The organism is Micromonospora sp. NPDC005171 (assembly GCF_040608575.1).
GTDB lineage: Bacteria > Actinomycetota > Actinomycetes > Mycobacteriales > Micromonosporaceae > Micromonospora.
Genome location: NZ_JBEXIM010000001.1, coordinates 114,367 through 571,489, shown reverse-complemented (window position 1 = coordinate 571,489; position 457,123 = coordinate 114,367). Strand labels below are relative to the sequence as shown.

Genomic DNA, 457,123 nt, shown 5'->3' with positions numbered 1-457,123 from the left:
CGGGTTGCCCGGCGAGCGGGTCTGGCCGGTCGCACCGCTTGACGTCCCACCACCGGAAGCCGAGCACACCGGGCTCGAATCCTGGCCCGCGGTCTCGTTGTTCACCGCCCGACTCGCTCAGGTCCGTCGGGAGCCACCCACCCCCACTGAGCTGCCGGCGCTCGCCGCGTTGGTGCGCCGGTTGGGCGGGCTGCCGTTGGCCATCGAGCTGATGGCCGCCCGAGGCCGACTCCTCGACCTCACCGAACTGCTCGACCGGTACGGCGACCGGGTGCTCGACCTCGCCACTCCCGCCGACACGCCCACCCACCCGGCCTGGGACGCATCGGAGGCGCTCACCAGCCGCACGAGCGGACCCGACACCCGTGCGGCGGTCTCGGTCGCGGTCACCCTGCGGGACGCGGTCGCGTTCAGCTACCGCCTGTTAGCGTCGGACGAGCAGGCCGCGCTGCGGCAGTTGGCCGTCTTCGGTAACCGCTGGTCGGTCGAGTTGGCCGAGGAGATGCTCGCCGACGAAGCCGACCGGGACGGCACGGTGGCGATCGACCCGGTTCCGCTGTTGGACCGCTTCGTCGAGTTGGGGCTGCTGAGCGTACGCGGAACCGGATCGTTCCGGTTCCGGCTGCTCGACGCGGTCCGTGACTACGCCATCGAGCAGGCGGCCGGTGGGGGTGAGCTGACCTGCATCCAACGCCGACATGCCGAGGTCATCACGCGGCTGGTGGCCCGGACCGCCGGCGACCTGGTCGGCCCACGGTTTTCCGACGCGGTGCACCGGCTGGACGAGATGAGCAGCGACATCAGCTCGTCGTTGGCCCACGCGGCCACCGACGACCCGTTGACCGCGCTGCAGTTGGCGGCCTGCCTGACCCGCTGGTGGCGGTTCCGCGGGCGCGATGTGGTCGGGCGGCAGTGGCTGCGGCGGCTGCTGGCGGACCCGCGTACCGCCGACGCCGATCCTCTCCTGCGGGGCTGGGCCGCCCTCGGGGTCGCCCGGCTCGCGGCCGAGCACGGCGCGGGCGCCGAGGAGCTGTCGACGGCCCGCGCGGCGTTGGACACCTTCCGGCAGGCCGGCGACGTCACCGGGGAGTTGGAGGCGCGGAACGTGCTCGGCACCCTGCTGACCTCCGTCGGGCGGCAGGACGAGGCTCGCGAGCAGGCCGAGGCGCTGCTGCGGTTGGCCGCCCGCAACGGTCGGACCCGGGACCTGGCGGTGGCGCAGAACAGCCTGGCCTGGCACGAGATCCGCACCGGCGACCTGGCCGCCGCCCGCCGCCGGCTCGCTGCTGTGGACCGCCTCGCCGCCGAGAGTGGGGAGCAGCGACTGCGGGTGCTGGGCTGGGCCAACCGCGCCGAGGTCGCCCGCCTGGAGGGCTGGTACGCGGACGCCGTCGACCGTGGCCGGAGGGCGATCGCGGCCCTGTCCGAGCTGGGTGATCCCGGGCGTCGTCGTCGGGTGCTCGGGACCGTCGGGCTGGCGCTCGCTCAGGACGGGCGGGCCGCTGAGGCGACCGAGGTGCTGACCGAGCTACGTGCCGGGGGTGTGGAGGCCGTGCCGGCGCGGCCGACCGTGCCGCGACCTCGCGGGGACGACGCGGCGCTGGCCTGGGGTGGGCCGGAGGTCGGGCTCTTTGCACTGATCGAGGGGAACCTGGCGCTGCACCGCGGTGACCGGGAGTTGGCTGCCGAGTGGTTCGCCGCCGCCGCCGACCATGCGGGGCAGGATGGCCGCGACGCGGTGGAGGCGCTGGTGGGACTGGCCGCGAGCACTGCGGACCCGGCTGTGGTCGATCGACTGGACCGGGTCTGCGTGGAGAGCGGCATCCGGCTGTTGCCGCAGGAGTCGGGCCTGCTCTACGCGCTGATCGCCGCCCGGGGCGGACCGGCCCAGTAGTCCCCACCGATCGGCCGCGCGCCCGGAGAGGATCGCAACGGGAGAGTGGCGCGGGCGAAGAGCCCCCTTTGGTGCTACCCCTCGCTGATCGCCCGCGCCGTCACCCCCCGGTGATCCCCGGTGCTGGAAGCCTGCCACCGGCGCGGTGGCAGAAAGTCGGCTTGGACCGAATCCTCCGGCTTGGCCGGGCCAGTTCTGCCGGTCTTTCTGCCGCTGCCGTCGCCGCGCAGCGGGTGCTGCTCAGTGCCGTCGGTTGGTGCTGTCGGTGGCGGCGGCCTGCTCCGGGCTGACGTCGTCGCTGCCGGCGGTGGCGCACGGATGCGCGGCGTCGCGGACCCGGCGCAACCCGTCGAGGAGTGCCGCCAGCGCCTCGGAGTCGAGCTGCCCGGTGAACCACTGCTCGATCATCTGCAGGTGCCCGGGCAGCGTCTCGTTCAGGCGTTGCATCCCGGCGGCGGTGACCACCGCGTACGAGCTGCGCCGGTCGTTCGGGCAGGCCCGGCGGGTGAGCAACCCGTCGCGCTCCATCCGGTCCACCACCCGGGTCACTCCACTTGTCGACAGGGAGGTCTGTGCCGCGAGGTCGGTCATGCGTAGTTGGTTGCCCGGCGAGCGGGCCAGTCGGGTGATGACCTCGAACTCGACCGCGGAGAGCCCGTGCTCCTCGAGTTGGGCATTGAACCGGGCTGACAGCCCGGCATGTGCCTCGAAGAGCAGGCCGACGGCGGTGATCCGGGGATCGTCGAAGACGTTGGTCACCGATTCAGCATACCAGTACTTGACACGGGGAATGTTGTAGCGGTTATAGTTGCTCAAGCAGTCGTTGGGCTACTAAACAATCTCCTGGAGGACAGCAGTCATGACCAGCAGCATCGATGCGGTTACCCGCGACTGGGACGGCCTCACCATCCCGGCGGCCGGCACCTACGCCCTCGACGTGGCGCACAAGCGGGTCGGCTTCGTTGCCCGGCACATGATGGTGAGCAAGGTTCGCGGTGAGTTCAACGACGCGACCGCCACCATCACCGTCGCCGAGGACCCGCTGCAGTCGTCGGTCGTGGCGACCATTCAGGCCGCCAGCGTCGACACCACCCAGGCCGACCGGGACGCGCACCTGCGCAGCCCCGAGTTCCTGGACGCCGAGAAGTTCCCGACGCTCGAGTTCCGCAGCACCGGGGTCAAGTCCCGTCGCGGCGGCGAATTCGTGCTCACCGGTGACCTGACCATCAAGGACGTCACCCGCCCGGTCGAGCTGGAGGTGGAGTTCGAGGGTGTCGGCCGCAGCCCGTTCGGCCAGGACATCTTCGGCTTCTCTGCGAGCACAGAGATCGACCGCGAGGAGTTCGGCCTGACCTGGAACGTCGCCCTGGAGACCGGGGGCGTGCTGGTTAGCCGCAAGATCAAGATTGAGATCGAGGGCGAGGCCGTCCGTCAGGCCTGATCCTCGGGGATCGCCGGAGGACCAGGGGGCATCCTCCCGGTGGTCCGGTACGCAGGGCCCGCGCCGTACGTCGGCGCGGGCCCTGCGTCGTTCCCGCTCGTGGTAATTGTCACGGGTTGTTCGCGCCGCCATGCGGTCCAGGTGCTCGGCGAGGGGGTACAGATGGCGCCACGAGCGCGTCCGCGCGGCCGACGTCGGATCACCGTCGTCGGCCTCTGGCCCCGGTCAGGTGGGCGCTCTTACCGTGGATGCTTCACAAAGCGCTTCCGGGACGGCAGGATCCCGACCGCGCCGGCCGTCGGGAGGACACATGGGCAGGGACGTCTCAGAGGGCGCCTTCACCCGGGATGATCGCGTCCGATATCGGCAGAAGGTGCGGCGGTGCCTGGACGTCTTCGCCCTGATGCTGGACGACTTCGGCTTCGACGCCGACCGCCCGATGACCGGCCTGGAGATCGAACTCAACCTGGTCGACTCGGCCGCCGAGCCGGCGATGCGCAACGAGGAGATCCTCGCTGACATCGCGGACCCCCTCTTCCAGACCGAGCTGGGGCAGTTCAACCTGGAACTCAACGCCGAGCCCCGACTGATCGAGGGCACCGGCTTCGCCGACTACGAGCACGACCTGCGCGGCAGCCTCTCCCGGGCCGACGAGCGTGCCGCCAGATCCGACGCGAAGATCGTCCTGGTCGGCATCCTGCCCACCCTCACCGAGGGGCACCTGGTCGAGGACAATCTCTCCACGAACGAGCGCTACCGGGTGCTCAACGACCAGATCGTCGGTGCCCGGGGCGAGGACATCGAGCTGGACATTCGCGGCGTCGAGCAGTTGCGGACGCACACCGACTCGATCGCACCCGAGGCCGCCTGCACGAGCCTCCAGTTCCACCTCCAGGTAGCCCCGGACAGCTTCGCCGACTACTGGAACGCGTCCCAGGCAATCGCCGGTGTGCAGGTGGCGGTCGGGGCGAACAGCCCCTTCCTGTACGGCCGCCAACTGTGGGCCGAGACACGGATCGCCCTGTTCCAGCAGGCCACCGACACGCGCCCGGACGAACTCAAGGCCCAGGGGGTACGACCGCGGGTGTGGTTCGGCGAACGGTGGATCACCTCGATCTTCGACCTGTTCGAGGAGAACGTCAGATACTTCCCGCCGCTGCTGCCGATCTGCGAGGACGAGGACCCGGTGGAGGTCCTGCACGCCGGCGGTGTGCCACAGCTCGGGGAGCTGCGGCTGCACAACGGGACTGTCTACCGCTGGAACCGCCCGGTATACGACATCATGAACGGCCGCCCGCATCTGCGGGTGGAGAACCGGGTGTTGCCGGCCGGTCCGACAGTGGTGGACATGCTGGCCAACGCGGCCTTCTACTTCGGGCTGGTACGCGGTCTGGCCGAGGCCGACCGTCCGATCTGGAGTCAACTCACCTTCAGCTCCGCGGAGGAGAACTTCCACGCCGCCGCCCGCCGTGGCCTCGACGCCGTGCTGCACTGGCCCGGGCTCGGCGACGTGCCGGTCACCAAGCTGGTCCTGGAGCAACTGCTGCCCACCGCCGCGGCCGGCCTGGACGGGTTCGGTGTCGCCCCGGCGCAGCGGGACCGGCTGCTCGGCATCATCGAACAGCGTTGCCGTACCGGCCGCAACGGTGCCGCCTGGCAGACCGAGGCGGTCTGGGCCGCGGAGCGCCACCACGGCATGGACCGGACGGCCGCGCTACACCACATGGTCCAGCGCTACGCCGAACTCCAGCGCACCAACCAACCAGTCCACACCTGGCCAACCCCCTGACCCACCCACCCCCGGCACCGCGCCCCCGTCCAGAACGCGTTGATCATGAAGTTATTGCGATGACACGCCAGGTGAGACGGCAATAACTTCATGATCAACAGGGCTGGGTGGGGGTGGGGCCTTGGGGTCAGTCGGTGGTGGGGCGGGCGGCGCGGCGGGATGCTCGGGTGGGCCGGTTGGTTGGGGTCGGGTTCTCCGCCGTTGCCGCTTCGGTGGGACGGGCCCTGTCGGTGAGGTCCGGGTCCGTGCGCGGGGCGGGCACCTGCGGTGCGGGGGTGGCCTCGCCCGGCAGAGATTCCTTTCGGGGAGTCTGCGATACAGCGTCTGCTCTCCGGCGCCGCGCCGTGGAGCCGGCCGTCGGGGCCGCGGTTCCGGTCGTCGGGGCTGGGGTTCCGGTCGTCGGGGCTGGGGTTCCGGCCGCCGAGCCGGCTACCGGCGACCGGGGGTCGGTCTCGGCGACCGGGGCCGGATCGGCCACCGTGTCCCGAGCGGCCACCGTGTCCCGAGCAGCCGCACTCCGGTCGGCCGGGCGGCTCTGCTCAGCCGCGTGGTTCCGCTCGGCTCGCTCGCCGAGCAGGGCGGCCAGCACCGAACCGCCGACACCGGCGAGCACCGCGTACGGGGCGATCAGCTGGGTGGACAGCTGCGCAGGGCCCAGCGTCGACCAGTGCGGCAGGGTGGTCAGGTAGGCGAGCGCGACGAGCACCGGGCCGGCCGCGCCGGAGGCCGCCGCACCCACGCGGTGCCCACCCGAGCGGGCGGACCGCCGGGCGGCCAGCACGCCGATCAGCAGCGCGGGCACAAGTGCCAGCAGTGCACCGGGCCAGTAGAGCTGGCCCCCGATCCAGTATCGAGCGTGGTCCGGGTCGAACTGCCAGGTGCCAAGTTGCGCGCCTGTCAACCCTCGTCCGACGCGTACCCCGTCGATCACCGAGACCACCGCGAGCAGCCAGAGCCAGGCGGCCGTCGCGGTCACGTTGGCCGCGGCGGCTCGGGAGCGAAGCGCCCAGATCGCGACGAGGACGCCGATCAGGATGCCCAGCGTCGCCTGTACGGCGGCCGTCCGTTGCGGTGCGCCGGTGTCCGCGCCGGTGGCGACCCGTGCGGGTACGGCGATCAACAGTACCGTGACCAGCCCGCCCAACCCGGCGCCGAGGGCCAGGGCCACCCGCCGCAGCAGGCCGCCCCCGTCCCGGACCGGAGGCTCGGCCACCGGTGGTGGTGTTTCAGCCACCTCCGGCTCCGCGGTCGGTGCACGCCCGTCACCAGCGGTTTCGTGCTCCGGAGCCCGATCGTCGAGCTGCGGGCCCGCGTGGCCGGGCACACCGTCGGTCGCGGTCGCCGGAGAGATCACTGTCTTCGCCGGGGCGTTCCGCTGGTGCAGTCGCTGTGCGCAAACCGCACCGAGGACCGTCGAGCTGGCGGCTAGCCAGGTGGCCCAGGCGAGACCGTCCGCCCAGGCTGTGTCGGTCGCCCCGGCATCGGTTGGCGTCCAGGTGATGACGCCGAGCCCGTAGCCGAAGCCCAGTTGTGCGGCACCCGCGCCGGCAGCGACCCCGATCGCCGTCGCGATCGACACTCCCCAGCCCTGTCTGGCCATGCGGGGCAGCGTAACGTCCCGTCGTCGGCGCGGCGAGTCGCAACGACCCGCCGGTGTGGACCGCCGGTGCGGGCGGATTGGGCGGCGGGCGGTACGGTCGCCGGTGATGAGGCGGTGGGCGTTATGACGGACACGAACATGGGCCAGCAGAATGCCGCCGGTGGCGGTGCGGGCCGGGCCAGCGTCGTGCTCGGTGGTGGGTTGGCGGCGGTGCTGCTCGCCGCCGTCGGCGCGACCGGTGGCTGGCTGCTGGCCGGCGAGGATGACACACCCTCTGGTGATCCGCTGGCCGTCGCGACCACGGCTGGCTCGCCGACCAGCCGGGCCACCGCACCCCGACCGAGCAGCGGACGGCCGACACCGTCGGCGGTCCAGACCTCCGCCACCTCGACCAAGGGGACCGGCCTGACCGTGCCGCCGGTGATCGGCACCGACTTCGAGCAGGCCCGGGACATTCTGCGCAAGCAGCGGCTGGGTTGGCGGCTGGTCTTCGGTGGCGGCGTCGGTCGTACGGTCGAGAGCACCACACCGGACGTGGGCACCGAGGTCGTCCGGGGGACGACTGTGCAACTCCAGGTCGCCGGGCCGGCGCCGGCCGCGGAGGTGCCGGACGTGATCGGCAAGAGCTGCGCCGACGCCGCCGACGAGTTGGTCGACGAGGGCCTCTACCCGCGCTACGTCAGCGGACGCACTGGGAAGGTCAGCCGGCAGGAGCCCGCCGAGGACGGATCGGCCCGGTGGAACGACCAGGTCAGCATCTGGTGTGGGGCGGATTCCGGCGACCAGCCGACCACGAGACCCACGCCCTGATTCCTGGCGGCTGGTCGAGCCTCCCGGCGGGGTACCCGCCAGGCTGCCCCGCTGGCAGCCGGCGCGGCTCGGCACGCTGATCCCCACTGATGGCGGTCTGGGCGGCTAGGTTGGCGGTCGAGGGCCATGACGCCCGTCCGGGTTCGGGAAAGGACGTGCGATGAGCGACGACCGCCAGGAGCCTCCCGCCGGCGAGCACGACGACGGCCAGACCCGTCCCCTGCCCTCTGCCGCTGACCGGTCGGCGACGCCCGGAGCCGCCGACCGCCCGGAGCCGCCCGGAGCCGCCGCCGACCGCCCGGAGCCGACGCCAGCCGGCACCGATCCGGACGAGACGGCACCGATCGACCCGACTGTCCCGTCCCGTCCCGACCTGTCGCCCGACCGGACCATGCCGATTGATCGGTCCGCCGGCACCCCGCTGATCCCGCCGGCCGACCGGACGGCGCCGATCCCGCCGCCGTGGTCGGGGCGGGCCGAGGTGCGCTCGCCGAGACCGGATGACGCCGAGTGGTACGTCGAGGAGCAGGGCGGCCGGCGGTGGTGGTTGCCGATCCTGTGGGGCGTACTGGCACTGCTGCTCGCCGCACTGCTCGGGGGCGCGTTCTGGTTGGTGCGCTCCCAGCAGGATGACGACCCGAACGATCCGGGGTCCACCCCGTCCCTTCCGCCGCCCAGTGCCCCCAGCACCCCGCCGACCAGCGCGGCTCCGACGTCGGCGGCGCCCACCAGCGAGTCGCCGAGCAGTCCGGCGACCACTGAGGCGCCGGACCAGGTGCCGGTGCCACCGCTCGCCGGCCTGCCGCAGGCCACCGCCGAGGGGCTCTTGGATCGGCTCGGTCTGACCTACCGGGTGGTGTACCGCCCGTCGGAGCTGCCGCCGGGGACGGTGGTGGGCACCGAGCCGGACGCGGGCACGTCGGTGTCGACCGACGACGAGGTGTTGTTGATCGTCTCGCAGGCCCAGCCGCCGACCGGGGCGAGCCCGACCACACCGAGCCCCACGGTGACGAGCACGCCGTGACCGCTGGTCACCACATCCGGCGGCGGGTGCCGACGAGGCCGACGCCGGCCAGCGAGATGGCGAGACCGAAGATGCCGGACCAGAACAGGGAGCGGCGGATGTCCGTGGCGCTGTGCCCGGCCGGAGCTGCTTCGGTGAGTTCCTGACGGCCGTCGGACTGGCCGCCGGCACCCAGGCCGGACACCGACCCGGTCGGGTCGGCGCCATCGGCGTGGTCGGCCGCTGCGTCGGTGTCGGTGTCGGTCCAGCCCGGTTCGTAGACCGACTGGCCGTCGCCCGCCGGTGGGTCGGAGTCGAGCACGGTGATCTCCGGTGCGGGGACCGGTGCGGTCAGCCGGGTGGACGACATCGCCGGGTCGCGGACGAGGACCAGGAGTGTCGCCATCGCCCCGAGGAGGGCGAGGAGTCCGAAGGCATAGGCGATACGGGAGCGGTGGTGCCGCCGCAGGGCGGGCTGATTGACCATGACCATCCCAGGGTCAGGGTCCTGGACGAGCGGGTGGAACGGTGCCGGGGTGGGCGTACCAATTCTATGGCGACGGCACGCCCACCGGCGGCGGATCGGTTCGGTCAGCCCACCCGAAGCGGGGTACGCGCGACCGGACGGCGGGCCCGCACGGTGTGTGGGCGGGGTTCGGGGGCGGCCTGCAGTTGCTGCAGCCCTTCCCGCTGGACGAAGATCGACCGTCGGGTGACCGCGTCACCCGCGGCGTTCAACTCGTAGCCGTCGAGCCAGAGCCAGCCGTCATAGGTCGGCCAGTCGAGCACCCGGATCACCCGGAACTTGATCGGCCTGAGGAACTGGACACTCGCCGCGCGAGTCACGTGCAGTACGTCACCGGTGCGGGGAAGCACATGGGCTCCTGGGGAGGATCGGCCGGCGGCGGCGCCGGCGGTGCCTGAACGGGGGACGTCTCGGCCGGTGACGGGGTCGTGCCTCGTGAACCGGTGGTGCGGATGGCGGTGGTCGGGCCGTACCCCGCTGGTGACGTGCCGCCACCCGACCACCACCCGGTTGCTTCCGGGAACCGCGCCCGCCGCCGCAGCTTGCCGGCTTGCAGCGGCGGGGTCCTTACCCCGGAGCAGGTCGCGACATCGTCGGCTGGGCCCGCGCCGTGTCCGGCTTCCCCGGATTGGTGGGGTCACCACTCCGAGGGACCGAACGGGAACGCTGAGTGATCCGAGCCATACGGACAGAGTGCATCAGGGACGTGCTTCATGCAAGTTGCACGTCGACTTTTGCCGATACGTGAGCGTGTCGCGCGAAAGGCCTATTGAAGCCATCCGCGTCCTGACGGCACACTGAGGACGGTTTCGCCCGTCGCGGCCGGCCGAGGACCGGCACCACCCCCTTCGTCGCGAACGCTCGCCGGTCGACGGTCGCGCCCTCGGCGGGTGTCACCCAGTGGCGCGTTACCGGAGGTAGCCCGAGTGGGGTCGAGCAGCCAGCGGCGGGGACCAGTGACTCACGGGTTGAGCGATGAGTGAACGGCGCAGTCCCACCATCAGGCGGCGGCGGCTCGGGGCCGAGCTGCGCCGGCAGCGGGAGTCCGCCGGAATCACCATCGAGGTGGTCGCCGAACAGTTGGAGTGCTCGGCGTCGAAGGTCTCCCGGATCGAAACCGGGCACACCACGGCCACCCCGCGCGACGTGCGGGACATGCTGCGGATCTACGGCGTGGTCGGCGCCGAGAGCGACGAGCTCGTGCAGATCGCCCGGGAGGCCCGCCAAAAGGGCTGGTGGCATCCGTACAGCACGGTGCTCGTCGGCGCGTACGTCGGGCTGGAGGCGGCGGCGAGTTCGATCCGGGCGTACGAACAGCAGGTCGTTCCGGGTCTTCTGGAGACCGAGGAGTACGCCGGGGCCATGATCCGCGCCGCCCGTCCGGACTTCACCGCCGATCAGGTGCATCAAAGAGTGCGTGTCCGTCTGGGCCGTCAGTCGTTATTGACCCAGGACGATCCGGTCGATCTGTGGGTGGTGCTCGATGAGGCGGTGGTAAGTCGGCCGGTGGGCGGGGACGAGGTGATGCGCGGCCAACTCAGGCGGTTGGTCGAGGTGGCCGAGTTGCCGAACGTGACGCTGCAGATCCTGCCCTTCGAGGTGGGTGCGCATGCCGGCATGGACGGCACTTTCACGATCCTCAGCTTCCCTGAGCCCGGTGATCCGGATGTTGTGTACGCGGAGAACGCCACGGGTGGGCTTTTCCTCGAGAAGAGCGACGAACTACAGAAGTACAGCTTCATCTTCGATCACATCCGCGCTGCGGCCATACGTCCGGAGGAGTCCGTCGCACACATCGCAAAACTGGCAGAGGAGCCGTTGTGGAAATGGCGACCAAAAGGTTCCCCGTGGACCTGACGCAGGCAGCATGGTTCAAGAGCTCGAAGAGCGGGCCGAACTGCGACAACTGCGTAGAGGTGGCGTACGTGACGGGGGCGGTCGGAGTGCGGGACTCGAAGGACAAGGCGGGCCCCGCCCTGGTCTTCGCGCCGGGTGACTGGCACGCCTTCGTCGCCGGCACCCGGGGTGGTGTGTTCGGCGCGATCTGACCGAGTGGTCAGTGGAGTCCCCGTCCGGTTCGCCGGACGGGGACTCTGCTGTGTCCCCCGGGAGTCGCCGCGGAGGGTCGCGTCGCGCCCTGGGGTCGGCGAGGTTCCGTCGGGATTCCCGTCGCCAGAGCGCCCCCGTCTCGTTGAACCGGTCGGTACGGCGCTGGTCGACGACCCGCCGCACCGACCCGCAACCGAGCGAGTAGGCGAGACGGATGACGACGATCGGTTCAGACAATCTCACCAATGGTCCGGCGAAGCCGGAGCGGTTCGGTGGCAAGTACCGCGGCGCTCGTCGGGACACGGTTCTGACCGAGGTGGTTTCGACCGACCAGGAGTTGAGTGGGCGGGAGAGCGCTTCGGAGGCGACGGATCCTCCGCTCTCGCTGCCCTCGCTGGACCCGAACCCGCTGATCGAGCCGTCGTTCCCGCCGACGGGCTGGCCGATGGAGCCGCCCGAGTCCCTGGCTGACCACCCGTTGCTGCGTGGTCTGCTGATGGAATTGCCGCCGAAGGGCACCGTGCCCTCGCAGGACTGGCTGGACCGCTGGTTCGAGGCGACCAGGTCGATCCTGGAGTTGCTATACGTGCAGAGCGCCAGCCGTCCGCGTTGACCGGGCGGCGACGGGCTGGGCCCGCTCGGCGAAGCGGTTGTGGCGGAGCGCGTGCCGAACCCCGATCGCGACCACCGCGAGCGCACCCACGGTGATCGCGGGCCCGGTGACGCCGGGGTCGGCTCCGAGGTCGGTGCCGGCCGCCGCGATCAACGCCGGCACCGTGGCCAGCGCGGTGACCTGTAGTGGCAGCCCGACGAGCGGATGCGCCGCGGCGGCGCGCAGCCCGTGCGGCGCGGGAGTGGCCGGGGCGCTGGCGAACGCGCCCGCACCGGCCCGCAGCCGGCGGATCCGCCGTACCGAGCAGACTGTCGCCACGAGCGCCGGGCCGGCGGCCAGGGTGAGCCCGGCGGCGGCCCGGTCGACCGGCGTGGCACCGGTGCTGAGCAGCCCGGCGCCGAGCACGGCCGCGGTGAGCGCCACGCCGATGACGGTCAGCACCAGCAACCATCCGGTACGCCGGCGCAGCACGCGGGTGTTGCGCAGCCGGGGAAGGCCGTCGGCAACGACCCCGGCGGTCAGCCAGACGGCGGCGACCGGAAGCAAGATGGTGAGCTGACTCTCCATGCTCGAGAGTCTTTCCCGAATCCCGGCGAGGCGAATCCGGGCCCGTCCCCCGTTCGCCCCGGACGCCGGGCCCGTAGGGGGTCATCACTTGAAGGTTATGGACGTTTCGACATGTCCAACTTCCCCACGGCTGATCTACCCTCAGCTGGATCGGCGTGTGTCGATTGATGTTGGGACCGGCGGTCACGTTCCACCGCCGGTCAGAGGGAGGTAGGAGATGGGTCTTCCACGAAGGTCCGTGCTGATCGGGGTGGCCGCGGCGACCATGCTGGCCGTCGGCACCCCGGCCCTGGCCGCCGAACCCGTGGGTGTGGTTCGGGCGGCCGGCGGAGCCACCGCCGTGCCGGACAGCTACATCGTCGTACTCAAGGACAGCGCCGTGGCCCGGGACCGGGTCGGCGACACCGCGAAGCGGCTCTCCGGCCGCCACGGCGGCACGGTGGCCCGCACCTACGGCGCGGCGCTGCGCGGCTTCGAGGTCAAGGTGAACGCCAGCGCGGCGGCGCGGATCGCGGCCGACCCGGCGGTGGCGTACGTCGAGCAGAACCACACCGTCTCGATCTCCGGCACGCAGGCCAACCCGCCCTCCTGGGGCCTCGACCGGATCGACCAGCGCAACCTGCCGTTGGACAACTCCTACACCTACCCCAACACGGCGAGCAACGTGCACGCCTACATCATCGACACCGGCATCCGGTTCTCCCACAACGACTTCAGCGGCCGGGCCACCTCCGGCTACGACGCCGTGGACGGCGGGTCGGCCGACGACTGCAACGGGCACGGCACGCACGTGGCCGGCACCGTCGGCGGGTCCGCGTACGGGGTGGCCAAGGGCGTCCAGCTCGTCGGCGTACGGGTGCTGAACTGCTCCGGCAGCGGCACCAACGCGGGTGTGATCGGCGGCGTCGACTGGGTCACCGCCAACGCGATCAAGCCGGCGGTGGCGAACATGAGCCTCGGCGGCGGCGCGAACACCTCACTGGACAACGCCGTCCGCAACTCGATCGCCTCGGGCGTCACGTACGGCCTGGCCGCCGGCAACGACAACGGCGCGAACGCCTGCAACACCTCGCCGGCGCGTACCACGGAAGCCATCACTGTGGGCTCGACGACCAGCTCGGACGCGCGGTCGTCGTTCTCCAACGTCGGGACCTGCCTGGACATCTTCGCGCCCGGCTCGTCGATCACCTCGGCCTGGTACACCAGCAACACCGCTACCAACACGATCAGCGGCACCTCGATGGCCACCCCGCACGTGGTCGGAGCGGCGGCCCTGGTGGCCAGCGCCAACCCGAGCTGGACCCCGGCTCAGGTCCGCAACCAACTGGTGGCCAACGCCACCCCCAACGTGGTGGGCAACCCCGGCTCGGGCTCGCCGAACCTGTTGCTCTACGTCGGCACCGGCACCACCCCGCCGCCGCCCACCGGCTGCACCGGCACCAACGGCACCGACGTGTCGATCCCGGACGCCGGCTCGGCGGTGACCAGCGCGATCACCATCTCCGGCTGCGGTCGCAACGCCTCCTCGGCCTCCACCGTGGCGGTGAACATCGTGCACACCTACCGCGGTGACCTGGTCATCGACCTGCTCGCCCCGGACGGCAGCGCGTACCGGCTGAAGAACAGCAGCACCTCGGACAGCGCCGACAACGTGAACGCCACGTACACGGTGAACGTGTCCGGTGAGGCCGCCGACGGCATCTGGCGACTTCAGGTGCGGGACACCTACTCGGCCGACACTGGCTACATCAACACCTGGACTCTGACCGTCTGACCGGTCTCCCACGACCGAGGCCCCACCCGGGCATCGCCGGGTGGGGCCTCGCGTCGTACGGATCGGGTCAGACCGAAAAGGTGGCCGGCCGTTCGGTGGCCGGTGCCGGCGGGCGGGCCTTCCACAGGCCGACCTTCTGCGCGGCGAGCCGGCTCAGGTAGGCCGGGTTGAGGATGACGTAGCGGCGCCAGAGCCGCTTCGGCTCCAGACCGAGACGCCAGAACCACTCCAGGCCGGCACGCTGCATCCACGGCGGAGGCTGGCGCAGCAGCCCGGCGTGGTAGTCGAAGGCTGCGCCGACCGCCATCAGCGGCATGTCGAGCAGCGGCCGCATGGCGTACGCGAAGACCTCCTGGCGCGGGCAGCCGAGCCCGACCAGGACCAACCGGGCACCGCTGGACCGGATCCGGTCGGCGATCTCGGCGTCCTCGCCGGGCTGGACGGCACGGAACTTGGACGGCTCCACCCCGGCGATCTTCAGCGCGGGGAACATCCGCTCCAGGGCCGGGATCAACCGGGCGAGGGTCTCCTCGGTCGAGCCGTACAGGTAGACCGGCAGCCCCTCGTCGGCGAAGCGCGACAGCACGTGCAGGGTCAGGGTCGGCCCGTAAACCCGGTCGCTGAGCCCGGCGTGGTGCAGCAGGTTGAGCGCCCACCGCACCGGCTGCCCGTCCGGCGTGACCACGTCGAAGGAGTTGAGCCGCGCGTTGTGCGCCGGGTCGAGCACCCCGGTCATCACACCGTGCACGGCCAACGCGGTGAGCGCGAGAGGGCGCCGCTCGTGCGCCGCGGTCACCACCGCGTCGGTCGCCGTGGCGTAGTCGGTGGCGTCGACCAGGACGCCGAGCACGTTGCGCTTCGTCCGGGCGCTCATGACTGGGCCATCCACTTGTCCACGTTGGCCTCGTAGATTTCCCGCAGGATCATCGGCACGTCGTATGTGATCTTCCAGTCCGGGTACTGCGCCTCGAACCGGGCCATGCTGCTGACGTACCACTGGTGGTCGCCGGTGCGGTTCTGCTCGACGTAGTTGATCTGCGCCTCGCGGCCGGTGATCTCCTCCGCGATCCGGAACGCCTCGATGTGGGAGGTGTTGGAGTGCCGGCCGCCGCCGAGGTTGTAGACCTCAGCGGATCGCGGAGCCCGGAAGAACGCCTCGAACGCGGTCAACACGTCGTGCGAGTGGATCGCGTCCCGGACCATCTTGCCCTTGTAGCCGAAGAGGTTGTACGTCCGGCCCTCCATGACGCAGCGCATCAGGTAGGCCAGGAACCCGTGCAGCTCGGCCGCGGAGTGCGCCGGGCCGGTCAGGGTGCCGCCGCGGAAGCAGGCGGTCTTCATGTCGAAGTAGCGCCCGTACTCCTGGACCATCACGTCCGCGGCCACCTTGGAGGCGCCGAAGATCGAGTGGAGTGAGTGGTCGATCGACATCTCTTCGGTGATGCCCTGGTGCCAGCGGTGGTCCTCGGGCAGCTCGTACCGGGTCTCCAGCTCGATGAGCGGCAGGCTGTTGGGCCGGTCGCCGTACACCTTGTTGGTCGAGCAGTGGATGAACGGCGCATCGATCGCGTGCCGGCGGGTGTTCTCCAGGATGTTGAGCGTGCCGCCGGCGTTCACGTCGAAGTCCGTGTACGGCTCCTTGGCTGCCCAGTCGTGGCTCGGCTGGGCAGCGCTGTGGATCACCACGGCGATGTCCGAGCCGTACTTCTTGAACACCTGCTCCAGGCCGTCCCGGTCCCGGATGTCCACCGCGAAGTGGGTGTACGCGTTACCCAGGTCACGGCTGAGTCGTTCCAGACTCCACGAGGTGGAGCCGTCCTCGCCGAAGAAGTACCGGCGCATGTCGTTGTCGATGCCGACGACGTCCAGACCGAGGCCGGCGAAATGCCGGACCGCCTCGGAGCCGATCAGACCACCCGACCCTGTCACCAACGCGACACTCACACGCCACTCCTGGTCCATCGGAGGCAGAATCCATCGGAGCATAGCGTGACGTCCAGCACGCCCCGATATGACGGAAGGGCCCCGCATCAAGCGGAGCCCTCGTCGGTGGTGGGGATGGGGGGAGTTGAACCCCCACGCCCTTTCGGGCACACGGACCTGAACCGTGCGCGTCTGCCATTCCGCCACATCCCCGTGGCACAACCCGGAACACTTTAGCCGCCCCGGCCCCGCTGTCTCCAACGGGCCCCGGGAATACTACGCTGTCCCTGGCGCTCGCCACGAGCGATTACCGTTCGTGGCGGACGAAAGATTAGCACGACAATCCCGGCCCTTCCGAACGGGTCGAGAGCAGCCGGCCGAGCGGCGTGTGAGCTGCGCGCGCGCCGGCCGGATACCATCATGTCCTCGGGACCCGAGGAGGAGCCGGTGAGCGTGCTGCAACGCTTCGAGAAGCGTCTGGAAGGCCTGGTCGAAGGGGCCTTCGCCAAGGTCTTCAAAGGGGTGGTCCACCCCGTGGAGATCCTCAACGCCATGCAGCGGGAGGCCGAGGCGCACAAGGCGATCCTGGCCGGTGGGCGCACGTTGGTGCCCAACCGCTACGTGATCGATCTCTCGCCGTTCGACCACAGTCGGCTGGCGCCGTACGCCGCCGCGCTGGCCCAGGAGTTGGCCCAGTCGCAGGCGGAGTTCATCGGCGAGCAGGCGTGGACGGTCTACGGCGACGTGATCGTCGAGATCGAGCGAGGCGAGGGCCTGGACACGGGCATGTTCCGTGTCACGGCCGAGGTCTACACCGGCGGCGAGGTCGCCCCGGTGTCGGCACCCGGCTACGACGCCGGCCCGCCCGCCTACCCCGCGTACGACCAGGGCGGTGGCTACGGCCCGCCGCCCGGGCACGGTGGCGGTCGCAACGTGCGGCTGGTCTCCGGCGACGGTCGTACCTACCCCCTCCAGATGGGGTCGACGGTGATCGGTCGCGGCGACCAGGCCAACCTGCGCCTGCCCGACGTCGGCATCTCCCGCCGACACGCCCGGCTGGATTTCGACGGGGGCCAGGTCGTGCTGACCGATCTGGGCTCGACCAACGGCACCATGGTGAACGGGCAGCGGGTCTCCGCCGTCGCGCTCAACCCCGGTGACATGGTCCAGCTCGGCACGACGACGCTGACCTTCCGCGTGGACGGCTGACCCGCCTTGCCGGAACTGGTCATCACCGTTGCCCGGTTCGGGTTCCTGATCCTGCTGTGGATCTTCGTGTTCACGGTGGTCGGCGTGATCCGCCGGGACCTCTTCGCGGGCGCCCGGTCCGGTCGCCTGGTGGCCGCGCCACGCGCGGTGGGCGCCTCGACGGGGCAGGCGACCAAGCCAGCGAAGGTGAAGCGGGGCAGGGCGGCGCACCAACTGGTCGTGACGGCCGGTCAGCTGGCCGGCACGAAAATCACTCTCGGTGAAGCGCAGATCACCATCGGTCGGGCTGAGGACTCCACCCTGGTCATCACCGACGACTACGCCTCCGCGCGACACGCCCGGCTCGTGCCGCGTGACGGGCAGTGGTACGTCGAGGACCTCGGCTCGACTAACGGCACGTACCTCGATCGCGCTAAGGTCTCCGGACCAACCCCCGTCCCCCTCGGCGTGCCGATCCGGATCGGCCGCACTTCCCTCGAATTACGGCCATGACTCTGACCCTGCGCTATGCGGCCCACAGCGACCGCGGTCTGATCCGAGACGGCAATCAAGACTCCGTCTACGCCGGGCCGCGGTTACTCGCCGTTGCCGACGGCATGGGCGGTATGGCCGCCGGTGACGTCGCCAGCAACATCGTCATCGGTGCCATGGCGCCGCTCGACGAGGACGTCCCGGGGGACGCTCTCGTCGATGCGTTGCGTTCGGCCGTGGGCACCGCCAACCAACAACTCCGCGACACGGTGGACGCCAACCCGCAGTTGGAGGGGATGGGCACCACGCTGACGGCGACCCTCTTCACCGGCAGCAAGCTGGGAATGGTCCACATTGGCGACTCGCGGGCCTATCTGCTGCGCAACGGCGAGTTCGCGCAGATCACCAAGGACGACACGTACGTCCAGATGCTTGTCGACGAAGGCCGGATCAGCGCCGAGGAGGCGAGCAGCCACCCGCAGCGGTCGCTGCTCACCCGCGCCCTCGACGGTCGGGACATCGACCCGGAATACTCGGTCCGCCAGGTCATGCCCGGCGACCGGTACCTGATCTGCAGCGACGGCCTCTCGGGCGTGGTCAGCGCCGAGACCATCGGCGAGACCCTGCGGGAGTACGCCGACCCGCAGCAGTGCGTCGAGCGGCTGGTGCAGCTCGCGCTGCGCGGCGGTGGGCCGGACAACATCACGGTGATCATCGCCGACGCCACGGACCAGGACATCGTCGAGGCGACCCCGATCGTGGGCGGCGCCGCCGCCCGGGACCGGGGCATGGCGACCTCGGCCGACGACTCGACTCCGGCCGCCCGGGCCTCGGCGCTCTCCGCGCCGCGCCCGGCCGCGCCCGAGGAGCCGGCGGCCGCCGAGGATGACACCGACCGGCCGAAGCGACGCCCGGTCCGGACCGCCGCGATGGCGCTGGCCCTGCTGGTGATCGTCGGCGGTGCGGCGTTCGGTGGTTGGACGTACACCCAGCGGCAGTACTACGTGGGAGCCACCGAAGAGGGCCAGGTCGCCGTCTTCCGCGGTGTCCAGGGTCAGATCGCCGGGATGGACCTGTCCAGCGTGCACCGCCGCAGCGGCACCCGCCTGGACGACCTCACTGTCGCCGCGCAGGACACCGTCAAGGTCGGCATCCGGGCCAAGAGTGAGCCGGACGCCGAGCGTCAGCTCGCCGAGCTGACCAGCGACACGCCGAGCAACCCCAACCTGAAGCCGCTCTGCCCGCTCGACCCGACCGCCACCGGCGGCAACACGCCCACGCCCACACCGACCCCGATCGGTGTGACGCCAACCCCGAACGGCAGCCCGAGCGTCAACGCGTCGCCGACCCCCAACAGGGTCGTCAGCGCAAGCCCGACCGTCGGTGCCACCACCGCTCTCGGTGGGGCCGGCGCGACCACCACACCCGACGTCACGCCCTCCGACTCGGCCCCGCCGGCGCTAGACCCAGCCGGTTGCCGGTCTCCTGAGTGAGCGTCGGCTGAGATTCTGAGGACTCCACCCGTGACCGTAGCGGCCACACCGGCACCCTCGCCCGCCACCGCGGGCGAGCAATCCGGCGTACGCCTGGCGCGGTCGCGCCGCAACGCCGAGCTGTCCCTGCTGCTGCTCGCGATGGTGCTGGTGGCCGCGTACGGGGCGACCGTCGAGGCGAACCTGCTGGACACTGTCACCCCGGACTTCTGGATGCCGGCCGCAGCGCTCGGCGCGGTCTTCCTCGGCCTGCACCTGGTCATCCGGTTCCTGGCCCCGTTCGCCGACCCGGCCCTGCTGCCGGCGGTGGCCCTGCTCAACGGGCTCGGGGTGGGCTTCCTCCGCCGGATCGACCTGGGCGACGCCCCGGTGGCCGAGCGGGAGGGCCTGGCCGTCTTCGCCGGGCAGGGCGGGCGCCAGCTGGCCTGGACGCTCGGTGCGGTGATCCTCGCCGCCGCGCTGCTCGCCATCATGCGCGACCACCGGTCGATCTCGCGGTACGCGTACACCCTGGGGTTGGCCGGCATCGTGCTGGTGATGATCCCGGCGGTGCTGCCGTCGAGCATCTCCGAGATCAACGGCGCGAAGCTGTGGGTCCGGGTCGGCAGCTTCTCCATCCAGCCGGGTGAGTTCGCCAAGCTGGCGCTGCTGGTCTTCTTCGCCTACTACCTGGTGCGCAAGCGTGAGGTGCTGTCGCTGGCCAGCCGACGCTTCCTCGGCATCGACTTCCCGCGTGGCCGTGACCTCGGCCCGGTGGTCGGCGTCTGGTTGATCAGCGTCCTGGTCCTGGTCTTCGAGAAGGACCTGGGCACCTCGCTGCTCTACTTCGGCATGTTCGTGGTGACGCTCTACATCGCCACCGAACGGGTCAGCTGGCTGCTGATCGGCCTGGTCCTCTTCTTCGGCGGCGCGTACCTCGCCTACTTCCTCGGCTCGACGGTCGGCGGGCCGTTCGCCAACTTCTACGTGCGGGCGGAGATCTGGCTCGACCCGTTCGCCGACCCGACGAACAAGGGTTACCAACTCGTGCAGGGCCTGCTCGCCCTGGGCACGGGCGGGCTCTTCGGTGCCGGGCCGGGCGGCGGCCAGCCGGAGATCCTGCCCGAGGTGCAGAACGACTTCATCTTCGCCGGCATCGGTGAGGAGATCGGCCTCTTCGGCCTCTCCGCGCTGCTGGTCGTCTACCTGCTCATCGTGGAGCGCGGGCTGCGCGCCGCGCTCGCGGTTCGGGACTCGTTCGGCAAACTGCTCGCCGGCGGTCTGGCGTTCACCCTCGGTCTGCAGGTCTTCGTGATCGTCGGCGGGATCAGCAAGCTCATCCCGCTGACCGGTCAGACCACCCCGTTCCTGTCCGCCGGTGGGTCGTCGCTGATGGCCAACTGGTTGCTCATCGCGGTGCTGCTGCGGGTCTCCGACGGCGCCCGCCGGCCGGTGACCGGAGGAGGCGGCGGCAAGGCGGCCCGTCCCAGCGGTGGCCCGCCCGAGCAGCTGCACGGTGCTCCCACGGAGGTGATCAAGCCGTGAACGCACCCCTGCGCCGCGTCGGCGTCGTCGTCATGGTCCTGTTCGGTCTGCTCTTCGCCAACCTGAACTGGATCCAGGCCTACAAGGCGGATGAATACCGCACCAGCGACTACAACGGTCGGGTCCAGGTCGCCGAGTACGACCGCAAGCGGGGCAACATCGAGGCTGGCGGCACGGCCCTTGCCACGAGCAAGGAGACCACCGGCAACCTGAAGTTCCTGCGCACCTACCCGAGCGGCGCCAAGTACGCCCACGTGCTCGGCTACAAGCCGGTCAACCTCGCCGACCAGGGCATCGAGCGGGTGGAGAACGACTTCCTGGCCGGCACCAGCGACCAGCTGATCGGCGACCGGTTGAAGGACATGTTCACCGGCGACGACACCGGCGGCGGCAACGTGCTGCTCACGCTCTCCAAGCGGGCCCAGGACGTGGCGTACGACCAGCTGCGCAACAACGACGTGGGCGCGAAGCGGGGCGCGGCGATCGCCATCGACCCGCGTACCGGTGCCATCCAGGCGCTGGTCTCCATGCCGAGCTTCGACCCGAACCCGTTGGCCAGCCACAACACCAACGAGGCAGCGGCGGCGTACAACAAGCTGGAACAGGACCCGGAGGGTCCGCTGAAGAACCGCGCGCTGTCCGAGACGCTGCCGCCCGGCTCCACCTTCAAGATCGTGGTGGCCGCGGCGGCGCTGGAGAACGGCGTCACCAAGACCACCCAGATCCCGGCCGGTCCCAGCTACACCGCGCCCACCTCGGGCACTCCGATCCGCAACGCCGAGCCGACGATCTGCCCGGAGCGGCAGGTCACCCTGCTGAAGGCGGTCACCGAGTCGTGCAACACCGGCTTCGCGCAGCTCGGTGTGCGGCTGGGCGCGGAGACCATCAAGGAGAAGGCCCGCCAGTTCGGCTTCGAGCAGGAGGACCTGACCGTCGGGCAGCTCGGCGAGGACGGTCTGCGCACCGAGGCGAGCCGGACCGGCGACATGCAGAACCCGGACGGCAGCACCGACCCGGCCGCGCTGGCCCAGTCCTCGATCGGCCAGAACAACGTCCGGATGACGCCGCTCGAAGGTGCCATGATCGCCGGCTCGATCGCCAACAACGGCAGCCAAATGCGGCCGTACCTGGTGCGGCAGCTGCTCGCTCCGGACCGGACCACCAGCTACTACACCGCGAAGGCACGGGAGCTGCGCCAGCCCGTCGAGCCGCAGGTCGCCGCCGACCTGCGCGAGATGATGGTCAGCGTGGTCCAGAACGGGACGGGGCGGAAGGCCGCGTTCAACGGCTACACGGTCGGCGGCAAGACCGGCACCGCCCAGTCCGCTCCGGACCGTCCCGACCATGGCTGGTTCATCGGTTTCGCCCTGGACAAGAACGGCAACCCGGTCTCCGCGGTCTGCGTGATGCTGGAGCAGGCCGGCCCCGGTGGTAGCGGCGAGGCCGCTCGGATCGCCGGTCAGATCATGCGGGCCGCCATCACCGACCCAGGGGGGCGCTGACATGCTCAGCCCCGGCGTGCAGCTCGGCAACCGCTACCGCCTCGACGAGCGGATCGCCAGCGGCGGCATGGGTGACGTCTGGCGCGGCACCGACCAGGTGCTCGGCCGGACGGTCGCAGTAAAGAGCCTGCTCCCCGCACTGCTCGACGACCCGGACTTCGGCGAGCGGTTTCGCGGCGAGGCCCGCACCATGGCCACCATCAACCATCCCGGCGTGGTCGACGTCTACGACTTCGGCAACGACCAGCAGATCGCCTTCCTGGTCATGGAGTACGTCGAGGGTGACGCCCTGTCGTCCACGTTGAGCCGGGTCGGCCGGCTCACTCCGGCCCGGACGATGGCCCTCGTCGCGCAGGCAGCCGACGCGCTGCACGCCGCGCACGAGAAGGGCATCGTGCACCGCGACGTGAAACCGGGCAACCTGCTGGTCCGGCCGAACGGCACGCTGGTGCTCACCGACTTCGGTATCGCCCGCTCCGACCTGGTCGGCCAGCTCACCGCCGCCGGTTCGGTCCTCGGCACCGCCTCGTACATCTCGCCGGAGCAGGCTACCGGCGGCGTGGCCACCCCGGCGTCCGACGTGTACGCCCTCGGCGTGGTCGCCTACCAGTGCCTGGCCGGTCGGCGGCCGTTCGAGGGCGACAACCCCCTCGACATCGCGATGCGGCACGTCCGCGAGACGCCCCGGCCGCTGCCGGCCGACATCCCACCGCAGGTGCGTGCCCTGGTGGAGCGCGCGTTGGCCAAGGACCCGGCCGCCCGCTGGCCGAGCGCCGCCGCACTCGCCGGGGTCGCCCGTCAACTCAAGGCCGCGCTCTCCCAGCAGGCCCGGGCCGCCGGCAACTCCGGGCCGGTCTCCGCGGCGCCCGCCTCACCCGCCGCGCCCGGCCGAGCCCAGGTGCCGCAGGTGCACCAGATGCGTCCGCCCACCGCCCGCCCGCCGGTGGCCGGGCAGAGGCCGACAGCGATCGCGCCCGCCCAACAGCCACGCCCCACCGCCGTCGCGCCGGCCGTCCAGCCCGGCCGGCAGCCTGGCGCGCCGAACGGCTACCCGCGCGGTGCGGCAGCGGTGCCGTCCGGGCCGCCCCGGCAGGAACACCCGCCGGCGTACGCCCGACCGGCCGGCGCGGCGACGCCGTCAGCCCAGCCCCAGCGGTCCCGGCCCGGAATGGTGCTTCTCGCCATCCTGCTGGCCGTGCTGGTCCTGCTCTGCTCGGGCGTGATTTCCTACAACCTACGGAAGCAGTCGCAGGCCGGCGTATCCGCCGGGCTGACGCCGCGCACCGTGGCGTCCGGCGCGCTACGACTCGACCGGCGCGACGATCCGACCCGGACGTCGTACCGTCGAGAGGTACGACTCCAGCCGGGCAACGGCGGGACGACGACGAGCGAAGGACGACAGACGCGATGACAGCGCAGGCCCGCCTGCTCGGTGGCAGGTACCAGGTCGGCGAACTGCTCGGCTATGGCGGCATGGCCGAGGTGCACCGTGGTCGCGACCTCCGGCTCGGTCGGGACGTCGCGATCAAGATGCTCCGCACCGACCTCGCCCGGGACGCGACGTTCCAGATGCGGTTCCGTCGGGAGGCGCAGAACGCCGCCTCGCTCAACCACCCGGCCATCGTGGCGGTCTACGACACCGGCGAGGAGACCGCGCCGACAGGTGAGACGCTGCCGTTCATCGTCATGGAGTTCGTGAACGGGCGGACCTTGAAGGAGGTCCTCGGCGCCGAGGGGCGACTGCAGCCGCGCCGCGCGCTGGAGATCTGCGCCGACATGTGCGCCGCCCTGGAGTTCAGCCACCGGCACGGCATCATCCACCGGGACATCAAGCCCGGCAACGTGATGCTCACCCAGACCGGCCAGGTCAAGGTGATGGACTTCGGCATCGCCCGGGCGTTGGCCAGCGGTGCGACCACCATGACGCAGACCAGCGCGGTCATCGGCACGGCCCAGTACCTTTCGCCGGAGCAGGCACGGGGCGAGGCCGTCGACGCCCGCTCCGACGTGTACGCGGCCGGCTGCGTGCTCTTCGAACTGGTCTGCGGGCACCCGCCGTTCGTCGGGGACAGCCCGGTCAGCGTCGCCTACCAGCACGTACGGGAGACGCCGCCGACGCCGAGCGACATCAACCCGGACGTGACCCCGGCCGTCGACGCGATCGTGCTCAAGGCGCTGTCGAAGAACCCGCTCAACCGCTACCAGAGCGCTGGCGAGATGCGGGCCGACCTGCTTCGCGCCGCCGCTGGCCGGCCCGTGCTGGCCACCCCGGTGCTGCGCGAGGCGGAGACGGTGGCGATGGCCCCGGCCGGCGGTGGGGGCGGCTATCCGGCTTCCGGCCGTGGGCCGCAGACCGGGCAGATCCCGGCCCGGGTGGGTGACCCACGTCAGCGCAAGGCGTCCTCCTGGCTGATCGCGATGTTCAGCGCGGTCGGCGTGCTGGCGGTGATCGCCCTGGTCGCCGCCCTGCTCTGGACCCAGCAGGAGAAGGACCTGAAGTCGGTGCCCACCCTCACCGGCAAGAGCCAGGCCATCGCGATCGCCGAGATTCGCAACGCCGGGCTGTCCCCGAAGGTGGGTGACCCGGTGCTGGCAAGCGACTGCACGAAGGGCAACGTCGTCAACCAGGATCCGGCGCCAGCCCGCCGGCTGGAGCAGAACGAAACGGTCACCATTCAGGTCTGTGGCGGCGCTCCCGAGGTACGCGTTCCGGCCGGGCTGAGGGGCAGCAAGCGGGAGAGCGCCATCGCCCGGCTCACCGAGGCGAAGCTCAAGTACGAGATCAAGACGGTGGACGACGAGGCGAGCCAGGACGAGGTTCTCAAGGTCGAACCGCCCGAGGGTGAGAGCGTCCCCGTAAACACGGAGATTACGCTCACCGTCTCGAACGGCAAGGTTCGTGAGGTGCCGGACGTCGTGGGGTTGAGCCAGGAGGAGGCCACCCGCGTCCTCAAGAACGACGGATTCACGGCTGTCGTGCAGGACGGTCCGGAGGTGCCCGCCGCCGAGGCGGGGAAGGTCACCGACCAGAGTCCGAACGGCCGGGAGAAGAAGCCCACCGGCACGAGGGTGATCATCAAGGTGAGTCAGCCGGAGCCGGAGACCGACCCGACGCCGACGATCACTCCGACGGCCACGCCGACGACGACGCCGACCACTCCCGGCAACGGGGGCGGCATCGGTCTGCCGTTCCCGCCCCCGCCGGGCCGGCCGCAGGACTAGGCCACCCGCGGGCATCGGCATGACCGAGGCTGAAACGCCAGCGGTCGGGGCGGTGCGGCGGTGGCCTCGCCGCGTCCGCCGGCTGGCGCTCTCGGGCCTCGTCGTGCTGGTGCTCGCCAGTTCCCCGTGGCTGTGGACGACGCTCGCCGCCCGCGGGCACGTGTACGCCGCCGCCGACGCGCCGGCCGCCGACGTGGTGATCGTGCTCGGCACCGAGGTGGCTGCCGATCGGCAGCGGCCGGGGGACCGTCTGGCCGGCCGCCTGGACACCGCCGCCGAGCTGGTGACCAGCGGACGGGCCAAGGTCGTCCTGGTGTCGGGCGACGGTGGCGGCGCGTCCGGCGACGAGCCGGCGGTGATGACGACGTACCTTTCCGAGCGCGGTGTCGACAGGCGTCGGGTGGTGGCCGACCCGTTCGGCCTGGACACCTACGACAGCTGCGCGAGAGCCCGCGAGGTGTACGGCGTCGAACGTGCCCTGATCGTCACCCAGTCCTACCACCTGTCCCGAGCCGTGACGCTGTGCCGGCACCTCGGTTTGGACGTCGACGGGGTGACCGCCCGCTGCGACGGTTGTGGCGCCGCACTGCTCGCCGAGAAGTCGGTTCGGGACTACTTCGCCAGTGGCAAGGCGGCGTGGGACGCGGTGCGCAACAGACCGACGGCGGTGCGCTCGCCCGCGGACCCGGCGATCCAGCAGGCTCTGCGGGGCTGACCCGGCCGGCGGGTGCCCCCAGGGACCCGAGGCGCGTCGGCCCGGCGTTCAGGTGGTGGCGAAGGCCGCGCGACGACGGGCGTCGACCTCGGCGGCCAGCGCGGGCGCGCGCTCCAGCGCCTCGGGGTGACCGCAGCTCGCCAGCCAGTTGGCCAGCATCAGGTGACCGCCCTCGGTGAGCACCGACTCCGGGTGGAACTGGACGCCCTCGATGGGCAGCGTGCGGTGCCGCATCGCCATCACCACGCCGGAGCCGGTCCAGCCGGTGACCTCCAGCTCGTCCGGGAGCGTCTCGGGCAGCACCGCGAGTGAGTGGTACCGGGTGGCGGTGAACGGGTCGGGCAGGCCGGCGAGTACGCCGACCGAGTGGTGCCGCACCTCGGAGGTCTTTCCGTGCAGCAGCTCCGGGGCGCGCGTCACGGTCGCCCCGAACGCCTCACCGATGGCCTGGTGGCCGAGGCAGACACCGAAGATCGGCAGCTGGCCCGCGTACTCCCGGATGACGTCCAGGCAGATGCCGGCGCGGTCCGGGCTGCCCGGCCCGGGCGACAGCAGGATGCCGTCCGCGCCAACCGTGCCCACCTCGGCGACGTCGATCTCGTCGTTGCGGCGGACCTCGCAGTCCACGCCGAGTTGGCCCAGATATTGCACGAGGTTGAAGACGAACGAGTCGTAGTTGTCGATCACCAGGACGCGCATGGTCACCTGCTCGGGGAGGGAGGCGCTGGGTTGTTCTGGTCGGTGTCGTACGGCAGTTCGTGTTCATCGCCGGCCGGGGTCTCCCCGGTCACCGGGTCGCCGCCGCCACCGGTCTCGGCGGGTACGCCGGACTCGACCTGCACGTCGTCGAAGGGCAGCAGGGGCTCGGCCCACGGGAAGGCGACGTACCAGAGCAGGGCCACAGTGGCGGCGACTAGCAGCACCGAGCCGGTCAACTTGCCGAGCAGGCCGAACGGCAGCTTGCGCCAGATGAACGCGTACATCGGGTCAGCCTCCCAGCTCCGCCGGGCGGCCAGCGGACTTGGGTTGGGTACGGTCCAGTTCGGCGTGAATGATCAGCCGCTGGTAGTTGTCGAACTTCGGGTTGCACGTGGTCAGGGTGAGCATCCGCTTGGTCGCCTTCTTGTCCGGCTCGCCGGGCACCGGCGCCACCACCTCGACCTGGGTCGGCCGGACGATGCGGGACTGCGACACCCGGTAGACGTACCAGTCGGTCTTGGTCTCGACCACGATCGGGTCGCCCTCGTCCAGCTCGTCCAGCCGCCAGAAGGTGGCCCGGTTGCGGTGGCCGGCGACGGAGAAGTTGCCCACCTGACCAGGGAGCGCGCTGGTCGGGTAGTGGCCCGGGGCGAAGCGGATGTCCTGCTGGGTGACCCCCTCGACGACGACCCAGTTCTTGTCGAGCTTGGGGATGTAGAGGCCGGCGAGCGGCTTGCCGCGTACCGGTGGGGAGGGTTTGACGCTCGGGCCCACCGACGGGGCGACAGTGGGGTCGTCGGACGGGCCCCACGCCTGAGCCAGCTCGTTGTTGAGGTCGTTCTGGTGGGCGTCGACGATGGCCGACTTGCCCCAGACCTCGTAGCCGGCGAAGAGCAGGACCACCAGGCCGAAGGTGATCAGGACCTCGCCGGTGACCCGCACGCCGGTGCGCAGGCGCGAACCGAACGACGGGCGGGTGAGTTCGGAGTAGACGCTCTTGTAGCCCTCGCCGGTCTGCTGCGGACGGAGTGGGACGACCCGCTCACCGCGCCGGGGTTGGGGAGGGTCGGCGGGGTGGTCGCCGGTCGGCTCGTCGGGGACTGCGGTGCGGGGAACGGCACCCATCAACGCTGTCGAGTCCATGGTCGGTGGCCTGGTGGCGGGTGTGGCGGGCACGGCCGGAATCAGCGCGGTGGCGGCCGGGTCCGCGAGGCGATCCACTCCAGCGCTCGGTGGGACCCGGCTCGGCCCGGTCGACGCGAAATTCTCCTGCCCGGCCGCGACCCGGTCCGGGGCGGCCGGGGTGGCCGGGGAGCCGGTGGGCCGGGCGGTGACCTGCGGAATGTACGCGGTCGGCGAGTCGGCCAGCGGCGGCGTCGAGGGGCCGGAGGAGACAGGCCCGGAGGTCGTCGGCCGGGTCGGCATCCCGCCGGGCGTGGCCGGGTGGGTCGGGGCGGCACCCGGTGGGTCGCCGGCCGTCGACGGCCAGGTCGCCGCGGCACCCGGTGGGTTGCCGGCGGTCGGCGGTCGGGTCGGGGCGGCGCTGGGCGTTGTCGGTCGGGTGGACGCGGCGCTGGACGCGGGGGGTCGGGTCGGGGCGTTGCCGGGGGCAGCGGGTCGAATCGGGCCCTGGTTGGTGGCGGTCGGACGGCCGGGGGCGGTCGCGGAGGGAACCCCGGCACCGCCGTGCGGGCCCGGACCGGCAGCTGTGGCGCCCGGCCAGGGCGGCGGGGCCTCGGCGCCCGGGCGGCCCGGGGTCCCGGTCGGCTCCTGTCGAGTGCTGCTCGGCCGCGCGGGTTGTTCGGCTCGCGGTGGGTGCAGCACCGGCTCGGGCCAGTTGCTGGCCGGGGTCGGTGGCCCGGGGGCCGACTCGGGCCGGTCGAACTTGGGCAGGAAGTCCGTCGGCTCGTTGGTCTGGTCCCGGTGTCGCCCGTCGCGACGCTCGTCCGGCCCGCTCACTTGGGCACCGTAGCCGAGCGCAGGGCGGTGGAATCCTCGAATGCGGGAACTCGCACCGTCGAGGCAGTCTCCTTGTAGCCGAGCTGGTAGTCGTCGACCGCGTCCTTGAACAACCGGACTCCCTCAGAGCTGGCGAGGGCCTGCTGGAGGGCAGCGGGATCGCCGATTGCTACGATCTTGAACGGTGGGGAGTACACCCTGCCGTGGAGTAGCAGGGTGTTACCGACGCAGCGTACCGCGCTGGTGCTGAGCACGCGGACGTTCATGATTGACATGGCCTCGGCGCCGCCGGCCCACAGCGCGTTGACCACCGCCTGCACGTCCCCCTGATGCACCACCAGGTCGTCGTTGCTGGCGTCCGACTGCGTCTGGTCGAGCTGTGGGGCGTCGTTCAGCTCGACCGTGACCCCGGGCCCACCGAGGGCGGTGAACCCGGCGTCCTGGAGGCTGCCCTGGGCGCGATTCTGCTGATCCTTGATCGGGGCGTCCGAGCCGGCCAGCGTGTTGGTCCGCTGCTCGACCTCGCCGCGCAGTGTGGCGGCGCGCCGTTCGCTGGCTGCCACCTGCTCGCGTCGGTCCTCGATGAGCTGGTTGAGCTGGGGTCGCCGGTCCTCCCGGAGCGCGGTGCCGCCCGCGGTGGTCGCGGTGGTGGTGAAGAGCAACCCGGCCGCCGCGGCGATCAGGGGCACCCCGATCGACCAGCCCGGACGGCGTTGACGCGGTCGCCGGGGCAGCAGCCCGGCGGCGGCCCGTCGGAGGACCTTCTGCCAGGAGGTTGCGCCGGATGTGTACTCCACCGAGCGTTCCTTCCGCGTGTCGGGGATCGTCCGTGCCGGCCGGGCCGGTGATGCGAACAGTCCCGCCTCTTTCGGTCACTCCGTGCACCTGCCTGACCCCATTCGTGGTCCGGGCGGGCAATCGGGACTACGCTAGCTCTCGAACATTATTGGCCATGGACCGTCGCCCCCGTGCCCGGTTGTCAGGCCGGACGAGGTCGTCACCCCTCTGGAGAGCGCCGTGCCCAAGTCTCAGGTCCGTAAGAAGAAGGTGTACACCCCGCCGACGGACGTCCGTCCGACGACGACGGCGTCGTCGCGCAAGCCTAGCCCGGTATGGTTGCCGATCACTGCGGTCGCCTTGATCGTCGTCGGGATCGGCTGGCTGGTGCTCTACTACCTGTCCGAGCAGGAGTACCCGGTCATGGCGTGGGGTTACTGGAACCTCGCCGTCGGCTTCGGCGCGATGGTCGCCTCGCTGGCGTTGCTCTCCCGCTGGCGCTGATCCGTTTAGACCGTCGCGTCGGCGGCGGTCTCACGTCACCCCGTCGAGCCCCTGCCCGGCACGATCGGGCGGGGCCCCCTATGGTGTGCGCAGGCAGCGCGGCCTACTGCGAGATGACTCACGTTACCGCTGGGTAACCTTCGCGTAGGCTGCATTGCATGACCGAGCAGAGCGAGGTCATCAGGCAGCAGACCGGGGAGGCCAACTCGATGGGCAGCGTCCAGATCGTCACCACGATCCTCGCGGCCGCCATCACCGCCGTGGCGGTGTGGCTTGCGGTGCGTGCGGTCCTGAAGATGGTGGCAGTCATCCGGCTCGGGCAACCCGCGCCGGAGCGGTTCACCGACAAGGTCGCCCGCGCCAGGACGATGCTAGTGGAGACGGCCGGCCACACCCGGATGCTCAAGTGGGGCGTGGTGGGCGCCGCCCACTGGTTCGTGATGGTCGGCTTCGTCGTGCTGTCCCTGCTGGTGCTCGAGGCGTACTTCGAGGTGGTCACCACCGACGGCGGTCTGCCGTTCATCGGGCATTGGACGATCTTCGGCCTGGTCACCGAGATCATCGGGGTGCTGGGTCTGGTCGGCATCCTGGTGCTGATGGCGATCCGGCTGCGCAACCGGCCTGCCCGCCCGGGCGGGCGATCCCGGTTCACCGGCTCGACCATGTGGCAGGGCTACTTCGTCGAGTGGATCGTGCTGCTGGTCCTGATCTTCGGCTTCGTGATCCGGGGCTTCAAGGTCGCCACCGACCATTTCGAGTTCCCGTTCTGGGCCACCCCGGTCAGCCACGCCGTCGGCGCGGTGCTGCCCGACTGGGCGGACGGCGTGAGCGTCGCAGCGGCCATCAAGATCATTATCTCGATGACGTGGCTGATCGTCATCTCGCTGAACGTCACGATGGGCGTCGCCTGGCACCGCTTCCTGGCGTTCCCCAACATCTTCTTCAAGCGTGAGCCGGCCAAGCCCGCCGGCTCCGGTCTCGGTGCGCTGCGCCCGATGACCAGCCAGGGCAAGCCGCTCGACTTCGAGGAGGCCGACCCGGAGAAGGACCAGTTCGGCGTCGCCCACGTCGAGCAGTTCAGCTGGAAGGGCCTCCTGGACTTCAGCACCTGCACCGAGTGCGGTCGCTGCCAGTCGCAGTGCCCGGCCTGGAACACCGGCAAGCCGCTGTCGCCGAAGCTGCTGGTGCTCAGCCTGCGCGACCACGCGTACGCCAAGGCGCCCTACCTGCTGGCCGGCGGCGGCAAGGACCTGACCGGCGAGGAGAAGGCCACCCAGGCGCAGCTCGCGCACCTGGACGTGCTGGCCCTCGCCGAGGCCGAGAAGCCGTTGATCGGCACCGCCGAGGAGGGCGGTGTCATCGACCCGGACGTGCTCTGGTCCTGCACCACCTGCGGCGCCTGCGTCGAGCAGTGCCCGGTGGACATCGAGCACGTCGACCACATCGTCGACATGCGCCGCTACCAGGTGCTGATCGAGTCGAGCTTCCCCTCCGAGGCCGGGGTGATGCTGCGCAACCTGGAGAACAAGGGCAACCCGTGGGGTGCCCCGCAGAACACCCGCGAGGACTGGACCAAGGGCCTGGACTTCGAGGTGCCCCGGGTCGGCGAGGTGGACGACTTCGAGTACCTGTTCTGGGTCGGCTGCGCCGGCGCGTTCGAGGACCGGGCCAAGAAGACCACCCGCGCGGTGGCCACGCTGCTCAACGAGGCGGGCGTGAAGTTCGCGATCCTGGGCGAGGGCGAGACCTGCTCCGGCGACCCGGCACGACGGATCGGCAACGAGTTCGTCTTCCAGATGCTCGCCCAGCAGAACGTGGAGACTCTGAACGAGGCGTTCGAGGGCCGGGACAAGGCCAAGCGCAAGATCGTCGCGACCTGCCCGCACTGCTTCAACACCCTGGGCAACGAGTACGGCCAGCTCGGCGGCGAGTTCGAGGTGGTCCACCACACCCAGCTGCTCGCGCACCTGGTCGCCACCGGCAAGCTCACGCCGGTGCAGCCGGTCGACGGCAGCGTCACCTACCACGACCCCTGCTACCTGGGCCGGCACAACCGGATCTTCGCGGCCCCCCGTGAGGTCCTTGGCGACGCCATCGCGGGCGACCTGACCGAGATGCCGCGAAACAGCGAACGCTCCTTCTGCTGCGGTGCTGGCGGCGCCCGGATGTGGATGGAAGAGAAGATCGGCAAGCGGATCAACGTGGACCGGGTCGAGGAGGCCATGGCCACCGGGGCGAAGACGGTGGCGGTCGGCTGCCCGTTCTGCTCGACCATGCTCAACGACGGGGTCAACGGCAAGGGCGCCGGCGAACAGGTCGAGGTGATCGACGTGGCGCGCGTGCTGCTCCGGTCGGTCAAGCCCGAGCAGCCGCAGGGCGGCAAGGAGACAGCGCCGATCGGCGGCTGAGACGCGTACCCCTGGGTTCTGAAACATCGACGGCGGCGGCCCCTGAGGGCCGCCGTCGTCGTGCAAGAATCTCGCCGAGGTGAGGCGACATCGACGGCCTACTCTTGACGACGCTGTTGCCCCTGGTCGGCTTCGTAGCCCTGACCGCGGGCAACGCGTTCTTCGTCGCGGCCGAGTTCGCCCTGGTCACTGTCGACCGGGCGGAGATCGACAGGCGGGCCGCCGCGGGCGACCAGGCCGCCCTGACGGTACGCACGGCGTTGCGGGAACTCTCCTTCCAGCTCTCCGGTGCGCAGCTCGGGATCACCATCACCGCGCTGCTCACCGGCTACCTGGCCGAGCCGGCCCTGGCTCGCCTCTTCACCCCGCTGCTTCGCCCGCTGGCCGGGGACAGCACCGAGCGGGTCACCCCGTTCCTCGCGTTGGCGCTGGCCACCTTGATCTCCATGCTCTTCGGCGAGTTGGTGCCGAAGAACGCGGCGCTGGCCCGGCCCATGCCGGCCGCGCTGGCCACGGCCGGCCCGATGCACACCTTCTCCCGGACGTTCGGCTGGGTGATCCGAGGGTTGAACGGCTCGGCGAACCGGCTGGTCCGGGCGCTCGGCGTGGAGCCGCAGGAGGAGTTGGCCAGCGCCCGCTCGCCGGAGGAGCTGGGCCTGCTGGCGGGCATCTCGGCGCGGGCCGGCGCGCTGCCCACGGACACCGCGATGCTGCTGCGCCGCACCATCCGTTTCGGTGACAAGCGGGCAGCGGAAGCGATGACCCCCAGGGTGGACGTGGTCGCGCTGCGCGTCACGGCCACCGTGGCCGAGCTGCTGGAGGAGTCGCGGCGGACCGGGCGGACCCGCTTCCCGGTGTACGAGGAGACCCTGGACCTGGTGACCGGGGTGGCCGCTGTCCCTGACGCGTTGGGCGTGCCGCTGGCCGACCGGGCGTCGACGACTGTCGGCTCGGTGGCCCGCGAGCCGGTGTACGTGCCGGAGAGCCTGAACCTGGACGGCGTCCTGGCCGCGCTGAAGGCGGCCGGGGCCGACCTGGCCATCGTGGTCGACGAGTACGGCGGCACGGACGGCGTGGTGACCGTCGAGGACCTCGTAGAGGAGCTGGTCGGCGAGATCGCCGACGAGTTCGACCCGGCGAGCGTGGACGACGACGGGTCGGTCGAGCTGACCGTGCCGGGCGGTGAGCGCACGGTGCTTGTCGACGGTGTGCTCCGCTCCGACGAGGTGGCCGAGCAGACCGGCTTCCGGCTGCCCGAAGGGCCGTACGAGACGCTTGCCGGGTTCCTGATGGCCCAGCTCGGGCACATCCCGCTGGCCGGCGAGACGGTCGAGACGGACGGCTGGGAGTTCACTGTGGTCGAGGTGGAGCGGCACCGGATCGAGCAGGTCCGGGTGCTGCGCCCGGCGGATCCGGACGACGATGACTGAGCTGCTGGTGACAGTGCTGCTGCTGCTCGGCAACGGGTTCTTCGTGGGCAGCGAGTTCGCGCTCATCGCGTCCCGGCGGACGGTGATCGAGCCGCTGGCAGCCGGGTCGAAACGCGCCCGCTGGGCGTTGTCGGCGATGAACCAGATCCCGTTGATGATCGCCGGCGCGCAGCTCGGCATCACGGTCTGCTCGCTGGGCCTGGGCGCGATCGCCGAACCGGCGCTGGCTCACCTGCTGGAGCCACCGTTCCACGCGGCCGGCCTGCCGGAGCGGGCGGTGCACCCGGTGGCGTTCGTGCTGGCGCTGGGTGTGGTGGTCTTTCTGCACACGGTCGTCGGTGAAATGGTGCCGAAGAACATCACGCTGGCCGGTCCGGAGGTTTCCGCGCTCTGGCTCGGGCCGGCGATGCTGGCGTTCTGTGTGGCCACCAAACCGCTGTTGCTCGCGATGAAATGGGCGGCCCGGCGGGTGCTCGCCTTCTGGCGGATCGAGGCGTCCGAGGCGGTGAAGACGGTGTTCACCGCCGAGGAGTTGGCCGGGTTGGTCTCCCAGGCGCGCACCGAGGGTCTGCTCGACGCGGAGCAGCACGCGCGGATCACCGGCGCGCTGGCCCTGCACGCGCGGACGGCGGCGGACGCGCTGCAACCGTGGTCGACGGTGGTGACGGTGGCCGAGGACGTCTCACCGGCGTCGCTGGAGGTGCTGGCGACCCGGACCGGCCGGTCCCGGTTCCCGGTGGTGCAGCGATCGACCCGTCGGGTGCTCGGCTTTGTGCACGTCAAGGACGTCCTCGGCTACGCCGGGCAGGGTCGCCGATCCCCGGTGCCGGCCGACGTCTACCGTCCGCTGGCGGTGGTGCCGCCGGAGCGTACGCTGGCCGACCTGCTGCTGGCGATGCGTCGCGAGCGGCGGCACATGGTGCTGGTCAGCGACGGGCGGCGACCTCTCGGTGTGGTCACTCTCGACGACGTATTGACCGCAATCGTTGGATGATGGGCCAATACCCTTGGTGTGCAAGCGGTTGCACGACAGTGATGGTTACCGCGCCCGCCTTGATTACCGCCCCGAGCTTCCCTAATGTGGGGCACCGACCGCTGTGGGTCGTCTGCCTCGGCCCTTCCCTCACGCGAGGCGCCCGGCGGTCGGTTGCAAAGGAGTCGGTGCCGGTGGCAACCATGCCCCCTCATCGTCACGACCTGAATGCGTCTGCTCGCTCTGGTGGCCTGCGTCGCGTCGCGCACCGGGTGCTGATCCTGGTCGCTGCCGCGGCGGTCGGCGCCGGTCTGCTGACCGCGCCGGCACATGCCGCGCCCTCGGTCGACGAGATCGAGGCGCAGATCGACAAGAAGTGGGAGCAGTTGGAGCCCACCATCGAGCAGTACAACAAGGTCCGGGCGCAGCTGAAGGTCAACCGGCAGAAGTCGGCGGACCTGCAGAAGAAGATTGAGCCGCTGGCGCTGCAGAGCGAGCTGGCGCTCAACCGGGTCGGCGACCTCGCCTCCCGCTACTACATCTCGGGCCCGTCGCACGACATCGGCGCGCTGCTGGTCAGCGCCAAGCCGGACACGCTCACCGAGCAGCTCACCATCCTCGACCGGCTCGCTTCGCAGGAGCGCAAGGAGGTCGAGGGTGTGCTGGCCGTGCGGGCCAAGTACGACGGCGAGAAACAGAAGCTGGACGCGCTGATCGTCACCCAGACCAAGCAGCAGAACGACCTGGCGGCGAAGAAGAAGCAGATCGACGGCGAGATCAAGAAGCTCGAGGCGTCGATGCCGAAGACCACAGTGGTGACCGCGGCCTGCCCGACCATCAACGGAGTGGTCAGCGCGGCGGCCCGCACCGCGATCAAAACCGCCTGCGGCAAGGTCGGCAAGCCCTACGTCTGGGGTGCCACCGGCCCGAACTCGTTCGACTGCTCGGGGCTGACCCAGTACGCCTACAAGGCGGCCGGGATCTACCTCACCCACCACACGGGTGACCAGTGGAACGAGGGCAAGGCCATCTCGCGGGGCGATGCCCGCCCCGGTGACCTGGTCTTCTTCTTCTCCGGCCTGAGTCATGTCGGGCTGTATCTGGGCAACAACCAGATGGTGCACGCGCCACGTGCCGGCAAGCCGGTACAGGTGTCCAGCATCACCACCATGCCCATCGCCGGGTTCCGCAGACCCGGCTGATCCACCTCGCGCGACACGACGGCCCCCGGTCACCGACCGGGGGCCGTCGTGGTTGTCAGCGGGGCGCGCCCACCGGGGACGGCAACAGCTGTACGTCGGCGAGGTCGACGTACATGATCCGGTGGCCGAACTGGATCTGCGCGTAGCGGTTCTTGCCGCGGATCACCGTCCAGTCGCCGGGTGACGAGCCGTCGAACGTGCTGGCCCGGTAGTACTCGCCGGCCAGTACCGCGCCGACGGCGTACCGCTGCCCGGCGGCCAGGGTGTACTGGAGCGGGGATATCGTCTGGTAGGGCACCCCGTCCGGGTACGCCGCCTGCTCCGGGTACGCCCGTCCGTAGACCGGAATCGTGGTTCGGCCGGGCTTCGGCGTGGCCACCACGCCGACGGTCCAGCTGGCGGTCGGCGCGGACGCCGGGTTGTGGAACCAGGCCCGTTGCCCGAGGTACCAGATCGCCGTCCAGTCACCCTGCCGCCCGGCCAACGCGTACGTCTGCCCGGCGGATGCCCGGGCCCCGTGGTCGGAGACGAGCATCGTGTTCGGTGTGCCGTCCGGGCGGAGCGCGATGTCGTTGACCAGCGGCGCGTCCGCCGACGGTGCGCTGCGCAGCACCACAGCGGAGGAGCCGCGCGGCGCGCAGGGCACGCCCGCGGTGACGCAGCCGGTGAACGTCGGCTGGTTGGTGGCGTAGTCCGGGTCGATCCGGACCAGACCGGTGGCCGGGGTGCCGGTGTCGAGTCGCGGCGCGTGCAGCAGGTTGAAGTAGTGGGTCCAGTCCCAGTAGGGCCCCGGGTCCCAGTGCATGCCGCTCACGGTGGACGCGACGGTGCCGGGCACGTTGTCGTGGCCGATGATGTGCTGGCGGTCCAGCGGGATGCCGTACCGCAGCGCCAGGTGCTGGACCAGCTTCGCCGAGGTCCGGTACATCGCCTCGGTGTACCAGGTGCCCTGCGCCGCGAAGCCCTCGTGTTCCAGCCCGATCGACTTCGCGTTGACGTACCAGTTGCCGGCGTGCCAGCCGACGTCCTTGGTCTTCACGTGCTGGGCGATGTGCCCGTCGACCGAGCGCAGCGAGTAGTGCCAGCTCACGTAGGTCGGGTCCTGGACGAGTTTCAGGGTCGTCGCCCAACTCGCCTCGGTGTCGTGGATGACGATGTACTCAATCTTCTGCCGGGCGGGCCGGTCGGAGAGATCGTGGTTGCCGTAGTCCCCGTCGCCGAACGCCTCATAGGGGGCCGGGATCCACTCGCAGGAGATGGTGCGCGGGCACTCCACCCCGTCCGGGCGGGTCAGCCGGCGTAGGCCCAGCCGGTCCAACCAGGAACGCTCGGGCTGCACCGCGCGGGCCGGCAGGGTGATCCGCTGGCCGTCGTCGGTCACCCGGGACTGGCCCGCGCCGATGGTGGTGAAGACCTCGTCGGCGAAGGCCGCCGCGGCGTCGGCGCTGTCCGCGCCCGAGTAGCGGGCCACCGCGCCGTACCAGGCCGCCGGGTCGGTGTCGGTGCCGACCGGCGCGCCCAGATCCTTCTGGTACGCGCTCAGCAGCGCGGCCCCACCCCGGATGTTGAGGACCGCGTCGGTGCGCAGTGCCTCGGGGGCGGCGCCGGTCAGCGCGGCGGCGGCGTCCACGGTCTGCAACGCGGCGGTGGTCGGGGCGGGCGCCTCGACCGGTCGGGGCGCGGGCACCCGGCTGGGACGGGAGTCGTCCCCGCGTGGGTCCTCGTCGCCGGCGTCGTGGTGGCCGCGTCCGGGTAGGGCGGTCACGTGCCGCGCGTCGGTCAGGTGCATCGGGCCGTAGCCGCCACTGGTGCTCGGTGTGCCGGCGTTGGTGTCCCAGCGCGACTCCAGGTAGGAGACGCCGAGCAGCACGACGTTCGGCACGCCGTAATCGGTGGCCGCGGCGGCGTACTGCTGCTGGCGGTCGGTGGTGGGCGCGGCGGCGGCCGGGCCGACGGAGAGTGGCACCGTGGTCGCGGCGGCGACCACGGTGGCGGCGAGCAGTGCGCGCCAGCCGGTCGACAGGGTTGGATGGTGCATCGAACCCCCTAGATTCTCGCGGAGTGAGGTCAGGTCACCATCGCGCCGTCCGGGAGGTCAGGTCAATACCTTTCCATCTATCGAAGCCTTTAGAAAGAATTCTTCACACACGGTCGGTGACCTCGTCCAATCGGTACGGAGTGTCACGGCCGCACGGGTTGCGGATTGGTAACAGGCGTCTCTACTCTGGTCATTCGTCGGCCCGACAGCAGCTCCGCCCAGCCCGGGCGGTAACGGACCGACACCGCCGAGTCGTTTCCGAGCGAACCGGGGACCCAGGTCCCTCGGGGTGAATCCGCAGCAACTGCGGTAGGGCGCCGACTTCCCGCCCGAACCCGTCAGCTAACCCGGTAGGCGGTCAGGAAGAAGGAGTACGGAACCCCGGTGGCACTCCATGCCCCGCGGCCGTCGTCCGAGCGGTCGGCATCAGCCGGCCCGGCGTCGATCGTGCCGCGCCCACGCTGGTCCCGCTTCACCACCGCACTCGCCGCGCTGGCCGGCGTCGCCGTCGTCCTGACCGGCAGTGCCACGGCGGCCCACGCCGACCCGTCCGTCGCCGAGATCGAGCGCCAGATCGACGCCGACTGGAACAAGCTCGAACCGATCATCGAACGGCACAACGCCACCCGGATCGACCTCGCCGCGAAGCGCAAGCAGGCCGACGCGCTGGCCGCCCGGATCACTCCGCTGGAGCGCCAGGTCGACGCCGCGATGGACAAGGTCAGCGCGCTGGCCGTACGCGCCTACAAGGGTGAGAACGTCTCGACCGTCAATGCGGTGCTCGGCAGCCGGTCCCCCAGCGAGGTGGTCGGCCAGCTCGAAATGCTCGACCGCTTCGCGCACAACCAGCAGAAGGACGTACGCCAGGTCGCCGACCTGCGCGACCAGTTGGCCGCGCAGAAGGCGCCGCTGGACGAGATGGTGGCCCAGCTGACCCGCACCGAAGCCCAGCTGGCGGCGAAGAAGAAGCAGATCAACGAAGAGATCGACCGCCTACAGAAGCTGCGCCTCAAGGTGTACGGCAACGGCGGCGGGGGTCCGCTGCGCCCGGCGCCCTGCCCGGGCAGCTACCCCGGCGGCGCAGCGGGCACAGCCGTCAAATTCGCCTGCGCGCAGATCGGCAAGCCCTACGTCTGGGGTGCCGAGGGCCCGAACTCGTACGACTGCTCCGGGCTGATGTTGGCCGCCTGGGCGAAGGCCGGTGTGTCGCTGCCGCACAACGCCGCCGCGCAGAGCCGCGTCACCAAGAACGTCAGCAGGGGCGACCTGCGCCCCGGCGACCTGGTCTTCTACTACAGCGACATCCACCATGTCGGGATGTACGTCGGCGGCGGCTGGGTGGTGCACGCCTCGCAGGCCGGCCAACCGATCAAGATGAAGAAGGTCGACGACGGCCCGATCCACAGCTACGGCCGCCCAGGCTGACCCCGGGTGACCGGAGGGCCCGTCGCGATCACGTCGCGGCGGGCCCTCGTCGTTCTGGTATCAGCGGGTTGGCCAGGTGCGCCAGTGCTGCCAGGCGCGGCTGGGCGTCGGCCCTCGCTGGCCCTGGTAGCGCGAGCCGTAGACCACCGAGCCGTACGGGTGCTCGGCCGGCGAGGAGAGCCGGAAGATGCAGAGCTGCCCGATCTTCATGCCCGGCCAGAGGGTGATCGGCAGGTTCGCCACGTTCGAGAGCTCCAGCGTCACGTGACCGGAGAAGCCCGGGTCGATGAAACCGGCAGTGGAGTGCGTGAGCAGACCGAGCCGGCCCAGGGAGCTCTTGCCCTCCAGCCGGCCGGCGAGCTGGTCACCCAGCGAGATGACCTCAAGCGTCGAGGCGAGCACGAACTCCCCCGGATGCAGCACGAACGGCTCGCCGTCGGGGACCTCGACCACCGACGTCAGGTCGTCCTGCTGCATGGCCGGATCGATGTGGGTGTAGAGGTGGTTGTTGAAGACCCGGAACAGCCGGTCGAGTCGCACGTCGATGCTGGACGGTTGGACCAGGGTGGGCTCGAACGGCTCCAGGCCCAGCGTGCCGGCCTTGATCTCGGAGACCAGGTCGCGGTCGGAGAGCAGCATCGGACCACCATAGCCGCGCTGCCAAAAATGGCCAGATTCGGTGCCGGTGACCAGCGCGTCGAGGTCGCTGCTCGTACATTTGTTCGATAGAATGTCCACATGGCTTCCTGGTCCGAATTCGCCGCCGACGAGCCCCGACTCGCCGACGGGATCCGCGTTCTCCTCCAGCAATACGGGCCGGGCTTCGGCTATCTGGCCACGGTCCGTGCCGACGGCGGGCCCCGCGTCCATCCGGTCTCCCCGGTCATCACCGCCGAGGGGCTGTTCTGCTTCATCATCGACTCGCCCAAGCGCCGCGACCTCGAACGTGACGGCCGTTACGCGCTGCACTCGTTCCCCGCAGAGGAGAGCGACGACGAGGCGTACGTGGCGGGTCGCGCCCGTCCGGTGACCGATCCGGTCCGGGTGGCGCTCCTGGCGCAGAGCGCCCGGGCCGAGCCGCAGGTCGACTGGCGGCTCTTCGAGTTCACCGTCGACGTGGCGATGCTCACCCGCCGTGAGCAGCACATCGCGGGCATTCCGGGCCTCCCGCCGGGCCGGCCGGCCGTTCGGGTCTGGCTCGACCCAAACGCCCAGGCGGCGGTGGCCGCCCCGCTGACCGTCCCGCAGACCCGCCCGACCCGTCTCAGCCGTGACGTCCAGTGCACTGCCGCCTGACCACGACCGGAAGATCATCGGCGCCGGCTCCGTCGCAGCGGAGCCGGCGCCGGGTGTACGCCTCGGCCCGCCGGCCGCCCGCCGCCCGCGTTGATCAACTGGGTTTCAGGGATATCGCGTGGTCCCGGCACTTCGGATGCCCCGACTTCCAGGAAGCCGAGTGGATCAACCCGGCCCAGGCCGCGCGGAGCGGTACGCGGACACGTGCGGCCGCCGGGGGGACCTGGGTGCAGAGGCTCGACGACTCGGGTACAGTGGTGCCGCTTGCGGGTGTAGTTCAATGGCAGAACATCAGCTTCCCAAGCTGACAGTGCGGGTTCGATTCCCGTCACCCGCTCCACTGCGAAGGCCCTGGCCAGGACGTGAGTTCCGGTCAGGGCCTTCGACGTTTCCTGGGCCACGAGTGCCCGGCGGGCCAGCCACGTGGCCACCACCTGGGCCGCAACTTCACGCCCGGACCGCTGCGCGTCCCGTGCCAGCCGGCGCAGTTGTTGTGGCGCCCAGCGGGAATTCGCAGACGGTGTGCCAAGGGCTGACGTCCGGTGTCCCGGCGATGAGCCGGACCCTGTCGATGGTCGCGTGGATCGGCAGGTGCGCGGCGACGGTGTCCGCTGCGTGGCGCAGCGTGGGCTTGGCCGCGTCGTGACCGATGGTCAGGTGCGGCACCACGTCGCTGTGTGCCCCGGCATACGGGGGCGCCTCGGGAAACTGCCGCCACACCGCCGCAGTGAGCTCCCGGAACGGACGATCTGGCTGCGGAGCAAGCCAGACGACCGTGTCGCCAAACCAGCCGACGTGCGTCAGTGCGACGTCGAACCGCGGTATCTCGGCAATGGTCTCGCGCAGCACCGCCATGACCTGCTCATCGATCTGCTGCGGGGGCAGGAACGGGTAGAGGACGGTCACGTGCGCCGGCACGCCCCACCCGGCGGCCCGGTCGAGCGATGCCCGGAAGCGGCCCACCGCCTCCTCGGCCTCGGGTATCGGCACGATGAGGGCGGTCTGTGTCGGTTCCATCCCCGCAGTTTCCAACCACGATCGGTGCCGGTCCACGTGATTTCTCCGCCCTCTGCAACTGGCGGAGATCCCCTACCGGTAGTCGGCGAAGATGCGGCGTTCCACGCCGTCGACGGTGACCGGGCCGCCGTGGGGAAGGATCCACTGCGGTCTGGTGTGACCGAACGAAACGCCGACGCAGACGACCGCCTCGGGGTTGTAGCGGCCCACCACGTCGACCACCGTGTCGCGCTGCTGCTCGCGAAGCCGTTCCCGGTCGGCGGCCGGGGGTCGACGGGTGTGGTCGGAGACCGGCGGACGGGCGACCAGGACCGCGTCGACGGCGCTGAGGAAGCCGCGTTCACCCAGTGATCGGAGGATCCAGCCGACCTCACGGGCGGGGAGAAGCTCCTCCGACGTTTCGATGAGCAGCACCCCACCCTGCAGGACCTCCGGGGAAAACGGGAAGCGTCCCGCCGTCAGGATCCACTGGATGACTTCCAGGCAGCCACCCCAGGTGGGGCCGGTGACCGCGCGGGGCGGCCCGTACCAACTCCACGGCTCCGTCGGTTCGCGCTCTCCAAAGGACTTCAACGCCTGCGGGTCTGCCCAGTCGATGCCGATGTCCTCGGACTCACCCGGATCGGTGATCTCCAGCCGTTCCCCGGTGAGCAGTGCCGCTCGCAGCGACCGGACGTGGATGTCGTCGACGGCAGGCCCGGGGCCGAGGTGCACCTGGGAGGACCCGCCGTAGAAGCTGGCGATGCCGAGGCCCCAGAGCCAGTGGTGCAGGTTGGTGTTGTCGCTGGTGCCCAGGAACGGCTTCGGGTCGGCTCGGGCCAGGTCGGCGTCCAGGTGGGGGATGACAGTGATCTGGTCGTCGCCGCCGATGACGGCGAGAATGCCGCGTACCTGGGGGTCCGCGAAGGCGGCGTTGATGTCCGCCGCCCGCGCTGCCGCGCTCGCACCCACCTGGCGGGTGGTGGGGTATTCGACCGGGACGAGGCCGGTCAGGTCGGCAAGCCGTCGCATGGCCTGCTCGTGGATCGCCGGGTAGGCACCGGCCGCGGCGAAGGACGGGGAGAGGACCGCGAGGTGGTCACCCGGGCGTGCTTTCCGAGGACGAACAAGCTCATGCGCCATGTCGAGATCCAACAGGTGTGTCAGTCCGTTCGCATCTCATTTCGGGCGGCTGTCAGCGCGCCCGACTGACGGGGGGTGAGCCCGCGCAGCGTGTTCACCAGGCTCAGCCGCAGCGCGGTCGCCTCGGAGTGGCCGTCTCCGGGCCGGTCGGTGGGCTGCGCCTCCAGGCGCTCGGTCAGCCGGCGCCGCCGCCACCAGGAGACCTGCTGGTGGTGGTTGAGGCCGGGCCGGGTCAGGCCGGCAGATGATGACACCTGCCGGGATCGACGGTGGTGGTTCCTGTCGGACCTCGGCACCCGTTAGGGTCCGGCTTGGAGGTGGTCCGTGTTCACCGAAGCCTTTCCGATCGTGACGACACCTGACCTGCCACGACTGATCGCGTTCTACCGGGACGTGGTCGGCTTCGAGCTGACCTACCGGTTCCCGGAGGAGGGCGCCCCGGAGTTCGTCGCTCTGCGGTTGGGCAGCAGCGAGCTCGGCCTGGCCGCCAACCCGGAGGCTGGCGAGCCGGCCAATTCGCACCGCTGGGAGTTGTGCGTCTACGCCGACGACTGCGATGCGGCCGTGGGCGCGCTGCGGACAGGCGGAGCGACAGTCACCGAGGAGCCGGTCGACCAGGCCTGGGGTGAGCGCTCCGCCCGGGTCACCGACCCCGACGGCAACCGTCTGCTGGTGCTGGCCCGGCTGTAGACGACGCTGCCGGGCAGCAGCGCGGTCATCGTCTCCAGAACAGGAGGTGGGTGATTCCGCTGGGGCTGGGCACCGACTCGAGGTGGAAGCGGTCGAGCAGTTCGTCGGGGCTGTCCCAGAGACGCTCACCCCGTTCGAGGTCGACGGGCGCGACGGCGAAGTGCATCGTGTCGACCAGGTCGGCCTCGATGAACTCGCGGATGGTCGCCACCCCACCCCCAAGGCGTACGTCCCGACCGGCGGCCGCCTGCTTCGCCCGGGCCAACGCCTCGGCCGCGCTGGCGTCGAGGAAGTGGAATGTGGTGTCGGCCAGGGTGAACGACGGGCGTTCGTGGTGGGTGAGCACGAAGACCGGTGTGTGGAACGGCGGGTTGTCCCCCCACCACCCCTGCCACTCATGGTTCTCCCATGGGCCACGCTGGGGGCCGAACTTGTTGCGACCCATGATCTCGGCGCCGATGTTGCACTCGGCGTCGCGGGTCAGGTAGTCGTCCAGCCCACGAGTGCCGCCCGGCTCGGTGCGATACACGAAGCTGGCGGTGGCTGAACGCCAGGAGAACAACGGGGTGGGGTCCGCGTGGCCGAAGGGCCGCTCCAGGCTCTGCCCCTCCCCGGTGCCGAACCCGTCGCGCGAAACGTTGAAGCACTGCACCCGCAGCAGTTGTGACATGGGGTCTCCTACCTTCTTCGATGGGCCGTGATTCAGATCGCGGTGACAGTCGGGCCGCCTCCGCTGCCCCGGTCGTCGAGCACGAGCGGGGCGCGACCGCGCACCACGTACCGGATGTGGGTCACCTCGGGGGTGGCAAGGACGCGGGTCGGCGTCAGCTCGATCGCCTCCCGTTCGCCCAGGGCGAGGTCCGCGTCGAAGAGCCGCAGGCCGGTGCCGAGCACGACGGGTACGACGTGCAGCTCCAACTCGTCGAGCAAGCCGGCCTTGAGCACCTGCCGCACCAGGCTGCCGCCCCCGGCCACCGCGACGTTCTTGCCGCCGGCCACGGCGCGCGCCTGCTCGACGGCGCTGGCCACGCCGTCGGTGATGTAGGTGAAGCTGGTGCCCCCTTCCTTCAGCAGCCGCTCGCGAGGGCGGTGGGTGACGACGAAGACCGGCGCGCGAAACGGCGGCTCCGCACCCCACGGGATCTCACCCACGTCGGCCATCCGGCGCCCCATCACGTACGCGCCAGCTGCGCCGAACGATTCGGCGATCACCTCGGAGTTGGTGTCCTGCTCCCCGCCGGCGAAGCCCTGCCGTTCCCGCCAGGCCGCCGCTTCGGTCGCCCACCTGGTGACCCGGAAGAATTTCGCGCTCTCCGCCGAGTCCATCCAGTCGCCGTTCCCGTCGAACCGTGGGCCGGCGTAGAAGCCGTCCACGGACACCGACACCTGTGCGGTCACCTTCGTCATCGCGCTTGGTCCCTCCTTCGGGCGACACCCCGCCTGGGTGCCGCTCCCCGAGGGGTCGGAGCCGAACGCGATGTCCCTACCGGGGAGGAAGTGTGACGGGCGTCACCGTCGGGCCCGGTCAGCAGCCACGCCCCGGCGTGTTCCGGGTCGCGTGACCAGCGCATCCGGGGTTTCTCCTCCGGGCGTGGGCTCCAGTCCCGGTAGGGCGCGAGGGCCACCCGCCAGGCGATCACCGCGAAGACGTAGACGCCGGGGCCGACCAGCCAGAGCAGGGCGTCGCGTCGCCGGTAGGAGGCGTACGGCGCGAGCCACGCGGTCGCCGCCATCGGCACCGCGACCGCGCTGAGGTCGGCCAGCGGCCCGCGGCCGAATCGGGTCTCGATCAGCTCGCGGAGGACGAGTGACGGAACGATCACCCCGACCAGCAACGCCACCGTACGGATCATGCGGATCCGGCGTGTCCGGCGAGCCGGGGACACTCGGGGGGAAGCTGCTTCGGTGGGCACCACCGGAGGGTACGGGCCGGCAACAGCGGTGGATCTAAAAATTCCGCGCTCGCACCGGCCCAGCTAGGGTGGCGATCATGCGGATTGGCATCGTGATCCTGCCGGACCAGCGGTGGGCGGAGTCGCAGCGTCGCTGGCGGCAGGTCGACGAGTGGGGTTTCGACCACGCCTGGACGTACGACCACCTGGGTTGGCGTGACCTGGTCGACGGCCCGTGGTTCGACTCGATGGCCACGTTGACCGCCGCCGCCACGGTGACCTCGCGGATTCGGCTGGGCACCCTCGTGGCGTCGCCGAACTTCCGGCACCCGGCCGCGTTCGCCCGGCAGATCACCACTGTGGACGACGTCTCCGCCGGCCGGCTACTGCTCGGCCTGGGCGCGGGTGGCATCGGCTTCGACTCGGCGGTGCTGGGCGGCGAGACGCTGCCGCCGCGTCAGCGGGTCGACCGATTCGCCGAGTTCACCGAGTTGTTGGATCTGATCCTGCGAGAGGACCGCACCACCTGGCGTGGCGACTGGTTCACCGCGGTGGACGCCCGCAACAACCCGGGCTGCGTGCAGCAGCCTCGGGTGCCGTTCGTGGTGGCCGCCAACGGGCCACGGTCGATGCGGTTGGTGGCCCGCTTCGGTCAGGGGTGGGTGACCACCGGCACCGGCGACGACAACGACCTGGCGGGTTGGTGGGCCAGCGTGTCGGCCCTGTCCGCGCGGATGGACCGGACCCTGGACGAGGCCGGCCGCGATCCGGCGAGCCTTGACCGCTATCTCTCGCTGGACGCGGCGCCGGTCTTCTCGCTCAGCAGCGCCCAGTTCTTCGCCGATCAGGTCGGCCGGGCCGCCGAGTTGGGCTTCACCGACGTGGTGACGCACTGGCCGCGGGCCAGCAGTTGGTACGCCGGTGACGAGGCCATCCTGGTGGACGTGGCGACGCGGTTGCTGCCGGAGCTACGCGGCTGAGGCCGACGCGCCGGTCCGGGCCGGAGCCGCCGGGTCAGGTGCCGAGGTCGCCACTTGCCACACCGCCCTCACCGCCGGAGACCAGCCGAAAGCGGAGGCAGACGATCGGGGTGTCGCCGTCGACAGGTGTGCCGAGCCGCGCCCAGTAGGCCGAGTGCCCGGCCCGCCACTCCTCGATCGAGCGGTCACCCTCGCCCTCGGCTAGGGCGAAGTCCCAGGGCACGTCGGCGAAACGGACCACCTCGACTCCGGTGATCTCCACGACGCCGGCCAGGGCGTTGTCGTCGTCGACCAGGGCCAGGCGTTCGCCGACGTGCTCCAGCTCCTCGCCTTCTTCCGCGTACTCGGCGAGCCGGCCGGCCGTCGCGGTCTTCACACCGGCCAGCACCAGGGTGTTGAGGGTTGCCCGCAACTCGCCGGGGGTGCCGAGGGCGAGGGCGCGCAGTTCACCTATCCGAGGCCACATCCTGCCGAGGCTAGGCCAGCACCGCCCGGCTCGCCGCCGCATTACGCGCCGCCCCGCTCAGATCAGTTGGCCGGCGTAGCCGGGTGCGGTGAGCAGCCGCTCGTCACCACTTGTCGCGTACGCGTCGAGGATCGCGTCGGCCAGCTTGACCACGTGCTCGTCGCCGTGCCGGGCCGCGCGGGCGAAGACCTCCGCCGGCGTCGCGGGGGTGACGGTCGGTGGTGCGATGCCGTCGGCCGGGGCGTACACCGAGGTGCACCAGCATGACCGGCGCGGCGTGCCCGAAGCGCAGGTAGTCGAGGCCGGCCCGGTGCACCAGCGTGGTGAGCCCGCGCTCCGCCTCGGCCGGGCTCCGCACGGGCCGCAGCGTCGCGAGGGCCGGCTCCCATCGGGGTACGCCGGACAGCTGGTCCAGCCGATCCCGGACGCCCCCGGTCTGCTCGTCGATCCGGGGCAGCCCGGCCAGCGCGGCCGCTACGTCGATGTCGTCGGTGCCCGGCTGGTCCGTCTCGCCGGCGAGCAGTTGGTCGGTGCCGGGGATCGGCTGCCAGCGGGCCGCCCAGTAGCCGAGGGCCTGGCCCAACTCGGTGAGCCGCTGCCGGTTTCCGTCGTCCGGTTCGAGTGCGCGGACGGCGTGCCCGACCCGGATCACGCCGTGCGTGGCGCCGGCGGCGATGCCCGGCAGCAGCCGGGGCCACCAGGTGCCGAGCACCGCACGCCACGGGTGTTCGCGTAGTTGTCGGTCGAAGTAGGCCAGCCAGTCACCGGCCCGCTTCGGATCGCCCAGCGCCGACTGCCAGTCGTCAATCGGGTGCAGGCCCCGGGGCAGCTCGTCCAGGCGGCCGAGGTAGTCGTCGAGCCAGCGGTGCACCCGGTGCGGGTGCCCGTGTCGGACCAACGCCTCGACGGCCATCGGCCCGTGGTTGGAGAGCCAGCCCTGATATTCGGGGCCGGTGCGGTGCAGCCGCTCGTACGCCTCGTCGAGAACTCCGTCACTCATCGGCCGATCGTCGGTGCTGAACCTTGCTTCAGGTCAAGTGGTCAGATCCGCGGCGTTGATCAGGCCGGTGATCCGTAGGTCGGCCGCGACGTCGGGCGGGCAGTCCACGGCCACCACCGCGGTGCCCAGCACCTCGGCGCCCCGGGCGGCGCAGATGTCGTAGAGGGCGCGTAGCTGCGCACCGGTACGCACCCAGTCGTCCACCACCAGCACCCGGTCGTCGGGGCCGATGTGCCGGTCCCGTACGGCGAGGTCGACCTGTCGGCCCCGGTAGTCCGGTGGGCTCTGCGCCCAGGTGAGCGGCCCGGCCGGCAGTCGTCCGTCACCGGGTTTGTGGGCGGCCACGAAGCCGACCCCGAGGGCGGTGGCGGCCAACGGTCCGAGCAGCAGCCCGGTGACGGCCGGCGACAGCACCACAGTCGGTCGGGCGGCCCGGTACGGCGCCACCAGGGCCGGTCCCAGCTCGGCCAGCACCGCCGGGTCCCGCCACCAACCGGAGATGTCGCTGACCAGGTGACTGGTGCCCGGGCCGGGGTCGATCCACTGGAACAGGGTGGCCAGGCGTTCGGTCAGCTCAGCGGACATCCGCCCATCCTGCGGCACGCGCGGTGGGCGTGCTGGCAGTTGGGCCGCCCGGCCCACCCCGGATCGGATGATCGGCTACACGTACCTGTGCAAATCCGGGCATACCATCATGATCACGTTGACTTCGGAAGTGCTTCTCTCGTTACGGTCCGACCCGGTTTGTTCAGACGACGAAAGGACCGGGCCGGTGGCAGGCAAGCACTCCCGTACCCGCATCTTCTCCTCCCCGGCGGGCATCGTGGCCACCGCGGCGGTCGGCGTCGCCCTCGCCGTGGGGGGCACTGTCGGTGCCGTGCAGCTCGTCTCCGGCTCCGACCAGTCGGCGCAGACGGCTCTCGACCTCACCCCGACCGCCGCGAGCAGCCTCGCCCCCAGCTCCCCAGCCGTCTCCCCGAGCGTCAGCGCCTCGCCGAGCGTGACCGCCAGCCCGTCGGCGACCCGGTCGCAGCAGGCCGCCTCCCGGAGCAAGGAGCGCAGCTCGTCGCCGAGGCCGAAGCCCAAGCCGACCGTCAAGAAGACCACCGCCGCCGCGAAGGTGCTGGAGAGCGGCTCGTGCGGCGCCTCGTTCTACTCCGACGGGCAGCTCACCGCCAACGGCGAGTCGTTCAACCCGGACGCGCTGACCGCCGCGCACAAGACCCTGCCGTTCAACACCAAGGTCCGGGTGACCAACCCGGCCAACGGCAAGTCGGTGACGGTACGGATCAACGACCGCGGCCCGTTCATCGACGGCCGCTGCCTGGACCTCTCCCGGGCCGCCTTCGCCACCATCGCCTCGGTCGACGTGGGCGCGCTCACCGTCCGCTACGAGGTCCTCGGCTGACCGGGACCGGCGACGGCGATTCGGCCGGCCGACTGGGCCGGCCGGACAGAACCTCCTCGGACGACGGGTCAGGTTCATTCACCGGTTCACGTGGATCAGGCAAACTGTCCCTCGTACCCACGCGACTCCTCCAGTCGGGCCGTCGCCCGCTGAGCCCCGGATCCCGCGCCGGCCTCGGCGCGGCCCTCGTTCTGCTCGCGATCGTGTCGGCGGTGGAGGCGGCGGACGGCCGCAAGGTGCACTACGTCGCGCTCCTGGCGGCCGCGCCGGTTCTCGCCGCCGCCCTGGCGTCCTGGGTGGTGGTCCTGGGTGTGGGGGTCGCGGCGACACTGATCGGCGCCGGCTTCGCACTGGTCGCGCCGAAGGTCTCGTTGGCCACCTCGGTCAGCGTTGTCGCGGTCGCGCTCACCACCGCGTTGGCCGTGGCGGTGGCGTGGGTTCGGCAGCGGCAGGCCGAGCGGATCGTCGAGCTGACCAAGCTCGCCTCGGTGGCCCAGCAGGCGGTGTTGCGCCCGCTCGGCCCGCAGGTCGGCACGCTCTCGGTCGCCGGCCGCTACATCTCCTCCACGGCGACGGCCGAGATCGGCGGCGACCTGTACGAGGCGATCGACACGCCCTACGGCGTCCGCATGATCATCGGTGACGTGCGCGGCAAGGGCCTGGACGCGGTCCGGCTGGCCAGCATCGTCCTCGGTTCCTACCGGCACGTGGCGTACGAGCGGGCCGACCTGCGTGCCGTCGTCGCCGACCTGGACCGCGCGGTGGCTCGTAACGTCGGCGACGAGGACTTCGTGACGGCGGCACTGGTCGAGGAGCGTGGCGGCACCCTCACGATCGTCAACTGCGGGCACCCGCCACCGCTGCTGCTGCGCCGCGGCGCGGTGATCCCGCTGGAACCGCCGGCCCCGGCGCCTCCGCTCGGGTTCATGCCGGTGGTCCGTCCCCGGGTCGAACGCCTGGAGCCCGGGGACCGGCTGTTGTTGTTCACCGACGGCCTCGGCGAGGCGCGGCGGGACGGCGAGTTTTTCCCCACCGCCGACCGGGCCTGGCGACTGCTCGGCCACGGCACTGTCGCCGACGGGCTGGCGTCGTTGGAGACCGCCCTGGTCGAGTGGGTGCACGGTCGGCTTGACGATGACATCGCGCTGGTCCTGATGGAGTACGTCGGCACCCGTGCCGGCGCGGCGGTAGCCGTCCCGAGCTGGGAGGTCGGCGCCGCCGAGAGCTGAGCCGAGCGGTCGCACCCGGAGGTGTGTAATCGCCGTCACTTGGGTGATCCGCTTGTCGCTGCCTACCCGCGAGTAATACAGTCGGGGTTACTGATCGGTAACACCTGTCCGGAAGCGGGGCCAGCGAGCATGACCCACTACAAGAGCAACCTGCGGGACCTTGAGTTCAACCTGTTCGAGGTGTTCGGGGCGGACCAGGCATTCGGCCAGGAACCGTACTCCGAACTCGACGCCGACACCGCCCGTAGTTTCCTCTCCGAGCTTGATCGCCTCGCTCGCGAGGACCTGGCCGCCAGCTACACGGACAGCGACCGCAACCCGCCGGTGTTCGACCCGGCCACGCACACCGCACCGCTCCCGGAGTCGTTCAAGAAGTCCTACCAGGCATTCATGGACTCCGAGTTCTGGCGACTGGACCTGCCGCCGGCGCTGGGCGGCACCAACGCGCCGCGCGCCCTCTGGTGGGCGCTCGCCGAGTTGGTGCTCGGCTCGAACGCCCCGATCTGGATGTACGCCTCCGGCCCGTCCTTCGCGCACGTGCTGCACGTCGAGGGCACCGAGCGGCAGAAGGGGTGGGCCAAGCTCTTCATCGACAAGCAGTGGGGCTCCACAATGGTGCTCACCGAGCCGGACGCCGGCTCGGACGTGGGCGCCGGCCGCGCCCGGGCGATCCAGCAGCCGGACGGCTCCTGGCACATCGAAGGCGTCAAGCGCTTCATCACCTCGGGTGAGCACGACCTCAGCGACAACATCGTGCACTACGTGCTGGCCCGCCCGGTGGGCGTGGAGGGCGTCGGTGGCCCCGGCACCAAGGGCCTGTCGCTCTTCGTGGTGCCGAAGTTCCACTTCGACGAGACCACCGGCGAGCTGGGTGAGCGCAACGGCGTCTACACCACGAACGTCGAGCACAAGATGGGCCTGAAGGTCTCCAACACCTGCGAGTTGACCTTCGGCGAGCACGGCGTACCGGCCAAGGGCTGGCTGCTGGGCGACAAGCACGACGGCATCCGGCAGATGTTCATGATCATCGAGTACGCCCGGATGCTGGTCGGCACCAAGGCCATTGCCACCCTCTCCACCGGCTACCTCAACGCCCTTGAGTACGCGAAGAACCGGGTGCAGGGCGCCGACCTGATCCAGCAGGCGGACAAGACCGCCCCCCGGGTCACCATCACCCACCACCCGGACGTGCGACGCTCACTGCTGCTGCAGAAGTCGTACGCCGAGGGTCTGCGCGCCCTGGTTCTCTACACCGCCACCTGGCAGGACAAGGTCGCCATCGCCGAGGCGGCCGGCGACGAGAAGGCCACCAAGCTGGCCAAGCGGGTAAACGACCTGCTGCTGCCGCTGGTCAAGGGCGTCGGTTCGGAGCGGGCGTACGAGATGCTCGGGCACGAGGCCCTGCAGACCTTCGGCGGCTCCGGCTTCCTCCAGGACTACCCGCTGGAGCAGTACGTCCGGGACGCCAAGATCGACACCCTGTACGAGGGCACCACCGCCATCCAGAGCCTGGACCTGATCTTCCGCAAGATCGTGCGGGACAACGGCAAGGCCCTCATGGCGGTCGCCGGCGAGATCCAGGAGTTCATCTCCTCCGAGGCGGGCAACGGCCAGCTCAAGGAGGAGCGGCAGGCGCTCGGCAAGGCGCTCGGCGAGGTCCAGAACATCCTCGGTGTCATGACCGGCTGGCTGGGCGAGGCGCAGGGCGGCGACACCCGCGCCCTCTACAAGGTCGGGCTGAGCAGCCGGCGCTTCCTGCTGTCGATCGGCGACCTGGTGGTCGGCTGGCTGCTGCAGAAGCAGGCCGACGTGGCGCTGAAGGCGCTGGCCGGCGACGTCTCCGCCAGCGACAAGGCGTTCTACACCGGCAAGGTGGCCGCCGCCCGCTTCTTCGCCCGTGAGGTGCTGCCCCGCATCGGTGCCGACCGGCGGATCATCGAGGGTGCCGACCTCGACATCATGGACCTCCCGGAGGAGGCCTTCTGAGCGTGCCACGGCACGTCTGACGGTTTCGGGTCGCACCACCCGACACCGCAACGGCCGGCGGGGCTGTCTGCCTCGCCGGCCGTCGCCGTCCCGCCGTGGCGGCGGGCACGTATTGGCCGAGTCCGGCCGGGTATGCCGCTGGCGTGGCGGGTAACCGTCGCATGACCTCGAAAGGGAACGCCCAGAGCCACCGCACGGGGGAGTGCAGCGCACATGGGTGTAGGAAGCGGCATTTTTCTCATCGCCATCGGCGCGATCCTGACCTTCGCGCTGAGAGCCAACGTCTGGTGGATCGACGTACGCGCGGTCGGCTGGGTGTTCATCCTGGCCGGGCTTGCCGTACTGCTGACCACGGTCTGGTTCTGGCAGGACCGGCGCAAGCGGGCCCGGACCCTCATCGTGGAGGAGAACCGGCTGTCTCATCCGACGGCGATGATGCCGCCACCGCCGGACCCGCCGCCACCGACCGCGCCGCCGTCCTGATCTCGGACGACCCGGACGCGCACCCTGAGCCACCCGCCGATCGTCGACGGGTGGCTCAGTCGCGCGCGGTGTGTCGGGCCGTGAGCGGCGCTCCCGCCCGGCTCAACTCCGTCCAGCCGACCGGGCAGCGGTGCACAGCCAGCTCGGCGGTGCGCAGCCCCTCATCGTCGGCTCCCTCGGGATCGAGGAGCGCCGAGAGCAGCGATATGCCCGGATTGTGGGCAATGAGCAGCGCCGTGCGGGCCGCCGGCTCCACCGTGCGGACCAGCGACAACAACTCCTCGGGGTGGGCGTCGTACGCGCCCGGCTCGTAACGGACGGTCGGGCGAGGACCGGTCGGGCCACCCTCCGGCGGTGAACCGGTCATCCCCATCGCCACCCCGTGCCAGGTCTGCCGGGTGCGAAGGGCCGTCGAGCAGATCACCACGTCGGGCAGCAGCCCGTGGTGCGCCAACCAGGCCCCCGCCGCAGCCGCGTCGGCGGTCCCGCGTGCGCTCAGTGGCCGCTCAGCGTCGTCCGCCGCGTCGCTGCCCTGCTCGGCCTTCGCGTGCCGCAGCAACACAAGTGTCCGTGTGTCGGGTCCGGCGTCCGTCATGCCCCCAGCTTGCCCGATTGGCGATCTCCGTGCCTGGGTAAGTCGATGGATGCCGCACCCCTACCGACGGCCGCGGCGCGACGTACGCCAGGTTAGAGCCGAGGAGCGAGACATGGGCATTGGTGGCAGCATCTTCTTGATCGCATTAGGCGCGATCTTCGCGTTCGCAGTGGAGGCCGACCTGGGTTGGCTGGACCTGGCCGTGGTCGGCTGGGTGCTGATGCTCGCCGGCGTCGCCGGCCTGCTCGCCACCCTCTACTTCTGGAACAGTCGCCGCCGCACGGTGGTCGCCGCGCCGGTACGCGAGGAGCGCGTGGTGGCCGACCGGGTCGTGCCGGTCCAGGACAACCAGGTCGTGCAGGAGTACCGCGAGGTGCGTCGGCCGGGCCGGCCGGTCTGATCCTCGCTCACCCACTCCGGGGTCCCGCAGCGTCGCGGGGCCCCGGCTCGCGTCTCCGTGTCGTGGATGCGCGACGAGATCGCCGCCGCCCCTGCCAGGAGGTGAGGGCCCGATCCTGGGCGCGGCGTCGGGTGGAGATCGTGCTCGATCCAGGAAACAGGGCCCTCGGGGTACGAGCGAGGCCACTATTTCCTGGATCGAGCACGATCATGGCGCCCGCCGCCGCGGCGTTTCTCGCCGGGCGGCCGGTCGGGTCAGGCGAACAGGGCGAAATAGATCGCGATGTGGTGACAGAGCGCCGCCAGCAGCGTGCAGGCGTGGAAGAACTCGTGGTGGCCGAAGACGGTCGGCCACGGATTGGGCCGGCGCAACGCGTAGAAGACCGCGCCGATGCTGTAGATCGCGCCGCCGATGATCAGCAGCACCAGCGCCGCGACGCCGCCCCCGTGAAGGATCTCCGGCAGCATGGCCACCGCCACCCAGCCCAGCGCCAGGTAGAGCGGCGCGGACACCCAGCGCGGCGCGTGCGGCCAGACCACCTTGAGCGCCACACCGGCCAGCGCGCCGCCCCAGACCAGGGCCAGCATCACGGTGGCCGGCCGGGGCGCGAGCAGCATCGCGCAGAGCGGTGTGTACGTGCCGGCGATGAACACGAAGATCATCGAATGGTCCATCCGGCGCATCACCTGGTAGCCGCGCTCTGACCACACACGACGGTGGTACAGCGCGCTCGTGCCGAAGAGCCCGCACACCGTCAGGCTGTAGATGAGGCAGCTCACCAGGGGCGCCCACCCCGGTTGGGTGGCGGCGATCGAGCAGAGCACGATGCCGCAGACCAGGGCGACGAAGAAGGCGTACGTGTGTAGCCAGCCGCGCATCCGGGGCTTACCGATGTCGACCGGCTTCAGGCGAAGCGGGGCGGAGGTGGTCACCCAGTCAGGTTACGACACCGTAGGTTACTTGTAAGTAGTGGCGTTGGTGACACCCGGCACCTTAATCGTGAACACCAGATCGGCACGACATCGGCGAGGATGAGCGGATGCGGATCCGACCCGTCGGGGCGCACGCCCTGCTACTCGACTGCACAGCCCCCGCCGACATCCCCGAGGCCGAGCTGGTCGAAGCGTGGCGGGCTGAGCTGTGGCGGCGCCGGGAGCAAGGCGACCTGATCGCCGTCGAGATCGTGCCGGCCGCCCGGACCGTCCTGCTCGACGGCCTGCCCGACCCGACCACCACCGCCCAGCAGCTGACCCGGTGGGCGTCCGCCGTCGCCGCCGCGACCACCCGCCCCAATCACGCCGACGCCAACGACGAAACCAAAACCCAAGACGACGTGGTCGTACCGGTCTTCTTCGACGGGCCGGACCTGCCGGCGGTGGCGGAGCACTGGGGCGTGGACGTGGCGGCAGTGCGGCACCGGTTGACCAGCACCCGGTTCCGGGTCGCCTTCTGCGGCTTCGCCCCCGGATTCCCCTACCTGACCGGGTTGCCCGCCGAGTTGGCGCTGCCCCGGCTGGCCACACCCCGTCCCCGGGTGCCTGCCGGCTCGGTCGCGCTGGCCGGCCCGTACGCCGGAATCTATCCGGGCGCGTCGCCGGGCGGCTGGCAGCTGGTCGGTCGGACCGACCTGGTGCTGTTCGACGTGGCCGCCGACCCGCCGGCCCGACTCGGCCCGGGCAGCACGGTCCGGATGGTGGCGGCGTGACCCACCCGCCCACCATCGAGGTGCTCCGCGCCGGCGCGCTCACCACCGTGCAGGACCTGGGCCGGCCCGGCTGGGCGCACCTGGGCGTACCCCGGTCCGGTGCCCTCGACCCGGGCGCCCTGCGGTTGGCCAACCGACTGGTCGGCAATCCGGAGCACGCGGCCGGCCTGGAGATCACCCTGACCGGCTGCACCCTGCGGATGACCCGGGCCACCACGGTGGCGGTGACCGGCGCCGAGGTGCCGGTCCAGGCGGGCGTTCGGCCCGGTGACACCGGGCGCCCGCTCAGCGTGCCAGCCGGGACGGTGCTGCGGATCGGTCCCGCCCGACGGGGCGTACGGAGCTGGCTGGCGGTGGCGGGCGGCGTCGACGTGCCACAGGTGCTCGGCAGCCGGTCCACCGACACCCTCTCCGGGCTCGGCCCGGCACCGTTGCGCGACGGCGACCAACTGCCGCTCGGCGAGCCGGTCGACGCACCCGCGCCGGTGGATTCGACCGTCTGCGCCAGCCCCGCGTCGGAACTGCGCCTGACGCTCGGCCCCGGCCCTCGCGAAGACTGGTTCACCCCTACCGCGTTCGACCGGCTCTTCGGCAGCGCGTACACCATCAGCCCGGTGAGCAACCGGGTCGGCGCGCGGCTCGCCGGCGCGGCGCTGCCCCGCGCGGTCACCGGCGAACTCCCCAGCGAGGGCATCGTGCTCGGCGCGGTGCAGGTGCCGGCGGACGGCCAACCCCTGATCTTCCTCGCGGACCATCCGACCACTGGTGGATACCCAGTCATCGGGGTGGTCACCGACGTGACCCCGCTCGCGCAGGCCCGGCCAGGTACTACCGTCAGATTCCATGGACCTCAACGCTGACCTGGGCGAGGGATTCGGCATCTGGCGACTCGGCGACGACGAGGCGCTGCTGGGCCTCGTCACCTCCGCCAACGTCGCCTGCGGCTTCCACGGTGGCGACCCGTCCACCATGCGGCGGGTCTGCGAGGGCGCCGCGCGACGCGGGGTCGCGGTGGGCGCGCAGGTCGGCTACCGCGACCTGGCCGGCTTCGGCCGGCGGCACATCGCGTACGACTTCGCCGAGCTGCGCGACGAGGTGATCTATCAGCTGGGGGCGCTGGACGCGTTCTGCCGGCTGTTCCGCACCCGGGTCCGCTACCTGAAGCCGCACGGCGCGCTCTACCACGCGGCCAGCACCGACGAGTCCCAGGCGGCGGCGGTGGTTTCCGCGGTCAGCGCTTACGACCCCGAGCTGCCCGTGCTCTGCCTGCCCGGCTCGACGCTCGCCCAACTGGCCGTCGGTGCGGGTCTGCCGGTGGTCGCCGAGGCCTTCGCCGACCGGGCCTACCTGCCCACCGGGGCGCTGGTGCCGCGCGGCACCCCCGGCGCGGTGATCACCGACCCCGAGCAGGTGGCCGAACGGGCGGCGCGGATGGCCATCGAACGCAGCGTGGTGGCGGTCGACGGCACAGTCATCCCCTGCTCGGTCGACTCGATCTGCGTGCACGGCGACACCCCGGGCGCGGTCTCCGCCGCCGAACTCGTCCGCGCCACCCTGATCGACGCCGACATCACACTGGCCCCGTTCGCCTGATCGGAGGGGCCCAGCGGGCCCCTCCGATCGCGTCAGGCGTCCAAGCCGCGAAGCACCAGCGGCAGCCGGGTCACGGCGCCGTCGACCACCCGGACCGGTACGCCCCAGTCCTGCCGGGTCAGGTGGCACGCCGCGTGTTCGACGTCCGCGTCACAGGTCGCCGCCTGGGCGGTCACCTGGAGCACCCCTGCGGTGACCTCGCCGTTGAGCACCAGCCGACGGGACAGCTCGGTGCCCGTGCCGGCGCCGTCCACCAGCAACTCCGGCGGGGACGCGGAGACCACCAACCGGGTCGACGGCCCGTACGTCTCGTCCAGCTTCTGCCCCGGCGCCGGGGTGAAGACGATGTCCAGGGTGACCTCGCCGGCCGCGACGTCGGTCGGCTTGCGCTCGGTGCGGTGCCGGGGCCCGTCCACAGTGCTGGCGCCCGCCGCCGACAGGGCACCCGGCGCGAGCCGGGTCAACCGGTGCGCGGCGGACTCCACCACCAGCACCTCACCGGACGGGGTGAGCACCAGGTCGCTCGGCTCCGCCAGCCCGTCGGCGACCGTCGACACCTGGTTGGTGGTCGGGTCGAAGCGGCGCACCGCGCCGTTGTACGTGTCCGCGATCAGCACCGAGCCGTCCGGCAGCGCGCACACGCCCAGCGGGTGCTGCAGCAGCGCACTCTCCGCCGGACCGTCCACGTGCCCGAAGTCGAACAGGCCCTGCCCGACGGCGGTGCCCAGCACACCGTTCTCGACGTAGCGCACCGAGCTGGTCTCGCTGTCGGCCACCCAGAGCCGGGTGCCGTCGGCGGAGACGGAGAGCCCGGACGGCTGGGCCATCCACGCCTCGCCCAGTGGGCCGTCGCGCAGCGCCTCCACAGTGGTACCGGCGTACATGCCGGCGGTCCGCTTGATCGGGTCGAACCACCAGAGCTGGTGGATACCGGCCATCGCGATGATCAGCTTGTCGTCGTACCAGGCCAGGTCCCACGGGGAGGAAAGGTCGACGGCGAACGCGTCGTGGGCGTGGTCGTCGACCTCGGCACGCCACTGCCGCCCACTGCCGGCCACGGTGACCACCTCGCCGGACTCCAGCCGTACGCCGCGCAGCAGGTGGTTGACAGTGTCGGCCACCACCAGGTCGTAGCCGGCCACCTCGGCGACATGCGTGGGAAGCAGGCACACCCCCTGCGGTTCGGAGAACGACGCCGCCGCGGCCGGCCCGTCCGCCCGGCCCCGCTCACCCGAGCCGATCCGACGCACCGGCGTCTCGCCGTCCGGGGCGACCTCGACCAGAGAGTGCCGGGCCGAGTCCGAGACCAGCAGGTTGCCGTTCGGCAGCAGCACCGCCTTACCCGGGAAGCGCAGCGCGGTCTCCGGTGCCGGCGGCGGAACGTACGGGCCGTTCCCCCGGTGCAGGGTGCCCTTGGCCTCGTGAATGGCGATCAGCTCGTCGATGAGTCGGGCCAGCCCTTCGGCGTGCCCCTCGCCGGCCATGGTCGCCACCACGTAACCCTCGGGGTCGATCACCGACAGGGTCGGCCAGGCCCGGGCCGCGTACTGCTGCCACATGTCCAGCTCAGGATCGTCGAGTACGGGGTGGTGCACCCCGTACCGCTCCACGGCGGCGGCGAGCGCGTCGGCGTCCTTCTCGTGCTCGAACTTCGGCGAGTGCACGCCGATCACGACGAGCACGTCGCCGTACTTCTCCTCCAGCGGGCGCAGTTCGTCGAGCACGTGCAGGCAGTTGATGCAGCAGAACGTCCAAAAATCCGCAATGACGATCTTGCCGCGAAGGTCCTGCAAAGTGAGATTCCGGCCGCCGGTGTTGAGCCACTGCCGGCCCCGTAGCTCGGGGGCACGTACACGCGCTGTCGTTCCCATGCCTGCCAGCCTGCCACGGCCCGTGGGCCCAGCTGCCGTGACCCGTATGACAAGCGTCCTAGCCTGCGCCGCCTTCGTTACGCTCCCGGCGCTTCGCGGCGTACTCGCGGACCTGGGCTCCGTCCCAGATGCGGCCGACGGTCAACGTCTCCATCGGGGGCGGAAAGTCAGGGCGGTCAACCAGGATCGCGGCGCGCTGGCGGGACACGCCGAGGTAGTCGGCGACCTCGGACAGGGCCATTACGCGCACGGGCGGACCATCCGGTGACACGAGTAGGCAACTTGTCACCGGAGGGGTTGACTACCTGCCAACTGGTCAGTCAAAGTCGAGCTTATGCCTCTACGTCGAGCAGTGCAGCCGGTACGGTCCGATCTCATTCACCGCCGTCGCCGGTGGTGGTCTCGCGTGTGTGTCTGCGGACTGCCTCGGGCCTACGCAGGGCGGCATTGGTGAACGACCACCAGCCGCAGCGTCCGACGTGGCACTGCGAGGCGTGTCGACAGCCGTACCCGTGTCCTTCTGCGAGGGCCACGCTTTCGGCCGGCGATTCCTGGGCGGCGGCGACCTACCTCGCGAGTCAGTTCGTGATCGCCGTAAACGACCTCCCGGCGGTGCCGGTGGTCGACCTGTACGCGCGGTTCCTGCTGTCGGTGCCCCTTCGTCCGCGTCCGCGCAGAGGCAACAGCCCAAGGCCAACTGCTCCGCCATAGGCCCTAGCTAGTTAACGCCCCAATCTCGCTGATCTCGGTACCAACTGTGGGACAGATCCAGACCGCTCGGTCGGCGCGCACTACCGCTGCCAGAGGGTGGCTCTCGGGATGCTGGGGACAGGGCGGCCAGTTGGTGGCACGGCGCAGTGACCACAGTGCCTCCACTGCCCACTCCTGAACCTGGTCGGCGAGCGCGACGACCTGTGTCACGGTGGGTAGGCCGAGGTCGATCGATATCCCTCGGCCGGAACCGTCTGGGGCGTAGAGGAAGGCACTGGCGGTCTGTGGTTCCTCTCGCCACGGCTCATCGCGAAGATCGGGCTGCACCCCGCCAGGCTTCCCAAGATCGGACAAGATCGGCTCCAGCGCCGCCGCCAGCTCGCGTTCCACTACCAAATTGTGCCCGACGCAGAAGGCGCGGGTACGACGACGGCGGAGCCACGGTTGCCCGTGACCCCGCCGTCGGTGGAGCTACTTCGTGGCCGGCTTCAGGCAGAGCACCCGGTTGGTGCCCTCACCCGGCAGCACCACGTGGGGCTGCGTCGTGTCGGTGCACTTCTCCTTGGCGTCGACCTTCGAGACGATCGTGAACGCGCCCGCCTCGCCACAGTCCGCCGCCGAGGCGCCACCCTCCCCGGACTGCTTCACGCAGGTGCCGACCGCCGGGTCGAACGCCGGCGTGTCGTCGCCGCCGACCTTGCCGAGCAGCAGCAGCAGGCCGAGCGGCACCGCCAGGATGAGCACCGCGGCGATCAGCACCGCGGCCAGCACCCGACCGTTGCGTACCTTCGGCGTCGGTGCCTCCACCTTCGGCTCGTCGGCGTCCGGCTTGAACGCGTCGAACCGGCCCTGGTCCGTCGGGCCGGCGTCCTGGCCCCAGGACGGCGCGGGGTGCGACGGCGGCGGGAACGACGGCGGGAAGCCACCCCCCGGCACCGGCTCGGTCGCCGGCCCACCGAAGCCCGGCCCGCTGGCCCCAGGGGCACCGAAGTTCGGCGCACCGAACGTCGCTGTCCCGTTCACGGCTGCGGCACCGGCGGCAGGCGACCCGGGGCCGCCGAACTGGTCCGCCGGGGGCTCGGCACCGGCGTGCGGCCGGGTGCCGTTCACCGGCCTGTTGTTGCCCGGGGCGTCGACGAAGGACGGCACACCGGGCGGGAACGCCGGCGGCGCCTCGTTGAACGCGTTCGGCGCGGGCTGCCGGTCGTCGAAGCGCGGATCGGCCGGGGACTCACCGCCCCAGCCGGGCCCAACCTGCCGCTGGCCGTCGTTCTGCCAGTCCGGTGTGGCCTGCCGCTGGCCCTCGTTCTGCCAGTCGGGTGCAACCTGCCGTGGCGCGTCGTTCTGCCAGTCGGGTGCGGTCTGCCGCTGGCCGTCGTTCTGCCAGTCCGGAGCGCCCTGGCGCTCGGCGCCCGGGTTGCCCTGGAACGCCTCCGGCTCCGGCTCGGCCTCCGGCTCCGGTCGAGCCGCCCGGCCGTACACCCGGGGTTGCGGGGTGGCCGTGCCGGTCGGTCGGATCGCCTGGTCGGTCGGTGGCATCACCCGGCTGGCCAGCGGCACCGAAGCGCTCGCCGTGGCCCGGGCCGCCGCGCCGGCCGCCGATTCGGCGTCCGACACCGGTACGACCGCGCGGCCCGCTCCGGACTCCGGAGAGGTACGCGGGGCGGGCACCACCGCGCCGCTTGCGGAGACGTCCTCGGGGCGGCCACCGTACTGCGCGGCGGCGTCCGGGGTCTCCCGCTCGGCGTAGGCGGGCTGCTCGGGGATCTGTGCGAACTGGGCCTGGGGCGCGTAGTCGGCCGGCGGGGCGGCCGCCAGGCTGGCACCCGGGACGCGCTGCTCCTGCGGAGGCAGCGGCACCGCGTTCGTCGGGGAGATGCCCGGCGCGGGCCCGGGCTGGTAGGCCGGTGCCTCGTCGCCCCGGTCAGCCTCCCAGCCCCCACGGGACTGGGCGGAGGCTTCGGCCTCCGCGCGACCCCACACCTCACCGGGCGCCCACGGCTCGGCCTCCGGGACGCCGCCGGAGTTGCCCTGCGCGGCATTGTCCGGGCTGGCGGCCCAGTTGGGTGCGCCGCCGCTGGTGGGCACGCTGGCGCTGGCCCGGGCGGGGAGGTTGCTCGGCTCCGCAGGGGTCCACCCCGCCTGCTCCGGCCGCTCGGTCGGCTGCTCGGGTTGGGAGAGCACCCAGTCGGGCTGCTGTGGACGGCCCTCGGCGCCGCTCCAGGCGGCCGGCTGCGCGGGCTGGTCCTGCCGCGCGTCGCTGCCGTCGTTCCACCCTGCGGGCTGCGCCTGCTGCTGTGCGGCCCACCCGCCGGAGTTGGCCGGGTCGTCCTGCGCGGGCCAGTTCGTCGTCGGGGCCGGGACCTGGGCGGCGCCACGGGCCGCGTTCGGCTGGGCCGCCTGACCCCAGCCGGGGGCGGGCTGCTCCGTTGCTTCGGCGGGCTGGCCCCAGGCCGGCGGCGACTGCTCCGCCGGCGTCCACACCGGCTGGTCGTCCTGGGCGCCGGCGGCGGGCCAGCCGCCGTTGCCGGCGGCCTGGTCCTGCTGGGCGCCGCCGGACCAGCCGGCGGCCTGCGGTGAGTCGGATTGCGGAGACTCGACCCCGCGCCAGTCAGCGGCGGGCGGGTTGGTCTGCGCCGCACCGCCCCAGCCGTTGGCCGGGTCCTCCTGGGCGGGCCAGGCGGCGGTGGCCGGCGGAACCTGCGCGGCGCCCCGCGCGGCCGGCTGGGCCTGCACCCAGTCCGGCTGCTCGGCGGGGGCGTTCGGGGTCCAGGTCGGCGTGGGTGCGCTCTGCTCGGCGGGCGTCCAGCTCTGCTGCTGAGCGGCCCACGGGTCGGGCTGTGCCGGAGCCGGCGCGCCATCGTTGCCGGGCCAGGTGCCGGGCTGTTGCTGCGGCGGCTCGCTCGCGCCACCGCCGGCGGCCCAGGCGGGCTGCGCCGGGTCGTTGGGCTGCGGCGCGGCGGCGGCACCCCAGGCGGGGGCCGGCGGCTGGTCGGACTGGGTCGCCCATGCCGGCGTCGACGGGTTGGGCCGCGTCGGGGGCGGGGGTGCCCAGCCCAGGTCGGGGCCGGTGGCGTTCTGGCCGTTGTCCGGCTGCGCCGGGCGGTCGCCGTACGGCGCCGGTCCGCCGGCGCCCTGTGACACCTCGTCCGGCTCTTGGCCGGGGCGGTGCGGGCCCTCGGACGTCATGGGTGCGCCTCCTCCATCACATGTCGGCTCGCCGGTGCCGATCGGTCTCCTCGGCGTGGCTGCCGGCGTCACCGGCGTACCGCTGTGCCGGCTCCCCGCACGGTATCGGGTGTTGGCACGACACGTCCAAGGAGCACTGGCCGTCACTCACCGTGGCCGGTTGGTGTCGAGCAGCTTCTTCGGCTCGGCCTCTGCCGGGTCGGCGGGCGGCGACCGAAGCCCACCGTACCGGGCGCTGCGGCAGGGCGGAATCCCGGTGGTGGGTGGCTGGGAAACGCCGATGGCCCACCCGGTGGGCCGGGTGGGCCATCGATCTGGAGGAGGTGAGGAAAGTTGTGGAGCGTCAGCTCATGTGACGCTGGGCGATGACGAGGATCTCCTCGCGGACCGCCGGCGAGTTCGCCGAGCGCAGCGCGTGCTCGATGGCACGGGCGCGGCGGGTGGCGTCGCGGTGGTTGCGGATTCGCTCGATCATGCTCATTGGTGGGTCCCCCTAGCTATTCGGTTGTCAGCCCCTGATGCATCTATTTAACAGCAGAAGCCGCCGAACTTCCATCGATTATTAGGTGAGCTGAGACACCCGCCTAACAATCAAAGGTCAACAGGCTCTTTGACCGACGGTTACGTCGCCCAACGGACACGGCCGGTGTGCCGGGCGTTAACCCGTGGCACACCGGCCGTGGCTGGCGTTTCGAACGATCAGGTCCAGGCGAGCAGGGCCGCCTCCGGATCCGTGAGGAAGTCACCGATGTCCCGCAGGAACTTCGAGCCCAGCTCACCGTCGATGATCCGGTGATCGAAGCTCAACCCCAGCGTGGTGACCTGGCGAACCTTGACCTTGCCCTTGTGCACCCAGGGCATCTCCCGGACCGCGCCGAAGGCCAGGATCGCGGACTCACCCGGCGGCAGGATCGGTGTGCCGGTGTCCACCCCGAACACCCCGACGTTGGTGATGGTCAGGGTGCCGCCAGACATCGCCGCCGGCGAGGTGCGGCCGGACTTCGCCGTCTGCACCAGGTCGGTCAGCGCGTCCGCCAACTCCCGCAGCGACAGTCGGCCGGCGTCCTTGACGTTCGGCACGATCAGACCGCGCTCGGTGGCTGCCGCGATGCCAAGGTTGACGTACTCCTTGACCACGATCTCGTCACCCGCCCAGGTCGAGTTGACCATCGGGTGCCGTTGCACCGCCAGCAGCACCGCCTTCGCCACCAGCAGCAGCGGCGAGACCCGTACGTCCCGCCACTCCCGCCGGCCGCGCAGCCGGTCCAGGGCCTTCATCGCCCGGGTCACGTCGACGGTCAGGAACTCCGTCACGTGCGGGGCGGTGAACGCCGAGCGGGACATGTTCTCGGCGGTGAGCTTGCGGACGCCCTTGACCGGGATGCGCTGCTCCCGGTCCGCGCCGAAGCTGGGCGCGGTCGTCGCCGCGATCGGCTCGGCAACCACAGCGCTCGCACCGTTCGCCGCTCGCTGCACGTCCTCCCGGGTGATCGAGCCGAGCGGCCCCGACCCGGTCAGCGTGCCGAGGTCGACCCCGAGATCCTTGGCGAGCTTGCGCACCGGCGGCTTGGCCAGCACGCCGCCGGTCGCCGACGCGGCCTGCCCGTCACGAGCAGGAGCCGCCACGGGCACGACCACCGGCTGCGGAGCCGGTGCCGCCGGAGCGGAAGCCGCCACGGCCTGCGCCGGGACGCCGCCCTTGCGCGGGCGACGCTTCGCGGCGGTCGTCCGCGGGCCGTAGCCGACCAGCACCGCAGTGCGCCCACCCGGGGCCGCGCCGCCGATCAGGCCGGGCTCGATCATGCCCTCGGCCGGTGCCACCTCCACCGCCGCCAGCGAGGCCGCCGACGGGGTGGGCAGGTCACCGCTGGGCGTGGCCGTGGTCGACGGCGCCTCCAGCGGGCCGGCACCCGGGTCGGTGTCGATCGCGATGATCGGCGTACCGACCTCGACAGTGGTGCCCTCCGGGTGGTGGATGGCCTGCACCTGCCCCGCCCACTTCGCCGGGATCTCCACGGCCGCCTTCGCCGTCTCCACCTCGACGATCGGCTGGTTCAGCTCGATGGTGTCGCCGACCTTGACCAGCCAGGCCAGGATCTCGCCCTCGGTCAGCCCCTCGCCCAGGTCGGGCAGGTTGAACGTCTTGATCCGGGACATGTCGCTCACCAGCCGAAGGTGCGGTCGACGGCGTCGAGCACCCGGTCGAGGTCGGGCAGGTACTCCTCCTCCACCCGGGCGGCCGGGTAGGGGGTGTCGAAGCCGGTCACCCGCAGCACCGGCGACTCCAGGGAGTAGAAGCACTCCTCGGTGATCCGGGCGGCCAACTCGGCGCCGAGGCCGATGTTTGACGGCGCCTCGTGCACCACTACCGCACGGCCGGTGCGCTTCACCGACTCGTACGCAGCAGTCAGGTCCAGCGGCGAGAGCGAGCGCAGGTCGATGACCTCCAACTCCCGGCCGTCCTCGGCGGCGGCGGTCGCCGCCTCCAGGCAGGTCCGCACCATCGGGCCGTAGGCCAGCACGGTGACGTCGGTGCCGGGCCGCACGACCCGGGCCGAGTGCAGGGGGTACGCGTCGGACAGCGGCGTGTCCAGGTCGACCTGCCCCTTCTCCCAGTAGCGCCGCTTGGGCTCCAGGAAGACGATCGGGTCGTCCGAGGCGATGGCCTGTTGGATCATCACGTACGCGTCCTGCGGGTTGGCGCAGGTCACCACCTTCAGGCCGGCGGTGTGCGCGAAGTACGCCTCCGGCGACTCGGAGTGGTGCTCGACCGCGCCGATGCCGCCGCCGAACGGGATCCGGATCACCATGGGGATGCTCAGCTTGCCGCCCGAGCGGTAGTGCATCTTCGCCACCTGCGACACGATCTGGTCGTACGCGGGATAGACGAAGCCGTCGAACTGGATCTCGCAGACCGGTCGGTAGCCGCGGATCGCCAGGCCGACAGCGGTGCCGATGATGCCGGACTCGGCCAACGGGGTGTCGATCACCCGCTGGTCGCCGAAGTCCTTCTGGAGCCCGTCGGTGATCCGGAAGACGCCGCCGAGCTTGCCGACGTCCTCGCCCATGATGATGACCTTGGGGTCGTTCTCCAGGGCGCGGCGCAGACCGGTGTTGAGGGCCTTGCCGATGGTGAGCGTCTCCGTGGCCATCAGTGGGCGCTCCCCTCGAACGACTCCATGTAGCGGCTGAACTTCGCGCGCTGCTCGTCGAGCAGCGGAGACCCGTTGGGGTAGACGTGGTCGAACATCGTCACCGGCTCCGGGTTCGGCATCTCGAGCACCCGCTCGCGCAGGTGCACCGACTCGCGGCGGGCCTGCTCGTCGACCTCGGCGAAGAAGTCCGCGTCGGCGATCTGCTGCTTCTCCAGGAATGCCTTGACCCGGGCGATCGGGTCCTTGGCCTGCCACGCCTCGACCTCGCTGGCGATCCGGTAGCGGGTCGGGTCGTCGGAGGTGGTGTGCGCGCCCATCCGGTAGGTGTACGCCTCGATCAGGCTCGGGCCCTGGCCGAGGCGGGCGTTGTCCAGCGCGGTGCGGGTGACCGCGTACGTGGCGAGCACGTCGTTGCCGTCCACCCGTACGCCGGGGAAGCCGAAGCCGGCGGCCCGCTGGTAGAGCGGGACACGGGTCTGCCGCTCCAGCGGCTCGGAGATCGCGTACTGGTTGTTCTGGCAGAAGAAGACCAGCGGCGCGTTGAACACGCTGGCCCAGACGAACGCCTCGTTCACGTCGCCCTGGCTGGTGGCGCCGTCGCCGAAGTAGGCGATCGCCGCCTCGCCGTCGTCGGTGCCGGTCTTGCCGTCGATGGTGATCCCCATCGCGTAGCCGGTCGCGTGCAGGGTCTGCGCGCCGATGACGATCGTGTACATGTTGAACTTGAACTCGTTCGGGTCCCAGCCGCCCTGGTCGACACCGCGGAACAGACCGAGCGGCATGATCGGGTCGATGCCCCGGCAGTAGAGGACGCCGTGCTCCCGGTAGGTCGGGAAGGCCATGTCCTGGGCACGCAGCGCCCGGCCGGAGCCGACCTGGGCGGCTTCCTGGCCGAGCAGGCTGGCCCAGAGGCCCAGCTCGCCCTGGCGCTGGAGAGCGGTCGCCTCGGCGTCCAGCTTCCGGACCAGCACGAGGTCGCGGTAGAGACCGCGGTATTCCTCGTCGGTGAAGTCGACGCGGTACTCGGTGCCGTCCGGCCCGGTGGCGCTGTCGATCCGCTCGCCGTCGGGGGTGAGCAGCTGCACCAGCGCGGGGTCGCCGGCCGCGCCCTTCCTGGAGCGGGGTTGTGCAGCCCGCCTGCTGCGGGTGGTGCCCCCGGGGTCGCCCTTTGCCATCGGTCTCTCCCTGTCGTGTCTGCGTCGGCACCGGGGGGGTCACCCGGCCGCGCAACTCGTGCGCCTGCCCGGCTGCTGCCGGGCCGGTTCCTGGCGGCCGCGCCTAGCCCCGGTGGGGGTTGCCGCACGGCGTGACCCGGGTTCTGGCCGAACCCGGATCGGGAGCGCCGGCGCTCAACCGCGCCTGCCGCGAGGGTGCGCGGAGGTCACGGCTGCGTTGCCGTCGTGCTCCATATTCGCAGAGCAGGTGAGCGCGCCCACAGTACGCCTGCCCCCGCACTTCGGCCGCCCAAGCTTTGACGCCGTTTGTCGCCATCATCCCGGCCCGCGTTTCCCGTGCGGTGCGGCACGATTCGTCACCGTTCGGCCAGCACCGCGTGTCGACACGCTGCGGAGGTTGGCTTACTGAGGGTGACTACGCAAGGCTGATTCCCGCAGGATCGCGCCTATCGGGTTAATTGTCTGGTTTATGCCCCCCGGCGGCGTCCATCCATGTCCTCCGACGGCCGACGACAAGGGGTGCGCGGTGTACGAGCCAGGTGACGGTCCCGGCACGCCAGCGCTTGGTCGGCACCGGTCGGCGGGCGGCTACCGCCGGATGGTCGGCGTTCACCGTGCCCCCGGCGCCGGTGGCCCCACCCGCGGTTACCTGCTCACCGTCGCGCTGCTGGCCGGCACCGCATCGATGCCGATCCTCGCCGCGATCAGCGCCGGCTCGGCCACCCCGGGCAGCACCGCCCTGCCGGACAGCAGCACCCCGTTCATGCCGACCCCGTCCGTCGGGCCGGTGGTGATCCCGCTGCCGATGACCAGCCAACCGCCGCCTCCGCCGCCCGGCACACCAAGCGTCGGTCCGACCAGCGGCTGGCTGCCCGCCGCCCTGCGGCGTCCACAGGACGGGCCCGCCGCGGCCGACCCCAGACCGGCCCTGCGGACGACCGCCCCGCCGGTGGCACCCAAACCCACCCGGGGCAGCTCGCCGCCCGTACCCCCGCCCGTCGCGCCGCCGCCGACCGACCCGGACCCGACCGATCCGACCGATCCGACCGATCCGCCGGACCCGGACCCGACCGACCCGCCGGACTCGGACCCCACCGATCCGCCGGACCCGGACCCCACCGGCCCGGAGCCGACCCGCTCGGCCGACCCGGAGCCGACCGCGACACTGGGCCCGACGCCCACACTGGACCCGACGCTGGCGCCGACACCCACGCCGACCGACGAGGCGACCGCGACCGCCGTGCCGACCAGCACCCGGTCCGTGCCGCCCCCCACCCCCACGCCACCCGCAGAACCGACCCGCCGGCCCAGCCCGGCGATCCCGACGCCGTCGGCCGTCGCCCCGCCGCCCAGTGTCAGCATGGCGCCGCTGGCCGGACCGAGGCACCCGGCGGTGTCACCAGCGGTACGGTGACGATCAGGCGCGGTCCGTCCGGCGTCGGCGGTGTTCGGCGGTAGGCGCGTACCGGAGGGGGTGGCGTGGGCGGCGGTGCGGAACTCCGCCCGGTCACCACCCGACCCGGCCCGGGGCTGCGGATCGCCCGGCTGGTCACCGAGGTGACCGCCCCTGCGGTGCTCGTGTCGCTGTTGATCCTCACGGTGAGCTGGCACAGCGCCAGCCGCCCCGGTCAGGGCCTCGTCTGGGGCCTGCTCGCCACTCTCTTCGTCACCGGCATTCCGTTCGCCTACATCGTCGGCGGGGTACGCCGTGGTCGGCTCACCGACCACCACGTCGGCCGCCGGGAGCAGCGCCGGGCGCCGCTGCTGGTCGGCGTCGGTTCGGTCGCGGCGGGGCTCGCCGTGCTCGCCGTGTTCGGCGCGCCCCGCCCGGTGCTGGCCCTGGCGGTGGCCGGCCTCGTCGGCCTCGTCGTCGCCGTGTCGGTCAGCCACTGGTGGAAGATGTCGATCCACTCGGCGGTGGCCGCCGGCACGCTTGTCATCCTGATGCTGACCTTCGGGACGTGGCTGGTCGTCGCCACACCGCTGTGGGCGGTGGTCGGCTGGTCCCGGGTCCGGCTGCGGGACCACACGGTGGCGCAGGTGCTGGCCGGAGGCACGCTCGGCGCCCTGGTCGCCGCGGTGGTCTTCGGCCTGCTGCGATAGCCGGACCAGGCCGGGTGCGCTCGCCGGCCGGGCCCGGTTCGCTAACCGGACCAGGCCCGCTGCGCCAGCCGGCCAGGGCGGGCGGCGCGCTTGGGCCGGGTCCTGGGGTGGGCGGCGTGAAGCCGCCCACCATCGGACGCGGTCAGGCGCCGTCGTCGGCGAGGCGGTGCCGGTTCGCCTCGATCCACGCGTCCAGCGCGGCCGGGTCGTCCGGGTCCACCCCGTCGGCCATCAGCTGCGCCACCGCGGCGGTGGCCGCGCTGCGCCGCTCACCGGTCGAGTAGAGGCGGGCGAACTCCGGCACCATCTCCTCGATCGCCTCGTCGGTGCGGGTCGTCGCGGCCTCGGGCAGCCCGCGCTGGCGTGACGCGTACCGCGCCCAGGCCCGCAGCACCCGGGGCAGCATCGCCGCGTCGTCCATGTCCAGCACGGCCCGGCGGTGCACCCAGTCGAGCAGGAAGAGCCCGGACACCGCAGGGCTCCAGCGCATCGGATCGGCGTCCGGGAAGCTCGCCGAGTGGTCCAGCAGCAGGCTCAGGCAGAAGTGCAGAGAGGCCAACTCGGGGCCGTCGACGGCGTCCAACCCGAAGCGGACGGCCTCCGGCGCGGCGAGGAACCGCCGGACCAGGTCGGTGCGCTCGGCCGCGGAGAGCGGCTCGACCTCCGCCGGACCGGTCGGGTCGGCCGCGGTGGGCAGCACCGCCAGCCGGGCCCCGACCAACGCCCGGTCGGTCGCGAGCGACCCCTCGCCGGGCAACTCGCCCAGGTCGTCGGTGACGGCCAGGTGGCGAGCCACCTCACCCCGGAGCCGGGCCGGATCTTCGGTACGGAACCAGGTCAACTCGTCGTCGGCGCACATCTGCCGGACCTGGTCCAGGATCCGTTCGGCCGGCCCACCCACGAATATGTCCTTGGTGATCCCGATGTTGTGGTCCACCAGGGCCACCAGCGCGTGCTCCGAGCCGCCCGAATCGTCGTCGTAGGCGAAGGTCGCGAGGTAGGAGGTCTGATCTCCGTACACGTCGCCGTACGCCCAGGTGCCGGTGAGGTGCACCCGGCCGAGCTGGGCCGTCCAGGCGGGCGCCTGGCTGCCCGCACGCACCCGCTCGGTGCCGTCGGCGGTCGGGACGAGCGTGGCGAAGACCTGCCGGATGGTGGTCGCCGCCGTGACCCTGCGGCGGGCGGTGGCGGCGAGGAAGCCGGTGACAAACTCCCGTACGGCGGCGTCGCGGTCGGTCTCCGCGATCGCGTAGACACTGCCCAGCAGGGCGCTGCCGAGCATCTCGGCGTCGAGGGCGGACTCCAGCTTGGTCACGTCGCGTGCGGCGTGCAGCACCGCGTCGTAGGGGGTCTGAGGCGTGGCCATGCTCCGACCCTACGCCGCCTGAGGCGTACGCAGAGCGGTAGCGAGCCGTGCGGAGCGTCAGCGGTGCGCGGCGTCCCGCAGCGCGTCGCGTGCCTGCGCGTATGAGCCGAGCACGATCCGTACCGGTGTCAGCACGTACTCGTCGCCCACCTGGGCGACCCGTGCCGTCAGCCGCTGGTCGGCACGGGCACGGGCGCGCCGGGCGGCCCAGCGCACCACCGGACGGGTCAGCGCCGCCACCAGCAGCCCGGCCAGCAGGCCGCCGAGCAGGAGCACCGTCGGCAGCGGAACCTCGCCGACCATCGGGTTGTCCAGCGCGGGCAGGCCGAGCGCCCGCAGCGCGTAGCCGAGCACCAGCCAGCCCAGCCCGACCACGGCGGCGAGGGTGACCAACCACTGCACGCCGCCGACGATCCGCCACCACAGCGGTCGACGGTCGAGGCCGAGATCGGTGCCGGCGATCGTGCGGTCCAGGGCGTCCGGCAGGTCGCCGAGGCGGGACCGGGCGGCGGAGGTCACCGCGCCGGGCCAGGCGGCGGGCAGGTCCGCGGCGGCCCGGTCGGCCACCGCGCGGATGGCGAGGCCGAGCGCCGAGCGCTGGGCGGCCGTCGGGTCCGGTACCGAGGTGGCCGCGACCATGCTCTCCGCCGGGTCGGCCTGGTCGCCGGCCGGGCCGGGCAGGTGCAGTCGGCGCAGCGGGTCGGGTCGCAACCGCCGCCAGCCCCGGACCACGGGCCAGCCGGTGGCCGCGCCGGCCCGGTGCCGGTACGCCCGCTCGACGGCCTCGGTCACCGTGGGCACCCCGGCCGCCCCGGCCAACGCCCGGTTCAACCCGGTGACGGCGGCGTCGTCCGGCCCACCCGCCGGCCGGGCCGAGCCGACCAGCTCGTCCAGGCCGGCGACGACCGTGTCGACGTCACCCGCGAGTCGGCGCAACGCGGCCTGCCGCTCGGCGACCGTGCGCTCCAGGGCGTTGCGCAGCCCGACCATCCCGGCCGGATCGATGGCGGTGGTGGCCAGCAGGGGCACACCGGTCAGCCCGTCCGTGTCGAGCAGCCGACGCAGGTCGTCCAGGACCCGGGGCACCTCGGCCGGGGGCAGCCGGTCGACCTGGTTGAGCACGACCACTGTGACGTCCCGGTGCCTGTGGAACTCGCGCAGGTAACTGTCGTGGATGACCCGGTCGGCGTACTTCTGCGGGTCGACCACCCAGACCACCTGGTCGACCAGGCCGAGGAGTCGGTCCACCTCGAGCCGGTGAGATCGCTGCACCGAGTCGAAGTCGGGCAGGTCGAGCAGGATCAGCCCGTGCAGGGCCGTCTCGTCGTCCGCGTCCAGGGCGCTCTCCCGGACGAAGCGGTGTCGGGGCAGGACGCCGATCCAGTCGAGCAGATGGTTGGCGCCCTCCAACGGCCCCCACACGCAGGCGTGGGTGACGCCGGTGGTCGGCCGACGGACCCCGACCGGCGAGAGTTCCAGTTGGGCCAGCGCGTTGAAGAGGCTGGACTTGCCGCTGCCGGTGGCACCGGCGAGGGCGACCACCGTGTGGTCCCGGGACAGCGCGAGCCGGGTGCCGGCCCGTTCGACCAGTGTGTGCGCGGGCACCAGGTCGGAGTCCGGCAGCAGGCCGTCCACGGCGGTCAGGAACCGGCGTACCGCGTCCAGTCGGGCGATCAGCGCGTCGGCGTCGACCCGCTGGTCCCCGCGGAACACCTCACGGACCCGGCCGGCGATGTTGCTCACCGAAAACCCTCCTCGTCGCGGGCGGACAGGCCGCTGCGATGTCGGGCCAGCTCGACCCGGCCGGCGGCCCGGCGCAGCCCGTCGCCGGCGTCCGCGGCGGGGCGGGCGTCGGCGGTGCGGCTCAAGAAGCGGTCGGCCTCCGCGTCGAGCAGCGTCCGCACCCGGTCCAGCAGGTCGGTGCGGGCCTTGGCGGCGAGGGTACGCACCGCCTGGTCGCCGAAGATCGCCTGGAGGACGGCCTGTGCGGCGACAGTGGTGCCGGCCCCGGTGGCCAACTCCAGCCCGGTCGGGATGAACGCGGTGGAGGCGAAGACGGCGATCATCACGGCCAGCCCGGTGGCGTTCACCGCGTACGCGGCGGTGCGGGCCACGAACCGCTTGTCGCCGCCCTCGACCCGGACCAGTTCCAGAACTCCGCGCTGCCAGTCCCGGACCATGCGTTCGGCCCGCTCGGGTAGTTCCTCGCTCGGGTGGGCGAGCGCCGGGTCGAGCAGCCCGGCGCCGGCCGGGTGTGCCTTCCACCCGGTGTACGAGGACTCGGCGGCCTCCGAGGCCACCCCGCGCAGCAACGTCACCAACTGGGACTCGATGGCGTTGCGCAGCTCGACGGCGGGTGCCGGCCGACCGGTAACGGCGGCCACGACCCGGTCCCGGAGCCGGCCGATCCGTGCCTCAAGGTTGCGGAACAGCTCACCGGTGCCGACGAACTCCTGCCAGCGGGCGAGCACCTCACCGCGGAGCAGCCGGCCGTCCTGGAGCCCTTGCTCGACGGTGCGCTCGGCACCCCGGTACGCGGCCCGGACCCGTTCGTCCAGCACGTCGGCGGCGGCGAGCTGCTCGTCGGCGGCGTCGGCCAGCTCCTCCACCGTGGGGTGGAGCGCGGCCAGCGCCCCGTCGAGGGTCTGGCGGACCACCGCCGCCCGAGCGTCCACGTCGGCGGCCAACCGGGCGAACCAGTCGGCCAGCGGGGCGGTCACCCCCTCGGGCAGCAGCCCCTGACCGTCGACCCAGGTCTCGGGCAACACGAACAGCGGCGCCCGGCCGAGGTCCTGCTCGGCGAGCATCTCGGTCAGGTGCGCGGCGATCTCGTCGGTGGCCTCGGCGGGCACCCGGTCCAGCACCATGGCGATCACCGCGCCGCGCGCCCGGGCGCTGCGCAGCAGCTCCCAGGGCACCGCGTCGGCGTAGCGGGCGGCGGTGGTGACGAAGAGCCACAGGTCGGCGGCGGCCAGCAGTTGGGTGGCGAGCGCCCGGTTGGCGTCGACGACCGAGTCGATGTCGGGGGCGTCGAGGAAGGCCAGCCCGGCGGGCAGGGCCGGGGCGGTGACCAGGTGCAGGGCCCGCGGGTCGTCGCTCGGCTCGGTGGTGCGGGTGAGCCCGGGCAGGAGGTCGCCCTGCCGGAACCAGGCCGCGTCGGACGGGTTGCAGACCAGCACCGGCGAGCGGGTGGTGGGCCGGAGCACACCGGCCGCGCTGACCCGGGCCTTGACGAGACTGTTGACCAGGGTCGACTTGCCGGCGCCGGTGGAACCGCCGACCACCACGAGCAGTGGGGCGTCCAGCCGGGCGAGCCGGGGCAGCAGGTAGTCGTCGAGCTGGTCGGTGAGGGCTGCGGCGGTGTGCCGGGCGGAGCTGGCAGAGGGCAGCGCGAGGGGATACCGGGTCGCGCCGATCGCCTCCCGGAGGCCCGACAGTGCGCCGGGGAGGCTGTCGTCCCCGGTGGTGGCGGGCGGCTCCTCCGCGGCGTCCGGCGGGTCGGTGCGGGCTGCGACGGCGGGCGCACCGGAACGGGTGGCGGGATCGCCGTGCGTCGTCACCGCTAAAGCGTGCCCGACCGATGCAAGGGAAGACAACCGGACGGTAATAACGGCTGGGTTGCGTCGGGTTGACTCAAGTCAACTTGACGATTGGCCAACGCGTGGCACTATTGAGTCAAGTTCACTCAACTTGTGGTGGGGCCCGCTGCGGGCGGTGCTCGCCAGCAGCCCACGGGCGACGCCCGTCACCTGCACAACCTTACGAAGCGAGGAAGCGAAGATGGCACGTGCGGTCGGTATCGACCTCGGCACGACGAACTCCTGCGTCAGCGTTCTCGAGGGCGGTGAGCCCACCGTCATCGCCAACGCTGAGGGGTCGCGGACGACTCCTTCGATCGTCGCGTTCGCCCGCAACGGCGAGGTGCTCGTCGGTGAGGTCGCCAAGCGCCAAGCGGTGACCAACCCGGATCGGACGATCCGGTCGGTCAAGCGCGAGGTCGGCACGAACTGGTCCGTCGACATCGACGGCAAGAAGTACACCCCGCAGGAGATTTCCGCCCGGACGCTGATGAAGCTCAAGCGGGACGCCGAGGCGTACCTGGGCGAGCAGATCACCGACGCGGTGATCACCGTGCCGGCGTACTTCAACGACAGCCAGCGCCAGGCCACCAAGGAGGCCGGCGAGATCGCCGGCTTCAACGTGCTGCGGATCGTCAACGAGCCGACCGCGGCCGCCCTGGCGTACGGGCTGGACAAGGGCTCCAAGGAGCAGACCGTCCTGGTCTTCGACCTCGGCGGCGGCACCTTCGACGTGTCGCTGCTGGAGCTGGCCGAGGGCGTCATCGAGGTCAAGTCGACGAGCGGTGACAACCACCTCGGCGGCGACGACTGGGACCAGCGGATCATCGACCACCTGGTCAAGACGTTCCGTGGCGAGCACGGCATCGACCTCGGCCAGGACAAGATGGCCCTCCAGCGGCTCCGTGAGGCCGCCGAGAAGGCCAAGATCGAGCTGTCCGCCGCCACCACCACCAACATCAACCTGCCGTACATCACCGCCGGGGCGGCCGGCCCGCTGCACCTCGACGTGACGCTCAGCCGCGCCGAGTTCCAGCGGATGACGCAGGACCTGCTGGACCGGTGCAAGGGCCCGTTCGAGCAGGCCGTGAAGGACGCCGGGATCAAGATCTCCGACGTCGAGCACGTCATCCTGGTCGGCGGTTCGACCCGGATGCCCGCCGTGACCGACCTGGTCAAGCAGCTCACCGGTCGCGACCCCAACAAGGGCGTCAACCCGGATGAGGTCGTCGCCGTCGGCGCCGCCCTGCAGGCCGGTGTGCTCAAGGGTGAGGTCAAGGACGTCCTGCTGCTCGACGTGACCCCGCTGAGCCTGGGCATCGAGACCAAGGGCGGCATCTTCACCAAGCTGATCGAGCGCAACACCACCATCCCGACCAAGCGCTCCGAGGTCTTCACCACGGCGGACGACAACCAGCCGTCGGTGCTGATCCAGGTGTTCCAGGGTGAGCGGGAGATCGCGGCCTACAACAAGAAGCTCGGCACCTTCGAGCTGACCGGCCTCCCGCCGGCGCCGCGCGGCGTGCCGCAGATCGAGGTCGCCTTCGACATCGACGCCAACGGCATCGTCAACGTGCACGCCAAGGACCTGGGCACCGGCAAGGAACAGAAGATGACGATCACCGGCGGCTCCTCGCTGCCGAAGGACGACATCGAGCGGATGCGCCGGGACGCCGAGGAGCACGCGGAGGAGGACAAGCGCCGCCGCGACGACGCCGAGACCCGCAACGTGGCCGAGGCGCTCCAGTGGCAGACCGAGAAGTTCCTCGCCGAGAGCGGCGACAAGCTGCCCAGCGAGAACCGCGAGCAGCTCAACGAGGCGCTCGGCGAGCTGCGTGGCGCCCTCGGCGGTCAGGACATCGAGAAGATCAAGTCGGCGCACGAGAAGCTGGCGCAGGTCTCGCAGCAGGCCGGTTCGCTGCTCTACTCGCAGCAGGCCGAGCAGGGTCAGCAGCCGGGTGGCGAGCCCGGCCCGGGTGCGACCGGTGCGACCGGCGCGACCGGCGCGCAGGCCGGCGGCGCTGACGACGTGGTCGACGCGGAAATCGTGGACGAGGACGGCAAGAAGTGACCGTCGGCCTCCGACACGTTTCCACCGCGAAGGGGATGAGGTAGCCGCATGACGCAGAAGCCACGAGCCGTCGACCCGGACGACACCGGGTCGACGCCGGGTGGCTCCGCGCCCGCGGAGCCGACCACCGGCGACGGGGAGCGGGTCGTCATCCGCAACAACCGCAAGCTCGTCGACACCGCCGAGCCGGAGGGCACCGCCGCTGACGCGGAAACCGGCGTGCCGGCCGAGGGACTGGTCGAGGACGCCGAGGTAGTGGTCGACGAGATCGAGATCGAGGTCAACTCCACCGACGGGCCGGAACCGTCCGGTCCGCCGGTGGTGGACGCCCCGGCGCAGCCGGCTGGCGGCGGCGGCCCGAGCACCTCGCTCGGCGCCGAGCTGGAGGCGCTCCGGGCCGAGCTGGACGAACGGACTAGGGACCTGCAGCGGGTGTCGGCGGAATACGCCAACTACCGCAAGCGGGTCGACCGTGACCGCAGCCTCGTGCAGGAGCAGGCGACCGGATCGGTGCTGGCCGCGCTGCTGCCGATCCTGGACGACCTGGACCGGGCGCGGGAACACGGCGACCTGGTCGGGCCGTTCGGCACGGTGGCGGAACAGCTCACCACCGCGCTGGGCAAGTTCGGCCTGAACGCCTTCGGCGAGCAGGGCGACCCGTTCGACCCGACCCGGCACGAGGCGGTCGCGCACCAGACCTCGGCCGACGTCAGCGAGCCGACCTGCGTACAGGTCATGCGACGCGGCTACCAGCTCGGTGAGCGGCTGCTGCGCCCCGCGCTGGTCGCGGTCGCGGATCCGGAATAGTGCCAGACAGTGACCGGGTCGTCCCGCTCACCGCACAGCGGTGGGCGGGACGGCCGGGCCACCAGGGTCGGAAGGAGGTGGACCGGTGAGTTCGAAGGACTGGATCGAGAAGGACTTCTACGCCGTGCTCGGCGTGGACAAGGCCGCCTCCGCGGATGACATCAAGAAGGCGTACCGCAAGGTGGCCCGGGAGTCGCACCCGGACCACAACCCGGGCGACCCGAAGGCCGAGGAGCGGTTCAAGGCCGCGTCCGAGGCGTACAACGTGCTGTCGGACAGCGGCCGCCGTCGCGAGTACGACGAGATGCGTTCGCTCTTCGGCTCGGGCGCGTTCCGGCGCAACGCCCGAGGTGGGGGTCAGCCAGGCGGCATGCCGTTCGACGTCTCCGACATGTTCGGCGGCGGCGGAGGCGGCGATCGCCGCTTCGGAGGCGCTGGCTTCCAGGACCTGTTCAGCTCGATCTTCAGCGGGGGGCAGGCCGGTGGGCAGGCCGCGCCACGCGGTCCGGCCCGTGGTCGGGACGTGGAGACCGAGGTGGCGCTGGACTTCGGCGACGCGGTGCGTGGGGTGACGCTGCCCCTGACGCTGCGCGCGCCGGGAGTCTGTGACACCTGCCATGGCAACGGGGCCAAGCCCGGCACCCAGCCGCGTACCTGCCAGGTCTGTCATGGTGCCGGCGTGACCACCCGCAACCAGGGGTCGTTCAGCTTCTCCGAGCCGTGCCGCAACTGCCAGGGCGTCGGCACCGTGGTCGAGGAGAAGTGCCCGGAGTGCCACGGCAGTGGCGGTGTCACCAAGACCCGCACCATGAACGTGCGCTTCCCGGCGGGGGTCGCCGACGGGCAACGCATCCGGCTGGCCGGGCGCGGCGAGCCGGGCGAGCGCGGTGGCCCGGCCGGCGACCTCTTCGTGCACGTCAAGGTTCGGCCGGACGAGCTGTTCGGGCGTACCGGAGACGACCTGACGCTGACCGTGCCGGTCACCTTCGCGGAGGCCGTCCTCGGCACGGACCTGCGGGTGCCCACGCTCGACGGCGCGGTGACCCTGCGGGTGCCGCCGGGAACGCCGAGCGGGCGGGTGCTGCGGGCCCGGGGCAAGGGTGTGGTCCGCCGCGACGGGCAGGCCGGCGACCTGCTGGTCACGCTGGACGTGGTGGTGCCGGCCCGGTTGTCGGACGAGGCACGCACGGCGCTGGAGTCGTTCGCCGAGCAGACCCCGCCGGCGGCCCGGGAACATCTCGACGCACGGGTGCGTCGAGTCAGCTAGTCCGGTGGAATGGACGCGGAGGTGAGCGGGATGTCGGGCGAGTTCCTCGGTTCGGGCGACCCTGCCTACGAGGCCAAGGTGCTGATGATCTCGGTGGCGGCGCGGATGGCGGGGATGCACCCGCAGACCCTGCGCCAGTACGACCGGCTGGGGCTGGTGCAGCCCGGTCGGGCCGCCGGTGGCGGGCGTCGCTACAGCGTCCGCGACGTGGTGCTGCTGCGCGAGGTGCAGCGGCTCAGCCAGGACGACGGGATAAACCTGGCCGGCGTCAAGCGGATCATCGGGCTGGAGCGACTGCTGGAGCAGGCGCAGCAGCGGGTGGCCCGGCTGGAGGCGGAGCTGGACGCCGCGTACCGCCGGGTGGCCGAGCTGGAGTCGCTGGCCCGCTTCCCGGGCCGTGATCTGGTGCCGACAAACCGCACGTCCACCGCCCTGGTGGTGTGGCGTCCCCGCCGCACGCCCGATCGCTGACCTACCGCTCACCCGGAGCTGTCTTCTCGGCCCGGACCGCGCTGGATTCCCGGCGCGGTCCGGGCCGCTTCGGTTAGCCTGTCGATAAGGGTCCAATCGGCTTAATCCGGACCTACCGGCATGGCGAGGGGGAGCGATGGCGGAGCCGGCGAAGAAGGTGGCCCAGCAGACGGAGGACCGGTTGGAGAACCTGGCCGAGGCCGTCCGCAAGAAGTTCGACAAGGTGACCGAGGGGACCTACCGGGACCGGATCGTCGGCGGCCGGTTCGCCGAAGACGGCGACCACGCCGGCGAAGCGGGCCGAGCCGAGACGGAACGCAAGCAGGACTGACCGGTAACCGACGTGCGGGCCGGGACCCACGGGGGGTCCCGGCCCGTTCGGTGCAATGAACGGGTCGATCCAGTTCAGCCGAGGCGGCGGTTTTCGCGGACCAGGCCGCCCTCGCACCAGTCCCGGTAGACGAAGAGCTCCGGTCGGGCCAGCAGCACCCGGCCGTTGTGCGCCCAGATCCTCATCAGGTCGTCGCCGTCCCGCTCGGCCTGTTCGACGAGCTTGCGAAAGCGGCGCTTGGGGTGGGCGCGGAAGTTCGTCCGGATGCCGTCGGCCGCGTAGATGTAGAGGCAGTGCAGCGCGAAACGCCGGGCCGGACAGGTTGGATCCATGGCCAACTCGAAAAGTGTCAACACCAGTCGGTCGCCGGAGACCAGCAGGTCCCAGTCGGGTGGCATCGAGGCCAACGGCACCGAATCGGGCTTGTATGCCCAAGCTCGCAACTCCGCCGGAGTCGGATCGACGGGGTTGGCGAAGCCGTGGAACGTCGACTCTTGCACGCTCACCGGCCAACCTTCCGCTCTCGCCCGCGTCTGGCAACGCTGCCTGCGGACCTGGCTGCTGGGGCGAAACGGTAACCCGCCGCCGGGTGCTGCGGTAGTCCCCGTGGGGAGCAATTCCGCAACCGTTGGCATGGCCGGCTCCACTGCATCGACAGCGCGGCCGATGATGCTGCTATGACAATCCATGTTCGACGGTTACAGCGGGGCGCCGAGGCCCAGTTCGTGATGGGGCTGGAGTGGCTATTCACCCCTCCCGGTAGTCGTCCCGTGGATTGGGACGACGACCGCGCTGTCGAGCGGACCGCGCAATTGCTCGCAAAAGAAGACGTCGCATTCTTCGAGGCGCGTTCGGATGAGGATCAGTTGGTCGGCGTGGCCAGTGTCTACCTGGACATCCTCTCGGTGCGTTTCGGCCGCCGGGCTTCGATCGAGGATCTCGCTGTGCACCCTGACTGGCGCTCCCAGGGTGTCGGCTCCCACCTTTTGGCGGCGGCCAGGGCGTGGGCGCACGAACAGGGTGCCGACTATGTCTTCCTGGAGTCCGGTCTGGCCCGCACCGAGGCGCACCGCTTCTACCTTCGCGAGGGTGCGACCCACGCCGCCGCAGCGTTCAGATGGAGCTCAGTGCAGTGAGTCGGCGACCGGAATCCGTTCCTGCCGCTGGGCCGCCGCGCGGTTGCGCAGCCACCGCTTGAACCACGGGAAGTCCGGCAGCCGGGCCAGGATGGGCCCGGTCACCACGGTAATCAGGACGTACGTCGCGGCCAGCGCTGCCAACCGCGGCTCGACGCTCCCGGCGGCCACAGCGAGCCCGGCGATGACGATGGAGAACTCACCTCGGGGTACGAGTGCCAGGCCGGCCCGCCATCGACCGGGTTCGGCGATGCCGACCCGGCGGGCGGCGAGGTAACCGGTGAGCGTCTTCGTCGCCATGGTGACAACGGCCAACGCGAGCGCCGGCAGCAGCACCGGCGGGATGTCCCGTGGGTCGGTGACCAGGCCGAAGAAGACGAAGAACACCGCCGCGAACAGGTCCCGCAGCGGCGAGAGCAACTCGGTCGCGTGATGCGCCACCGGGCCGGAGAGCGCGATGCCGACCAGGAACGCGCCGACCGCCGCCGACACCTGGAGCTTCGCTGCGAGCCCGGCGATCAGCAGGGTCAGCCCGAGTACACCGAGCAGCAGCGCCTCCGGGTCCTTCGCCGACAGGGCGGAGGAGATGAGGTGGCCGTACCGGATGGCGACCACCAGCACGAGCAGCACCGTGCCCACCGCGACGGCGAGCGCGATGCCGCCACCGAGCAGGCCGGTGCCGGCCAGGACGGCGGTGACCAGCGGCAGGTAGAGCGCCATCGCCAGGTCCTCGATCACGAGGACCGAGAGGATCACCGGGGTTTCCCGGTTACCGAGTCGTCCCAGGTCGGCGAGGACCTTGGCGATCACGCCGGAGGAGGAGACCCAGGTGATGCCACCGAGCACGAGGGCGGCGACCCAGTCCCAGCCGAGCAGCAGGGCGAAAGCCGCTCCGGGCAGCGCGTTGAACACGCCGTCGATCAGCCCTGCCGGGGCCGCCGACCGGAGGTTGCCGACCAGTTCGTTGGCCGAGTATTCCAAGCCGAGCATCACCAGCAGCAGGATGACGCCGATCTCGGCGCCCACCGCGAAGAACTCCTCGCTCGCGGCGAGCGGAAGTAGCCCGCCGTGCCCGAAGGCCAACCCGGCGAGCAGGTAGAGGGGGATGGGTGACAGGCCTACCCGGCGGCTGAGCCGACCGAGGACGCCAAGCAGCAGCAGCAGCGCGCCGACTTCGACGAGCAGAGTTGTGGAATCGTGCATCCGCCTCAGCCGTCCGGGTCACTGTCGGCGAGGATGGCGGAGACGCCGTCGAGACCTCTACGGGTCCCGACAACGACCACCACGTCGCCGGCCGCGAAGCGGAAGGAGGGGAGTGGCGAGACGATCACTTCGCCTTCGCGCAGCACTGCCACGATGGAGGCGCTGGTGCGGGTACGCGCCTTGGTGTCGCCGAGCTTCCGGTTGACGTACGGCGAACCGGCCGTGATGGCGATCTGCTCGGTGAGCAGACCGGCGGCCTGCTCGCGGAGCCCGGAGAGTTGACCGAGCATCAGCGACGCGCCGAGGATGTCGGCCAGAGCCTCGGCCTCGTCGTCGGTCAGCGGAATGTCCGACTGGCAGGCGTCGGGGTCGTCGGGATCGTAGAGGACGAGATCACGGCGGCCGTTGCGGTGGGAAACGACGCCCAGGCGGCGTCCGGACTCCGTCACCAGATCGTGACGTACCCCGATCCCGGGTAAGGCGGTCTGCTCGACACGTACTCGCACTCGCCAAGGCTACCGCTTCGTGAACAGAGCGCAGATCTTGGACGGACAGCGCCAATCGGACCGAGGCGACCGGCTGTGATCGACTCGGTCTTCATGATGTCGCGGGGTCCTGGCGGTCCGGATGCCCCGACTTCATGCAAGCCCAGTGGATCAACCGTGTCGGTGCCGGGGACCGGGTCGGGACGCGCCGGTGCCCGCGCCGGCGGAACGGGCGCGGGCACCGGAGCACGCCGTGGTCAGCGGAGGCTGGCGAAGAACTCGCGGATGTCGCTGACCAGAACCTCGGTGGCCTGGTGGGCCGCGTAGTGGCCGCCGACGTCGCCCCGGCCGTCGACGTCGGTCTCGTACGCCGTCCACCGGACGATGTTCGCGTGGTCCCGCTCGGCGAAGCGGCGGATGGACTGGAAGTCGCCGGGGAACATGGCCAGCGCGGTCGGAGCGGTGGTCGGCTCGGTCGGCGGCTCGCCGGCGTGCGCGTCCTCCCAGTAGAGCCGGATCGCCGAGGCGGCCGTCCCGGTGAACCAGTAGAGCGCCACGTTGGCCAGGATGAAGTCGGCGTCCAGGCTCTCGTCGAAGAGTTGGGCGTTCCAGGCGAGCAGCCCCACCGGCGAGTCGGCCAGCGCGAATGCCAGGGTCTGCGGCTGCTGACTGTGCACCTGGTTGAAGGAGAACTTGTTCTCGTAGAACCACTGGAGGTGCCCGAGCGCCGCCTGGTCCGCCTCGGAGAGCCCGGCGAACTCGGCCGGGTCACCCGAGGGGAACGAGAAGAGTTGGGTGACGTGGACGCCGAGCACCCGCTCCGGGGCGACCCGGCCCAGCTCCGGCGCGATCATCGAGCCGGCGTCGTTGCCGACAGCGCCGTAGCTGTCGTACCCCAGGCGGTTCATCAGCTCGGCCCAGGCGCGGGCGGTGCGGAACCGGTTCCAGCCGGCGCTGCGGGTCGGGCCGGAGAAGCCGTATCCGGGCAGCGACGGGATGACCACGTGGAAGGCCGGCGCGTCCGGGTCGGTCGGCTCGGTGAGCGGGGTGATCACGTCGAGGTACTCCAGCACCGAGCCCGGCCAGCCGTGGGTGAGCACCAGCGCTGTGGCGTCCGGCCGGGACGACCGGACGTGCAGGAAGTGGATCCGCTCGCCGTCGATTTCGGTGACGAACTGCGGGTGAGCGTTCAGGCGGGTCTCGACGGCACGCCAGTCGAACTCGCCCCGCCACCTGTCGACGAGGGCGCGCACCCGGTCGGTGCTCATCCCGTACGAGTCGCCCGCGCCGGGCAGGTCGGCGGGCCAGTTGGTGCGGCCCAGCCGGTCGGCCAGGTCGTCGAGGGCGGTCTGCGGGATCTCGACGCGGAACGGGCGGATCGCGGTGTCGCTCATGCCGGAACTCCTTCGGAACGGAATGTTTCGTTCTGCAACCACCATAGCAGAGCGGAACGATCCGTTCCACTGGTAGGGTGAACACATGTCAACGACTTCCGGCAGGACGCTTGGCGGTCGCCGCGCCCAGGCCGCCCGCAACGACGAGGTCATCCTCGAAGCCGCCCGCGCCGTCTTCCTCGACGACCCGAAGGCCCCGATCGCCGCCGTCGCCGAACGCGCCGGCGTCGGCATCAGCGCCCTCTATCGGCGCTACGCGGGCAAGGAGGACCTGCTGCGTCAGCTCTGCCACGACGGGCTGCGCCGGTACGTGGCGGAGGCCGAGGCCGCCCTCGCCGAGCCGGACGACTGGGCCGCGTTCACCGGCTTCCTGACCCGGGTGGTCGACGCCGACGTGCACTCGCTCACCGTCCACCTGGCCGGCACCTTCACCCCGACCGAGGAGATGGGTCGGGACGCGATGCGCGCCGGCGAGTTGGCCACCGCCCTGGTCGACCGGGCGCACGCCAGCGGTCGGCTGCGCCCCGACGCGGTCGTACACGATCTGGGGTTGTTGTTGGAGGCGTGCGCCGCGGTCCGCGTACCCGATCCGGAGCGGACCGGTCAGCTGCGCCGCCGGCAGCTCGCGGTTCTGCTGGCCGGCCTGTCGTCGGCGCCGGGCGCGGACCCGCTGCCCGGCCCGCCCCCGGCGGCCGGCGAGTTCGACTGGCGGTGGCGGCGCCGGGAGTGATGGGCGTCACGCGCTAAGGTTGAGTGGAATACGCTCAACTCTGGTTGTGTCCAACCCAATGGACAACGCCGATCCGGGGGAGCCCATGAACACCGAAAGACTCACCACCAAGAGCCGCGAAACCATCACGGGCGCTGTCGCGCTGGCCAACCAGCGCGGTCACGCCACAGTGGAGCCCTGGCACCTGCTCCTGTCACTCCTGGACACCGACGGCTCGACCGCCACCGGTCTGCTGCGCGCCGTCGGGGCCGACCCGACCGAGCTGCGCCAGGCCGCCCAGCGCGCTGTCGACAACCTGCCGGCCGCCCGCGGTTCCAGCATCGCCGAGCCGACCTTGGCCCGGGAATTCGTCAACGCCATCGGCGCCGCCGAGCAGATCGCCCGGCCGCTGGGCGACGAGTACACCTCCACCGAGCACCTGCTCGCCGGCCTGGCCCGGGTGGGCGGCGCGGTGTCCGGCGCGCTGAAGACCGCCGGCGCCACCGAGGAGGCCCTGGTCGCGGCCTTCCCGACCGTTCGCGGTGGGGACCGCCGGGTCACCACCGCCGACCCCGAGCAGACCTACCAGGCCCTCACCAAGTACGGCGTCGACCTGACCGCCAGCGCCCGGGACGGCAAGATCGACCCGGTCATCGGCCGGGACTCCGAGATCCGTCGGGTCATCCAGGTGCTCTCCCGGCGTACCAAGAACAACCCGGTGCTGATCGGCGAGCCCGGCGTCGGCAAGACCGCGATCGTCGAGGGCCTGGCCCAGCGGATCGTCACCGGCGACGTGCCCGAGTCACTGCGGGACAAGAAGCTGATCTCGCTGGACCTCGGCGCGATGGTCGCCGGCGCACAGTACCGAGGCCAGTTCGAGGAGCGGTTGAAGTCCGTCCTGGAGGAGATCAAGAACTCCAACGGGCAGGTCATCACGTTCCTCGACGAGCTGCACACGGTCGTCGGCGCCGGCAAGGGCGAAGGCTCGATGGACGCCGGCAACATGCTCAAGCCGATGCTGGCCCGTGGTGAGCTGCGGATGGTGGGCGCCACCACGCTCGACGAGTACCGCGAGCACATTGAGAAGGACCCGGCGCTGGAGCGCCGCTTCCAGCCGGTGCTTGTCGGTGAGCCGACCATCGAGGACACCATCGGCATCCTGCGTGGGCTCAAGGAGCGCTACGAGGTGCACCACGGCGTACGGATCACCGACGCCGCCCTGGTCGCCGCCGCGACCCTGTCCGACCGTTACATCACCGACCGGTTCCTGCCGGACAAGGCGATCGACCTGGTCGACGAGTCCGCGTCCCGGCTCCGGATGGAGATCGACTCCCGTCCGGTCGAGGTGGACGAGATCGAGCGGGCGGTCCGCCGGTTGGAGATCGAGGAGATGGCGCTGGCCAAGGAGCCGGACGCCGCCTCGGCCGAGCGGGTGGAGCGACTCCGCAAGGAGTTGGCAGACAAGCGCGAGCAGCTCACAGTGCTCTCCGAGCGCTGGCAGACCGAGAAGAGCCACATCACCAAGCTCTCCACCGCCAAGGAGGAGTTGGAACGCCTCGGCGGTGAGGCCGAGCGGGCCGAGCGGGACGGCGAGTTGGAACGCGCCGCCGAGCTGCGCTACGGCCGGATTCCCGCCCTGAAGGTCGAGCTGAAGCAGGCCGAGGAGGAGCTGGCCCAGCTCCAGGCCGACGGCGCGATGCTCAAGGAGGAGGTCGGCGCGGACGACATCGCCGCTGTGGTCGCCTCCTGGACCGGCATCCCCGCCGGCCGCCTGCTGGAGGGTGAGACGGCCAAGCTGCTGCGGATGGAGGAGTCGCTGGGCGGCCGGGTGGTCGGCCAGACCGAAGCGGTCGGCGCGGTCTCCGACGCGGTACGCCGTGCCCGGGCCGGCATCGCCGACCCGGATCGCCCGACCGGCAGCTTCCTCTTCCTCGGCCCCACCGGCGTCGGCAAGACCGAGCTGGCCAAGGCCCTCGCCGAGTTCCTCTTCGACGACGAGCGGGCGATGGTCCGCATCGACATGAGCGAGTACGGCGAGAAGCACTCGGTCGCCCGCCTGGTGGGTGCCCCACCCGGCTACGTCGGCTACAACGAGGGTGGTCAGCTCACCGAGGCGGTGCGCCGCCGGCCGTACTCGGTGGTGCTGCTGGACGAGGTGGAGAAGGCCCACCCGGACGTGTTCGACGTGCTGCTCCAGGTGCTCGACGACGGCCGGCTCACCGACGGTCAGGGCCGCACTGTGGACTTCCGGAACGCGATCCTCATCCTCACGTCCAACCTCGGGTCGTCGGTGATCAGCGACCTGACGCTCGCCGACGAGCAGCGCCGGGAGGGTGTGCTGGCCGTGGTCCGGTCGCACTTCAAGCCGGAGTTCCTCAACCGGCTGGACGACATCGTGGTCTTCGCCTCGCTGCGCGGGGACGACCTGCGCTCCATCGTCGACATCCAACTGGACCGGATGCGGCGGCGGCTGGCCGACCGCAGGCTGGGCCTGGAGATCACCGACGCCGCCCGGGACTGGCTGGCCGAGCACGGCTACGACCCGATCTACGGCGCCCGCCCGCTGCGCCGTCTGGTCCAGACCGCGATCGGGGACCAACTCGCGAAGGCCCTGCTGTCCGGCCAGATCCGCGACGGCGAAACGGTGAAGGTGGACCGCACCACCGAAACCAACACCCTCTCCGTAACCCCCGCCTGACCAGCCAACCAACCCCCCGCCCACCCCACTTCGACGCCGTTGATCATGAAGCTATTGCCCGACTGCACTGCGTGTCGGGACAATAACTTCATGATCACCGGCGTCGAAGTGGGGTGGGCGGGGAAAGAGTGGGGGCATGTTCGGGTTTGGGAAAGAGAAATGGGAGCGGGAACTTGGTGCGGCCGTCGACACGTTGGTGGCGGCTGACACGCTCGCCTTCGGGGGAGTCGGCTTCGCCGGGACGCTGCTGCCGGTGACGGAGGCGTACGAGCGGGTCTCGGCCGCTCTCGACGACCACCCCGAGGAGGTACGCCGCCAGCTCGACCGGGTGCTGGCCGACGGCACACCCGCCGGCCGGGCGTACGCGGCCACGCTGCTGGAGCGCGTCGACCCGGCGGCGGCCCGAGCGGCCTGGACGTCGCTGCGGGACGATCCGAGCGAGTTCACCACGTTCGTCGGCTGCGTGATGGACCGGGAAACCCTTGGCGCGTATGCCGGTCGGCGGCTCGCCGCAGCATGATCCATTCGCCGGTCGGTGCTGTCCGATTGGTTCTGCCGGCCGTCGACGGCGCGCCGTACGTTGCGAACCATGAGCCCACCCGCCACCGCGCCGCGTCCGCCCCGCCCGGCCACCGTGACCATCGCCTCCTGGCTGCAACTGGCCGTGGTGCTGGTGCTGCTCGGCCTGGCCGCGCTGACCGTGGCCCAGGCGGTGCACTTCGACGGCCAGATCGACCGCGCGGTACGACTGGTGCCCGACGCCGACCCGGACGAGGTGACAGGCGAGCGGCAGGGGAACATCGCCATGGCGCTGATTTTCGGCGTACCGGCGGTGCTGCTCGCGGTCTGGCTGGCGGCAACCGTCGTCCCGGTCCGGCGGGGCGCCAACGTCGCACGGATCCTGGTGTTCGTCGCCAGTGGCGCGCAGCTGCTGATCTGCTTCGCGCAGTGCTGTTCCGCAGGGGTTCTCGGGCCGCTGCTGGCCGCCCCGGAGATGGGGGCGGAGCCGCCACCGGAGTGGGACGAAGAGTGGGAGACCTCGACGTTCCTGGACACGCTCTACGCCGGCACCGATCCCTGGGACGACCTGTTCTTCCCCGCGGCAGGGCTGGGCGTGCTCACCGTTCTGGCCCTCTCCGCAACCGTGGTCATGCTGCTGGCGCTGCCGCCGGCGAACCGCTGGTTCGTGCCGCGTACCGCGAACGAGGCGCCGCCCGGCCCGGCCTGGGCGATGCCCGTTCCCACCTACACCCCGACCGGTTACGGATACCCGACAACTCCGCTCGTGCCGGGCTTCCTGCCGCCGGGCCAGCCGCTCCCACCCGGCTACCTGATCTGCCCCGACCCGGCCGCGCACCTGACGGCGGGCGGGCCGGCCACCTCGCCGGGGCCGACCACCTCACCAGGGCCGACCACCTCACCAGGGCCGACCACCTCACCAGGGCCGACCGCAACGTCGACGGGGCTTCCGCAGGACGCACCCGACGACCTCCGCTAGCTGAGCTGTCGGCCACAGCACGGGCCTTCCTGGTGCCGAGGGTTGTTACCGTCTGCGCCGACGTACCTGGGGAGGTGGTCGGGTGGACGCGCTGGTGACGTGCCTGGTGGCGGCTGTTGCCGTAGTCGCGGTGGTCCTGATCGTCGTGCCGGCCCGCCGGCGGGCGACGAGCCGGGCCGCCGGCCAGCCGGCGGAGTCGCCGCGCGGCGGCCCGCTCCGCCTCACCCCCGGCGACCGCGTGCGGATTCGCCAGCGGGAGTACACGGTGAACGCCACCATCCGCCTGGTCGAGGGCGACTGGAGTTGGGTGCAGCACCTCCTCGACGACGACTCTGGCACCCGCCACCGACTCTCCGTGGAGGACGGCCCCGAACTCGAGCTGGTGCTCTGGACCGCCGAACCGGGCGCCACCGTCACCCCGGGCGCCCCGACCATCGAACTCGGCGGACGGCGCTACACCTGGGCCGAGACCGGGCAGGCGCGTTACACCGCCACCGGAGAGACCGAGCTGCCGGCGACCGGCACGATGCGCTACCACGACTACCAGTCCGGTGGTGCCGCGCGACTCTCCTTCGAGGCGTACGGCGAAGAGGGCTGGAGGGTGGCCCGCGGTGATCTGCTCGACCCCGCCGACCTGACGATCCGCCCCACGCCTGAGGCCCGCTGAGCCGAACCGGACGGGCGCGCCGGGCTCGTCACGGCATGCCGAACCAGCCGGTTGTCGATACGGTGTGGGCGCGATCTTAGGGAAGGAGAATCGTGGTCGATTCCCAGAGCACGCCGGCCCGCCAGCGGCCATCCATTGTGTCGATTTCCAGTTACCTGCTCTTCCTGTTCCTGGCGCTCCAGGTGATCAGTGTGATCATCACGCTCAGCACCTTCGGCAAGACGCGGGACGCGCTCCGTGACGCGTACGCCGGCAGCTCCACCGACGGCGACCAGGTCGCGGACGTCTTCGCCGTCATCGGCATCGGTGGCGCCGTCGTCCTGCTGCTGCTCGCGGTCGTGCTGGGCGTGCTGGCCCTCTTCAACAACCAGGGCCGCAACGGCGCCCGGATCACCACCTGGATCGTCGGCGGCATCATGGTCTGCTGCGTTGGCGGTGGCCTGCTCAGCAACGCGGCCGGCGGTTTGAACACCGGCGGCGGTGCCAGCGGCGACGGGCCGAGCCCCGAGGAGATCCAGCGCCGCCTGGAGGAGGCCCTGCCCTCCTGGGTTACCCCGGTCAGCCTCCTGCTCGGCGTCCTCAGCCTGATCGCGCTGGTCGCGGCGCTGGTCCTGCTGGCGCTGCCGAAGGCGAACCCGTTCTTCCGGAAGCCCACCGCGGCCTGGGAGCCGCCGACCCCGGGCGCCAGCTACCCGGGCAACCCGCAGGTGCCCGGTCAGCCGGGCTACCCCCAGGCATCCGGTGAGCCGGGCTATCCGTCGAGTGGGGAGCCGAGCTACCCGCCGCCACCCGGGAACCGACCGGACGACACGCCGCCCACGGACCGGCCCGGGTCGACCCCGCCGTCAACGAACTGACGGCTCGATAAGCACGACGCCGACGATCCCTCCGAGTAGGTTGCAACCCGACGCCTACCGGAGGGATTCGTCGTGTCGTACCCGGAATCGGCACCGGCCCGCCGGCCCGCAGCCGTCCTGTCGGCCGCGACAGTGCTGTTGGTGATGGCGGTCGGCGCGCTCGCGTACGCCGTGGTCGACCTGGTGGTGCTGGGCGGAACGGTCGACGCGTTCCGCTCCGCCGCCCGCGACACCGCCGCGAGCCCGGAGCAGATCAACGACGTGGTGACTCTGCTCCGCGCGTCCGCGGTGCTGTCGGCGGTGGTGGCGGCGCTCTCCGCGCCGCTGCTCGCCGGTCTCGCCATCGGACTGCTGGCCGGCCGCAACGGCGTCCGGGTGGCGACCTGGGTGGTCAGCGGGCTCGGCCTGTTCGGCGGCTGTTGCAGCGTCGCGGTGGTTGTCGGCGAACGGGCCGCGCCACTGCAACTAAGCTCTGGCGAGCAGGCTCTTGCCGAGTTGCTGGGCCTGATCGGCGATGCGTACCCGTCCTGGTGGATCCCGCTCAACGCCGGGCTTTCCGTCGCCCAGGGGCTCGGTTACCTTGTAGTAGCTACGCTGCTGGCGCTGCCGGCGGCGAACAGCTGGTTCGGCCGCCACCGCTCGACACCAACCGCACCGCCCATCTTCACGCCCGCCCCGCACCAGCCCCCGTCGGCGCCGCCCGCGCCCCCGTACCCGCCCAGGTGAGGACCGCCCCCGTGACGCCCGATCCCACGACTGCCGAGCGCCGAGCCCTGATCACCGGGGCCACCGCCGGCATCGGCGCGGCGTTCACCCGGCGGCTGGCCGCCGACGGCTGGCACCTGGTGCTCGTCGCCCGCGACGCGGCGCGGTTGACCGAGCTGGCCACCGAGCTGGGTTCCGCGTACGGGCGCGAGGTGGAGACGATTCCGGCGGATCTGTCCACCGACGACGGCTGTGCCGCTGTGGAGCAGCGGCTCGCCGACGGCAGTCCGGTTCACCTGCTGGTCAACAATGCGGGGATCAGCCTGAACAAACCGTTCTTGCGCTCCACGGCGGAGGACGAGGCACGACTGTTGCGGCTCAACGTGCACGCGGTCATGCGGCTGACCCTGGCGGCGCTCCGACCGATGACCGAACGGCGAAATGGGGCAGTGATAAATGTCTCTTCGGTCGCCGGTTTCGGTACGGCGATGCCCGGATCGACGTACTCCGCCAGCAAGGCCTGGGTCACCAACTTCAGTGAGTCCGTCGGCCAGTCGGCGCGGCCGTTCGGCGTTCAGGTGATGGCCCTCTGCCCCGGCTACACCCGCACGGAATTCCACCAGCGAGCCGGCATCAACATGTCAAAGACGCCGGAGTGGCTCTGGCTGCGGGCCGAGGATGTGGTGGACGAAGCCCTGCGTGACCTGCGCAAAGGCAAGATGGTCAGCATCCCGGCGTGGAAGTACAAGGTGGTCGTCGCCGGCATGCGGCACGCGCCGCGACGGCTGCTCCAGGCGGTCGCGCGGGACACCCGCGGCCGGATCGGTCGCGACGAGCGCTGAGCTTCGGTCGACCCGTCGCCCCCTGGCGAGTGGCCGGACGGCGTTGGCGCGCCGCTGTTGGGTCAGTCGCTGAGCGTAGTCGAACATCGCCAGTCATCGGTTCCCCCCGGGGCTGATCAGGGTGGACCCCGCACACGGCGTTCAGAGTTGCGCAGTAACCTCTATCGCCATGGGGGACCACGACGACCTGCGTAAATTCATTACCGACCTGGCTGTGGTCCACGGGCGGGTCGTGCTCTCGTCGGGGCGCGAGGCAGACTGGTACGTGGATCTGCGGCGCGTCACGCTCCATCACCAGGCCGCTCCTCTGGTCGGCCGGGTGTTGCTGGACCTCACCGCCGACTGGGAGTTCGACGCCGTCGGGGGCCTCACCCTGGGAGCGGACCCTGTCGCGCTCTCGATGCTGCACGCCGCCGCTCCGACCGGCCGGGCCCTGGACGCCTTTGTGGTGCGCAAGGCGGGCAAGGCCCATGGTCTTCAGCGGCGGATCGAGGGACCGGAGGTGGCTGGCCGCCGAGTGTTGGCGGTGGAGGACACATCCACGACGGGCGGAAGTGTTTTGACCGCTGTCGAGGCGCTTCGCGAGGCCGGGGCGGAAGTCGTGGGCGTGGTGGTTATTGTTGATCGAGGCGCCGGCGACGCGGTGCGAGCCGCCGGATTGCCGTACCGGGCGGCCTATACGTTGGCTGACCTCGGCCTTGTGGCGTAAAAGTCTGCCGATTCGGATCTGCTGATATGCAGGCGGATCGATGCTGCTGGTGGAAGGATGGAATACGTGGGAACTGCGTTGGCCGAAATGACTATGCCTCAGATCTCGCCGCTAAACGGCGAGCCGATCGAACGTGCCGATGCCGAGCGTCTCGCCGGGGTCCTCAAGGCCCTTGCTGATCCTGCTCGGTTGCGGCTGCTCAGCCTGATCCAGTCGGCCCCCGAGGGCGAGGCGTGCGTCTGTGACCTGACGGCGCCGCTCGGCCTCTCTCAGCCGACGGTCAGTCATCACCTGCGTATCCTCACCGAGGCCGGCTTGTTGCAGCGGGAGAAGCGCGGTGTCTGGGCGTACTACAGCCTGGTCCCGAGTGCGATCGCGACGATCGCCGACCTGCTGACCCCGCCGCGTAAGCGAGCCACCAAGAAGGCCCGCTGACGTAGGCACTACACGCCGTCCCGAGCCGGGACGGCGTCCGGTGGCGAGCCAGGGGTGGCGTCACCGGTGGTTGACACCTGCTCGTCCCCGGTCGCACCACCGGAGGCCGGGTTCGACATGCTGACGGCCGACCCCCGCACCAGGGGGCCGGCCGTCGTCGTACCTCTCAACGGTCTTGGCCGTGCTCCGGGTGCTGACGGCCGTGCTGGTGCCGGTCGTGGTCGAACGTCTCGCGGGCGGCCTCCACAGCGCCGGCGGCACTGGCCGCAGCGACCACCGCGACCGCCTCGCCGCGCTTACGAGCCCGCCGGTCGCGCAGGAACTCGAAGAAGATCGGCAGCACCGAGATCAGAATGATCAGGGCCACCACCGGCAGGATGTAGTGGTCGATCTTGTCGCCGATGGCCTGGTAGATCTGCTCGGCCAGCAGGTAGCCGATCAGCAGGATGCCGTCCACCCAGAGCACCGCGCCGACGATGTTCCAGAGCAGGAACTTCCTGGCCGGCATGCCGAGCGCGCCCGCGACCGGGTTGAGGAACGTCCGGACGATCGGAATGAAGCGCGCCAACACGACGGCCTTCGCCGGGCCGAACTTCTGGAAGTAGTACTCGGCCTTCTCGACGTACTCCTTCTTGAAGAGCCGGGAGTTCGGCCGCTCGAACATCGGCCGGCCGTACCGCGCGCCGAGCCAGTGCCCCAGCTGAGCTCCGGCGATCGCGCAGATCGGGCCACCGATCAGCAGGCCGGCGAGGGAGAGGCGGGTGCCGTCGCCGAAGATCGCGTCCGCGACCGGTGACGAGGCGACCCCGGCGAGGAACAGCAGCGAGTCACCGGGGAAGAAGAACCCCACCAGCAGGCCGGTCTCGGCGAAGAGGATCACCCACACGCCGATCAGCCCGAAGGTCTGCAACAGATCCTTGGGATCGAGCGGGTTCAGGGCGACGCTCTCCAGGAGAGCGCGGGTCTTCTCAGCTGTGTCCACGGCCACAAAGGGTACCGAAGCCCAAGGCCCCGGCCGCGCCGGACCGGCCCGTCACCACCCGCCCGCGCCGTGGGGTCCAACGACAGCGTTCCGGCGTCGTGGGGTCCAACGACGGGTGCCCCGCCGACCGTGGTGGTCGACGGGGCACCGATGGTGCGGGTGGGTCAGGCGACGAAGCGGGTCCGGCGGCGCTTGGCCACCAGGTAGCCGCCGACGCCCGCGGCGAGCAGCAGCGCGCCGAGGCCGGCGATCAGGCCGGTGGACTGACCGGTGATCGGCAGCGAGCCGCCGTCACCGTCGCCACCGCCGCTGCCGCCGTTTCCGCCGCCGTTCACCAGGATCTGCGCTGTGTCGTTGGCTGGGTTCAGGTCCTTGATTTCGGTCTCCTCGTACCCGGTGCGCAGCTTGACCTCACCGGCCTGCTCGCCGGCCTGGTCGATCCGCACCTGGAACTCGTAGTCGACCTTCTCGCCCTTTTTGATCGAGCCGTCCACGAAGCACTGGTAGACCCGGGCGCCGGGCTTGCCCGGCTCCCACTCGTCGTCCTCGGAGTCGAAGCAGTTCTCCGGAGCGCGGACGGCGGTGACGCCCTTCGGCAGCGTGACGGTGGTGCCGATCCAGGGCGACCCGCTGCCACCGGTGTTGACGGCCGCCGGCCCGTTGTTGACGTAACCGACAGTGAGCCCGATGGTGGCGCCGACGTCACCGGTCACCGTCGCGCCGCGCGCTGCCACATCGGCCCGCTGGTCGCCGGTCACCTGAAGGTCGACCCAGGTCGAGTTGTCCAACGGGTTGACGTCGGTCTGCGGGGAGCGCAGGTTCGCGACCGGCTCGAGCTTCAGCTCACCCTCGGTGCCGTTCGGCCCGAGCTTGGCCGGGAGCTCGGCCAGGGACCGGTACTCGTCCCAGTCGGCGGGCGTGAACCAGGTGGAAAACCCGCCGAAGGTGTTCGGTGCCCAGCTGTCGGCGGGCACTGTGAACCCGAAGCTGTCGTCGAGGCGGAAGCTGGCGCTCTTGCCGATGGTGGCGTCCAAGCGGCAGGCGAACGCGAAGTCGTGCAGCGGGCCCTCGGTGTACTCGCAGTTCTCGTAGCGCTTCGACGGCTGAAGACCATCCGCGCCGACGACGTAGAGAACGGCGTTCTTCGCGGGCACCTCGCCCCGGTTCGTCACCTGGAACGGGGCCTTCAGCGTGGCACCGGGCGCGCCCTTGAGCTCCAGGGACTCGTTGGTGGCGAGGTCGACGCCCTCGCCGATCTCGACTGTCGAGCTGTAGGAGACGGATCCGGACTTGCCGTCCGTTGTGATCGTGTAGCTCAGCTCGCCCTTCTGATCGGGCTTGGCGTCGGCCTTCGCGCGAACGAAGAGGGAGACGAGGCTCAGGTACGTGCCGTCGTCGTCCTGGTCCTCGACCTTGCACGTCAGGATCGCACCGGACTCGGTGCAGTTCTCCCCGCTGTCCTCGACCTCGGCGAAACCGTCGACCTTGCTCCGGTCCACCTTGACCGTGTAGTCGCCGGGCTGCCGCTCCGTGGTGAGTGAGAAGAGGGTGACCCACTTCTCGATGCCGCCGGGCGCGACGATCACGTTGTTGGCGTACAGGTCGAGATTCTCTGCCAGTGCGGCCGGTGCGGCCGGTGCCGCGGAGGCGGGGGTGGCGGAGGCGGGGGTGGCGGAGGCGGCGACGAACGCGCCTGCGACGCCCAGACCGGCGAGCCACCGCCGGGTGGAGTGGGTGAGCATGAGGGGGATTCCTCCAGTTGGGGGATCAGGTGGAGCCTGCGGATCTTAAGGAACCGTTAAGGCTGGCTGCAGCCCGCGAAGCCACCCGCGGAGCAAGACCAACCAAAAGGTTGATCAGAGTCACCGCAATGTTCGGTGGGTCCGCTCCCGTCATCTGTGGCAGGAGCCCCCGGGAGGTGCAGTGACGTACGAGGAGTTCGCGGACACGCGGCTGGCCCCGCTACTGCGGTACGCGGTGATGCTGACCGGCGAACCGCACCAGGCTCAGGATCTGGTCCAGGAGACCATGGTCCGGGTCCAGCTCAACTGGCGTCGGGTCGCCCGCGCGGACTCGCCCGAGCGTTACGTACGCCGGATGCTCACCAACCAGTACGTCGACTGGCGGCGCGGCTCGTGGGTCCGCCGGGTGCTGTTGCGCGGGGAACCCGACGCGTCGGTGCCGATGCCCACCGACCATGCCCAGTCCGCCGTGGACCGGGATCAGATCTGGTCCTGGCTGTCCCGCCTGCCGCGTCGGCAGCGGGCCGCGCTGGTGCTGCGCTACTACGAAGACCTGCCCGACGTCGAGATCGCCGACATTCTCGGCTGTGCCGTCGGGACCGTCCGTTCGTCCATCTCCCGGGCCCTGGCCACGCTCCGGGCCGAGTACGTGGAGGCGTGAACATGATCGAGGATGACCTGCGTGCCGCGTTCGCCCGGCACGAACCGTTGACCCCGTCGACCGGCCCGCTGCGGGTCGCGATCGACCGGATCGCCACCACCCGTCGTCGCCGCCGGCAGCGGTTCCAGGCCGCTGGTGTCACGCTGGCCCTGCTCGGCGCGCTCGGAGTCGGGGTGCCGCAACTGCGCCCCGATCGACCGGCGGAGGGCCCGTTGTTGTTCGGTCAACCGGCTGGCGCGCAGTCCGGGGCGTTGAACGTCCTGCTGCTCGGGGTGGACGGCTCCGGCGAGGAACCGCCGTACCGGTTGGCGGACTCCGTCCTGCTGGTGCACATCCCGGCCGACCGGAGCCGGCCGTACCTCATCTCGTTGCCGCGCGACCTGGAGGTGTCGATCCCCGGCCGGGGGATCGACAAGCTCAACAGCGCCTTCTTCACCGGTGCCGGTGAGCCTCGGCCCGACCTGGACGCCGGCTACGACCTGACCCGCCGGGTGGTCGCCGACCTGACCGGGGTACGCGTCGACGCTGGCGCGGTGCTGACCTTCGCGGGGCTGCGCCGGATCACCGAGGCTGTCGACGGGGTGGAGGTGTGCCTGCCCAAGGAGGTCAAGTCCTGGCACACCCGCCGGACCTTCCCGGCCGGCTGTCAGCGGCTCGACGGAGCTGCCTCCGTCGACCTGCTGCGGCAACGGCGGCACCTGCCCGATGGCGCGTTCGACCGGGACCGGAACGCCCAGCGCTATGTCGCCGGGTTGGTCCGGCGGGTGGTCGCGCAGGACGTGCTGACCAATCCGGTCCGGCTCGCCGCGCTGCTGTCGGCCCCCGGCAAGGGTCTGGTGGTCGACGACGACGGCCTGCCGTTGACCAGGCTGGTGGCGGTGTTACCGGAGCTCAAGAGCGTCGACCCGGTGGGGCTCAGCCTTCCGGTCGGCCCCCCGGTGGACGACGCTTCGCGGCTGCCGCTGGACCCGGAGCAGGGCCGGGCGTTCCTCGCCGCGCTGCGCGAGGATCGGTTGGCGCAGTGGGTGGCGCAGCACCCGGAGCAGGTAAATCCCGTCCGCTGACGAACCAGGGGATCACGACGACGCCCCGCCTGCCCGGTACGGGCTGGCGGGGCGTCGGTCGGAGCGGGCCGGGGTCAGGCCACGGAGCGGGGGCTTCGGCGTCGGGCCAGCAGGCAGCTCGCCACACCGGCGACGAGCAGCAGGGCCCCGATGCCGGCGATCAGGGTGGTGGGAGCACCGGTGATGGGAAGCGAGCCGCCACCGCCGCCGCCATCACCGTCGTCGTCACCTTGGCCACCGCCACTCTGGGCCGCGTTGACCACGATGGTGGCCTTGTCGTTTGCCGGTTTGATGTCGTCGCGGAAGCTGCCGCCGGCCGGGCACTCGCACGGTGCGTTGACCAGCACCGCACCCCGGGCGTTGGGAATGACCTTGTCGATGCGCAGCCGGAACGTCATCGGGTAGCTCTGCCCGGCCACCAGGAGCATCTCCGAGGCGCACTGGTACGTGCGAGTGCCCTGCCGCAACTGGCAACTGTCGGGGATCGCGACGGCGGTGGTGCCCGGTGGCAGTTCGACGACGGTGTGGGTGGCGGCCTCGTAGTCCGCGTTCGTTCGGTCGAGCGTCGCCGGGCCGTTGTTCCGGAAGCCGACGGTCGCCGTGACGACGGTGCCGGCCGTGCCCTTGAGCGTGGCCCCGATCGCCGCGAGGTCGGTGCCGTTGGTGCCGGTGGCCTTGATGGTCCACCCGGTGTAGTCGTTGCCCGGGGCGACGTCGGTCTGGTCGGCCTTCCGCATCCTGCCGGGTGCCTCGGTCATCGTCAGTTTCGGACCGCTGCCGGGGGTGGCCGCCTGGGCGCCGACGGCTGCCCGTACCCGGGTCAGGTCCTCGAAGTCGGCAGTGGTCATGAACTGGGCGTAGCCGGACTGGTTGGTCGGCGCGTAGGTGTCCTTGGCAAGTTCGAGGTTCAGCGTGGCGACGAGCCCGGTGCCCACCGGGATGTCGTCGTCGAACTGGCAGGAGAGCAGGTGGTCGTCGGCGTAGCGGCAGTTGCTGAAGCGGTCCTTGGTGCGGATCGAGTAGCTGAGATCGAAGACCGCGACGAAACCGTTGACGACCTTGTCGCCGGCGTTGGCCACTGCCAGCGGCACAGTGAACTTTCCACCCGGCTTCGCGGAGAGGGTGGTGAACGGGCCGCCGGCCAGGTCGACCCCCTCGCCGACCCGGACGTGCGAGGTGTAGTTGCCGCGCCGCCCACCGGCCGCCTCGAAGCTGACGGCGATGTCCCCGGAGTCGCCGAGCTGCGCGTCTTCGGTGAGGCCGAGGCGCACCTGCTTGGTCACGTTGCGGTAGGTCCCGCTGCCGATCGGGGGCATTTCGTGAAGGACGACGTCGTCGGGCTCCTCGCAGACGAGAACGCCCGGCTCCGGGTCGGTGCACTTCTGGCCGTCCGCGGGGACCACGGTGACCTTGGTGGCCAGGGAGCGGTAGTCGTATCGCACGGAGACGTCGGTGAGGACCGTCGGCTCGTCGGCGTACAGGAACAGGGCACGGGTGGTCGGCGTCGCGCCGACGGCCAGTGTGGCGTCCTGGAAGTAGGGCTCGATCGTGGCCGCGGCGACGGCGGGGGTCGCGGAGGCGGCGACCAGCGCGCCTGCGGCGCCGAGGCCGGTCAGCCAGCGGAGCGATTGCTTGAGCATGGGGTCCTCCCGTGGGGGTACAGGTGGCGCCCGTCCAACCTAGGGAGACGCCGGCTCCTCCGGTAACCCCTACGGATCGATATCTGTCCAATGACCCGAACGGCTGAACACCTCTGTCGCAACGGGCAGCCGACCCGGCGGCGGGATCAGCGGTAGTCGTCCTCGTCCCCGGTGACCACCCGGGCCTGCTCCATCGCGTCCCAGTCGTCGACCTCCAGGCCACGGTGCGGCTCACTGTCGACGTCGGTGGGGCCCGCGACAGTGGCCTGCTCGACCGCGTCCGCCGGGTCCGCCTCGGGGTCGCGTTCGTTGGGCGTGAGGTGGTCGCCGGGGGTGAAGTCCTCGTCGGGCTGACCCATCGTCCCTCCCGGGGGTCTCGGGGCACGGTTCCCACCCACCGTACGGGCTGAGCGGGCGCGCCGCCCGGAAGCGGAGTAGGCGGAATCAGCCCTCGGCGACGCGACCCGATGCCAGGATGGGGCCGTGGGCTTCCTCATCAGGCTGGCGATCACCGCGGTCGCGTTGTGGATAACCACGCTGATCGTGCCCGGGGTGGACGTGCACGGCCGCTCGGGTGGCAACACCGTGCTCACCCTGATCGTGGTGGCGCTGATCTTCGGCGTGATCAACGCGGTGCTCAAACCGGTGATCCGGGTCGTCGGTTGCGTGTTCTACCTGCTGACCCTGGGCCTGTTCGCGCTGGTGGTCAACGCGTTGCTGTTCCTGCTCACCGACCGGATCGCTCGTGGGCTCGACCTGCCGTTCCAGGTGGACGGATTCTGGCCGGCGTTCTGGGGAGCCATCGTGATGACCGTGGTGACCTGGTTGATCAGCGTGATCGTGCCGGACAACCGGGACCGCCGGTGAACGGCTAGCACCCGGGTCGGTTGTTCCGGCGCACCTCACCTACGGGATACTTCCGGCGGAGGACAGCGCGGTCCGGCGCACAAATGAAGAACAGCGGCCAGCACGGCCGAGAGTGGTAAGTAAGGAGCGCATCACATGCCCATCGCTTCCCCCGAGGCTTACGCGGAGATGCTGGACCGCGCCAAGGCTGGCCGGTACGCGTACCCCGCGATCAACGTGACCTCCTCCCAGACGCTGAACGCGGCGCTCAAGGGCTTCGCCGACGCGGAGAGCGACGGCATCATCCAGGTCTCCACCGGTGGCGCCGAATACCTGTCCGGCCCGTCGATCAAGGACATGGTCACCGGCGCCGTGGCGTTCGCCGCGTACGCGCACGAGGTGGCCAAGAAGTACTCGGTGAACATCGCGCTGCACACCGACCACTGCCCGAAGGACAAGCTGGACGGGTTCGTGCGTCCGCTGATGGGCATCTCGCAGGAGCGGGTGAAGCGCGGCGAGGAGCCGCTCTACCAGTCGCACATGTGGGACGGCTCGGCCGTGCCGGTCGCGGAGAACCTGCAGATCGCCGCGCAGCTGCTCGACGAGGCCGCCAAGGCCAAGATCGTCCTTGAGATCGAGGTCGGCGTCGTCGGTGGCGAGGAGGACGGCGTCGAGAACGCCATCAACGACAAGCTCTACACCACCACCGATGACGGCCTGGCCATGGTCGAGGCGCTCGGCCTCGGCGAGAAGGGCCGCTACATGGCGGCGCTGACCTTCGGCAACGTGCACGGCGTCTACAAGCCGGGCAACGTCAAGCTGCGCCCGGAGATCCTCAAGCAGATCCAGGACGCCGTCGGCGCCAAGTACGGCAAGGACAAGCCGCTCAGCCTGGTCTTCCACGGCGGCTCGGGCTCCCTGCTGAGCGAGATCCGTGAGGCTCTGGACTACGGCGTGGTGAAGATGAACATCGACACCGACACCCAGTACGCCTTCACCCGCCCCGTCGCGGACCACATGCTCCGCAACTACGACGGCGTGCTGAAGATTGACGGCGAGGTCGGCAACAAGAAGCAGTACGACCCGCGCGCCTGGGGCAAGGCCGCCGAGGCCGGCCTGGCCGCCCGGGTCGTCGAGGCATGCGAGCACCTGCGCTCGACCGGCACCACGATGACCAAGTAACGACGTCCCACCGACGGCCGGCTCCCCTCTCGGGGCGCCGGCCGTCGTCGTCAGCTCGTCAGCAGGCGTACGGCCTCGCGAACGTCGTCGGTGAGGTGGATCGTCGACGACAGGTCACCGAACGGCGACGCGGCCAGCAGCGGACGCAACAGCGCCTCCACCGGCAGCTCCTGCGTCCAGTAGGCACGGTCCAGGAAGATGTACGCCCCGCTGGCCCCGTCGGTGCCGTAGTAGGTCTTGGTGGCCGCCTGGAACACCTCCTGCACAGTGCCCGCCCGCCCCGGCGCGAAGACGATGCCGCCCCGGGCGAGCCGCAGGATGGTGTCCTCCCGGATCGCGTTCGAGAAGTACTTCGCGATCCGCCCGGCGAACAGGTTCGCCGGCTCGTGCCCGTACAGCCAGGTCGGAATGGCCAGGCCACCCGCACGAGCCCAACCCAGATCGTCGCCACGTTGCCGGGGCACCCCCGCGTACCGCTGCCGGACCGTCAGCGCCGTGGCCGTGTACCGGTGGTGGTCGGTGAAGTCGGGGGCGGTGGCCAGCAGATCGATCGCCGCCGTCACATCCGTCGCCGGCCGGTCCGCCAGGTAGGCGCCGAGATTCGCGGCCTCCATCACCCCGGGGCCGCCGCCGGTCACCACCAGCCGGTCGGCCCGCGCCAGTTCCCAACCCAGCACAGCCGCCATCCGGTACGCGGGACTGCCGCGCCGCACCGCGTGCCCGCCCATGATGCCCACCACCGACTGCGACCCGTACGCGGCCAGCCAGACCCGGGTGGCGTCGGCCAGCGCGTTGTCCACGCCGTGGTCGTGCAGTCGCTGACCCAGAGCCTCCTTGACGTCCGGCAGCGCGCCGCCGTGCGCCCGGTAGTGGTCGTACACCCGGGTGTCGTACATCCCGGTGAACCCGCCCTCGGCGAACCCGGCGGCCAGGTCGTCCGGGGTGTAGAGGTGCGTCGGCTGGGTCGGGTACGGCAGACCCGAGAACGGCGGCACCACGTTCGCGCCCCGCCGGACCAGGTCGGCGCCCACGTCCCGGGACGCGAACCGGCAACCGACGAAGAGGGTGCCGGTGACGTCGACGCCGGTCAGGTCGGGCACCGGCGCGAGGTCGAGCCGCAGGCCCTGCACTGTCAGCCCGCTCAGCCGACCGGCGGCCAGCTGTTGATCGAGCTCGGCCCGGGTCTGGATCTCACCGGCGTGCAGGTGCGGCTCGATGACGTCCGCGGGAGGTGGAGTCGGCACCCGGCCATCCTGCCCGTCCGCCGGGGCCGGCCAAACCTCGGGCCCGGGGGTGGCACCGACAGAAGCCCGGTGGTCGTGGCCACCGGGCTCCTGCATAACCGGTTCCTGGGGAGGCTCCGGACTATTAGTTGTAGTGGAAAACACCAGGCAGCGGCATAGGCCGCAGGCGTGACCAACTCCTCAGCCGTTCAGCGGAACACGTCGGCCGACCCGCTCGCGTGTCGCCCTGTCCAGCGGGTTGAATGGGGCGATGCAGAACCTTTTGCCAGAGCCACCGGCCACCCGCCTGCCCGTGAACGACGAGGCCGACGCCGCCCTGGCCGCCGCCGCAGAGGCCGGCACCGACGAGGCGTACGCCAAGGTGGCGGCCGGCTTCCCGACCTACAGTGCCGCCTGGGCGGAGCTTGCGGCGCGGGCGTTCGCGCAGGGCCAGGTGGTGACGGCGTACGCGTACGCCCGCACCGGCTACCACCGGGGCCTCGACCAGCTGCGCCGCAGTGGGTGGAAGGGGCACGGCCCGGTGCCGTGGTCGCACGAGCCCAACCGGGGCTTCCTCCGCTGCCTGTACGTGCTGTCCCGCGCCGCCGACGAGATCGGCGAGGCCGACGAGGCGGCCCGCTGTGCCCAGTTCCTGCGCGACTGCGACCCGGAAGCGGCGGACGCGCTGGCGAGCAACTGACCCCGCCCCCGACGGCCGGCCCGACACCGGGCCGGCCGTCGGCGGGTTACAGCCCTTCGGCGACCGCGGCGGCGATCTTCAGCCAGGCGTCCCGGGTGGCCGAGGAGAGGCCGCCGTACCGGATCGGCTCGCCACTGTCGATGAGCCGCTCGTACGGCGCCAGCAGCACCGCCCGGGTGCGGGCCGCGAAGTGCTCCTGGATGGCCGGCAGGTCGATTTCCTTGCGGGACGGCGGCATCGACACCACCGTCACGGCCTGCCGGACCAGCCGTTGCCGGCCGCTCTGCTCCAGGTGGTCGAGCATCCGGGCGGCGGTCTCGGCCGAGTCGTTACGGGCCGACATGGTGACCACCAACTGGTCGGTGGCGTCCATCGACGCCTGCCAGTTCTGCGCCCGGACGTTGTTGCCGGTGTCCACGAAGATCAACTTGTAGAACCGGCTGACCACCTCGCGGATCTCGGCGAACGCGGCGGCGGTCAACATCTCGCCACCGGTGGCCGACTCGTCCGAGGCCAGGACGTCGAACATCCCCTCGCCCTGCGAACGGACGTACTGCGACAGGTCGCCGACCCGCCCGTGCGCGCCCTGGAACTGCCCGAGGTCACGCAGCATGTCCCGCACCGTGCGGGAGTGGAAGTCCTGCTGGGCGCGCATCCCGAGGGTGCCCTGGGTCTCGTTGTTGTCCCAGGCCAGCACGTAGCCACCGCGCTTCTGACCGAACGTCATGGCGAGCAGCAGGATGGCCACCGTCTTACCGGCGCCGCCCTTCGGGTTGACCACCGTCACCTGCCGCAGACCGCCGAAGTTGCGGCGCACCATCTCGATGTCCCGCTTGAGCTCCTGCTCGTGCCGCCCCGGTGAGAGCCGGACCAGGCCGATCTTGTTTACCACCGCGCGGACACCCATCGTCGCCACCGGGTCGGCGGGTCGAACCTGGCGGCGTCGGGCGAAGTCCTCGGCGGTCGGCGCGGCGGTGGCGTCCGGTGTCCAACTCGCATCCGGGTACGCGGGCGCGTCCGGATACGCGGGGGCCGGCACCCGGGTCACCCCGTCGGCCTCCTGGTACGGCTGCCCCGGTGTGCCGCCGGGCGAACCCTGCTGCCAGGGCGGCGGGTACCAACCCGGCGAGGGCGGAAACGGCCCCGGCGGCGGAGTCGCCGCCGACCCAGCCTGCGGTATGGGAGGGGCGAGCGGTGGGGGGCTGAACTGCGTCAGGTCGGGCGGCGGCGGGATCTGCGCCGGACCGGCCTGGCCGGGGATGGCCGGGGTGAACGGCTGCCCGGGGTGTGCCTGCGCCGGACCGGCGTGCGGGACGACCGGCGGCGGCGGGATCGGAGGCGTCGCGCCGGCCTCGTCCGGAGCGGGCGTGGCCGCTCCAGCCGGACGCTGCGGCGGGTAAGCCCACGGCGATTCGGGAATCGGCCGCGCCGGCCCGTCGGTGGATCCGTCTTCACCGGGCCCACCAGATTGCGGTGCTGCTCCGCCGGGCTGGGGTGCTGGTCCGCTGGCCTGCGACGCTGGTCCGCCGGGTTGCGGCGCGGTCCCGCCGGGCTGCGCTGCTGGTCCGTCGGCCTGCGATGTGGTCCGGCCGGGCTGTGGTGCTGGCCCATCAGGCTGTGGTGCGGGTCTGCCAGCTTGCGATGTCGGCCCACCAGCCTGCTGCGCCGGCTCGCCCCGCTGCGGTGCCGGACCGGCCACCGCAGGGCCTGCGGCCGAGGGGTCTGCCGGAGCGGGGCCGGCGGCCGTCGCGCTGTCGGTGGCGCTCGGGCCGGCGGCGGACACGGTGCCGGCTGGGATGGGCCGGTCGGTGGCTGCGGCCCGGTCGGGGGTGGTCGCGGCCGTGCTGGGGCGGTCGGTGGGTGCCGCTGCGGTGGGGCGGTCGGCGGCGGTGGGGTGGTCCAGGGTGAACGGCAGATTCAGGTCGACGCCGCCCGGGGCGATCGGCGGTGCGATCGGGCCCCGGTCGCCGGGCTGTGCCTGCTCCGCCCCGCCGACCAGGCTGGCCGCGTCGGCACCGGCCGCGTCGCTAGTGACGGGCCGGCCGTCCCTCGGCGCGGAGGTGGTGGTCGGTGTCCCAGCGGCAACTGGCCCGCCGTTGCTTCCAGGGCCGGTAACCGGCGGCGTCGGCTGACCACCGGTCCCTGGCGGAACGGGCGTTGGTGACCCGGCAGCCGGATCGGCCGGTGGTGGCCAACTCGGCTGCGCCGGCGCCCAACCCGACCCGGTGCCGGACGGGCCGCTGGCCCCCCAACCCCCGGGCGCCGGGACGGCACCGGTGAGCGACGGGTAGTCCGACGGCGAGGGCGGCGACAGGGCCGCAGCGCCGGGCTGGCCGGGAACCGGCGGTCGCCCGATCGGCGGCGCGGCCACCGGTGGCGTGACCGGCGAGGTCACCGGCGACGGCCCACCCCGCTGCTCGGCGACCGCAGCCCAGGGCGGCACCGCGCCCCGGTCGCCCGGATCTGGTGGCCAGAGTGGTTCGACGTCCCGCTCCGGCACCGGCTGCTGGCCGGGCACCTGCGCCCGGTCGGCGTTCTCGTCCATTACGGCCCTCCCCAGTCCTCCTGCGAGGATAGGCCCAATCGCCCAGCAGGGCCGATCGCGCAGGCAGGTCGGCCGGTCCGTGCGGTCGAGGTCAGATCGACCAGACCGCCCAGGCGCCCGGCTCGATCCACCAGGAACGCTTGCGGGTCAACTCGCCCTCGACACCGTCGTCGAGGTACGGCACCTTGCCCTCCCTGGGCAGCACCGACACCGCCCGCCCGCGGGCCCGCCGAACCTCGAGACGTACCCGCTTGCGCCCCCACGACGAGCGGACGACCACCGGCACGGCCACCGCGACCTCGACCTGGCCGTCGGCCGGGTCCGGCGCGGTCAACAGCGTCACGTCGTCGAGCGTCGCGTACCCGCCGGCGTTGCCGACCGCGCAGGCCAGCAGCGGTTCCGCGCCGTCGGTGAGAATGGTGTCGTCGACCTCCACCCGGGCGCGCCAGTGCAACGGCCGGCCGGCGTCGTCGGCCGCGCCGAGGAGCGCGCCGTCCAGGGTCACCGAGCCGCCGTCGTTGCGCAGCAGGTCCAGCCGGCGGGGCGTGCCGTCCAGCACCGCGGTGGCCACCGCCGCCGGGTCGCGGGGCAACCCGAGCTGCGCGGCCAGGTCCCGGTGGGGGCCCCCACGGGCCGGGTCGAGCGGGAGTACGGCCACCGGCGGCAGGTCGGGCAGGGTCCGGTTGCCGGGCAGATCGGCCGGGCGCTTGCTCGGCGCCGGGGCGTACCGCTTGACCAGCCGGCGCAGCACGGCGCGCAACTGCCCGTCGCTGGCCGTGGCGACGACCAGCCGGATCTTGCTGTCCGGGTCCGGCCAGGTGAGGCCGTCCGGGCGGGGCGGGCCGTCGAGCCGGGCCAACACCGCGTCGATCTCTGCGTCGGAGCGGGCGGTGACCGTCTCCACCCGGGCACCCCGGGCGGTCAGCGCGTCGGCGCAGGCCAGCACCGGCACCCGTGGCCGCTCCGTCGCGCACTGATCGCCGTCGGTCTGGCCGGTGCTGGCCTTGCCTGCGCTGGCCTGGCTGCTGGCCTGGTCGGTGTCGGTCTGGCCGGTGTCGGTCTGGCTCGTCGGAGCGGTGTCGGCCCCGGTCGCGCCGCCGCAGCAGGCCCCGCCGCTGCCACAGCCCCCGGGAGCGTCCCGCTCCGAACCGAGGGTGAGCAGCACCACGTCGTACACGGAAGGAACCTCCTGCCTCTCGACGCGACCCCTGCCGGCCACGCCGTCACTACTTGTTAACCTGACACCCCGGGCTCGCCGAACGGTCGCCACCTGGCACCCGAGCCTTCTGGAGGCGGAAAAGATGCCAGCGATCGTGCTCCTCGGCGCTCAGTGGGGCGACGAGGGCAAGGGCAAGGTTACCGACCTGCTGGGTGAGCGGGTCGACTACGTCGTGCGCTACTCCGGCGGCAACAACGCCGGGCACACGGTGATCACCCCGGACGGCCAGAAATATGCGCTGCACCTGATGCCGTCCGGCGCGCTCTCACCGAACGCGATGATCGTCATCGGCAACGGTGTGGTGGTCGATCCGAAGGTGCTGCTTGCCGAGATCGACGGTCTGGCGGAGCGCGGCGTCGACGTGTCCCGGCTGCGGATCTCCGGTGACGCGCACCTGATCATGCCGCACCACCGGGCGCTGGACCGGGTCATCGAGCGCTACCTCGGCTCGTCCCGGATCGGCACCACCGGCCGGGGCATCGGCCCGGCGTACGGCGACAAGGTCGCCCGGATCGGCATCCGCCTGCAGGACCTGCTCGACCCGGGCATCCTGCGCAAGAAGCTGGAACTCGCGCTGCGCGAGAAGAACCAGATCCTGTTCAAGGTCTACAACCGCAAGGCGATCGACGTCGAGGCGACAGTCGAGGAGTACCTGGCGTACGCGGAGCGGCTCAAGCCGTACATCGCGGAGACCCGGGTGATGCTCTGGGACGCCCTGGACCGGGGCGAGACGGTGCTGCTGGAAGGCGCCCAGGCCACCATGCTCGACATGGACCACGGCACCTACCCCTTCGTGACCTCGTCCAACCCGACCGCCGGTGGCGCCTGCGTGGGCGCGGGCATCCCGCCGACCGCGATCAACAAGGTCATCGCGGTGAGCAAGGCGTACACCACCCGGGTCGGTGCCGGACCGTTCCCGACCGAGTTGTTCGACGCCAACGGTGACCACCTGCGCAAGATCGGCGCGGAGTACGGCACCACCACCGGGCGCGAGCGCCGGTGCGGGTGGTTCGACGCGGTCGTCGCCCGGTACGCCTGCCGCCTCAACGGTGTCACCGACCTGGTCATCACCAAGCTGGACGTGCTCACCGGCCTGCCCAAGGTGCCGATCTGCGTCGGCTACGAGATCAACGGTGTCCGGGTCGACGACATGCCGATGAGCCAGACGGACTTCCACCACGCCAAGCCTGTCTTCGAGGAGCTCGACGGCTGGTGGGAGGACATCACCAAGGCCCGCACCATCGACGACCTCCCGGAGAACGCCCGCCGCTACATCACCCGGGTTGAGGAACTCTGCAACACGAGGGTGAGTGTCGTAGGCGTAGGCCCAGGCCGAGAAGAAAACGTTCACCTCCACCCCCTCCTCCCCTAACCCCAACCCCCTTCCTGCCGCCCTGGTGGTCAAGAGGTTTGCGTCAGGATCCCGCCTCAAACTGACGCAAACCTCTTGATCAACGATGGTCGACGGGAGAGCCCGAGGGGGGACAGTAGGATCTCGGGCGTGCGGGTTCTTTTGGTGGGTGGTGGTGGGCGGGAGCATGCTCTCGCGCTGGGGTTGGCGGGCGATCCGGGGGTTTCGGCGCTGATAGCTGCGCCTGGTAATCCGGGGATCGCCTCGGTTGCCGAGTTGCGGGCCGTCACCGCGACCGACCCGGCCGCTGTCGCCGCGCTGGCCGTGGAGACCGCCGCTGACCTGGTGGTGGTCGGGCCCGAGGCGCCGTTGGTCGCCGGGGTCGCCGACGCGGTACGTGCCAAGGGCATCGCCGTGTTCGGTCCATCCGGCGCGGCCGCTCAGTTGGAGGGCTCCAAGGCGTTCGCCAAGGACGTGATGACCGCCGCCGGCGTGCCGACCGCCCGGGCGTACGTGTGCACGGACGAGGAGAGCACCGCTCGGGCGCTGGACGAGTTCGGCGCGCCGTACGTGGTGAAGGACGACGGGCTCGCCGCCGGCAAGGGCGTGGTGGTGACCGGGGACCGGTCCGCCGCGTTGGCGCACGCCAGCGAGTGTGGCCGGGTGGTGGTTGAGGAGTTCCTCGACGGTCCGGAGGTCAGCCTCTTCGTGGTCACCGACGGCGAGTCGGCGCTGCCGTTGGTGCCGGCTCAGGACTTCAAGCGGCTCGGCGACGGCGACACCGGGCCGAACACCGGCGGCATGGGGGCGTACGCGCCGCTGGCCTGGGCCCCGTCCGGCCTGGTCGACGACGTGATGCGTGATGTGGTCCACCCGACGCTCGCGGAGATGCGTCGCCGGGGCACCCCGTTCGCCGGCCTGCTCTACGTCGGGCTCGCGATCACCTCCGCCGGCCCTCGGGTGATCGAGTTCAACGCGCGCTTCGGCGACCCGGAGACCCAGGTGGTGCTCGCGTTGTTGGAGACCCCGCTGGGTGGGCTGCTGCACGCGGCGGCCACCGGCACGTTGGCCGAGCACCCGCCGCTGCGGTGGCGGGACGGCAGCGCCGTGACAGTGGTGCTCGCCTCCGCGGGTTATCCGGCCGCGCCGCGCACCGGCGACGTGATCACCGGCGCGGACCGTCCGGGCATCATCCACGCGGGCACCGCCCGCCGGGCCAGCGACGGCGCGTTGCTCTCCGCCGGCGGCCGGGTCCTTTGCGGTACGGCCACCGGCGTCGACCTGGCCGCCGCGCGGGACGCCGCGTACGCGCTGGTGGACGGGGTGGAGCTGGCCGGCTCGCAGCACCGCACCGACATCGCCGCCGCCGCGATCGAGGATCGGATCACGATTCCCCGCTGAACCCGGGCAACCCCGGCCCGCCCCACCTCCGTTCGCTCGGTGAGGCGAGGGTACGGCGGTCCGGCCGGCCGGGCTGCCCACGAGGCGCTGCTGACCTCGCAGGAGTTCGTCGAGCTGACGCGGACGCGCCGGGCCTGACCGTCTACCCCTGAACGGCGGTCAGCCGTAGTAGCGGCGCAGTTCGCGGGCGAGCACCTTGCCGGTGGCGTTGCGGGGCAGGTACTTCACGAAGATCACGTCCCGGGGGACGCTGAACCGGGCCAGGAAGTGCCGGACGTATTCGCGTACCGCCTCGGGGTCGAGCGTCTCGCCGGGGTGCAGGGCGAGGAACGCGGACAGGCGCTGGCCGTACTCGGGGTCGGGCACGCCGATCACGGCCGCCTCGCGGACCTGCGGCAGTTGCGCGAGGAGGTCCTCCACCTCGGACGGGAAGACGTTCTCGCCACCGGAGACGATCATGTCGTCGGCCCGGCCGTCGACGAAGAGCAGCCCGTCGGCGTTGAGTCGGCCGAGGTCGCCGGTGTCGAGCAGGCCGTCGTAAGTTTCCCGGTTGGCGCCGGAGGTGTAGCCCTCGAAGAGCATCTCGTTGCCAACGAAGATCCGTCCGACCCGTCCGTCCGGTACGGGCTGGCCGTCGTCGTCGAGCAGCTCCAGCCGGGTGCCGTGCGGCGGACGGCCAGCGGTGGTGGGTGCCTGGCGCAGGTCCTGCGGGCCGGCGATGGAGGCCCAGGAGACCTCGGTGGACCCGTAGAGGTTGTAGAGGACGTCTCCGTAGACGTCCATGAACTTGGGGGCCAGGCCGCCGGGCAGCGCGGAGCCGCTGACGGCGACAACCTTGAGCGGGGGGCGCGGGTCGGGCGGGGGCACCTCCAGCAGGCGCTGCACCATCACCGGTACGGCGAAGAGCGCGTCGCACCGGTGCGCGGTCAGGGCGGTGAGGGTGGCGGTCGGGTCGAAGCGGCGGTGCAGCACGATTGTGGCCCGCAGTGCCAGGCAGACCTGGAGTGCGGCGAATCCCCAGGTGTGGAAGATCGGCGCGGCGATCATCACCCGGTCCCGGGAGTGCAGGGGGATCCGGTCGATGATGGACACCAGCGGGCCGAAGCCGCTGGGGGTCGGCCGGCGAGCGCCCTTTGGCGTACCGGTGGTGCCGGAGGTGAGCACGATGATCCGGCCGTCGCGCTCCGGCGGGTGCAGGTCGCCCGGCAACGCCCCGGCCACCAGTTCCTCGCGGGCGCGTTCGTCGAGCCGGGGCAGGTCGGCGGGGAGGCCGAGGACCCGTTCGGCGAACTCGTCGTCGTGCACCAGCAGCCGCAGCCGCTGTTCCTCGGCGACGGTGCCCAGCTGGGCGGCGCTGAGCCCGGTGTTGACCAGCACCGCGTCGACGCCGAGCAGGGTGGCGGCGACGATCGTCTCGATCAGCCCGTGGTGGTTGCGGCAGAGCACGCCGATCCGGTCGCCGGCTTGTACGCCGAGCCCGGCCCGCATCGAGCGGGCCATCCGTTCGGCCCGGTCGAGCAGGTCGTGGTAGGTCAGTTCGACGCCGTCCTCGTCGATGACGGCGGGGCGGCCCGGGTCCCGGGCGGCTGCTTGGCGTAGCTCGCCTGCCAGGCTCCACCCCCAGGTCCGCAACGCGTTGAGCTGCGAGGCGACCCGGATCGGGCTGCCGGGGGTGAGTAGCCCGCGACGGGTCAGCGTGGTGACGATGAACGGCAGGTCCATGCCGCAGACCTCCTCGGGGTGGTGCGCGGACGGGGCGACCGACTCCCCGCCCATCAGGGCTTCTTGCCTTGATCATGCACTGGGCGCGGCTGGAGGCCCAGGTGGCGTCGGCGTGGGGTGACGAAGACGGCACAGATCGTGGAATCCGGCCCGCCGTCGGCCCGACCCGTGGAGATGGGGCCGGGCCGACGGCGGTCAGCGGATCTGCGTCCCGGAGATCGCCCGGGAGATGACCAGTCGTTGGATCTCAGAGGTGCCCTCGAAGATGGTGTAGATCTTGGCGTCCCGGTACCAGCGCTCGACCGGGTGGTCGCGCAGGAAGCCGGCCCCGCCGAGCAGTTGCACTGCCTTCTCGGTGACCGACACCGCCACCTCGCCGGCCTTGAGTTTGGACATCGACCCTTCGCCGGCGGTGAACGGGCGGTTGTTGCGGCCCATCCACGAGGCCCGCCAGACCAGCAGCCGCGCGGCGTCGATCTCCATCCGCATGTCGGCCAGCGCGAACGCGACCGCCTGGTTCTCGATGATCGGGCGTCCGAACTGGACCCGGTCCTTCGCGTAGTCCAGGGCGTACTCGTAGGCGGCCCGGGCCACGCCGAGCGCCTGGGCGCCGACGGTGGGTCGGGACAGCTCGAAGGTGCGCATCGCGGCCTGCCCGGTGGCCCGCTTGCCGGAGCGGGCCCGGTCCAGGCGGTCCAGCAGGGCGTCCCGTCCGCCGAGCAGGCAGCGGCCGGGTACGCGTACCCCGTCGAGGAAGACGTCGGCGGTGTGGGACGCGCGAAGGCCGAGTTTGCGCAGCTTGCGGGTGGCGGCGAGGCCGGGGGTGCCCGGCGGTACGACGAATGCCGCCTGACCGCGGGAGCCGAGCGCCGGGTCGACGGAGGCGGTGACCACGTGCACTCCGGCGATTCCGCCGTTTGTGGCGTACGCCTTCTGGCCGGTGAGCACCCACTCGTCGGTGGCCTCGTCGTAGACGGCCCGGGTGCGCATCGCGCCGACGTCGGAGCCGGCTTCGGGTTCGCTGGTGCAGAAGGCGGCGACGGCCGGCGAGTCGACGTCGCCGAAGCACTGTGGCACCCACTCGACCATCTGGTCGGGGGTGCCGGCGCCGTAGATGGCGGCGACGGCGAGCGAGGTGCCGAAGATGCTCAGGCCGATGCCAGCGTCACCCCAGAAGAGTTCTTCGCTGGCGATTGGCAGGGAGAGGCCGGTCGGGTCGGCCCAGCAGGTGGCGAGGAACTCGAAGCCGTAGAGGCCGACCTTGGCGGCTTCCTGGATCACCGGCCACGGGGTGTCCTCGCGCTCGTCCCACTCGGCGGCGGCTGGGCGCACGACCTCGGCGGCGAAGCCGTGCACCCAGTCGCGTAGATCCCGCTGTTCCTCGTTCAGGTCGAGCGAGAACTCAGCCATGTCAGGCCTTGGGGATGTCGAACAGGTTGGCGATGTTGGCGGCGAGGCCGAGGTCGCCCTTCGCCTTCAGCTTGCCGGTCATGAACATCATCACCGGGTTGGCGCCACCGGAGACGATCTTCAGGAACTCGACCGGACCCATGGTGAGGCTCAGCTTCGGGTCGTGCTGCGGGCTCTCGTTGACGACGCAGGTGCCGTCGGCGATGACCACCTCGTAGGTGTCGCTGCCGCCGTCGGGGCGACCGGTGATGATCCAGTGGATGACCGCGTTCGTGGAACCGGCCCGGTCCGCGCGGAACAGCGACGGCATCCGGCCGAACACCTCGCCCAGGACCTTGTCGCGCAGGTCGCCGGACATCACCTGGGCGATCTTGTCGTCCGGCGTGGACTTGACCAGCTGGGCGAACTCCTTGGGGCCCACGTTGGCGAAGGTGGCCGGGTCGAAGTCAGTCATCAGGTGCGCCTTCCGGAAGAATTGGCTACTCGCGCGTAACCCTACGCACGAGTAGGTATGCTCGCAAGGTGTCCACCGTCCCCGCCTTCAAGCGCCTGCCACGCGCCGTCCGCGAGCAGCAGATGCTCGACGCGGCCGTCAAGGTCTTCTCCCGGCGCGGCTTCCACGCCGCCAGCATGGACGAGATCGCGGAGGACGCCGGGATCTCCAAGCCCATGGTGTACGCGTACCTCGGCACCAAGGAGGAGCTCTTCGTCGCCTGCCTGCACCGGGAGGGCACCCGGATGATGCAGGCAATCGCCGGGGCGGCGGCCCCCGACCTGCCGGCCGACGAGCGGCTCTGGCGCGGGCTGAAGGCGTTCTTCGGCTTCGTGGGCGCCTATCGGGACGGCTGGGCGGTGCTCTACCGGCAGGCCCGGGGTGAGCAGCCGTTCGCCGGCGAGCTGGCCACCATGCGGGCCCGGCTGGTCGAGGTGGTCGCCGGGATGCTCGACCACGCGCTGCGCGCCGAGGGCCGCGAGATCGCCGCCCTCGACCTGGAGGTCGTCGCGTACGCCCTGGTCGGCGCGACCGAGTCGCTGGCCGACTGGCTCGCGGACCACCCGGACGCCGACCCCGAGAAGACGGCCACCCGGATGATGAACGTGGCCTGGCTCGGTGCCGCCCAACTCCTGCACGGCGTCACCTGGTGTCCGCCGGCTGACTGACCTCACCCCACCGACGTCCGGTCCACCGGCTCAGCCGTCGGCGTCGGCGCGGCGGACCGGCGGCGGTTGCGGAGCCAGCGGACCACCTCGACGACAACCGTCACGGTCAGGGCGAGGCCCAGGCCGAGCAGGAGACCACGCAGCGGGTCCTGCTCGAAGGCCAGCCCGCCGAGGTAGCCGACCAGCGCCGAGTAGAGCCCCCAGGAGCTGGCGGCCAGCGCGTCGAAGGCCAGGAACCGTCGTCGGGGATAACGCACCGCGCCCATGGTGAGGGTGACAGCGGTCCGGCCGCCCGGAATGTAGCGGGCCACGGTGAGGATCAGACCGCCCCGGGTGGCGATCCCCCGACGGGCCCTTTCGATGGCGGCTCGGCGTCTCCCGTCGGGCGGCAGCCGGTCGAGCAGCCGGGTGCCGCCGCCCCGCCCGATGGCGTACGAGACGTGGTCACCAACCAGCGCCCCGGCGGCGGCCACCACGATCACCGCCGGCAGGTATGGCGCTCCGGAGGCCGCGAACACCCCCGCGGTGATCACCGCCGTCTCGCTCGGCACCACCGGGAAGAAACCGTCGAGCACCGCGATCGCGAAGATCGCCAGGTACACCCAGGGCGAGGACATCGTGTCGTGCAGCAGGTCGAGCAGATCCATGATCCTGATGCTCGTGTGGGCGGCGGCCTCTGCCATCGGCCAGTGGTCAGCTGGACGCCACTACTTAGGTAGCGTCCGGCCCGGACTGCGGCTCGGGGTCATCCCCCACCTCACCCGGGTACGGCGGTGAGCGGCAGCCCGGTCCGTCCGCCGAGCCCTAGGCTCGCTCTGTGGCCTCCAGTGCCGTCGCCCTCCGGCGGGTCGTCCATCGGTACGCCCCGCCGCTGCTCGCCGTCCTGGTCGCCGTGGCCGTGTGGGCCAGCGCGACAGGTGACATCGGGGTCCGTTCGCCGCTGCCGGGCGCGGTCGTGCTGCTGATCGCGCTGGGCTCGGCGTGGGCGGCCGGCATGATCCGCACCCGCCGCTGGCCGTTGTTCCTGGCCGCGGCGGTCGGCTGGTTGGTGCTCGCCGCGGCTGCCGCCGGGGTGCTGGCCTCGTACCAGGCGGGTCTGCGGCTGCGCGGTCGCCAACTCGCCGGCTACCTCGCCGGTACGGCAGTGGTGCTGGGTGGTGGGGTGCTGGTCGGGCTGGCGGTGGGTGGCGTACGCCGGATCACCACCGCCTCCACCGGCAACGTGCTGCTGCTCGCCGCCTGTCTGGTCGGGCTCCCGTTGGTCTTCGGTCTCTGGGTGCGGGCCCGTCAGGACACCCTCGCCGCGCTGCGGGACCGGGCCGAGCGGCTGGAACGCGAGCAGGAGGCACGCGCCGACCGGGTCCGTGCCGAGGAGCGGACCCGGATCGCCCGGGAGATGCACGACGTGGTGGCGCACCGGGTGTCGCTGATGGTGGTGCATGCCGGGGCGCTGGAGGTGACAGCCGTGGACCCGGCGACGGTCGAGGCCGCGGCGCTGATCCGGACGACCGGCCGGCAGGCGCTCACCGACCTGCGTGAGGTGCTGGGTGTGCTGCGCCAGGCCGGCCCGGCCGTGACGCCGGAGCGAGGGCTCGACACGTTGGACGAGTTGATCGGGGAGTCCCGTGCCGCCGGGCTGCGGGTGTCCCGGCGGGACGAGGGTGTGCCGACGGCACTGCCGGCGACGCTGGGGCGTACCGCGTACCGGGTGGTTCGTGAGGCGCTGACGAACGTGCGTAAGCACGCGGCCGACGCCGAGACGACAGTGTGCCTGCGCTACCTGCCCGACGGGCTGGAGGTGCTGGTCCGCAACGGCCCGTCCGAGGGCGGGTCGTCGCTGCCCGGCGCCGGGCAGGGGCTGCTCGGGCTGCGTGAGCGGGTGGAGCTGCTCGGCGGCCGGTTGGAGGCGACTCCCGTGGACGGCGGTTTCCTGGTCCGGGCTCTGATCCCGTTGGCGGGTGCGGCGTGATCCGGGTGGTGGTGGTCGACGACGAGCAGCTGGTCCGGGCCGGGCTGCGGCTGATCCTTGAGGCGGCGGAGGACATCACTGTCGTCGGTGAGGCAGCGGACGGCGTTGGCGCGCTGGAGCAGGCCCATCGGTTACGCCCCGACGTGGTGCTGCTCGACGTGCGGATGCCGGGCATCGACGGGCTGACCGTCGCGCCCGAGGTGATCGCCGCCGGGCCAAAGGTGATCATGTTGACCACCTTCGACCTCGACGAGTACGTGCACCGGGCGCTGCGGGCCGGCGCTGTCGGCTTCCTGCTCAAGGACACCCCGCCCCGCGAGCTGGCCGCCGCCGTTCGGACGGTGGCCGCCGGGAACGCGATGCTCGCCCCGACGGTGACCCGGCGTCTGATCAGCTCGTTCGCCGAGCGTGGTCCGGCCCGCCGGGACGCGGCCCGTGAGCGGCTCGCACCGCTCACCGAGCGGGAGTTGGCGATCGTCCGGGAGGTGGCGCGCGGGCACGGCAACGCGGAGATCGCCCGGCGGCTGACGATGAGCGAGGCCACCGTCAAGGCACACGTCAGCCGGGCGCTGGCGAAACTCCACGCGGGCAACCGGGTGCAGTTGGCCATCCTCGTGCACGACGCCGACCTGCTGTGACGGGTGCGACCGTCAGTGTCGGGCGGCGGCGCGACGGTGTGCTCGGCGGCGTAGCCACCGGATCCCCTCCAGCCCGAACGTGACGACCACCGAGAGCCCCACCCCGACCAGCACGCCCTTCACCGGCTCACGTTCGAAGGCCAACCCACCGAAGTAGCCGAGCAGCCCGCAGTACAGCGCCCAGGTGACCGCGCCGATGCTGTCGTACAGCAGGAACGCCCGGCGCGAATAGCGCACCGCGCCCATGGTGAGGGTGACGGCGGTCCGCCCGCCCGGCACGTACCGGCTGGTGGTCAGGATGATTCCGCCGCGCCGGTCCACGGCCCGGCGGGCCCACTCGGAGCTGGCCCGCCGGCGGCTGCCGTGGGGCAGCCGGGCCAACCGCCGCGCGCCGCCGCCTCGACCGATGGTGTACGAGATGTGGTCGCCGACCAGCGCACCGATGGCGGCGCTCACGATCACCACTGTCAGGCTGGGGTGCCCGTCGCTCGCCGCGAGCACCCCAGCGGTGATCACCGCCGCCTCGCCCGGCACCGCGGGGAAGAACGCGTCGACCGCGGTGAGCCCGAAGATCAGCACGTAGACCCACGGCGACGTGACCGTCCCACGGAGGAGGTCGAGCAGGGCGTCCATGCCCCCATGCTTGCCGCGCGCGACCTACCCGGTGGGCGAGTCGCCGGATCACGGGCCTTCGGCCCCGGAGTTGTCAGTCGGCGTGCGCCAGAGCTGGTGGGGCGAGCAGCGGACCGCACATGGTCTTGTCGTCGGCGGTGGGGCCGTGCGAGGTCAGCACCACAGGTGTGCCCAGCTCCGCGCGTACCGCCTCGGCCCAGTCCGCCGGCGGTTCGTCGTAGAGCGGGCGGGAGCGCAGCAGGCGGGCGGTGAGCGCGGCCTGCCGTCCCAGGTCGCCGGGCGGGCCCGGGGTGAGCTGGTCGGTGGTGTCGTAGCGGCGGCAGATCCGCAGGTCGGGCCCGGCCAGGTCGAGGTGGGTCAGGGCCAGGCCGTCGACGCCGCCGGCCGCGGCGAGGGCGTACCGGTGGGCGACCGCGTCGAAGTGGCCGAACCGGAACCGGCCCTGCCATGGGTTCGTGGCGTTGTGCGGGTCGGTGAACGGCAGGCTCGGGTCCTCGGTCACCAGCGGGCCGTGCCCGTGCCGGGTGGTGACCACACGGAGCACCCCGATCCGGGTCACCTTGCCGGGCCGGCCCGCCTGGGCGAGCAGGCTGTCGACGTTGGCGAAGGTGGTGGTGCTCCACGTCGTGTACGGGTGGAAGCCGTGCCACTCGTCGAGCAGCACCCCCTGCGCGCCCTCGAAGACGCAGGTCCCGGTGCGCAGCGCCCCGGCCAGCCAGCTGCCGTCGACGATGGCGACCCGCCCGGCGAACCCGGTGAACGCGGGCAGGCAGTCCTCGACCGGTGGCGCGTCCAGTGGGCCCAGCTCGGCGGTCAGCCGGTCCCGCAGGGCGGTCAGCCTGCGGCGCAGCAGCGCTGGGCGGTGGCAGTCGGCGACCCGGGGCGCGTCGTCGGGGTGGGTGAGACCGTACCCGACGGCCTCACCCACCCCCAGCCCGCAGGAGCCGTGCCGGTCGGCTCCCCGGGCGATCTCCCGGGCCCGGTTGGCGGCCCGGTGGTACGGGGTGGCGAGCAGCGCGTCCCCGTCGACGGTCAGCCGGTCGAGCGCGTCGGGCACCCCGACCGTGGCGAGGTGGTCGGCCTCGGCGGCCAGCGCCAACGGGTCCACCACCACGTGCCGGGACAGGTGCGTACGCACACCGGGATGGAACGTGCCGGCCCCGAACTGCGCGAAGGTGTGGTGCCGCCCGTCGCGCAGCACGACGTTGTGTGCCGCCTGCGCGCCCCCGTTGAAGCGGACCACGGTGTGCACGGGGCGGGTGGCGCAGAGCCAGTCCACCACAGTGCCCTTGCCGGCGTCGCCGTAGCCGAGGTCGACCACCGCCACGTGGTTCACAGCCGGGTCACCCCAGCGGCGGTGTCGCGGAACGCCGGCAGCGTCGAGACCTCGGCCCGTCGTTCCCGGCCGAGGCGGGCCAGCGCCTTCGACACGGTGCCGGTGGCCTTGGAGCCGGCGTGGTCCAGGTGGCGAAGGCCCTCGTCCAGGTCGATGGCCTGCTCGCCGAGGCCGATGGTGAGCGCGATGGTCTCGCAGACCGCGTCGAGGTCGTCGAGGACGACGGCGTTCTGCCCGAGCAGGTCCCGCCAGAAGTCGAGCACCTTCGCGTTGCCCGCGTAGTGACTGCCGGCGGGAAGCAGGTAGTAGGTGTCCCAGCGGCGGGTCACCTCGTCGACGACCTGTCGAAGCGGCACGTCCTCGGAGAGGTTGTCGCCGATCAGGCCGGCCACCTCGCGGGCCTTCACCCGCTGGTACGCCAGTTCGTCGCCGATGATGAACAGGTAGCCGCGCCGGCCGCGCTTCTCCCAGTTGTCGGTGACGGTGTGCCGGGCCATGAAGTACATGGCCAGCTCGTACGACTCGCTCATTTGCCCGCCGCCACCGCCTTCGAGGACGATCCGGCCGAGGTCGTCGTCCATCCGGTTGTCCGACTCGAACTGGCCCACCTGCAACGGCACCCGGTCGCAGGTGGCGTCGCCGATCGCGCCGAACATGATCTGCGGGTCGCTGGCGTAGCCCTGCCGTTGCAGCAGGCCGAGCAGCTGCGGCAGCTTGGTCTGCAGGACGCGGGGGACCGTGCGCATCGAGCCGGTCACGTCGAAGAGCACCGCGACGGGAGTCGAACGGGGGTGCTCGTCGGAGTCGCGGCTCTCGCGGCTCGCGTCGCGGGGGTCGAGCGCGGGGTGCACTGTGCGTGCCCCGCTGTCGCTGTAGGAGAAGGCGCTCCTGCCGGTGGACCGGCGGTAGCGGTCGGCGGCGTCGTACACGTCGGTGGACCAGATGCCACTGCCCATGACAGCTCCTTAGGGGGTGAGGGTGAAGGGTCGGAAGGTGCGTGGCCCGTAGAGCCGGTCCAGCACCTGGTCGAGTTCGCGTAGCAGTCGCCAGGCGTCGTCGGGCCGGTCGGAGAGGAAGCGGTGCCGGCAGCCCTGGGCGAAGTCGAGCAGCTCGCGCGGCGCGTGGCGGTTGAGCAGCGAGGTCATGCAGCGGGTGGCCATCCAGATGTCGGTGCCCGGCCCGCACTGCCGCTTCTGGAAGACCTCGGGCGGGTACCAGTCCTGGTGGCCGGGCACCATCGCCGGGATCGTGCCGCCGATCGGTGCGGAGAAGCACCAGTCGACCAGCACCACGCCGTGGGCGTCCGGCTCGATCAGCACGTGTCGCGGCAGCACCGCGCCGTGCACCACGCCCGCCCGGTGGGCCAGGCCGAGCACCACCAGCAGCCGCCGCCACATCCAGGCCACGTCCCGGGCGTCCAACCCGCCGGGGTACGCGCGCCGCACCTCGTCGAGGTCGTGCAGGCCGGGTGCGGCGGCGAGCACGGTGATCCGCCGTTCCGCGCCGGTGGCGGTGTCCCGGTGCCGGAACTCGTCGACGAGCCGGGGCACGTACGGCAGGTAGCGCGGGTCGCCGCGCTCGGCGATGGTGCGCAGGGCGTGCGCCTCGCGGGTCATCAGGTCGTTGTCGGTGGGTCGTCGGGGGAGCTTCAGCAGTCGGTCGTCGCCAACGTCGTAGAGGTCGGCCAGGTCACCCGAGTGGGCCGGCGCGCCGAGCCGGTAGTCGCCGAGGACTGTGGTCTGCCGGGCCCGCCACCGCGTGGTGACGTGGATGAACGCGTCGAGGGCTTCGGCGCGTACCGCCGGGTCGTTCGGCAGGCGGTCGGGGTGCAGGGCCGCGACCAGCTCGCGGTAGCGGTGGGCCGGCTGGTCGGCGCCGAACAGGTCGGCGTCGGTGCGGGCGGCCGCTACCAGACCGATGGCCTCCGCGGCCCTCACCGCACCGTCTCCTCGCGGGCGGGGCGCAGCAGCGCCGGGTGCAGCAGGTGGGCGTCACCGGCCCGGTAGAGCCGGGCGCGCGGGCCACCTCGGGCGCCACCACGCTCGGTGCTGGCTCCCGTGCTCTCCACGAAGCCCGGCACGGAGAGCACCTTGCGGTGGAAGTTACCGGCGTGCAGCGGGTGCCCCCAGACCGTCTCGTAGACGGCCCGCAGCTCGCTGATCGTGAACTCGGCGGCGAGGAAGCGGGTGGCGAGCGGCGTGTACTCCATCTTGGACCGGGCCCGTTCCAACGCGTCGTCGATGATCCGGCCGTGGTCGAAGGCGAGCTGTCGGCTGGTCAACGCGGTCACCGGCAACCAGATCGCCTCGTCGGCGTCGCTGCCGGCGGCCGGATCCGGCAGGTCGGGGGCGAACGCGAGGTGGGCGATCGAGACGACCCGCATGCGCGGGTCACGGTCGGGAGCGCCATAGCTGCCCAACTGCTCCAGGTGTACGCGGCGCAGTGCCTCGCCGCCGAGCCCGGTCTCCTCAACCAGCTCCCGTCGGGCGCCAGCGGTCAGGTCCTCGTCCGGGCGGACAAAGCCCCCGGGCAGCGCCCAGTGCCCGGCGAAAGGTGCCTCGCCGCGCCGGATCAGCAGCAGGTGCAGTGCGCCGTCGCGGATGGTCAGCGCCACCACGTCGACGGTCACGGCGACCGACGGGTAGGCCCGGGGGTCGTACGCGGCCAGGAACTCCTGCTCGTTCATCACGTCTCTCTCAGTCTGAGAACATCTCGCTGTGAGAACAACTTAGCGCAGAAGCGCGCACCTGCCAAGGGGCAACTCAGCGCACGAAGCCGCCGGTGCGCTGAGCGCACGCACCCGTTCCTGGTGCGCGCTCAGCTGCGAAGCCGCCGGGTGCGCTCAGCGCACGAGACCCGCCAGGTGCGGTCTGCCGCGCGAGTCGTGCAGGGCGAACCCGCCGTCCGGCAGGCGCGCGAAGTTCACAGTGCTCGGCAGCGGCACGGGCAGCTTGAAGGCGACCTCGACTGTGTACGCGTCCGGCAGCCGGGCCTCCAGCGCCGCCAGGCAGCGCGCCTTGCTCCACATGCCGTGCGCGATCGGCCGGCGGAAGCCGAACAGCCGCGCCCCGAGTCGGGAGGTGTGGATCGGGTTGTGGTCGCCGGAGACCCGCGCGTACTCCGTACCGACGCGCGGTTCCACCCGCCAGCGGGCGGTGGCCGCCGGTGCCGCGGGACGTTCGCCCGGCTCGCGCCCGCCCGGCTTGCGCTCCCGACCGAGGTACGTCGAGACGCCGCGCCACACCTCCTCCCCGTCGACCGAGCCGACAAGCACGACGTCCACCTGCCGCCCCCGGTCGTGGGGGCGCAGGTCCTCCGCGTACGTCGTGAAGTCGAGGGTCTCGTCGGCGGTGATCGGGCGGTGCGTGGTGATCCGGTTGCCGACGTGCACCAGGCCGACCAGCGGGAGGGGGAAGTCCGGCGCGGTCATCAGGCGCAGGGCCAGTGGGAAGCCCAGGACGTGTGGAAACGTCGCGGGCAGCCGGTCGCTGAGCCGGAACCCGCAGACCCGGTCGTAGTCGGCCAACTGGGCCCGGTCGACGGTCACCCCATTCACCGCCAACTGGATCGCCGGCAGGTCGCGTCCGCGTCGCCCACCACCGAGGCCCGGTAGCGCGCCGAGCAACGCCCGTCGGTGCAGCGCCCCGGCCGCCGGCATCCGGGGCAGTTCGACGAGGGTCCGGCCGCCCGACTCCGGCTGCCCGCCCATCACGCCCCCAGCAGACTCTGGCCGCAGACCCGGACCACGTTTCCGCTGACCGCGCCGCTGGCCGGCCAGGCCAGCCAAGCGATCGTCTCGGCCACGTCGACCGGCAACCCGCCCTGGGCCAGGCTGTTCATCCGCCGGCCCGCCTCGCGGACCACAAGCGGGATGCGCGCGGTCAGACGGGTCTCGATGAAGCCCGGGGCCACCGCGTTGACGCTGATCCCACGGTCCCGCAGGGCCGGCGCGAGTGAGTCGACCAGCCCGATCACGCCGGCCTTGCTGGTGGCGTAGTTGGTCTGCCCCCGGTTGCCGGCGATCCCGGCGATCGAGGAGACCGAAACGATCCGCCCGCCGGCCGGGATCAGCTCCCGCTCCAGCAGCACGTCGTTGATCCGCTCCTGGCTGGAGAGGTTGACGTCGATCACCTGGTCCCACCGGTCGGCGTCCATCCGGCCGAGCGTCTTGTCCCGGGTGATGCCGGCGTTGTGCACCACCACGTCGACCCGGCCGTGTCGGCTGGCCAGGTGCTCGGCGAGTCGAGTCGGCGCGTCTGGCGCGGTCAGGTCGAGTTGGACGGCGGTGCCGCCGATGTCGTTCGCCACCGCGGCGAGCGCGTCACCGGCGGCCGGGATGTCCAGGGCCACCACCTGCGCGCCGTCGCGGGCCAGCACCTTCGCCAGCGCCGCGCCGATTCCCCGTGCGGCCCCGGTGACCAGCACGACCTGCCCGTCCAGCGGGCGGTCCCAGTCGGCTGGAGTTCTCGCCGCGCCGCCGCCGACCCGGATGACCTGGCCCGACACGTACGCGGACCGGCCGGACAGCAGGAAACGGAGAGTCGATTCGAGGCTGGTGCGGGTGCCGACGGCGCCGGTGTCGCCGGTGTCGCGGGTCACGTAGACGAGCTGGGCGGTGGTGCCCCGGCCGAACTCCTTGCCGATGCTGCGCACCAGTCCTTCCAGGGCGCGCTGGGCGGTCGCCTCGCGGGGTGTCGGGCACTCCTGCGGCGGGGTGCCGAGCACGATCACCCGGCCGCTGGGCAGCACCGCCCGGGCCTGCGGGTGGAAGAAGTCGTAGAGCTGGCGCAGCTCGGTCGAGTCGGTGATGCCGGTGGCGTCGAAGAGCAGTGCCCCGTACCGCTGCGGGGTGTCGCCGTGCGAACGGGCCGGCGGCGCATGCTGCGCCGGAGCGCCCCCGGCCCATTCGGCGGCGGCGGCCGGGTCGGCCAGCTCGACCCCGGCGGCGGTCAGGATCTTGGTGACCTGCTCGGCGAGCCGGCCGCCGGTGGCCGCACCGAGCAGGGCCGGCCCGGGCAGCAGCGGGTCGCCGGGGTGGTGCCGGCGCAGTCGGGGCGGGTCGGGCAGCCCGAGGCGCTTGACCAGCGCGCGGCCGGCGGCCGATTGGACGAAGCTCGCGTACCTGTCGGTCATGGGCGTAGCCTACTGGCGAGTAGGGTTCGAGCAACACATGTCGAGGAGGCGGATCGTGCAGAGCATCCGGCGGGTCGCGGTCATCGGGGGCAACCGCATCCCCTTCGCCCGTTCCAACTCCCGCTACGCGGACGCGTCGAACGCGGACCTGCTCGGCGCGGCGCTCGACGGGCTGATCGCCCGCTACGGGCTGGCCGGGCAGCGCGTCGGTGAGGTTGTCACCGGTGCGGTGCTCAAGCACTCCCGCGACTTCAACCTCACCCGCGAGGTGGTCCTCGGCTCCCGGCTCGACCCACACACCCCGGCGTACGACATCCAGCAGGCCTGCGGCACCGGTCTGGAGGCGACGATCCTGGTCGCCAACAAGATCGCCCTCGGCCAACTCGACGTGGGCATCGCCGGCGGCGTCGACACCACCTCCGACGCCCCGCTCGCCGTCAACGAGGAGATGCGCCGCACACTGCTCAAGCTCAACTCGGCCCGTACGCTCGGCGAACGGCTCAAGATCGCGGCGAAGCTGCGCCCGCTGCAGCCGTTCAAGCCGGAGATCCCGCGCAACGCCGAGCCGCGTACCGGCCTGTCCATGGGCGACCACGCCGCCCGCACAGCCGTGCGCTGGCAGATCGACAGGCGTGCCCAGGACGAGCTGGCGCTCCGCTCACACCAGCGCCTCGCCGCCGCGTACGACAGGGGTTTCTTCGACGACCTGATGACGCCGTACCTGGGGCTCACCCGGGATGCGAACCTGCGCCCGGACAGCAGCCTGGAGAAGCTCGGTTCGCTGAAGCCGGTCTTCGGCACCCGTGGCCCGGACGCCGAGCAGGCCACAATGACCGCCGGCAACTCGTCGCCCCTCACCGACGGCGCGTCCACAGTGCTGCTGGCCAGCGAGGAGTGGGCGGCGGCGCACCACCTGCCGGTACTGGCCTGGTTCAGCTGGTCGGAGACGGCGGCGGTGGACTTCGTGCACGGCGACGAGGGGCTGCTGATGGCACCCGCGTACGCGGTGCCCCGGATGCTGGCCCGCGCCGGGCTGACGTTGCAGGACTTCGACTACTACGAGATTCATGAGGCGTTCGCGTCGCAGGTGCTGGCCACCCTCGCCGCCTGGGAGTCGCCGGAGTTCTGCAAGGACCGGCTCGGCCTGGACGAACCGCTGGGCGCGATCGACACCGACCGGCTCAACGTCAACGGCTCGTCGCTGGCCGCCGGGCATCCGTTCGCCGCCACCGGAGGACGGATCGTGGCGACCCTGGCCAAACTGCTGGCCGAGCGGGGCAGCGGGCGCGGGCTGATCTCCATCTGCGCCGCCGGTGGTCAGGGCGTGACCGCCATCCTGGAGCGCTGACCGCGCAATCGTCCCTTACCGGGGTGACCGCCAGCAGGCGTTAACGGGCCGTTCAGAAGTTGGCCCGCTGGTGGAGGGTTTACCACGCGACGGTGATCGTTGCCGCGCCCTGCGCGGCTCGATCACTCCTGCGTGCGGAACGGGGCCGTAACACCATGGAGTCCGTCCTCCCACGGACGACCACCCTCTCGGTGGTCATCCCGATGTTCAATGAGACTGCTGTCATCCCGGCACTGGTCGCCCGGCTACGGCCGGTGCTCGACGCGCTCGGTGTCGACTACGAGGTGGTCGCCGTCGACGACGGCAGCCGGGACGACACCGTGTCGGTGCTCTTCGACCACGGCCGGGACTGGCCGCAGCTTCGGGTGCTCCGGCTGCGGCGCAACAGCGGCCACCAGGCGGCGTTGACCGCCGGCCTGCACCGGGCCGTCGGCCAGTGGGTGGTCAGCCTCGACGCCGATCTCCAGGATCCGCCGGAGACCATCGCCGAGATGCTCCGGGTGGCCCGCGAGGACGGGGTGGATGTGGTCTACGGCGTACGCGCCGACCGCAGCACCGACACTGTCTTCAAGCGCAACACCGCCCGGGGCTACTACTGGGCGATGCGCCGGCTCGTCGGTGTCGATCTGCCCGCGCAGGCCGGCGACTTCCGGTTGCTCAGCCGGGACGTGATCGAGGTGCTGCGCCGGTTGCCCGAACGCGCCCCGGTCTACCGGCTGCTGGTGCCGTCGCTCGGCTTCCCCAGCGCCGAGGTGCGCTATGACCGGGAGGCCCGCGCGGCTGGCGAGACGAAGTATCCGCTGCGCCGGATGGTGGCCCTGGCCTGGGAGAGCACGGCGAACTTCTCCGCCGCGCCACTGCGCCTGGCTACCTGGCTGGGGATGTCGAGCTTCCTGCTCTGCCTCGGGTTGATCGTTTTCGGCATGGTCGCCCACGTCTCCGGCACCACCATCCCCGGCTGGACCTCGATGTTCGTCGCGGTGCTGCTGCTCAGTGGGGTGCAGCTGGTCTGCCTCGGCCTGCTGGGCGAGTACGTCGGCCGGATCTACGCCACAGTGCAGAACCGGCCCGCGTTCCACGTCGGGTTCGACTCCCGCGACGAGGTCCCGGACGCGCAGCCGGTGACCCGGAGCGATGACGCCTCCCGTACGCCGAGCTTCGATTCGGTGGCCGGCGTCCGTGGCTGACCTCCTACTGGCCGAGCGGATCGACACTACGGGGTCGACGTCACGTCGGAACGTTCTCCGGCCGGCCCTCAGCACGCTCCCGTGGCTGCTCGTGATCGCCGCGCTGCTCGTGGTCTGGTCCCGCGGCGGCGTGCCCGCCCCGGACCTCGCGCGGTTCTCCGCGTACTGGGTCCTCGCGCTGGTGCTCCCCGGGACCCTGGTGCACCGCGCGCTGCGCGGCAGCCGAGGCAACCTCCCGGAGGACCTCGGCTACGGCGCCGCCACCGGTCTGCTGCTGGAGATCGTCGCCTGGGCGTTGGCCGCGGCGACCGGTCAGCAGTCCCTGCTGCGGTGGTGGCCGCTGCCCGTCCTCGTCGCGTTCGCCGCCGTCCCCGGGCTGCGCCGGCACTGGCGGGTCGGCGAGCGCCGTCCGCTGCCGCTCGCCTGGCACTGGGCAATGGGCACGGCGCTGCTGGTGGTGCTGGCCTGGGGATACACCCAGTGGCGGACGGTCCCGCTGCCGCCGGTGTCCGGCGGCTACTACCAGGACGTGCTCTACCACCTGGGTCTGGTGCAGGAGCTGACGCGGGCGATGCCGTTCGAGTTGCCGCACGTCGCCGGGGAGGCGCTGCGCTACCACTACCTGTCCGACGCGCACATCGCCAGCGGCAGCATGATCACCGGAATCTCCCCGGCGGTGGTGCTGCTGCGACTCTGGCTGGTGCCGGTGATCGGTACCGCGGTGCTGCTCGCGGCCGGGCTCGCCCGCGACCTGAATGGTGCCGTCTGGACCGGCCCGGTGGCCGCCCTCGCCGCCTTCACCGGAGCCACTGTCACGCTTGGCTCGCCGGTCGGCGCGTCCGGCGAGATGCCGCTGTCGTACGCCAGCCCCTCCCAGACGTACGTGCTGGTGCCGTTGCTGCTGCTCGCCGGGCTCCTCGTCGACGTGGCCCGGGGGCGTTCCCTCGGCCCGGCCTGGCCGCTGGTTCCGGTGCTCGGGCTGGTCTGTGCGGGGGCGAAGTCCAGCGCGTTGCCGCCGTTGATCGCCGGCCTGGGTCTCACCGCCGTCGTGTTCTGGTGGCGCAGGCGGCAGGTCCCGCGACCCGCAGTGGTGGCCCTGGCCTGCCTGGTGGCGGCGATGGCCCTCGGCTTCCGGCTGTTCGCCGGTGGCGGGGCGGGCACGCTGCGCGTGCAGGCGCTGGCGTTGCTGCACTTCATCGCCCCGTACGCCGAGACCCTCGGAACGGGTGACGGCATCTGGCCGAGTGCGCCGCTACCGCCGGGCATCAACGACGGTGGTGTCCTCGGCTGGTTGCTGGCGTTCGCCGTGGTCGCCTGGTGGGTGCTGGGTCAGGCGCCCCGGTGGGTGGGCATGGGCCTGCTCGTCGACCGTGGGCACCGGGCCGACCCGGCCGTCTGGCTGCTCGCCGGCACGGTCCTGGCCGGCGCGGGCGCCACCTGGGTGTTCCAGCACCCGTCGATCAGCCAGATCTACTTCTGGATGGGTGTCATCCCGGTCGGCGTCGTGCTGACCACCTGGTCCCTCGCCCAGGCCCGAGCGCCCTGGCCGGTGCTGGTGGTGCCCGCCGTGGCCGGCGCGCTGGCGGGGCTCGCGACGGCCGGCACGGTAGCGGGTTTCGCTGTGCCGAGGATCAGCCGTCCCGGCACCCCCACCACCTCGACGATCGAGGGCTGGTTGCGGGCGCTGGGTCTGTCGGCGGCCTGGTACCTGCTGTTCGTGGCGGTGGCCGCCGCGCTGGCGGTCGGGGTGGCCGCAGTGTGGCGACGGCGCGTCCCGGCACCGGTCTCCGTGCCGCCGGACGGCTCGGCACGTCGTCGGCGGGCGGCGACGATCGCCCTGACCGGGGTCACCGCGGCGATGCTCGGTGCCAGCGCCGCCGTCATCGTGGGCGGGACCGTCCGCTCGGTGCTGACCGAACCGGTGCCGACGACCGGGCCGCAGCCGTACGCGCTGACCGCCGACGAGATGCGCGCCGCGCTGTGGCTGGACGACAACGCCGCCGACGACGACGTGGTCGCCACGAACGTGCACTGCCGGCCGGTGCGGACCACGCCGCACTGCGACGCCCGTGCGTTCTGGGTGACCGGCCTGGGCGGACACCGCACGGTGGTGGAGAGCTGGGGCTACACCGACGCGGTAGTGGCCGCGCACGGCGTCGAGAACCTCGGGTACGCCCGACAGAGTTTCCCCGACCAGGCGCTGCTCGCGCTCAACGACGGGGTGTTCAGCGCGCCGACCCGGGTCGACCTGGACCGGCTCCGCACGGAGCACGGGGTCCGGTGGCTGTTTGCCGACACCAGGGCGGGTGCGGTGTCGACGGAGCTGGCCGCGCTGGCCCAGCTCCGACTGGTCGCCGGCCCGGTCACCGTCTACGAGCTGAACCGCCCCTGACGGCCTTGTCGACCCCGGCCCGGTCCTGGGGTCGACCCTGCCCGGTCCGGGTGTCGACGCTGGCCCGGTCCCGGTGTCGACCAGCGGGTGCGGGACAATGAGGTACGTGACGACGATCCCCAACGTGCTGGCCAACCGGTACGCCTCGCCCGAACTGGTCGCCCTCTGGTCCCCGGAGGAGAAGGTCCGGATGGAACGGCGGCTCTGGCTCGCCGTGCTCCGCGCTCAGCGCGACCTGGGCGTGCCGGTGCCGGACGGCGTGGTCGAGGCGTACGAGCGGGTGCTCGACCAGGTCGACCTCGCCTCGATCGCCGAGCGGGAACGGGTCACCCGGCACGACGTGAAGGCCCGGATCGAGGAGTTCAGCGCGCTCGCCGGGCACGAGCACGTGCACAAGGGGATGACCTCCCGGGACCTCACCGAGAACGTCGAGCAGCTCCAGGTGCGCGCCTCGCTGGAGCTGATCCGCGACCGGGTGGTGGCCACCCTCGCCCGGTTGGCCTGGCTGGCCCACGAGCACTCCGAGCTGGTCATGACCGGTCGTTCGCACAACGTGGCGGCGCAGGCCACCACGCTGGGCAAGCGCTTCGCGTCGGCGGCGGAGGAACTGCTGATCGCGTACGAGCGGCTGGAGGAGCTGATCGCCCGCTACCCGCTGCGGGGGATCAAGGGACCGGTCGGCACGGCCGCCGACCAGCTCGACCTCTTCGACGGCGACGCCGACAAGGTGGCCGAGTTGGAGCGGCGGGTCGCCGAGCACCTGGGCTTCTCCCGGGTGCTGGACAGCGTCGGGCAGGTCTACCCGCGCTCGCTGGACTTCGATGTGCTGGCCGCGCTGGCGCAGACCGCCGCGGCGCCGTCGTCGCTGGCCACCACGATCCGGTTGATGGTCGGTCAGGAGTTGGTCACCGAGGGCTTCAAGCCGGGCCAGGTCGGGTCCAGCGCGATGCCGCACAAGATGAACACCCGGTCCTCGGAGCGGGTGAACGGCTTCGCGGTGATCATTCGGGGTTACCTGTCGATGGTCGGCGAGTTGGCCGGTGACCAGTGGAACGAGGGGGACGTGTCCTGCTCGGTGGTCCGGCGGGTGGCACTGCCGGACGCGTTCTTCGCCGCCGACGGCCTGTTCCAGACGTTCCTCACCGTGCTCGACGAGTTCGGCTCGTACCCGGCAGTGATCAACCGGGAGCTGGAGCGCTTCCTGCCGTTCCTGGCCACCACGAAGATCCTGGTCGCGGCGGTCCGGCGGGGCGTCGGCCGGGAGGTCGCCCACGAGGTGATCAAGGAGCACGCGGTCGCTGTGGCGCTGGCGATGCGCGAGAAGGGCGCACCGGAGAACGACCTCTTCGACCGGCTGGCGGCAGACGGTCGACTCGGCCTGTCCCGCGCCGACATCGACACCCTGGTCGCCGACCGCAGCGCCTTCGTAGGCGCCGCCCAAGCCCAGGTGGCAGCGGTAACCCGCCGCATCACGGCCGTTGTGGAAGCGCACCCCCAGGCCGCCACCTACAGCCCACCCCCCATCCTCTGACCCGCACCCACCCCTCGCCGCGTTGATCATGAAGTTATTGCTGCGACACGCCGGTGCGTAGGGCAATAACTTCATGATCAACCGGGTGGTGGGCCCGTCCCGGGTGGGGTGGGTTATTCGCCGGTTGGGGTTTCGGCGGCGGTTCTGAGGTTGGGGGCGCTGGCCGGTTCGGCGATGCCGCCAAGCGACTCGGCGAAGCCTGCGGGCTCCGCGGTCTCCGCGGCGACCGCCGGCTGGTCGGCCGGCATGACCTCGGGCATCTTGGGTACGGCGACCACGGCGGTCCCGTACGCGCAGATCTCCATCCACATCTCGCCGCAGTCCCGGCTGTCGAACCGCATGCCGATCACCGCGTTCGCGCCGAGCCGCAGGGCCTCCTCGCCGAGGCGGGCCACCGAGTCGGTGCGCCACCGGGTCAGGTTGTCCGGGGCCATCGGGTCGTACGCGCCACCGCGCAGGTTCTTGACACCCTCGCGATACGGGTTGCGCGTCCTGGCCATCGATGACACCACCTCACCGAGAATCTGGCGGATCTCGTAGCCGGGCAGTTGCTCTGTCGTCACGACCAGCACGGTTCCGATGCTGTCAGGAGTGGCGCGACCCGATCGTGTGCATTGTTCACCTGATCGGATGCTGCAAAACGACGCGGCGCGGACGGCCGGCACGTGGCCGACCATCCGCGCCGAGCCGGGCGCTAACCGTCAGACACCGGCCACCGAGGTGATCCAGGCCCGGTTGTACGCAACGCTGCCGTAGTTCTGGATGCTCGACCCGTCGGCGGTGGAGGCGACGCCTACCTGCTGGCCGTTGTAGAACTGCGGGCCACCGGAGTCACCACGCCAGGCGTTGCCGTTGATCCGGGTGCTGCGGATCGCCTGGCCGCCGTACGCGTCGGTGGCGCTGTTGCTGGTCACCCGGACGGTGGCGGTCTTCAGCACGGTGGACGCCGAGCAGCCGCTGTAGCAGGTCATGCCCCAGCCGTAGATCGAGTTCGTCGAGTTGATCGGCGGGTTGCTGCTGGCCAGGCTCACCGTGGAGGTGCTGACGGTGCTGGAGAGCCGCATGAGCGCGAGGTCGTTGCGGGTGTAGGTGGCGCTGACCGTGCGGGTGACCCCGCCGGAGGTGCGGTTCACGCTGCCGACGCGCACCGACATGGTGCCGCTGATGCAGTGCCGGGCGGTGAGCACCCACTGCGCGGCGATGACGCTGCCGGAGCAGGTGAACGAGCCGTTGCTGAACACCGCGGCGGCCCAGGGCGCGGAGGAGACGGTCTCGCCGCCGATGATGGGTTGCGGGCCGGCTGGGGCGGCGGACGCGGCGGACGTGACGCCGAGGGCGCCGACCAGTGCGGTGCTGAGTACGGCGAGCAGGGGGCGGATGCGCATCGGGTGGACTCCTTGGACGGGGCGGCCCGGGATCGCCGGGTGCGGGTGGGGCGGCAGCGGGGGTTCCCGCGAGCGCCTGGATCGACTTACGTCGATGTACAGTAGGGCCCGAAGCGATCGTTATCAAGGATAGGATCGAGGTCGGTCAATGTAACGATTCGGCCACCCGTTGCGCCGTATATGTCCTGCTGAGGCCGCCTGTCACGCCTGACGGGTCACCCTGAGCGTCAGTAATGTCGATCACTGCCTGAACTGCACCCGGCCGGTGCGTCCGCGGCGATATCTGCCAGGTACGCTGGCTGCGCTCGCCCATTGTGGGTCGGCACCCAACTGCGTACACAGTCAGGAGTGCCCAGTGCCTCGCGTCGTCGTCGACGTCATGCTCAAGCCCGAGATCCTTGATCCGCAGGGCCAGGCCGTCGCAAACGCGCTGCCCCGGCTCGGCGTCGGTGACGTCGCCTCGGTTCGGATCGGCAGGCGGATCGAGATCGAGTTCACAGGTGAACCGGACCTGGACCGCGCTCGGGAGATTGCCGACAAACTGCTCGCCAACCCGGTCATCGAGGACTTCACCGTCCGCCTGGTCGAGGCCGACGAGACCGCGGACGCCCGCTCGTGACCGCCCGGGTCGGTGTGGTCACCTTCCCCGGCTCGCTCGACGACGGGGACGCGGCCCGGGCCGTCCGGATCGCCGGCGCTGAGCCGGTCCGGCTCTGGCACGGCGACCCGGATCTGCACGGCGTCGACGCGGTCGTCCTGCCCGGCGGGTTCTCCTACGGTGACTACCTGCGGTGCGGTGCCATCGCCCGGTTCGCCCCGGTGATGGAGACGATCGTGGACGCCGCCCGGGGTGGTCTGCCGGTGCTCGGCATCTGCAACGGCTTCCAGATCCTCTGCGAGGCGCACCTGCTGCCCGGCGCGCTCACCCGCAACCAGCACCTGCACTTCCGCAACCGGGACCAGGTCCTGCGCATCGAGTCGGCCGGGACCGCGTGGACCAACGCGTTCCAGCCCGGCCAGGAAGTGCTCATCCCGGTCAAGAACGGCGAGGGCTGCTACGTCGCGGACACCGCGACGCTGGACCAGCTCGAGGCCGAGGGTCGGGTCGTCGCCCGCTACCTCGGCGGCAACCCCAACGGGTCCCAGCGCGACATCGCCGCGATCACCAACGCCGCCGGCAACGTCGTCGGCATCATGCCGCACCCCGAGCACGCGGTGGAGGCCCTCACCGGCCCTTCGCTGGACGGCCTCGGCTTCTTCACGTCGGTCCTCAAGCACCTGGTGGGGGCGCCGGCATGACCGGCGGCACGATCATCGGTCAGCTCAACCGCCGGTCTGGCGGGCACGAGCGCAGCGAGGAGAGGTCATGACCACCCATCCGGACCCGGTACGGGACACACCGGAGGCGTACTCCGCCCCGGCGCAGCCGGCCGAGCCGAGCCCGGCGCAGCAGGTCGCACAGGCGACCGCTCCCGTTCAGCCGGCCGCCGCCGTGTGGACCGAGGGCGTGGACACCGTGCCGCGTGCCGGTGGCACCCCGGGCGAGCTCCAGCCGTACACGGAGCTGGGCCTGCGCGACGACGAGTACGACCGGATCCGGCAGATCCTCGGCCGTCGGCCCACGCAGTCCGAGCTGGCCATGTATTCGATCATGTGGAGCGAGCACTGCTCCTACAAGTCGAGCAAGGTGCACCTGCGTCAGTTCGGTGAGAAGGCCCCGCCCAGCGACCGGATGCTCGCCGGCATCGGTGAGAACGCCGGTGTCGTGCAGATCTCCGACGAGCTGGCGGTGACCTTCAAGGTCGAGTCACACAACCACCCGAGCTTCGTCGAGCCGTACCAGGGTGCGGCGACAGGCGTCGGCGGCATCGTCCGGGACATCCTCGCCATGGGCGCCCGCCCGATCGCGGTGATGGACCCGTTGCGCTTCGGTGCCGCGGACCACCCGGACACCGCCCGGGTGCTCACCGGCGTGGTCGCCGGCGTGGGTGGCTACGGCAACTGCCTCGGCCTGCCCAACATCGGTGGTGAGCTGGTCTTCGACCCCTCCTACCAGGGCAACCCGCTGCTCAACGCGCTCTGCCTGGGCGTGCTGCCGGTCAGCCGGCTGCAGAACAAGGCCGCCGCCGGCCCGGGCAACGTTGTCGTGCTGATGGGCGCCAAGACCGGCCGGGACGGCATCGGCGGCGTGTCGGTGCTGGCCAGCGCGACCTTCGACGAGGGCAGCGAGGCACGTCGACCGGCCGTGCAGGTCGGCGACCCGTTCACCGAGAAGCTGCTGATCGAGGCGTGCCTCGAGCTGTACGACGGCCAACTGGTCGTCGGCATCCAGGACCTCGGCGGCGCCGGCCTGACCTGCGCGCTCACCGAGACCGCCGCCGCTGCCGGCACCGGCATGCGGGTCTGGCTGGAGCGGGTGCCGCTGCGCGAGCCGTCGATGGACCCGCACGAGATCCTGGCCAGCGAGTCGCAGGAGCGGATGCTGCTGGTCGTCGAGCCGGAGAAGCTCGACGCGGTGCTCAAGACCTGCGAGAAGTGGGGCGTCCTCGCCACCGCGATCGGCGAGGTCACCGCACCGGAGCCGGACGGCCGCCCGGGTCGACTGCTGATCACCTGGCAGGACCACCTGGTCGTCGACGTGCCGCCGGGTTCGCTTGTCGATGACGGCCCGGTCTACGCCCGGCCGATGCGTGAGCCGGCGGACCTGATCCTGCTCCAGGCCGACCGGGCCGAGACGCTGCCCCGCCCGGCCGACCCGGAGGCGCTGCGGGAGACCGTGCTGCGCATGATCGCGTCGCCCAACCTGGCCGACAAGACCTGGGTCACCGAGCAGTACGACCGTTACGTGCTGGGCAACACAGTGCTCGCCCAGCCGGAGGACGGCGGCGTGATCCGGGTCGACGAGCGGACCGGGTTGGGTGTGGCGCTCTCGGTGGACGGCAACGGCCGGTACGCCAGGCTGGACCCGTACAACGGCACCAAGCTGGCACTGGCCGAGGCGTACCGGAACGTGGCGGTGACCGGCGCGAAGCCGATCGCCGTCACCGACTGCCTCAACTTCGGGTCGCCGGAGGACCCGGGCGTGATGTGGCAGTTCGCCGAGGCCGTGCGCGGCCTGGCGGACGGCTGCCTGGAGCTGGGCATCCCGGTGACCGGCGGCAACGTCAGCTTCTACAACCAGACCGGCGCTGCGGCCATCCACCCGACCCCTGTGGTCGGCGTGCTGGGTGTGCTGGACAACGTCGCCGACCGGGTGCCGATGGGCTTCGTGCCGCGCGCCGGCGGCGACCACGACCAGCTCTACCTGCTCGGTGAGACGAACGTGGAACTGTCCGGTTCGGAGTGGGCCTGGGTGACGCACGAGCACCTCGGCGGCATTCCGCCGCAGGTCGACCTCGGGCGGGAGAAGGCGCTGGCCGAGCTGCTGGCCGAGGCGGCCCGGGTCGGCCACCTGGCCTCCGCGCACGACCTCTCCGACGGCGGCCTCGCCCAGAGCCTGGTCGAGTCCTGCCTGCGTCGTGGCGTCGGTGCCCGGGTCGCCGTGCCGGAACAGTTCGCCGAGGGCTCGATGCCGTTCGTCTACCTGTTCAGCGAGTCCGCCACGCGGGCGCTGGTCTCGGTGCCGCGCGGCCACGACAAGGCGTTCGCGGCGCTCTGCGCCGAGCGGGGTGTGCCGTTCGAGCTGATCGGCGTCACCGACCCGACCGGCGGGGCGCTCGAGGTGCACGGCCAGTTCCGGATCGGCCTGGACGAGCTGCGCACCGCGCACACCGAGACGTTGCCGCGCCTCTTCGGAGGCTCGGCGGCCGTCGAGGTGCCCGCGCCGGCTGCCGGTGTGGCGGGTGCGGTCGAAGCCGTGCCGCTGCCGGTCGCGCCGGCCGAGCCGGTCGACGCGGCGGCCGTGGTCTCCGAGCCGATCGCCTCCTCGGGGCCTTCCCCGGAGACCGGCGCGGTCGAGCCGATCGGGTCAGAGCAGCCCGGCGGGGCGTCCGAGTCTGACTCCGGTGTCACCGAGCCGTCGCCTGACGAGCGCTGAGGCGTTGGCGGCCGCCGTCTACGGCCAACCCGGATCGGGTGCCCGGTTCGACTGGGGGCTGACCGGGGCGGCCGAGCTCGGCCGTGTCTGCGCGGCGCTGGTGGTGGTGGACGTCCTCTCGTTCACCACCGCCGTGGAGGTGGCGGTCGCCAGGGGCATGCGGGTGCACCCGTTCCCCTGGGGTGAACAGGCCGCCGAGTACGCCGTCCGGGTCGGCGCGACCGCTGCGGTCGGCCGGCGGCAGACGACAGCGGACCATCCGTGGTCGCTCTCGCCCGCCGCGCTGAGCAACGCGCCAGTGGTGGCGGACCTGGTCCTGCCCTCCCCGAACGGCTCCGCCATCAGTGCCGCCGCCAGCGCCACCGGTCTGCCGGTGGTCGCGGCGTGCCTGCGCAACGCACGCGCCGTCGGGCGTTGGCTGCGCCGCCAGGGTTACGGCACGGTGGACGCCCCGATCGGCGTGATCGCCTCCGGAGAACGGTGGCCGGACGGGTCACTGCGTCCGTCGGTGGAGGACCAGCTCGGCGCCGCCTCGGTGCTGGACGCCCTCTCCGGCGTACCGGGTGGGCTGTCGGTGGAGGCGGCCATGGCGCTCGCCGCGCTGGCGAGCACCCCGGATGTGCCCGCAGCCGTTCGCGGCAGCGTCTCCGGGCGGGAGTTGACCGAGAACGGCTTCGCCAGGGACGTGGATGTCGCCGTCCGGATCGGCGTGTCGGACGTCGTGCCGGTGCTCCACCAGGGCGTCTTCTCCGCCGCCTGACCGGGCTGTCCCGCCTGGCCGGGCCGTGCCGCCTGGCCGGGCCTGTCCCGCCTGGCCGGGCCGGCCGCCCGTGTTTGCCCCGCACCCTGTGATCAACTCGGCTTCCTGGAAGTCGGGGTGTCCAGGGCTGCGAGACCGCCCGACTTTGCCGATCGCGAGTGGATATTGCAGCGAAACGGCCACCCGGAGATCCGGGTGGCCGTTTCCATGTGCTGTGGTGGGGTCAGTCGTCCAGCCAGTCGAGGCGACGACCGCCCCGCTCGGTCGGCGGCGGGGTGTCCGGCCGGTTCCGCCCGGCGGGCTGGCCGTAGCCGCCCTGGTCGTAGCCCCGGTCGTCGTAGCCGCCGCGCTGCTGCGGAGGCTCCTGGCCGTAGTTGCCGCCCTGGTCGTACCCGCCGGCGGGCTGGCCGTAGCCGCCCTGGTCGTAGCCCCGGTCGTCGTAGCCGCCGCGCTGCTGCGGAGGCTCCTGGCCGTAGTTGCCGGCCTGGTCGTACCCGCCGGCCGGTTGACCGTAGCCGCCCTGGTCGTACCCGCCAGTCTCCGGAGCGCCGTACCCCGCTGTCGGCTCGGCAGCGCGACCGCCGTACGGGGCGGCCTCGGGCTGGCCGTAACCCTGCCCCTGCTCCGGCTGGTAGACGCCCGTGGCGTACGGGTCGGCCGGTGCCGGGTACTGGGTGCTGTCGCCGGTGTACCGGCCGGTCGGCTCGTCGAACCGCTCGCCGTACGCCGCTCCGCCAGCGGGAGCCGCCGGATAGGCGGTGGTGCCACCCGGGGCGTCGTAATCGCGACCGCCGTAGCCACCGCCGGAGGCCGGCGCGTTGCCATAGCCGGCACCGGAAGCCGGCGCGTTGCCGTATCCGCCACCGGAGGCCGGCGCGTTGCCGTAGCCGGCACCGGACGCGGCACCGTAACCGTCACCGGCCGCACCGGTGCCGTAGCCGCCTTCCGCGCCGGCCGGAGCGCCGTAGCCGCCACCGGAGGCGGGAGCGTTGCCGTAGCCGCCGGCACCGTACCCGCCGGGCGCCGGCTCGTCGCCGTAGCCGGCGCCGCCCCAGCCCTGCTGACCCGCGCCGCCGTACGCCTGGGCAGGCGCGCCGTACGGGTCCGGCGGAACGTCGTCGACCACCGGGCGATGCATCATCGTCGGCGCCTCACTCAGTGCCGCGCCACCGACCATTGTCGGGTCCGCGCCACCGCCGGGACGACCGCCGACCACCCGGGTGTGGTCGTCGGGGCCGCGGAACCCGCCCCGCGAGGGCGGCACCACGCCGCCACCACCGGCGGCCGCCGGAGCGTCATCGTCGTCGCCGTTCTCCTTGCGCTTCATCCAGAGCAGCACGATCGTGCCGACACCGGCGGCGACCAGGAGACCACCGAGCAGGATGATCATGTACGAGCCGAGGCCACCGCTGTCCTCGTTGTTCGCGGCGTTCGCCGGAGCACCCTGGCTGGCCTCCTCGGTGGGCTCCTCTTCGGTGCCCTCCTCGGTCGCCTCGTCGGTGGGAGTGGCCTCGGGGGTGGCGGACGGGGTGGCGCTGGGCGTCACCTCGACCTTGATCGCGAGGCTGAGCCGCTGCCCGGTGACGGCCTGCCCTGCTGCGGCGTTCAAGGACTTGAACGCCTTGATGTTGTCGAACGACGCGCCCAGGTCGATCCGGCCGGGTGCGATCGGCTTGTCGGTGGTGCCGGTGAACCGGAAGTCGCCGCTGCCGTTGCTGGTGGCGTCGTAGCGGTGACCGGCGGTGTCCTGGAGCACCACGAAAGCGTTCGGTACGGCCTTGCCGTCAGCCTGCGCGACCACCTTGCCGGAGACCGACCGCACGGTCTGGTTCTGCGGCGGCGGCGCTGCCTTGGCGACCAACGTGACGGTGGTCGACGCCTCTTCGCTCTGCTTCACGACCCCGGTGGAGTCCGTCGCCTTGACGGTGATCGTGGCGCTGCCGTTGGCTGCGTCATCCGCAGCCTTGAAGGTGGCGTCGAAGGTGCCACTCGACGTCACCCGGCCGCGAGAGCACCCGTCAATGCAGGTCAGCTTCGAGCTGCTCGAGCTGAAACTGATGTCGGCAGGCCCTGCGTCGTCTTCGAAGGCGAGTCGATAGCTGATCTTCGTGGTCTTGCCGGCCTCGACGCTGCTCGGCGAAGCCGAAACATCTGTAACGTTAGGAGCGGCCATGGCTGGTGTGGCGGGGACGGCGAGCAGAGCGCCGGCAACCAGCGCTACGACCACACCGGCCCGCTGCTTCCAGGCACGTCGGTGTGTTGACACGTCCACCGCCTTCCGGGCTGACTTCCCTCTGACCGGCGGGGCGCCGGGCCGGGGATCATCACGGTACGAATACGCCGTCGGCAACTATGCCTTGTCCGACTGCATGAGCGCGACCCAGGGCCAGCGTCGCGTGTCTGGCCTGGGGGTCGTATCGTCCCGTCGTGTCCTCTCCGCACAGTAAGTCCGCTGCCGTTACGGCCGCGTTGTCGGCGCTCGACGAGGGGCGTACACCCGAACGGCCGGTGTTCCGAGAGGCGGTCCGGTCGTTGTTGGCCGTCCTCGCGGAGCGCGCCCCCGGCCGATCGGTGGAGGTGCGCGTCCCACCATACGGGGCGATCCAGTGCGTACCGGGGCCTCGACACACCAGAGGAAATCCACCAAATGTGGTCGAGATGGCCCCGAACACCTGGCTGGAGCTGGCTACCGGCCGGGTTGACTGGGTGTCGGCGGTCACCGACGGTCGCGTCCAGATGAGTGGCAACCGGGCGGACCTCTCGGCGTATCTGCCCCTCTAGTCGTCCCGATGTCCCACTCACCGTGACGCTGAGCAGCGAAATCGTGACTTTCTGTATTGACGCCGATTCGCGTACACTGTCAGGCGATGACAGGTCCCGGCAGAGGAGAGTGGATCCGCCCGTGATCCCCGCCCAGCCGGTCCAGACCAGCATGAGGGAGCGGTAGGTGCCCCGAGGCGACGGCCGGCTGAGCCACGACCTTGACCCCCAACGACCTGGCCCCCAGGATGCCTGTGGCGTCTTCGGCGTCTGGGCCCCCGGCGAAGAGGTTGCCAATCTGACCTACTTCGGCCTCTACGCCCTACAGCACCGCGGCCAGGAGGCTGCGGGCATCGCGGTGAGCGATGGTTCCGGCGTGGTGGTCTACAAGGACCTCGGCCTGGTGGCGCAGGTCTTCGACGAGCCCACCCTGGCGAGCCTGCGCGGTCACCTGGCGATCGGGCACGCCCGATACTCCACCACCGGCGCGTCGAACTGGGAGAACGCCCAGCCGACGATCCGGTCGACCACCTCCGGCACGACCATCGCGCTGGCCCACAACGGCAACCTGGTCAACACCGCCGAGCTGGAGAAGGAGGTCGCCGAGCGCGGTCTCATCGCGGACGGTTCGACAAACGACACCTCTCTGGTGACGATGCTGCTCGCCAGCCGACCGGATCTGTCGGTCGAGGCGGCCGCGCTGGAGGTGCTGCCGCAGCTGCGCGGCGCGTTCAGCTTCGTCTTCATGGACGAGTCGACCCTCTACGCGGCCCGCGATCCGCATGGCGTCCGCCCGCTGGTGCTCGGCCGCCTGGAGCGCGGCTGGGTCGTTGCCAGCGAGACGGCAGCACTGGACATCGTCGGCGCCAGCGTGGTGCGCGAGGTCGAGCCGGGCGAGTTGATCGCGATCGACGAGAACGGGCTGCGCTCCACCCGGTTCGCCGCACCGGAGCCGAAGGGCTGCCTCTTCGAGTACGTCTACATCGCCCGCCCGGATGCCACGATCGCCGGGCGCAACATCCACGCGGCACGGGTGCAGATCGGCCGACAGTTGGCCAAGGAGCACCCGGTCGAGGCCGACCTGGTGATCCCGGTGCCCGAGTCGGGCACCCCGGCCGCGATCGGCTACGCGGAGGCGTCCGGCATCACGTACGGCGCCGGCCTGATGAAGAACCCGTATGTGGGGCGCACCTTCATCCAGCCGTCGCAGACCCTGCGTCAGCTCGGCATCCGGCTCAAGCTCAACCCGCTGCGGGAGAACGTCCGCGGCAAGCGGTTGGTGGTCGTGGACGATTCGATCGTGCGCGGCAACACCCAGCGCGCCATCGTGCGGATGCTGCGTGAGGCGGGGGCGCTGGAGGTGCACGTCCGGATCTCCTCGCCGCCGGTCAGCTGGCCGTGCTTCTACGGCATCGACTTCGCCACCCGGGCGGAGCTGCTGGCCAATGGGCTGGACAACGATGGCATTCGGCGCTCCATCGGCGCCGACACGCTGGGTTACGTTTCGCTTCCCGGCCTGATCGCCGCGACCGAGCAGCCGAAGACCCGGTTGTGTCGGGCATGTTTCGATGGGGAGTACCCGATCGAGTTGCCGGCCGGCAACCTGATCGGCAAGCACGTGCTCGAAGGTGTGGGTCGACGCGTCGCCAACTCGGCGTCGGAGACCCCGCACACCAACGGCTCGTCCGTCGCCACTCCGGGTGGCGTTACCGCAAACCGCCCGTAGCACCAACCGGCGCGGCCCGGCTATCGCCGGCGGCACCGAGAACCAAAGGGGAGAACCGTGACGCACGTGTCCGAGCGCAGCGGCGCAGGAAGCAGCCCGACCGGCGCCGGCGGCGACCGCCAGCCGTGGACGGGCGGCGCTGGCCGCCAGGCGCGCAAACGCTCGGTCTCGTACGCCGACGCCGGCGTCTCCATCGACGCGGGCGACCGCGCGGTGGAGCTGCTCAAGTCGAAGGTGCGGCAGACCCGCCGCCCCGAGGTGCTCGGTGACCTCGGCGGCTTCGCCGGCCTGTTCCGGCTGGACACGAAGAAGTACAAGAGCCCGATCCTGGCGTCCTCCACCGACGGGGTGGGCACCAAGCTGGTGATCGCTCAGCAGATGGACATCCACGACACGGTCGGCATCGACTTGGTCGCCATGGTCGTGGACGACCTGGTGGCCTGCGGCGCCGAGCCGCTGTTCCTGCTCGACTACATCGCCACCGGCGAGGTCGTTCCGGACAAGGTCGCCGAGATCGGCGCGGGCATCGCCGACGGCTGCCGCTACGCCGGCTGCGCGCTGCTGGGCGGGGAGACCGCCGAGCACCCCGGTGTCCTGCGCCCGGACGAGTACGACATCTCCGCGACCGGCGTGGGCGTGGTCGAGGAAGCCGACATTCTCAGCCCGGAGCGGGTCGAGGTGGGCGACGTGGTGATCGCCATGCGCTCCTCCGGCCTGCACTCCAACGGATACTCGCTGGTCCGGCACGTGCTGCTCGGTGCTGCTCGGATGCGTCTGGACATCGTGATCGACGACTTCGGTCGGCAGCGGACCCTCGGTGAGGAGCTGCTCACCCCGACCAAAATCTACGCCAAGGACTGCCTCAAGCTGATCGCCGAGGCCGAGGTGCGGGCGCTGTCCCACATCACCGGTGGTGGCATCCCCGGCAACCTGGTCCGGGTGCTGCCCGAGCACGTCGACGCGGTGGTCAACCGGTCCACCTGGAAGCCGCAGCCGATCTTCGACCTGATCCAGACGAAGGGTCGGATCGACGACCAGGACATGGAGTCGACCTTCAACATGGGCGTCGGCATGTTCGCGATCGTGTCGGCCGAGGACGCTGACCGGGCGCTGGCCACCCTGACCGGCCGTGGAGTCGAGGCGTGGCAGGCCGGCGAGATCATCGAGGGCACCGGCAACGTGCAGATGGTCGGTCAGCACACCCGAGGATGACCACCCTCCGGTGATCGTACGGGCATCTGATCAGGGCTTCACCCGAGTGGCCAATGCCGCCTAGCCTGAAGGGCTAAGGCTAGGCGGAGGAGGGCGATGGCTGCTCAGGGACAGTCGTTCAGCGGGATGCGCGGTCTGGCCGCTGTCCCGTCGTACGTCGTCATGCAGCCCACCACCCTCTGCAACCTCGACTGCGCGTACTGCTACCTGCCGTTTCGGTCCGCCGACCGGCGGATGCCGGTGGCGGTGGCCGAGGCGGTCGCGGCCGCGGTGAACCCGTGGGCGGTGAACGGTCGCTTCTCCGTGGTGTGGCATGGCGGCGAGCCGTTGGCGGCCGGTCGGGACCACCTGGCCGATCTGATCGCGCCGTTCGGGCCCGAGGTCGAGCACCACGTGCAGACCAACGCCACGCTCATCGACGACGACTGGTGCGATTTCTTCGTCCGGCACGAGATGCGGGTGAGCGTGAGCGTCGACGGGCCCCGGGCGCGCAACGGTGACCGGGTCAACCGGGGCGGTCAGCCGGCGTACGACCGGATCCTGCACGGCATCTCGGCGCTGCGCCGGCGCGGTCTGCCCTTCTCCGCGTTGGCCGTGGTGTCCCGGCCGGAGCCGGGGCTCGCCACCGAGCTGTACGACTACTTCCTCGAGCTGGGCTGCGACGTGCTGGGCATCAACATCGAGGAGACCGAGGGCGTCAACACCCGCGACAACCGCCACGACCCGTCTGCGGTGTCCGCGTTCTGGGCGGAGTTGGTCGGGGCGTGGCGCCGGGAGCCCCGGATCCACCTCCGCGAGATCGAGTGGTCGTTGCGCTACGCCGCGGCGGTGCTCGACAACTCGGCGGACGGGGTGCTGCCCCGTCACCTGGACCCGATCCCGACGATCGGTCACGACGGCTCGGTGATCGTGCTCTCCCCGGAGCTGGCCGGTTTCACCGGCCCCCGCTACGGCGACTTCAGCAGCGGCAACGTGCTGACGACCCCGTTGACGCAGATCCTCGCCAGCGCGGCGGCGACGCCATGGGTGGGGGAGTTCCTGGCCGGGGTGGAGGCGTGTCGGGCATCCTGCCCGTACTTCGGCTTCTGCGGTGGTGGCCATGCCGCCAACCGTTACTTCGAGCTGGGGCGTTTTGACGGTACGGAGACCGAGCACTGCCGCAACAGCAAGATCCGCCTATTGGAGGGAGTGTTGGAGCATGCCCGAGACCACGAGTCACCGGCGGCCTGAGCGCGAAGCGGACGACGGAGTCACCGAACGGGTGCGAGACGCGGCTCCCGCGCTCGTCGCGCTGCTCCAGGAGGCCGAGGACGCACGGCGGCTGCGCTCGGAGGTGTCGGGCGGAGACGGCTCCAGCGCGGTCTGTGCCTGGAACCACTTCGAGAACATCCCGACGTTCTACAACTGGAACAATCGCCCGCGCTGAGGGGGCCGTCGTCAGGGGCCTGTCGAGCGGCCGGATCGCTCCGGTCGGGCCAGGCCCCTGATCGTCGGCGACTGCACCGGCACAGGACGCGCGTGAGCACGCGGGGGTACCGCGTGCTCAGCTGCGTCGAGAGGTCAGCGGGTCGGACGGACCCAGGGATCCGGATCGTCGTCCGCGTGATCCTCATCATCGTCGTCGACGAACTCTTTAGAGTCGTCGTCGAAGTGGTGCTCAGACTTACCAGCACCCGCCAGTTCGCGCTGCAAGGCGGTGAGGTCGGTGTTCGGGGAGTGGTACTTCAACTCCCGCGCCACCTTAGTCTGCTTGGCCTTAGCACGGCCGCGCCCCATGGCTCGACCCCCTCGCACAGAATGCGGGGCAGCCCGAAGGCGGGCCCCGATGACGTCAGGCATCTCTCGTGGCTCTTACGGTACATGGGGATGCCACCGTTCGGCACCTCGGGTTACCGTCAGCCGGCTCTGCGCGTCGCGTCGATCCGGCCGTCACCCAGTGTACCGGGTAAGGAGCGGAACGGTTAGCACCCGTGACACCGGACAAACCGCATCAAACTTGACCCGGGCTCAGCTTACCCAGCTACGCCCAACGCCGGGGCCCGGAGGCGGATCTCGTCGATCCGCCTCCGGGAACGCTCAGCGCAGGTGAATCGCTCGCAGTCGGCCGACGTCGGCCATCCGCCGCTCCGCCAGCCGGTCGGCGGCCACCGCCGGCGGCACGCCCTCCGCGTCAGCCAGGTGCAGGATCTCGCGGGTGGTGTCGTAGATCCGGGTCGCCCGCAGCTTGGCCCGGTCGAAGTTGAAGCCCTCGATCTCGTCGGCCACCTGGATGACGCCGCCCGCGTTGACCACGTAGTCCGGGGTGTAGAGGATGCCCCGGTCGGCCAGCAGCTTCTCGATGCCCGGGTGGGCGAGCTGGTTGTTCGCCGCCCCGGTCACCACCTTGGCGCGCAACGCCGGCACGGTGTCGTCGTTCAGGGCGCCGCCCAGCGCGCACGGCGCGTACACGTCGAGGTCGGCGGCGACCAGCGCGCTGGAGTCGTCGACGAGGGAGACCTGCGGGTGGTTGGTACGCACCCAGGCCAGCGCCTTCGGGTTGACGTCGGTGGCGACCACCTCGGCGCCGTCTTCCAGCAGGTGCCCGGTGAGGTACTTGCCGACCTTGCCCAGGCCGGCCACGCCGACCCGTCGGCCCCGCAGGCTCGGGGTGCCCCAGACGTGCTCGGCCGCGGCCCGCATCCCCTGGAAGACGCCCCAGGCGGTGAGGATCGACGAGTCACCGGCGCCGCCGTGCTCCACGCTGCGCCCGGTCACGTAGCGGGTCTCCCGGGCGATGACGTCCATGTCCGCCACGTACGTGCCGACGTCGCAGGCGGTGTAGTAGCGGCCGCCCAGCGACTCCACGAAGCGGCCGTACGCGCGCAGCAGCGCCTCGCTCTTGATCTGCTCCGGGTCGCCCCAGATGACGGCCTTGCCGCCGCCCAGGTCCAGCCCGGCGAGCGCGTTCTTGTATGCCATCCCGCGGGACAGGTCCAGCACGTCGGCGAGGGCGTCGTCCTCGCTCGCGTACGGGTAGAAGCGGGTGCCGCCGAGCGCCGGGCCCAGCGCGGTGGAGTAGATCCCGATGATCGCCTTCAGGCCGCTCTGCTTGTCCTGGCAGAACACGACCTGTTCGTGACCGGTCGATACCGGGTCGTCGGTGCTCGCGAATACGCCCATTGTTGGCTCCTACTGTGGTGTGCGTCCTTGTGGGGCGCGGACCTGGTGGACCCCGGCGGGGATGCTGCCGGTGTGATCGAGCCTAGTATCGGCCTCCGGCCGGGCGCTCGACGCGCCACCGCCGTCCCACGTTGCGGCGCGCGTGCTCCGGCCGCTGAGCGCATCGGGGCGTGGTTCGTGGGAGGATCGCGCGGTGCCGTCGCTCTTCGCTTCTTACCTGCGCGTGTACGAACCGTTGGCCGCCTTCGATCGAGACCGGCAGAGCTACTGGCGCCGCTACGTCTCGGAGGGGCGCGCGGTCGCCCCGGTCGAGGGGCCCGGTCGGCAGCGGACGGCGGTGATCGAGGCGCTGGGCGCAGGCTGGACCCGGCTGCCGGACCTGCCCGAGGAGGCGTACGTCCTGGAGACGGACGACAGCCTGCTGGTCTGTCCGTGGAACCTGCGCATCCGGGTCGCTGAGGCCGCGCTCAGCGCCCGGGACGGGGTGCCCTCGGTGCTCGCCGACGCCTTCGTGCCGCCGGTGCTCGCCGGGCAGGCCAGGGCGGTGGTGGACGACTGGCGTAGCGGCGCCCGGGTGCTGGAGCACGGGGTGCCCCGGGTGCACGAACAGATCGCCACCTGGGGCGTACCGCTGCGGTGGTTCGTGCTCTTCGAGCCGGCGGAGCGGGACCTGGTCACCGAGCCGGGCCGGCGGGCGCTGCGCTATCGCACCGAGATCTCCAAGGCCCGACGCCGTTCGTCGCGGGCCCTGTCGGTGCTGCGCAAGTCGGTGGGCGAGGCGCCGATCACCGAGGCGGTGGAGGAGGCGGCCCGCTGGCTGGAGGAGTTCCATCCGCGGTCAGTGGTCGAGCTGGACTACGGCGGTCTGGTCGACCTGCTCTCCGACGAGACCCTAGCCGCGGACGACTCGCCCGAGTTGGTTGCCGGCGGCCTCGCGGGGCTGTCGCGCGGCGAGGCCGAGGAGGCGTCCGCCGCGTACGACAAGTTGGTGGCCCGGTGGCGCGCTGTGCAGCTGTTGGAGCGGTGCAACTAGGGCATATCACCCTAGGAGCGCTCCCAAGGTGAGTTGCACTCGTAGTTGACGCATCACGAACCGTGAGCATGAGTCCCAATAAGGTAGTTTCTGCCGTGTAAAAGTCGTAAAAATCGGGCATGGTTCATCCGTCCGTCTAGGGACCTTCATCCGTTCGGCCCATGTCGGACATCGGGGACTAGCCGGACCATGGGAGACGCGTCGGCCGGCGGGACCCCGGCCGATGTCTATACATGTGGAGGAGTGACCGATGGCATCGCGAACGCACGAACCAGAGCCGCTACTCACACCGGCCGAGGTGGCGTCGATGTTCCGTGTCGACCCGAAGACGGTGACCCGGTGGGCCAAGGCGGGCAAGCTCAGCGCCATCCGCACTCTGGGCGGCCACCGTCGCTACCGCGAGTCGGAGGTCAGGGCGCTGCTGCAGGGCCAGATCCCGCAGCAGCGGCAGGGCGACTGAGTCGGCGATAGTTTTTCGTCAGGGGCGGTGGATCTCGATCCGCCGCCCCTTTCCATGCCCCGCCGAGCGACGCCGGCCGCGGGTCAGCGCTGCGGCTCGGCCAACGTCACCCGGATGCCGACGGTGCCGCCCTCGCCGCGACGCAACCGGCTGCCCAGCAGGCTCAGCCGCCCGATCAGGCGGTACTTGTGCTTCAGCAGGTCGCGGACCCGACCGATGTCACCGCCCCCGTAGATCGTCGCGTGAGCTGGCACCTCCGCCCCGTGTGGCCGACCCCGCACGTCGCAGGGCGCCACGGTCACCTCGCCGTTGTGGCGGATCCGCTTCACCTTGCCCGAGTCGGCACGGGTCCAGACCGCCAACGCCTCGCCGTCGCGTACCGCCCAGACCGGGGTCGGCACCGCCCGACCGTCCTTGCGGAAGGTCGTGAGCAGGATGTACTTCTCGGCCGACAGCCGGTCCAGCGTGGTCACGCCGCCAGGATACGACCGGCACGGGCCACTGAGTGGCCGGATAGCGTGAACGTCGTGACTGTTGAGCCTCTAATCGGTGACGTGATCGGCGAACTGCTGCGGGACACCCTCGCCGTGGCCACCGGGGTGGGCTCCCGGCCCCTGGTCGGCGGTCGACTGCCGCGACCGGTCATCGAGATCATCGAACGGGACGACGGCCTGATCAACGGCGCGCCGGCCGCGCACTACCTGGACGAGCCGGCGCAGTGGCAGCCGTACGACCACCGCGCGGTGGACCGGGCGCACGGCGAGACGCTGGACATCGGCACCGGAGCCGGCCGGATCGCGCTGCTGCTCCAGGAGCGCGGCGTACCGGTCACCGGGCTGGACACCTCCGCCGGTGCACTGGAGGTGAGCCGGCGTCGCGGGGTCCGGCGGCTGGTGCACGGCACCGTCGACACGCACGTCGCCGACGGTTCGCGGTACGACACGTTCCTGCTGCTCGGCAACAACCTCGGCCTGTTCGAGGGGCGGGAGCGCGCTCCCGTGTTCCTGGCCGCGCTCGCCGCGCTGGCCCGACCGGGCGCGCAGATCATCGCGCAGGGCACCGACCCGTACGGCACCCGCGACCGGCTGCACACCGGCTACCACGAGCGCAACCGGCGGTGCGGCCGGCTCGGTGGCCAGCTACGGCTGCGGCTGCGCTACCGCGAGTTGAGCACCGAATGGTTCGACTATCTGGTCTGTTCGGCGGACGAGTTCGCTGGTCTGGTGCACGGCACCGGTTGGCGCCTCACCGATGTGGACGATCGCGACGCCCCCTATTACCTGGCCACCCTGCGCCTCGTCGGCTGAGCGACGGCCCCCGCGATCCGCCGGGCGGAGGCAGGGGCCGTCGTCCGTCTCAGACCTGGACGGTCGGGGGGAGCTGCTCGGGCGGGAGGCCGCCGTCGCCGTCGACCACCTCGTCCGGTTGGCCGTCCTCGTCGATGTCGACCATCGTGATGTCCACCTTGCCGTCACCGTCGGTGTCGAACTGGAACAGGTCCGCCTTGCCGTCGCCGTCGGTGTCCACCACCCACACATCGGTCTTGCCGTCGTTGTTGGTGTCGGCGCGCAGCAGTTCGACCCGCTCGTCGCCTCGGGTCTCCACGATCTCCCCGTCGGTGACGCTCTCCGGTGCCTGGCTCATGTCGATGCGGTCCTTCCCTCGGTTGACGGGCCGTCATTACCCGATCCGGCGCTCCCCCACGCATGGGCCGGGTCGTCGCGCTGTCTAGGGTCGCACCATGAGCGAGCGGAGCGGGCGGGACACCCGGGCCGGCGTGGCGGGGACCCCGCGCGTCTGCGGGCGGGACAGGGGGGCGTGATGAGCGATCGTTTCGTGGTCGTCGGTGCCGGCACGATGGGGCTTGGCATCGCGTACGTGGCGGCCGGCGCCGGGCACGCCGTCGAGTTGGTCGAGGTGGACCCCGAGCGCGGTGCGGGCGCGCTCAACCGGCTCGCCGAGCTGTGGGAGCGGGCGGTGCAGCGCGGGAAGCTGAGCGCTGACGAGGCCGCCACCAACCGGCAGCGGGTGACGTTGCGCCCGACGCTCGCCGATGTCGCTCCCGCCCCCCAGGTGATCGTGGAGGCGGTGCCGGAGCGCCTGGACCTGAAGCGGTCGGTGCTGCGGGACGCCGCCGCGCTGCGCCCGGAGCTGCTGGGCAGCAACACCTCCAGCATCGCCATCGGTGCGCTCGCCGCCGAGTTGGACGCGCCCGAACGCTTCCTCGGCCTGCACTTCTTCAACCCGGTCTGGGCGATGACGCTGCTGGAGATCGTGGTCGGCCCGGCCACCGCCGAGGAGACCACCGCCGCGGCCGTCGCGCTCGCCGGCCGGCTCGGCAAGGACCCCGTCGTCGTACGCGACATGCCCGGCTTCGCCACCTCCCGGCTCGGGGTCACCCTCGGGTTGGAGGCGATCCGGATGGTCGCCGACGAGGTGGCCAGCCCGGCGGACATCGACAAGGCCATGGTGCTCGGCTACCGCCATCCGATCGGGCCGTTGGAGCTCACCGACCTGGTCGGCCTCGACGTGCGGCTGGACATCGCCCGCACTCTCCAGGCCGCGTACGGGGACCGCTTCACGCCGCCGCCGCTGCTGGTGGAGATGGTGGCCGCCGGACGGCTGGGCAAGAAGTCCGGGCAGGGCTTCTACCGCTGGGAAGGCGGGGTCAAACAGTGAGCGGGTTGCGGATCGAGGAGCGGCCGGACCGGCTGGTGGTCACCCTGGACCGGCCGGAGAAGCGCAACGCCATCGACGCCGACCTGATCGCCGAGCTGCACCAGGTCTGCGCCGAGTTGGAGGCGCACCCGCGCCTGCTGCTGCTCACCGGCGGCACGGCGGGCATCTTCGCTGGTGGCGCCGACATCGGCCAGCTCCGCGAACGGGGCCGCACGGACGCCCTCGCCGCGATCAACTCGGCCGCCTTCGCCCGCATCCGGGCGCTGCCGATGCCGACCGTGGCGGCCGTCGACGGCCCGGCGTTGGGCGGTGGCGCGGAACTGGCGTACGCCTGCGATCTGCGGGTGTGCACGGCGCGGGCGGTCTTCGGTCAGCCGGAGGTGCGGTTGGGCATCCTGGCCGGCGCCGGCGCGACCCACCGGCTGCCCGCGTTGATCGGCGAGGGCCGGGCCAAGGAGCTGCTCTTCACCGGCCGGCGGGTGGACGCCACCGAGGCGCTGCGGATCGGCCTGGTGAACCGGGTGGTGGACGAGCCCGGCGAGCTGCTGACGGTGGCGCACGCGTTGCTGGACGAGATCGCCCTGGGCTCATCGTTGGCGGTGCGGCTGACCAAGCTGGCGGTGGACGCGCCGGCCGCCGCGCACCCGCATCTGGACCTGGTCAGCCAGGCGGTGCTCTTCGAGGACGGCGAGAAGCACCGCCGGATGACCGAGTTCCTGGAGCGCCGCCGGCCGCGCTGATCCCGCGTACCAGAACGGCCGCACCGGCGGAGAGCCGGTGCGGCCGTCGTGGGTCTTGGGTCCTGCCTATTGCCGGATCTGCACCCCGGCGTCGGCCAGACCGCGGATCACCTGGGCGGACTCACCGAAACCGATGATCAGTACGGCGTCCGCGCCGAATTCCTTGACTTCCTTCGCGCCGCTGCTGAAGTCGACCGGCGGTGCCTTCGCGTCGGCAGGCGGCTCGTACGTCATCAGCTTGAGCCGGTCGTTGGCGATGCCGGCCTTCTCCAGCTCGTCGCGGACGGTGCCCTGCAGGCCCTCACCGTAGGAGTCCTTGCGGGCGACGATGACGATCTTCTGTGACCCGTCGCGGAGGATCACGTCGGCCAGCGCCCGGCCCTGGAGGCTGTCCGGCGGCGCGGTGCGGAAGTAGAGGCCCTTGTCCTCGACGTCGGTCAGGCTGCTGTCGGTGTTGGACGGGGAGAAGAGGATCTTCCCGGCCTGCACCACGTCCGGCAGTACCTCACGGGAGATGCCCGAACCACCCGCACCGATGATCACGCTGACGCCGTCCGTCACGTGCTTGGCCACCGTCGCCTTGGCCACCGTCGGGCTGGTGCCGTCGTCGCCGTCCATCCACGTGACCGGCTTGCCCAGCGCGCCGCCAGCAGCGTTGATCTCCCTGATCGCCAGCGCGGCGCCGGCGGCCATCGGCGGGTAGGCGATCGCGAGGTCACCGGTCTTCGGCAGCAGACCGCCCAGGATCAGCGGTTCCTGGTCGGAGTTCGAACCGGGGCGTTGCTTCTTCGGCTTCGGCGGCGTCTTGGTGCTCGCCGCCGACTCGATGCCCGCGCCGACGAACTCGGTCTTGCCGTCGTTGATCTGCTGCCCGTCGAAGGTCAGCGTGGCGTAGCTCGCGGTGGCCGGCTCACCCTTGTCGGTGAAGCCGGCCCGGGTCAGCGACACGCTGCGGTACTCGATGTCCTGCCCGTTGCGGGCCAGCGCGAGACAGCTGGCCGGGTCCTCGCAGCGCTGCCCGTCGTTGGTCACCCCGACGATCTGCTTCGCGATGTCGGCGGGGTTGGTGCTGCCGGCCAACTGGGCGGCGAGTACGGCGATCACCACCGCGTCGTACGTCTCGGCGGAGTACAGGTAGTCCGTCAGCGCCGGGTTGACGGCTCGCAGTCGGCTCTTGAAGTCGTCTGGCAGCGGGGTGAGCGGCGTGGTGCCCTTCATCCCGTCCACGAGACTGGCCCGTTCCTTCAACTCCGCAGGATAGGAGTTGAGCATGTTGCCGTCCGTGCCGTAGAGGCGCACCTGTTGGGCGCTCGCCTCCTCGGGCTTGTCATCCCCGCAAGCGCTTGTGGCGAGCAGGATCGTCGCGCAGGCAGCCAGTGTGGCTACCCGCGAGCGGCGTGATACGAACATGGTCGTCCTTCCTCCGGCGAAGGTCCGCTGCGCACATTAGCGTGCCGAGGCCGGGGGCGGGACCGTGGAGGTGGCGTAATGCGCAGGTCGCTCGCGTTGAACACGGACAGTGACGGTCGCGGGAAGGCTTGACCACCCGTCCTACTGTGCGCTGCGTGACCGACCTACCACAGCAGACGTTCGATGACGCGGCCGCCGTGCTCCGTTCGGCGCTGACCGGCGATGGAGACGCGGTGGTGGGAGCGTTCGACGCGGTCGTCGACCGGGCTGGCCTGAACGGCGCGTACGGGGTCGCCTGGTGCCTGGCCGCGACCATGCTCGGCGACGCGCCGGCGGCCAGCGGGGCGGCGCTCGACTTCCCGGGGATCGATCAGGCCGGGTACGACACCCGCTGGGTGGCCCGCTTCGTCAGCGCGTACGCGAATCGGGACGAACCGACCGGCGAGGCTCTGTTCGGCGCGGCGGCGGCCGACGGGCTGCTCCCCGACTGCCTGCTGACCCTCGCCGGTTCGACGATCGCCACCCTGCGCAGCCGCGCCGGCTGACGCGCCGCCGGGTCGCGGCGTCCGTCGGGGGGCGGACGCCGCGACCGCGGGCCAGTCAGAATGCGTGGTACGCGATCAGCGGCTCGTACTCGTACCGCAGGTTCTCGAAGCGGACCCGGAAGTTGACCCCGTCCTTGACGTCGGTCGCCACGGTGATCCAACCCGAGTTGGCCGGCAGGTAGGTCCAGTAGTTGCAGGCACTCGTCTTGTCGACGAAGATCACGCACGCTTCGGTGGCGTACACGCTCGCGTTGCGGACGTTGATGTCGCGACAACGCGTCGTGGTGCGGTACTGGCCGGCCGAGCCGCCGTAGCGGCCGGTCTCGAAGTACGACCGGACCGCCCCGCCGTAACAGGTGGCGAGCGGGCCGAATGCGTTCGGCCCGGAGCTGACCGGTGTGTTCGGTGTAATTGGCTCCGCCCGCGCGGGCGCGCCGACGGAGAGCAGTGCGGTGGCCGTGGCGACGGCGAGCAGGCGAGCGGTCGGGGATGGCATCCGTTCGTTCCTCCCAAACGGTTGACTGACCGTCCGTATCGGACTGATCATCTGGCCGTGACGATGATACGTATCGATTGATGCCGGCGCGGCCCCGATGATGTCCGGCCCGTGTGATAGCTCTGTAGCCATGTCCGAGGCCATGCTCAGCAAGGTGCGCAAGCTGCTGGCCCAGGCCGAGGACCCGGCCTGCACGCCGGCCGAGTCGGCCGCGTTCACCGCCAAGGCGACCGAGCTGATCGCCCGCTACGGCGTGGACCGGGCGCTGCTCGCCGCCCGGGACCCGACCACCGACCCGGTCGGCGATCGGGTGCTGGACGTCGTCGCCCCGTACGCCCGCGACAAGGTAGGCCTGCTCGCCGCGGTGGCCGAGCCCCTGCGCTGCCGCTGCGTACGCCGTCGGCAGGGCAACGGCTTCGCCCTGCACCTCTTCGGCTTCGCCAGCGACCTGGAACGGGTCGACCTGCTCTTCACCTCGCTGCTCGTGCAGGCGGCGCACGGTCTGGCCGCCACCGAGGTGCCTGCCGACGACCACCCCGCCGCCTTCCGTCGCTCCTGGCTGGCCGGCTTCGCGGAAGTGGTCGGCGGTCGACTCTGGGCGGCCGAGTCGGCGGCGGCCAGCGAATCGGGCGCACCGTCGATGGCGCTGGTGCTGGCCGACCGGTCTGACCGGGTGCAGCGCCGGCTCACCGAGGAATATCCCCGACTGCGTACCGCGCCGCCGCGCCGGTTGGGCGGCACCGGCTTCGGCTCCGGGGCGGAGGCCGGCCAACGCGCGAACCTTGGTGGCCGGGACCTCGGCGGGCCCGCCGCCGATCGGCGGCTCGGCCGCTGACCCGGTGGGTCGTCAGGCCGTCGTGGTGGGGCGGTGGCGCGACACCGTGGCGACGTAGCGGGTGAGCAGTTCGTGCCAGCCGGCGGTGAGCGCCTTGCGGTAACCCTCGGCAGCCTCGCCGTGCCGGTCGAAGTGCCGGTGCTCCAGCTCGACCCGGGTGCGCCCCGGCCCCTCGGAATGGAACAGCACCTCGACCTCGCTGGCGCGGGCCGGATCCGGCACCGGCGCCCGGTCCGGGCCGATCTGCCAGACGAAGACCAGTCGGCGAGGCGGATCCCAGGTGAGGACCCGGCCCCAGTCGGCGCGGAAACCGTACGGGCCCAGCTCGTAGAGCATGCCGCCGGCCCGCGGCTCCATGCCCAGCTCGGCCAGCGCGTCCGGGCCGGACCAGGTGTATTCGGTGACCCACCAGTCGGTCAGCTCGTCGGTGAAGACCGCGAACGCATGCTCGGCGGAGCCCGGGACGAGAAGGCTGCACCGGAGAGAGAACTGGCCGACGTCCTGCCGGATGTCGGCCGGATCAGTCAATTCCTGTCCCATAGGCCCGGACCATACCGGCTGATGCCTCGGTGTGCAGCTTCGCGCGGTGCCCGGTTCCAGACAGAGGGTCGCCGGGTCGTCACGGACGGGATGCCCCGCCGGAAAGCGGGTAACCGCGCCCAACGGCTCGGACGACCGGGCCGGTGTGCAGGCGGGGCGGGAGAGCATGAGCGAGAGCGGGCAGCAGCGCGAGCCGGACCGGAACGCCGACAGCGGGAACCCGGACGTCCTGCTCGACATTCCGAAGGTCTCCGTCGACTCGATTCGGCTGGTGGTCGACGGTCTGGAGGCTGACCTGTCGCTGCGGGCCCGGGTGGCCAACCTGCTTCAGGTCGACGCCGGCGTGCGGGTGCACCTCAACGGCGCCGAGTTGACAGTCAACGGGGTGAACGCCGAGGCGCAGCTGCGGGTGCGGCTGGAGCAGCTGACCAGAATCCTGGGCCGAGCGCTCGACACGATCGACAACAACCCACACATCATCGAGACGCTCGCGCGCACGGCCGGCACCGCCCTCGACGACGTGAACCGCAGCGCCCAGCAGTTGACAGCGGACGCGGCGGAGATGAGAACGTCGAGTCGGCGCTCGGACGCCGTACGCGACGAGCCGGGCCGGCACGTCGGCGCGGCCGGCCCCTTGCCCGGTCGTGACCGGCCGGGTTCCGATAGGCCGGGTTCCGATCGGCCGGGTTCCGATCGGCTGGATCCAGCTCGGCCAGGTCGGCCATCGAGTTCTGGCCGGCCGGGTCTCGATCGCCCCGGTCTCGATCAGTCCGGCCCTGGTCGGCCGGGTTCTGATCGGCCGGGTTCTGATCGGCCGGCTGCGGGTCGGTCCGGGTCAGGTCGGGTCGGCTGGGAACCGGGTGCCGGTGGACCCGGGCCGCGAGCCGACGGCCCGGGGTCAGCTGACCAGGCGCATCCGCAGAGTCCGCATCCGCAGAGCCCGCATCCGGAGGCCGGCGCGCCAGGTGGCCACCGCCCGGAAGGCCAGCGGCACGAGGGGTCGCGTCACGCCGATGGTGAGCGGCCCGAAGGCTCGGGTGGCGGAGGAAGCCCGGCAGGGGCGGGCCGGGACCAGCAGCGCCCCGAGGGACAGGCGGGGCCGGCGGCCGGGCAGACCGGCAACCAGCTTGGTCAGTCGGCTGCGCCCGGTCCGAGCCCGTCCGGGGGCGGCGACGGTGGTCTGCCGGGCGCGGCGCAGGCCGCCGCCCAGGGTGCGGCCCAGCTCGCCGAGCAGGCGGGGGAGACGCTGCGAGAGGCCGGACGCAGCGTGTGGGAGGCGATCCAGGGCAGCGTGGCCCAGCATCGCTCGCAGGGTCGCCGAGACCGCTGACGCCACGCCACCGTGCGTCAGGCCCCCCGATGGGGTGGGCCGCTGGTCGTAGTAGAGCCCGAGGGGCCGGGCAGTCACCGTAGAGGGCGACCGGGCCCACCTCGGTCAAGCAGGCCCGCAGAGCGGCCGGGATCCCGCCGATCTTGCGGGAGAGGCGGGCAAGGTCGGCCGGGTCATCGGCGGTCGGTCGTAGGCGCACCTGGTCGGCGACATCACGGCCGCCCCCCGCCCGAAGGCACCAACCCGAGCTCGACATAGGCGGTCGCCAATCGCTACACGTGGCGGTTGACGCGGCGCATCGTCTCCGTGGCCACGGCGTCAACGTCCGCGGTGAGGCGGGATGGCACTGGTCCGAGCTCGCGGATCTCGCTCCATACCTCCCCGCGCTGCCCCGCCGCGTACCTGTGCGACAAACGATGCCACTCGCGCCTCCACTGTCGCGCTATCCGCAGTTGGTCGGATGAGGGTGACGCGGCGCCGGTGTCAGCGGCCCCGCAGCTTGTTCCACACTGTCCGTCTGGGTTGTGGTTGCGCCGAGGGCAGCACGTCTTCGGCAAGCATCCGCCGGGCCGCGTCGCGCGTGGCGGCGGACAGGTCCGGAGTCACGCACGCAAGCTGCGCCAGCGACGTCGCGATGAGCACGGGCCGGGTCTGTTGCGCCGTAAACGCTTTCTCGAAGCGCTCGGCCACCAGCGCGGCGACACCGGCCCGTTGCGCCGGGTCCGTCCACGCCGAGGCCACCAGCGCGTAGACGGCCGCCTCGGTGGTCCAGTCCTCGACGCCGAAGACGATGTCGGCCAGCAGCCCCGTTTCACCCCGGTGCAGCAGGCCAAGGCAGCACCACGCCTGTACGGTCCGCTCCCACACGGACATCCGTGTGCGCACCGGCGACTGCGGCGGGTGGACGAGCAAAGACAACAATTCTTTGACGGGTACCTCGCGCAGCCGCGCCGCCGCCTGCAAGGTGACCGCAGGCGGGCCCCAGGACCGTTGCGCGGCAAGCTCCGTCACCACCCCTGCGGCGTCCGGGTCGGGCGGGGGCAGGGCCGCGGACTCCTGGGTACCGTCGTAATGCCACAGCACGGCGCCGCCTGGACGCAAGGGTTGGCGCGGATCGGGTTCGCCTGGGCGGCCCATGGCGATGACGATGCCCGGGCAGCGTCGCCGTACCAGGGCGATCGCGCTCGGCGGCTCCATCGCGGAGATCCCGATCTCCGTCGCCAGCTGCTGGGGATTGAGTCCGGCGACGGCGTTGATGCTCGACGCCTTGCCGGCGGGCACAAAGCCTAGCCACGCAATGTCGCGGGCCTCCTCAAAATAACCGGCATTGACGCGCTCCATCAGCTGGCCTAGGTCACGTGCGCCATGATCGGCAGGCATGCGGGTCAGCCTAGACCGCCACCGCCGGCGACGCTGCGTGCCCCCGCCGTGCCCCCAGAGATCATCAACGAGTAGCGCTTCGTCGATGGATGGAGTTGCCGAACGGTTGCGGTTCGTGGGTGGTGGGATGCCATCCCGCCAGCCACCGACCCAGGCAAGCCGAGCAGATCAGGGCCAGGGCGACAAGGTCGTTCAGACAGTGGGGTGCTCCACCTTGTCACCCTGGCCCTGATCCGCTCCACGGTGTGTGGGTCGGCGGCAGACGGGATGGCAGCAGGTTGGGGCGTAGCGCAGTTCAGTCAAGGATGTGGTAGGCGACCCAGGCGACTTGCAGTGCGACGCATAGTGACCCGCCGAGAACTCCCAAGGTTGCCAGCGCGCGGCCGAGAAGTGGCGTATTTGCGCGTAAGCCGAAGAGGCCGAACACAACGCCAGCGGCTCCCGGAAGGAGACTGGGGTGCAGGTATTGGTACAACGGCACCCAGAGCACACCAGCGGCAAGCGCCAAGAGCGACAGTGCCATGCCTTCATGATCGCGTGCCTGGCTTGCTTGCTTGCGTGCCATGCCTTCATGATCGCGCGCCAGCGTCGGCAGGTCGGCCACCAAAACGTCTAGTTCGCCGTAGGTCTTCGCGGCGTAGGCAAGCGCTAACCGGTCCTCGAACTCTACGAGGGTCAACCTCTCCTCGCTCGCAGCGACGCCGAGCCGGACTACGACCGCTTCTCGGTCACGGCTTGACACTCGGATGTCGTTCACAAGCAGAGAGTAGCGACGCCAAAGGTCACGAGAGGGACCGAAACCAAATTTGATCATCTTGGCAGACGGGGAAGCGGCGTGCGACCTACGTGCGATAGCCGGCGGCAATGAGCGGCCAAGAGCGGTCAACTACGGCCAACGGCGATCGATGCGGCAGCTTCGTGGACGCAGAAGCGCCGACCGGCGTTTTCGCTGGTCGGCGCTTCAGTAGCCCGGCGAAAGGCTATGTGGCCAGGGGCGGGGTCGAACCGCCGACCTTCCGATTTTCAGTCGGACGCTCGTACCAACTGAGCTACCTGGCCGTGTCGCTCGGCTCATGTTACCCAGCAACCGGACGAACCGGCGGCAAGGCGACCTGCTCCGATACGCAGAACGCCGCGCGGGGCGCGGCGTCAGCGCTGCGGTCCTGACGGGACTTGAACCCGCGACCTCCGCCTTGACAGGGCGGCGAGCACTCCAACTGCTCCACAGGACCTAGCTTGTGTTGCTCCGGCTTGCGCCGGTCGTGCCCCCAACGGGATTCGAACCCGTGCTACCGCCTTGAAAGGGCGGCGTCCTGGGCCGCTAGACGATGAGGGCGGCCCCGCCATCATTGCACATTCGCAACTTCAAGCGGACTTGCTCCCATCCGGCCCCGCCGGAGGCTTGGAAAGCATACGTGATGCCCGGTCGGTCGACAAAATCGGTATCCGCAAGGGCTTGGGACGGGCCATAACCGCAGGTCAGAGCGGTTCTAGCGGAGTCGGGTGATGCCGAAGCGCTTCTTCAGATCGGCGATCATCTTCGGGCAGGCGGCGAGCGTCGCGGCCCGATTTCCGCCCCCGTCGTGCAGCAGAACGATCGCACCGGGGCGGGTGGCGGCGTGCACCCGCTTGCCGATGGTGGCCGCTGTCGGCTTGTCCCAGTCCTGCGGATCGACCGACCAGTGCAGCGGGCGCATGCCGAGGCTCTTGGCCACCCCCAGCACCTCAGCCGTCCACCGGCCGCCTGGCTGCCGGTAGAACGACACCTTCGCGCCGGGGACGGCCTTCCGGATGGCCTTGTTGGTGCGGTCCAGGTCGGCCCGGATCTCGGCGACAGGCCGCCGGGCAAGATCGAGGTCGTGTCGCCAGCTGTGGTTGCAGAGCTGGTGTCCCTCCCGGACGATCCGTCGGACCAACTCCGGGTGCCGCTGCACCTCGCGACCGACGACGCAGAAGGTCGCTGTCACCTTGGCGGCCTTGAGTTGGTCGAGCACCTTGGGTGTCCAGGCCGGGCTGGGCCCGTCGTCGAACGTCAGGGCCACCGGTCGTACGCCGGTGTTGCGCCCCAGGCCGGCGGGGAGCTTGGCCGGCAGCGGCCGCAGTGGCGGCTTGGCCGGCTTGGTGACGCTGGGGTGCGGCGTCGGGGTGGGAGGCGTGGTCGATTCCACCGGCCGTGGAGCGCCGGCGGGTGCGATGGTGCGGTTCGGCTGGGCGCAGCCGGACAGAACCAGCGCCATGGCGAGGACGGACGCCAGGACGGCGCGGGCTTGCATCTGCTCGCTCCCGGGGGGTCGGGGTAGGCGGACCCGCCCGACGGTAGTTCACACCGCCTGCTGGCGACAGTGCGATCAATCACGCCTCGACTGGTCCAGCGAGTCGCGGACGGCGGCGGAGAGCGAGACCGCCTCGGCCAGGTCGACCGGCCGCACCACCCCGGCGGGCAGCGTGTCGGCCCGCCAGCCGGGGCCGGCGGCGAGCACCAGCAACGGGCGCCGGGGTGCGGCGAGCAGCGCGCTGAGTTGGGCCGGGTCGGCGGTGGCCCGGGTGTGCGACCAGAGCACCACGGCTGCCGGTCCGGTCCGGTTGACCGCCTCGACGAGGGCGGCCACCGGCACCCGGGCGCCGAGCATCCGGTAGCTGACACCGGCCTCCGCGAGAGCTGCCGCCAACGCCTCCAGCGGCAGGGTGTGCTGCTCCTCGTCGGCGCAGGAGAGCAGGATCCGGGCTGGCCCGGTGGGGACCTTGGCCCGACTGGCCGCCGCGAGCGCCTCCGAGACGCAGCGGGACACCAGGTGTTCCACCTCGATCAGACCGGCGGTGGCGGCGTGCCGTTCGCCGATGCCGGCGAGCACCGGGCGCAGCAGGCCCTCCCAGGTGGCGACGACCCCGCTGGTGGCCAGCGCGTGCGCGATCGTCTCGCTGATCGCCGCCGCGTCCAACCGCATGGCTGCCCGGGCCAGTCCGCGGGCGGCCGGGCCGGCACGGCCGACCGGGATGGAGCCGCCGCCGTCCCGGCCGGTCGGGTGGATCCGGGTGGGGGCGACGACGCCTGTGCCATTGGGCGTCGGATCCGGTGCCTGGCGAGCCCAGCGGGCCGCCTCGGCGGGGCTCACCCCCTCGGCGGTGAGCCGTCGCATGATCTCGAGGCGGGCCAGATCGCTGGGTGTGTACCGGCGGTGGTGACCGGGGATGTGTTCGCTGGGCCCGAGCCCGTAGCGCTGGTGCCAGGTGCGGAGGGTCGTCACCGCGACCCCCAACCGGCGTGCGACAGCGCCCGCGCTCAGCGCCTCATCGACCACCCGACCGCTCCGCCGTGTCATCCGCCGACGATCCGGGCGGGGTCATGGCCGGGCCGGTTGCGCCCGACCGGGACCCCGAGGGGCGGAGCAGCCGGTTCACCACCCCGCCCAGCCAGGGCGCGTACGAGCGGGGATCGAGTTCCAGATCGGCCTCCAGCGCGGTGGGATCGGCCCACCGCAGTTCGGCCACCTCGTCCGGGTCCGGCAGGAGCGGGGCGCCGGGCAGGAAATCGCCTCGCAGCACATGGTCGTACTCGAACTCGACCCGACCGGTAGCCGGGTCCTCGGCGTAGTAGACGTAGATGCCGACCTCGGTCAACTCGACCGGGCCTGCGCCCAACTCCTCACTCAACCGTCGGTTGGCCGCCTCGGCGAGCGACTCCCCAGGCTGCGGGTGGCCGCAGCAGGAGTTGGCCCAGCGCAGCGGGAACCGGGTCTTGGCGGCGGCCCGGCGCTGGAGCAGCACCTGCCCGTCCGGGTCCACCAGCAACACCGAGAAGGCCCGATGCAGTTGCCCCGGGGGTTGGTGCGCGGCCGCGACGGTCGTCTCGCCGTGGGCCTTGCCGGTCTCGTCGACGAGTTCGACGAGGTGTTTCTCACGGCTGCTCATCGGCCTTCCCCGGTGATCCGGCCGGCGGCGAGCTTGCCGGAGATGAGCACCATCGGTACGCCGACGCCGGGTTGGGTCCCGGAGCCGACGAACACCACGTTCGACAGGTCGCGGTGCAGGTTGGACGGGCGGAACGGGCCGGTCTGGAAGAGCGTGTGCGCGGCGGCGAACGGGGTGCCCGCCGCCATCCCCTGCTCCTCCCACTCGGCGGGGGTGATTGCCCGGAGCACCTCGACCCCAGCACCGAAGCCGACGTAGCCGCGCTCCTCCAGGGTGCCGATCAGTTGGTCGGTGTAGCGCTCGGTCAGGTCGCCGCGCCACTCGAACGGCGCCCGGTGCAGGTTGGGCACCGGGGCGAGCACGTAGTAGGTGTGCCGGTCCGGCGGGGCCACCGCGGGGTCGGTCCGGCTCGGGTTGGTCACCAGGAGCGACGGATCGGTCATCAGCTCACCCCGTCGGATGACCTCATCGAAGGTGCCCTTCCACGCGCGTCCGAAATGGATGTTGTGATGGGCGATCTTCGCATAGGCCTGCCGGGAGCCGACGTGCAGAACGACGCAGGACGGCGAGTAGGTGAGGCGACGGGCCGGCGCGGCGGGGAGCAGGTCCCGGTAGGCGACCGGCAGGTCGGGGTTGAGCACCACCACGTCCGCCGGCACCAGGTCGCCGTCGGCGGTGAGCACGCCGGTGGCCCGGCCGTTCGCGGTCTCCACCCGGGTCACAGTGGTGTCGTACCGGATCTGCACGCCGTGCTTCTCGGCGGCGCCGGCCATTGCCCTGGAGACCGCGTGGATGCCGCCGCGCGGGAAGTAGACCCCCGCCACCGAGTCGAGGTACGCGATGACCGCGTAGATGGCCAGCGCGTCGTGTGGCGCGAGGCCGGCGTACATCGCCTGGAAGGAGAAGATCCGCTGGGTACGCGGGTCCCGGAAGAACTGGTTGATCTTCGTCTGGAGGCGCCGGAAGGCCCCGCCGCCGAGCAGCTTGAGCAGGTTGCCGGTGATGAGGTCGGTCGGCGCGTCCAGGTTGCGTTCGATGAAGTCGGTGCGTTCCAGCCGCCACAGCTCCCGCGCGTACTCGACGAAGCGCAGGTAGCCGTCGGCCTCCCGGGCCCCGCAGACCCGGGAGATCTCGGCTGCCATCCGGGTGGTGTCGGTGAGCACGTCGAGGGTCGAACCGTCCGGGTAGTAGGCCCGGTAGGCGGGGTCGAGCGGGGTCAGGTCCAGCCAGTCGTGCAGCTCCTCGCCGACCGCGCCGAGCGCCTCGGCGATCAGGTCGGGCATCGTGAGCACTGTCGGGCCGGTGTCGAACTCGTAGCCGTCCACGCCGAGCCGTCCGGCCCGCCCGCCGGGCACCGGTTCGCGCTCCAGCACTGTCACCTGTCGACCGCTGCCGGCCAGGTGCAGCGCGCAGGCGAGCCCGCCCAGCCCGGCGCCGACGACCACCACCCGGTCCGTCCGTCCTGTCACCGTCCGCACGTCACCACATCCTCGCTCAAGTCGCTCATCAGGCCCGCCGGTTGGCAGCGGCGGTGGCCAGGCCGGTCAGCGCGGTCCGCGCCGTCTGGTCCACGGGTGCGGCGTCGAGCGCGGCCAGCGCGTCGCTGACCCGCTCGGCGATCATCTGCTCCACCCGGGTCACCGCGCCCGTCTCGGCGACCAGCCCGGCGAGCGTGTCGACAGGCCCGTCCGCGGCCCGCTCCAACGCGGTGAGCTGGGCCGGCGTGGCCAGCTCCCGGGCAAGCGTGAGCAGCGTGGTCGGCTTGCCGGTGCGGAGGTCGTCCCCGGCTGGCTTGCCGGTGGCCGCCGGGTCACCGTAGACACCGAGCAGGTCGTCGCGCAGCTGGAACGCCTCGCCGACAGCCAGGCCATAGTGGGTGTACGCGGAGACCAGCGGGTCGTCGGCGGGCACCCCGGCCAGGCAGGCCCCGAAGAGCAGTGGTCGCTGAACCGTGTAGCTGGCGGTCTTGTAGCGGGCCACCCGCAACGCCCGGTCGACCGACCAGCTGGTCGGGTCGTTCTCGCCGAGCACGTCGAGGTATTGCCCGGCGACCGTCTCCACCCGCATCTGGTCGTAGCAGCGGCGCACCTCGAAGAGCCGAGCCGATGGAATCGAGGCATGGGCCAGCAACTGGTCGGCCCAGACCATGCACAGGTCGCCGACGAGCACGGCGACGGCCTTACCGAACCGGCCCGGATCGCCTCGGTGGCCGGCGGCGACGTGCTGCGCGGCGAGCGCGACGTGCGCGGTGGGGCGGCCGCGGCGGGTGGTGGACGCGTCCATCACGTCGTCGTGCACCAGCGCGAAGGTGTGCAGCAGCTCCAGCGCGGCCAGCGCGGGCAGCACAGGTGGCAGCGCCGCGGTGCCACCGACGGCCCCGCGCCACCCCCAGTAGGCGAACGTGGGCCGGATCCGCTTGCCGCCGGCCAGGACGGCCTCCCGCGCGGTGGCGGCGAAACTGCCCATCGATGCGTCGATGTCGTTGAGGGCGTGGACCTCGGCGGTGAGGAAGGTGTCCAGGGTCTCGTCGACCGCCGTGACCAGATCGTGGGTGTAAGCGGCCAGAACGGCGCGGACCGGATCGTCCCCGTCCCCTGGCCCTGTCGGCGCTACGCGGGTCACGTTGCCCGCAACTGCGTCGTTGGCCATGCGGCTGAGCGTACCCTAGGCTACGAGTTGCGTCGATTGGTGCATCGATAAACGGAGGAGGGCCGGTGGAAACTGATCTCACCGCTGCCTATGACCGATGCCGTGCGCTGCACAAACGCCACGGCCGGACCTACTATCTCGCCACCCGACTGCTCCCCGCTTGGAAACGACGACATGTGCACGCCCTCTACGGGTTCACCAGGTACGCGGACGAGATCGTCGACCGCACCGAGGACCTACCGCCGGCCGAGCGGGCCGCCCTGCTGGACGGGTGGGCCAGCCAGTTCGTGGCCGGTCTGCACGGTGCGCCCGTCGACGACCCACTGTTGCCGGCCGTGCTGCACACCATCGCCGTCTTCGATCTCGACAGGGACGACTTTGCGTCGTTTCTGGCGAGCATGGCGATGGACCTCACCGTCACCGCCTACCCGACCTACGACCACCTGCTCGACTACATGGAAGGCTCGGCGGCGGTCATCGGCACCATGATGCTGCCGATCCTGGGCAGCTCCGACCCGGCGGCGGCCCGGGAGCCGGCCCGGCAGCTCGGCTTCGCCTTCCAGCTCACCAACTTCATCCGGGACGTCGCCGAGGACCTCGACCGGGGCCGCACCTACCTGCCGGACGAGGACCTGGCGAAGTTCGGGATCACCCGCGAGGAGTTGGCCGAGGCCCGCGCCCGGGGCCGCGGTACGCCCCGGATCCGCGAGCTGATCGAGTACGAGGTGACCCGCGCCCAGGCGCACTACGCCGCAGCCGCGCCGGGCATCACCCTGCTGGCGCCCGCCTCGCAGGCCTGCATGCGCACCGCGTACGCGCTCTACGGCGGCATCCTCGACGAGGTGGCCGCGCAGGGTTACGACGTCTTCGTCCGGCGGGCCCTGGTGCCGCAGCGCCGACGGATGGCGGTGGCCACGCGGGCCCTGCTCAGCTCGACCGGTACGCCGGTCGTCATCCCCGGGCCGACGATCCATCCGGAGAGCCGGTGACCGCGAGCACGGCGATCGTGCTCCTCACCCGCGACCTGCGGGTGCACGATCACCCGGCGCTTGCCACCACCTGTGCGGCCTTCGACCAGGTGGTGCCGCTGTACGTGCTCGACCCGGCGCTGGCCGACCGCTCCGCCAACCGCACCCGCTTCCTGCACCAGGCCCTCGCCGACCTGCGCGCCCAGCTCCGTGACCGTGGTGGCGACCTGGTGGTCCGGCACGGCGACCCGGTGGCCGAGACGATCCGGCTGGCCGACGAGGTCGGCGCCACCGCCGTCGCGCTCTCGGCCGACGTCAGCCACTACGCCAAGCGCCGGGAGCGGCGACTACGCTCCGAGTGCGAGCGGCACCGGCTGCACCTGCGACTGTTCCCCGGGTTGACAGTGGTCGATCCGGGTGCGTTGCGGCCCGGCGGTGGTGACCACTACCGGGTGTTCAGCCCGTACCACCGGGCCTGGACGGCCGACCGGTGGCGCGAGGAGTTGGCCGCGCCAAGCCGGATCGCGTTGCCCGACCGGGTACGCGTGGGCCAGCTGCCGACGCTGCCAGCCGACGGCTCGCCCGACGCGGCCATCGGCGGCGAGCGGATCGCCAGGCAGCGGCTCACCGACTGGCTGCCCGACCTGACCCGGTACGGCGATCAGCACGACGACATGGCTGGCGACGACACCTCCCGACTCAGCCCGTACCTGCGGTTCGGCTGCGTGTCGCCGCTGGCGGTGGCGAACCGCGCCGGGGACCGGTCCGGCCCGTTCGTCCGGCAGCTCTGCTGGCGGGACTTCTACTACCAGGTCACCGCCGCCTTCCCGGAGATCTCCACGGCGGCGTACCAGCGGGGTGCCACCGAGCAGTGGCGCTACGACGACGACGCGTTGGCGGCCTGGACCGAGGGACGCACCGGGATGCCGATCGTCGACGCCGGGATGCGGCAGCTGCGCATGCAAGGCTGGATGCACAACCGGGCTCGGCTGATCACCGCCGGCTACCTGACCAAGCACCTCGGGCAGGACTGGCGGTCCGGGGTGGCGGTGTTCTTCCGCTGGCTGCTCGACGGCGACGTGGCGAACAACTCCGGCAACTGGCAGTGGGTCGCCGGCACCGGCAACGACACGAAGCCCTACCGGGGGTTCAACCCGGTCCGGCAGGCCGAACGGTACGACCCGGCCGGCGACTACGTGCGCCGCTGGGTGCCGGAGCTGGCCGGAGTGCAGGGCAAGGCCGTGCACCAACCGTGGCGACTGCCCGACCAGCTCCGGCGCACCCTGGACTACCCGCCGCCGCTGTCGGTGCCCGGCACCGACCCGGTCTGGCTGCGCTGACCGCCTCAGAAGACCGAATGCAACGCCTCGACCAGCTCGTCCACCCGGTCGTGCTCGGCGAGGTGCGCCGTGGCGTACGCGAAGGTGTAGCCGCGCTCCGGGTCCGCCCACGCGCTGCTGCCACCGATGCCACCCATGCCCCAGCTGCCATCCGGCTCCCGTTGCATGCCCAGCGTCCACTGCACCGGGCGGTCCAGCACCAGGTCCGGTCCGTCGTGCTGGACCCGGGTCACCTCCGCGACCAGGTCCGCGCTGACCAGCCGGACGCCGTCCAGGACGCCACCGGCCAGCAGACCGGCGTAGAGCCGGGCCAGGCTGGGCGCGGTGGCGTGCAGGTTGACGGCGGGCATCTCGGCGCCCCGCCACAGCGGGCTGTTCAGCACGGCCAGGTCCAGCCCGCCCGCCGGGTTGCCCAGCGCCCGCGCCCGCAGCGACCCTGGTTCGCCGAGCTTCCGGCTCGGCCACTGCGGGTCGCCGTACCGCAGATCCGCGCAGCGCCGCTGGTCCACCTCGGTCAACCCGAAGCCGAGGTCGAGCTGCCACCGATCGGCGATCTCCTCGGCCAGGAACCGGCCCACCGACCGTCCGTCGACGCGGCGGACCAGCTCACCCACCAGATGCCCGTACGTCCAGGCGTGTTCGCCCGCGACCGAGCCCGGCGACCACTCGGGGTCGGCGGCGGCCAGGTCGCCGGTGAGCAGCGCCCAGTCGGCGATCGCGGCGGCCGGCCGGGGCACCGGGAAGGCCGGCAGCCCGGCGGTGTGCGACAACACCTGACGCACGGTGGCCGGAGTGCGGAACTCCGGCCAGTACCGGTCCACGGGCGCGTCGAGATCGACAGTTCCCCGGTCGACGAGCAGCAACAGGCAGAGCGCGGCCACCGGCTTGCCGACCGAGTAGACGTTCACAAGCGTGTCCGGCAGCCACGGCTCGCCACCCGGCCCGTGGCCGCTGCGGGAGCCGCCGACCAGGTCCACGACCGGCTGCCCGTCGTACCAGACGGTCAGGCCGGCGCCGGTCTCCCGGCCGGAGGCGAGCAGGTCGTGGAAGCAGTCCCGGACCGGTGCGAAGCGTGCGTGCATCCGGCCACGGTAAGCGTCCGGGCCGGTGCGCGTGCCGACTTTTCCGCCGACCCCGGTGGTTGGGGTGGTGCCGCTGGGGGATGCTGTTCGGTGTGGCGGAGCCGGAGCTGGTGGATGTGGTCGTGGTTGGGCTCGGAGTCGGCGGCGAGGAGGTGGCCGAGCGGCTCGCCGAGGCCGGCCTGAGCGTCGTCGGCGTCGAACGGGATCTCGTCGGCGGAGAGTGCCCGTACTGGGGCTGCATCCCGAGCAAGATGATGATCAGAGCGGCAAACGCCCTCGCCGAGGCTCGCCGGGTCGACGGGCTCGCCGGGACGGCGCAGGTCCAGCCGGACTGGGCGCCGGTGGCCAAGCGGATCCGCGAGGAAGCCACCGACACCTGGGACGACACCGTCGCCGCCGAGCGGTTCATCGGCAAGGGCGGCCGGCTCGTGCGGGGCAGCGGCCGGCTCGACGGTCCGCGCCGGGTCCGCGTCGGTGACCAGGTGTTCGAGGCCCGGCACGGGGTGGTGCTGGGCACCGGCACCCGTCCGTCGGTGCCGCCGATCGACGGGTTGGCCGACACGCCGTACTGGACCAACCACCAGGCGATCGAGGTCGAGGAGTTGCCGGAGTCGCTGCTCGTCCTCGGCGGCGGCGCGATCGGTCTGGAGTTGGCGCAGGTCTTCGCCCGCTTCGGAGTCCGGGTCACAGTGGTCGAGGCACTCGACCGGGTGCTGGCCATCGAGGAACCCGAGGCGTCCGAGGTCGCCGCCGCGGCGCTGCGCGCCGACGGCGTGGAAATCCACACCGGGGTACGCGCCGAGCGGGTCGAGCACGACGGCAGCAGGTTCACCCTGCGCGGCGGCGGTGGCACGGAGTTCACCGCCGACCGGCTGCTGGTGGTGACCGGGCGCAAGGCCCACCTGGCCGAGTTGGGTCTGGACACCATCGGCCTGGACGCCAGCCAGCGCTACCTCCCGGTCGACGACCGTCTGCACGCCACCGACCAGGTCTGGGCGGTCGGCGACCTGACCGGCGAGGGCGCCTTCACCCACATCGCCATGTACCAGGCGGGGATCGTGATCGCCGACATCCTGGCCCGCGCCCGGAAGGCGAAGGCGGGAGCGGACGCCAGCGGCACCTCCAGCGTCGTCGGTGGAGCGATGGGCGCGTCCAGTTCGCTGGCCGCCAGCGGGTCGAGCGGATCGGCCGGCACCATCCCGCGCGCCGACTACCGCGCGCTGCCCCGGGTGACCTTCACCGATCCCGAGATCGGCGCGGTCGGGCTCACCGAGCAGCAGGCTCGCGAGCGCGGCATCAACGTGCAGGTGGGGTTCACCAAACTCGCCAACTCGACCCGAGGCTGGATCCATCGGGTCGGCGACGACGGTTTCATCAAACTCGTCGCCGACGCCGACCAGGGCGTACTGATCGGCGCGACCTCGGCCGGCCCGGCCGGCGGTGAGGTGCTGTCCGCACTGGTGGTGGCGGTGCACGCGGCGGTGCCGCTGAGTCAACTCCGACACATGATCTACGCGTACCCGACGTTCCACCGGGCCATCGAAACCGCCCTCCGCGACCTGTCCTGACCCCCCAGCCCACCCGAGGCCACCGCGTACCGCGTCTCGCGATGCTCCCGCGCGTCTCGCGATGCTCCCGTGCGCGGCGCTGCACATGATCCACTCGCGTTTCAGGAAGTCGCGGTATCCGCGGCACTGGAATGCCGCGACATCATTGAAACCGAGTCGATCATGGCCGCCCGGATCGGCCCGGCCGAGCTGGGTCACCACATATCGGGCAAACCGTGCCGTCGGGCGGGGCCTTGGGTGGCGGGGGTGGGCTTGAAGCTGCTGGCCCGTCGTTGGCGCGCGGCCCTCAGCGCTCGGGTGGCCGGGACGTTGGCGCTCGGGGTGGCCGGACGTTGGTGCTTGGGGTCGCCGCGACGTTGGCGCTCGGGGTGGCTGCGACCTTGGTGGTCGGGCGGCCGGGAGGGGTTGACGCTCGTGTGGCCGGGACCTTTGCGCTCGTGATGGCCGGACGTTGGTGTTCGTGAGGCCGCGCGCCGACAAGAGCGGCGTCCGGTGTTGCGGGTGGTGGGGGTCGGAATGGTCGGCGGTGGGCAAAATGCGGCAGCCGGCCAGCAAATGCCGGGCAGTTTGCTGTTCATTTCTTTCATGAGGGTGACGTACGATTGCGACCGTGACCAAGCGGTTGACGGAAGTTGCCAAGAAGGCGGGCGTCAGCGAGGCCACCGTCAGCCGGGTGCTCAACGGCCGCGACGGGGTTTCCGAGGCGACCCGCACCGCCGTGCTGACGGCGCTGGACGTGCTCGGTTACGAGCGGCCGACCAAGTTGCGCGGCGAGCGCGCCCGGCTGGTCGGGTTGGTGTTGCCCGAGTTGCAGAACCCGATCTTCCCGGCGCTGGCCGAGGTGGTCACCGGCACGTTGGCCCAGCGGGGCTACACCCCGGCGCTCTGTGCCCGGACGATTGGTGGGGTCTCCGAAATGGATTACGTGGAGATGCTCCTCGACCACCAGGTCTCTGGCGTGATCTTCGCTGGTGGCTCGTACGCGCTCGCCGACGCTCGACACGACCACTACCGTCGGCTGACCGACCGGGGGCTTCCGGTGGTGCTGGTCAACGCTGGTGTGGATGAGCTGGGCTTTCCCCGGGTGTCCACCGACGACGCGGTGGCGGTGGAGCAGGCGTACGGGCATCTGCGCTCGCTCGGGCACGAGCGGATCGGGATGGTGCTCGGCCCGGAGGGGCATGTGCCGTCCCGGCGCAAGCTCGACGCGATGATCCAGGTCGCCGGCTGGGGTGAGGGCGACGCCGAGTGCGTCGAACGCTCCAGCTTCTCGATGGAGGGGGCGCGGGTCGCCGCCACGAAGTTGGTCGAGCGGGGCGTGACCGGCATCATCTGCGCCAGCGACGTACTCGCGCTGGGCACGATCCGCGCTGCCCGGCGGTTGGGGCGTTCGGTGCCGGCCGACGTGTCGGTGGTGGGTTTCGACGACTCGGCGTTCATGACGTGCACCGATCCGCCGTTGACCACGGTGCGGCAGCCGATCGAGACGATGGGGCAGGCCGCTGTGGATCTGCTGGTCACCCAGATCGAGGGTGCCGGTGTGCTGCAGGACGAGCTGCTGTTCGAGCCGGAGTTGGTGGTGCGGGGTTCCACCGCGCCCGCTCCCGGCCGCTAGGCACCACCCCGAACGACGCTTCGGCCGTCGACCGCTCCTGCGGTCGGCGGCCGTTTCGTCGTCGCTAGCCACTGTCGGCATCGACCGAGTCGAATGACCCGCTATAACGGCGCAAAACTTGGCAAAAAGGGCTGCTTTCAAACTCTTGCCAACATCTGTCGTCATCGCGTCGTGTCCTTTCGGAACAGGGTCGATACCTTGCCGAAATGAGTCGGCCTCGCTACAGTGACTCCACTCACACCTGGCTCCGACGCAGCTACTGGGCGTCAGGTCGTATCACCGCAGATCAGCGAAGGTCATTGGAGACACCCGTTCCCGAAGGGATGGACAGATGTCCGTACCGCAATACCGAAAGGCTGCGGCGGTCGCGCTCGTGGCCGGCCTGGGGCTCAGCCTCACGGCGTGCTCCACGAAGAGCGACGACAAGGGCTCGACCGCCGGTGGCAAGGTCACCATCACCGTCGACTGTCAGCCGGTCGGCGCCCAGAAAGAGCTGTTGAAGAACTGGAACGACGACGTCGCCGAGTTCCAGAAGCAGAACCCGGACATCACCATCAAGAGCGTCAGCGTCGGCGAGCAGTGCAACAACCCGCCGGACTTCACCGCCCGCCTCGCCGGCGGCACCGTGACCGACGTCTTCTACGGGTACATGACCGATCTCCAGCAGGTGCTCGACTCCGGTCAGGCGATGGACATCAGTCAGCACGTCAACAAGGACGCGATCCCGACCTGGGACAGCGTCGACCCGGCGCTCAAGGAGGTCTTCACCGACGGCGGCAAGCTCTACGCCGTTCCGGTGAAGAACTACTCGATGGGCCTGGTCTACAACAAGGCCCTGTTCCAGCAGGCCGGGCTGGACGTGAACAACCCGCCCAAGACCTGGGCCGAGGTCCGGGCCGCCGCCAAGAAGATCTCCGCGCTCGGCAACGGCATCGCCGGCTACTCGGAGTACAGCGCCGGCAACACCGGCGGCTGGCACTTCACCTCCCTGCTCTACTCCCAGGGTGGCCGGGTGCTGACCGAGGACGGCAAGAAGGCCGACTTCAACAACCCCATGGGCAAGCAGGTCCTACAGAACCTCAAGGACATGCGGTACGGCGACAACAGCATGGGCGCCCGCCAGCTGCTGCAGTGGGGCGACCTGCTGACGAACGCCGGCGCGGGCAAGGTCGGCATGTTCATCGGCGCGCCGGACGCCACCCAGGCGATCGTCAGCCAGTTCCAGGGCAAGTTCCAGGACTGGGCGATGGCTCCGCTGCCCGGCCAGGACGGTGCGGCGAAGGGGACGCTCGGTGGCGGCGAGGGCTACTTCTTCAAGAAGGACCTCACTCCCGAGCAGATCAAGGCCGGTCTGAAGTGGATCGCATACCAGAAGCTCACCCCGGGCAAGGGCCAGTTCGACTACGTCCGGGCCAAGCCGCAGAACTACCCGGTGGGTCTGCCCCAGCCGCTGCTCTTCGCCAACGGCAGTGACGCGCAGAAGCAGGAGCTGGAGCTGCGGAAGGCGAACGCGAACGTCGACACGGCGAACTTCGCGCTCTTCGAGGCCACCCCGGTCCCGATCAAGGGTGAGCCGCGCAACGCGCAGGCCGTCTACGCGGTGCTCGACGCCGCCATGTCGGGTGTGCTGACCAACCCGAACTCGAACATCGACGCACTGCTCAAGACCGCCGAGGAGAAGGTCAACCAGCTCCTCGCCGCCGAGAGCTGACAGATCGTGTGGGGGCCGGTACGCCGACCCGGCCCCCACGCTCCTCGCACCACATCTCGACGTCACCGACTCACCCAGGAGTTGCCTTGGCGATCACCACCGTCCCGGAGACCCCCAGGAAACCGGGCCGCCCGCCGTCGCCGTACTCGGCGAGGCCGCAGCGCACCAGCCTCGGCCGCAAGGTACGGGACAACCTCACCGGTCACACGTTCCTGATCGGCGCGGTGCTCTGCTTCGTCGTCTTCTCCTGGTACCCGATGGTCCGCGGCATCATCATGAGCTTCCAGCGGACCCGGCGCGGCGAGACCACCTGGGTGGGTTGGGACAACTACTCCCGCATCATCGCCGACCCCAGCTTCTGGACGGCCTGGCAGAACACCTTCTACTTCACGGTCCTGGCGCTGGCCCTCGGGTACGTGGTGCCGTTCTTCGTGGCGATCCTGCTCAACGAGTTCCGGCACGCCAAGGGGTACCTGCGGATCCTGGTCTACCTGCCGGTGATGCTGCCGCCGGCCTCGGCGCTGTTCCTCTTCAAGTTCTACGCGTACGACCCCAGCGAGGCGGGGCTCTTCAACGCGATCCTCAAGGCGCTGCACCTGCCCACGTCGCAGTGGATGCAGTCGCCCGAGATGACGATGCCGGCGATGGTGGTGGCGTCGACCTGGATGAACATGGGCGGCGCGGTGCTGATCTACCTGGCGTCGTTGCAGAACATCCCCGGCGAGCTGTACGAGGCGGCCGAGCTGGACGGCGCCGGAATCTGGAAGCGGATCGTCCACGTCACGATCCCGCAGACCCGGCTGATCCTCGCGCTCCTGGCGATGTTGCAGATCGTCGCCACCATGCAGCTCTTCATCGAGCCGCTGATCCTCGCCAACGGCGCGGGCGCGGAGGACTCGGCGACCTCGGTGGCGTACCTCATCTACCAGCACGGGTTCTTCCAGAACGACCTCAACGGCGCCGCCGCCCTGGGCGTGATCATGCTCGTGGTGCTGGCCGGCTTCTCCGCCGTGTACGTGCGGCTGACTGCGAAACAGGACTAGGACGGCGAGGATGGCACAGGATTCCGGAACCCGGACCCTCATCTCCCAATCCCAGCTCAGCCGGGGGCGCGGCCGGGTCATCTACTGCACGCTGCTGGTCGTGGTCGTGGCGGGGTTCACGCTCGTCTTCCTCGGACCGCTCTACTGGATGGTCACCGGCGCGCTCAAGTCCGGCCAGGAGATCGCGCAGACCCCACCGTCGCTGTGGCCGAAGGACCCGCAGCCGCAGAACTACATCGACGCGTGGAACAACCTGGCCCTCGCCAAGCTGCTGTTCAACACCTTCTACTACGCGATCGGCGCGGTGCTGTTCCAACTGGTCTTCGACAGCGCGGCGGCGTACTCGCTGTCCAAGCTTCGACCGATCTTCGGCAACGTGATCCTCGGCCTGATGCTGGGGACGCTGATGATCCCGGCGATGGTCCTCATCGTGCCGCAGTACGTGACGGTGCTCGACCTGCCGATCCTGCACATCAACCTGCTCGACTCACCGTTCGCCATCTGGCTGCCGATGGTCGCGAACGCGTTCAACATCTTCCTGTTGAAGCGGTTCTTCGATTCGATCCCCGAGGAGCTGATGGCGGCGGCCCTGATGGACGGGGCGTCCTCGCTGCGCACGCTCTGGTCGATCATCCTGCCGCTGTCGCGCCCCATCCTCGGCGTCGTCTCGATCTTCGCCGTGACGGCGGTGTGGAAGGACTTCCTCTGGCCGAAGCTGGTCATGCCGTCGCCCGAGACCCGGACCGTCAGCGTCGGCATCTACACCTTCGCCGGTGGCACGCCGATGAACGTGGTGATCGCCGCGTCGGTGATCGCCGCGATCCCGACTGTCATCATCTTCCTGATCTTCCAGCGGAACATCATGTCCGGTCTGACCACGGGCAGCATCAAGGGATAGCCCCCACCGCGTTCCTCCGCGCGGCGAACAACGACCGTTCGCCCGACACATATCCAGGTCCGGCGAACCCGCCGACGTATTGACGCAGAAAGCAGGTGCTCGTGTCCACAGCTGACAGAAGTCCGTGGTGGCGGGGAGCCGTGATCTACCAGGTGTATCCCCGCAGCTTCGCCGACGGTAACGGCGACGGCATCGGTGACATCGCCGGCATCCGGTCCCGGCTGAACCACCTGTCCGCGCTCGGCGTCGACGCGATCTGGTTCAGCCCCTGGTATCCGTCCCCGATGGCCGACGCCGGCTACGACGTCTCCGACTACCGCGACATCGACCCGGTCTTCGGCACCCTCGCCGAGGCGGAGGCGCTGATCGCGGAGGCACACGCGCTGGGCATCCGGACCATCGTCGACGTGGTGCCCAACCACTGCTCCGACGCGCACCCCTGGTTCCAGGCCGCGCTCGCCGGCGGACCCGGCGCGCCCGAACGGGACCTGTTCTGGTTCCGACCCGGCCGCGGCCCGAACGGCGACGAGCGACCCACCGACTGGGTCGGTGAGTTCGGCGGGCCGACCTGGACCCGCACCACCAACCCGGACGGCACCCCCGGCGACTGGTACCTGCACCTGTTCGCCCCCCAACAGCCGGACTTCAACTGGGACCACCCCCGGGTGCGGGAGGAGTTCGAGGACATCCTGCGGTTCTGGTTCGACCGGGGCGTGGACGGCATCCGGATCGACTCGGCCGGGCTCCTGGTCAAGGACGGGACGCTGCCCGAGGTCCGCGAGGACCAACCGCACCCGTTCCATGACCTCGACGGGGTGCACGACATCTACCGGGGCTGGCGTCGGGTCGCCGACGAGTACGCCGACCGGGCGCTGATCGGTGAGGTGTGGCTGCCGGACCGGCAGCGGTTCGCCAACTACCTGCGCCCGGACGAGCTGCACGCCGCGTTCAACTTCGACTTCCTCGGCTGCGCCTGGGACGCCACGGCTCTGCGGGAGAGCATCGACGGGACGCTGAGCGCGCACGCGCCGGTCAACGCACCGGCCACCTGGGTGCTCTCGAACCACGACGTCACCCGGCACGTCACCCGCTACGGCCGGGCGGACACCCGGTTCAGCTTCGCCGCCAAACGCGAGGGCATCCCCACCGACCTGGAGCTGGGCACCCGCCGCGCCCGCGCCGCCGCGCTGCTCTCGCTGTCGCTGCCCGGTGCCGCCTACGTCTACCAGGGCGAGGAGCTGGGCCTCTACGAGGTCGAGGACATCCCGTACGCGATGCGGCAGGACCCGATGTGGGAGCGGTCCGGTCGGATCGACCCCGGCCGGGACGGCTGCCGCGTACCGCTGCCGTGGGCCGGGGACGAGCCACCGTTCGAGTTCAGCCCCGAGGGCGCGGCGGCGCCGTGGCTGCCGCAGCCGGCCGACTGGAAGGACCGGACGGCCAGCGCGCAGACCGGCGACTCGGCCTCGATGCTGGAGCTGTACCGGGCGGCGATCCGGGCCCGAAAGGCCGCCCCGGCGCTCGGTGACGGCGAGCTGACCTGGTTGCCCGCCCCGGACGGGGTGCTGGCGTTCAGCCGTGGCGGTGGCTTCACCTGCCTGGTCAACCTGTCCGCCGCGCCGGTGCCGATGCCAGCTCAGGGGGAGTTGCTGCTGGCCAGCGGGCCGCTCGACGACGGGTTGCTGCCGTCCGACACAGCGGTCTGGCTGCGTACCGCCGAATCCGCCGACGGGCCGAGCGGGGCGGACGGCCCGGCCTGACCTGACTCTGCCCGCCGTGGTGCCGGCGGCCCGTCCCGGCCGCCGGCACCACGCCACCAGGAAGGGAGAACCGAGGGGGGACGCGCGACACCGCACCGACACGGGGGGATCTGGCCTGCCTGACGAAAGGGAGAGCGCAGCTCATGGCCAACCACACCACCGGCACCCCGCACCACCTTCGACACCCGACCCGGGCACTGTTGGCCGCCATCGCCGCCACAGTGCTCGCCGCCACAACGGTGACCGCCATCGCGGTCACCGGCACCGCGACCCCGGCCTCGGCGGCGGGGTTGTCCCCCTTCGACATCCCCAACCGGGGCGCCACCGTTCCGTTCGTCGAGCAGGAGGCGGAGGAGACCGCCCACAACGGCACGAAGATCGGCCCGGACCGGCGTTACGGCACCCTGCCGTCCGAGGCGTCCGGCCGGGAGGCGGTCACCCTGGACGCCGTCGGTGAGTACGTCGAGTTCACCCTCACCGCCCCGGCCAACGCGGTCACCTTCCGCTACAGCCTGCCGGACAGCCCGGCCGGCACCGGCCGGGACGCCGCCATCGACCTGCGGGCCAACGGGGCGCTGCTGAAGTCGGTCCCGGTGACGTCGCGGTACGGCTGGTACTACGGCGGATACCCGTTCAACAACAACCCGGGTGACACCAACCCGCACCACTTGTACGACGAGACGCGGGCGCTGTTCGGCAGCACCCAGCCGGCCGGCACGAAGATCCGGCTCCAGGTCTCCTCGACCGCGCAGTCGCCCACGTTCACCATCGACCTGGCCGACTTCGAGCTGGTCGCCCCGGCGATCACGAAGCCCTCGGGTGTGCTCGACGTGGTCACCGACTTCGGCGCCGACCCGAGCGGCGCGACCGACTCGACGGCGAAGTTCCAGGCGGCGGTCGACGCCGGAAAGGCTCAGGGCCGGGCCGTCTGGATCCCGACCGGAACCTTCACCCTCTGGGATCACGTGGTGGTCGACGGTGTGACGCTGCGCGGCGCGGGCCCCTGGTATTCGGTGCTCGGCGGCCGGCACCCCACCGAGCGGAACAGGTCCGTCGGCATCTACGGCAAGTACGTCCCCGGTGGCGGCTACACCGGCCCGGTCCGTGCGCACGAGGCGAACGGGCCCAGCCGCAACGTCACGCTGCGGGACTTCGCCATCATCGGCGACATCCGCGAGCGGGTCGACGACGACCAGGTCAACGCCCTGGGCGGGGCGATGACCAACTCGGTGGTGGACAACCTCTGGCTGGAGAACACAAAGGTCGGGGCGTGGATGGACGGCCCGATGGACAACTTCACCATCCGCAACAGCCGGATCCTGGACCAGACCGCTGACGGGGTGAACTTCCACACCGGCGTCACCAACTCGACGGTGACCAACACGTTCGTCCGCAACACCGGCGACGACGCCCTGGCGATGTGGGCGCAGAGCGTGCCGAACGTCAACAACTCGTTCACGCACAACACCATCGGCGTGACCCTGCTGGCCAACCACCTGGTCAGCTACGGCGGTCGGGACATCAAGATCACCGACAACGTGACTGCCGACTCGCTGACCAACGGCGGCGGCATCCACGTCGCGAACCGCTACCCCGGCGTGCAGGGCGACACCGCGGTCCGGGGCACCTGGACGATCGCCCGGAACACGCTGATCCGCAACGGCAACTCGGACTACAACTGGAACTTCGGGGTCGGCGCGATCTGGTTCTCCGCCCTCAACGAGGCGTTCCAGCAGGCCACCATCAACATCACCGACACCGACATCCTGGACAGCTCGTACGCCGCGCTGCACTGGATCGAGGGCCAGACCAGCGGAATCAACCTCACCAACGTACGGATCGACGGCGCCGGCACGTACGCGCTCCAGGTGCAGGCGCCCAGCCAGGTGTCGTTCACGAACGTGCGGGCCACCAACATCGCGCAGAGCAACCCGATGCACAACTGCGTGGGCGGCGGCTTTCAGATCACCCAGGGCTCCGGCAACTCCGGCTGGTACACCCCGACCCCGTACTGCGGCCCGTGGCCGAACCCGCAGTGGGGCGGCGGGCCCACCTCGCCGCCGCCGACGACCCCACCGCCCACCACGCCACCGCCGACCACCCCGCCCCCGACCAGCGGGAACCTGGCGCTGGGCCGGTCGACGACCGCGACCAGCACCAACCAGAGCTACACGGCGGCCAACGTGGTGGACGGCAACGCGGCCAGCTACTGGGAGAGCGCCAACAACGCCTTCCCGCAATCGGTCACCGTCGACCTGGGCGCGTCCCGGTCGGTCGACCGGGTGGTGCTCAAGCTGCCCAGCGGTTGGGAGCAACGCACCCAGACGCTGTCGGTGCTCGGCTCCACCGACGGCTCGGCGTACACCACACTGGCGTCGTCCGCCGGTCGGGTCTTCGCCCCCGGCACGGGCAACACCGTGTCGATCGGGCTGCCCTCCGGTGACCGCCGCTACCTCCGGGTCACCGTCACCGGCAACACCGGTTGGCCGGCCGCGCAACTCTCCGAGGTCGAGGTGTACGGCGGCACCCAGACCACCCCGCCGCCGACCACGCCACCGCCGACCACCCCGCCTCCGACCACGCCGCCGCCCACCGGCAACCTGGCGGCCGGGCGGTCGATCACCGAGACCAGCCACTCCGACGTGTACGCCGCCCCCAACGCGGTGGACGGCAACGCGAACACCTACTGGGAGAGCGCCAACAACGCGTTCCCGCAGTCGTTGACTGTGGACCTGGGGGCCGACCGGTCGGTGTCCCGGGTCGTGCTGAAGCTCCCACCGTCATCGGCCTGGCAGACGCGTACCCAGACGCTGGCGGTGCTCGGCTCCACAAACGGTTCGACGTTCGCCACCCTGAAGGGGTCCGCCGGCTACAGCTTCAACCCGGCCAGCGGCAACACGGTCACCGTGACCTTCACGGCGACCACCCAGCGGTACCTGCGGCTGACCGTCACCGGCAACAGCGGGTGGCCAGCCGGTCAGCTCAGCGAGTTCGAGGTCTACTCCAGCTAGGTCGGGCGCCCCCGCCCCGACCGGGCGGGGGCACCCGGTCCGGGCGCTCCGACGCAACGCCGCGCCGACGCATCCGACCCGTCCCCAACCCGCACCGTCCCCCACCTGTCGCGGATCGACGGGCGTACCCCTGCACCCGTCGCCGGGCAACGCACCCACACCCACCCCCGAAAGAGGTGTAGCGACCCCATGTCCAGGACCGGCACCAGACGAGGCACGCCGCCAACCGGCGCGCCCACCACCGTCCCCCGCACCGCCCGAACCGGCCGCCATCGGATGCTCGCCGGCGCGCTCGCCGGGATGCTCCTCGCCACCGCCCCGGTCGTCACCCCCATGGCGAGCGCGGCACCGGCGGCCGACCCGTCCGCGGCCGCCGCCCGGGTGGCCATGCTCGCCGGGCTCTCCGCCACCATGACCGCCAGCAGCTACAACCAGAACTACGTGGCGGGCAACGCCAACGACGGCAACGCGTCGACCTACTGGGAGAGCGCCAACAACGCGTTCCCGCAGTGGATCCAGGCGGACCTGGGCGCCACCGTCAACGTGGACCGGGTGGTGCTCAAGCTGCCGCCCTCGTCCGACTGGCAGACCCGCACCCAGACGCTGTCGGTGCTGGGCTCGACCAACGGCACGTCCTTCAGCACCCTGAAGGCGTCCGCCGGCTACACCTTCAACCCGAGCAGCGGCAACACCGCGACGGTCAGCTTCACCGCCGCCAGCACCCGCTACGTACGCGTGCAGGTCACCGGCAACACCGGCTGGCCGGCCGCGCAGCTCTCCGAGGTCGAGGTGTACGGCGCCACCGGCAGCACCGACACCCAGGCGCCCGGCGTCCCGGGCAACCTGGCCTACACCCAGCCGGCCAGCGGGCAGATCCGGCTCAGCTGGTCGGCGTCGACCGACAACGTCGGGGTGACCGGCTACGACATCTACGCCAACGGCGCGCTGCGCGGCAGCGTCAACGGCTCGACGCTCACCTACACCGACAGTCAGCCCGACAGCGCCACGGTGTCGTACTACGTGCGGGCCAAGGACGCGGCCGGCAACCAGTCGGCGAACAGCAACACCGTGACCCGCACCGGCACCGGGAACCCGCCCACCGGTTCCAACCTGGCGGTCGGGAAGCCGATCACCGCGTCCGGCTTCGTGCACACGTTCGTGGCGACCAACGCCAACGACAACAACGTGGCCACCTACTGGGAGGGCAACGGCAACCCGAGCACGCTGACCGTGCAGCTCGGCGCGAACGCCAGCCTCAGCCAGGTCGTCGTGAAGCTCAACCCGGACTCGGCGTGGGGCACGCGTACCCAGAACATCACGGTGCTCGGCCGGGACCAGGCCTCGTCGAGCTTCACCACACTGGTCGGCGCGGCGAACTACACCTTCAACCCGGGCAGCGGCAACACGGTGACCATCCCGGTCTCCGGCGCGGCCGCCGACGTACGACTCTCGATCGCCTCGAACACCGGCGCCCCGGCCGGTCAGGTGGCCGAGTTCCAGGTCTTCGGCACTCCGGCGCCGAACCCGGACCTGACCGTGACCGGAATGTCGTTCAGCCCGTCCGCACCCGTGGAGACCAGCACCATCACGCTCTCCGCGACGGTGCGTAACGCGGGCTCCGCGGCCTCCGGCGCGACGAACGTCAACTTCTACCTGGGCTCCACCCGGGTCGGCACCGCAGCGGTCGGCGGCCTCGCGGCCGGCGCCTCGACAACGGTCAGCGCCAGCATCGGCACCCGGGACTCGGGCAGCTACCCGCTCAGCGCCAAGGTCGACGAGTCGAACACCGTCGTCGAGTCCGACGACACCAACAACAGCTACACCAACCCCAGCCCGCTGGTGGTCGGCGCTGTGGCCAGCTCCGACCTGGTCGCCGCCGCTGTCGACTGGTCGCCGGGCAACCCGCCGCCCGGCAGCACCGTCAACTTCTCGGTGTCGATCCGCAACGCCGGCAACCAGGCGTCCGCGTCCGGCGCGCACGGCATCACACTGACCGTGCTCAACGACTCCGGCACCGTGGTCCGGACCCTGACCGGTTCGTACTCGGGTGTGATCAACGCCGGCGCGACTGTCGGCCCGATCAGCCTGGGCACCTGGACCGCCGCCAACGGCAAGTACACCGTCCGGGTGGTGCTCGCCGTGGACGGCAACGAGCTGCCGGTCAAGCAGACCAACAACACCACCGACCGCCCGCTCTTCGTGGGGCGCGGCGCCAACCTCGGCTACGACATGTACGAGGCCGAGGACGGCACCACCGGCGGCGGCGCCGGGCAGGTCGGGCCCAACCGGGACATCGGCAACCTCGGCGGTGAAGCGTCCGGACGTCGGGCGGTGACCCTGAACAGCACCGGCTCGTACGTCGAGTGGACCACCCGGGCGGCGACCAACACCCTGGTCACCCGCTTCTCCATCCCCGACTCGGCCGGCGGTGGGGGCATCGACTCGACGCTGAACATCTACGTCAACGGCACCCTGCACAAGCCGATCAACCTGACCTCCAAGCACATCTGGTTGTACGGCGCGGAGGCCAGCCCGAGTGACTCGCCGAGCGCCGGCCCGCCTCGCCACCTGTACGACGAGGCGAACGTGATGCTGAACTCGACCATCCCGGCCGGCAGCAGGATCCGTTTGCAGAAGGACCCGGCCAACACCACCACGTACGCGATCGACTTCATCAACCTGGAGCTGGTCGCACCGCGAGCCAACCCGGACCCGGCCCGTTACCGGGTGCCTTCCGGCTTCAGCCACCAGGACGTCCAGAACGCGCTGGACGCGGTCCGGATGGACACCACAGGCAACCTGGTCGGCGTCTACCTGCCGGCCGGCACCTACGAGACCGCGCAGAAGTTCCAGGTGTACGGAAAGCCGATCACCGTGGTCGGCGCGGGCATGTGGTACACCCGCTTCCAGACGCCGACCGGTCAGCAGAACACCGACGCGGGCTTCCGGGTGGAGTCCTCGGCCAGCGGGTCGTCCTTCTCGCACCTGGCCTTCTTCGGCAACTACACCAACCGCATCGACGGGCCGGGCAAGGTCTGGGGTGAGCTGAAGGACGTCGACAACATGACCCTGGACAGCGTCTGGGTCGAGCACACCGTCTGCGCGTACTGGGGGGTGAGTGTCAGCGGGCTGACCATCCGCAACAGCCGCTTCCGCAACACCTTCGCCGACGGGGTGAACCTGACCAACGGCAGCACCAACAACCTGATCACCAACACCGAGGGGCGGTCGAACGGCGATGACGCGTTCGCCCTCTTCTCGGCCACCGACCAGGGTGCGTCGACGGGCAACAACGGCAACGTGTTCGAGAACCTCTCGGCCACGTTGACCTGGCGGGCGGCCGGGCTGGCGGTCTACGGCGGCTACAACAACATCTTCCGCAACCTGTACATCGCGGACATGTTGACGTACTCGGGGATCACCATCAGCTCGCTGGACTTCGGTTACCCGTTCATCGGGTTCGGGGCCAGCCCGCCGACCCAGTTCCAGAACATCTCACTGGTCCGAGCGGGCGGCCATTTCTGGGGCTCCCAGACATTCCCCGCGATCTGGGTCTTCTCCGCGTCGAAGGAGTTCCGCGGCATCCGGGTGTCCGACGTGGACATCGTCGATCCGACGTACACCGGCATCATGTTCCAGACCAAGTACAACGGGTCGCAGCCGGAGAACCCGATCACCGACACGGTCTTCACCAACATCTCGATCAGTGGAGTCCGGAAGAGCGGTGACGCGTACGACGCGAAGTCCGGGTTCGCGATCTGGGCCAACGAGATGCCGGAACCCGGTCAGGGCCCGGCGGTCGGCTCGGTCACCTTCAACAACCTGCGGTTGACGAACAACTACCAGGACATCCGCAACACCACGACAACCTTCACCATCATCCGCAACTGAGCTGGCCCGGAGCCGACGCCGTCGGGGGAGGTGACTCTCCCGGCGGCGTCGCGCCGTGTCGGCCCTCGCCCGCGGCGAACCGGCCCTCGCCCGCGGCGAACCGGGCCGCGCCGGCCGCCGCGTCCGTGGCCAGCGAGTTCATCCCGTACGCCAACTCGGTCGCCAGCGCCTCCGGCTCGGGCCGCCCGGCGGCGGCCAGCAGCGCCGCCCGGTCGTTGCGCAGGCAGGTCTGCGGATGCCGGGCGATCGCCGCCGCCAACTCCTCGGCCGCGGCCCGCGCCTGGCCGGGTGGCACCAACCGATTGACCAACCCCATCGCGTACGCCTCGTCGGCCGGCACCGGGCGGCCGGTGAGGATCAGGTCCATGGCCCGACTCTCGCCGATCAACCGGGGCAGTCGGACGGTGCCGCCGTCGATCAACGGCACTCCCCAGCGGCGGCAGAACACCCCGAGCGTCGCGTCGGACTCGGCGACCCGCAGGTCACACCAGAGCGCCAGTTCGAGCCCGCCCGCCACCGCGTACCCGGAGATCGCCGCGATCACCGGTTTGCTGAGCATCATCCGGGTCGGACCCATCGGGCCGTCCCCCTCCGGCTCGACCCGGTTGCCGCTCGGCGTGCCGATCGCCTTGAGGTCGGCGCCTGCGCAGAACGTGCCACCGGCGCCCCAGAGCACGGCCACCGCCGCGTCCGGGTCGGCGTCGAAGGCCCGAAACGCGTCGGCCAGCGCCCGCGCCGTCGGCCCGTCGACAGCGTTCCGAGCCGCCGGCCGATCCAGCACAACGGTGCTGACCGCCCCGCGCCGCTCCACCCGCACACCCATCCCGCCAGCATGCCCGTCCCGCCCCACCCCCCACAATCCCCGTCGATCTTGCACTTCCGGTTGCCGGTTCGCAGCCTTTGCCCCGAGTTGTCGGAGCAAAGGCTGCGAGATCGGCGGCGTGGACGGTGTGGGGGGCGGTGCGGCAGGTTTGTCGCCGACGGCCGGTTTGCGACGGCGATCGCCGGGAAGTCGGTACTCGTGCGAGCACTTTTGACGAAAGTTGAGCAGGACTCCCGGCTGGACCGCGCGGGTGACCGGCTGCAGAAGATCGTCCTGGGGACGCTGCGGCCGCGCCGGCTGCGCGACCTGCTGCACGGGGTGACCCTCGGGCATCCACTGCACCCGGCGATGGTGCAGGTGCCGGTCGGCGCGTGGATCAGCGCCGCGGTGCTGGACCTCATGCCCGGGCAGCGCCGGCCGGCCACCGTACTTGTCGGTCTGGGCACCGTCAGCGCGCTGCCAGCGGCGGTCGCCGGTCTGAACGACTGGGCGGCGCTCGCCCGGGACCAGCGCCGGGTCGGCCTTGTGCACGCCGCCGCCAACACCGTCGGCTTGACGCTCTACGCCGGCTCGTTGGCCGCTCGGATGTCCGGCCGGCACGGAATGGGCCGTGCCCTCGGCTTCCTCGGGCTCTCCACCGTGAGCCTCGGGGCGTACATCGGGGGTCACCTCGCGTACAAGCAGGGGGCCCAGGTCAACCAGAGCATCTCCGAGCTGCGCCGGATGACCGACGGCTGGCACTCGCTGGCCGACATGGCGACGTTGCCGCAACGCACCCTGATCACCCGGGAAGTGGACGAGGACATCTCGGTGATCCTCTACCGGCACGGCGACGAGGTGACAGTGATGTTGGAGCGCTGCCCGCACCAGAGCGGGCCGCTCGGCGAGGGCGAGGTGCGGGAGATCGACGGCCACGCCTGCGTGGTCTGCCCGTGGCACGGCAGCGCGTTCCGGCTCAACGGTGGCGAGGTCGTGCAGGGGCCGTCCGGCAACGACCAGCAGATCCTGCCCACCCGGATCCAGAACGGCGTGCTTCAGACCCGCGTGCCCTGACCTGCCTGCCTGCTCTGACCCGCTGGCCCTGCCTGCCTGCCGCCCTCACCCACACCGGGCGCCTCGGCGTCGTGGTCTGCCACCCGGCATGGGCGGTCTGCCCCGGCGCTGATGCTCCGCGCCCCGGAGGCATTGCCCCCGCCGCTCCCGCTAGGCCGGCGTGACCAGACAGTCGCGGCCGCGATCGGCGCGACGTGGGGGAACCGGTCCGGCATGGGGTGGCCAGCCGAGTCGCAGGCGTTGCAGCCGGCACACTCCTGCCTGAGTTCGCGCAGCCTCCGCAGGGCGGCGGAGACACCAGGTCGTGCTGGCCGCTCAGGTGCGTCGGTGTCGGCCGACCGGCGGACCGTCCGGGACGGAGTCCAGGCCGTGCCCGCCGTCGAAGAGGTCGCCCTCGCCACCAGCACCGGCCCAGCCGTCGTCACCACTCCAGCCCCCTGCGTCGGCGGTCGCCATTCCGCCACCGGGGGGTGCGGTGCCGCCGGAGAGCGCCATCCCGCTACCCGGGAACGCCGTACTACCGGGGGAAGCCATGCCACTGCCGGCGGGTGCCACCCCGCTACCGGTAGGTGCGATCCCGCTGCCGGCGGGTGCGATCCCGCTGCTGGTAGGCGCCGCCCCACTGCCGGTGGATGTCATTCCGCCGCCGCGAGGTGCGAAGGGTTTCCCGCTCGGTGTCGCGCCACCGTTCGGTGTCGCGGGAGCTTCGATGGCCGCCGCCGCCCGGCTGGCAGCCCACGCGGCGCCGCTCCCGGCCGTGCCGCCACTGGCCCGTCCGCCCGCGCCGCCGCTGCTGCTTCGGCCCGCGCCGCCCCGGGATGTGCGGGAGGAGGCGGCCAGCCGGGGAGCTGCTCCGGCGGTGGCTGGACGGCGGCGCAGCCCCAGGACCGCGCCGATCTGGGCGCCGACGATGCTCGCCACCGCCAGTACGGCGGAGACCGCCAGCGGGCGGTTCACCCGATCGGTGGCACCGGCTCGGGCTGCACCGACTGTCATCGCTGGTGGTTGGCCGGCTGACTCCGTACCGCCAGGTGGTGCCGGGGCCACCCGCGGCGGTGCGGGCCGCTCGGGCGCCGGCCGGGGCGCGGGTGGCTTCGGCGCGGCGGGCCGGTCGACGAGCCGGCCGGTGGCGTGCTGCCGGGCCCCCTGGTCGGCGGCCTCCATGGGCAGTCGGAGTAGTTGGCCGGGGCGGATCCGGTCCGGGTCGTCGAGCTTGTTCAGCTTGGCGAGCTGTCGGTAGTCGCCGAACTTGTCCAGGTACCGCTCGGCCACCTCCCCGAGGTAGTCGCCCCGTGCCACCCGGTACACCGGCGCGGCCTCGTCGTTCGCCGCCGAGCCACCGGGTGCGGCGAGGCCGGTCCCGGCCATGCCAAGCAGCCCGCCCCGGGCCACCGGCGCGGCCGTGTCCGGCGTCGTCGTCGCGCGGGGCGGCGCGGCCACTGTGGTGACGGCCGGCGCGCTCGGACTCGCGTACACCGGAGTTCCGTAGACCGCTGCGGCGCTGGCGGCGGCCGGGCTGGCTACCAGGATCAGCGCGACCGAGCCGACCAGCGCGGCGGCGGCCTTCTGCTGGCGGCCCATCCCGGGCAGCTTCGGCGCCGGCCGGCGCAGGGTCTGTGCACCCAACTCGACGAGCACCGAGAAGGCGAACGTGGCCCAGCCGAACCAACCGGCCACGGCCAGCGCCCGCAGGAAGAGCTGACCGTCGTCCCGGCTGGTCAGCGCGGTGCCCACCTCGTTGATCGTGGGAAGGTGATCGGGCAGCGGGTTACCGGCGAAGGCGAGCAGCGCGATCGGCGCGCCGACCAGCAGCACCAGGAGCACTGCCAGCGCGCCGATGCCGGTGAGGATCCGTCCGGTCCGCCGTACGACGGACCCACCCGAAACGGGCATGGCTGCCTACCTTCCTACGGTGTTGCGGTGATGGCACGCGCGGTCGCCTCGCCGGTGACGGTGACCGCCTTGTCCTGGACGAACGGTCCGAGCATGGAGCGCTGGTAGGTGATGGAGACGGTCACCCGGATCAGGATTTCCCCGTCGACCTCCGGGAAGCTCACGGTGTGGCTGGCGGTGTCCACTTCATCCAGGTAGTTGGCGACCGCCTTGCGGGCCTCCGGCTCGTCGAGCCGCTTCGGCCCGCCCTCGATGGCGGTGGCCCGGTCGATGGCCTGACCGCCGGCCCGGGCCGCCTCGGCGGCCAGGTTCTGGGCACGTTGCAGAGTGCGGAGCTGCCCGGCGCCGTCGAAGGAGAGGCCGATGATGGCCAGTACGCCGACCATCGTCACCGCGAGGAAGATGCTCACCCGGCCGTGCTCACCTGCCGGCGAGGACCTGACCGCCGACGTGGTGGCCGTCATTGCCGCCCCCGGTAGCGGTCAAGTGGGGAGGTGAACTCGGCGGTGATCTCCCGTTTACTCTTCATGCCGGGCAGGATGTCGAGGGTGATGTCCTGGAAGGACACCACGCAGCTGATCGTCACCGTCACCGTGGCGTCCGTACCGACCGAGCTGCTGAAGGCGTCGTCGAAGCTGGAAGAGTCACTGCCGGCCACCGAGCCGGTGAACGTCGGGTCCAGGTCGTTGGCGCAGGCCAGGCCGTGCCAGTCCAACTGCTTCCGGGCAGCCTCCAACGCTGCCTTCTCAGCGGTGTCGGAATCCCGGGAGATCGAGGCGGCCCGCGCGGCGTCGTGCGCGGCCGCGTCGAGCGCTTCGGCAGCAACCGCGCTGCGCCCGACCACACCTGCCAGCACCATCAACGCGATGAACGCGGGCGCGAGCACCGCCACCTCGATGGAAACCGAGCCCCGCTCGGCGGTACGGGTCACGGCGGGGTCACCCTCTCCACCGTTCCGTGGGCGGTCTGCCGTATCGCGAAGTCCACACCCGGCACCACCGACAGGGACCTTCCGCTCACGGTGCAGGTCACGTCGGTCGTGGTGGTCACGCAGGTCGGGCCGGCCTTGTCCCAGCCCACCAGCCAGCCGCCGGCGGCTCGCAGGAAGCGGGAGGCGCTCTCCACCCCGGCGCCGTCGTGCGCCTGATACGTCCGCTGCGCGTTGACGCCACTCTGCGCGGCGTTCAACGCGGTGGAGCGGGCGAGGAAGACGGCCGCGACCTGGATCGAGGCGAAGAGCAGCACCAGGATCAGCGGCATCATCACGGCGAGCTCCACCGGGTTGGCACCCCGCTCACTGTCGTCGGCCGCGAGAGGGCGCCGGGCGGCGCTGACCGCCCGGCTCCACCTCGAGTACGTTGCTCGACTCACGCCGGCTACTTCGGGGGCGAGTAGCCCGGGATCTTGGTCATCCAGTCGTTGGCCTTGGTCAGGGCCAACGCGGTGACGGCCATGGCGACGGCGACCAGGCCGGCGATGATCACCGCGGTGGGCACCGGGCTGTCGCCCCGCTCACCGTCGCGGCGCAGCTCGGCCAGGCGCGTCGTCAGCACGACGTGCAGATAGCTGAGGATGGACATCGCGTTCTCCTTCAAGGGGGTGGGGTCAGACACGGGTGATGAACGGGTAGAGGACGAACCCGAGCAGCACGAAGACGAGCAGCGCGCCCGGGATGTCGAGCTTGCTGGTCACCCCCTCGGCGCGGGTGAGGTTGTCGGTGCGGATCTGGTCGCGCAGCGAGTCGGCCCGGCTGCGCAGCGTCTCGTGCACCTGCGCGCCCTCGCTGCCGGACGAGCGCATGATCGCGCCGACGTCACCCAACTCCGGAATGCCGACCTTGTCGGCGAGGTCGCGGAGTTCGTCCCAGGGCGCGTGCATCTGCATCTGGGCGATCCGCAGCGACTCCTGGAGCCGGTCGAACACCCAACCGTCGCAGACCGCCGCCGCCCGCTCCAGCGACTGCACCGGCCCGTGCGCCGCCGAGAGCTGCAACGCCACCAGGTCGAGGTAGGTGCAGACGGCCTGGCGAAACTCGTCGCGGGCGGCATCCGCCTTGGTCAGCACGGACTGGTGCGCCAGCAGGCCGCCCAGCAGCGCCAGGCCCAGGCTGCCGAGCACCGGCACGACAAGCGGGAACGAGACGCCGAGCGCCCACAGCGTCACCCCGAGCAGGGTCGGCGTGGCCAGCCCGATCAGCGCGGAGAGCAGCACCGACAGCGCGTACTGCTCGGGCGTCTGACCGATCAGGGCCAGCTGCCGCTGCGGCGGTCGCAGCCAGCGGGACAACCCGGTCAGCGAGTCAAGTCGCCGGGACGCGGGCGTGGCGACCCGGCCGACGCCTGGTGGCTGGTGCAGTCGGCGCAGCGCCGGCCCGAGCGCCGGTGTCGCCGGCGCCAGCTCCCGGACCACCAGGAACACACCCAGACCGATCCCGGCGCCACCGCAGACCGCGACGGCCAACTGCCAGTTCAGGATCACGGGAGCCGCCTTCCGTTCGCGACCGCCGGGCTCCGCTGGGCGCTCACGCGATCACCTCGTTGGGGTCGGGCGCCGGCAGGAACCGGGCCGGCCGTTGCGGCTGGCTCATCGACCGCACCCAGGCCAGCAGGCCGATGAAGGCGGTGCCGAGGACGGCCATCACCAGCTGACCCACCGGTGTGCCGTACGGCCTGATGTACTCGGTGTTGATCAGCCCGTATGCGAGGGTCGCCAGCGTCATCCCGGTGAGGAAGCGGACCGCGAACCGGGGCTGGGTGCGCTTGGCTTCGATCTCCCGCCGGGTGGCCACCTCCGCGGACGCCGCGCCGGCGATCGAACCGAGCACGTCACCCAGCCGCTCACCCCGGTCCGACAGGTGCAGGATCAGCGCCGCGACCACCTGGTCGCAGACCGGGTCGGCGATCTCGTCGGCGAAGGCCAGCAGCGCGGAGCGGGCCAGCCAGCCGGCCTGGAGGCGGGCGGCGAGCAGCCGTACCTCGTCCTCGACGCCGGGTGGCACGCTGCCGATCGTTCCGATGATCGCCTGTTGGAGCCCCTGCCCGGTGCCGGAGACGTCCTTGAGTCGGCGGGTCCACTCGCCGACCGCCTCGATCCGGGCGATCGCCCGCTGTTCGGCCTTGCCCACCCCGAACAGCCACGGGGTGCCGGGCACCGCCACCGCCACCAGCAGGCCCACCACCGGCAGCCCGGTCAACAGGAACGCCAACGCGCCGGCGACCAGCGCGGCGGCCAACAGCGCCTGGTAGGCCCGGTGCTCGGCCGGAGTGCTGCCCGGCCCACGCCACAGCCGGCTCAGCCCCGGCCCGCTGCCCGGGCGCGGCCCGGGCGGTCGGCGGGTGCCGACCAGCGCGACCACGGCCAGCAGCAACCCGGCCACACAGGCGGCCCCGGAGACCACCGCGATCAACTCCAGGCTGCCGAGCATCAGGTCACCGCCGGGCCAGTCGGGTCTGCCGAGGCCGACGCCAGGCACCGGCACCGGCCTCGACCCACCGGGTCAGCAGCCGCGCGTCGTAACCCACCCGCAGCAACTGGTCGCGGACCCGCTCCGGCAGGTGCCGGGGGACCGCTCGACCGTCCGGGCCGGGCCCGAAGACCGTGGTGGTGGTGATCCGACCGGCTTCGCCGGCCCCGATCACCTCCTCCACATGGGAGACGAACCTGTGTTTCCGCCCGCCGATCGCGGTCTCGTCCTCGATGGTGACGTAGACGATCAGGTCGAGCGCGTTGCCGGCCATCCGGCGGGCCTGGTCGACAGTCATCTCGCGGCCGTGCGCCAAGGCCAGCTCGACGATCCGTTCACTCACCCCGGCGGCGGTGCGGGCGTGGATGGTGCACATCGACCCCCGGCTGGTGGTCATCGCCTGGAGCATCGGCACGATCTCCCTGGACCGCACCTCGCCCACGATGATCCGCAGGACGCCCATCCGCAGCGACAGCGGGATCAGGTCGGCGATGGTCACCTCACCGGCCGGGCGGCCGTCGAAGCCGCGTTCGCCGTGGCCCTCCCGGGCCTCGAAGCTCATCACCGCCCGGTGCCGCTCCCGGCGGCGGGCGGGGAGCAGCTCGCGGCTCTCCTCCAACAGCACGTACGGCTCGTCGGGCGGGATCTCGTTCATCAGCGCCCGGATGACAGTTGTCTTTCCGGCGCCGGCCAACCCGGCGACCATGATGTTCAGACCGGCGCGCATCGCCGCGCGGAGGAAGTCGCGCAGCAGCGGGTCGATCATCTCGTCCAGGTCGCCCCGGGCGCCCGCGAGGTCGTCGAGGCTCACATCCAGGGTGTTGTGCTTGCGGATCACCGCGTACGGGCGGTGGCTGACCAGGAACACTGCGGCCAGCCGGCTGCCGTCGGGCAGTTGCAGGTCGAGGGTGGGCTTCACGGTGGACAGCGACCGCTCGGTCGCGCCCGCCCGGCGGGCCGCCGCCTGGAGGATCTCCACCAGTTCGGCGTCGCTGTCGGCGATCGGCTCGGCCCAGTCCACCCCACCGCCGTGCCGGGTGATGCGTACCTGGTCGCAGCCGAGGATGTGCACCTCCTCGATGGTGTCGTCGACTAGCAGGGTCTGTAGTCGGCCCAGCCCGACCAGCTCGGCGGTCACCTGGTCGAGCAGCAGGCGTTCGTCGCCGGCGGCCATCGGCGTGCCGGCCCGGCGCACCGAGTCCGCGTACGCGGCGACCACAGTGACGGCGAGTCGGGCCCGCTCGGTGTCCTCCTCGTCGACTGTGAACTCCCGGCCGCGCTGCCAGAGGGTGAGCCGTTCGGTGAGTTCCCGGCGCAGCTCCCGGACCACCTGGAAGTCCATCCGGGGTCGGGGCGGCGTCTCCGGCGGCGGGGTGGCCGCGGGCGTCGGCTGCGGCTGCGTTCCGGACTGGTGGTGCCGGCCGTTCGGTACGGCCAGGGGTGGAGCGGTGGAGGTCGCGCCCGGCGGCTGTTGGCGTGGGTCGGTGGAGACCGGCTCAAACCGCATCCGGCACCCCCTGCTGCACGGGCCACGCCAATCGGGCCCGCCGCCGCTCCAGGAGCGCCCCGATCGGGACCTCCAGCGCGGACGCCGCGCGCATCAGCGGCCGTCCGGCCCGCACGGTCCCGCCCAGGGCGAGCACCCCGGCGGTACGCGGGTCGTGCGGCAACCGTGCGATGACCGGCAGTTTCAGGGCGCGGCTGATCTCGGCCCGCCCGTGCCCGTCGCCGACCAGCAGCAGCCGCAGGGTGCCCGGGGGCACCCGGTGCTCGGCGAAGTCCCGTTCGATGGCGGTGACCACCGCGCGGGTGCCGGAGAGGTCCGGCAGGTGCGCCCGGGTCACCAACAGCACCACCGAGGCGGCCCGCAGCACCGGCCACGGTGGCCCGGTCACGTGCAGCCGGCCGCAGTCGACAAGCACGTCGTAGCCGGGGGTGCCGCGGTCGAGGGCGTCGAAGTAGTCGGCGAAGCGCTGCCAGAGCGGGGTGACGCTGCCGCTCTGGGCCGGGTCGACGAGGCCGGGCAGCAGCAGCCGTTCCCGGCGGGGTGCGTCCAGGTCGACCAGCTGGGACCAGAACGCGGTCTCCAGGTTGCCGTCGCGCAACTCGCCGACGGCCAACTCTCCGATGCCGCGCGGGCCGTCCAGTTGGCCGCCGAGGTATCCGGCGAGGATCGAGCCGCCGGCCGGATCACACTCGGCGATCACCAGCCGCCGGTGCCAGGCCAGCGCGCAGGCCAGCGCCGAGGTGGTGACGCCGGGTGAACCCTTCGCGGACACCAGCGCGATGATCGCCATGCTCAGGCCGCCTCGGTCAGCACGACGGCGAGCCGTTCCTGTGCGGCGAGCGCCACCACGGCGGGCACGTCACGGCTGAGTAGCGCCAGGTAGAGGACCTTGTCGTCGTTGCCCGGGCTGACCATGTCGATGACTGTGGCCGCGAACCGGGTGCTGGCGGCGGCAGCGTCTCCGTCGGCGTCGTTGTCCGGAGTGCTGACCAGCAGGACCTTGTCACCGGGGTGCAGTTCGCGGGCCGGCACCTGGGCGGTCTTCAGGCCGAGTGCGATCTGCTGCTGGCCGGGGCCGAGCAGCGGGTCGTCGGTGACCTGTCCCAGGGTGAGCAGGGTGCCCGGCAGCAGCGCGACAGCGGCCCGTTTGCCGACCACCTCGTCGAGCCGGGCGGCGGGCACCGGGCGCAAACCCTGGCCGCCGGCTACCTGCACGGTGACCAGGTCGGCGGCGCTGATCTCGCGGCCCACCTCCACCGGTCGGGCCACCGCCAGGTAGCTGCCGGTGGCCCGGACGGAGGTGACAGCGAACGCCGCGCCCAGCCCACCCAGGGCGATCAGGAGGACGGCGAGACCGAGCAGCCCGGGACGGACCCGGCGCTGTCGGACCACAGTGGGCGGGTTGACGGGCGCGTCCACCGACGGGGTCCCGTTGCGCGTCGCGAGGCTCATCTGGTGACCACCTGGAGTTCGTTGATCTGGATCGGAACGATGCCGCTGCTTCGGGTCACCAGGATTTGTCCGCTCTCGCCACCGCCACTCCAGGTCACCGTCCAGTAGGTGGTCGCGGTGACGTTGTACGTGCCGGCCTTCTGGTAGCCCTTGTCGTAGCCGCAGTCCGGGGAGGTCTCTCCCGCCCGATCGCCTGTCGGCTCGTACTTGGTGCCTTCGTCCGGGCAGGGGACCTTGTCCCCGTTGCCCATGTCCCAGATGATCTCGGTGACCGCCGCCGTGATGTCGACTCGCAGGCCCCGGTCGGTTGCGTCGGCGTGGATCGGGCCGAAGTAGTTCGGGTTCTTCTCGGACCACATCCACACTGGCAGGCCAACCAGGCCGGGGCCGACGCGCTTGCGGGGCGCGACGCCCAGCGGGGCCGGCAGCAGCTTGATCGAGGCGAGGGCGCGCCGGGCCAGCTCCTCCGGGTTGGGCGGTGCGCCGAAGCCGGCCGGCGGATCGTCCAGCAGCACCTCGGTCTGGGCGCCCAGGTCGCCGCCGTTGCACGTCTTCACGTACCACTGCTGGCCCTCGGGGGCCTCGGGCTGCGGTTGTTCCAGCTTGTAGTAGCAGCCGTCGCCGCTGTTGAACCAGCCCAGGTCCTCGTCATAGCAGGGGATGGTCCGCCCGTTCCACTGGCACGTGCCGCTGCCACCACCGTCGTCGCCGTCATCCCCACCGTCGTTCCCGCCGCTGCCGGGATCACCCGGGTTGCCGGGCTCGTCGTCCCAGACGCTGCAGTCGGGTTGGTCGGGTGGGCAGCCGGCCCCCGGGTCGGCCCGTCGAGCGGCGGTGGCCGGCACTGTCGCGCCGACCACAAGCAGGAGCGCGAGACCGATTCCGGCGAGCGCCCGTCGGGTTGTCGCGGCCTGGCTCAGCACGGCTGGTCCCGGTGCGTCGCGCCGTAGTTGATCAACCAGCGGCCGTCCGGATACAGGGTCGCGGTGGCGGTGGAGAGGTGCCGGCCGCCGCCGCTGCCCGGGACCGGACGTTTGTCCCTGGCGTAGACCAGCCGGTAGCCGGTCGTGTCCAGACAGTCCTGGATCTCCACCCTGGCTGGCTTCGCGTCCAGGCTGACGGCGGTCACGGTCGGGTCGGACTTCAACGTCCCGGTACGCATAGCGCCGTGCTCCTTAGCCTCGCGAATGGACACCCGGACCCGAGTCAGCAGTGGATCAGCGAGAAATCGGGACAGTTCCGGCGCGCGCGGATCACTGCGTTGGCCCGCCTTCCGGGAGGCCGTGAGATAACCGGAATACGCGTCAAGTGCCGCCTTTTCGGCGGCGCGCCGTTCGACGTCGGGATCGATGCGTTGTTCGTCGTCGCGGGCTGCCGTCGGTCGTTCGACCGTTTCCCGTCCGCTGGCGCAGGCGGTGACCGGCATCGCCGCCACGGCTGCCAGCAGGCAGATTGCCGCTCGTCTGAGCTGCCGTCCGCGCACCGTCGAGCCTCCTCGTGGTCGCCCGGGGCGGTGACGGGTGCACCGCCGTCGGGCATGCGGAAGCGCGTCCGGATCAGCACATCCGGAGCCGTTCATTGCGCTTCTGCATTCACCGTTACGGATCTTTTACGAATTCGGGGGTCCTGGTCGTCCGATGGTGAAGGTGAGGCTTGCGTCACACCCAAGGGGCGAGCATAGGCTGACGCTCGCCGATGCAACAGAGGCAATTCAAGTGAACACTCTGCGTGATGACAGGTGGTGGTGGCGGGTGTCCACACTGCACCCCGAGCAATGGTCGAGCGAACTGTCGTTGTTGATGGGGCGGCACCGGGTCGGATGGGCCCATCGGGGTCTCGCCGGCTGTCGCGGGAGTAGGACATCGCGGCCACATCCCGGCATTCGAACGGTGTTGTCGGCCGATCCGCGGGCCGTCCGGTCAGCCCCGGTGGTCGTCGACAGCACCCCCGTAGGCTCAGGCCGGCAGGTCGCTTTCTGCGCCATCCGCTACACCAGAGCGAGGGCTCGATCACGATCCGTGTTCAGCATCGCGGGGGAGCGTTTGGCCGCAATGGCTGTGACATGGCGCTGACCGGCCCCCCAGCGGCCGTCCCCGGTCGGGAAGACCCGCCCGATCGGAGCCCGGCACCCCCGCCGTCCGGCGGTATGAAGGAACCCGCCCCTCCGCCGCGCGAGCGGCCAGCGGGGCTCGTCTCGGCGGTGGCACGCACCCGGGTTTCGACGGTGTTCGCGATCCTCGCGATCAGCCCGCTGATGCGGATGGCCGCGCTGCGCTACGCCGTACCCCCGGGCCTGCCCAGTCGGACCGGCTGCGACGCCTGCGGCGCGCCGGTCGGCCTGACCCGGCCCTGGCCGGCGCTGGGCCCGGCAGCCCGGTGCGGTAGCTGCCGTGGCCGGGTCGGCCCGCCGCCGGGCGCGGTCGAACTGGTCGTGCTCGCGGCGGCGGTGCTGCTGGCGGTCGCCGGTCCGCGCGGCGGGGCGTTGCCGGCGCTGGGCTGGTGGCTCGCCTGGACGATCCCGGCGATCCTCGTCGACCTGGCCGTGCACCGGTTGCCGGACCGGCTCACCCTGCCCGCGGCGGCCGGGACCTGGCTGCTGCTCGGCGTGGCCGCGCTGGACGCCGACCCGGGTCACTGGCTGCGGGCCGTCATCGGCGGCGCGGGGCTGGCACTCTTCTTCGCCAGCACCGCGGTCCTGCTCGGCCGGCGGGGCTTCGGGCTGGGCGACGCCAAGCTGGCGCTCAGCGTCGGCGCGCTGCTCGGCTGGTACGGCTGGCCGGTGCTGGCGTTCGGGCTGCTGCTCACCTTCGGGCTCTCCGCGCTGGTGAGTCTGGGCCTGCTGGCCAGCCGCCGCGCCAGCTGGAGCACCCACCTGCCGTTCGGCCCGTTCCTGCTGCTCGGCACGACGGCTGCGCTTCTGCTGGCGACCTGACCCGCCGGCGGGCGGTCACCCACTCTCAAGATCGCGCTCGATCCAGGATCTAGTGGTGTCCATCGCAATGGAGGCCACTACAACCAGGATCGAGCGCGATCTTGACGGCGGGCGGCGGGCGGCGGACGGCGGACGGGTACGTCGGTGGTCAGGGGCGGGAGCGGCTGGCCAGTTTGGGGGCCGGGCTGTCGGGGCGGTTGGCCCGGCGGCGGAGCACCTCGCTGGTCGGGCGGGCCAGCAACGGGGTGAACACCACTGCGACCAGGGCACCGAACAGCACGCCCGCGATCACGTCGTGCGGGTAGTGCACGCCCACGAAGACCCGGGAGAAGGCGGCGAGCGCGGCCAGGGGCAGCGCGACCAGGCCGAGTCGGCGGGCGAGCAGCAACGTGGTGACCGCCAGCGCACCGGCCACTGTGGCGTGGTTGCTGGGGAACGACCAGTCGCCCGGGGGTGGGCAGGCACCCGCGATGATCTCCCGGCCGATGTTCCGGCAGGGGCGGTCCTCGTCCACCACGGTCTTGAAGAGCTCACTGCCCGCGTACGCCAGGAGGGCCGGCACCGGCGCGATCAGGGCGAGTGCCCGGTCGTGCGGGCCGCCGGACCGGCGGCTCAGCGCGGCCATCAGCAGCAGCGCGCCGAGCAGCAGGATCACCCCCTCGGTGGCGTGTCCGATGAACCACTGCACCGGCTCTGGGCTGCCGGCGGCGGCGTCGACGACGTCGCTGTACCACTCGGCGCTGATCTCCGGAACGTCCATGCTGCCGTTGTCGAGCATGCATCACCTCACTTCACGTTCATACCCTGTTCACCTGGGGGACACCCTAGGAACGGGCCAGAGGGCACCGCTCCTGTCGAAGGTCGATGAGTCTGCACGACCTTCGCCCAGGATTCGCACAGCCAACCCTGGTTGGCTGTTGCAGGACGACGTCGGCATCCGCAGGAGGTTTCGTGCAGACCGGTTCGGCCACCGATCAACCGCAGTCCACCGCCGCGACGGCGGACGACGAGACCTGGCGGATCCGGCGGACGGAGGCCGACCTGAACCGGCTCGGCGAGACCGAGTCGATCTTCGCGTTGGGCAACGGGTGGATCGGCTGGCGCGGGGTGCTCGACGAGGGTGCCCCGTGCGGGATGCCGGGCAGTTACGTCAGTGGCTTCCACGAACGGCGCGAGCTGAGCTATCCCGAGGAGGGGTACGCGTTCCCGTCGGCCAGCGACACAGTCATCAGCGCACCGAACGCCGCACTGATCCGGCTCTGGGTCGACGACGAGCCGCTGGATCTCCGGACCGGCACGCTACGCAGCCACGAACGGGTGCTCGACCTGCGGACCGGCGTGCTGCGCCGGGAGACCGAGTGGGTGTCACCGGCCGGTCGGGGCGTACGCGTCCGCAGCACCCGGTTGGTGTCCCTGCCGCGTCGCCCGGCGGCCGCCGTCCAATACGAGGTCGAGCCGTTGGACACCACCGTCGAGCTGCGGGTCTGCTCCGATCTGCTGTCCAACGAGAAGGTGCCGGAGCGTTCGGACGATCCCCGGGCCGCCTCGGCGCCCACCGACCCGCTGACCGCCGAGACGTACCGTGCGACCGGCCTCGACGGCGTGCTGGTGCACCGCACCGAGCGCAGCGGCCAGCGCGTCGCGGTCGCGGTCAGTCACCTGGTGGAGGGTCCGGGCACGGTGACCACGACTGGTGACTGCACCCCGGACCGGGTACGGCTGACCGTCACAGGTCGCCTGCGCCCGGGGGAGCAACTGCGGCTGACGAAGTTCGCCGCCTACGAGTGGGCGGCGGTCGACGCGACGCCCGCCGACGAGTTGGCCGCCCTGGTCGCCGCCGAGGCGGACGCGGCCCGCGCGGACGGCTTCGACGCCCTGCTCACCGACCAGCGGGCCGCCCTGGACGCGGCCTGGCAGGTCGCCGACGTGCAACTCGACGGTGATCCGGAGCTCCAGCAGGCCGTTCGGTTCGCGATGTTCCACCTGATCCAGGCCGGTCGTCCGGACTCCGACCGGACCATCTCGGCCAAGGGGTTGACCGGCAACGGCTACGACGGGCACGTTCTCTGGGACACCGAGAGTTACGTCCTGCCGGTGCTCACCTATCTGGCCCCGGCCGTGGCCCGCTCGGCGCTGAGGTGGCGGCACGCCCACCTTCCCGAGGCGCGGGAGCGGGCCGCCGAGCTGCGGTTGACCGGCGCGACCTTTCCGTGGCGCACCATCGGCGGCCGGGAAAGCTCCGGCTACTGGCCGGCGGGCACCGCCGCGCTGCACGTCAACGCCGACATCGCCGACGCGGTGCTGCGTTACCTGGCGGCCACCGACGACAAACGGTTCCTGGCCGAGGCGGGGCTGGAACTGCTGGTGGAGACCGCCCGGCTCTGGCACGGCTTCGGCCACTTCTCCGGCGACGGCGGCTTCCACCTGCACGGGGTGACCGGCCCGGACGAGTACGCCGCGCTTGTCGACGACAACGTCTTCACCAACCTGATGGCGAAGCGCAATCTGCTCGGCGCGGCGAATGCTGCCGAGGGGCATCCTGAGCTGGCCGGCCGGCTCGGCGTGGCCCGCGACGAGGTGGCCGGCTGGCGGGCCGCCGCCGACGCGATGGCCGTCCCGTACGACAGTGAGCGCGGGGTGCACCAGCAGGCAGCCGGCTTCACCGACCAACCCGAGTGGGACTTTCCGAACACCGGCGACGACGACTACCCGCTGCTGCTGCACTTTCCGTACCTGGAGCTGTACCGCAAGCAGGTGGTGAAGCAGGCCGACCTGGTGCTGGCCATGCAGCTCTGCCCCGGGGAGTTCACCGCCGACGAGAAGGCCCGCAACCTGGCCTACTACCAGGCCCGCACGGTCCGCGACTCGTCGTTGTCGGCGGCACCCCAGGCCGTGCTGGCCGCCGAGGTCGGGCACCTGGATCTGGCGTACGACCTGTTCGCCGAGTCGGTCCTGCAGGACCTGGCCGACCTGGGTGACAAGACCGCCGACGGGCTGCACCTGGCCTCGCTGGCCGGCGCGTGGTTGGCGCTGGTGCAGGGCTTCGGCGGGCTGCGCGACGACCGGAGGGTGCTCTCCTTCGATCCCCGGCTGCCGCGACGGATCGACCGGCTGGCGTTCAGCCTGCGCTGGCGTGGCCACCGGCTGCGGGTCACGTTGACTCCGGCAGAGGCCCGCTACGAGCTGCCCGACGCCGCCGGCGATGCCGAGGTTGAGCTGTGGCACCACGGTGAGTCGCTGCTGGTCACCGGCGCCGACCCGGTCACCCGGCCGATGCCGCCGGTGCCCGATCCCGGCCCGGAGCTGCCCTCCCCGCCCGGCCGCCGCCCCACCCGCCGCTCGGCCGACTGAGCCGCTGCGACCGGCTCAGGTTGGCGCGGGCTCCAGCTCAGGTCGGCACGGGACCGCCGGCCATCCGTTCCCGGACGGCCTCCAGCGCCTCGAAGGCGTACGCCCAGTTGTGGCACTTGAAGCTGCGCAGACCGTCGATCGCGGTGTGACAGTCGGAGCAGCGCACCCCGGCGATGGCATCCGGGATCTCGGTGTTGACGTACTTGCGCTCGCCCAGGATGACCGTGGCGATCATGGTCTTGTCGTGCAGGCCGGAGAGCGCCGACGAGACGATGTCGTACCAGGTGACCCGCCGGCGGCACTTCGGGCAGTCGGGTTCGTCGCCGCTGACCCAGAGCGGAGCGCCGATGCTGCGTGCCGGCATGCCGAGCAGTTTCTCCAGCCGCCGGACATCCGACTCGGGGGTGGTCCAGCGGTGTCGGCCGGGCAGTGATGCGGGCGAGTCGTACACGGCGCGGAACAGGTCGTGGTCGACCTGCACGGTTTCGCGCTGAGCGGTCATCGGCGTCCCTCCTCGTTGAGTCGGTGCCCCCACCGTGGTCAGCGGTGACCATGGGCGCAGCCGGATCAACGACACGAGGGGTCAGCGGGTCGTCGCCGCGGGTGCTACACATCGAGTTCCGCTCCCACAGCCGAAGGGAACCCGCATGTCCGATCAGCCGGCATCTGATGTCACCGCAAGACCCAACGTCGCCCGGATGTATGACTACTTCCTCGGGGGCAGCCACAACTTCCCGGCCGACCGGGCCGCCGCCGACCGGGTGCTGGAGATCTTCCCGGAGACCGGGGTAGCCGCGCAGACCAACAGGCACTTCCTGCGCCGAGCCGTCCGGTACGCCGCCGAGCAGGGCGTACGCCAGTTCCTGGACATCGGCGCCGGGCTGCCCACCCAGGACGCCGTGCACGAGGTGGTGCGGGCCGTGGCGCCCGACGCGCGGGTGGTCTACGTCGACTACGACGAGGTTGCCGTCGGACACGCCCGGCAGTTGCTGACGGGGGTGCCCGGCACCGCGGTCGTGCAGGGCGACCTGCGGCGGCCGGACGAGCTGCTGGCCCACCCGGACGTGCGGGCCACCCTCGACCTGGACCAACCGGTGGCGGTGCTGCTCCTCGCGGTGCTGCACTTCGTGCCGGACCACGACGACCCGTGGGCGGCGATCGCCCGGCTGCGCGACGCCACCGCGCCCGGCAGTCACCTGGTGCTGTCCCACCTGACGTTGGACGGCATCCCGCCGGAGCTGGCCGAGCGCGGCCAGGCCGTCTACCGCAACAGCAGCGCCCCACTGGTGCCCCGCACGCGCGCCGAGACGGCACGCTTCTTCGCCGGGTACGACCTGGTGGAACCCGGCCTGGTCGCCACCACCCGCTGGCGACCGGAGGGCGACCCGGAAACCGTGGACGCCCACGGGTACGCGGGGGTCGGCGTCCGCCGCTGACCTCGGCTTTCGCCTCCGGTGGCCGGCCCTCGGGTGGTACGACGGACGGAGGGCGTGCGCCAGCGGGAGGAGCGCCGATGGCGAGCAGACCCGAACGGCTGCTGCGGGGCGGCGACTCGCCGCTGAGCGCCTCGTTCCTGGAGCTCTTCTTCGATCTGGCGTTCGTGCTCGCCCTCAGTCAGCTGGCCACCCACCTGCTGCACGACCTCAGCCTGGTCGGCGCGCTGCACACCGCCCTGCTGTTGACCGGGGTGTGGTGGATCTGGGTGCCCACCACCTGGTTCGCCGACTGGTACGACCCGGAGAGCCCGGCGGTGCGGTGGATGCTGGTGGGTTCGGCGTTGGGCGCCCTGCTGGCCGGGGTGGCGATCCCGCAGGCGTTGGACGGGCGGGGCCTGCTGTTCGCCGGCGCGTACGTCTCGGTGCACATCGCCCGGGGCGTGGTCACCGCCGTCGGGCTGCGCGGTCATCCGCGGCAGATCCGGACGCTGCGGATCCTGTCCTGGTTCAGCGTCTCGGCCGTACCGTGGCTCGCCGGCGGGTTGCTGCCGCAGTGGCGGGTGCCTCTCTGGCTGCTCGCCCTCGCCCTCGACCTGATCGGTCCTCGGCTGGGCTGGCCCACGCCGGGGATGGGCCGGACCAGGCGGGAGGAGCTGCACCTGGCCGGTGAGCACTTCGCCGAGCGGTACCAGCAAATCATGATCATCGCGCTCGGCGAGCTCGTTCTGGTCGCCGGCCTCTCGTACGCCGGCACTGACCTTCACCTCCCGCAGACTGTCGCGTTTCTGCTGGTCTTCGCCACCGCCGTGCTGATCGGTCTGCTCTATGTCACGCCCGCCGGCCAGCGCCTCGGCCCGGCCATCGAGCACGCCGATCCGGCTTGGCTCGGCGTCATCACCGGATACCTGCACCTGGTGATGATCGCCGGGCTGGTGGTCACCGCGGTCGGCGCCGAACTGAGCATCGCCCACCCTCTGCAGACCGGTGACACGACAGCGGTCGCTGTCATTCTGAGCGGCCCGACGCTGTTCCTCGTCGGGCGGATCCTCTTCTCGGCGGCGATCCATCGGCGACTCTCCTGGCCCCGGGTTGCCGCCCTGTTCATGCTGGCCGGTGCGGCGGCCGTGCTGCGGTTGCCGCTGTTGGTGGTCAGCGCGGTCGCCACCGGGGTGGCGCTTCTGGTGGTCGTCCTGGACCACGCCGGCATCCGGTCCTACCGCCACCGATCTGGCGCTTAGGCAAGAAGCCTGACTAAAGTCAGGTAGATGGACTCGGCTCTCATCGCCGCCGTGCGGCGGTTCAACCGGACGGTCACCCAACGGGTGGGCGCGCTCGACGACGAGTACATGGCCCAGGGGCGCCCTCTGGGGCAGGCGCGGCTGCTCTGGGAGATCGGCCCCGCCGGTGCCGAGGTCGCCGCGTTACGGACCCGGCTCGGCCTGGACTCCGGACACCTCAGTCGACTCCTGCGCACCCTGGAGAACGACGGCCTCATCACCGTCGGACCGGTCGACCACACCGGCGGCGACGGCCGGGTACGCGTCGCCACGCTCACCGACGCCGGCCGGACCCAGTGGGCCGACCTCGATCAGCGGTCGGACGATCTCGCCGCCTCGATCCTCGAACCGCTCACCGAACACCGCCGCGAACGACTCGTCACCGCCATGGCCGAGGTGGAACGGCTGCTCATCGGCTCGATGGTCGTCATCGAGCCGTGTCCGCCGAGTGACCCGCGGGCCCGGGCCTGCCTGCGGGCCTACGGCCGGGACATCGCCCGGCGACTCGACGACGGTTTCGACCCTGCACTGAGTAAGCCGCTCCACGACGAGGCGCTCGTCCCGCCCAACGGGGTGCTCCTGCTCGCCACCCTCAACGGCGAGCCGATCGGCTGCGGCGGGGTGAAGCTCCACCGGGACGAGGCCGCCGAGATCAAACGGGTGTGGGTGGCGGACACCGTACGCGGCCTCGGCGTCGGGCGGCGGCTGCTGGGTGAGCTGGAACGGTACGCCGCCGAGCAGGGCGCGACCGCAGTCCGGCTGGACACCAACCGCAACCTCACCGAGGCGATCGCCCTGTACCGGGCGACCGGTTACCGGGAGATCGAGGCGTACAACACCGAGCACTACGCCCACCACTGGTTCGAGAAACAGCTCAGGCAGTGAGGCCCCGCGGGGTCTTGGCTGGCTATCCAGGCGGCGACGGCGGGTCAGTTGGGCATTCTCGCGTCCGAGCGGCGTCCGGGATGGCGACCCCGGCCAGGACTGCGGCGGCGGCGACGGCGGCCACGACCGGCCGTACGAGGAGCATCAACGGCGTCAGGGCGGCCAGGGCGAGCAGCCCGATCGGCCGATCCCGGGACACCCGGCTGAAGACCACGTACTCCCTGTAGGTTATGCACGCTATGCGGCATTCGTACCACGGCAGGGGGAGTCAGCCGGCCTCCTCGATGGAGCTGAGGTGGTGCGCGGCGCTGGCGAACGACCGGATGAGTTCCGTCTCGCCGCCGGTACGCCAGATCAGCCCCCACCGGCCCGGCTTGGCGTCGTGGATGGGCACATAGGCGATGTCCGGCCGCGCGTAGTAGCGGGCGGCCTGGGCGTGCACGGGCGAGACGGCTTCGCCAGTGACGAGGATCGGGATCATCTCCTGGAAGTTGGAGACCGACGGGCCGATCGGTATCAACCGTCCGCTGGGTGTGTGTACGGGCACCAGGATCTCCCGCCAGTAGTCCGGCCGGGCTCCGCCCATTACCGTCTCGTCCGCCAGATCCTCGTAGGAGACCGACTTCCGGCCCGCCAGCCGGTGGGTCGCCCCGACGGCGAGCACTATGGGTTCGGTGTAGATCACCGGGCCGACGGTGAGGTCCGGTTCCTTGACGGGCAGCCACACGATCTGCACGTCGATGTCGCCGGCGCGCAGCCGACCGAAGGGATCGCCGAAGTCGACATGCCGGATTTGCACCTCGCACTCACTGTGGTCCTTCGCGAACCCGTCGAACAGCTCACGGAAATCGTGGAGGTTGACGGCGATCGACCCGACCCGCAGCACCCCGGTCTTGCCGCGGGCGGCGAGCCTGGCCCGGTCCATGCCCTCGTGCAGGCCCCGGTACATGGGCTGAATGTCGTCGAAGAGTCGTTGGCCGATCGGTGTGAGTGCCACCTGCCGGTTGTTCCGCTCGAACAGCGCGGCGCCGATCCGGCGTTCCTGCTTCTTGATCGCCTGGCTGACCCGGGCCTGGGTCACGTGCAGCCGCTCGGCGGTGCGGGTGAAGTGCAGTTCCTCCGCCAGGGTCAGAAAGATCTCGATGTCGCGGAGTTCCATGTGCGGTTCCCGATCCACGCATTAGCGAAGAGTTATGGCACGTTACCAGGTGTGATCTTGTAGCCCGGTGTCTCGGCGGGCAGGCTGACGGACGTCATCGCCGAACAGCATCCGGCAGCCTGAACGAGGAGATCGTCGTGCGCAAGCTCGTGTATTACATCGCCACCACCCTGGACGGCTTCATCGCCGGCCCCGACGGGGCCGACCCCACCGGCCCCGACGGGTTCTGGCCCGTTCCGGAGGACTACCTGCGCCACCTGGTCGCCGAGTACCCGGAGACCCTGCCCGGCCCGGCCCGGCAGGCGTTCGGCATCACCGACCAGGGCAGCCGGTTCGACACAGTGCTGGAAGGACGTCACTCGTACGAGGTGGGCCTGAAGGCCGGCGTGACCGACGCGTACCCGCACCTGCGCCACCTGGTGTTCTCCCGCACCCTCGGCGGCAGCCCGGACCCGGCCGTCGAGGTCATCGGCCAAGACCCGATTGCCACCGTACGAGAGTTGAAGCGGCACGACGGCAAGGACGTCTGGGTGATCGGCGGTGGCGCCCTGGCCGGTGCCCTGTACCCCGAGATCGATCAGCTGATCGTCAAACTTGCCCCGCTGACCATCGGCGCCGGCATCCCGCTGTTCGGCCGCGACGCCGTCTTCGCCCCACGCACCTGGCGCCTGACCGACCACACCGTCCTGGGCAGTGGCGCCCTCTTCCTGACCTACAGCCGCACCGAGGCCGGAGACGAGTCCGCATGAGCACCCTCCCCGGCGGCGTCACGATCCGTCCCATCACCGGGCCGGACGAGGTCGAGCTGTTCAACCGCCTCCCGTACACCATCAACCACGAACTCGCCGACGACCTCGCCGAGCAACGCCGCCGGCCGGAGTGGATGTGGGTGGCCCTGCGTGGCGATCGTCTGCTGGCCCGGGTCGCCTGGTGGGGCCGCAGCGGCGACAGCACCCCGTTGCTGCTGGACATTCTCGACGTCGACGACACCGCCGAGGATCTGACCGAGGTGGCGCAGGCGCTGTACGAGACGGCCGCCAGGCAGGTCCTGCCGACCGGGGTCACCCCTCCCGAGTACGGGCGCTTCATTCCGGCCAACTGGCGGGAGGATCCGGACGCGTACCGGGCGGTGCGACTGAGGATGGGCGTACTGGAGAACGCCGGCGCGCACCTGACTGTCGAACGGCTCCGCCTGGAATGGGCCCCTGCGGCCGGCGTGCCGAAGCCCGACCAGCGTCTCGCCTTCCGCCCGGCCGGCGACACCGACGAGCTGATCGCGTTGATGACCCGCGCCCTGGACGGGACGCTGGACGCGCACAGTCGTGGCGACCTGGCGCAGATGTCCCCGCGCGAGGCCGCCGTCAAGCACTACGAGCAGGAGTTCGCCGCGTACTCCAGCCCGCGTGAGTGGTGGCGTGTCGGCACGTTGGGCCGGGACGGCGACCCCGTCGGGTTCGTCGTCCCGGCACGCAACGCGTACCACCCGGTGATCGCCTACCTGGGCGTCGTTCCGGAGCACCGGGGCCACGGCTACGTCGACGGCCTCCTCGCCGAGGGCACCCGAATCCTGGCCGAGGAGAACGTGCCGCGCATCCGGGCCGCCACCGACCTGGGCAATGCCCCGATGGCGAACGCCTTCGCCCGGGCCGGTTACATCAACTTCGAGCGTGCCATCAACATGGCCTGGTAGCGGCCGAGCGGCTGGCCGGTTCGGTCAGCCCTTCACCGCCCCCGCGGTGAGCCCTTCGGTGAGGAAGCGCTGCCCGAGGGCGTACATGATCACCACGGGGATGCTGACGAGCAGCGACGCCGCGGCGAGTTGTCCCTGCGGCACCACGTCTCCGGCGATCATCGATTGCATCCCCACCGGGAGCGTCTTGTACTCGTCCTTCGTGATGAACACGAAGGCGAAGAGGAACTCGTTCCAGGCGTTGGTCAGGGTGAAGAGCGCGACGGCCAGCAGCCCCGGCTTGGCCAGCGGCAGCACCACCCGGCCGAACGCCTGGAGGCGGGTGCAGCCGTCGACGAGCGCGGCCTCCTCCAACTCGATGGGGATCGACGAGAAGTACCCCACCAGCAGCCAGGTGGCGAACGGCAACGTGAAGGTCGGGTAGGTCACCACCAGCGACCACAACGAGTCGGTGAGCCGGGCGCCGATGAGCATCTGATACAGCGGGATGAACAGCAGCGCGCCCGGCATCACGTAGGTGAGCAGCACCGTGACGGTGAAGCCCTGCGCACCCCGGAACCGCAGCCGGGCCAGCGCGTAACCCGCCAGGGCAGCGCAGACCAGTGCCACCGCCGTGGACGCCGCGGACACCAGCAGGGTGTTGAGGTACCAGCGGCCGAACGGCTGGTTGGCGAAGAGAGCGCCGAACTGCTCCAAGGTCCACGGCGTTGGCCACAGGTCGTCGGTGCGCATGACGACCTGACCCTCAGACTTGAAGGCCGTGACGGCGATCCAGTACAGCGGGCCCAGCACGAAGAAGAGCAACCCGGCCAGCGCGACCCACGACCCCAGGCCCGACACCACCGACGACGACCGGCGACCGCCTCGGGACTGGAGGGTCGATACCACCCGGCCGACCGCCGCCGCGATCAGCAGAATCACCCCGAGGACCACCGCCGCCTTCCAGAAGATCTGCGGCGATGCCCAGGCCAGCAGACCTGTGACAAGCGCGGCGACGACCCACGGCAGCGCCTTCCGCGCCGTCCCCGCCCACCGCCGCGTTCCGATCCACCGCGCTGCCCGGCGTTTCCGGGGCAGTTTGATGTTGGTGTCCTGGCGCAACAACCGGACCAGGACGAACACCAGCCCGCCGATGATCGGCAGCATGACGAGGGTGACCGCCGCGCCCGCGCCGTACTGGAGCTGCAGGATCGCCTTGGAGTAGGCGATGAGCACGTACGGTGCGGTCACGTCACCCGGGCCGCCCTGCGTCAGCAACCAGACGAGGTCGAAGTTGTTGAACGTCCAGATCGACGACAGGGTCACCGTCACGGTGAGCACGTGGCGCAGGCCGGGCAGCGTCACGTTGGCGAACCGCTGCCACGACGAAGCGCCGTCGATGGTCGCCGCCTCGTAGAGGTCCGCCGGGATGGCCTTCAACCCCGCGAGGAAACACACGGTGAAGAACGGCACCCCCTTCCAGACGTTGACGAGGATCACCGACGGCATGGCCAGCGACGGGTCGGACAGCCAGCCCGCCGGCCAGCTGTCGACCAGGTGCGCGCTGGCCAGCAGCGGACCGATCCCGGTAGCGGTGAGCAGCGTGTTGACGCTGCCGAAGATCGGGTCGAGCAGCGCGCGCCAGCTGAACGCCGTCACCACCGTCGGCACCACCCACGGCACCAGAAGCAACCCGGCCAGCACGGCCCGCCCGCGACGCCGATGGTGCAGCAGCAGGGCCGCGGCCAACCCCAGCACGACCTTGAAAATCTCGGCGTACGCGGTGAAGACGAACGAGTTCACCACGCCGGTGTGGAACTGGTCGTCGCCGACGAGCGCGAGATAGTTGTCCAGGCCGACGAACACGGTGTCCTGCCCGTGTCGTTCCGTGGTGCTGGTGATGATCGACCGGGCGATCGGCACGAGGACGAGCCCGCCGACCAGCACCGCCATGGGCGCCAGGAACAGCGCCGCGAGCCGCCAGTCACGCCCCAGCCGGCGCTGGACCGCGGTGAGAGAGCCGGGTCCCGACGGCGCGGACTTCCGCGCCGCCGGGACCCGCGCAGGACGGACCGAGCTCACTGCGGCAGCCCCTGCTGGTTGAAGATCTGCACCATCTTCGCGTGGGCGGCCGTCACGGCCTGTGCCGGCGCCGTCCCCTGGACGACCTGCTGCATCATGTCGGTGAGGACGTAGGCCGACCCCACCGCCTGCTGGCCCGCGCTGGCCTTCTGCGGGAAGGCCAGGCCGTTCTTCGTGTTCAGCGGCAGCTTCAGTTCAGTGATCTTGCGCAGCATGGGGAACGCCTGGTCGCCGCTGGTGAAGAACGGGTCGGCGTCCCAGACCTTCTCCCAGGCGGGCATCACCAGGCCGGGTGCTTCCTTCGCCACCCCGAGCAGCGCGGGCGCGCTGACCAGGTACTGAGCCAGGAGCTTGGCGAGCGCTGGGTTCTTGGCGCCCTTGAAGACGACGAAGCCCTGCGACTGGCCGAGCAGCAGCGGATTGTCGGTCGCCGGCCCGATGCAGTCGGAGAACACGTGGGTGTTGGCGTGCACCGGGTTCTTCTTGGTCCTGGAATCCGCGTAGACGCTGAACTGGTTACGGGTGTAGCCGAGGATCCCGGCGAGCCAGTTCTCGTTGTTGCTGGTGTCGGTCCAGCTGGCGATCCCCGGCGGCAGCATCGGCTTGTACTTGGGGTTGGTGTAGATGTCGCCGAGGAACGTCACCGCCTGCACGGTTTCCGGGGAGTTGAAGGTGACCTTCCGGCCGTCGTTGGAGGCGATCGACCCGCCGTAGGCATTGATCAGCGCCTCGATCATGCCGTTGCCGTCACCGGACCGGTTCACCGTCATGCCCCAGCCGAACCGGCGCTTGCCCGGATCGGAGATCTCCAGGCACAGGTCCCGCAGCTCCTCCCAGCTGTAGATGTCCTTGGGGGTGATGCCCTTGTCCTGCATCCAGTCCTTGCGCAGGAACGACCCGATCCCGATGAAGTGGTACGGGATCGCGAACCACTTGCCGTCGAAGACGCAGAAGTTCTTGGCCTCCGCGCAGGGCTCGCCGTACTTGGCCGTCAGCGCCTTGACGACGTCCGTCACGTCCTCCAGGTCGCCCAGCGCCTGGAACTGCGCGACGAACCGCGAGTCGGTCATGAACGCCAGGTCACGGGCCACCCCACCCTTGACCTCGGCGTCGATCTTGGCCACCACGTCACCGGCGTCGGCCTGGACCAGACTGTTCTCGATCTTCGTGCCGGTGGTGTCGGCGAACTTCTTGATCGAGCTGTCCAGGGCTTCGTTCGCCGCCGTCGAGTACAGCTTCTGCGACAGCATCCCCATCGAGGAGCCCTTCATCGACGCTGCGGCGTCGATCAGCTCCTGCGGAACTTCCGGCTGCACCTTGCTGGGCGATTCGGAGGTGTCCCCGCACGCGGCCAGACCGGCCGCGCCGAGCACCCCCACCCCCATCCCCAGAAAGCCGCGCCGGGACCACGCCGGTTTGATCTCCATGGACATTCGCCTCCTTAAAGTCTCCGCACCGATGCACGCCGAAGGCCTGTCTGACGAACACCGCGATGCTCGTGCTCCAGGCGTTCCATGACGGCGACCAGGGATGCGTCGCCCGTATCGATCAGCGCGTTCGCGTGCTCGTTGTCGACGTTCGTGTGGTTGCCACGGTTACGGCGGGCTCGCTCGTGCCGCCGTTCACCGTCGTCCTGCCTTGGCGTTCGAGTGGGCCGCGCGAGAGAATCCGTGTGTCGCTCGCCGGGTGGTGCGACGAGGTCGAGGCGATCGGCGACCGGGCCGAGGAAGTAGCTCTGACGTTCCAGTTCGGTCGGGTCACGGGACCACCGCCGTTCGAGATTTCGAACTAGGTTCGATATACCGGATCGAGTGGTCGCGACGCTAAGGCAGCGTGGAGAACGATGTCAATGTTTCGATGTTGTTTCGAACCGAAAGCGGGAGGTTGGCTATCGAGGCTGCGCCCGGTAGCCCATCCGAGCCGACAACGCGGCCGCGCCCTCGCGAACCAGCCCGGTCCACTCCACCTGCACCTGAGGCGTCCAGCGAATGATCGGCGCGGACAGGCTCATCCCAGCGATGATGGCGCCGGTATGGTCCCGGATCGCCGCGGCGACGCAACGCATCGCGCTGTCCGACTCGCCAATGTCGACAGCGATGCCCTCCGCCCGGACACGCTCAAGATGCTCACGAAGAAGGTCTGGGTCGGTGATGCTGTCCGGCGTCATGCCCGGCAGTGGGTCCTTCGGCAGGACGGCGTCCAGGTCCGCCTGATCGAGGGCCGACAGCAGTACCTTGCCGACCGCCGTGCAGTGGGCGGGCAGCCGCAGCCCGACCCCGGAAACCATCCGAACGGGGTGGGTGCTGTCGAACTTGACGAGGTAGATGACATCGGCGCCGTCGCGCACCGCCACATGCACCGCCTCGTCGCACGCGGCGGCCACGTCCCGCGCGACGCCCTGCGCCTCGCGTACCAGATCAAGCCGGCCCGCGAACGCCGCGCCCAGCTGGAACAGCGGCATGCCGAGCCGATACTGCACAGGCTGACCCGGTACGGAGATCAGGTACGAGCGAGCCTCAAGCGTGACGAGCAGTTCGTGGACCGTGGTGCGGGGCAGGTCGAGCCGCTCCATCACCTGGCGGGCCGACAGTTGGGGGCAGTCCAGGAACAGTTCGAGGACGTCGAGTGCGCGGTTGACCGCCGGTACCACACGGGGCATGTCGATAGTCCCTTCGCAGTGCCGGACCCGTGTCAACGATCTCCACACAGGCCTGCACCTGAAGAGGATATCTACGTCCGCCCTCAACGCCAGGTGCCGGACTCGTCGTCCAAGAGGGCGGTACCGGCAGATCGAGGTCAGCTGGCGTGCTGCAACACCGGGACGATCCGGAAGTCGACAGTGGCCTGGTCGATGGTCGCGTGCACCGGGGAGTCGGCCATCTCGGTCATGATCCCCGAGGCACTGCGACGGCCGTCCGCGGCGGAGTCCCACGCGACGATGTCGGTGATGGTGCCGTCGTCGTCCTGCGCGATCCGACGCCACCGGAAGCCGGGTTGGCGCCGCAGGTAGTCGTTGATGTCCTCGTTGGCATTGACGAAGTCGGCGCCGGTCAGACCGGGGACGAGCCGGAACGTCGTCATCTCAAGCGCTTCGCTCATGGGTGCACTCCTCGTGATGTGCGGTCAGCCCTGCGCGGTTGACCGCATGATGATCTCGTTGACGTCGACGCTGCCCGGCTGGGCGATCGCGTGGGCGATAGCGTCAGCGACCGCCGAGGCCGGCATTCCCAGCTCTTCGGCCGCCGCCTGGACGGCAGCCCGCACCCGAGGGTCGCCACCCTGCTCCGTGAGTTCCGAGTGGGTGTAGCCGGGGCTCACCAGGGTCACCCGGACGTCCTGGCTCTCCTGGCGCAAACCTTCGGTGAGTGCCCGTATTGCGTACTTGGTGGCGCAGTAGACCGCAGCCGTCGGGTCGACGCGGTACGCGGCGGTGGAGCCGATGTTGATGATGTGCCCCGCGCCACGGGCACGCATCAGCGGCAACGCGGCGGCGATGCCGTACAGGGTGCCGCGCAGGTTCACCTCAATCATCTGGTCCCACTCGTCCACCCGCAGCGTGTCGAGGGTGGACAGGGCCATCACACCGGCGTTGTTCACCAGTACGTCGATGCGGCCGTGCCGTTCGTGGGTGCCCTCGACGAAGGAGAGCACACTCTCTCGGCTGGTGACGTCCAGCTCATGGTGCTCGGCGGTGCCACCGGCGGCGCGCAGTTCGTCGACGAGCGCGGCGAGCCGGTCGACGCGTCGGGCACCGAGCACGACGTGATGGCCGTCGGCGGCCAGCCGGCGGGCGGTCGCCGCACCGATGCCACTGCTTGCGCCGGTGATCAGAATGATCTTCGAGTCGGCACTGTTTCCCATTGATCCTCCTGTTGCACTTCGGGCCCGCTGCCCGAGCGTCGCTGCTCAACGATCCGGCTGGTACGCGGACCCTGGAAGGGCGAGGTTTCCGGGGTGCGCCACACCCCGGCACCGCGTACGTTTCATTCGGTTCCAGGGCTCTCTGTCCCGTGCGCTCTCCACCTGCGGATCGCGCATCCCGCAGCGAAGTCACCAGTCGGCCGGCGGCGTCGGCCCGAAGTCCTAGGCTGGTCGACATGTCCGATCGAAACCGGCTCGGGGAATTCCTCCGGGCCAGTCGCGCGCGAGTCGACCCGAAAGAGGTCGGACTGCCCAGGGGCGGCGACCGCCGGGTACCCGGACTGCGCCGCGAGGAACTCGCGGTCCTGGCCGGCGTGAGCGCCGACTACTACGCCCGCCTCGAACAGGGCCGGGAGCGCAACCCCTCCGCACAGCTGCTCGACGCGATCGGTCGGGCCCTGCACCTCGACCCGGACGCGCGCCGCCATCTCTTCCGGCTCGCCGGGCTCCACCCTCGCCTCGGCCCGGACAACTCCCGGGACTCCGTGGACCCGGCGCTGCTGCGGCTGCTGGACGCCTTCCCCGCCGCCGCTGCCTACGTGCTCAGTCCCGCATTCGAGGTGCTGGCCACCAACAGCGTGGCGGCCGCCCTGCTGTCCCCGTTCACCGGCCCGACCAACATGGTCCGGGTGCTGTTCCAGCACCCGCAGGCCCGCGCCGTCTTCCCCGACTGGCCGTCCCTGACCGAGAACGTCGTACACGCCCTGCAACTCAACGCCGGCCGCTTCCCGGAAGATCCCCAAATCCGGGCGCTCGTGGCCGACCTGCGACGCGACTCGCCGGCGTTCCGCACCCTCTGGGCGGACCAGACAGTGCGGGGCCTGAACCGCATGTTCAAGGTCGTAAACCACCCCGAGGCGGGGCAGGTCCAGCTGACCTACCAGACCTTCGACGTCCGCGACGCTCCCGGTCAGCAACTGCTGGTCGGCACGCCCGAACCGGACAGTGCCGAGGCTCTGGCCGCCCTGGCGGCAACGGATCGGGTGATCGCGGCCCAGCCGCCAGTTGGCAGTAAGCCACCCGAGGGAGCCTCCGACCACCCGGCCGGCAGGCAGGAGCCATGACGGGCCACGGTGGGGTCGGTCTGATCTGAGGCTCGTACCGCCAGCCGCAGTCGCGTACCAGGGCTTTCGTTGGTTGGAGTGGGCCGCCAGGGACTCGAACCCTGAACCTATGGATTAAAAGTCCACAGCTCTGCCATTGAGCTAGCGGCCCGCGCGCTCAGGTTACCCGACGGTGAGCGCCGACGACTCTCGGCTTCCGGCCGGCCGTCGATGGCTGTGACTGGTTGGGTCACCGCACCACTTGATCATGCCTGTGGGCGACCCGGCGGGATCCGGGTCGCCGAGTCGGTGATCTGGAGTGAGCCAGGCGGCGTCGCCCAGTGGCGCATAGGTGTGGGCCGGTGGGGAACCAGAGCTGGCATGAGATCAGGCAGCTCGCCGGCCGTGGCGGCCTCCGGCGAGGAGGTCGGGCCCGATGGCATACGCCAGCCGGGCGGGGAGGTGCACGCCTGGCTGCCCGGCCAGAACCAGACGGTCTGCGGGCTGGCACTGAGCCGGACCCGGTTGCGCCGCTTCCCGCATGTGCGCTTCGACTACTCCGGCACTGACGTGCTCACCGAAGCGGACGCGGTGGGCTGGATCTGCCCACGTTGCCTGGCCGCAACCGCTGGCCGACGAGGGAAGGAGAAGCACGGCTGGGTACGGAACTCCCCGCGCCCTTGATCGACTCGGGGTTCAGGAAATCGGGGTGTCCTGCGCGCGGGGACGCCCCGACTTTCAGGAAGTCGAGTGGATCAAGCCGCGTGCCGCGTGCCGCGTGCCGCGCGCCGGGCGCCGCGGGCGCAGGCCGGGCGCCGCGGGCGCAGGCCGGGCGCGGGCGGGTGGGTGGTTGAGCTGCGGCTGGGCGGGTACGGGGTCGGGCATGCGGATCGTGGTGGTGGGGGCGAGCGGCAACGTCGGTACGGCGCTGCTGCTGCGGCTGCGCCGGGAGCGGGGCGTGGAGCTGGCCGGGGTCGTTCGACGGTTGCCCGGCCCTGATGCGGGCGAGCCGTACGACCAGGTGGAGTGGCACTCCTGCGACATCGGCGCGCCGGGCGCGGCCGGGCAGCTCGCCGAGGTGTTCGCGGGTGCGGACGCGGTGGTGCACCTGGCCTGGCAGATCCAGCCCAGCCACGACCAGCGGGTGCTGCGCCGGACCAACGTCGAGGGCAGCCGAGCGGTGATCAACGCAGTGGTCCAGGCCGGTGTGCCAGCCCTGGTGTACGCCTCGTCGGTCGGCACGTACGCGCCCGGCCCGAAGGACCACCCGATCAGCGAGCGGTGGCCGGCCACCGGTGTGCCCGGGTCGTCGTACAGCGAGCACAAGGCGGAGGTGGAGGCGCTGCTGGACGGGGTCGAACGCGATCACCCGACGCTGCGGGTGGTGCGGATGCGACCCGGGTTGATCTTCCAGCGGGCCGCCGGTGCGGAAATCACGCGTTACTTCCTCGGCCCGCTGGCGCCGGTGCGGCTGCTGCGCTTCGGCCGGATCCCGCTGGTGCCGACGAATCGCCGGTTGCGGATGCAGGCGGTGCACGCCGATGACGTGGCTGACGCGTACGCCCGGGCGGTGTTGGGTGATGTGCGCGGTGCCTTCAATGTCGCTGCGGACCCGGTGCTCACTCCGGAGCTGGTGGCCCGGCACTTCCACGGTTGGACGGTGCCGGTCGCCGCGCCTGTGCTGCGTGCGGCGGCGGCGCTGACCTGGCGGGCACGGCTGCAACCGATCGACGCGGGCTGGGTGGAGCTGGGCCTGAACGCTCCGCTGATGTCGAGCGAGCGCGCGGAGACCGAGCTGGGTTGGCAGCCCAAGATCAGTGCGCTGACGGCGCTCAAGGAACTCTTCGCCGGCATGGCCGACGGCGACCACACGGCAAGCCCGCCGATGTCCGGCGCACGGGACCTGCCCGGCCGCCCCGCCGCCCTCCTGCACGCCCGACCCCCGGGCGAGGGAAACCCCTACTGAGGTACGGCTCGCGTCAGGAGAGCTTGGAGCCTGTCACAGTGGGGTTGCGGGCGCCCAGAAAGAAGATGCCGGGGAAGCCGCGGGTCTCGAACTGGGCGCTGGGATTGCGGCGCAGCGTCGAGTTTTCGATCCGCATCGTGCCGGTGCGGTTGTTGCTCACGAAGAAGACGGCACCGCCGCCCTCGTTGGCCTTGTTGTTCTCGATGATGGTGCCGGCGATTCGTACGGTGAACTCGTTGCCGTCGCAGTAGATCGCGCCGCCGCTGCCGCCGCCCGGCGTTCCCGACTTGGCCGGGTTGGCGCCGCTGCCGATCGCCTCGTTGTTCTTGAGCAGGCTGTTCAGCACCACCCACGACACGCCGATGCTGCTCAGCGCGCCCCCGTTGGAGCAGGAACCGCCGTCGAAGGTGCTGCCCACCACGTACACCGGCTTGTTCTCATACTGGCTCAGCACCCGGACGGCCGCGCCACCCAGGTCGGGGCCGGTGCGGTCGCAGCGGTTGCGGACGAAGCGCGAGTTGACCACCTTCAGCCGCCCGCCGCGTACGAAGATCGCCCCACCGCCGCCGCCCTCGGCCGTCTCGCCCGTGGAGTTGCCGTCGGCGAAGGTGAGGTTCTGCACGGTGAGTTGCGGGTGGTCCTGGTTCTGGCAGTGCGAGGTGGTGAATCCCTGGGCCTCGTCGCAGGTGTTCATGTAGAGGATGCGGCGCCGCCCCTGGCCGCTCAACGTGACAGTGCCGCCACCGTCCAGCACGATCTTCGGCCCGTTGGCGTTGCGGACCTTCGCGGTGGCGGCCATCTTGATGGTCACCGGGGCCGGTCCACAGTTGAACGTGATGACGCCGCCGGCCGCGACGGCCTTCACGACCGCTGCGGAGGTGCAGCTCGCCGGGGTGCCGGTGCCGATGGTCCGGGTGGGCTTCGAGGTGTCCACCGCCCGCGCCTCGGCGGGAACGGTGGCCCTGCCGTTCGGGTTGCCGGCCGCGAGCACCTTGGTGGCGGGCTTCGGGCTCGCGCTGGCCCCTCGGCCGCCGAGGCCGTCCCGGGCGCCCGGCGCTCCGCCCTGACCAGCGGTGGGCAGCACCGTCGGCGAGGCGGACGAGCCGGCCTCGAAGGCGGGGGCCGGGTCGTTGGGCGCGCAGGCGGGCAGGGTCGCGGTGGCGACACCGAGGACGAGGAGAGCGGCAAGCGACGTCATGCGCACCCAGTGATGCTAGGAGTCACGACGGCGTCGCGACGAATCCGCCGAGCCGGTTTAATGCACCGCTAAGACGCGCCCGCCCGCCCGCCCGGCCGCCGCCGCCCGCCGCCCGCCGCGCGATTGCGGCGCGGTGACCGATGGTCAGGTGTGGGAGAGGGCGAACGCGGTCAGGAAGCCGGCGACCGTGATCAGACCGACCAGGAGATGCGCGTTCTCGAACGCCTCCGGGACCATGGTGTCGGTGATCATGGCGAGGATCGCCCCGGCGGCCAACGCGGTGATGGCGGCCATCGCCTCCGGCGGCGCGCCACCCAACAGCGTGTTGCCGACCAGCGCGGCCACGCCACTGATCAGCGCGATCCCGGTCCAGAGCAGGAACACGTACCGTCGGGTGCGGCCGGCCTGGCGCATGCCGGCCGCGCTGGACAGACCCTCCGGAACGTTGCTGAGGAACACCGCCGCCACCGTGACCAGGCTGACCGCGCCGCCGCTGAGCAGGCTGGCGCCGATCACCACCGATTCCGGTACGCCGTCGAGGAGCGCGCCGACGGCGAGCGCCGAACCGGAGCCAGGCTGCTCTCCCTCGGAGGGCTGCTGGTCGCCGGACCGCTTCCGGTGCCGAGCGCCGTGCCGGGCGAGAGCGAGGTTGGCCAGGGTGTAGACCAGCGCGCCGACGGCAGCGCCGAGAGCGGTGGGCAGCAGCCCGCCCTGCGCGTGCGCCTCGGCGATCAACTCGAACGACACGGCGGAGAGCAGCACCCCCGCGCCGAACGCCATGATCGACGCGATGACGCGCTGCGGCACCCGGGCGAACCAGCCGACCGCCGCCCCGACCAGCAGAGCTGACCCGGCCAGCAATCCCCATCCACCCGCCTGTAACCACTCCGGCATTCGCGGGACCGTACCCACTGTCGCCGAGGCGACAAACCCGATTGTGAGGAGGGCTCAGAAGTCGGCGAAGAGGTACGGCACCCGGCGGGGGAAAACGCCGCGCAGCTCCGTGGCGGCGTCCACCGGCACCTCACCCAGGCCCCGCAGCGGCAGCTCGGCCGGGTCCAGCACCCCGTACGCGAGGGCGGAGAGCCCGGCGGCGGTGAGCGTGGCGGTCGGCGCGCTGCCGGTGGTGTCGTCGACCAGTTCCAGCGCGCCGGTCGTACCGTCGAGCAGGTGGGTGCCGGAAAGCCAGCGATCCCCGGTCAGCTCGATCCGCACCCGGCCCGGGCCGGCGGGCAGCCCGCGCAACGCCTCCAGCGACAGCAGCCGGGCCATCGGCGCGGACGAACCCGGCACTGCCGTGCGGGCCTCGACGTGCACGTCCAGGTCGGTCAGCCACAGCTCGGGGAACTCGTCGGGCGGCACCTGGACGGTGACCCGTTCGATCTGGTCGACGTGCCGGGCGAAGAACTGCAACAGCAGCGCCCGCGCGAGCGGGTCGGTGACCAGCAGCTCGTTGCCGTGCAGCGTGCCGCCGTGTTCGTCGATCCGGTACGTCACCGCGCCGGTGACCTGCCCGCCGACCCGGGCGGTGAGCAGCCAGTACTCGTCACGGTCACGCATGCCGACCGCCCGGTAGTCCGGGAAGATCGCGAAGCCGTGTCGTTCCTGGAGGTTGCGCTCGGTGAACGCCCGCCACGTCGGATAGCCGGCGGCGATGCGTTCCCAGCCCACCTCGCCGGGCAGGTCCACCTGGAGCAGCGAGCCCAGGTTGGCCGGGGTGAAGGTGACCCGGCGCGGCTTGGGCAGCCCGACGTAGCCGAACCGGGCGTAGAAGCTGGGCCGGAACGGATAGAGCGCGCTGACCGGGTGCCCCTCGTCGCGCAGCTCGTCGAGGAGTTGGTGCAGCAACGTCCGGACGTGCCCCTGCCGGCGGGCCAGCGGATGCGTTGCCACCCCGGCGACACCTGCCATCGGCAGCACCACCCCGCGCAGGTTCTGTCGCATCGGAATGGCCGAGACGGCGGCCAACGTGGTGCCGTCCTCCTCGGCGATCAGCGTCCGGTTGCCCTGGTTGTAGGGCAGGTAGTCGCGGAACTCCGCGGTCCGGGTGGCACTGAGCGGTGAGGACTCGAAGGCGTACGCGGCCAGCGGGAAGCTGGTGGTGAGACGGTCGTCGTCGGTCACCCGGCGAATGGTCATTCTCCCATCTCAACCCGCCGCACGGGCCGCAGCAACTGGATTGGCCCGATCGGTGGTGCTCTCAGCCGACGGGCAGGTGCCGCAGGTGCCGGCGGCGGCGCAGACGGACACTGGCCACCGCGGCCACGCCCAGGGCCAGCAGGGCGGTGACGACGAGCCCGTGCAGCAGGCCACGGGACAGGTAGCCCTGGTCGGTGTTGTCGACCGTCCAGGTGGCGATCTCGCGGCTCGACCAGAACGGCGTCAGCTTCGCCCCGGACCCGGCCGGGTCGATCAGCATCTGCACCGTCACCACTGTGAGCAGCAGCAGCGTGCCCTCCAACTCGCGGGGCAGCAGCGCACCGATCAACATCCCGAACGGCGCCGCCACCGCGACGGAACAGAGCATCGCCGCCGCCAGGCCGCCGTACCGCAGGTCCGCGCCGTCGACCATCGGGAGCAGGAAGAACGGTACGGAGATGACAAGCCCCACCGCCCACAGGCCGAACATCCGACCGAAATAGAGATGGTGTGGGCGGTAGCCGGCCAGCCGCAGCCTCGGCTCCAACTCGCGCGCCGCGGTCGTGGCGAACAGCGCGGCGGTGCTCACCGCCCAGCCCACGCCGAGCAGCAGCGAGCGAACCGACTGCCCGAGGTAGGCGTCCCGCCGGATCAGGTAGAAGGTCAACGGCATCAACAACAACAGCAGGAGTACGCCCCGACGCCGCAGCAGCTCCCGCACTGTCATCTCGGCGACGGTGACGAGTCGGTTCACTGGCGACCTCCCTGGATGCCGGGCGCGTGCCACTCGGTCTCTCGTGCCGGGGTCAGGTCGAGCACGATGTCCACCCGGTCGAGTTGGTTGAGCAGGTGGGTCACCACGACGATGGCCGTGCCGGCGTCGCGCAACCTGCTGAGCTGGTCCCAGAAGTTGACGTATGTGCCCTGGTCGAAGCCCTGGTACGGCTCGTCGAGCAGCAGCACGTCGGGGGCGCTGAGCGTGGACATGGTCAGGTTGAGCTTCTGTCGGGTGCCGCCGGACAGGTGGCGGGCCTGCACGTCCCCGCCCGCTTCCCAACCGAGTTGACGAGCTGCCGCCCGACCGGCGCGGCGGGCCGGGCCCCGCGCCACGCCCTGACCGGCGCCGACCAGCACGAAGTGCTCGTCGGCGAGCAGGAAGTCGGCGGTGCCGCCGGACTGCGGGCAGTAGCTGAGCCGCCCGGAGACGGTCACCTCGCCGGCGTCAGGTGACATGAGTCCGGCGCAGATCCGGAGGAAGGTGCTCTTGCCGCAGCCGTTCGCGCCGATGACGGCGGCGATCTGTCCGGCCCGGACGGTCAGCGTGGCGTCGCGCAGAACGGTTTGCCGTCCGTACCTCTTGGTGATGCCCGCCGCGTGCAGCCGGACCGGCCCGGGGCGCGGTCCGGGCGCGGTGCCGATGCTCTCCACGACCGCACCCGCGTACTGCTGGGGTGGGCCGAAGACGACCCAGGGGTCGCCGCCCCCCTCGCGTAGGTGCGTGGCGGCCTCGGCGACCACGTGCCGTGCGGCGTCCGCCGCGACCCGGCGCTGGTGCAGCTCGGCCGTGAGCGTGCGCAGCCAATCGTCGGCGTTCACCGGCTGGCCCCCTTCGTGACGATGTCGTTCACCGGCCGGACGAAGGTGAGCCAGGCGCTGCCGCCGGCGCGGAGCGCCGCGTACCCGTCGTCGGTGAGCCGGTAGTACTTGCGGGCTGGCCCGGCGGTGCCCTCCCGCCACTGCGCGGTCACCAGGCCGGTCTTCTGCAGACGGAGCAGCACGGGATAGAGCGTGCCGCCCTGGATCGGCCCGACGCCCGCCGCGTCGAGCGCCTGGGCGAGTTGGTAGCCGTAGGACTCGCCTTCGGACAGCAGGGCCAGGACGCAGATGTCGAGCACACCCCGCAGCCACTGCCCGCGCCGGTCGGAATCCACGCGTCAGACAGTAGCGACGCAAGCTAGATGGCACAACCACCTACTGCGGCCGGCACAACCCGAACCGGTCGGTCCAGGTTGCGCCGCCGAGTGGGCCGTACGGGGTCAGCGGGCGACGACGTCGGAGACCACGACTGTGACGTTGTCAGGTGCGCCCGCGTGGTGGGCCAGCTTCACCAGCTGCTCGCCGCACTGCTGACGGTCGGCGTACATGCCCAGGGCCGCCGCGATGGCCTCGTCCTCGACGTAGTCGGAGAGCCCGTCGCTGCACAGCAGCAGCCGGTCGCCGGGGACCACTGTGAGCACACCGACCGCGGGTGGGGTGTCGGCGCCCTGCACGGCCCGGGTGACCAGGGACCGCTGCGGGTGGTGGCGGGCCTGCTCGGGGGAGAGGGTGCCCTGATCGACAAGCGCCTGCACGAACGTGTCGTCCCGGGTGAGCTGGGTCAGCTCCCCGTCGCGCAGCAGGTAGCAGCGGGAGTCGCCTACCTGGGCCAGCACCAGCGTCTCGCCGGCCAGCAGCGCCGCGGTGAGCGTCGTACCCATGCCGTCCCGGCTCGGGTCGACGGTGATCGCGGCGTGGATGCGCTGGTTGGCGGTGCTGACCACGGCACGCAGCGCGTCGGCGGCACCGTCGGGGTCGGTGGGCGGAGCCAGCTCGTCCAGGATCCGGATCACGATCTCGCTCGCCACCTCGCCCGCAGGCAGCCCACCCATGCCGTCGGCGACGGCGATCAGGCGGTCACCGGCGAGGGCGGAGTCCTCGTTGTTGGTGCGCACCAAGCCGATGTCGTTGAGGATGACCGAGCGGAGGATCAGCGTCATGGGGTCAAGCTTGCCAAGAACAACCCGCATTCGTCTCTACGCCTCCTACCTAGGTCGAGAAATGATTGCGATTTTCGTCGACGGGCCCGACGGTCAGTGACCGATCGGCCGGGCCTCAACGGCGCGGATAGCGCAGCAGCAGGCTGGCAGCGACCTCCTCGTCACCCACGGCCGCGTAGCTGTGCGGCACGTCCGACAACCAGCGGAGATGACCGCCGGCCGGGGCGGTCAGCGGTGCGTCGGCCGGCCCGGCGCGCAGCACCCCGGCGAAGACGGTGACGTGCTCGGTGACCCCGGACGCGTGGGCGGGGGAGAGCTGGGTGACGCCGGGCGCGACCCGCATCCGGTACAGCTCGTAGGTCGCGTCGGTGTCGGTGAACACCTCCAGCAGGGTGGCGGTGACAGCGGTGCCGTGCACGGTGGGCTCGGCCGTTGGTTCGGCCAGCAGGGCGGTGAACGGCACGCCGAGCTGCGCGGTGACCGCCCAGAGCGTCTCCAGCGTCGGGTTGCGGGTGCCGTGCTCCAGGCCGGAGAGGGTGGCCTTTCCGATGCCGGCGAGACGGGCGAGTGTGGACAGCGAGAGCCCTCGCTCCTCGCGCAGGGCGCGGACCCGGCGTCCGACGACGGCGGGATCCACGTCGAGGCCCGGACGCGGGTCTGGTGGTGGGTGCGGCACCCGGCTATCGTGCTACACACTTCCGTTCCGTAAACGGAACAGTAGGGAGGGGTGGAGTGGCCGGACGCGTGCAACCGCTGCTGGCGGGCGTGGTGACCGCGCTGGTCGGCTTCGCCAGCTCGTTCACAGTGGTGCTGGCCGGGCTCCGGGCGGCGGGCGCGTCGGACGAGCAGGCCGCCTCCGGCCTGCTCGGGCTCTGCGTGGCGAGCGGTCTCGTCGCCGCCTGGTTGGGCTGGCGGTACCGGATACCGATGAGCGCGGCCTGGTCCACGCCGGGCGCGGCGCTGCTGGTGGCGACCGGGCCGCCGCCAGGTGGATGGCCGGTGGCGGTGGGAGCCTTCCTCGTCTCCGGCCTGCTGATCGTCGCGGCCGGGCTGTTCCCGCCACTCGGCCGCGCGGTGGCCGCCATCCCCAAACCGGTGGCCGGTGCGATGCTCGCCGGGGTGCTGCTGCCGCTGTGCACCGCCCCGGTCCGCGCGCTGGTCGAGCTGCCGGTGGTGGCCGGGCCGGTGGTGGTCGGCTGGCTGCTGCTGCACCGGTTCGCCCGCCGCTGGGCGGTGCCCGGTGCGCTGGTGGTGGCGGTGGCGGCGATCGCACTGACCACGCCGCCGGCCGGCCTGACCGGTGCCGCGCTGATCCCGTCGGTCACGCTGACAGCGCCGGCCTGGAACGCGTCCGCCCTGATCGGGTTGGCCCTACCGCTGTTCCTGGTCACCATGGCCGCGCAGAACGTACCCGGCATGGCGGTGCTGGTCGGCTACGGCTACCGGCCGCCGTTCGGCGCCGCGCTGCGGACCACCGGCCTGGCCAGCCTGCTCGCCGCCCCGGCCGGCGGGCACGCGGTGAACCTCGCGGCGATCACCGCCGCGCTGGCCGCCGGCCCCGACGCGCACCCCGACCCGGAGCGCCGGTGGATCGCCTCGGTCACCGCCGGCGCCGGGCTGGCCGTGCTCGGCCTGGGCGCCGGCGTGGCCACCACACTCGTCGCGGTCGCCCCACCGATCCTCATCGAGGCGGTCGCCGGGCTGGCGCTCCTGGGCGCCCTCGCCACCGCGCTCGCCTCGGCGATGACCGACCCGGCGACCCGCGAGGCCGCCGTGGTCACCTTCGTGGTGACCGCGTCAGGGGTGACGCTGATCGGCGTGGGCGGCGCGTTCTGGGGCCTGGTCGCGGGCTGCCTGATGCTGCTTCTCTTCCACCGCCGCCAGCCCGCCGCGCCCGACCAGCCCGCCCCCGCCGTGCCGGGCGAGCCGGCTTCCGCGGTGCTGGGCGGGCCGGCCCCTGCCGTGCCGGGAAGATCCACTCGGGTTTCATGAAGTCGGGCTGTCCCAAGGCTCCGGACGCCCCGATTTCCTTGAACCCGAGTCGATCAGGGCGGTGGGGTCACTCCTCGGGCGGCAGGTCGGCCACACCGACGGCCAGGAGGACCCGACCGTCGGCCACCGACCCGATCCGATCTGCCGGTACGTAGACCGCGCCCGTGCGGGTCAGGTCCGTCGAGACCTTCAGGTAGCCGCTGTGCAGCAGCCGCGCCGCCAGATCGGCCGGCACGTCCGGCTCCTCGACGGCGGTCGCCTCGATCAGCTCGTCCAGACTGCTGCCCGGGTCGGCGGTCGGCGTCTGGACGGTCACCGCGTTCGGGTCACCCCGCTGGACGAGGTCCACGGTCCCGACCTCGGTGCCAGCTGAATCGATCACCGGCATCCCGGTGGTGATCCGCGAGATGGTCGCCTGCTGCTCGTCCTGCTGATCCATCCTGCTGCGGTTCCCAGGGCGGTGCGCCGCTAAACGCCGCCGCCCGCCGGACGCTCAGCAGTCCCGGCGGCGGCGGCTCGGAGGCGCCAAGGCCCCGGAGGTGGTGGGGCTGGGGTGGCAGGTCCGGAGGCTGTCGGCCGCGAGGTGGGGGCGCGGCGGCACGCAGCAGGGCAGGGCACACGGGCACCCGTGCACGGCGTCCCGCCCGGAGTCTGCCGGCCGCTCAGCCGTTCGGGAGGGTCCAGCCGCTGGGCGGGCGGGGGGACAGTTCCCGCCAGGTGTCCGGGCCGTCGAGCAGCGCCCGGACGGTGTCCTCGGCCTCGTCCGCACTGCCGTACTCGTAGAAACGGGAGATGCCCTCGGCGCCGCCGGCCCGCTGCTCGACGTGCCACCGGTCGGCGTCCACCCGCAGGAAGACGTCCCGCCGGGCCAGCCGCCCCCACTTCCCGTTCCACCAGTGCTTTCGCTGCTCCATGGCCGGACTCTATCGAACACACGTACGAGAAAGTGCGGCCCCTGCGGGAATCCCACAGGGGCCGATGTGCATCCGTTCGGGTCAGCGCTGCGTCGGCGGCTCCGGGCGGCGGCCCAGCACGTCGTCCAGCGCCCCGCGCTGCTGGCCGGGGGTGGTGTGGCCGGCGGAGACCAGGGCGTCCCGGATCTCGGTGAGCAGCTTGACCTCCTCGCTGGGCGCGGAGGGCGGCGGCTCCTCGCCCCGCTTGCGCCGCTCGGCCAGCCGGTTCATCGGGTAGACGACCAGGAAGTAGAGCGCCAGCGCGGTCAAGCCGAAAGTGATCACGGCGTTGATGAAGCTCACCCAGTCGAACTTGACGCCCTCGATGTCCCAGGCGGTGCCCTCGATGCCCTTGTCGCTGCCCGTGATCAGCACGCTGATCAACGCGATTAACGGCTTGAGGAAGGAGGCGGTGAGCTGGGTGACCACGCCCGTGAACGCGGCGCCGATGACGACACCGACCGCCAGGTCGACGACGTTGCCGCGCATGATGAAGTCTTTGAAGCCCTTGAGCATTCGTACTCCCGAGGTGTCCGCTTTTCTGTCGGGCACAACCTATGCCCGTTGGGCGGGTTCCAGAAAAGCGCCGGCTTCGAGCGCCGCCCGGCCGGGATCGCCGGCCCGGATCGCCTCGACCAGCCGGGTGTGGTCGACGTAGCGCTCCGGGGTGAGCGCCCCACCCATGGCCTGGGCGACAGTGCTGCGCAGGGCGGTGCCGACCGAGGCGTACAGCTCGGCGAGCATGGCGTTGTGCGCGGCGGCGACCACCGCCGTGTGCAGTGTCGCGTCGGCCTCGACGAACGCGTCGACCCGGCCGCCGTGCCAGGCGGCCTCGCGCTGGGCGAGCGCGCCGTCGAGCGCCGCCAGGTCCTCCGGGGTACGCCTCAGCGCGGCGAGCCGGGCGGCCTCCACCTCGAAGGCGCGGCGTACCTCGATGACCTCGGTCATCCGGTCGTCACCGAGTCGGCGGGCGACCACCGGCGCCAGTTCGTCGGTGGACACCACGTAGGTGCCGGAGCCCTGCCGGCATTCCAGCACCCCGGCGTGCACCAGGGCGCGGACCGCCTCGCGGACCGTGTTGCGGCCGACGCCCAGCGCGGCGACGAGTTGTGGCTCGGTGGGGATGCGCCCGCCGACGGGCCATTCGCCGCCGAGGATCCGGGCGCGGAGTTGTTCGGTGGTCTGCCGGACCCGGTGGCCGCGGGGCGGCACGGCGGGCTGGCCGCGGGGCGGTGCCGGCGGTGCGGAGGGGAATTCAACCGACGGTGGCACTGGTTACATCACCGGTCCCAAATTCATCCCATGATTGTAGGTTAGCGGTCATGACCCCGCCACCAACCGCCGCTCCGGCGCTGCCCGCCCCCGTCGCCGTCGACCCTCGCCCGACGCGGGACCCCGGTGCCGGCCGGCGGACGCACCCGGCGACCGGTGGCGCGCTGGTGCTGGTCGGGATGCTGCTGGTCGCGCTCAACCTGCGGGCCGTGGTGACGAGCCTCGGCGCACTGCTCGACGAGGTCCGCGACGGGCTGGGCCTCTCCGGCGTCACCGCCGGTCTGGTCACCACCCTGCCGACCATCGCGTTCGCCGGCCTCGGCGCGCTCACCCCGTGGCTGGTCCGCCGGGTGGCGCCGGCCCGGGTGCTGGTGGTCGCCATGCTCGCCCTCGCCGTCGGCCAGGTGCTCCGGGTCGCCACCGACTCGGCCTGGATCTTCGTGCTCACCAGCGCGCTCGCGCTGTCCGGCATCGCGGTCGCCAACATCCTGCTGCCGATGCTGGTCAAGCAGCACTTCCCGCACCGCACCGGCCTGGTCACCGGGGCGTACACGATGGCGTTGACAGTGGGCACGACGGTGGCCGCCGCGTCCGCGGTGCCGATCGCGCACGCCGTCGGGTCGTGGCGGGCCGGGCTCGGCGTCTGGGCCGCGATGGCCGCTGTGGCCGTACTCCCGTGGGTGCCGCTGGCGCTGCGGACCCGCGCCGCGGCGCGGCGGGCGACCCCGACGACGGCCGTCGCCACCCCGGTGCGGGTCCGGCCGGCGCGGACCCGGCTCGGCTGGGCGATGGCCGTCTACTTCGGGGCCCAGTCGCTCAGCGGGTACGCGATCATGGGCTGGCTGGCCCAGCTGTTCCGCGACGCCGGTTACCAGCCGGAGTCGGCTGGGCTGCTGCTCGCCGGCGTGACCGCGCTCGGTGTGCCGATCGCGTTGCTGATGCCCACCCTGGCCGGCCGGCTGGGCACCCTACGGCCGCTGGTGCTCGGGCTGACCACCGCGTCGGCGCTGGCCTACCTGGGGTTGGCGCTCGCGCCGCACGGCGCCGCGCTGCTCTGGGTCGCCCTCCTGGCGATCGGGCAGGGCGCGTTCCCGATGATCCTGACCGCCATCGGCCTGCGCGCCCGCACCGCCGAGGGGACCGTCGCGCTCTCCGCGTTCGCGCAGAGCACCGGGTACGTGATCGCCGCTCTCGGCCCGCTGATGGTCGGCATCCTCTACGAGGCCACCGGCGGTTGGACCGCGCCGATCGGGTTCCTGCTGGGCGCCCTCGCCGTGCAGACGACGGCGGGTATGGCGATCGCTCGTCCCCGTTACGTCGAGGACGAGTGACGAACGCGGACGGTCAGGAGGAAGCCGGCGTCGGTTCGCCGGCGACTGCCTCATCCACCGTCGGGTAGGTGTGCAGCACCTCGACCAGCCCGCTCACCTCAAGGATGCGCAGCACACCGCGCTGCGGGGCGGCCAGCCGGACCACGCCGCCAGCCTCGTCGCAGCTGTTCTTGGCGCGGACGAAGACCGACAGACCGGTCGAGTCGCAGAACGAGACGTCCGCCAGGTCGAACACCAGCCGGTTGCGGCCCTTGTCGAGCAGGTCAGTGATCTGGTCCTGCAGCTGCGGTGCGGTGGCCATGTCCAGCTCGCCCGCGACCGACACGACGACCACGTCGCCGCGTTGTTCCGTGTGCACCGTCAACGACATTCGCCAGACCTCCTGTTATCGGGGGAACGGTATCCCACGACCACGGTCGGAGGTAGCACGGGAGCCGTCATCCGTGGCCATCGCCATTTCGTTGCTACGGGGCAAGTAGTTGGTCAGGCCCCGGTGATAGAGTCCGCCCGGTCCAGGTCAAGGGGGTTCGAAATGGCGTTGAGCACCGAAGAAAGTGGTCGGCTCGCCGCGCTGCTCACGGGGCAGGACGAACGGGTCACGACTCGGTGGACCGAGATCGTCACCAGTTCGTTGCGTGGCCGGCTGAGCCAGGCGGAGCTGCGCCGACAGGTCCAGGATCTGCACCGCGCCATCGTCTCCACCGGCGAGCAGGGCACCATCGACCTGTCCGTCGACAGCGCCGCCGAACTGCGCGCCACGCTCTCCGAGCTGTCACGTGGCCGGGCCCGGCAGGGCTTCTCCGCGACCGAGACCACGATCAGCGTCTTCGCGTTGAAGGACGTGCTGGCCGAGCTGGTGCAGGAGACCGGTGGCACGGGCGCGCTGAAGGACTACGTCGCCTTCTCGAAGCTTGTCGACGAGATGGGGCTTTTCACCTTCGAGAGCTTCGTCCGCACCCGGGAGAGCCTGATCGCCGACCAGGCCGAGCAGCTGCTCGAGCTCTCCACGCCGGTGGTCAAGCTCTGGGAGGGTGTCGTCGCCGTGCCGCTGGTCGGCACCCTGGACTCGGCCCGGGCCCAGGTCGTCATGGAGCGGCTGCTGCAGACCCTCGTCGACACCGGCTCGCCGTACGCGATCATCGACATCACCGGCGTACCGGCGGTGGACACCCAGGTCGCCCAGCACATCCTGAAGACCGTGGTGGCCGCCCGACTGATGGGCGCCGACTGCATCATCTCCGGCATCCGCCCGCAGATCGCGCAGACCATCGTGGCGCTCGGCATCGAGTTCGGCGACATCGCCACCAAGGCGAGCCTCGCCGACGCGCTGCGCCACGTGCTGCGACTCAACGGGGTAGAGACCGCCCGCCGCCAGCCGCGCCGGGACGTCTGATGGAGCGGGTGCCGATCCTCAAGATCGGGGACATCCTGCTGGTCTCCATCCAGCTGGACATGTCCGACCAGACGGCGGTCCAGCTCCAGGAGGACCTGGCCGAGCGGATCGTCGACACCGGCTGCCACGGTGTCATCATCGACATCACCGCGCTGGACATCGTCGACTCCTTCGTCGGGCGGATGCTCTCCACCATCGCGTCGATCTCCAAGGTGCTCGACGCGGAGACGGTGGTGGTCGGGATGCGTCCGGCCGTCGCCATCACCCTTGTCGAACTCGGGCTGTCGCTGAACGGCATCCGTACCGCGCTGAACGTCGAGCGCGGCATGGAGCTGATCGCGGCGGCCCACGCCGACGAGCTCGACTACCAGCTCGACGACGAACCGGACGCCGAGACGGCCACGCCGTGACCACGGGCGTCGACCTGGGCCAGCCGCAGGCGCAGTCGGTCCGGAGCGATGAGGACGTGGTGCGCGTCCGGCAGTTGGTCCGCGCCGTGGCGGTGTCCGTCAAGCTGTCCCTCGTCGACCAGACAAAGGTGGTCACCGCAGCGAGCGAGCTGGCCCGCAACACCCTGGTGTACGGCGGCGGCGGGTCGGTCGAGGTGACGGTGGTGGACAACGGCCGACGCAAGGGCGTGCAGATCGTGTTCGCCGACTCCGGGCCGGGCATCGACGACCTCGACCTGGCCATGACCGACGGCTACACCAGCGGCGGCGGCCTCGGCCTCGGGCTCAGCGGGTCCCGCCGGCTGGTCGACGAGTTCCAGATCGAGACGTCAGCGGAGACCGGCACGCGGATCACGGTCACCAAGTGGTCCAGGTGAACGCCGACGCGGTCACCGACAGCGGCATCTGGTTCCGGGTGGAGGCCAGCAGCGCGGCGAGCGCCGTCCGGCGCGCCGCCGAGCGTCTCGGCGCGCAGGTGGAGATGGGGGCTGCGCGCATCGCCGACCTCGCCATCGTGGCCGCCGAGCTGACCAGCAACCTGGTCAAGCACGCCGACGAGGGTGTCCTGCTGCTCCGGCCGGTACGCCGCGCCGGGCAGGCCGGTGTGGAACTGGTGGCCATCGACTCCGGGCCCGGCATGGCCGACCTGACCGTCTCGTCTCAGGACGGGCATTCGACCACCGGCACCCTCGGCATCGGTCTGGGTGCCATCGTGCGGCAGGCCAGCTGGTTCGACGGATACTCGCTGCCCGGCCGGGGCACCGTCCTCGCCGTGCAGGTGTGGCCTGCCGAGGCGGCCCGGCCGTCCTGGGCGGGTGCCCTCACCCGACCGTTGACCGGCGAGACGATCAGCGGCGACGGCTACGCCGTGCGGGTCATCGACGGGCGGCACCAGGTGCTGGTGAGTGACGGGTTGGGGCACGGCCCGCTGGCCGGGGCCGCCACCGACGCGGCGCTGGCCGCGTTCCGTGACGCGCCGGCCGGCCCACCGGCGGTGGTGGTCGGTCACCTGCACCGGAGCATGTCGCACACCCGTGGCGCAGCGCTCGCCGTCGCCGAGCTGAAGCCGGAGGCTGGCGTGCTGCACTACGCCGGCCTGGGCAACATCTCCGGCGCGGTCGTCGAGGGTGACGGCCACCGTCGGGGGCTGGTGTCGCTGCCCGGCATCGCCGGGCACCAACGGCCGACCATCCGGGAGTACGACTATTCGTTCGGTCCGGGTGCCCGACTGGTGATGCACAGCGACGGGGTGGTTGACCGGTGGCGGTTGACCGACTACCCGGGCCTGGCGGAGCGATCCCCGCTGGTCATGGCGGCGACCCTGCTACGCGACGCCGGTGTGCGGCGGGACGACGCCTGCGTACTGGTAGCGAGGTCCTGGGCATGAGCGGGGCCGCGCTGCCGCTGCTGCAGATGGCGCTGCGGGTCGAACAGGACATCTTCGTCATCCGCCAGCGGGGGCGCGAGGTGGCCGCGGTGGTCGGCCTCGAACACCAGGACCAGGTACGGATCGCCACAGCGCTCAGCGAGGTCGCCCGGGATCTGCTGCGGACGACCGCGGGAGCGGACGTCTCCTTCCACGTCGACGCGGCTGGCGACGGCCGGTTCCACCTGCGCGCCGACCTGGCCCCGGTGTCCCCGCTCCCGGACGGCCGCTACCAACCGCAGTCCGGCGCGGTGGCCCGACTGGTTGACACACTGAGCGTGTCGACCGTCGAGGGGGTTACGGTCGTGAGGATGTCCCGACGAGTCCCGGCCAACGCGCCGATGCCGACCCCGGAGCGGCTCGCCGAGTTCCGTACCGAACTCGGCCGTACCGCGCCGACCAGTGCGCTGGACGAGCTGACCGTGCAGAACGGGCAGCTCATCGCCGCGCTGGACGAGGTGCGCAGTCAGCGCGACGAGCTGGCCGTGCTGAACGAGGAGCTGGCCGAAACCAACCGGGGGGTGCTGGCGCTCTACAACCAGCTCACCGAGGAGCTGGAGGAGACCAACCGCGGCGTCGTCGCCCTCTACGCCGAGCTGGACGAGAAGTCGGCCCAGCTCCGTGCGGCGAGTGAGTCGAAGAGCCGGTTCCTGGCCAACGTGAGCCACGAGCTGCGCGCCCCGGTCACCGCGATCATCGGCTTGGGGCGACTGCTCACCGACTCCGCCTCCGACCCGCTCACCGACGAGCAGGGCCGCCAGATCGATCTGATCCGCTCGTCGGCGGCGGATCTGCTCAACCTGGTAAACGAACTCCTCGACCTGGCCAAGGCGGAGTCCGGCCGGATCGAGCCGGACCTGACCGACGTCGACCTGCGGCCGGTCTTCGGTCAACTCCGCGGCACCCTGCGCGCACTGGCCACCCGCCCGGAGGTGGAGCTGGTCGTGGAGGAGCCCAGCGGGCCGGCAGTGCTGCGCACCGACGAGGTGCTGCTCGGCCAGGTGCTGCGCAACCTGCTGCACAACGGGTTGAAGTTCACCGAGCGCGGCGAGGTGCGACTGCGGGCCAGTCAACACGGCGACCGTTGGCAGTTCGAGGTCAGCGACACCGGGCCGGGCATCGCTCCCGAGCTGCACGACCGGATCTTCGAGGAGTTCTACCAGACCCCCGGAGCCACCCGGGTCGGCGGCACCGGCCTCGGTCTGCCGTACGCCCGGCGGTTGGTGACGCTGCTCGGCGGGTCACTGGAGCTGACCAGCGCGCCCGGTCAGGGCAGCACATTCACCGTCTCCCTGCCCACAGGCAGGGCGTGACGGCGTGGACGGCATGCCGACAACCATCCTGGTGGTCGACGACAGTCGTACCAAGCGTTACCTGCTGGTCAGCTGGCTGACCCGGGCCGGGTTCACCGTGCTGGAGGCCGAGAACGGCGCCGAGGCGCTGGCTCGGGTCGAGATCGACAAGATCGACCTGGTGGTCCTCGACGTCCGTCTGCCCGACCTGAGCGGCTACGAGGTCTGCGAACAGATCAAGGCGAGGCATCCGGCGATGCCGGTGATCCACGTGTCGGCGCACGCCGTGGACGTGGCCGACCGCGCCCAGGGGCTGACCCGGGGCGCGGACGCGTACCTGACCGAGCCGATCGAGCCCGAGGAGCTGATCGCCACCACCCGGGCGGTGCTGCGCTACTACCAGGCCCGGCAGCGCGCCGAACTGCTCGCCGAGCGGCTGCTCGGGTTGGCCGACACGACAGTCGCGGTGCATGCCGCGCCGACCTTCGCGCGCCTGCTGGAGGCCGCTGCCGAGGGCGCCGCCCAGATCTTCAAGAGCCCGGCGGCGGTGATCGCCGAAACCTTCGACGGTGACTGCCTCGCCGGTGTCTGCGCGGGTCCCGGCGCGGTGGCCGCCGTGGTGCCGTGGGTCGTCGACGACACCGGGGTGCCCACCGGCGCCACCGTCCGGGTCGAGCCCCCGGCGAACTGGGCGCTCGTCGACTGGCCGGCGGACGACACGGTGACCGTCGCCGCCGCCCGACTGCGCGAGGACCGCGCACCGCTGTATGTGGTGGTCCCGACCGCCACCCAGACCGCGCGGACCCCGGTGCTCAAGCAGTTGGCTCAGGCGGTGGCGGCGGCCGTCGAGGGGCAGCGCTCGTTCGACGAGGAGCACCGGATCGCGGTCACCCTCCAGCGCAGCCTGCTCCCGCGCGGGCTGCCCACCGTGGCCGGCCTGGACCTCGCGGTGCGGTACGAGCCGGCCAGCGCGCAGACCGAGGTGGGCGGCGACTTCTACGAGCTGGTGATGCTCGACGGGCACCTGCTGCTGGCGATCGGGGACGTCGCCGGCCACTCGCTGCACGCGGCGACGGTGATGGCCGAACTGCGGCACGCGGTGCGGGCGTACGCGGTCGAGGGCCACCAGCCCGGCGAGATCCTGCACCGGGTCAACGAGCTGATGCGCACCCTGCTGCCGAACGAGTTGGCGACGCTCTGCGTACTGCTGCTGCACCCGCCGACCGGACGGGTCCGGCTGGCCAGTGCCGGGCACCTTCCGCCGCTGATGGTCATGGACGGCAAGGTCGAGTTCGTGCAGCACTCCGCGCCGCTGCTCGGCGTCCGCGCGCCGCGCCCGGCAGACCTGGAGTTCGTGGTGCCGGCCGGAGCCACGCTCGTCTTCTACACCGACGGGTTGATCGAGCGGCGGGACGCCACCATCGACGAGGGGCTGGCCGCGCTGGCAGCGGTCGCCGCAACGGTCGACGGTGACCTGGACCAGTTCTGCGCCCGACTGCTGGTGGAGCTGGCCCCACCGGAGATTCAGGACGACGTCGCCGTGGTCGTCCTGCGCCGCCGCTGATCCGTCAGCTCTCGGCTTCCTCAACGCACCGAGCGGGCGTACGCGGCGGGGGACACCCCGGCCACGGCGGTGAAGTCGCGGACCAGGTGGGCCTGGTCGCTGTAGCCGAGGTCGGCGGCGAGATCGGCCCAGCTCAGTGGGCCACCAGCGGCCTGTTCGACCGCCTCCTGGAGCCGGTAGCGGCGGATCACCCACTTCGGCCCGACCCCCACGTACTCCAGGAATAGCCGCTGCAACCGGCGGACCGGGACGTCGTGCCGCGCGGCGAAGTCGTCGACGCGCAGCACCGTCCGGTCGGTACGGATCGCCTCGGCCAGCCGGACGGCCTCCTCGGCCGTCGGGTCCGGCTCCGGCTGCCAGGCGGTGAGCAGGGCGTCCAGTGCCCGGCAGCGCTCGTCGTCGTCGGCCGCCGACGGGGGTGGTCCCGAGGGCGTCCCCCCGCACACCGGGACGTCCGGGTGGGCCAGCCGACCGGTGGGCAGTGGCACCCGGCGGCCGGTCAGCTCATTCACCGGGTGCTGCCAGAACGGGTGGAAGCCGCCGGGGCGGAACTGCACCCCGGACACCCGGCCGGTGCCGCTCAGCGTGATCCGGAACAGGTCGCGACCCACCCCGGCGACCTCGCCGGACTCGGGCCCGTCGTCGTCCCGCCGGAACACCACGTTCACCGCCGGGTGCGGCACGACCCGCTGCTCGAACGGCGTGCTCAACACCCAGTCGATCAACCAGTAGTGCTCGACCCACGGGCGCAGCGACTCCGCCGGCAGGTGCCGGCGGAAGCGCACCTCGCGCAGCAGGCGCCCGGGGTCGAGAATTCCCCGGCTGTCGCCGCGCGGTCGCTGTCGCATTTGTTCAAGACCACCCTCATACGCTGGCCCTATGACCACTCAGACTAGCGATCTGCTGGCGGCCGCGGCGCCGCGAACCGTCGATGTGGTGCGGGGTATCTCCGACGACCAACTGGACCTGCCCACACCGTGCAGTGACTACCTGGTCCGTGACCTGCTCAATCACCTCTTCGAGGTGGTGGTCAACTTTCAGGACCTGGCCCAGAGGCGACAGGTGGAGTGGGCCGAGAAGCCCGACCACCTGGGCGACGGTTGGCGGGACCGCTTCGAGGTGGAGACCGACCGGTTGATCACCGCCTGGTCGGATCCGTCCACGCTGGAAGGCGTGTCACCGGGCATGGGCCTGCCGCAGCCTGTCATCGGCGGTATGGCCCTGCTGGACCTGACCGTGCACGGCTGGGACCTCGCGGTCGCCACCGGCCAGCCGTACCACCCGGCCCCAGAGGCGGTGGCCGAGCTGCACGCGCTGGTGGAGCAGTTGGCCCCCACCGCCCGCAAGATGGGCGTCTTCGCCGACCCGCCACCCACACCAACCCCAACCCCCGCTCCAGCCCCCGACCTGACCCACCTCCTGACCCAAACCGGCCGCATCCCCACCTGGCCCCAAACCCCCTGAACTCCCCGCCCGTTCCCCCGTTGATCGTGAAGTTGTTGCCATCTGTCTCGGCGTGTCTGCGCAATAACACGGGGTCGGGGTGAGGTGGGAGGGGGTGGGGTGGGATGGGGGTGGTTGTTGACTTGGGTATTCGCTGGGTGAATAGTGGGCCGGGTGTCCACGCCGCATGTTCTGCTCGGGTTGCTTGCTGGGGGCAGCCGGCACGGATATGAGCTGAAGCGTGCGCACGACGAGCGGCTGCCGCGGGCTCGGCCGTTGGCCTTCGGGCAGGTCTACGCCACTCTCGGCCGCCTCGAACGCGACGGGCTGGTGGCCGCCGCCGGGCACGACCGGGTGGCCGGGCCGGATCGCACGGCGTACGCGCTGACCGACCAGGGGCGGGACACGCTGGACCAGTGGTTGTCCACCGTGGAACCGCCCATGCCGTACGTGGCCAGCACGCTCTTCGCCAAGGTCGTGGTGGCGTTGCTGGTCGCCGACGTCGATCGGGCCCGGTCGTACCTGATCGCCCAGCGGGCTGCGCACACCGCACGGCTGCGTGAGCTGACAGTGGTCAAGGCCGACCCGGCCGCCACCCTCAGCGACGTGGTCGCAGCCGATTTCGCGATCGCCCACCTCGACGCGGATCTGCGGTGGCTGCACGCCACCCTGGGCCGGGTCGCCGACTGGCACCGGGAGGTGCATCCGTGACGCAACTCCAGGCTCGCGGCGTGGTTCGGGCGTACGGCCCGACGCCCGCGCTGCGCGGCGTGACGCTCGACGTGGCCGAGGGTGAGATCGTCGCCGTCACCGGGCCGAGCGGCTGCGGCAAGTCGACCCTGCTGCACTGCCTGGCCGGGATCCTCCGCCCGGACGTCGGCGAGGTCACCTGGCGCGGGCACCGCATCGACACCTGGTCGGAGGCGGCCCGATCCCGGCTGCGGCGCACCGAGTTCGGGGTCCTGTTCCAGTTCGGTCAACTGGTGGCCGAGTTGACCGCCGCCGAGAACGTCGCCCTGCCCCTGCTCCTCGCCGGCACGGGGCGGCGAGAGGCACGGGCGGCGGCGTTCACCTGGCTGGAAAGGTTCGGGGTGGCCGAGGTGGCCGACGTCCGGCCGGGTGAGATGTCCGGGGGCCAGCAGCAACGCTGCGCCACGGCGCGGGCACTGGTGACCGAGCCTCGGGTGCTGTTCGCCGACGAGCCGACCGGCGCACTGGACACGCTCACGGGTGAGCAGGTCCTCACCCAACTGGTCCGGCTCGCCCGTGAGCAGTGCACCACCGTCGTGCTGGTCACCCACGAGCCGCGGATCGCCGCGTACGCCGATCGGGAGGTCGTGTTGCGGGACGGCCTGGTGGACCACACCGGCCTGGGGCTCGACGTGCCGCTGGCCGGCGGCACCCGGTGAGACCGACGACGCTGGTCCGCCTCGCACTCGTCGGCACCCGCACCGACACCGCCCGGGTGGTGCTCACCGCGCTCAGCGCTCTGCTGGCGACCCTGGCCGGGCTCGCGGCGCTGACCGTGTTGGCCATCGCCACGCCCGCGGCGACGGATGAGAACCCGAACAGGTGGTCGGAGCAGTACCACAACGCGCTGCTGGTCGAGCCCGGGTTGCGCGGCGGCACGGCGTTCGCGCTGCTGATGCTGATGATCCCGGTGCTGGCGTTGGCCGGTCAGTGCGCCCGGCTCGGCGCGCCGTCCCGGGACCGCCGGCTGGCCGCGCTCCGGTTGGCCGGCGCCACGCCCGGGCAGGTCACCCGGCTTGTGGTGCTGGAGACCGGCGTGGCCGCTCTGCTCGGCACGCTCGTCGGGCTGGGTGTCTACCTGGTTGGCCGCGACCTGCTGCACCGGCCGGACGCGCGAGGTCAACTGGCCCTGCCCACCGACGTGCTGCCGTCGGTCGGAGCGCTGGCCGGCGTGGTGCTCGGTCTGCCGGTCGTGGCGGCGCTGGCCACCGCCCTGATGCTGCGTACGGTCACCACCAGCCCGCTCGGGGTGAGCCGCAAGGCGGCCCGCGAGCGTGGTCCGGGCCCATGGGCCGGGCTCCTGATCGGGTTCGGTGTGGTCTCGTTCGCGGTGATCCGCCCGGTGGTGTATCGGTTCGACGACAGCGAGGAATTGGCCTGGCTGGTACCGCTGCTGTTTGCTGTGGGCGCGTTCGCGGCGATGATCGGAGTGGTGATCGGCACCGGCTGGATCTCGTACCACTGCGGGCGGTTGTTGCGTCGGCACGCCCGCCGCGCCCCGGCCCTGCTCGCGGCGGGCCGGCTGATGGCCGATCCGTGGGCGGGGAGCCGTACGTTCGCCGCGCTGCTCGCCGCCCTGATCTTCGGCGGGGGCGCAGCCGCCCAGCGCGCCTACTTCGCCACCAAGGACCAGCTCGAGCGGGAGCAGAGCCGACTCGTCGGGGCGGACGGCGGCGCCAACCCCTTCTACCTGTCGACGATGGATCTGGTTGACGGCGCGATCGCCGTGGCCATCCTGATCGCGACGGGCGGGCTGATCGTCGCGCTGGTCGAGGGGATCGTCGCCCGTCGACGCGCGTACGCCGCGTTGGTCGCCACCGGCGTGCCCCGCGCCACGCTGAGCCGCTCGGTGGCCTGGCAGGCGTTGACGCCGGCAGTGCCGTCGATCCTGCTCGCGCTCACAGTGGGCACGCTGCTCGGCCGAGGGCTCGTCGCGGAGGTGTCAACTGGCGGCTTCTCGACGACGACGGTCTGCGAGGCCACGGCAGCGCTCTGCGACAACCCTGCCACCCAGGCGCAGTACACCCGGATCGTGCACATTCCCGAAGTGCGGCGAGCCGTCCCCGTACCCCTGGAGCACCTGGCGTGGCTCGGCGCCGGTGCGCTGGTCGCGGTGCTGGTGACGGTCGGTGTCGGTCTGCTTTTCCTGCGTGCCAGCACCGCGCTGGACGAGCTGCGCACGGCCTGAGTCGATGTAACACCGCTGGTGGCGGTGCCGCTGTGTGCACCGGAGGCCCGGACGGTCGGGTCTCCGGTGTCGGACCGGACGGTCCGGGCACGGTGACCATGGGAGTTCGCCAGATGCACAACCAACCGGGCTCCGCCCCGCCGGTGTTCGTCGACGGCACCGGGCGTCGTCGACGGCTGACCGTCATCGCGGGCACCGCCATGGGCCTTGGCCTGCTCGCCAGCCTCGTCCTGATCGCCGCAGGGCTCTTCCTGGACACCTCGGTGTCGCTGCCCGGCTGGTCGGACGACTCCCGTGGGACGCGCCCGGTGGAGGCCGGCGTGGACGGCATCAACCAGCCCCGGGTGGCCACCTCGCCGCCGTCGCCGGCGACCCGCACCTCGGTGCCGCTGCCGCGTGCCACCCCGACCGCCGGCGACCGAGCCACGGCCGGTACGACCGCCACGGCCACCGGGGCGCCGTCCGCCACCGACCGACCGGGTCGTGGCGACGAGCACCGCAACACCGCCAAGCCGAGCAGGTCGCCCGGTAAGCCGCAGTGACGATGGCGAGACACGTGGCCCGCCGTGACCCTCGGGCACACTGGCTGCTGCTCCTGCTCGGGCTGCTCCTGCTGCTCGCGGCGCTCACCGTCAACGGCCTGGTGAGTGGCCTCGCCGGTGGTTCGGGAAACGCCACCGCACGGCCCGCGCCGGACGTCCCGGCCGCCGTCGGATCGGGCGGCCCGGTGCTGCGGCTGGACCGCGCCGAACCGGTGAGCCGGGCGCTGCCGGACCGCACCGTCGCGCTGACCTTCGACGACGGGCCGGACCCGAGCTGGACGCCGCAGGTCCTCGACGTGCTGCGCCGGCACGGCGCGCACGCCACCTTCTTCGTGGTGGGCGCCCGGGTCAACGAGCATCCCGAACTGGTCCGGCGAATCGTCGCCGAGGGGCACGAGATCGGGTCGCACACGTTCACCCACGCCAACCTCGCCGACGTGTCGCCGTGGCGTCGTGACCTCGAACTGTCGCTGACCCGCAAGGCGGTCGCGTCGGCCACCGGCCGGGAGGTGACCCTGTTCCGGCCGCCGTTCTCCTCGGTGCCGGCGGCGCTGACCGGGCCCGAGTACGCCGCGTTGCGCGCCGCCGCCGGTGCCGGGCACGTCGCGGTGCTCACCGACCTGGACACCAAGGACTGGCAGCGCCCCGGAGCCGACCAGATCGTGCGGGCGGCCACCCCGAAGCGGGGTCGGGGAGCCGTGGTGCTGATGCACGACGGCGGCGGTGACCGGGCGCAAACCCTCGCCGCGCTGGACCGGCTGCTGCCCGCGCTCGGCGATCAGGGCTACCGGTTCACCACCGTCTCCGCCGGCATCGACGCCTCGCCGTCGATGGTCCCGGCGGGCGTCGGCGCTCGGCTGAGCGGCACCGCGCTGCGCTGGACCCAGACCGGTGCCCGCTGGTCGGCCGACGTGATGAACGTGCTGCTCGCCACCGCGCTCGTGCTCGGCGTCGCCCGTCTCGCGGTGCAGGTGTTCTGCGCCCAGCGGCACGTGCGCCGGGTTCGCCGTCCCCGCCGGTATCAGCCGGAGGTGCGGGAACCCGTCTCGGTGATCGTGCCCGCCTACAACGAGGCGGCGAACATCGCCGCCACGGTGCGGTCCCTGCTGGCCAGCGCGTACCCGGCGCTGGAGGTGATCGTGGTCGACGACGGGTCGGACGACGGCACCGCCGACATCGTCGAGCGGATGCGACTGCGCGGGGTACGGGTGATCCGGCAGGCCAACGCCGGTAAGCCGGCGGCGCTGAACACCGGCATCCGGGCCGCCCGGGCGAACCTGCTGGTGCTGGTGGACGGGGACACCGTCTTCCAGCCGGACACCGTGCACCGGCTGGTCCAGGGCTTCGTCGACCCGTCGGTGGGCGCGATCAGCGGCAACACCAAGGTCGCCAACCGGCGTCGGCTGCTCGGCCGGTGGCAGCACCTGGAGTACGTGATCGGCTTCAACCTCGACCGACGGATGTACGACGTGCTGGAGTGCATGCCGACCATCCCCGGCGCTATCGGTGCGTTCCGCCGTGAGGTGCTGCTGCGGGTGAGTGGGGTGCCGTCGGACACGCTGGCCGAGGACACCGACCTGACCATGAAGGTGCTCCGGGCCGGCTGGCGGGTCGTCTACGAGGAGGCGGCCATCGCCTGGACCGAAGCCCCGTCGTCGTTGCGCCAGCTCTGGCGACAGCGCTACCGCTGGTGCTACGGCACGATGCAGGCGATGTGGAAGCACCGGCACGCGTTGCGCGAGTCGGGTGCCGGCGGCAAGTTGGGCCGGCGCGGCCTGCCGTACCTCACGGTGTTCCAGATCGTGTTGCCGCTCACCGCGCCGGCGGTCGACGTGTTCGCCGTGTACGGCCTGCTCTTCCTGCCCTGGTCGACCCTCGCCCTGGCCTGGGCGGGGCTGCTGCTGCTCCAGGCGGCGACCGCCGCGTACGCGCTGCGACTGGACCGGGAACGGTACGGGCCGCTGTGGGCGCTGCCGTTCCAGCAACTGGTCTACCGGCAGCTCATGTACCTGGTGGTGGTGCAGTCGGTGGTCACCGCGCTGATTGGTAACCGGCTGCGCTGGCAGCGGATGGTGCGCACCGGCGAGGCGGCGGCGCTGGTCGGCACCGGCCGCGGCTGAAGCCTCTTCGGCGCCAGCCGCCGGCCGGTCAGGTCGGGGTGTGGAAGAGCCCCGCCGACCAGGAGATCAGCAGGCCCACTGCGGCGGAGCAGCAGCAGACGAGCAGGGCGGCGGCGACCACGGCGAGGATCATCCACGCGGAGGCACGCCGCGGCGCCGACCCCTGCTCGTCCTCGTCCGTCATCGCCGCCGCCCGTCGTCAGGCGCGGCCGATGCGGTCCAGGATCCAGGCGTTGATGAACGCCTCCTCGCGCCAGGAGTCGTACCGACCGCTCGGGCCACCGTGCCCGGCACCCATCTCGGTCTTCAGCAGGTAGTCGCCGCCCGGGGCGACCGCCCGCAGCCGGGCGATCCACTTCGCCGGCTCCGAGTAGAGCACCCGGGTGTCGTTGAGGCTGGTCACCGCGAGGATCGCCGGATAGTCAACGGCGGCCACGTTCTCGTACGGCGTGTAGGACTTCATGTACGCGTACACCTCGGGGTCGTCGAGGGGGTTGCCCCACTCCTCCCACTCGGTGACGGTCAGCGGCAGCGACGGGTCGAGGATCGAGGTGAGCGCGTCCACGAACGGCACCTGCGCCACGATCCCGGTGAACGCGTCCGGCGCGAGGTTGGCCACCGCGCCCATCAGCAGGCCACCGGCCGAGGCACCCCGGGCGACCAGCCGGTCGCTGGCCGTCCAGCCGGCCTTGACCAGGTGCCGGGCGCACGCCACGAAGTCGGTGAAGGTGTTCTTCTTGGCCAGCAGCTTGCCCTGGTCGTACCACCGTCGGCCCAGCTCACCGCCGCCCCGGATGTGCGCCACGGCGAAGACCACACCCCGGTCCAACAGGGACAGTCGGGCCACCGAGAACCACGGGTCCATGCTGGCCTCGTACGAGCCGTAGCCGTACAGCTCGCAGGGCGCCGACCCGTCCCGGGGGGTGCCGACGCGGCAGACCAGCGAGATCGGCACCCGGGTGCCGTCGTCGGCGAGCGCCCAGTCGCGGTGCTGCTCGTACTCGGCCGGGTCGTACGGTCGACCGTCCGGCCCGGGCAGCACCGGCTTCTGCTTGAGCAGCACCATCTGCCGGGTGACCAGGTCGTAGTCGTACACCGAGTCGGGGGTGATCAGCGAGGAGTAGCGCAGCCGGACCTGGCCGGTGCGGTACTCCGGGTTGGCGTCCAACCCGACGCTGTACAGCGGCTCGGGGAAGTCGATGTCGTACCCGTCGTCACTGCCCACCGGCAGCACCCGCAGCCCGGTGAGCCCGTCGGTGCGCAGCGACACCACCAGGTGGTTGGCGAAGGCGTCGACGGCCTCCAGCCGGGTGCCGGGGGTGTGCTCGATCAGCGGCACCCAGTCGCCAGGTGCGTCCGCCGAGGTGAACGCCAGCGCGAAGTCCTCCGCGCCGTCGTTGTGCAGGATCAGGAAACGGTGGCCGTGGTGCTCCACCGTGTATTCGACGCCCTGTCGGCGGGGCGCGATCACGGCTGGCGCGCCGGTCGGGTTGCCGGCGGGGATCACCAGCACCTCGCTCGTCACCTTGCTGTGCACGTCGATGAGGATGAACTTCTCCGACCGGGTGAGCTCCACCCCCACCCAGAACCGCTCGTCGTCCTCCTGGTGGACCACCACGTCGTCGGCGGCGGCGGAGCCGACGGTGTGCCGCCAGACCCGGTTCGGCCGCCAGGCGTCGTCCACCGTCACGTAGAACAGCACCGAGGCGTCGGTCGACCAGGCGGTGCCGTAGAACGTGTCCGGCACCTCGTCGGGCAGCAGTTCGCCGGTGGTCAGGTCCTTCACCCGCAGGGTGAACCGCTCGTCCCCGGAGAAGTCGGTGGAGTAGGCCAGCCAGCGACCGTCCGGGCTGACGTCGAACGCGCCGAGGGAGAAGAAGTCGTGCCCCTCGGCCAGCAGGTTGCCGTCGAGCAGCACCTCCTCGCCGTCGAGCGGGGCGCCGTCCGCGCTGACCGGCGGGTCGGTCTCGCCGTCGCGGACCGCCCGGCGGCACTGCACTCCGTACTGTTGCCCCTCGACCGTCCGGGTGTAGTACCAGTGCCCGCCCTTGCGGGTGGGCACGGACAGGTCGGTCTCCTGGGTACGCCGGCGAGTCTCCTCGAACAGGTCGGCGCGCAACCCGGCCAGGTGGGCCGTGCGCGCGTCGGTGTACTCGTTTTCGGCGGTCAGGTAGGCGATCGTCTCCGGGTCGTCCTTGGCGGCGAGCCAGGCGTACTCGTCGATGACGGTGTCGCCGTGGTGGGTGCGCTCGCTGGGCACCCGCTTCGCCGCGGGCGGGGCAGTCTCGGTGGTCACGGCGGCCACGTTACCGGCCGGCAGCCGCAGCGCGCCGGACCAGCGGCATCCCGATACTCACCACCACGGCTTTCGAACACATGTACGATGACCGGCATGGCGGCAGCAGCGAGTTCCCTCGGCCGGTCCGGAGCCCTCGAGATAACCCGGCGGTTGGCGGCGATCTGCGGTCCACCCTTCTCCCGGCTGGCCGGGCCCGCCGACGAGGTGGCGGGGCGGCCGGCCCGCTGGGTGGCAGTTCCGGGCGGCCCGCACGCTGCCGCCGAGGTGCTGCGGTTGGCCGCCAAGCACGATCTGACGGTGGTGCCCCGAGGCGCTGGCACGAAGATCGACTGGGGTGCCACGCCGGTCCAGGTCGACATCCTGCTCGACACCGGCCGGCTGGCCGGCATCGGTCACGAGCCGGTCGACTCGCTGGTGACCGACGTGGGGGCCGGCACGCCGCTGCGGGCGGTGCAGGCCACCCTTGAGCGCACCGGGCAGCGGCTCGCGATGGACGCCCCGTCACCCGGCGCGACGCTGGGTGGCGTGCTCGCCGCCGGTGAGGCCGGTCCGCTGCGCCACCGCCACGGCAGCCCCTGCGACCAACTGCTCGGTGTGCGTTACCTCGCCGCCGACGGCGAGCTGGTCAGCGTCGACGGCGGCGCGCCCGGCCTCGAACTGGTCCGCCTGCTCTGCGGCTCGCAGGGCGCGCTCGGCGTGCTGGTCTCGGCGAGTCTGCGGGTGCAGCCGGTGCCGGCCAGCAGGCTCTGGGTGTCCCGCCCGGTGTGGACGCCGCTGGAGGTGCACGACCTGGTCCGGACGATCCTCGCCGCTCGGCTGGAGCCGTCGGCCATCGAGCTGGACCTGCCCGGAGGCACCCCTCGCCCCCGTACGCCGTACCCGCCCGGTCACCCGTCGGCCACCGCCCGGGAGCGCCATCCGTCGATGTCCGGCCGGGCCGGTGCGCCGTCCCGGGCCGGCAGCCTGGTGGTGCTGCTGGAGGGCGGCCCCGCCGACGTCACCGAGCGAGCCGAGCGGCTGGTCGGCCTGCTGCACGGGGAGGCGACGATCGCCCACTCCGCACCGACGTGGTGGCGCCGCTACCCGTTCGCGCCAGGTGACACGGCGCTGCGCCTGGAAGTGCCGATCGGCGACCTGCACGCCGCCGTCTACGCGCTACGCGACGCGGCCGGCGCGCCGGTGCCGGTGCGCGGGTCGGCCGGGCTGGGTGTGGTGCACGCGGCGTTGCCCGGTGCGCTGGCAGCCGACCGGGTGGCGTCCATCCTGGCCGCCGTCCGAGGCGTGCTGCTGGCCCGGCAGGGCCGCTGCGTGGTGGTGTCCGCTCCGGCGCCGGTCCGCCAGGCGGTCGACCTCTGGGGCGAGCTGGCCGGCCTGGCTCAGCTGCGAGCCGCGAAACGGCACCTGGATCCGGAGCACCGACTCGCGCCCGGACGGCTCCCCGGCGGCCTGTGACACCGGGCCGGCCGCGTGACCCGGCGGCTGATGCGGCCGGGCCGGCTTTGTGACCCGGCGGCCGGTGCGGCCGGGTCGGCTGTGTGACCCGGCGGCCGGAGGGGCCGGGGTCAGTCCAGCCACCACCGGTGCATGTCCAGCAGCGGCGGGGTGAAGCGGGCCACCAGCACCAGCAGGCCGCCCACCGCGCCGGCCAGCAGCAGGGAACGGGTCGCCCGGGGCAGGGCATCGCGCTCCCGCGCGGCCAACGCCACCGCGACGATCGCCAACGGCAGCCCGAGCACAGCACCCACCACATAGAGCATCCCGACCACGGCATAGAGCCAGAGGAACGGGTTCAACCCACCCATCCCGAACGGAATCACGTCCTTCGGGTCGTACGCCCCGGTCAGCATCTCGGCCGGACCGACGCCAGCGGTTGTCATCCGGCCGACGTAGAGCAGCAGCACTGTGAGGAACGCGCCGATGGTCGCGAGCTGCGCGACGACCAGCACACGGACCAGCGGCCGGGAGGACGACGTGGCGTGCGCGACACTCGACATGACCGTCAATCTACCGAGCCGGCCCGAAACCCGGGGCCGGCGCGACGGTCAGGTCGCGTCGTTGCGGAGCACCAGGACGGCGATGTCGTCCCGGGGTGGCTCGACCGAGAAGTTGATCGCCGCGGCGCGCAGCCGGGCGGCCACCACGTCGGCTGAGTAACCGGCCAGGGGCGCGGCGGCGTCCCGCAGCCGGTCGGTGCCGAACAACTCCCGACCACGCCGCCGCTCGGTGACGCCATCGGTGTAGAAGATCAGCGAGTCACCCGGCCCGAGCGTGATCTCCGCCGTCGGCGACGTGATCGTGTCGAGCAGACCGAGCGCGGTGCCGCCGGTGCCGACGAACCCGGCGCCGCCCGTCGCAGCCAGCAAAACCGGCCGGTCGTGCCCGGCGAGATGCAGCGACACGTCCAACTGGTTGCCCGTGCCCGGCCCGACCGCTGCCAGCGCCAGCGTGCAGTAACGGCCACCACCGCGCTCGACGAGCGTCTCGTTGAGTCGAGCCAGCACCTCCGGCAACGGTTTGCCGTCGCCGACCAGCACCCGGATCACGTCCCGGACCAACCCGGTCACCGCGGCAGCCTGGACACCCTTGCCCGAGACGTCACCGATCACCACCAGCCAGCGCCCGTCGGGCAGCGGCACCACGTCGTAGAAGTCGCCTCCCACCTCGGCGTCGTCGCCGGTCGGGACGTACTCGGCGGCGAAACCGATCCCGTCCACCAGCGGCAGCACCGGCGGCAGCAGAGACTGCTGAAGTGTCTGCGCCACCCGGCGGCGCTCGGCGTGGATCCGGGCGTTCTCGATGGCCAGCGCGGCCCGCCGGGCCACGTCCTCCAACACGGCCACCTCGTCCGGGTCGTGTCGGTGCCGTTGGTGCCGCCCCACCGCCAGGGTGCCGAGCCGCTGGCCGCGGGCGATCAGCGGGACCGCGAAACCCTCCATCGGCCCGCCCAGCGGGATCTGCGCCGCGCTGCGGGACGCCTCGCGGAGGCGTGCCTGAATCGAATCCGGCCCGGTCTCCGCCAGCACCTTGTGCAGCTGCGGAAGCATCGACTCGTCGGCGTGGCTGGCCGCTGCCAACCGGAGCCGGCCCCACTCGTCGGTGGTGTGCACCGCGCACCACTGACCGAGTCGCGGCACCACCAACTGCGGCACCAGCGCCATGGTCAGGTCGACGTCCAACGACTGGGCCAGCAGTTCGCTCGCCTCGGCCAGGAACGTCAGCCAGACCTGCCGGCGGACGTCGGCGCGGCGCAGCCGGTCGTTCTCCAGGTGCAGCGACAGCCGCTCGGCGGTGAGCACCGCCAACGGGTGGGCGTACGCCGACGGCGCGGCGTCCAACTCCAACTCCCCGGCGTACGGGCGGTGCACCGTCAGCGGCACCCGGAGCAGCTCGCTGCCGGGGCGGGGTGGCCGACCGAAGCGGGCCAGCACCTGGCGGCCCTGCCCGTCGCCGCGGTCCAGGCGGATGGTGCCGCCGGCCGCGCCCACCATCTCGGCGACCCGGCTGAGCAGGCTGGTGGCGAAGTCGGGCAACGGGTCGTCCCCGTACAGGTCGGGGGCGGTCTGCATGAGTTCGCTCATCGCGCTGGCGCTCGGCGCGGAGCCGTCGGTGCTGGTCCGAGGGCCGGCGTTGGCAGGTGTCGACTCGCCGACGGTGCCCCCGGAGGGCGGGGCGGCGCCGGGGCGGTCCAGCCGGAACCAGACGCCCTTGCCGGTGGGCAGGTACGTGGTGCCCCAGCGGCTGGCGAAGTGGTCGACCAGCAGCAGGCCCCGGCCCCGCACGGAGACCTCGTTGATCTCGGTGGAGTCGTTGCGGTCGCCGACGGTCAGCTCGTCGCCGGAGCCGGGGGCGAAGTCGGAGACGGTGACGGTCAGCCCGACCTCGTCCGCGACGACCTCGATGTCCAGCTCGGTACCGGCGTGTTCGACGGCGTTCGTGGTCAGCTCGGTGGTGAGCAGCAGCGCCTCGTTGGCCAGCTCGTCCAGGTGTGACTCGGTCAACACCGAGCGGACCACGGCGCGGGCGGCGGCCGGCGTGCGGCGGTCGGCGGGTAGCCGGACACGCCGGACGGCCCCGTCCCGGGCCCCGGCCGTCGCGGGCCCCGCCTCGGCTGACACACCCGTATCCTCCACCGTCCCCCTGCCGGGTGCCAAGCTGATCACGGATCGCAGGCTGTCGCGTCGGTCAGCGGCACCGGCGGCCCGCGCGGCTGACGCGTCGAATCGACTCGTCCGGGAGCCGGGCGAGGTTTGCGGCGGGCCGTGCCGGCTCGACGCCGATCGGGTGGGTCCGGCAGGCGATCGATGCCACCTGGCGGGTCGCGCACCCTGGCACTGCGGCGCGCGCGGGCACAATATGGGGTGCCGGTGTGTCCGCACGGACCGGCGCCCCCGAGTTGAGCGAGGAATGATGACCACGGCGAAGCAGTCGGTGGCGGATCCGTCCGCGTCCGACCACGAGGCGCTCCTCGGTGAGTTGGCCGAGGCACTGCGACGGATCGGTCGCGGCGACCTGAAGGTTCGGCTTCCCCGCCGCGCCGGCGCGGCAGGTGAGGTGGCGGACGCCTTCAACGAGGTGGTCTCGCTTCAGGAGCGGCAGTACCTGGACCTGCGGCGGATCAGCCGGATCGTCGGCCGCGACGGCCGGCTCACCGAGCGGCTCGACGACGAGGGGCTGGACGGCTCCTGGGCGGAGGGGCAGCGGGCGATCAACTCGCTGATCGACGACCTGGGTCGACCGACGACCGAGATCGCCCGGGTGATCGTGGCGGTCGCCGACGGTGACCTGTCCCAGCACATGGCGTTGGAGATCGACGGTCGGCCGCTGCGCGGTGAGTACCTGCGCATCGGGCGCACAGTGAACACGATGGTGGACCAGCTGTCGTCGTTCTCCAACGAGGTGACCCGGGTGGCCCGTGAGGTGGGCACCGAGGGCAAGTTGGGCGGCCAGGCCGACGTGCGGGGCGTCGCCGGCACCTGGAAGGACCTCACCGACTCGGTGAACACCATGGCGTCGAACCTGACCGGCCAGGTGCGGTCGATCTCGCAGGTGGCGACGGCGGTGGCCAAGGGCGACCTGTCGCAGAAGATCACGGTTGGCGCGCGTGGTGAGGTCGCCGAGTTGGCCGCCACGATGAACTACCTCACGGACACGCTGCGGCTCTTCGCCGAGCAGGTGACCCGGGTGGCCCGCGAGGTGGGCACCGAGGGCAAGTTGGGCGGCCAGGCCGAGGTGCCGAACGTGGCGGGCACCTGGAAGGACCTGACCGACAGCGTCAACTCGATGGCGTCGAACCTGACCGCCCAGGTGCGCAACATCGCACAGGTGTCCACGGCGGTGGCGCGCGGCGACCTGTCGCAGAAGATCACGGTGGCGGCGCAGGGCGAGATCCTGGAGCTGAAGGACACCGTCAACACCATGGTCGACCAGCTGTCGTCGTTCGCCGACGAGGTGACCCGGGTCGCGCGTGAGGTGGGCATCGAGGGCAAGTTGGGCGGTCAGGCCCAGGTGCGGGGCGTCTCCGGCACCTGGCGGGACCTCACCGAGAACGTGAACCAGCTGGCCGGCAACCTGACCAGCCAGGTCCGCAACATTTCCCAGGTCTCCACGGCGGTGGCGAAGGGTGACCTGTCGCAGAAGATCACCGTCGACGCCCAGGGCGAGATCCTGGAGCTGAAGAACACCGTCAACACCATGGTCGACCAGCTGTCGTCGTTCGCCGACGAGGTGACCCGGGTGGCCCGTGAGGTGGGCACCGAGGGCAACCTGGGCGGTCAGGCGCAGGTGAAGGGGGTCTCCGGTACGTGGCGGGACCTGACCGACAACGTGAACTCGATGGCGTCGAACCTGACCAGCCAGGTCCGCAACATCGCCTCGGTGACCACCGCCGTGGCGAAGGGTGACCTGTCGCAGAAGATCACGGTCGATGCGCGGGGCGAGATTCTGGAGCTGAAGTCGACTGTCAACACGATGGTCGACCAGTTGTCGTCGTTTGCGGACGAGGTGACCCGGGTGGCCCGTGAGGTGGGCACCGAGGGCAAGCTCGGTGGCCAGGCGCAGGTGCGCGGCGTCGCCGGCACCTGGCGGGACCTGACCGACAACGTCAACTCGATGGCCTCCAACCTGACCGCCCAGGTGCGCAACATCGCCCAGGTCTCCACGGCGGTGGCGAAGGGTGACCTGTCGCAGAAGATCACGGTGGACGCGCGGGGCGAGATTCTGGAGCTGAAGTCGACTGTCAACACGATGGTCGACCAGTTGTCGTCGTTCGCCGATGAGGTGACCCGGGTGGCCCGTGAGGTGGGCACCGAGGGCAAGCTCGGCGGTCAGGCGCAGGTGAAGGGGGTCTCCGGCACCTGGCGGGACCTGACCGACAACGTGAACTCGATGGCGTCGAACCTGACCAGCCAGGTCCGCAACATCGCCTCGGTGACCACCGCCGTGGCGAAGGGTGACCTGTCGCAGAAGATCACGGTGGACGCCCAGGGCGAGATCCTGGAGCTGAAGTCGACTGTCAACACGATGGTCGACCAGCTGTCGTCGTTCGCCGATGAGGTGACCCGGGTGGCCCGCGAGGTCGGTATCGAGGGCAAGCTCGGCGGTCAGGCCCAGGTGAAGGGGGTCTCCGGCACCTGGCGGGACCTCACCGAGAACGTCAACCAGCTCGCCTCGACGCTGACCACGCAGTTGCGGGCCATCGCCCAGGTGTCCACCTCGGTGACCCGCGGCGACCTGACCCAGCGGATCGCGGTCAAGGCGCAGGGCGAGGTCGCCGAGCTGAAGGACAACATCAACCAGATGATCGTCACCCTCCGGGAGACGACAAAGAAGAACGCCGAGCAGGGCTGGCTGGACTCCAACCTCGCCCGCATCGGCGGCCTGTTGCAGGGCCAGCGCGACCTCGGCGAGGTCTGCCGCATGATCATGACGGAGGTGACCCCGCTGGTCGACGCCCAGCTCGGCGCCTTCTTCCTGGCCGACGACGCCGACGGGAGCATGCGGCTGAAGTTGACCTCCTCGTACGGGTACGTGGCCCGGGGGCATGACGTCACCTTCGGGCCGGGCGAGGGGCTGGTCGGGCAGACCGCGCTCTCCCGTCGCACGATCCGGGTCAGCGCCTCCCCGAACAGCCGGCTCACCCTGCGTTCCGGTCTGGCCGAGACACCCCCGTCCGACCTGGTGGTGCTTCCCGTTCTGTTCGAGGGCGAGCTGCTCGGGGTGATCGAGTTCGCCAGTGTGTCGGCCTTCTCCGAGCTGCACCTGTCGTTCCTGGAGCGGCTGGTGCTCACCATCGGCATCGCGGTCAACACCATCCAGGCCAACCGGCGTACGGAGGAGCTGCTGGCCCAGTCGCAGCGACTGGCGCACGAGATGCAGGAGCAGTCGGCGGAGTTGCAGCGCACCAACGCCGAGTTGGAGGAGAAGGCGACTCTGCTGTCCGAGCAGAAGGGCAACATCGAGACGAAGAACCGGGAGATCGAGCTGGCGCGGCTGGGCCTGGAGGAGAAGGCGCAGCAGCTGACCCGGGCGTCGGCCTACAAGTCGGAGTTCCTGGCCAACATGAGCCACGAGCTGCGGACCCCGCTGAACTCGTTGCTGCTGCTGGCCCGCCTGCTGGCGGAGAACTCGGAGCAGAACCTCAGCCCGAAGCAGATCGAGTTCGCCCGGACCATCCACGGGTCCGGCTCGGACCTGCTGCGTCTCATCGACGACATCCTCGACCTGTCCAAGATCGAGGCGGGTCGGATGGACGTCGAGCCGACCGAGATCCGCTTCACCGAGCTGCGCGGCTACGTCGAGCAGGCGTTCGCGCCGCAGGCCGAGGAGAAGAACCTGGACTTCCAGGTGCGGGTGAGCAAGGATCTGCCGCCGGCGTTGGTGACCGACGCGCAGCGGTTGCAGCAGATCCTGCGCAACCTACTCTCGAACGCGGTGAAGTTCACCGACAACGGCGCCGTGACGCTGCGGATCGCCCCGGCCGCGGAGGACGCGGTCTTCGACGTCCCGGCGCTGACGAACGCCCAGCAGGTGATCGCGTTCACCGTGATCGACACCGGGATCGGCATCTCCGACGACAAGCTGTCGATCATCTTCGAGGCGTTCCAGCAGGCCGACGGCACGACCAGTCGCCGGTACGGCGGCACCGGCCTGGGCCTGTCGATCAGCCGCGATCTGGCCCGACTGATCGGCGGCACCATCACCGTCTCGTCCGCGCCCGGTCAGGGCTCGACCTTCACCCTGTTCGTGCCGCAGGTGCTGGCCCCGGACGCCGTGGTCGCGCCCCAGGCTCCGTCTCCGCAGCGCGCCGGCCTGCCGTCGTCGCTGCTGATGCCGCCGCTGGAACTGCTGCCGGAACGGCCGGAGGCACCGGCCACCCGCCAACTGGACGGCGCCACCGTGCTGATCGTGGACGACGACGTCCGCAACGTCTTCGCCTTGACCAGCGCGTTGGAGCTGCACGGGATGACCGTGCTGTACTCGGACAACGGGGCGGACGGTGTCCGCCTGCTGGCCGAGCACCCGGAGGTGGACATCGTGCTGATGGACGCCATGATGCCCGACCAGGACGGTTACGAGACGACCCGTCAGATTCGCCGCAACCACCGGTTCGCCGACCTTCCGGTGGTCTTCCTGACCGCGAAGGCGATGCCGGGCGACCGTGAGTCGGCGCTCGCTGCCGGGGGCAGCGACTACATCACCAAGCCGGTCGACCTGGACGATCTGATCGAGTTGATGTCGTCCTGGATCAACGGCAGCCGGACCGAGGAGACTTCGTGACCCAGATGGCCAAGGCGCTGCTCGTGGACGACCGGCGGCAGAATCTGACGGCCCTGGAGGCGATCCTCCAGGGCCTGCCGGTCCAGTCCGTGGCGGTGGAGAGCGGCGAGGCGGCGCTCAAGCAGCTGCTGGTGGACGACTTCGCGGTGATCCTGTTGGACGCGCAGATGCCCGACATGGACGGCTTCGAGACGGCGAGCCACATCAAGCGCCGCGAACGGACCCGGCACGTGCCGATCATCTTCCTCACCGCCGCGGACCGGGACGCCCAGCTCGCTCTTCGGGGCTACCAGGTGGGTGCTGTGGACTACCTCACCAAGCCGTTCGACCCGTGGGTGCTCCGGGCCAAGGTGTCGGTCTTCGTCGAGTTGTGGGTGAAGACCCGGCAGCTTGCCACCCAGTCGGATCTGGTGCGGGAGCGTGACACGCAGTGGCGGCGGCTGACCGACGCTGTCGACGAGGCGACCGCGCTGCTCCGCTCGGACGACCCGGAGGTCCGGGACCGGGCGGTACGGATGCTCGAACAGGCTCGTTGGGGCAACTCCGCCTGACGCGGCGGGGCGGCTCAGCCGGTGGGCTGGTCGTTGCGGATCATCAGGGCGCTGCGGAGGCCGGTGATGTCCAGCACGCGGATCAGGAAGTCGCCCACGTGCGTCAGCATCAGCAGGCTCTGGGCGTGGCTGGCCTTGCGGCTGAGCACGACCAGGGTGCCCAGGCCCTGCGAGTCGCAGAAGGTGACGCCGCCGAGGTCGAGCACGATCCGCGGGGGAGGGTCGGCCAGCACTTCGTTGACGACGGTGGAGAGCTGCGCCGCCGTGAGCATGTCGATCTCACCGGCCAGGCGCAAGACTGCTTCGTCGCCCGTCCGGTGTAGCGTGATGGACAGTTCGGCACGATCCACCCGGTCAGCCTAGCGCGATCCGACCGAGCTGGCCTGTCGAGGCCGCGAGCCGTCGCCGTCCAGGCCGCGAGGCCCCCGGTGTCGGTGCCGCTGACGGGCACAGGTCATGGGTGAGCCGGGTAACCCCACCGCGGGGTGGCTGCTGGTTGACCGTCCGGCGCTGTCACAATGACGGCATCGTGACCGACATTTTTCCCGCCGGGTCCGGCCGCTACCCAGCCGACGCGCCGGCCTCCGAGGCCCTGTTCGACCGCGCCCGCGCCATCGTGCCCGGCGGGGTGAACTCCCCTGTGCGCGCCTTCCAGGCGGTCGGCGGCACCCCGCGTTTCATGGTCCGTGGCGAGGGCCCGTGGCTGTACGACGCCGACGGTCGCCGCTACGTCGACCTGGTCTGCTCCTGGGGTCCGCTGATCCTCGGGCACGCCCACCCGGAGGTGGTGGACGCGGTCCAGGCCGCCGCCGCCCGGGGCACCAGCTTCGGCACGCCCACCCCCGGTGAGGTGGAGTTGGCTGCCGAGATCGTCGCCCGGACCCCGGTCGAGCAGGTTCGCCTGGTCAACTCCGGCACCGAGGCGACCATGTCGGCGATCCGGCTGGCCCGCGGCTTCACCGGCCGTTCGAAGATCGTCAAGTTCGCCGGCTGCTACCACGGCCACGTCGACGCGCTGCTCGCCGCCGCCGGTTCCGGCGTGGCCACCCTGGGCCTGCCCGACTCACCCGGTGTGACCGGCGCGGCGGCCAGCGAGACGATAGTCCTTCCGTACAACGACATCCGGGCCGTCGAGGAGGCATTCGCCGCCGAGGGCCAGCACATCGCCGCGGTGATCACCGAGGCTGCCGCCGGCAACATGGGCGTGGTGGCCCCCCGCGACGGCTTCAACCAGCAGCTCGCCCGGATCGCGCACGCACACGGCGCCCTGTTGGTGGTGGACGAGGTGATGACCGGGTTCCGGGTCTCCCGCGCCGGGTGGCACGGCCTCGACGCCTCCGACGCCGACCTGTGGACGTACGGCAAGGTCATGGGTGGTGGCCTGCCCGCCGCGGCGTTCGGCGGGCGCGCGGACATCATGGCGCGGCTCGCGCCGGCCGGTCCGGTCTACCAGGCCGGCACCCTTTCCGGTAACCCGCTGGCCTGCGCCGCCGGTCTGGCCACCCTGCGGCTCGCCGACGACGCGCTGTACCAGCGTCTCGACGAGACGGCCGCCGTCGTGGGCAAGCTGGCGTCCGACGCGTTGGCCGCCGCCGGGGTCCCGCACCGACTGTCGTACGCGGGCAGCATGTTCTCGGTCTTCTTCACCGACGCCGACGTGGTCGACTACGACAGCGCGCGCACCCAGCAGGTGCCCGCGTTCAAGGCGTTCTTCCACGCGATGCTCGCCGCCGGCGTCTATCTGCCGCCCAGCGCGTTCGAGTCGTGGTTCGTGTCGGCGGCGCTCGACGACGCCGCTCTGGAGCACATCGCCGCTGCGCTGCCGACGGCGGCGAACGCGGCGGCAGCGGCTGGCCACGGGGGTTGACGTGCGCACGAGGAGTGAGCCGGGTTTGCGAGCCCCGCAGTCGCAAACAAAGGGGGCACAGCGGTGAGCAAGACGGTGGTCCACGTGCTTCGGCACGGCGAGGTTTACAACCCTGACCAGATCCTCTACGGCCGGCTGCCCGGTTTCCGCCTCTCCGAGCTGGGTGTGCAGATGGCCAAGGCCGCCGCGCAGGGCCTGGCCGAGCGGGAGATCGTGCACGTGGTGGCCAGCCCGCTGGAGCGCGCCCAGCAGACCGCCGAGCCGATCGCCGCCCAGTTCGGGCTGCCGGTCGGGGTGGACGAGCGGCTGATCGAGAGCGCCAACTGGTTCGAGGGCAAGAAGGTCTCCCCGGGTGACGGCTCGTTCCGCGACCCGCGCAACTGGTGGGTCCTGCGCGACCCGGTGACCCCGTCCTGGGGTGAGGCGTACCGGGTGATCGCCGAGCGGATGTTCGCCGCCGTGCACGCCGCCCGGGTCGCCGCCGAGGGCCGCGAGGCGGTGCTGGTGTCGCACCAGCTCCCGATCTGGACTTTGCGCCGCTACGTCGAGCGCAAGCGGCTCTGGCACGACCCGCGCAAGCGGCAGTGCGGGCTGGCAAGCCTCACCTCGTTCCACTTCGACGGCGCGAAGGTGGTGGGCATCGGCTACAGCGAGCCGGCCGCGCACCTGATCGCTCTCTCCGCGACCGCCCGGACGGCCAAGGGGGCCTGATGAACGCCCGGAGGTGGACCGCCGGTCTGCTCGCCACCGTCGCCGCGGTGGCGCTTGTCGGCTGTACGTCGTCGAAGGCGCAGGAGAAGACCTGCACGACCTCCACCGACGGGATCTTCGAGTGTGCACCGGACCAGCGCTCGGCACCCCCGAAGGTCGCCGGTGAGCTGCTGCTCGGCGGCAGCTACGACGTCAGCCAGGCCCGCGGTCAGGTCGTGGTGGTCAACTTCTGGGGTTCCTGGTGCGCGCCGTGCCGCGCCGAGGCGGACGACCTGGAAGCCGTCTACCAGGCCACCAAGGGTTCCGGGGTGAACTTCCTCGGCATCAACGTCCAGGACCAGCGGGACAAGGCCAAGGCGTTCGAGAAGGGCCGGGTCACCTATCCGAGCCTCTACGACCCGTCGAGCAAGACGGCGCTCGCGCTGGACATCCCGCCGAACAGCGTGCCGGCGACGGTGGTGCTCGACCGGGAGGGCCGGATCGCTGCGGTGATCCGGGCAGCCGTCAAGCAGGAGGGCCTGCAACCGATCGTCGAACGGATCGCCGCCGAGAAACCGGCGCCGAACTGATGGGTGAGACCTTCCGGGAGTTGGCCCTCAGCGGGCCGCTGCTGCTCGCCATGGGCGCGGCGGCGCTCGCCGGCCTGGTCAGCTTCCTCTCCCCGTGCGTGCTCCCGCTCGTCCCCGGTTACCTGTCGTACGTGACCGGCCTGGCCGGCGCGGACCTGGAGGATCGGCGACCGGCGGCCGATCCCGCACCGGCAACGGGTGGTGTCGCGGTCAAGGAACGGGTCGCGCGGGTCGGCGCGGTGAAGGGTCGGGTGCTCGCCGGGACGCTGCTCTTCATCGGCGGATTCACAGTCGTCTTCGTGGCCACGGCGATCCTCTTCGCCGGCATCGGCCGGGTGTTCTTCGACTACAAGCGCGAGTTGCAGATCGGCGTCGGCGTGCTGATCATCGTGGCGGGGTTGAGCTACCTCGGGATGATCCCGGCCCTGCAGAGGGAGTTCCGGATCTCCCGGTTGCCGTCGGCCGGGCTGCTCGGCGCACCGGTCTTCGGGGCGGTCTTCGCGCTCAGCTGGGTGCCCTGCACCGGCCCCACGCTCGGCGCGGTGATGGGCATGGCCACCGCCAGCGGCCAGAGCGACCGCGCGGTGGTGCTCGCCGTGGCGTACTGCCTCGGGTTGGGGATACCGTTCATCGTCTTCGGGCTGGGCTTCGAACGCCTGCTCGGGGTCTTCCGCGCCGTCCGGCGCAACAGCCGCTGGGTCACCCGGGTCGGCGGCGCCCTGCTCATCCTGATCGGCCTGGCGCTGGTCACCGGCGGATGGCAGAGCTTCGTGATCTGGCTGCAGACCACCGTCGGGGTGGGCGAGGTGAGCATCTGATGACGGTCGTCGACGACCGACCGGAGACCGTGGCGCCCGCGCCACGGCGCCGGCCGAACCGGCTGCTGGCCCTGCTGCGCAACTCCTGGCGGCAGCTCACCAGCATGCGTACGGCGCTGATCCTGCTCTTCCTGCTCGCGATCGCCGCCATTCCCGGCTCGGTGCTGCCGCAGCGCGGGATCAGCCCGGAGAAGGTCAACGAGTACTTCGTGGATCACCCGGACTGGGCCCCCCGACTGGACCGGATCGGCGCGTTCGAGGTCTTCGGGTCGGTCTGGTTCTCCGCGATCTACCTGCTGCTGTTCATCTCCCTGATCGGCTGCATCACGCCCCGGCTGCGCGACCACGTCCGCGCGCTGCGGTCCCGGCCGCCGGCCGCGCCGAAGCGGATGGCCCGGCTGCCGCAGCACACAGTGCTGCCCGCCCCGCCCGGTGGGGCGGCGGCGATCGCCGAGGTGCTGCGCAAGCGCCGCTGGCGGGTCGAGGTGCGCGGCGACGAGGTCTCCGCCGAGAAGGGCTACCTCAAGGAGACCGGCAACCTGCTGTTCCACACCTCGTTGATCGCTGTGCTGATCGGGGTGGCGCTCGGCTCCTGGTACGGCTGGAGCGGCAACCGCCTGCTGGTGGCCGGCGCTGACAACGCGTTCTGCAACACCCGCCAGCAGTACGCCGAGGCGAAGCTCGGCCCTCAGGTGGACAGCGCCGATCTGCCCCGCTTCTGCCTGCGGCTGGACGACTTCGAGGCCCGGTTCCTGCCGTCCGGCCAGCCGGAGTTCTTCAACGCCACGGTTCACGTCGACGGCCCGGACGAGCCCACCCGCAGCGCCGACTTCTCGGTGAACTCGCCGCTGCGCCTGAACGACGCGAGCGTCTACCTGCTCGGCCACGGGTACGCCCCGGTGATCCGTTACACCGACCGGTTCGGCAACAGCCAGGTCAGTGACGAACCGTTCCTGACCACCGGCGACATGGGCCTGACCGGCGAAGGGTTGGCGGCCTTCCCGGACGCGAACGTCGACCCGGCGACCGGCCGGCGCGCACCGGATCTGCAGATGGCGTTCACCGGCATCTACCTGCCCACCGCGCCCGAGCAGGCGCCGTTCGTCCGGTCGCAGTATCCGACCGAGCGCAACCCGGCGCTGAACCTGGTCGCCTACCGGGGCAACCTCGGCCTGGACGCCGGCATCCCCGGCTCGGTCTACCAGCTCGACCAGCGGCAGGTGCGGACCGGCAAGGTCAAGGAGGTCGGCACCAAGCTGCTGCGCAAGGGCGAGAAGTGGACGTTGGACGACGGCACGACAGTCGAGTTCCTGGGCACTGAGCGGTACGTCACCCTGTCCGTCCGGCACGATCCCGGCTCGACGATGCTGCTGGTCAGCTGCGGTGTCCTGCTGGTCGGGCTGATGGGTTCGCTGTTCGGGAAGCGTCGCCGGGTGTTCTTCCGGGTGGCGCCGGCCGACCCCGGGGGCGGTTCTCCGACGAGCGGTAGTAGCTTGATGGAGGTCGGTGGGTTGCCGCGTACCGACTATCCAGGGTTCGCCGACGAGTTCACCCAGCTCGTCGCCGCCGTCACCGATGCCGAACGGGCTGGTGCTGGCGCTGACTCCGCTGACCGGGCCGGTGTGCGAGAAGGAGCCGAGTGATGTCCGCACTCTCCGACAATCTGGTGACCTTCGCGATCCTGGCGTACCTGGTTGCGATGATCGGCCACGCCGTCGAGTACGCGCTGGGCAACGTGCGTACCCGGGTCGCCGCGGCGGCTCCGGTGCGCGAGTTGGTCGGTGCCGGCGGCGGTGTCGTCCCGACGCCGCCCGCGCCGGTCCCGTCGCCGCCCACGGCCGACCGTTCCGCAGGGCGGGCCCGGCTGGCGGGCCTGTTCGGGGTGGGCGCCACGGCGGTCGCCGCCGCGCTGCACCTGGCGGCGCTGGTCACCCGGGGGCTCGCCGCGGACCGGATGCCCTGGGGCAACATGTACGAGTTCGTGCTCACCGTGACGTTCATCGGGGTAGCCGCCTGGCTGGTGGTGCTCTGGAAGCGACAGTCGCTGCGCAAGCTCGGGCTCTTCCTCACCCTGGTGATGGTGTTGCTGGTCGCCACCGCCGAGCTGGTGCTGTACGTGCCGATCGTGCCGCTGGTGCCGGCGCTGAACTCGTACTGGTTCATCATCCACGTCTCGACGATCGTCTTCGCGTCCGGCATCTTCCTGCTCGGCGTGGTGCCGGCGGTCGGCTTCCTGATGCGCAACGGGTACGAGCAGGGCAAGCGCCGTTTCCCGTACACCCTGGCCAAGCGGCTGCCCGGCGCGGTGGGTCTGGAGCGGCTGACCTTCGCGCTGCACGCCTTCGCGTTCCCGATCTTCACCTTCGCGGTTATCGCCGGTGCCATCTGGGCCGAGGCGGCCTGGGGTCGGCCGTGGGGCTGGGACCCGAAGGAGACCTGGGCGTTCATCTCCTGGGTCGTCTACGCCGGCTACCTGCACGCTCGCGCGACGCCCAGCGTGAAGCGCAACGTGGCCACCTGGATCGCTGTGCTCGGCTTCCTCACCATGCTGATGAACCTGTTCGGCGTGAACATCTTCTTCACCGGCCTGCACTCGTACGGCGGGCTGGACTGACGCTGGTCGACGACGCGCGGGCCGGTCACGGATTCGTCAGTGGCCGACCCGCGTCGTTCTACCGGCCTCGGTCAGCTCACGGTCACCGGGGCCATGTCGTTGCCGGGTCGTCGTCCACCCGGGGACAGCGCTGGGACGGCTGGACCTCGCCGGTCCCGCGTCTACCGCGTGGGTAGCCAGGACCGCATGGCTCGCTCGACCTGGATCGTGACCTGGTAGGACACCTCCGGTAGGTCGGCCAGCTCGATCCGCTCGCCGCGCAAGGCCAGTTGGGCGTGCAGTTCCCGGGCGATGGCGTCGCGAAGCTCGACCTGTAGGGGCGACAACCCGTCCGGGTCGCCGACGACGTAGGCATCCGACATTGGTCCACTCTGCTCCCGCGTCCCGCCGTTCGGCCAGGCACGGTGAGATGTGTCCGCCGGGCTTGACCCGCCCCCGGCCGGTGATGTGGCAGTGTCCCGTGCCCGATGGACCGTTGATCCACTCGGCTTTCCTGAAGTCGGGGTGTCCTGCCGCTTGGGATGCCGCACTTTCCTGAAGCCCGAGTGGATCTTGCGGTGACGGCCCGGCCGAGCTCCGGGCGGCCCGGACCGGCAGCCGCGATCAGCCGCCGAACCAGCCGGGCACGTCGAGCCGGAACCAGTTGGCCGAGGCCATCCTGCCGAGGTCGTCCTCCATGGCGGTGACACGTTCCGGGCCGAGCGTGGCGGCCCACTGTGCGCGCAACCGGTCGAAGATCTCGGCCGAGCGGCGTAGCCCGTCGGCGCCGCGCGCTGTCACCCGGACCAGCCGGCGTCGGGCGTCGGAGGGGTCGTCGACCCGCTCCAGGTAGCCGACGGCGACCAGCCGGTCGACCGTCTTGCCCGCCGCCTGCTTGGAGATGCCCAGCCGTTGGCCCAGCTCGGTGGCGGTGGTGCCGTCCGCGCCGACGGCCTGGAGCACGAACCCGTGCAACGGTCGCAGCTCCGGATGCCCCTCCCGCGCCAGCTCGGCGTGCAGGTCGTCGATCAGCGTTCGGAAGCCGGCCAACAGCAGCAGCGGTAGCGCGAAGCCGGGCCGGGCGGGTTCAGGGGTTGCCATGTTCGTCAACCACGTTTACTATTTCGTCAACCACGTTGACTATCTTACGTCCGTGATCAAGGCTGTGGAAAGTAGGTACCCATGTCCGTCTTCACCGCCCACACCACCGAAACCGCCCCCGCCGCTGCCCGGCGTGCCGTCGAGGGAGTACGCGGCCGGTTCGGTTGGCTGCCGACGCCGGTGGCGCTGATGGCCGAATCACCTCAGCTGCTCGCGGGTTTCCTCAAGGCCAACGCGGGCTTCGAGCAGACCGACCTCACGCCGCTGGAGCAGGAGGTGGTCGTCTTCGCCGTCGCCACCACCAACGAGTGCCACGTCTGCGTCGCCCTGCACACCGGCAGGCTCACCCAGCTCGACGCCCCCGCCGAGCTGACTGCCGCGCTGCGCGACGGCACGGCGCTGCCCGAGCCCCGGCTGGAGGCGCTGCGCCGGTTCACGCTGGCCGTGCTCGACCACCGAGGCGCAGTGCCCGACGACGAGTTGGACGACTTCCTGACCGCCGGCTACCAGCCCCGGCACGCGCTGGACGTGGTGCTCGGCGTCGGCGCGTACACCATGTCCACCTTCGCCAACCGGCTCACCCGGGCACCGCTCGACCCACCGCTGACCGCCCACGCCTGGACGCCGGCAGTCTGACCGGAGACGCCGGTGGGCCGCTGCTCAGGCCGCCCCGAGGAAGTCCCGCAGCAGAGCGAGCATCTCGTCCGGGCGCTCCTCGTACAGCCAGTGCCCGCAGTCCTCGATCACCTCGCCGCGGACCGTGTCGGCGTACCGGCGAACCTGCTCGGCGACCTGCTCACCGAGGCTGGCCGCCGCGCCGACGGCCAGCACCGGCATCGTCAGCTTCGTGTCCCGGTACGCCGCGTTGTCGGCGATGTCCTGCTCGAACGCCCTGAAGTAGGCGAAGCTGGCCCGCAGATGCGCCGGGTCGCGCAGATGGCCGGCGAACTCCTCGATGTCGGGCCCGGCGATGCTGCCCTTGCGCACCATCAGGGCATCGGTGAACCGGTCCACCCAGAGCGACTCCCGCCCGTTGACCAGCTCTTCCGGAAGCCCATTGCCGATGGAGAAGTAACCGAAGTTCCACACCCCGGGCCCGGCCGAGGTGAGCGCGGGGAACGTGTAGATGCTCTCGTCCGGGATCGGCGCTTCGGTGAGCACCAGCCGACTCACCCGCTGCGGATGGGCGGCGGCGTACGCGTACGCCACCATGGTCCCCAGGTCGTGCCCGACCAGCCGGAGGTCACTGACCAGGCCGAGCTGGTCGAGTAGTCCGTGCAGGTCCGCGGCGACCGTCTTCTTGTCATACCCGCCATCCGGGGCGTCGCTGCCCCCGAAGCCGCGCAGGTCCGGCGCGACCACGTCGAAGGAGCGCCCCAACTCGGGCAGCAGGTGCCGCCACATGTACCAGCACTGCGGATATCCGTGCAGCAGCACCAGTGGCGGGCCGCCGCCGCCACGGACGTAGTTCATGCTGATCTGGCCGACCCGCGCCCGTTGCTCGGTGAACCCCGCCGGAACCCGCTCCCCGCCCATAGCCGCCCCCGTCCGCCGCCCGCCCGCGCGCGTCCTCTGCCGGCCGCCCGCCGCCTGCCCGGCTACCCGCTCAACCGGCCGCCATGCCCGCGAGGTGCCGGTCCTGCTGGTCGATCAACTCGCCTTCCTTGAAGTCGCGGTGTCCGGCGGCCCGGGACACCGCGATTTCATGGAACCCGAGTTGATCTAGAAGCGCCGTCCGCCGTCCGCCGTCCGCCGTCCGCCGTCCGCCGTCCGCCGCCCGCCGATCTCGGCGGGCAATCGCGAGCGTCACAGCACCCGGCTTGGGTCGTGCGGGAGGCGGTGCGGGAGACTGGGCGACATGGCGGCTCGTGGCTTCCCGTACACCGATCTCAAGGACTTCATCGCGGCGCTGGAGCGCGCGGGGGAGTTGCGCCGGATCGACGTCCCGGTCGATCCGACCCTGGAGATCAGCGAGGTGGTCACCCGCACGGTGCGGGCTGGCGGCCCGGCGCTGCTCTTCGAGCGTCCGACCCGGGGCGAGATGCCGGTGGCGATCAACCTGTTCGGCACCGAGAAGCGGATGGCGATGGCCCTCGGCGTCGACTCGCTGGATGAGATCGGTGCCCGGATCGGCGCGATGATCAAGCCGGAGTTGCCGGTCGGCTGGTCCGGCATCCGGGAGGGCCTCGGCAAGGTCATGCAGCTCAAGTCGTTGCCGCCGCGCAAGGTGAAGACCGCCCCCTGCCAGGAGGTCGTCTACCGGGGTGACGACGTCGACCTGAACCGGCTGCCGGGGTTGCAGGTCTGGCCCGACGACGGTGGCATCTTCCACAACTACGGGCTGACCCACACCAAGCACCCGGAAACCGGCAAGCGCAACCTCGGCCTGTACCGGCTCCAGCAGCACGGCCGCAACACCCTGGGCATGCACTGGCAGATCCACAAGGACTCCACCGCGCACCACGCGGTCGCCGAGCGGCTCGGGCAGCGCCTGCCGGTCGCGATCGCCATCGGTTGCGACCCGGTCGTCTCGTACGCGGCCAGCGCACCCCTGCCCGGCGACATCGACGAATACCTGTTCGCCGGGTTCCTGCGCGGCGAGCGGGTGGAGATGGTCGACTGCCTCACCGTGCCGTTGCAGGTGCCGGCGCACGCGCAGATCGTGCTGGAGGGCTACCTGGAGCCGGGTGAGCGACTGCCCGAGGGGCCGTTCGGCGACCACACCGGTTTCTACACGCCGGTCGAGCCGTTCCCCGTGCTGCACATCGAGGCGATGACCATGCAGCGCAAGCCGGTCTACCACTCGATCGTCACCTCGAAGCCGCCGCAGGAGGACCACGGCCTCGGCAAGGCCACCGAGCGGATCTTCCAGCCGCTGCTCAAGCTGATGATCCCGGACATCGTCGACTACGACCTGCCGGCTGCGGGCGTCTTCCACAACTGCGCGATCGTCTCCATCCGCAAGCGCTACCCGAAGCACGCGCAGAAGGTGATGAACGCGATCTGGGGCGCGCACCTGATGTCGCTGACCAAGCTGATCGTGATCGTCGACGAGGACTGCGACGTGCACGACTACAACGAGGTGGCCTTCCGGGCCTTCGGCAACGTCGACTATGCCCGCGACCTGCTGCTCACCGAGGGTCCGGTGGACCACCTCGACCACTCGTCGTACCAGCAGTTCTGGGGCGGCAAGGCTGGGGTCGACGCGACCCGCAAGCTGCCCACCGAGGGCTACACCCGCGGGTGGCCGGAGGAAATGACCATGGCCCCCGAGGTCACGGCCCTGGTCGACAAGCGCTGGAAGGAGTACGGAATCTGATGGCCGTCCTCGACGCACCGGCCGCGACGCCGGGCCGGACCAAGTCCTTCCTGAGGCTCGTCGCCGTCGAGCACTCCGTCTTCGCGCTGCCGTTCGCGTTCCTCTCGGCGCTGGCCGCCATGCAGGTCAACGGCGGGCGGGTGCGGTGGCTCGACCTGCTGCTGATCACCGTGGCGATGGTCGGGGCGCGGACGTTCGCGATGGCCGCCAACCGGATCCTCGACCGCCAGATCGACGCGCGGAACCCGCGTACCGCCGGCCGGGAACTGGTCACCGGAGCGGTGAGCGTGCGGACGGCCTGGACCGGCGCGGCCGTCGCGCTGGTCGTCTTCCTCGTCGCGGCCGCCCTGCTCAACCCGCTCTGCCTGGTGCTCGCACCGCTCGCCGTGGTGCCGTTGGTCGTCTACCCCTACGCCAAGCGGTTCACCAACTGGCCGCACGCCATCCTCGGCATCGCCCAGGCGGTCGGCCCGGTCGGCGCCTGGCTGGCGGTCACCGGCACCCTGGACGGCTCCGGGCCGGCCTGGCTGCTCGGCGCCGCGGTGGGGCTGTGGATCGGCGGCTTCGACCTGATCTACGCCTGCCAGGACTCCGAGATCGACCGGGAGATCGGCGTGCACAGCGTGCCCGCCCGGTACGGTAGGCGCTTCGCGCTGCACGCCTCCTCGGTCGCGCACGTGGTGACCTTCGCGCTGTTCATCTGGTTCGGCGCGCTGATCGGTCTCGGCTGGCTCTGGTGGATCGGGCTGGCGCTGACCGCTGTGGCGTTCGCCTACCAGCACCTGGTGGTCACCCCCACCGACCTCAGCAAGGTCAACCGGGCGTTCTTCACCGCCAACGGGTTCGTCGGCATCGCGCTGTTCCTCTTCGCACTGCTCGACCTGGTGATCCGGCTCGGCCTACGGCCCTGAGGCTGAGCCAGCCCGGCTCGGCCTACGGTCCTGAGGCTGGCGGTGTGGTGCTGACGGGGTAGCGGGCGCTCTCGAACGTCCAGTCGATGGTCCCGCGCACGGCGTACGCGATCCCGTCGAGATGGTCGGCGACCGCCTCGTCCAACGCCGGGCCGAACGACGGCATTGCGGCTCGCAGCGCGACGAAGCGTCGCATCGCCTCCCGCCAGCGCTCGGCCGCCCGTTCGACCGCCTCCGCCTCCGGTACGGCCAGTTCGGCCTGGACGGCGAGGACCAGGTTGTGCCCGCCGGCGGTCGTCCGGTCCCGTTCCAGCGAGGCCAGGTCGTTGTACCAGGAGAGCAGGTCGTTGCCGGTGCGGGCGATCTGACGCAGCAGCGGGTGGTGGTAGACCGGGTCGGGCAACGGCCGACCGCTGACGAACTCCACCAGCGGGTACGACACCTCCGCCGCCGAGGTCGACCGACGCAGCTCGACGTACTCGTCGACGCTGGGACGGCGGCCGGCCTCCTTGTTGGCCGCCTCCTGCCAGGTGCCGTCGAGGTGCCGGGCCACCGCGTCGGCGAAGCGCTGCCGCCATTGGGCCGGCATCCGGCGGCGCGGCTCCCGCCAGGCCAGCACCAGCAGTCGCCGCAGCGGGCCGGTCAGCCCGGCCTGCCGCAGCCGGGTGCCGTCGTGCAGCAGCGCCAGCGTGCCGTTGCGCAGCGCCCGGATCTGCTCCGGGGTCAACCGATTCGGCCCGTCGCAGGCATCGTCGACCAGGAAGAACCAGGTGAACAGCGCGGCCAGCACCCGCAGGTCGGCTTCGCTCGCCGCCGGGTAGAGCCGCCCGGCGTACCGGGCGAAGGCCCCCCGGGACAGCCGGTGCAGTGCGGCGTCGTCCAGTGGAAGGCCGAGCTCCGGCAGCACACCGAGCAGCCAGCCCTGCACACGATCGGCGTGCGGTGAGAGCCGGGACGGGATCGGACACTCGGCACGCAGCGCCCGGAGGATCTCGCTGGTCGTCACCGATGTCTCCTCTGCGAGATGGTTCCGGTGCGAATTGCCCAGCGGCAGCATCTCAGGTCGTTGGGATGCGCAGGTGCCCCGCCCGACATGTCGGACCGGACCAACCCCGGGGGTGCCCACCAGCGGGTCAGCCGGACCAGGCAGGCTGGGGGCATGCGGGAACCATGGGTGGTCGGGGTCTCCGGTGCCTCCGGTACGCCGTACGCGGCGGCCGTCATCGGCGGACTGCTCGACGCGGGCGAGCCGGTGGACCTGATCGTGTCCCGGGCGGCGCGACTCACAGTGCTCGACGAGACCGGCCGGCCCTTCCGTGACGGGCACTGGGCCGAGGACCTCGCCGCCTGGCTCGACCGGGACCTGACCACTGCGGATGTGCGGCACTGGCCGGCCGGCGACCTGGCCGCCGGGCCGAGCAGTGGCTCCTACCGGGTACGCGGGATGACAGTGGTCCCGGCCAGCACGGCAGCCTGCGCGGGCATCGCGATCGGGCTCTCCAAGGACCTGTTGCAGCGCGCAGCCGAGGTCAACCTCAAGGAACGCCGTCCCGTGGTGCTGGTCCCTCGGGAGACGCCGGTGACCCGCAGCCATCTGGAGCATCTGATCGCGCTGCACGACGCGGGCGCGGTGGTGCTGCCGGCCAGCCCTGGCTTCTACGGCGCCGGCGCGGCGGCCAGCGCGCAGCAACTGGTCGACTTCGTGGCCGGCAAGGTGCTGGACGCGCTCGGCGTTCCGCACACCCTGTTCCGGCGGTGGTCCGGCCAGCTCGGCGCAGCCCGAAGCTGAGCCGTCCGCTCAGGCTGAGCACCCGTTGTGCTGCTCAGCAGTGGTGTTGCCGCCCGGCGGTTGGCCGAGCGGGACGCGGACCGGACTGGTGTCCGGTCCGCGTGGCGTTGTCCGCACCAGTTCAGTACATGCCGGCGTTGGCCGGACCCGGCCCCGTCGATGCGGCCGGTCCCACATTGCGTGGCTTTCCGACCTCATCCACCTCGTCCAGCATGCCCTCCCCCTCAAGCAGGGCTCGCACCTCGGATTCCCGAAACCGGCGATGCCCGCCTGGAGTCCGGATGCTTCCTATCCGGCCGGCCGCCGCCCATCTCGTCACAGTTTTCGGGTCTACCCGAAACAGCGCGGCGACCTCACCCGGTGTCAGCAGGCGATCTCCAGTGTCCACAGCCCCCTCCTCGCGTCGACGAAGCCCCCGGCTGAACACACTGCCCCCGGCTGGTGCGTAGCCCAGAGCCGTCATGAGGGACGTATGGCAATTACAGCACCAGGGACATGGCCTGTCCGCCCAAACGCGAAAAATGCACTGAGTGGGGAGTTAGTAATGTTACTGGTGCTACCTCTGCCCTGACCGGCGGTTTATGAACAGTGACTCGCCGCTCAGTCCAACGGGTGCCGAAGGCCGCACGTTACGCGTCAAAGGTTAGGGTCACTCTCTGTGGATGCCATCGACCTGAGCCTCGTCGACCTGCTGCGAGGCAACGCCCGCCTCTCGTACGCCGAGCTGGCCCGACAGGTGGGCCTCTCGGCCCCGGCCGTGCACGAGCGGGTCGGCAAGCTGGAGAGCAGCGGCGTGGTCCGGGGCTACCGCGCGGACGTGGCACCCGAGTCGATCGGGTTGGGTGTCACAGCGCTGATCGGCATCGTCGAGGACTCCGGCGCCGACACCGACGACATGCTCGAATCGCTGCGGGTGCTGCCCGAGATCGAGTCCTGCTACTTCATGGCCGGCGTGGAGTCGTTCCTGCTCAAGGCGCGGGTCGGCACGATCGCCGAGCTGGAGCAGTTGATCGTGCGGTTGAACCGGACACCGGGGGTGGCCTCCACCCGTACCGCCATCGCGCTCTCCACCAAGTGGGAGAACCGCCCCCAGCCGGTCGGCCCGCCCGCGGCCTGACCGCCGCGTACCCCTGGTGTCGCCCGGGCGGCCGGCGGTAGCGTGCGCCGATGACTCCGTCGGCGCGTCCCGTGGCCGTGGTGACCGGCGCTGCCGGGGGCCTGGGCCGCGCCATCGCCACCGCGCTGCACGTTGACGGCTGGTCGGTGCTGCTCACCGACCTCGACCCGGTGGCGGTGCAGACCGCCGCGGCGCCGCTCGGCGGCTGGTCGGCCGCCCTGGACGTCCGGGACGAGGACGCCTGCGCCGCCATCGCCGCGACCGCCGTGAGCCGGGGCGACCTCGCCCTCTGGGTCAACAACGCAGGAATCCTGGTCACCGGGGCATCCTGGGAGCACGACGCCCCGACCCGCCGTCGGGTGCTCGACGTGAACGCCCTCGGTGCCATGAACGGCACCCTCGCCGCACTGACCGTGATGCGCGGGCAGGGCCACGGCCACGTGCTCAACGTCGTCTCGTTGGCCGGGCTGGTCGCCGCGCCCGGTGAGACGGTGTACGCCGCGAGCAAGCACGCCCTGCTGGCGTTCAGCCTCGGCACCCTGTCCGACCTGCGGATGGCCGGCTACCGCCGGGTGCACGTCTCCTGCCTATGCCCGGACGGCATCTGGACCCCGATGCTGCACGATCGGCTGGACGACCCGGGGGCGGTGGCCTCGTTCACCGGGTCGATGCTGACCGCGCAGCGGGTGGCGGCCCGGGCGGTCCGGCTGGCCCGCCGGCCACGTCCGGTGGTCAGCCTGCCCCGCTGGCGAGGAGCGCAGGTGCGCCTGTTGGACGCGCTGCCCAGGCTGGCCGTCGCGCTGACCCCGCTCGTCCGGGCCGCCGGCCGCGCCGGTCAGCGCCGCCAACGCCGCAGGTCAGCCCCGCCGGACCGGCGCTGATCGCCGCTGGCCGGCTTGCTAGGTTTCCGAGCGTGACTCATCTCGACCGGTGCGACGAATCCAGCCGGACCTGGGTGACCGAGGCGATCGCGACCGTCGAGGCGGACGCGAACCGCTCGGCCGACACCCACCTGCTGCCGTTCCCGCTGCCCCGGGAATGGGGGATCGACCTGTACCTCAAGGACGAGTCGTCGCACCCCACCGGCTCGCTGAAGCACCGGCTGGCCCGCTCGCTGTTCCTCTACGGGCTCTGCAACGGCTGGATCGGCCCGCGCACCACGATCGTCGAGGCGTCGTCGGGTTCCACCGCGGTCTCCGAGGCGTACTTCGCCCGGATGCTGGGCCTGCCGTTCATCGCGGTGATGCCCGCCTCCACCTCGCCGGAGAAGATCGCGCAGATCGAGTTCCAGGGCGGCCGGTGCCACCTGGTGGACGACCCGGCAGGCGTGGTGGTCGAGGCCCGGTGGCTGGCCGAGGACTCCGGCGGGCATTTCATGGACCAGTTCACCTACGCCGAGCGGGCGACCGACTGGCGGGGCAACAACAACATCGCCGAGTCCATCTACGCGCAGCTGGAGCTGGAGCGGCACCCGATCCCCGCCTGGGTCGTGGTGGGCGCCGGCACCGGGGGCACCAGCGCGACAATCGGCCGGTACGCCCGGTACCGCCGGCTCGCCACCAAGCTCTGCGTCGTCGACCCGGAGAACTCGGCGTTCTACCCGGCCTGGCTGGCCGCCGACTGGTCGGTACGGACCGGGAAGGGCTCCCGGATCGAGGGGATCGGCCGGCCCACCGTGGAGGCGTCGTTCCTGCCCTCGGTTGTGGACCGGATGGTCCAGGTGCCGGATGCGGCGTCGCTGGCCGCCATGCGAGCCGGATCGGCGCTGCTCGGCCGCCGGGTGGGCGGGTCAACCGGCACCAACCTGTGGGGCGCGTTCGGCCTGATCGCCGCCATGCTCGCCGAGCGTCGGACCGGCTCGGTGGTCACGCTGATCTGCGACCCGGGCGACAGGTACGCCGACACCTACTACGCCGACGACTGGGTGGCCGCCCAGGGCCTCGACCTGACCCCGCACCTGGCCACCATCGACCGCTTCCTGGCCAGCGGGGCCTGGCCCGCCTGAACCGCTCAGCGGGCCCGGCCGGTTTGAACGCTCAGCGGGGCCTGGCAACCGGGTCAGCGCGGGTCGATCCGTTCGGCCAGCCCGGGGTAGCGCACCACGTAACCGCTGTCGTCCAGGTCGATGTCGGCAGTGAAGGTGCCGCTGGCGAAGCGCACCCGACCCGGCCCGAGCCCGGTGTAGATCTGCTCGGCCGGCACCACCTCCAGGCCGGGCAGCAGCACCCAGGCGACGGTGATCCGGTGTGCCACATCGGCCGGCTCCGCCGCCATCCGGAGCCGGTGGACCGGCAGGGTGTTGAACAGCGGCGAGCCGCTCAGGTCGACGTCGAGCGCGTCGGCCAGCCGGTCCGGGTCGTCAGTGCCGGGCAGGCCGGCCCGGGGATGACCGGCTGCGACCAGAGCCGCGTCCAGGTCGCCCTGCTCGGCGGTGGTCACCCGCCAGCGGCCCGCAGCCCGCTCCAGCGTCACCCGGCGCAGCCAGCCGAGCCCCTCGGCCTCGACCTCGACCCGGGTGGTGGCCCAGTCCGGCGTGGTGGTCACCTGGTAGCGGGCGGCCCACGGAATCGGGTCCACGGCGAGCACTGTGCCCCGGGCCGCCAACCCGTGGCCGTCGTCGAGCAGAACCTGCTCGCTGCCGGCGGTGTCCGTCCGGGACCAGAAGATTGACTTCGGCATGGTCGGCATGAGCCGGACGTTACGCGACCTGCTCCGCATCGGCAGGGCATGCGCGAACGCCGCCGTGAAGCCTGGGCTTCACGACGGCGTTCGGTAAATCAATCAGTGGGTACGCGCCGGCGGTCGCCCGCCGAAACCGCGCCGATCGTCGCGCGGGCGGTCCTCGCGCGGCCGGTCGTCGCGGGGCCGGTCGTCCCGGACCCGGCCCTCCGGGCGGAAACCACCCCGAGCGTCCCGGTCGCCGAAGCGCCGCTCACCCTGTGGCCGGTCACCGAAGCGCCGCTCGCCCTGCGGGCGGTCGCCGTAGCCACGGTCACCCTGCGGCCGGTCGCCGAACCGACGCTCGCCCTGCGGACGGTCGCCGTAGCCGCGCTCGCCCTGGGGGCGGTCGCCGTATTGGCGGTCACCCTGCGGGCGGTCGCCGAAGCGGCGTTCGCCGGTGGGTCGGTCGCCGTAGCGCCGCTCGCCCTGGGGGCGGTCGCCGTAGCCCCGGTCGCCCTGTGGCCGGTCGCCGAAGCGCCGGTCGCCCTGCGGACGGTCGCCGAACCGACGCTCGCCCTGCGGACGGTCGCCGTAGCCCCGGTCACCCTGGGGGCGGTCGCCGTACTGGCGGTCACCCTGCGGGCGGTCGCCGAAGCGCCGTTCGCCGGTGGGCCGGTCGCCGAAGCGCCGGTCGCCCTGCGGGCGGTCGCCGGAGCGGCGCTCGCCTCCGGTGCGGTCGCCGAACCGGCGCGGCCCCCCGGCCCGGTCGTCGAACCGGCGCGGGCCGCCGGAGCGGTCGCCGTAGCCCCGGGGCTCCACCTCGACCCGGACCGGAACGCCACTGGGCTCGCGCGCGCCGACCAGCTCGGCCAACGCCGCGTCCCCGACCCGGACCCGGGTCTCGGCCGGCGCGACGCCGGCCTTCTCCATCATCGCCAGGGTGGTGCGGCGCTGCTTGGGCAGCACCAGCGTGGCAACCGCGCCCGACTCGCCGGCCCGGGCGGTACGCCCCGCGCGGTGCAGGTAGTCCTTGGGGTCCTTCGGCGGGTCGACGTGCAGCACCAGCGTGACCCCGTCGACGTGGATGCCCCGGGCCGCCACGTCCGTGGCGACCAGCACGTTCATCCGGCCCTCACGGAACTCGGCGAGCGTCTTGGTGCGCATCCGCTGGGTCTTGCCGCCGTGCAGCCCACCGGCGCGTACGCCGACGGCCGCGAGCTGCTCGACCAGCCGGTCCACCCCGAGCTGGGTACGGGCGAAGACCATGGTCCGGCCATCCCGGGCGGCGATCGAGGCCGCCACCGGGAACTTCTCGTGCGGCGGGATCAACAGCATGTGGTGGTCCATGGTGGACACCGAGGCGGTGGACGGCGCTGTGGAGTGGGTGACCGGGTCGGTCATGAACCGTTTGACCAACGCGTCGACGTCACCGTCCAGAGTGGCCGAGAAGAGCAGCCGCTGACCGTTCGCGGGCGTCTTCGCCAGCAGCTCGGTCACCTCGGGCAGGAAGCCCATGTCGGCCATCTGGTCGGCCTCGTCGAGCACCGTGACCTCGACGTCGTCGAGCTGGCAGATGCCTCGCTCGATGAGGTCGCCGAGCCGGCCCGGGGTCGCCACGATGATCTCCACGCCGCGGCGCAGCGCGTCGATCTGACGGTCGTACGGAACGCCACCGACGGCGGTCTTGAGGAAGATGCCGACGGACTTGCCCAGCGGCACCAAGGCGTCGTTGACCTGCATGGCCAGCTCGCGGGTGGGCACCAGGACCAGGGCGCGCGGACGCATCGGCCGGGCCCGGTTGCGAAGGGCCAGCCGGGCGATCATCGGCAGACCGAAGGCGAGCGTCTTGCCCGAACCGGTCTGCCCGCGGCCCAGCACGTCGCGGCCGGCGAGCGCGTCCGGGACGGTGGCCCGCTGGATCTCGAACGGGCTGGTGATGCCCTGCTGCGCCAGGGCGCGGACCAGCGGCTCGGGCAGGCCGAGAGCGGCGAAGCTGATCGGCTCAGCGGTCTCGGTCGGCTCGGCCTGCGCGGTCGCTACCGGCGCGGTGCCGGCCTCGCTCGGGGCGGCGTCGAGCTGCTCCCGGGCGACGTCGGCCGCCGGGACTGAGTTGAAAACGGACGTAACGGTGCTGGGGTCAGCAGAGGTGGTCAACAAAAACCTTTCGAGCGGGGCGCATCTTCGCGATGGCCTGCCGCGGCTGTACCGCCGGATCGCCCGCAAGATCGCCCAGGGGCGCACACCACGCGCGCCGGGTCAGTGATCTCACCCAGTGTACGGCGGTCTGGCGAAGCCGCCAGCCGGTTGACCAACGGTAGTGGGCGGACTCACCATCGTCGCCACTCGCTGGCTCACCCGTTGAGCACGCTGCCCACCAGACCGTCCAGGGCGTCGCCGGCCAGCAGGACGACCGCGACACTGATCGCCACCAGCAGCCCCAGAGCGGCGGCCAGGACGATCATCACCCGGGTGTTACTGGACCGCTCGGCCGGCGTGTCCGACCAGCCCTGGGCCAGGATGTGCCCGGTCAACGAGCCGGACGTCTCCACCGCGTTGGCGGGTATCGCGATAGTGGTGAAACCGGCGCCCTCGCCGTTGCCGTAGACGGTGCCGGCCAGGTCGGCGCCCCCGTCGTACCGCGCACCACGGGCCCCGGCCGCGTCCCGTCCGGCGGAACCAGCCGGTGGGCTGCTCGGCGGCGCGGTCATTCGGGAGTTTCCGGTGCTGTTCCGGGGCGACGAAGGCGCCCCAGCGGTGGACGGTGGCCAGCTCGGCAGCGCGGGCGCGGGCACCACCGGCGGCGCGGAGGGAGCCGTCCCGGTCCATCCGCCACCGGACGTCGGCCGGTTCGCCGCTGCGGTGGACGGCCAGCCGGCCGGCGGCGCGGAAACCGGCGCGGTGGCGCGTACACCGGGCGTGTCGTTCATCGCCGGGGGCGGCGGAAACGGCGGTGCCGGCATCGGGCCGGGCGGGGCCGGTGGTGCCGGCACCGGCGGACCAGGCGGCGGCAGCGGCGGGCTCGGGACGGGCGGCGACGGCGGGCCGGGGATGGGCGGCACCGGCGAGGGCGGTGGGATGGGCGGACCCGGAACGGGCGGAACCGGACCGGGCGGCGGCGTGGGTCGGGGTTCCGGCGTCGGCGCCGGTCCGGGCGGGTAGGGACCCGGGGCTGGCGCGGGCTCCGGTTCTGGGGGCGACGGCTGGGTCGGCCCGGGACCCGGTGGCGTGGGCTCCGGCTCCGGAGTCGACGGGGTCAGGGGCTGGGCCGGCTCGGCACCCACCGGCGCGGCCCGGTAGACGGCGGGCGCGCTCTCCCGGCGATCGGGGGTGCCCAGGGCACTGGCCGTGCCCCGGCTGCTGCTCGGAACCGTGGCGCTGGCCCGGGCCGGCGCGGCGGAGTCGTTCCGCTGCCCCGGCAACGACACGTCGGTGGGGCTGGCCGAGCCGGTCGCACGGTAGGTGGTCGCGGTGACCGGAGCGCTGGCCGGCAGGTCACTGCGGAGAGCCCCGGCGGTCACCACGCTGGCGCGTGCGCGTACCGGTGCGGCGGCCTGACCCGGGCGCGCGTCGACCGCGTCCGACTCCCTGGGGTCGGTCCCGGTCCCGGACGCGTCCGCGCCAACGAAAGCGGGGTCGGCGCCGGCGGGTACGTCGTCGACACCGGCCGGTACGTCGTCAGCGGCGTCGATCGAGGCGTCCGCGACGACCGGTGCCGTGCCGCCGCTCGCCGAGCTGGCGTCGCTCTCGGCCGTGCTGTCGTCAGTCGAGTTGGTGTCGCTGGCGGCCGGGCTGGTGTCAGCCGGGCTGGCGTCGCCGCCTGCCGGACTGTCGTCAGCCGGGCTGGCGTTGCCGGCGGCCGAGCTGTCGTCAGTCGAGCTGGTGTCGCTGGTGGCGTCCGGGCTGGTGTCGCTGGCAGCCACCGGGTCGGCGGTCTCCGGCCCTGGTGGGCCGGCCTGATCGACCAGGGGGTCGACAGTCTCCGCCGGATCTCTCTGCTCGACCATTTCCGCCCTCCGCGCCATGCTCGCACCCGGACCCGTGACGTCGAGTCGGATGTGCCTGGTTGTCACGGTGCCACAGATCGTCCCGAGCGGACAGCCGGAGCCGATCGTGGCGGATCAGCCCGCGGTGCTCGGGCTGCCCGTTGCGCTGCTACTGCCCGTCGCGCTCGTGCTGGCCTTCGGCGTGGTCGTCGGAGACATGCTGGTCGGCGCGGTGGTCGGTGCCGAGGGCAGGGTTGTCGGGGTGTTGCTCGGGGTGCTCGACGGCTTCGGCGTCTTGCTGGCCGTCGGCGTGGGCGTCGGGCTGGTCGTCAGCGTCGGCGTCGACGTCGGATTGGTGGTCTTCGTCGGCGTCGGCGTGGGCTTGGTGGTCTTCGTGGGCGACGGGGTGGGCGTCGGTTTGGTGGTCTTCGTCGGTGACGGCGACGGCGTGGGCGGCGGCTTCGGGGTCGAGACGGGCGGATTGGTCACGACCGGTGCCGGCACCGCGCCGATCACCCGGGTGGCGGCATACAGCCGGGACCAGCGGACGACCGAGATCTTGACGACGTCGCCCGTGGTGGGTGCCTGCACCATCTTGCCGTTGCCGATGTACATGCCGACGTGGTGGATCGTCGTCCAGCTGCTGCCCGAGGCGAAGAAGAGCAGGTCGCCGGGGAGCAGCGCGCTCTGCGGAACGGTGCGGCCACGGGTGGCGGCGTACTGGTCACGGGAAACCCGGGGCAGGTCGAAGTAGTCGGCGCCGGGGGACCGGTACGCCGCCCACATCAGGCCGGAGCAGTCGAACTGGTCCGGCCCCTCCTCGGACCACTTGTACGGATCGCCGAGCTGGGCGAGCGCGTAGCGGACCGCGGCGAGTGCGCGGGGGTGCGCGGCCATGCCGCTGATGCTCTGGTTGGAGACGTAGCCGGCGCCGATCTGCTGCTCGGCGGCTTCCTGCTGACGTTCGATCTCGATCATCGCGGCGGCGTTGTCCCGGCGCAGCTTGAGCAGGCTTGCCTCGGCGGTGCGGAGGGCCGTCTCACCGGCGGTGAACTCCGCCTCGGCGGCGGCGAGCAACTCCTTGGCCTCGCTGTGCTTCTGGTACGCCGCCTGCTCACCGGCGCGGGCCCGGGACAGCTCCCCGGCCACTCCGGTGGTGCCGCCGTCGACCTTCTCGCCACGGGTGATCGCCTGGAGGCGGCTCAGCCCACGGATGTCCTCGGCGAGGTCGCCCGGCGGCAGCGCGGCGGCCGCCTTGATGGCCTCGGCGGCGGCGGTGTCGGCAGTCTGCTGGGCCCGGAGCAGGGCGTCCTGTGCGGTCGCCAGCGCCTTGCCGGCCGCGTCGAGCTGCGCCTGCGCGTCGACGCGTTTCTGCCGGCTCACCAGCAACGCCTCGCCGAGCGCGCCGACCTGGACCTCGCCGGCGGAGACCGCGGCGGCCAGTGGGCCGTTGCCGATGTTGACCACCGGCGGGGCGGGCACGCCGGCGACCGGTGCGCCGCCGGGCAGTTGGAGCGAGCCGGTGACCGCCGGGCGTGAGCCGGTGTCCGGCACTGTGGTCGGCACGCCGGGCTCCGCGTACGCGGGGGTGGCCAGTACGGCTGCGGCGATCGCGCCGAGCAGGGCGGCCCAGAGCTTCGGACGCAGGACCGGCGAGATCACCGGGCTCCGTCGTCGCTGCCGTCGCCCGCGCCCGCTGTAGACCATGCCGCTCCCCGTCCGACTGCCTCTCGCCGCGCTCGGTGGGCGCGGACCGTCGGGACGGTACCAGTGTGTGTGTTCCGCCCCACCTTGTTACTACCGCACCTCGCCACCCTTGTCGATGCGTTGGCGGGTTACGGGAGGCTGAGAGTCTGGTGAAGTGGGTCGCTGCCGGCGACCGTGCCGCAGGACCCGTCGGCGCCGCGACGTACGCTCGATCCGGACCGCAGGTGGAAGGGACGTGCCATGGACGCCGGACTCAAGCGTGAGCTCGAAGCGAAGGTGTACGCCGGTGAGCGGCTGACCCGGGAGGACGGGGTCGCCCTCTACGAGAGCGACGACCTGACCTGGTTGGGGCGGCTGGCGCACCACAAGCGCACCGAGTTGAACGGCGAGCGGGTGATGTTCAACGTCAACCGGCACCTCAACCTGACAAACGTCTGTTCGGCGTCCTGTGCGTACTGCTCGTTCCAGCGCAAGCCGGGCGAGAAGGACGCGTACACGATGCGCATCGACGAGGCGGTCCGCAAGGCCAAGGAGATGGAGGACGAGCAGCTCACCGAGTTGCACATCGTCAACGGCCTGCACCCCACGCTGCCCTGGCGTTACTACCCGAAGGTGCTGCGCGAGCTGAAGGCGGCGCTGCCGAACGTCAAGCTCAAGTGCTTCACGGCGACCGAGGTGCAGTGGTTCGAGAAGATCAGCGGCCTGAGCGCCGACGAGATCCTCGACGAGCTGATGGACGCCGGCCTGGAGTCGCTGACCGGTGGTGGCGCGGAGATCTTCGACTGGGAGGTCCGGCAGCACATCGTCGACCACGCCTGCCACTGGGAGGACTGGTCGCGCATCCACGCCCTGGCGCACAGCAAGGGCATGAAGACCCCGGCGACCATGCTGTACGGCCACATCGAGGAGCCTCGGCACCGCGTCGACCACGTGCTGCGGCTGCGCGAGTTGCAGGACGAGACCGGCGGCTTCGCTGTCTTCATCCCGCTGCGCTACCAGCACGACTTCGTCGACTCGGCGGACGGCAAGATCCGTAACCGGATCCAGGCGCGTACCACGATGGCCTCGCCGGCCGAGTCGCTGAAGACGTTCGCCGTCTCCCGGCTGCTCTTCGACAACGTGCCGCACCTGAAGAACTTCTGGGTGATGCACGGGCTGTCGGTGGCCCAGCTCTCGCTGAACTTCGGCGTGGACGACCTGGACGGCTCCGTCGTCGAATACAAGATCACCCACGACGCCGACTCGTACGGCACCCCGAACACCATGCACCGCGACGACCTGCTGCACCTGATCTGGGACGCCGGCTTCCAACCGGTCGAGCGGGACACCCGCTACAACGTGGTCCGGGAGTACGACAAGGCCCCGTCGCTGGCCGAGCGGCGCGCCGAGCCGCAGCAGGTCTGGGCCTGAGCCACCACGTACCCTCGCAGTCGATGACCGAGCAACGAGGACCTGAGCAGCAGAGCGGGTTTCCCCGCCGGGACGCCGAGGGGCGCATCCGTACCCTGGGCGATCTGCTCGGGGTGTGCCTGGCCGGCCTGGTCATCGGCGTGCTCGCGTTGGTGTTGTTCGACTGGGCGTTCGCCTCGATCGGCGCTGGCGACTTCGGGCACACGAACGGTTGGCTGGCGGTGATCCTGCCGGCCTGGCTGTTCTGGGACGACTTCCGGGCCTGGGAGTTCGGCGCGGCCCGGGTGGTGGCGGCGGTGGTCGCCGCTGCCGTCGGGGTGTTCGCGGGGCTGCTGATCGCCGGTCTGGGCGCGGGGTTGCCGCCGCTGCTCTCCGGCGCGTTGGCGGCGGGAGCGTTCACCGTGGCGTACGCGGCCCTCTGGTTCCCGGGCGTCCGTTGGCTGGCCCGCCGGACCGGCTGACCACGACCGCCCGCCGGGCGGCTCGACACTTCCGCCGGCAGTGGCGGGCGACGGAGAGAACGGAGTGGTGCAGGTGAGCGCCGCGCTCAAGTACACGCTGGGCCGGATCGGGCTGTTCGTCGCCGTGCTGGCGGGCCTCTGGCTGATCGACATGAACGTGTTCCTGAAGCTGATGCTGGCGTTGGTGTTCTCCGCCGCGCTCTCCTTCTTCCTGTTGCGCGGTTGGCGGGACGAGATGGCCGGCGAGATCGCCGAAGCAGCCGAGCGCCGCCGCACCGAGAAGGAACGCCTCCGCTCGGCCCTGGCCGGCGAGGACCACCCCACCCCCGACCCCCAGCGCCCCGACCCCCAGCACCCCGACTCCCAGCGTTGATCATGAAGTTGTTGCCACGACACGCCGGTCGGCCGGGCAATAACTTCATGATCAACCGCGTGGGGGCGGGGGGCCAGGCAGGGTGGGTGGGTTACCAGTTGGTGGAGCCGGGGACCATGGGCCAGGGCCTTGAGACCGGCTTGATCAGGTAGGCGATGCCGCCGGAGCCGCCGGAGACGCCGCCGCTGGCGTTGATGCGCTTGGTCCGCAGCCAGATCTGCTCGAACTGCGCACGCTTGTAGACGTTGCGCACCACGTCGTTGCTGGACGAGGCGGGGTCGTTGACGATCACGTCGCCGTCGGCGGTGAAGCCGACCACCACGAAGAGGTGCCCGGAGGTGCCGTAGTTCGCCCCGTCCAGCTCGCTGGCGAGGAAGGACTGGCTGGTCACCACGGGGATGCCGGCGGCGATGAAACGCTCCAGCTCGTCCAGCGAGTGCAGCCGGGTCACCCGGCCCTCCAGCCCGGGGAAGCTGGCCGCGTACGCGGTGTTGAACGGCCAGTTGCCGGCGCCGTCGTACGCGTAGTCGTAGGTCATCCGCGCCGCGTGGTTCACCGTCGGGTCGGGGTAGGTCGGGTCCACCCAGGAGGTGTCGGCCGCTGAGGGTTTGCGCCCCCAGTACTCGACCACCATCTCGGTGGAGGTGGGCGAGCACCACGCCTCGCCCCCGCCGTCGTACTCGGGGTAGTGCCCACTGTGCACGTTCTGCGAGTAGCGCGGCACCGGCAGCTCGACGCCCCAGGCGATGTGCCCGGCGCTCGGCGGGACGGTGAACCGGTCCGGCACTGTGGAGCTCATCGCGCCCAGCATCCGGACCACCGGCGCGGCGGTCTGCCCGGGTGCCCGGTAGAGGGTCAGCTTGAGCTGGTAGGACCGGAGCAGCACCCCGGCGGCGGCGTCGTCGATGCTGAAGGTGTCGGTCCAGATCGTCGAGAAGGGGTCACCCTGCCGGTTGACGCTGGTCCGCTTGATGTCGGTGTCGCCGGACGCCCAGCGACCCAGGACGTACCACGGGGTCTGGTCGCCGCTGGTGTAGTTGCCCTGCATCTCCACCTGGATCCAGGTGCCGGCGGGGGTCTCCGCGTTCCAGGAGGCGATCAGCTCGGTGGCGTCGAACCCGATCCCGGTCACCGGCGAGGTCCAGGTGCCGTACTCCCAGGTGCGGGTGGCGCCGGTGTGCGGGTCCGCGTACTCCATGGTGCCGGCCGGGCGGGCCAGGGTGACGCCCGCTCGGGCGCTGGGCACGACGCGGGTGCCGGCCCGGCTGCCCCGGTGCCAGTCGGCGGGCCCGGACCAGTCCTGGTAGGTGATCTGCTCGTCGTGGGCGGGGGCGGGCGGGTGGGCCGCCAGCGCGGGTGCGGCGCTGGTGAGCAGGGTGAGCGTGGTGACGCCGGCGAGGGCGGCCGCGCGCAGGCGGGATCTGGCCATGGGTGCTCCGCGGTGTCGAGGGGGCATCGTCGCTGGTCAGTTTTCTCCTTGGAGGGAAGTTTCGCCAGACGTTGATAGGTGGAAAATCATTGCCGCCGTGATGATCCACCTGGGATGCATATCGCAGCGATCAATATTGATATGACCATGTGACAGGTGGTGAAGTGTCCTTCACCGAGCGGGATCTCCCGCCCATCGAGGAGGTAGTCCATGGCCCTCCGCACGCCCATTCCCCTCCGCCGTGTCCTGGTGCTCGCTGTTGTCACCGGGCTGGGCATCGTCACCGTCGCCGCCGGTCCGGTCGCCGCCCGACCGGCACCGGACCGCACCGCCGAGCCGGCAGCCGCCGCCAGCTACCGGGTGCTCGGGCCCCGGACCCTCGCCGACCGCAACGCGGTGGCCCGCACCGGAGCGGCCATCGACTACTCCGAACACGGCGTGCTGCACATCTCGGCCACTGCGGCAGAGGCCGCCGCGCTCGGCAAGCTCGGCTTCCGGCTGGAGCCGCTCGCCCCGCCGCCCAACGCCGAGCGCGGCGCCGGCGACTTCGGCACGCAGGCCTTCCCGCCGGCCGACTCCAACTACCACGACTACGCGGAGTTGACCGCCGTCGTGAACCAGGTCGTCGCCGACCATCCGGCAATCGCCCGCAAGATCAGCATCGGTTCGTCGTACGAGGGCCGCGACCTGATGGCGGTGAAGATCTCCGACAACGTCGGCACCGACGAGAACGAGCCGGAGATCCTGTTCAACTCCCAACAGCACGCCCGTGAGCACCTGACCGTCGAGATGGCGATCTACCTGCTCAACCTCTTCACCGACAGCTACGGCAGTGACTCCCGGATCACCAACATCGTCAACGGCCGGGAGATCTGGATCGTGCCGACGGTCAACCCGGACGGCAGCGAGTACGACATCGCCACCGGGTCGTACCGGTCCTGGCGCAAGAACCGGCAGCCCAACAGCGGCTCGTCGAACGTCGGCACCGACCTGAACCGCAACTGGGGCTACAACTGGGGTTGCTGCGGCGGCTCGTCCGGCACCACCTCGTCGGAGACCTACCGGGGACCATCGGCGTTCTCCGCGCCCGAGACGCAGGCGCTGCGCAGCTTCGTCAACGGCCGGGTGGTCGGCGGGGTGCAGCAGATCAAAGCCAACATCGACTTCCACACCTACTCGGAGCTGGTGCTCTGGCCGTACGGCTACACCACGGCGAACACCGCGGCCGGGATGAACGCGGACCAGTACAACACCTTCGCCACGATCGGCCAGCAGATGGCGGCCACCAACAACTACACCCCGGAGCAGTCCAGCGATCTCTACATCACCGACGGGGACAGCCTCGACTGGATGTGGGCCACCCACAACATCTGGGCGTACACCTTCGAGATGTACCCGGGCTCGTCCGGTGGCGGCGGCTTCTACCCGCCCGACGAGGTGATCTCGGCACAGACCTCGCGCAACCGGGAGGCGGTGCTGCTGCTCAGCGAGTACGCCGACTGCCCGTACCGGGCCATCGGCAAGCAGGCGCAGTACTGCGGCGGCGGTGGTGGCACCACGGTCTGGTCGGACACCTTCGAGACCGCCACCGGTTGGACCATCAACCCGGCCGGCACCGACACCGCCACTGCCGGCGCGTTCGAGCGGGGTGCCGCCCAGGCGACCACGTCCTCGGGAGCCAAGCAGCTCACCCCGTACGCCGGGTCCAACGACCTGGTCACCGGCCGGCTGGCCGGCTCAGCCGCCGGTGACTACGACGTCGACGGCGGCGTGACGAGTGCCCGGTCCCCGGCGGTGACCCTGCCGTCGTCCGGCACGCTGACCCTCTCGCTGGCCTGGTACCTGGCGCACGGCTCGAACGCCTCGTCGGCGGACTACCTGCGGGTGAGCGTGGTGCACAACGGCGGCACCACAGCGCTGCTCACCCAGGTCGGCGCGGCAAGCAACCGCAACGGGAGTTGGGCGGTCGCCAACCTCAACCTCACCCCGTACGCCGGCCAGTCGGTCCGCGTGCTCGTCGAGGCGGCCGACGCGTCCGGAGCCAGCCTGGTGGAGGCGGCTGTGGACAACGTCACCATCACGTCCTCCTGATCGGGTGGGGCCCCGTCCCGCCCCGGCGGGGCCCCACCACCCGCTCCCGAGCCTCCAGATACGGGACATATCCCCTCTGTGTCGCGCTCCGGTCGATCGTCCGGCGCCGATCGATCCTTGATCGATCCGGCATCTCGTGGCGGTGCGCTACCGTCTTAGCGACCAGTCCGCAGCGAAGCCGGTGCTAAACCCGGCGCTGTCCCGCAACTGTGATGCCCCACCGGTCGGTGGGGACGAGCCAGGTCGCCTACGGATCGGTCGCGATACGCGCTCTCGAGGAAGGGCGCCTCGTGGGCGGGCGTACGAAAGTCCCTGTCGGCGAAGCACCACACTCCTCGACCGACAGGAGGCCCCCATGTTCAGACGTACCCCTCGGCTCTTCGCGGCGACCCTCGCGGTCACCGCGCTCGCCCTCGGCGCCTGCGCCGAGAAGGCCGACGACCAGCCCAGCGCCGGCACCGCGGCCGCGGCCTACCCGGTCACGGTCGGCGCGCTCACCCTCGACAAGCGGCCCGAGAAGATCGTCGTGCTGTCGCCCAGCGCCACCGAGATGCTCTTCGCGATCGGTGCCGGCCCGCAGGTCACCGCCGTCGACGACCAGTCGAACTACCCGGCAGACGCGCCGAAGACCGACCTCTCCGCCTTCCAGCCGAACGCCGAGGCGATCGCCGGTAAGAACCCCGACCTGGTGGTGCTCTCCGACGACCGCAACAAGATCGTCGAACAGCTGGGCAAGTTGAAGATCCCGGTGTACCAGACCCCGGCGGCGACCACGCTCGACGACTCGTACCGGCAGATCACCGAGCTGGGCACGCTGACCGGGCACGCCGACCAGGCCACCGACGTCAGCACCCGGATGAAGGACGACATCGCCAAGCTGGTCAAGGACCTGCCACAGCGTGCCGAGAAGCTCACCTACTTCCATGAGCTGGGCCCGGAGCTGTACAGCGCCACCAGCAAGACCTTCATCGGCTCGCTCTACAGCCAGGCCGGCCTGACCAACATCGCCGACCCCGCCGACGCGGACGGTAAGAACTTCGGCTACCCGCAGCTGTCCCAGGAGTTCATCGTCAAGGCCGACCCGGACTTCGTCTTCCTGGCCGACGCCAAGTGCTGCCAGCAGAACGCCGACACGGTCAAGGCGCGCAGTGGCTGGGCTGGCCTCACCGCGGTGAAGAACAACCAGGTCATCGCCTTGGACGACGACATCGCCTCCCGCTGGGGCCCGCGGGTCGTGGACCTGCTCCGGGTCATCATCGACGCGGTCGCCAAGGTGCCCGCGTGACAGTCGTCCGTCGGTGACCGGGCTGCTGTCTGCGGCCCGGTCCGCCGAGCCGCTATCCGCGGCCCGCCCTGCCGGGCTGCGCAAGCGGTGGCTGGTCGCCGGGTTGTTCGCGGTGCTCGTCGCGCTCGTCGTCGGGGTGTCGCTCGGCCCGGTGAGCCTGCCACCGGGCAGCGTCGCCGCCGAGCTGCTCAACCTGTTTCCCGGAGTGCACCTCGACAGCGGGCTGACCGAGCGTGAGATCGCGATCGTCACCGAGCTGCGCCTGCCCCGGGTGGTGCTGGGCCTGCTCGTCGGCGGTCTGCTCGCCCTCGCCGGTGGCTGCTACCAGGGCGTGTTCCGCAACCCGCTGGCCGACCCGTACCTGCTCGGGGTGGCCGCCGGCGCCGGCCTCGCGGTCACCGCGGCGATCGCCCTCGGCGGCGCCGGCCGGCAGGGCACGCTCTCCGGGCTGCCGATGACCATTCCGTTGGCCGCGTTCGCCGGTTCCCTGCTGGCCGTCACGATGACCTACGTGCTCGGGGCGGCCGGCGGGCGACGCGGGTCACCGGCGATGCTGATCCTGGCCGGGGTGGCGGTCTCCGCGTTCCTCTCCGCCGGGCAGACGTACCTGCTGCAACGACACGCCGACAGCATCCAGCCGGTCTACTCCTGGCTGCTCGGCCGGCTGGCCACCGCCGGTTGGCACGACGTGCTGCTGGTGCTGCCGTACGCCGCGCTGACCACTGTGGTGGTGCTGCTGCACCGCCGCGAGCTGGACGTCCTCGCGGTCGGCGACGACGAGGCGAGAAGCCTGGGCCTGCACCCGCAGCGCACCCGCTACCTGCTGATCGCCGCCGCCTCCCTGGGCACCGCGGCGGCGGTCTCCGCGACCGGCCTGATCGGGTTCGTCGGCATCATCGTCCCGCACACCGTCCGGCTGCTCGCCGGGTCCAGCTACCGGGTCATCCTGCCGATGTCACTGCTGTTCGGCGGCGCGTTCCTGGCGCTGACCGATGTGGCGGCCCGCACCGTCGCCGCTCCGTCCGAGCTGCCGATCGGAGTGGTCACCGCCCTACTGGGTGGCCCGTTCTTCGTCCTCGTGCTGCGGACCGCCCGGCGAGTGCTCACGTGAGCCGCGAATCCGCCGCCGGCGCGCCGGCCGTCGAGGTGCGCGGGCTGCATGTCGACCTCGGTGGCACACCGATCCTCACCGGAGTCGATCTCACCGTCGCCGTCGGCGAGTGGGTCACTGTGATCGGTCCGAACGGCGCCGGCAAATCCACACTGTTGCGCGCCGTCGGCGGCCTGCTGCCCGCGCCGAAGGCGATCACCCTCTTCGGTACGCCGAGTGCCGCGCTGCGCCGTCGGGACCGCGCCCGGATAGTGGCCACGGTGGCACAGTCCCCGGTGGTGCCGCCCGGCATGTCGGTGCTCGACTATGTGCTGCTCGGCCGCACCCCGTACATCCCGACCCTGGGCCGGGAGTCGACCGCCGACGTCGACGCCGTGCACGAGGTGCTGGGGCGGTTGGACCTCGCCGGCTTCCACCGACGCGAACTGGCCACCCTCTCCGGCGGCGAACGGCAGCGGGTGTTCCTCGCCCGCGCGCTCGCCCAGGGCGCGACGCTGCTGCTGCTCGACGAGCCGACCAGCGCGCTCGACATCGGCCACCAGCAGGACGTGCTCGAAGTCGTCGACCAGCTGCGCCGCGAGCACGGCCTGACCGTCCTGGCCACGATGCACGACCTCTCCCTGGCCGGTGAGTACGCCGACCGGATGGTGATGCTCGCCGCCGGTCGGGTGGTGGCCGCCGGGACTCCGCCCGAGGTGCTGACCGAGGAGCTGCTCGCCACCCACTACCGGGCCAGCGTCCGGGTGGTCCCCGGCGCCCACGGCCCCCTGGTGGTCCCCGTCCGGCCCACCCGCCCCTGATCGCGCAGGCGCTGGGGTCAGGGGCCGAGGTCGATGACGGAGAAGAGGGCGCCCTGGGGGTCGCGGAGGGCGGCGAAGCGGCCCGCCGGGATGTCGCGGGGCGGGACCAGGATCGTTCCGCCCAGCTCGGAGGCGCGGGCCGCGGCCGCGTCCGCGTCGGCCACCGCGAAGTAGACCGTCCAGTACGCGGGCAGATCGGCCGGGAAGTCGTCGGCAAGCGGCGGCATCATCCCGGCGACGATCTGCGTCCCCAGCCGCCACCCGGTGTACGTCATCGCGCCCACCGCCTGGTCGTCGGGCTGCCAGCCGAACACCAGCTCGTAGAAGACCTTCGCGCCCTCGGGGTCGGGGGTGACCAGCTCGTTCCAGCTCATCGCGCCCGGCACGTTGAACACCTCGGCACCGGCCATGGCCAGCGGCTGCCAGACGCTGAACGTGGCGCCGGCCGGGTCGGCGAAGACCGCCATCCAGCCCCGGTCGAAGACTTCGAACGGTGGTACGACGACCTGCCCGCCGGCCCGTTCGACCCGGCCGGCGACCAGTTGGGCGTCGTCGGTGGCGAGGTACGTCGACCAGATCGGAACCTGGTCCGGGATCGCCGGCGGGCCGGCACCGGCCACCGGCTTGCCGTCGAGCAGGAAGACCGTGTAGCCGCCCGCCTCGGGCTCCGGCGTCACCTGGCCGGTCCAGCCGAACAGCTCGGGGTAGAAGCGCCGGGCGTCGGTCAGGTCCGGGGTGGCCAGGTCGGCCCAGCAGGGCGTACCCGGCGGGACGGTGCTCACGTCAAGACCCCTCTCGGCCCGGGCGGCCACGGCGGCCCCCTGCCGGAATCCTGGCACCGTCCCACCGCGGCTCGGGGCGGAAACGGACGAATCGTCAGCTGAACCGGCGACCCTCGTCGCGCCGGTACGCCCAGCCGGCGAGCGCCGCGAGCAGCACCACCCAGACGCCGAGCATGATCAGTGCCAGCGGCTCGACGCGGTAGTCGCCGACCGCCGCCCACATCAGTTCGGCCGCGCCCCGGGTGGGCAGGTACGGCGCGATCGTCTCGATGAACCCGGGCGCGTCACCCGGCGCGGAGAGCAGGCCGCCGCCGAACGCGAGCGGCAGGAAGACGACCTGCGCCACCACGATCGCCGCCTTGCTGGGCAGCGAGTAGCCGATGGCGAGCCCCATCAGCGTGAACGGCACCGAGATGACGGCCACCGTGCCGAGAGCCAGCAGGAACGCCGCCGGGGTGAGCTGGGCCGCGGTCAGCGTCGCGCCGATCACCACGACCGGGATCAGCGACAGGTAGGTCAGTGCCAGGCCGGCCAGCACCCGGCCGGCGAACCGTGGCGCCGGCCCGGCCGGCAGGGTCCGGGTGTACGGGTTCCAGGGCTGGTCGCGGTCCTCGGCGACACCGACGCCGTACTGGAAGATGTTGGCGCTCATCACCGAGAAGGTGACCATCGACGCGGTGGCGTAGGTGGCGCCGACCGGATCGTCACCGGCAAACGGCACCACGAAGAAGATCATGGCGGCGGCCGGGAAGAAGGCGCTGCCGAAGACGGCCACCGGAATCCGGATGATCTCCAGGAGCTGGTAGCGGGCGTGGACCAGGGCGAGCTGCACTGTCGCCTCCTCAGACGGTGGTGGGTAGGCCGCCGGCAGCGGCGGTGGTGGGTAGGCCTGTGCCGGCGGGCGTGTCCCCGCCGGAGGCAGTCCCGCCGGGGGCGTCGCTGCTGGTGATGGCGAGGAACGCCTCCTCCAGCGAGGTGGGCCGTACCTCCAGGTCAGTGAAGGCCGTTCCGGCCGTGACCAGCGCGCGGACCAGTTCGTCGGCGTCGGTGGTGAGCAGGTGCAGCCGACCGTCGACACGTTCGCTGCGTACCACCCCGGGCAGGTCGGGCAGGTCATCGGCGACCAGACTGACCCGGCGTACGCCCACGATGCCGCGCACCGCGTCCACTGAGTCGTCGGCGAGCACCCGGCCCTGCCCGATGACCACCACCCGGTGCGCGAGCGCCTCCACCTCCTCCAGGTAGTGGCTGCTCAACAGCACCGTGCCACCGTCGGCGTGGAAAGCCCGGATCGCGTCCCACAGGGTGTGCCGGGCGGCCACGTCCAGGCCCGTGGTTGGTTCGTCCAGCAGCACCAGCCGGGGCCGGCCGACGAACGCCAACGCCACGGCCAACCGGCGGCGCTGCCCGCCGGAGAGCCCACCGGTCTGCCGTCGGGCCAGGTCGGCGAGGCCGAAGCGGTCGAGCAGCTCCGCCCGGGGCACCGGGTCGGGGTAGTGCGCGGAGACGAAGTCGACGACCTCGCCGACGCGCAGCGTGCCGGGCAGCCCGGTCTCCTGCGGGGTGACCCCGATCTGCCGCCGGCTCGCCGGGTCGCGGGGGTCGCCACCGAACAGCTGCACCCGCCCCGAGCTGGGGCGGCGCAGGCCCACCAGCAGGTTTATCAGGGTGCTCTTGCCTGCACCGTTCGGCCCGAGCAGGCCGACCAGCTCGCCGGCCCGGACTTCCAGGTCGACGCGGTCGAGGGCGAGGACGTCGCCGTACCGGCGGCTGGCCTGGTCGGCGCGGGCGAGAGTCATGACTGCTCCTTCGACGGGGTGGGGTCGAGCAGGGCGCGAATCGCTTCGGTGTACTCCTCGAACGCCAGTCGGCCTCGCCGGCTGAGCCCGACCAGGGTCGCCGGGGTGCGTCCACGATGGGTCTTGCTGATCTCCACGTAGCCGGCCTCCTCAAGCTTGCGCAGATGCACCGAGAGGTTGCCGGCGGTCATCGCGAGCAGCTCCTGCAGTCGAGGGAACGCGATCTTGTCGCCGACGTTGAGAGCCGAGAGGCTGGCCACCACCCGCAGTCGGGCCTGCGCGTGGATGACCGGATCCAACTCGGTCACGGCTGCTGCCGTTGCCGCTGTCGCCGCCGGGCGAGTGCGCCGGCCACCAGCATTCCGCCGCCGCCGGCCACTGCCACGACGAGCGGGTGCCAGCCCGGCCCGGCGATCGCCCCGACCAGGTTGATCACGCTGATCCAGACGCCCAGCCGGAACAGGTCCTGGTCCAGCCAGACCGCCCCGCCGGCCATGTGCAGCGCGCCGGTCAGCCCGACGGCGGTCGCCGACCAGAGCAGCGCCGCCAGGTCGTGCGGCAGGTGCTCGGAGATCCGGCCCAGCCCCGCGTAGACGCTCACCGAACCGAGGGCCCAGGCGTACCCGTACCACTGCCCACGCCGGGCGGAGTCGCCGATCACCTGGCCGTATGCCCGCACGCTCACCACCGCCTGGATCGCTCCGGCGGTTGCGAGCAGTACGAAGAGGACGGTCAGCGGCAGCCAGTTCGGCAGGTGGACCAGCGCCCGGTCACCGGGAGCGAACCGCAGGAAGAACAGCCCGAAGCCGACCAGCCAGGCGACGCCCCACGGCCAGTAGAGCAGGCGGGCATCGGGATCGAGCCGGCGTGCCGTCGCCGACCGTTGGCCCTGGATCAGCCGGAGCGCTGCTGCGGCGTCGGTGGGTGGTGAATCATCATCGAGGTCCACGCAAACTACTTTACGGCACAAAGTCGAAGTGGGTGACCCCGTCATCACCGACGGGTCCCCCGGTCGGGGCGGGCAGTGCCTATGGTGGGGACGTGGCGACTGATCCGTCGCACAGGCCACAGGGGAGGGTCCGTGTCGAGCCCGAGCAATGAGCTGGAGGTCCAGCCGGAGGCCCTGACGGCGTTCGCCGCAGGGTCCAAGGATCGGGCGGCCCGTTTCCGCGAGCTGCACCGCGCCTTCGGCGACGGGCACGTGCCCCGGCACGCCTTCGGGGTGATGCCGGCTTCCTTCAACCTCGCGGCGACGTACGCCGAGCAGTTCGAGGCGTGCCTGCAGGGGCTCGCCGACGGCGCCGAGATGATGGCCGACATCGCGGAGGGGCTCAGCGACACCGCCGCCGCCTACACCGGCACCGACGCGGCCAACACCGACCTGTTCGTGCCCGGCCGCCCGCCCGCCCCCGACGTCATGGCACCCGGCCCCTGGTCGGGTGGCACCGGCGCTCCGAGCGGGCCGGTGCCCGCATGAGCACCGAGGCGTTGCAGCGCAACAAGACCTACTTCGAGCAGATCGTGTCGGGCACACCCGACCCGTTCAAGCCGCTCTCCAACGCGGTGCTCTGGCCGTTCGAGCAGCTGCTGGAGCTGGTCGCCGGCGAACCGGACGACCTGATGCGGGCCGCGCAGCTCTGCCTGGACACCGGCGCGGCGGTCCGGGAGATCGCCGGTGACCAGATCGCCGACCGGGCCCGGTTGCGCGGCGCCTGGACGGGCGACGCCGCCGAGAGCTTCCATGCCTCGATGGAGTCGGTGGAAGCGGCGATCGAGGAGTTGGCACAGGGGCTCGACGGCACCAAGGACGTGCTGGTCGAGGCGGCGAACGCGGCGGTGGACGCGTTCAACCTGCTGGTCGAGCTGATCCTCGAGTTCCTGCTCTGGTTCCTCACCGAGGTGATCATCGCGGCGGTGGCCGCGGCGCTGAGCGCCGGCGTCTCGCTGGCCGCCACCGTGGTCCGGGTGCTGGCCCGGCTGGCCACCACCGTGGGCCGGATGGTCAAGATCGTCGCCCGGTTCGCCGAGGTGCTCACCCGCCTCGCCACCCGGTTGGGCAAGGTCGCCGGGCAGCTCCGCAAATACGCGGACACCGTCATGGAGATCAAGCGGCGCAAGAAGCAGTACAAGCTGCTCAGCAAGGGCGGCTGGACGCCCGAGGGGCGGGCCTTCCAGGTCGAGAAGTTCAAGACCCTCTTTCCTGGCAAGTTCGTCATCAACCAGGTCTCGCCGGTCAACATCCCCGGCTTCGGCGGCGCTCTGCTGGACACCGGCGTGGGCCTGCACGACATCTCCGACGGGCACAAGGACCGCAACTACCTGGTGGACGGCACGTACAGCGAAGACCTGGGCCCGTACACAGTGGGTGTGCAGAATGTCTTCGACTCCATCGTGAACTGAGAGGCAGCCATGACCTTCCCCGCCCTGGACCGAATCGAGGCGCTGGCTCGAAACCTCGACGGATGGCAGCGGCAACTCGCCGACCGGATGGCGGAGCTGGAGCAGACCAGCGCCGAGGGCGTCAGCGACTCCGGCCTGGTGCGGGTCACCGCCGCCGCCGACGGCAAGATCGTCTCTACCGAGCTGAACCCGCGGGCGATGCGACTGGATTCGTACAGCCTGGCCGAGGAGTTCACCACAGCCGCCAACCGGGCGCAGGAGGCCGCCGCCGCCCAGGTCCGGGAATTGGTGGGTGAGGTCATCGGCACGCCCGGTGCCGGTCCGCGCCAACCCGACGACCACGAGGGGCGCTGATGACCGTCGACGAGAGTCAGACACGGTACGTCGAAGGGCTCACCCGACTGCTGCCGGCCGGGGAACAGGTTCGTGCGGTGGCCCAGGTGCGAGAGGGCGGAGGGCTGGCCCCGGCGCCGCCCTCGCAGCCGTCGACGCCGCCCGCCACGGGTGGGCCGAGCTTTCTGGGCGTCCTGCTCAACGTGCTGTCACCGAACATCACCTTCGGTCGGGCGGACAACGCCGTCGACTGGCTCTTCTTAGGTGTCGGAGGTCGAGGCGAACCGGATTCCCAAGCATCAGTGCTGCACCACGCCCTCACCGTGGCGGCGAAGGGCTCAGGCCTCCGATACCTCGTACTGGCGGTCACCGACCAGCGGCTGCTGCTCGGCGCGACAGCACCCGTCGGGCTGCTCTCCAGCTCGGCGGCGGACGAACGGGCGAAGGCCGACATCGAACTGCTCGGGTCCGTTCCGCGAACGACCGTCACCGCCCGGTTCGGTAGGTACCGGTTGAACTGGAAGCGGCTGCGGCTCGACTTCGCCGACGGGTCGTGGCTGTCGTTCCACGTGCCGCTTGCCGAGTCAGGCCGCCCGCTGCGGGAGATCGCGGCGGCCCTGTCAGCCGCCTGACCCGCTGACGAGCGGGGCGGGCAGCGGCGCAACGTGCAGCACCGCCAGGCGGGACACCGCCCGGGTGAGCACCACGTACAGCCGATGCAGCCCGCGTGGCTCGGCCGCGACGATCGCGGCCGGCTCAACCACCACCACATGGTCGTACTCAAGCCCCTTGACCAGCGTCGCCGGCACCACCGTGACCCGCTCCGCGGCCGCCACGTCGTCGGCGGTCGCGGTCTCGACACCGGCCTCGGCCAGCGCCGCGCGCAGACCGTCGACCGCGTCGTCCGCGGCGATCACACCGACCGAGCCGTCGTGGGCGAGCGCCGCCCGCACCTCCGCCACCGTCGCCGAGGTCAGGTCGTTCACCGTACGCACGTCCAGGCCGCCGTCGTGGCGCAGCGACTCGGCCGGCGGTACGTCCACCGCGAGCGCCGGGAGCAGCAGGTTCGCGAAAGCGACGACCGCGGCGGGCACGCGGAAACCGATGGTCAACGGCACCACCACCGCGTCGGGCTTGCCCAGGTGAGCAAGGGACTCCCTCCAGTCGGTCGCCGCCCACGGCGCGGTGCCCTGGGCGAGGTCACCCAGGAGCGTTACCGAGCCGTGCTCGCTGCGCCGGGCGATGGCCCGGCACTGCATCGGGGAGAGGTCCTGCGCCTCGTCCACCACCACGTGCCCGAACCCGGAAAGCCGTTCCAGCAGCCCGGTCGCCTCGTCGATCAGCACCGCGTCGGCAGCGGTCCAGCGGGTCGCCTTCGGCGTGCGGGCCGGCTTCGCCCAGGTGAGCTGCGCCTGCTCGGCGTCGCTGAGCAGCCCGTCCGCCGCTGCGGCCAGCCGGGCCGGATCGGAGAACAAACCGTGCACCAGCCCTTCCGGGGTGAGCGCCGGCCAGACCGCGTCCAGGAAATCGAGCATCGGCCGGCAGCGGCTCATCCGGCGAAGCCAGGCATCGCTGGGCGACTCCGCGCGCCGCGCCTCGGCCTGCCGTTGCAGCAGGCTCACCACCCGCGCCTGGACGCGCTCCCGACCCGTGCCGTACGGCAGTCCTTCCCGACGGGTCTCCTCGACGATCCGGTGCAACGGCTCCACCCCGATCCGCCAGCGGAACGAACCGTCCGACACGGTGATCGACTCGGTCGGAGTGCCGATCCGTGCCTGCACCGCGCGCCGCAGCACGCTCGCCATCCGTACGTCGTGCTTGAGCGCGGCCACCGCCGGCGCCTCAACCGCCCGGACCGGCACCCGGGAGATCAACTCCTCCACCGTGGCCTGCTCGACCTCGACCTCCCCGAGCGCCGGCAACACCGCCGCGATGTACGACAGGAACGCCCGGTTCGGCCCGACGATCAGCACACCCGCCCGCCGCAACCGCTGCCGGTGCAGATAGAGCAGGTACGCGGCCCGGTGCAGACCCACAGCCGTCTTCCCCGTGCCCGGCGCGCCCTGCACACAGATCGAGTCGGCGAGGTCAGCCCGGACCAGCTCGTCCTGCTCCGGCTGGATCGTCGCGACGATGTCCCGCATCGGCCCGACGCGCGGACGTTCGATCTCGGCGGTGAGGATCCGACTGGTCGTACCGAGCTCCTCGCCCCGATCCAGCCGCTCATCCTCGAAGCTGGTCAGCACCCCACTGCTGAACCCGAACCGCCGCCGGACCGCCACCCCCTGCGGATCCCGCACACTCGCCCGGTAGAACGACCGGGAGACCGGCGCCCGCCAGTCCAGCACCAACGGCTCGCCCCGCTCGTCGGTGACATGCCGCCGCCCCACGTGATACCGCCGCCCGTAATGATCACCGCTGGCGTCGGGTGCGGTCGGGTCGTTCGTGGTCCTGCTGGCCGTGGTCCTGGTGTCGGTGGTTCTGGTGTCCGTGGCCCTGCTGTCGGCGGCTCTGCTGTCGGTGGTCTTGCTGTTCGTGGCCTGGCTATCGGTGGGTTTGTTGTCGGTGGTCCTGCTGTTCGTGGCCTCGCTGTCGGTGGGTTTGTTGTCGGTGGTCCCGTTGTTTGTGGTCCCGCCGAAGTCGAGGCGGCCGAAAAAGAGCGGAGTGGTCGGATCGTCAGCCAGCTCGGCCACCCGGCGGGCCAGGGTGCGGCCGAGCGTCTCGGCCGCGTACGCGTCGCCGGCCACCTGGTCACCGGTCGCGAAGAGGGACTCGGCCCGCTCCCGCAGCCGAGCCAGCGCCGCCCGCGAGGTGGTGAGGTGTGCGCGTTCGGCGGCCAAGTCCGCGTCGAGGTCGGCGTCGAGCTGGGTGTCGAGGTCAAAAGCGGGCATGCTGACGTCCCATCGTTCACATCTGCTGCGCGCTCGCGTGTCCGGGGGCGGATGGCCGGCCACCCGGCGCGAAGACGTCCGTTCCGGTGCAGCTCACCTCGGCCGTCAAGCGGCCTGCAACCCTACGCTCCCCAACCCGCCGCATCCAGTGAATTACCGACGCGACCACCCATCCGAGACGGTGTGTCGCCACGGAGGTCGCCGAGGAGGCGCGTAGACGGGTGATGCGGCATCGAGATGGGCGCGATGCCGAGCTCGGGTGCCGCTGACGATCACGTCCCCGCGACCCTCGCGTCGTGCCGCGCGCCGTGCTTCCGTCGTTTCGCGCGCCGCGCCCCGGGTCGTGTCTCGCGTCGTGCCGTGCGCCGTGGTGCTGTCCTGTCTCGCGCTCCGCCGTGCGCCGTGCCGTGCCGTGCACTCTGCCGTGCCGTGCGCCGAGCCCTCGCCTCGCCGTGCGCGCCGTGCTCTCTGGCGCTGCGCCCGCCGCAGGCGCTGTGATCGACTCGGGTTTCATAAAGTTGCGGTATCCAGGACAGTGCGACGCCCCGATTTCCAGGAAGCCGAGTCGATCACCGGAAGACGCGGCCTGGGACGGCAGGAGCCAGCGGGGTTGTCGTGTGTTTGGTCGCTGGTCGCTGGTGGCTGATGGCTGGTGGCGGTCTTGGGCGGCGTGGGCCTGGTCGGCACGATCAGCATCGCAGGTGGTAGAGGTTGCGACGTGGGGTGCGCAGCGGGTCGAGCCAACCGGGCGGGAGGAAGTCGGGTTGGCCGTCCGCCGCGATGCGGACCGTCCAGTCGCCGCTGTGGATGAGCCGATGGTGATAGCCGCAAAGCAGCACCGCATTGCCCAACGCCGTCACCCCGCCGTCGGCCCAGTGTCGGATGTGGTGGCCGTCGCACCATCTCGGTGGCCGGTCACAACCAGGAAAGGCGCAACCCCCGTCACGTAGGACCAGCGCGCGCCGCAGCGGGCCGGTGAAGAGGCGGCGCTGGCGACCGACGTCCAGGACCTGACTGTTGCCGCCGAGCACAGCCGGCAAAACGCCAGCGTCGCAGGCCAGCCGGCGGACCGCACCGGGCGTGAGACGCGTACCGGTCTCCAGCGTTCCGGCGCCTACGCCGTTGACCAGCTCGTCCAGCGACACGGTCACCACCAGCTGAGGACGGTCTCCGCCGTTGTCGGGCAGTTGGCCCGTGCGGAGCGCCAGTCGGCAGATCTCGCCCAACGCGTCGGCGCGGCGCTGACCAGGACTGCGGTCGTCGTACTCACCGGCTGGGGCGCAGAGCGGATCGATCGCCTCGCGGAGCAGGCTCGCGGTTTCGGTGTCGAGGTTGCCGCTGAGGCGTACCTGCCCGTTCTGTTGCTCGGAGAGCGTGACGTGCCGGCGGGCCTCGGCCCGCTCGGTGGCCCGTTCCAGAGCCTTGAGCTCAGCCTGGTCGGCCAGCTCCGGGGCAACGTGCGTGAGGACGCGTTCGCCGAGCCGGCTGAGGCTGGTCGGGTCGAAACGGTCGGCCCAGGTGACCAGCAGGTGAGTGGCCTTGTCGGCTACTTCGGGACCAGCCTCGACCGGGAGAGCGGCGATCGTCTCGGCCACCACTCGCCCCTGCTCGACGCTGATGGCACCGGTCAGCAGGGCGTCGCGCACTGCCGGCGGGGCGGCGTCGATGGTGGCGGCGAGTTGGACCAGTTGGCGCGCGCCGCGACCGGAGAGCCGGAGCCGATCCCGCAGCCAGACTGCCGTGGACGAGGCGCCCTGGGCGACCGCCAGCCCGCGACCGTCCAACTCGCGGACCAGACCGAGCTGGACGGTTGCCAGCCGCTGCGCCAGCACGTGAGTCGCGTCGAGAGACGCAAGCAACTCGTCATCGGAGAGCCCCCAGAGCGTGGTCTCGGCGCAGTCGTCAACCGCGCCGCCCACCTGCTCCAACGCCTCCAACATGTATCGAGAATAGAACTGGTGTACGACACTTTCCGGTCAGCGCCGATCAATGGATGGAAAGTGAATTCGTCGATCATTGCGAGCCATCCACGCCGCGCTTGCCGTCGAATCCGCCTGCTCGCTGCCGAGGGTAAGCGTGGCTGACGCGCGGTGGTCCGTGCGGGACGTGGGGGTGATGGCAGGTTGGGGGCGAGGCCGGGATCATGGGCCTATGACCGAGGCCCGCCCCGATTCGCGCCGGATGACGATCAGCGACCCCCAGGTGATGCGGGCGATGGCTCATCCGGCCCGGATCGCGATCATGGAGTACTTGAACAGTCGTGAGAGCGGTGGGACCGCCACCGAGTGCGCCGAGATCGTTGGGCTGTCGCCGAGCGCGACCAGTTATCACCTGCGTGCGCTGGCGAAGTTCGGCCTGGTCGAGCAGGCGCCGAGCCGGGGGGACGCGCGCGAGCGGCTGTGGCGCGTGCCGAGTGTGAGTGTGCTGGTCGAGGCGGGTCGTGATGCCGGGCCCGAGGCGCGTGCGGCCGAGCAGGCGCTGGTGGAGGCGCATGCGGTCCGGGCTATGGAGCGGACGCGGGACTGGTTGCGGCGCGCCGGGGACGAGCCCGCCGAGTGGTACGACACGGCCCTGTTCAGCGACACGCTGTTGCTGCTCACCGCCGAGGAGTTGGCCGAGTTGAACGAGGCGGTGTTGGCACTGCTCCGGCCGTATCACCCGCGGCGGCGGCAAGGTGATCCACCGCCGGGGGCGCGCACGGTCGCTGTGCAGTACCGGACGGTGCCGCTCGCATAGGCAGGGTTGCATGAATCAGTTGTGAAGGATTATTTTCGAAGTATGTCCTTCACAACTGATGAGTCGCGCTGGGCTGACGTCTGGCTCTCCGCTGCTGCGCGGGGCACCACCATCTGCGGTGACTTCCTCGCCGCGACCGCGCTGGCGCTTGCCCTGCAGGGAGCCGGTGCTGGAGGTCTGGCGGTGTCGGGGTTGCTTCTGGCCGCCACGCTGCCGCTGGTGGTGCTCGCCCCACTCGCGGGTCGACTCGCCGACCGGACGGACAGCCGTACCCTGCTGGTGACCATCGGGTTCGGACAGGCCGCGATCTGCGCGCTCCTCGCCGTCGTCGAGCAACCGGTCCTGGTGGTCGGGCTCGTCGCCCTGTTGGCCTGCGGGCTCGCGGTGACCCAACCCTGCCTGGCAGCGCTGCTGCCGGCGATGGTCCGTCCGGCCGACCTGCCGCGGGCCAGCGCGATCAGTCAGACCGCCGTCTCGCTCGGCGCGCTCGGCGGTCCGGTGCTGGCCGGCCTGTTGGTGGGACAGTTCGGCACTCGCGTACCGCTGCTTCTCGATGCCGGGACCTACCTGGCACTCGTGGTCGCGGGCCTGCTGCTGCGGACCCGACGCGGCGGCCGACGGCCCGCCGCCAGCCAGACCGCCGCCAGCAGCGAGGCCGCCGCCGTGAGCAGCCAGGCCGTCTCGGGGGGCGTGGCAACCCCAGGGGGTACGGAGATCGGCTGGCGGCTGCGCCGCGACCCGCTGATGCTCGTCATGGTGGTGAGCACCGCTGTGGTGATCGCGGCGATCGGCGGTATCAACGTGATCGAGGTCTTCTTCATCCGAGAGACGTTGGGGGGTTCCCCGACGACGTACGGCCTGGTCAGTGCCGCATGGATGGCCGGCATGCTGCCGGGGAGCTGGCTTGCCGTACGACTCGCCAGGCGGCTCGACGACGACGGCGCGTTGGTACGGGGGGTGCTGGCCACTCTGGCCGTGTGCAGCCTGATGGTGTTGCTCGCGGCGACAGTGCCGGCGGCGGGTGTGCTGGTGCCGCTCTGGCTGGTGGGTGGCGTGGCCAACGGCGGCGATAACGTCTTCGCCAACCTGCTCACCGCTCGGCGGGTTCCGGAGGCGATGCGCGCCCGGGCTTACGCCAGCTACGGCGCGGCGGTGCAGGGTGGCTCGATGGTGGGCTTCCTGATCGGCGGGGCGTTGCTCGTGGCCGTTCCGCCTCGGCCGCTGATCGCCGGCGCTGGTGTGGTCGGGCTGCTGGTGGTGCTGGCCTTCGTGCCGGTCGTGACCCGGGCGGTACGACGGTCGTCGCCGACCGATGCGCCGGCAGGCCACCGACGAGCGGCCGACGCGCCGGCAGGTGGTCGACAACAGGCCGATGCGCCAGCAGGCAGCTAGGTCGGACGGCGACCAGCCCGGCCAAGTGGGGGGTTGGCCACTTCCAGGCCGGCCCGCCGAGCCGGAGCCACCCGCCGGGGATACGGTCGGGCCATGGCTGAGCGCATCGCACGCCCGCGGGTCGGGCACATCCAGTTCCTGAACTGTCTGCCGATCTACTGGGGTCTGATGCGCTCCGGTGCCCTGCTCGACGTCGACCTGCAGAAGGACTCGCCGGACCAGTTGAGCGCTGCGTTGGTCGCCGGTGACCTAGACATCGGCCCGATCACGCTGTTGGAGTACCTGAAGCACGCCGACGAGTTGCTGCTCCTACCGGACCTGGCGGTGGGCAGCGACGGGCCGGTGCTCTCGGTCAACATGGTCTCCACCCGGCCCCTCGGCGAGTTGGACGGCGCCCGGGTGGCGCTCGGTTCGACCTCGCGGACCGGGGTCATGCTGGCTCAGTTGCTGCTCGCCGAGCAGTACAACGTGCGGCCCGAATACTTCCGCTGCCCGCCGGATCTGACCCAGATGCTGTTGGAGGCCGACGCCGCCGTGCTGATCGGGGACGTGGCGCTGCGGGCGTACTACGAGGCACCGCAGAAGGGCCTCACGGTCACCGACCTCGGGCAGGCGTGGCGGGAGTGGACGGGCCTGCCGATGGTCTTCGCCGTCTGGGCGGTCCGCCGCGACTTCGCTGCCGCCCACCCCGGCCTGGTGAAGGAGGTGCACGAGGCTTTCCTGCGCTCGCGGGACCTCTGCCTGGCGGAACTGGACCAGGTCGCCGAGGCAGCGGCCCGCTGGGAGACCTTCGACGCGGAGACGCTGGCCACGTACTTCCGGACCCTCGACTTCTCCCTCGGCGACCGGCAGGTCGCCGGGCTGCGCGAGTGGGCCCGGCGGGCCGCCGCCATCGGCGAGGCCCCGGCGCTGCCGGACGGCGGCCCGGAGTTCTTCGCCGGCTGACCGCTGGCGGCCGAGCCAGGGCCCGACAAAACCCCGGCCAGGGACGGCCAAACCCCGGCCAGGGACGGCCAAAACTTCGGCCAGGGACGGCCAAAACTTCGGCCAGAGCCGGCTGGTGTGTCAGCCTGAGTGGCTCAGGTGCCGGGGCGGAGCAGTGCTTCGGTGATCTTCTCGCAGTTCTTCATGCCGTAGTCGTAGCCCATGTTGATCGGGTACTTGACCATCACGCCCATCGTCCAGGTGTCACCGATGGCCAGGCAGTTGATGTGCATCTCCTGCTCCCTGGTCCGGTCGATCCACCCGTTCTTGATGGCAATCTTCTTCTGCTCGGCGGCCGGGAAGGCCTTGCGGATGCCGAAGTCGCCGGCACCGCGAACCAGCTTCATCTCGTTGAGCAGCCACTTGGTCCACTTCGGCCCGGCGGCGGTGCCGGTGGCGATGCAGTTGCCCATCCGGGCGGTGTCCCGGGGAGAGAGCGCCGTCCGGCTCCAACCCTTGTCGGGGGCGACGCTGCTGTCGGTCAGCTTGCACATGGAGATGAGTCGCTCGATCGAGGCGTCCCGGCCGACCAGGTTGTAGAACTGCTCGGCCCGGGTGTTGTCGCTGTCCCGGATGATCCGCGTCGCGTCGGCGAGCTTCGCGTCGCTCGGGGTCTCGCCGGCGTCGGCCGCGCGACGCAGGTAGTCGGAGACGATCCACGCCTTGATCAGTGAGGCGGTCGTGCTGGTCTCGCTCATGTTCTTCGAACCGATGATCTTTCCGGTTCGGCGGTCGAGGACGCTCCAGGAGTACCAGCCCTCAATGTCCAGATTGAGGTCCTTGGCCACGAACGGCAGCGGCTCCAGCGACGGGCTGGGGCTCGGCGACGGCGAGGACGGCTGGCGGGCGCTGCGGTCGGTGCCGGCGCCGGTGGGACGGTCGTTCGTGCTGGAGCCGGCGTCGCCCCACCTGGCCGCGGCGGACGACTCGAACGGCGACCCGGGCAGCAGCCGCAGCGACACCAGCACCAGCCCGATCAGGATGACCGCGACGGCGATCAACCGAATCGGGGAGGCCTCGCCGCCGTTGCGCCGGTCGTCCCGACGGTTGCCGGCCATCAGAGCTTCCCGACCGGTTGCTGCGGCACCTTGAGCGCGGCGCCCGGCTGTGGGGTGACCAGTTGGGTGGTCACGCTGGCGCAGACCTTCGCGCCGTAGTCCAGACCGGTCCTGATCGGGTAGCGCAGCATCACCGCGAGGCTCCACTTGCTGGTGACGGCGAGACAGTTGACGTGCCAGGTGCCGTCGCCGTAGATGGGGGTCCAGCCGTTCTTCATGCTGACCGGGCCCTGCGCGGTAATCGACTTCGGCAGGCCGTCGATGATCCCCCAGCGGCCACCGCCGGACGAGGCCCGCTGGTCCTTGGTCGCGGTGGTGCCCCTGACCTTGCTCATCTGGTCCAACACCCACTTGGTCCACTTCGGGCCGGCGGCCTTACCGTCGGCGATGCAGTCGCCGACCCGCACCGCGTCACGGGGGGACATCCGGGTGAAGCTCCAGTAGCCGGTGTACGGCTTGACGTTGCCGCGCTTGGTGTCGGTCAGCCCGCAGATCTTGATCGCCCGCTGGATCACCGGGTCGGGGATGCTGCTGGTCGAGGCCCGGTAGGAGCCGCCCGCAGCGGCGTAGACCTTGTTTGCCGCTCCGTCGTTGCTGTCGATGATGGCGAATCGAGCCGCTTCCTTCATCGCTGCGGATGGCTCCTTGTCGCCGAGCTGCCGCAGGTAGTCGGAGACGATCCACGCCTTGATCATCGATTCGGTGGAGCTGGTCGCGGTCATGTTCGGCGACCCGGAGATCTTGCCGGTCTTCCGATCCAGCAGGGCCCACGAAAAGAACTCACCCTTGAAGCTCACCGACACCGGGCCGGCCGCCAGGGTGGGCGGTGGTGGTGGGGCGGGCGCGGGCGCGGCGACGCTCGACGTACCGCCACCGCCGCCTCCGCCGCCGTCGTCACTGGCGAGTCGGGCGTACGCGGTGGGGACCAGTAGGACGCCGCCGAGCACGACCGCCGTGATGGCGAGCACCAGGGTCACGCGAGATCGCATGAGTGGGTGAACTCCAGGTGTCAGGGCCGGGGGGACCGGCTTGTCATCGGGACGAATCGGGTGCGATCGCCGAGGCCGGGGGAGGTGGCCTCTGTGGAGATGTCGATGCTGGCACCTGATCGGTTGTCCGGCAGAAGTCTACGTCCGGACCGGCCGACCGCCAGGGTTCGACACTAGGCAACCTGGGATAAAGGCGGGATATGGGGCCGCTATGAGGTTTTTGCAGCGGTTCACCTTTGTTTCGTGGCCTACGTCACGGCGGCCCGGGTGCCTTCAGGTAGCGCAAAGCGCTCATCCGATTACAGATGGGATGCTCGGATTCCTGTTACACCCCCTGGTGCAAGGCGGCGCAAGCTGTAACACTTAGCCTCATGTATGGCAACGACTTCTCCGCCCCGAACGGCGCTCCGGACGACGCGCCCGGTGGTCTGCTGGGCGAGGTCGAGGCCGCCGAGGCCGAGCTGCGGGCAGCGGCGGCGCGCGGGCGGCGTGGCGGACCGGCGCCGGAGGAGGACCTGGCGGCGTACTTCGCCGAGGTGGTCGACGCCGAGCAGAAGATCGAGCCCCGCGACTGGATGCCCGACGCGTACCGGCGGACGCTGATCCGGCAGATCGCTCAGCACGCCCACTCCGAGATCATCGGCATGCAGCCCGAGGGCAACTGGATCAGCCGGGCGCCGTCGCTCAAGCGCAAGGCGATCCTGCTGGCCAAGGTGCAGGACGAGGCGGGCCACGGCCTCTACCTCTACGCCGCCGCCGAGACCCTCGGCATCAGCCGCGACGAGCTGGTCCAACTGCTGCTCGACGGCCGCCAGAAGTACAGCTCGATCTTCAACTACCCCACCCTCAGCTGGGCCGACGTGGGCGCCATCGGGTGGCTGGTGGACGGCGCGGCGATCGTCAACCAGGTGCCGCTCTGCCGCTGTTCCTACGGCCCGTACGCCCGGGCAATGATCCGGGTCTGCAAGGAGGAGTCGTTCCACCAGCGGCAGGGCTACGAGATCCTGCACACCCTGGCGCACGGCACCCCCGAGCAGCAGGCGATGGCCCAGGACGCGGTGGACAGGTGGTGGTACCCGTCGCTTGCCATGTTCGGCCCGCCGGACGGCGGCTCCACGCACTCCGCCCAGTCGATGGCCTGGAAGATCAAGCGCTTCTCGAACGACGACCTGCGGCAACGCTTCGTCGACATGTGCGTCCAGCAGGCCGAGATCCTCGGGCTGCGCATTCCCGACGCGGACCTGCGCTGGAACGACGAGCGGCAGGCGTACGACTACACCCAGCCGGACTACGACGAGCTGATGCGGGTGATCTCTGGCGACGGGCCGTGCAACCGCGAACGGATCGCCCACCGCCGGGCCGCGCACGCCGACGGCAACTGGGTACGCGAGGCCGCCGCGGCGTACGCCGCGAAGCGGGCGGGACGGAAGGAGACGGTCGCAGCATGACGCAACACACCCCGCTCTGGGAGGTCTTCGTGCGGGCCCGGCGTGGGCTGTCGCACACCCACGTCGGCAGCCTGCACGCCCCCGACGCCGAGCTTGCCCTGCGCAACGCCCGTGACCTCTACACCCGCCGCCAGGAGGGCGTGTCGATCTGGGTGGTGCCGGCCAGCGCGATCACCGCGTCCAGCCCGGACGAGAAGGACGCCTTCTTCGACCCGGCCGCCGACAAGGTCTACCGCCACCCCACCTTCTACGAGGTGCCGGACGGGGTGGCCCACCTGTGAACGGGCCCTTCGACTTCACCCTCGCTCTCGCTGACGACGCGTTGATCGCGGCCCAGCGGTTGGCCGAGTGGGCCACCCGTGCCCCGGAGATGGAAGAGGACATCGCGCTGGCCAACATCGCCCTCGACCAGCTCGGCGCGGCGCGCCTGCTGCTGTCGTACGCGGGCGAGCTGGAGGGCGCCGGGCGCGACGAGGACGCGCTGGCGTACCTGCGTGACGACCGCGAGTTCCGCAACGCGCTAGTGGTCGAGCTGCCCAACGGCGACTTCGCGGTGACGATGGCGAAGCTGTTCTTCCTGGCGGCGTACCAACTACCGCTGTACACCGCGCTGGCCGACTGCGCGGACGACCGGTTGGCCGCGATCGGCGCGAAGGCGCGTAAGGAGTCGGCGTACCACCTGGACCACGGCGCGCTGTGGGTGAAGCGGCTCGGTGACGGCACCGAGGAGTCGCATCGCCGGATGCAGGCGGCCGTCGACCACGTGTGGCCGTACACCCATGAGCTGTTCGCCGCGGACCCTGCGGCGCCGGTCGACCCGGCCACCCTGCGGCCGGCGTTCGACGAGGTCGTCGGCCCGGTGCTGGCCGAGGCGACGCTCACCCAGCCGGACAGTGCCTGGGCGCCCGCCGGCGGGCGGGCCGGCGTGCACACCGAGCACCTGGCCTACCTGCTCGCCGAGATGCAGGTGCTGCACCGCGCCCACCCCGGAGCGCGCTGGTGAGCGCGCGGAGCCCGAGCCCGGCAATCGCGAAGGGCACCGGCAGGGTGAGCCCGCGGGAGGCCGCCGCGAGCGTCGTGGACCCGGAGATCCGGGTCATCACCATCGACGAGCTGGGCATCCTGCGCGCGGTCGAGGAGGATCCGGCCAGTGGCCGGGTCACCGTCACCATCACCCCGACCTACACCGGCTGCCCGGCCATGGACGTGATCCGCACCGACATCCGCCGCGCGCTCGCCGCCGCCGGCCACCCGGACGCGGAGGTCCGGACCGTCTACAGCCCACCGTGGAGCACCGACTGGATCTCCGAGGGTGGGCGGGCCAAGCTCGCCGCCGCCGGTATCGCCCCGCCGGCCCCGGTGCCCACCGCCGGCGTCGTGTCGCTGACGCTCGCGGTCCGCTGCCCCCGGTGCGGTTCGCCGGAGACCGAACAGGTCAGCCGGTTCGGCTCCACCGCGTGCAAGGCGTTGTGGCGGTGCCGTTCCTGCTCCGAACCCTTCGACCACCTGAAGGCGCTGTGACTGTCACCATCACCCGCCCGGTTCGCCGCCGGCCGGTCTTCCACCCGTTGTCCGTCGCCGCCGTCGACCGGCTCACCGACGACTCCGTGGTGGTGAGCTTCGCCGTACCCGAGGAACTGCGGGAGACCTTCGCGTTCCGCGCCGGCCAACACCTCACCGTGCGGCGAGCCGCGGAGGACGGCGCGGACGTGCGCCGGTCGTACTCGATCTGCTCCACCCCCGACGACCTGGCCCGGCACGGCCGGTTGCGGATCGGGGTGCGAGAGGTCCCCGGCGGCGCCTTCTCGGCGTTCGCCTGCGGGGCGCTGCGCGGCGGCGACACCGTCGAGGTGCTGCCGCCGCTGGGCACCTTCACCACGGCGTTCGCGCCGGACCGCGCCCGGCACTACGGCGCGGTCGTCGCCGGCTCCGGCATCACGCCGGTGCTCGGGCTGGTCGCGACCGCCCTGGCCGTCGAGCCGGCCAGCACCTTCACACTGGTGTACGGCAACCGCACGGCGAACACCGTGATGTTCGCCGAGGAACTGGCCGACCTGAAGGACCGCCACCCGACCCGGCTGCACCTGGTGCACGTGCTGTCCCGGGAACAGGGCGAGTCGCCGCTGCTCTCCGGTCGGATCGACGCCGAGCGGCTGGGCCGCCTGCTGGACACGATCGTGCCGGGTGACCTCATCGAGGAATGGTTCCTCTGCGGGCCGTACGGCATGGTGGTCGACGTCCGGGACGTGCTGACCGCGCGCGGGCTGCCCGAGTCGGCGGTGCACACCGAACTGTTCCACGTCGACACCCCACCGGAGCCGGTGCGCCGACCCGTCGACCAGCCGGGGGCCGGCACCGAGGTCACCATCGTGCTGGACGGCAGGTCGTCGAGCTTCACCATGGGCCGCGAGGAGCGGGTGCTGGACGCCGCGCTGAAGGTGCGCGGCGAACTGCCGTACGCGTGCAAGGGTGGCGTCTGCTCGACGTGCAAGGCGAAGGTCGTCGACGGTGCGGTCACGATGGCCCGCAACTACGCGCTGGAGCCCGACGAGCTGGCCGCCGGCTACGTGCTGACCTGCCAGTCCAGCCCGACCACCGAGAAGCTCACCGTCGACTACGACGCATGAGCGCATCTCGTTCCGCCGCCGTGGGGTGCCGCGCTGGGGTGCTCGTCACCGACCACGGAGGGGCGTGTGGGCCGCCGAGCGGGCGACGTAGGCTCGGGGTGTGACGGTGAGCCGGGAGATCGACGACATCCTGCAGCGTGGCGCGGACGGCGGGCGGATCACGCCCGAGGAGGCGCTGCTGCTCTACACCGAGGCGCCCTTCCACGCGTTGGGCGAGGCGGCGGACGCGGTGCGTCGGCGACGCTACCCGGACAACGTCGTCACGTACCTGATCGACCGCAACATCAACTACACGAACGTCTGCGTGACGGCGTGCAAGTTCTGCGCCTTCTATCGCGCGCCCAAGCACAAGGAAGGGTGGACCCACCCGACCGAGGAGATCCTGCGCCGGTGCGGCGAGGCGGTCGAGCTGGGCGCCACCCAGGTGATGCTCCAAGGCGGGCACCACCCGGACTACGGCGTCGAGTACTACGAGGAGCTGTTCTCCTCGGTCAAGCAGGCGTACCCGCAGCTGGTCATCCACTCGATCGGCCCCAGCGAGATCCTGCACATGGCCAAGGTCTCCGGGGTGAGCCTGGACGAGGCCATCGCCCGGATCAAGACCGCCGGCCTGGACTCGATCGCCGGCGCCGGCGCGGAGATGCTGCCCGAGCGGCCCCGCAAGGCCATCGCCCCCCTCAAGGAGTCGGGCGAGCGCTGGCTGGAGGTCATGGAGCTGGCCCACCGGCAGGGCATCGAGTCGACCGCCACCATGATGATGGGCACCGGCGAGACGCACGCCGAGCGGATCGAGCACCTGCGCATGATCCGGGACGTGCAGGACCGCACCCGCGGGTTCCGGTCCTTCATCCCGTGGACGTACCAGCCGGAGAACAACCACCTGAAGGGCCGCACCCAGGCGACCACGCTGGAATACCTGCGTCTGGTCGCGGTGGCCCGGCTCTTCTTCGAGACCGTGCCGCACCTGCAGGCGTCCTGGCTGACCACCGGCAAGGACGTCGGGCAGTTGTCGCTGCACATGGGCGTGGACGACCTCGGCTCGATCATGCTGGAGGAGAACGTCATCTCCTCCGCCGGCGCCCGACACCGCTCCAACCTGCACGAGCTGATCGGCATGATCCGCTCGGCGGACCGGATCCCCGCGCAGCGCGACACCCTCTACAACCGGCTCGCCGTGCACCACACCCCGGCCGACGACCCGACCGACGAGCGGGTGGTCTCGCACTTCTCCTCGATCGCGCTGCCCGGCGGCGGCGCGGGCAAGTCCCTGCCCCTGGTCGACGTCAACTGACGGTCGACGCCCGGCCGTTCGGCTGATCGACGCTCATGCTCCCGCCGGATCACCCCGGCGGTACGGGTGGTCCCCGCCGCCGCAGCGTCAGCTGTCCCATGCGGGGCTGGTGGAGATGATCGTCGGCCGCTAGCGTCCCGGCTCATATCCGTCACCACCGCCGGCTGACGGGGCTGTCCTCCATCGGCCCGTTGCGGGTCGTTCACATAACGCACGGCAGTACGGGCGGGATGGGTGACCATCCCGCCCGTACTGTGTGCCCAGCTCAAACCGGACGGCTGAAACGGGTCCGCCTGCTGGCGTGGAAGATCGACCTCCGATAGCGTCCGCTCGTTCCGCGACCATTCTTTCTTCCCTACCCCCGGGGGGACTGATGACAGCGTTCCACCGCTCGACCCTGGTTCGCGCCAGCGTCGTGGCGCTGCTCGCGGCCGGCGGCATCGCCGCCGTGGCCGCCCCGGTGCTGGCGGCCGAGGAGGCCGATCTGGCCCTGGTGCCGCTCAGCTACAACCTGGCCAAGGGTGTCACCGAGGCCAAGAGCAAGCCGTTCAAGTTCACGGTCGACAACACCCGGAGCGAGGAAGACGCCAAGGGCGTCAGTTACACGGTGGACACCAGCAGGCTGAAGACGAACAAGGTCCGGGTCGTGGTGCCCGACGGCTGCCGGGTGAACGGCAAGAAGTTCACCTGCCACCTCGGCGACCTGGCCGCCGGCACCAGCGAGGACTTCGGTATTCCGATCTTCTCCACCGGTGGTAAGGGCGCCGCCGGCACCCTGGTGGTCACCATCCGCTCCGACACCGAGGACCCCAACGAGGAAGACAACAGGGTCGAGCACGACATCACCGTCACCGAGCCGGGGTGCGACCTGACCAGCTGGGTGCAGGACGTCAACGCGAACGTCGTGCTGAACGGCGTCAACGGCGACGACCCCGACCTGCGGCCGGTGCGGCCGGGCGAGACGGTGCCTGTCGACTGGGCGGTCTACAACGACGGCAGCCGTAACGCCACCGGCCTCGCCTACGTGCTCACCCTGCCGGCGGGCGTCACCTTCGACACCCTGCCGGACACGTGCACCACGCAGACGTTCGGCGTCGCTCAGGCGCTCTGTCAGGACGACGGCGCGGTGATCCGTCCCGGCGACTACTACACCGCCGACATCAAGGTGACAGTGGGCAAGGACGTCACCGAGCCGGTGCTGCGGGTCGGCGAGCTGGTGGCGCACGGTCTGGACGCGGCAGCCGGCAAGCCCGAGGAGCAGCCGCGACGGGCCAGCACCGCTCAGCGGAAGACCTTCGCCGAGGTGGACGAGGGCGACAACCAGGCGATCTTCGACGTCTTCGTCGACCTGGCCGTGGACCCGACGCCGACGGACTCGCCGACCCCGACGCCGACGGTCACCCCGACCGAGTCGCCAACGCCGACGCCGACGGTCACGCCGACGCCGACGCCGACGGTCACGCCGACGGAGACGCAATCCCCGACGGAGTCGCCAACGCCGACGCCGACGGTCACGCCGACGGAGACGCCAACCCCGACGGAGACACCGACCCCGACGCCGACGGCCACCCCGACGGTGACGCCGACGCCGACGGAGACGCCGACTCCGACGGAGACGCCGACTCCGACGGAGACGCCAACGGTCACCCCGACCGAGACGCCGACCCCGACCCCGACCCCGACGCCCACTGTCACCCCGCCGACGCAGACGCCGACGGTCACGCCGACGCCGACCGTGACTGCCACCCCGACGCCGAACCCGAGCGGTACGCCGACGCCGGGCACCACGGTCTCGCCGGGTGCCGGGGGCGGCTCCGGTGGTGGCGGCACGGGCGGTGGTGGCCTGCCGGTGACCGGTGTGCAGGTCGGCCTGATCGGTGGGATCGGCGTGATCATCCTGCTGGTGGGCGGGGCGCTGCTGGTGCTCACCCGTCGCCGCAACGTGGTTCTGGTCTCTCCGGCCGACGAGAAGTCGACCGACTGACACCGACGCCTTGACCGGCCGCGCCCAGGAGTGGCGCGACCGGGACGGGTGCGCTGGCGAACCGCGTTCTGACCGAGGTGTCACGAACGCAGGCACGACGCGAGGGCGGGGTGGGCGACCACCCCGCCCTTTCGCGTACCGGGTGCGTGCCGCGCCACCCAGCGAGGGACGGTTGGCGGGCGGCTGGCAGAGTGAGGGGGTGAGCCGTACCCCGCAGGGCCAGCGCGCCAGTCTGGACAAGCAGCCGCACGAGGTCGCCGCGATGTTCGACGGCGTGGCAGAGCGTTACGACCTGACCAACACGGTGATCTCGCTGGGCCAGGACCGCTCCTGGCGGCGGGCCACCCGGGCGGCGCTCGGGCTGCGGCCGGGCGAGCGGGTGCTGGACGTGGGCGCGGGCACCGGCGTCTCGACGCGCGAGCTGGCGCAGTCCGGGGCGTACGCGGTCGGGGTCGACCTCTCGCTCGGCATGCTGCACACCGGTAAGCGGGCCCGGCCCGAGGTGCCGCTGCTGGCCGGAGACGCGCTGCGCCTGCCGTTCGCCGACGCCAGCTTCGACGCGGTGACCATCTCCTTCGCGCTGCGCAACGTCAACGACACCGACGCGGCGCTGCGTGAGCTGGCCCGGGTGACCCGGCCGGGCGGCCGGCTGGTGGTCTGTGAGTTCAGCACCCCGGTCAACCCGGTCTTCCGGACGGTCTACCTGTCGTACCTGATGCGGTCGCTGCCGGCGGTCGCCCGCACGGTGTCGAGCAACCCCGAGGCGTACGTCTATCTGGCCGAGTCGGTCCGGGCCTGGCCGGCGCAGTCCGCGCTGGCGGGCCGGGTGGCCGCGGCCGGGTGGGGGCGTGTGGCGTGGCGCAACCTGACCGGTGGTGTGGTGGCCCTGCACCGGGGGATCCGCGAGTAGCGGAAGGACCGCACCAACGGGCACGGACATTATTCAGGTTTCGCTAATATCGGTTTTTAGTCCACTTTGCCCCGTACGCTCGATCGCATGACCGGAGCAGACCCGGCGGACCCGGTGGCCGCCACCGACGACGACGCGGCCGAACTCATCGCCCAGTTGCGCGAGTTGGCCGGGGCCGACCCGGTGGAGGTCCGCCAGGTGGTCGCCGAGGTGTTGGCGGCGCTGGACCGGGCGGCGGGTGGGGCGCTCCGCGAGCATCTGCCGGAGACGATCCGGGTCGACGCGGGCCTGGACGCCGCCAGCTCGACCTGACACCTGACCGCTGTGGACAGTGGTTGGCTGTCACATCGGCGAGTTAGGTACCCCTGATCCTGCGCTGGTATGACGCCGGTCATACACTCGTCCCGTCTGGCTTGTGAAGCATTTCACGAGCGTGCGGGAGGAGGCGCGAATGACCGCGGTGGAACACGACGCCGACGTCATTGTCGTGGGCGCCGGTCCCGGTGGATCAGCGACTGCGTACCACCTGGCCCGGCACGGCGTACGGGTGCTGTTGTTGGAGAAGACCGAGTTCCCCCGGGAGAAGGTCTGCGGCGACGGGCTGACCCCGCGCGCGGTGCGCCAACTCGTCCGGATGGGTGTGGACACCTCGCCCGAGGCGGGCTGGCTGCACAACCGCGGCCTGCGGGTCATCGGCGGTGGGGTACGCCTCGAACTGGACTGGCCGGAGCTGGCCAGCTTCCCCAACTACGGTCTGGTGCGCACCCGCCTGGACTTCGACGACCTGCTCGCCCAGCGGGCGGTGGCCGCCGGCGCGAAGCTGCGGACCAGCGTCAACGTGCTGGGCCCGGTGCTCGACGGCGATGGCCGTGTCACAGGCGTCGAGGCGGAGGTCGGGCCGGGCAAGGAGCCCACCACCTTCCGCGCCCCGCTCGTCGTCGCGGCGGACGGCGTCTCCGGCCGGTTCCCGCTCGCGCTCGGGCTGGCCAAGCGGGAGGACCGGCCGATCGGTGTGGCCGTCCGCCGCTACTACCGCTCGCCGGCCAAGCACGAGGACAACTACCTGGAGTCCTGGCTGGAGCTGCGCAGCAAGGACAGCGGCGACAACCTGCTGCCCGGGTACGGCTGGATCTTCGGCCTCGGTGACGGGCGGGTCAACGTCGGCCTCGGCGTGCTCAACTCGTCCTCGGCGTTCGGCAAGACCAACTACCGCCGGCTGCTCACCGACTGGCTCGCCAACACCCCGGAAGACTGGGGGATGACCGACGAGACGAACGCCGACGGCCCGATCCTCGGTGCCGCGCTGCCGATGGGCTTCAACCGGGTGCCCCACTACACCCGGGGCGTGCTGCTGGTCGGCGACTCGGGCGGCATGGTCAACCCGTTCAACGGTGAGGGCATCGCGTACGCGATGGAGTCCGGCGAGCTGGCCGCGGAGGTCATGGTCCAGGCCCTCGCCCGGCCGGCCGGCCCGGAACGGGAGCGCGCGCTGCTGGCGTACCCAAACGAGCTGAAGGCGCGGCTCGGCGGTTACTACCGACTGGGTGGCATCTTCGTGAAACTGATCGGCCGCCCCGAGATCATGCGGATCGCCACCAAACACGGCATGCCGCATCCGACGCTGATGCGTTTCGTACTCAAGCTGTTGGCCAACCTGACCGACCCGCGCGGCGGGGACGCGATGGATCGGGTCATCAACGCGATGACGAAGGCCGCCCCAGCCGTATAAGTAGGACGGCATCGGTGCTGGTCACGGCCCCGATGCCGACAAAGATCGACCCCCGCCGACTGCCACTGCGAGGGACGTGAATAGTGTGATTTTCGTCAAGCACCGAGGGCAGGGAAGGACGAGCAGGAGAAAACGATGTCGCTCTCGCCTTACGCACCGATCATCGGGCTGTTCGCCCTCGCCGCGGCGTTCTCGCTGTTTTCCGTTGGCGCCGCCCGCTTCGCCGGTCCCCGTCGCTACAACAAGGCCAAACTCGAGGCTTACGAGTGCGGCATCGAGCCCAGCCCGCAGCCGGTCGGCGGCGGGCGGTTCCCGATCAAGTTCTACCTGACGGCGATGCTCTTCATCGTCTTCGACATCGAGATCATCTTCCTCTACCCCTGGGCGGTCTCGTTCGACGCTCTGCCGATCTTCGGCTTCGTGGAGATGGTCCTGTTCATCGTCGCGGTCTTCGTTGCGTACGCCTACGTGTGGCGGCGCGGCGGCCTGGACTGGGACTGAGGAAGGAACGTCAGATGGGCATCGAGGAGAAGCTTCCCGCCGGCGTCCTGCTCACCTCGGTGGAGAAGCTGGTCAACTGGTCTCGGAAGTCGTCCGTGTGGGGCGCCACCTTCGGCCTGGCCTGCTGCGCCATCGAGATGATGGCCGCCGGTGGTCCGCACTACGACATGGGCCGCTGGGGCATGGAGGTCTTCCGGGCGTCGCCCCGGCAGGCCGACCTGATGATCGTGGCCGGCCGGGTGAGTCAGAAGATGGCCCCGGTGCTGCGCCAGATCTACGACCAGATGGCCGAGCCGCGCTGGGTGCTCTCGATGGGCGTCTGCGCCAGCAGCGGCGGCATGTTCAACAACTACGCGATCGTGCAGGGCGTCGACCACGTGGTGCCGGTCGACATGTACCTCCCCGGCTGCCCGCCCCGGCCGGAGATGCTCATCGACGCGATCCTCAAGCTCCGCGAGAAGATCATGTACGAGCCGCTGGGCCCGAACGGTCGCAAGATGCTCGCTGCCCGCCAGGAGCGCGGTGACGTTCCGGTCGTGCCCTACGGCTCGATGCCCTCCTCGTACCGCAGCGACAAGGCCCGGCGCGCCGAGTGGACCCGGGCGGTCCGCGAAGGCCGCGAGGAGCAGCTGCGCATCGAGAACTGGATGAACGCTCAGAACCATCTCCACCCGCAGGTAGGCCCGAAATGACGTCACCCACGGACAAGCCAAACGACGGCGGGGTGCCGGTGCCGGTCACGCCGGTCGGCGCCAGCAGCACCGCCCCGGCCGAGTACCCGCCGGCCAGCCCGGCCGGCCGCGGGATGTTCGGCAACCAGGGCACCGGCGACGTGTCCGGCTACGGCGGCCTGGTCCGCCAGCGCCAGCCCATCGAGGAGGCGTCCCGGCCGTACGGGGGCTACTTCGACGAGGTCCGCGACGCGCTGGAGGAGGCGTACCCGGCCTTCGGTGACGCAATCGAGAAGGTCGTGGTCGACCGGGGTGAGCTGACCCTGCACGTACGCCCCGAGCGGATCGCCGAGGTCTGCCAGGTGATGCGGGACGACCTGGCGCTGCGGTTCGAGCTGTGCTCCTCGGTGTCCGGGGTGGACTACCTGGGTGCCGACGAACGCCGGCTGCACGTGGTCTACCTGCTCACCTCGATGACGTACCGGCGGCGGGTCCGGCTGGAGACCGCTGTCTCCGTCGAGGCCCCGCACCTGCCCAGCGTGACCGCCGTCTACCCGACTGCGGACTGGCAGGAGCGGGAGGCGTACGACATGTTCGGCATCGTCTTCGACGGCCACCCCAGCCTGACCCGGATCCTCATGCCGGACGACTGGGAGGGCCACCCGCAGCGCAAGGACTACCCGCTCGGCGGCGTCCCCGTCGAGTACAAGGGCGCGGAGATCCAGCCGCCGGACACGCGGAGGTCGTACCAGTGACGACGTCGAACTACGCCAGCGAGCGCGAGACCGACGAGGGCCGGGTCTTCACCGTCACCGGTGGGGACTGGGACACGATCGTCGCGGGCACCGACCCGATCAACGACGAGCGGATCGTGGTCAACATGGGTCCGCAGCACCCGTCCACGCACGGGGTGCTGCGGCTGATCCTGGAGCTGGAGGGCGAGACGGTCCGCGAGGCCCGCTCGGTCGTCGGCTACCTGCACACCGGCATCGAGAAGAACCTCGAATACCGCAACTGGGTCCAGGGTTCGACGTTCGTGACCCGGATGGACTACCTCGCCCCGATCTTCAACGAGACGGCGTACGCCCTCGCGGTCGAGAAGCTGCTCGGCATCACCGACGACATCACCGAGCGGGCCACCACCATCCGCGTGCTGATGATGGAGCTCAACCGGATCTCGTCGCACCTGGTCTGGCTGGCCACCACCGGCATGGAGCTGGGCGCGATCTCGATCATGCTGTACGGCTTCCGCGAGCGGGAGTACATCCTCGACATCTTCGAGACCATCACGGGTCTGCGGATGAACCACGCGTACGTCCGGCCGGGCGGTGTGGCGCAGGACGTGCCGGACGAGGCGATCGTCAAGATCCGCGAGTTCCTCAAGATGATGCCGAAGAAGCTCAAGGAGTACGAGGACCTCCTCTCCGGCCAGCCGATCTGGACCGAGCGGACGAAGAACGTCGCGGTGCTGGACGTCACCGGCTGCGTGGCCCTCGGCATCACCGGCCCGGTGCTGCGCTCCGCCGGCCTCGCCTGGGACCTGCGCAAGACCATGCCGTACTGCGGCTACGAGACGTACGAGTTCGACGTGCCGACCCACCCCGACGGTGACGTGTGGGGCCGCTACCAGGTCCGGCTCGCCGAGATCCGGGAGTCGATGAAGCTGGTCGAGCAGGCGCTGGACCGGCTCCGCCCGGGCCCGGTGATGGTCGCCGACCGCAAGATCGCCTGGCCGGCGCAGCTGGCCATCGGCGTGGACGGCATGGGCAACTCGCTGGAGCACGTCGCGAAGATCATGGGTCAGTCGATGGAGTCGCTGATCCACCACTTCAAGCTGGTGACCGAGGGCTTCCGGGTCCCGCCCGGCCAGGTGTACGTCGCCATCGAGGCGCCCCGCGGCGAGTTGGGCGTCCACGCGGTCTCCGACGGTGGCACCCGGCCCTACCGGGTGCACTACCGGGAGCCGAGCTTCGTCAACCTGCAGGCCCTCCCGGCGATGGCCGAGGGCGGTCTGATCGCCGACGTGATCGCCGGCGGCGCCTCGTTGGACCCGGTGATGGGTGGTTGTGACCGATGAGTGTTGTTTTCACTGACGAGACCCGGGAGCGGGCGCGCGAGATCATCGCCCGTTACCCGGCGGACCGGTCCCGCTCGGCGTTGCTGCCGCTGCTGCACCTGGTGCAGGCCGAGGAGGGGTACGTCTCCCCGGCCGGGGTCGCGTTCTGCGCCGAGGTGCTGGGGCTGAACAAGGCCCAGGTCGGCGCGGTGGCCACCTTCTACACGATGTACAAGCGCAAGCCGACAGGTGACTTCCTGGTCAGCGTCTGCACCAACACGATGTGCAACGTGCTCGGTGGTCAGGAGGTCTACGACACCCTCGCCGAGCACCTGGGCGTCGGGCACGACGAGACCACCGCGGACGGCACGATCACGCTGGAGCACGCCGAGTGCCTGGCGGCGTGCGACTACGGCCCGGTGATGACTGTCAACTACGACTTCTTCGACGGCGTGGACGCCTCCACCGCTGTCGGTGTGGTCGACGAGCTGCGGGCCGGCGGCCGGCCGATGCCGACCCGGGGCGCCCGGCTCTGCACCCTCAAGGAAATGGCGGTGCAGCTCGCCGGTTTCGCCGACGAGCGCGACGGTGCCGTCGCCGACGGCGGGCCGGGCGAGCCCACCCTGCGCGGGCTGCGGCTGGCCCAGCAGCACGGCGTCTCGGTGCCGGGCTTCGACCCGAACACCCCGATCCGCAGCAAGGCCGAGGCCGACAAGGCCGCCGCCGAGGCGAAGGCGAAGGCGGAGGCCGCCAAGCCGGCGCCCGTCGAGGCCAGCGCGGCGCCGGTCAAGGGTGGCGACGGGGCATCCGCCCCGACCGGGGTCGCCGAGCCGGCGAAGCCGGAGGCAGCCACCGGCAGCACCACCCGGGACGTCAAGGCACCGGACGACAAGTCGCCGCAGGTGCGTACCGCCGAGACCCGGCAGCCGGACGCGGGCACGGCAGTGCCGGACGCCCCTGGCACGAAGGTCCCGGCGGACGGCACCGGCACCGCGCCCGAGGCTGGCGACGCGCGGGCGGCCGAGGCCGCGGGCGTGGCCGCCAACGCGCCGGCCGGCGACGGCAAGCCCGCCGGCGACGAGGCCGGGGCGCAGGAGCGCAACCTCACCGAAGCGAAGGCTGGGACGGACGCCGACGGCGCCGGCCCGGCGGACGCGAACGAAACGGGGGCCCAGAAGTGACCACTCCCCGCCCGGAGACGCTGGCCAAGCTGACGCCGGTGCTGACCAAGCGCTGGCTGTCGCCGGACGCCTGGCGGATCGGCACGTACGAGCAGCTGGACGGCTACGCCGCGCTGCGCAAGGCGCTCAAGGCCCACCCGGACGACCTGATCCAGCTGATCAAGGACTCCGGGCTGCGGGGCCGAGGTGGCGCCGGCTTCCCCACCGGCCTCAAGTGGGGCTTCATTCCGCAGGGCGACGGCAAGCCGCACTACCTGGTGGTCAACGCCGACGAGGGCGAGCCGGGCACCTGCAAGGACCTGCCGCTGATGACCCACGACCCGCACGCGCTGGTCGAGGGCGTGATCATCGCGTCGTACGCGATCCGGGCCGCCCGCGCCTACATCTACATCCGGGGCGAGGCGGTGCACGCCGCGCGCCGGCTGCGCAACGCGGTCCAGGAGGCGTACGACAAGGGTTACCTGGGTCGGAACATCCTGCGCAGCGGCTACGACCTGGAGCTGGTGGTGCACTCCGGCGCCGGGGCGTACATCTGCGGCGAGGAGACGGCGCTGCTGGACTCGCTGGAGGGGTTCCGGGGTCAGCCCCGGCTGCGCCCGCCGTTCCCGGCCACCCACGGCCTGTACGCCAGCCCGACGGTGGTGAACAACGTCGGCACCATCGCCAGCGTGCCGCCGATCGTGCTCGGTGGGGCCGACTGGTGGAAGAGCATGGGCACCGAGAAGTCCTCCGGGCCGATGATCTACTCGCTCTCCGGCCGGGTCGCCAACCCGGGCCAGTACGAGTGCTCGATGGGTGTCACGCTGCGCGAGCTGCTGGAGCTGGCCGGTGGCATGCAGCCCGGTCACAACCTGCGGTTCTGGACCCCGGGCGGCTCGTCCACCCCGCTGCTCGCCGCCGAGCACCTGGACGTGCCACTGGACTTCGAGGGGGTGGCGGCAGCCGGTTCGATCCTCGGCACCACTGCCACCCAGATCTTCTCCGACCAGGACTGCCCGGTCTACGCGACGTACCGGTGGCTGGAGTTCTACCACCACGAGTCGTGCGGCAAGTGCACCCCGTGCCGTGAGGGCAACTACTGGATGGTCCGGGTCTACCGGCGGATCCTCGCCGGTCAGGGCACCCACGAAGACCTGGACACCCTGCTGGACACCTGCGACAACATCCTCGGCCGCTCGTTCTGCGGCCTGGGTGACGGCGCGACCAGCTCGGTGACCTCCTCGCTGCAGTACTTCAAGCAGGACTACCTCGACTACATCGAGGGTCGGACCGCACCCAAGCTGTCGGAGAAGACCCTGGTAGGGGCGCACTGATGAGCGCGAGGAATGAGCTTGCGAGTCCCGCAGTCGCGAATGGAAGGCGACTCTGATGACCGACGTAGCCAAGCAGACCGAGACCGTCACCCTCACCATCGACGGCGTCGAGGTCACCGCCCCCAAGGGGACGCTGCTGATCCGGGTCGCCGAGCAGATGGGCACCGAGATCCCCCGGTTCTGCGACCACCCGCTGCTGGCCCCGGCCGGCGCGTGCCGGCAGTGCCTGGTCGAGGTGGAGGGGCAGCGCAAGCCCGTCGCCTCCTGCACCCAGACCGTCGCCGACGGCATGGTGGTGCGTACCCAGATCACCTCCCCGGTGGCCAAGAAGGCGCAGGAGGGGGTGATGGAGCTGCTGCTGCTCAATCACCCGCTGGACTGCCCGATGTGTGACAAGGGCGGCGAGTGCCCGCTGCAGAACCAGGCGATGTCCACCGGCCGCACCGACTCGCGCTTCCACGAGCACAAGCGGGAGTACGAGAAGCCGATGGCGATCAGCAGCCAGGTGCTGCTGGACCGCGAGCGGTGCGTGCTCTGCCAGCGGTGCACCCGGTTCTCCGAGGAAATCGCCGGCGACAAGTTCATCGACCTGATGGGCCGGTCGTCCGCCGAGGAAATCAACATCTACCGGGACGACGCGTACGGCGAAGAGGGCGACGCCGGCGACGTTCCGTTCAACTCCTACTTCTCCGGCAACACCGTCCAGATCTGCCCGGTGGGTGCGCTGACTGGTGCGCAGTACCGCTTCCGCGCCCGCCCGTTCGACCTGGTCTCCAGCCCGAGCGTCTGCGAGCACTGCTCGGCCGGCTGCGGGCAGCGCACCGACTGGCGGCGCGGCAAGGTGCTGCGCCGGCTGGCCGGCGACGAGCCGCAGGTCAACGAGGAGTGGAACTGCGACAAGGGCCGCTGGGGCTTCCAGTACACCCGCGCCGCCGACCGGTTGACCACTCCGCTGGTCCGCGACGAGCACACGGGTGAGCTGCGCGAGGCGTCCTGGAGTGAGGCGCTCACCGTCGCCGCCGAGGGGCTGCACATCGCTCGGGAGAGCGGGCAGGGCACTGCGGTGCTCACCGGCGGTCGGCTGACCGTCGAGGACGCGTACGCGTACGCCAAGTTTGCCCGGGTCGCGTTGAACACCAACGACATCGACTTCCGGGCCCGTCCGGTCTCCCGCGAGGAGTCCGACTTCCTGGCCAGCTCGGTCGCCGGGGTCACCGACGTCACCTACACAGACGTGGAGAACGCGCCGGCGGTGGTGCTGGTCGGCCTGGAGCCCGAGGAGGAGTGCCCGATCCTCTTCCTGCGGCTGCGCAAGGCGTACCTGAAGAAGACCCTGACGGTGTACGCGCTGGCGCCCTTCGCCACCCGCGGCCTGGAGAAGCTCGGTGCCAAGCTGGCCCGGGTGGTGCCGGGCGAGGAGGCGAGCGTGCTCGCCGAGCACGCCACTGTCAGCGAGGCGCTGAGCGCGCCGGGCGCGATCCTGATCGTCGGCGAGCGGTTGGCCACTGTGCCGGGCGGGCTCTCCGCCGCGGCCGACGTGGCCCGGCGTACCGGCGCGAAGCTGGCCTGGGTGCCGCGGCGCGCAGGTGACCGCGGCGCGGTCGACGCGGGCTGCCTGCCCAACCTGCTCCCCGGTGGGCGACTGGTCACCGAGCCGGCCGCCCGGGCCGAGCTGGGTGAGGCGTGGGACATCCCGGCCGGGGTGATCCCGAGCCAGGCCGGCCGGGACACCGACGGCATCCTGAACGCGGCCGCCAACGGGCAGCTCGGCGCGCTTGTCGTCGGCGGTGTCGACCCGGCCGACCTGGCCGACCCGCGACTAGCCGAGTCTGCCCTCGACGCGGTGCCGTTCCTGGTCAGCCTTGAGCTGCGCGCCAGCGCGGTGACCCGGCGGGCGAACGTGGTGCTGCCGGTCGCCCCGGTGGCCGAGAAGGCCGGCAGCTTCCTGGACTGGGAGGGTCGGCTGCGCCCGTTCGAGGCGGTGCTGAACACCGCCGCGATGACCGACGGCCGGGTGCTCGACGCGCTGGCCGCGCTGCTCGACGTGCGCCTCGGCACTGCCGATGTGCCGAGCGTGCGTCGTGAGCTGGGCATGCTGCCGGCGACGCGTACGTCCCGGCCGGCTGCGCCGTCGGTCGCGCCGGGCCGGGTCCCGCAGCCGAACGCCGGCGAGGCCGTGCTGGCCACCTGGCACCAGTTGGTGGACCTCGGCACCCTGACCGAGGGCGACGAGAACCTCGCCGGAACCGCCCGTCCGCCGGTGGTCCGGCTGGGTAAGGGCACCGCCGAGGCGCTCGGTGTGGTCGACGGTGATGCGGTCACGGTCGGCACCGACCGGGGGGCGCTGACCCTGCCGGCGGAACTCACCGAGATGCCGGACGGCGTGGTCTGGCTGCCGACCAACTCACCCGGCTCGACCGTGCGACGCAGCCTCGGGGCGACGTCCGGCGCGGTCGTCCGGATCTCCGTTCCCGCACCGAGTACGGCCATCCCGGCCGGACGCGTGGCGGCCGACGAGACCGGTCTCCCGGGTCCGCTCCTCAACTCCGGGGGTAACCAGTGAGTCCGATCTACCTGGCCCAGGATCCGACGCTGGCCGACTTCGGCCGGGATCCGTGGTGGCTGGTTCTCGGCAAGATTGTCTTCGCGTTCGCCTTCGGTCTGCTGGCCACCCTGCTAGGCGTCTGGTTCGAACGGCGTGTGGTCGGCTACATGCAGGTGCGGCCCGGCCCCAACCAGGTCGGCCCGTTCGGCCTGCTGCAGACCCTCGCCGACGGCCTGAAGATGGCCTTCAAGGAGGACATCCTGCCGAAGGCGGCCGACAAGGTCGTCTACTTCTTCGCCCCGACCATCTCGGTGATCTGCGCGGTCACCGCCCTGTCGGTGGTGCCCTTCGGCCCGATGGTGAGCATCTTCGGTCACCACACGCCGTTGCAGGTCACCGATGTGCCGGTGGCGGTGCTGCTGCTGCTCGCCTGCTCCTCGATGGGCGTCTACGGCATCGTGCTGGGCGGCTGGGCCTCCGGGTCGACGTACCCGCTGCTGGGTGGTCTCCGGTCGAGCGCCCAGATGATCTCCTACGAGGTCGCCATGGGGCTCAGCATCGTGGCGGTCTTCATGACCGCCGGCACGATGAGCACCAGCGGGATCGTCGCCGCGCAGGGCGACGGCACCCAGCTGACCGTCTTCGGCCAGACCATCCCGGCGCCGGGCTGGTACGCGATCCTGCTGCTGCCGAGCTTCATCATCTTCTTCATCGCCACTGTGGGTGAGACCAACCGGGCGCCGTTCGACCTCCCCGAGGCCGAGTCCGAGCTGGTCGCCGGCTTCATGACGGAATACAGCTCGCTGAAGTTCGCGCTCTTCATGCTCAGCGAGTACGTCGCGATGGTGACCATGTCCGCTGTCACCACCACGCTGTTCCTGGGCGGATGGCGGGCACCCTGGCCGATCACCATCTGGGAGGGCGCCAACTCCGGTTGGTGGCCGATGCTCTGGTTCTTCGGCAAGGTGATCGCGCTGGTCTTCGTCTTCGTGTGGCTGCGTGGCACGCTGCCCCGGCTGCGGTACGACCAGTTCATGCGGCTCGGCTGGAAGGTGCTGCTGCCGATCAACCTGGTCTGGATCCTGGTCCTGTCGGGCCTGCGCTCCATCGAGGACTGGGACACCCGCGGCAAGGTGATCGCCGTCGGGATCCCGGCAGGCATCCTGCTGATCGCCACGATCTTCTGGCCCAGCCGGCGCCCGAGGCCGAAGCCGACGACGCAGGAACAGGTCGACAACCGGCCGCACGGGAGCTTCCCGCTGCCGCCGATGGATCTTCAGGTACCACCGAGCCCGCGTATCACGCGCGTGGTCGCCGAGCGGGAGCCGGCCAACATCGTTGCCGGCTCGGACTCCAGGGAGGTGTGACGTGGGCGCGATCACCGGAACGTTCAAGGGATTCGGTGTCACCTTCTCGCACATGTTCAGGAAGGTCGTCACCACCGACTATCCGTTCAAGCCGCCGGTGTCGGCGCCGCGCTACCACGGGCGGCACATCCTCAACCGGCACCCGGACGGCCTGGAGAAGTGCATCGGCTGCGAGCTGTGCGCCTGGGCCTGCCCGGCGGACGCGATCTACGTCGAGGGTGGCGACAACACCGACGAGCACCGCTTCTCGCCGGGTGAGCGGTACGCCAGCATCTACCAGATCAACTACGCCCGGTGCATCTTCTGCGGGCTGTGCATCGAGGCATGCCCGACCCGCTCGCTCACCATGAGCAACGAGTACGAGCTGGCCCGGGACAACCGGCAGGAGCTGATCTTCACCAAGGAGCAGCTGCTCGCGCCATTGCTTGAGGGCATGGAGCAGCCGCCGCACCCGATGCGGCTCGGTGACAGCGAGAAGGACTACTACGTCGGCGCGCTGGACAACCCGGGCACCTCCGCCGGTGCGGAGACGTCCCCGATGGGCCCCGGCCGCTACCAGGTCGAGGAGCACCCCGGCGTGACGTTCCCGGGCGCCGAGCAGGCCGCCCAGCGCGTCGCGGCCGGCAAGGGAGAGAAAGCATGACCACGTCTACGGTGCTGGCCGCGGCGGGTGGGGTGTCCGGCGGCGAGGAGGTCACCTTCTGGATCCTCGGTCCGCTCGCGCTCATCGGCGCGATCGGGATGGTGGCCGCGCGCAACGCGGTGCACTCCGCGCTCTGGCTGGTGCTCACCATGCTCTGCCTGGGCGTGTTCTACGTGCTCCAGGCCGGGCCGTTCATCGGCATGGTGCAGATCATCGTCTACACCGGCGCGATCATGATGCTCTTCCTCTTCGTGCTGATGCTTGTCGGCCGGGACTCCACCGACTCGCTGATCGAGACGTTGCGCGGGCAGCGGGTCGCCGCGATCGTGCTGGGGTTGGGCTTCGCCGGTCTGGTCGGCGGCGCGCTCTACCGGGCACTGCAGGGGACCACCGCTGTCGGCCTGGAGCAGGCCAACGCGGAGGGCAACGTGCAGGGCATCGCCCGACTGCTCTTCACCAAGTACGTCTTCGCGTTCGAGCTGACCTCGGCGCTGCTGATCACCGCGGCGGTCGGTGCCATGGTGCTCGCGCACATCGAGCGCCGCAAGCAGGACAAGGTCGACCAGGTGTCGACAATGCGGGCCCGTTTCGCGCCGGGTAACTACCCCGGCCCCAAGCCAGGCCCCGGCGTCTTCGCGACCTCGTCCTCGGTGGCCACCCCGGCCCGACTGCCGGACGGCCGGCTCTCCGAGCGGAGCACGCCGGACATCCTGCCGGTGCGGGAGCTGACCGCGCAGGAGACCACGCTGAAGGGGACGGACCAATGACGCCTGACTACTACCTGGTGCTCGCGGCGGTGCTGTTCACCATCGGCGCCGCCGGGGTGCTCGTCCGGCGCAACGCGATCGTGCTGTTCATGTGCGTGGAGCTGATGCTCAACGCCGCCAACCTGACGCTGGTCACCTTCAGCCGGATCAACGGTGACCTCAACGGCCAGATCATGGCGTTCTTCGTGATGGTGGTGGCGGCGGCCGAGGTCGTGGTCGGGCTCGCGATCATCATGTCCATCTTCCGGACGCGACGCTCGGCGAGTGTCGACGACGCCAACCTGCTCAAGTACTAGAGGGGTCCACCGGTGGAAGAGACTGTGGAATACGCCCAGGCCACGGGGCTGCTTGGGGGCGTCTGGCTGCTGGTGGCGATCCCGCTGGTCAGCGCGGCCATCCTGCTGCTGCTCGGCCGCCGGGCCGACCGCTGGGGGCACTGGTTGGGCGTCGCCGCCATCGGCGCCGCGTTCGTACTCGGCCTGAGCTTCTTCTTCCAGCTGCGTGGCCTGGAGAACAAGTCGGTCGAGCTGAGCCTCTGGGACTTCATCGCGGTAGGTGATCTGCGCGTCGACTTCGGCCTGCTCTTCGACCCGCTGGCCGCGGTCTTCGTACTCCTGATCACCGGGGTGGGTTTCCTGATCCACCTGTACGCGGTGGAGTACATGTCGCACGACGGGGGCCGTCGGCGGTTCTTCGCGTACTTCAACCTGTTCGTCGCGGCGATGCTGCTGCTGGTGCTCGGCAACAACTACGTGATGCTGTACTTCGGCTGGGAGGGCGTCGGTCTGGCGTCGTACCTGCTGATCTCTTTCTGGACCGAGCGGCCGAGTGCGGCCACCGCCGGCAAGAAGGCGTTCCTGATGAACCGGGTCGGCGACGCCGGCCTGGCCATCGGCATCTTCATCATGTTCGCCACAGTGGGCACCACCCAGTACGACGAGGTGTTCAACTCCGTCGGCGCGCTGACCGGCACCACGGTGCTGGTCCTCGGCCTGCTGCTGCTGCTCGGTGCGGCCGGTAAGTCCGGTCAGTTCCCGCTCCAGGCGTGGTTGCCGGACGCGATGGAGGGCCCGACCCCGGTGTCGGCGCTCATCCACGCCGCCACCATGGTCACCGCGGGCGTCTACCTGATCGCCAGGTCCAACCCGATCTTCTCCGCCAACTCGACGCTGCAACTCGTGGTGGTCAGCGTCGGCGCGCTCACCCTGCTGATCGGCTGCATCATCGGTGCGGCCAAGGACGACATCAAGCGGGTGCTCGCCTGGTCGACGGTGAGCCAGATCGGCTACATGTTCCTCGGTGTCGGCCTCGGCGGCGCTGCGTACGCGCTGGCCATCGTGCACCTGCTGGCGCACGGCTTCTTCAAGGCCAACATGTTCCTGGGCGCCGGCTCGGTCATGCACGGAATGAAGGACCAGGTCGACATCCGCCGCTTCGGTGGGCTGTCCAAGCACATGAAGATCACCTGGTTGACCTTCATGATGGGCTGGCTGGCCATCATCGGCATGTTCCCGTTCTCCGGCTTCTTCTCCAAGGAGCCGATCATCGTGGCCGCCTTCGAGCGGGACGACTGGACCGCCTGGCTCTTCGGCGGGGCGGCGCTGCTCGGCGCGGGCCTGACCGCGTTCTACATGACCCGGCTGTTCGTGCTCACCTTCCACGGCCCGCAGCGGTGGACCGAGGACATCGAGCACCCGCACGAGTCGCCGAAGCTGATGACCATCCCGCTGATCCTCCTGGCGGTCGGGTCGGTCGGCGCCGGCTTCCTGCTCTCCACGTCCGTTCCGGACTGGCTGACGGAGACCGCCGGGCTGGGCGGCGAGCACGCCGAGCACGAGGCGGTCCTCTCGCACGCCGTGATCACCACGCTGTCGCTGCTGGTCACCGTGCTCGGCGCCGGGCTCGCCTGGTTCCTGTTCCGGGCCGGCACGGCCACCGCGCCGCAGCCGGCCGGGGTCCTGGTCACCGCCGCCCGGCGCAACCTCTACACCGACACGGTCAACGAGGCGGTCTTCGAGAAGCCGGGCATCTTCCTCACCCGGGCGCTGGTGTACCTCGACAACCGGGGCGTCGACGGGCTCGTCAACGGGCTCGCCGCCGCGGTCGGCGGGGGCTCGGGTCGGCTCCGCCGGATGCAGACCGGCTTTGTCCGCTCGTACGCCACCTCGATCCTGGCCGGTGCGCTGCTGGTGATGGCGGCGTTCCTGGCGGTGCAGGCGGGGTGGTTGGCGTGATCGACCTCTTTCCGGCCGCCCCCGCCGGCGGACCACGCAGTGACGACGGAGGTAAGGCCGCATAATGTCCAACTTCCCGTTCCTCTCGGTGCTCACCGTGGCGCCGCTGGTGGGCGCCCTGGTGGTGGCCTTCCTGCCGCGCCACCGCCCGGAGCTGGCCAAGCAGGTGGCGTTCGCCTGGTCGCTGCTCGTGCTGGTGCTCTCGGTGGTGATGTGGGTCAGCTTCAACGCCGGCGGTGACCGGTTCCAGTTCCGCGAGTCGTACTCGTGGATCCCGAACTGGGGTGTCAGCTTCACCTTCGCCGCCGACGGCATCGCGCTGGTGATGCTGATGCTGATCGCGGTGCTGGTGCCGCTGGTGATCCTGGCGTCCTGGCACGACGCCGAGTCGTCGAAGCGGTCGGTGCCTGTCTACTTCGCGCTGCTGCTGGTCCTCGAATGCACGATGATCGGCGTCTTCGCGGCCGCCGACGTCTTCCTGTTCTACGTGTTCTTCGAGGTCATGCTGGTGCCGATGTACTTCCTCATCGGCAGCTACGGCGGCCACCAGCGGCAGTACGCGGCGGTGAAGTTCTTCCTCTACTCGCTCGTCGGCGGTCTGTTCATGCTGGCCGCGGTGATCGGCCTGTGGGTGGTCGGCGGGAAGACCTTCGACTGGCAGGCGCTCTCGCAGGTCGACATCAGCACCGGCACCGAGCGGTGGCTGTTCCTCGGCTTCTTCCTCGCGTTCGCCATCAAGGCGCCGTTCTTCCCGTTCCACACCTGGCTGCCCGATGCCGGTGGTGCCGCTCCGGCGGGCGCGGCGGCGCTGCTCGTCGGCGTGCTGGACAAGGTCGGCACCTTCGGCATCCTGCGCTACTGTCTGCCGCTGTTCCCCGAGGCGTCGAAGTGGTTCGCACCGTGGGCGCTGGCCCTGGGTGTGATCGGCATCGTCTACGCCGCGCTGCTGGCGGTCGGCCAGAACGACCTCAAGCGGCTGGTGTCGTACACCTCGATCGCGCACTTCGGCTTCATCGGGGTGGGCATCTTCGCCTTCACCACCCAGGCGGGCACCGGCGCGGTGCTCTACATGCTCAACCACGGGTTGGCCACCGGCCTGCTCTTCCTGGTGGTGGGCATGCTGATCTCCCGGCGCGGCTCGTCGCTGATCAGTGACTTCGGTGGTGCCGGCAAGCTGGTCCCGGTGCTCGCCGGGGTGCTCTTCTTCGCCGGTCTCGCCTCGCTCGCGCTGCCCGGTACGGCGCCGTTCATCTCCGAGTTCCTGGTGCTGATCGGCACCTTCACTGTGAACAAGCCGGTCGCGGTCATCGCCACGCTCGGCATCATCCTGGCCGCCGCGTACGTGCTGTGGATGGTGCAGCGCACCACCCAGGGCACCCTCAACCCGGCGCTGACCGAGGTCGACGGCATGCGTCGGGACCTCAACCTGCGTGAGAAGGTAGTGGTCGCCCCCCTGATCGCGCTGATCGTGCTGCTCGGCTTCTTCCCGAAGCCGGTCACTGACGTGATCAACCCCGCCGTCCAGGCGACTATGGACGACATCGGTAGAACCGACCCGGCCCCGTCGGTGGGCACCGTCCAGGAGGCGGCAAAGTGACCGAGCTGAACCTGCCGTCGATCAACTATTCGGCGATCTCCCCGATCCTGATCATGCTGGGCACCGCGCTGCTCGGTGTGCTGGTCGAGGCCCTGGTGCCCCGGCGCTGGCGGCACGTGGTGCAGTTGACGCTGGCGCTGCTCGCGGTGCTCGCGGCACTGACCATGGTGGTCCTCAACTCCGACGAGCGGATCATCACCGCCGGTCAGGCCCTCGCGATCGACGGGCCGACGCTCTTCCTCCAGGGCGCGATCCTGGTGCTGGCCGCGATGGCGCTGCTGCTGATCGGTGACCGCTCGGTCGAGCGGGGCGGGGCGTTCGTCGCCCAGGCCGCGGTGACCGCCGAGTCGGCCGACGACCGGCGGCAGGCCGAGGGGCGCAACGGTCTCACCGAGGTCTACCCGCTGACCACGTTCGCGATCGGCGGCATGCTGATCTTCGTGGCGGCGAACGACCTGCTGACCATGTTCATCGCGCTGGAGGTCTTCTCCCTGCCGCTCTACCTGCTCTGCGCGCTGGCCCGTCGCCGGCGTCTGCTGAGCCAGGAGGCGGCGATGAAGTACTTCCTGCTCGGCGCGTACGCCTCCGCGTTCTTCCTGTTCGGCGTGGCCCTGATCTACGGCTTCACCGCCGGCATCCCGGGCCGCCCGGCCGGCGTCGACTTCGCCACCATCCACGCCGCGGTGAGCGAGTCGCCGGCCAGCCCGGTGCTGCTCTTCGCCGGCATGGCGCTGCTCGCCATCGGTCTGCTCTTCAAGGCCGCGGCGGCGCCGTTCCACGTCTGGACCCCGGACGTCTACCAGGGCGCGCCGACCCCGGTCACCGGGTTCATGGCGGCCTGCACCAAGGTCGCCGCGTTCGGTGCCCTGCTGCGCGTCTTCCAGGTCGCGTTCGCGGACGCCAACTGGGACTTCACCCCGGTCCTCGGCGCGCTGGCCGTGCTGACCATGCTGGTGGGTGCGGTGCTCGCGGTCACCCAGACCGACATCAAGCGGCTGCTCGCGTACTCCTCGATCGCCAACGCCGGCTACCTGCTGGTCGGTGTGTTGGCGCCGAGCCGCGACGGGCTCGCCGGCACGATGTTCTACCTGGTCGCGTACGGCTTCTCGGTGCTGGCCGCGTTCGCCGTGGTGACGCTGGTGCGCGACGACGACGGCGAGGCCACCCACCTGTCCCGTTGGGCCGGGCTGGGCCGGCGGTCGCCGTTCTTCGCCGCGCTGTTCACGTTCATCCTGCTCGCCTTCGCCGGTATCCCGCTGACCAGCGGATTCACCAGCAAGTTCGCCATCTTCGGGCCGGCGCTGGACGGTGGCCAGGCCTGGTTGGTGATCGCCGGTGTGCTGACCAGCATGGTGCTCGCGTTCCCGTACCTGCGGGTCGTGGTGATGATGTGGCTCTCCGAGCCGGGCGAGTCGACCCCGACCGTCACCGTGCCCGGGGGGCTCACCTCCGCCGCGCTGATGATCGGTGTGTTGGCGACCCTGGTGTTGGGCGTCGCGCCGGCGCCGCTGCTCGACCTGGCTGCCGGAGCCGCCGAATTCGTGCGATAACCGAAGGTTCGATCACCGGGGGTCGGCGCGTGTTCACGTGCCGGCCCCCGGTGCGTATCCCCGGGCCGGAGCAGGTCGAACGGGTGTGGCATGGTTGATAGCGTGGTGAATCCGGCGGGCGAGCGTTCAGGTGCCTCCGGCTCCGGCGGTCGGCGGGGTCGGGCGAGCACGAGTCAGTTCGGCGCGCTTGGCCTCAACCTCGCCGATCCCCGTGTCGAGGCGTCCGTGCTGGGTCTGCTGAACACGGTCGAGGTCGAGTTGCGGGCCAGCGTGGCCAGCGCCGACCCGTTCGTCACCGAGGCTGCCCGGCACCTCGTCGAGGCCGGCGGGAAGCGTTTCCGGCCGTTGCTGGTGGCGCTGGGCGCCCAGTTCGGTGACCCGACCGGTGCGCAGGTGGTCCCGGCCGCCGTGGTGATGGAGCTCACGCACCTCGCGACCCTCTACCACGACGACGTGATGGACGAGGCCGCCGTCCGTCGGGGCGCGCCGAGCGCCAACTCCCGGTGGACCAACTCGGTAGCCATCCTGGTCGGCGACTACCTCTTCGCCCGCGCGGCGGACATCGCCGCCGACCTGGGTCCCGAGGCGGTCCGGTTGCAGGCGCGCACCTTCGCCCGGCTGGTGCACGGCCAGATCGCGGAGACCGTGGGGCCGCGCGCCGACGACGACCCGGTGGCCCACTACCTGCACGTGATCGCCGAGAAGACCGGCTCGCTGATCGCCACGTCCGCCCGCTTCGGCGGCATGTTCGGTGGCGCCGCCCCGGAGCACGTGGAGGCCCTCGCCGGGTACGGCGAGACGATCGGCGTCGCCTTCCAGCTCTCCGACGACCTGTTGGACATCGCCTCCGAGTCGGTGCAGTCGGGCAAGACCCCCGGCACGGACCTGCGTGAGGGTGTGCCGACGCTGCCGGTGCTCTACGCCCGCGAGGCGGACGACTCCGACGCCTCGTCGGTGCGGCTGCGGGAGATCCTGGCGACCGGCCCGTTGACCGACGACGCGCTGCACGCCGAGGCGTTGGGGCTGCTCCGGGAGAGCCCGGCGCTCAAGCGGGCCCGGGAGACCGTGCGCAGCTACGCCGAGGAGGCCCGCGCGCAGCTCGCCCCGCTGCCGCACGGCCCGTCCCGCAGCGCGCTCGAGTCGCTCTGCGACTACATCGCCGATCGCACCAGCTGATCCACGCCCCGGCCCGCAGCGGCGGCGGCGCGGGTCAACAGTCGGCTGCCGACGAGCATGAGGGCGGCGGCGAGCAGCATCGCCACCGCCGCGACGGTCCACATCGCCGGGTAGCCGAGGTGGGCGGCGAGTGGGCCCAGGCTCAGCGGGCCGAGACAGCCGCCCGCGTACACCCCGGTCTGGGTGATCGACGTGGCGGCGGCCGGTGACTGTGGGTGCAGCCGGACCACAGCGAAGTTCATCAGGCCGGGCCAGGCCCAGCCCAGGCCGAAGCCGAGCACCACGCCGACCACCAACGGCACCGAGCCGGTCACCGCGAGCAGACCCAACCCGACCGCACCGACGAGCAGCATCGCGGCGATGAGGGCGACGTGGCCGGTCTCGCGGCGGTCGGCCAACCAGCCGGCGCCCACCCGAGCCGCCACACAGACCGCGCTACCCAGGGTGAGGGTGAGGCCGGCGAGGCCGGGCGACAGGCCCCGGGCCGCGGCGGAGTCCACCAGGAAGGTGCCCAACGAGTTGGCCGCGCCCGACGCCAACGTCGCCGCCGCGCCGATCACCACAAGCGCCGCCGTCGCCCGCCCAGCGCGGGTGGCGCCGGCCCGCCGGGCCAGGCCGGGCAACTGCCGGGGTACGGCGGCCAGCGTCGTCAGCGCGGCCACGGCGGCGGCCACGAACGCCCAGCGCCATCCGGCGGTGAGCGCGATGGTGGGCACGGCCACCCCGGCCAGCAGGGTGGAGACCGGGATGGCGGCCTGCTTGACGCCGAACGACAGCCCCTGGCGCCGGGCCGGCACGTGCTGGGCCAGCGCGGCGTTGCTGGCCAACTGGCCGAGGGCGTTCGCGGCGGCGCTGAGCGCCAGCAGGCCGACCAGCACCGGGTACGACCGGGCGAAGGCGGCCACAGCCAGCATCGACCCGGCGGCCAGCAGGATGCCGCAGCGGGCGACCACTGCCGGTCCGTACCGCTCGACCAGGCGGCCGGAGGGCACCGAGGCCAGCGCGCTGACCCCGAAGTAGACGGAGACGGCCAGGCCCAGACCGGCCGGCGAGAAGCCGAGGTCGGTGCCCATCTGCACGGCGAGACCGCCGAGCAGGAAGACGGGGAGTACGCAGGCCACAGTGGTGACGACTGCGCCGGCGCTGGCCCGGACCGGGTGGGGTCGGGCGATCGCCGGGTCGGGGGTGTTGGAGATGTCGGTCATCGTTGGGCAAACCTACGTGAGCCCCGCTCAGAGCACTCCTGGTGACTGTCGGGGCACTAGCTGTGGATGGTGATCTGGCATCCTCGACCCGAACAGGCATTTCGCACCGGGCCTGTTTTTCATATGGTGTAAGTCCCCGGCGGCGGAGGTGGTTGTGCGCGACCCCTTGGCAGAACCTTCGGACCTGATTCGCAGCGTGTCCCGAGCGCTACGGGTGCTGGAGTCGGTCGGTCGCGCCCCGAAGGGCCTGACCGTCAAGCAGATCGCCCGGCGCTGCGAGCTGACCGTGGCCACCACCTACCACCTGGTCCGCACCCTCGCCTACGAGGGCTACGTGATCCGTCGCGAGGACGGCACGTACATCGTGGGGTTGGAGGTGGCCGACCGGTACCGCGAGCTGGTGACGGCGTTCCGGGGCCCACCGGCGGTCGGTGAGACGCTGCGGCGGGCCGCCCTGGACACCGGCTACAGCCACTACCTCGGTCGGTTCGTCGGCGGTCAGGTGGCGCTCACCGCGGTCGCCGAGGGGCACCGCTCGCCCTACCTGGAAGACCTGGTCCCCGGGTTCGACGAAGGGGCGCACGCGACGGCGCTCGGCAAGTCGCTGCTCGCCACCCTCACGACCGACCAGCGCTACCGCTATCTGCGCGAATACGGCATGCGCCCGTTCACCACCGCCACCCTGACCACCACCGAGAGTTTCGAGGCCGACCTGGCCGCCGGCGACCGGCGCGGCATGCAGCTGGAGATGGGGCAGTTCCGGCAGGGGGTGGCCTGCGCGGCGGTGCTCGTCGCGCCGGACAAGGACATGGAACGCCGGGTCGTGCTGGCCTGCGCGTTGCCGGCAAGCGAGATGATGACCTCCGCCCGGGTGGTACGCGCCAAGCTGCTCACAGTGGCCCGCAGCGTGGCCGACGGCATCGCCGCCGACAACTGACCGACGAGAGGCCCTCTCCCGGGCTGGGAGAGGGCCTCTCGGGGCGGTCCAGCGCCGGACCGCCGGAGCAACGTCAGCTGCCCACCGGGCCGCCGTCGAGGCGCCAGGTGACCACCACGCCCGGCTTGGCGTAGTCACCGTCCGGCCAGTTCGAGGCCGGGTTCTCCACCGAGGCCCCGGTGATCTCGCCCGGGTGCTGCACCGCGACGAAGACCGAGCGGTTGTCGCCGGTGATGAACGGACCGCAGGTCTCCGCGCCGAGCGGCACGGTGAGGAACTGCTTGAGGTGACCCCGCTCCGGACCCTCCACGGCGGTGGCGAACAGGCCGTCGTTGCTGCCCAGCGCGTTGCCGTCGGTGGAGATCCAGAGGTTGCCGGTGGCGTCGAAGGCGACGTTGTCCGGGCAGGAGATCGGGGAGACCTTGGTCTTGTCGTACCCGGCGAAGAAGGTCGACGGGTCGGTCGGGTCGCCGCAGACGATCGGCAGCGACCAGGCGAAGGTCTCCGAGGCGTTGTCGTTGCGGTCCTCGACCAGCTCCAGGATCTGCCCGTGCTTGTTGGCGGTGCGCGGGTTGGCCTCGTCCGCCTTCGGGTTGCTGCCGACACCGCGGTTGGTGTTGTTCGTCAGCGCCACGTACACCTTGCCGGTGAGCAGGCTCGGCTCGACGTCCTCGGGGCGGTCCATCTTGGTCGCGCCGACCTTGTCACCGGCGACCCGGGTGAAGGTCAGCACGTCCGCGGCCGTCATTCCGTCGACGAACGACCGGTTGCCGCTGACCAGCTTGATCCAGCGACCCCGGCCGTTGAACGCGCCGTCGGTGGGGAGCTTGCCCGAGCCGTCGATCTCGGCGGCGCTGGTCTGGTCGAGCTTCGCCACGTAGAGCGTGCCGGACTCCAGCAGGGTCAGGTTGTGCTTGCGGGCAGCCCAGGAGTTGCCCTTCATGAACTTCTTGTCCGAGACGAACTTGTAGAGGTAGTCGAACCGCTCGTCGTCGCCCATGTACGCGACCACGTGACCGTCCTTCGCGACGATCACGTTGGCGCCCTCGTGCTTGAACCGGCCCATCGCGGTGTGCTTGCGCGGGCGGCTCTCCGGGTCGAACGGGTCGATCTCGACGACCCAGCCGAACCGGTGTGCCTCGTTGGGGTGCTTCGCCAGGTCGAAGCGCTCGTCCGCGCGCTCCCACTTGCGGCTGCCGCTGGGGTAACGGCTGGCGGTGCTGATGCCGTAGCGGTCCAGCTTCGGCTTCAGCTCGGCCGGGGCGGCGTCGGCGCCGACGAAGTACTGGTTGAAGTTCTCCTCACCGGAGAGCACAGTGCCCCACGGGGTCACGCCACCGGCGCAGTTGTTGAGCGTGCCGACGACAGTGCGGCCCTTGGGGTCGGCGGCGGTCTTCAGCCAGGCCGAGCCGGCGGCCGGGCCGGTCAGGTCGAACTTGGTGCTCAGCGCGGTGACCCGCCGGTTGTACGGCCGCGGACCCTTGTCGACCGGCCGCCACTGCCCGGTGCCGGCGACCCGCTCCAGCTCCACCACGGACATGCCGTGCGCGGCCATGGCGGTGCGCAGCTGCTCCACGGAGAGCCCGTCCAGGCCGGGGAAGCCCGGGAACATCAGGTCCTCGTTTGTGTACTCGTGGTTGACCACGAGCAGCGCCCGCTTGCCCTGCCTGTCCAGCGGCAGCACGCCCACGAAGTCGTTGTTGTAGCCGAACTGCTTGGACTGCGCGGCGGCTGTCTGGTGGTGCAGGTTGAACTCCGGTGCGCCCGGCAGCACCGGGTCACCCCACTTGATCACGACGGCGTGGTCGTAGCCGTTCGGCACGACCAGGGCGTCCAGCTTGTTCGGTGGGATCGGTTTGAAGGTCAGCGCGCCGCTGCCGACGCCGGTGCTGGGGCGGCCGAAGCCGAAGGCCTCCGGAACGTCCGGGGTGGTCGGGGCCGCCATGGCCGGGGCCGCACCGGCGAGCGCACCGGCTGCCGTGCCGCCGAAACCGAGCACCAGCGCGCCGACCGCGCCCGCCCGGACCACGCCACGCCGCGAGACCTCGGCGTTCACCACGTCACCGAAGTACGCGTTGTCGGAGGTGTTCGGCACCGGGTGGTCGCACGCGTTCCCGCACCGGTACAGACAGGTCATGGCGTCACGGGTGCCATGGCGGGTGCCGTTCAACAAGGGGAGCAGCCGGGGACGGTCGCTCATGGGAGTGGCCTCCAGAGAAGTCGGTGGCACGACAGGGGGCATACCAGCCGGACGCTAGGAGGACGTGGTGAGCGCTCGTCGGCCACGATGTGAACCGGGCATGAACACCTCCTTGGGTGGCACCCAGCAGGCAAGCGGTCTGACCTCGGTCTGAACCGATCGGCGTGACCGCACGTATTCCCGAGCGGACGCACCGCCGGACGCGCGCCGGAAGCGAGGAGACCGCCATCAGCGACCACGACGCCCAACTGCTGCGCGCGCTGCACGACGAGCACGCGGAGGCGCTGTACGCCCATGCCCTGCGGCTGGTCAACGGGGACCGGCAGCGGGCCGAGGACCTGGTGCAGGAAACGCTGCTGCGGGCCTGGCGACATCCGGAGTCACTCGACCCGACGCGCGGATCGGTACGGTCCTGGCTGTTCACCACCGCCCGCAACCTGGCCATCGACGCCTGGCGGCGACGATCCACCCGGGTCGGCGAGGTGTTCACCGACGACCTGCCCGAACCGCCCGAGGCGATCGACGAGGCCGAACGTGCGGTGGAGGCGTGGACCGTCGCCGAGGCGCTGAACCGGCTCAGCCCGACCCACCGGGAAGTACTGGTCGAGTGCTTCTACCAGGGGCGGTCGGTGGCCGAGGCGGCGTCCCGCCTGGGCGTACCGCCAGGGACCGTGAAGTCCCGCACCCACTACGCGCTGCGGTCTCTACGGTTGGTCCTGGCCGAGATGGGGGTGACGGGATGACCCGGTGCGAGTTCGCGTACGACGACGGCGCGTACGTGCTGGGTGCCCTGGCCCCCGCCGAGCGGGCGGCCTACGAGCGGCACCTCGGCGGCTGCGCCTCGTGCCGGGAGGCGGTCGCCGAGATCGCCGTCCTGCCCGGGTTGCTCGGGCGCCTCGACCCGGCGGGGTTGGAGCAGATCCTGCCGCCGCCGGCCCCACCCCGGGTGCCCGCGCTGCTCGACGAGGCCCGTCAGCGCCGGCGTCGGGAACGCGTCGCGGACCGCCGACGGTACGCACTGACCACACTGGCCGCCGCCGGGCTGGCGCTGCTGGTCGGTGTGGGCACCGCCGTGGTGCTGCCTCGACCGGGTAACCCCTCCGGGCCGCCCGGCACACCGGCCCCGCAGGTGTCGATGGTCGCCATGCGACCGGTGGCCGCCGCCGGGCCGGTGCACGCCGACCTCGGGCTCACCGGCACCAAGTGGGGCACCGAGGTGAAAATGCGCTGCGGGTACGACGCGCGGACGAGCTACGGCAAGGCGTACCCGTTCCGGCTGGTGGCGCGCGGCCCGAACGGTGCCACCGAGCAGATCGGCTCCTGGCTGGCCGCCCCCGGCGACGACCTCAGCTTCACCGGCGCCACCAGGTTCACCGACGCCGAACTGGTGAGCGTGGAGCTGCAGAAAGCCGACGGCACCCCACTCCTGACCTACGCGGTCCCCTGACCAACCCGCCCCCGGTCCTGCGCGATCTTGCACTTTCTGGCCCCGTCACACGGCATATCGACGACCGGAACTGCAAGATTGCGGGGTCAGGGGGTGGGGAGGGGAGTGGGGAGCTGGGTGGGTTGGCGGGTGCGGCGGGTGCGGCGGGAGGTTCGGACGGCGTCGGCGGTGAAGACGATCAGGGCCAGCCAGACCAGCGCGAAGCCGGCCAGCCGGGCCGGCGGCATCGGCTCGTGGAAGATCAGCACTCCGCAGCCGAGCTGAAGGATCGGCGCCAGGTACTGGATCATGCCGAGGCTGCTCAGCGGCAGTCGGTTGGCCGCCCCGGCGAACATCAGCAGCGGAATCGCGGTGGCCGCGCCGGCCAGCACCAGCAGCGCGGTGTGCCCGGCCGAGACGTGCCCGAAGGTCAGGTCGGCCCTCGCCATCAGCCAGGCGAGATAACCCAGAGCCGGCAATGCCAGCACCGCCGACTCGACGAAGAGTCCCTCCGCCGCCGGCAGCCCGAGCCGCTTCTTGACCAGGCCGTAGCCGGCGAAACTGAACGCGAGGGTCAACGCCAGCCACGGCAGCCGGCCGTAGTCCACGGTGAGCACAACGACCGCTGACGCGCCGATCCCCAGCGCCACCCACTGCGCCGGGCGCAGCCGCTCCCGGAGCACCGTCACCCCCAGCAGCACCACGACCAGCGGGTTGATGAAGTAGCCGAGCGCGGTCTCCACCACCCGGTCGGAGTTGACCCCGTAAATGTAGGTGCCCCAGTTGACAGCGATCAGCGCGGCGGCGGCGACGATCCCCGCCACCGCCCAGGGGCGGCGCAGCAGTGCCCGCAGGAAGCCGACGTTGCGCAGCGCCGCCAGCAGCAGGGCCACGAAGATCACCGACCAGACGATCCGGTGGGCCAGGATCTCCAGCGGGCCGGCGGGTCGCAGCAGCTTCAGGTAGAGCGGAAAGAAACCCCAGAGCAGGTACGCGCCGAGGCCGTAGAGGTATCCCAGACGGAGTGGCGTCACGCCTCCACCGTAAGGGGCGTAGTGCTGTTTTGTTCCTTTCCGGTGATCGGGGTCACCGGGGGCCGCCGGTCCAGCTGCATCCACCGCTGCGGCGCGTCCAGCGGGGTGAAGCCCACCCCCGCGTACACCTGGTGGGCGTCGTTGGTGCAGAGCAGGATCCGGCGTACGCCCAGCTCGTCCAGGTGGTCGCGGACCGCGCCGGCCAGCCACCCGCCCAGCCCGCGACCCCGGGCGGCCCGGTCGACGTACACGTCGCAGAGCCAGGCGAAGGTGGCGCTGTCCGTGACGACCCGGGCCACCGCCACCTGGCGGCCGTCCTCCGGTCGGTAGACGCCGAACGGCAGGGAGCCGGCGAACGCCCGCTCGGTGGTCTCCCGGTCTCGTCCGAGCGCCCAGTACGCGTCGGTGGACAACCAGTGGTGCACCAGGTCCAGGTCGATCCGCGCCGGATCGGTGCTGAGCAGGTGACCGTCGGAACAGGTGAGCGAGAACATGACGCGACGCTAACCGTCGAGATGGGCAGTGAGGCTGGCGAATTCCCGAACTCTGGTCATCGGCCCGCCGGGGCCCCGGCCGAGGTCGGGGCCCCGGACGGACCGGGTCGGTGCTGGCTGGTCGGCGGTCAGTCCCGGTCGAGGACGGCGCCGAGGATCCAGGTCACGATGCTCACGAAGAGGGCGCCGAGCACGGCTGCCGGCCAGAAACCGTCCACCGAGAACGGCAGCCCGGCCTGGTCGGCGATCCAGCTGGTGAGCAGGAAGAGCAGCCCGTTCACCACCAGGGCGATGAGACCCAGGGTCAGCAGGTAGAAGCCACAACCGACGGTCTTGATGATCGGCTGGAGAACCGCGTTGACCACGCCGAAGATCACCGCCACCAGGAGCAGCGTGGTGACGGTCTCGGTGGCGGAGTTCGAATCCAGGGAGATGCCCGGGATCAGGAGTGTGGCCAGCCAGAAAGCCAGAGCTGTGCTGGCCAGCCGAATCAGCAGACCTTTCAGAAAACCCATGGCGGGGATCGTGCCACGGACACCGCACCGACGTAACCCGCCAGCTGACCATCCCGGTCGATCAGCCGCGCGTCGGCGGCCCGATCAGCTGCGCCTCGATCGGAGTGGGGGAGAGCAGCGCCCAGCGCAGCGCCCGCCGGTTGACAACGGCCACCATGTCCTCCCGGATCCGGGTCAGCCACTCGGCCGAGCCGCCCAGCCCCAGCGCGGCCCCGGCCAGGGTCGCCTCGGCGGAGGTCAGCGGCTGCAGCAACGCCAGGTCGGCCCGGCTCAACGCGTCCACATCGGCCGGGGTCAGCTCGTCGCGTACCACAAGGGTGGCCCGCCACGGTGGGCCCGGCGCGGCCTCGGCCGGCGCCGGCCCGGCGTCGACGATCAGCAGCAACGGACGCAGCGCGGTCCCCACCCCGTCGGCGACCGCCCGACCGGGCGGGAGCAACGGGATCGTGCCGCCCGGCGCACCAACCCCCCGGATGAACGGTTCCCAGGCGCGCGGCCGGGCGGTCTGCACCACCACCAGCGCACCGAGCGCCAGCGCGCGAAGGGCCACCAGTTGGGCTGCGCGCACTCCGCCGACCAGCAGCACGCGGGTGCTCTCCGGCCGGAACAGTCGCACGGTGACGGCTCGGCCGTGCCGGTTGGTGCCGACCATCATGCCCGCGTCGCCCAGCGACAGCTCCCAGTCGGTCACCGCTGGGCCGGGTTGCTGTGGACGCTGCTGCCCCGCGGGTGCCGTAAGCGCCAACGGCAGCGTGGCGGCCAGCCCGCTCAGGTGGTCGCCGTCGAGCCGGCGTAGCTTTCCACCCAGGTCGGTCACCAGGCGGGTCAGCGCCTCGGTGGCCGCCGCCAACTCGGTCGCCGTCGCGGCGGCCAGGCGTACCGTCAGCTCGGTCGGCACTCCGGTGGTCAGCGGCGACGTCGACGTCGCCGCTGACGGACCTGAACAGATCGACACAGTCGTGGCCGTCGCCGGCAGCGCGAGCAGGCGGGGCACCAGCCGGCGTCCGGCCGCAGCGCCCGCGTCGGGCCACTGGATCAGTCGGAAGGTGGCCTGGACCAGGGCACCGGACCGGATCGCCGGCCAGGACTCCCGGACCTGTTCACCGTCGTGGTGGGCCAGCTCGCCCAGGACGCGCAGCGCCGCGGGCACCCCGAGTGGCCGCGCCGCCAACGGCCCGAGCCGGCGGACGATCCGACGGACCGTGCCGGCGAGTATCCGGCGCAGGTCCTCCTCGGACCACCCGTTGACCCGCAGCACCCGGACCGCCACCACAGCCCGTTCACGACCGGCGAGCCGCCCGTCGGTGAGCTGCCGGTACGACGTGCCGACCGTCCCACCGGCGCTCGGCACCGGTGCCGGCGCACCGGCGAGCAGCAGTTGGACCAGCAGCGGGGGCTGGTCCGGCCCGGCCGGGGGGAGCAACGCGGCCGGGGCGGGAATCGCCTGGGACGCGTCGCCCAGCAGGTCACCAGGGTCGCCGAGCTCCAGGAGCGCGACCATGCCTGTGGTGTCCTCCAGGACGGCCGCCGGCCCGCCGGTCAGCTCCGTCGAGCGGACGACGGTGCCCGGGGCGACCAGGTCGAGCAGTTCGGCCGCTCCGGCCGGCCCGGTCAGCGCCCGTCGGCGGGTGAGGTGTGCGAGGGCGGTGCCCAGCCACTCGAAGAGCCACCGCCCCCGAACCGGCACCCAGGCGGCCGCCACCAGCAGCACGGCCACCAGTACGGCCACCGCGACGACAGGTGCGGGTCGGCCGAGGGCGACGAGGACGAGCGCCGCCGCGACCTGTGCGGTGACCAGTTGGCCGGCTCGCGCTCCGGTGCCCACGCAACGGCCGAGCGCGACCCAGCGGGCCACCGGCGACCGGCGACGGGGGATGCGCTGCTGATCGGCCGACCCCGGGCCGCGGTCGGTGGGTCGGCCCGCCCCGATCGCCCGTGGGGAGGCACCGGCCTCGGACCCGACCGGGGTCGGCGGGTGCGGCCCTCCGGTGGTGATCGCCGGCACCGTGCCTCCTCGACCAGTGGGGACCGGGTCGGGCGGCCGGCCGCCCTCCGGCGGCCCGTCACGCGCCGCGACGTGGCTGCGGCACATCGTAAGCGACCGATGGCCACGCCGGTTGTCCACAGGGGAAGCCAGTGGGGTAGCAGAACTGCTACGAGGTCGCTACCGTCAGCCACGAAGTCCTTCGCTGACCCGTGTCTCAGTGCTCGACGACCGGGCCAAGCGACGACGCGTCGCCCACCGTGCGGCGCGTCGACGGCCAGGTGCGATCCGAGAGACGAGGTGACGTCCGGGTGTCCCAAACCAAGGCAGAAGCAGCGGTGATGCAGCAGACCGCTGCGAAGTTCGAGCAGGTGGACCAGTCGTTGCAATCCATGCTGACCGGCCTGCTGGCCGAGCTGGAGGTGTTGCAGCAAGCCTGGCGTGGCGCTGGTGGCCGGTCGTTCGAGCAGGTCAAGCAGCAGTGGTCACAGGACCAGGCGGCGCTGCACCGCGCTCTGCGGGAGACTGCCGGGGCGATCCGCACCGCCGGTCGGCAGTACGACGTGTCCGACGACGAGGTGTCCAGCCGGGTGGCCGGCACCAACCGCGGCGGCATCCAGTTGCCGCTCTGATCCCGCTGGGGAGGGAAACCGATGGACCATGGTGTGCTGGTCGTCAACTTCGCCGCGCTGCAGCAGGCCGGCGCTGACATTCAAAAGGCGTTGAACACCCTCGACGCGCAACTCGGCCAACTCGAACGCGACGCCGCCCCGCTGGTGGCGAGCTGGACGGGCGAGGCGCGGCAGGCCTACGAGCAGCGGCAGGCGAAGTGGCGCTCGGCCTCGCAGGACCTGCAGGGCATGCTGCGTGACATCCGGTTGGCGGTGAACGACTCCGCCACCGACTACCTGGACACCGAGAAGAAGAACACCGGGCTGTTCCAGTGAGCGATGTGGGCCGGGAGCGCTGACCGTGTCCGGGTCAGCGCCCCGCCCACAGCCGGCCGAAGGCCAGGGCCGGGCGCGGGCGGGTTCAGGCCATCCGCGGGCGGGTTCAGGCGGTGTGCGGGCGGGCTCAGGCCGTGTGCGGGTGGCTTCAGGCGGTGCGTGGGCGGGTTCAGGCAATGCGTGGGTGGGCTCAGGCTGGGCCGGCCGGGCGCCAGCGTCGACGCGCGCCCCGGGGCAGCACCAGGGCGAGCAGCACCACGGTGACCGCCGTCATGCCGGCCACCGCGCCGACCAGCAGGGCTCGGTCCCTCGCCGCGGCCCGGCGGGCCTGGCGGGCGAGCTGCGCCGGGTCGACCCGATCGTCGGCGAGCGCGGCGACCGGCCGGCCTCCGGCCGCACGGCCGCCGCTGGTCTCGGTGACCGCCCGGTAGGGGTTCAGCACCCCGGCGCCGTACCCGCCGCCGCGGCCCGCGCCCGGAGCCGGATCGGCGGTGGCGGTGATCCGCTCCGCCACCTGGGCGGCGGTCAGCTCCGGCCGGTATTCGCGCAGCAACGCGGCGGTGGCGGCCACGAAGGGTGCCGCGTAACTGGTGCCTTCGACCCGATGATGGCCAGCGCCGGGTGCGGCGGTCAGCACCTCACTGCCCGGCGCCACCAGGTCGACGTACGGGCCGGTCTGCGAGAAGGCCGCCAGCCCGCCGTCCGCCCCGATCGCGCCCACACCGAGCACCCCGTCGTAGCCGGCGGGGAACGGTCGGGGGTCTCCGCTGTCATGCAGGTTGCCGGCGGCGGCCACCAGCACCACGTCCCGGTCGACCGCGTACCGCACTGCCGAACGGACCTCCGGGTCGTCCGCGTAGAGCACCACCGACAGGTTCACCACGTCGGCGTCATTGTCGACGGCCCACCGGATGGCCAGGGCGAACTCGTCGGCGCTGACCGTACGCCCCGCCTCCCGCCCCTGCACCACCTGCTGCTCACTCACCCGCACCGGCAAAATTCGGACACCCGGCGCCAGGCCGCGGAAGGCGACGTCGGGGCGGGGTGCCGCCGCGATGATGCTCGCCACACCGGTGCCGTGCCCGGCGCAGTCCCGGCCACCGTCCCCGCCGGGGTCGAGCAGGTCGGCGCCGGCCAGCACCCGCCCGGTCAGCTGCGGGTGCACCCGGTCCACCCCGGAGTCGACCACCGCGACGGTCACCCCGACGCCGGTGGCCAGCGGCGCGAGCCGCGCCGGGTCGTACCGTTGCTGTGGCCAGGGTGTGGCCGCGACCGGCCGGACAGGGGCGAGTGGGGTGGCGCAGGCCGGTGCCGCCCGGAGCGCGGCGGTGGCGGCGACGGTCGGAAGGGCCGGTACGGTCAACAGGCTGGCGGCCAGACCTGCGAGGACCGGGCGCGTGATCGATCGGGACATCGACACCCTCCGTATCGTGTCGGCTCCGGAACGGGATGTTATCGCCTCCTGCGCACCCGGGCAGGCCGCCGCCGGCCTGCCATTGTGATCTTGGTACCACCTTGTAGGTTGTACGCGATACCTGTGGCCTGTTCTCGGAAGGGGAGGTGGCCGTGACCGAATGGGAGCCGGCCACGGAGGCCGAGGTGGCGATGCGCGACGCGCTGCGCGCCAACGACCAGGAGCTCTACTTCCGGCTCCTGTCCCGCACCGATGTGCTGCTGCCGGTCTCCGCGCCGGCGCAACCCGGCCAGCCACCTGCCGGATGGGGCACCTGGACCACCGGCGGCCGGACCCACGTCCTGGCCTTCACCTCCGCCGCCGCCCTGCGGGCCTGCCTCGGCGATAACGCCGGCAGCAACCGACGCATCCCCTTCGCCGACCTCGCGGCCAGCTGGCCCAACCACGAGTGGTGGCTCGCCGTCAATCCGGGCCTGCCGGTCGAGGGCTACCTGCCGGCATGGTTCGTGTCGCAGCTGTCCCGAGGCGACGTGCGACTGCCCGGCCGCGCCATGGGTGCCCGCGCTCGCCTGGAACGGGCCGAGACGTTGGGCCGCACCCGGCCCGGCATGCCGGCTCGGGACTCCGCGCCAGCCGCTGGACCGCCCCCGGCGACCGGGGCGGCCTCGTCCGGGCTCGACAGTTCTCCGCTCGCATCCCGCAGGCCCAGCCGGAGCGGGGCCCCCAGGGTGGGCGCCCCACCGGCGCCGGGCCCGTCGCCCCGGCCGCCGCTCCCCGCTGAGCCGCCGCGCCGGTCCGGCGACGAGGGCCTGCCTGCCGCCGGTCAGCGGCACCCGACCGAGCCACCCCGGCCCACGCCGGGCACCGGAGCCCTGCCCCGCACCGGTCGGCCGTCCCGGTTCACCCCGTTGGCGACCGCCGGCCCCACCACCGATCAGCCCGGGCCGAGCCTGGGCTGGCCTGCAGCGACCCGGCCGGGCGACGCCGACAGCCCCGCCCCGGCCAACGGCAACGGTGGCCCCCAGGCGGCACCTCGCCGCTCCTTCTTCGACCCCAGCCCGGCCCGCGACCCGGCCTCGAGCGCGGGTCGTCCCGGTGACCGGGCGGCCCCGCCGACCCGGTTCGGACGAGGCAGCCAGCCCTTCCCCCGCCGCCGCCCAGCCGATGCGCCGGCCGACGAGACCGCGACGCGGGCCTTTCCGATGGCGGCGGACCCGGCAGCCACCCAGCCGACGCGACGACCGGAGGGCGGCCTCGGCGCGCCCCGCGGGGTGGGCGCACCGCCAACCGGGGAGGAGATCACCCAGCCGCTGCCTCCGCGCCGGCACAACCCGCTGGCCGAGGAGCCCACCCGCGCGTTCCGGATGACCGGTGAGCCTCCACTGGCCAGCGCACCTGGGCGACCCGGTCCGTCGGCGGAGGAGACGCAGGCGATCCCCCAGGACCGGCCGGGCCGGTTCGGGCCGGCGGAGGATCTGCCAGTGTCCGTCGCGGAGCCGGTCTCCGCGCCACCCGCGCCGCGCCGCGGCTTCACGCCCATCGTCATCGAGGGCACCATCATCGAATCCCGCGACCTCACCGACCCGGTCGAGAGCGGTGCGCCGGTCGAGGCGCCCCGCCGGCCCACCGCCGCCGAGGCCGCCCCGCCACCGTTCGGCTCGGCCCCCTCCGGTCCGGGCCTGTTCGGTCCGTCGTCTCCCGGCCCCGGCCCGTCCGGGCCCGTGTCGTTCAGCACCGCTCAGCCCGCCCCGAGCCCGTCCATTTCGCACCCTGTCGGTCCGACCGAGGCCGGCCATGCGGGTGCGAACGGAATGCGGACCACCGATCCGGTCGACGCCCCGCGCGGTGACGAACGCGCCGACGGTGGTTCGTCGGTCGGTTGGACCGGCACGGACCGGGCCGGCGGCGACGGCAGCGGCGCGAGCATGATCGCCGGCGACGGTCCGCAGCCGCCGGCCGACGAGCCGGCGCCGGTGGAGTTTCAACCTGCCAACACGGTCGAGGAGGACCTGCTCAACGCGGCGGGCTCCGGCAGCACCGACACCTTCCTGTCCACCCTGTTGCTGGCCCGGGTGCTGCTGCCGGCGGTACCGGAGTCGGTGCCGGGCAGCCGTCCGGGAGACCCCGGCTTCGTCTGGCGGACCGGGCAGCTCGACGGCGAGACGTACGTGGTGGTCTACACCTCGGCGGAGCGCCTCGCCGACCATGTCGAGGGGGACGTCGACACGGTCCGGGTGAAGTTCGCCCAACTGATCCGCCGCTGGCCCGACGAGGACTGGTCGTTCGCCGTCAACCCGGGCACCCCGGTCGGTGCCAAGTTGCCCGGTGAGCAGATCGTCGCGTTGGCCAACTGGGCCGCGGAGGTGGGCCTCGGCGACGACCTGGAAGTGGACCAGGTGGAAGCGCCGGCCGTGGCCGAACCAGCCGCCCGTCCCCGGTACGCCCCAGCGGCGGTCGACCCGACCCGGCCGACCGTCATGCAGAAGGCGGTCGCGCCCAGCCAGCTCGCGTACTACCTGGATCGTGGCTACGACCGGGTCTCCGGGTTCGTGCACCGGGCCGGTGAGCTGTCCCACCTGACCACCCCGGCCCAGCTGCACGACGCGCTGGGTCTCAGCTACCCCGGCTCACCGTTCGCCCCGGACGCCGAGGAGATCTACGTGCTGCGCTGGCCGGCGCACCGGCCGAGCCTCTACCGCATCCCGTACGGCGGTCAGAACGAGCCGGCGATGCGGGCCATGGAGGGCTGGGTCATCGAACGCCCGCCGTTCCGGGGCAACGGCTTCGCCCCGGGCGAGAGCAGCGACGTGGTGGCCGAGTTCAAGGTGGACAGCGCCCGGCTGCCGCACGGCGCGCAACTCTGGCGCATCGGCGCGGACGGCACCGAGCGGGTGGTCGCGGAACTGGACACCGACTCGGTCACCTGGCGACGGGTCGGGGAGGTGTGATGCGCGACGGCTACGTGGCCCGTTGGCGGGGCCGGGAATACCAGGCCAGCCCGGACGGCGACAACATCCGCCTCTACCAGCCCGAGCCGGGCGAGGGCTTCGAGGAGGTCCGCGCGGGCCGCTACGTCCGGGTGCTCCCGGCGAACGAGATCGAGGACCTGGCGTACGTGCGGACCACCTGCACCTGGAAGGGGCAGCCGTTCATCGTGCTCGGCGAGCACGACGCCTGGCTGCGGGTGGAATACACAGGTGGTCGCTGGCCGGTGGCCGAGGCGATGCGGCTGGAGGTCTTCGACTTCGGTGTCTACCAGGGCTGGGCGCCCGCTGCCGAGGTCACCGACCTGCGGGAGCAGCGGGTCTGACCGGTCAGGTCTTCGCCCACCGCAGGATCTCGCCGAGCACCAGCTCCGGTGCCTCCAGGTGCGGGAAGTGCCCCACCCCGTCGAGCAGCCGCCACTCGTACGGGGCTACGACGTACCGGCCGGAGCCCAGCGCGGTCCGCGGCAGGGAGGCGGCGTCCAGGGCGCCGTGCAGTTGCAGGGTCGGGGTGGACAGCGGCTTCTGCATCAGGCGGACGAACCGGTAGCCGTGCAGCCGCAGCAGTGACCGGAACGCCCAGCGGTAACCCTCCAGCGCGCAGAACGCGGCCTGCGGGATGCACATCGCCTCCCGGCACCGCTCGGCGTACGCCTCGAAGTCCGACCCGGCCACCCACTGTGGGCCGCCCCAGCGGCGCATGATCTCGCCGACGGCCGCCGCGCCGTCGCGGGTCAGCACGTGCTCGTACCGGGGTAGCTGGAACTTCAACGCCGGGGTGGAGGCGGTGAACTGCCCGCGCGGGTCGGCGAAGATGGCGGCGCGCAGTCGCAGCGGGTGCGGTGCGCCCAGCACCACGAGCCGGCGGACCAGGGACGGGTGGAACGAGGCCACCGTCCAGGCCACCATGCCACCGAGGCCGCTGCCGACGATCGTCGTGGATCGTTCACCGAGCGCGCGGATCAGCCCGGCGATGTCGGCGGCGAGGGTGTAGCCGTCGTACCCCCGGGGTGGTTTGTCGCTGGCGCCGTAGCCGCGCAGGTCGACGGCGACCGCCCGGAAGCCGGCGTCGGCGACCGCCGGCAGCATCTGGTGCCAGGCCCACCAGTGCTCGGGGAAGCCGTGCAGGAAGAGCACCATCGGCCCGGTGCCGGCCTCGACCACGTGGAACCGGCTGCCGTTGGCGCCGACGAAACGGTGCGTCCACGGCCCCTCGGTGAGGACACGGGACTCGTCGACGGCCCCGCCGCGCTGGTCGGTCATGGCAGACAGCCTAGGACCCCGGGTCGCGGTGACGGCTGTCAAGGCCAGGTCGCCCACCGATGGGTGTGCCGATCGGCATCGCACCGGACGTGCGACGATCCCGGGCCGACGGGGTGTCCAACGGCCCGGGATCGCCGGTCCGGCTACCGCGGGTAGGTGCTGATGACCCGGTTGGCCACCTGGTCTCCGACGCTCAGCCCGGTGTCGGCATCCCACTGGTAGTGCACACCCAACCAGACCCGGCTACGGGCGTTCTCGACGGCCGCCGCGCTGAAGCTGGTGAAGGTGCGCGTGACGTTGACCGCGTTGGGATCCTCTGTGGTGGCGGTGAACGTGACCGCGTCGGTGCCGTAATAGCGCTTCATGATGCCGGCCCAGGCGCCGGCGAAGGTCGCGTGGCCGGATACGTACGCCGGGAACGGCGGTGAGAAGTGGGCGCCGTTGCGGTCGGCCGACAGCGGCTCCCACCCGGCGTCGGGCACTGTGGCGGCGTTGTTGTCCGTCTCGGGCTCGGCGATCGCGGTGTCCGGCCGCCACAGGTCGATGCTGGTGTTGTACTTGGCGTCCCAGGCGGCGATGGCGGCGTCGGCCATCGCCATCGCCACGAGGGCAAACAGCTTGGGGGTGTCGATGGGTAGCTGGGCCGCGACGATCTGGGTGTGCCGGAAGAGTTGGCCCGGCGGCTTGTAGGTGCCGTCGAGGTCGTTGGCCCAGAAGTACGCGGCCTGGGTCTGGTCGGCGGTGCGGTCGGTGGCGCTGGCGGTAGCCGAGCCGAACTTCTTGACGTCGTTCACCTGTGCGGCGTAGGCGCTGCTTCTGAGCATCGTGTCGACGTTGGTGAAGCCACCCGGCAGCGGGGGACGGAACTGCGCACCAGAGGTGAGGGCGAACGGCTTGACCGCTCCCCAGTTGGGGCTGGCCGCCGCGCCCGAGCCGGTCGGTCGCCACTGGCCGGCGGTCAAGCTCGCGGTGTACGGGGCGTTGTTGGTCGAGCCGTCGTTGGCGCGGGCGCTGATGATGTTCCGTGCCGCGCCCTCGCCGACACTCGTGCTCCATCCCTCGGGTCCGGGATTGCCGATCGGCGGGTAGGAGCGGGAGCCGGCGAAGTCGTTGGTGAAGTCCCGGTTCGGCCAGATGGAGGCCAGGACATCGACCGCCGCAACGTCCATGTTCCAGTTGCGGTCGTAGCTGTAGTTGGGCACCTTTGCGATTCGGGCGATGTACGGGGTGCCGCTACCGCCGAGCGACAGGCTGGCGTCGTACATCGCGAGGTGCATCATCGCGCCCGCCCGGGCCAGCACCGTCGGCGGACCGCCCACCGCGCGGTAGGTCTTCAGCAGGACGTTGTTCCAGTAGACGACGTGGTCGAAGCCTTCCGGGACGGCTTGAGCCGGCTGGGGCGCCGCGGTGATGGTGCCACCAATGGCGAGTGCGGTTACGAAGAGGGCGACGATCTGCCGCAGTCCGGTCCTTCGCAAGTGTGTCCTTCCCCCTGGACGAGCGCGCTGGAGGCGCGGTCACCGACGGGATCTCCATCGGCGTACGCCAATGGTCGGAGATGGCAGGCGGAAGGGGGATGGCGAAGTGGTCGCAGTCCACAAGTTGCAAGATCAAACCCAGCCGCGTTGGGCGGCAGCGATCCCGAGGGTCAGCCGGTTGGACGCGCCGAGCCGCTCGGAGAGGAGCTCGAAATGCCGGCGTACCCAGCGAGGACTGCGCCCCAGACTGCGTGCGATGGCCTCGTCTTTGGCGCCGTGCGCGGCGAGCCGGAGAATCTGCAGCTGCACCTCCGACGGGGCGTCCCTGCCTGCCGTCGTCTCGGTGGCCAAAGGCTGTGCCTGCCGCCAGAGGCTGTCGAAGTAGTGGCCCGCCAGGTCGACGAGCGCCGGCGCGCGCAGCACCCAGCCGGCCGACCGGTGGGTGTCGGTCGGCGCGACCACTGCCATCTTCGCGGAGATCACCATCGTGGTGGGGATGGCCGCGAAGATCCGGGTCTCACCTCCGGGGTGGGTGGCTCCGGTGGCGCGGTCGAGGCCGCCGGGAAGTTCGAGGAGCCGCCGGTCGAGGATCGTCCGGTGTCGTCCGTCCACAGGCAGGCCGGGTTCCGCGGTCGTCGGGTCCGGCGGCATCCCGAGCAGGACCCGGCAGTCGTCCGGTGCCTCGGCGCTCAGCCGGTCGGCCAGCCGGGTGAACTCCGTCCAGTCCCGTACGACGTCGTCCGGGCCGTGCCCGGACGCACTCCGGTGCTCCTCCAGTCGTTCCAACTGGGCGTACTGGTCGATGAGTCGATGCTGGGCGCGGACCAGTTCCCGCTGGCGGGCGGCGAGCACGAGGCGCAGCTCCACGGCCGACACCATGGCGGCGTCGAGCGGGGTCGAATTCACCGTCCAGAGCGGGTCCGTGCCGCTGCCGTCTGTTTCCGACCAGATTCCACCTGACAACCCTGACCACCCCCGTGGACGATGCCGAGAGGGCGGCCGGCAGGCCGGTCAGCGCAGGATGCCGGTCCACCCATCGACATCGACGATCGTGCTGGTGAGGCGACTTTGTCGTCAAGTGGCCGTACCGCCGTTGACGGCCCGCCGTCGATGTGCTTGACGGTGTTCGCCTCCGCACCGAGAGTCAGGGGCGGCAGGAGGAGCGCGGCGAAACCAACCGCCGACCGGGGTGATGCCAGGGGGCACGATGGTGGGAGGTTCCCGCAGGTCGAACGGTTCCCCGTCCCGGGTCGACAAAGGGCGACGCCCGGGCAGGTGAACTGCCCGGGCGCCGCTGGGTGGTGCGGGATCAGTGGTCAGCTGACCCGGATCTTCATCGAGGTGCCTTCCTGCTCCAGAACCTTGATCTTGACACCGGTCTGCGGGAGCTTGACGCCGTGGTTCGGCAGCTCCTCGTAGAAGTACTTCTTGGTGTCGTCGAACAGCGGCTCCGCAGCCTGGCCACGGATGTACTGCGGCTGGCTGTTGAGGTGCAGGGTGAACGAGTCGGCCTTGTTGAGGCTGAACGGTGCGTCGTAGACCTGGACGCGGGCCCGCCACGGCGCGCCGGTCAGGTTGTAGATCGGGCGCGGGTGCGCGTCGATGTACAGGTTGCGACCTTCGCCCGGATGACCACCCGGGTTGGTGTCCGGGTCGTACGGCGCGGTGTTGTTGTCCGACCAGCGGGTGTTCCAGTACGAGATGAGCAGGCCCTCCTGGTACGCGTAGTGGTCCACCCAGTCCGGGCGGGTGTTCGCGTAGCCGAAGAAGTACGGGCCCGTCTTCAGGTACTTGTCGTACGAGACGTACGACCGGTTGCCGGCGATGTAGTAGTTGTCGAAGAGCCGGGTGTACGTCGCGCCGACCACCTGGAAGTTCTCCAGCGTCCAGCCGGCGTCGGTCTCGGCGCCGTCGCTGAACACAGTCTGGCCGTCGGCGGTGACGGTGATCGCGTCGCCGAAGAAGCCGCCCTCGGAGACGCCGAGGTCGGTGACGTAGTGCAGGCGGACCTGCGCCACCTTGCCGGCGACCGCGGTCAGCGGGATGTTGATGTCCGTCCAGGCGCCCTTGCTGCTGCCGGTGAGGGCCGGGCGATCGCCGCCGTCGACGCCGATCGGCTGGCCGTTGACCGTGCCGTCCAGGTCGATCCAGGTCTGGCCGCCATCCGTCGACGCCTCGAAGTAGAGGTAGTCGTAGTTGGCTTCGATGCTGTACTTGCCCTTGAGAGACAGCGCCGCCGTGGACTTGCCGGTGAGGTCGAACGTCCTCGTCATCCTGCTGTCGAGGTTGTCCTCGTTACCGGAGAAGTACTGCTTGGAGCCCTCGACCGGTGCGCCGTAGTCGAAGGTGTATTCCCGCTGCGGGAGCACGACCACTGCGGCCTGCGCCTTGTCCGAGTTGTACTCCTGCGGGCCGAGCTCCAGCGTGCGCTTCTGCCCCGCCACGATCACCTCGTAGTCGAGCCAGCCGAGCTGGAGCTTGTTCCACGCGCCGAGGTCGCCACCACGGTCACCGATGCCCACGTCGTTCTTGGCGGCGAGCCGGCTCTGGGCCATCAGGGTCCAGTGCTCGTTGCTGTTGTCCGCCGGTCCGTAGTCGTCCGGCAGGCCCAGGTCGTGGCCGTACTCGTGGTAGAAGACGCTGCGACCGCCGTTTTCCGGCTGGATCGTGTAGTCGCGGATCCAGACGCCGGTGTTGCCGATCTGGGTGCCGCCGATCGGAAGGTTCGGCGGGCCGACGGGCGAGCTGTTGTAGGCGGACCAGCGGTGGCTCCAGATGGCGTCCTCGCCCTGCTGCGGGTCACCGTCGGCCTGGTCGCCGCCGGAGTGGACGATCTGGAAGTGGTCGATGTAACCGTCCGACTCGTTGAAGTCGCCGTCACCGTCGTAGTCGAACCGGTCCCACTGGTCGAAGGACCGCATCTCCTCGGCGATCTGCGCGTCCGTCCGGCCCTTGGCCTTCTGGTCGACGACCCACTGGTTGGCGGCGTCGCGGACCAGCGCCCAGGTGTTCGAGCACACGTTGTCGGCGCAGACGGCCGGGTCGTCCCGCGGGTCCGGCTCCTCGTCGGGATCCGGGTCCGGGATCGGGTCGTCGGAGCGACCGTAGCGGGCCTCGTTGTATTTGACCTTGACCCAGTCGGTCACCTCACCGTCGACGGTGTAGCGACCCGAGGACTGCGCCTCGTAGTACTGCTTGAGCGACTCGTCGCCCGGGTTGGTGCCGAAGTAGATCTGGCGGAAGTGCTCCGGGCTGAAGTCCGGCTGCCAGATGGTGGAGTTGTCCACGGTCCGGTTGGGCTCGGGGATCTTGTTGTGCAGCGGCCCCTCGAACGTCGCCGGCCCGGCGATGTCCGGGTTCATGTCCTTGTCCGGGTAGGACGGGTGCCGCTCGTCACCGAACTCGGCCAGGATCACGAAGATCTTGTCGGTCCGCTCGCGCTTGAGCTCGACGTACTGGTCCTTCTTCTTCTTCGCGCCAGCGGCGGAGCGGGCGTTGGTGCCCATGCCGCTCGTCTCGCCGACCTTGACAACCGTGCTTCCGTTGCGCTCGATCGGCTTGCTCCGACCGCTGAGCACGTCGCTGAGCCCCTGCTCACGCAGCGCGCGGCGCTTGTCCTCGAGCTTGTCGGGGAGTTCATCCTGCAGTGCCTGCGGTTCGGCAGCGGCCGGTGCCGCTGCCGGCAGTTTGGGCTGAGGCGCCGCCGAGGCGGACGGGCCGAAAGCCAGGCCTGTCGCCGTCAGTGAGAGCCCGAGCAGACCCACTGCGACTTTGCGCACGTGGTACCTCCGGTGTGAGTGAACCGGCCCAACGGGGATGAGGGTCGGCGTCAGATCGATCCCACGAATGGGACCAATGGTGAACATAGACACTGCCGGGACGGGTGGGAAGACGCACGCGTCGATTTGTTGCAAGATTTTGTTGGGAATGCTTTTCAGCGTCACACCTCAGGTCGCCGTCAGGCAGTGTGAGCTGGGCGCACTGCCCCCGGACTCAGGCGTGGCGTCGAGTGTCGATCAAGAAGCGGAAGCGGCGCGAGGCCCTCTGCCAGCCCTCCAAAATCTGGCCATCTTGCTCCGCGGACTGTCTGTCCATCCACGTGTCGTCGCCCTTGATCGCTCGGCCTCGAGCTCGATAGCCGTCGTCTGTCAACGGCATACCGGAGCGCGGGACGACTGACAATGCGCACCGCACTGCTGGTAGCAGAGGACTGACCGAAAGTGACATCGATGTTGACAGGGAAAACTTTAATCGCCGAGGATCAATGCGTTATCGCAGCGAGTCACGGGGGCTCTGCCGCACGAAACTCCATAACGTCCTGGGCGCATGCCCGGGACGGGCCTCCGTGATCCATCTTCTAGGAGGCCGAGTGGCCGCAGCGCCCGCAGATGTCACACCCCTACTACTGATCCTGGCCATCGCCGCGTTCGTCCTGGTGGGCGTTCGCCGCAGGTCCACCTGGCCGGTCCGACTCGCCCTCACCGTGGGTGCGGGCCTGTGGATCGCCCTCGCAGGCGGGGCCATGTGGATGGTCAGCCAGGCCACCGCCGCCAGCACGCTCCCGCCGAAGGCGGGTACCCCAGTCAACCCTTGTGTCACCGGGGCGCCGGCAAAGGCGTTCAACGTCTCGCTGATCAACCTGCCGATCTTCCTCAACCGGTTCGGGGACGTCGTCCCCGAGGGCAGGATGTACATCCTCGACTCGAACATCGCTACGGTGCGGGCCAACTTCAAGAACGCCGCCGACCCGTCCAAGGCGAACCTCGACGATCTGATCGAGCCGCTTACGCTACGGGTCAACAAGGGCGACTGCGTCACGGTCAATTTCACCAACCGGCTGAACGAGGCCGCGCCCACACTGGACCGTACGGTCCGGGACTCGGCGATCTACACCCTGCCAGGGGAGATCAAAAAGGCCGCCGGTTCGAGCACGTTGGGGGCTCGGGAGTTCGCGCCTGCCCTCTCCGCGCCCAGGATCGACTTCGACCCGACCCAGGCACCGAACGCCTCCATGCACTTCGACGGTCTGGACTACGACGTCAAGACCGGTGACGGAACCGTGGTGGGCGACAACCCGGACTCCACGGCGGCGCCGGGCGGAAAGATCACCTACCTCTTGCACGCGCAGGCCGAGGGTGAGTACCAGTTCAAGGACGGCGGCGACTTCACCTCCCGGCAGACCCGGCCCGAGGACTCCACCGGCAAAGTGAAGTTCATCGGCTCACACGCGTTCGGGGCCTTCGGTGCCATCGTCGTTGAGGCCAGCGACGCCACCTGGGTTGACTCTCGTACGGGTGGGGCGCTGGCGTCGGGCACCCGGGCGATCATCAAGCGCCCGAACAACAAGGACTTTCGCGAGCACGTGCTCTTCATGCACGACGAGGTGGAAGCCGAACCCGGAATCCTCACCCGCTACTGCAGGGGCGCCTCGGAGGACAAGACTGGCTCGGAATGCGTGACCCCGACTGCGGCCCAGACGGCGGTCATGACCAAGAACACCCTTCCGGGCCTCGGCGGCGGCGACGCCGACGCGATCGTGCAGTACCACGAGGAAGTGCCGGTCAAGCTTGAGTGGTTCGCCTTCAACTACCGGGCCGAGCCGACCTACAACCGCGAGGAGATCGGCTGCCCCGCGGCAACGGTGACCGGGCAGGGCTACAAGGCCAACGAGTGCGTCGGCGAGGAGACCTCGTTGTCGTCGTGGATCTACGGCGACCCGGGCGGCGGCGACCTCGTCTTTCCGAACTACCGGGGCGAGCCGACCCAGGTGCGGCTGCTGCACCCGGCCGAGTTCGAGACTCACACCTTCCACTGGCACGTGAACCGGTGGGCGTACGACCCGCAGAACGAGGGTGGGCTGGACGCGATCAGCAGCCCCAACCACGTCACCGCCAAGACCAACATCCTCGACGTTCAATCGGTGTCCCCAGGCACCAGTTACGACCTGGTGGTGCAGGGCGGTGCGGGCTCGTCGCACAAGACGAAGCAGGCAACCTTCGGCGACATCATCTTCCACTGCCACCTCTATCCGCACTTCGCCACCGGCATGTGGGGGCTGAACCGTACCCTCGACAAACTCGAGGACGGCACCCGGAAGAACCCGGACGGCTCGCCTATCCCGCGGCTGCAGCCACTGGCCGACTTCGATTACCAGACCTCGGTCACCGGGGTTAACCCACCTCCGTCGCCGGACGCGGAAAAGACAGGTTTCCCGCACTTCGTACCCGGCGTCTTCGGGTACAAGGCGCCGAAGCCGCCGCTCGGCGTGTCGGAGCGGGCGACATCCGGTGTCTTCCCGCCCACCGTCAAGGAGAAGGCCGCAGCCGACTCCGGGGCACAGGTGCCGGGCGGCTTCTTCCAGAACCCCTGCCCGGCCGGCAGGCCGACGAAGACCTTCAACATCTCCGCCATCCAACTGAACCAGGTTTACAACCCGACAGCCAAGTGGCGAAATCCGCAGTCCCGCGTCTACGTGCTCGACGCGGAGCGTGACGCGGTGCTGGCCGGTCAGAAACCACAGCCCTTCTCACCCCTGCTCAACGTGGGTGACTGCGTGGTCTACAACCTGACCAATCGGCTACCCATGACGTACGGCGGCACCGCCTTCGACCGGCTCCAGACCACCAACGAGGTCGGCCTGCACCAGCACATGGTGCAGTTCGACGTGCTCTCCTCCGACGGCGCCGCCAACGGCTGGAACTACGACCAGGGTGCCGACGGCTCGGCCACCGGGGTCGGCCAGACCATCACCTACCGCGACTTCGTGCACGAGAACACGTCCACGAACTCGTTCCACGACCACTTCTTCGCCAACGTCCACCAGGACGCGGGGCTCTTCGGCGGTGGCACCATCCACGACGCCGGATGCACCTTCCGCAGCCCGGCAACGGACCTGGCGGTCACCGTCGGAACCATGGTTTCGGTGATCTGTGACCGCACGACTGACTACAACGGCAAGGCCACTGACGGATTCGACTACCGCAACGTGTCCCTCTTCATCGAGGATCACGTGCCGATGTTCAAGGATCCTGATCCGAGTACCACCAACGACGACCAGTTCGTCACCTCGTACGGTGTGCCGATTCAACCGGCGCCGTTCCCGTCCAGCCTCGACGACCAGGGCGTGATGGGGATCAACTACACGTTGGAACCGTTCGAGGCGCGCCGGGACAAGGACCCTTCACAGGTTTTCGCGGCGCCCGACGAATTCTCCGGAAATCCGTACACACCCATGCCGAAGGCATTCAAGGGTGACCGGATCAAGTGGCGGCTGTTCCAGCTTTCCCAGGAGGAGTCGCACGGCTTCAACATGGACGGCCGGTGGAAGCAGGAACCCAATGATGTGAACTCCAACGTCGTCTCCGCAACGCACATCGGCATCCTCGAATACTTCGACATGCTTGTGAAACCGCAGACCGAGGGCCGCAAGAGCGGCGGGCCGGTGGACCGGGACGAGCTCTACTTCCTGGGCGGTTCGGACGACATGTTCCTCGGCGCCTGGGGTTATCTACGGGTGATGCGGTGCCAGTACTGGGGAGCGTCGCCGGGCGGCGACCCGGACAACCCGCCTCCGCCGCCGAAATCGCTGCTGTATCCATTGCCGGACAACACCGCCAGCGCGCTGGACTGCATCGGCGAAAAGCCGGACGTCGGCGTGCCGCCTCCCGGCACACCTTGTAGTGCCGCAGCACCGGTGAAGGCGTTCAGTGTGGTCGCGATCAACCGGGACATCACCTACAACAAGGCCGGCGACCACGACCCGCACGGTCTCCAGTACGCGCTGGAATCCGACTGGACGAACGGCACCGTCAAGAACGAGCCGCTGGTCATCCGGGCCAACGCCGGCGACTGCGTCGAGGTCACCCTCAAGAACAGGCTCGATCCGGCCAAGATGGTGCCGAGCTGCTTCGAGGGCGTCGAACCGGGGCAGTTGGGCTACCGAACCAGTGTCCTGAGCTACCCGGGATGCCTCGACCAGCCGCCGAAGGACGAGGTGAACGTGCCCGGCTTCCTGCCGCTGCCGGTCAGCAACCGGGTGTCGATGCGACCCCAGTTGACCGACCACTGGAGCTACTCCGCAGGCGTGAACGTCGGCGCGACCCACGGATACGACCGCACGGCGGGCCCCGGGGAGCAGGTCACCTACCGGTGGTCCGTTCCGGTCGCCGGCATGGCGATGTTGCGCGACATGGCTGACCCGATGCACCACGCCTCGCACGGCCTGTACGGGGCACTGATCATCGAGCCGCCCGGCAGCACGTACCTCAATCCGACCACTGGCGCACCGTTGGCCAGCGGTGTCAGCGCGGTGGTCTCCAACCCGAACGGCGCCGACCACCGGGAAAATATCGTGTTGATGAACAGCGACCTGGCGCTGTTCCGCAAGGACGTCAACGGCAACGTCGCCGACGACCAGCCGGTGCCGGACAACTTCGACCTGAGCCTGACGCCGAGCGACGTGGCCGATGACGCCGAGGACCAGGGCGAGTTTTCCATCAACTACAGCAACGAGCCCTTGGCGCACCGGTACGCCAACGACCAGAACATCACGAACATCTTCAGCTCGTACGTGCACGGGAACCCGTCGACGCCGATGTTCCAGGCGTACGGGGGGGACAAGACGGTGTTCCACGTCGGCCAGGCCGTCGGTGACCCGCGCTCGACGAGCTTCGCCCTGCACGACCACATCTGGCGGCGTGGGCCCATGGACCCCGACTCGCAGCTCGCGGCGAGCCAGGGGCAGTTCAACCCGGGTGTGTCGTATCAGATCGTGCTGGACCCTGCGGCCAACGGCGGCGCCGGCGGTCGACGGGGCGCTGCGGGTGACTACCTGTATCGCTCCGGCACGCTAGCCCGGCACCTGACGGGCGGCCAGTGGGGCATCTTCCGGGTGTACGGGGCGGGCCGGACCGGCCTGATCGCGCTCCCGGACCGGCCGATTGCCGGCAGCGGTCCGGCGGCGTAGGTGAGAGGAGGCACGACCATGCAATGTGACGAGTGGGCACAAGCGGGGCGGCGGACGTGACCGCGCTCAGGGAGAGGTTGCGGCTCTCCGACGAGATGCTCGGCCGGCCGGCCTCCGCCAGCAGGCCGGTCCGAGTCGGAAAATCGGTCCGGCCCGGCCGGCGGCCTCGCAAACGGGGGCCGAACCGGTTCCGACAGGGCATGCTCCTGGGGATCTGCATCGGGATGACGGCCGCGCTGCTGGTCGGGGTGGTCGGCTTCCTGGCCACCCGGCCTCGGGTCGTCGTACCAACCGCTGCGGAGACTGCCCCGGCCGAACGGCATGGCCAGGGCAACGAACAGCAGTCGCAGGCAGCGATTTCGATCGACAGCGAGCACCTGGGCAACCTCCAGGTGCGTATCGAGGCGAAGGTCAGCTCACCGAGCAGCTATGACCCGATCACAAAGGGTCAGGTCGTGGCATACACCGACATGGTGGCAATGCCGGGGGCGCACAAGTCGAGTCCGATCGTGATGGCTGAGATGTCCGGGCAGCCGGGCGTCTACCAGGCTGTCACCAACGTGCCCATGGCGGGCGAATACAACGTCATCGTCGAGGTGAAGCAGCCGATGGCATCCACCGCGAACCAGCGATTGACCGTTGGCACCGTGGAGCAGAAGAAGTAGTAGTGGTGGCAAGGCGCTGGGCGGGCCCGGACGGGCCCGCCCAGCGTTGTCTCGATCAGTCTGACCGGGTTACGACAGTGGGGCCGGCAGCGTCTCCGCCACCGGCCCCACCGTCAGTTGTCGATCTGCGAGACCGCTACTTCTTCGCTGGGGTCACGTAGATCATGGCGGACGAGTTGTCCCCGGCCGCCTTCTTGATGGTCAGCGAGACGCCGTAGTTCACGCCCGCGTCGCCGGGGTTACCGGTGCCCAACACGATCGCGCCGCCGCCCAGCGTCACGCCGTAGAACTCCGGCGCCGGGCTGCCGTCCGGGTTGGTGACCCGGGTGGTGTACGGCGCGTTGTCACGCGACGGCAGGACCACCGACGCGTCGTTGTCCCGGGCGTAGGCAGCGCCGTCGCGCATCTCGATGCCCGGGTAGTAGCCCTTGGCGTCGGTGAACGACTTCACCGGCGGCAGCCCCTTGAACTTCGTGCAGTAGGCGCTGTACGGCTCGTCCGCCGCCTCCAGGCACTCGGTGAAGGGGTACGTCCGCTGCAGGGTGAAGGCCGCGTTCGACGACTGCGGACGGCTGGGCAGGTTGTCCGTCACCGACGGGTCCTTCACGGCCGCCTCGCCGGTGCGGCGCAGCGGGTCGAAGTGCGAGTCGACGATGAGCAACCCGCCCTTCGCGCCGTAGCTGGGCAGCGCGGTCATCTGCCCGGTGACGTGGTTGACGTCGCCGAGCGCGGTGTCCCGGTACCACACCAGCATGCCCGGGGCGTTGTAGGAGATCCGGTCGACCTTCCACGCCTCGTGCGAGTAGATGGTGTCGTAGGCGTACTTCAGGCCGTTGTCGAAGCCGTCGAAGTTGCGCCACTCCGCCAGGTAGTACTGGGCGTGCACCTCGGTGCCGCTGGAGATCGTCCAGCCCGCACCGGTGGTGTCGACGAAGGTGCCGCCGGTGGCCGTCCAGCCGTTGGCGCCGCCCTCGACGTCGTCACTCCAGGTGGTGGCGCCGCCGCCGGTGACCGAGAAGTCGTCGACGAACCAGTTGCGCTCCTCGAACGCCTCGTCGGTGGCCAGGCGCAGCCGCACCTGCACGGTCGTCCCGGCGTACGCCGACAGGTCGACGTAGTCGTGCCGCCAGCCGTCGGTGCTGCCGGTCAGGCCGTACTTCTTGCCGCCGAAGTCGTTCATCCGGCCGTTCGGGTCCGGGTAGCCGTCCGGCGTGGTGACCACCGTGCCGCCCTCGTCGTACACCTTCTGCTCGGTCCAGGTCGTACCGCCGTCGGTGGAGAGCTCGACGAAGCCGTAGTCCCAGTCCTCCTCGATGATGTAGTTGTTCCACATCCAGAACTTGGCGTCCGCGGCGTTGGGCACGTCGACCGAGCGGCTCAGCTTGACGTCCGCCCACTCCTGGTCGTTGTTGCTGTGCCACATCTTGGTGCCGCTGTGCGGGGTGGCCAGCGTCGTCACCTTGTCCGGCAGGTCGACCTTGATGCCGTCCTCGGAGTCGATCGGGGTGCGCGACGTCTGGCCGAGCTTCACCTCGCGGGGGTTCGACCCGGGGCGGATGGTCAGCGGGTCGGCCCAACCGAGCACCCACTTGTCCCAGATGCCCATGTGCGTGGGCAGCGCCTGGAAGATCTCACCCGAGTGGGAGCCCGAGGCCATCAGGTCCCAGAAGTCCACGTCGGAGTCGGCGTTGCCGGACGTGTCGTAGAGGTCCGGCAGGCCCAGGTCGTGGCCGAACTCGTGGGCGAAGACGCCCACACCGGCGTCCTCCGGCTGCACGATGTAGTTCGACGCCTTGAGGTTGGTGCCCGGGATGGTGTAGCCACCGGCGACCGTGGAGGAGTGCGCCCACACGGCGTACACACCCTCGGCACCGCCACCACGGGACTTGCCCTGGCCGGCGTGCACCAGCACGAGGTGGTCGATCACGCCGTCCGGCTCGAAGACGTTGCCGTCACCGTCGCGGTCGGCCTGGTCCTCGATGTCGTAGTCGGCCCACGGGAAGTTCGGGTCCTTCGCGACGAGCGCGTCGATCGCGTCGGTCGCCAGGCGACCCGCGCCGGCCGGGTTGTCCGGGTGGCCGTTCATCGACTGCTCACGGCCGGGAACCCACGCGCCGGTCTCGTCCTGGAAGCAGCGGTTGGCCGCGTACCAGCCCTCCGAGTGCGGCACGGTGATCCACGGGCTGGCCTGCCCGTCCACCGTGTACGCGTTCTTGGACATCTCCAGGTACATGTTGTGCATGGTGCGACCGGACAGGTCGACGCCCTTCTTGCCGTCCGGGCCCTTCAGGTCCGTGCGGACCCGCTCGGTGATGCCCTTCTTGCTGTAGAGCATCTTGTTGTAGTGCTGCGGCGAGAAGTCCGGCACCCACATCGAGTTGTTGTCCTCGTGGGGCAGGCGCGCCGGGTCCGGGATCTTGTTGTGCTTCGGGCCGTTCTGGACCGTGCCGGGGACGCAGGTGCGGTCCTCGAACACCGTCTTGGGGACCATCACGCCGGTGAAGTCGTCGTTGGCCTTGTCGTTGAACTCGACAAGCAGCGTCAGCAGCTTCGCCGTCTGGGTGGCCGGCGCCTTCTTGAACTTGCGCGGGTTCTGGCCCGTCTTCAGCGACTTGGCCTCGTCCTTGGCCAGTTGGCGCGCGGTCACCGGGTTGCCCCGGGCGTGCTTCCGGTCGAACGCACGCGCGGACTCCGCGGCAGGGGTGTAGATGCCACCCTTGCCCTTCACCTCACGGCCGGTGGTGTCCGGCTGCACCTCGGGCTCGGCGTAGTTGATGTAGTGCTCGTCCGCGCCAATCACCGCCTGGGGGGTGCCGGACGGCGGCTGGGCTGCCGCACTGCCACTCACGGTCAGTGACGTGGCCGCGAGGGCGATGGCGGGCAGCGCGACGAGTAGTCGTCGCCGCGCCCTGGACTGCGGTTTGTGGTTCATGCCGCTCCGTTTCTCGGGCATGGGGAGGAGGACGTTGGCGTGGCCGACCATCGAAACGATGTGTGTCGAACTCTTCCAACCTGCGTGAACCTAAAGCACAACCGGCCGAAAGGACAGAGGTGACCGCCGTCTGTGCCCGTTCAGCTTTTCCCGACTCCCCCGACCGACCGATGTGACAGCGGCGAGGCGGCACGAACCGTACCCGTAAGACATGACGGAGGGTGGCGGTCCGTACGGACCGCCACCCTCCAGTTGGTACGCCTACCGTCAGTCCTCGTCGGACTTCGTGCCGCTCATCCCCGAGGAGATCAGGTCCATCACCGATGAGTCCTGCAACGTGGTCACGTCGCCCAGCGACCGGTTCTCCGCCACGTCCCGCAGCAGCCGGCGCATGATCTTGCCGGAGCGGGTCTTCGGCAGCTCCGGCACCAGCATGATCTGCCGCGGCTTGGCGATCGGGCCGAGCGTCTTCGACACGTGGTTGCGCAGGTCGGCGATGAGCTGCTCACCCGCGTCACCGGCGATGTCCGTGCTGCCCCGCGGAATGGCGAACGCGACGATCGCCTGACCGGTGGTCGGGTCGGTCGCACCGACGACCGCCGCCTCGGCCACCGACGGGTGCGACACCAACGCCGACTCCACCTCGGTCGTCGAGATGTTGTGCCCGGACACCAGCATGACGTCGTCCACCCGGCCGAGCAGCCAGATGTGCCCGTCGTCGTCCTTTTTCGCACCGTCGCCGGCGAAGTACATGCCCTGGAAACGAGACCAGTACGTGTCGATGAACCGGTCGTCGTCACCCCAGATGGTGCGCAGCATCGACGGCCACGGCTCACGCAGCACCAGGTAGCCGCCCCCACCGTTCGGCACCGACTGGCCCTGGTCGTCCACCACGTCGGCCACGATGCCGGGCAGCGGCGTCATCGCCGACCCCGGCTTGGCCGCGGTGACCCCCGGCAACGGCGAGATCATGATGGCGCCCGTCTCGGTCTGCCACCAGGTGTCCACCACCGGCAACTCGCCCCGGCCGATGTGCTGCCGGTACCAGATCCACGCCTCCGGGTTGATCGGCTCGCCGACACTACCCAGCAGGCGCAGCGAGGACAGGTCGAAGCCGGCCGGGATGTCGTCGCCCCACTTCATCATCGTCCGGATCAGGGTGGGAGCGGTGTACAGGATGCTCACCCCGTACTTGTCGATGATCTCCCAGAACCGGCCCTTGTGCGGCGTGTCCGGGGTGCCCTCGTACATCACCTGGGTGGCGCCGTTGGAGAGCGGGCCATACACGATGTAGGAGTGCCCGGTGACCCAGCCGATGTCGGCAGTGCACCAGTAGACGTCCGTCTCCGGCTTCAGGTCGAACACCGCGTGCGTCGTGTACGACGCCTGGGTGAGGTAGCCGCCGGTGGTGTGCAGGATGCCCTTCGGGCGGGCCGTGGTGCCGCTGGTGTACAGGATGAACAGCGGGTGCTCGGCGTCGAACGGCTGCGCGGTGTGCTCGGCCGACGCAGTCTCCACCGTCTCGTGCCACCAGTGGTCCTTCTCCGACCAGGCCACGTCCTCGCCGGTGCGGCGGACCACGAGCACGTGCTCCACCGACGGGGAGTTCGCCACCGCCTCGTCCACAGTGGGCTTCAAGGCCGACGGCTTGCCCCGCCGGTAACCACCATCCGCGGTGATCACCACCTTGGCGCTGGCGTCCTGGATCCGGTTGCTCAACGAGTCCGCGGAGAAGCCACCGAAGACCACACTGTGCGCGGCGCCGATCCGGGCGCACGCCAGCATGGCAACCGCCGCCTCCGGGATCATCGGCAGGTAGATCGCCACCCGGTCACCGGCGGTCACCCCCAGGTCGGTGAGCGCGTTCGCCGCCCGGCAGGTCAGCTCGTGCAGGTCCGCATACGTGATGGTGCGGGTGTCGCCCGGCTCGCCCTCCCAGTGGATCGCCACCTTGTCGCCCCGGCCCGCCTCGACGTGCCGGTCCAGGCAGTTGTACGCGACGTTGAGCTGCCCACCCACGAACCACTTCGCGAACGGCGGGTTCGACCAGTCGAGCACCTCATCCCACTTCTTCGACCAGGCCAGCCGATCGGCCTGCTTCGCCCAGAAGGCGAGCCGGTCGGCCTCAGCCTCGGCGTACGCGTCGACTGTGACGTTGGCGTGCGCGGCGAGTTCGGCCGGCGGGGGGAACTGGCGCGTCTCGTTCAGCAGATTGGCCAATGCCTCGCTCATGCCGTGACTCCTCATCCTCGGGGTGACCTGCGTCTCGATGGCACGAGGGTAGTCGCGGGGTCCGCGACCGGCCACGGCTGCCCGCTGCGTCGCGCCGAGTGGCCCCCGCCGCGCGCCCGGCGGCCCGCCCCGCCTGGCCCTTGCCGCCCGTCCCGCCCCGCCCGGCCGCCGCCCGGCCCGCCCGGCCCTGGCCCGGCCCGCCCGGCCGCCGGCCGCCCCGCCCGGCCGCCGCCCGCCCCGGCCCGGCCCTCGCTCGGCCCGCCCGGTCCTGGCCCGGCCCGCCCGGCTCCCGCTGGGCCCGCCCTACCCCTGCCGGGGTCGCCGAGGGCGGCGCCTTGATCGACACGGGTTCATTGAAATCGCGGTGTCCAGGTCAGGCGGACACCCCGACTTCAATGAACCCGTGTTGACCTTGCCCGTGCCGTGCCGTGCCGTGCCGGGTCGGGTGGTCCGGGCCGGGCCGGGCCGGTCGGGTCGGATCGGGCTGTGTGGTGCTGGGTCGGGCCGGGTGGTCCGGGTCGCGTTGCGGGCGGGTGCGGCCCGTTGCGTCGGGTCGGGTCGTTAGCGTGGCGGGGTGACCACCGACCCGCTCGCGCCCCTGCTCGCGCTCGCCGACATCGCCGCCGCCGTCGAGCAGGCCCGCGCGCGGTTCGACCAGGCGCTCGGGCACCGGGCGCTGCGCCGGCACGGTGGACAGGTCGCCGCCGAGGTCAGCCTGCGCTCAGCGCTGTCCAGCGCGGCCCTTGAGGGGGCCGTCCACGAGCGTGAGGCGGTCCGGGCGGGAACCGTCACCGACCCGGTGCTCCAGGGGGCGCTGCGGGTCGCCGGGGCGCTGCCGGGCCTGAGTGAGCTGTGGCCGAAGGCGCCCCGCCAGGCCCTCGCGAAGCTGCACGTCCTCGCCGCCCGGGACCTGGTGTCGGAAGCCGAGCTGGGCCGCCCGGTTGCCGACCCGGTGGTCGCCACCCGACTGGACGGGCTGGCCGGCCTCGCCGCCGGCGGCACGAAGGTCTCCCCGCTGGTCCTCGCCGCTGTCGTACACGGGGAGTTGTTGAACCTGCGCCCGTTCGCCGGGCCGTCCGGCGTGGTGGCCCGTGGGGCCGCCCGGCTGGTGCTGCTGGCCAGTGGCCTCGATCCGCGTGGCCTGCTCGCCGTCGACGTCGGGCACCGCGAGCGGGAGCCGGAGTACGTCGGCGCGGCCGGCGCCTTCGCCACCGGCACCCCGGACGGGCTGCGCTCCTGGCTACGGCACTACATGGCCGCCGTCGAGGTCGGCGCCGACCAACTCACCACCATCGGAGACGAGATCCTCGCCGCCGCCTGAGCGGTTGGCTGGGTGGGGTCAGGCGGTGGTGGCGGCTCGGGTGCGACGGTGCCGGCCGTACCAGGCGATGCCGATGGCCACGCCCACCCCGACCCCCAGGGCCGCCGCGGCCACCGGAACCGCCGGTCGTTCCCGCAGCCGCCGGCCCAGCGGGATCGGGTGCCGGAACTCCAGCACCGGCCACGCGTTCTCCGACGCCAGCTTGCGTAACTGCCGGTCCGGGTTGACCACGCTCGGGTGGCCGACACACTCCAGCAACGGGCGATCGCTGTACGAGTCGGAGTAGGCGTACGAATCAGCCAGGTCGTAGTCCCGGGCGGCGGCCAACTCGGTGACCGCCTCGACCTTGCTCGGGCCCGCCGCGTAGAACTCGACCTCGCCGCTGTACCGGCCGTCCCGCACCGTCATCCGGGTGGCGATCACATCGGTCACGCCGAGCAGCTCGCCGATCGGCCGGACCATCTCCTCGCCGGACGCCGACACCAGCACCACGTCCCGCCCAGCCGCCTGGTGCTCCACGATCAGGGCGGCGGCTTCGGCGTACACATAAGGGTTGATCAGCTCATGCAGCGTCTCCGCGACGATCTGGCGGACCTGCTCCACCTGCCAGCCCTTGCAGAGCGCAGCCAGGTAGTCCCGTGTTCGGGCCATGGTCTGCTCGTCGGTGCCGCCCAGCCGGAACATCAGCTGCGCGTACGCCGACTTGACCACGTCACGCCGGGTGATCAGCCCATCCCGGTAGAACGGCCGACCGAACGCCAGGGCGCTCGACTTGGCGATGACGGTCTTGTCCAGATCGAAGAAAGCGGCACTTCGGCCCACGGCGCGAAAGTCTAGCCGGATGGTCTATCGTCGGCGGGTGCCCGGGGTCATGCCACCCCTCAGACCTGCGGGCTGGCAACACCACCTCCGCTCCGCGTGATCGCGCTCACACTCTGCGAGGAGATTTTCGCAGTGAGTGGAGTCGGCACCACTCGACGTGACGGGCCCGCTCAGGCAGACTTGTCCGTACGACGAGCTTTCACATCCTCGAAACAGGCAGACCCTCAGCGGTTGCACCCCCCGTGACCGCTGAGTGGTTCGGCTCGACCCCCCCGGAGCCGAACCTCCGACGACCCCCGTCTCCCCCCGACGGGGGTCGTCCCTTTCTGCTGGAAACGCTCCATCACAGCTCACAAGTCGTCCTCCGGCCCGTCCAGAGCGTCCAGGGACGGCGTTTCCACAGGCGCACCCCTGTGATGCAGCACGCAACCGCAGGAGTGAGCCAGCGGCCGGACTGCCGGCGATGTCGGGCTCTATTTGATCCGCTACATCGCGGCTTCACTTTGACAAGTGACGGGTTGCTGGTCGAGGGGCACACATCGTGTTCCTCGGGTCGGCCATCGCTCAGCCGCGGCGCCGGTTCAGGATGTATCGGTGGTTAGATTCAGGCCGTGACGAGGATCGAGGAGTTGTTGGCGGCTGCTGCTGTCGACCCTCACGCGACGGCCTGGGACGAGTTATACGAGGAAGCCTGCCACCAGGGCGTATCCGACGGGGACGAAGCGTTTCTCATCCCGCGCCTAGCCGACGTCGCCGCTCGGTTCGCGCCGGCCGACCGCGACAACGCCCTGCTCCTCGGCGGGCAGATCGCTGCTGACCTCGACGAGACGTCGTGGCTCCGGCACGCCGAGGCGTTGGCGGCCTTGCACAGACTGACAAACGATTGGCTCCCGACGCCAACCGATCCGCAGTCGTTCAGCTTCCGTCTGCAAGCGGTCATGGCGTTGGAGCGCGACGAGCTGTGGGGCGCGGAACTCGATCGGATCGTGCACGACGAGATCGAGGTCGAGTGCCCAAACTGCGAAACGTCGCTGTTCGTGGCATTCGGCGATGACGGCTGCTTCGCCACGCACGAGGACTACGCGACCAAGTCGGAGGTCGAGAAGACGCCGCTACTTCCGGCCACACCCACCGAGTTGGAAGGCGTGGGCCGACGGCTGCACTCGATGAGCGCGCATGCCGGACAGGAATCGGTCGCTGCCGCTCTCACCTACCTGTTCGGTCGTGCCACGTGCACAGAGTGCAGCACCACGTTTCGCGTGTCCGACCAGGTCCAACGGTACTGACCCCCCGTCCGGGCCAGCCGTCCCCCCGAGCAGCCGAGACGCGGCAGGCTGGCTGGCAAGTATCAGGCAGCGACCAGCTGGCGTCAGCGCAGGAACGTGAAGACGGTTCCCGCAGGATCCAGGGGCTGCGGGGCGCTTTCGAACCGGTGAACGCCGACAGAGAATCGAACGTCGCCCGGAGCGTGGAATGCCTGCTCCACGAAGCCGGCATCTCGAAGCCACTCCCGTACTGCTGCCGTTAGGTCCGAGTCCCGCCGCGCCCTGGTCCAGATCACGGTGGCGCCCTCAGCACACAGCCGGGGCAGGGCGGCAACGGTTCGCTCTACGTCGGCGTCCGAGATGTTGCCAAAGACCCCCACCATGAGCACCAGGTCGGCCGGTACTGCCCCCGCATACGAAGAGAGCAGGCCAGCGTCTGCCTGCCTGATCACGATATTGATGAGCCCGGCCTGATCGGCGGCGGCCTGAGCAGCAGTCACATTGCCCGCGTCGTACTCAAGCAGGGTCCCGTGTACACGCTGGGCATCAGCCCTTGAGGCAAGGACGCCGATGAGATCATGACCCTGCCCCGCACACGCGCTCACCACAGTCAGGCGCTCGTCGGAACGCTGATCAAGCCACGAGGCGATGTGCTGCTGGACCAGCCTCAGCCGACGCGACAGGGGGGATTTCTCATCGGCGTAGGGCTCATGCCACGCCTGCCAGTGAGTCTGGGCGGTCATCTGAATTACCTTGCCGGAGCGAAGCTCACACGGATGCCCCACCGGAGGCCCGGCCAGGCCGTCGTCAGGCCGTCAGAGGCCGATCGCGAGCGACCAATGACGACCAGAAACGACGTTGTCTGCCCAGGTAGCAAGGGGTAGTCGACCCGTTAACCAGGCCGGCGGTCACCGCCTTACCTGTAGTTGTTGAACTGCATAGCTGAGCCGCACCTGACCGCAACCTGAGTCGGTCCGTAGGCCCGCCGGATGCAGTCGATGAGGCTCCTCTCTCTCAGCGCTTCCGGCCGGGGCTGTTCCGGTTACCGCGACCTGCCAGGCCGTACGCGGCGGCCCCGATCAGCAGCCCGACGACGGCTCCCATCAGCCGGTGCCCAGCGCCGATTGGCGTGCCCGATCCGTGCCCGACGCAGCGGTCAACTCGGGGCCACACCGATACCCAGTTGGTCCTGCAATCGACGCCCTGTAGCTGTGTCTCGCGTGACGTGACTACCCAACGTACGAATCAGGGCGATTCCCAAGCTGAGGTTAGGCCCCTGAGCTTCCCCCGGTAGCTCGTAGGACGATCTGCATGGCGGCTTGGGCGGGAGTCAGGTGCGTGGTGTCGACGACCTCGGCCTCGGCATGCAGCCACGTGCGGGCCGCCTCGGCGTAGGGCTCGAGGTACCTGAGGCGGAACGGCGACGGAACGGGGTGTTCTCCCTCGATACGCCGACGAAGGGTGTTCTGATCAGCGTGGAGGACGAAGTGACTTACCGGGATGGCGTGTTGGGCGAGGCCCGTACTGATTTCGCACCAGTACTGCTCGACTAGGACAGTCATGGGTATCACCAAAGTGCCGCCGGTGTAGTCGAGCACGCGGCGGGCGGTCTCGACGACGAGCTGCCGCCACGGCGGCCAGTGCTGGAAGTTGTCCGTCTCGGGCAGCCCCGGCGTGATGTCCATGAGCGTCTCGCCGACTTTCTCGGCGTCGAACACCCGGGAATCCGGGATCAGTTGCTGCACGAGCAAGCTGGTCGTCGTCTTGCCCGCGCCGTGGGTGCCGTTGAGCCATACGATCACGGGAAACATTAACGCGCGTGAGCAAGCGGACGATTTGCATGGGACTTGTAGGCGAGCCTCAGTCAGCGAGTCAGCGAGTCAGCGAGTCAGCGAGGCAGCCAAGGCAGCCAAGGCAGCGAGGAGGCAGCGGAGCGCCGGTGCTGGTCGGCCTCGAATGGGAAGCGACGAGGGCCGGCACCTGACCGTTGACGCGCGTCGCCACCAATTGGCAACGGCCGTGCAGCTTGAGTCCGCATCCCCCCGACGGGGGTCGTCCCTTTTCCCGTGGAAACGCTCCATCACGGGAAGCGTCTCGTGCCGAGCGGCACTGCTCAGACGGTGTCCCCTCCCCCTCGTCGCGGACGGTGCGATCGCTGCCTGCCGTGTAATTTCCGAAACGGGACGAGCTGAGGAGGGAACAGGTGGCTGCCGGTGGCTTCTCGTCGAAACGGCTGGGTCGGGTGAGGGGCTTGATCGAGCATCACGTCGAGTCCGGCTTCGTCCCGGGCGTGGTGGCCATCCTCGCCCGGCACGGTGAGGTGCACATCGAGGCGACGGGTCATCTCGCGTTCGAGGGCGCGGGGTCACGGACGCCGATGGCGGCCGACACGATCTGTCGCCTGGGCTCGATGACGAAGCCGATCGTCGCCGTGTGTGCGATGACCCTCATCGAGGACTGCACCCTCCGCCTCGATGACCCGGTCGACGATCTCCTGCCGGAATTGGCGGACATGACAGTGCTCGCCGATCCGCACGGTCCGCTCGACGACACCGTCCCGGCGGAACGCCCGATAACGCTGCGGGACGTACTGGACGGCACCCTGGGCACCGGCATGGTCCCCGCCGAGCCGGGAACGGTCCCGATTGCCGACGCGCTGGACGCACTCGAATATCAGTCGCCGGGCGAGTGGATCCGCCAGCTCGGTGACCTTCCGCTCGTCCACCAGCCGGGTGAGCGCTGGATGTACGACACCGCCGCCAACGTGGCCGGTGTGCTCATCGCCCGGGCCACCGGCGTGTCCTTCGGGGATGCCATCCGTGAGCGGGTCTGCAAGCCGCTTGGGATGACCGACACCGCATTCAGCGTGGGTAGCGAGAGCATCGACCGGTTCGCGACGGCGTACGAGCAGGACAACGCTGCCACGGGTGAGCCGGTTGTGGAGGACGCCCCCGACGGGCGGTTCAGTCGACCGCGGCAATTCGAGTCCGGCGGCGGCGGGCTCGTCTCGACCGCCCAGGATTACCTCGCCTTCGCCTCGGCCCTGCTCGCCGGCGGCACCCACGGCGGCGAGCGGGTGCTGTCACGACCGGCGGTGACGCTGATGACCAGCGACCACCTGACCCCGACGCAGAAAGCCATCTCCGGGTTCTGGCCCGGATATTTCGACGCCATCAGCTGGGGTCTCGGATTGTCGGTCCGGACCCGCCGCACGCACCTCGGTCCCTCGGTCGGCAGCTACGGATGGCCCGGCTTCTATGGCACCGCCTGGTACAACGATCCCGCCGAGGACCTGACGGCGATTGTGTTCATGCAGCGGGCACACGCGGGCGACCAGCGGCTGCCGATGTGGCACGACTTCTGGACGACTGTCTACCAGGCGATCGACCACTGACCGCAGCGTTCGTTTCCCGGTGGGCGGCACCCGCCCTCGGCCGCGTGGTAATCCCGAAGCCCTCAGCGACACAAGCCAGTGTGAGAGTCGCCGAGGCAATGGGGGTTCGGGTGGGTCCACCGAAGACGCGGGACGAGGGCTGGTTCACCAGTCTCTACGCCGCCGAGTACGTGCACATGGTCCGATACGGCCTGCGCCGGCTCGCTGACCGGGATGCAGCGGCCGAGCTTGCCCAGGAGGTCTTCGTCGTCGCCTGGCGTCGCCGCGCCGAGGTGCCGGAGCGCAGCCTGCCCTGGCTGTACGGGGTGGCCCGGCGCCTTCTGGCAAACCAGTGGCGGTCGCGGCGCACCGCACCCGACCTCCTTTCGATCACCGATGTCGACCTCGAGCGACTGGCCGGATCGTCGGGTGCCGACACGAGCGTCGGGGTCGCCGACATCTGGGCTGCTCTGGCCAACCTCAACGACCTCGACCAGGAAATCCTCCGGCTGATCGGCTGGGAGGAGCTGACGGTGTCCGAGGCGGCCAAGGTTCTCGGTTGCACCGCGGCGACCGCCGCAGTGCGCCTCCATCGCGCCCGCCGCCGACTTGCCGAAGCGATGTCGGGCCGGCCCGCGCAGACCCGGCGCGGCCCGGTGTTGGTGACCATTCGAGAGGATCTGTGATGTTCGGAGCAGAGCGAACCCGTACTCTTCTCGGCCCGGCCGACCCGGCCCGGAACGCCGCCGTCGGGCCGCCGCTGGTCTCGGCGCGCGAGCTGATCGATCGCGCCGACGCTACGGGGACGGTGGCCGGGCGTCGTCGCGTACGCCAGACGCGTCGGCTGGTCCTGACCGCCGGGACGCTGGCGGTCGCGGCCGGTGCCGTGGCGGTACTTCAACCGTTCGATGCGGCCACACCGGACACCCCGGGGTCGGCGACGGGCACGGTGCTCGTGCCGGTCGCGTACCAGTTCGACGCGGATCCGCCGGCGGCGGGCACGCAGCTACGCCTGCTGGCCGACAAGATCAAAGATGCGGGGTACGACCACCAGAGCGGGCGCTACATGTACCACCACACGAAGGTGTGGGGCGACCCGGTGATGACCTCGGCCGACGGTCGCCACCACGTCGCCTTTGCCGACGAGACGAAGGTCTGGCAGGCCGCCGACGGGACCGGTAGCCAGGTCAACACCCAACTCGAGCCGCAGTACCCCGATCAGGAGTCACGTACCTACTGGCAGCGCAGACTCGATTCGCAGCCAGCGGCCGGCAGCACCCCCGCTCCCAACAAGTATCCGCTGCCGCCCATGGACCTCAGCCCACCGACGGCTGTCCCGTCCGAGCTGCGGGAGCTGCTGAAGGTCGAGTACGGCGCGGGGGCGGCGAGTAAGGAGGTCAGCACGCTCTACGGGCGGTACGTCGTACCGCGTGCGACCCGAGCGGCGGTCCTGCGGGTCCTCGCCGACGTGCCCGGCTTCCGTTGGCGGGGGCAGGTCACGGACCGTGCCGGCCGGAACGGGGTGGCCGTCACCTTCGACGACCGCGAACACGACGCGCAGTCTCTTTTGATCTTCGATCCGAGGACTGGCGAACTTCTCGCCCATGAGCGGTTGACGCTGTCGCCCGTGCGGATCAGCGCGTACCAGGTGATCCTCGATGTCGCCTGGACCGACCGGGTCGGCTGACCGCCGACTTGCGGGGCCGCTCCTTCGGGAGCGGCCCCGCTGTCTTTCCCTTAGCGGCGGTAGCTGCGGCGTTGCCCGCGCTCGTAGCAGATCAACTGTCTCGGCGGGGGTTTTCCACAGGTCGCCAGGTTGTCCACAGGCGACGACGTCGGGACGGCTCGTGGGGCGGATTCCGAGCAGGGTCAGCGGCATACCAGAGCCCGACCGCTGGAGGCCGCGATGCCACCCCATACCACGGTTCCGCCGATCCGCCGGCTCCCGCTGGTCGTCACCGGCGACGACGATCTGCTCGACGATGTGCTTCGGCTCGCCGCCGTCGGCGGGACCGAGTTGGAGCTCGCCCGCGACCCGGCGGCTGCCCGTACCCGCTGGCTTCCCGCACCCCTGGTGCTGCTCGGCGCCGATCAGGCGCAGGCGTGTCTGCGCGCCCGGTTACCGCAGCGGCCCCGGCTGGTGCTGGTCGGCCGTGCCGGGCAACTCGACCCGGGTTGGCAGATCGCCGAGCTGATCGGGGCCGAGCACGTCGCCATGCTGCCGGCCGCGGAGCCATGGTTGGTGGATCGGTTCGCCGACCATGACCCGGACCGCCCGGCCGGCGTCGGCGCCCGGGTCGTCGCGGTCCTTGGTGGTCGGGGCGGTGCGGGCGCGAGCGTGCTCGCCGGTGGCCTTGCGGTGACAGCCGCCCGGGCCCGGCTGCGCACTCTCCTGGTCGACGCCGACCCGCTCGGTGGTGGCCTCGACCTCGTGCTGGGCTGGGAGCAGTTGGAAGGCCTGCGCTGGCCGGCGCTCACCAGCGCCGACGGGCGGGTGGACGCCCCGGCGCTGGTGCAGGCCCTGCCCAGTCGCGGTGATCTCGTGGTGCTCTCGTGGGACCGCGGCGAGATGCTGGCGTTGCCGGCGACGGCGATGGCGGCGACCGTCGACGCGGCCCGGCGTGGGCGGGACTTCGTGGTGATCGACCTGCCCCGGCAGTTGGACGACGCGGCCGTGGTGGCGTTGCAGGCCGCCGACCAGGCGTTCGTCGTCGTACCGGCCGAGCTGCGTGCCACCGCGGCGGCCACTCGGGTGGTGGCCGCCGCCGCCCCGCACTGCGCTGCGCTCTCGGTGGTGGTGCGCGGGCCCGCCCCGGGGCGGCTGCGGGCCACCGAGGTGGCACGCGCGCTGGGCCTTCCCCTGGCCGGCACGCTGCGCCCCGAGCCGGGGCTCTGCCGTGGGCTGGAACGGGGCGAGGCGCCGGCCGCCGGGGGCAAGGGCCCGCTGGCAGCACTCTGCCAACGGATCGTCACCGACCTCACCGGCATGCCGGCTACGGGTGCGGCATGAGCGCCGGGCCGGAGGACGGCACGCTCGCCGCCCGGGTACGGCAGCGGATCGCCGCCGCCGCCACCCCGGTCACCGCGGCGGCGATCGTCTCCGCGGTACGGGCCGAGCCCACCGCCGCGGTGCTCGGTGACACGGCCATGCTGCGGATCGCCGACCGGGTGCGCGACGACCTCGTCGGCGCCGGGCCGCTGGCGCCGCTGCTCGCCGACCCGGAGGTCACCGACGTCCTCGTCAACGGCGCTCGGGTCTGGGTCGACCGCGGGTCCGGGCTGCACCAGGTCGCTGTGCCAGTCGGCTCGGTGGAGGACGTCCGCCGGTTGGCGCAGCGACTGATCGCCAGTGCCGGGCGGCGGCTCGACGACGGCTCCCCGTACGCGGACGCCCGACTTCCCGACGGCACCCGCCTGCACGCCGTGCTGCCGCCGGTGGCGACCGAAGGCCCCTACCTGTCGCTGCGGACCTTCCGGCACCGGCCCTTCACCCTCGACGAGCTGGTACGCCAGGGGACCGTGCCGCGACCGCTGGCGCCACTGCTCGCCGCCGTCGTCGCGGCCCGCCTGGCGTACCTGGTGACCGGTGGCACGGGGTCGGGCAAGACGACCCTGCTCAACACCCTGCTGGGGATGGTGCCGGCCACCGAACGGATCGTGCTGGTGGAGGACGCCGCCGAGCTGCGTCCGGGGCATCCGCACGTGGTGGGGCTCCAGGCGCGTACCGCCAATGTGGAGGGCACGGGCGTGGTCAGCCTGGCGGACCTGGTTCGACAGGCGTTGCGGATGCGCCCGGACCGACTGGTGGTCGGGGAGTGCAGGGGCGGTGAGGTGGTCGATCTGCTGGCCGCGCTCAATACCGGCCACGACGGGGGCGCCGGCACGCTGCACGCCAACACACCGTCGGACGTGCCGGCCCGGTTGGAGGCCCTCGGAATGTTGGGTGGGCTGCCTCGCGCCGCGTTGCACGCCCAGGTGGCCGCCGCGTTGCAGGTGCTGTTCCAGGTACGACGTGGCGATCAGGGTCGCGTCCTGGAGTCGGTCTGCCTGCTGTTGCCCGAGGGGCCCGAACGGATGGTGACCGTGGTGCCCGCCTGGGTGCGCGGCAGTGGACTCGGGCTCGCCGCCCGCGCCCTCGGGGCGCTCCTGAGGGAGCGTGGGGTGGCGGTGCCACCCATCCTCAGCGAGCCCTGGCCCGGATCGGCGGGGCCGGCATGACCGGCGAGACGGTGCTGGTGGCGGTGCTGCTCATGGTCGCCGCTGCCCTGGTGGCCTGGCCCGTGCAGAGCATTCGAGCCCGTCGACGTCGTGTGCTGACGCCGGGACGGAGGGACGGTGGTGTCGATCCGGATGACGCCCTGGTGCAGTGGATCAGGGAACTCGGTCGCCAGCCGGACGATCCGGTGGGCGGCACCGGCACTGCCCCGGCCTCGGGCCATCGTGCCGGCATAGCTGATGAGCCGGGTGGCACTGCGGCTTCCGGCGGAAGGCGTACGGCACTCGGCTGGCCCGACCGGGACGTCACCCGCAGCCCGAGGTGGCCGGCAGCGACAGGCGGGTTCACCCGTCCGGAGGGCCCGACGCGCCCGCCGGCCCGTCGAGATCCCCGACGCCCGACCGGCACCGACCGGCCCGAGCCGGCCGCCTTGCTCGGTCCAAAACAATGGCCTGCCGCATCGGCGGCCACGGTCACGATCGGTGTCAGCGGTGTGGACGTGGGCGGTCGGCACGACGTCTCCGGCCCGGCAACCGCCGCTCACCGCGGTGATCTGGACGTCGGCTGTCGGGGCGACGCGGGCGGGCTGGCGCTGGTCGACGGGTGCGCCGTCGCCGGTCGCCGCGACCACGGGCGCGTCGGCCCGACCGGCACAACACCGGGTACGCCGCTCTCGGAGCGCATCTCGCGATCGACGACCCGGGTGTTACCTGTGGTCGGCCTGCTCGGCGGCGGTGTGGGTGCCGTGGTCGGCGGTCCGGTGGCCGCGGTCGCGATGGCCGGGTACGGCACGCTGGCCGTACGCGCCGTGCTGCGTTGGCGAGTGAACCGGGGCGCCGAGCGGAGCCGACGACGTGCGCTGGACCAGCTCTGCGGCCTCGCGGCGGACCTGAGGGCTGGCCTGCCCGTCCCACACGCGCTCGAAGTCGCGGCCGTTGAGCGTGACGGGGCGAGCCGCCTACGTCAGCTGACCTCGGCGGCGGTGCGGTTGGCCGACCGGACCGGCGCGCCGCTGGCGGAGCTCGTCGAGCGGATCGAGGCGGACGCTCGGGCCACCGACCGGGGTCTGGCCGCAGCGGCGGCTCAGGCGGCCGGTGCCCGGGCCACGGCCTGGCTACTGGCGGCGCTGCCGATCGGCGGGATCGGGCTCGGGTACGGCATTGGCGTCGACCCCATGGCGGTGCTCCTGCACAGCACGGTCGGCGGCGCTTGCGCGGTCGCTGCGGTCGCCCTGCAGGTCGTGGGCCTCCTCTGGGCGGAACGGCTGGGCGCGACACCGGGGCGGGTCGGATGACCGCCCCGGGCCTGAGTGGCCAGCCCAGCTCAGCGGGCCAACGCAGGGCAACGGGCCAGCCCAGCTCGGCGGGCCAACGTGGCTCAGCCGATCGGCTCAGCTCGACGAGCCAGCCCAGCTCAACCAGGCGTCCCCCGGACGTGGTCCGGCTCGTGGCGGTGCTGGGTGGGCTCGCCGTGGCCGTCGTCGTCGAGGGCTGGATCGGGCTGCTCGGCGCTCTCCCGGCCGCGTTCCTGCTCGATGTCCTGCTGCGCCGGATCGAACCGCCCGCTGTTCGCAAGCGGCGGCAGCAGGAGGCTGCCGACCTGCCGCTCGCCGCTGACCTCCTGGCCGCAGCGATGCGGGCGGGCGCCCCGGTGGATCGCTCGGTGCTGGCCGTCGCCGAGGCGCTGGACGGGCCGCTCGCCGGCCGGTTGGCCCGGGTTGGCCGCACGTTGCTGCTTGGCGGCGGCCCAGCGGAGGCATGGTCCGCGCTGGACGGAGTGCCCGGCGCGGAGCGCCTGACCGCAGCGGCGTTGCGCTCGGCCAACAGTGGTGCCGCCCTGGCCGGCGCACTGACCCGGCTCGCCGACGACCTGCGCGCCGACCGGGCCACCGCTGCGGAGGCATCGGCCCGCCGGGCGGGTGTGCTCATCGTCCTGCCGCTGGGGCTCTGCTTCCTGCCGGCGTTCATTCTCGCCGGACTCGTGCCGGTGATCGTCGCCGTTCTCGGCGATGTGCTCTGACCCATCGAGAAGGGAAACAGTCATGCGCAAACTCATCGCTCGCCTGCACGGCGATGCCGGAATGAACACGGCCGAGTACGCCGTGGGCACCCTCGCCGCGGTCGCCTTCGCCGGGATCCTGTTGAAGGTGCTGACCTCCGGCAACGTCCAGTCGGCGCTGACCGCCGTCATCGACCGGGCGCTGAAGTGATCGGGCGCCGGCGGGCCGGCCACGATTCAGGGTCGAGCGTTCCCGGGCTGGCGGTACGAGGCGGGCGCAGACTTCGCGTCCTCGGGCGGACCGCTGGTGGGGACCGGGGGTCCTTCACCGCCGAACTGGCGGCCGGCCTGCCGGCGCTGCTCCTGCTTCTGCTGGCCGGCCTGACCGCGGTCAACGCCGTCAGCGCGCAGGCGGGCTGTCTGCACGCGGCCCGGGAGGCGGCGCTCGCCGCCGCCCGGGGGGCGGACGGCAGCGCGGAGGGTGGCCGGGCGGCGCCACCGGGGGCGGCGGTGTCGGTGTCCGTCGAAGGCGACCGGGCGCACGCGACGGTAAGGGCACCCGTCCGGACGTTGGGCGGGCGGCTACCGCGCATCACCGTGGTCGCCACCGCCGTCGCGGCCGTCGAACCGGGCGCTCACGAGGGGATTTGGTAGTGCCACGAACTGACGATCCGCCGCGCCACGCCAGCAACCCACCGGCTGCCGGAGGGCTCGTTGCTGGCCGGCCGGACCGGCAACGAGGTGGCGCGACGGTCCTGCTGCTGGCTATGGGGCTCGTCTTCGTGGTGTTCGGGACGTTTGGCGCCGCCATCGTCGCCGCCGGAATGGCGAGTCAGCGGGCGGCCGTAGCAGCCGACCTCGGCGCGCTGGCCGGGGCAGCACGGGCGCTCGACGGCGACGCTGTGGCCTGCGCGTCCGCGTCCGACCTCGCCGGTCGCAACGACGGCAGGCTGGTCGGCTGTCACCTCGACGGGTTGGACGTGCTGGTGACAGTCGAGGTGGCGTTCACGCAACTACCCGGCCTGACCCGGGTGGCTGCGGCACGCGCCCGTGCCGGCCCGGTGCGGGGCTGACCCTCGCGGTGGCGTCTCTAGTCACCGCCGCCGCGCCCGCTGCTGCGGTCAGCGCAGGGCTTCGCCAGGGCAGGGCCCCGCCAGGGCAGGGCGCGGTCAGCGGAGGGCGCGGTCAGCGGAGGGCGCGGTCAGCGGAGGGCTTGGCCGGTGGAGGGAGGGGCTTGGCCCGCGTCGCAGCGTCAAGCGGAGGTACGGGCTGGCGCGTGGTCGAAGGAACCAAGGGGCCCTTGTGGGATTGGTGAGTGCTGTGGAGCTGAATCGGTTACGACATCAAGGCCGATGCGTTTACGACATCAGCTCCAGAGGCACCACCGGACCAGTCAGGGGGCCGAGTCACCAACGGCCTGCCTCCTGGTGGCAGTGCGGTCCAACGGCCTGCCGTCCCGGGAGTGCGGTCCGGCAGCCTGCCGGCCGGGACTGGTCAAGGTCCAGGTCCCGGCCGGCAGCCGAGGAGTGGGTGGCCGCGACGACGACCGCTGAGGGTCACCGCACAGCCCTGGTCCGGGCCGGATGTGTCAGCGGGCCTGGAGCGCGTCGAGGGCGACGGCCATCGCGATGACCAGGCGGCGGTCGATCTGCGGGTTCTGCACCTCGACGATGTACTTGTCGCGCAGGCCCCACTTCTTGACCACGGTGAAGACCGGCTGGCCGCCTGCGGTGAAGTCGAAGTGGTACGGCAGCCAGGACAGCGAGTCGACGAACCGACGCAGCAGTGCCACCGGCATGCTGCGCTCCTGGCCCGTCACCTGCGGCAGGCCGGCCTGCTCGACGTGCCAGGTGGACCGCAGCAGCGACTGGGCGAAGTCCTTGCGGAACAGGCCGATCGGGTTGCCGGCCGCGTCGGTGACGTCGTACGTGGCGCCGAGGTCGATGCGCTGGCGGGCCTTGAAGCCGAGCAGCGGCTGCTGCTTGGAGTCATCGGTGTAGATGGTCACCTGCTCCTTGAAGGCGAGCCGCTTCTGCTGCGCGAACGCCAGCAGCTCACCCTCTGTGCCGTCCGGGGAGACCGCCCGGACCTCGTACTGGTTGACCATCATGCGCAGTCGCTGGCGGATGTGGAACTGGTGCTGTCCCTGCAAGCTGTCGAGCTGCATCTGAACTCCTCTGGGGTTGGTGCGCCGGAGTCTCGCACAGCCCGACAACCGTCGCGCCCCCTGCTGTCCATGATCAGCTGCGGCTGGGTAGCCGTCGAGCCCGTTGGACGACTACCCAGCACGGAGTGATCACTGGTGCCCTTGCAGGATCACTCCCGGCGATCTCAGCGACTGTCGACGGAGGTCGCGGCCCGCAGCGACCAGGTGTTGAGCACCTGGTGGATGCCGCGCAGCCGCTCGTTGATCTGTTCCAGCCGTTCCGCCTGAGCCAGGGCGGCCAGCGCCGTCCCCAGCGCGATCTGCTGGTCGAGGGTGAGATTGTCCTGGTCGATGGTGTAGAGCAGGTCGACGGTCTCGGCGATGGTGTCGGCCACAGCTTCTCCTCGGGCACGGGGGGCGATCAGCAACAAGGGCATCGATGGAAGCGCTCCCAAGCCATTGTGCCCCGTGCCATGCGGATTCATGCAAGCTGCTCAGCCCGGCAGGTTCGTCAGCACCACGTCGAGCACCCGGATCGCGTCCGGCTTGGAGAGCGGGTTGTTGCCGTTGCCGCATTTCGGTGACTGCACGCAGGATGGGCAGCCGGTCTCGCAGCCGCACTCCGCGATCGCGTCCCGGGTGGCCCGCAGCCACGCCGCCGCCGTCCCGTACGCCCGCTCGGCGAACCCGGCGCCGCCCGGATGCCCGTCGTAGACGAAGACGGTCGGCGCCTCGGTGTCCTGGTGCAGCGCGGTGGAGAGCCCACCGATGTCCCACCGGTCGCAGGTGGCCATCAGCGGCAGCAGGCCGATCGCGGCGTGTTCGGCGGCGTGCAGCGCACCCGGCACATCGGCCGGCTGGACCCCGGCGAGGGCCAACGACTGCGGCGACAGGGTGAACCAGACCGCCACCGTGCGCAGCTCCCGGGTGGGCAGGTCGAGCGGTCGGGTGTCGATCACCTCGCCGGTGGCGATACGCCGCCGCTGGTACGACACCACCTGGCTGGTCACATCCACCTCACCGAGGAACATGCCGACCGGCCCGGCGTCCACGTAGGAGCGCACCGACACCACGGACAGGTCGGTGACGTCGCGGGCGTGGGTGGACCAGTCCGGCTCCTCGGCGTGCACCAGCGCGCAACCGTCGGCCAGGTCGAGCTGGTCGACCACGTACGACACGCCCTGGTGCAGATAGACCGCGCCGGAGTGCAGCAGGAAGTGCGACGAGCCGCCGTCGACAGTGCCGAGCAGCCGGCCGGTCGACGACTCCACCACGGCGACCGGGGCGCCGCCTTCGCCGCGCAGGTCCACCTCGGGCCGCTCGCGGTGCCGCCAGTACCAACCGGTGGGCCGTTGCCGCAGCGCCCCCGCCGCGACCAGTTCGTCGACCGCCTCCTTCGCCCCCTCGCCGAAGAGCGCCAGGTCGGCCGGGGTGAGTGGTGCCTCCACCGCGGCGCAGGCCAGCTGTGGTGCCAGCACGTACGGGTTGGCCGGGTCGAGCACAGTCGCCTCCACCGGCGCGCCGAAGATCGCCTCCGGGTGGTGCACCAGGTAGGTGTCCAGGGGGTCGTCCCGGGCCACCAGCACCGCGAGGGCCTCCTGCCCGGAACGCCCGGCGCGGCCCGCCTGCTGCCACAGTGACGCCCGGGTGCCCGGGTAACCGCAGATCAGCACCGCGTCGAGCCCGACCAGGTCCACGCCCAGCTCCAGCGCGTTTGTCGAGGCGAGGCCGAGCAGGTCGCCGTGCAGCAGGGCCCGTTCCAGCTCGCGCCGCTCCTCCCGCAGGTAGCCGCCCCGGTAGGCGGCCACCCGGTCGCCGAGCCCGGGCACCGCGTCGTCCAACGCTCGACGCGCGTTGGCGGCCACCACCTCGGCGCCCTTGCGGGAGCGGACGAACGCGAGGGTGCGTACCCCCTCGGCGACCGTGTCGGCGAGCAGGTCAGCGGTTTCGCGCAGCGCCGACCGGCGGACCTGGCGGAGTTCGTCGTGCCCGCCGGTCGCCTGCGGGGGCGCCGAGCGGGAGGAGCCGTCGCCGGTCGCCCGTCCCGGCTCCGAGGGGGAGGAGCCGTCGCCGGTCGCCTGCGGCGGCACCGGGGAGGAGGAGCCCGAGTCGGGTGGCAGCAGCGGCGGTTCCCAGAGCGCGAAGGTCACCCCGCCGCGGGGGGAGGCGTCCTCGGTCACCGCCGTCACCGGTAGGCCGGTCAGTCGTCCGGCCGCGGTGGCCGGGTCGCCGGAGGTGGCCGAGGCGAGCACGAACACCGGGGTGGCCCCGAACCGGGCGCACTGCCGGCGCAGCCGACGCAGCACGTGCGCTACGTGCGAGCCGAACACGCCCCGGTAGGTGTGGCACTCGTCGATCACCACGTACGCGAGTCGGCGCAGGAGACCTGACCACTGGGCGTGCCCGGGCAGGATGCCGTGGTGCAGCATGTCCGGGTTGGTCAGCACGAACCGGGAGTGCCGTCGGATCCACTCCCGCTCGGTGCGCGGAGTGTCCCCGTCGTAGCAGGCGGGGCGTACCCCCTCCAGTTCCAGCGCGGCGACGGCGCGCAACTGGTCCGCGGCGAGCGCCTTGGTCGGCGCCAGGTAGAGCACTGTGGCCCGGGGGTCGGCGAGCAGTGTGGCCAGGGCCGGCAGCTGGTACGCCAGTGACTTGCCGGACGCGGTGCCGGTGGCGACGACCACGTGTGTGCCCTCGTACGCCAGGTTGGCGGCTTCGGCCTGGTGCTGCCAGGGCGCGACCACGCCGCGCCCGGTGAACGCCGTGCGCAGCTCCGCCGGTGCCCACGACGGCCACGGCGCGGGCACCCCCGCGCGGGCCGGCACCCGTTCGACGTGGGTGACCGGGTCGGCGGCGCCCCGGGCGCGTAGCCGGCGCAGCAGGTCGGCCGGCGCTGGCCCGGGGCCGGGACCAGCGGATACGGTGGCCGCGGGCGACGACTTCAGGTCGTGGCGCGGTGTGCCGCGCGCGGAGCTGAAGTCGTTGGAGGTCACGCCCTGCACTCTCGCACTGGTGTTCGGAGATGAAAAGTCGGACACCGGGGTAAGGGGAAGCCTCCGCTGGCGTCCGCAGGCCGTCCCGGCGGTAGTGGTTAGATGCCCACGAGAGTTTACGGCTCTGGCGAGGAGGACCGATGGAGCTGTCACTGGCGACCCGCACCGTGGGCGAGCACACGGTGCTCGAGGTCGGTGGGGAGGTGGACGTCTACACCGCGCCCCGGCTCCGTGAACGACTCCTCGAGCTGATCGACGGTGGCGCACGTCACGTGGTGGTCGACCTCGGTCGGGTGGATTTCCTCGACTCCACCGGCTTGGGCGTGCTGGTCGGCGCGCTCAAGCGGCTCCGTTCGGCCGGTGGCTCGTTCGCCCTGGTCTGCGACAAGGAGCCACTGCTCAAGATCTTCCGGATCACCGCCCTGGACCAGGTGTTTCCGCTGCACCCGACGGTCGACGCGGCGATCAGCGCCGACTCGGCGGGCGCCGGCGCGTGATGGCGACAGTCAAGCTCTCGTTCTCGCCCGCCCCGGTGCACGTGCGCACCGCCCGCCTGGTCGGCGTCGCCGTGGCCCGGCGTGCCGGGGTCCGGGAGGACCTGCTGGACGAGGTGCGCCTCGCCATCGGTGAGGCGTGCACGCGCGCGGTGGCCCTGCACCGGCAGTACGGCCTGGTTGACCCGGTGCTGGTGGAGATGTCCGACGGTGGTTCGTACGCGGTGCGGGTGGTGGATCGGGCGCCGATCGAGGCGGGCATCGGTCTGAGCGCGTTGCCGCCGGACGAGCTGGCGAACGAGTCGCTCACCGATGAGGCGCTGACCACTGGCGTCGGCTTCGCGCTGCTCGCCGGCTTCGTCGAGGACCTGCAGGTGCGCCCGGTCGACGAGGGCATCGGCACCGAGGTGCGGATGGTGTGGCCGGTCGGCCGCTGACGGTTCCGCTGCGTAGGCCGCGTCCCCTGCTGGGGATGCGGCCTTCTTTGCATGGATCGGGCCCTATATCAGATTTCGTTTCATAACACAGCGACGAAGATCATCGCGACACGGTGCCACCTGGGTGTGACCTCCAACACTGCGGAGGGCTACAGTACCCGGGTTGTCAGCAAGTGACCCATCCCGCAGCCAGCGGGTATGGGTGGTCATCGCTGGTCCGCTGGTGGGTTGGCGCGCGCTTGCGAGTCCGCATCCAGGCGTCGGTCAGTGCGTCTCCACTCACCGGCGCGATTGTTCGGTAACAGGAGGACACAGATGTCCGAGACCTTGGCCGCCGACGGCGGCGGGCTTTCCCTTACCGGAAGCAATGTCACCTACGTCGTCATCGCCGCGGTCGTCGCGCTGGTGGCGCTCGGTTTTGCTGCCGCCTTGACGAAAACGGTGCTGGCCGCTGGTAAGGGCACCGAGAAAATGCAGGAGATCTCGGGGGCGGTCCAGGAGGGCGCCTCGGCCTACCTGCTCCGTCAATTCCGTACCCTGGCGATCTTCGTCGTCATCGCCGTCGTGCTGCTCTTCCTGCTTCCGGTGCACGACACCGATGGCAGTGAACTCGCGGTGAAGATCGGCCGCTCACTCTTCTTCGTGGTGGGCGCCCTGTTCAGCGCGTTCATCGGCGGCGCCGGCATGTGGCTGGCCACCCGCGCCAACCTGCGCGTGGCCGCCGCCGCGAGAGAGCGAGCAGGCGGCCGCGAGGCGGCCATGAAGATCGCGTTCCGAACCGGTGGTGTCGTCGGCTTCTTCACCGTCGGCCTCGGCCTCTTCGGTGCCGCGCTGGTCGTCCTGCTCTACCGGGGTGACGCGCCGACCGTGCTGGAGGGCTTCGGCTTCGGCGCCGCGCTGCTCGCGATGTTCATGCGGGTCGGCGGCGGCATCTTCACCAAGGCCGCCGACGTCGGCGCCGACCTGGTCGGCAAGGTCGAGCAGGGCATCCCCGAGGATGACCCACGCAACGCCGCCACCATCGCCGACAACGTGGGCGACAACGTCGGTGACTGCGCCGGCATGGCCGCCGACCTGTTCGAGTCGTACGCGGTGACGCTTGTTGCCGCGCTGATCCTCGGCCGCGCCGCGTTCGGCGAGGAGGGCCTGGTCTTCCCGCTGATCATCTCCACCATCGGCGTGCTGATCGCGATCGTCGGCGTCTTCATCACCCGGCTGCGCGCGACCGACCGCAACGCCCTGACCGCCATCAACCGGGCCTTCTACCTGTCGGCGGTGCTCTCCGCGGTGCTGGTGGCGATCGCCGCCTACGCGTACCTCCCGGCGACCTTCGGCGAGTTCGACAGCGGGCTCACCGACGCGCCCGGCAACCCCCGGCTGGTCGCCATCGGCGCGGTGGTCATCGGCATCGTGCTGGCCGCCGCGATCCAGGCGCTGACCGGCTACTTCACCGAGACCAACCGGCGCCCGGTGCAGGACATCGGCAAGAGCTCGCAGACCGGTGCGGCGACGGTGATCCTGGCCGGCATCAGCATCGGCCTGGAGTCGGCTGTCTACTCGGCCCTGCTGATCGGCGCCGGCGTCTTCGGGGCGTTCCTCCTCGGCGGCAGCTCCATCACGCTGTCGCTGTTCGCGGTGGCGCTGGCCGGCACCGGCCTGCTCACCACCGTCGGCGTGATCGTCGCGATGGACACCTTCGGGCCGATCTCCGACAACGCCCAGGGCATCGCCGAGATGTCCGGTGACCTCGACGAGCACGGCGCTCGCACGCTCACTGAGCTGGACGCGGTCGGAAACACCACCAAGGCGATCACCAAGGGCATCGCGATCGCCACGGCGGTGCTCGCGGCGACCGCGCTGTTCGGCTCATACACCGACTCGCTCCGCAGCGCGTACGCGACGGCTGGCGTGGGCGACGTCGGGACGGAGATCCTCAACTCGCTGAACGTGGCGAACCCGCGCAACCTGGTCGGCCTGATCATCGGCGCGGCGGTGGTCTTCCTCTTCTCCGGGCTGGCCATCAACGCGGTGTCCCGCTCGGCGGGTGCCGTGGTGATGGAGGTCCGCCGGCAGTTCCGTGAGCTGCCCGGCATCATGGACGGCACCCAGCGCCCGGAGTACGGCAAGGTCGTCGACATCTGCACCCGGGACGCGCAGCGCGAGCTGATGACCCCCGGCCTGCTCGCCATCCTGGCGCCGATCGCGGTCGGCTTCGGCCTCGGGCCCGGCGCGCTCGCGGCGTACCTGGCCGGTGCGATCGGTGCCGGCACCCTGATGGCGGTGTTCCTGTCCAACTCCGGTGGGGCTTGGGACAACGCCAAGAAGCTGGTCGAGGACGGCGCGTACGGCGGCAAGGGCTCCGAGGCGCATGCCGCCACTGTCATCGGCGACACCGTCGGTGACCCGTTCAAGGACACCGCCGGCCCGGCGATCAACCCGCTGATCAAGGTGATGAACCTGGTCTCGCTGCTGATCGCGCCCGCCGTGGTGGCCTGGAGCGTCGGCGACGATCGCAACGTCGGCCTACGGGTCACCATCGCGCTGGTCGCGACGGCGATCATCGTGGCGTCGGTGGTGTTCAGCAAGCGCAAGGGCATCGCGATGTCCGACTCTGACGCCGATGGCAACACCGGCGCGGGCAGCACGGATCACCGCCCGGAGACGGTCAACGCCTGACCAAGGGCCGGTCCGGGGTCCCCGGTCGACGTAGCCCGTCGACCGGGGACCCCGGCCGTCCGGCCCGATGCCACACCTGGCCAAAGGCCGTACGCTGCAACGCATGCGTACGTGCCGGGCGTCTGCCGCCGGAAAGTTCACGGTGGTCCTGGCCACGATCGTCGTCCTGGCCGGCTGCGGCGGGGGCCCCAGCCCTCGGGCCTGGGCGGCCTCGGTCTGCGGCGCGCTCACCCCGTGGCGCTCCGAGATCAACAAGCTGACCAGCAGCACCGACGAGCAGATGACCGCGCAGACCACGCCGGCGCAGGCCAAGGAGAACCTGGTGCGGCTCTTCGAAGGGGCGGAGCAGGCCAGCGAGGCCGCGCGCCGCAAGGTGGAGAAGGCGGGCGTCCCGGAGGCCGAGAACGGCGAGGCCATCTCCGCGGGTTTCCGCAGCTCGCTGGGGAAGATGCGGGACGCGTACGGCCGCGCCCGGGACACCATCGACGGCCTGGGCACCGGCGAGCCGACGGTCTTCTACGACGGCGTGCGGGCCGCCGTGGAGACCCTCAACAAGGAGTACGACGCCAGCGCGCTGGACACCAGCAAACTCAACTCCGAGGAGTTGAAACAGGCATTCGACGAGGTGCCGGAGTGTCGCTGAGCGGGCTCGGTGACACCGGGAAGGCCCAGCCGCCCCCGGCGCTGTTCCCCGCGCCCGAGTCCGACACGCCCACTCCCGGGCGACGCCGCGCCGGCGCGCCGCAGACCGGCCCGGCGCAGCACGGCTCCCCCCGGCACGGCACGTCCCAGGGTGACGACGCGGGCCGGCAACTCGTCTTCTTCGGCGCGGATGCGGCCGAACCAGCAGTCGCGGACCTGGCCGGGTTGCTCGCCGGGCCTGGTGAGGTGGTCCGGATGGGCGGCACCGCCCGTCTCTCGGTGCAGGTGGACGCCGCCTGGCGGGTGCACGTGCTCGTCGCCGAACTGGCGTCGCGCGGGCTGGCGGCGAGCTGGGAGCCGACCGAGGGCGAGCGACACGCCGTTCGGACGTCGTACACCCGGGTCTTGAAGCCGCTCGCGGCCGCCTGGCTGCACGGTACGACGAAACGCCCGCCGGCCGCCTTCCACCTGACCGGCCGGCGGCTGCGGCTGTGGCTCGCCGCGGCCGGGGCGCCGGAGCCTCCGGATGCCTGTCTGCTGCGGCTCGGCGCCGACGACCAGGAGTGCTGGGAGCCGATCGGGGTGGCGCTCGCCGCCGCCGGCCTCGCGGGCACCCTGCTCGGCCCTGAGGACGGCGGCCCGGCCTACCGGATCACCGGCCGCCGCCGGCTCGCCCGGCTGGCTGAGCTGGTCGGCGGGCCCCCGCGAGCGGCACCGCCGGAAGCCTGGCCGTCCTGACTGCCCCGCCCCATTCCACCCCGTCGATCTTGCAGTTGTGGTGGTGGACGTACTTCTCGTCCGGGGTTAAAACGCCCACCACAAGTCCATGATCGACGTGGCGGGGACGCGCGCTTCCGGTGTCCGGTGCCGGACAGCCGGCGGGTCGATCAAGGCGGAAAACGGGCGGGTCGGACCTCGGTCGTGGGTCCGCCATCGTCACAGTGACCCGCTTCGAGCCCTACCCACGGTGTACGGTGGCGCCGTCCGGCAGTGCCGAGCGCGGCGGGGCGGTGTCGACCGCCACGTCGAAGCGGTTTGCGGCCCGCGAACCCGAAACGCGGGCGGCGCGTTACGTTGGACATCCGGACCGCCGGTGCGACGGCGGGGTCGAAAGCGGTCGCTGTCCGGGCGCCGGCAGGCCACGAGCAGGAGTGAGGTCGGGGAGAGACGTGCCAAGCAACGCTGGAACCACCCGTCTGGTCATCGTCGAGTCACCGGCGAAGGCCAAGACGATCTCGGGCTACCTTGGTCCGGGGTACGTCGTGGAGGCCAGCTTCGGTCACGTCCGCGACCTGCCGCGCAACGCCGCCGATGTGCCGGCCAAATACAAGAAGGAGCCCTGGGCCCGGCTCGGGGTGGACGTCGACAACGGCTTCCACGCGCTCTACGTCGTCTCCGCCGACCGTAGGCAGCAGATCAGCAAGCTGGTCAAGCTGGCCAAGGAGGTCGACGAGATCTTCCTGGCGACGGATGAGGACCGCGAGGGCGAGGCGATCGCCTGGCACCTGGTCGAGACGCTCAAGCCCAAGGTGCCGGTAAAGCGGATGGTCTTCCACGAGATCACCAAGCCGGCGATCCAGGCGGCGGTGGCCAACCCGCGGGAGATCGACCGAGACCTGGTCGATGCCCAGGAGGCCCGCCGGATCCTCGACCGCCTGTACGGGTACGAGGTCTCCCCGGTGCTGTGGAAGAAGGTCATGCCGAGGCTCTCGGCCGGCCGGGTGCAGTCCGTGGCGACCCGCATCGTGGTTGAGCGGGAACGGCAGCGGATGGCCTTCCGCACCGCCGAATACTGGGACATCCTGGCCACTCTCGCGGTGGCCAACGCCGGCGAGGGCCCGCGCGCGTTCAACGCCACCCTGATCGCCCTGAACGGCGACCGGATCGCCACCGGTAAGGACTTCGAGCCGACCACCGGCCGGGTCCGGGCCGGCGCCGGCGTCGTGCACCTCGACGAGGGCGGTGCCCGGGGTCTCGCGGCCCGGCTGGAGGGGCGGCCGTTCACCGTCACCCGGGTCGAGGAGAAGCCCTACCGCCGTCGCCCGTACGCGCCGTTCATCACCTCTACCCTCCAGCAGGAGGCGGCCCGCAAGCTGCGCCTGTCCTCGCAGCAGACGATGCGCACCGCGCAGCGCCTGTACGAGAACGGTTACATCACCTATATGCGTACCGACTCGGTGAACCTGTCGGAGACCGCCATCTCGGCGGCCCGCCGACAGATCGTCGAGCTGTACGGCGAGCGCAGCGTTCCGCCGGAGCCGCGCCGCTACACCGGCAAGGTGAAGAACGCGCAGGAGGCGCACGAGGCGATCCGCCCGGCGGGGGACAACTTCCGCACCCCGGGCGAGGTGGCCAAGGAGTTGTCCGCCGAGGAATTCAAGCTCTACGAGCTGATCTGGCGGCGCACCATCGCCTCGCAGATGACCGACGCGGTCGGCTCCAGCGTGTCGGTGCGCATCCGGGCGGTCTCCACCTCCCAGGAGGAAGCCGACTTCGGCGCGACCGGCAAGACCATCACCGACCCGGGCTTCCTGCGGGCGTACGTCGAGTCCAGCGACGACGAGAACGCCGAGGCCGAGGACGCCGAGCGCCGGCTGCCCACACTGGTCAAGGACCAGCCGCTGACCGCCGACGAGTTGGCCGCGCAGGGCCACCACACCCAGCCGCCGTCGCGCTACACGGAAGCGTCGCTGGTCAAGGCCCTGGAAGAGCTGGGCATCGGCCGCCCGTCCACCTACGCGTCGATCATGCAGACGATCCAGGACCGGGGGTACGTCACCAAGCGCGGTCAGGCGATGATCCCGACCTTCCTGGCCTTCGCGGTGATCGGGCTGATGGAGCGGCACTACCCGCGCCTGATCGACTACGACTTCACGGCCACCATGGAGAACGAGCTGGATGAGATCGCCGGCGGCGACCACGCCGCTGTCGACTTCCTCACCGCGTTCTACTTCGGCAGCTCCAACGGCGCCGGGGACCAGGACATCGCCCGTTCCGGCGGGCTCAAGAAGCTGGTCACCGAGAACCTCAGCGACATCGACGCCCGCAGCGTCAACTCCATCCCGCTCTTCACCGACGACGACGGCCGCGAGGTGGTGGTGCGGGTCGGCCGCTACGGGCCGTACCTGCAACGGGAGCTGCCCGGCGGCGAGCAGCCGGCAGCGGCTGCGGGTGAGGGCGAGGAGGGCGGCAGCCAGGGTGACCGGGCGCCGATCCCTGAGGGCCTGGCCCCGGACGAGCTGACCCCGGAGAAGGTGCACGAGCTGTTCCTCGGCGGCAGCGGCGAGCGCAAGCTCGGAGACGACCCCGCCACCGGCGAGCCGATCGTGCTCAAGTCCGGCCGGTTCGGCCCGTACGTTTCCAGTGGTGAGCGGAAGTCGTCGCTGCTGCGTACGCAGACACCGGACTCGCTGACCCTGGAGGAGGCGCTCAAGCTGCTCAGCCTTCCCCGGCTGATCGGTGTCGCGCCGGACGGCGTCGAGGTCTTCGCGAACAACGGTCGGTACGGCCCGTACGTCAAGCGGGGCGAGGAGTTCCGTTCGCTCGAGTCCGAGGACCAGATGTTCACTGTCGGCCTGGACGAGGCGCTGGCTCTGCTGGCCGCCCCGAAGGCCCGTGGACGGCGAGCCGCTGCGCCGCCGCTGCGCGAGATGGGCGTGGACCCGGCGACCGAGAAGCCATTGGTGATCAAGGACGGCCGGTTCGGCCCGTACGTGACCGATGGCGAGTTCAACGCGTCGCTGCGGCGCGGGCAGACGCCGGAGGCGTTGAGCCTCGCGGAGGCGTCCGAGATGTTGGCCGAGAAGCGGGCGAAGGGTCCGGCGCCACGAAAGAAGGCGGCGGCGAAGAAGGCCCCTGCCAAGAAGGCCACGGCCACCAAGAAGACGGCCGCCGCCAGCAAGTCCACGGCCGCGAAGAAGACGACCACGGCGAAGGCGACGGCGGCCAAGAAGGCGCCGGCCAAGAAGGCCGCCCCGCGCAAGGCCGCCACCAGCACCGAGTAACCGCGCTTCGCCCTGATCCGTGTGACACTGTGGTGGGGCGGCCGGCGCTGGTCTGCGGCTCGCGGTGGATTCGGCCTGCATGAGGGTGTTCCGTGTCACGCCCGCCGGGGAAGCGTTCGCCGCTTCGCCGGTACCGTCGTACCGTATGGCCATGCCGACGATGTGCGACCCGCGCCCGCTGGGGTCGAGGTGATTCGGAAGCGGCGTGCCGGCGGGGAGAAGCGGGACGCCGTTCTCGACGCCGTGGCGGGCGTGCTCGCTGCCCGCGGATACGAGAACACGCGGTTCGCCGACGTGTCGATGGCCGGGGGCGTCGCGATCAGCACCTTGCAGACCTACTTCGGTTCGCGCGAGGACATGGTCATCGAGGCGATGCAGGTGTTCACCGACCGGGAGGTGGACGCCCTACGAGCGGTGTCCGCCGCCGAAGCCGATCCGTGGCGCCGACTTGTCGCGCTGGTGGACCGGAGTCTGCACAACTCGGAGAGCACCCGGCAGATCCTCGTCGAGTTCTGGCGGTCCGCGATGCGCGACGACGAACTCCGCCACTACAGCGCGGAGGTGCAGACGCGTTACCGGGCGCCGTTTCTGGCCGCCGTACGGGAGGGCGCTGAGCGGGGCGCGTTCGAGCTGGCTCACGACGCCGGAGCGGTGACGGATCTGCTGCTGTCGGCGCTGGCCGGATTGATCGTGTCTCGCGTGCAGCACCATCCCACGCCGTCGCCCGCGGAGTTCCAGGATGTCCTGCTGGCCCAGCTCCGGCTGATGTTAGGTGTCAAGAGTTCAACGCCCAGTGCCGACCGGATCGAGGAATGATGGCCACCGTCGAGATCACCCGTTTCCGGGTGCCCGCAGAGCGTGCCGAGGCTCTGCTGGCCGCACGGCCGGCGATGCTGCGCGACTTCGCGGCCGACCGCGCCGGGTTCCTCGAAGCGCGGCTGGTCCGGGTGTCGGCGGACGAATGGCTGGACATCGTCTTCTGGGGCTCCTCTGAGGACTTCGCCGAATCGCGGCGCCGAGGCGCGGACCGTCCCGGCATCCAGACCTTCTTCTCCCTGATCGAGTCGGTGGTCAGCGTCGAGGAGGGCACCACCACCGAAGCGACGGGTGCCTGATGCGCGCGGCGTGGTTCGACCGGCAGGGCCCGCCGCGCGAGGTGCTCCAGGTCGGTGAGCTGCCCGACCCGCAGCCGGGCGAGGGCGAGGTCCGGGTGCGGGTGTCGGTGTCCGGGATTCACGTCGGTGACCTTGGTAAACGGCAGGGATGGTGGGGGTCCACAATGTCGTTTCCCCGGGTCGTCCCGCACGGCGACGGTGCCGGGGTGATCGACGCGGTCGGGCCGGGTGTCGAACCGTCCCGCGTCGGCGAACGGGTCTGGGTCTACCTCGCGCAGTCGTACCGCCCGTTCGGCACCGCCGCCGAGTACACGGTCGTGCCGGCCCGGCACGCCGTGACGCTGCCGGCGGAGGTGCCGTACGAGCAGGCCGCCGGGCTCGGCATCCCGGGCATCACCGCCCACCGGGCGATCTTCGCGGACGGTCCGGTAGGCGGGCAACGGGTCGTCGTCACCGGCGCCCTCGGCGCGGTCGGACGGGCCGCGTTGGCGGTGGCCCGGCGGGCGGGCGCCCTGGTGATCGCGACAGTCCGTAGGCCCGACCAGGTCGAACACGCACTGGCCGCGGGCGCGCACCACGCGGTCGACACCGTCGGTGGCGATGTCGCCACCAGGATCCTCGACCACATTGGTGGGGAACCGATCGACCGCGTCGCCGAGCTGGCCTTCGACGCCAACCTGGCGACCAACCTGCAGATCCTTCGCAACGGCGGCGTCATCGCCACGTACGCGACGGTCGCCGCCGAGCCGGCCATCCCGTACTGGCCGCTCGGCTTCCAGAACATCACTGTGCGTTTCCTCAGCAACGACGACTTCCCGGAGTCGGCGAACGAGGCCGCCGCCATCGAACTGACGGCCGCGCTGGTCGCCGGTGACCTGCGCTACCCGATTGCCGCCCGATTGCCCCTGACGGAGATCGCCGAGGCACACGAAATGGTCGAGCACGGGTCGGCCGGCGGCCGGATCGTCCTGGATATCTGAAGGGCACGGAACGACAATGATCTGGACAGCCGGGTTCCGCACCGCCGTGATCAGTCCGTACGACCGACTCCAGTTCAGCGAACCTCGCAGCTTCGCCGATCAGACAGTTCGTCAGGTGCTGCACCTGGCCGGCGGTGGGGACGCCTTCCGCGTACGCCTGACGAACCGCTTCGGGCGTACCCCGTTGACCGTCGGGGCCGCCACTGTCGTCGTCGGTGGCCGGCCGGTCGCACTCACCTTCGACGGTGCTGCGCAGCGCGTCATACCGGCGGGCGAGGAAGTCGTCACGGACCCGGTCGGGACTCCGGTGGCCGCCGGCGCGGACCTGGTCGTGAGCCTCCACCTCCCGGAGCGGACCGACCTCGCCACCTACTCCCACAGGCCGGCGGAACTCACCCGGATAGCCGACGGCAACCAGGTGACGGCTCCCCAGCCACAGTGGACCGAGCAGGTCGAGGCCCGGTTCTACCTCTCGGGCGTCGACGTGCTCGCCCCGCCCGGCACCGCCGTCGGCGTGGCCTTCGGTGACTCCTGGTTCGAGGGCGTCGGCACCACGACGAGCGCCAACCGCCGCTCGGTCGACTTCCTCAACCGGCGACTGAAGCGTGGTTGGGTCGTCAACCAGGGCATCGCCGGTAACCGGCTGCTGCGCGACACGGTCGGCGAACACGGGCTGGCCCGCTTCGACCGGGACGTCCTCTCGGTGCCGGCGGTGACCCATGTCCTGGTCCACTTCGGCATCAACGACCTGGGTCTACCCGGCATGCTGGGCGAACCTCCGGTCACCGCCGGCGACCTGGTCGACGGCTTCCGCACGCTGGCCGACCGCGCCCACCACGCGGGCCTGAAGATCCTCGCTGCCACCATCGGTCCGTTCGCGGGCGCCGGACCCGAGATCAGCACTACGGAGGGCCTCGCCGTCCGACGGGAGGTCAACGACTGGATCCGCACGACAGACACCTTCGATGCCGTCTTCGACGTGGCGCGCGCCGTCGCGAACCCACACGCCCTCGACCACATCCACCCCGCGCTGGACAGCGGCGACGGCATGCACCTGAACGACAAGGGCGCCGAGGCGATGGCCGGTGCCGTCGACCTGGACGATCTCGTGCTCTAGGCCGCCGCCGGCGCCAAGATCCGAGCAACGTCCCGGATGTTGCGGCCTCCGACACTCGGAAGTCCCGATGGTGCGCGGATCTTGGCCCGAACCTCAGGCGCCGAGGACGTGGTTCAGGTGAGGGTTGGTGAAGACGCGGTGGGGGTCGAGCCGGTCGCGGACGGCCTGGAAGTCCGCGAATCGGGGGTACGCCCTGGCCAGCGAGGCGGCGTCGCGGTAGTGCAGCTTGCCCCAGTGTGGGCGGCCGTCCAGCCCGGCGGCCACCTCTTCGAAGGCCCGGAAGTACGGCTCGTACGGCATGCCGACGTACTGGTGCACGGCGATGTAGGCGTTGTCCCGGCCGTAGCCGTGCGACAGCCAGATGTCGTCGGCGGCGGTGAACCGCACCTCCACCGGGAAGAGCACCTTGAACGGCAGACCGTCCACGATCCGCCGGAGCGCGGCCAGCGCCTCGGGCAACGCCTCGCGGGGCAGGCCGTACTCCATCTCCACGAAGCGGACCCGGCGCGGGGTGCAGAAGACCCGGTCGGAGCGGCCGGTGTACTGGCGCTCGGTGAGGGCGCGGGCGGAGACCGCGCTGATGCCCGGAGCCAGCGCGGGCACGGCCCGGCCGAGTCGGCAGGCCCCGGCGAAGACCCGGTTGGACAGGAAGTCGTCGTCCATCCAGCCGCGCCAGCGGGACAGCGGCCGGTCGTTGGCGGGCACCCGGTCGTTGGCCTTGACCTGGACCCGGGACGTGTACGGGAACCAGTAGAACTCGACGTGGTCGTGCCGGCCGATCAGCTCGGGCAGTTCGCCGAGCACGTTGGCCAGTTCGGCCGGGCGTTCGTGGGCGCGTAGGACGAAGGCGTCCACGCAGCGCAGGGTCACCTCGACCAGGACGCCGAGCGCGCCCAGTGACACCCGGGCGGCGGCGAGGACGTCGGGATGCTCGTCGGCGGAGCAGCGCAGCACCTCGCCGGTGCCGGTGACCAGTGTGATCGCCTCGACGAAGGTGGAGAGGCAGCCGTAGCCGGCGCCGGTGCCGTGGGTGCCGGTGGAGATCGCCCCGGCGACGGTCTGCGCGTCGATGTCGCCGAGGTTGGGCAGCGCGAGGCCGTGCCGGGCGAGCAGGCCGTTGAGCGCGTGCAGGGTCATTCCCGCCGGTACGGTGACCAGTCGGTGGGCGACGTCAACGCTGACCATGGTGTCCAGCTCGGACAGGTCCATCCGACGGTCGTCGGCGAGCGCGACGGCGGTGAAGGAGTGGCCGCTGCCCGTCACCCGGATCCGACCACCGTCGGCGGCGGCGGATGAGACGGCTTCTGCGACGTCGGTCGGCGAGCCTGGGCGCAGGATCGCGCTGGCGCTGCCACGCTGGTTCCCGGCCCAGTTGGACCATCCAGCCCCGAGCGGTGCGGTGCGGACCATGGGCGCTCCTCATTCATGAATATGAACTGACTTCATATCAGGAACGTTCTAGCTGGTAAATACCGCAATTGCGATCCGCTCGTTGTACCGGTAGTCACGGACTCGTGACGTGGAGATATGTTCATCCGTCGAAGGGGGGTGGCGCAGAGTGTCCACACCAGCCGCCACGACCGGGCCGCTGCGCCGCGTACCGGTGCAAGGTCGAAGTGTCGCGCGGGTACAGCGCATGTTGGATGCCTGCGCCGAACTCGTCGACGAGGTGGGGTACGAGGGGCTGACCACCACCCTGCTCGCCGAGCGGGCCGAGGTGGCGATCGGGTCGGTCTACCAGTTCTTTCCGGACAAGCGGGCGATCGTGCAGGCGCTGACCCTGCGGACCATGGAGTCCTACCTTCAGCGCCTCGACGAGCGGTTCGCGTCCGACGAGATGACCCACTGGTGGGACGGCGTCGACGCGGGCATCGACGAGTACATCACGATGCACCGCACCGTCCCCGGCTTCCGGACCCTGCACTTCGGCGACGTGGTCGACCTGCACCTGCTCGACGAGCAGCGGGACAACAACGGCGTGATCGCCGACCAGTTGGCCCGGGTGCTCACCGAGCGTTTCGGGCTCACCGACGTGCCCCAGCTGCGCTTCGTGCTGGAGATCGCGGTCGAGGCGGCGGACGCGCTGATCAAGCTCGCGTTCCGCCGGAAGTCCGACGGCGACGAGCGGGTGCTGCTGGAGGCGAAGGCATTGATCCGGGAGTACCTGCACCGCCAGGTCGACGGCCCGGACAACAGCCGGTCCACCGCCGGGAAGCAGGCCGAGGTGGCCCAGCCCGCCTGAGTCGGCGCGGGGTGGGGGCCTCGGCCGGCGGTGGGGGCGGCTGCCCGCCCTCAGAGGAAGGCCTGCCCCTCACCCCGGTAGGTGGGAACGGTCGCCACGACCGCGTCCCCCTCGACCAGGTGCAGCTCGTTGACCCGTTCACACAGCTCACCTGCCTTGGCGTGCCGGAACCACACCCGGTCGCCGACGCGTAGCCCGGCCGCCGCCGCTCCGGACAGCGGAGTCTGCACCTCGCCGGCGCCCTCGGTGCCGACCAGCTTCAGCCCCGCCGGTAGCCACGGCCGGGGCAGTCGACTGTCGGCGGCCGGGCCGGAGGCGATCCAGCCACCGCCGAGCACCGTCGCCAACTCCGGCGTCGGTCGTCGGACCACCGCGCAGGCGAAGAACGCCGCCGGGGTGGGCCGCCAGGCGCGGTAGGCGTCGAACAGCGTCGGACCGTACAGGCCCGATCCCGCGGTGATTTCGGTGACCGCGGGATCGGCGCTGGTCGCTGCCACGCTGCCGGTGCCGCCGCCGTTGACGAATTCCAGGTCGGCGTGCTCGCGTACCGCGGCGACCGCCGCACCACGGCGGGCCAGCAACTCGCGGTACGAGCTGCGCTGGGCCAGCCTGATCGCGCCTGCCAGCAGCGTCTGCCCCGGCGGCGCGTCGCCCAGGCCGGCGATCTGCGCCTCGTACGACATGAGCCCGACCAGCCGGAAGCCGGGCCGCCCGGCGATGGTGGCGGCGAGCGCGCCGGCCGCACGTGCGCTGTGCACCGGTGAGCGGCGGACGCCGACGTGCACCCGACCCCGCAGCGGTCGCCAGGAGGCGTCCAGATCCAGGCAGAGCCGTAGCTCGGCACGCTGGCCCGGGGCTCGGACGGCGTCGATGAAGTCCAGTTGCCCGGTGCCGTCGATCATCAGGGTGATCGCGGCGGCGAGCGTCGGGTCGGCGCCCAACTCGGCGAGGGCGGCCCGGTCCACGCTCGGGTACGCGACCAGCACGTCGTCGCTGACGCCGGCGCGGACCAGCCAGATCGCCTCGGGCACTGTGAACGCCATCACGCCTTGCCAGCCGGGCCGGGCGAGGGCTCGACTGATCAATTCCCGGCCGCGGACCGACTTGCTGGCCAGGCGGACCGGCTTTCCGGCGGCGCGATCGGCCAGGGCGGCCGAATTGGCGTCGAAGGCGGTGAGGTCGACCACCGCGTACGGGGGGTCGAGGTGGGCGGTCGCCCGATCCAGGCGCTCGCGAAGTTTGTCGCTTTCGATGGCCACGTGTGCACGCTAACTGTCTGACGGCGAATGCGAAATACCCTCGCATACGTCCGGGCTGCGGTCGGTACCTTCGGCGGCCTAGGCTCAGCGAGCAGGAGAATGTCGCCCGAGGGGTGGCCCCCACCGGGTCTAGAGTGTTGCACCGGAGGTGCCCAGCGATGGGCCGGCACGTGGAGGTACGGCCATCGAAAGCCAGAACAGCGGCGAGTCGCCCGGCGTGTCGGGCTCGGACGACCAGTCGGCCAACGCCGCCAAGCAGCCCAACGGCGGTCAGGTTGATCCGTCCGGTTATGCCGCGATCCGTGCCGTCCTGCGCATCCGGCCGTTCCGCCGGCTCTGGATCGTGCTCGGCGCGGCCTCCTTCGGTGACTGGCTCGGCCTGCTGGCCACCGCCCTCTTCGCCGCCTCGCAGGTGCAGGGCAGCACCGCCCAGGGCGCCGCGTTCGGCGGGGTGACCGCGATCCGGCTGCTGCCCGCGCTGGTGCTCGGCCCGGTGGCCGGCGTCTTCGCCGACCGGTTCGACAGACGCTGGACGATGGTCATCTGCGACCTGCTGCGCTTCGTGCTCTTCGCCTCCATTCCGCTCTACGCCCTCAGCGGCGCCGCAGGCGGCCTGGTGGTCGGCTGGGCGCTGATCGCCACCTTCCTGATCGAGTCGCTCACCCTGCTCTGGATCCCGGCCAAGGAGGCCGCGGTCCCCAACCTGATCCCGCGGGCCCGGCTGGAAGCGGCCAACCAGCTCACCCTGATCACCACCTACGGCCTCACCCCGGTCGCCGCCGCCATCGGCCTTGCCGTGCTCGACCGTGGGGTCAGAGGCGCGGTGGGCGGCGACCTGCCCTCCTGGGCCGAGCCGGCCCAGCTCGCACTCTGGTTCAACGCGTTCTCCCGGCTCGCCACCGCACTTGTGGTGGCATTCGGGATCAAGGAGATCAGCGAGGCGCAACGCGGCGAGGCCGAACGTTCCGAGCAGAGCATGTTCCGGCAGTTCTCCGAGGGCTGGAAGTTCATCGGCCAGACCCCGCTCGTCCGCGGCCTGGTGCTGGGCATCTTCGGCGCGTTCGCCGGTGGCGGCATCGTGGTCGGTACGGCCAAGTTCTTCGCCAACTCGCTGGGCGCCGGTGATGCCGCGTTCTCACTGCTCTTCGGTGCCATCTTCGTCGGCCTGGCGCTCGGCATCGGGCTCGGCCCGATGATCGTCAAGGAGATGTCCCGACGCCGCTGGTTCGGCATGAGCATCGTGCTGGCCAGCGCCGCCGTGATGACCCTCGCCTTCGCCATCCACCTGTCCATGGCGATCGTCGGCGCGGTGCTGGTCGGTGCCGGTGCCGGGATGGCCTTCCTGGCCGGCACCACGCTGTTGGGCGGCGAGGTGGCCGACGAGGTGCGCGGCCGGGTCTTCGCGGTGGTGCAGATCGGCACCCGGCTGGTGCTGATCCTGGCCATCGGGCTGAGCAGCGTGCTGGTCGGTGTCGGCGGATCCCGCAAACTGACAATCGCCGACCTCGGCATCTCCGTCTCCTCCACCCGACTGCTGCTGCTCGCCGCCGGTGCCGCCGGCATCTTCGCCGGGATCAGCGCGTTCGGCCAGATGGACGACAAGAAGGGCGTACCGGTCCTCGCCGACCTCTGGGGCTCCATCCGGGGTCGTCCGCTGATGCCCTCCGAGCCGTTCGTCTCCGCCGGGCTCTTCGTGGTCTTCGAGGGCGGCGAGGGCGCCGGGAAGTCCACCCAGCTCACCGCGCTCTCCGAGCGGCTGCACGGCCAGGGCCGGGAGGTCGTGGTCACCCGCGAGCCGGGGGCCACCGGCGTCGGTCGGCGGATCCGGTCACTGGTGCTGGACACCTCCGGCGACGACGCGCCGTCGCCGCGGGCCGAGGCGCTGCTCTACGCCGCCGACCGGGCGCACCACGTGGCCACAGTCGTCCGGCCCGCGCTGGTCAGGGGCGGCGTGGTGATCAGTGACCGGTACGTCGACTCGTCCCTGGCGTACCAGGGCGCCGGTCGGACCCTGCCCGTCGACGAGGTCTCCTGGCTCTCCTCCTGGGCCACCGGTGGCCTCAAGCCCGACCTGGTGGTGCTGCTGGACGTCGAGCCGCGCACCGGCCTGTCCCGGGTGACCTCGCGCAACACCGGCACCGACCGGTTGGAGGCCGAGTCGATCGCCTTCCACGAGCGTGTCCGGTACGCGTTCCTCGACCTCGCCGCCTCCGACCCGAAGCGCTACCTGGTGCTCGACGCGTCCCGGCCGGCCCACGAGATCACCGCGCTGGTGGTCCGGCGGGTCGAGGAGATGCTCGGCAAGCCGGGCGGCATCGTGCACCCGCGGCCGGCGCAGGGCCCGGACACCTCGGTGCAACCTGAGTTATCCGACGCGGAGCTGGTGACGATGGAGCACAAGACCTGATGCCGGACGTCTTCGCCGACCTGGTCGGTCAGGACGAGGCGGTGGTCGAGCTGCGGCGTGCCGCAGCCGCGGCGGCCGCCGTGCTGCGTGCTGGCGCACAAGCGTTGGTCCCCGCCGCCCCGGCCAGCGGTGACGCGTTCGCGGCCGACGACGCCGCGACCGGCGGGGTGGACCCCTCCGCCGGGATGACGCACGCGTGGATCTTCACCGGGCCACCCGGCTCCGGCCGCTCGATCGCCGCACGAGCGTTCGCCGCCGCACTCCAGTGCGTCCACGGCACCGGCTGTGGCGAGTGCCCCGGCTGCCACACCACGATGGGCGGCACCCACGCCGACGTGCGGATGGTGGTGCCGGAAGGGCTCTCCATCGGCGTCGGCGAGATGCGCGCTCTGGTGCTCCGCGCGGCCAGCACCCCGTCCGGCGGGCGCTGGCAGGTGGTGATCATCGAGGACGCCGACCGGCTCACCGAGGCCGCTGGCAACGCGCTGCTCAAGGCGATCGAGGAGCCCCCGCCGCGGACTGTCTTCCTGCTCTGCGCCCCATCCACCCACCCGGACGACATCTCGGTGACCATCCGGTCGCGCTGTCGTGTCGTACCCCTGCGGCAGCCGCCGGCCACCGCGGTGGCCGAGGTGCTGGTTCGACGGGACGGCATCGCGCCCGACGTGGCGCAGTGGGCGGCGGCGGCCGCGCAGGGTCACGTGGGTCGGGCCCGCCGGCTGGCCCGCGACCCGGAGGCTCGCAAACGGCGCGAGGCGGTGCTCGCGGTGCCCCGCCGGTTGACAGGTGTCGGCGCGGCGTTCGACGCGGCGTCCGCGCTGATCGAGGCGGCCGAGGCGGAGGCCGAGGCGTCGGTCACCGAGGCCGACACGACCGAGCGGGCGGCGCTGGAGACCGCGCTCGGCGCGGGCGGCACCGGCCGGGGCGCCGCCGGCGCCATACGGGGTGCCGCCGGTCAGCTCAAGGAGCTGGAGAAGCGGCAGAAGTCGCGGGCCACCCGGGCCCAGCGGGACGCACTGGACCGGGCGCTTGTCGACCTGGCGGGCTTCTACCGGGACGCGCTCACCATGGCCCTGCGCGCGCCCGTCGCCCCGGTGCACACCGACACGGCCGCGCTGGCCGGCGCCGGCGCGCAGAAGTGGGACGCCGAGGGGTCGCTGCGCCGGCTGGAGGCCGTGCTCGCCTGCCGTGCCGCGATCGAGGCGAACGTCAAGCCACGGATCGCGGTCGAGGCCATGATGCTCGCCCTCTGGAAGGGCTGACCCGCACTTCCCGGCCGTTGTCCACAGGCATCGACAGGCCCGATTGCGGTGCGGTACGGTCCCTGTGCCGTGGTGACGGTGGCAGCACACTGAGTGATGGATCGCCCGGGAGGAGTCGGCCGATGCCGCGGGGGGAGATCGACGAAGCCTGGATCGAGGAGGCGGTTCGGCGCTACCGCCGGATCGAGTCCCTCCAGGCCGAGTTCGACCAGGCGGTGTCGACCGTCGAGGTGACCGTCCGCTCGCCGGACGGCCTCGTCGAGGTGGTGGTCACCGCCGGTGGACGAATCACCGACGTCCGGTTCCTCGGGCCACTGCACACCCGCAGCCCGCGCGACGTGGCTGGTTCGGTGCAGGCCGCGGTCACCGCGGCCGCCGATGCCGCCGAATGGGCCCGGGAAAAGCTGCACAACGAGACGTTCGCCGCCTACCGACCGCTCGCGGGGGCCTGAGATGGACACACTGCGCGCGCTCTCCGCCCGACTGGACGAGGCGAGCGCCACGCTCACACTCGTCTCACACACCGTCACCGCCAGCGATCCGGCGCAGGCCGCGTTCGGCACCGACGCGCCAGGTCGCCCGGGTGAGATCGGTCGGGCGCTGCACCGGCAGTGGACCACCGCCACCGACGACCGGGCCCGGGAGGCCCGCGCCGCCGCCGGTCGACTGGCCGCCGCCGCGGCTGCCGTGCGGGAGGCCGCCGACCGCTACGCCGAGGTCGACCGGGCGGCCCGCCGCCGGCTCGCCGGAGAACCGTGATGGACGCGCTGGACCGGCTCGCCGAGCCCGGCCTCGACCTGCTCCGCCGGGTGGACACGCTGATCGCGGCCGGCGTCCCCGAGGGGCACCGGGTCTGGCCGCTGCTGCGCCGCATGCAGGTGCTGCCGGGTGACGCGGTCCGCAGCTTCCTCGACCTGCAGCCGGTGCCGCTCGCCAGCGCCGGCCACGCAGTGCGCCGGCTGGTCCGGGGGTACGACGACGTCTCCGCCGCGCTCACCGACTCGGTGCTCTGGTCCGGCCCGGCCGCCACGGCGTACGGGCAACAGCGGGTGGCGCTGCTGCGCCATCTCGACGAGGGGCCGGACAGCCTGGTCGGGCGACTCGAATCCACCGCCGGTTACGCCGACGCCCTCGCCGACTGGGTGGAGGGCAGCCGTCTCGCGCTGGCCCGCACACTGGCCGACGTGCTCCGCTCGGCGGAAGCTGTCGCCGTGGTCGCCGCCACCGGTGCGTCGACGCGCCCCGGGCCGGTCGGGCCCGGTGTGGCCGACGCGGCCGAGATCGGCGCACGGGTGCTCGCGGTGCTCTGCGTCGCGTACGACGGCGCGGAGACGCTGCTGCGGCAGTGGGCGCCGAGCCTGGCCGAGACCGCGTGGCGTCCGCCAACCGACGGGCGACCGCGCTACGACCGGCCCACCCGGGTCGGCTGGTAGCCGAATCGCCGTCCTCCGGACGGGGTCGCATTGCCCCTCCGGCTGTGACGGGTGTTGCCCCGGACAGGCCACGGCGTCGCTCGTGGGTGCCTGGCCTGAGCCGGCGCCCACGGCGACGCCGTGGTCTTCCCCCTGCACCCCCCGCAGGTCTGCCTCCACTCAACGCCGCCGAGGCACGTCTTGTCTCCTGCCCGGCCCCGGATTCAACCGTCCGGGCGAGCAGCAATGGCACGACGGGACGCCCGGCAATAGGTCGAGTCGACGGTCATGAATGGCAGCGGGGCGTAGCCGGCCACTGCGCTTCACGCCGTGACCCGTCGTAGGGTGGGGGGATGGGCATGCTCTGCGCGGTCAGCTTCAACCGGTACGGGCGCCTCTACTACCTCGACCCCGGTGAGTTGCGTCCGCAGGTGGGCGACCGGGTGTTGGTGCCCACCGACGACGGGCCCGAGGTGGCGGAGTGCGTGTGGGCCGCGCAGTGGGTGACCGAGGACACCGACGGTTTCCCCCGCCTCGTCGGGCTGGCCGGCGACGACGACCTCCGCCGGGATGAGGCGTTGCGTCGGCGTAAGGCCGAGGCAAAGGTCGCCGCGAAACGGCTGATCCGCTCCCACGGTCTGCCGATGAAGGTGGTGGCGGTCGACCATGTGCTCGGCTCCGCCGAGAGCGGCGGCGAGCGCAGCACCGTGTACTTCACCGCCCCGCACCGGGTGGACTTCCGATCCCTGGTCCGTGACCTGGGCGCGACCCTGCACTGTCGGGTGGAGCTGCGCCAGCTCTCCGCACGCGACTCGGCGCGGGTGCAGGGCGGCATCGGCTCCTGCGGTCGCGACCTGTGCTGCGCCACGTTCCTCACCGACTTCGAGCCGGTGACCATCCGGATGGCGAAGGACCAGGACCTGCCGCTCAACCCGCTGCGCATCTCCGGAGCGTGTGGTCGGCTGATGTGCTGCCTCAAGTACGAGCACCCGCTGTACCAGCGCTTTCAGGAGACCGCCCCGGCGGTCGGCAGTCGGGTCTCCACCCCGGAGGGTGACGGCAGGGTCGTCGGCCACAGCGTCCCCCGCGACGCGGTGACCGTGCGCCTGGACGCCGACGGCTCGCGCTCCATGTGTTCCCGCGCCGACGTCTGCGGCTCCCGCCAAGCCCACGACCAGCGCTACACCCCCTAACCCCACCCCGGCCCCTCCCGCCCGGCTCCCGGGCGTCCGCCCATCCCATGTTGATTATGAAGTTATTGCCATCTCGTGCGGCGTGTTGAGGCAATAACTTCATGATCAACGAAGGGTGGGCGGGGTGGGGCGGAGTGAGGTGCGTGGGTTAGCGGAGGACTGTGGGGGGTTCGGTCAGGTGGGGGGTTAGCGGGGTTTTCGGGATCAGCCAGCTCCGGGTGGGGGACTGGTCGGGGTTCACCTGCCAGTCGCGGGAGACCCGGTCCACACCCACCGGGTAGATGGTCAACGTGCCGTCCGGGTCGATGCGCAGCCGCAGGAACGACTTGGAGTCCTCGATGCCCTGGCCGGCGAAGAGCTCGTTGACGTTCACTCCGAACGAGCCCGCCACCAGCAGGTACGCCGCCACCAGTTGACTGGCGACCAGACCGATCACCGGGCCGTAGAGCACCGCGGCGGCGGCCGCCGGCAGCGGCCACGGCCAGTCGTAGAACGGCAGCGCCAACCAGACCCAGGTGCCGCCGGCCGCCAGAGCCACCTGCGACACGCCGTGGCCGACGCCGAGGATCCAGTGCCGCGCGTGACGCTTGCCGCTCGCGCTCGGCGGCTTCGCGAACAGGGCCGCCGCCACCACCGTCACCAGCACCATCACCACCAGCGGAACGCTGAACAGCCGCTGGTTGGTGCTGTCGGCCCAGTTCGCCGTCGCACCCGCCATGGCCAGCATCAGCAGGGTGTGCAGGGTGCCGAGCAACGTGGTGAAGCCGGGATTGCGCAACGGCAACCGGGGAAAGATGCCCCAGCCGTAGCGCCGGGACCGCGCCGCGTCCGGGTAGCGGGCCACCAGGTCGTACGGCTGGGCGGAGCTGGCCTTGCGGGCCAGTGTGTCCCGCGGTGGCACCTCGATGCGCTCCGGCAGTTTGTGCGTGGGATAGAGGTACGCGCCGCCGCCACCGCACGTGATCAGCTGCCGGTCCGGCCCGGAGTAGCGGGCGTAGTGGTGCAGGTCGCCGGAGATCAGCAGTCGCACCCGCGCCCCGGTCGGGTCGATGATCGTACGGATGAAGTAGTCGATCGAGTCGTACGCGGTGGGGTTGTCGGCGGCCTTGACCCAGGTCGGCGAAGGCGTCGCGATGATCACCTTCGCCTCCGGACCGAGCCGCCGGGCCACCTCGTCGAAGTAGGCCAGCTGCGGGTCGTCCAGGTACGAGCCGGACTGGTCGTCCACGCCGAGCAACCACCAGCCGGCCGGCAACTCCACAGCGAAGTACGACCGGGACTGCCCGGTGCCCCAGCCCGCGAAGTTGCGGTCCCGGGAGCGGACGAACAACCGCAGGAACGCGGTGAGACCGTCGTACCAGTCGTGGTTGCCCGGCACCGCGAAGAGCGTCGGCTTCTCGGCCGGCGGCACCGGCAGGGCGGCCTGGTAGGGGCCCTTGCACCTGTCCTCGTACGCGGCGTAAGCCGCCGACGGGTACACCTGGTCGCCGCCCATCACCAGGGTCTGCGCCCGGGGCAGGCGGTGCCCGTCGACTGTCAGCTCTGGCTGCGCCAGCAGGTACGCCACCGAGTAGGTGGCGTTGAAGCCGTCGCCCAGGTCGGCCACGTAGTCGAGCCACAGCCCGCCGTCCGGCCCGACCTGGCGGAACACGCCGTCGCCGAACGCGTTCTGCAACTCGCGCTTGTCCAGGTACGCCCCGAAGAGCACCGCCAGCAACGTCCGGATGCCGGTGCTGATCAGCAGGAACGGCGCAAGCCACGGCACCGGCTTGCGCGGCGTGAAGCCCAACTCCAGCGGGTCGGTGCTGCGCGGCCGGTGGGCGGCGCGTTCACCGGCCGGCGGGCGGTCAGGACGCTCCGGGTGGGGGGAATCGTCGCGTTCGTCGCTCACCCGCCGCAGCGTAGTCCCGGCCCCGATCATCCGCTGTCCGGTAAGCGTCCAGATGGCGGCCGATGTCCGGTTGGTGCTGGCCGGCGCGACGGGGGTATCCCGTTCGGTCGGTGCCGCCGGGGTGCCGTACACTTGCTGATCGTTGCCGCCTTAGCTCAGTCGGCTAGAGCGACGCACTCGTAATGCGTAGGTCGACGGTTCGATTCCGTCAGGCGGCTCGGTACGGAAGCCCAGGTCATCGGCCTGGGCTTCTGCCGTTTCCCAAGGTCGACGACAGCGCCGCCGGACGTGCCAGTCCGCAAATAGTCCGCATCCCGCGCCGCGACCGCTTCGTCCAGCCGGTTGGCGACCGCGTCCAGGTCGTCACCGAAGAAACCTGCGTACAAGTCCAGCGTCATCAAGGACCTTGCGGCTCGTCCCGAGGCGGAGCGCGCGGCCGTCGGAGAGGCCGAGACTAACCTCAATATGCAGATCAGCGAGCAGGCGTTCACGTCTCAATACGACCAGGCCGAGGCGGGCGCGGACCTGGCCAACCTGTTCCGAATCGAGCCGACAGATTTGTTGCTACGGCGGCGTTACGACTCCACCGACAGGGTGACCGGCTTCCTTCTCTCGTCAAGCGTGTCCTACATGCCGCTTGCGCTCGTCAGCTCGAATCCTGCGCTGCTCGATGAGGCGAACGAGCCGTGGCCGGGCGGAACTCAACATCAGCTCTCCACGGTCGGCATCGAGATCATGACCATGATTGACGAAGTCACGGCCCGGATGCCGACCACGGCCGAGGCCCAACTGTGGGGGCTGTCCGATGGCGTTCCCCCCATCCTCTGCCGTCGCATCTCCCTGGACGCCGACGAGAAAGTCGTCGAAGTTTCCGACGCCGAGTACCCGGCCGACCGGACCGAACTTCGGTTCGTCACCCCACTCAAGCCCTGGCCCAAGCGCAGGTCCAACGGCGGTAAGCCTTCAGGACGGCAAGGAGCAAGACGATGAGCAAACAACTAGATGCGCAAGATGAGCAGTTCCTCGCGAGAGCCATCGAGATCTCGCGCCACGCGCTGGAGGACGAGGGGAAAACCCCGTTCGGTGCCATCGTCGTCATCTCAGGCCAGATCGTCGGTGAAGGGACCAGCAGCGTTATCGAGCTGCGGGACCCGACCGCACACGCCGAGGTCATGGCCCTGCGCCACGCCGGCAGCACCCTGGGGAGCTCTGACACGACCCGCTGGCACGGCGACATCGCCTGAGCCGGACCTTGAACGACGCGACGTGTAACGGCTTATCGGTGATGATGGACCGTCAGTTATCGAGTGGACCGACCAGATCTCGCACTGTCTGACGCAGAATCTGCAGGTCCTCGTACCCGGTAACTTGAACGATCATCAGATCGTTGTGTTCGGCCATCAACGCCCGTCCGGCTGAGTGGATGGGGTCAGGCGTAATCAACAACAGCGTGGGTGAGTCAAAGTCTGACCGGTGCCTCAGGAACTGCTCGTAAATGCCCTCATACCAACTTCGACTGCGGTTGGCGCGGAGCTTGATCTCGACAAGGGCCTGGCGGCTGCTCGGTCCGGTGATCACCGCGTCGAACCGAGAGCCCGCCCCAGAGCGACTTTCCGTCGTGATCTGGGGCCGTACATCATGGGCGATCTCGCGCAGCATTTCGAGAACCGATTGCTCATATGCAACGGCCTCTAGCGCCGGTCCCGTCGCTTGTGGGGCGTTCTTCGCTAGTTCATGGAGCCGATGCAGCAGGTCACGTCGCTCCGGCAGCGGGGCGTCGTCGACGGTGGCCTCGACGTACTCCTGCACCGCCTCCCAAGCTGCCTCGTTGTCGCCGAATTTCAGCCTGCTGGGAAGTCGACCGTTCATAGCGATCAACAGGAAGATCATCCCGACAAGCAGCAGCGCAACCGGCCCGGCCTCAAGGTCGGTCACAAACACCGCTACTCCGCCAGCACCTAGTGCAGTCAGTCCGAGTGTGGCTGCGCCGAATCGCCCTCGTCTGCCGAGAGCTTCATGCCTTGGCTCTGGCGCTCTCTGAGCGGGAGTGTTGTCGTCGGGCACGACCGTGACGATACGGGTGAAGGTCCAGGATGAGCGAGCACGACCAAGTGCAGGACGAGCGTCAAGCATGGCCCGTGACAGGACACCCGCTGCCACGGCGCACACTGCCGAATTAACCTCTTGAGAATCAAGGCGGCCCGCAAGCGGGCCGCGCCGGCCGCGCTCGGCCTGCTGGCGGCGCAAGCGCCGGCATCGGCCGGCGCGCCGGCCAATTACAGACTGCGCCAAGGACCGGAACGATGCCTCCGGCGGGGTTCTTCGACAGAGATGGGGCCGCCCACCTCCACCGCGAGTCCGGGCGGAGCCGAACAGGCCCGTTCCACGATGTGCGGACTCACGGCGGAGATGGGCTTGAGGCAGAGGAGCGGTACGTGCCAGACGAGGTGTTCCCCAGCGATCTTTCCGGCCACTTCTGGGCAACGCTCGAACACCGGCCTGAACTAGATCGATGGCGCTTCGAGATCCTCGACTATCAGAACAACGCCCTGCTCAGTGGCTTGGCCTGTAGCGAGCGGCAGGCCGCAGCCATCGTCAACGCGTGGGACCAGGTGATCGCAACGTCGCCAGCCGAAGAGGACCCCAGCATGGAGTGGGTCGATGACTCGGAATGACGGGTGGCCTGCGCCGGCTACGGGAGTTGGTCCTCATCACCGAGGTCCAGCATGAAAGGCGATCCGGGGTGATCCGGCTGCCACCCAAGGTCAAGCGCTTGTCTTATAGCGCTGGTGACCGCCGAAGGCAGCACCGGAGACGACGGAGCGTTCATCCAGTTGGCCGGATGAGGCGACGCCAGCTGGACGACGAGGGTGGCGCGGCCAGGCGGATCCGTCCGCTCAACAGCAAATCTCAGCGGCGACCAGGTCAAGCCCTGGCTGTACGTCGGCTTCCGGCGGACGATCCAGCGATAGCCTTTGCCATCGACAACGATCGGCCTACTGCCTCGCTTGTTGAGCGCCACCGATCCTCCCACCATGCCGCAACAGCACTTCGCGGCCGTACAGCCATTCGTACAGCCAACAATGTCGGCCAAGGCCGACGCGATCCGACAGCGGCAGACGCCTTCAGCAGGGGAAGGTTACCGCGACCAGCCATCCCTGATCTCCTTCTAATCCCAAGGCCGCCGTGCCTGGTAAAACGGGCAGCGTGGAGATCAGCCAGTTGGACCAGGCCTTGGACGAAGTCTTCGACCAGGCGGTGGTGTACCACGCCTACACCGATTACATGCGCGACTACGAGGTAGTCGACTACGCGACTGCCGACCCGAGGACGGGCATCCGGCCGGCGCACCTCCGTTACCTCTTCAAGTGCTGCGTCGTGGCCGAGGCAACCACGGCCCTGAGCCCGGATGCCTGGCGCGGTTCCTTGGACGAAGGGCTGACAGACCCGGAGAGCGGGCGGGATCTCGATGGCTACGTGTGGGCGGTGAGGTGGCAGGCCCTCTACCCCGGAGCGCAGCGGATCGCCGACTCGCGGCGCGCCCAGGAGTGGGCCGAGCGGGTCGGGATCGACTTCCACGAGGTTCGCATTGAGATGAACGGACACGACCTCACCTTGATCTTCAGTGACCTGGAAGTGACGCGGCTTCCCATCGGCTACGCACCCTTCCGGGTGACCGAGGGGAAGTAGCCGGATCGGTGGCGGGTTGTCGGTCCGGTGACTCGCGCTCGACCCTCTCAGCCGTGGGGCGATCCGCATCTAGTCCGCAATAGGTCGACGGACGACGGCGGAGTGGTGTGAGATGTCGAGAGGCGTTTTCGCTGCTAGACCCCCATGTGCCCAGGTCGTCGGAACTGGCAATTTGATCTCGTAATGCGTAGGTCGACGGTTCGATTCCGTCAGGCGGCTCCACTGAAAGGCCCAGGTCATCGGCTTGATCGCCAATCATGACCCTGGACCTTTTGCTTGCCGTCGCCAGGGCGAGCAGCCAAGCTACTCATCCCGTGTTCGGCTGCCGGCCACGTCAGGACGTGGGTGACAACTCCTGCTAGACGATCTCCTCACGCGCCTAACCGGCGAGCGGGTGTTGTCGCCACTTCTGACCGGGTGGGTCGAACTGCAGGCCATTCTCGTCCAAGGCGTTGTAGACCGTCAGCTGCCCGCTGGTGAAGGTGAAACCGATAGCGAGACTGCCGTCTGCCATGTCTCCCCGACCCACTCAAGCAGTTCGGCGTGACCGCTGCTGGCCCCGAAGCGCAGCAAGCACCGACAGCGGCTCGGCACGCTAGGCAAGCGAGAAGCCGTCGGAGGTCGGCCAGAAAACGGGCTGAGCAGGGTCGATCCGATTGAAGGTGACGGAGAGGTCGTCAAACCTCTGGTGGTTGATTTCCACCTGGTCGTCGTCGAACGCGAGCAGCACCGGACAGTCGGGAAACCACTCATCATCGTCGAGATCCCAGACCAGCCAGACGTGATGCAGGGTCTGACCGGTTAGGGCCGCCAAGCGGCGCCCGTGGGCGGTGGCTATCGCATTGCGGTCGTGCAGCCAGCGCGGCTGATAGCCCGCAATACCAAAGTCGAACACCGAGTGATTGTGTCTGCAAGCCTGCCTTTAGACCGCCTGGACGCGCGTCCGACGCCTTTTCCTTGCTCCGGGCGTGCGGCCGTTGCTGGACAGGTGCGGACGCGACGCACGGAGCTTGTAGCGAGATGCCGCCGTAGTCTTACGCCCGTGGATCCAGATCGCCCAGATCCTCGGCCGCTGTCACCAGAGGAGGCCGCGGTCCTGCATGCGCTGCTGGCGCAGGACTTTCCCGGCGCGAGTGAACTTCGGATGCAGTCGCGGGTCGTCCTGGCTCAGCCGGGTTGTGGCTGTGGCTGTGGCACGATCTGGCTTTGGCCGCAAGGTCGACACCTGCCGGCCTCCAGTGCGACGAGTCCGGTACCAGCGGAAGGCATCGTGTTCGACGATCGAGGCAAGTCGATTGGCGGAATCTTGCTGTTCGTCCATGAGGGCCAGTTGGCGGACCTTGAGGTGTACTCGTACGACGAGCCACTGCCGATGCCTTCCGCGCATCGGGTTTCGTGGTTTCGCAGAGACCGCTGAATAGTGGCCGGGGCTTTGCCGTTTCTCGAGTCGTCACCCGGTCCGCCGGGAGGCCGTGTCACCGCCGAGGTGGGCATACTGCGAATCACCATGAGCGAACCGTTCGTCCTTCAGAGGTCTGGCGACCAGCGTTGGCTTGTTCATCCCCCGCAAGATCCGTACGGCGACGGCTACGTCTACACGATCGCGACGGAGTTGCACGAGCTGGGCATGACAGCGTCGACGGTCGCCAAGGTCGATGGGCTGCACGCTCCCCTCGACACGACGCTGCCCGGGTTCGTGAAAAGCCTCGCGGCCGATTGGGAAGGTTGGAGTGGTACCCGTACCTGGACATCGATGGAACGCGAGCTGGTCATCGACGCTCGGCACGACGGTCGAGGCCACGTGTCGCTGGGCGTGACTTTTCGGGCTCCCGGCCCCGACCGGGACGACACGGCCTGGTCCGCCAGAGCGGTCTTCGTCCTCGAAGCGGGCGAGGAGCTGAGCCGCTTTGCCGGCGACCTCACACACTTCCTCCGCACGTAGCAGCGATCGCATCGGACGGCTCTTACCGCAGCATGTCGGCGTCGCCCGTTTCCTGATCGACAGCCACCCGTAGCGGCCACCCAAAACTCACGACGTGGCAACGCCGCACACCGGTCACGGTCGCCACCTGCTCGATGGTCACCTCCTGCACGCTCGGCGGATCGCGCAGATCCTGACGCTCGGCGAGGCGGGCGGCCAGGAGTCGCATCGCGATCTGGATCGCCTCATCAGTGTCGACCACGAGCCGACACTATGTAGTGGAGGCCCAGACCGGCCATCGTCCCCGTCGTCTTTGGATCCGCCGGCCGCAGCCCGGGGCGTCAGCTTCGGGTTTCCCGCCCCGGCGCTGGCTCCCCGAGTGCAGCGGCCATCCGCGACGCCTCACGTCGGCCCTGCTCGCGGGCTGCGGCAACGAGCGCAGGTACGACGGACCGGTCCATCACGCTGGTTCCCTGAGCGCGTTTGGAGGCTTGGTCGCGGAGCAGCAGCTCCACCCGGCGACCAGTGCCCAGCGCGGCTCGCTGCTTGTCGATGCGCGCCCACGGCCCGATCGCTGCGGTGCTCGGCGCGAGGGCGATGACCGGGCCGTTTCCGGGGGCGAGATCGAGGTTGAGGGTCGACCGCATGCCGCCGTCCATGTAGCGGCGGCCGTTGATGGCAACCGGGGCGGCGGAGATCGGCATGGCGCAGCTCGCGGCGACGGCGTCCACCAGGGGTACGCCGTCGTGCCGGGTGATGGTGCGGCTGGCGCCCGTCTCGGTGTCGACGACCACGATGCGAAGGTCGGCGTCGTCCCGCCAGGCGTGGTCGGGCAGTCGAGCCTCGGCTATCCGGCGCTGCCGGGCCGGGTCGTCGATGCGTGCGGCGAGGGCGAGTCGACCGAGGCGGCGAGCGGCCTGCTCGGGGCTGCGCGCGAACAGTTGTGCCCGGGCGAGCCGAAGCAGGTCGAGCAGGCGCAGGGCGGGGGAGGTCTCGTGGGCGACGCCGCCGCGCTGGCGCTCGAAGAGTTCCGCCAGGGGGGTGCCGCTGGCGAGCTGGGCACCCACGACGGCACCGGAGCTGGTGCCGATGAGGACGGCTTCCGGGGTCACGGTCACCCCCTCGTCGGCAAGCCCGGCGAGGATGCCGACCTCCCAGGCGATGCCAGCTACTCCACCGCCACCGAGCACCCAGACGGGCCGCGCGTCGTCCGTCATCAGTCGCCTCATTCGGTCGAATACTGCTAACGCTGTACGCAGTTTAGGTTAACAGTGGTGACGGTGGATCGACAACGGGCGCGGTGTTGCTCAAGGTTCCCGTCGGCCGACGATGATTCCGCCGAGTCGGCTCTCCGCCGAGGTGACTGTCGTCTGCGAGTCGATGGTGAAACCGTGCTCGCGCAGCCAGCCCGCCATCTGGGCCGGCTGTCGACGATGGACCTGCACGTTCATCGGATGGCCGCCGTAGCCCTCCGTCTTGAGCGTCGTCTCGTCGCCCACGTGGAAGCCGAGCAGCAGGGGACCGCCGGGACGGACCACCCGCCGGAAGTGCGCGAACACGACGTCGATGTCGTCGTCGGGGATGTGGATGAGGGAGTACCAGGCGACCAGGCCGGCCACCGAGCCATCAGCCAGATCGAGGTCGGTCATCGAGCCGATCTCGAACCTCAGCTCAGGGTGATCACGGCGAGCCACTTCGATCATCCCGGGTGAGAGATCGATCCCGAAGGCGTCGACGCCGAGTGTGTGCAGGTGGGCGGTGATGCGACCCGTCCCGCAGCCGACGTCGGCGACCGGTCCGCCACCGACGGCGGCCACCAGTTCGGCGAACGACGCGAGGGCCGCCCGTTCGTGCGGCGCTTCCGCCAGCAGGTCGCGGACCAGATGCGCGTAACTGACCGCGACCGTGTCGTAGGAGGTACGGGTGTCTGCCAGCCAACCGTCGATGCTCATGGCGGCAACGCTAGATCAGCGGCAGACTTACCTGTCTGCCTCATCCGTCCGTGGGAGGAATCGTCCATGACCTTCGCTCCGATGACCATCAGCTTGCCGATCGCGGACCGCGCGACCTCGTACCGCTTCTACCGCGATGGTCTCGGCCTGGACGCCGAGGGTGAGTTGGCCGACGACGGCCTCCCCGAGCCGTTGCAGTTCGTGGTGAACGAGGGTCTGCGGCTGATGCTGATTCCGACCGGGGGCTTCGGTTGGGTGATCGGCCGGCACGAGGTCGCCGCGCGGGGAGTCAGCGAGTGCGTGCTCAGCGTCAGCGTCGCCGCGCCCGCCGACGCGGACGCGATCACCGAACGGGCGCGCGCCGCCGGCGGCGAGGTGGTCACCGAGCCGGCAGCGCAACCCTGGGGGTACGCGGCCCTCGTCGCCGATCCGGACGGTCACCTGTGGATGGTGTCGGCCACCCCCGAGTGATCGTGCGGGGATGGTCGCGAGCGAGACAGAAGTGTCGGTGCCGGTCGATACGGTCCGGCGGTGACCGTGACCACCGATGCCCCCGGGACGTTGCCCACCCCTGCCGACGAGGCCCGGCTGTGGGCCCTGATCGAAGCGGCCTGGGCCGAGTTGGGCGCCGAGCCCCTGGCGCTGCGGCAGGCCCTCATCGAGCGCGACCCCGCGGATGACGACGACGACGGCGACGGCCCGGCCTACGCCATCGACGCCTGGCTTGATGCCTTCCTGGACCGTCTCGGGCACCTGACCGCGGAGCTGACCGGGCAGGAGCTGACCGACCTCGACCGGGTGGTGGAGCGCAAGCTGCACGACATCGATCGGGAGGACATCCACGAGGTGACCGACGGGTCCGACGACGGCTTCCTCTATGCGCGAGGGTTCATCGTCGCCCTGGGGCGGGCGTACTACGAGGCGGTCCGCGCCAACCCCGCGATGGCGCTGCTGGACGCCGACTGCGAAGGGATTTGTTACCTCTTCGCGCACCTGCACAACGATCGGTTCGGTTCGTGGCCGGAGACCGCCTCTGGGATTTCCCGGGAGTCGTTCGGCAATCGGGCCGGCTGGTCCGTCTGAGCGTGATCGTCGGAATCAACCCGGGCCGGCCACACCGGTGGGAGATCCGCCTTCACCGGGGACAGCAGGTGGACCTGACGCGCGGTTAGCATCCGCTCATGACCACGGGGGTTCCAGGAACGCCGGTCCGACCAGGGCGGCGCGTCGTCGTCGCGTCCAGTGTGCTGCTGGGGCTGAGTGGCCTCGCCCGGCTCGCGCAGGTGGCGGCCGAGGCCGTTCACGAGAACACCTACCTGAGGGCGCACGAGCAGGTGGGCACGTCGAGTGGCTTCGCTGCCCTGCCGATGGTGTTCCTCATGGCCGTCGGTCTGGTCGTGGCGTTGACCGCCCTCGTCGTGCTGGCGCTGGCGCTGGCCAATCTCACCGGTCGGAACTGGACCCGGATCGTCACCTGGGTGGTCGGCGGCGTGACGGTGGCGGTGTCGGCCGGTTGGCTGTTCCTGACCCTCATCTTCTTCGCGGCCGGCGGCGACGACACCCCGGCGAGCCCCGATGGGAGCCGGGTCGAGGCGGTCGCCGCTCAACTGATGCCCGGGTGGGCCGAGCCGGTCAGCACCGTGTCGGGGTTCGTGGCGTCGCCCGCGCTGCTGGTCGCCCTCGTCCTGCTCGCACTCCCACCCGCCAACGCCTACTTCCGGTGGCGGCGCGGGGAGCAGGATCCGTCGTATCCGGCCGAGGCCGTCCGGCCCGACGGCGGGCATGTTCCCCCAGCAGGTCTAGGTAAGCAGCCGGATCAGACGTAGATCTTCGTGGCGTACTCCGGGCCGTAGTGCCGTTCCAGGTCTTCGAGGCTCTCCGTCGGCGCCTCGACCTCCTTGATCAGGCGGGCCCGGGACGGCAGTGCCTCGGGCTGCCAGGTCTCCGGCCGCCACAGCGAGGACCGCAGGAACGCCTTCGCGCAGTGGTAGAAGATCTGCTCGATCTCCACCATCACGGCGAGCACCGGCCGGTGCCCCTTGACTACCATGTCGTCGAACCAGGGCGCGTCGCTGACCAGACGTGCCCGCCCGTTGATCCGTAGCGTGTCGGTCCGCCCGGGGATCAGGAAGAGCAACCCGACGTGCGGGTTGTCGAGGATGTTGCGGTAGCCGTCGGCCCGCCTGTTGCCGGGCCGCTCGGGCAGGGCGATGGTCGTGTCGTCCAGCACCAGTGTGAACCCGGCCGGGTCGCCCTTGGGGGAGACGTCGCAGCTGCCGTCCGCGCCGGCCGTGGCCAGCAGGCAGAACGGCGAGGCCCCCAGCCACTCGCGGTCCCGCTCGTGCAGGCGGGTGCGGTCCTTGTTGGCGGCCCGCGCGTTCGGTTCGCCGAGCAGCTCGCGCAACTCCTCGGGCGAGGTGATCTCCACCGTCACGTTGGTCCTCTCTCAGCCGTTGACCCGGTGGCGGGCACCACCGTCGTCAGCCTAGGCCGCCGTGACCAGCGCGAGGTTTGTGCCTGGTTGCCGGGGGTACGGCCTCACCCGACGCGCTCGCCGCAGGAGACCGTTCCGCAGGACGCCTACCAGTGGAGGCCGGGAGATGGAGAGCCGACTCAAGGTGCTGGGTCACCCAGTCCATCCGATGCTTGTCATGTTCCCGGTCGCGCTGCTGGCCACGGCGGTGCTGTTCGACGTGGTGGACACCGTGGGTGGTCCCGACTTCCTCGGCGAGGTCGCGTACTGGAACATCACCGTCGGCCTGATCGGTGGCCTGCTCGCCGCGGCGGCCGGTTCGTTCGACCTGCTGGCGATCCCGACCGGCACCCGCGCCAAGCGGGTGGGTCTGCTGCACGCCAGCGCCAACGTCGCGGTGATCCTGCTCTTCGCCGCCGTGTGGGCGGTGCGGCTCAACGCGGACTCGCGGGCCGCGGGCGGCGCGTTGGTCGCCATCGAGGTGGTCGCGGTGGCGATCCTCGGCATCAGCGCCTGGCTCGGCGGTGAGCTGGTCGACCGGCTCGGTGTGGGCGTCGACAGCGACGCCGGCCTGGACGCGCCCAGTTCACTACGGCCACCGGCGGCCACCCAGCGGATCGGAGAGGTGTGATGAGCGAGCAGCAGTTCGGCGGCTTCGGCCGGGGGTGGCGTGGCAGCCGGCAGCAGGGCTGGGACCCGATGGGCGAGTTGCAGTCGCTGCGCGCCGAGTTGAGCCGCCTGGTCGGTGGTCGCGGCGGGACGTCCGACGTCGAGTTGACCGAGACCTCGGACGGCTGGGAGGTCGTCGTCCGGCTGCCCGGGGTGGCGCCGGAGGAGGTGGCGGTCGAGTTGGACGACCGCGAGCTGTGCGTGCGGGCCCGCTCGGAGGCGGAGGTCAACGCCGACCAGGGCATCCCCGGCGGCTTCGAGACGCGCGGCTTCGAGTACCGGGTCAACCTGCCGGCGCGGGTCGAGCCGGACGCCATCGACGCGGTGATGGACCACGGCCTGCTCCGGGTCCGTCTGCCTCGGGCGACCCGGCCCGCGCCGCGCACCATCACCGTGGGTCGCACCGGGCCGCGCTCCGGCGACCTCTCCACGGGTACGCCGATGCCAGCCGATCCCGCCGCGGACCGGGAGCTGCACCGCCCGGACACCGCTGGCGAGATCGACCGGCCGTAGCGGGCCGGGTGGTCACCTCGTCCGTGCTCGGCCCGACCGCCGAGCGTCTTCCCGACGTACGGCGGATCGCCGTGCTGCGCGCCAACGCGCTCGGCGACTTCATCTTCACCCTGCCGGCGCTTGACGCGTTGCGCAGCGCGTACCCCTCGGCGGAGATCGTGTTGCTCGGTGCGCCGTGGCACGCGAAGCTCTGGCGCGACCGGCCCGGCCCGGTGGACCGGGTGCTGGTGGTGCCGCCGGCGCCCGGCATCCGTACGGCGGAGCCGGGTGAGCCGGAGTCGTCGATGGACGACTTCGTGGCCGCCGCCGCCGCGGTGGGCTTCGACGTGGCGGTGCAGATCCACGGTGGCGGCGCCAACTCCAACCCCCTGGTCAGTCGGCTCGGTGCCCGGGTGACTGTCGGTCTGCGCGCCGAAGACGCGCCGCCGCTGGACCGGTGGCTCCGCTACGTCTACTACCAGCACGAGGTGATCCGCTACCTGGAGGTGGTGGCGCTGGTGGGGGCGCCGGCCACCACCATCACGCCGACGCTGGCGGTGACCGACGCCGACCGGGCCGAGGCCGCCCGGGTGCTCGGCCCGGCGGGGCGTCCCCGGGTGGCGCTGCATCCGGGCGCCACCGACAGCCGCCGACGCTGGCCCGCCGAGCGCTTCGCCGAGGTGGCCGGGGCGCTGCACGAGGACGGCTACGAGGTGCTGGTCACCGGCACGCCCTCCGAGCAGGAGGTGGTGGACCGGGTCGTCGCCGCGGCGCAGGTGCCGGTGCGCCCTCAGGTGGGCACGCTCAGCCTGGGCGGGCTGGTGGGCTGCTACGCCGACTGCGCGTTGGTCGTCTCGAACGACACCGGCCCGCTGCACCTGGCGGCTGCGGTGGGCGCGCCCACGGTGGGGATCTTCTGGGTCGGCAACCTGATCAACGGCGCCAGCCCGCTGCGGGGCCGGCACCGGCCGATCAGCTCGTGGACGGTGCACTGCCCGGTCTGCGGGGTCGACTGCACACCGGGCATCTATCCGCACCGGCCCGGCGACGGTGAGTGCCCGCACCGGGATTCCTTCGTCATCGACGTTCCGGTGAGCGAGGTGGTGGAAGCCGCCCGGGAGTTGCTCACCCCGTAGGTCAAGCCGGCTGCGGGGTGTCCTCGTCGGCGAGGACGACCTCCCACGCCTCCACGTCCCGGTCGGTGACAGTGGTGGGCGACTCCAGGTGGTACGCGCCGCTGGGCAGGATGCCCGCGCCGCCGTAGCGGGACAACACGGCGAGTTGGGCCGCCACGTCCTCGCCCTGGTGCTTCTCCTGGACCCGACGCCAGAAGTCGAAGCCACCGGCGTCGACGAGCTTGGCCCGGTCGTAGAGCACGCACCCGCCGATCCAGGAGACCTTGTACGCCCGCCACGCGCCCGGCGGCAGCGCCAACCGCTCGGTGATGTGCAGCAGGTTCGCGGCCGAATGGATCCGGGCCCGGTTCCACTGCGGGGTGTCGGGTCGGATCCGCTCCGGTGTGGGTGGGCCGGCCCACTCCTCGTAGTGGCAGTGCGATTCCGGCCGGACGTCGTCGGTGTACGAGAGGCCGTGTACGCCGTTCCCGACGAACCCGCAGCCCAGCTCCCCGATCGCGGTGACCAGTCGGTGCAGCGCACCCGGTTCCAGCCAGATGTCGTCGTCGAGGCTGAGGACGTACCGGGCGGCGGACGTGGCGAGCAGGTACGCCCGGTGTTCGGCCAGCCCTCGCCGGGGCAGCCGGCGGGTGAGCAGCACCGGGTGACCCCGGTGCCGCAACGCCCGAACCATCGTGGCCGCGGCGGGATGCGCGTACGCCGGATCACCGTCGGACTGGTCGCTGACGACCACCCCGAAGCCGGGTACCCCGTCCTGGGCGGCGAGCCCGCCCAGTGTGACGGCCAGCTCGGCGGGCCGGTTCCGGGTCGGAATCAGCACGTCGACCAGCCGGTCGGCGCGGAACTCCTCCGGGGTGCCGAGGTCGAGAGGGCGGTTCACGACGCCTGGGTGCGGGTGCGCAGCGACGGGTCAGGCTCCCGGTCGTCGACGTGTGGCGACGGGTCCTGGCTGTGTGAACGGATCCGCTCGATGATCGCGGAGGTGGACCGGTCCGGCACGTACCCCAGGGTGCGTACCTGACCGCCCAGCCGGCGTACCAGCGGCGCCTCCGGCACCAGCTCCGGTGGATAGTCGCCGCCCTTGACGTACACGTCGGGCCGGACGGCTTCGATGAGCGCGGCGGGTGAGTCCTCCTCGAAGACCACCACGTGGTCCACGCAGGCGAGCGCGGCGAGCAGGGCGCCCCGGTCCTCGACCGGGTTGACCGGCCGGTCCGGGCCCTTGAGTCGTCGTACGCTGCCGTCCGAGTTGACCGCCACGATGAGCAGGTCACCCAACGCGCGGGCCTGCTCCAGGTAGCGCACGTGCCCGCGGTGCAGCACGTCGAAGCAGCCGTTGGTGAAGACCACCGACCGTCCCGCCTCGCGGTATTCGGCGACGATCGCGTCCAACTCGTCGCCGCCGACCAGCGCCGGGTGGCTCGTGGTGTCGGTCGGCTGGTCCAGCGCGGCCAGCAGGTCGTCCCGTCGGCACACGCAGGTGCCGGTGTCCGAGACGGTGATGGTGGCCGCCAGTTGGGCGAGTTGGGCGGCGGTGGGCAGGGGCGCGTCGGCGGCCAGGGCCAACGTCATCGCCGCCAGGTACGCGTCGCCGGCCCCCACGGCGTGGCTCGCCGGCACCGGGGTGCTGTGGCTGCGTCGGGGCTCCCCGTCGGCGCCCCCGACCACCGCGCCCTCGGTGTCCAGGGTCACCGCGACCACGTCGGCGCCGGTGTGCGCCCGCAGTTCGGCCAGCCGCGACTCGGCCAGGACGGCCCTGTCGACGCCCTCTCCGGCCCGGGTGTTCACTGTGACGCCGGTGCCGGTGACGCTGAGCCCGTCACCGGTGAGGGCCACCCGCCCCTCGCCCGGGGTGGGCTCACCGACCGGTCCCGGGCGGTCGGCCCGGGCCAACTCGGCGGTCACGTCGTCGGCGCGTACCGCGCCCGGGGCCGCGCCCGCTGTCATCTCGGAGGGGCCGTCGGCCGGGTCGCCGTCCGGGTGTTCCAGGTGCAGTTCGGTCCCGCCGGTCGGTCGGGTCGTACCGCCCGCGCGAGCCAACAGCCGGGTCGCCTCGGCGAAGCTGGGGGTGACCACTGTCGGCGCGAGGCCCCGCCAGTCGGCCAGGTCGTGGGCGTCCAGCGCGACTGTGGCGTACCGCTGGCGGTTCTCGACCAGCCACGCGCGGACCGGCGCGGGCAGCGCGCCCAGGCCGTAGTCGCAGACCACAAGGGTCGGCGCCTGCCCACCGGTGGCGGCGCGCAACTCCTCGGTGGCGCAGCTCAGGGCGGTGAGCAGCCGGGCCACCCCATCGTGGTCCAGGGAGTCCTCCGGGCCGCCGGAGTCTTCCCGCAGCAGGATCTGGTTGCCGGCCAGCATCCGCCGCTTGACCGGGGTGGGCCGCCCGGGTTGGTTGACAGTGCGGTCCCAGACGCTCGCGCGGTCCAGGCAGTCGTGGAGTTCGTCGCCGGCGACGTCGGCGCCGACAGGTGCCACCAGTACCGCCCGGCCGCCGAGAGCGGCCACGTTGACGGCGGTGTTCGCGGCCCCACCGGCGGCGGAGATCCGGCGGCGCAGGGTGAGGACGGGGGCGGGCGCCTCCCGGCAGAGCCGGTCGGAGTCGGCGAACCGCCATTCGTCCAGCATGGCGTCACCGACGATCAGGACTGGGCGTCCGAGCCAGCTCTCCACGACGGTGGCGAGCCGGCGCTGTTCCGCTGCTGCTCCTGCCATGCCTCCCCGGGTCCCCAGCGGCCTGCCCGACAAACCTGCGGGGCGGCCGACCCCGCCGCTGGTCAGGCCCCGTTCGACGGGTCGTGACCGGTCCGAACCGGTCCGAGCCTGTCCGACCTGTTTCGGGCGTTTGAGGGCGGGAAGGGGATTGAGGAACCCCGGAAAGGAGATGTACCGAGATGACAGCGACATTGCAGGGCAAGCGGATCGCGTTCCTGGCCGCCGACGGCGTCGAGGAGGTCGAGTACGTCCAGCCACGCGAGGCGGTCGAGGACGCCGGCGCAACGGCCGATCTGGTCTCGCTGAAGCCCGGTTCCATCCAGTCCTTCAACCACCTGGACCACTCCAAGACGTACGACGTGGACGTGACGGTCGACAAGGCGGACGCCTCCGGCTACGACGCGCTGGTGCTGCCCGGTGGGGTGGCGAACCCGGACTTCCTGCGGGGCGATCCGGACGCGGTGCGGTTCGTGAAGGCGTTCTTCGACGCCGGCAAGCCGGTGGGGGTGATCTGTCACGGTCCGTGGACGCTCATCGAGGCGGACGTGGTGCGCGGTCGACGGATCACGTCCTGGCCCACCCTTCGTACCGACCTGACGAACGCTGGAGCCACCTGGGTGGACGAGGAGTGCGTCACCGACGGCAACCTGACCAGCAGCCGCAGACCCGACGACCTCCCCGCCTTCTGCGCAGCAATCACCAAAACCTTCGCCACCCCCTAACCCCACCCCCGCCCTCTCCGTTGATCATGAAGTTGTTGCCACCTGGCGCGGCGTGTCGTGGCAATAACTTCATGATCAACGCCGCCGGGAGAGGTGCCGGTGGGGTTGGTTTTTTGGCGGTTCGGCGCATGTTCTGCCGCTCGCGGGATAGAAGGCCACATGACCACCGAAGCCTCCGGCGCGCCGGTGCTGAACCGTCAGCAGATCCGGCTGCTCATGTTCGGCCTGATGACCGGCATGCTGCTTGCCGCACTCGACCAGACCATCGTTGGTACGGCGCTGCCGACAATCGTGGGCGAGCTGGGCGGGATCAACCACTACTCCTGGGTGGTCACCGCGTACCTGCTCGCCTCGACCGCGTCGACGCCGCTCTACGGCAAGATGGCGGACCTGTACGGGCGTCGGCCGGTCTTCCTCTTCTCGATCGGCACGTTCCTGCTCGGGTCGTTGCTGGCCGGGCTGTCGCAGAACATGACCCAGCTGATCGTCACCCGGGGTATCCAGGGTCTCGGCGCCGGTGGTCTGCTGACGCTCGCGTTCACCATCATCTCGGACGTGGTGTCACCGCGGGAGCGTGGTCGCTACCAGGGTCTGTTCGGCGCGGTCTTCGGGATCTCGTCGATCGCCGGGCCGCTGGTGGGCGGTTACTTCGCGGAGACCGACTGGCGGTGGATCTTCTACATCAACGTGCCGCTGGCGATCCTGGCGATCGTGGTCTGCTACCACGTGATGCGGTTGATCCCGTTCGAACGTCGGGACCACTCGATCGACTGGCTCGGCGCCGGCCTGCTGGTGGCCGGGGTGAGTTCCCTGCTGCTCGCGCTGAGCTGGGGCGGCAACGAGTACGCCTGGGGCTCCGGCGTGATCATCACGCTCTTCGTGGTCGGTGCGGTGCTGGGGGTGCTCTTCGTCCTCCAGGAGGCCCGGGTGGCCGAGCCGATCCTGCCGCTGCGGTTGTTCCGGAGCGCCACCTTCGCGCTGGCCAACTCGGCCCTGCTCATCATCGGTCTGGTGATGTTCGGTTCGATCATCTTCATCCCGCTGTACCTGCAGATCGTGAAGGGCGCCTCGCCGACCCGAAGCGGTCTGCTGATGCTGCCGATGATGGCCGGCATCATCATCACCTCGATCCTGACCGGCCGCGCGATGACCCGGATCGGTCGCTACAAGTGGTTCCCGGTGGCCGGTTCGGCGACCCTGCTGGTCGGCATGTTCCTCTTCACCCAGCTGGAGGTGGCCACCTCGCTCTGGGTCGCGTTCGGGTTCATGGTGGTGATCGGCGTCGGGCTGGGCCTGTGCATGCAGTCGCTGATCCTGGCGGTGCAGAACGCGGTCTCCGTACGGGACCTGGGTGCCGGCACCTCCTCGGCGACCTTCTTCCGGTCGTTGGGCGGTTCGTTCGGGGTGGCGATCCTCGGCACTGTGCTCTCGTCCCGGCTGACCGGGGGGCTGGCCGACCGGCTGCCCGGCGCGATCGCGCAGCTTCCGCCGCAGGAGCAGGCCGCCGTGGCGGCGAGTGGCGGCACCAACATCTCGATCAACGATCCGGCCACCATCCTGGCCCTGCCGGCGCCGGTACGCGCGGCCATCCAGGGCGCCTTCGTCGACGCGCTGGACATGGTCTTCCTGACTGCCGGCCTGATCGCGATCGTGGCGGTGGTGGTCACACTGACGCTGCCCAACATGCAGCTGCGGGGTGCTGGCCCGCAGGGCGCCACAGGTGGTGCCGACCCGCTCGGCGGCGAGGCCCCGGCTCCGGGCGGCAAGCCGCTGACCCGCGAGTCCAAGGAGGAGGCCGCTGCCGACATGGAGGCCAAGTCGCAGACGATGATCTGAGCGGATCGCCGGGGGGAACGACGCGCCAGACGGCGTGATCGACTCGGGGTCAGTGAAGTCGGGGTGTCCGGGCGTCGGGGATGCCCCGACTTCCACGAATCAGAGTTGATCAAGGCCGGCGGCGGTCAGGCGGGGCGGCGGTCAGGCGGGGCGGCGGTAGGCGCCGTACCACCAGGTCGCGGCCAACTCCCGGGCGGCCGCCGCGTCGGTGTCGGGGTCGGCCGAGGTGGTGCTGACGTGGTCGGCCAGGAAGCGGTCGCCGCCGATCACGATCAACCGGCTGGCCGTCGGCACGTCCAGGTCGGCTGGGGTACGCCCGGCCTGCTGCTCGATCCGGAGCGCGTCCATGGTTCGGGTCACGAACTGCTCCAGCCCTGCCGCCCAGTACTCCCGGACCACCTCGTCGTACGCGGCGACCTCGCTGACCGCGGCCAGCACCGGGGCGTATGTCCGGTATATCCGGATCACGTCGGCGAAGACCTCGGTCAGCCGCTCGAGCGGGTCTCCCGGCCCGGCGGGGTTCCATTCGCCGGTACGACCGAAGGAGCTCTCGCGCATGGTGCCGGCGAGGCGCATGAGCAGCTCGCTCTTGTCGCGGAAGTGGGTGTAGAAGGTCGACCGGGCCACACCGGCCTCGGCGGCGATCCGCTGCACGCCGAGGTCGGTGAAGCGGGTTCCCTCCTTCAGGAGCCGCTCGGTGGCTGCCAGCACCCGCGCTTCGACGGCCGCACGTCCGTCGGGGTTGTGCGGACGACGGCGGGTGATCGAGGGCATAGCCGGAATCCTAGGTGGCCGGGGGTCGGGTGGGCGACGTACGCTCGTTGCCGGACACAGTGTCCGACATAGTGACCACGGAGGCCCTGACCTCGGCCTCCGACCCACCACGAGGAGCAAACACACGTGAAGTACCGACTGCTGGGCAGCACCGGGGTGTACGTCTCGGAGATCTCGCTCGGCGCGATGACCTTCGGCGGCAGCGGCCACCCGCTCTGGGGCACCCTCGGTGCGCTGGCGCTGCCCGAGGTGCAGCGGCTGGTGGACACCGCGTTGGACGCGGGCGTCAACTTCGTCGACACCGCCGACGGCTACAGCGACGGCGAGAGCGAGGAGCTGCTCGGCAAGGCGCTCGGCAAGCGGCGTCGCGACGTCGTGCTGGCGACGAAGGTGCACTCCCGGACCGGGCCCGGCCCGAACGACGTCGGCACCTCCCGACTGCACATCATGCAGAACCTGGAGGACAGCCTGCGCCGGCTGGGCACCGATCACATCGACCTGTACCAGATCCACAACTTCGATCAGGTCACTCCGATGGAGGAGATGCTGCGCGCGCTCGACGACGCGGTCCGGCAGGGCAAGGTCCGCTACATCGGCGCCGCCAACTTCGCGGCCTGGCAGATCTCCAAGGCGCTGGGCATCTCCGCCCGGGAGAAGCTGGCCGGATTCGTCTCGGTGCAGGAGTACTACTCGCTGCTGGGCCGGGACGTGGAGCGCGACGTGGTACCGATGGCGCTCAACGAGGGTGTCGGGTTGACCGTCTGGAGCCCGCTCGCCGGAGGTTTCCTCTCCGGCAAGGTCAGCCGGGACGGCGCCGTCGCCGACAGCGGCGCGCGCAGCGCCCAGCCCGGGTACGCCAGCTTCACCCCGTTCGAGCCGGAGCACGCCTTCGGGGTGGTCGAGGTGCTCAAGGGCGTCGCCGAGCGGCACGGGGTCAGCCCGGCCCGGGTGGCGGTCGCCTGGCTGCTGTCCCGGCCGGCGGTGACCAGCGTGATCGTCGGTGCCCGCAAGCACGACCAGTTGGTCGACAACATCGCCGCCTCGGACCTCACCCTCACCGCTGAGGATCTCACCGAGCTGGACGAGGCCACCAAGCTGCCGGTCGCGTACCCGAACTGGATCCAGGAGGGTTACTTCGCCGGGCAGCGCTACCCGCAGTGAGACGTTGCCCCGGGGTCGGTGACTCCGGGGCGGCCCTACTTGAGGATGAGCCGGTTCGTCTGCTCGAAGACGTCCAGGTCGGCCAGGGTCTCGATGACCGAGGTGGAGAGTGGGGCGGGGAACCGGTCGCGGGCGAAGAAGCCGGCGTCGGTGGTCTCGTCGGTGACCCGGGCCAACTGCCCGTCCCACTCCTCCACCTTGAACGCGGTAGTGAACACCTGGTACGTGTGGCCGTACATGTTGGTGCTCGTCCGGTCCGGCCCGGTGTAGAGGGCGAACGCGCAGACCCGCAGCGCGCGCAGCCCGGTCTCCTCACGGACCTCGCGTACGGCGCAGTCGGCGATCGACTCGCCCAGCTCCATCGCGCCGGCCGGCATGGCCCACTGCCCGTTGTCCGAGCGTTTGATCAGCAGGATGCGTCCGGCGTCGTCGTTGACCACGGCACGGGCGCCGACGAACATCAGCGTCCGGTCCCCGGCGAGCGCGCGCAACTGCCCCACGTACGAGTCGGCCCAGGAGATGCTCACCTGCGACAACTTACGGGGGTTCCCAACGTGTGACCGCCGACACTAGCTTGTTACCCATGCGTAGCACGATGATGGACGCCCCTCTGCAGATCTCCCGGATCCTCGACCACGGTGCAGGGGTGCACGGCGCGGCCGAGGTGGTCACCTGGACGGGCGCCGAACCCCGCCGGATGACGTACGCCGAGGTGGGCCGCGCCGCCGCCCGGCTGGCACACGGGCTGCGCGACGAGTGTGGGGTGACCGGCGACGAACGGGTCGCCACCTTCATGTGGAACAACAACGAGCACCTGGTCGCCTACTTCGCGGTGCCGAGCATGGGTGCGGTGCTGCACACGCTCAACATCCGGCTCTTCCCCGACCAGGTCGTCTACATCGCCAACCACGCCGAGGACCGGGTGGTGCTCGTCGACAGCACGCTGCTCCCGCTGCTGGCCCGGGTGATCGGTGAGCTGACCACTGTGCGGCATGTCGTGGTGGTCGGCGGTGGCGACCCGGCGCCACTGGTCGCGGCGGCCGGCGACCGGATCACTGTGCACCACTGGGACGCGTTGCTCGCCGATCGGCCGGACACGTACGACTGGCCCGAGGTGGACGAGCGCGACGCGGCCGCCCTCTGCTACACCTCGGGCACCACCGGCAACCCGAAGGGCGTGGCCTACTCGCACCGGTCGATCTACCTGCACTCGTTGCAGGTCTGCATGCCGGAGGGTTTCGGTCTCGGACCGACCGACCGCGAGTTGGCCATCGTGCCGATGTTCCATGCCATGTCCTGGGGGCTGCCGTACGCGGCCTTCCTCTCCGGCGCGTCGCTGATCATGCCGGACCGGTTCCTCCAGGCCGCGCCGATCGCCGAGATGATCGCCGCCGAGCGGCCCACCCTGGCCGGCGCGGTGCCGACCATCTGGACCGACCTGTTGGCCTACCTGGACACCCACGACGTGGACACCTCCTCGCTCGGTGAGGTGATCGTCGGCGGCTCGGCGTGCCCGCCGGCGCTGATGCACGCGTTCGACGAGCGGCACGGGATCGACGTCATCCACGCCTGGGGGATGACCGAGATGTCCCCGCTGGGGTCGGTCTCGCGTCCGCCCGCCGGTGCGACAGGTGAGCAGGCGTGGCGCTACCGCTACACCCAGGGGCGGGTGCCGGCGGGCGTGCAGGCGCGGATCGTCGGCCCGTCGGGCGATCCGATGCCCGCCGACGGCACGGCGGTGGGCGAGCTGGAGGTCCGTGGGCCGTGGGTGACCGCCAGGTACGTCGGTGACGACGCCCCGGACTCCGAGAAGTTCCGCGACGGCTGGCTGCGTACCGGCGACGTGGGCACGCTCTCGCCGGACGGGTACATCACGCTGACCGACCGCGCCAAGGACGTGATCAAGTCCGGGGGTGAGTGGATCTCGTCGGTGGAGTTGGAGAACGCGCTGATGGCCCATCCGGCGGTGCTGGAGGCGTGCGTGGTGGGTGTCCCGGACGAGCGGTGGGACGAACGTCCGCTGGCCACAGTGGTGGTCCGGGAGGGCGCCTCGGTGTCCGCCGAGGAGTTGCGGGACTTCCTGACCGGGTCGGTGGCGCGCTGGCAGGTGCCCGAGCGCTGGGCCTTCATCGACACGGTGCCGAAGACCAGCGTGGGCAAGTTCGACAAGAAGGTCGTCCGTTCGCGGTACGCCGGGGGTGAGCTGAGTGTCCGGGAGCTGACAGCCCCGTAACGTTTTTCCCGGCACTGTCGCCTGTTGGGGCGGGAGTACTCCTGAACCCTCCCCAGGGGCGGCCCCGGCGTTCGCACCGCGCCGGGGCCGCCCGCTCCACGCGGGGTGACCCGCACCGTCATTGTTGCGAAATTTATTCGCCTCTGTCCTGCTGACGGGGAAATCGGGTGGGCGGCGACCCGATCAGGCGTCGCTGGTGGTGACGAGCACCTTTCCCACCGTCGAATCCTCCACCGCCTGGTGCGCCGCGGCCGCCTCGGCCAGCGGGTAGTAGTGCAGCGGCAGGCCGGCGTCCGCGCCGACCCGGATGCCACCCTGGCTGGCCGCCGCCGCCACGTCCTTCACGCCCTGCGCCTTGGCCCCCTTCGGCTCCGTGTAGACCAGCACGAACTGCCAGCGGGCGTTCGGCGCCATCATCGGCCGGATCGGGATGCTCACCTCGTCCCCACCGTTGTCGGCGTACATGCAGACCGCGCCGCCGTGCCGCAGCACCTGCACGTCGATCGAGGCGTTGCGGGCGGGGGAAACCTCCACGATCGTGTGCACCCCGTCGGGGGCGATCTTGTGGACCTCCTCGACCACGTCCTGCTCCCGATAGTTGATCACGAAGGAGGCGCCGGCCGACGCCGCGAGCTGCGCCTTCTCCGCGCTGCTCACAGTGGCGATCACAGTGGCGTCGGCCCACCGGGCGAGCTGGATCGCGGCGTTGCCGACAGCGCCCGCGCCGCCCTGCACCAGCACCGTGTGATCCGCCAGCGCGCCGGCCCGCAGCGTCTCCGGCATGAACTCGCCAGCGGTCAGACAGCGGTGCGCGGTGAGGAACGGGATGCCCAGGGCCGCACCCAACTCGAACGGGGCGGCACCGAGGCGTACCGCCTGCCGGACCGGCACCAGCGTGTATTCCGCAGTCGTGCCCCACTGTCGCTGCCAGGCGGCCTCCCAGACCCACACCCGCTCACCGATCAGGTCGGGGTCGACCCCCTCGCCGACCGCCTCGACCACCCCCGCGCCGTCCTGCCCGGGGATCTGCCACCCGTTCGGCGGGGAGCTGCGGCGCGACTTCCAGTCGGTCGGGTTCACTCCCGCGACCGCCATCCGCACCAGGACCTCGCCCGCACCCGGCTCGGGCACCGGGCGGTCGACCAGACCAAGCACCGAAGGGTCGCCGGTGCGCTCGTACACGATGGCCTTCATCCGTGGTCACTACCCCTCCCGGCCCCTGTCAACCCCGCTCGTCCACCAGCTCCGGGGTCAGCTCACCGATCGCGTTGAGCGACACCACGGCCAGCCCGGCAGCGTCCGGGTCGAGCGGGTACGAGCCGTGCGGCACCGCCACCACCCGCATCCCCGCCGCCGCGGCGGAACGCACCCCGTTGGACGAGTCCTCCACCGCCACACACCGGGTCGGGTCGACACCGAGGTGTTGCGCCACGCTCAGATACACGTCCGGCGCTGGCTTGCCCCGCTCGGTCTGCTCGGTGGAGAGGGTCGCGCCGAACGCGTCGGTCAGGCCGGTCGCCGCCAGCGCCGCCTCGATCAGCCGGGTCGGCGACGAGCTGGCCAACCCGAGCGGCCACCGCGCGGCCAGCCGGCGGACGACCTGGTCGGCGCCGTCGATGAGGGGTACGTGCGCCCGGTAGCGTCGGGTCATCTCCTCGACCACCTCGACGGCGACCTGGTCGGCGGTGCGGTCGACGCCCAGCTCACCGCTGAGATAGTGGGCCCACTCGCCGGTGCTCATCCCCATCAGCCGTCGTTGCGTGTCCGGCTGCCAGGTCCCGCCGTGCGCCGCCACGTACGCCCGCCGGACCTCCTCCCACACCGGCTCGGAATCCACGATCACGCCGTCCAGGTCGAAGACCACCGCATCCGTCACGGGCCCATCCTGCCCGACGCGGGGGCGTCCGGTCAGCCGGGCAGCGCGGGCAGGCCGAGCGGGCTGCCCTCGGGGAGCAGTGTGTGGCCGGACCGGGCGATCGGCTCCAGCAGCTCCCGGAGCCGGTCCGTGTCGGCGGGGCCGAGCGCCTCCCACGGGTGCGCGGCGGCCCGGTCGGTGGCGTCCTCGATGGCCTGGAACCCGGCCCGGGCGTGTTCGGTGGCCGCGCCGTCCCCGGTCAGCCAGCCCCGCTCGGTGAGCCGCTCGCGGGCGGCGCGCCACTGCTCCTCGGACCAGCCCCGGCCCAGCAGGTACTGCGGTGGCGAACCGTCCAGCGCGACCCGCCCGGTCAGCGTCTCCACCGGGTCCAGACCGGCGGCCACCAGCGCCGCCACGTGCCCGTCCCCCCGGTGCTCACGCAGCGTGGTGGCGGCCTGCCAGAGCCGCGCCAGCGGGTACTCGCCGGACGGGAGGGCCGCGTTGGCCGCGCCGAGCACCCGGCCGGCGGTCTGCGCCGCCGAGGCGGCCCGCTCCAGCAGGTCGGCGGCCTCCACCAGGTGCGACTCCGGTAGCTCGTAGGTCAGCTCGGCGAGCGCCTGCACGGCACCGGTCAGGCGGGCGCGCAGCGCCTCCTGCGGGGTCGCCAACCGCCACACCGCCGGCAGCGCGCGGGCCACCATCGGTGGCGCGAAGTTGAAGAAGGCGGCGATCACCGGGGCCGCCTCGGTGGCGCCCAGCGGCGCGGCCCGGCCGGCGAAGTAACCGCGCCAGTAGCCGCGCAGACCGACCGCCTCGTACGCGGCCCGAGCCCGGGGGTGGAGGTAGGTGACAGCGTGCACCGGCTCGAAGTACGCCCACATCGACCGGGCGGTCCGCCCAGGCTCGTCCAGCGCCGTCACATGCACCTCCGCGTCCCGGTTCCGGATGTTCACCCCGGGCGGCGAACCGCCCGGGGTGACGCCGAACCTACTGCCGCTGGGTGACGGGCCGGAAGCCCCATGTGAACAACTCCATCGCGGCCCGGCGACAACCGGGACGACCCGGACAGGTCACTGGGCGGCGAGCACGTCCACAACGAAGCGCAGCGGACCGGTCGGACGGCCACCGGCCGCGGCCTCGTCGTTGCCGTACGCCAGCTCGCCCGGGATGTCGAGCTGCACCCGGCTGCCCACGGTCACCCCGACCAGGCCCTGGTCCCAGCCCGGGATGACCTGACCGACGCCGATCGGGAAGGTGGCCGGCTGCCCGGCCTTCCAGGAGGAGTCGAACTCCTTGCCGTCCTTGTAGAACACCCCCACGTAGTTGGTGGTGATGTTCTGGCCCTTCTGCACGGCCGGACCCTTGCCCTTGATCAGCGGGGTGACGGTGAGCTTCTTGAGGTCGCCCGTGCCTGGCGTCACCGCCGGCTTGCTGCCCAGCGCGGGATCGGCGCCCTCGGGCAGCTGCGGAGCGGGGGGCGCGCCGGCCTCGTCGGGGGCCGGGGCGGTGGCGGACGGGGTCGCGTCGGCCTGGGTCTTGGGCTTGTCGTCGCCCCCGCCGATCGTCACGAAGACGGCGATCAGCACGCCGACCACGGCGACAGCGGCGAGGCCGCTGGCCCACGCGTTGCGCTTCCGCCTCGCGTCGGCGGCCTTCTTCTCCGCCAACTGGGCGGCCAGGCGGCGCCCCGACTTGGTTGCCGGGCTCTGGTCCGGGCCCTTCTGCTGCGTCCGCTCGCTCACGTCGTCGACTCCCTGCTGCGAAGTGTGGCCGGCACCCGGTGCCGGGGGGAAAGCCGACGCACACGGTACCCGCACAGCGGCCCACCGTGCCCGCCGCGGACGCCCCGGATCGCCCAGTGCGACAGTTCCGGGGCTTTCCCGGGCGGTTATTCAGGGACGACCATGAAGTCGGTCACGAACGAGGTGACCCGACCGTCGGCGGCACGGCCGATCCAGGTGCCGTAGCAGCCGTCGCCCCAACCGGTGGTCACCGTGACGACGTTGGCACCGCTGGCCTCGTCCAGGACAGCGGTGATCAGCCCCGGGACCGGGGACGAGGGCAGCTTGTCGGGGATGAAGACCTGCTCGACCCGGTCGTAGTCCCAGCCTTCCAGGACACTGAGCGCTGTCGGGTCGGCGAGGGTGCCGGCGCCGGCGTCCACCCCGTACCCGAAGTAGTCGTCCGCACCGAGCGTGGCGACGTCCTGGTCGCCCGCGACCGCCGGCTCCCACCGAATGGTCGGCTCGTCGGAGACCACCAGCTGAAACGCGGCCACCCGCCGGTCCACCTCGGCGTCCTCCCGGAGCACCACGGCCACCCAGGCGCGGGCGGCGTACCGCCCCGGCGGCACCGTGACCGTGAACGGCTCGGCCTCCGGGCAGACCAGCGGGTCGCACCCGACCACCTGGCCGGTGGGCAGCACGACGTCGCCCGCCGGGTGGGCCTCGATCAGGTACGCGCCGTGCTGGTCGGTGAAGCGGGCGCCGGGCGTCAACAACCGGTCCAGATCAGGGGTGTACGGCATGGGGGCTCCTCCGGTCGCCAGCGGCCGGCGGAGCGTACCCGGCCCGGCGGACACCGCCGCCGCTGCCGTACGGTCAGGCGCTCTTGCGGGGTGCGGTCTTGCGCGCGGCGGTCTTCTTCGCCGGCTCCGCCTTCTTGGCGGCGGTCTTCTTGGCCGCGGTCTTCTTCGCCGGCTCGGCCGCCTTCTTCTCGGCCGTCTTCTTCGCCGCGGTCTTCTTCGCGGGCGCCTTGGCGGCCTTCTTCTCGGCTGCCTTCTGCGCGGACCGGGCCGACGAGATGGGCGTCGGCTCGCCGCCACCGCCACCACCGCCACGGGTGGGCTGCTCGCCGCGTGCCGCCTTCGCGCGCTCCACCGAGGCCTTCAACGCGGCCATCAGGTCCACCGCCGCGGCCGGGGCCTCCTCGACCTCCTCCGGCTGGACGACCTCCCGGCCCTCCACCTTGGCGTCGATGACCTCCTGCAGCGCGGCCCGGTAGTCGTCGGTGAAGACGTCCGGCTCGAATTCGCCGGTCATCGAGTCGATCAGGGAACTGGCCATGGCCAGCTCCGGTGGGCGCACCTTGAGGTCCTCGTCGAGGAAACCGAAGTCCGGGGTACGGATCTCGTCCGGCCAGAGCATGGTGTTGAGCAGCAGCACACCCTCGCGGACCCGCAGCGTGGCGAGCTGCTCGCGCTGGCGCAGCGCCACCTTGACGATGGCCACCCGCTCCGAGTCGATCAGCGCGTCGCGCAGCAGCACGTACGGCTTGGTCGCCGCGCCCTCCGGCTCAAGAAAGTAGGCCTTGTTGTAGAGGATCGGGTCGACCTGCTCGGCTGGTACGAACTCCAGCACGTCGATGGCACGGGAGCTGGTCAGCGGCAGGTCGGCGAAGTCCTCGTCGGTGAGGATCACCATCTCGCCGCCGCCGATGTCGTAGCCCTTGGCGATGTCGTCGTAGGTGACCTCCTCGCCGCAGACCGAGCAGGTGCGCTTGTAGCGGATTCGGCCGCCGTCCTCGCGGTGCACCTGGTGGAACCGAATGTCCTTCTCCTCGGTGGCGGAGTAGAGCTTCACCCCGATCGAGACGAGCCCGAACGACACGGCTCCCTTCCAGATGGCACGCATCCTGCGCTCCCTTCCCCGGTATCGACCATGCTCGCATCCGAAAGAACCGGACGCGAGGTGTTCGGCCTGCTACTACAGTCGGGTCGTGCCCGGCGCGCCGCTCAAGCCGATGCTCGCGATGACCGGGTCGCTCCCGGCGGGTGACGGCTGGGCGTACGAATTCAAGTGGGACGGCGTCCGCGCACTGGCCGACATCTCAGGTGGCGGCCAGCATCTGTATGCCCGCTCCGGCGTGGAGATCACCGCCGCGTACCCGGAGTTGGCCACTCTGCCCGAGCAGGTCGACGACGCGCTGCTCGACGGTGAGGTGGTGCTGCTCGGCCAGGGCGGGCAGCCGTCGTTCACCGCGTTGGCCGAGCGGATGCACGTCCGGGACGCGGCCAAGGCGGCCCGGTTGGCAGCAGTCATGCCGGTGACGTACATGATCTTCGACCTGCTCCGGCTCAACGGTGACGACCTGACCGGCTGGCCGTACGAGCGCCGCCGGGAGGCTCTGGAGGCGCTCGCGCTCGGTGGTCCCCGGTGGGCGGTGCCGCCAATGTTCGCCGACGGGCCGGCCACCTACGAGGCGGCCGGGGAGCACGGCCTGGAAGGTGTGATGGCCAAGCGGGTCGGGGCCGTCTACCGCCCGGGGGTGCGCTCGCCGGACTGGGTGAAGGTCAAGCTGGAGGTGACCGGCGACTTCGTCATCGGCGGGTGGCGGCCGGGCGCGCGCCGGATCGGCGGACTGCTGGTCGGGGTGCCCGGCCCGGACGGCCGGCTGATCTACCGGGGTCGGGTCGGCGGTGGGATCGGCGCGGCCATCGAGCGGCAGCTCCTCGCCGAGCTGGAGCCGCTGCGCTCCGGCGTGTCACCGTTCGCGCCGGGTGTGCCGCGCGAGGATGCCCGGGGTGCCATCTGGGTAGAACCCCGGGTGGTGGTGGAGGTGAAGTACGGCCAGCGCACCCCCGACGGTCGGCTGCGCTTCCCCCGGGTGCTGCGGTTGCGCCCGGACAAGCCTCCGGAGGAGGTCGACGATGCCGGCTGAGCGGCTACGGGTGGACGTCGAGGGTCGCGCGCTTGAGCTGTCCAACCTGGACAAGGTGCTCTACCCGGCGGCCGGGTTCACCAAGGGCGAGGTGATCGACTACTACACCCGGATCTCCCCGGTGCTGCTGCCGCACCTGCAGGACCGACCGGTCACCCGGATCCGCTTCCCCAACGGGGTGGACGACAAGTCGTTCTTCGAGAAGAACACGCCTGCCGCGACCCCGGACTGGGTGCGGGTGGAGAACCTGCCGGCGCCCGGGTCGACGAAGGGCCGGGAGACCATCGACTACGTGGTCGCCGACGACCTGCCCACCCTGGTCTGGCTGGCCAACCTGGCCGCGTTGGAGCTGCACACACCGCAGTGGAAGGTGGGCGAGCACCCGGACATGATGGTCGTCGACCTGGACCCGGGGCCGCCGGCCGGGCTGGCCGAGTGTTGCCCGGTGGCGGTGCTGATGCGTGATCGCCTCGCCGACGACGGCATCGAGTCGTACCCGAAGACCTCCGGCAAGAAGGGCATGCAGCTCTGCTGCCCGATCGCCGGCACCCAGTCGTCCGACGTCGTCTCCGACTACGCCCGCCGGATCGCCCAGGAGTTGGAGAAGGCCCACCCGAAGCTGATCGTGTCGAAGATGGCGAAGAACCTCCGGCCGGGCAAGGTCTTCATCGACTGGAGCCAGAACAACGCGGCGAAGACCACTGTTGCGCCGTACTCCCTGCGGGCCCAGTCGGTGCCGGCGGTGTCGACGCCGCTGACCTGGGACGAGGTGGAGGCCGGCGCGCGCGGCCGGAAGCCGGCCGTCCGCCAGTTCACCGCCGCCGAGGTCCTGGCCCGGGTCGAGGAGTACGACGACCTGCTCGGCCCCCTGCTGGACGGCGGCCCGGAACTGCCCTCGGCCTGACAACCTTCGGTGACCCCGCGGCGTGTAAGGCGCGTGACCGACCAACAGAAAGCCCTGTCCGCGGCGGACCGGTCCTACGTCGCGTTCGTCGAGGTGGCGTGGCAGCGACATATCCGGCTGGCGGTAAGCAGGTGATAGTCATGAACAGCATCGATGACCGTCTCGCCCATCGGCTGCACGACATCGTCGACGGTGAAACGGACTCCGTACCCCCGGTGGGTGCGCTGATCGAGCGCGGCCGACGGGCCCGGCGACGCCGGACCACCGCGCTGGTCGGCAGCACGTGCGCCCTGCTGGCGCTGGGCGTCGGCACGGCGCTGACCGTGCCGGCGTACTCCCCGGCGGGCCGCTCCGACGTCGCCACCCAGGCCGCGCCGCCCGCCCCGGCCTCGCCGGCGATGCGGCTGGTCTCGGCCGCCGCCGCCAGCGAGAACATCAGCTACCGGATGCGGCTGACCAACTCGGGCCGGGACGGGCTGACCTACGAGGGCGCGTTCGACCCGAGGACCGCGACCGGCTACGTCCGCGCCCCGCAGGACGACTCGGTCACCACCGAGTTGCTGATCAACGGCACGAGGTACCAGGGTGGCGAGCCTCCGCTGGGCCGGCTACCGGCCGACAAGGGCCCGGGCGAGACGTACGGCCGGTACGGGCAGTACCCGGGGACGTACGACCGGCTCTCCCTCTACGGCGACGGGAACGACGTGCTGGGTTCCGCCGAGCCCGACCCGGCTGCCCTCTTCGCGGCGCTGAAGCGACAGAACGCGACGGTCACCGAGAAGCCGGACGGCTCCCTGCACTTCACCTACGCCGAGACCGGCAAAGACGGGTCGAGCAGCACGGCCGGCGACGTCACGCTGGATCGCGACGGTCGGATCGCGACGGTGGCGCTCACCGTCACCTGGCAGTCGACGGCGAAGGGCCGCCTCGACACGGGGACTGTCAACTCGACCCTCGAACTGTTCGACTACGACACGCCGGTGACTGTCGAACGCCCGACCGACGTCGTGATGATCAAAGAGTAGGAAGCCGCGCGGCCCCGCGTCCACTGTGGTGGCCGCCGGGCCGAGTCGGCTGTCGGATCCACCCGGTCGAAGGCGAGCGACGGGCCGCGCGGAGGCTGACACCAGTCGGGGAGCATCAGCGGGCGGCGACGTGCGCAGCGGGCGAAGCGCGCAGCCGCCACCAGGCACCGCCGACCAGGACGACAGTGACGACGGTGACCGCGACGTCGCCGGCCAGGGCCGCGGCCGGGCTCGCCGGGGAGTACGGCGGCACCAGGTACGCGAACGCGGCGGCGGTGACCAGGCCCGCGGTGCCCGCCGCGAGCACGTGCCGCTGCCCCCAGCCTTCGCGCGACGACCAGTACGCGACCAGGGTTCCGGCGGCAGCGGCCAGCGTCAGTGCGATTGTCACTCCCACCCAGCCGGGCGTCAGGTCGGCGCCCATTCGGACGACGACCACAAGCAGACCCACCCCGAGCGGATTCGGCACCCGACGGGCCCGGCGCGGTTGGGGGTGACGCCAGCGGGGCAGCAGGGCGGTCGCGACGAGGGCGAGGGTCACCACGGCGGCGAAGGCCAGCTGAATCGGGCTGGCCAGGAAGTCCTTCCGGCCGCTGCTGTCGGAGAAGACCAGCAGGCTGCCGAGCAGGTAGACCACGCCGATCACGGCGAGACCGGGCCGGCCCAGCCACGGCCGCAGCCGCCGCTGCGGCCAGAGGAACGACTCGATGAGCACGATCGGGGCGCAGATGGTCAACACGATGTGGTTGCCCACGAAGTCGAACGCCTGCCGGAGGCTGAATGCCAGCCCCGGCACCAGCGACGCCTCGGCGGCGGCACGGGTGTCGGCGTACTGGGTGTCGTCGAGGTAGTGCGGGTTGAACAGCGACTGGTCGACCAGGCCGGCCTGGAGTACGCCGAACGCGGCGGCGAGCAGCACGATCGTCGGCCAGCCCGCGCCGAGGTGCCGGGCCGCCTCCCGGATGAGGATCGCCGCGCCGCCGTACATCGGACCCAGGAAGATCAGCACCGGCAGGAAGTCGTCGATGGCGAAGCCACCCCACGAGCACTCGGCCGCCCACGGCGCGAGCAGCAGCAACGCGATCACCGGCAGGAGCCGCCGACGCAGGGGCAGACGATCAGCGGCGACAGGGCGGCCGGCGGCGGGATGGTCGACGGTGCCGGGGTCGGGTCCGGTCGGCATGAGCGCTCCTCGGCGGCGTGGCGGGGTCTTCCCCCGCACCGTGCGCGGACCACCCGGCCATCCGATACGGCCATCGGCCGACGACAGGTGCGACCAAAGTCGTTGAGTACTGTGGTGCCGACATCGACCCGGGGAGCGTGGAGATGCAGCCAATCGTCACTGCCGACCTGGCGGCCCGGCCCGTCGAGGCCGAGCGTCCGCTGCTCAGCTACCGCGACGAGGCGACCGGCGAGCGCGTCGACCTGACCGCCCAGCAGGTCGGCCAGTGGGCGGCACGCAGCGCGAGCCTGCTGCGGGACGGCTGTGGGCTCGGCCCCGGCAGCCGCGTAGCGGTCCTACTGCCGCCGCACTGGCGTACCGCCGCGGTGTTGTTGGGCGCCTGGGCCTGCGGCCTGGCGGTGTCGTTCCGACCGCGCGCCACGGCGGGCCTGCCGGTGCTGGAGCCCGGCGGTGATCGGCCGTTCGACGCGATCTTCGTGACCCCGGAACGGCAGGACGACTGGTTGGAGGACGTGCCGGACGCGCCGCACCGCTACCTCGTCGGCACCGGGCCGGGTCGGTTGGCCGACGTGCCGCTGGGCTGGTTGGACTGGTCCACAGAGGTGCTTCGCCATTCGGACGTCACGCCCGACCACACCGCCATCCACCCGTCGGACCCGGCCAGCGCGGACGGCACGACCTACGGTCAGTGGGGAGCGCTCGCCCGGGAGATCGCCGGGATGCTGGACCTGCGCGCCGGTGACCGGCTGCTGGTCGACGCCGCCGAGCACGAGCAGCCGTTGAAGTGGTTGCTCGCGCCGCTGTCGGCGGGCGCATCCGTGGTCATCAGCGCCAATCTCGACCCGGCGCGACGGGATGCGATCGTCGCCGCCGAGCGGGCGACCCGGGTCCTGTAGACCGCTGCCGGGCCGGCCTAACAGCGCTGGCCGACCCTGTTCCGTTACATCGGCATCTGCCCTGCTCAGAGGGTCTTTTGTCGATGCCGTCGGCATGTTCTCATACCCAAACAACCACGTCATCGAGCCCGCACCGCTCCCTCACTGAAAGGTGCACCGATGCACAGGAGATCGACCTTCCGACTGGCGGTTCTCACCGCCACCGCCGCCGCGTTCCTGGCGTCCGGCGGGGCCTCCGGAGCGCTGGCCACGGCCGCCCCCGCGACCGCCTCCCCGGGTGTCGCGGCGTGTGACCCGGGCGCCGACGCGCACGGCGCCGCCCGGATCGCCGCCGGCGCCACGGCGCAGGAGCCGGAGCTGTACTCGAAGAACGAGGCCAACGCCTACGGCGTGATCAAGGACGCACCGCGCCTGCCCAACGGCAGCGTCACCATCCCGACGGTCTTCCACATGGTCTCCGACCACCCGCTCACCGCCGCCGAGACGACCAGGTGGAACACCCTGATCGCGGCACAGATGAGGGTGCTCAACGACTCGTACGCGGGCCGTACGGCGGCGGACGCCTCCGACACCCCGTTCCGGTTCTCGCTCGTCGACACCACGTGGACGGTGAACAGCGCCTGGTACACCGTCGAGCCGGGCAAGAACGAGCGCGACATGAAGAAGGCGCTCTACACCGGTGACTCCCGCACGCTGAACGTGTACGCGGCCAACATCGGCGGCGGCCTGCTCGGCTGGGCGTACTTCCCGAAGGGCTACAACAACGGCCGCGACTACATCGACGGCGTGGTGATGCTCGACGAGTCGATGCCGGGCGGTACGGCCGGCAAGTACGCCCTGGGCGACACGCTGACGCACGAGGTCGGGCACTGGCTGATGCTGGAGCACACCTTCGCGCACGGCTGCTCCGCGTCCGGCGACTTCGTCGCGGACACCCCGCGCGAGGCGGCGCCGCAGTTCGACTGCCCGGTGGGCGCGGACTCCTGCACCGCGCCGGGGCTGGACCCGATCCACAACTTCATGGACTACACGCAGGATTCCTGCATGAACATGTTCACCGCCGGGCAGGCCGACCGGATGAGCGACGCCTGGGTGGCGTTCCGCGCCGGCTAGCTCGCGCGTCGGGATTTCGGCACAAGCGACTGAGCTACCACAGAGGGTTGCGTTCCCGGTAGGGGACGCAACCCTCTTCGGTGCCGCACCACGGGGGCGCTCCCTGCCGGTCCCGGCCGCCGTCACCGGGGTGGCGAAGGTGCTGGGACAGCGGCCGTGACGCGTTCACTCGGAGCGGTCGAGGAAGAACCGGGTGACGGCGGCGGCGATGGCGGCCGGGTCCTTCTCCGGGCCGAAGTCGTCGAGTCTGGGGAAGAGGGCCAGCTCGGAGTGGGGCAGCACGTCTTTGAGCCGCCCTGGCGCCCGGCCAGCGTCCCGTCGTGTCGGCTTCCTTGCCGGCCATCAGCAGCACCGGCGCGGTGATCCGCGCGTACTTGGGGAAGTCGTTGTCCCGCCGCGCCTCCTCGGCGTGCTCGGCGATGGCGCCGGGCAGCCCAGCCCATGCGCGATCGCCTAGAGCGATCGCGCAAGTCGATCGCCCAAGGCCGCTGGGCCGGAGGCCGGTCGCACGCCCGGGCGCGCCGAAGAGCGTGATTGATCAACTAACTGTTCACCCGCGCTGCGCCCGTTTCTCATCGGGCCTGCCTGGCGAGTTCGCCGACGACCGGCAGGGTCACTGAACGGCTGCGCCCACCGGCGTGCCACAGCACCTGTAGACCGGAGCGCTGGCATGCCCTCAACCGCACTGTGGCCCCGCCGCGTCGTGATCTCGGTGGCGTTCACCCTCACCCTGCTCGCCACGGCGGTCCCCGCCGGAGCCCATCCGTACGGCTACCCGCAGACCGTGACCATCGCGACGGACGCGGATCGCCACGAGGTGGTGCACCTGACGTGGAAGCCGGGCGGCGTCGACGAACTGACCCTGCTCGGCGTCCACCTCGGCCTGCTGCCGCAGGACCGCGTCCTGCTCGACGGCGCCATCTCCTTTCAGGCTTCGGACGCGACGGTGCTCGCCTCGTCCGCGCCGTTCGCGACCTACCTGCTCAAGCAGATGACCGTCAGCAGTGACGGCCACGCGTGCGCCGGCACCGTCGAGCCGCCGCGCGACCTCGCGGGCTCCGGTGTGGACGTCGACTACACCTGCCCGGGGCCGGTCGGCAAGGCCGGCATCGAGGTGCGGATGTTGAGCGATCTCGACCCCGCGTACCAGACGGTGGCGACCGGCCCGCAGGGTCAGCGTCAGGTGTACGGCCCCGGCCGGTACGCCCACGACTGGGTGCTCGGCGACGTGCCCGCGGCGGGCGAGGCGAGCGCGGCCGACCACGGCCCCGCCACCGCCTGGAAGGTCGCCAGGAGCGTCGGCCCCCTGCTGCTCCTCGCGGCCGTCGTCGCGCTGCTGCGACGCCAGATACGTCGCCGGCGGGTCGCCCACGCCCGACCGTCCTGAAACCGGCCACCCGCTCTGGCCCCCGTGCCCGCCGTGGTCGGCATTCCGGTGCTCGGCGTCGGCGGTTCCTCGCACCGCACCCAACAAAGGAGAAACCTCGCCATGACGCACGCACCCCGTGCGCGTAGGAAGCGAACACGCGGACTCCTGTCCGCGGTGGCGCTCATCCTCATCGCCGGACCGGCGACGACCCTCAGCCCAACGCTGGCAGGAGCGCGAACGGTCCCGACCAGCGTCAACGCACCGCTGATCAGCCTGAACGACGGGCAGAACATCGAGGGCAAGGTCCCCGTCGTCGTCGAGCCGGTCACCGAGAACGACTCGGTCACCACCCTCGCCGTCGACGGCGACCGGATCGGCGCCGACCGGACCGCCGGCACCGCCCACTTCGCCTTCGAGATGGGCGGCAACGGCACCGAGGCCCGCTACCGCAACTACATCACCGTCAACGGCCACACGGCCGAGGCGGACCGGGTGTACCTCCCGGACATCCCGGGCGGCCAGGTCGGCACTCTCGACTTCCCCGGCGACTGGCTGCAGCCCGGCACGAACACCGTCACCGTCCAGGCCGGAGCGAACTGGGTCGACACGACCACCAAGACCGCCGTCGGCTACGAGGAGTTGCCGAACGGTGAGGGTGGCCGCTGCCCCAACTACGACGACTACGCGTTGAGCAGCATCAGCCTCAGCCTGCTCGGCGTGGTCGCCGACGGCGAGCAGAACCTGTTCAGCTACAGCTTTGGCGACGGCACCTGCGGCAGCTCGGCGAAGCTGCTCAAGCAGGCCCTGACCTTCGTCATCTCCGGCGAGCCGGGCAGCACGTCCGGCCTGCGTACCGACCTGGACACCACCGGGCTCACCAACGGCACGCACACCGTCAGCGCGACGACCCAGTCCGGCGCGAAGACGTCCGTGACGGTCGACGTCAACAACGCTCCGGCCGGCGCGGCGGTGGTCACTCCCGGTGACGGTGCCCGCGTACGGGGCACCCGGCCCGTCATCGCCGCGCTGCCCAGCGGCGGCAAGGACCACGTCGAGTCGCTGGCCATCGACGACAAGCCCGCCGAGAACGCGGAGGCGCTGGTCACCGGCACCGCCACCCTCGGCCTCGCGGTCGTAACCGGTAACTCGATCGAGGCCCGCTACCAGAACTACGCGCTGGTCAACGGCCACCGGGTCGATCTCGGCGGTGACTACGGCGCGACCGGCGCGGAGGACGTCAGGCTGGCGTTCCCGACCCGGTTCCTGCACCTCGGCGACAACGTCGTCGAGGTCCGCACCGGCGACTACAACGGCACCCTGAACGGCGCGACCTGCGCAAACCACGACGACTTCACGCTCACCCGGGCGGCGACGAGCCTCACCCTGAGCACGGCGGGCACGGTGACGGCCGGCACCACGTACCTCGTCACCACCAGCGGCACGACCGTGACGAAGGCGGAGACGACCGCCGCCACGCTGGCGCTGGGCGACGGCACCTGCGCGGCCAACAGGGACGCCGAGTTCCACTTCATCATCGACGGCGCCCCGACGACCCGTACCGTCGACACCCTCGGCAGCGGGGGCGACGCGCACCTGAAGGTGTTCGTCGGTGGCAACGGCAGCGACAACGGGTACGACAACAACGTCCTGATCAACGGCATCCCGCTGGAGATCGGCATGTGGGAGAAGGAGGTCGCCGACCTCGCCTTCCCGAACGAGTGGCTGGTGCCGGGCGTCAACGCCGTGGAGTTCGTCGCGGGCAACGACCACGGCAGCGCCAAGCCCGGCGGCTGCGACAACTACGACGACTTCACGCTGCGGGACTTCCAGCTGCTGCCGACCGACGCGAAGGCGACCCAGCTGACCCGCTCGATCGCGCAGACCACTGTCACCATCGGTTCGGCGAGCTACCCCGCTGGCTCCCAGGTGACCACGTACCTCGGCGACGGCACCTGCGGCAGCAGCTACAACGCGGTGCTGACCAGGACGGTCCTGTTCGACGTCACCGCGCAGGACGGCACGGCGCTGCCGGCGCTGGGCAAGCGCGCCGACGTGGACACGACCACGATCGCGGACGGCGCCCACACCATCAAGGCGGTCGTCGGGGACAAGACCTCGACGCGGCGCTTCATCACCGACAACACCGCCCCGGAGATCGAGAGCAGCGTCCCGGCGGCCGGGCAGCGGCTGACGTCGACCGTCGCGCTCAACGTCAAGATCAAGGACGCCTCCGGCGTGGTCGGAACGCCGGCCATCACCCTCGACGGCGCGGCCGTCAAGCAGGGCGACCAGATCGGCCACGGCCTGCCGGCCGGTGAGCACGTCATCGCGCTGACGGCGACCGATGCGCTCGGCAACACCGCCACCCGCGAGGTGCGCTTCAGCAGCGCGAGCATCCCGGACGTCCCGACCGAGCTCAACTCGACAATCAAGGGCACCGACCCGCTCTCGGCGGAGCTGTCGGCCCGGATCCCCGGTGCCGAGGGCGTCGGGCTGACCGCCACGTTCACCAAGGCGGACGTGGTCCTGCCGACCGGCGGCTACCAGGGTGAGGCGGCCGACGTGCCGACCACGCTCGACGTGCAGCACGACCGGAGCGTGGACGTCGCCTCGCTGCGTCCGCTCGACGGCGCGACGATCGACACCCCGTCCGGCCGTGGGGTGGTCTTCCAGCGGTACGACCTACCGCTGGGGACGACCGGGCAGGAGCCCACTCTGCGCTGGTCGGGCACCATCGACCCGGCACGGATCGTGGCGCTGCGGGCCTGGAACCCGGCCACCGGCAAGTGGATCGTCCTGACCTCGGCACGGGGCCAGGCCGGGCACGAGACGGTCCTGACCGCGCCGGTGGAGGCCGGCTACCGCGTCGGCGGCGTCGTCCACGTGCTGGTCACCGGCGAGGACCCGTTCGCCGATGACCTGTCGCCGCACGACGCGTCGGCGCAGAACGACAAGGACCGCTTCGAGGATCCGAACTCGTACGACTTCTCGTTGGCGCACTTCACCGACACCCAGTACATCACCGAGGGCGCGGCCGGCGGCACGTACGACGACTTCGACGGCAACGCCGAGCCCTCCGACGTCGAGACGGCCGAGGAACAGGCGATCTGGTCGGCCGCGTACCGCGACCAGATGCAGTGGATTGCCGACAACGCCGACAGCCGCAAGATCGCGTACGCCGCGCACACCGGCGACGTCATCGAGAACGACTACTACGACCCGCTGGCCAAGAACCCGGACGGCTCCCTGAAGCGGCCCGGTCTGCACGAGCAGGTCGAGAAGGAGTTGGCCACGGCCTCGGGCTTCCAGAAGATCCTCGACGACAACGGCGTCGTCAACCAGGTCATCGCGGGCAACCACGACGACCAGCTGGGCGCCGAGACGGGCCCCACGTCCCGCTTCAGCCGGACCTTCAGCGCCGACCGGTACTACGGGACGGCGAAGGGCTGGCCGAAGGGCACCGAATACCACGCGTGGGACGAGGTGACCAAGGCCGACGGGACCGTCGTACCGGGCACTGACAACCAGAACAACTACCTGCTGTTCTCGGCCGGTGGCCTGGACTTCGTGGCGGTCGGCCTGTCGTACGGCGTCACGCCGGCCGAGGCCAAGTGGGCTGACTCGATCTTCAAGCGGTACAAGGACCGTAACGGGATCCTGCTTTCCCACGACTACCTGAAGCCCTCGGCCAATCCGGACGGGCGGGGTGCGGACTTCTCCGCTCCGGACGGCTCGCCGCTGTTCAAGCAGGTCGTCGAGGTCAACCCGAACGTCTTCCTGGTCCTCGCCGGCCACGAGCACGGTGTGGGCACCAACCTGAAGTCGAAGATCGGCGTCACGGTCAGCCACGACGTCGTCGAGCTGCTGGCGGACTACCAGTTCTACACGGTCACCGCCGCCGAGCTGTGGCCGACGAGGGTCGCCCCCGACGGCACCATCGACGTCAACGGCGACGGCACCCCGGACCACAAGGCCACCGACCGGCTGCAGTTCGGCGCGAGCTTCCTGCGCCTGCTCCAGTTCGACGTGGACCGTGCCGAGATGCACATCGACACGTACTCGCCGTTCCTGAAGAACTTCGGGGCCACCGAGTACGACATCCGCCAGGACGGCAGCCAGCCCAAGCCGCGCTACAACGGCTCGGAGGACAACCTGACCCTGCCGGTGGATCTCAGCACCCGCAAGACGTCGTTCAGCACCGACTCGCTCGCCGCGTACGTGCCGTCCGGCACGATCGGCACCGACGAGGTGAACTCGAACGGTGTCGCCACGGCGACCTGGGACAGGCTCCTGCCGGGCACCTCGTACGGCTGGATCGTCTCGGCGAAGAGCGCCGACGGCGGCGAGGCGGTGGCCCAGCCGGCCGTCTTCGCGACCGCCAAGCAGGTCCCGACGATGACCGTCACCGCCGCCCCGACCAGCTGGGGCACCGCGGCGACGGTGACCGTGAAGGTCGCGGCCGGCAGCACGCCGGTCACCGGCACGGTGGAGTTGCGCGAGGGTACGACCGTGCGGGGGTCGGCCACGCTGACCAACGGCGCCGCCACCTTCACCCTTCCGGTGGGTCTCGCGGGCGGCGAGCACACGCTGACCGCGTCGTACGCGGGCGACGACCACCTCACTCCGGTGCGGGCCACCGCCGTCCTGACGGTGAACCTGCCGGCCCAGTGGAGTTCGACGACCGTCTACAACGACGGCGACCGGGTCACATACCAGGGCCGGGTCTTCCGGGCCTCCTGGTACACGAAGGACCAGAAGCCGGGCGCCGACGCCAACGGCGCCTGGCAGGAAATCGCCATGACCGAGGACGGCACGGCGATCTGGACCGCGTCGCGGATCTTCAACGCGGGTGACCTCGCGATGTACGACGGTAAGAAGTGGCGGGCCCAGTGGTACACCCGCAACCAGAGGCCGGGTGACCGCAACGGGTCCTGGGAGGAGATCGCCCCGACCCCACCGGACAACAGCCCGGCGGCCTGGACGCTCACGAAGGTCTACAACGCCGGTGACCGGGTGACGTTCAAGGGGCACGTCTACGAGGCGAAGTGGTGGACGCGCGGCCAGGAGCCGGGCGACACGAACGGCCCCTGGAAGCTGATCAAGTAGTCAGATTGGCGTGACGCCGGCCCGGGACCGTTTCTGGTCCCGGGCCGGTGCGCGTCTCGTCACCCGACCGGTGGAGCCGCAGGCTTCCACCAGTTCTCACATTTTGCCTGCTCATACGCTTCGCCGAAGGCGGGACCGCTGTCGAAGCGCCCGCCCTTGTGCACACCGGCGGAGGGGCAGATGGCTTCGAGGCGTACCCATCGGATGGTGGTGTCGGCCGTTGCCGGCGGCCTGTTCGCCCTCGGCGTGGTCGCGCCGGGTCCGGCGGCGGCGCCGCTGCCTCGCGCGGCCCAGGCCTACGTCGACCAGCGGGATTCGACCCGGTGGTGGCAGGTGTTGCAGTTCGGCCTGCAGAACCTCTTCGACCCGGAACTCGACGAGTGGTTCACGATGGACACCTTCGACCACCGCCCCGGCGAGGTCACCCTCCCCGACCGCTGCCCACCCCCCACGTCGTAGCGCGTCCCGCCGCGCGCCTTCCGCCTCGATCGACTTGGGCTCAACGACACGGCCATGGCCCTCAGGCGAGGTCCAGGAATTCGTCAGCGACCTCCGTCAGTGCAGCTGGCTGGACTTGAACCAGAGCCCTCAGCGGAGTCGTCCAGCTGCCTAGACGGAACGCCCACGCAATGAGCATCGGTCCGCGGGCAGCGTCCATCTCTGCCAACGTAGTCAGCGCCGCTGCCTGTCGCTCCACATTTCCGATCGAGCGGGCCAGTTTCTCGGCACCCGCGGTGTCGCCGCTGGCCATTGCTGTTCTGGCGAATCTGGTCAGCACCGACGCCTGCCGCTCCTGATTCCGTATCGACTGGGCCAACTCCTTGGTCGACTCGACGTTCCCGGCTTCCATCGCCGTCCTTGCCAGCGCGGCCAACATGGACGCCTGCTGATCCGGGCGGCCAATCGAACGGACCAGCTTCTGGGCCCACTCGATCTTGCCGCCCGCCACAGCAATCTCCGCAAGCGTGAGAGAAACCTGTGCACGCTGATTCCGGTTGCTGATTGAACGAACCAATTCCTCAGCTTGGTCAACCAGCGCACTGGCCCGCTCAGCATCGCCGACCACCGCCATTGCCACTGCCAGCCGTGCCAACGCCCGCGCCCGGCTGTCCAGACGTTCAATTAGGTGGACCAGGTCCTCGGCCTGGTGAGCAAGCGCCCAGACGGGCTCAGTGCACCCTGCCCCGGCCGTCGAGATCACGACTGCGGTCAAGGCTCTCGCCCGACTCTCCGGGTTGTCGATCAATTGGGCAAGCCTGGTGGCCCGATCGATGTCACCGGTCCCAGCAACCGCCGCAACCAGCACGCCCATCACCCGGGCACGCCGGTCCAGATGGTTGATCGACCGAGCCAACTCTTCCGCCCGGTCGGCCAGGGCGCCCGCCTTCTCTCCATCACCAGCGTTGGCGACCGTCGTTACCAGAGCCGCCAACGCCGGCACCTGCCAGTCGCGGCGGTCGATCGAGGAGACCAATGCTTCCGCTCGCTCCGCGTCGCCCCCTGCAGCCACCGCCTCCGCCAGCGCGCTGAGTGCCTCTGCCTGCTGCTTCGGACGCTGAACGGACCGCACCAACGCTTTTGCCTGTTCGATCTGGCCAGCCGCAGCGATCCGTCGGACAAGAGCGGTCACCATTGACGCCTGCCGGTCGGGGCTCCTGATCGAGCGGACGATCGCCCCCGCCCGCTTCGTGTTGCCGTCGGCGACCGCGGTCTCCGCCATGCCTGCCGCCGTTTCCGCTATCGCGGTCATCGCTTTGGCCCGCCCCTGACGGCGACCAATTGAGTGGGCCAACAACTCTGCCCGCTCAATCTCGCCCGCTGCGGCCATCGCCGGCACAAGCGCACCCAAGGTCGACTCCCGGCGACTTTGGTTGATGATCGAACGGGCCAGGTTCTCTGCCCGCTCAATTTCGCCCGCTGCGGCCATCGCCGGCACCAGCCCAGATAACGCCTGCTCCTGTCGGTCGCGGTTCGTGATCGAACGGACCAACATCTCTGCCCGCTCCACCTCGCCCGCTGCGGCCACCGCCGGCGCGAGCGCACATAGCGCCCGCTCCTGACGGTCACGGCCGCTGATCGAACGCACCAGCCCTTCGGCCCGCTCGATTTCGCCTGCCGCAGCCATCACTCGCACCAGGGATGCCCAGGCTTCTACCTCCAGCCTTCCACCGCTGATCGAACGCACCAGTGTCTCTGCCCGATCGAAGTCGCCGGCCGCAGCCAGCGCCGGGGCCAGAGCCGCCAGCGTCCGCCCCCGCCGGTCCGGGTCGCTGACCGAACGAGCCAGTTCCTCGGCGTGGTTGGCCAGCGCACCGGCCCGCTCCGCTTCGCCGGCCTCCGCGACAGCCCTCGCCAACTCACTGAGCGCCCACGCTTTTCTGTCCGGGCGAACCATCGAGTTGACTGCCTTCTCGGCCCGGTCGGCCAGCACAATCGCCCGCTCGGAGTCGTCAACTCCGCCAGCTGCCACGACCATGCCAATCAACGCCTGCGCTCGGTCAGTCGGGTCCATCGAATGAATCAGGTTTTCAGCACCCTCGACCAGCGCCCCAGCCCGCTTGGCGTTGCCTGCCTGGGCGACTGCCCCGGCGAGGACGACCCATACCTGCGCCCGCTGGTGTGGGTCAGGAAGCGAGCGAATCAGATCCTCGGCCTGATCAGCCAACGCACCAGCCCGCTCGTCGTCGCCCGTTGCGGCCACTGCTCTCACCACGGCGATCAATGCGCGCGCCCTCGGCTCAGGCTGACCGATCGAGCAGGCCAGGGTGTAGGAGCGATGAATGTCGCCTGCCGCGGCCACCGCCGCCGCCAGTCCGGCCAACGCCCGCGCACGCCTCTCCGCACCGTCAATCGAGCGAATTAACTCCTCGGCGCGGTCAGCCAGCCCGCCAGCCCGCATGGTGTCGCCTGCTGCGGCCACCGCCACGACTAGGCCAGCCAGCGCCCACGCCTGCCAGTCAGGGCGGTCGGCCGTGCGAACCAGCTCCTCGACGCGGTCAGCCAGCCCGCCAACCCGCTCAGCGTCGCCTGCCTGGGCAACTGCCCCGGCCACGGCGATCCATACCTGCACCCGCCGGTGTGGATCAGCGACCGAGTGAATCAGCGCCTCAGCGCGGTCGGCCAGCACGCCAGCCCGCTCGACGTCGCCACCGTTGGCGACCGTCGTCGCGAGATCAGCCAACGCCAACGCCCGCCGACCGGGTTGATCGATGGAGCGTGCCAATGCCTCGGCCCGAACAGGCTGGCCGAGGGATGCCCAGACCGCGGGTAGCCCGGTCGGAATGGTGGCGTTGCGTCCCGCGAGGTTGTCTCGATGAATGGCAAGGCGAGCCATGCCCAGCAGGTCAGGATCGGGCTGGGCGAGAATGACGTCCTGAGTGGTGGTGATTTCAGCGAGGGCAGCAGTGTCGCCCCCGGTGATGTCGAGCATCCGGTCGTGTCGGTGAGGGTCCACGGCGCAGGCGATCATCCTGGACACATCGCCGGTGGCAAGCAGCATCCGGTAGTAGCCACGCAGCAGATATTCGGGGGTACCGGCCGGCCATCGTTGCTCCCGAAAGGTGTCGGCCCAGACGTGTAGACGCTGCCGGTAGCCCTGCAGTCGCGCCTGGCCAAGGCGCTCAACGGCGGCGTTCTGCAGTTCTTCGTGACCGAGCACGTACAAGTCGGGTCCCATGTTGGGCTGCCAGCGGCTCGGGCGTTGAGTGAACGAGCGACCGGCGACCGTACCGAGGTGGTCCGCAACCTGCCAGTCCGGCCAGCCGGTCAAGTCAGCGAGGTCGTTGGCGCTGAGGCCGCCCCCGGCGGCCGTGAGGAGACCTAGCAGGTCCTGCTCGGCTGGAGCGCCCGACAGCAGCCTGGTCAACTCCCGCAGCATGTCTGCCCTGTTCACCTCCGCCTGCGGCGATCTGTTCAGTAGTCGAACGATCCGGGGATCGCGTAACGGATGGCCATCTGGCACGTCGGTGGGGATCGGGGGGTTCGGCCGGCCAGAAACGACGATGCGCATTCCGGCCGGCGGCGTTGCGGGCAGCAGTGCGGCGATGCTGTGTGTGTCCGATCCGCGATCCTCATCCAAGCCGTCGATGAGCAGGATCAGCCGCTCACCTCGTGTCTGGCAGGCCTCGGCAGCACGGTCGAGTAGATCGAGAAAGCTCTGGTCGCGAGTCGCGTCCGTGTAATGGGCCGGCATGGGCTCACCAAGCAGTTCGGCCAGTTGCTCGATGACCACGTCCGTGAAGGCGACCCTGTCACTTTGTCCGGCCCACCGGGCCGTGATGAAGAACGAGACGAGTCGTATCCCGTCCGGCGGGTGCAGGACGAACCAGGACATCAACGCCGACTTGCCAGCCCACGCGTCCGCACGCCACCACCGGTAGCCGGGGGCATCAGGCAGCGTGCAAAACGCCGTGAGCTCGGCCAGTTCCTGTTCCCGGTCCAGCAGATTCGACGGGGCGATGCGCTGCACCTGCTGGCGGTAGGCCGACCGGGCGACAGGCCGCGAAGCGATGGTGACTGACCCCTTGATCACGCCGGTGTTGGCGAATCCGCCGCTGTGAGCTGTCGCGTTGCCGGTCTCGCGGGCCAGTGCGTCGGGCCATCGTCTCAAGCTCACCGCGAGCCCTTCCGCCGCGCAGGGCCTCGATGTCAGGGGCGAAGGTTCAGGCCGCTGTTGGCGCTGCCGCCATTGCTGGCCTGAGCGTCACCGGTGCGATCCGCTACTGCTGGCCCTGCGATCGTGGACGAGCCCGTCACCCCAGTGTTCGCTCGGCTGCCCAGCCCACGTGCGGTGGCACTGCCGGTGTTGCCGGCGCGGTGGCCTGGGCTGTTGCCCGGCAACGCCGCCCACACCGCCACACCGAGCGCCGCTACCGCGGCTAGGGCCGACGCCACGGTAGCGATTCGATCTGCTTGGTCCCACCGGCTGAACGCGAAGGTCGCTCCGAGCGCCCCTACCACCAGACATGTCACCAGGATTGCTACCCGCCGCGCAGCCACCCCCACATCATGCGCTCCGCGACATCAAATGGACAGGCTCCGACGGGCCCTCCCATGCGGTGTTTCACGATGCCCTGGGCGGCGACCCTTCAGGAAGACCGCCCGCTAGGTGGGGCCGGAAATCCTGCAAGGTGACGAGGATCAAGAGGTTTGCGCCATCGTCAGGTCGATCGAGGACGGAAGCCTCTTGATCAACATGGGTAAATTCAGGTCCGGAGCGAGTCCGGTTACAGGGCGAACAGCAGGGCGGCGTCCAGGAGGACGACGACGGCGGTGGCGAAGTGGATGCCGAATGCCACAGCCCTCGTCCCGCCGTTTCGCAGCACGACGACGGTGTCGCCCAGTGGGTTGAGCGCGACGATCAGCATGAACCAGGCGACCGCATCGGCGCTGGTGAAGGCGATCAGGGCGAGACCGATCAGTCCGTAGCTGAAGTCGCGCAGGCCCTTGACCGTCAGGTAGGCGGGGTTACCGTCCGGTCTGGCCGGCACGCCGTACCCGGCGGCGGCAGCCTGCGGGACCAGCAGGAACCGTGCGCCGATGAAGGCGACGAAGAGGCTGAGTACGACGGCGAGCCCGTAGGCGAGGGGTGCCAGCATGAGTCTGCTCCAATTCCTAGCGCTGCTAGATATAAGAGCGACGCTAGCAGAGCGTCGACAGGAAGGCTAGCGATGCTAGGGTGCCGTCATGTCGACACAGGCGCGCCGGGAGCGTGAGCGGGCTGAACGGGAGCAGGCGATCATCACCGCGGCACGGGACCTGGCGTTGACCGAAGGCTGGGACGCAGTGACCACCCGACGGCTCGCCGCCGAGATCGAATACAGCCAGCCCGTCCTCTACAGCCACTTCAAGGGCAAGGACGCCATCATGGCGGCGGTCGCCGTCGAGGGCTTCGCCGAGCTGGCAACCGCACTGGTCTCGGCCCGGGCCTCCGCCGCCGACCCCCGGCAGGCGGTCGCCGACGTGGCAGCCGCGTATGTCGCGTTCGCCCAGCAGCGGCCCGCGATCTACGACGTGATGTTCACCCTCGCTGTGGACCTGCCGTTCGCCAGCCAGGACGTCCCGACCGATCTGGCCCGGGGCTTCGCCGAACTGGCCGACGCGGTGCGTCCGGTCGCCGGTGACGACGACCTGGAGGCAGTTGCCGAGACGTTCTGGGCCGGCCTGCACGGGCTGGTCACGCTGATGCGCAGCGGCCGACTCCGCCACGCCGACCACGACCGGCGACTCGCGGTGCTGGTGGACCGCTTCTCCCCGCGCTGATCGACTCGGGTTTCAGGAAACCGGGGCATTAAAGCAGTGCGGACACCGCGACTTCCGGAAAACCGAGTCGATCAAGGTCGGGCGGGGGTCAGTCGACGGTCGGGAGCTTCGGGCCGAGGACGTCGTCGGCGTCGACGATCGTGTACGCGTACCCCTGCTCGGCGAGGAAGCGCTGCCGGTGCGCCGCGTACTCCGTGTCGATAGTGTCCCGGGACACCACGGTGTAGAAGTGCGCCTGCCGACCGTCGGCCTTCGGCCGCAGCACCCGACCGAGCCGCTGCGCCTCCTCCTGGCGCGAGCCGAACGTCCCGGACACCTGGATCGCCACCGCCGCCTCGGGCAGGTCGATGGAGAAATTGCCGACCTTCGAGATCACCAGGGTGCGGATCTCCCCGGTGCGGAACGCGTCGAAGAGCCGCTCCCGCTCCTTGTTGGTGGTCGAGCCCTGGATGATCGGTGCGTCGAGATACTCGCCGAGCTGGTGCAGCTGATCGATGTACGCGCCGATCACCAGCACCTGGTCGTCCGGGTGCCGGTCGACGAGCGCCTTGACCACCGGCAGCTTGGTACGGGCGGTCGCCGCCATCCGGTACCGCTCCTCGGCCTCCGCCGTCGCGTACGACATCCGCTCCGCGTCGGTGAGTGTCACCCGAACCTCGGTGCACTCGGCCGGGGCGATCCAGCCCTGCGACTCAATGTCCTTCCACGGCGCGTCGTACCGCTTCGGCCCGATGAGGCTGAACACGTCACCCTCGCGGCCGTCCTCGCGTACCAGAGTCGCAGTGAGGCCCAGCCGGCGGCGGGCCTGGAGGTCCGCGGTGAACCGGAAGATCGGCGCGGGCAGCAGGTGCACCTCGTCGTAGACGACCAGGCCCCAGTCGCGCGCCCCGAAGAGGTCCAGGTGGGTGAACGCGCCGCCGCGCCGCGAGGTGAGCACCTGGTACGTGGCGATGGTGACCGGGCGGATCTCCTTGCGCTCGCCGGAGTATTCCCCGATCTCCTCCTCGGTCAGCGACGTACGGGCGATCAGCTCCCGCTTCCACTGCCGGCCGGCCACCGTGTTGGTGACCAGGATCAGCGTGGTCGCCTTCGCCTCGGCCATCGCCGCCGCGCCGACCAGGGTCTTGCCGGCGCCGCAGGGCAGCACCACCACACCCGACCCGCCGGCCCAGAACGCCTCGACGGCCTCCCGCTGGTACGACCGCAGCGTCCACGGCTTGCGCCCGTCCTTGCCGGCCTCGGCCAGCTCGATCGGGTGCGCCTCACCGTCGACGTAACCGGCCAGGTCCTCCGCCGGCCAGCCGAGCTTGAGCAGCGCCTGCTTGAGCCGGCCCCGCTCGGACGGGTGCACCCGGACGGTGTCGTCGTCGATCTTGTCGCCGAGCATCCCGGCGAGCTTCTTGCTCTTGGCCACCTCGATCAGCACCAGCCGGTCCAGTGCGCGCAGCACCAACCCGTACGCCGGGTCGTTGGCGAGCTGAAGCCGGCCGTAACGGTCCATCGTCTCGGCCACGTCCACCAGCAGCGCGTGTGGCACCGGGTAGCGGGAGTACTTGATCAGCGAGTCCACCACACCCTCGGCGTCGTGACCCGCCGCGCGGGCGTTCCACAGACCCAGCGGGGTCAGTCGATAGGTGTGCACGTGCTCCGGCGAGCGTTCCAGCTCCGCGAACGGCGCGATCGCCATCCGGCAGGCTTGCGCGTCGGGGTGGTCGATCTCCAGCAGCAGGGTCTTGTCCGACTGCACGATCAGTGGTCCACCGCTCACGCCAGCGTCCTCTCCTCGGTTGGTCGACCTGCCGGAACGGGTCGCATACCCGCCGCTGGCCGACCATCCAGTGTTGCACGATGCGGGACGGCGGAAGAAAGATGCTCACCGGGCGCAACCGTGACGGCACTCACGAACGTCTAGTAAAGGGACGACTGTCTGGGGAGGGCCCATGGAGCATGTCCGGATCACTTCCCGGCTGGTCGCCCTGGTGGTGGTCGTGCTGGTCGGCGTGGGTGCGTGCGCGTTCGAACCGCAGTCCGGCGGGAGTGGTGGCGGGGGAGCCGCCCCAGCCGGTGCGGCGGAACGGGAAACGGGGGCGAGCGACACGCCCGGGTCCGACCAGCGCGGCCGGCCCACGCCGGCCGCGCCCACAGCGAAACCCTCCCGGAAACCCACGCCGAAGCCGACCCGCACGACCGCGACCAAGCCGACCCCCAGCACCGGTACGCCTACCGTCGCCGGCTGCCCGCAGGGCCAGCACCAGCGCGCGGTGGAGACCTACCTGGCCCGGTTGGGCGGGTTCGGCGCGGTGACAGTTGACGGCCGGCAGTCCGCCGCCGACTGCGCCGCGATCAAGAAGTTCCAGAAGAGGTACGGCATTCGCCCCGTCGAGGGTCGCGCCGGACCGACCACCCTCGACGTGGCCCAGCGCCTCGCCACCACCGACACCGCCCGGTGCAAGGCCGGCACGGGCACCACGTTCTGCGTCGACCTGACCCGGCAGACCGTCTGGGCGATCCGCGGCGGCAAGGTGATCATGGCGCCGACGGTGACCCGCACCGGAATGTCCGGCTACCGCACCCCGGCCGGCACGTACACGGTCAACTACCGCAACCCCAAGGAGTGGTCCGACCCGTACGAGGTGTGGCTGCCGTACTGGCAGCACTTCACCCAGGGGATGGGCTTCCACGAGACCACCACCTACCTGCACGAAAAGTCGATCGGCTCGCACGGGTGCGTCAACCTGCTGCACGCCGACGCCGTCCGGATGTGGGAGCTCGGCAAGGTCGGCACCCGGGTGACGTTGATCGGCCGGCGCCCCGGCACCTGAGCGCCACGCGCCGAATCGCGGCGGTAACCCCCTGTCCGACCGGACTTTCGAGTGTCACCCTTGGAGTCCAGGGCCGGACCGGGCGGGGAGGCTGGGTATGACGGTCGACCGTGACGTGATCGCGGAACACGAGCAAGCATCACCCGACGAGGTGTCCCGAGCGACCGTCATCGCGTACGCCGTCGCGGCGACGCTCCTCCTCGGCTGGTTCCTCTTCGGCTGGCTGGTGCTCCAGCAGGGCTTCGTCGACTCGGTCGGAGAGTCCGCCGGTGCCGGCTTCGCACTGCTGCTGGTCATCTCGGTGGTCGGCACCGTACGCCGCAGCCGCCGCTGACCGACAGCGCCCGCGCGGCGGCGCCGCCGGTCAGTCCGCCACCACCGCCGCAGTGATCCGGTGCAGCGCGAACGTGTGCAGCATCTCCGTCCGTTCGTCCTCGGCCCGCAGATAGCCGGCACCGATCGAAACAGGCTTGAGCAGGCGTGACGCGGTCGCCCCGTGCGCGTCGACGTAACCCACCCAGACCAGCGCCTTGTCCCGGACCGCCTGCTGGAGCACCGCCAAAGCCTCGGTGTGGGTGTGTGCCGGCACCGGGCCGCCGCCCAGCCCCGGCGCGCCGCCGCGCACCACCGCCGGTGCCCGCCGGGCGGCCCGCGCCGCCGCGTCACCCCGCCGGATGTGCTCCACCACGCCGAGCAGCCGGGGCATGGGCAGCTTCGGGGCGGCCAGCGGATCGAGCGTCCGGGTGGTCACCGACACCCGGGCCGGGGCCCGCCGGATTCGCGGCCGGGCCAGCACCGTGCTGCCGGTGCCGTCCTCCTGCACCGGGGCGTACCCCGCGTCGCGGAGCGCACCCAGCAACCGGCCAACCTGGTACTGCGTGCACAGCACCGTCGGCGCGAGCCGGCGCAACGCCAACGACTCCAGCCGCCGGTCGGCCAGCACCTCGCTGATCAGCGTCTCGTCGTCGCTGCGCAGGTACGCCCCGGCCAGGCCGACCCGTAGCCCGCCGTGCTTACGGGCCACGTCGTCGATCAGGTATGTGAGCCCCTGCGGCACCGGGGTACGCGACCGGCGCCGGAACACGTCGTGCAGGTCGTCGGCCGTGTAGCCGGAATCCAGGGCCCGTCGCACGCTCGCCGTGGTGACCCGGTGCACGCTGGCGCCACCGGCCGACTCGAGCTCGGTCATCGCCTCCAGCTCGACGGTGAGCGCCGGCTCGGGTGGGCCGGGCACCACAACGGTCAGGTCGGCCTGCACCAGAAAATGGTCGACCGGGGCGGGCAGCAGCGCGTCCAGCGCACGGGCGGCACCGGACGGGTCGCCGCTCTCGACGTCCGCGTGCACGCCCAGCGGGTCGTCACCCCGCTCGTCGGTCGACGTCAGGTCACCCAGCAGCAGCCGACCGTACGAGGTGAGCGCCCCCAACCCCGTCACGCCCAGCTGCGCGGCCTCGGCCAGCACCTCCCGGTGGGCGGCGTCCCGCCCCCGGCTGCGGCGCGGGGCCCGCCAGTCCAGCAGGTTCTGCACCTCCTCCGGGGTGGGCGCCGTGGCCGGCTCCAGATCGGCGAGGACGCCGAGCACCGCCCGGCGGGTGGCCGGCACGCTGGCCCGCTCGGCCTCGGCGGAGAGCGCGGTGATCGGCCGGTCCCGGTCGTCACGGCGGCCCACCAGCCCCACCTGCCGGGTCATGGTCAGCCACGCTCGGGCGAGCTGCTCCCACCGTTGGGCCAGCGAGGCGGCCCGCCACACCTCGTACCCGCCGGTGGGCAGCACCTGCTGATCCGCCCCGTACCGGCCGGTGGTCGCGCCGGGCATCTCCAGCTCACCGAGGAGCCCCGCCGCGTATGCGACCTCCAGCAGCAGCGCGGTGGTCGATTCGTCCAGCCCGGCGGTACGCGCCAACCGGCGCAGATCCCGCACCCCGATGCCACCCGAACGCAGCACCGGCGCGGGTTCGTCGGCGAGCTGCTCCAGCAGCCCCTCGGTGTTCCGGACCACCTCCATGGTCTGCCCGGCCCCGGCCGAGTCGACCGCCTTCGGCTCGCGCGGCGCGGCGGCCACCGGCGGTGGGCTGGTGCGCAGGGGCCCGAGCGGGCCGCTGTCGCGGCGCAGCAGCAGGCCGACCTCGCGGGGCAACTCCACAGTTCCGCTGGCCGTGGACGAGCCGGTCGTCACCGGGACCAACAGCCGGTTGTCGACGAGCCACCGCACCGGGGAGCCGGTCGGGGCGCCCCCGTTGGTCGGGTCGGAGAGGATCGGGTCCTCCGCGCCGAGCGGTGGTGCCTGCAACGCCCCGGGCGGCACGCTGCCCACCGGCGGGCCGGCCGCCAACCGGTCCAGGATCGCCCGGGCCGAGGGCGGGGCGGCGAGCACCGTCCGCCGGAGCTTCGCCGGGTCCGCGCAGAGCGCGGCCGTGCGCGGGTCCAGCTCCGCGGCCGGCCGGCCGAGCCCAGCGGGGTACGGGGCGACTTCGTCGACGGCGGGCACCACCTGGAGGGCGTGCTCGGGGCCGTACAGCAGGAAAAGCGCACGCAGCCGGCCCACGGCGGCCCGGACGGCCGTCGGAGCTGGCGGTTGCGGCCCGGACGTCGCCATCGCGAGCACGGTGTCGGTGGTCGTGGTGGCGTCGTCCGGATTCCGGGTGAGACGGGCGGCGTCGAGGATCTGGAGGGTGAACTGGTCCAGACCGTCAAGCGCGCGGGCCACGGAGACCCGGGACTGGGCCCGGATGGCAAGGGCGGAGACGTCGGCCGGCACGGGCACGACGAGGTCGGGCCGCAGCTGGAGGAGCGCGGCCAGTGACTCGTCGGGCAGCGACCGCAGGTGGTCGGCGAGTGAGGTGGTCATCGTCTTTCCACGCTAGCCCGGCACCGGGCTTCCGCGCCCCTCGGACGTCCGGCCGACCGGGAGTAGCCGGTACGTTTCTCGACATGCCCGCACTGACCGTCGGATTCGACCTCGACATGACCCTGGTGGATTCCCGCCCCGGCATCGCCGCGGCGTACCGGGCGCTGACCGCGAGGACCGGCGTGCCGGTCGACGCCGAGCTGGCGGTGTCCCGGCTCGGGCCGCCGCTGCGTACCGAGATCGCGCACTGGTTCCCGCCGGAGCAGGTCGAGTCGGCCGTGCTGGTGTATCGCGAGTTGTACCCGGCGTACGCGATCACCCCGACGCTCCTGCTGCCCGGCGCGCGGGAGTCCATCGACGCGATCCGTGCGCGAGGTGGCCGGGTGCTGGTCGTCACGTCCAAGATCGGTCGGCTGGCCCGGTTGCACCTGGACCATCTCGGTCTCGCGGTCGACGAATTGGCCGGCGACCTGTTCGCCGAGCAGAAGGCGACAGCCCTGCGGGAGCACGGGGCGACCCACTACGTCGGTGACCACGTCGCGGACATGGTGGCGGCAGCAGCGGCCGGGGTGCCCGGCATCGGTGTCGCGACCGGCCCGTGCTCCTCCGATGAGCTGCGCGCGGCCGGAGCGGAAGTGGTGCTGGACGACCTCACCGAATTCCCAGCGGCGCTCGACGGGATGATCCAGCTAGCCTTGGAGCAGTAGCGGCTCAAGTGAAGCAGGGGTTTTCAGGTGCCTACGGGTCGAGTGAAGTGGTACGACACGGCCAAGGGATACGGCTTCGTCACGAGTGACGAGGGCGGCGACGTGTTCCTGCCCAAGGGGGCGCTGCCGGCGGGTGTCACCGACCTCAAGGGTGGCCAGCGGGTCGACTTCAGCGTGGTGGACAGCCGCCGGGGCGCGCAGGCCATGGGGGTCAAGCTGCTGGACGCGCCGCCGTCGATGGCGGAGCTGCGCCGTCGGCCGGCCGAGGAGCTGCACGGCCTGGTCGAAGACATGATCAAGGTGCTGGAGGCGAAGGTCCAGCCGGACCTGCGCCGGGGTCGGTACCCGGACAAGAAGACCGCGCAGAAGATCGCTCAGCTGGTCCACGCGGTGGCCCGCGAGCTGGAGGTCTGAGGCACCAGGCCGGCGGTGGCGGCCCGGTCGAGCAGTGCCGCCACCGCGGCGAAACCAGCCTCCCCCAGGTCAGCTGTGAACTCGTTGACATAGAGGCCGATGTGCCGGTCCACCACGTCGAGCTCCATCTCCTGGGCGTGCGCCAGCACGTACTCCCGGCTGGCCGCCGGGTCCGCCCAGGCCTGCCGGACCGACTCGCGGACCCAGCCGGCCGCGGCCTCCGGGTCGACCGCCCCGCGTCGGGCCAGGATCGCGCCGAGGGGGATGGGCAGGCCGGTGTCGGCCTCCCACCATTCGCCGAGGTCAACGAGAGCGCTCAGGCCGTGCCGGTGGTAGGTGAACCGCGCCTCGTGGATGACCAGCCCGGCGTCGTAGCGCCCAGCCGCCACGCCCGGCATGATCTCGTGGAACGGAACCACCTCGATCCGGGCCGGCGGCCGCCCGGCGGACCAGAGCCGGAACAGCAGGTACGCGGTGGTCCGGTCGCCCGGCACCGCCACCGTGGCACCGGTCAAATCGGTGCGGTCCGGCCCGCCGTCACGGTCGCCCCGGGTGAGCACCAGCGGGCCGCAACCGCGACCGAGCGCGCCGCCGCAGGGCAGCAGGTGGTAGTCGTCGAGCAGCCAGGGCAGCGCCGCGAAGCTCACCTTCACCAGGTCGAACGCGCCCCGCTCGGCGGCCGTGTTGGTGACGTCGACGTCGGCGTACGTCACCTCGACCGGCGGCGCGCCGGGCACCCGCCCGTGCACCAGCGCGTGGAAGACGAACGTGTCGTTGGGGCAGGGCGAGATCGCCAGGGAGAGCGCCACACCGTCACGGTAGCCCCGCCCTCCGCCCAGGGTTCGTGCCCACCCCGCGACTGTGATCCGCGACCGGGACGCGCAGCTGTGATCTGCGCCGGAGCGAGGCCGGCGGGCACGAGCCGCGCGTGCGCCTGCCGGGGTGGAACAAACTCGTGCGCCTGCCGGGTGGACAGGGCGTGGAAACGAGTGGCGCAACAAGGTCGGGAACCCACCCCAGTCTCCCTTTGGAGCTGATGTCGTAAACGATTCAGCTCCAAAGGGTTCGCGGGAGTAGGTCATCCACCGACCGGAGAGGTTGTCCACAGCGTTATCCACAGCTCGACGCGGGGTGCGAGGCGGGCATCGACGGCGCGGCCGCTGTTGCCGAGGGTTTCGGCACCGAACTGCTGCTGGCGTGCGGCTTCGAGATCGAGGCACGCCGCCCGACCGCGCTGCGCCTGGGCCGCCCCGGTAAACGCTGCTTCTCCTGAACGCCGGCCAGGTCACGGGCGTCTGCCAGGTCAGCGCAGTGCCGGGGCCGCTGCGGTCAGGGCGGCGAGGGCTTCGCGCAGCCGCCAGGCGTCCCGGTCGCGGGGGCCGATCGGGTTGGAGATGGTGCGCAGCTCGGCGAAGGGCAGCCCGGCCTGCGCCGCGGCGACCGCCACGCCGTACCCCTCCATTGCTTCGGCGACCGCTTCCGGATGCCTCCGGCGCAGCTCGTCGGTGCTGGCGGTGGTGCCGGTGACGGTGCTGACCGTGAGCACCGGGCCGACCGTGGCCGTCGGGAGGGCGGTCCGCAGCGCCGCCAGCAGGCCCGGGTCCGTCGGCACCCTGCCGCCGGCACCGAGCAGCGCGGGCGGCATGCCCAGCTCGTCGACGGGGATGAAGCCGTCGGGTGACTCGGCGCCCAGGTCGGCGGCGATGCTGGCGGTGCCGAGCACCGTGTCGCCGACCTCGGCACGGCCAGTGAAGCCGCCGGCCACGCCGGCGCTGACCACCGCACGGTACGGGCGACCGGCGGCCTCGGCCAGCGCCAACAGCCGGGCGGTGGCGGCACCGGCGACGGCCGGGCCCACACCGATCGGGGTGACGGTCACTGTGCGGTCGGTCAGCCCGGCGCGGACCGCGTCCGCCTCGGCGGGAACCGCCGTCACCACCAGCAGGCCCGTCAAGACAGTGAGCCGGGAGACTCGCGGCGGGTCTCGTCGTCGGCCCCGCCACCCGGGCCGCCAACCGCCGACGACGGACGGTAGATGTGGTAGCCCGGCGGGGCGAGGCTCGGGTCGTCGTACTGCGGTGAGCTGGTCTGGGCCGGTGCCGGTGAGGTGGGCGCGGGGTCCCCGGGCTCGTCGGTCGGCTCGTCCTCGGTCAGCTCGTCGTCGCCGAGCGGCCGGCCGGCCAGCTTCTCGCCGCGCAGCCGGGCGGCGGCCAGCACACCCCGGATCGCGGCCAGTACGCCCACCCCGGCGGCGACGGCGATGCCCATCCGACCGTCGAACGGCACCAGCCCGAGCCCGCCGCCGGCGACGAAGGCGAGCATCAGCACCGTCTCGGAGTGGGCGAAGGAACTGGCCCGCAACCGTTCCGGGATGCGCTCCTGGATCGAGGCGTCCACGGCCAGCTTCGCGATCCCGCTGACCAGCGCGGCGACCAGGCAGAGCAGGGCGACCATCACCAGCGAGAACTGGATGACGGCGAGCACCGCCACCCCGGCCACGATGATCATGCTGCTGGACTGGATGGCGGTCGGCCGGTGGATGCGCAGTCGGGTGCCGATGGCGGTGGCCAGGAAGGTGCCGACCGCGAGCGCGCCGCCGACCACGCCCAACGCCCACTCGGCGCCCAGGTCCCGGCCGAACACGACGGTGGTCAGGTCGCCCTTCTTGATCGCGAAGGCGAGGAAGAGCAGCAGGAAGCCGTAGAGCGCGCGTAGCGTCGCGGCGCCGATCAGGGTGGCGATCACCAACCGGCCGGACGGTCGGCCCCGGCCCAGGGGGCGATCGCCACCGCGGCGGCCCAGCGCGCGCAGTGGTCGAGGGACCCGCTCCGGTGGCTCCGAGTCGGCCTTCGGTGGCAACCGCAGGGAGATCACCATGCCGACCAGGAAGATCACCGACGCGACCCGGAGCGGCCACTGCGGCCCGAACCAGAACGCGGCCAACCCGATCGGCGCCACCAGCGCACCCGCGACAGTGCCGTAGACGCTGGCCCGGGCACCCACCTGGGACAGGCCGATGCCCTCCGGCAACAACCGGGGCACCGCCGCGGAGCGGGCCACGCCGTACGCCCGGGAGAGCGCGAGCACCCCGAACGCGGCGGGATAGAGCCCGAAGCCGTGGATGTAGTCGGAGATCAACCAGGCCAGGAAGGCGCGGCCGAGCATCGTCGCGGCCAGGGCGTACCGCCGGCCGTGCCGGAAGTGATCCAGCAGCGGGCCCACCACCGGGGCGAGCATCGCGAACGGCACCATGGTCACCAGCAGGTAGAGCGCGACCTTGCTGCGGGCCTCTCCGAGCGGCACGTTGAAGAAGATCGTGCCGGCCAGGCCGATGGCGATCAGAGTGTCACCGGCGCAGGAGAGCGCGTGCAGGTCGAACAGGCGAACCATGCCGACCTCGCCGCCGGCGCCCCGGGCCCGGGCCCGACCGGCCCGGCGGGTCACCCAGCGACCGCTGCCCAGCGAACCGCGCAGCAGCAGACGGATGGCGCGAATGCCGGTGCCGACGGTCCGTCCGAGGACGGATCGCCCGGAGCGGGAGTACGACGGCATGTGCACCATCCTCGCCCATCTGATCCGGGTACGCCGCACCACCGCTGGGAAAGGTTCCCCGGGAGTCCCTGTCACCCCTGTGAGGCGCATGGGGAACAATGGTGAGGTGACCAGGCCCGTCTCCACCCGTGCCGCCCGTCTCGACCAGGTCTGCGCCGCCGCCGTCGAGGTGGCCCGCGCCGGCATCACCGAGGTGGACGCCGACGATGTCGGCGACCACCTGCAGGTCGTGGCCGAGGGTGATCGGTTGGTCACCCACTACTTCGAATGTCGCCTCGCCGGCTACAACGGCTGGCGCTGGGCGGTCACCGTCACCCGGGTGCCGCGCAGCAAGACGGTGACCATCTGCGAGACGGTGTTGCTGCCCGGCCCGGACGCGCTGCTCGCGCCCGGCTGGCTGCCCTGGCAGGAGCGGCTCAAGCCGGGCGACCTGGGGCCGGGTGACCTGCTCCCGACCTCGCCCGACGACGATCGGCTGGTCCCCGGTTACCTGCTCTCCGACGACCCGGCGGTGGAGGAGACGGCGTGGGAGCTGGGCCTCGGGCGCGCCCGCGTGCTCTCCCGGGAGGGCCGCATCGACACCGCGCAGCGCTGGTACGAGGGTGACCACGGCCCCGCCGCGGCCATCTCGACCGCCGCTCCGGCCGCCGCCCGCTGCGGCACCTGTGGCTTCTACCTGCCGCTGGCCGGCGCGATGCGGCAGGCCTTCGGGGCGTGCGGCAACTTCTACGCCCCCGACGACGGCCGGGTGGTGAGCGCCGATCACGGTTGCGGCGCGCATTCCGAGACGTTGATCGAGGCGGCCGAGACCGCTGTCGACGAGCTGCCCACGGTGTACGACGACAGCGCGGTGGAGGCCATGTCGGTCAGTCGGGCCGCGGGCTCGGTCGAGGCGGCTGAGCCGGCGGAGCCGTACGGGCACTCCTGATCGTCCGCGCCGGAGTGCTTCGGCGCGGTGCCCGGCTCACCTCGCGCGGCGGCGGCGTCGGTTGGCGTCGTGCCGCATCATCACGGCGAGGCCCGGAAACCCCCACAGGAAACCGGCGAGGCAGGTCCAGAGCCAGTTCTGGTGACCGTTGTCGGTCAGCCAACCCCGGAAGAAGATCAGCAGGACCAGTCCGGCGACCGCCCACGCGATCAACCCGGCGAGGGCGAACGGCACCATCGGCGGATCCAGTGGTGCGGGCCGCGGTGGCTGCTCGTTCGGCATTCGGCAAGCGTACGGGATCTACTTCCCCTGCCCGCCGACGATCTGGGACGATGCGCGCGACATCCGGAAGATCACCTGCGAGGACCTGATGGCAGTAGCGCCGCCCGAGAACGGCACACCTCCCGACCCCGCTCATCCGCGTAATGGTTTCGACAGGTTCTTCGAGATCTCCGCCCGTGGCTCGACGTTGAGCCGTGAGGTACGCGGTGGCCTGGCGACCTTCTTCACGATGGCGTACATCGTGGTGCTCAACCCGCTGATCCTGGGCGGTGCCGTCGACGGTGACGGCAAGACCCTCCCG

Annotated in this window: 422 protein-coding genes, 7 tRNA genes, 2 pseudogenes and 1 riboswitch (2 of these 432 running past the window's edge); of the genes and pseudogenes, 244 read left to right on the top strand and 187 right to left on the bottom strand. The window is 71.1% G+C overall.

The window, feature by feature from the left end:
• A protein-coding gene (locus ABZU74_RS02665) for a helix-turn-helix domain-containing protein (protein WP_355417572.1) crosses the window boundary here: on the top strand, positions 1-1,894 show its 3' portion. It extends 761 nt beyond the left edge of the window; only the last 1,894 of its 2,655 coding nucleotides appear in the window; its start codon lies beyond the left edge, outside the window; its stop codon occupies positions 1,892-1,894.
• 240 nt (positions 1,895-2,134) lie between these two features.
• Here the strand turns inward: ABZU74_RS02665 and ABZU74_RS02660 are convergent, their stop codons facing one another.
• A complete protein-coding gene (locus tag ABZU74_RS02660; RefSeq protein ID WP_355417569.1) occupies positions 2,135-2,653 on the bottom strand; it encodes a MarR family transcriptional regulator in 519 nt (172 codons plus the stop codon).
• Between the two features lie 100 nt (positions 2,654-2,753).
• On the opposite strand from ABZU74_RS02660, the gene ABZU74_RS02655 reads away from it, so the two are divergent.
• Positions 2,754-3,335 (top strand): YceI family protein, encoded by a 582-nt coding sequence (locus ABZU74_RS02655; RefSeq protein ID WP_355417566.1) that lies wholly within the window; start codon positions 2,754-2,756, stop codon positions 3,333-3,335.
• A gap of 310 nt (positions 3,336-3,645) precedes the next feature.
• Positions 3,646-5,124: a glutamate--cysteine ligase gene (locus tag ABZU74_RS02650; protein ID WP_355417563.1), complete on the top strand. Its 1,479-nt coding sequence runs from the start codon at positions 3,646-3,648 to the stop codon at positions 5,122-5,124.
• A gap of 127 nt (positions 5,125-5,251) precedes the next feature.
• Here the strand turns inward: ABZU74_RS02650 and ABZU74_RS02645 are convergent, their stop codons facing one another.
• Positions 5,252-6,724 carry a hypothetical protein gene (locus ABZU74_RS02645; RefSeq protein WP_355417560.1) on the bottom strand — a complete coding sequence of 491 codons (1,473 nt, stop codon included), beginning with the start codon at positions 6,722-6,724 and terminating at the stop codon, positions 5,252-5,254.
• 123 nt (positions 6,725-6,847) lie between these two features.
• Between ABZU74_RS02645 and ABZU74_RS02640 the strand changes: the two genes are divergently transcribed.
• On the top strand, positions 6,848-7,534 hold the full coding sequence (locus ABZU74_RS02640) for a PASTA domain-containing protein (RefSeq protein WP_355417557.1): 687 nt from the start codon (positions 6,848-6,850) through the stop codon (positions 7,532-7,534).
• A 160-nt stretch (positions 7,535-7,694) separates the two neighbouring features.
• Positions 7,695-8,558, top strand: a complete 864-nt coding sequence (locus ABZU74_RS02635; RefSeq protein WP_355417554.1) for a PASTA domain-containing protein — start codon at positions 7,695-7,697, stop codon at positions 8,556-8,558.
• Between the two features lie 7 nt (positions 8,559-8,565).
• On the opposite strand, the gene ABZU74_RS02630 is transcribed toward ABZU74_RS02635, so the two are convergent.
• Together ABZU74_RS02630 and ABZU74_RS02625 are read right to left on the bottom strand one after the other, a co-directional pair.
• Positions 8,566-9,030, bottom strand: a complete 465-nt coding sequence (locus ABZU74_RS02630; RefSeq protein ID WP_355417551.1) for a hypothetical protein — start codon at positions 9,028-9,030, stop codon at positions 8,566-8,568.
• Between the two features lie 98 nt (positions 9,031-9,128).
• Complete coding sequence (locus tag ABZU74_RS02625; protein WP_091396374.1) at positions 9,129-9,413, bottom strand: hypothetical protein; 285 nt, start codon at positions 9,411-9,413, stop codon at positions 9,129-9,131.
• Between the two features lie 625 nt (positions 9,414-10,038).
• Here ABZU74_RS02625 and ABZU74_RS02620 point away from each other — a divergent pair.
• From ABZU74_RS02620 to ABZU74_RS02610, 3 genes are all read left to right on the top strand, one after another.
• Positions 10,039-10,920 carry a helix-turn-helix transcriptional regulator gene (locus ABZU74_RS02620; protein WP_130405929.1) on the top strand — a complete coding sequence of 294 codons (882 nt, stop codon included), beginning with the start codon at positions 10,039-10,041 and terminating at the stop codon, positions 10,918-10,920.
• Positions 10,890-11,111 (top strand): DUF397 domain-containing protein, encoded by a 222-nt coding sequence (locus tag ABZU74_RS02615; protein ID WP_355417548.1) that lies wholly within the window; start codon positions 10,890-10,892, stop codon positions 11,109-11,111. Before ABZU74_RS02620 ends, ABZU74_RS02615 begins: the two co-directional genes overlap by 31 nt.
• Before the next feature lie 215 nt (positions 11,112-11,326).
• Entirely contained in the window at positions 11,327-11,725 is a 399-nt protein-coding gene (locus ABZU74_RS02610; RefSeq protein ID WP_355417545.1) for a hypothetical protein, read from the top strand.
• Here ABZU74_RS02610 and ABZU74_RS02605 read toward each other — a convergent pair.
• Positions 11,693-12,292 (bottom strand): hypothetical protein, encoded by a 600-nt coding sequence (locus ABZU74_RS02605; protein WP_355417542.1) that lies wholly within the window; start codon positions 12,290-12,292, stop codon positions 11,693-11,695. The genes ABZU74_RS02610 and ABZU74_RS02605 overlap by 33 nt on opposite strands.
• Positions 12,293-12,509: 217 nt before the next feature.
• On the opposite strand from ABZU74_RS02605, the gene ABZU74_RS02600 reads away from it, so the two are divergent.
• The gene (locus tag ABZU74_RS02600) at positions 12,510-14,066 is read left to right on the top strand and encodes a S8 family serine peptidase (RefSeq protein WP_355417539.1); all 1,557 of its coding nucleotides are present in this window, start codon (positions 12,510-12,512) and stop codon (positions 14,064-14,066) included.
• Between the two features lie 67 nt (positions 14,067-14,133).
• Here the strand turns inward: ABZU74_RS02600 and ABZU74_RS02595 are convergent, their stop codons facing one another.
• From ABZU74_RS02595 to ABZU74_RS02585, 3 genes are all read right to left on the bottom strand, one after another.
• The gene (locus ABZU74_RS02595) at positions 14,134-14,940 is read right to left on the bottom strand and encodes a WecB/TagA/CpsF family glycosyltransferase (protein ID WP_355417536.1); all 807 of its coding nucleotides are present in this window, start codon (positions 14,938-14,940) and stop codon (positions 14,134-14,136) included.
• Positions 14,937-16,052 (bottom strand): NAD-dependent epimerase/dehydratase family protein, encoded by a 1,116-nt coding sequence (locus ABZU74_RS02590; protein ID WP_355417533.1) that lies wholly within the window; start codon positions 16,050-16,052, stop codon positions 14,937-14,939. The genes ABZU74_RS02595 and ABZU74_RS02590 overlap by 4 nt, the downstream gene beginning before the upstream one ends.
• 64 nt (positions 16,053-16,116) lie before the next feature.
• Positions 16,117-16,202 (bottom strand) — tRNA-Leu (locus ABZU74_RS02585).
• A 207-nt stretch (positions 16,203-16,409) separates the two neighbouring features.
• Here ABZU74_RS02585 and ABZU74_RS02580 point away from each other — a divergent pair.
• Genes ABZU74_RS02580 through ABZU74_RS02545 form a run of 8 tightly spaced genes read left to right on the top strand, consistent with a single transcriptional unit; the run spans position 16,410 to position 26,125 of the window.
• Positions 16,410-17,198, top strand: a complete 789-nt coding sequence (locus ABZU74_RS02580; RefSeq protein WP_007454122.1) for a DUF3662 and FHA domain-containing protein — start codon at positions 16,410-16,412, stop codon at positions 17,196-17,198.
• Between the two features lie 6 nt (positions 17,199-17,204).
• On the top strand, positions 17,205-17,690 hold the full coding sequence (locus ABZU74_RS02575; protein ID WP_355417530.1) for an FHA domain-containing protein: 486 nt from the start codon (positions 17,205-17,207) through the stop codon (positions 17,688-17,690).
• Positions 17,687-19,162, top strand: coding sequence for a PP2C family serine/threonine-protein phosphatase (locus ABZU74_RS02570; RefSeq protein ID WP_355417527.1), 1,476 nt, complete (start codon positions 17,687-17,689; stop codon positions 19,160-19,162). The genes ABZU74_RS02575 and ABZU74_RS02570 overlap by 4 nt, the downstream gene beginning before the upstream one ends.
• Before the next feature lie 30 nt (positions 19,163-19,192).
• Entirely contained in the window at positions 19,193-20,686 is a 1,494-nt protein-coding gene (locus ABZU74_RS02565) for an FtsW/RodA/SpoVE family cell cycle protein (RefSeq protein WP_355417524.1), read from the top strand.
• On the top strand, positions 20,683-22,188 hold the full coding sequence (locus ABZU74_RS02560; protein ID WP_355417521.1) for a penicillin-binding protein 2: 1,506 nt from the start codon (positions 20,683-20,685) through the stop codon (positions 22,186-22,188). The genes ABZU74_RS02565 and ABZU74_RS02560 overlap by 4 nt, the downstream gene beginning before the upstream one ends.
• Position 22,189: 1 nt before the next feature.
• The gene (locus ABZU74_RS02555; protein WP_355417518.1) at positions 22,190-23,599 is read left to right on the top strand and encodes a protein kinase; all 1,410 of its coding nucleotides are present in this window, start codon (positions 22,190-22,192) and stop codon (positions 23,597-23,599) included.
• Complete coding sequence (gene pknB / locus ABZU74_RS02550) at positions 23,596-25,410, top strand: Stk1 family PASTA domain-containing Ser/Thr kinase (protein WP_355417515.1); 1,815 nt, start codon at positions 23,596-23,598, stop codon at positions 25,408-25,410. Before ABZU74_RS02555 ends, pknB begins: the two co-directional genes overlap by 4 nt.
• A 19-nt stretch (positions 25,411-25,429) precedes the next feature.
• Positions 25,430-26,125 carry an ElyC/SanA/YdcF family protein gene (locus ABZU74_RS02545; RefSeq protein WP_355417512.1) on the top strand — a complete coding sequence of 232 codons (696 nt, stop codon included), beginning with the start codon at positions 25,430-25,432 and terminating at the stop codon, positions 26,123-26,125.
• A gap of 48 nt (positions 26,126-26,173) precedes the next feature.
• Here the strand turns inward: ABZU74_RS02545 and ABZU74_RS02540 are convergent, their stop codons facing one another.
• From ABZU74_RS02540 to ABZU74_RS02525, 4 genes are read right to left on the bottom strand one after another with little or no spacing between them, the layout of a single operon-like run.
• Positions 26,174-26,824: an aminodeoxychorismate/anthranilate synthase component II gene (locus ABZU74_RS02540; RefSeq protein ID WP_355417509.1), complete on the bottom strand. Its 651-nt coding sequence runs from the start codon at positions 26,822-26,824 to the stop codon at positions 26,174-26,176.
• Between the two features lie 2 nt (positions 26,825-26,826).
• Entirely contained in the window at positions 26,827-27,108 is a 282-nt protein-coding gene (locus ABZU74_RS02535; RefSeq protein ID WP_355417506.1) for a hypothetical protein, read from the bottom strand.
• A gap of 4 nt (positions 27,109-27,112) precedes the next feature.
• Complete coding sequence (locus ABZU74_RS02530) at positions 27,113-28,783, bottom strand: class E sortase (RefSeq protein WP_355417503.1); 1,671 nt, start codon at positions 28,781-28,783, stop codon at positions 27,113-27,115.
• Positions 28,780-29,580 (bottom strand): DUF881 domain-containing protein, encoded by an 801-nt coding sequence (locus tag ABZU74_RS02525; protein ID WP_355417500.1) that lies wholly within the window; start codon positions 29,578-29,580, stop codon positions 28,780-28,782. Before ABZU74_RS02525 ends, ABZU74_RS02530 begins: the two co-directional genes overlap by 4 nt.
• A gap of 220 nt (positions 29,581-29,800) precedes the next feature.
• Here ABZU74_RS02525 and ABZU74_RS02520 point away from each other — a divergent pair, with 220 nt between their 5' ends.
• From ABZU74_RS02520 to ABZU74_RS02500, 5 genes are all read left to right on the top strand, one after another.
• A complete protein-coding gene (locus tag ABZU74_RS02520; protein ID WP_238669715.1) occupies positions 29,801-30,064 on the top strand; it encodes a cell division protein CrgA in 264 nt (87 codons plus the stop codon).
• Between the two features lie 209 nt (positions 30,065-30,273).
• Positions 30,274-32,472, top strand: a complete 2,199-nt coding sequence (locus ABZU74_RS02515; protein WP_355418235.1) for a heterodisulfide reductase-related iron-sulfur binding cluster — start codon at positions 30,274-30,276, stop codon at positions 32,470-32,472.
• A 104-nt stretch (positions 32,473-32,576) separates the two neighbouring features.
• Positions 32,577-33,902, top strand: coding sequence for a hemolysin family protein (locus tag ABZU74_RS02510; RefSeq protein ID WP_355417497.1), 1,326 nt, complete (start codon positions 32,577-32,579; stop codon positions 33,900-33,902).
• Positions 33,895-34,896, top strand: coding sequence for a hemolysin family protein (locus tag ABZU74_RS02505; RefSeq protein ID WP_238659890.1), 1,002 nt, complete (start codon positions 33,895-33,897; stop codon positions 34,894-34,896). Before ABZU74_RS02510 ends, ABZU74_RS02505 begins: the two co-directional genes overlap by 8 nt.
• A 182-nt stretch (positions 34,897-35,078) precedes the next feature.
• Positions 35,079-36,077, top strand: a complete 999-nt coding sequence (locus ABZU74_RS02500) for an NlpC/P60 family protein (protein WP_355417494.1) — start codon at positions 35,079-35,081, stop codon at positions 36,075-36,077.
• Between the two features lie 55 nt (positions 36,078-36,132).
• Here ABZU74_RS02500 and ABZU74_RS02495 read toward each other — a convergent pair whose 3' ends face one another.
• Positions 36,133-38,115 (bottom strand): peptidoglycan recognition family protein, encoded by a 1,983-nt coding sequence (locus ABZU74_RS02495; RefSeq protein WP_355417491.1) that lies wholly within the window; start codon positions 38,113-38,115, stop codon positions 36,133-36,135.
• Positions 38,116-38,350: 235 nt separating this feature from the next.
• A riboswitch (cyclic di-AMP (ydaO/yuaA leader) is annotated at positions 38,351-38,486 on the top strand.
• 13 nt (positions 38,487-38,499) lie between these two features.
• Between ABZU74_RS02495 and ABZU74_RS02490 the strand changes: the two genes are divergently transcribed.
• Entirely contained in the window at positions 38,500-39,540 is a 1,041-nt protein-coding gene (locus ABZU74_RS02490) for an NlpC/P60 family protein (protein ID WP_355417488.1), read from the top strand.
• Positions 39,541-39,600: 60 nt separating this feature from the next.
• Here ABZU74_RS02490 and dcd read toward each other — a convergent pair whose 3' ends face one another.
• On the bottom strand, positions 39,601-40,179 hold the full coding sequence (dcd, locus tag ABZU74_RS02485) for a dCTP deaminase (protein ID WP_089018323.1): 579 nt from the start codon (positions 40,177-40,179) through the stop codon (positions 39,601-39,603).
• Positions 40,180-40,278: 99 nt separating this feature from the next.
• On the opposite strand from dcd, the gene ABZU74_RS02480 reads away from it, so the two are divergent.
• A complete protein-coding gene (locus tag ABZU74_RS02480; protein WP_355417485.1) occupies positions 40,279-40,836 on the top strand; it encodes a pyridoxamine 5'-phosphate oxidase family protein in 558 nt (185 codons plus the stop codon).
• A 266-nt stretch (positions 40,837-41,102) separates the two neighbouring features.
• Positions 41,103-41,176: transfer RNA gene (locus tag ABZU74_RS02475), tRNA-Gly, on the top strand.
• A 107-nt stretch (positions 41,177-41,283) separates the two neighbouring features.
• Here ABZU74_RS02475 and ABZU74_RS02470 read toward each other — a convergent pair.
• The 3 genes from ABZU74_RS02470 to ABZU74_RS02460 all read right to left on the bottom strand — a co-directional run bounded on the left by ABZU74_RS02470 (position 41,284) and on the right by ABZU74_RS02460 (position 43,229).
• Positions 41,284-41,889, bottom strand: coding sequence for a 2'-5' RNA ligase family protein (locus ABZU74_RS02470; RefSeq protein ID WP_355417482.1), 606 nt, complete (start codon positions 41,887-41,889; stop codon positions 41,284-41,286).
• A 36-nt stretch (positions 41,890-41,925) separates the two neighbouring features.
• Positions 41,926-42,864, bottom strand: a complete 939-nt coding sequence (locus tag ABZU74_RS02465; protein WP_355418233.1) for an LD-carboxypeptidase — start codon at positions 42,862-42,864, stop codon at positions 41,926-41,928.
• Positions 42,865-42,995: 131 nt separating this feature from the next.
• Positions 42,996-43,229 carry a hypothetical protein gene (locus ABZU74_RS02460; RefSeq protein WP_355417479.1) on the bottom strand — a complete coding sequence of 78 codons (234 nt, stop codon included), beginning with the start codon at positions 43,227-43,229 and terminating at the stop codon, positions 42,996-42,998.
• Between the two features lie 94 nt (positions 43,230-43,323).
• Here ABZU74_RS02460 and ABZU74_RS02455 point away from each other — a divergent pair, with 94 nt between their 5' ends.
• The gene (locus ABZU74_RS02455) at positions 43,324-43,665 is read left to right on the top strand and encodes a VOC family protein (RefSeq protein WP_355417476.1); all 342 of its coding nucleotides are present in this window, start codon (positions 43,324-43,326) and stop codon (positions 43,663-43,665) included.
• A 25-nt stretch (positions 43,666-43,690) separates the two neighbouring features.
• Here ABZU74_RS02455 and ABZU74_RS02450 read toward each other — a convergent pair whose 3' ends face one another.
• From ABZU74_RS02450 to ABZU74_RS02440, 3 genes are read right to left on the bottom strand one after another with little or no spacing between them, the layout of a single operon-like run.
• A complete protein-coding gene (locus tag ABZU74_RS02450) occupies positions 43,691-44,335 on the bottom strand; it encodes a dihydrofolate reductase family protein (RefSeq protein WP_355417473.1) in 645 nt (214 codons plus the stop codon).
• Positions 44,336-44,367: 32 nt separating this feature from the next.
• Entirely contained in the window at positions 44,368-45,072 is a 705-nt protein-coding gene (locus ABZU74_RS02445; protein ID WP_355417470.1) for a dihydrofolate reductase family protein, read from the bottom strand.
• The gene (locus ABZU74_RS02440) at positions 45,069-45,518 is read right to left on the bottom strand and encodes a hypothetical protein (RefSeq protein ID WP_355417467.1); all 450 of its coding nucleotides are present in this window, start codon (positions 45,516-45,518) and stop codon (positions 45,069-45,071) included. Before ABZU74_RS02440 ends, ABZU74_RS02445 begins: the two co-directional genes overlap by 4 nt.
• A 137-nt stretch (positions 45,519-45,655) precedes the next feature.
• Here ABZU74_RS02440 and ABZU74_RS02435 point away from each other — a divergent pair, with 137 nt between their 5' ends.
• Positions 45,656-46,537, top strand: a complete 882-nt coding sequence (locus tag ABZU74_RS02435; protein ID WP_355417465.1) for an LLM class flavin-dependent oxidoreductase — start codon at positions 45,656-45,658, stop codon at positions 46,535-46,537.
• Between the two features lie 34 nt (positions 46,538-46,571).
• Here the strand turns inward: ABZU74_RS02435 and ABZU74_RS02430 are convergent, their stop codons facing one another.
• The 3 genes from ABZU74_RS02430 to ABZU74_RS02420 form a co-directional block, all read right to left on the bottom strand.
• The gene (locus tag ABZU74_RS02430; protein ID WP_355417462.1) at positions 46,572-47,003 is read right to left on the bottom strand and encodes an ASCH domain-containing protein; all 432 of its coding nucleotides are present in this window, start codon (positions 47,001-47,003) and stop codon (positions 46,572-46,574) included.
• 103 nt (positions 47,004-47,106) lie between these two features.
• The gene (locus ABZU74_RS02425) at positions 47,107-48,003 is read right to left on the bottom strand and encodes a questin oxidase family protein (RefSeq protein ID WP_355417459.1); all 897 of its coding nucleotides are present in this window, start codon (positions 48,001-48,003) and stop codon (positions 47,107-47,109) included.
• A gap of 33 nt (positions 48,004-48,036) precedes the next feature.
• Positions 48,037-48,588: a phosphoribosyltransferase family protein gene (locus tag ABZU74_RS02420; protein WP_355417456.1), complete on the bottom strand. Its 552-nt coding sequence runs from the start codon at positions 48,586-48,588 to the stop codon at positions 48,037-48,039.
• 187 nt (positions 48,589-48,775) lie between these two features.
• Between ABZU74_RS02420 and ABZU74_RS02415 the strand changes: the two genes are divergently transcribed.
• From ABZU74_RS02415 to ABZU74_RS02400, 4 genes are all read left to right on the top strand, one after another.
• Positions 48,776-49,411 carry a septal ring lytic transglycosylase RlpA family protein gene (locus tag ABZU74_RS02415; RefSeq protein WP_355417453.1) on the top strand — a complete coding sequence of 212 codons (636 nt, stop codon included), beginning with the start codon at positions 48,776-48,778 and terminating at the stop codon, positions 49,409-49,411.
• Positions 49,412-49,515: 104 nt separating this feature from the next.
• Positions 49,516-50,640 carry a PP2C family protein-serine/threonine phosphatase gene (locus ABZU74_RS02410; protein ID WP_355418231.1) on the top strand — a complete coding sequence of 375 codons (1,125 nt, stop codon included), beginning with the start codon at positions 49,516-49,518 and terminating at the stop codon, positions 50,638-50,640.
• A 129-nt stretch (positions 50,641-50,769) separates the two neighbouring features.
• Complete coding sequence (locus ABZU74_RS02405) at positions 50,770-52,626, top strand: acyl-CoA dehydrogenase (RefSeq protein WP_355417450.1); 1,857 nt, start codon at positions 50,770-50,772, stop codon at positions 52,624-52,626.
• A 213-nt stretch (positions 52,627-52,839) separates the two neighbouring features.
• The gene (locus tag ABZU74_RS02400) at positions 52,840-53,109 is read left to right on the top strand and encodes a DUF6458 family protein (protein WP_030487564.1); all 270 of its coding nucleotides are present in this window, start codon (positions 52,840-52,842) and stop codon (positions 53,107-53,109) included.
• A gap of 55 nt (positions 53,110-53,164) precedes the next feature.
• On the opposite strand, the gene ABZU74_RS02395 is transcribed toward ABZU74_RS02400, so the two are convergent.
• The gene (locus tag ABZU74_RS02395; protein ID WP_355417447.1) at positions 53,165-53,704 is read right to left on the bottom strand and encodes a histidine phosphatase family protein; all 540 of its coding nucleotides are present in this window, start codon (positions 53,702-53,704) and stop codon (positions 53,165-53,167) included.
• A 112-nt stretch (positions 53,705-53,816) separates the two neighbouring features.
• Here ABZU74_RS02395 and ABZU74_RS02390 point away from each other — a divergent pair, with 112 nt between their 5' ends.
• A complete protein-coding gene (locus ABZU74_RS02390) occupies positions 53,817-54,104 on the top strand; it encodes a DUF6458 family protein (RefSeq protein ID WP_355417444.1) in 288 nt (95 codons plus the stop codon).
• 254 nt (positions 54,105-54,358) lie between these two features.
• On the opposite strand, the gene ABZU74_RS02385 is transcribed toward ABZU74_RS02390, so the two are convergent.
• A complete protein-coding gene (locus ABZU74_RS02385) occupies positions 54,359-55,036 on the bottom strand; it encodes a hemolysin III family protein (protein ID WP_355417441.1) in 678 nt (225 codons plus the stop codon).
• 107 nt (positions 55,037-55,143) lie between these two features.
• Between ABZU74_RS02385 and ABZU74_RS02380 the strand changes: the two genes are divergently transcribed.
• Genes ABZU74_RS02380 through ABZU74_RS02370 form a run of 3 tightly spaced genes read left to right on the top strand, consistent with a single transcriptional unit; the run spans position 55,144 to position 57,402 of the window.
• Positions 55,144-55,809, top strand: coding sequence for an allophanate hydrolase subunit 1 (locus tag ABZU74_RS02380; protein WP_355417438.1), 666 nt, complete (start codon positions 55,144-55,146; stop codon positions 55,807-55,809).
• The gene (locus ABZU74_RS02375) at positions 55,806-56,669 is read left to right on the top strand and encodes a biotin-dependent carboxyltransferase family protein (protein WP_355417435.1); all 864 of its coding nucleotides are present in this window, start codon (positions 55,806-55,808) and stop codon (positions 56,667-56,669) included. The genes ABZU74_RS02380 and ABZU74_RS02375 overlap by 4 nt, the downstream gene beginning before the upstream one ends.
• A complete protein-coding gene (locus ABZU74_RS02370; protein WP_355417432.1) occupies positions 56,653-57,402 on the top strand; it encodes a 5-oxoprolinase subunit PxpA in 750 nt (249 codons plus the stop codon). The genes ABZU74_RS02375 and ABZU74_RS02370 overlap by 17 nt, the downstream gene beginning before the upstream one ends.
• A gap of 32 nt (positions 57,403-57,434) precedes the next feature.
• Here the strand turns inward: ABZU74_RS02370 and ABZU74_RS02365 are convergent, their stop codons facing one another.
• The 8 genes from ABZU74_RS02365 to pdhA form a co-directional block, all read right to left on the bottom strand.
• Positions 57,435-59,273: an NHL domain-containing thioredoxin family protein gene (locus ABZU74_RS02365; protein ID WP_355417429.1), complete on the bottom strand. Its 1,839-nt coding sequence runs from the start codon at positions 59,271-59,273 to the stop codon at positions 57,435-57,437.
• 58 nt (positions 59,274-59,331) lie between these two features.
• Positions 59,332-59,523: a hypothetical protein gene (locus tag ABZU74_RS02360; RefSeq protein WP_203120615.1), complete on the bottom strand. Its 192-nt coding sequence runs from the start codon at positions 59,521-59,523 to the stop codon at positions 59,332-59,334.
• Between the two features lie 464 nt (positions 59,524-59,987).
• The gene (locus tag ABZU74_RS02355; RefSeq protein ID WP_355417426.1) at positions 59,988-60,374 is read right to left on the bottom strand and encodes a hypothetical protein; all 387 of its coding nucleotides are present in this window, start codon (positions 60,372-60,374) and stop codon (positions 59,988-59,990) included.
• Positions 60,375-60,455: 81 nt separating this feature from the next.
• Positions 60,456-63,173, bottom strand: a complete 2,718-nt coding sequence (locus ABZU74_RS02350) for a hypothetical protein (protein WP_355417423.1) — start codon at positions 63,171-63,173, stop codon at positions 60,456-60,458.
• Between the two features lie 343 nt (positions 63,174-63,516).
• Positions 63,517-63,654, bottom strand: coding sequence for a hypothetical protein (locus tag ABZU74_RS02345; RefSeq protein WP_165435866.1), 138 nt, complete (start codon positions 63,652-63,654; stop codon positions 63,517-63,519).
• Between the two features lie 218 nt (positions 63,655-63,872).
• Entirely contained in the window at positions 63,873-65,339 is a 1,467-nt protein-coding gene (locus tag ABZU74_RS02340; RefSeq protein WP_355417420.1) for a dihydrolipoamide acetyltransferase family protein, read from the bottom strand.
• Positions 65,336-66,325, bottom strand: coding sequence for an alpha-ketoacid dehydrogenase subunit beta (locus ABZU74_RS02335; RefSeq protein ID WP_355417417.1), 990 nt, complete (start codon positions 66,323-66,325; stop codon positions 65,336-65,338). Before ABZU74_RS02335 ends, ABZU74_RS02340 begins: the two co-directional genes overlap by 4 nt.
• Positions 66,325-67,503 carry a pyruvate dehydrogenase (acetyl-transferring) E1 component subunit alpha gene (gene pdhA / locus ABZU74_RS02330; RefSeq protein ID WP_355417414.1) on the bottom strand — a complete coding sequence of 393 codons (1,179 nt, stop codon included), beginning with the start codon at positions 67,501-67,503 and terminating at the stop codon, positions 66,325-66,327. Before pdhA ends, ABZU74_RS02335 begins: the two co-directional genes overlap by 1 nt.
• Positions 67,504-68,029: 526 nt before the next feature.
• Here pdhA and ABZU74_RS02325 point away from each other — a divergent pair.
• Together ABZU74_RS02325 and ABZU74_RS02320 are read left to right on the top strand one after the other, a co-directional pair.
• Positions 68,030-68,917 carry a hypothetical protein gene (locus tag ABZU74_RS02325; protein ID WP_355417411.1) on the top strand — a complete coding sequence of 296 codons (888 nt, stop codon included), beginning with the start codon at positions 68,030-68,032 and terminating at the stop codon, positions 68,915-68,917.
• 65 nt (positions 68,918-68,982) lie between these two features.
• Positions 68,983-69,606, top strand: coding sequence for a phosphatase PAP2 family protein (locus ABZU74_RS02320; protein WP_355417408.1), 624 nt, complete (start codon positions 68,983-68,985; stop codon positions 69,604-69,606).
• A gap of 142 nt (positions 69,607-69,748) precedes the next feature.
• Here the strand turns inward: ABZU74_RS02320 and ABZU74_RS02315 are convergent, their stop codons facing one another.
• From ABZU74_RS02315 to ABZU74_RS02305, 3 genes are read right to left on the bottom strand one after another with little or no spacing between them, the layout of a single operon-like run.
• Positions 69,749-70,972, bottom strand: coding sequence for a hypothetical protein (locus ABZU74_RS02315; protein ID WP_355417405.1), 1,224 nt, complete (start codon positions 70,970-70,972; stop codon positions 69,749-69,751).
• A gap of 57 nt (positions 70,973-71,029) precedes the next feature.
• Positions 71,030-72,715, bottom strand: a complete 1,686-nt coding sequence (locus ABZU74_RS02310; protein ID WP_355417402.1) for a GTPase — start codon at positions 72,713-72,715, stop codon at positions 71,030-71,032.
• Entirely contained in the window at positions 72,712-74,532 is a 1,821-nt protein-coding gene (locus tag ABZU74_RS02305; protein WP_355417399.1) for an ABC transporter, read from the bottom strand. Before ABZU74_RS02305 ends, ABZU74_RS02310 begins: the two co-directional genes overlap by 4 nt.
• Before the next feature lie 220 nt (positions 74,533-74,752).
• Between ABZU74_RS02305 and dnaK the strand changes: the two genes are divergently transcribed.
• The 5 genes from dnaK to ABZU74_RS02280 all read left to right on the top strand — a co-directional run bounded on the left by dnaK (position 74,753) and on the right by ABZU74_RS02280 (position 79,497).
• A complete protein-coding gene (dnaK, locus tag ABZU74_RS02300; protein ID WP_355417396.1) occupies positions 74,753-76,621 on the top strand; it encodes a molecular chaperone DnaK in 1,869 nt (622 codons plus the stop codon).
• A 48-nt stretch (positions 76,622-76,669) separates the two neighbouring features.
• The gene (grpE, locus tag ABZU74_RS02295) at positions 76,670-77,428 is read left to right on the top strand and encodes a nucleotide exchange factor GrpE (RefSeq protein ID WP_355417393.1); all 759 of its coding nucleotides are present in this window, start codon (positions 76,670-76,672) and stop codon (positions 77,426-77,428) included.
• Between the two features lie 85 nt (positions 77,429-77,513).
• Positions 77,514-78,695 (top strand): molecular chaperone DnaJ, encoded by a 1,182-nt coding sequence (dnaJ, locus tag ABZU74_RS02290; RefSeq protein ID WP_355417390.1) that lies wholly within the window; start codon positions 77,514-77,516, stop codon positions 78,693-78,695.
• 30 nt (positions 78,696-78,725) lie between these two features.
• Positions 78,726-79,166 carry a helix-turn-helix transcriptional regulator gene (locus ABZU74_RS02285; RefSeq protein ID WP_030332087.1) on the top strand — a complete coding sequence of 147 codons (441 nt, stop codon included), beginning with the start codon at positions 78,726-78,728 and terminating at the stop codon, positions 79,164-79,166.
• Between the two features lie 136 nt (positions 79,167-79,302).
• Positions 79,303-79,497: a hypothetical protein gene (locus tag ABZU74_RS02280; protein WP_355417387.1), complete on the top strand. Its 195-nt coding sequence runs from the start codon at positions 79,303-79,305 to the stop codon at positions 79,495-79,497.
• A gap of 74 nt (positions 79,498-79,571) precedes the next feature.
• On the opposite strand, the gene ABZU74_RS02275 is transcribed toward ABZU74_RS02280, so the two are convergent.
• Positions 79,572-80,003 carry a hypothetical protein gene (locus tag ABZU74_RS02275; protein WP_196920473.1) on the bottom strand — a complete coding sequence of 144 codons (432 nt, stop codon included), beginning with the start codon at positions 80,001-80,003 and terminating at the stop codon, positions 79,572-79,574.
• A 171-nt stretch (positions 80,004-80,174) separates the two neighbouring features.
• Between ABZU74_RS02275 and ABZU74_RS02270 the strand changes: the two genes are divergently transcribed.
• Positions 80,175-80,633 (top strand): GNAT family N-acetyltransferase, encoded by a 459-nt coding sequence (locus tag ABZU74_RS02270; protein WP_355417384.1) that lies wholly within the window; start codon positions 80,175-80,177, stop codon positions 80,631-80,633.
• On the opposite strand, the gene ABZU74_RS02265 is transcribed toward ABZU74_RS02270, so the two are convergent.
• The 3 genes from ABZU74_RS02265 to ABZU74_RS02255 form a co-directional block, all read right to left on the bottom strand.
• Positions 80,622-81,836, bottom strand: a complete 1,215-nt coding sequence (locus ABZU74_RS02265) for a cation:proton antiporter (RefSeq protein ID WP_196920475.1) — start codon at positions 81,834-81,836, stop codon at positions 80,622-80,624. The genes ABZU74_RS02270 and ABZU74_RS02265 overlap by 12 nt on opposite strands.
• Positions 81,837-81,841: 5 nt before the next feature.
• The gene (locus ABZU74_RS02260; RefSeq protein ID WP_030332098.1) at positions 81,842-82,342 is read right to left on the bottom strand and encodes a TrkA C-terminal domain-containing protein; all 501 of its coding nucleotides are present in this window, start codon (positions 82,340-82,342) and stop codon (positions 81,842-81,844) included.
• A gap of 236 nt (positions 82,343-82,578) precedes the next feature.
• Positions 82,579-83,715: an epoxide hydrolase gene (locus ABZU74_RS02255; protein WP_355417381.1), complete on the bottom strand. Its 1,137-nt coding sequence runs from the start codon at positions 83,713-83,715 to the stop codon at positions 82,579-82,581.
• Positions 83,716-83,800: 85 nt separating this feature from the next.
• Between ABZU74_RS02255 and ABZU74_RS02250 the strand changes: the two genes are divergently transcribed.
• The 10 genes from ABZU74_RS02250 (at position 83,801) to ABZU74_RS02205 (ending at position 92,835) form a co-directional block, all read left to right on the top strand.
• Entirely contained in the window at positions 83,801-84,445 is a 645-nt protein-coding gene (locus tag ABZU74_RS02250; protein WP_355417378.1) for a helix-turn-helix domain-containing protein, read from the top strand.
• Positions 84,446-84,530: 85 nt separating this feature from the next.
• Complete coding sequence (clpB, locus tag ABZU74_RS02245; protein ID WP_355417374.1) at positions 84,531-87,122, top strand: ATP-dependent chaperone ClpB; 2,592 nt, start codon at positions 84,531-84,533, stop codon at positions 87,120-87,122.
• Positions 87,123-87,258: 136 nt separating this feature from the next.
• A complete protein-coding gene (locus ABZU74_RS02240; protein WP_355417371.1) occupies positions 87,259-87,642 on the top strand; it encodes a hypothetical protein in 384 nt (127 codons plus the stop codon).
• Between the two features lie 69 nt (positions 87,643-87,711).
• A complete protein-coding gene (locus ABZU74_RS02235; protein ID WP_355417368.1) occupies positions 87,712-88,620 on the top strand; it encodes a hypothetical protein in 909 nt (302 codons plus the stop codon).
• A gap of 130 nt (positions 88,621-88,750) precedes the next feature.
• On the top strand, positions 88,751-89,287 hold the full coding sequence (locus ABZU74_RS02230) for a DUF4178 domain-containing protein (protein WP_355418229.1): 537 nt from the start codon (positions 88,751-88,753) through the stop codon (positions 89,285-89,287).
• A 92-nt stretch (positions 89,288-89,379) separates the two neighbouring features.
• Entirely contained in the window at positions 89,380-90,144 is a 765-nt protein-coding gene (locus ABZU74_RS02225) for a hypothetical protein (RefSeq protein WP_355417365.1), read from the top strand.
• 72 nt (positions 90,145-90,216) lie between these two features.
• Complete coding sequence (locus ABZU74_RS02220) at positions 90,217-90,870, top strand: hypothetical protein (protein ID WP_355417362.1); 654 nt, start codon at positions 90,217-90,219, stop codon at positions 90,868-90,870.
• A gap of 11 nt (positions 90,871-90,881) precedes the next feature.
• Positions 90,882-91,691, top strand: coding sequence for an SDR family oxidoreductase (locus tag ABZU74_RS02215; RefSeq protein WP_355417359.1), 810 nt, complete (start codon positions 90,882-90,884; stop codon positions 91,689-91,691).
• Positions 91,692-91,860: 169 nt separating this feature from the next.
• The gene (gene pyrE / locus ABZU74_RS02210; protein ID WP_354971955.1) at positions 91,861-92,400 is read left to right on the top strand and encodes an orotate phosphoribosyltransferase; all 540 of its coding nucleotides are present in this window, start codon (positions 91,861-91,863) and stop codon (positions 92,398-92,400) included.
• Between the two features lie 57 nt (positions 92,401-92,457).
• The gene (locus tag ABZU74_RS02205) at positions 92,458-92,835 is read left to right on the top strand and encodes a metalloregulator ArsR/SmtB family transcription factor (RefSeq protein ID WP_030332125.1); all 378 of its coding nucleotides are present in this window, start codon (positions 92,458-92,460) and stop codon (positions 92,833-92,835) included.
• 166 nt (positions 92,836-93,001) lie between these two features.
• Here ABZU74_RS02205 and ABZU74_RS02200 read toward each other — a convergent pair whose 3' ends face one another.
• Both ABZU74_RS02200 and ABZU74_RS02195 read right to left on the bottom strand, forming a co-directional pair.
• Positions 93,002-93,823, bottom strand: a complete 822-nt coding sequence (locus ABZU74_RS02200; protein WP_355417356.1) for a DedA family protein — start codon at positions 93,821-93,823, stop codon at positions 93,002-93,004.
• A 158-nt stretch (positions 93,824-93,981) separates the two neighbouring features.
• Positions 93,982-95,559: an LPXTG cell wall anchor domain-containing protein gene (locus ABZU74_RS02195; RefSeq protein WP_355417353.1), complete on the bottom strand. Its 1,578-nt coding sequence runs from the start codon at positions 95,557-95,559 to the stop codon at positions 93,982-93,984.
• 181 nt (positions 95,560-95,740) lie between these two features.
• Between ABZU74_RS02195 and ABZU74_RS02190 the strand changes: the two genes are divergently transcribed.
• Both ABZU74_RS02190 and ABZU74_RS02185 read left to right on the top strand, forming a co-directional pair.
• Positions 95,741-96,220 carry a SigE family RNA polymerase sigma factor gene (locus ABZU74_RS02190; RefSeq protein WP_196920494.1) on the top strand — a complete coding sequence of 160 codons (480 nt, stop codon included), beginning with the start codon at positions 95,741-95,743 and terminating at the stop codon, positions 96,218-96,220.
• 2 nt (positions 96,221-96,222) lie between these two features.
• The gene (locus ABZU74_RS02185) at positions 96,223-97,284 is read left to right on the top strand and encodes an LCP family protein (RefSeq protein ID WP_355417350.1); all 1,062 of its coding nucleotides are present in this window, start codon (positions 96,223-96,225) and stop codon (positions 97,282-97,284) included.
• A 74-nt stretch (positions 97,285-97,358) separates the two neighbouring features.
• Here ABZU74_RS02185 and ABZU74_RS02180 read toward each other — a convergent pair whose 3' ends face one another.
• Both ABZU74_RS02180 and ABZU74_RS02175 read right to left on the bottom strand, forming a co-directional pair.
• Positions 97,359-98,924 (bottom strand): LPXTG cell wall anchor domain-containing protein, encoded by a 1,566-nt coding sequence (locus ABZU74_RS02180; protein WP_355417347.1) that lies wholly within the window; start codon positions 98,922-98,924, stop codon positions 97,359-97,361.
• Positions 98,925-99,070: 146 nt separating this feature from the next.
• Positions 99,071-99,283 carry a hypothetical protein gene (locus tag ABZU74_RS02175; RefSeq protein ID WP_355417345.1) on the bottom strand — a complete coding sequence of 71 codons (213 nt, stop codon included), beginning with the start codon at positions 99,281-99,283 and terminating at the stop codon, positions 99,071-99,073.
• Positions 99,284-99,407: 124 nt separating this feature from the next.
• On the opposite strand from ABZU74_RS02175, the gene ABZU74_RS02170 reads away from it, so the two are divergent.
• Complete coding sequence (locus ABZU74_RS02170) at positions 99,408-99,791, top strand: phage holin family protein (RefSeq protein WP_355417342.1); 384 nt, start codon at positions 99,408-99,410, stop codon at positions 99,789-99,791.
• A 135-nt stretch (positions 99,792-99,926) separates the two neighbouring features.
• On the top strand, positions 99,927-100,952 hold the full coding sequence (gene fbaA / locus ABZU74_RS02165) for a class II fructose-bisphosphate aldolase (RefSeq protein WP_112668513.1): 1,026 nt from the start codon (positions 99,927-99,929) through the stop codon (positions 100,950-100,952).
• Positions 100,953-101,002: 50 nt separating this feature from the next.
• Here the strand turns inward: fbaA and ABZU74_RS02160 are convergent, their stop codons facing one another.
• Complete coding sequence (locus ABZU74_RS02160; RefSeq protein WP_355417339.1) at positions 101,003-102,196, bottom strand: hypothetical protein; 1,194 nt, start codon at positions 102,194-102,196, stop codon at positions 101,003-101,005.
• Between the two features lie 250 nt (positions 102,197-102,446).
• Here ABZU74_RS02160 and ABZU74_RS02155 point away from each other — a divergent pair, with 250 nt between their 5' ends.
• Entirely contained in the window at positions 102,447-102,875 is a 429-nt protein-coding gene (locus ABZU74_RS02155) for a DUF3151 domain-containing protein (RefSeq protein ID WP_355417336.1), read from the top strand.
• Positions 102,876-102,921: 46 nt separating this feature from the next.
• On the opposite strand, the gene ABZU74_RS02150 is transcribed toward ABZU74_RS02155, so the two are convergent.
• Positions 102,922-104,829: a chromosome partitioning protein gene (locus ABZU74_RS02150; RefSeq protein ID WP_355418227.1), complete on the bottom strand. Its 1,908-nt coding sequence runs from the start codon at positions 104,827-104,829 to the stop codon at positions 102,922-102,924.
• A gap of 682 nt (positions 104,830-105,511) precedes the next feature.
• Positions 105,512-106,597, bottom strand: a complete 1,086-nt coding sequence (locus ABZU74_RS02145; protein ID WP_355417333.1) for a hypothetical protein — start codon at positions 106,595-106,597, stop codon at positions 105,512-105,514.
• Positions 106,598-106,721: 124 nt separating this feature from the next.
• Here ABZU74_RS02145 and ABZU74_RS02140 point away from each other — a divergent pair, with 124 nt between their 5' ends.
• Complete coding sequence (locus ABZU74_RS02140; RefSeq protein ID WP_355417330.1) at positions 106,722-108,011, top strand: adenylosuccinate synthase; 1,290 nt, start codon at positions 106,722-106,724, stop codon at positions 108,009-108,011.
• A gap of 129 nt (positions 108,012-108,140) precedes the next feature.
• Entirely contained in the window at positions 108,141-109,391 is a 1,251-nt protein-coding gene (purD, locus tag ABZU74_RS02135) for a phosphoribosylamine--glycine ligase (protein WP_355417327.1), read from the top strand.
• 159 nt (positions 109,392-109,550) lie between these two features.
• On the opposite strand, the gene ABZU74_RS02130 is transcribed toward purD, so the two are convergent.
• The 3 genes from ABZU74_RS02130 to ABZU74_RS02120 form a co-directional block, all read right to left on the bottom strand.
• Positions 109,551-111,113: an AMP-binding protein gene (locus ABZU74_RS02130; RefSeq protein ID WP_355418225.1), complete on the bottom strand. Its 1,563-nt coding sequence runs from the start codon at positions 111,111-111,113 to the stop codon at positions 109,551-109,553.
• A gap of 195 nt (positions 111,114-111,308) precedes the next feature.
• Positions 111,309-112,523, bottom strand: coding sequence for an acyl-CoA dehydrogenase family protein (locus ABZU74_RS02125; RefSeq protein ID WP_355417324.1), 1,215 nt, complete (start codon positions 112,521-112,523; stop codon positions 111,309-111,311).
• A gap of 1 nt (position 112,524) precedes the next feature.
• The gene (locus ABZU74_RS02120) at positions 112,525-112,977 is read right to left on the bottom strand and encodes an SCP2 sterol-binding domain-containing protein (protein ID WP_355417321.1); all 453 of its coding nucleotides are present in this window, start codon (positions 112,975-112,977) and stop codon (positions 112,525-112,527) included.
• 68 nt (positions 112,978-113,045) lie between these two features.
• Here ABZU74_RS02120 and ABZU74_RS02115 point away from each other — a divergent pair, with 68 nt between their 5' ends.
• On the top strand, positions 113,046-113,684 hold the full coding sequence (locus ABZU74_RS02115; RefSeq protein ID WP_355417318.1) for a TetR/AcrR family transcriptional regulator: 639 nt from the start codon (positions 113,046-113,048) through the stop codon (positions 113,682-113,684).
• A gap of 2 nt (positions 113,685-113,686) precedes the next feature.
• Here ABZU74_RS02115 and ABZU74_RS02110 read toward each other — a convergent pair whose 3' ends face one another.
• The gene (locus ABZU74_RS02110) at positions 113,687-114,334 is read right to left on the bottom strand and encodes a VTT domain-containing protein (RefSeq protein WP_355418223.1); all 648 of its coding nucleotides are present in this window, start codon (positions 114,332-114,334) and stop codon (positions 113,687-113,689) included.
• Positions 114,335-114,501: 167 nt separating this feature from the next.
• Here ABZU74_RS02110 and ABZU74_RS02105 point away from each other — a divergent pair, with 167 nt between their 5' ends.
• The gene (locus ABZU74_RS02105; RefSeq protein WP_355417315.1) at positions 114,502-115,653 is read left to right on the top strand and encodes a histidine kinase; all 1,152 of its coding nucleotides are present in this window, start codon (positions 114,502-114,504) and stop codon (positions 115,651-115,653) included.
• The gene (locus ABZU74_RS02100) at positions 115,650-116,291 is read left to right on the top strand and encodes a response regulator transcription factor (protein WP_355417312.1); all 642 of its coding nucleotides are present in this window, start codon (positions 115,650-115,652) and stop codon (positions 116,289-116,291) included. Before ABZU74_RS02105 ends, ABZU74_RS02100 begins: the two co-directional genes overlap by 4 nt.
• Positions 116,292-116,303: 12 nt before the next feature.
• Here the strand turns inward: ABZU74_RS02100 and ABZU74_RS02095 are convergent, their stop codons facing one another.
• The 7 genes from ABZU74_RS02095 to ABZU74_RS02065 all read right to left on the bottom strand — a co-directional run bounded on the left by ABZU74_RS02095 (position 116,304) and on the right by ABZU74_RS02065 (position 123,393).
• A complete protein-coding gene (locus tag ABZU74_RS02095; protein WP_355417309.1) occupies positions 116,304-116,924 on the bottom strand; it encodes a DedA family protein in 621 nt (206 codons plus the stop codon).
• Between the two features lie 73 nt (positions 116,925-116,997).
• Positions 116,998-118,260, bottom strand: coding sequence for an adenylosuccinate synthetase (locus tag ABZU74_RS02090; RefSeq protein WP_355417306.1), 1,263 nt, complete (start codon positions 118,258-118,260; stop codon positions 116,998-117,000).
• A complete protein-coding gene (locus tag ABZU74_RS02085) occupies positions 118,257-119,216 on the bottom strand; it encodes a hypothetical protein (RefSeq protein ID WP_355417303.1) in 960 nt (319 codons plus the stop codon). The genes ABZU74_RS02090 and ABZU74_RS02085 overlap by 4 nt, the downstream gene beginning before the upstream one ends.
• A 9-nt stretch (positions 119,217-119,225) precedes the next feature.
• Positions 119,226-120,197, bottom strand: coding sequence for a serine/threonine protein kinase (locus ABZU74_RS02080; RefSeq protein WP_355417300.1), 972 nt, complete (start codon positions 120,195-120,197; stop codon positions 119,226-119,228).
• A complete protein-coding gene (locus ABZU74_RS02075; protein ID WP_355417297.1) occupies positions 120,194-120,946 on the bottom strand; it encodes an NUDIX domain-containing protein in 753 nt (250 codons plus the stop codon). The genes ABZU74_RS02080 and ABZU74_RS02075 overlap by 4 nt, the downstream gene beginning before the upstream one ends.
• A gap of 156 nt (positions 120,947-121,102) precedes the next feature.
• Positions 121,103-121,969 (bottom strand): MaoC/PaaZ C-terminal domain-containing protein, encoded by an 867-nt coding sequence (locus ABZU74_RS02070; RefSeq protein ID WP_355418221.1) that lies wholly within the window; start codon positions 121,967-121,969, stop codon positions 121,103-121,105.
• Positions 121,969-123,393 (bottom strand): 3-oxoacyl-ACP reductase, encoded by a 1,425-nt coding sequence (locus tag ABZU74_RS02065; protein WP_355417294.1) that lies wholly within the window; start codon positions 123,391-123,393, stop codon positions 121,969-121,971. Before ABZU74_RS02065 ends, ABZU74_RS02070 begins: the two co-directional genes overlap by 1 nt.
• Before the next feature lie 55 nt (positions 123,394-123,448).
• Here ABZU74_RS02065 and ABZU74_RS02060 point away from each other — a divergent pair, with 55 nt between their 5' ends.
• The 4 genes from ABZU74_RS02060 to purB all read left to right on the top strand — a co-directional run bounded on the left by ABZU74_RS02060 (position 123,449) and on the right by purB (position 129,851).
• Entirely contained in the window at positions 123,449-124,741 is a 1,293-nt protein-coding gene (locus tag ABZU74_RS02060; RefSeq protein WP_355417291.1) for an acetyl-CoA C-acetyltransferase, read from the top strand.
• Between the two features lie 155 nt (positions 124,742-124,896).
• Complete coding sequence (locus ABZU74_RS02055; RefSeq protein ID WP_355417288.1) at positions 124,897-125,928, top strand: glycosyltransferase family 2 protein; 1,032 nt, start codon at positions 124,897-124,899, stop codon at positions 125,926-125,928.
• On the top strand, positions 125,921-128,320 hold the full coding sequence (locus ABZU74_RS02050; protein WP_355417285.1) for a hypothetical protein: 2,400 nt from the start codon (positions 125,921-125,923) through the stop codon (positions 128,318-128,320). Before ABZU74_RS02055 ends, ABZU74_RS02050 begins: the two co-directional genes overlap by 8 nt.
• A gap of 106 nt (positions 128,321-128,426) precedes the next feature.
• Entirely contained in the window at positions 128,427-129,851 is a 1,425-nt protein-coding gene (gene purB, locus ABZU74_RS02045; RefSeq protein ID WP_355417282.1) for an adenylosuccinate lyase, read from the top strand.
• 113 nt (positions 129,852-129,964) lie between these two features.
• On the opposite strand, the gene ABZU74_RS02040 is transcribed toward purB, so the two are convergent.
• The gene (locus ABZU74_RS02040; RefSeq protein ID WP_124854714.1) at positions 129,965-130,528 is read right to left on the bottom strand and encodes a YbjQ family protein; all 564 of its coding nucleotides are present in this window, start codon (positions 130,526-130,528) and stop codon (positions 129,965-129,967) included.
• Positions 130,529-130,552: 24 nt separating this feature from the next.
• On the bottom strand, positions 130,553-131,236 hold the full coding sequence (locus ABZU74_RS02035) for a DUF1986 domain-containing protein (protein ID WP_355417279.1): 684 nt from the start codon (positions 131,234-131,236) through the stop codon (positions 130,553-130,555).
• A gap of 355 nt (positions 131,237-131,591) precedes the next feature.
• Here ABZU74_RS02035 and purS point away from each other — a divergent pair, with 355 nt between their 5' ends.
• The 4 genes from purS to ABZU74_RS02015 all read left to right on the top strand — a co-directional run bounded on the left by purS (position 131,592) and on the right by ABZU74_RS02015 (position 136,032).
• Positions 131,592-131,855 (top strand): phosphoribosylformylglycinamidine synthase subunit PurS, encoded by a 264-nt coding sequence (purS, locus tag ABZU74_RS02030; RefSeq protein WP_030491392.1) that lies wholly within the window; start codon positions 131,592-131,594, stop codon positions 131,853-131,855.
• Positions 131,852-132,535, top strand: coding sequence for a phosphoribosylformylglycinamidine synthase subunit PurQ (gene purQ / locus ABZU74_RS02025; RefSeq protein WP_355417276.1), 684 nt, complete (start codon positions 131,852-131,854; stop codon positions 132,533-132,535). Before purS ends, purQ begins: the two co-directional genes overlap by 4 nt.
• A 67-nt stretch (positions 132,536-132,602) precedes the next feature.
• A complete protein-coding gene (gene purL / locus ABZU74_RS02020) occupies positions 132,603-135,272 on the top strand; it encodes a phosphoribosylformylglycinamidine synthase subunit PurL (RefSeq protein ID WP_355417273.1) in 2,670 nt (889 codons plus the stop codon).
• Between the two features lie 4 nt (positions 135,273-135,276).
• On the top strand, positions 135,277-136,032 hold the full coding sequence (locus ABZU74_RS02015) for a 2-phosphosulfolactate phosphatase (RefSeq protein WP_355418219.1): 756 nt from the start codon (positions 135,277-135,279) through the stop codon (positions 136,030-136,032).
• Positions 136,033-136,255: 223 nt separating this feature from the next.
• On the opposite strand, the gene ABZU74_RS02010 is transcribed toward ABZU74_RS02015, so the two are convergent.
• Entirely contained in the window at positions 136,256-138,031 is a 1,776-nt protein-coding gene (locus ABZU74_RS02010) for a carboxypeptidase-like regulatory domain-containing protein (protein WP_355417270.1), read from the bottom strand.
• A 428-nt stretch (positions 138,032-138,459) separates the two neighbouring features.
• On the opposite strand from ABZU74_RS02010, the gene ABZU74_RS02005 reads away from it, so the two are divergent.
• From ABZU74_RS02005 to amcA, 5 genes are all read left to right on the top strand, one after another.
• The gene (locus ABZU74_RS02005; protein ID WP_355417267.1) at positions 138,460-138,813 is read left to right on the top strand and encodes a sterol carrier family protein; all 354 of its coding nucleotides are present in this window, start codon (positions 138,460-138,462) and stop codon (positions 138,811-138,813) included.
• A gap of 166 nt (positions 138,814-138,979) precedes the next feature.
• Positions 138,980-140,518: an amidophosphoribosyltransferase gene (gene purF, locus ABZU74_RS02000; protein WP_355417264.1), complete on the top strand. Its 1,539-nt coding sequence runs from the start codon at positions 138,980-138,982 to the stop codon at positions 140,516-140,518.
• A gap of 57 nt (positions 140,519-140,575) precedes the next feature.
• Positions 140,576-141,730 carry a phosphoribosylformylglycinamidine cyclo-ligase gene (purM, locus tag ABZU74_RS01995; protein ID WP_124777677.1) on the top strand — a complete coding sequence of 385 codons (1,155 nt, stop codon included), beginning with the start codon at positions 140,576-140,578 and terminating at the stop codon, positions 141,728-141,730.
• Between the two features lie 126 nt (positions 141,731-141,856).
• Positions 141,857-142,960, top strand: coding sequence for a cyclophane-forming radical SAM peptide maturase AmcB (gene amcB, locus ABZU74_RS01990; protein ID WP_355418217.1), 1,104 nt, complete (start codon positions 141,857-141,859; stop codon positions 142,958-142,960).
• On the top strand, positions 142,929-143,156 hold the full coding sequence (gene amcA / locus ABZU74_RS01985; protein ID WP_124821604.1) for a multiple cyclophane-containing RiPP AmcA: 228 nt from the start codon (positions 142,929-142,931) through the stop codon (positions 143,154-143,156). The genes amcB and amcA overlap by 32 nt, the downstream gene beginning before the upstream one ends.
• 134 nt (positions 143,157-143,290) lie before the next feature.
• On the opposite strand, the gene ABZU74_RS01980 is transcribed toward amcA, so the two are convergent.
• On the bottom strand, positions 143,291-143,506 hold the full coding sequence (locus ABZU74_RS01980; protein WP_030332207.1) for a DUF3073 domain-containing protein: 216 nt from the start codon (positions 143,504-143,506) through the stop codon (positions 143,291-143,293).
• 300 nt (positions 143,507-143,806) lie between these two features.
• On the bottom strand, positions 143,807-144,889 hold the full coding sequence (locus ABZU74_RS01975) for a Glu/Leu/Phe/Val dehydrogenase dimerization domain-containing protein (protein ID WP_355417260.1): 1,083 nt from the start codon (positions 144,887-144,889) through the stop codon (positions 143,807-143,809).
• Positions 144,890-145,082: 193 nt separating this feature from the next.
• Between ABZU74_RS01975 and ABZU74_RS01970 the strand changes: the two genes are divergently transcribed.
• Entirely contained in the window at positions 145,083-145,922 is an 840-nt protein-coding gene (locus ABZU74_RS01970) for a hypothetical protein (RefSeq protein ID WP_355417257.1), read from the top strand.
• 250 nt (positions 145,923-146,172) lie between these two features.
• A complete protein-coding gene (locus ABZU74_RS01965) occupies positions 146,173-146,382 on the top strand; it encodes a BldC family transcriptional regulator (RefSeq protein WP_007073996.1) in 210 nt (69 codons plus the stop codon).
• Positions 146,383-146,465: 83 nt separating this feature from the next.
• On the opposite strand, the gene ABZU74_RS01960 is transcribed toward ABZU74_RS01965, so the two are convergent.
• Entirely contained in the window at positions 146,466-146,855 is a 390-nt protein-coding gene (locus tag ABZU74_RS01960) for a PPOX class F420-dependent oxidoreductase (protein WP_355417254.1), read from the bottom strand.
• 54 nt (positions 146,856-146,909) lie between these two features.
• Between ABZU74_RS01960 and ABZU74_RS01955 the strand changes: the two genes are divergently transcribed.
• Entirely contained in the window at positions 146,910-147,689 is a 780-nt protein-coding gene (locus ABZU74_RS01955) for a class I SAM-dependent methyltransferase (RefSeq protein ID WP_355417251.1), read from the top strand.
• A 49-nt stretch (positions 147,690-147,738) separates the two neighbouring features.
• Here the strand turns inward: ABZU74_RS01955 and ABZU74_RS01950 are convergent, their stop codons facing one another.
• On the bottom strand, positions 147,739-148,026 hold the full coding sequence (locus ABZU74_RS01950) for a hypothetical protein (RefSeq protein ID WP_091396025.1): 288 nt from the start codon (positions 148,024-148,026) through the stop codon (positions 147,739-147,741).
• Positions 148,027-148,203: 177 nt separating this feature from the next.
• On the opposite strand from ABZU74_RS01950, the gene ABZU74_RS01945 reads away from it, so the two are divergent.
• The gene (locus tag ABZU74_RS01945; RefSeq protein WP_355417248.1) at positions 148,204-149,061 is read left to right on the top strand and encodes a 3-hydroxyacyl-CoA dehydrogenase family protein; all 858 of its coding nucleotides are present in this window, start codon (positions 148,204-148,206) and stop codon (positions 149,059-149,061) included.
• Positions 149,058-149,801 (top strand): enoyl-CoA hydratase/isomerase family protein, encoded by a 744-nt coding sequence (locus tag ABZU74_RS01940; protein WP_355417245.1) that lies wholly within the window; start codon positions 149,058-149,060, stop codon positions 149,799-149,801. Before ABZU74_RS01945 ends, ABZU74_RS01940 begins: the two co-directional genes overlap by 4 nt.
• Positions 149,802-149,867: 66 nt before the next feature.
• On the opposite strand, the gene ABZU74_RS01935 is transcribed toward ABZU74_RS01940, so the two are convergent.
• Complete coding sequence (locus tag ABZU74_RS01935; RefSeq protein WP_355417242.1) at positions 149,868-151,211, bottom strand: ABC transporter substrate-binding protein; 1,344 nt, start codon at positions 151,209-151,211, stop codon at positions 149,868-149,870.
• A 155-nt stretch (positions 151,212-151,366) separates the two neighbouring features.
• Between ABZU74_RS01935 and ABZU74_RS01930 the strand changes: the two genes are divergently transcribed.
• Positions 151,367-151,756: a hypothetical protein gene (locus tag ABZU74_RS01930; RefSeq protein WP_210784162.1), complete on the top strand. Its 390-nt coding sequence runs from the start codon at positions 151,367-151,369 to the stop codon at positions 151,754-151,756.
• Positions 151,757-151,811: 55 nt separating this feature from the next.
• Here the strand turns inward: ABZU74_RS01930 and ABZU74_RS01925 are convergent, their stop codons facing one another.
• Positions 151,812-152,252: a hypothetical protein gene (locus tag ABZU74_RS01925; RefSeq protein ID WP_355417239.1), complete on the bottom strand. Its 441-nt coding sequence runs from the start codon at positions 152,250-152,252 to the stop codon at positions 151,812-151,814.
• A 130-nt stretch (positions 152,253-152,382) separates the two neighbouring features.
• Between ABZU74_RS01925 and ABZU74_RS01920 the strand changes: the two genes are divergently transcribed.
• Positions 152,383-153,087 carry a DUF2786 domain-containing protein gene (locus ABZU74_RS01920; RefSeq protein WP_355417237.1) on the top strand — a complete coding sequence of 235 codons (705 nt, stop codon included), beginning with the start codon at positions 152,383-152,385 and terminating at the stop codon, positions 153,085-153,087.
• A gap of 12 nt (positions 153,088-153,099) precedes the next feature.
• Here the strand turns inward: ABZU74_RS01920 and ABZU74_RS01915 are convergent, their stop codons facing one another.
• The gene (locus ABZU74_RS01915) at positions 153,100-153,627 is read right to left on the bottom strand and encodes an SRPBCC family protein (RefSeq protein ID WP_355417235.1); all 528 of its coding nucleotides are present in this window, start codon (positions 153,625-153,627) and stop codon (positions 153,100-153,102) included.
• 166 nt (positions 153,628-153,793) lie between these two features.
• Between ABZU74_RS01915 and ABZU74_RS01910 the strand changes: the two genes are divergently transcribed.
• Positions 153,794-154,957 (top strand): hypothetical protein, encoded by a 1,164-nt coding sequence (locus ABZU74_RS01910; protein WP_355417232.1) that lies wholly within the window; start codon positions 153,794-153,796, stop codon positions 154,955-154,957.
• Positions 154,958-155,440: 483 nt separating this feature from the next.
• Here ABZU74_RS01910 and ABZU74_RS01905 read toward each other — a convergent pair whose 3' ends face one another.
• The 10 genes from ABZU74_RS01905 to ABZU74_RS01860 form a co-directional block, all read right to left on the bottom strand.
• Positions 155,441-156,337 (bottom strand): hypothetical protein, encoded by an 897-nt coding sequence (locus ABZU74_RS01905; protein WP_355417229.1) that lies wholly within the window; start codon positions 156,335-156,337, stop codon positions 155,441-155,443.
• A 295-nt stretch (positions 156,338-156,632) separates the two neighbouring features.
• The gene (locus ABZU74_RS01900) at positions 156,633-157,094 is read right to left on the bottom strand and encodes a DUF1707 domain-containing protein (protein ID WP_355417226.1); all 462 of its coding nucleotides are present in this window, start codon (positions 157,092-157,094) and stop codon (positions 156,633-156,635) included.
• Between the two features lie 228 nt (positions 157,095-157,322).
• A tRNA-Phe gene (locus ABZU74_RS01895) sits at positions 157,323-157,396 on the bottom strand.
• Between the two features lie 99 nt (positions 157,397-157,495).
• Positions 157,496-157,569, bottom strand: a tRNA-Asp gene (locus ABZU74_RS01890).
• 31 nt (positions 157,570-157,600) lie between these two features.
• Positions 157,601-157,673 (bottom strand) — tRNA-Glu (locus ABZU74_RS01885).
• Between the two features lie 154 nt (positions 157,674-157,827).
• The gene (locus ABZU74_RS01880) at positions 157,828-158,610 is read right to left on the bottom strand and encodes a polysaccharide deacetylase family protein (protein WP_355417223.1); all 783 of its coding nucleotides are present in this window, start codon (positions 158,608-158,610) and stop codon (positions 157,828-157,830) included.
• Positions 158,611-158,685: 75 nt separating this feature from the next.
• The gene (locus tag ABZU74_RS01875; RefSeq protein WP_355418215.1) at positions 158,686-159,636 is read right to left on the bottom strand and encodes a MerR family transcriptional regulator; all 951 of its coding nucleotides are present in this window, start codon (positions 159,634-159,636) and stop codon (positions 158,686-158,688) included.
• A complete protein-coding gene (gene idi, locus ABZU74_RS01870; protein ID WP_355417220.1) occupies positions 159,626-160,246 on the bottom strand; it encodes an isopentenyl-diphosphate Delta-isomerase in 621 nt (206 codons plus the stop codon). The genes ABZU74_RS01875 and idi overlap by 11 nt, the downstream gene beginning before the upstream one ends.
• Positions 160,243-161,724, bottom strand: coding sequence for a phytoene desaturase family protein (crtI, locus tag ABZU74_RS01865; RefSeq protein ID WP_355417217.1), 1,482 nt, complete (start codon positions 161,722-161,724; stop codon positions 160,243-160,245). Before crtI ends, idi begins: the two co-directional genes overlap by 4 nt.
• 28 nt (positions 161,725-161,752) lie before the next feature.
• Positions 161,753-162,895, bottom strand: coding sequence for a polyprenyl synthetase family protein (locus tag ABZU74_RS01860; RefSeq protein WP_355417214.1), 1,143 nt, complete (start codon positions 162,893-162,895; stop codon positions 161,753-161,755).
• Between the two features lie 65 nt (positions 162,896-162,960).
• On the opposite strand from ABZU74_RS01860, the gene ABZU74_RS01855 reads away from it, so the two are divergent.
• Positions 162,961-163,884 (top strand): phytoene/squalene synthase family protein, encoded by a 924-nt coding sequence (locus tag ABZU74_RS01855; protein ID WP_355417207.1) that lies wholly within the window; start codon positions 162,961-162,963, stop codon positions 163,882-163,884.
• The gene (locus tag ABZU74_RS01850) at positions 163,881-165,203 is read left to right on the top strand and encodes a deoxyribodipyrimidine photo-lyase (RefSeq protein WP_355417204.1); all 1,323 of its coding nucleotides are present in this window, start codon (positions 163,881-163,883) and stop codon (positions 165,201-165,203) included. The genes ABZU74_RS01855 and ABZU74_RS01850 overlap by 4 nt, the downstream gene beginning before the upstream one ends.
• 5 nt (positions 165,204-165,208) lie before the next feature.
• Here ABZU74_RS01850 and ABZU74_RS01845 read toward each other — a convergent pair whose 3' ends face one another.
• Complete coding sequence (locus ABZU74_RS01845; RefSeq protein ID WP_355417201.1) at positions 165,209-166,285, bottom strand: serine hydrolase domain-containing protein; 1,077 nt, start codon at positions 166,283-166,285, stop codon at positions 165,209-165,211.
• Positions 166,286-166,365: 80 nt separating this feature from the next.
• Here ABZU74_RS01845 and ABZU74_RS01840 point away from each other — a divergent pair, with 80 nt between their 5' ends.
• From ABZU74_RS01840 to ABZU74_RS01805, 8 genes are all read left to right on the top strand, one after another.
• The gene (locus tag ABZU74_RS01840) at positions 166,366-167,853 is read left to right on the top strand and encodes an NAD(P)/FAD-dependent oxidoreductase (protein WP_355417198.1); all 1,488 of its coding nucleotides are present in this window, start codon (positions 166,366-166,368) and stop codon (positions 167,851-167,853) included.
• Between the two features lie 610 nt (positions 167,854-168,463).
• On the top strand, positions 168,464-169,468 hold the full coding sequence (locus tag ABZU74_RS01835) for a LacI family DNA-binding transcriptional regulator (RefSeq protein WP_355417195.1): 1,005 nt from the start codon (positions 168,464-168,466) through the stop codon (positions 169,466-169,468).
• A 331-nt stretch (positions 169,469-169,799) separates the two neighbouring features.
• Positions 169,800-171,179 carry an extracellular solute-binding protein gene (locus tag ABZU74_RS01830; protein ID WP_355417192.1) on the top strand — a complete coding sequence of 460 codons (1,380 nt, stop codon included), beginning with the start codon at positions 169,800-169,802 and terminating at the stop codon, positions 171,177-171,179.
• Between the two features lie 86 nt (positions 171,180-171,265).
• The gene (locus ABZU74_RS01825) at positions 171,266-172,222 is read left to right on the top strand and encodes a sugar ABC transporter permease (RefSeq protein WP_355417189.1); all 957 of its coding nucleotides are present in this window, start codon (positions 171,266-171,268) and stop codon (positions 172,220-172,222) included.
• Between the two features lie 10 nt (positions 172,223-172,232).
• Positions 172,233-173,120: a carbohydrate ABC transporter permease gene (locus ABZU74_RS01820; RefSeq protein WP_355417186.1), complete on the top strand. Its 888-nt coding sequence runs from the start codon at positions 172,233-172,235 to the stop codon at positions 173,118-173,120.
• Positions 173,121-173,221: 101 nt separating this feature from the next.
• Positions 173,222-174,880 carry an alpha-amylase family glycosyl hydrolase gene (locus tag ABZU74_RS01815; protein WP_355417183.1) on the top strand — a complete coding sequence of 553 codons (1,659 nt, stop codon included), beginning with the start codon at positions 173,222-173,224 and terminating at the stop codon, positions 174,878-174,880.
• A 143-nt stretch (positions 174,881-175,023) separates the two neighbouring features.
• Positions 175,024-177,891: a discoidin domain-containing protein gene (locus ABZU74_RS01810; protein WP_355417180.1), complete on the top strand. Its 2,868-nt coding sequence runs from the start codon at positions 175,024-175,026 to the stop codon at positions 177,889-177,891.
• A gap of 189 nt (positions 177,892-178,080) precedes the next feature.
• Positions 178,081-181,782 carry a discoidin domain-containing protein gene (locus ABZU74_RS01805; protein ID WP_355417177.1) on the top strand — a complete coding sequence of 1,234 codons (3,702 nt, stop codon included), beginning with the start codon at positions 178,081-178,083 and terminating at the stop codon, positions 181,780-181,782.
• Here ABZU74_RS01805 and ABZU74_RS01800 read toward each other — a convergent pair.
• On the bottom strand, positions 181,769-182,605 hold the full coding sequence (locus ABZU74_RS01800; protein WP_355417174.1) for a crotonase/enoyl-CoA hydratase family protein: 837 nt from the start codon (positions 182,603-182,605) through the stop codon (positions 181,769-181,771). The two genes, ABZU74_RS01805 and ABZU74_RS01800, sit on opposite strands and share 14 nt — an antisense overlap.
• 198 nt (positions 182,606-182,803) lie before the next feature.
• Here ABZU74_RS01800 and ABZU74_RS01795 point away from each other — a divergent pair, with 198 nt between their 5' ends.
• Complete coding sequence (locus tag ABZU74_RS01795) at positions 182,804-183,658, top strand: DUF2231 domain-containing protein (RefSeq protein ID WP_355417171.1); 855 nt, start codon at positions 182,804-182,806, stop codon at positions 183,656-183,658.
• 858 nt (positions 183,659-184,516) lie between these two features.
• Here ABZU74_RS01795 and ABZU74_RS01790 read toward each other — a convergent pair.
• From ABZU74_RS01790 to ABZU74_RS01735, 12 genes and pseudogenes are all read right to left on the bottom strand, one after another.
• A pseudogene (locus ABZU74_RS01790) lies at positions 184,517-185,551 on the bottom strand (LysM domain-containing protein); the annotation flags it as partial.
• Positions 185,552-185,565: 14 nt separating this feature from the next.
• Positions 185,566-186,015, bottom strand: coding sequence for a pilus assembly protein TadG-related protein (locus ABZU74_RS01785; protein ID WP_355417168.1), 450 nt, complete (start codon positions 186,013-186,015; stop codon positions 185,566-185,568).
• Positions 186,012-186,482 (bottom strand): TadE/TadG family type IV pilus assembly protein, encoded by a 471-nt coding sequence (locus ABZU74_RS01780; RefSeq protein ID WP_355417165.1) that lies wholly within the window; start codon positions 186,480-186,482, stop codon positions 186,012-186,014. Before ABZU74_RS01780 ends, ABZU74_RS01785 begins: the two co-directional genes overlap by 4 nt.
• A complete protein-coding gene (locus tag ABZU74_RS01775; RefSeq protein WP_355418214.1) occupies positions 186,479-186,829 on the bottom strand; it encodes a TadE family protein in 351 nt (116 codons plus the stop codon). The genes ABZU74_RS01780 and ABZU74_RS01775 overlap by 4 nt, the downstream gene beginning before the upstream one ends.
• A 98-nt stretch (positions 186,830-186,927) precedes the next feature.
• A complete protein-coding gene (locus ABZU74_RS01770) occupies positions 186,928-187,131 on the bottom strand; it encodes a hypothetical protein (RefSeq protein ID WP_030332273.1) in 204 nt (67 codons plus the stop codon).
• A gap of 25 nt (positions 187,132-187,156) precedes the next feature.
• Positions 187,157-188,026: a type II secretion system F family protein gene (locus ABZU74_RS01765; RefSeq protein WP_355418211.1), complete on the bottom strand. Its 870-nt coding sequence runs from the start codon at positions 188,024-188,026 to the stop codon at positions 187,157-187,159.
• A gap of 46 nt (positions 188,027-188,072) precedes the next feature.
• Positions 188,073-188,975, bottom strand: a complete 903-nt coding sequence (locus ABZU74_RS01760) for a type II secretion system F family protein (protein WP_355417162.1) — start codon at positions 188,973-188,975, stop codon at positions 188,073-188,075.
• 4 nt (positions 188,976-188,979) lie between these two features.
• The gene (locus ABZU74_RS01755) at positions 188,980-190,521 is read right to left on the bottom strand and encodes an ATPase, T2SS/T4P/T4SS family (protein WP_355417159.1); all 1,542 of its coding nucleotides are present in this window, start codon (positions 190,519-190,521) and stop codon (positions 188,980-188,982) included.
• Positions 190,511-191,311, bottom strand: a complete 801-nt coding sequence (locus tag ABZU74_RS01750; protein WP_355417156.1) for a ParA family protein — start codon at positions 191,309-191,311, stop codon at positions 190,511-190,513. Before ABZU74_RS01750 ends, ABZU74_RS01755 begins: the two co-directional genes overlap by 11 nt.
• 2 nt (positions 191,312-191,313) lie before the next feature.
• Positions 191,314-191,973, bottom strand: a complete 660-nt coding sequence (locus ABZU74_RS01745) for an SAF domain-containing protein (protein ID WP_355417153.1) — start codon at positions 191,971-191,973, stop codon at positions 191,314-191,316.
• Complete coding sequence (locus tag ABZU74_RS01740; RefSeq protein ID WP_355417150.1) at positions 191,970-192,896, bottom strand: hypothetical protein; 927 nt, start codon at positions 192,894-192,896, stop codon at positions 191,970-191,972. Before ABZU74_RS01740 ends, ABZU74_RS01745 begins: the two co-directional genes overlap by 4 nt.
• The gene (locus ABZU74_RS01735; RefSeq protein WP_355417147.1) at positions 192,890-193,456 is read right to left on the bottom strand and encodes a hypothetical protein; all 567 of its coding nucleotides are present in this window, start codon (positions 193,454-193,456) and stop codon (positions 192,890-192,892) included. Before ABZU74_RS01735 ends, ABZU74_RS01740 begins: the two co-directional genes overlap by 7 nt.
• Before the next feature lie 771 nt (positions 193,457-194,227).
• Here ABZU74_RS01735 and ABZU74_RS01730 point away from each other — a divergent pair.
• On the top strand, positions 194,228-194,905 hold the full coding sequence (locus ABZU74_RS01730) for an A24 family peptidase (protein ID WP_355418208.1): 678 nt from the start codon (positions 194,228-194,230) through the stop codon (positions 194,903-194,905).
• Between the two features lie 148 nt (positions 194,906-195,053).
• Here the strand turns inward: ABZU74_RS01730 and ABZU74_RS01725 are convergent, their stop codons facing one another.
• Positions 195,054-195,683 (bottom strand): phosphatase PAP2 family protein, encoded by a 630-nt coding sequence (locus ABZU74_RS01725; protein ID WP_355417144.1) that lies wholly within the window; start codon positions 195,681-195,683, stop codon positions 195,054-195,056.
• 173 nt (positions 195,684-195,856) lie between these two features.
• Between ABZU74_RS01725 and ABZU74_RS01720 the strand changes: the two genes are divergently transcribed.
• Positions 195,857-198,256 (top strand): glycosyl hydrolase family 65 protein, encoded by a 2,400-nt coding sequence (locus ABZU74_RS01720; protein ID WP_355417141.1) that lies wholly within the window; start codon positions 195,857-195,859, stop codon positions 198,254-198,256.
• A 37-nt stretch (positions 198,257-198,293) separates the two neighbouring features.
• Here ABZU74_RS01720 and ABZU74_RS01715 read toward each other — a convergent pair whose 3' ends face one another.
• Complete coding sequence (locus tag ABZU74_RS01715) at positions 198,294-198,758, bottom strand: hypothetical protein (RefSeq protein WP_355417138.1); 465 nt, start codon at positions 198,756-198,758, stop codon at positions 198,294-198,296.
• 145 nt (positions 198,759-198,903) lie between these two features.
• Here ABZU74_RS01715 and ABZU74_RS01710 point away from each other — a divergent pair, with 145 nt between their 5' ends.
• From ABZU74_RS01710 to ABZU74_RS01700, 3 genes are all read left to right on the top strand, one after another.
• Positions 198,904-199,692 (top strand): SAM-dependent methyltransferase, encoded by a 789-nt coding sequence (locus tag ABZU74_RS01710; protein ID WP_355417135.1) that lies wholly within the window; start codon positions 198,904-198,906, stop codon positions 199,690-199,692.
• Between the two features lie 77 nt (positions 199,693-199,769).
• A complete protein-coding gene (locus tag ABZU74_RS01705; protein ID WP_355417132.1) occupies positions 199,770-200,930 on the top strand; it encodes a low temperature requirement protein A in 1,161 nt (386 codons plus the stop codon).
• Positions 200,931-200,957: 27 nt separating this feature from the next.
• Positions 200,958-201,854, top strand: coding sequence for a helix-turn-helix domain-containing GNAT family N-acetyltransferase (locus ABZU74_RS01700; protein ID WP_355417129.1), 897 nt, complete (start codon positions 200,958-200,960; stop codon positions 201,852-201,854).
• Positions 201,855-202,122: 268 nt separating this feature from the next.
• On the opposite strand, the gene ABZU74_RS01695 is transcribed toward ABZU74_RS01700, so the two are convergent.
• Positions 202,123-203,013, bottom strand: a complete 891-nt coding sequence (locus tag ABZU74_RS01695) for a LysR family transcriptional regulator (RefSeq protein WP_355417126.1) — start codon at positions 203,011-203,013, stop codon at positions 202,123-202,125.
• Positions 203,014-203,150: 137 nt separating this feature from the next.
• Between ABZU74_RS01695 and ABZU74_RS01690 the strand changes: the two genes are divergently transcribed.
• Both ABZU74_RS01690 and ABZU74_RS01685 read left to right on the top strand, forming a co-directional pair.
• Complete coding sequence (locus ABZU74_RS01690) at positions 203,151-203,762, top strand: dihydrofolate reductase family protein (protein WP_355417123.1); 612 nt, start codon at positions 203,151-203,153, stop codon at positions 203,760-203,762.
• Positions 203,759-204,703 carry a GNAT family N-acetyltransferase gene (locus ABZU74_RS01685; RefSeq protein WP_355417120.1) on the top strand — a complete coding sequence of 315 codons (945 nt, stop codon included), beginning with the start codon at positions 203,759-203,761 and terminating at the stop codon, positions 204,701-204,703. The genes ABZU74_RS01690 and ABZU74_RS01685 overlap by 4 nt, the downstream gene beginning before the upstream one ends.
• Positions 204,704-204,727: 24 nt before the next feature.
• On the opposite strand, the gene ABZU74_RS01680 is transcribed toward ABZU74_RS01685, so the two are convergent.
• On the bottom strand, positions 204,728-206,764 hold the full coding sequence (locus tag ABZU74_RS01680; protein WP_355417117.1) for an ABC transporter permease subunit: 2,037 nt from the start codon (positions 206,762-206,764) through the stop codon (positions 204,728-204,730).
• Positions 206,761-208,191, bottom strand: a complete 1,431-nt coding sequence (locus ABZU74_RS01675) for an extracellular solute-binding protein (RefSeq protein ID WP_355417114.1) — start codon at positions 208,189-208,191, stop codon at positions 206,761-206,763. Before ABZU74_RS01675 ends, ABZU74_RS01680 begins: the two co-directional genes overlap by 4 nt.
• A gap of 65 nt (positions 208,192-208,256) precedes the next feature.
• On the opposite strand from ABZU74_RS01675, the gene ABZU74_RS01670 reads away from it, so the two are divergent.
• Positions 208,257-208,556 (top strand): hypothetical protein, encoded by a 300-nt coding sequence (locus ABZU74_RS01670; protein ID WP_355417111.1) that lies wholly within the window; start codon positions 208,257-208,259, stop codon positions 208,554-208,556.
• Positions 208,557-208,652: 96 nt separating this feature from the next.
• Here the strand turns inward: ABZU74_RS01670 and ABZU74_RS01665 are convergent, their stop codons facing one another.
• The 3 genes from ABZU74_RS01665 to ABZU74_RS01655 form a co-directional block, all read right to left on the bottom strand.
• Entirely contained in the window at positions 208,653-209,423 is a 771-nt protein-coding gene (locus ABZU74_RS01665; RefSeq protein WP_355417108.1) for an IclR family transcriptional regulator, read from the bottom strand.
• Positions 209,424-209,560: 137 nt separating this feature from the next.
• Positions 209,561-209,863, bottom strand: coding sequence for a hypothetical protein (locus ABZU74_RS01660; protein ID WP_355417105.1), 303 nt, complete (start codon positions 209,861-209,863; stop codon positions 209,561-209,563).
• A 24-nt stretch (positions 209,864-209,887) separates the two neighbouring features.
• Entirely contained in the window at positions 209,888-210,625 is a 738-nt protein-coding gene (locus tag ABZU74_RS01655) for an SDR family oxidoreductase (RefSeq protein ID WP_355417102.1), read from the bottom strand.
• 236 nt (positions 210,626-210,861) lie between these two features.
• Between ABZU74_RS01655 and ABZU74_RS01650 the strand changes: the two genes are divergently transcribed.
• Entirely contained in the window at positions 210,862-211,749 is an 888-nt protein-coding gene (locus ABZU74_RS01650; protein WP_355417099.1) for a helix-turn-helix transcriptional regulator, read from the top strand.
• A gap of 79 nt (positions 211,750-211,828) precedes the next feature.
• On the opposite strand, the gene ABZU74_RS01645 is transcribed toward ABZU74_RS01650, so the two are convergent.
• Positions 211,829-211,900: transfer RNA gene (locus ABZU74_RS01645), tRNA-Lys, on the bottom strand.
• A 209-nt stretch (positions 211,901-212,109) separates the two neighbouring features.
• Here ABZU74_RS01645 and ABZU74_RS01640 point away from each other — a divergent pair.
• Positions 212,110-212,412 carry a hypothetical protein gene (locus ABZU74_RS01640; RefSeq protein WP_355417096.1) on the top strand — a complete coding sequence of 101 codons (303 nt, stop codon included), beginning with the start codon at positions 212,110-212,112 and terminating at the stop codon, positions 212,410-212,412.
• Between the two features lie 199 nt (positions 212,413-212,611).
• The gene (locus tag ABZU74_RS01635; RefSeq protein ID WP_355417093.1) at positions 212,612-213,694 is read left to right on the top strand and encodes an NAD-dependent epimerase/dehydratase family protein; all 1,083 of its coding nucleotides are present in this window, start codon (positions 212,612-212,614) and stop codon (positions 213,692-213,694) included.
• 13 nt (positions 213,695-213,707) lie between these two features.
• Here ABZU74_RS01635 and ABZU74_RS01630 read toward each other — a convergent pair whose 3' ends face one another.
• The 8 genes from ABZU74_RS01630 to ABZU74_RS01595 all read right to left on the bottom strand — a co-directional run bounded on the left by ABZU74_RS01630 (position 213,708) and on the right by ABZU74_RS01595 (position 220,463).
• Positions 213,708-214,892, bottom strand: a complete 1,185-nt coding sequence (locus tag ABZU74_RS01630; RefSeq protein ID WP_355418205.1) for a hypothetical protein — start codon at positions 214,890-214,892, stop codon at positions 213,708-213,710.
• A 144-nt stretch (positions 214,893-215,036) separates the two neighbouring features.
• The gene (locus ABZU74_RS01625; RefSeq protein ID WP_355417090.1) at positions 215,037-215,786 is read right to left on the bottom strand and encodes a ZIP family zinc transporter; all 750 of its coding nucleotides are present in this window, start codon (positions 215,784-215,786) and stop codon (positions 215,037-215,039) included.
• 54 nt (positions 215,787-215,840) lie between these two features.
• A complete protein-coding gene (locus tag ABZU74_RS01620) occupies positions 215,841-217,016 on the bottom strand; it encodes a GNAT family N-acetyltransferase (RefSeq protein ID WP_355417087.1) in 1,176 nt (391 codons plus the stop codon).
• 76 nt (positions 217,017-217,092) lie between these two features.
• A complete protein-coding gene (locus ABZU74_RS01615) occupies positions 217,093-217,785 on the bottom strand; it encodes a hypothetical protein (protein WP_355417084.1) in 693 nt (230 codons plus the stop codon).
• Entirely contained in the window at positions 217,782-218,627 is an 846-nt protein-coding gene (locus ABZU74_RS01610; RefSeq protein WP_355417081.1) for an ATP-binding cassette domain-containing protein, read from the bottom strand. Before ABZU74_RS01610 ends, ABZU74_RS01615 begins: the two co-directional genes overlap by 4 nt.
• Entirely contained in the window at positions 218,624-218,962 is a 339-nt protein-coding gene (locus ABZU74_RS01605) for a PadR family transcriptional regulator (protein WP_355417079.1), read from the bottom strand. The genes ABZU74_RS01610 and ABZU74_RS01605 overlap by 4 nt, the downstream gene beginning before the upstream one ends.
• Before the next feature lie 105 nt (positions 218,963-219,067).
• Positions 219,068-219,787: a protein phosphatase 2C domain-containing protein gene (locus ABZU74_RS01600; protein ID WP_124770664.1), complete on the bottom strand. Its 720-nt coding sequence runs from the start codon at positions 219,785-219,787 to the stop codon at positions 219,068-219,070.
• A gap of 115 nt (positions 219,788-219,902) precedes the next feature.
• Entirely contained in the window at positions 219,903-220,463 is a 561-nt protein-coding gene (locus ABZU74_RS01595) for an XRE family transcriptional regulator (RefSeq protein ID WP_355417076.1), read from the bottom strand.
• A 56-nt stretch (positions 220,464-220,519) separates the two neighbouring features.
• On the opposite strand from ABZU74_RS01595, the gene ABZU74_RS01590 reads away from it, so the two are divergent.
• Complete coding sequence (locus ABZU74_RS01590) at positions 220,520-221,779, top strand: benzoate/H(+) symporter BenE family transporter (RefSeq protein ID WP_355417073.1); 1,260 nt, start codon at positions 220,520-220,522, stop codon at positions 221,777-221,779.
• Between the two features lie 67 nt (positions 221,780-221,846).
• On the opposite strand, the gene ABZU74_RS01585 is transcribed toward ABZU74_RS01590, so the two are convergent.
• The 4 genes from ABZU74_RS01585 to ABZU74_RS01570 all read right to left on the bottom strand — a co-directional run bounded on the left by ABZU74_RS01585 (position 221,847) and on the right by ABZU74_RS01570 (position 223,944).
• Positions 221,847-222,218, bottom strand: a complete 372-nt coding sequence (locus ABZU74_RS01585) for a hypothetical protein (protein WP_091395802.1) — start codon at positions 222,216-222,218, stop codon at positions 221,847-221,849.
• 223 nt (positions 222,219-222,441) lie between these two features.
• Positions 222,442-222,693, bottom strand: coding sequence for a hypothetical protein (locus ABZU74_RS01580; protein ID WP_355417069.1), 252 nt, complete (start codon positions 222,691-222,693; stop codon positions 222,442-222,444).
• A gap of 81 nt (positions 222,694-222,774) precedes the next feature.
• Positions 222,775-223,248 (bottom strand): large conductance mechanosensitive channel protein MscL, encoded by a 474-nt coding sequence (gene mscL, locus ABZU74_RS01575; RefSeq protein WP_355417066.1) that lies wholly within the window; start codon positions 223,246-223,248, stop codon positions 222,775-222,777.
• Between the two features lie 39 nt (positions 223,249-223,287).
• Positions 223,288-223,944 (bottom strand): FadR/GntR family transcriptional regulator, encoded by a 657-nt coding sequence (locus ABZU74_RS01570; protein ID WP_355417063.1) that lies wholly within the window; start codon positions 223,942-223,944, stop codon positions 223,288-223,290.
• Between the two features lie 239 nt (positions 223,945-224,183).
• Between ABZU74_RS01570 and ABZU74_RS01565 the strand changes: the two genes are divergently transcribed.
• Positions 224,184-225,335: an MFS transporter gene (locus ABZU74_RS01565; RefSeq protein WP_355418202.1), complete on the top strand. Its 1,152-nt coding sequence runs from the start codon at positions 224,184-224,186 to the stop codon at positions 225,333-225,335.
• 13 nt (positions 225,336-225,348) lie between these two features.
• Here ABZU74_RS01565 and ABZU74_RS01560 read toward each other — a convergent pair whose 3' ends face one another.
• A complete protein-coding gene (locus ABZU74_RS01560) occupies positions 225,349-225,705 on the bottom strand; it encodes an STAS domain-containing protein (protein ID WP_007454464.1) in 357 nt (118 codons plus the stop codon).
• A gap of 162 nt (positions 225,706-225,867) precedes the next feature.
• Here ABZU74_RS01560 and ABZU74_RS01555 point away from each other — a divergent pair, with 162 nt between their 5' ends.
• Genes ABZU74_RS01555 through ABZU74_RS01530 form a run of 6 tightly spaced genes read left to right on the top strand, consistent with a single transcriptional unit; the run spans position 225,868 to position 231,459 of the window.
• On the top strand, positions 225,868-226,728 hold the full coding sequence (locus ABZU74_RS01555) for an STAS domain-containing protein (protein WP_355417060.1): 861 nt from the start codon (positions 225,868-225,870) through the stop codon (positions 226,726-226,728).
• A complete protein-coding gene (locus ABZU74_RS01550; protein ID WP_355417057.1) occupies positions 226,728-227,138 on the top strand; it encodes an STAS domain-containing protein in 411 nt (136 codons plus the stop codon). The genes ABZU74_RS01555 and ABZU74_RS01550 overlap by 1 nt, the downstream gene beginning before the upstream one ends.
• A complete protein-coding gene (locus tag ABZU74_RS01545) occupies positions 227,135-227,554 on the top strand; it encodes an anti-sigma regulatory factor (protein WP_355417054.1) in 420 nt (139 codons plus the stop codon). Before ABZU74_RS01550 ends, ABZU74_RS01545 begins: the two co-directional genes overlap by 4 nt.
• The gene (locus ABZU74_RS01540) at positions 227,551-228,564 is read left to right on the top strand and encodes a SpoIIE family protein phosphatase (RefSeq protein ID WP_355418199.1); all 1,014 of its coding nucleotides are present in this window, start codon (positions 227,551-227,553) and stop codon (positions 228,562-228,564) included. The genes ABZU74_RS01545 and ABZU74_RS01540 overlap by 4 nt, the downstream gene beginning before the upstream one ends.
• On the top strand, positions 228,561-229,916 hold the full coding sequence (locus ABZU74_RS01535) for a sensor histidine kinase (protein WP_355417051.1): 1,356 nt from the start codon (positions 228,561-228,563) through the stop codon (positions 229,914-229,916). Before ABZU74_RS01540 ends, ABZU74_RS01535 begins: the two co-directional genes overlap by 4 nt.
• Before the next feature lie 13 nt (positions 229,917-229,929).
• Complete coding sequence (locus tag ABZU74_RS01530; RefSeq protein ID WP_355417048.1) at positions 229,930-231,459, top strand: SpoIIE family protein phosphatase; 1,530 nt, start codon at positions 229,930-229,932, stop codon at positions 231,457-231,459.
• Positions 231,460-231,479: 20 nt separating this feature from the next.
• Here the strand turns inward: ABZU74_RS01530 and ABZU74_RS01525 are convergent, their stop codons facing one another.
• Positions 231,480-232,307, bottom strand: coding sequence for an AraC family transcriptional regulator (locus ABZU74_RS01525; RefSeq protein ID WP_355417045.1), 828 nt, complete (start codon positions 232,305-232,307; stop codon positions 231,480-231,482).
• Positions 232,308-232,338: 31 nt separating this feature from the next.
• Between ABZU74_RS01525 and ABZU74_RS01520 the strand changes: the two genes are divergently transcribed.
• The 6 genes from ABZU74_RS01520 to ABZU74_RS01495 all read left to right on the top strand — a co-directional run bounded on the left by ABZU74_RS01520 (position 232,339) and on the right by ABZU74_RS01495 (position 238,502).
• Positions 232,339-232,923, top strand: a complete 585-nt coding sequence (locus ABZU74_RS01520) for a TIGR03086 family metal-binding protein (RefSeq protein WP_355417042.1) — start codon at positions 232,339-232,341, stop codon at positions 232,921-232,923.
• A gap of 153 nt (positions 232,924-233,076) precedes the next feature.
• Positions 233,077-233,613: a PadR family transcriptional regulator gene (locus ABZU74_RS01515; RefSeq protein WP_355417039.1), complete on the top strand. Its 537-nt coding sequence runs from the start codon at positions 233,077-233,079 to the stop codon at positions 233,611-233,613.
• Positions 233,610-234,311 carry an ABC transporter ATP-binding protein gene (locus ABZU74_RS01510; RefSeq protein ID WP_355417036.1) on the top strand — a complete coding sequence of 234 codons (702 nt, stop codon included), beginning with the start codon at positions 233,610-233,612 and terminating at the stop codon, positions 234,309-234,311. The genes ABZU74_RS01515 and ABZU74_RS01510 overlap by 4 nt, the downstream gene beginning before the upstream one ends.
• The gene (locus tag ABZU74_RS01505; protein ID WP_355417033.1) at positions 234,308-235,840 is read left to right on the top strand and encodes an FtsX-like permease family protein; all 1,533 of its coding nucleotides are present in this window, start codon (positions 234,308-234,310) and stop codon (positions 235,838-235,840) included. The genes ABZU74_RS01510 and ABZU74_RS01505 overlap by 4 nt, the downstream gene beginning before the upstream one ends.
• A 113-nt stretch (positions 235,841-235,953) precedes the next feature.
• Complete coding sequence (locus ABZU74_RS01500; protein ID WP_355417030.1) at positions 235,954-236,382, top strand: hypothetical protein; 429 nt, start codon at positions 235,954-235,956, stop codon at positions 236,380-236,382.
• Between the two features lie 2 nt (positions 236,383-236,384).
• Positions 236,385-238,502 (top strand): bifunctional polysaccharide deacetylase/glycosyltransferase family 2 protein, encoded by a 2,118-nt coding sequence (locus tag ABZU74_RS01495; protein WP_355417027.1) that lies wholly within the window; start codon positions 236,385-236,387, stop codon positions 238,500-238,502.
• A gap of 28 nt (positions 238,503-238,530) precedes the next feature.
• On the opposite strand, the gene ABZU74_RS01490 is transcribed toward ABZU74_RS01495, so the two are convergent.
• Together ABZU74_RS01490 and ABZU74_RS01485 are read right to left on the bottom strand one after the other, a co-directional pair.
• The gene (locus ABZU74_RS01490) at positions 238,531-238,686 is read right to left on the bottom strand and encodes a hypothetical protein (RefSeq protein ID WP_355417024.1); all 156 of its coding nucleotides are present in this window, start codon (positions 238,684-238,686) and stop codon (positions 238,531-238,533) included.
• A 15-nt stretch (positions 238,687-238,701) separates the two neighbouring features.
• Positions 238,702-240,798, bottom strand: coding sequence for a S9 family peptidase (locus tag ABZU74_RS01485; protein ID WP_355417021.1), 2,097 nt, complete (start codon positions 240,796-240,798; stop codon positions 238,702-238,704).
• 96 nt (positions 240,799-240,894) lie between these two features.
• Between ABZU74_RS01485 and ABZU74_RS01480 the strand changes: the two genes are divergently transcribed.
• Positions 240,895-242,253, top strand: coding sequence for an FAD-binding oxidoreductase (locus ABZU74_RS01480; protein ID WP_355417018.1), 1,359 nt, complete (start codon positions 240,895-240,897; stop codon positions 242,251-242,253).
• A 110-nt stretch (positions 242,254-242,363) separates the two neighbouring features.
• On the opposite strand, the gene ABZU74_RS01475 is transcribed toward ABZU74_RS01480, so the two are convergent.
• Positions 242,364-242,795 (bottom strand): hypothetical protein, encoded by a 432-nt coding sequence (locus ABZU74_RS01475; protein ID WP_355417015.1) that lies wholly within the window; start codon positions 242,793-242,795, stop codon positions 242,364-242,366.
• 48 nt (positions 242,796-242,843) lie between these two features.
• Positions 242,844-244,916, bottom strand: a complete 2,073-nt coding sequence (locus tag ABZU74_RS01470) for a SpoIIE family protein phosphatase (protein WP_355417012.1) — start codon at positions 244,914-244,916, stop codon at positions 242,844-242,846.
• A gap of 292 nt (positions 244,917-245,208) precedes the next feature.
• Here ABZU74_RS01470 and ABZU74_RS01465 point away from each other — a divergent pair, with 292 nt between their 5' ends.
• A complete protein-coding gene (locus tag ABZU74_RS01465; protein ID WP_355417009.1) occupies positions 245,209-249,576 on the top strand; it encodes a HAMP domain-containing protein in 4,368 nt (1,455 codons plus the stop codon).
• A complete protein-coding gene (locus ABZU74_RS01460) occupies positions 249,573-250,127 on the top strand; it encodes a response regulator (protein WP_355417006.1) in 555 nt (184 codons plus the stop codon). Before ABZU74_RS01465 ends, ABZU74_RS01460 begins: the two co-directional genes overlap by 4 nt.
• A gap of 14 nt (positions 250,128-250,141) precedes the next feature.
• On the opposite strand, the gene ABZU74_RS01455 is transcribed toward ABZU74_RS01460, so the two are convergent.
• Positions 250,142-250,477 carry an STAS domain-containing protein gene (locus ABZU74_RS01455; RefSeq protein ID WP_007454492.1) on the bottom strand — a complete coding sequence of 112 codons (336 nt, stop codon included), beginning with the start codon at positions 250,475-250,477 and terminating at the stop codon, positions 250,142-250,144.
• A 179-nt stretch (positions 250,478-250,656) separates the two neighbouring features.
• Between ABZU74_RS01455 and hemL the strand changes: the two genes are divergently transcribed.
• From hemL to ccsB, 6 genes are all read left to right on the top strand, one after another.
• A complete protein-coding gene (hemL, locus tag ABZU74_RS01450) occupies positions 250,657-251,994 on the top strand; it encodes a glutamate-1-semialdehyde 2,1-aminomutase (RefSeq protein WP_355417003.1) in 1,338 nt (445 codons plus the stop codon).
• Positions 251,995-252,057: 63 nt separating this feature from the next.
• Complete coding sequence (locus tag ABZU74_RS01445) at positions 252,058-252,705, top strand: histidine phosphatase family protein (protein ID WP_355390290.1); 648 nt, start codon at positions 252,058-252,060, stop codon at positions 252,703-252,705.
• Positions 252,705-253,274, top strand: a complete 570-nt coding sequence (locus tag ABZU74_RS01440; protein ID WP_355417000.1) for a TlpA disulfide reductase family protein — start codon at positions 252,705-252,707, stop codon at positions 253,272-253,274. Before ABZU74_RS01445 ends, ABZU74_RS01440 begins: the two co-directional genes overlap by 1 nt.
• Positions 253,274-254,092, top strand: coding sequence for a cytochrome c biogenesis protein CcdA (locus ABZU74_RS01435; RefSeq protein WP_355416997.1), 819 nt, complete (start codon positions 253,274-253,276; stop codon positions 254,090-254,092). Before ABZU74_RS01440 ends, ABZU74_RS01435 begins: the two co-directional genes overlap by 1 nt.
• Positions 254,092-255,735 carry a cytochrome c biogenesis protein ResB gene (locus ABZU74_RS01430; protein ID WP_355416994.1) on the top strand — a complete coding sequence of 548 codons (1,644 nt, stop codon included), beginning with the start codon at positions 254,092-254,094 and terminating at the stop codon, positions 255,733-255,735. The genes ABZU74_RS01435 and ABZU74_RS01430 overlap by 1 nt, the downstream gene beginning before the upstream one ends.
• Complete coding sequence (ccsB, locus tag ABZU74_RS01425) at positions 255,735-256,706, top strand: c-type cytochrome biogenesis protein CcsB (RefSeq protein ID WP_355416991.1); 972 nt, start codon at positions 255,735-255,737, stop codon at positions 256,704-256,706. The genes ABZU74_RS01430 and ccsB overlap by 1 nt, the downstream gene beginning before the upstream one ends.
• A 161-nt stretch (positions 256,707-256,867) precedes the next feature.
• Here ccsB and ABZU74_RS01420 read toward each other — a convergent pair whose 3' ends face one another.
• Together ABZU74_RS01420 and ABZU74_RS01415 are read right to left on the bottom strand one after the other, a co-directional pair.
• Positions 256,868-257,068, bottom strand: coding sequence for a hypothetical protein (locus ABZU74_RS01420; RefSeq protein WP_355416988.1), 201 nt, complete (start codon positions 257,066-257,068; stop codon positions 256,868-256,870).
• A gap of 241 nt (positions 257,069-257,309) precedes the next feature.
• Entirely contained in the window at positions 257,310-257,786 is a 477-nt protein-coding gene (locus ABZU74_RS01415; RefSeq protein WP_355416985.1) for a MarR family winged helix-turn-helix transcriptional regulator, read from the bottom strand.
• 81 nt (positions 257,787-257,867) lie between these two features.
• On the opposite strand from ABZU74_RS01415, the gene ABZU74_RS01410 reads away from it, so the two are divergent.
• Positions 257,868-258,422: a carboxymuconolactone decarboxylase family protein gene (locus ABZU74_RS01410; protein WP_355416982.1), complete on the top strand. Its 555-nt coding sequence runs from the start codon at positions 257,868-257,870 to the stop codon at positions 258,420-258,422.
• 24 nt (positions 258,423-258,446) lie between these two features.
• Here ABZU74_RS01410 and ABZU74_RS01405 read toward each other — a convergent pair whose 3' ends face one another.
• Entirely contained in the window at positions 258,447-259,322 is an 876-nt protein-coding gene (locus tag ABZU74_RS01405) for an alpha/beta hydrolase (protein WP_355416979.1), read from the bottom strand.
• Between the two features lie 322 nt (positions 259,323-259,644).
• On the opposite strand from ABZU74_RS01405, the gene ABZU74_RS01400 reads away from it, so the two are divergent.
• Positions 259,645-261,105, top strand: a complete 1,461-nt coding sequence (locus ABZU74_RS01400) for a menaquinone biosynthesis decarboxylase (protein WP_355416976.1) — start codon at positions 259,645-259,647, stop codon at positions 261,103-261,105.
• Complete coding sequence (gene mqnP / locus ABZU74_RS01395; RefSeq protein ID WP_355416973.1) at positions 261,105-262,016, top strand: menaquinone biosynthesis prenyltransferase MqnP; 912 nt, start codon at positions 261,105-261,107, stop codon at positions 262,014-262,016. Before ABZU74_RS01400 ends, mqnP begins: the two co-directional genes overlap by 1 nt.
• A 22-nt stretch (positions 262,017-262,038) precedes the next feature.
• Here the strand turns inward: mqnP and ABZU74_RS01390 are convergent, their stop codons facing one another.
• Positions 262,039-263,022, bottom strand: a complete 984-nt coding sequence (locus tag ABZU74_RS01390; protein ID WP_355416970.1) for a terpene synthase — start codon at positions 263,020-263,022, stop codon at positions 262,039-262,041.
• Between the two features lie 153 nt (positions 263,023-263,175).
• Here ABZU74_RS01390 and ABZU74_RS01385 point away from each other — a divergent pair, with 153 nt between their 5' ends.
• On the top strand, positions 263,176-263,805 hold the full coding sequence (locus ABZU74_RS01385; RefSeq protein WP_355416967.1) for a UbiX family flavin prenyltransferase: 630 nt from the start codon (positions 263,176-263,178) through the stop codon (positions 263,803-263,805).
• A gap of 121 nt (positions 263,806-263,926) precedes the next feature.
• On the opposite strand, the gene ABZU74_RS01380 is transcribed toward ABZU74_RS01385, so the two are convergent.
• Positions 263,927-264,193 (bottom strand): BldC family transcriptional regulator, encoded by a 267-nt coding sequence (locus ABZU74_RS01380; protein WP_007454516.1) that lies wholly within the window; start codon positions 264,191-264,193, stop codon positions 263,927-263,929.
• 270 nt (positions 264,194-264,463) lie between these two features.
• Between ABZU74_RS01380 and ABZU74_RS01375 the strand changes: the two genes are divergently transcribed.
• From ABZU74_RS01375 to ABZU74_RS01365, 3 genes are read left to right on the top strand one after another with little or no spacing between them, the layout of a single operon-like run.
• Positions 264,464-264,922 (top strand): Lrp/AsnC family transcriptional regulator, encoded by a 459-nt coding sequence (locus tag ABZU74_RS01375; RefSeq protein ID WP_030486226.1) that lies wholly within the window; start codon positions 264,464-264,466, stop codon positions 264,920-264,922.
• A 50-nt stretch (positions 264,923-264,972) separates the two neighbouring features.
• Positions 264,973-265,803 carry an SDR family NAD(P)-dependent oxidoreductase gene (locus tag ABZU74_RS01370; protein WP_355416964.1) on the top strand — a complete coding sequence of 277 codons (831 nt, stop codon included), beginning with the start codon at positions 264,973-264,975 and terminating at the stop codon, positions 265,801-265,803.
• 32 nt (positions 265,804-265,835) lie between these two features.
• The gene (locus ABZU74_RS01365) at positions 265,836-266,927 is read left to right on the top strand and encodes a PLP-dependent cysteine synthase family protein (protein WP_355416961.1); all 1,092 of its coding nucleotides are present in this window, start codon (positions 265,836-265,838) and stop codon (positions 266,925-266,927) included.
• 53 nt (positions 266,928-266,980) lie between these two features.
• Here the strand turns inward: ABZU74_RS01365 and ABZU74_RS01360 are convergent, their stop codons facing one another.
• From ABZU74_RS01360 to ABZU74_RS01345, 4 genes are all read right to left on the bottom strand, one after another.
• Entirely contained in the window at positions 266,981-267,610 is a 630-nt protein-coding gene (locus ABZU74_RS01360; protein WP_355416958.1) for a putative glycolipid-binding domain-containing protein, read from the bottom strand.
• 93 nt (positions 267,611-267,703) lie between these two features.
• Positions 267,704-269,581, bottom strand: a complete 1,878-nt coding sequence (locus tag ABZU74_RS01355; protein WP_355418196.1) for a DEAD/DEAH box helicase — start codon at positions 269,579-269,581, stop codon at positions 267,704-267,706.
• 353 nt (positions 269,582-269,934) lie between these two features.
• A complete protein-coding gene (locus ABZU74_RS01350) occupies positions 269,935-271,587 on the bottom strand; it encodes a hypothetical protein (RefSeq protein WP_355416955.1) in 1,653 nt (550 codons plus the stop codon).
• 114 nt (positions 271,588-271,701) lie between these two features.
• Positions 271,702-273,273, bottom strand: a complete 1,572-nt coding sequence (locus ABZU74_RS01345) for a C40 family peptidase (protein ID WP_355416952.1) — start codon at positions 273,271-273,273, stop codon at positions 271,702-271,704.
• A 240-nt stretch (positions 273,274-273,513) separates the two neighbouring features.
• Between ABZU74_RS01345 and mqnE the strand changes: the two genes are divergently transcribed.
• From mqnE to ABZU74_RS01330, 3 genes are all read left to right on the top strand, one after another.
• Positions 273,514-274,683 carry an aminofutalosine synthase MqnE gene (gene mqnE / locus ABZU74_RS01340; protein WP_091395685.1) on the top strand — a complete coding sequence of 390 codons (1,170 nt, stop codon included), beginning with the start codon at positions 273,514-273,516 and terminating at the stop codon, positions 274,681-274,683.
• A 23-nt stretch (positions 274,684-274,706) separates the two neighbouring features.
• Positions 274,707-275,144, top strand: a complete 438-nt coding sequence (locus tag ABZU74_RS01335) for a hypothetical protein (RefSeq protein WP_091395682.1) — start codon at positions 274,707-274,709, stop codon at positions 275,142-275,144.
• A 73-nt stretch (positions 275,145-275,217) separates the two neighbouring features.
• Positions 275,218-275,517: a DUF4229 domain-containing protein gene (locus ABZU74_RS01330; RefSeq protein ID WP_355416947.1), complete on the top strand. Its 300-nt coding sequence runs from the start codon at positions 275,218-275,220 to the stop codon at positions 275,515-275,517.
• 91 nt (positions 275,518-275,608) lie between these two features.
• Here ABZU74_RS01330 and ABZU74_RS01325 read toward each other — a convergent pair whose 3' ends face one another.
• Complete coding sequence (locus ABZU74_RS01325) at positions 275,609-276,946, bottom strand: C39 family peptidase (protein ID WP_355416944.1); 1,338 nt, start codon at positions 276,944-276,946, stop codon at positions 275,609-275,611.
• A gap of 210 nt (positions 276,947-277,156) precedes the next feature.
• Between ABZU74_RS01325 and ABZU74_RS01320 the strand changes: the two genes are divergently transcribed.
• The 4 genes from ABZU74_RS01320 (at position 277,157) to ABZU74_RS01305 (ending at position 282,233) form a co-directional block, all read left to right on the top strand.
• Entirely contained in the window at positions 277,157-279,037 is a 1,881-nt protein-coding gene (locus ABZU74_RS01320) for a M14 family zinc carboxypeptidase (protein WP_355416941.1), read from the top strand.
• 355 nt (positions 279,038-279,392) lie between these two features.
• Positions 279,393-280,322, top strand: a complete 930-nt coding sequence (locus tag ABZU74_RS01315) for an ABC transporter substrate-binding protein (RefSeq protein ID WP_355416938.1) — start codon at positions 279,393-279,395, stop codon at positions 280,320-280,322.
• Positions 280,323-280,335: 13 nt separating this feature from the next.
• Positions 280,336-281,433 (top strand): iron ABC transporter permease, encoded by a 1,098-nt coding sequence (locus tag ABZU74_RS01310; RefSeq protein WP_355416935.1) that lies wholly within the window; start codon positions 280,336-280,338, stop codon positions 281,431-281,433.
• Positions 281,430-282,233 (top strand): ABC transporter ATP-binding protein, encoded by an 804-nt coding sequence (locus tag ABZU74_RS01305; RefSeq protein WP_355416932.1) that lies wholly within the window; start codon positions 281,430-281,432, stop codon positions 282,231-282,233. Before ABZU74_RS01310 ends, ABZU74_RS01305 begins: the two co-directional genes overlap by 4 nt.
• 17 nt (positions 282,234-282,250) lie before the next feature.
• Here the strand turns inward: ABZU74_RS01305 and ABZU74_RS01300 are convergent, their stop codons facing one another.
• From ABZU74_RS01300 to ABZU74_RS01280, 5 genes are all read right to left on the bottom strand, one after another.
• On the bottom strand, positions 282,251-283,015 hold the full coding sequence (locus ABZU74_RS01300) for a VOC family protein (protein ID WP_334505613.1): 765 nt from the start codon (positions 283,013-283,015) through the stop codon (positions 282,251-282,253).
• Positions 283,016-283,109: 94 nt separating this feature from the next.
• Positions 283,110-283,847 (bottom strand): ABC transporter permease, encoded by a 738-nt coding sequence (locus ABZU74_RS01295; RefSeq protein WP_355416928.1) that lies wholly within the window; start codon positions 283,845-283,847, stop codon positions 283,110-283,112.
• A 10-nt stretch (positions 283,848-283,857) separates the two neighbouring features.
• Entirely contained in the window at positions 283,858-284,814 is a 957-nt protein-coding gene (locus ABZU74_RS01290) for an ABC transporter ATP-binding protein (RefSeq protein WP_355416925.1), read from the bottom strand.
• Positions 284,811-285,122 carry a transcriptional regulator gene (locus tag ABZU74_RS01285; protein WP_327033218.1) on the bottom strand — a complete coding sequence of 104 codons (312 nt, stop codon included), beginning with the start codon at positions 285,120-285,122 and terminating at the stop codon, positions 284,811-284,813. Before ABZU74_RS01285 ends, ABZU74_RS01290 begins: the two co-directional genes overlap by 4 nt.
• Positions 285,119-285,763 carry a transporter gene (locus tag ABZU74_RS01280; protein ID WP_355416922.1) on the bottom strand — a complete coding sequence of 215 codons (645 nt, stop codon included), beginning with the start codon at positions 285,761-285,763 and terminating at the stop codon, positions 285,119-285,121. The genes ABZU74_RS01285 and ABZU74_RS01280 overlap by 4 nt, the downstream gene beginning before the upstream one ends.
• Positions 285,764-285,895: 132 nt before the next feature.
• On the opposite strand from ABZU74_RS01280, the gene ABZU74_RS01275 reads away from it, so the two are divergent.
• From ABZU74_RS01275 to ABZU74_RS01260, 4 genes are read left to right on the top strand one after another with little or no spacing between them, the layout of a single operon-like run.
• Positions 285,896-286,291, top strand: coding sequence for a type VII secretion target (locus tag ABZU74_RS01275; RefSeq protein ID WP_355416919.1), 396 nt, complete (start codon positions 285,896-285,898; stop codon positions 286,289-286,291).
• Complete coding sequence (locus ABZU74_RS01270) at positions 286,288-287,214, top strand: WXG100 family type VII secretion target (protein WP_355416916.1); 927 nt, start codon at positions 286,288-286,290, stop codon at positions 287,212-287,214. The genes ABZU74_RS01275 and ABZU74_RS01270 overlap by 4 nt, the downstream gene beginning before the upstream one ends.
• Before the next feature lie 9 nt (positions 287,215-287,223).
• Positions 287,224-287,568 carry a YbaB/EbfC family nucleoid-associated protein gene (locus ABZU74_RS01265; RefSeq protein WP_355416913.1) on the top strand — a complete coding sequence of 115 codons (345 nt, stop codon included), beginning with the start codon at positions 287,224-287,226 and terminating at the stop codon, positions 287,566-287,568.
• The gene (locus ABZU74_RS01260) at positions 287,568-288,179 is read left to right on the top strand and encodes a hypothetical protein (RefSeq protein WP_355416910.1); all 612 of its coding nucleotides are present in this window, start codon (positions 287,568-287,570) and stop codon (positions 288,177-288,179) included. Before ABZU74_RS01265 ends, ABZU74_RS01260 begins: the two co-directional genes overlap by 1 nt.
• On the opposite strand, the gene ABZU74_RS01255 is transcribed toward ABZU74_RS01260, so the two are convergent.
• Both ABZU74_RS01255 and ABZU74_RS01250 read right to left on the bottom strand, forming a co-directional pair.
• Positions 288,168-290,438 (bottom strand): AAA family ATPase, encoded by a 2,271-nt coding sequence (locus ABZU74_RS01255; protein ID WP_355416907.1) that lies wholly within the window; start codon positions 290,436-290,438, stop codon positions 288,168-288,170. The genes ABZU74_RS01260 and ABZU74_RS01255 overlap by 12 nt on opposite strands.
• A 689-nt stretch (positions 290,439-291,127) precedes the next feature.
• Positions 291,128-292,378 carry a DUF222 domain-containing protein gene (locus ABZU74_RS01250; RefSeq protein WP_355416904.1) on the bottom strand — a complete coding sequence of 417 codons (1,251 nt, stop codon included), beginning with the start codon at positions 292,376-292,378 and terminating at the stop codon, positions 291,128-291,130.
• A 211-nt stretch (positions 292,379-292,589) separates the two neighbouring features.
• Here ABZU74_RS01250 and ABZU74_RS01245 point away from each other — a divergent pair, with 211 nt between their 5' ends.
• The 3 genes from ABZU74_RS01245 (at position 292,590) to ABZU74_RS01235 (ending at position 295,511) form a co-directional block, all read left to right on the top strand.
• Positions 292,590-293,174, top strand: coding sequence for a winged helix-turn-helix domain-containing protein (locus ABZU74_RS01245; protein ID WP_355416901.1), 585 nt, complete (start codon positions 292,590-292,592; stop codon positions 293,172-293,174).
• 42 nt (positions 293,175-293,216) lie between these two features.
• The gene (locus tag ABZU74_RS01240) at positions 293,217-294,566 is read left to right on the top strand and encodes an MFS transporter (RefSeq protein WP_355416898.1); all 1,350 of its coding nucleotides are present in this window, start codon (positions 293,217-293,219) and stop codon (positions 294,564-294,566) included.
• Between the two features lie 93 nt (positions 294,567-294,659).
• Positions 294,660-295,511, top strand: coding sequence for a menaquinone biosynthesis protein (locus ABZU74_RS01235; RefSeq protein ID WP_355416895.1), 852 nt, complete (start codon positions 294,660-294,662; stop codon positions 295,509-295,511).
• 134 nt (positions 295,512-295,645) lie between these two features.
• On the opposite strand, the gene ABZU74_RS01230 is transcribed toward ABZU74_RS01235, so the two are convergent.
• Positions 295,646-296,608: a hypothetical protein gene (locus ABZU74_RS01230; RefSeq protein ID WP_355416892.1), complete on the bottom strand. Its 963-nt coding sequence runs from the start codon at positions 296,606-296,608 to the stop codon at positions 295,646-295,648.
• The gene (locus ABZU74_RS01225; RefSeq protein WP_355416889.1) at positions 296,608-297,597 is read right to left on the bottom strand and encodes a hypothetical protein; all 990 of its coding nucleotides are present in this window, start codon (positions 297,595-297,597) and stop codon (positions 296,608-296,610) included. The genes ABZU74_RS01230 and ABZU74_RS01225 overlap by 1 nt, the downstream gene beginning before the upstream one ends.
• 371 nt (positions 297,598-297,968) lie before the next feature.
• Here ABZU74_RS01225 and paaA point away from each other — a divergent pair, with 371 nt between their 5' ends.
• The 25 genes and pseudogenes from paaA to ABZU74_RS01100 all read left to right on the top strand — a co-directional run bounded on the left by paaA (position 297,969) and on the right by ABZU74_RS01100 (position 325,187).
• The gene (gene paaA, locus ABZU74_RS01220; protein WP_355416886.1) at positions 297,969-299,045 is read left to right on the top strand and encodes a 1,2-phenylacetyl-CoA epoxidase subunit PaaA; all 1,077 of its coding nucleotides are present in this window, start codon (positions 297,969-297,971) and stop codon (positions 299,043-299,045) included.
• Positions 299,042-299,326, top strand: coding sequence for a 1,2-phenylacetyl-CoA epoxidase subunit PaaB (gene paaB / locus ABZU74_RS01215; RefSeq protein WP_145785911.1), 285 nt, complete (start codon positions 299,042-299,044; stop codon positions 299,324-299,326). Before paaA ends, paaB begins: the two co-directional genes overlap by 4 nt.
• Positions 299,323-300,048 (top strand): 1,2-phenylacetyl-CoA epoxidase subunit PaaC, encoded by a 726-nt coding sequence (gene paaC, locus ABZU74_RS01210; protein WP_355416882.1) that lies wholly within the window; start codon positions 299,323-299,325, stop codon positions 300,046-300,048. The genes paaB and paaC overlap by 4 nt, the downstream gene beginning before the upstream one ends.
• Positions 300,049-300,092: 44 nt before the next feature.
• The gene (gene paaD, locus ABZU74_RS01205) at positions 300,093-300,566 is read left to right on the top strand and encodes a 1,2-phenylacetyl-CoA epoxidase subunit PaaD (RefSeq protein WP_355418193.1); all 474 of its coding nucleotides are present in this window, start codon (positions 300,093-300,095) and stop codon (positions 300,564-300,566) included.
• Positions 300,563-301,672: a 1,2-phenylacetyl-CoA epoxidase subunit PaaE gene (paaE, locus tag ABZU74_RS01200; protein ID WP_355416879.1), complete on the top strand. Its 1,110-nt coding sequence runs from the start codon at positions 300,563-300,565 to the stop codon at positions 301,670-301,672. The genes paaD and paaE overlap by 4 nt, the downstream gene beginning before the upstream one ends.
• 100 nt (positions 301,673-301,772) lie before the next feature.
• Entirely contained in the window at positions 301,773-302,963 is a 1,191-nt protein-coding gene (mqnC, locus tag ABZU74_RS01195) for a cyclic dehypoxanthinyl futalosine synthase (RefSeq protein WP_355416876.1), read from the top strand.
• 373 nt (positions 302,964-303,336) lie between these two features.
• Positions 303,337-304,404 (top strand): annotated as a pseudogene (locus ABZU74_RS01190) (cell wall anchor protein); the annotation flags it as partial.
• Between the two features lie 742 nt (positions 304,405-305,146).
• Complete coding sequence (locus ABZU74_RS01185; RefSeq protein WP_196920656.1) at positions 305,147-305,857, top strand: demethylmenaquinone methyltransferase; 711 nt, start codon at positions 305,147-305,149, stop codon at positions 305,855-305,857.
• 87 nt (positions 305,858-305,944) lie between these two features.
• The gene (locus tag ABZU74_RS01180; RefSeq protein WP_196920657.1) at positions 305,945-306,169 is read left to right on the top strand and encodes a hypothetical protein; all 225 of its coding nucleotides are present in this window, start codon (positions 305,945-305,947) and stop codon (positions 306,167-306,169) included.
• A gap of 139 nt (positions 306,170-306,308) precedes the next feature.
• Positions 306,309-307,586: a geranylgeranyl reductase family protein gene (locus ABZU74_RS01175; protein ID WP_355416872.1), complete on the top strand. Its 1,278-nt coding sequence runs from the start codon at positions 306,309-306,311 to the stop codon at positions 307,584-307,586.
• Between the two features lie 135 nt (positions 307,587-307,721).
• Positions 307,722-308,087 (top strand): NADH-quinone oxidoreductase subunit A, encoded by a 366-nt coding sequence (locus ABZU74_RS01170; protein WP_007454588.1) that lies wholly within the window; start codon positions 307,722-307,724, stop codon positions 308,085-308,087.
• A gap of 14 nt (positions 308,088-308,101) precedes the next feature.
• Positions 308,102-308,779: an NADH-quinone oxidoreductase subunit B gene (locus tag ABZU74_RS01165; RefSeq protein ID WP_088986765.1), complete on the top strand. Its 678-nt coding sequence runs from the start codon at positions 308,102-308,104 to the stop codon at positions 308,777-308,779.
• Positions 308,776-309,513: an NADH-quinone oxidoreductase subunit C gene (locus ABZU74_RS01160; protein ID WP_355416869.1), complete on the top strand. Its 738-nt coding sequence runs from the start codon at positions 308,776-308,778 to the stop codon at positions 309,511-309,513. Before ABZU74_RS01165 ends, ABZU74_RS01160 begins: the two co-directional genes overlap by 4 nt.
• A complete protein-coding gene (locus tag ABZU74_RS01155; protein ID WP_204942991.1) occupies positions 309,510-310,835 on the top strand; it encodes an NADH-quinone oxidoreductase subunit D in 1,326 nt (441 codons plus the stop codon). Before ABZU74_RS01160 ends, ABZU74_RS01155 begins: the two co-directional genes overlap by 4 nt.
• On the top strand, positions 310,832-311,995 hold the full coding sequence (nuoE, locus tag ABZU74_RS01150) for an NADH-quinone oxidoreductase subunit NuoE (protein WP_355416866.1): 1,164 nt from the start codon (positions 310,832-310,834) through the stop codon (positions 311,993-311,995). Before ABZU74_RS01155 ends, nuoE begins: the two co-directional genes overlap by 4 nt.
• A complete protein-coding gene (nuoF, locus tag ABZU74_RS01145; protein WP_112585688.1) occupies positions 311,992-313,308 on the top strand; it encodes an NADH-quinone oxidoreductase subunit NuoF in 1,317 nt (438 codons plus the stop codon). Before nuoE ends, nuoF begins: the two co-directional genes overlap by 4 nt.
• A gap of 55 nt (positions 313,309-313,363) precedes the next feature.
• Positions 313,364-315,871: an NADH-quinone oxidoreductase subunit G gene (locus tag ABZU74_RS01140; RefSeq protein ID WP_355416863.1), complete on the top strand. Its 2,508-nt coding sequence runs from the start codon at positions 313,364-313,366 to the stop codon at positions 315,869-315,871.
• Positions 315,868-317,220, top strand: a complete 1,353-nt coding sequence (nuoH, locus tag ABZU74_RS01135) for an NADH-quinone oxidoreductase subunit NuoH (RefSeq protein WP_355416860.1) — start codon at positions 315,868-315,870, stop codon at positions 317,218-317,220. The genes ABZU74_RS01140 and nuoH overlap by 4 nt, the downstream gene beginning before the upstream one ends.
• Position 317,221: 1 nt before the next feature.
• Positions 317,222-317,863 carry an NADH-quinone oxidoreductase subunit NuoI gene (gene nuoI, locus ABZU74_RS01130; protein WP_355416857.1) on the top strand — a complete coding sequence of 214 codons (642 nt, stop codon included), beginning with the start codon at positions 317,222-317,224 and terminating at the stop codon, positions 317,861-317,863.
• On the top strand, positions 317,860-318,630 hold the full coding sequence (locus ABZU74_RS01125) for an NADH-quinone oxidoreductase subunit J (RefSeq protein ID WP_355416854.1): 771 nt from the start codon (positions 317,860-317,862) through the stop codon (positions 318,628-318,630). The genes nuoI and ABZU74_RS01125 overlap by 4 nt, the downstream gene beginning before the upstream one ends.
• Entirely contained in the window at positions 318,627-318,926 is a 300-nt protein-coding gene (nuoK, locus tag ABZU74_RS01120; RefSeq protein ID WP_030486270.1) for an NADH-quinone oxidoreductase subunit NuoK, read from the top strand. Before ABZU74_RS01125 ends, nuoK begins: the two co-directional genes overlap by 4 nt.
• Positions 318,927-318,938: 12 nt before the next feature.
• The gene (nuoL, locus tag ABZU74_RS01115; RefSeq protein ID WP_355416851.1) at positions 318,939-320,864 is read left to right on the top strand and encodes an NADH-quinone oxidoreductase subunit L; all 1,926 of its coding nucleotides are present in this window, start codon (positions 318,939-318,941) and stop codon (positions 320,862-320,864) included.
• A 64-nt stretch (positions 320,865-320,928) separates the two neighbouring features.
• A complete protein-coding gene (locus tag ABZU74_RS01110) occupies positions 320,929-322,461 on the top strand; it encodes an NADH-quinone oxidoreductase subunit M (protein ID WP_355416848.1) in 1,533 nt (510 codons plus the stop codon).
• A complete protein-coding gene (nuoN, locus tag ABZU74_RS01105) occupies positions 322,458-324,011 on the top strand; it encodes an NADH-quinone oxidoreductase subunit NuoN (protein ID WP_355416845.1) in 1,554 nt (517 codons plus the stop codon). Before ABZU74_RS01110 ends, nuoN begins: the two co-directional genes overlap by 4 nt.
• Before the next feature lie 90 nt (positions 324,012-324,101).
• Positions 324,102-325,187, top strand: coding sequence for a polyprenyl synthetase family protein (locus tag ABZU74_RS01100; RefSeq protein WP_355416842.1), 1,086 nt, complete (start codon positions 324,102-324,104; stop codon positions 325,185-325,187).
• On the opposite strand, the gene ABZU74_RS01095 is transcribed toward ABZU74_RS01100, so the two are convergent.
• On the bottom strand, positions 325,163-326,392 hold the full coding sequence (locus ABZU74_RS01095; protein WP_355416839.1) for an MFS transporter: 1,230 nt from the start codon (positions 326,390-326,392) through the stop codon (positions 325,163-325,165). The two genes, ABZU74_RS01100 and ABZU74_RS01095, sit on opposite strands and share 25 nt — an antisense overlap.
• A gap of 154 nt (positions 326,393-326,546) precedes the next feature.
• On the opposite strand from ABZU74_RS01095, the gene ABZU74_RS01090 reads away from it, so the two are divergent.
• Positions 326,547-327,329, top strand: a complete 783-nt coding sequence (locus tag ABZU74_RS01090) for an IclR family transcriptional regulator C-terminal domain-containing protein (protein ID WP_238660324.1) — start codon at positions 326,547-326,549, stop codon at positions 327,327-327,329.
• Between the two features lie 73 nt (positions 327,330-327,402).
• Here ABZU74_RS01090 and ABZU74_RS01085 read toward each other — a convergent pair whose 3' ends face one another.
• Entirely contained in the window at positions 327,403-329,529 is a 2,127-nt protein-coding gene (locus ABZU74_RS01085; RefSeq protein WP_355416835.1) for a PhoX family phosphatase, read from the bottom strand.
• A 227-nt stretch (positions 329,530-329,756) separates the two neighbouring features.
• On the opposite strand from ABZU74_RS01085, the gene ABZU74_RS01080 reads away from it, so the two are divergent.
• Both ABZU74_RS01080 and ABZU74_RS01075 read left to right on the top strand, forming a co-directional pair.
• The gene (locus tag ABZU74_RS01080) at positions 329,757-330,272 is read left to right on the top strand and encodes a sigma-70 family RNA polymerase sigma factor (protein ID WP_091395533.1); all 516 of its coding nucleotides are present in this window, start codon (positions 329,757-329,759) and stop codon (positions 330,270-330,272) included.
• Positions 330,269-330,976, top strand: a complete 708-nt coding sequence (locus ABZU74_RS01075) for a zf-HC2 domain-containing protein (protein ID WP_355416832.1) — start codon at positions 330,269-330,271, stop codon at positions 330,974-330,976. The genes ABZU74_RS01080 and ABZU74_RS01075 overlap by 4 nt, the downstream gene beginning before the upstream one ends.
• 86 nt (positions 330,977-331,062) lie before the next feature.
• On the opposite strand, the gene rarD is transcribed toward ABZU74_RS01075, so the two are convergent.
• From rarD to eccE, 4 genes are all read right to left on the bottom strand, one after another.
• Positions 331,063-331,989: an EamA family transporter RarD gene (gene rarD / locus ABZU74_RS01070; protein ID WP_355416829.1), complete on the bottom strand. Its 927-nt coding sequence runs from the start codon at positions 331,987-331,989 to the stop codon at positions 331,063-331,065.
• Positions 331,986-332,483 (bottom strand): GNAT family N-acetyltransferase, encoded by a 498-nt coding sequence (locus ABZU74_RS01065; protein ID WP_355416826.1) that lies wholly within the window; start codon positions 332,481-332,483, stop codon positions 331,986-331,988. Before ABZU74_RS01065 ends, rarD begins: the two co-directional genes overlap by 4 nt.
• Before the next feature lie 128 nt (positions 332,484-332,611).
• A complete protein-coding gene (locus ABZU74_RS01060; RefSeq protein WP_091395522.1) occupies positions 332,612-332,998 on the bottom strand; it encodes a phage holin family protein in 387 nt (128 codons plus the stop codon).
• 61 nt (positions 332,999-333,059) lie between these two features.
• Positions 333,060-335,003, bottom strand: a complete 1,944-nt coding sequence (gene eccE, locus ABZU74_RS01055) for a type VII secretion protein EccE (protein WP_355416823.1) — start codon at positions 335,001-335,003, stop codon at positions 333,060-333,062.
• Positions 335,004-335,293: 290 nt separating this feature from the next.
• On the opposite strand from eccE, the gene ABZU74_RS01050 reads away from it, so the two are divergent.
• Complete coding sequence (locus ABZU74_RS01050; protein WP_030486283.1) at positions 335,294-335,614, top strand: WXG100 family type VII secretion target; 321 nt, start codon at positions 335,294-335,296, stop codon at positions 335,612-335,614.
• A gap of 21 nt (positions 335,615-335,635) precedes the next feature.
• Positions 335,636-335,929 carry a WXG100 family type VII secretion target gene (locus ABZU74_RS01045; protein ID WP_091395513.1) on the top strand — a complete coding sequence of 98 codons (294 nt, stop codon included), beginning with the start codon at positions 335,636-335,638 and terminating at the stop codon, positions 335,927-335,929.
• Positions 335,930-336,119: 190 nt separating this feature from the next.
• Here ABZU74_RS01045 and mycP read toward each other — a convergent pair whose 3' ends face one another.
• Entirely contained in the window at positions 336,120-337,343 is a 1,224-nt protein-coding gene (mycP, locus tag ABZU74_RS01040; protein WP_355416819.1) for a type VII secretion-associated serine protease mycosin, read from the bottom strand.
• A 152-nt stretch (positions 337,344-337,495) separates the two neighbouring features.
• Between mycP and ABZU74_RS01035 the strand changes: the two genes are divergently transcribed.
• Positions 337,496-340,291: an SseB family protein gene (locus ABZU74_RS01035; protein ID WP_355416816.1), complete on the top strand. Its 2,796-nt coding sequence runs from the start codon at positions 337,496-337,498 to the stop codon at positions 340,289-340,291.
• On the top strand, positions 340,288-340,653 hold the full coding sequence (locus tag ABZU74_RS01030; protein ID WP_355416813.1) for a hypothetical protein: 366 nt from the start codon (positions 340,288-340,290) through the stop codon (positions 340,651-340,653). Before ABZU74_RS01035 ends, ABZU74_RS01030 begins: the two co-directional genes overlap by 4 nt.
• Before the next feature lie 4 nt (positions 340,654-340,657).
• Here the strand turns inward: ABZU74_RS01030 and ABZU74_RS01025 are convergent, their stop codons facing one another.
• The 4 genes from ABZU74_RS01025 to ABZU74_RS01010 all read right to left on the bottom strand — a co-directional run bounded on the left by ABZU74_RS01025 (position 340,658) and on the right by ABZU74_RS01010 (position 346,832).
• Entirely contained in the window at positions 340,658-341,590 is a 933-nt protein-coding gene (locus ABZU74_RS01025) for an alpha/beta hydrolase (protein WP_355416810.1), read from the bottom strand.
• 143 nt (positions 341,591-341,733) lie between these two features.
• Positions 341,734-343,068, bottom strand: coding sequence for a phosphatase PAP2 family protein (locus tag ABZU74_RS01020; RefSeq protein WP_355416807.1), 1,335 nt, complete (start codon positions 343,066-343,068; stop codon positions 341,734-341,736).
• A gap of 132 nt (positions 343,069-343,200) precedes the next feature.
• On the bottom strand, positions 343,201-343,974 hold the full coding sequence (locus tag ABZU74_RS01015; protein ID WP_355416804.1) for a helix-turn-helix domain-containing protein: 774 nt from the start codon (positions 343,972-343,974) through the stop codon (positions 343,201-343,203).
• Positions 343,975-344,384: 410 nt separating this feature from the next.
• Positions 344,385-346,832, bottom strand: a complete 2,448-nt coding sequence (locus tag ABZU74_RS01010) for an immune inhibitor A domain-containing protein (protein ID WP_355418189.1) — start codon at positions 346,830-346,832, stop codon at positions 344,385-344,387.
• 605 nt (positions 346,833-347,437) lie between these two features.
• On the opposite strand from ABZU74_RS01010, the gene ABZU74_RS01005 reads away from it, so the two are divergent.
• The gene (locus ABZU74_RS01005; RefSeq protein ID WP_355416801.1) at positions 347,438-352,033 is read left to right on the top strand and encodes a hypothetical protein; all 4,596 of its coding nucleotides are present in this window, start codon (positions 347,438-347,440) and stop codon (positions 352,031-352,033) included.
• Positions 352,034-352,257: 224 nt separating this feature from the next.
• Complete coding sequence (locus ABZU74_RS01000; protein ID WP_355416798.1) at positions 352,258-352,698, top strand: FixH family protein; 441 nt, start codon at positions 352,258-352,260, stop codon at positions 352,696-352,698.
• Positions 352,699-352,834: 136 nt separating this feature from the next.
• On the opposite strand, the gene ABZU74_RS00995 is transcribed toward ABZU74_RS01000, so the two are convergent.
• Both ABZU74_RS00995 and acs read right to left on the bottom strand, forming a co-directional pair.
• Complete coding sequence (locus ABZU74_RS00995; protein ID WP_355416795.1) at positions 352,835-355,630, bottom strand: immune inhibitor A domain-containing protein; 2,796 nt, start codon at positions 355,628-355,630, stop codon at positions 352,835-352,837.
• A gap of 267 nt (positions 355,631-355,897) precedes the next feature.
• Positions 355,898-357,862, bottom strand: coding sequence for an acetate--CoA ligase (gene acs / locus ABZU74_RS00990; protein ID WP_355416792.1), 1,965 nt, complete (start codon positions 357,860-357,862; stop codon positions 355,898-355,900).
• A gap of 574 nt (positions 357,863-358,436) precedes the next feature.
• Here acs and ABZU74_RS00985 point away from each other — a divergent pair.
• On the top strand, positions 358,437-359,183 hold the full coding sequence (locus tag ABZU74_RS00985; RefSeq protein WP_355416789.1) for an oxidoreductase: 747 nt from the start codon (positions 358,437-358,439) through the stop codon (positions 359,181-359,183).
• Between the two features lie 18 nt (positions 359,184-359,201).
• On the opposite strand, the gene ABZU74_RS00980 is transcribed toward ABZU74_RS00985, so the two are convergent.
• Positions 359,202-360,005, bottom strand: a complete 804-nt coding sequence (locus ABZU74_RS00980) for an HAD-IB family hydrolase (RefSeq protein WP_355416786.1) — start codon at positions 360,003-360,005, stop codon at positions 359,202-359,204.
• Between the two features lie 611 nt (positions 360,006-360,616).
• Here ABZU74_RS00980 and ABZU74_RS00975 point away from each other — a divergent pair.
• Positions 360,617-361,291: a hypothetical protein gene (locus ABZU74_RS00975; RefSeq protein ID WP_355416783.1), complete on the top strand. Its 675-nt coding sequence runs from the start codon at positions 360,617-360,619 to the stop codon at positions 361,289-361,291.
• 83 nt (positions 361,292-361,374) lie between these two features.
• Here the strand turns inward: ABZU74_RS00975 and ABZU74_RS00970 are convergent, their stop codons facing one another.
• Positions 361,375-362,013: an SAM-dependent methyltransferase gene (locus tag ABZU74_RS00970; protein WP_355416780.1), complete on the bottom strand. Its 639-nt coding sequence runs from the start codon at positions 362,011-362,013 to the stop codon at positions 361,375-361,377.
• Positions 362,014-362,538: 525 nt separating this feature from the next.
• On the bottom strand, positions 362,539-363,072 hold the full coding sequence (locus tag ABZU74_RS00965; RefSeq protein ID WP_355416777.1) for an ATP-binding protein: 534 nt from the start codon (positions 363,070-363,072) through the stop codon (positions 362,539-362,541).
• Positions 363,073-363,512: 440 nt separating this feature from the next.
• Between ABZU74_RS00965 and ABZU74_RS00960 the strand changes: the two genes are divergently transcribed.
• The 10 genes from ABZU74_RS00960 to ABZU74_RS00915 all read left to right on the top strand — a co-directional run bounded on the left by ABZU74_RS00960 (position 363,513) and on the right by ABZU74_RS00915 (position 371,930).
• Positions 363,513-364,664 carry a serine hydrolase domain-containing protein gene (locus ABZU74_RS00960; RefSeq protein WP_355418186.1) on the top strand — a complete coding sequence of 384 codons (1,152 nt, stop codon included), beginning with the start codon at positions 363,513-363,515 and terminating at the stop codon, positions 364,662-364,664.
• Positions 364,665-364,774: 110 nt separating this feature from the next.
• Positions 364,775-365,329: a sigma-70 family RNA polymerase sigma factor gene (locus ABZU74_RS00955; protein ID WP_355416774.1), complete on the top strand. Its 555-nt coding sequence runs from the start codon at positions 364,775-364,777 to the stop codon at positions 365,327-365,329.
• On the top strand, positions 365,329-366,330 hold the full coding sequence (locus tag ABZU74_RS00950; protein WP_355416771.1) for a CU044_5270 family protein: 1,002 nt from the start codon (positions 365,329-365,331) through the stop codon (positions 366,328-366,330). The genes ABZU74_RS00955 and ABZU74_RS00950 overlap by 1 nt, the downstream gene beginning before the upstream one ends.
• Positions 366,331-366,549: 219 nt before the next feature.
• Positions 366,550-367,653 carry a septum site-determining protein Ssd gene (gene ssd, locus ABZU74_RS00945; RefSeq protein WP_355416768.1) on the top strand — a complete coding sequence of 368 codons (1,104 nt, stop codon included), beginning with the start codon at positions 366,550-366,552 and terminating at the stop codon, positions 367,651-367,653.
• Positions 367,650-368,861: a TadA family conjugal transfer-associated ATPase gene (locus tag ABZU74_RS00940; protein WP_355416765.1), complete on the top strand. Its 1,212-nt coding sequence runs from the start codon at positions 367,650-367,652 to the stop codon at positions 368,859-368,861. Before ssd ends, ABZU74_RS00940 begins: the two co-directional genes overlap by 4 nt.
• Positions 368,858-370,153, top strand: a complete 1,296-nt coding sequence (locus ABZU74_RS00935; RefSeq protein ID WP_355416762.1) for a hypothetical protein — start codon at positions 368,858-368,860, stop codon at positions 370,151-370,153. Before ABZU74_RS00940 ends, ABZU74_RS00935 begins: the two co-directional genes overlap by 4 nt.
• A gap of 140 nt (positions 370,154-370,293) precedes the next feature.
• Entirely contained in the window at positions 370,294-370,878 is a 585-nt protein-coding gene (locus ABZU74_RS00930) for a type II secretion system F family protein (protein WP_355416759.1), read from the top strand.
• A gap of 22 nt (positions 370,879-370,900) precedes the next feature.
• Positions 370,901-371,068: a DUF4244 domain-containing protein gene (locus tag ABZU74_RS00925; RefSeq protein WP_184180752.1), complete on the top strand. Its 168-nt coding sequence runs from the start codon at positions 370,901-370,903 to the stop codon at positions 371,066-371,068.
• A 47-nt stretch (positions 371,069-371,115) separates the two neighbouring features.
• On the top strand, positions 371,116-371,511 hold the full coding sequence (locus ABZU74_RS00920) for a TadE family type IV pilus minor pilin (RefSeq protein WP_355418183.1): 396 nt from the start codon (positions 371,116-371,118) through the stop codon (positions 371,509-371,511).
• A complete protein-coding gene (locus tag ABZU74_RS00915; protein WP_355416756.1) occupies positions 371,511-371,930 on the top strand; it encodes an Rv3654c family TadE-like protein in 420 nt (139 codons plus the stop codon). The genes ABZU74_RS00920 and ABZU74_RS00915 overlap by 1 nt, the downstream gene beginning before the upstream one ends.
• 515 nt (positions 371,931-372,445) lie before the next feature.
• On the opposite strand, the gene ABZU74_RS00910 is transcribed toward ABZU74_RS00915, so the two are convergent.
• From ABZU74_RS00910 to ABZU74_RS00900, 3 genes are all read right to left on the bottom strand, one after another.
• A complete protein-coding gene (locus ABZU74_RS00910) occupies positions 372,446-373,024 on the bottom strand; it encodes a hypothetical protein (RefSeq protein ID WP_355416753.1) in 579 nt (192 codons plus the stop codon).
• A 164-nt stretch (positions 373,025-373,188) separates the two neighbouring features.
• Positions 373,189-373,398: a hypothetical protein gene (locus ABZU74_RS00905; RefSeq protein ID WP_355416750.1), complete on the bottom strand. Its 210-nt coding sequence runs from the start codon at positions 373,396-373,398 to the stop codon at positions 373,189-373,191.
• A 99-nt stretch (positions 373,399-373,497) separates the two neighbouring features.
• Positions 373,498-375,996, bottom strand: coding sequence for a DEAD/DEAH box helicase (locus tag ABZU74_RS00900; protein ID WP_355416747.1), 2,499 nt, complete (start codon positions 375,994-375,996; stop codon positions 373,498-373,500).
• Positions 375,997-376,136: 140 nt separating this feature from the next.
• Between ABZU74_RS00900 and ABZU74_RS00895 the strand changes: the two genes are divergently transcribed.
• The 10 genes from ABZU74_RS00895 (at position 376,137) to ABZU74_RS00850 (ending at position 387,461) form a co-directional block, all read left to right on the top strand.
• A complete protein-coding gene (locus ABZU74_RS00895; protein ID WP_179781807.1) occupies positions 376,137-376,493 on the top strand; it encodes an STAS domain-containing protein in 357 nt (118 codons plus the stop codon).
• The gene (locus ABZU74_RS00890; RefSeq protein ID WP_355416743.1) at positions 376,490-376,927 is read left to right on the top strand and encodes an ATP-binding protein; all 438 of its coding nucleotides are present in this window, start codon (positions 376,490-376,492) and stop codon (positions 376,925-376,927) included. The genes ABZU74_RS00895 and ABZU74_RS00890 overlap by 4 nt, the downstream gene beginning before the upstream one ends.
• 315 nt (positions 376,928-377,242) lie before the next feature.
• Positions 377,243-379,603: a sodium-translocating pyrophosphatase gene (locus ABZU74_RS00885; RefSeq protein ID WP_355416740.1), complete on the top strand. Its 2,361-nt coding sequence runs from the start codon at positions 377,243-377,245 to the stop codon at positions 379,601-379,603.
• A gap of 103 nt (positions 379,604-379,706) precedes the next feature.
• On the top strand, positions 379,707-380,246 hold the full coding sequence (locus ABZU74_RS00880) for a hypothetical protein (RefSeq protein ID WP_355416737.1): 540 nt from the start codon (positions 379,707-379,709) through the stop codon (positions 380,244-380,246).
• Positions 380,237-380,983: a hypothetical protein gene (locus ABZU74_RS00875; protein ID WP_355416734.1), complete on the top strand. Its 747-nt coding sequence runs from the start codon at positions 380,237-380,239 to the stop codon at positions 380,981-380,983. Before ABZU74_RS00880 ends, ABZU74_RS00875 begins: the two co-directional genes overlap by 10 nt.
• Positions 380,984-381,414: 431 nt before the next feature.
• Positions 381,415-384,249: a type I DNA topoisomerase gene (topA, locus tag ABZU74_RS00870; RefSeq protein WP_355416731.1), complete on the top strand. Its 2,835-nt coding sequence runs from the start codon at positions 381,415-381,417 to the stop codon at positions 384,247-384,249.
• A gap of 189 nt (positions 384,250-384,438) precedes the next feature.
• Positions 384,439-385,065 (top strand): TetR family transcriptional regulator C-terminal domain-containing protein, encoded by a 627-nt coding sequence (locus ABZU74_RS00865; protein WP_355416728.1) that lies wholly within the window; start codon positions 384,439-384,441, stop codon positions 385,063-385,065.
• Positions 385,065-385,364, top strand: a complete 300-nt coding sequence (locus ABZU74_RS00860; protein ID WP_355416725.1) for an antibiotic biosynthesis monooxygenase — start codon at positions 385,065-385,067, stop codon at positions 385,362-385,364. Before ABZU74_RS00865 ends, ABZU74_RS00860 begins: the two co-directional genes overlap by 1 nt.
• Entirely contained in the window at positions 385,364-386,344 is a 981-nt protein-coding gene (locus tag ABZU74_RS00855; protein ID WP_355416722.1) for an NADPH:quinone reductase, read from the top strand. Before ABZU74_RS00860 ends, ABZU74_RS00855 begins: the two co-directional genes overlap by 1 nt.
• Before the next feature lie 16 nt (positions 386,345-386,360).
• Positions 386,361-387,461: a GDSL-type esterase/lipase family protein gene (locus tag ABZU74_RS00850; RefSeq protein ID WP_355416719.1), complete on the top strand. Its 1,101-nt coding sequence runs from the start codon at positions 386,361-386,363 to the stop codon at positions 387,459-387,461.
• Positions 387,462-387,554: 93 nt separating this feature from the next.
• Here the strand turns inward: ABZU74_RS00850 and ABZU74_RS00845 are convergent, their stop codons facing one another.
• Positions 387,555-388,871, bottom strand: a complete 1,317-nt coding sequence (locus ABZU74_RS00845; RefSeq protein WP_355416716.1) for a D-arabinono-1,4-lactone oxidase — start codon at positions 388,869-388,871, stop codon at positions 387,555-387,557.
• A gap of 226 nt (positions 388,872-389,097) precedes the next feature.
• Between ABZU74_RS00845 and ABZU74_RS00840 the strand changes: the two genes are divergently transcribed.
• Complete coding sequence (locus tag ABZU74_RS00840) at positions 389,098-389,703, top strand: TetR family transcriptional regulator (protein WP_355416713.1); 606 nt, start codon at positions 389,098-389,100, stop codon at positions 389,701-389,703.
• Positions 389,704-389,753: 50 nt separating this feature from the next.
• On the opposite strand, the gene ABZU74_RS00835 is transcribed toward ABZU74_RS00840, so the two are convergent.
• Positions 389,754-390,962 (bottom strand): amino acid deaminase/aldolase, encoded by a 1,209-nt coding sequence (locus ABZU74_RS00835; RefSeq protein WP_355416710.1) that lies wholly within the window; start codon positions 390,960-390,962, stop codon positions 389,754-389,756.
• 316 nt (positions 390,963-391,278) lie between these two features.
• Between ABZU74_RS00835 and tmk the strand changes: the two genes are divergently transcribed.
• The 6 genes from tmk to ricT all read left to right on the top strand — a co-directional run bounded on the left by tmk (position 391,279) and on the right by ricT (position 397,236).
• Positions 391,279-393,369 carry a dTMP kinase gene (tmk, locus tag ABZU74_RS00830; protein ID WP_355418180.1) on the top strand — a complete coding sequence of 697 codons (2,091 nt, stop codon included), beginning with the start codon at positions 391,279-391,281 and terminating at the stop codon, positions 393,367-393,369.
• On the top strand, positions 393,369-394,631 hold the full coding sequence (locus tag ABZU74_RS00825; RefSeq protein WP_355416707.1) for a DNA polymerase III subunit delta': 1,263 nt from the start codon (positions 393,369-393,371) through the stop codon (positions 394,629-394,631). The genes tmk and ABZU74_RS00825 overlap by 1 nt, the downstream gene beginning before the upstream one ends.
• 122 nt (positions 394,632-394,753) lie before the next feature.
• On the top strand, positions 394,754-395,083 hold the full coding sequence (locus ABZU74_RS00820; RefSeq protein WP_007454690.1) for a YbaB/EbfC family nucleoid-associated protein: 330 nt from the start codon (positions 394,754-394,756) through the stop codon (positions 395,081-395,083).
• Position 395,084: 1 nt separating this feature from the next.
• The gene (locus ABZU74_RS00815; RefSeq protein WP_355416704.1) at positions 395,085-395,390 is read left to right on the top strand and encodes a hypothetical protein; all 306 of its coding nucleotides are present in this window, start codon (positions 395,085-395,087) and stop codon (positions 395,388-395,390) included.
• Entirely contained in the window at positions 395,390-396,064 is a 675-nt protein-coding gene (locus ABZU74_RS00810; RefSeq protein ID WP_355416701.1) for a hypothetical protein, read from the top strand. Before ABZU74_RS00815 ends, ABZU74_RS00810 begins: the two co-directional genes overlap by 1 nt.
• A gap of 332 nt (positions 396,065-396,396) precedes the next feature.
• Positions 396,397-397,236 (top strand): regulatory iron-sulfur-containing complex subunit RicT, encoded by an 840-nt coding sequence (gene ricT / locus ABZU74_RS00805; protein ID WP_355416698.1) that lies wholly within the window; start codon positions 396,397-396,399, stop codon positions 397,234-397,236.
• Positions 397,237-397,384: 148 nt separating this feature from the next.
• On the opposite strand, the gene ABZU74_RS00800 is transcribed toward ricT, so the two are convergent.
• A complete protein-coding gene (locus ABZU74_RS00800) occupies positions 397,385-399,127 on the bottom strand; it encodes a metallophosphoesterase (RefSeq protein ID WP_355416695.1) in 1,743 nt (580 codons plus the stop codon).
• Positions 399,128-399,271: 144 nt separating this feature from the next.
• Here ABZU74_RS00800 and ABZU74_RS00795 point away from each other — a divergent pair.
• The 3 genes from ABZU74_RS00795 to ABZU74_RS00785 all read left to right on the top strand — a co-directional run bounded on the left by ABZU74_RS00795 (position 399,272) and on the right by ABZU74_RS00785 (position 400,371).
• Positions 399,272-399,345, top strand: a tRNA-Thr gene (locus tag ABZU74_RS00795).
• Positions 399,346-399,592: 247 nt separating this feature from the next.
• Positions 399,593-400,117, top strand: a complete 525-nt coding sequence (locus tag ABZU74_RS00790) for a UTRA domain-containing protein (RefSeq protein WP_355416692.1) — start codon at positions 399,593-399,595, stop codon at positions 400,115-400,117.
• Positions 400,114-400,371 (top strand): hypothetical protein, encoded by a 258-nt coding sequence (locus tag ABZU74_RS00785; RefSeq protein WP_355416689.1) that lies wholly within the window; start codon positions 400,114-400,116, stop codon positions 400,369-400,371. Before ABZU74_RS00790 ends, ABZU74_RS00785 begins: the two co-directional genes overlap by 4 nt.
• Before the next feature lie 52 nt (positions 400,372-400,423).
• Here ABZU74_RS00785 and ABZU74_RS00780 read toward each other — a convergent pair whose 3' ends face one another.
• Positions 400,424-401,068 (bottom strand): hypothetical protein, encoded by a 645-nt coding sequence (locus tag ABZU74_RS00780; RefSeq protein ID WP_355416686.1) that lies wholly within the window; start codon positions 401,066-401,068, stop codon positions 400,424-400,426.
• A 494-nt stretch (positions 401,069-401,562) separates the two neighbouring features.
• Between ABZU74_RS00780 and ABZU74_RS00775 the strand changes: the two genes are divergently transcribed.
• A complete protein-coding gene (locus ABZU74_RS00775; protein ID WP_355416683.1) occupies positions 401,563-401,802 on the top strand; it encodes a hypothetical protein in 240 nt (79 codons plus the stop codon).
• A 532-nt stretch (positions 401,803-402,334) separates the two neighbouring features.
• Positions 402,335-402,817: a hypothetical protein gene (locus ABZU74_RS00770; protein WP_355416680.1), complete on the top strand. Its 483-nt coding sequence runs from the start codon at positions 402,335-402,337 to the stop codon at positions 402,815-402,817.
• A 379-nt stretch (positions 402,818-403,196) separates the two neighbouring features.
• On the opposite strand, the gene ABZU74_RS00765 is transcribed toward ABZU74_RS00770, so the two are convergent.
• Both ABZU74_RS00765 and ABZU74_RS00760 read right to left on the bottom strand, forming a co-directional pair.
• Positions 403,197-403,331: a hypothetical protein gene (locus tag ABZU74_RS00765; protein ID WP_355416677.1), complete on the bottom strand. Its 135-nt coding sequence runs from the start codon at positions 403,329-403,331 to the stop codon at positions 403,197-403,199.
• A gap of 81 nt (positions 403,332-403,412) precedes the next feature.
• Positions 403,413-403,712 carry a hypothetical protein gene (locus ABZU74_RS00760; protein ID WP_355416674.1) on the bottom strand — a complete coding sequence of 100 codons (300 nt, stop codon included), beginning with the start codon at positions 403,710-403,712 and terminating at the stop codon, positions 403,413-403,415.
• A 612-nt stretch (positions 403,713-404,324) separates the two neighbouring features.
• Here ABZU74_RS00760 and ABZU74_RS00755 point away from each other — a divergent pair.
• Positions 404,325-404,759, top strand: a complete 435-nt coding sequence (locus ABZU74_RS00755) for a DUF6228 family protein (protein WP_355416671.1) — start codon at positions 404,325-404,327, stop codon at positions 404,757-404,759.
• Between the two features lie 22 nt (positions 404,760-404,781).
• Here ABZU74_RS00755 and ABZU74_RS00750 read toward each other — a convergent pair whose 3' ends face one another.
• The 3 genes from ABZU74_RS00750 to ABZU74_RS00740 all read right to left on the bottom strand — a co-directional run bounded on the left by ABZU74_RS00750 (position 404,782) and on the right by ABZU74_RS00740 (position 406,690).
• Entirely contained in the window at positions 404,782-405,000 is a 219-nt protein-coding gene (locus ABZU74_RS00750) for a hypothetical protein (protein WP_355416668.1), read from the bottom strand.
• Positions 405,001-405,079: 79 nt separating this feature from the next.
• Positions 405,080-405,955 (bottom strand): patatin-like phospholipase family protein, encoded by an 876-nt coding sequence (locus ABZU74_RS00745; RefSeq protein WP_355416665.1) that lies wholly within the window; start codon positions 405,953-405,955, stop codon positions 405,080-405,082.
• Between the two features lie 90 nt (positions 405,956-406,045).
• On the bottom strand, positions 406,046-406,690 hold the full coding sequence (locus tag ABZU74_RS00740) for a class I SAM-dependent methyltransferase (protein ID WP_355416662.1): 645 nt from the start codon (positions 406,688-406,690) through the stop codon (positions 406,046-406,048).
• An 81-nt stretch (positions 406,691-406,771) separates the two neighbouring features.
• Here ABZU74_RS00740 and ABZU74_RS00735 point away from each other — a divergent pair, with 81 nt between their 5' ends.
• From ABZU74_RS00735 to ABZU74_RS00725, 3 genes are all read left to right on the top strand, one after another.
• On the top strand, positions 406,772-407,161 hold the full coding sequence (locus tag ABZU74_RS00735; RefSeq protein ID WP_355416659.1) for a VOC family protein: 390 nt from the start codon (positions 406,772-406,774) through the stop codon (positions 407,159-407,161).
• Between the two features lie 60 nt (positions 407,162-407,221).
• Positions 407,222-407,773 carry a DUF4240 domain-containing protein gene (locus ABZU74_RS00730; protein ID WP_355416656.1) on the top strand — a complete coding sequence of 184 codons (552 nt, stop codon included), beginning with the start codon at positions 407,222-407,224 and terminating at the stop codon, positions 407,771-407,773.
• 98 nt (positions 407,774-407,871) lie between these two features.
• The gene (locus ABZU74_RS00725; protein WP_355416653.1) at positions 407,872-408,516 is read left to right on the top strand and encodes a hypothetical protein; all 645 of its coding nucleotides are present in this window, start codon (positions 407,872-407,874) and stop codon (positions 408,514-408,516) included.
• Here ABZU74_RS00725 and ABZU74_RS00720 read toward each other — a convergent pair.
• Positions 408,507-409,124: a pyridoxamine 5'-phosphate oxidase family protein gene (locus ABZU74_RS00720; protein ID WP_355416650.1), complete on the bottom strand. Its 618-nt coding sequence runs from the start codon at positions 409,122-409,124 to the stop codon at positions 408,507-408,509. The genes ABZU74_RS00725 and ABZU74_RS00720 overlap by 10 nt on opposite strands.
• Before the next feature lie 166 nt (positions 409,125-409,290).
• Here ABZU74_RS00720 and ABZU74_RS00715 point away from each other — a divergent pair, with 166 nt between their 5' ends.
• From ABZU74_RS00715 to ABZU74_RS00705, 3 genes are read left to right on the top strand one after another with little or no spacing between them, the layout of a single operon-like run.
• Positions 409,291-409,794, top strand: coding sequence for a DUF2231 domain-containing protein (locus tag ABZU74_RS00715; protein WP_355416647.1), 504 nt, complete (start codon positions 409,291-409,293; stop codon positions 409,792-409,794).
• Complete coding sequence (locus ABZU74_RS00710) at positions 409,794-410,345, top strand: Hsp20/alpha crystallin family protein (RefSeq protein WP_355416644.1); 552 nt, start codon at positions 409,794-409,796, stop codon at positions 410,343-410,345. The genes ABZU74_RS00715 and ABZU74_RS00710 overlap by 1 nt, the downstream gene beginning before the upstream one ends.
• A gap of 8 nt (positions 410,346-410,353) precedes the next feature.
• On the top strand, positions 410,354-411,460 hold the full coding sequence (locus tag ABZU74_RS00705; RefSeq protein WP_355416641.1) for a glycosyltransferase family 9 protein: 1,107 nt from the start codon (positions 410,354-410,356) through the stop codon (positions 411,458-411,460).
• Between the two features lies 1 nt (position 411,461).
• On the opposite strand, the gene ABZU74_RS00700 is transcribed toward ABZU74_RS00705, so the two are convergent.
• Complete coding sequence (locus tag ABZU74_RS00700; protein WP_355416638.1) at positions 411,462-412,340, bottom strand: glycosyltransferase; 879 nt, start codon at positions 412,338-412,340, stop codon at positions 411,462-411,464.
• Complete coding sequence (gene rfaE2, locus ABZU74_RS00695) at positions 412,337-414,172, bottom strand: D-glycero-beta-D-manno-heptose 1-phosphate adenylyltransferase (RefSeq protein WP_355416635.1); 1,836 nt, start codon at positions 414,170-414,172, stop codon at positions 412,337-412,339. Before rfaE2 ends, ABZU74_RS00700 begins: the two co-directional genes overlap by 4 nt.
• Positions 414,173-414,351: 179 nt before the next feature.
• Between rfaE2 and ABZU74_RS00690 the strand changes: the two genes are divergently transcribed.
• Positions 414,352-414,894: a type 1 glutamine amidotransferase domain-containing protein gene (locus tag ABZU74_RS00690; RefSeq protein WP_355416632.1), complete on the top strand. Its 543-nt coding sequence runs from the start codon at positions 414,352-414,354 to the stop codon at positions 414,892-414,894.
• A 159-nt stretch (positions 414,895-415,053) separates the two neighbouring features.
• Positions 415,054-416,730 (top strand): MDR family MFS transporter, encoded by a 1,677-nt coding sequence (locus ABZU74_RS00685; RefSeq protein ID WP_355416629.1) that lies wholly within the window; start codon positions 415,054-415,056, stop codon positions 416,728-416,730.
• Between the two features lie 141 nt (positions 416,731-416,871).
• Here the strand turns inward: ABZU74_RS00685 and ABZU74_RS00680 are convergent, their stop codons facing one another.
• Positions 416,872-417,504, bottom strand: a complete 633-nt coding sequence (locus ABZU74_RS00680; RefSeq protein ID WP_355416626.1) for a TetR/AcrR family transcriptional regulator — start codon at positions 417,502-417,504, stop codon at positions 416,872-416,874.
• A 126-nt stretch (positions 417,505-417,630) separates the two neighbouring features.
• Between ABZU74_RS00680 and ABZU74_RS00675 the strand changes: the two genes are divergently transcribed.
• Positions 417,631-418,665 (top strand): aldo/keto reductase, encoded by a 1,035-nt coding sequence (locus ABZU74_RS00675; protein WP_355416623.1) that lies wholly within the window; start codon positions 417,631-417,633, stop codon positions 418,663-418,665.
• A gap of 35 nt (positions 418,666-418,700) precedes the next feature.
• Here the strand turns inward: ABZU74_RS00675 and ABZU74_RS00670 are convergent, their stop codons facing one another.
• A complete protein-coding gene (locus ABZU74_RS00670) occupies positions 418,701-419,192 on the bottom strand; it encodes an NUDIX domain-containing protein (RefSeq protein ID WP_030334282.1) in 492 nt (163 codons plus the stop codon).
• A gap of 71 nt (positions 419,193-419,263) precedes the next feature.
• On the opposite strand from ABZU74_RS00670, the gene ABZU74_RS00665 reads away from it, so the two are divergent.
• Positions 419,264-420,898 carry a fatty acid--CoA ligase gene (locus tag ABZU74_RS00665; protein ID WP_355418177.1) on the top strand — a complete coding sequence of 545 codons (1,635 nt, stop codon included), beginning with the start codon at positions 419,264-419,266 and terminating at the stop codon, positions 420,896-420,898.
• 183 nt (positions 420,899-421,081) lie between these two features.
• On the opposite strand, the gene ABZU74_RS00660 is transcribed toward ABZU74_RS00665, so the two are convergent.
• The 6 genes from ABZU74_RS00660 to ABZU74_RS00635 form a co-directional block, all read right to left on the bottom strand.
• Positions 421,082-422,092 carry an NADPH:quinone reductase gene (locus ABZU74_RS00660; protein WP_355416620.1) on the bottom strand — a complete coding sequence of 337 codons (1,011 nt, stop codon included), beginning with the start codon at positions 422,090-422,092 and terminating at the stop codon, positions 421,082-421,084.
• 28 nt (positions 422,093-422,120) lie between these two features.
• The gene (locus ABZU74_RS00655) at positions 422,121-422,774 is read right to left on the bottom strand and encodes an HAD family phosphatase (protein ID WP_355416617.1); all 654 of its coding nucleotides are present in this window, start codon (positions 422,772-422,774) and stop codon (positions 422,121-422,123) included.
• Between the two features lie 32 nt (positions 422,775-422,806).
• Positions 422,807-423,634, bottom strand: coding sequence for a hypothetical protein (locus ABZU74_RS00650; protein WP_355418174.1), 828 nt, complete (start codon positions 423,632-423,634; stop codon positions 422,807-422,809).
• Between the two features lie 189 nt (positions 423,635-423,823).
• Positions 423,824-424,495 (bottom strand): FKBP-type peptidyl-prolyl cis-trans isomerase, encoded by a 672-nt coding sequence (locus ABZU74_RS00645; protein WP_355416614.1) that lies wholly within the window; start codon positions 424,493-424,495, stop codon positions 423,824-423,826.
• A 146-nt stretch (positions 424,496-424,641) separates the two neighbouring features.
• Positions 424,642-425,280 carry a DUF4241 domain-containing protein gene (locus tag ABZU74_RS00640; protein WP_355416611.1) on the bottom strand — a complete coding sequence of 213 codons (639 nt, stop codon included), beginning with the start codon at positions 425,278-425,280 and terminating at the stop codon, positions 424,642-424,644.
• A 73-nt stretch (positions 425,281-425,353) separates the two neighbouring features.
• Positions 425,354-426,385, bottom strand: coding sequence for a Ku protein (locus ABZU74_RS00635; RefSeq protein ID WP_355416608.1), 1,032 nt, complete (start codon positions 426,383-426,385; stop codon positions 425,354-425,356).
• An 85-nt stretch (positions 426,386-426,470) separates the two neighbouring features.
• On the opposite strand from ABZU74_RS00635, the gene ligD (ABZU74_RS00630) reads away from it, so the two are divergent.
• The 3 genes from ligD (ABZU74_RS00630) (at position 426,471) to ABZU74_RS00620 (ending at position 429,341) form a co-directional block, all read left to right on the top strand.
• Positions 426,471-427,412: a non-homologous end-joining DNA ligase gene (ligD, locus tag ABZU74_RS00630; RefSeq protein ID WP_355416605.1), complete on the top strand. Its 942-nt coding sequence runs from the start codon at positions 426,471-426,473 to the stop codon at positions 427,410-427,412.
• Entirely contained in the window at positions 427,402-428,316 is a 915-nt protein-coding gene (ligD, locus tag ABZU74_RS00625; RefSeq protein WP_355416602.1) for a non-homologous end-joining DNA ligase, read from the top strand. The genes ligD (ABZU74_RS00630) and ligD (ABZU74_RS00625) overlap by 11 nt, the downstream gene beginning before the upstream one ends.
• Positions 428,317-428,456: 140 nt before the next feature.
• On the top strand, positions 428,457-429,341 hold the full coding sequence (locus ABZU74_RS00620; RefSeq protein WP_355416600.1) for a hypothetical protein: 885 nt from the start codon (positions 428,457-428,459) through the stop codon (positions 429,339-429,341).
• A gap of 115 nt (positions 429,342-429,456) precedes the next feature.
• On the opposite strand, the gene ABZU74_RS00615 is transcribed toward ABZU74_RS00620, so the two are convergent.
• Positions 429,457-430,524, bottom strand: coding sequence for a hypothetical protein (locus ABZU74_RS00615; RefSeq protein ID WP_355416597.1), 1,068 nt, complete (start codon positions 430,522-430,524; stop codon positions 429,457-429,459).
• A 143-nt stretch (positions 430,525-430,667) separates the two neighbouring features.
• Between ABZU74_RS00615 and ABZU74_RS00610 the strand changes: the two genes are divergently transcribed.
• From ABZU74_RS00610 to ABZU74_RS00590, 5 genes are all read left to right on the top strand, one after another.
• Positions 430,668-431,420 (top strand): TIGR03089 family protein, encoded by a 753-nt coding sequence (locus ABZU74_RS00610; RefSeq protein ID WP_355416594.1) that lies wholly within the window; start codon positions 430,668-430,670, stop codon positions 431,418-431,420.
• Between the two features lie 159 nt (positions 431,421-431,579).
• Positions 431,580-432,533: a zinc metalloprotease gene (locus tag ABZU74_RS00605; protein WP_355416591.1), complete on the top strand. Its 954-nt coding sequence runs from the start codon at positions 431,580-431,582 to the stop codon at positions 432,531-432,533.
• Between the two features lie 670 nt (positions 432,534-433,203).
• Positions 433,204-433,920, top strand: a complete 717-nt coding sequence (locus ABZU74_RS00600; protein WP_355416589.1) for a hypothetical protein — start codon at positions 433,204-433,206, stop codon at positions 433,918-433,920.
• A gap of 156 nt (positions 433,921-434,076) precedes the next feature.
• Positions 434,077-439,008 carry a carbohydrate-binding protein gene (locus ABZU74_RS00595; RefSeq protein WP_355416586.1) on the top strand — a complete coding sequence of 1,644 codons (4,932 nt, stop codon included), beginning with the start codon at positions 434,077-434,079 and terminating at the stop codon, positions 439,006-439,008.
• A gap of 180 nt (positions 439,009-439,188) precedes the next feature.
• Positions 439,189-439,467, top strand: a complete 279-nt coding sequence (locus ABZU74_RS00590) for a hypothetical protein (protein WP_355416583.1) — start codon at positions 439,189-439,191, stop codon at positions 439,465-439,467.
• A 61-nt stretch (positions 439,468-439,528) separates the two neighbouring features.
• Here the strand turns inward: ABZU74_RS00590 and ABZU74_RS00585 are convergent, their stop codons facing one another.
• Entirely contained in the window at positions 439,529-443,623 is a 4,095-nt protein-coding gene (locus ABZU74_RS00585) for a hypothetical protein (protein WP_355416580.1), read from the bottom strand.
• Positions 443,624-444,233: 610 nt separating this feature from the next.
• Complete coding sequence (locus tag ABZU74_RS00580) at positions 444,234-444,605, bottom strand: DUF4267 domain-containing protein (RefSeq protein ID WP_355416577.1); 372 nt, start codon at positions 444,603-444,605, stop codon at positions 444,234-444,236.
• Between the two features lie 88 nt (positions 444,606-444,693).
• On the opposite strand from ABZU74_RS00580, the gene ABZU74_RS00575 reads away from it, so the two are divergent.
• Positions 444,694-445,269, top strand: a complete 576-nt coding sequence (locus tag ABZU74_RS00575) for a TetR/AcrR family transcriptional regulator (protein WP_355416574.1) — start codon at positions 444,694-444,696, stop codon at positions 445,267-445,269.
• Between the two features lie 88 nt (positions 445,270-445,357).
• Here ABZU74_RS00575 and ABZU74_RS00570 read toward each other — a convergent pair whose 3' ends face one another.
• Positions 445,358-447,037 carry a DNA repair helicase XPB gene (locus tag ABZU74_RS00570; protein ID WP_355416571.1) on the bottom strand — a complete coding sequence of 560 codons (1,680 nt, stop codon included), beginning with the start codon at positions 447,035-447,037 and terminating at the stop codon, positions 445,358-445,360.
• Between the two features lie 172 nt (positions 447,038-447,209).
• Between ABZU74_RS00570 and ABZU74_RS00565 the strand changes: the two genes are divergently transcribed.
• The gene (locus ABZU74_RS00565; RefSeq protein WP_355416568.1) at positions 447,210-448,091 is read left to right on the top strand and encodes a L,D-transpeptidase family protein; all 882 of its coding nucleotides are present in this window, start codon (positions 447,210-447,212) and stop codon (positions 448,089-448,091) included.
• A 97-nt stretch (positions 448,092-448,188) separates the two neighbouring features.
• A complete protein-coding gene (locus ABZU74_RS00560) occupies positions 448,189-448,425 on the top strand; it encodes a hypothetical protein (RefSeq protein WP_355416565.1) in 237 nt (78 codons plus the stop codon).
• Between the two features lie 30 nt (positions 448,426-448,455).
• On the opposite strand, the gene ABZU74_RS00555 is transcribed toward ABZU74_RS00560, so the two are convergent.
• Positions 448,456-450,939, bottom strand: coding sequence for a helicase-associated domain-containing protein (locus ABZU74_RS00555; protein WP_355416561.1), 2,484 nt, complete (start codon positions 450,937-450,939; stop codon positions 448,456-448,458).
• 83 nt (positions 450,940-451,022) lie between these two features.
• On the opposite strand from ABZU74_RS00555, the gene ABZU74_RS00550 reads away from it, so the two are divergent.
• Both ABZU74_RS00550 and ABZU74_RS00545 read left to right on the top strand, forming a co-directional pair.
• Positions 451,023-451,646 carry an HAD hydrolase-like protein gene (locus ABZU74_RS00550; protein WP_355416558.1) on the top strand — a complete coding sequence of 208 codons (624 nt, stop codon included), beginning with the start codon at positions 451,023-451,025 and terminating at the stop codon, positions 451,644-451,646.
• Positions 451,647-451,673: 27 nt separating this feature from the next.
• Positions 451,674-452,060: a cold shock domain-containing protein gene (locus ABZU74_RS00545; protein WP_088986676.1), complete on the top strand. Its 387-nt coding sequence runs from the start codon at positions 451,674-451,676 to the stop codon at positions 452,058-452,060.
• Here ABZU74_RS00545 and ABZU74_RS00540 read toward each other — a convergent pair.
• From ABZU74_RS00540 to ABZU74_RS00530, 3 genes are all read right to left on the bottom strand, one after another.
• Entirely contained in the window at positions 452,021-452,869 is an 849-nt protein-coding gene (locus ABZU74_RS00540; RefSeq protein WP_112677681.1) for a 1,4-dihydroxy-6-naphthoate synthase, read from the bottom strand. The two genes, ABZU74_RS00545 and ABZU74_RS00540, sit on opposite strands and share 40 nt — an antisense overlap.
• A gap of 494 nt (positions 452,870-453,363) precedes the next feature.
• Positions 453,364-454,014, bottom strand: a complete 651-nt coding sequence (locus tag ABZU74_RS00535) for a futalosine hydrolase (protein ID WP_355416554.1) — start codon at positions 454,012-454,014, stop codon at positions 453,364-453,366.
• Positions 454,011-455,612 (bottom strand): MFS transporter, encoded by a 1,602-nt coding sequence (locus ABZU74_RS00530; RefSeq protein WP_355416551.1) that lies wholly within the window; start codon positions 455,610-455,612, stop codon positions 454,011-454,013. Before ABZU74_RS00530 ends, ABZU74_RS00535 begins: the two co-directional genes overlap by 4 nt.
• Positions 455,613-455,700: 88 nt before the next feature.
• Between ABZU74_RS00530 and ABZU74_RS00525 the strand changes: the two genes are divergently transcribed.
• A complete protein-coding gene (locus tag ABZU74_RS00525) occupies positions 455,701-456,540 on the top strand; it encodes a DUF3027 domain-containing protein (protein WP_355416548.1) in 840 nt (279 codons plus the stop codon).
• Between the two features lie 36 nt (positions 456,541-456,576).
• On the opposite strand, the gene ABZU74_RS00520 is transcribed toward ABZU74_RS00525, so the two are convergent.
• Positions 456,577-456,822, bottom strand: a complete 246-nt coding sequence (locus ABZU74_RS00520) for a DUF2530 domain-containing protein (protein WP_088986669.1) — start codon at positions 456,820-456,822, stop codon at positions 456,577-456,579.
• Between the two features lie 88 nt (positions 456,823-456,910).
• Between ABZU74_RS00520 and ABZU74_RS00515 the strand changes: the two genes are divergently transcribed.
• On the top strand, positions 456,911-457,123 hold the start of the coding sequence (locus ABZU74_RS00515) for an NCS2 family permease (protein ID WP_355416545.1). 1,266 nt of this gene lie beyond the right edge of the window; 213 of the gene's 1,479 nt are visible here — the first part of the coding sequence; the start codon lies at positions 456,911-456,913; its stop codon lies beyond the right edge, outside the window.

Excerpts from the sequence above, each read along its gene's own strand:
- ABZU74_RS02655 (WP_355417566.1), top strand. The coding sequence starts at position 2,754 with ATGACCAGCAGCATCGATGCGGTTACCCGCGACTGGGACGGCCTCACC.
- ABZU74_RS02650 (WP_355417563.1), top strand. The coding sequence starts at position 3,646 with ATGGGCAGGGACGTCTCAGAGGGCGCCTTCACCCGGGATGATCGCGTC.
- ABZU74_RS02645 (WP_355417560.1), bottom strand. The coding sequence starts at position 6,724 with ATGGCCAGACAGGGCTGGGGAGTGTCGATCGCGACGGCGATCGGGGTC.
- ABZU74_RS02640 (WP_355417557.1), top strand. The coding sequence starts at position 6,848 with ATGACGGACACGAACATGGGCCAGCAGAATGCCGCCGGTGGCGGTGCG.
- ABZU74_RS02635 (WP_355417554.1), top strand. The coding sequence starts at position 7,695 with ATGAGCGACGACCGCCAGGAGCCTCCCGCCGGCGAGCACGACGACGGC.
- ABZU74_RS02630 (WP_355417551.1), bottom strand. The coding sequence starts at position 9,030 with ATGGTCATGGTCAATCAGCCCGCCCTGCGGCGGCACCACCGCTCCCGT.
- ABZU74_RS02620 (WP_130405929.1), top strand. The coding sequence starts at position 10,039 with ATGAGTGAACGGCGCAGTCCCACCATCAGGCGGCGGCGGCTCGGGGCC.
- ABZU74_RS02615 (WP_355417548.1), top strand. The coding sequence starts at position 10,890 with ATGGCGACCAAAAGGTTCCCCGTGGACCTGACGCAGGCAGCATGGTTC.
- ABZU74_RS02610 (WP_355417545.1), top strand. The coding sequence starts at position 11,327 with ATGACGACGATCGGTTCAGACAATCTCACCAATGGTCCGGCGAAGCCG.
- ABZU74_RS02605 (WP_355417542.1), bottom strand. The coding sequence starts at position 12,292 with ATGGAGAGTCAGCTCACCATCTTGCTTCCGGTCGCCGCCGTCTGGCTG.
- ABZU74_RS02600 (WP_355417539.1), top strand. The coding sequence starts at position 12,510 with ATGGGTCTTCCACGAAGGTCCGTGCTGATCGGGGTGGCCGCGGCGACC.
- ABZU74_RS02595 (WP_355417536.1), bottom strand. The coding sequence starts at position 14,940 with ATGAGCGCCCGGACGAAGCGCAACGTGCTCGGCGTCCTGGTCGACGCC.
- ABZU74_RS02590 (WP_355417533.1), bottom strand. The coding sequence starts at position 16,052 with ATGCTCCGATGGATTCTGCCTCCGATGGACCAGGAGTGGCGTGTGAGT.
- ABZU74_RS02580 (WP_007454122.1), top strand. The coding sequence starts at position 16,410 with ATGTCCTCGGGACCCGAGGAGGAGCCGGTGAGCGTGCTGCAACGCTTC.
- ABZU74_RS02570 (WP_355417527.1), top strand. The coding sequence starts at position 17,687 with ATGACTCTGACCCTGCGCTATGCGGCCCACAGCGACCGCGGTCTGATC.
- ABZU74_RS02555 (WP_355417518.1), top strand. The coding sequence starts at position 22,190 with ATGCTCAGCCCCGGCGTGCAGCTCGGCAACCGCTACCGCCTCGACGAG.
- pknB (WP_355417515.1), top strand. The coding sequence starts at position 23,596 with ATGACAGCGCAGGCCCGCCTGCTCGGTGGCAGGTACCAGGTCGGCGAA.
- ABZU74_RS02545 (WP_355417512.1), top strand. The coding sequence starts at position 25,430 with ATGACCGAGGCTGAAACGCCAGCGGTCGGGGCGGTGCGGCGGTGGCCT.
- ABZU74_RS02540 (WP_355417509.1), bottom strand. The coding sequence starts at position 26,824 with ATGCGCGTCCTGGTGATCGACAACTACGACTCGTTCGTCTTCAACCTC.
- ABZU74_RS02535 (WP_355417506.1), bottom strand. The coding sequence starts at position 27,108 with ATGTACGCGTTCATCTGGCGCAAGCTGCCGTTCGGCCTGCTCGGCAAG.
- ABZU74_RS02515 (WP_355418235.1), top strand. The coding sequence starts at position 30,274 with ATGGGCAGCGTCCAGATCGTCACCACGATCCTCGCGGCCGCCATCACC.
- ABZU74_RS02505 (WP_238659890.1), top strand. The coding sequence starts at position 33,895 with ATGACTGAGCTGCTGGTGACAGTGCTGCTGCTGCTCGGCAACGGGTTC.
- ABZU74_RS02500 (WP_355417494.1), top strand. The coding sequence starts at position 35,079 with ATGCCCCCTCATCGTCACGACCTGAATGCGTCTGCTCGCTCTGGTGGC.
- ABZU74_RS02495 (WP_355417491.1), bottom strand. The coding sequence starts at position 38,115 with ATGCACCATCCAACCCTGTCGACCGGCTGGCGCGCACTGCTCGCCGCC.
- dcd (WP_089018323.1), bottom strand. The coding sequence starts at position 40,179 with ATGCTGCTCTCCGACCGCGACCTGGTCTCCGAGATCAAGGCCGGCACG.
- ABZU74_RS02480 (WP_355417485.1), top strand. The coding sequence starts at position 40,279 with ATGGCTTCCTGGTCCGAATTCGCCGCCGACGAGCCCCGACTCGCCGAC.
- ABZU74_RS02465 (WP_355418233.1), bottom strand. The coding sequence starts at position 42,864 with ATGCGACGGCTTGCCGACCTGACCGGCCTCGTCCCGGTCGAATACCCC.
- ABZU74_RS02450 (WP_355417473.1), bottom strand. The coding sequence starts at position 44,335 with ATGTCACAACTGCTGCGGGTGCAGTGCTTCAACGTTTCGCGCGACGGG.
- ABZU74_RS02445 (WP_355417470.1), bottom strand. The coding sequence starts at position 45,072 with ATGACGAAGGTGACCGCACAGGTGTCGGTGTCCGTGGACGGCTTCTAC.
- ABZU74_RS02440 (WP_355417467.1), bottom strand. The coding sequence starts at position 45,518 with ATGATCCGTACGGTGGCGTTGCTGGTCGGGGTGATCGTTCCGTCACTC.
- ABZU74_RS02435 (WP_355417465.1), top strand. The coding sequence starts at position 45,656 with ATGCGGATTGGCATCGTGATCCTGCCGGACCAGCGGTGGGCGGAGTCG.
- ABZU74_RS02430 (WP_355417462.1), bottom strand. The coding sequence starts at position 47,003 with ATGTGGCCTCGGATAGGTGAACTGCGCGCCCTCGCCCTCGGCACCCCC.
- ABZU74_RS02425 (WP_355417459.1), bottom strand. The coding sequence starts at position 48,003 with ATGAGTGACGGAGTTCTCGACGAGGCGTACGAGCGGCTGCACCGCACC.
- ABZU74_RS02420 (WP_355417456.1), bottom strand. The coding sequence starts at position 48,588 with ATGTCCGCTGAGCTGACCGAACGCCTGGCCACCCTGTTCCAGTGGATC.
- ABZU74_RS02405 (WP_355417450.1), top strand. The coding sequence starts at position 50,770 with ATGACCCACTACAAGAGCAACCTGCGGGACCTTGAGTTCAACCTGTTC.
- ABZU74_RS02400 (WP_030487564.1), top strand. The coding sequence starts at position 52,840 with ATGGGTGTAGGAAGCGGCATTTTTCTCATCGCCATCGGCGCGATCCTG.
- ABZU74_RS02395 (WP_355417447.1), bottom strand. The coding sequence starts at position 53,704 with ATGACGGACGCCGGACCCGACACACGGACACTTGTGTTGCTGCGGCAC.
- ABZU74_RS02390 (WP_355417444.1), top strand. The coding sequence starts at position 53,817 with ATGGGCATTGGTGGCAGCATCTTCTTGATCGCATTAGGCGCGATCTTC.
- ABZU74_RS02380 (WP_355417438.1), top strand. The coding sequence starts at position 55,144 with ATGCGGATCCGACCCGTCGGGGCGCACGCCCTGCTACTCGACTGCACA.
- ABZU74_RS02370 (WP_355417432.1), top strand. The coding sequence starts at position 56,653 with ATGGACCTCAACGCTGACCTGGGCGAGGGATTCGGCATCTGGCGACTC.
- ABZU74_RS02365 (WP_355417429.1), bottom strand. The coding sequence starts at position 59,273 with ATGGGAACGACAGCGCGTGTACGTGCCCCCGAGCTACGGGGCCGGCAG.
- ABZU74_RS02350 (WP_355417423.1), bottom strand. The coding sequence starts at position 63,173 with ATGACGTCCGAGGGCCCGCACCGCCCCGGCCAAGAGCCGGACGAGGTG.
- ABZU74_RS02345 (WP_165435866.1), bottom strand. The coding sequence starts at position 63,654 with ATGAGCATGATCGAGCGAATCCGCAACCACCGCGACGCCACCCGCCGC.
- ABZU74_RS02335 (WP_355417417.1), bottom strand. The coding sequence starts at position 66,325 with ATGGCCACGGAGACGCTCACCATCGGCAAGGCCCTCAACACCGGTCTG.
- pdhA (WP_355417414.1), bottom strand. The coding sequence starts at position 67,503 with ATGGCAAAGGGCGACCCCGGGGGCACCACCCGCAGCAGGCGGGCTGCA.
- ABZU74_RS02315 (WP_355417405.1), bottom strand. The coding sequence starts at position 70,972 with ATGGCCACGCCTCAGACCCCCTACGACGCGGTGCTGCACGCCGCACGC.
- dnaK (WP_355417396.1), top strand. The coding sequence starts at position 74,753 with ATGGCACGTGCGGTCGGTATCGACCTCGGCACGACGAACTCCTGCGTC.
- grpE (WP_355417393.1), top strand. The coding sequence starts at position 76,670 with ATGACGCAGAAGCCACGAGCCGTCGACCCGGACGACACCGGGTCGACG.
- ABZU74_RS02285 (WP_030332087.1), top strand. The coding sequence starts at position 78,726 with ATGTCGGGCGAGTTCCTCGGTTCGGGCGACCCTGCCTACGAGGCCAAG.
- ABZU74_RS02280 (WP_355417387.1), top strand. The coding sequence starts at position 79,303 with ATGGCGGAGCCGGCGAAGAAGGTGGCCCAGCAGACGGAGGACCGGTTG.
- ABZU74_RS02270 (WP_355417384.1), top strand. The coding sequence starts at position 80,175 with ATGACAATCCATGTTCGACGGTTACAGCGGGGCGCCGAGGCCCAGTTC.
- ABZU74_RS02265 (WP_196920475.1), bottom strand. The coding sequence starts at position 81,836 with ATGCACGATTCCACAACTCTGCTCGTCGAAGTCGGCGCGCTGCTGCTG.
- ABZU74_RS02255 (WP_355417381.1), bottom strand. The coding sequence starts at position 83,715 with ATGAGCGACACCGCGATCCGCCCGTTCCGCGTCGAGATCCCGCAGACC.
- ABZU74_RS02250 (WP_355417378.1), top strand. The coding sequence starts at position 83,801 with ATGTCAACGACTTCCGGCAGGACGCTTGGCGGTCGCCGCGCCCAGGCC.
- clpB (WP_355417374.1), top strand. The coding sequence starts at position 84,531 with ATGAACACCGAAAGACTCACCACCAAGAGCCGCGAAACCATCACGGGC.
- ABZU74_RS02240 (WP_355417371.1), top strand. The coding sequence starts at position 87,259 with ATGTTCGGGTTTGGGAAAGAGAAATGGGAGCGGGAACTTGGTGCGGCC.
- ABZU74_RS02235 (WP_355417368.1), top strand. The coding sequence starts at position 87,712 with ATGAGCCCACCCGCCACCGCGCCGCGTCCGCCCCGCCCGGCCACCGTG.
- pyrE (WP_354971955.1), top strand. The coding sequence starts at position 91,861 with ATGGGGGACCACGACGACCTGCGTAAATTCATTACCGACCTGGCTGTG.
- ABZU74_RS02205 (WP_030332125.1), top strand. The coding sequence starts at position 92,458 with ATGGAATACGTGGGAACTGCGTTGGCCGAAATGACTATGCCTCAGATC.
- ABZU74_RS02195 (WP_355417353.1), bottom strand. The coding sequence starts at position 95,559 with ATGCTCACCCACTCCACCCGGCGGTGGCTCGCCGGTCTGGGCGTCGCA.
- ABZU74_RS02185 (WP_355417350.1), top strand. The coding sequence starts at position 96,223 with ATGATCGAGGATGACCTGCGTGCCGCGTTCGCCCGGCACGAACCGTTG.
- ABZU74_RS02180 (WP_355417347.1), bottom strand. The coding sequence starts at position 98,924 with ATGCTCAAGCAATCGCTCCGCTGGCTGACCGGCCTCGGCGCCGCAGGC.
- ABZU74_RS02175 (WP_355417345.1), bottom strand. The coding sequence starts at position 99,283 with ATGGGTCAGCCCGACGAGGACTTCACCCCCGGCGACCACCTCACGCCC.
- fbaA (WP_112668513.1), top strand. The coding sequence starts at position 99,927 with ATGCCCATCGCTTCCCCCGAGGCTTACGCGGAGATGCTGGACCGCGCC.
- ABZU74_RS02155 (WP_355417336.1), top strand. The coding sequence starts at position 102,447 with ATGCAGAACCTTTTGCCAGAGCCACCGGCCACCCGCCTGCCCGTGAAC.
- ABZU74_RS02140 (WP_355417330.1), top strand. The coding sequence starts at position 106,722 with ATGCCAGCGATCGTGCTCCTCGGCGCTCAGTGGGGCGACGAGGGCAAG.
- ABZU74_RS02130 (WP_355418225.1), bottom strand. The coding sequence starts at position 111,113 with ATGGACCTGCCGTTCATCGTCACCACGCTGACCCGTCGCGGGCTACTC.
- ABZU74_RS02125 (WP_355417324.1), bottom strand. The coding sequence starts at position 112,523 with ATGGCTGAGTTCTCGCTCGACCTGAACGAGGAACAGCGGGATCTACGC.
- ABZU74_RS02120 (WP_355417321.1), bottom strand. The coding sequence starts at position 112,977 with ATGACTGACTTCGACCCGGCCACCTTCGCCAACGTGGGCCCCAAGGAG.
- ABZU74_RS02095 (WP_355417309.1), bottom strand. The coding sequence starts at position 116,924 with ATGGACGCCCTGCTCGACCTCCTCCGTGGGACGGTCACGTCGCCGTGG.
- ABZU74_RS02085 (WP_355417303.1), bottom strand. The coding sequence starts at position 119,216 with ATGGGCAGTGGCATCTGGTCCACCGACGTGTACGACGCCGCCGACCGC.
- ABZU74_RS02075 (WP_355417297.1), bottom strand. The coding sequence starts at position 120,946 with ATGAACGAGCAGGAGTTCCTGGCCGCGTACGACCCCCGGGCCTACCCG.
- ABZU74_RS02070 (WP_355418221.1), bottom strand. The coding sequence starts at position 121,969 with ATGGGCGGGCAGCCGGAGTCGGGCGGCCGGACCCTCGTCGAACTGCCC.
- ABZU74_RS02065 (WP_355417294.1), bottom strand. The coding sequence starts at position 123,393 with ATGACCGACAGGTACGCGAGCTTCGTCCAATCGGCCGCCGGCCGCGCG.
- ABZU74_RS02055 (WP_355417288.1), top strand. The coding sequence starts at position 124,897 with ATGGAGTCCGTCCTCCCACGGACGACCACCCTCTCGGTGGTCATCCCG.
- ABZU74_RS02040 (WP_124854714.1), bottom strand. The coding sequence starts at position 130,528 with ATGGTCGGCCACGTGCCGGCCGTCCGCGCCGCGTCGTTTTGCAGCATC.
- ABZU74_RS02035 (WP_355417279.1), bottom strand. The coding sequence starts at position 131,236 with ATGCGCATCCGCCCCCTGCTCGCCGTACTCAGCACCGCACTGGTCGGC.
- purL (WP_355417273.1), top strand. The coding sequence starts at position 132,603 with ATGACCACCCATCCGGACCCGGTACGGGACACACCGGAGGCGTACTCC.
- amcB (WP_355418217.1), top strand. The coding sequence starts at position 141,857 with ATGCGCGGTCTGGCCGCTGTCCCGTCGTACGTCGTCATGCAGCCCACC.
- amcA (WP_124821604.1), top strand. The coding sequence starts at position 142,929 with ATGCCCGAGACCACGAGTCACCGGCGGCCTGAGCGCGAAGCGGACGAC.
- ABZU74_RS01980 (WP_030332207.1), bottom strand. The coding sequence starts at position 143,506 with ATGGGGCGCGGCCGTGCTAAGGCCAAGCAGACTAAGGTGGCGCGGGAG.
- ABZU74_RS01975 (WP_355417260.1), bottom strand. The coding sequence starts at position 144,889 with ATGGGCGTATTCGCGAGCACCGACGACCCGGTATCGACCGGTCACGAA.
- ABZU74_RS01965 (WP_007073996.1), top strand. The coding sequence starts at position 146,173 with ATGGCATCGCGAACGCACGAACCAGAGCCGCTACTCACACCGGCCGAG.
- ABZU74_RS01950 (WP_091396025.1), bottom strand. The coding sequence starts at position 148,026 with ATGAGCCAGGCACCGGAGAGCGTCACCGACGGGGAGATCGTGGAGACC.
- ABZU74_RS01945 (WP_355417248.1), top strand. The coding sequence starts at position 148,204 with ATGAGCGATCGTTTCGTGGTCGTCGGTGCCGGCACGATGGGGCTTGGC.
- ABZU74_RS01935 (WP_355417242.1), bottom strand. The coding sequence starts at position 151,211 with ATGTTCGTATCACGCCGCTCGCGGGTAGCCACACTGGCTGCCTGCGCG.
- ABZU74_RS01925 (WP_355417239.1), bottom strand. The coding sequence starts at position 152,252 with ATGCCATCCCCGACCGCTCGCCTGCTCGCCGTCGCCACGGCCACCGCA.
- ABZU74_RS01920 (WP_355417237.1), top strand. The coding sequence starts at position 152,383 with ATGTCCGAGGCCATGCTCAGCAAGGTGCGCAAGCTGCTGGCCCAGGCC.
- ABZU74_RS01915 (WP_355417235.1), bottom strand. The coding sequence starts at position 153,627 with ATGGGACAGGAATTGACTGATCCGGCCGACATCCGGCAGGACGTCGGC.
- ABZU74_RS01910 (WP_355417232.1), top strand. The coding sequence starts at position 153,794 with ATGAGCGAGAGCGGGCAGCAGCGCGAGCCGGACCGGAACGCCGACAGC.
- ABZU74_RS01905 (WP_355417229.1), bottom strand. The coding sequence starts at position 156,337 with ATGCCTGCCGATCATGGCGCACGTGACCTAGGCCAGCTGATGGAGCGC.
- ABZU74_RS01880 (WP_355417223.1), bottom strand. The coding sequence starts at position 158,610 with ATGCAAGCCCGCGCCGTCCTGGCGTCCGTCCTCGCCATGGCGCTGGTT.
- idi (WP_355417220.1), bottom strand. The coding sequence starts at position 160,246 with ATGAGCAGCCGTGAGAAACACCTCGTCGAACTCGTCGACGAGACCGGC.
- ABZU74_RS01860 (WP_355417214.1), bottom strand. The coding sequence starts at position 162,895 with ATGGCCAACGACGCAGTTGCGGGCAACGTGACCCGCGTAGCGCCGACA.
- ABZU74_RS01845 (WP_355417201.1), bottom strand. The coding sequence starts at position 166,285 with ATGCACGCACGCTTCGCACCGGTCCGGGACTGCTTCCACGACCTGCTC.
- ABZU74_RS01840 (WP_355417198.1), top strand. The coding sequence starts at position 166,366 with ATGCTGTTCGGTGTGGCGGAGCCGGAGCTGGTGGATGTGGTCGTGGTT.
- ABZU74_RS01830 (WP_355417192.1), top strand. The coding sequence starts at position 169,800 with ATGTCCGTACCGCAATACCGAAAGGCTGCGGCGGTCGCGCTCGTGGCC.
- ABZU74_RS01820 (WP_355417186.1), top strand. The coding sequence starts at position 172,233 with ATGGCACAGGATTCCGGAACCCGGACCCTCATCTCCCAATCCCAGCTC.
- ABZU74_RS01810 (WP_355417180.1), top strand. The coding sequence starts at position 175,024 with ATGGCCAACCACACCACCGGCACCCCGCACCACCTTCGACACCCGACC.
- ABZU74_RS01805 (WP_355417177.1), top strand. The coding sequence starts at position 178,081 with ATGTCCAGGACCGGCACCAGACGAGGCACGCCGCCAACCGGCGCGCCC.
- ABZU74_RS01800 (WP_355417174.1), bottom strand. The coding sequence starts at position 182,605 with ATGGGTGTGCGGGTGGAGCGGCGCGGGGCGGTCAGCACCGTTGTGCTG.
- ABZU74_RS01785 (WP_355417168.1), bottom strand. The coding sequence starts at position 186,015 with ATGACGGCCACCACGTCGGCGGTCAGGTCCTCGCCGGCAGGTGAGCAC.
- ABZU74_RS01770 (WP_030332273.1), bottom strand. The coding sequence starts at position 187,131 with ATGTCCATCCTCAGCTATCTGCACGTCGTGCTGACGACGCGCCTGGCC.
- ABZU74_RS01760 (WP_355417162.1), bottom strand. The coding sequence starts at position 188,975 with ATGCTCGGCAGCCTGGAGTTGATCGCGGTGGTCTCCGGGGCCGCCTGT.
- ABZU74_RS01755 (WP_355417159.1), bottom strand. The coding sequence starts at position 190,521 with ATGCGGTTTGAGCCGGTCTCCACCGACCCACGCCAACAGCCGCCGGGC.
- ABZU74_RS01750 (WP_355417156.1), bottom strand. The coding sequence starts at position 191,311 with ATGGCGATCATCGCGCTGGTGTCCGCGAAGGGTTCACCCGGCGTCACC.
- ABZU74_RS01745 (WP_355417153.1), bottom strand. The coding sequence starts at position 191,973 with ATGAGCCTCGCGACGCGCAACGGGACCCCGTCGGTGGACGCGCCCGTC.
- ABZU74_RS01730 (WP_355418208.1), top strand. The coding sequence starts at position 194,228 with ATGCGGATGGCCGCGCTGCGCTACGCCGTACCCCCGGGCCTGCCCAGT.
- ABZU74_RS01725 (WP_355417144.1), bottom strand. The coding sequence starts at position 195,683 with ATGCTCGACAACGGCAGCATGGACGTTCCGGAGATCAGCGCCGAGTGG.
- ABZU74_RS01715 (WP_355417138.1), bottom strand. The coding sequence starts at position 198,758 with ATGACCGCTCAGCGCGAAACCGTGCAGGTCGACCACGACCTGTTCCGC.
- ABZU74_RS01710 (WP_355417135.1), top strand. The coding sequence starts at position 198,904 with ATGTCCGATCAGCCGGCATCTGATGTCACCGCAAGACCCAACGTCGCC.
- ABZU74_RS01705 (WP_355417132.1), top strand. The coding sequence starts at position 199,770 with ATGGCGAGCAGACCCGAACGGCTGCTGCGGGGCGGCGACTCGCCGCTG.
- ABZU74_RS01700 (WP_355417129.1), top strand. The coding sequence starts at position 200,958 with ATGGACTCGGCTCTCATCGCCGCCGTGCGGCGGTTCAACCGGACGGTC.
- ABZU74_RS01695 (WP_355417126.1), bottom strand. The coding sequence starts at position 203,013 with ATGGAACTCCGCGACATCGAGATCTTTCTGACCCTGGCGGAGGAACTG.
- ABZU74_RS01685 (WP_355417120.1), top strand. The coding sequence starts at position 203,759 with ATGAGCACCCTCCCCGGCGGCGTCACGATCCGTCCCATCACCGGGCCG.
- ABZU74_RS01675 (WP_355417114.1), bottom strand. The coding sequence starts at position 208,191 with ATGGAGATCAAACCGGCGTGGTCCCGGCGCGGCTTTCTGGGGATGGGG.
- ABZU74_RS01670 (WP_355417111.1), top strand. The coding sequence starts at position 208,257 with ATGCTCGTGCTCCAGGCGTTCCATGACGGCGACCAGGGATGCGTCGCC.
- ABZU74_RS01665 (WP_355417108.1), bottom strand. The coding sequence starts at position 209,423 with ATGCCCCGTGTGGTACCGGCGGTCAACCGCGCACTCGACGTCCTCGAA.
- ABZU74_RS01660 (WP_355417105.1), bottom strand. The coding sequence starts at position 209,863 with ATGAGCGAAGCGCTTGAGATGACGACGTTCCGGCTCGTCCCCGGTCTG.
- ABZU74_RS01655 (WP_355417102.1), bottom strand. The coding sequence starts at position 210,625 with ATGGGAAACAGTGCCGACTCGAAGATCATTCTGATCACCGGCGCAAGC.
- ABZU74_RS01650 (WP_355417099.1), top strand. The coding sequence starts at position 210,862 with ATGTCCGATCGAAACCGGCTCGGGGAATTCCTCCGGGCCAGTCGCGCG.
- ABZU74_RS01640 (WP_355417096.1), top strand. The coding sequence starts at position 212,110 with ATGAGATCAGGCAGCTCGCCGGCCGTGGCGGCCTCCGGCGAGGAGGTC.
- ABZU74_RS01635 (WP_355417093.1), top strand. The coding sequence starts at position 212,612 with ATGCGGATCGTGGTGGTGGGGGCGAGCGGCAACGTCGGTACGGCGCTG.
- ABZU74_RS01630 (WP_355418205.1), bottom strand. The coding sequence starts at position 214,892 with ATGACGTCGCTTGCCGCTCTCCTCGTCCTCGGTGTCGCCACCGCGACC.
- ABZU74_RS01625 (WP_355417090.1), bottom strand. The coding sequence starts at position 215,786 with ATGCCGGAGTGGTTACAGGCGGGTGGATGGGGATTGCTGGCCGGGTCA.
- ABZU74_RS01600 (WP_124770664.1), bottom strand. The coding sequence starts at position 219,787 with ATGACGCTGATCCTCCGCTCGGTCATCCTCAACGACATCGGCTTGGTG.
- ABZU74_RS01585 (WP_091395802.1), bottom strand. The coding sequence starts at position 222,218 with ATGGATCAGCAGGACGAGCAGCAGGCGACCATCTCGCGGATCACCACC.
- ABZU74_RS01580 (WP_355417069.1), bottom strand. The coding sequence starts at position 222,693 with ATGGAGCAGCGAAAGCACTGGTGGAACGGGAAGTGGGGGCGGCTGGCC.
- mscL (WP_355417066.1), bottom strand. The coding sequence starts at position 223,248 with ATGCTCAAGGGCTTCAAAGACTTCATCATGCGCGGCAACGTCGTCGAC.
- ABZU74_RS01565 (WP_355418202.1), top strand. The coding sequence starts at position 224,184 with ATGCTGCTGGTCGCGCTCAACCTGCGGGCCGTGGTGACGAGCCTCGGC.
- ABZU74_RS01560 (WP_007454464.1), bottom strand. The coding sequence starts at position 225,705 with ATGTCGTTGACGGTGCACACGGAACAACGCGGCGACGTGGTCGTCGTG.
- ABZU74_RS01555 (WP_355417060.1), top strand. The coding sequence starts at position 225,868 with ATGGCGTTGAGCACCGAAGAAAGTGGTCGGCTCGCCGCGCTGCTCACG.
- ABZU74_RS01550 (WP_355417057.1), top strand. The coding sequence starts at position 226,728 with ATGGAGCGGGTGCCGATCCTCAAGATCGGGGACATCCTGCTGGTCTCC.
- ABZU74_RS01535 (WP_355417051.1), top strand. The coding sequence starts at position 228,561 with ATGAGCGGGGCCGCGCTGCCGCTGCTGCAGATGGCGCTGCGGGTCGAA.
- ABZU74_RS01530 (WP_355417048.1), top strand. The coding sequence starts at position 229,930 with ATGCCGACAACCATCCTGGTGGTCGACGACAGTCGTACCAAGCGTTAC.
- ABZU74_RS01525 (WP_355417045.1), bottom strand. The coding sequence starts at position 232,307 with ATGCGACAGCGACCGCGCGGCGACAGCCGGGGAATTCTCGACCCCGGG.
- ABZU74_RS01520 (WP_355417042.1), top strand. The coding sequence starts at position 232,339 with ATGACCACTCAGACTAGCGATCTGCTGGCGGCCGCGGCGCCGCGAACC.
- ABZU74_RS01500 (WP_355417030.1), top strand. The coding sequence starts at position 235,954 with ATGCACAACCAACCGGGCTCCGCCCCGCCGGTGTTCGTCGACGGCACC.
- ABZU74_RS01495 (WP_355417027.1), top strand. The coding sequence starts at position 236,385 with ATGGCGAGACACGTGGCCCGCCGTGACCCTCGGGCACACTGGCTGCTG.
- ABZU74_RS01490 (WP_355417024.1), bottom strand. The coding sequence starts at position 238,686 with ATGACGGACGAGGACGAGCAGGGGTCGGCGCCGCGGCGTGCCTCCGCG.
- ABZU74_RS01480 (WP_355417018.1), top strand. The coding sequence starts at position 240,895 with ATGGCGGCAGCAGCGAGTTCCCTCGGCCGGTCCGGAGCCCTCGAGATA.
- ABZU74_RS01475 (WP_355417015.1), bottom strand. The coding sequence starts at position 242,795 with ATGTCGAGTGTCGCGCACGCCACGTCGTCCTCCCGGCCGCTGGTCCGT.
- ABZU74_RS01465 (WP_355417009.1), top strand. The coding sequence starts at position 245,209 with ATGACCACGGCGAAGCAGTCGGTGGCGGATCCGTCCGCGTCCGACCAC.
- ABZU74_RS01440 (WP_355417000.1), top strand. The coding sequence starts at position 252,705 with ATGAACGCCCGGAGGTGGACCGCCGGTCTGCTCGCCACCGTCGCCGCG.
- ABZU74_RS01435 (WP_355416997.1), top strand. The coding sequence starts at position 253,274 with ATGGGTGAGACCTTCCGGGAGTTGGCCCTCAGCGGGCCGCTGCTGCTC.
- ABZU74_RS01430 (WP_355416994.1), top strand. The coding sequence starts at position 254,092 with ATGACGGTCGTCGACGACCGACCGGAGACCGTGGCGCCCGCGCCACGG.
- ccsB (WP_355416991.1), top strand. The coding sequence starts at position 255,735 with ATGTCCGCACTCTCCGACAATCTGGTGACCTTCGCGATCCTGGCGTAC.
- ABZU74_RS01420 (WP_355416988.1), bottom strand. The coding sequence starts at position 257,068 with ATGTCGGATGCCTACGTCGTCGGCGACCCGGACGGGTTGTCGCCCCTA.
- ABZU74_RS01415 (WP_355416985.1), bottom strand. The coding sequence starts at position 257,786 with ATGGCAACCCCTGAACCCGCCCGGCCCGGCTTCGCGCTACCGCTGCTG.
- ABZU74_RS01410 (WP_355416982.1), top strand. The coding sequence starts at position 257,868 with ATGTCCGTCTTCACCGCCCACACCACCGAAACCGCCCCCGCCGCTGCC.
- ABZU74_RS01405 (WP_355416979.1), bottom strand. The coding sequence starts at position 259,322 with ATGGGCGGGGAGCGGGTTCCGGCGGGGTTCACCGAGCAACGGGCGCGG.
- ABZU74_RS01400 (WP_355416976.1), top strand. The coding sequence starts at position 259,645 with ATGGCGGCTCGTGGCTTCCCGTACACCGATCTCAAGGACTTCATCGCG.
- mqnP (WP_355416973.1), top strand. The coding sequence starts at position 261,105 with ATGGCCGTCCTCGACGCACCGGCCGCGACGCCGGGCCGGACCAAGTCC.
- ABZU74_RS01385 (WP_355416967.1), top strand. The coding sequence starts at position 263,176 with ATGCGGGAACCATGGGTGGTCGGGGTCTCCGGTGCCTCCGGTACGCCG.
- ABZU74_RS01370 (WP_355416964.1), top strand. The coding sequence starts at position 264,973 with ATGACTCCGTCGGCGCGTCCCGTGGCCGTGGTGACCGGCGCTGCCGGG.
- ABZU74_RS01360 (WP_355416958.1), bottom strand. The coding sequence starts at position 267,610 with ATGCCGACCATGCCGAAGTCAATCTTCTGGTCCCGGACGGACACCGCC.
- ABZU74_RS01350 (WP_355416955.1), bottom strand. The coding sequence starts at position 271,587 with ATGGTCGAGCAGAGAGATCCGGCGGAGACTGTCGACCCCCTGGTCGAT.
- ABZU74_RS01345 (WP_355416952.1), bottom strand. The coding sequence starts at position 273,273 with ATGGTCTACAGCGGGCGCGGGCGACGGCAGCGACGACGGAGCCCGGTG.
- mqnE (WP_091395685.1), top strand. The coding sequence starts at position 273,514 with ATGGACGCCGGACTCAAGCGTGAGCTCGAAGCGAAGGTGTACGCCGGT.
- ABZU74_RS01335 (WP_091395682.1), top strand. The coding sequence starts at position 274,707 with ATGACCGAGCAACGAGGACCTGAGCAGCAGAGCGGGTTTCCCCGCCGG.
- ABZU74_RS01325 (WP_355416944.1), bottom strand. The coding sequence starts at position 276,946 with ATGGCCAGATCCCGCCTGCGCGCGGCCGCCCTCGCCGGCGTCACCACG.
- ABZU74_RS01320 (WP_355416941.1), top strand. The coding sequence starts at position 277,157 with ATGGCCCTCCGCACGCCCATTCCCCTCCGCCGTGTCCTGGTGCTCGCT.
- ABZU74_RS01315 (WP_355416938.1), top strand. The coding sequence starts at position 279,393 with ATGTTCAGACGTACCCCTCGGCTCTTCGCGGCGACCCTCGCGGTCACC.
- ABZU74_RS01290 (WP_355416925.1), bottom strand. The coding sequence starts at position 284,814 with ATGACTCTCGCCCGCGCCGACCAGGCCAGCCGCCGGTACGGCGACGTC.
- ABZU74_RS01270 (WP_355416916.1), top strand. The coding sequence starts at position 286,288 with ATGAGCACCGAGGCGTTGCAGCGCAACAAGACCTACTTCGAGCAGATC.
- ABZU74_RS01265 (WP_355416913.1), top strand. The coding sequence starts at position 287,224 with ATGACCTTCCCCGCCCTGGACCGAATCGAGGCGCTGGCTCGAAACCTC.
- ABZU74_RS01260 (WP_355416910.1), top strand. The coding sequence starts at position 287,568 with ATGACCGTCGACGAGAGTCAGACACGGTACGTCGAAGGGCTCACCCGA.
- ABZU74_RS01255 (WP_355416907.1), bottom strand. The coding sequence starts at position 290,438 with ATGCCCGCTTTTGACCTCGACACCCAGCTCGACGCCGACCTCGACGCG.
- ABZU74_RS01250 (WP_355416904.1), bottom strand. The coding sequence starts at position 292,378 with ATGTTGGAGGCGTTGGAGCAGGTGGGCGGCGCGGTTGACGACTGCGCC.
- ABZU74_RS01245 (WP_355416901.1), top strand. The coding sequence starts at position 292,590 with ATGACCGAGGCCCGCCCCGATTCGCGCCGGATGACGATCAGCGACCCC.
- ABZU74_RS01240 (WP_355416898.1), top strand. The coding sequence starts at position 293,217 with ATGTCCTTCACAACTGATGAGTCGCGCTGGGCTGACGTCTGGCTCTCC.
- ABZU74_RS01235 (WP_355416895.1), top strand. The coding sequence starts at position 294,660 with ATGGCTGAGCGCATCGCACGCCCGCGGGTCGGGCACATCCAGTTCCTG.
- ABZU74_RS01230 (WP_355416892.1), bottom strand. The coding sequence starts at position 296,608 with ATGGCCGGCAACCGTCGGGACGACCGGCGCAACGGCGGCGAGGCCTCC.
- ABZU74_RS01225 (WP_355416889.1), bottom strand. The coding sequence starts at position 297,597 with ATGCGATCTCGCGTGACCCTGGTGCTCGCCATCACGGCGGTCGTGCTC.
- paaA (WP_355416886.1), top strand. The coding sequence starts at position 297,969 with ATGTATGGCAACGACTTCTCCGCCCCGAACGGCGCTCCGGACGACGCG.
- paaB (WP_145785911.1), top strand. The coding sequence starts at position 299,042 with ATGACGCAACACACCCCGCTCTGGGAGGTCTTCGTGCGGGCCCGGCGT.
- ABZU74_RS01180 (WP_196920657.1), top strand. The coding sequence starts at position 305,945 with ATGACCGGAGCAGACCCGGCGGACCCGGTGGCCGCCACCGACGACGAC.
- ABZU74_RS01175 (WP_355416872.1), top strand. The coding sequence starts at position 306,309 with ATGACCGCGGTGGAACACGACGCCGACGTCATTGTCGTGGGCGCCGGT.
- ABZU74_RS01170 (WP_007454588.1), top strand. The coding sequence starts at position 307,722 with ATGTCGCTCTCGCCTTACGCACCGATCATCGGGCTGTTCGCCCTCGCC.
- ABZU74_RS01165 (WP_088986765.1), top strand. The coding sequence starts at position 308,102 with ATGGGCATCGAGGAGAAGCTTCCCGCCGGCGTCCTGCTCACCTCGGTG.
- ABZU74_RS01160 (WP_355416869.1), top strand. The coding sequence starts at position 308,776 with ATGACGTCACCCACGGACAAGCCAAACGACGGCGGGGTGCCGGTGCCG.
- nuoE (WP_355416866.1), top strand. The coding sequence starts at position 310,832 with ATGAGTGTTGTTTTCACTGACGAGACCCGGGAGCGGGCGCGCGAGATC.
- ABZU74_RS01140 (WP_355416863.1), top strand. The coding sequence starts at position 313,364 with ATGACCGACGTAGCCAAGCAGACCGAGACCGTCACCCTCACCATCGAC.
- ABZU74_RS01125 (WP_355416854.1), top strand. The coding sequence starts at position 317,860 with ATGACCACGTCTACGGTGCTGGCCGCGGCGGGTGGGGTGTCCGGCGGC.
- nuoK (WP_030486270.1), top strand. The coding sequence starts at position 318,627 with ATGACGCCTGACTACTACCTGGTGCTCGCGGCGGTGCTGTTCACCATC.
- ABZU74_RS01110 (WP_355416848.1), top strand. The coding sequence starts at position 320,929 with ATGTCCAACTTCCCGTTCCTCTCGGTGCTCACCGTGGCGCCGCTGGTG.
- ABZU74_RS01100 (WP_355416842.1), top strand. The coding sequence starts at position 324,102 with ATGGTTGATAGCGTGGTGAATCCGGCGGGCGAGCGTTCAGGTGCCTCC.
- ABZU74_RS01095 (WP_355416839.1), bottom strand. The coding sequence starts at position 326,392 with ATGACCGACATCTCCAACACCCCCGACCCGGCGATCGCCCGACCCCAC.
- ABZU74_RS01085 (WP_355416835.1), bottom strand. The coding sequence starts at position 329,529 with ATGAGCGACCGTCCCCGGCTGCTCCCCTTGTTGAACGGCACCCGCCAT.
- ABZU74_RS01075 (WP_355416832.1), top strand. The coding sequence starts at position 330,269 with ATGACCCGGTGCGAGTTCGCGTACGACGACGGCGCGTACGTGCTGGGT.
- ABZU74_RS01065 (WP_355416826.1), bottom strand. The coding sequence starts at position 332,483 with ATGTTCTCGCTCACCTGTTCCGACGGTCACCTGCTCAGCACCGATCCG.
- ABZU74_RS01060 (WP_091395522.1), bottom strand. The coding sequence starts at position 332,998 with ATGGGTTTTCTGAAAGGTCTGCTGATTCGGCTGGCCAGCACAGCTCTG.
- ABZU74_RS01045 (WP_091395513.1), top strand. The coding sequence starts at position 335,636 with ATGGACCATGGTGTGCTGGTCGTCAACTTCGCCGCGCTGCAGCAGGCC.
- mycP (WP_355416819.1), bottom strand. The coding sequence starts at position 337,343 with ATGTCCCGATCGATCACGCGCCCGGTCCTCGCAGGTCTGGCCGCCAGC.
- ABZU74_RS01025 (WP_355416810.1), bottom strand. The coding sequence starts at position 341,590 with ATGACCGACCAGCGCGGCGGGGCCGTCGACGAGTCCCGTGTCCTCACC.
- ABZU74_RS01000 (WP_355416798.1), top strand. The coding sequence starts at position 352,258 with ATGACGGCCGCGCTGCTGGTCGGGGTGGTCGGCTTCCTGGCCACCCGG.
- ABZU74_RS00995 (WP_355416795.1), bottom strand. The coding sequence starts at position 355,630 with ATGAACCACAAACCGCAGTCCAGGGCGCGGCGACGACTACTCGTCGCG.
- acs (WP_355416792.1), bottom strand. The coding sequence starts at position 357,862 with ATGAGCGAGGCATTGGCCAATCTGCTGAACGAGACGCGCCAGTTCCCC.
- ABZU74_RS00970 (WP_355416780.1), bottom strand. The coding sequence starts at position 362,013 with ATGACCGCCCAGACTCACTGGCAGGCGTGGCATGAGCCCTACGCCGAT.
- ABZU74_RS00950 (WP_355416771.1), top strand. The coding sequence starts at position 365,329 with ATGTTCGGAGCAGAGCGAACCCGTACTCTTCTCGGCCCGGCCGACCCG.
- ssd (WP_355416768.1), top strand. The coding sequence starts at position 366,550 with ATGCCACCCCATACCACGGTTCCGCCGATCCGCCGGCTCCCGCTGGTC.
- ABZU74_RS00940 (WP_355416765.1), top strand. The coding sequence starts at position 367,650 with ATGAGCGCCGGGCCGGAGGACGGCACGCTCGCCGCCCGGGTACGGCAG.
- ABZU74_RS00935 (WP_355416762.1), top strand. The coding sequence starts at position 368,858 with ATGACCGGCGAGACGGTGCTGGTGGCGGTGCTGCTCATGGTCGCCGCT.
- ABZU74_RS00925 (WP_184180752.1), top strand. The coding sequence starts at position 370,901 with ATGCGCAAACTCATCGCTCGCCTGCACGGCGATGCCGGAATGAACACG.
- ABZU74_RS00910 (WP_355416753.1), bottom strand. The coding sequence starts at position 373,024 with ATGCAGCTCGACAGCTTGCAGGGACAGCACCAGTTCCACATCCGCCAG.
- ABZU74_RS00895 (WP_179781807.1), top strand. The coding sequence starts at position 376,137 with ATGGAGCTGTCACTGGCGACCCGCACCGTGGGCGAGCACACGGTGCTC.
- ABZU74_RS00885 (WP_355416740.1), top strand. The coding sequence starts at position 377,243 with ATGTCCGAGACCTTGGCCGCCGACGGCGGCGGGCTTTCCCTTACCGGA.
- ABZU74_RS00880 (WP_355416737.1), top strand. The coding sequence starts at position 379,707 with ATGCGTACGTGCCGGGCGTCTGCCGCCGGAAAGTTCACGGTGGTCCTG.
- ABZU74_RS00860 (WP_355416725.1), top strand. The coding sequence starts at position 385,065 with ATGGCCACCGTCGAGATCACCCGTTTCCGGGTGCCCGCAGAGCGTGCC.
- ABZU74_RS00855 (WP_355416722.1), top strand. The coding sequence starts at position 385,364 with ATGCGCGCGGCGTGGTTCGACCGGCAGGGCCCGCCGCGCGAGGTGCTC.
- ABZU74_RS00850 (WP_355416719.1), top strand. The coding sequence starts at position 386,361 with ATGATCTGGACAGCCGGGTTCCGCACCGCCGTGATCAGTCCGTACGAC.
- ABZU74_RS00845 (WP_355416716.1), bottom strand. The coding sequence starts at position 388,871 with ATGGTCCGCACCGCACCGCTCGGGGCTGGATGGTCCAACTGGGCCGGG.
- ABZU74_RS00840 (WP_355416713.1), top strand. The coding sequence starts at position 389,098 with ATGTTGGATGCCTGCGCCGAACTCGTCGACGAGGTGGGGTACGAGGGG.
- ABZU74_RS00825 (WP_355416707.1), top strand. The coding sequence starts at position 393,369 with ATGCCGGACGTCTTCGCCGACCTGGTCGGTCAGGACGAGGCGGTGGTC.
- ABZU74_RS00820 (WP_007454690.1), top strand. The coding sequence starts at position 394,754 with ATGCCGCGGGGGGAGATCGACGAAGCCTGGATCGAGGAGGCGGTTCGG.
- ABZU74_RS00815 (WP_355416704.1), top strand. The coding sequence starts at position 395,085 with ATGGACACACTGCGCGCGCTCTCCGCCCGACTGGACGAGGCGAGCGCC.
- ABZU74_RS00810 (WP_355416701.1), top strand. The coding sequence starts at position 395,390 with ATGGACGCGCTGGACCGGCTCGCCGAGCCCGGCCTCGACCTGCTCCGC.
- ricT (WP_355416698.1), top strand. The coding sequence starts at position 396,397 with ATGGGCATGCTCTGCGCGGTCAGCTTCAACCGGTACGGGCGCCTCTAC.
- ABZU74_RS00790 (WP_355416692.1), top strand. The coding sequence starts at position 399,593 with ATGCAGATCAGCGAGCAGGCGTTCACGTCTCAATACGACCAGGCCGAG.
- ABZU74_RS00785 (WP_355416689.1), top strand. The coding sequence starts at position 400,114 with ATGAGCAAACAACTAGATGCGCAAGATGAGCAGTTCCTCGCGAGAGCC.
- ABZU74_RS00765 (WP_355416677.1), bottom strand. The coding sequence starts at position 403,331 with ATGGCAGACGGCAGTCTCGCTATCGGTTTCACCTTCACCAGCGGGCAG.
- ABZU74_RS00755 (WP_355416671.1), top strand. The coding sequence starts at position 404,325 with ATGAGCGAACCGTTCGTCCTTCAGAGGTCTGGCGACCAGCGTTGGCTT.
- ABZU74_RS00745 (WP_355416665.1), bottom strand. The coding sequence starts at position 405,955 with ATGACGGACGACGCGCGGCCCGTCTGGGTGCTCGGTGGCGGTGGAGTA.
- ABZU74_RS00740 (WP_355416662.1), bottom strand. The coding sequence starts at position 406,690 with ATGAGCATCGACGGTTGGCTGGCAGACACCCGTACCTCCTACGACACG.
- ABZU74_RS00735 (WP_355416659.1), top strand. The coding sequence starts at position 406,772 with ATGACCATCAGCTTGCCGATCGCGGACCGCGCGACCTCGTACCGCTTC.
- ABZU74_RS00725 (WP_355416653.1), top strand. The coding sequence starts at position 407,872 with ATGACCACGGGGGTTCCAGGAACGCCGGTCCGACCAGGGCGGCGCGTC.
- ABZU74_RS00715 (WP_355416647.1), top strand. The coding sequence starts at position 409,291 with ATGGAGAGCCGACTCAAGGTGCTGGGTCACCCAGTCCATCCGATGCTT.
- ABZU74_RS00710 (WP_355416644.1), top strand. The coding sequence starts at position 409,794 with ATGAGCGAGCAGCAGTTCGGCGGCTTCGGCCGGGGGTGGCGTGGCAGC.
- rfaE2 (WP_355416635.1), bottom strand. The coding sequence starts at position 414,172 with ATGGCAGGAGCAGCAGCGGAACAGCGCCGGCTCGCCACCGTCGTGGAG.
- ABZU74_RS00690 (WP_355416632.1), top strand. The coding sequence starts at position 414,352 with ATGACAGCGACATTGCAGGGCAAGCGGATCGCGTTCCTGGCCGCCGAC.
- ABZU74_RS00685 (WP_355416629.1), top strand. The coding sequence starts at position 415,054 with ATGACCACCGAAGCCTCCGGCGCGCCGGTGCTGAACCGTCAGCAGATC.
- ABZU74_RS00680 (WP_355416626.1), bottom strand. The coding sequence starts at position 417,504 with ATGCCCTCGATCACCCGCCGTCGTCCGCACAACCCCGACGGACGTGCG.
- ABZU74_RS00665 (WP_355418177.1), top strand. The coding sequence starts at position 419,264 with ATGGACGCCCCTCTGCAGATCTCCCGGATCCTCGACCACGGTGCAGGG.
- ABZU74_RS00660 (WP_355416620.1), bottom strand. The coding sequence starts at position 422,092 with ATGAAGGCCATCGTGTACGAGCGCACCGGCGACCCTTCGGTGCTTGGT.
- ABZU74_RS00650 (WP_355418174.1), bottom strand. The coding sequence starts at position 423,634 with ATGTGGGCGTACTTCGAGCCGGTGCACGCTGTCACCTACCTCCACCCC.
- ABZU74_RS00640 (WP_355416611.1), bottom strand. The coding sequence starts at position 425,280 with ATGCCGTACACCCCTGATCTGGACCGGTTGTTGACGCCCGGCGCCCGC.
- ABZU74_RS00635 (WP_355416608.1), bottom strand. The coding sequence starts at position 426,385 with ATGCGTGCCATCTGGAAGGGAGCCGTGTCGTTCGGGCTCGTCTCGATC.
- ligD (WP_355416602.1), top strand. The coding sequence starts at position 427,402 with ATGCCGGCTGAGCGGCTACGGGTGGACGTCGAGGGTCGCGCGCTTGAG.
- ABZU74_RS00620 (WP_355416600.1), top strand. The coding sequence starts at position 428,457 with ATGAACAGCATCGATGACCGTCTCGCCCATCGGCTGCACGACATCGTC.
- ABZU74_RS00615 (WP_355416597.1), bottom strand. The coding sequence starts at position 430,524 with ATGCCGACCGGACCCGACCCCGGCACCGTCGACCATCCCGCCGCCGGC.
- ABZU74_RS00610 (WP_355416594.1), top strand. The coding sequence starts at position 430,668 with ATGCAGCCAATCGTCACTGCCGACCTGGCGGCCCGGCCCGTCGAGGCC.
- ABZU74_RS00605 (WP_355416591.1), top strand. The coding sequence starts at position 431,580 with ATGCACAGGAGATCGACCTTCCGACTGGCGGTTCTCACCGCCACCGCC.
- ABZU74_RS00600 (WP_355416589.1), top strand. The coding sequence starts at position 433,204 with ATGCCCTCAACCGCACTGTGGCCCCGCCGCGTCGTGATCTCGGTGGCG.
- ABZU74_RS00590 (WP_355416583.1), top strand. The coding sequence starts at position 439,189 with ATGGCTTCGAGGCGTACCCATCGGATGGTGGTGTCGGCCGTTGCCGGC.
- ABZU74_RS00580 (WP_355416577.1), bottom strand. The coding sequence starts at position 444,605 with ATGCTGGCACCCCTCGCCTACGGGCTCGCCGTCGTACTCAGCCTCTTC.
- ABZU74_RS00575 (WP_355416574.1), top strand. The coding sequence starts at position 444,694 with ATGTCGACACAGGCGCGCCGGGAGCGTGAGCGGGCTGAACGGGAGCAG.
- ABZU74_RS00565 (WP_355416568.1), top strand. The coding sequence starts at position 447,210 with ATGGAGCATGTCCGGATCACTTCCCGGCTGGTCGCCCTGGTGGTGGTC.
- ABZU74_RS00560 (WP_355416565.1), top strand. The coding sequence starts at position 448,189 with ATGACGGTCGACCGTGACGTGATCGCGGAACACGAGCAAGCATCACCC.
- ABZU74_RS00555 (WP_355416561.1), bottom strand. The coding sequence starts at position 450,939 with ATGACCACCTCACTCGCCGACCACCTGCGGTCGCTGCCCGACGAGTCA.
- ABZU74_RS00550 (WP_355416558.1), top strand. The coding sequence starts at position 451,023 with ATGCCCGCACTGACCGTCGGATTCGACCTCGACATGACCCTGGTGGAT.
- ABZU74_RS00530 (WP_355416551.1), bottom strand. The coding sequence starts at position 455,612 with ATGCCGTCGTACTCCCGCTCCGGGCGATCCGTCCTCGGACGGACCGTC.
- ABZU74_RS00525 (WP_355416548.1), top strand. The coding sequence starts at position 455,701 with ATGGGGAACAATGGTGAGGTGACCAGGCCCGTCTCCACCCGTGCCGCC.
- ABZU74_RS00520 (WP_088986669.1), bottom strand. The coding sequence starts at position 456,822 with ATGCCGAACGAGCAGCCACCGCGGCCCGCACCACTGGATCCGCCGATG.